Genomic DNA, 461,373 nt, shown 5'->3' on the forward strand with positions numbered 1-461,373 from the left:
TGAGATCGGAAGCATTAATTCCATCAGCTATTTTTGAGATTCCCAGTTTTTCAGCCTGATCTTTTAATATCCTGGCAGATTGTTTTTTACAGATATAACAGCGATTGGGGCTGTTTTTTCTGAATTTTTCATTTTCCAGAATCGGAAAGGGAATTATAGAGCAGGATATACCGAACTTTTGTGCGTTTTCCTCCGCTTCCTTAACAGCTCTTCTGGGGACAAGAGGCGCGTCAAAAAGTATACATTTTACCTTATCCTGAAGTACTTTTTGCGCAAGTAATGCAAGCAAAGTACTATCTATTCCTCCTGAATATGAAATAAGTAAACACTCTAATCCTGCAAGTTCTTTGAGCAATGCATCCTGCACATTTTCTTTTTCCATGGATGAATACCGACCTTTTATGTTCATTTTTTTGACTGTACCGGAAACATTAAATTTTCCAAGAACATTCACAATTGTGAATATGCTGAAATGGGCATAATTGGTAATAATACTTTTTGTCCAGAAAACGAGAGTGAATATAGAATTACAGATTGAAAAAGTGATACAAAAATGTGAGTACTGACGGTGGAAACATGAAAATTCGAGTAAAAACTTTTGCTCAGATAAAGGACATTCTAGGAGCAGACAGCTTTCTTGAATGCCAGAACGACATTTCAATGCGGGAACTTCTTAAAGCCCTTCGCGAAAGAGCCGGAAAGTCTGAAGACCAGCTTTTTTCCAGGAACGGATATCTGCACAGTAATTTGGTTTTAATGCTGAACGGTGCACGAATTTATGAAGAGGAAATTGATTCTCTTACACTTTCAGAAGGAGACGAAATCACACTGCTTTCTCCAGTTTCAGGAGGATGATCCTTAGCGAAAATTATTAGAAAAATAATATTAAGAAAATATCAGTTTCCAAAGAAATCTTAATTGAAAAATCTCAATTTGAGGATTGATGTGTAATCCATTTTTACAGATAAAGTGTGTAAGAGATGAATTTTTATGACCGGTGCAAAAATGCTTCTCATGATGGGGTGTCCCGAGGTCCCAATTCAAACCAGTATTGCCCTGTACTTATCCCATAAGCTGACTAAATTAGGATTCGATGTAACCGTTGCCGGGACAACAGCTGCAAGCAAACTTTTGAAAGTGTCTGATTCCGACGGCTATTATGTAAAAAAGCTGGTAGATCTCGACAAAACTATAGTAGATGTCATTGAAAAAAGAACGGATTTCGATATGTGCTTCGCCTTTATGCATAACGATGCAGGAATGACTTATGCAACGACCATGAGCTCCATTTCTCAGGCCAGGATGTACTCCATAGTCTTTGGCAGGAATGCCGATGCTCTGGCTGAAACCATAGAGTTCGACTGTGAAAAGGTCGTCGCACAGGACGTTCACAATCCTGTTCGCCTTAAAAACAAGCTGGATAAGGTAATGGAGGAGATCGTCAAATGAGCTGTATTGAGCAAATGAAGTATACAATCCACCTGCAAAAGACGAGCTTCAAGGAGGCAAGGGAGTATATTGAGAAAAACTCTGACGAAGTTTACTATGTATCTCCCGGATACAAAATCTTCAAAGATTATTATATAATCGGAATACCGCCCATTGCGATGGGTGTAAAAGGCAATGCTCTGGTCTTCCCCTATACAAAGCCCTGCCATGGAAGCTTTGTCCTGAGCATAGACAATGAAGACAGCATAAAAGAGATTAATCGGCTCAGGGAGGCGGGCAAAGGAAAGGCAACAGCTTCAGTGAAGAAAGGCAACTCTCCTGAAATTTCCAAGGTATCTTTAACCAGCTATGAGGATATGTGGAAAAAACAAGATCTTGAAAACTGACCATAATAAAGATAACAGAAATAGATAACAGAAAAAGTTTTCAATATAGAGAAAGAAGAAGATTCGATATAGAAAGAAGGCAAGTTTAATAGGATCCGATCAAACTGATTTATTCTTTTAGCCATGTTTTTAGGTGTGGGCTGGGCTTTGTTTTTTCTTTTTTTTCAGACTTTCATAGTTTTGAAATCAATTAATGCTGCAGACATGGTATTGACAACGAGGATCTCAAATTAATTTGGGGAATGTCCCATTTAAATTAAGATCCTCCAGGATGCCAATATTTTTGAATAATTATAGAGAGGAAGCAGAATTCTCCCCTTCTCCATATGTTGGGTGCCAGCGCAAAAAGTGCCTCTGGATACGGTCAAAGATATTCATGACCCCTATAACAATCACTATCATGAGAATCATGCCTGCAATCACCTTGTCATAGTTTGCAAACTGATGATAGTACTCGATATACCAGCCAAGCCCTGATGTCGCCGCAATCATTTCAGCCACCGTCAGGGTGATAAATGAAAGTATCAATCCTATCATTGCACCGGAAAATATAGACGGCAGTGCAGCTGGCAGAAGAATTTTCCTTATCATCTGGTAGTCTGAAAGACCAAGTGTGCGGGCAGAATTGATGAGGTGGGGATCTATTGAGAACACTCCATTAACAGAACCGACAAGGATAGGCCAGAGTGCTGCTATGAAAATTAAGAAGATTGAAGATCCTCTGAAGGTTGGCAAAAGCACGATGGAATAAGGTAGATATACAGTCGCCGGGATAGGAGACACTGTTTTTGAAATAGGATAGACCACATCAAACAACCTTTTTTTCCAGCCGGCATAAAGCCCTATAGGAATTGCAAGGACAAGAGCAAGAAAATATCCTGAAAAAAGTATGCTCAAGGAACTGGCGATTCCCTCTGTCATCTGTTGGGTATCGGTCTGGAAGACCATGAAAACCTTCGCAGGACCGGGAAAGATGAAAGAATCGAGTAACGCGAGTTTTCCAAGAAGCAGTTCCCAGAGAAATAACCCCAGGGAAATGATTAGAAATATATCAGTAGTCGAAACAATTTTTTCATAGTTAAAATACAGCTTTGCTCCATATATAAGTGTAATTAGAAGAAGAAAGACAACAAATGCCCTGTTGTCACTTGCCGCCTGCTCAGGTGAATCTGGAAATCCCACCGTCATAATAACAGTAGCAAACAAAATGACAAAAACAGCCACTGACCTTAAGATATTGTTAGATATTATGTTGCCTATTCCAGTCATAGTGCCTAAGCTGAAGCTATTTTCTGACATTATACAAACCTCTTTAATTCATTTTCCTGCTTTTTGGTTTCTTCTACCGTCTCCCCATATAATATCGAAAGCAAGTGTGATTTTAGAGTAAGATAATTGGGATCAATACTGAGGTCCTTACGGAGCCTTGGCCGGGGGAACGGGACTTTGATTATTTCTTTTATACGCCCGGGAGAAGGTGTCATGATAGCAACTCTGTCTGAAAGCAAAAGTGCCTCGTCTATATCATGCGTGACGAAAAGGACTGTTTTACGCTGTTCTCCTTCGGACCAGAGGTGCAAAAGAAGGTCCTGCATATATATCCTGTTGAGGGAATCAAGAGCTCCGAAGGGTTCATCCATAAGGAAGACCTTTGGGTCCATAGAGAACATCCTGGCAATTGAAGCTCTCTGTTTCATCCCACCTGAAAGGGTGCCGGGATATGCATCCTTGAATTTTCCAAGCCCTACAAGCTCAAGAAACTTCTGTGCCGTTTTTTCTATTTCTTTTCGTTCCCCAGCATTTTTTGCATGTTCAATCGCAAAGCAGATATTTTCAAATGTAGTCATCCAGGGAAAGAGAGAGTAATCTTGAAATACGGTACCTCGGTCGGTTCCCGGTCCCTTTACACGGGCCCCATCTATGAAGACAGAACCTTCGGATGGTAAACGCAGTCCTGAGACCACATCAATAATCGTACTTTTTCCACAGCCTGAAGGGCCAATTAGAGAAGTGAACTCTCCATTTCCTATGCTCAGGTTAACATCAGAGAGGGCTTTATGGCCCTCGCCGTTATTTCCATAGGTAAGTGAGATATTCTTCAAATCAATTGTCGCCGTTTTTATCCCTCCATAAAAATTTAAAGTAGGAAGGGGAGGAAATCTTATGTGAACCTTTTTCCAGATATTGGTTTGATTTATAATTCATATGTCACACCATATATTGCCTCAGGTCGTAGATTAAGAGATAATCTTGACTGAAAGCTGTCGCTTTTGCATCTGAGTTTGCCTCTTACTTTTTGCTTATTTTATTCTCATAACCCGAGATTGTATACGATTCCAGCTCAGTGACCGGAGAAATTTCATGAATGTCCTGATGAATAATCTGTGAAATTTCAGGAAACTATTCTGGATGTGAAACAAGGGTTATGACTCTTCATTAACCGAAGATAATATGATATAGCACGAAAACAAGGGATTTATATACTCAGAATCAAGCCATTATTGACAGAAAAATCTCGATTTTGAGCTTTTTGCGGCAAAAGTAGCTTTATAGTAGGAAAAAACTGACGAAATGAGACAATTTTACCTGAATTAAATTGTTTATGTACAATTAGAGGTCATTTTTACTCAAAAATAGATTTATAAATCCCTTATCACTGTTATTAAGCCTCCAATGGTAGTTTTTGGTACTAGCTAAAAAATCATCAATGGAGGAATTATGGATAAAAAATATTTATTTGGGATATTTCTTGCTTTTATTGTGTTTGCAAGCGGTTGTGTAACTCTGCAGAACCATGGAGGCTCTTCGGACTCGGACGATTCACAAAATGTGAACACCTCAGCTCCTACAGAACAGAGTGTTAATGCCTCAACTTCCGGGCCCAAGACAGTAAGGCACGGATATCTGCCTTCAAACGGGGGCGCGCTTATCTTTATAGCAAAGGAAGAAGGTTTCTGGACTGACGAAGGCTTAAATGTGGAACTTTACCAGTTCGCAAAAGGCCCAGATGCCTATAATTCATTGTTTGCTGACAAAATCGATACAGTGGGAGCTGGCACGGGTGCTCCTGCTACTTTTATTGCAAAGGGAGCAGCTATTACGATAATCGGCGGCCTGATGAGCGAGGGTCAGCTTGTAGTGGCAAAGCCTGAGAATGCAAAAACTCTTGCAGATCTTAAGAACTGGAAAGGTAAAAAAATTGCGACAATTGCGATGTCCAGTGGAGACACTGTCTACCGGGCTGCATTGTCAAGGGCAGGTGTAGACTGGAAAAAGGATGTAACTTTTCAAGAATTAAGTTCACCTGCAGCAATACTTGAGGCAGTTGAAAGTGGAAAAACGGATGGCGGAATAGTGTGGATCCCATATGAAATACTCGCACAAAAACAGGGACTTGCTATAGCTTCATATTCATATCAATACTATGATAACCACCCATGCTGTCGGATTGTACTGAAGACCGGGACCTTGAATGAAGACAGAGATACTTATGTGAAGTTTGAAAAGGGTCTTATCAAAGCATATAAGTTTTTCAGCGAAAATCAAAATGAGTCAGTCGATGATATTCAGAAATATGTCAATGTCGACAAAGAAACAATCCGCCAGTCAACTTGGAATAACTATTTCTATGCATCCCCTGACCCCAATGAAAAAGGTGTGGTGGAGTATTATCAGCAAATGAAGGACAGCGGGTACATTGATACGGATGTCAAGGTGGAAGACCATATAGATAGTACGGTGTACAAGCAGGCACTTGATGAGTTGATCAAGGAAAATCCGGATGATCAGTTTTATCAGAATCTTCTACCGGAATATAAGAAAATGAATGAGTGATCGTAATAATCAGGTAAAGTCAAACAAAGCATTGTTTATAAGAGAAATCTAAATAGGTGAATCCATAGTCGTAATCTTGAGAAGTATTAATATTCTCAGATTACTGACACTGATTTTTCGTATCAAGCTTAAAATAATTATTGGTTTTGTTTTGATTTTTGATTATACTACCCGAGAATATTGCTGAGGAACTTATGGACAAAAAATATCTGCTTATCGGGTGTCTGTGTGCTATTTTTGTGCTTGCAGTCATCTTTTCAGTGCTACTAAAACCCGATAGCTTATCGGATTCGAAGAAATTACAGGACTCCTATACTCTGCCTTTTGATGATTGCTGCAGTGGTTTTGATAATACTTCCATGAACATTTCGGATAATACAAGTTATTCTACATATGATAGAAACTCTCAGGAATGTTACGAGCTCTCAAAAGGTGACTCGATGACCGGGATTGAGTTTTGACCTTTGAATAAATATTCACTGGTAATATCGAGACTCTTTTGTGTTCCAATTTATGAGCAAAGTTTAGCTTTCTAATAACTTTCTGAGAAAATTGGTACCGAGTTTAATAGTTTGCTTGAAGGTAGTATAGGCACTTTTTGCCGTAAAAAATGGGTTTTAATATTAACAATGAGTATTGTAAATTGGAAATTCACAATTGTGAATTAGTGCTTGTAGAGTGATAAAAGGCTATAGAATTGCAGACCAATTTCACTCTACAACCTGAACATTCGGAGATTGAAGAAAGATCAGAGAGGTGATATTTACCTTTGAAAAGAGGTTCAAATCTAGTGTTGAGTCAACAACAAAATGTCGTATAAAATCAATTGCAATTATTCGTAATTATTGAATCTTTGATGATTGACTCGACACTAAGTAGATGCACAACAAATTGTTAACTTGAAAGCTGTAAGGACAGTTTGGCAATTTAGAATATGCATTGGCTAGATACAAAAACCTCAATTGTAAAAATCAACACGCAACTGTTTGTATAACCCAGAATGCATTAATATAAAATTCCAGTACATATCGAACAGAATACTATAACTTATACAATCCCCATCCACAGAAATTCGTAAAAATATCAATTTCCAACATTATTTTATACTAACGAAAAAATCACACTACTCTTTAACAGAAAAATACCAGATAACTCTAACAGAAAAATACCAGACAACTCTAACAGAAAAATACCAGATAAATTGGAAAAGAAACTTAATTGCGAATTTTTGCAGGATGCGGGGTATAAATTGAAATTAAAGACTCAAAAATCAAAGAACTTGAAAAGAAATGCTGAGATGGCAGAAAGGCTACGCAGTGGATTGCAGATCCATTTATCCCGGTTCGAGTCCGGGTCTTAGCTTAGAGATTCTTCTGCAGAAATAAGAGATTGAATTGGCATTTAAATCCGAACCAAAATAGAAAGACTGCTATATGCCGGTTCTTTGCTTTTTTAAGGTTTTCTTAATAGCTGAGCAGTATATACACCTTGTATTTTTTCTCTTTTTAGTCCATTTTCGAAGCCCACGCTAAAAGTCTAAGCTTCAGTGCTCGAAATTTCCCTCCTGTTAATATATCCCTTTCCTAATGCGGTTTGGATCTTCTTCAATTTATTTTTGGGAAAAATGCGCAAAAATGAGTCAAAACAGCGCAAGTAGGAAAGCTTATGAGAACTCACTATTAAGTCTTTGCGCTTTTCCGGATTTTATATCCTGCATGCACGTCGGTAACACCGTTAACAATATAACTTTGTAAATTGAATTACCTATTAAAAAAGTACCTAAGTTAAACTAAAAAGGAAACTTCGTTTAAAGCATGGATATGGATGAGATGGCAGTAAATGCAGCAGAGAAACGATTTGATAATAGCAAGAATAAAAGCTTTGCTTTTGATGTACTGACACTTACAGGCGGGACAACCTTTGCTCAAATTATTACTATTCTATCAGTTCCTGTTTTAACCCGCTTATACCAGCCTGAAAATTTTGGGGTATGGGCTCTGTATAGTTCTATTGTCAGCGTTATCAGCGTTATAATATGCATGCGATATGAGCACTCCATAATGTTGCCTGAATTGGATGAGGATGCCGTAAACCTCCTAGGAGTAAGTTTTCTTGCAATAGGAGTTATGACTGTCTTAACCATGGGAGTAATGTGGTTCTTTAAAGAGCCTATAATAAGTATCTCGAATTCTCCTCAAATAGGAGATTACCTCTGGCTTGTACCCCCATTTGTTCTTGTAAACGGAATATTTTTTGCCTTGAATGGCTGGAATTCAAGGACTAGACTCTTCAGAAGATTGTCCTTTTCAAGAATCTCTAGTTCTATTTCGACTACTGCAACACAGATAATTATAGGATTAATTGAAAAAAAGAGCCCAACTGGCCTAATAACCGGCAGTCTTACTGGACAATCTGTCGCAACATTTATACTTGCAGGGCAGATTTGGAGAGATGATCGAAACCTGATCAGAAAAAGCCTTGACTGGAAGAAAATGTGTGAAGTACTTAAAAAGTATAGAAAATTTCCACTTGTAGATTCATTTTCCGCCCTTATGAATTCGATTTCCTGGCAACTTCCAGCTTTCCTTCTTGCAGCCTTTTTTTCTCCTTCAATCGTTGGTTTTTATTCCCTTGGATTTCGGCTTCTTCAGATGCCAATGAGTTTAATTGGCAATTCTATTTCTCAGGTATTTTTCCAGAGGGCATCAAGAGCCTCATCCAGGGGAACTCTCCCGGGACTTGTAGAAAACGTATTTAAAGTTCTTGTAATAATAGGTATGTTTCCGATATTAGTCCTGACAATTGTAGGAGGCGATGTTTTTACTGTGATTTTCGGAAAAGCCTGGGCAGAAGCAGGGGTTTATACCCAGATCCTTGGGTTTTGGGCCTTTGTCTGGTTTATCTCATCTCCACTAACCGGAATATATCTTGTAGTCGAAGAGTATGATTTTGGTTTCCGTTACAATTTTTTTAACCTGGCTACACGTTTTCTTTCACTTATTATAGGTGGTCTGCTCGGAAGTGCACGTACAGCACTTATTCTTTTTTCAATATCAGGAATTGTGGTATACGGTTACCTTTGCCTGAAGATGATGTCTTATTCCGGAGTAGAGATTTCAAGAGCCCTAAAAATCGTGTTCTCAAATTTTATTCTTTTTGTCCCTGCAGGAATTATCCTTATTGCCCTGAAAATAAGAGAAACAAACCCTATTCTGCTTGTTGCCTTTTCCGGCGTGATTATCGGTATATATTACCTGTATATTTTGAAAACCGATACAAATGTGAAAAAAATACTGAAAGAACTTCGAACCTGATGAGCTGGCTCAAAACAATCAAAGTTGCGCTGGCTGTATCCCCGTGCTAAAGTAACGGGGTTTTAGCCCTCCAGATACTATAGTTGGATTTTTATCAACTTTGACCAAGATCTAATTTACATACTTTCATAAGTGTGCTTTTATACCCTCAAAACCTTTGCATGAGCCTTTTTTCCCCAGTATAAAGGGAAAATAATTGTTGATAACATAGATAACAGGCGCTAAGATGGTCAGGCTCATGAAAGTTAATCCCAGCGCATACCCAGCATTGTAATGGATATATTCAGCCTCAACACCTAAAATGATAATTACAAGCTTTGTCAGTACATCTTTCAAAGGAAAATGAAGTGCGAGTACTATCAGACTATTTCTTCCATAATATTCAATCACCTTTGAGTTCCCCACTCTCTTGGACAGGTAGACAAAGGTAAATATTCCTGTGAAAGCAAACAGGTAAAACGAAAAGAAGTCTTCATATTTCAAAACGTTCATGTTAACTTTGTCATCTGTTGGAAACTTCAGAAGGTATCCCAGATATAGCAAGCTCAAAAAAACAGCAATAATAGGTAGATATTTCTCGACTCTGGAAAACTTCTCTATAAATTCTGAATCTAATTTCAAGCTGAAACTTGCTTTTGATTCTGGTTCTGTAAGTCTTCTGAATAGGTTTCCAGCTCCATAAAAGACTATTGCAGCCAGCGCTACATCTACATTCCAGGGTATCCTGAAAGGCACATAAACCGAATAAAGGTATCCGATTACTCCGGCTAGAATAAGCCAGAGTACAAGTTTTTTTGGCTCTCCATAGTAATTCTTTGCCAGTCCATAAAAAAGAAGTTCAGTTACGAAAAGACAGGTTAAGAACCATAGGGGTGGATTATAAGAAATAGCAGGACCGAATGCAACAAGAATGTGAGAAATTCCATGAATTATGTTGTTTTCAAAAAACTCAATACTTGGGATTCCTGGTGTGTACAGTTCATCCAGCAAAAAATAAAAAATACAGGTTATTACTGCAAAACAGAAATAAGGCACAATAAGTGACTTGAATCTTCCTTTCACAAAATATGAAGCTGATTCTGTGTATTTACTAAAGTCAAATAGAAATCCTGAAATAAAAAAGAAGAGCGGCATATGGAATGAAAATATGTAAGTGTCAAGTGCTATCGGTAGACTATAGTGTGCAAGCACCACAAGTATAATTCCAATTCCTTTTAAAGTGTCAATCCAATAAAGTCTCATATTAATCTACAAAGTTAACAGCGTTAAATAATAAAAAGTTTAGCCCAAATTTTTAATAATGTGGTCTTTGAGGAAAGCTAACTCCTACGTATGATATTTTTTGATTTTAAATATCAGGGCATTTAAATAAAAAGAGAGCGAATGTGCAACTGAGCTTTAGAAAGCTTACAATTTTTGAAGGAGACTGAAATAATAATGCTCCAGGCATTCCATATATAATAAATTTATATAAACAAAAAATGGCTTTGTAAAAATCAAAAATTGTTCAATTATTATAAAAAAGATATTAAATGAAGTGTTTCTTCCGCTTTCCACTACAAAAACGTAGGAGCACATAAACAACTCAGGTTAGTATATCTAAACAAAGAAACCTTAAGTATCGAGTGGTACTGACTGCCTGGATGTAGAGATACTCTTGCTTTCTGCTTTATAAAGCCCACCGATAATCAGGATACTTCCGAGAAGCGTATACACTGTAAAAGATTCTCCAAGTAATATAGCCCCAAGAAAAACCCCTGAAAGTGGAGTAATATAAATTGTCATGGCCGCTGTTGAAGCCGATAATTTATCCAGGCTGAGATTATACACCAAAAAGGCGATCATGGAACAGCATATTGTCAGGAATCCCAGAGATACCCAGGTAATCGGTGTAAATTCAAGTAGGGAAGTATGCGGAGACATCAGGTAGAAAGGCATGAACTCTAGAGATGCAAACAGAAAAACATAGCTCAATACTGTAAGAGCGGAATATTTTTCGCTTATTTTCTTATCCATGACAGTATATAATGCCCAAAAAAAAGCCGATGTCAGAGCAATAATATCACCTTTAAATTGCGCTGACAGCTCAAATCTGCCATTTGTAGTTATTAATGCAAGTCCTATAAATGCAATGACAGCTCCTATCACTTTATCCTTTGAAGGCTTTTCTCCCAGAATCACAAGAGATAGTAACTTACCGCAAAAGTTGATAAGCTGGAGATTATAGTAAAATTGGTAACTGTTGTATGTTCCAGCGACCACGCTTGAAAGAAAAGTGCTGCTGAGATACCTATCGTAGCAAGGAATGCCATATATGGTATATCCTTTAAATCAATTGAAAGCCCTTTTTTACCCTTCAATAATAAAGTTGCTGCGATTATCATTGGCGTTGACAGGAAGAACCTGAGCGTAACAATATCCAGAGTATCAAGCTGGGCATATGCTTCCTTAACAGCAACACCGGAGGCTCCCCAGAATACATTAATAATTATCAGGCTGGCAATGAGCCATGAAAGGCTCTTGCCTTTTAAAAAAATCATCTGTTTTTCAAAAATAGGCTCCTCGTCATTTCCTATGGATAAGATGATTTTCAATTCAAGACCGCATTGGTTTTTATGAGAATATTATGAGGATATCCACACAAAACCACGAAGAGCCTATAAATATCGAGCTCATCCCAAAACTCAACATCAATTCCCATAATCCAGATTCAAAAATAATCAGTAGATTTCTCGATAACGAAAATAATTTTGAAACTTTACGGATTAGGGGATAAAATTGGTTTTGGGATGAGCTCATCAAGAAATGATTCGATGGTCACAAGAGAAAGAGCCATCATTTGAAACTACTTATACCAAGCGTTCTGAATTCTTTATTTATAGGTCGCATCGGGCTCGTATAGTATTTACGCGATCTCTATGATTACAAATTCATTCCCGCAGATCGACAACTTTTTCTTATATAATTCATTAAATTCATCTCTTCTCTTTAACTCTCAGTTAGTATGTAACCACACAGTTTAAGTTACTTTATCAAAAAGTATACAATTGAGTACACCGATTTGATAAACATTAATCGAATTTTCAAGTTTATATTATAAGCGTTTTGTAAAGACATAGAAAAACCTCTAAGCGATGGCCTAGAATCGAAATTAACTAAACGGACATGAATCGCTGCATAGCCATATGCTGTCTCAGCAGTGTTTTGTCCAAATTGTGAATTTAACACTTGAGCGAACATCGCAGATTATGAGCTCATGATCCGCTGGTATCAGTGGATTCACAATAGTGAACTTATGATATATAATAACATTTATTAATATTTAAACATCATTTTTTGGGCAAAATGCGCCTGAAAAATCTTCACTGTTCATCAGGTAAAAAATCACTTTGCCAGCAGTGAATAATAGAAAAATAATATATGAAAATAGAAAATAATAAAAAAGCCACGCAAGAAAAAAGTAACAGATAAATTCATGTTAATATTGAGCTTGTTTCAAAACTACCTTCCATCCTTCTGAATCAATACTTTGGAGTAGAGAATCAAAAGCAATAGGACTAAATGAAATACCTATTTGTGGTCAAAAACATGAATTGTCGGGATTTTGAAACCAGCTCATTAATAGAAAGCGGAAAGATAAAGCGGATACTATAGTAAACACCCTCTGGCCCGAAATGCTTTTCTTTGTCTAGAAAACAGTACAAGAGAGCAAATAACACTGTACGAGTCAGAAGAATTAGAGTGTTTCTCAGAGCTTAAACGTTTTTGCTCCTTTCATAGCATTGGAAACCATAGTCTCGATATCCATTTTTCTTTCCTCAAGTACGATAAGGTCGTATTTTGCCCCTATTTCAGGACGCTCGGGGACAGCAGTACAGCTACCTGCTGATCTATTGGAGATATCGTAGGTCCCAATCTTGCGGGTAATATCCATGATTTCAGTTTTGTCTAACGCAATCAAAGGGTGATAAATCGGGATAGCAAGCTGATAGATTTCAGCATACATATTTGCAGCAGTCTGGGAAGCTACCTGTCCCAGGGAAGAACCGGTGATAATTCCGTTTGCACCTTCTTTTATCATAACCTCATAGGCTTCCCTGTACATCATGCGTTTGCAGAGAAGACAGGTATTTTTTCGGTTGCAAATGTCTATAAAAGCCTTGAGATTGGGACCGTGAGGAATTTCATAAGTCGTAAACTGATGTCCTGGAGCCCATTTTTGGAGCTGCCGGATGCAGTCAAAAGCACGCTCTCTTGCCGCGTCTTCTGCATAAGGAGAGTTACTGCAATAAACAGGTGTAATCATTACGCCACGCTTCATCATAAGCCATGCTGCAACAGGAGAGTCAAGCCCGCCAGACATTAAAACTACCATACTACCCTGCGTGCCGAGAGGAAGACCCCCTACTCCTTTAAATGTTTTTAGATAGACGTAAGCCAGGTTCTGCCTCATTTCAACAAAAATTTCCTTATCAGGAGAACTCAGGTTAACTCTGGGATGTTTTCCTTCTTTTTCCAGTTCATTCCAAACAGCATCCCCACAGTTTTTCCCTATGTCTGCCGAAGAAAAAGTATGGTTTCCACTTCTTCGGGCTCTGATAGCAAAAGACTCTCCTTCTAAAACAAGATCCCTGGCGAGGGCAGCACATACACTGGCTGCACTCTCAAGAGTAGGCTCTGCTGTCAATGCAGGAGACGTTGAGACAATCCCAAAAACATCAGATGCGGCTTCGGCTGCACATGGATCCGCACTCTCGATAAAGATCCTGCCCCATTCCCGCCGGATCTGAGAATAGGGAATGTTTCTTGAGTCAAGCATTGCGGCAATGTTCCTCATAAGGATTTTCTCGTACCAATTTCGGACTCCGGTACTTTTAAGAGCGAGTTCACCATACCGGACTATAACTACTTCTGTCTTAATTCCATACTCGGAACAAGAGAATTCTGAATCCGAAAAATCCAGTTTTCTTGTATCATTATCTGGAGTGTGTTTATTTTCCTGATGAGTACGAATGCGAGATTCAATTTTTTCTTTAACCATGAAAATTACCAGCCGTTAAATAAATAGCCCAAAAATCCAGAATTTCAAAATATAAAACAATTATTCAGTTGTGGTAACTGATATCACGCTGATCCAGGAATTTCTAACATAAGTCTCTAATGAAGTTTTCCAGTAATTTTTGAACTGCTTTTGTAACCTGTTTTCTGTAACATTATTGACTGACATGAGATCAGCATTGACTGACGTGAGATCAGCACTGTAATTCCAGAGTAAGTTCATATCTCCATACTGCAGAGTAAGTTCATAACTCTACAACTGATTACAGAGGTTCCAGCATCTTTGTAGGTACGAACTTCTGCTCCAGGATACGGTTCTTAAGCATTGTACAGAGCCTTTCTGCCCGTGCCCTGTCTGACTGCCTCAGAGATATAGGGACAGTTCCTTCAGCCAGTTCTATAGACCCCAGTCTTGCAAGGAATACTCCTTCAGAACACTGGAGCGTACAGGTTCCGCAGTTGATGCAGAGATCTCTGTTGATAGCGCAATCATTTGAAATCGCTTCTGTGGGACAGGTGCGCATTGCGGCACAGTCTGGATGGTGCAGACACCTATCTTTTTCGGCGCGAATAACTTTATCAGTGCCTCCCCATACATTCCCGTAATTCACTTTTGCATGTGCAGTGCGCCCGTTTACGTCTGCTACTGGTAGCGGGACATTCTGGTCCAGAATTTTTAATCCTGAAAGAATCTCTTCATCAAGGACAGGGATAGGGACTGCGAGTGAGGTCAGGCATTCAGGGCCGTGTGCTGTTTTCATCCCTCCCATCATGGTCGGGTCCATATCTTTTATGTCTGCATATGCTGAGACGTTTGGCTTATCAGGACTGGCCCTGGTCCCTTTTCCCATGATATAACCTGGTGCACCATTTAAGAGAACTCTTGTACCCACGCCTATTGACCTGTGAGAAGGATCATTCTGCAGAGGATTTATTTCACCGCATCCTGAGACCGTTGTTTCCGTAAATGGACCTGTCAGGCCTGTCACAGAGAAGATAGTGTTAATCGTTGGAGAAGCGGGATTTATCAGTGCATTGTAATTTTTAAACGCGAGCCTTGTGGTAATGATCCTGGCAAATTCGATCTCATCAAGCGTAACCTGGTTTTCATATTGTTTTCCGTGTGCTTCTACCGTCACGTCAATAGTTTTCCCTTTTACAAGGTCCCGGAAAAGATGACCTCCGCCGTATTGGTCATTTGCATGTGCTGTCCCGTTTATCACAAGGTCTACAACCCCGAGCCTTTCGTTCGGACAGGGGCCTGGTTGAGCAGGCACACCATTTAGCCAGATTGCATCCGCTCTCTCGAAACTGTTTTTTTCAGCTACCGGCACCATCATAACTGCCATAGTTCCTGACATCACGCCAAACGTTCCTGTTGTTACTACATCCACGTCATCAACAGTCACCTCTTTCCCATCACGAACCATCGACTTGAGCTCGGCAGCTGTAAGGATTATAGCTTCTTTGTTTGCAATCTTCTGATTTATTTCTTCAATCGTTTTCATAGTCTTCCAACCTTTTCTATAGTCTCAACATTTTCAATAGTCTTCATAATATCCTGATGTCCTCAAGCCTAACGTGAAGTCCAGAAGGTTTTTGAAAACACATATTCACAAGAGCCGTATGTGCAAGTCCTATCATGCAGTTGCCAGGCAGAAAATATTGACGGGTTCCGAACACAGGAGGTCTCTTTATAGTACTGGCAATTCCTTCAAAAGCGTGCACATGGTATGCCTGAATATCATGGGCATCTTCTTTTCTGGCAACCATGGGACCTACGGTATGGCATTCAATTACGCCTGTGACCGGATTTGCGCTCAGAACTCTTAAAGCATGATATACCGGACATCCTGGACCTGCCGGACGGCCAGTTACGAGGTCTCCTTTTTTGATATCCCATTTTTCTACAAGGTCTGCCCTGAAGGGCACTATAAACTTCCGGGCTGACGGTTCATCCGGAAATGGAAGGAGAACAAAGTCGTATTCTTTTCCAGCCACATCCACACCGGAGTAAGTGTTTCTTGCCTGAATAGCGAGGTTTTTCAGGCTTACGATTTTTTCCGGACGCACTGTCTTTTCTACGGTGTTTTCTATACTATAGAATGGACACATATCCAGCTCTGTTAATCCCGCTTCAAGTCTGGAAACAAAGTCCGAACAGGTCTGAGAACCGCAAGCTCCGCAGTTTTTCCCCGGAGGATTCCAGTTATTCATCATCAGTCGCCTCTGTATAAGGGTTCTGGCATATCCAGTGGCCTGATGACTCCAAAGTGGTTTTTCCATCCGATTTCTTTTTTCCCTATACATACAGTACATACACCAAGCGGAGGAGCACCTCTTAGCTTGATCTGATCAGGTCCTATATCCGGGTGATCGGCAATCCGCCTCATAAGGTATCGTAAACCGGTTCCCTGAACTGCGTTTGTCTCTACAATGTCAATTTCCGGGACAACTTTTCGGATACTTTCTCTGAAAACTTCCTTTTCTGCCTGAGACACAAGATCAGTCTTGGTAACGACTGCTACATCTGCAAGCGCAAGCAAAGGAGCCATTTTGAGAGGGGAGTTTGTTCCTGAGATCGCACTGACGACTGCAATTCCAAGTGAGTACGTTGTGTAAGGAGTACACCTGAGACAGAGGCCTGCGCTTTCAATTATCAGGATGTTTCTGGACAGACTTTCAGCCCAGCGTAATGCATCTTCAAGCACCAGAATTCCCATATGGTCAGGACACACGTCTCCGGAATAGATCTTTTTGACAGGAATCTCGAACTCTTCTGCAAGCTCCTGGTCTTCTGTCGCATGTACAACGTCAATCTTCAGGAAGGCAGGAAGCGACCCCTCCGGGAGATTCTTTATAACCTGGCGAATGACAGCGGTTTTTCCTCCGCTTGGAGGACCGGCGACGATTAAAAGTTTCATTTTGACTCACACCCTGTTAAACTGGAGGCTTTGTTTGGCTGGGGTCATAAAAACCTTTGAAGAAACGGACGAAAAATCAGCTCCCTGTCTGAGTTTTTCTCTTATTTGATGGAGCTTGTCTTCGATTAAAGCAAGATCTGCAATAAGAGGCTGCTCCTCTCCTGTGGATTCGATTACAGACGCAACTCCGCCATGTTTCATCACTATACGCCTATCTGCCGTAAGAGCAAGATAAGGATCGTGTGTTACAAGGATTACTGCCTTGTTTCCCCCCTGGAGAGACTGGATGACGCGGTCTTTAAAAATACCTGCGTTTTCAATCTCATCAAGCAAAAGTATAGGTGTATCGCCGATTACAAGGGCATCTGCGATCATTAGAGAGCGAGTCTGTCCTCCGGATAACCCGCTCATCCTGCTTTTCAGGCTAATCGATTCACCTGTAAATGTATTTGCAAGCTTTATTGTTTCTTCAAGCAAGTCTTCTCTGCCTGGTTTCCGTGCTCTGATGTGCATTAACAGAAATTCTTCGACTGAAAGATCTGCCAGGCAACGCGTGTTCTGGGTTATCAGGGCGATGGGTTTGAAGGCTGGCTCTCGTACGAAGGATTCAGGAGGCTCCTGGCCATTGATAAGGATTCGCCTGCCTGTAATACTATCTCCTTGCGCAAGAGTTTCAATATCATTGATTAAAGCTGACTTTCCTGAGCCAGTTGGGCCTACAATTGCAAGAGTATCCCCTGGCCTTATTTCCAGGGTTTCAAATCCTTCCTTTTCTCCAAATCGGTTTTTCCCAGATTGAACCATAAGAGTGAATTGCTTCGTCATATACACAATTGTGAAGATTTGTGCTTTATAACTCTTTCCGCAAAATAGCTAAGATTATCCTTAAAAGCTAAGAACTAATTAAATTATATCCTCTATAGGAAATAGTATCAAAAATAGTGGAAAGAATAGATTAATTCAAACCTGCAATTTTCCCTCTATAAAAATCTCAGGAAATTATTGCAAGATTTATATGAAAAACAGTAATCTGCTCCTCAAAATTGTGCTGAATTGATTCTATGTGCTCAAATATCTTTATTAGGTGTCAGGTCACAGCCAGTACATAGAAGACACATTGTTCGCGATTTATCGACACAGAGCGACTCACGGTCAAGCATATCTTTCAGCATACCTCCCAGTTTTAAAAGCCGTGCAGTGTCTGGCCTTGTGATCTTCACATTTTTTCTTAGTGGGCTGGGAGAAATAGGTCTTAGAATTGGAATTATGCATCGGCTTGTAAGGAGCTTGATGCCCTTTTGGACAGTTTCGTCACTTTCCCCAAGGCCAATTATAAAATTCGAAGAAACCCTATTTTTTCCGAAAACATTCACTGCACTGTCGAGAGCATCAAGAACATTGTAGAGCGAGAGGTCAGGACAGAAGCGCCTGAAAAGCTCAGGGTCCATAGTTTCAACATTGTATTTTATCTCACATGCGCCTGCAGAATAAAGTTCTTCTGACGAACCTGTCGTGGGATAGACCGAGACACCTACTGGAAGATCGTACTCACGCGTAAGTTGCTTTATGATACTTGCCGCCCTCTGGATTTCTGTCTTTGGCGAAACAGCTACACCGCTGGTAAGGGAAATTGCCTTCAGTTCGCCTGTTGCATAAGCTTCCTCAACCATCTTCAGAACCTTTGTACTATCCTTAATTCCGCCCTGGATTTTCGGTACCGGACAAAACTGGCAATCATACACACATTTTTCAGATAACGTAATGTATGCCTGTTCTGGACAGTGACAAAGCGGACGTTCAAGTGCTCCCCTGGCAACTACATCATTGCCTTTAACAATTACCACATGCTCATCTTCCGGTACTAAACGCAAAGGAGATGCATCATTAATTGTAAGCCTCACCCTTCGGTTTCCAGACTTCAAAAAGATTGAAGTGCCACCTGCTCCGGGTCCGGCTGTAGCCTTGCTCTCAAGCTTGTCAGGAAAAAGAGAATCATCTACCTGAACACTTCCTATGCTTAACAGAGCTGCCTTAATATTTGTATTCAGTTCGTTGTCCATAATTATGCACTTCAGAAAGCAAAATGCTCAGTGAATTTGCTCAGTACAGTTACCGTATACTAATAGTAGTGTTTACAATCGTAAGCTAAATTGATTAACAATTGTGAATACAATCGTAAGCTAAATTGATTAACAATTGTGAATACAATAGTAAGCTAAATTGATTAACAATTGTGAACTGTGCAATATTAACAATTGTGAATAAAAAGCTTATGATCGATTCCAATTAATTATAAAATGTGAATATTAAAATAGAAAGGTCTATTTTATTTCGGTTCGGTTTCAATATCTGTCTAGGAAGTTCCCTTGCAAATATAATAACAATATCTGTCTTGGAAGTTCTCTTACAAATATAATAACAATATCTGTCTTGGAAGTTCCCTTGCAAACATAATAAACCAAACTTCAAAATTAAAATTTCAAATCCTCTTTTCCGCAAAGTTCCTTAAAAGGCATATTTTGCCTCAAAGAGCAGGTTTAAATATTAGGAATAAGTATGATGATTTGCTCATTCACAATTGTGAATGCCGGTGCCAGGGTGGCGGAAAGGCTACGCAATGGACTGCAGATCCATTTATCCCGGTTCGATTCCAGGCTCTGGCTTAAAAGTGTTCTCATAAACTCTATCAGAAAACTTTTAGTAAGAAAGTTTAGGATTTTTACTCCGGGAGATTTAAACAAAAGTACACTAATAGTAAAATCAGGTACTCCCAACCTTATTTAGTATGTTGATATTTAAGCAACCGAAATCTGATACTAGCAACTTAAATCTGGTACTATTGATTTTTCGTATTTCAACTGTGTAAGTTTGAATCTACTATGAGAAAAACGAACTTTTATTCAACGGGATTCAAAATGACTGAAATTGAAGTTAGAGAATTGGTACCATCCGAATACAGAGAATGGGATTTGCTTGTGCAAGAAACTCAACCGGGTACACTTTTTCATACAAGTGACTGGCTGGAAACTTACAGAAATGTTCTTTCAAAGGACCTTAGATTCTACGGTTGTTTCAGAAACGATGATGAGCTTGTAGGTGGATGCCCTCTATTTGTCAGGAACTTCAAAGGAATCCTCAAGATGGCATCTTCGACCAGTAATATGATTGACTACTGCGGACCTCTTATCAAAGAAAGTTCCAGCACCAGAGCAAATAAAAAAGCGCAGGAAACTCACGAAATCTTTGATGCACTCAGGAAGTTTCTGTGCAGACAGGGTTTTGATAGTATTCACCTGAGATTCTCTCCGGGAATTGAGGATATCAGACCGTTTACCTGGAATGGCTGGGACTCAAAGGTCCATTACACCCATCACCTGAATCTGAAGGAGAATGTTGATAATAAGATCTCAAGGACAATAAGGAAGGACCTCAAGTCTGTATTAAAGGCAGGGCTTGAGACAAAGATATGGAATGACCTTGAAACTTATTATAGTCTGCTTTCCAAAACATATGAGAGGCAGAATCTCAAACCACCACTACCCAAAAGGTTTTTCGAAAAGGTTTTTGACCTTATTCAAAAAAAAGATATCGGTTACATGCTTATATCCGAAACTCCAGAAGGAGAAGCCGTTGCAGCGCATTTGACTCTTTACGGAAAAGAAAGTACGATTGGCTGGTCTTCTGCCCGGAATCCGGCTTTTAACCTGAGAGGATCAAATGCTCTCCTTTACTATAATGAGTTCCTCGACTTGCAGTCCAGAAATTTCGAATACATGAATGTCATGGCAGGAAATGTTCCAAGGTTTGCGGATTATATTATGGGTTTTTCTCCTAAACTCGTTCCTTACTACAGTGTAACCTTAGAGAACAAGAAATATTCAATTCTCAAGGCCTTATATAAAGTAGCGACTTAATATAAAAATTGGGGTTATTACAACGGGAGCGCAGAGGGTCACGAATACCCCATTCTTTAGATTGGGGATGAAGTGAACCCTCGCCTCTTCGTATTTCTCTTTGAATATCTAAACCATAGCTTCCTTTTATAGATACATCAAATCTGATAGGAAACCGAGGGTCAAAATTTCAATCACTTATGTTAAGGAAACCTTGTTAAAGGATACTTAATCATCTGTCTCCAAGTAACCGGGCGGGCGGCCCGAAGCATACCCCATCCTTTAGGGTGGGGTGGCCGCCCGCAATTTGATTTTTTGAGTTGTTGTTGAAAATCAGAAAATCCAGAAGATCCCAAAAAATAATCATACACGAAAAAATCAAAAACCAGGAACACTTTGCGGAGATTATAATTAATGTTTTTCTCCTTTCTTCAGGTGTATCACTAATGCATATAACTGTATACAATTAATAAAAACAAATTTTGTTTAAAATATAAACAGATAAAATTTATATTTTTACTTTTAAACAAGAAAGATGGGGATGAAAAAATGAAGGTCGCTATCGTTTCAACTGATGGTAAAGTTATCAACCAGCATTTTGGAAAAGCATCCAGGTTTTTTATATTTGAGATTGATGATTGTGGTAAAATACAATTCTTAGAAGTTAGAGAGACTATGCCTTTATGTGGCTCAGCGGATGAAGGGCATGCCGATGATGTTTTAATCAGAACAATTTCTTTGATATCTGACTGTGAAGCTTTGCTTTGCTCCAGAATTGGCAGCAGGCCGCGAGAAGAATTAAGGAAAAAAGGAATTAAACCAGTTGAAGCTCCCTACTTTATTGACGAAGCTTTAAAAAGTATATCTGAAGCTGAATAATCAGGGTTAAACAGATCCAAGTCACCTTATTTCCGAATTATGATTCACTAATGTTTGGCAAATATAATGACTTTCCATATCTGAAAAATTACAGATACCAAAACATTATAAACTTATTTTTGAGCCACAGTAATTCCTTTTTAATCTCTTGAACCTGCAAGAGTAATCTGGAGAATAATCTGGAAAATAATCTGGAAGATAATCTGGAAAATAATCTGGAAAATAATCTGGAAAATAATCTGGAAAATAATCTGGAAAATAATCTGGAAAATAATCTGGAAAATAATCTGGAAAATAATCTGGAAAATAATCTGGAAAATAATCTGGAAAATAATCTGGAAAATAATCTGAAAAATAATCTGGAGAATAATCTGGAGAATAATCTGGAGAATAATCTGGAGAATAATCTGGAGAATGATCTCTATTCTTGTTGAAATCGGAGAGGTTGCACAACTGCTTTTTTCTATCAAACAGGCAATTTACATCCTCAATCTGCGGATATTGATAATTTGCAGGCACTTTTTGCCTTAAAAACGAAATTTAAATATTAATAATGAATAGGATGTTTTGTCAGTTCACGAGTGTGATGACAATCGAAAAAAGAGCTGAAAAGATAGGTAAAATGGAAAAAAACAGAACAGATAGACTAATTTGAAGAAGGTAAAAGCATGAATTCAATAAGGTTAAAGTATGAAAGGAGAGATCGTTGACGGAACAGGAAATTCTGCCCTCGATCTAAATGAAAATATTGCTGAAGAAGTATGGCGAGAGTTTGAAGATGAGCTTACGGTTGAAATATTCTGGGAAGCTCTTGATCTAACTGGGTTCCACATTCTCCTGCATATGGTATATCATATACTTCTTGCAGTAGAGTATGTATCTCCTGAAGTTATAACCAGCCCTCTTGATGTGATTGAACAGAAGATTTCTCAAAATGAGAACGATCTCCTTGAAGAAGGAAAATCCAGAGTGTGGCGGATATTCAATAGATATCACATTTCAGGCACAGGGATAAAAATGCGCGGACAGCTAAGAGCAGAAAATAGAAAAGATCCAGGGTTATATGGGAACTTTGTCACAGAGTCCAATAATACATTAACTCACCCTGTGTTTCCAAATATAACCGAAACATTAACTTCCTCATACTGTTGTTGATTGAGATTATAAAATCCCTAACCTCCTATTTTCTTTTTTGTTTGAAAATTTGCTGCAACAAAATATTTTCGAAAAAAACCCTCATTTTAACTAATCAACCATTAAAAATAAACAGCATTTCGAATCACGATTTCTGAATATTTATACGAAAAAAGACCAAACTATAGGAGCTCCATATATTATTGTACCAGCTCTTTTGACACATGTTGTTAATAATTTTTTTTCACCTTTTCCGCATCATATCATTAACCAATAGTAATCGGGTTTCAAATAAATTTCTTGTAACTGCTCTTGTCCATTATTCATTTCTCCTTCTTTTTTGAACACTATAGCTTGCTGTAACCTTTTAAAAAATATTTCTGCTAGCATTGTATAGATACCGTGCAGTAATTTACTGTGCTTATAGGTTCTCTATCAATACGAGCAGAAAACTTATGAAGAAAAATTACAGGTTCTCTTTGAAGTAAAAGGTATTTTTTGCCTCAAAAAGCAGGTTTAAATATTAAAAACGAGTATGATGTGTTGCCAATTCACAATTGTGAATAGTGGTGCCAGAGTGGCGGAAAGGCTACGCAATGGACTGCAGATCCATTTATCCCGGTTCGATTCCAGGCTCTGGCTTAAAAGTTTTCTTGTGAATATAGACAGGGAAGCTTTTAACAAAAAAATTTTAAGGCGCATTTAGCCTGAAGGAGGAACAAATAAAGGTTATAATGAATTGCAAACGCTGACTTCACAATTGTGAAGTACGCATAACAATCAAAATGTGGTTGAATTCCCTTTATGAATCATGTATAGACGAACAGATAAAAACGACTCATATAACTCACAACTTAGTCAACAGCGTACTTTCCGCAGAAGTCCACAAAAGAATACCCGTTTATCAAATGGGTATAGCCCCCATAAATCGGTATCAGTTAAACAGGATACTGGGCAGATAACCCCTCAATTTGTGTACATCTGCGGAATAAGAGTGCAAAGTAGCAAAGTAACAAAGTAACAAAAGATGCTGAGATGGCGGAAAGGCTACGCGATGGACTGCAACTCCATTATATCCCGGTTCGATTCCGGGTCTCAGCTTAGGGGTAGTATATGGATATAAGAACACAGAAAACATTTGAGGCACTTTTTGCCCTTGAAGATATTAGGGAGATCCTTAGACAAAGGCTTCCAAATACCAAAAGCCCAGAAGAAGAAAACACCATTAAAGAAAGTGTAAATAAGGTCAGAAAATTTCTGGATGATATCGAAAATGATACCGGAACCCCGGAAGTAAGAAAAATAGCTGATAATATTGATATCCGGTCCAGAGAAGAAACAAACATCAATATACAGCCAATCCAGGCAGCAGGAAGGCTTACACCCGAAGCACGAAAAGCTCTCATAGCATATGGCGACGGCTATTCCACCTGTGATGCCTGCCGCAAACCTTTCAGGCTTGATAAAATAAGCAGTCCACCTATTGCTCCCTTTCATGAACAACTTGCAAGCTTCGTTAACATGGATGTGGCTCGAGTAGTGCCAGGTGCAAGGAGAGGGTTCCAGGCAGTGACATCATCTCTGGTCAATAAAGGTGATTCCGTAATAGTCTCGGCTCTTGCTCATTATACAGAATTCCTTGCAGTAGAAGGAGCAGGAGGAATAGTTCGAGAAGTTCCCTTAAACGAACACAATATTGTGACTGCAGATGCTACTGCTGAGAAAATTGAAGCGGTTAAGCAGGAAACAGGTAAATTACCTGTACTGGTAATGATCGACCACTTTGATTACCAGTATGCAAACGAGCACGATGTAAAAGGCATTGCAAAAGTTGCCCACCAGTATGACATTCCTTTCCTGTATAACGGGGCATATACTGTTGGCGTCAGGCCGGTTGATGGAAAAGATATCGGTGCGGATTTTGTTGTAGGTTCAGGCCACAAAAGCATGGCATCCCCTGCACCGTCTGGAGTACTGGCAACAACTGAAGAATGGGCTCCCAGGATATTCCGCACAACTCAGATGACTGGCGATCTAACCAAACGCAAATTTGGAGTAAAAGAAGTCGAGATGCTTGGCTGCACACTGATGGGTTCAACTTTGCTAGGCATGATGGCTTCATTCCCTACAGTTAAGGAGAGAGTAAAGAATTGGGAAGACGAATTGAAAAAATCGAATTATCTGATCGATGGCTTGCTCGCTATTGAAGGCAGTAAAGTCGTCTCAGAGTATCCACGCAAACATACTCTTTCCAAAGTTGACACCATAAATAGCTTCGATCTTGTAGCGCAGAAAAATAAACGCAGAGGTTTCTTCCTTTCAGACGAACTTTCAAAAAAGGGTATTGTCGGAGAATTTGCAGGAGCCACAAGAGTCTGGAAACTTAATACATACGGGCTTTCGTGGGAGAAAGTTCGCTATGTCGTAGACACATTCCAGGAAATCGCTGAAAAATATGACCTTCAGGTAAACAAGGAGAAGAATTCCAATGACTAATAACTATAAATTAGGAACACTTGCCCTTCACGCCGGACAGAACCCGGATCCAGCTACAGGAGCACTTGTAGTACCTATATATCAGACTACCTCGTATGCATTCAAAGATGCAGATCAGGCAGCCAATCGTTTTGGGCTCAAAGAGCTTGGCAACATCTACACCCGTATAATGAACCCCACTACTGATGTGTTTGAAAAGCGCATCGCTGCCATTGAAGGCGGAACTGGAGCCCTTGGAGTTGCATCAGGTTCAGCAGCAATAACCTATGCTCTGTTAACTATTACTAGAGTCGGGGACGAAATAGTATCCGGAAACAATCTTTACGGCGGAACCTACGAACTTTTTAGATACACTTTCCCCAAACTGGGAAGAAAAGTAATATTTGTAGATTCAACTGATGTAGAAGCGTACCGAAAAGCCATTAATGAGAAAACCAGGGCTGTTTATATTGAGTCACTGGGTAACCCGAAGCTTGATGTCCCAGATTTTGAGGCAATTGCAGACATTGCTCATAAAGCCGGAATTCCGGTTGTCGTAGACAACACAAGTGCTGTAGGGCTTGTCCGGCCTATTAAACATGGAGTTGATATCGTTGTGCATTCAGCAACCAAATACATTGGCGGGCATGGAAACTCAATTGCCGGTTCTATAGTCGATTCCGGAAAGTTCCCATGGAATAACGGTAAGTTCCCGGAATTCACAGATCCTGATCCAGAGTATCACGGCCTGAAATACTGGGACACATTTTCAGACTTCCCTGGGCTTGGGAACGTAGCATTTGTCTACAAAGCAAGGCTGCAATTCCTTCGAGATACAGGTGCTGCGATTTCACCTTTTAATTCATTCCTGCTGCTTCAGGGACTTGAAACACTGCATCTGAGGATACAGAGGCACTCGGAAAATGCACTTAAAGTGGCAGAATACCTCTCAAAACATCCGAAAGTCTCGTGGGTCAATTATCCAGGTTTGCCGGATCACCCAAGCCATGAACTTGCATCCAGATATCTCAAAGGTGGTTATGGTGGATTAATAGGGTTTGGTGTAAAGGGTGGCGTGGAAGAAGGTAAAAAGTTTATTAACTCTGTTAAGCTGCTTTCACACGTTGCGAATATAGGAGATTCCAAAAGTCTTGTTATCCACCCAGCAAGTACCACACACCAGCAATTAACCCCGGCAGAGCAGGAAGCAAATGGGGTTAAGCCAGATTACATACGCCTTTCCATAGGTACTGAGGATATAGAAGATATAATCTCAGATCTGGGACAGGCTCTTGAGAAAGTGTAACTTTAATTTGTGTTCTCTGGTACCAAGGCTATTAGATCTTAAGGCTACAAAAGGCATTAAAAACGCTGTAAATTGATGAGGTAAAACTCATCTGTTTATTTTCAGTAATTTTGCTTTGTCAATTAACTTTGTCATATCAACTTTTATCAACTTCTATCAACTTCTATCAACTTTTATCAACTTCTGTCCACTTCTTTTAAAATATTTAACTGAGTTACAAGGATGACATTCATGGACTTTGAAAAATTACGACATGGGACCGAACTTATCAAAAGGGGCTTTGCAAGAATGCAGAAAGGGGGTGTAATCATGGATGTTACAAACCCGGAACAGGCCAGGATCGCAGAAGAAGCTGGAGCAGTTGCTGTTATGGCCCTCCAGGCTGTTCCAGCAGATATAAGAAAAGCGGGTGGGGTTGCCCGGATGGCCGACCCTGAAATTGTCCAGCAGATTATTGATACGGTTACAATTCCTGTAATGGCAAAAGCCAGGATCGGGCACTTTGTCGAAGCCGAAATTTTAGAAGCTCTCGGTGTTGACATGGTGGACGAGTCTGAAGTCCTGACCCCCGCTGACCCCTACTTCCACATAGACAAAACGCAATTCACCGTGCCTTTTGTCTGCGGTGCCAGAAACCTAGGAGAAGCCCTCAGGAGAATTAACGAAGGAGCAGCCATGATCCGAACTAAAGGAGAGGCTGGAACCGGAGATGTAAGCCAGGCAGTTAAGCACATGAAGCAGATTCAGGGCGAAATCCGTGCATTTGCCGGGAAGACTAAAGAAGAGCTGATTATGGTTTCAAGGGAAATCGAAGCTCCGATAGAACTTGTAGTCGAAACATCAAAAATGCAGCGACTGCCTGTGGTAAACTTTGCAGCCGGTGGAGTTGCAACCCCTGCGGATGCAGCACTTATGATGCGCCTTGGTGCAGACGGGGTCTTTGTAGGTTCAGGCATTTTCAAAGCCGAAAACCCTGAGAAAATGGCAAAAGCCGTTGTTGAAGCCGTAAACAACTTTGACAACCCTGCAAAACTCGCAGAAATCTCAAAAGGCGTGGGCGCAGGCATGAAAGGTATCAGCGCAGACACGATCCCTGAACAGGAAGCCCTTCAGGAACGCGGCTGGTAAAAATCCCGGTAAAAATCCACTTAGGACTCCTCAGTTACATCATCCGGATTTCACTTCTCGAATGAATTTAAATCCCACGTCAGAAGCCCATTTAATGCGCTGTTCGGGTCTGGGCCGTATAGCCATTGGCGGACCCCGTGGAGTTTCTGGATCATAGTTCCAGTGTATAACGCCTAATTTACCTCCTGAAATTAAGATACGTTAGGCTTCATTTAGAAGCCTTTCTGGTTTTTCTGCATGAAGGATGTTACAAAGCATTCCATAATCCACACTCTGATTTTCCAGTCCGGAATCTTCAAGAGTGAAGTCACAGAGAATTATTTTTACGTTTTTTAGATTCTCATTGTTTGCCCTTTAGGTGACTCTTTTTATCATTTTTTCTTCAATATCAATGGCATACATTGTCCCTTTTATCAACTTTAACGCAGGTATGACAACAGTTCCATAACCACATCCAAAATCAACTGCATTTGCTACGCTATGATCAAGTCCCATAGTCACCAGGAAAGCGTCCGCTGGCTTATTGCTTCAACTCCTGTCCTTCCCAGCTTTAAAAAAGTCAAGGATAAAGGAAAAAACGGAGGATAAAATTCCCAAATTTAAAATTGAGTGGAAAAAGGAGTAGATCCACTCATCGAGATTATGCTCACAGAGGAGTATTCTCAGAAGCAATAATCAAAGAGGCCCTGCGTATGTACTCATAACGTCTTCCACTAAAGTGAGCCCTCCACTGAACCCTGCGTAATTGTGTTCAAGTATCACGCGGTTATATGAAGGGAATGAAACCGTCAAATGTAGGGCATTAAACTCCGGACCGGATATAGGAGTTTCAAGAGAACTTGCCAGCAGGAACAGGAAATTTCTGTCTTTTAAATTTTCCCGAATCCTGTATGCGTCCACTTCATATATTATTTCAGGCCAGGCAGGGGTTTCAAGGTCGGTTGTCAATTCCTCGTTTATCAGTTTACGGGCTTCTTCAGGTGGATTATCTGTTATCTGAACAATATCAGGTAGATAACCCATCTCGTTTGCAAGGTATTTTGTAATGCTTACAGCCGAATTACTGTCAGCGACAACCGCAAAATAAGGATGCGGCCTGGTGATCAGGAGTATATCGCCAACAAATTCTGCAAATCTGTAGGCTCGCTTTTCCTCTCTGGCAATCAGGTCTTCAATGACATCGGCTGAAACATCTAACCTTTCTCCTATGACCCTCAGGAATTCCGAGGTTTGTTTTGGTCCTATTGGTACCCCTGGGAAGGAGATATAAGGAGTATCGAACTTTTCTTCGAGTTTCTCTGCCGTTTTATGCCCTATCCAGCTTGAGAGGACAATATTATATTCAGCAGCCGGAATTTTTTTCAGGTTCTCAAGTGCTTCAAATTCTCCTACAATCAGATTTGCCTTCAAGCCTATTTTTTCAAGCAGGGTTTTTATCTCCCTTGCTTCGCCCTTCCAGAATATGTGCTGTGAAGGCACTATACCGAAAACGTTTACCAATCCTTTTTCTTTCGGAGCCTTTTCAAGGAGCTGGTCGATCACAGCGTCGAAAAAGTACTCGTAGCCGTCGTATGATGTCCCTGCAAAGCCTGAAGTATTTACATGTATGATTGGAACCTCAGGATTCTTTTCTTTATATCTTCTGATAACGGCTCCCACATCATCTCCTATAAGTGAAGGGACACAGCCAGAGATGACTGCAAATACTTCTCCATTTACAAGTTCTACCGTTGATTCAATAAGCGCTTCAAGTTTTTTCTCGCCGCCGAAAATTACATGTTCCTCAACTAAAGAGGAACACGGGGTGCTTGTTCCACCGTAAGGGCCTCCAGCGTTCTGGCCACCACCGTAAAATTGACCAAAAAGCTGCCCTATTCCACATCCTGCCCCGGAATGGAGTATGGGAACAACTCCAAATATCCCTACTGCAGTTGAATAAGCCCCTGCGAGTGCGCAGGAGTAACGTGGTGCTTCAATAGCACCTGATATAACATTATTTGTCTCTAAAGGTTCACTTATTCCCATAATTACACCTATTTACTCCTCTGCTTTAAGATAATACAGCGAATTTGGCTGTTTGTACCACCAGTCTTTATATGTACTCAGCGTCTTTTCTTTCATAGTCCGCTGATATGAATGGCTTTTTAGTGACTGCAAAAGGAAGTTTCCAAATGCAATCGCTCCCGTATAGCCGCTCTGGGTACTCCAGGGATGTGCATCGGACCTCAAGGCATGCACCCTTGTTACACCCTTGTCGCGCTTGAATGCCCCTCCCTGGAACGGGCAGGTCATTGCGATATCGGGATTTCTATGGTTTGTTATATGTGTCTGTTCTGCGGCCTGGAAGGTATTTACCAGAATGTCAAAGTCCCCCATCTGGGCGAGCAATTTTTCAAGGTCCTTAAGGATGAGGTTGTCAAAGTCCTGGCACATTGCAGCTGAGGATTTAAGTCCAATTTCATCAAAGTACGGGACCTGAGCCAGAAGTCTTCCCTGCCCAAGTGCACCCAGAACTTCTACTTTCTCTCCATTGCCTTTGAAATTTTCAAATTCCTGCCTGATTGCCTTGAGTTTTGGAAGCCATTTTTCGTGTTCTTCTTTGATCAGGGCTTCTATTTCCCTTTCTTTTCCAGTGTGCCTCCCGATTTCCCTCAGCCACTCATCGGTGTGAGCAACTCCCATTGGTGAGGGATAGAGGAAATAAGGAACTCCATATTCTTGCTTAAGTCCACGTGCAAGATAATCAGTGTAAGTCGGGCACAGGGGTGCAGTAACTGCAGCTTCGGAAAGTTGTTCAAACTGCTCCACAGAGGCGAATTCAGGGATGAAGTTAACTCTAAGACCGACTTTTCCCAGCAGGCGCTTTATTTCCAGTCTGTCCTGCCAGGTGTAGGAGAGCATACTGGCTACATTTATCAGATCTTTCTGTTTCTTTTCCGGTTTTTTGACGAGGTATTTTAAGACTGCATGCCAGAAGGCATCATAACCTGTCTGGACAAGTTTTGATCGTGAGCCCTCACAGTGAATAGGGACTATTGTTGCTTTTATCTCGGGCTGGACCTGTGAGACAACCCCTTCTATGTCCTCTCCGATTATTCCTGAAGTACAGGACGTAAGTATAAAGATCGCTTTAGGATTGTACCGTCTCTCGGCTTCCTTTATTGCTTCCCTGAGCTTTTCACCGGCACCGTAGACCACATCTCTTTCGCCGAGATTTGTTGTCATCCAGTGGAGGTCGTAATTTGCAGGACGGCCAAGTTCAACAGGCACGTGTCTGTAGAGTTCACGGTAGCCGAGTGCTGCAGACGAGCAGCCGACAGGTGCATGATATATAGCTACGGCGTCACGGATTGTTCCGATCCTTACTGAAAGGTAGAAGTTCAGAACACAACCACTTGACTGCTGAAAATTCCGTTCTCTTTGCCTCAGGCAGCCTGAACGGGCTTCTTTTGCAAGATCGCTTGCTTTTCCATACCAGACGTTAATACCGTTTGCCCTCTGTTCCCTGTTGGGACATGTAGCCCGTGATAGGTCGATTCTATCCTCGATAAGTTCATTTTCAGTAAGTTCTGTTCCTGACATTAGTATTACTCCGTAAGAGACCTGTTTTTCGTAGTTAGTTTGTCTCCAGTGTGTTTTGCTCTTGACATCACCTCCTCCATTCGCATTAATGAATATATAAATCGGGAAATCAGCAAAAATGTGATCTAGTTTCTCATTATCCTAATTTTTGCGGCAAAAAAGAAAGTTTGGAAATAATTTGGTATTTTGAACCGGATACGGATGAATAAGATTTCTCTGAATGATATCCGGCTTCAGTATCCTGAATGTTGACAAGATTTGTTCCGGTTCCGGATTAACTTGTTTATCCAGACCCGAGCCGGATAGGAATTTTTAAGTTTTTCCTCACTACGCCGCACGGCCTAGAGGCCTGCCTGCCGTTTAAGAAAATAGTGACCTGAAAACCGATATCGCAGGTAGAAATATAAGATTCTGAAGGAAAACGTCTCGATTCGAAGGTTAGAGGAGTTGTTTTACTTAACTCCAGAAACCGATTTTTAATTCACAGCTGATATAGAACGCCTCCGCCAGCTAGTCTGGCTGCCCTGTAAAAAAAGGAGAAAGAGATCGCAATAGAGATAAGAAAAAAGAGACTTGAAACAATAAAATAAAGATCATGAAGATATTCTTAAGAATCTCTTTTAGGAAAAAGGAGAGTTTTTGTTGATGTAACATTGATACCGTTAATGTAGTTTAAGTTCAAGATTTGTTCTTTAGAAAAGCCTGAAGCGTTAAATTCAACTTGCCCTTTGACAGAAATTGTAGAATTGGGACTTATGGTTTTGTTACCAATTATCTCATGATTCTCAGTTAGTACTCTTGCTAAAATATCTTTTGTAAAAATCGGTTCAACAGAATCCAGATGAATTTCCCCATTTTTCTCGTTATATAAGACAAAATCGTAATTAAAGGCCTGTATGCTTGTATTATTTGCACTATCAATAGGACCTAAAACTTCTGTGGCTGACACTATTTTTAACCCGTCTTCTGCTTGGGAAGAGTTGCTGTTTTCCTTAATCTCAACAAACAATATAGCTAAAACTAAAAGAAATATTAAGATATTGCGTATTAAGTTTTTATTCACCATATCCTTCCTGAAACCAAACTAAAATGGTATTTCTGATAGTAGATTGCTGTTTACTAATGTCTGTTCAAAAAATGAATCAATTATTCAATAGCTAACTCATTGATCATTGCACAAATTTAAAAGTTCATGTTTGTAAATATAGTTTAAGTTTTTCAAATAAAATATAAAAAGCAGTAGTATATATAAAAAATTGAATATAAAGAGTCCCTGATACAGAATAGACAGTGAAATAACCTGAAAACAGAATTGCAGGTAACAAGATGAGATAAAACACTTCTTGACTTGAGAAATTGTTTTATTTAACCCGAAAACCTACTTTAATTCATGGCTAATATAGAACGTCTCCGCCAGCTAGCCTGGCGGCCCTGTGAAAAAGGAGAAAAAGAAGAAAGAAGCAGTTAGTAATAGAGAGGAGAAAAAGTACAGTTCTTTGTCACTTTTACTTTTTGTTTTGTCTACTTTTTTTGAAAATGCCGCTCTCCTTTGTCGAGCGGGACAAATCACAGTATAGTGGGATGATTAAAAGTAATTTCGAGATCGAAATACAAGGATTAAAAGACAGATATACTAGTATCTAAGCAATTTAGTTATGGATTATTATAATTAAGAACGGGACTAAAGATGAAGTATTGTCTATGTATTGAAGTATCATAACTAAGTTGCCATGACACTAGGTTAGTTAATTAAAATTTCACAGTTGTATACTTTTAAAGGAATTTTGCTAAAATTATTTTTTACGATACAACTACCTTTTTTAAGACTGTAATTTTCAGTTTAGAAAAACTTACGGAATATACTTTCTAAAATCCTGAGGATCTATTTTTCAGGATACCTATAATCCATAAGTTTAATTTGAGAGAGGGGATTCGAACTCATGGACACCTTGGGAAGTGTATCTTAAGTCCATTGCCTTTGACTTGGCTGGACAACCCGTATGGAAGGACACTTTAGTCTGCTCTTTGAAAACTAAGCACATCGCAAGACAAACTGTAATTCGAACAATTTCCTCTAAAAACGCGCCTGGAAAAATGTTAAAAACATATTAAGACGCTTCACAAGAAACAATAAAAGAAACAAAAATAGAAAAACTGTCAGGTTAAGGACTATAGGAACCTAAATCTTTTTATTACCCCATCAAACGTGAACGGTACATAAATCTCGGACAATTTTCGTACATTAGGAAATAGCCAAAGAAAAAAATGAGAAATATTGCAACTGCAACTTATCTAGGACCTTCTAGTTTTTATACCCCGCCCTAAAAAGAAAGGAGCCTTTCGCCTTAGAGTTTCAAGCTGAAAGATTATACAAATAGATATCTCTGTTTTCCCGGTGTTCTGGGTCAGTTCGTGAGTCTATATATACGATTTTATCTTCGTAAATTGCAGGCTCTCTTGCATAAGTGCTGTCAGTAATACGAGTTGTCTCGTTAGTTGAGATATTGTACATGTAAATGTCACTCGACCATTTTTCTCCTCCTCTGTATTTTTTTTCCAACACTATTCTATCACCATATACATCTGGATTGGTCGAATTGCCATCAAAAGTGACTTGGCGTGTTTCATGCTTAGCAATATCTCGCATATAGACATCCATTACATTCATTAATTCATTTTTATATTCTATCCACACGACAATGTTTCCGTAAATTTTACCGCCACCTGCTCTACCGGTTCTGCTGATGTCACTTATTCTCTTTGTAGGTATGTCGTATATGGAAATATTTGCACTATATTCGCCTGGATTTACCCGATTCATCCGTCCATACACAATTTTATTTCCGTAAGTAGAAAAACCCCACCGAGGATGCGTACCAAATAGATCATGTGTATATGGAATTAGTTGAACTTCTTCACTTGTGCTAAGGTTGTATAAATATAAACTGTTATACTCAGCGTTTTGATAATATGCAGGCTGACCATCAACATATTTTGACCTTACGTACACAACATTATCACCATAGATCGCTGGTGTACTCGTATTATCGATTTTAGTTTCTTTACCAGTGGAAATGTTATACACGATCACGCTTCCACCATCCCACCATGTAATTTTATCTCCCTGAATAGATGGGCTATTTTGTGCATATCCCAATCCGGTTATGTTTCCAGTAGTCAAGTCATACATGCCAACCATGTTACCAAAAGTATCAGACCATGTGACAATGTTGCCATAGATTGATGGACTCGATGTTAGCCTCGAACTTATAATCATAGTCTCTTTGCCAGCATTTGCTATTGATGTAAAGCTTATAAGAAAAATCAAAGCAAGCCCTATATGTATAATTTTATTCCCCACATTAATCCCCATAAAGGATATAATACTGGAAAACTACATCAACATTGCTGCTCATTAGCAATATGGGGGAAAAGAAAGAAGAATGAGGGTTATTTATTGTTTTAAAACAAAATTATAGTCTCCAAGCATGCTATCCCTATATCTTTTATGACACTTTTTCAGATTTAATTTTGATCTGAAGTTTACCTTAGTCCTTTTAAGACGGAAACCCTACCTTGAATTGATTTTTGATGTTCCTCTTCACTCAAGGAAGGATCCTTTAAAGAAATCCAAAGTTCGCAGGGGATTTGCGAACAACCGCCGCAATTTTGATAATCTTTTTCCTTAACGCATTTATAAACAGGGCAGATATCAGCACCGATATACTGGGCCCAATAAACCTTGCCTTCAACTGCATCACAACCGACACAGTCGTTATTCAGATGAGTACATCCTTCACAATTTGCTCCACATACACAGATCATCTTTATACCTTCCGTAAACAATTTCAGTAGTTATAAGCAAATTTTGTTGTTTAAGGTGAGTAACTGTTCTAAATTATTCAAAACGTTGAGTAGATTTATCAGTCATTTGAATCTCAATACTATTGCATTCACCTTTACTTACAAAAGCTATCTCAAATTCATTATTCTTTGCCAAGTAAGCTGAAAGTATTCTTATATTTCAAAAGTTACTTTCTTTTTCATACTCAGATCTTCAAAATCTTACTAAGAATGAGATAGGAAGTCAATTCTTACCGTCAAAATTATGCAAAACCCTTTTTGTCAGCTGTGAAACCGCAGCCAATGAAATAACAAAATCGTAAAAGAATACTATGGATCGTGAGGAAAAGCTTAGGTTAAGAGTAAATAAATGCTTATTTATTTCTCTTCTATTCTTGTTTTTTCTGCACTCTAAATTTCTTATTTTCTCCAAATACAACTCATCTACATCCGGCCTTGTCCTTTAAATTGACGATTGCTCCACGTTTATCAAAAGAGATATGTCTAATATGTAAAGTACCACATCACCAATTTAATTACAACTCGCAAGATTTTTGCCGGGAATTAAAAGAAAAAAATGAGAAATATTTGCAACTACAACTTAGCTGAGAACCTTCTAGTTTTATATTCCGTCCTAAAAAGAAAAGAGCTTTCGCCTTAGAATTTCAAGCTGAAAGATTATACAAATAGATATCTCTGTATTCCTGGGATTCTGGATCATCGCGTGTATCTACATATATAATTTTGTCGTTATAAATTGCAGGATCACCAGCACAAGTGCTGTTTGTAATACGAGTTGTCTCATTGGTTGAGATATTGTACATATAAATGTCACTTGAAAAGTTGTTTCCTATCCAGTATTCTCTTTCCCACACTATCCTATCACCATATATATCCGCACTGGTAGAATTGTTATCGAAAGTGACTTGACGTGTTTCATGCTTGGCAATATCTCGCATGTAGATATCCCTTGACTCATTTTTTTGTTCTACCCACACAACAATATTTCCGTAAATTTCACCTCCTGCTGCTGTACCAGTTCTACTGATGTCACTTACTCTTTTTGTGGGTATGTCGTATATGGAAATGTTTGAACTCCATTCACCTGAATTTACCTGATTTGCCCGTCCCCATACAATCTTATTCCCGTAAATAGAAGGATAAAATCGAGCATGTTCATACGGAGTTAGCTGAGTTTCTTCATTGGTGCTGAGATTGTATAAGTACAAACTGTTAGATTCATCATTTTGATGAGAGGCAGGCTGACCGTCCTCATATTTTGACCTTACGTACACAACATTATCACCATAGATCGAGGGCGTATTCGCACCAACAATTTTAATCTCTTTGCCAGTGGAAATGTTGTACACAATTATATTTTTATCATAATCCCACCATGTAATTTTATCTCCCTGGATAACTGGGCTATTTCCTGCATGTCCTAGTCTGGTTATGTTTCCGGTAGTCAGGTTATACATCCACGCTGTGTCAGTAGTAGTCTCAGCCCATGTAACAATGTTGCCGTAGATTGATAAATCCAATGTTAGCCTCGAAGCTACGACCCTAGTCTCTTTGCCAGCATTTGCTATTGATGTAAAACTTATGAGGAAAATCAAAGCAAGTGATAGATATATTGTTTTGTTTCCCACATTAATCCCCATAAGAGATGTAATACTGGAAAACTACATCAATATTGCTGCTAATTAGCAGTGTGAAGGAAAAAAGAAAAACGGATAAAAAAATATTTACTTTTTCAGCATCCCGTTATCGTTTTTTGGATAGTCTCTATATTAGACAAGCGCTATTTGCAATTATTTCATTTCAACTATCAGTTACTGGTTGTGTTTTTCATTTTCATTTGAATTAGTAGTTGTGTTTTTGACAACTCTAAATGAATGGCCTGACTTAAATTAAGTATAATTGAGAGATAAGGGGAATTTTTGCCGCAAAATTAAGAAAAACAGAATTTCCATGTCAATTATTGCTGAAGTATGAGCTTATAAATCGGATCTGTTTGTTTCCCTGTATGGTGATGAAATGACAAAAGCAAGAAACATCGCAATATATGGAAAAGGCGGTATCGGGAAATCAACTACCTCATCAAATCTTTCAGCGGCTCTTTCTGACCTGGGCCTTACAGTAATGCAAATAGGCTGTGATCCTAAGAGCGACTCCACAAATAACCTGAGAGGAGGCAAATCGATCCCTTCCGTTCTTGATGCTATGAGAAGTGGAAAAAGAATTGAAATCAGCGACATCGTCTATGAAGGGTTCAATGGAATTCTCTGTGTGGAAGCAGGCGGTCCTGAGCCTGGAGTAGGCTGCGCTGGCAGAGGTATTATTACTGCAATCGAACTTCTGAGGCAAAAAAACGTCTTTGAAGAGTTTAACCCTGATGTTGTAATTTATGACGTGCTTGGAGACGTTGTCTGTGGAGGATTCTCAATCCCTATCCGTGAAGGCGTAGCAGAACAGGTATACACTGTTGCATCCTCGGATTTCATGGCAATCTATGCAGCGAATAATCTCTTCAAGGGTATAAGGAAATACGCAAACAATGGCGGTGCGCTTTTCAGCGGAATAATTGCGAATTCAATGAACCAGCCGATTCAAAAAGAGATAATAAATGATTTTGCACGTCAGACAAAAACAACGATTGCCGGATATGTTCCCCGTTCACTTGATGTTACAAGAAGTGAACTCAGAGGACAGACTGTAGTTGAACATGCGCCTGATTCTGAGCAGGCTGAGGTATATAGAGAACTTGCAAGAGGCATTTTGAATAACAATAAGAAATATGTTCCTGCACCTCTTGAGTCTGAAGAACTCAAAACCTGGGCCGAAAGCTGGTCAGATATACTCCTCAGGGAGCGTGAACAGGTACATGGACATGAAGGAAAAATGAAAAGCAGTAGCATTGAAGAAGGAACACCAATAAGTTCCGAAGCATGAGATACTCAAAATTCGGCTCTGTAGAAATCTCTTCAAATCGACAGAAACGGATCAGATCCAATTATTGAAATCCAGTTCGCGTCTTGAGTCACAGGTATTTGAGGTTCCTCCAACCACCGGATTTCTACAAAGTCTAAAATTTGTATCTCAAACTCTTTTATAAATTTAAAACTAAATGAATCTAAAGCTCCTGTTGTGAATTACTCATATAGCAGGAGTTTTCGAACTTACAGTTTTTAACTCGATGAACTTAATCCTTATCTGGGCATTGGGGCATTCCATCTCTTTCTTTCATCTCTTTCTTTCATCTCTTTCTTTCATCTCTTTCTTTCATCTCTTTCTTTCATCTCTTTCTTCTATCTTTTTCTTCTATCTTTTTCTTCTATCACTTTCTTCCATCTCTTTTTCCCATCGGTTTTTTACTAGCGACAATTGCTTTTTTCAAATTGTTTCATGAAATTTCCAGTGATTTGTTCGTTATGTGGACAAAACACTTTTATATCTTAAAAAATAATTATCTTCACGATTGTGAACAATACGAATTTAACTTCACAATTGTGAAGTCAAGACTTCAATTAAAAATCATACATGCGGTAGAAATAATGGGATTAAGTGAGCGAAATCTAAAGCAAAACAAAAATTACCGAATTATGATTGATTCGGAGGGGATAGGCCATATTAGAATAATCAGACGCATTAACCTGAAAACTCTGATTGAAATTTTCAAGGAGCTTTACCTTGAGCTTAAAAAATATCCTGACAAAAAACCGCATATGAAAATATATATTTCCCACTCAATTTACGAAGAGATGTCAGATAACATGAAACATTTCCATGACTTTGCAGTCTCATGTATGGATGGGACATTTGAACTGATTGTTATTAGCTAATTACTCGTCTTAGCTAATTATTTATTTCAAGTTAGTCAAATATTTGAAATAATAATATGCTCTATTTTAGGGCATATTACATATGGGTTACTGAAAGTCACAATTGTACAAAAAATGGCTATTGAAAAAGCCATTTTTGGATTATTGGGTAAACAAATATCCTTTTTGTATTCATTTTGGAAATTTCGGCCAAAAGGTTTAAAAACAAAGAATCCTTCTATGGAAATGGTGATTCACTATGAGGGATCGTTTTTGTTGAAAATGAATCTATAAACAACAATGTGAATGAAATTAACTACGAAAAACTTGAGAAACTGCCCCCGTCGGCAAAGCTGGTATTTAAAACACTTGAAGCTAAAGGGCAGATGACACAGAAAGACATAATTCGTGAAACAATACTTCCTTCACGCACAGTAAGATATGCAATAAACAGGCTAAAGGAAGAAAAAATTTTAATGGAACGTTTTTATTTCATTGACTCACGTCAGAGTCTTTATGAAATAAGAAAGCCTTCAAATCAGGTTCTGGCAGTATGAATTAAAAAATGCTTTTCTGTGTAACTGGATCAAACTTCATTGTATATCCGAATATTTGATTTTTGAGGCATATAAACCTCAATTATTTTTTAGAGAACTACTGTTAATAACTAATTTTAAGAGTTAATCTCAAATCCAAATCTTCTCTCCTATATTTCATACTCTGACTAATTATTCAAAATTCAAGATAGTGAGAGTCTTTTTAATTTTTTCTGGTTTATCTCCAATTTCAAACATCAGTTAGATCATTATCAGTTTTGAATGATCTTGCTTTGTCTACAATGTCTCCTATCAAAGAAAATAGGCTCTTCGTCATCCCCTATGGATAAGATGATTTTCAATTCAAGGCTGTATTGTTTTTTGGCTGTATTGTTTTTCATGAGAATATTATGAGGATATCCACACAAAACAACGAAGAGCCTTTTAGTTTTTCACGATTTAAAGTGGAAATCTAAAGAGACCAGAAAATAATAAAAAGTCTCTTCTTTCTAGCACTTCTCTATTACTGCCAATAATTGCTGGGCAGCCTGTTTAGCTTAGGGGTGGTCCACATTCTTGTACCGTAGCTTAATGCTATAAGGTTAAACCAGTAAAGAAAAATTAGATCTCTATATTAGCAAAATAGGGTTAAAATAATATTATTTGTTAAAAATATTATATAGAGTGAGAGCATAGTATAAATTGCGTTCTCATCTATTACAAGACCACATAGCAAGACCTATTCCACAAGAAATACTTCAACGCCTACTCCGAAAAATATAATATAAAAGTGAAGAGATAAGAAGCTCGCAACCCGTGAGTCCAATACCAAACCTCTTCCTGAACAAGACTTAATAAGTGCCGTTCGGAACTTCCAGAATTTCTCAGGTGGGAACGCATCTCTTTTCCTAAATAAAACGTTACAACTCAATATTATCCTAAAATATAGTTCTTTTACTTTTCGGATAGGTTCTAAGTCAATTCACATTCATTGCTCCCCTTTCACAGGCAAATATCAGGATTTCTCAAACCTCCCAACTCAAAACCCTCCTCCTCAACAACGTTTATATGTAGTAAGGATTACAGTACACCTGATTTTTCCGAACGTTTTATATTATTCATTAGATTACTTAATATATCATGACATGTAGAAACATGGCATTCATGTATTAAAATTTACAACCTGATAATGGTTTCATAAATAAAAAAGAAGGTTCTGTTAATGAAATACTGGCAGCCGAAATACGAAACAATGAATCCCGAAGAATTGAAGAAATTACAGCTAAAACGCCTTCAACACAGCGTAAAGCTGGTCTATGACAATGTTCCTTTTTACAGGCAAAATTACAAAGCAGCCGGAGTCACTCCATATGACATCAAGACCCTCGATGATGTCCGTAAATTGCCTTTTACACGGAAAACCGACCTTCGGGACAACTATCCTTTCGGGCTTTTCGCTGCCAAAAAAGAAGATATAGTACGTATCCATGCCTCGTCCGGAACCAGCGGGAAACCGACAGTTGTCGGGTACACGGCAAAGGATATTGAAACCTGGTCTGACCTGGTCGCCCGTGACCTCACGATGATTGGGCTTTCAAAAAGCGACACTATTCAGAACTCAATGAATTACGGGCTCTTTACCGGAGGCATAGGTTTCCACTACGGTGTAGAAAGAATGGGCGCAATGGTCGTGCCGGCTGCAACCGGAAACACCGCCCGGCAGCTTGAAATGATGATCGACTTCGGCGTAACTGCAATCCACTGTACCCCTTCTTATGCCTTTTACCTTGCCGAAACCGCTGAAGAAATGGACCTTATAGACAAACTCTCCTTAAAAGCCGCTATATTCGGAGGGGAACCCTGGTCCGAAAACACGCGGAAGCAGCTCGAAAAGCGGCTCAACCTTAAAGCCTATGACTGTTACGGCCTGTCCGAGATGTTCGGTCCAGGAATCGGTTTTGAGTGTCAGGAGCAGGACGGCCTGCATATCTGGAGCGATAATTTCCTTGTAGAAGTCCTTGATGAAAACGGAGAACAGGTCTCAGAAGGTGAAAAAGGTGAACTTGTCCTCACTTCCATCAACAAGGAAGGCTTCTGCAACGTCCGATACCGCACAGGCGACATGACAAGGCTTCTTGAATCAGAATGTGAGTGCGGCCGGACAACCACAAGAATTTCCCGCCTCATGGGCAGAGCCGACGACATGCTGATCGTAAGAGGAATCAACGTTTTCCCCTCCCAGATCCAGGACGTGATCTCTCGCATCCCGCAGGTAGGCGAACACTTCCAGCTCATCCTTGACCGTAATAAACACATGCTAGACGAACTTACAATCGAGGTCGAACTCGAAGATAATGCCTTTACCGGCGATCTCAAAGACCTTAAAGCCGTCCAGAATTATGTCCAGCACGAACTCAAAGCTGTCCTGAATATCCGCACAAATGTCGAGCTCCTTGAGAAAGGTAGCATCGAAAGAACCGCAGGAAAGGCAAAGAGAATCATCGACAGGCGGCCGCAGCTCTAACCGGAAGGGCAGCCTCAATTAACAATAAATCAGGGAAAAATTATTCCCTGGTCTTTTTTTTAACCTTTTTTAAGACCTGTTTTTTAGCAGTCCTTTTTAGATTACTCCAGTTTTTATTATCCAGCTCTCAGAGCAGAGAAAATAGCGTTTCAGAACCTTCAGAACTCCGGACAACCCTACGCTCGGTAAAATAGAGTGATTTTTGCGTAAAATCTGAAAATAAGCTGAAATTTTTTGATTTTGTTTTAATGAAGCCTACAATAAGCCAAAATTGTAAAATAATCTGTTTTGGCGATCTGAAGCAATAAAAAAGTATTATAAAATACAGCTCTAGCTTGTAAATACAAAAAATGAAGAATACGAAAAATGAAGAATACGAAAAATGAAGAATACGAAAAATGAAGAATACGAAAAATGAAGATATGTGTTATAGGTAACACATATCAGCCAGAGTTTGAATTTGCCTTAATATCCCGGTTGCTTTCCCCTTAACTCTTTGGATCAAATTTTATAGCCCGGTCGTATACTATCTCTGAGTAGGCTGGCCCGGTTTTTGTTGTGTTCTCCATGTAGGCTCTCCAGGCAACAAAAAGCGGCTGATCAGGCTCTATACCGTGAACTCCCACGCCGGAGGGAACCTCATAGCAGTATTGATCATCTTCGCTGCAGTTCCTGGCAAGCTTGTAGACATACAGGTATTTCGCATTTGGATTGTCAGGGAGGTATTCCTCGGCAGATCCATTGAAATCTGCGTCTGTAATTGCTCTAACACCATTCCATACATCTGCTCCGTATATTGCGAAGTTCGAGTACGTCGCCTTTCCTGTGGCTACATGGTTAACCCCATAGACAATTATGAATTCATTGGAATCGTTGCCCAGGGTAATTGCCGGTTCTCGCAAGAAAGGATAGTACAGCGAGGTGTTAACGAAAGGAGGTGTAGGCGAAGAGATAGTCTGGTTTGCTGTCCATAAATAGCACGCATCGTTGTTAGGACCGACACCGTTAATTCCTCTCTGGATAGCATCACTCCCTACAGGAACTGCCTGACTGGTCGGAAGTTCTGTGGCACTTGACTCATTATATTTGTTGAGAATTGCAACCCTTAACTCTTCGAGATCATCCATAAGCTCAAACTCTGTTTGCCCGGTTCCGCGGACCCTCAGTTCCGGATAATCATACGGGTCCAGCTCCGTAGTGTTGTTGGGAGTAATTCTGAACACAGTTGCAGGCGTATTATTTATGTAATCATCACCAGCCTGTGTGTCATTGAATAAAGCTGGGCGGACAAACGCGGCAAACGTATCGGAATCATTCTCCAGTCCCATTTTTAATATGGCTGATGGCAACACCTGGGTGTTAATTATATCGTCTGAGTATCCTGCAGATTGGGCAGCAGCCCGGATGCGCTGATCAATGCCTCTGTCAGCTGTAATTATTATTACCGTGGTTTGATTGAAAGGATTTCCAGACGACCCGTTTGGAGTCCCTTCGGTTTTAATAACCAGGTCGTTCACCGTATCTGCTATGTTGGAAAAGAGCCATCTCCTTTCATTACCAATCGTCCTGTGCATTATGTAATGATCGTAGCTGAAGTACCTGCATTCCGGAGGTGTTCTTCCCACGAAAACAACAGCTTCATCAGGACCAAGGTTCCAGAATGGAGTTGTATTTCCGCTCATCCCAAGTGTACTGGTTAATTTAGAAATCCGTTCATCTACTCCCTGACCAGTTGCTGCTGGAACAAAATATGCAACATATTTTGTGGTGGGATTGTTTCCATATGCAGAAGGTAATATTCCTTTCTCTAATAGCCCAATTAAATCAAAGTAACCCAGTTCACCTTCCTGTACGGTGAACCCCTCCTGTTCTAAAGCCTGTCGAAAAGCCTCTGCGTCATACGTTTCCATATTTGTTTCTACATTCTCTGCGAGGGCAGTTCCTGTTAACGATGTGAATAAAACGCCAATTATTATAACCATTATATAATTTTTCATATATAACCCCCAAGTTAATTTATTATTTAATATATTAGAAATCTTGTCAGGACATTGACTAAATTTTGACAGTCAATCAGTTAACATTTAGTATCATTCCTTTCTCCAACACCCGGTTCGGACTTATACTTACTTTGTAAAAATAATTTTATATGAATTTTCAACAAATCTTACAAAACTTTAAAGCCCATTTTTCATTTTATACTCAATTTTCATTTTAACCCAATTTTCATTTTATACTCAATTTTCATTTTATACCCAAATAACCGGTTGTAAATACTGCTTTCTAATATCCCGGACACTCAACGCTCGACGCAGGAGAGCGGCCTTTCCCATGATGTCTGCAAAAAAAGTGAAGTTTTAGAATTTTATCAAATGAACTCCTAAACAAGTTAAAATCTATGAAATTTTTATTCTAACAGTTCTAAATAACAAAATTTATTTTACATGCCTCCAATATCAAAAAAGAATTGGAGGAGTTTATGGATCCAGCCGCTCTCGCCCAGCTCGCTCAGCAAGCAACAAATATTCTCATTCCTGCCTTGTCTGCCCTGTGCATTGCAGGAAAACCCGCAGTTGACAAAGGCAAAGAAGTTCTTGTGGATTTGATTTATGAAAAAGCCTTTGAAAAACTCGGTTCTGAAAGTGGAAAAAGAGCACAGGCTCTGCTGGATAAAATAAGCCCTATAATGAGTTCATCCCTCAAAAAAGCACTTACAAAAGTTCTCAGAAACTCCGATGATCCAAAAGCAAATGAAGAGCTTCAGCAAGAAATCCTTAAGTTGCTGGTGGAAAATCCAGGTCTAGTAAGGGAAATTGAACCTATTGTAATAAATTTTAATGTTGAAAACATTGACCAGCTTGCATTAGGAAACTACAATAATTTCTTCAATTTTAAAACGCCTTCTGGAGACGAACTAATCAAAATCATTGAGTATCTGGATCAAAGAAGGAAAGAAGCCGCAAATCAGGAAATACTGAACCGTTACAACCCTTCAACCCTTCCATATTATCCCGAAAAACTAAAGCTATTTGTTACCGAAAACCGTTCAGAAGAGTTAAGAAAAGCACTTACATATCTCGAAAATCACCGAATTTTACTTATCAGCGGCGTTGGTGGAGTTGGGAAATCCACCCTTGCAAGGGCTCTTGTAGACCTCAGACCTGTAAACGTACCTGAACCTTTCTGGTTTGACTTTAATCAAAATCAGAGCGCAAAACTGGGAGATATCCTTGAAAAACTTGCCTCCTATCTGAAAGCACCAGAAATCGCATCTTTTAAAGACGAAAGGAGAGAGCCCGGAAAATTTGACATTGATAAACTCACAGGCGAATTTCAAAGAAGAAGTGAAGTCTGGCTTATTTTTGATGACCTGAGCACTATTCTTGAAGATCAACATTTTGCAGACAACGGCATCGAACTTCTCTTTTCTTCCCTGCGACACAACACCCACAATGCAAAAGTTATCGTAACAAGCAGAACTCTTCCTATCCTCGAAAACGGGGAAAAACTGATTGATGTAGTAGAAAATGAGGATAAACAGGACCTCAAAGGTTTGAATAAGGATTTTGCAGTTGACTACCTTATTAGTAATGGACTTGACGAAGTGGAACCTGAAAAGCTGGAAGAACTGGCTATAGGCGTGGATGGTCATCCCCTTGCCCTGAAGTTACTTGTGGAGTTGGTAACAGAATTCGGTGTGAAGGATACGCTTGAAGACCTGAGTATGTATCAAGAAAGTAAAGATGATACTATCAAAAAGGCAAGAAAGCTATTCGATAAACTGGCAGGTGAAGAAAAAGAACTCCTTGAACGTATTTCGGTTTACCGTGGACACGTGGGTCTAGAAGGACTAAAAGAGATGTTTACAGAAAATACTCCAAAAAACGCTGTTAAAAAGCTTATTGATAAATCTCTTCTGGAAACCGACCATAATGGAAACTATTGGCTCCATCCTCTAGTTCAGGAATTTTCCTATGAAGATCTGAAGAACAAAAAAGAATCTCATATGCTTGCAGTAAAATATTACCTTCCTCTCCCACTACCGGAAAATCCAACTAAAAAAGAAGACCTTCAGCCGGCAATCGAAGCCCATTATCACTCTTGCGAAGCCGGAGAATATGATCTAGCTGCACATATTATCCTTCACTCAAAACTACATATTTATCTTGATATTTGGGGTGACTACACTATACTCATAACATTGTACAGACAATTACTACCACCAGATCCTCTTAATGATGAAATTCTTTTAAGCAAAGAAATGAGGAGTTTTGTTTTTGGTGACCTTGGACTCACATATATGCAGCTTGGATATGTAAAAAGGGCAATTGAATATTATGAACAGGCACTAAAAATTTCAAGAGAAATTGGCGACAGGCGCGGAGAAGGAAATCACCTTGGAAATCTGGGGAACGCATACAGTGATCTGGGCGAACCAAGAAAAGCAATTGAATATTATGAACAAGCACTAAAAATTTCAAAAGAAATTGGCGACAGGCGAAATGAAGGTAATTGGCTTGGAAATCTGGGGAACGCATACAGTCATCTGGGCGAACCAAGAAAAGTAATTGAATATTATGAACAAGCACTAAAAATTTCAAGAGAAATTGGCGACAGGCGTGGAGAAGGAAATCACCTTGGAAATCTGGGGTTAGCATACAGTGATCTGGGCGAACCAAGAAAAGCAATTGAATATTATGAACAAGCACTAAAAATTTCAAGAGAAATTGGCGACAGGCGCGGAGAAGGTGCAGACCTTGGAAATCTGGGGTTAGCATACAGTGATCTGGGCGAACCAAGAAAAGCAATTGAATATTATGAACAAGCACTAAAAATTTCAAGAGAAATTGGCGACAGGCGTGGAGAAGGAAATCACCTTGGAAATCTGGGGTTAGCATACAGTGATCTGGGCGAACCAAGAAAAGCAATTGAATATTATGAACAAGCACTAAAAATTTCAAGAGAAATTGGCGACAGGCGCGGAGAAGGTGCAGACCTTGGAAATCTGGGGTTAGCATACAGTGATCTGGGCGAACCAAGAAAAGCAATTGAATATTATGAACAAGCACTAAAAATTTCAAGAGAAATTAGCGACAGGCGCGGAGAAGGAAATCGCCTTGGAAATCTGGGGTTAGCATACAGTTATCTGGGCGAACCAAGAAAAGCAATTGAGTTTTTGAAGCAATCCCTTGCGATAGGAAAAGCTATTGAAGACCCGAGGATAATTAGCTTTTGCGAGCAAAAGTTGAAAGAACTTGACGGGATTGAAGGCAATGAAAACGCAAACTATTATCCAGCCCCTAATAATTCTCCAGATTCAAGATGTCCTCCAACTTCAAAAAATATACTTCAGACTATTATCAGCAAGCTGAAGTCCAAAAAGTAATCTTTCAAAAAAACAGATTTTACTCTTTAAATAGACTCATTTCTTATAGACTCATTTCTTATGGACTCATTTCTTATAGACTCATTTATTACAAATTTTTTGTAATCTCTTCTCATGAGCTTGATACAAATATCCCAAAATCAGCATTAAAAGATCCTAACTATTTCTTTTGCCTTTAAGGAATTTATACATCCTGGTGACTCTAAAAGTCGTAGCAAAAACTTTAAAAACAAGGCAGGAAGATCTAAAAGCATGAAAAGCGGAAGTGAGAATGGTTCTCCTGAGGCCCTGACAATATCCGATGACCTGGAGCTGGGGGAAGTAAAAGCTATTAGAGAAAAGCTTTCTGAAATGCACAATGACATTAAAAAAGTGATGGAATTTACCAGCAGGCTGCGTTTAGAAGCTGCTATTGAAAGGTCCAGGCAAGAGTATTCAAATGCTCTTCTCAATCACCTCTTCGAAGACATCGATTCCGGTCTTGAACGGAACATGGTAAAAAAATGCCCTGAAAAGCAAAAATGTACTTCTGCGTTTACGGCTCTTCTGCAGCAAAATGCCGGGCTTATAACGAAAAATAGAGTAGATGACAAATCAATATCGGACAACAGAAAAAAACTGGAGGAACTTAGATGCGAAGCTCCTTACAACAAATGTGAGAAATGCTTTTCCGAAGTATCGAGCCTTCTGGTAAAACAGGTGAACCTTATGCGCTCTATGAGGATTTATACTAACAACCAGGAACAGAAACCGAATATTTCTGCTCTTAAAACCTCTGTAGTTATGAGTGAGATCCTTGAGCCGGTCTCAAACCCCCAGCGTCTGGAAATTCTCAGAGCAGTAGCATTCGAAATGAAAAGTTTTTCTGCTTTTTCCGAACTTACGGGCCTCAGAGGAGGAAATCTGCTCTTCCATCTCCAGAAACTTATGGAAAGCGGGCTGATTCTACAACAGCACGAGAGGGGAGATTATATGATTACTGAGAAAGGTTTCAAAATACTTCAGGGTCTAAACGAAATTTATTCTTCACTTCAAAATTATCCACTTCAAAATTCCTCAAAGCAGAAACCTGAAAAGAACGATCTCATGGAAAGAAAAGAAAAAACAGAGATGACTATTTAAACTCAGGTATTTTTGATCCTCAGTTTTGCAGCGTTCAACCTCGCAACTTTCTATTTTTTTAGTACCATCTGGTTAAAATTAGTAACTCAGGTGTAGTAATACAGTTGAATGCATTAACTATATTTCAGTGCCGATTAAGTATATATCAATAACCTGCCAATAACAGAGTGTAGAATGAATTCTCCGGGGAAATCAAACTGCAAAGAACCAGAATGTCAGACAAAAAATAAATAAAAAACACGGAAAAAATTTGAGAAAAAAGCAAAATATGAGGAGTAAAAATGACTGTAAAAGATGATATTCACGGGCAGATCGTTGCAGGCCTTAAAGATGCAAAGTTTCCTATAAATACCCCTGAAGAACTGCTTGCTGCATTTCCTGCAGGTGCAGATACTACATGCAGATCGGGCAACCTTGAAGTTACTGCAGGAGAAGCAGGAAAATTGCTTACTCCAGCAGATTTTCCATTCAAAGACGCAAAAAAAGTAGCAGACACAATAGTTGAAAGAGCAGGACTTTAAAACCTGCTCTTTTATTACAAAGGGAGCGTAGAGGGTCACGAATAACCCATTCTTTATAGCCTGTCCTACAAATACCCTTGGTAATAAAATAATTCCTTTTTTTTTGATTTAAAGGTTTTATTTGCTTTTTTTCAGAACTTTTTTATTACTGTCAATAATTGCCGGACAGCCTGTTTAGGGCTGGATGGCCGCCCGCAATATGATTTTGTGACAGTTCCTTTGTATAGATATTACAAACTCCAGTACCAATAGTATGACTCTCCGTAACGATCTTATCAATGTTACTGTCCCAGAAATAGCTAAAACTCCTGCACCTTCAAAAAGCAGCTCAAACGAGGACAATACCACGGAAAAAGTCAATAACCAGTGGCAAATTTTGATAAGAAGTGAAGTCGACGGCCAGCAGCATCGAAAGGCGATATAAATAAAGAAAAAAATAAAAAAAAGAACGAAAAAAAGAAAGAATCAATCGATCGGAGCCATAATTACTTAACCGAGGGCCTTTCTTATTTTTCCCATTTTGGTGAGGGTCGAGCATACAAGCTGGGAAACTTCCTCGTCCATACAATTTCCTTTACTTCCGGCCTGCAGGAGGTCAGGCTGCATCATTTCTACCAGGATGCGGTATGAAGGTTCGGGGCTGATTTCAAGATCAAAGACCTCATGCAGGATATCTATATCTTTGCGGACCTCCTTCAGGCATTCCCTGGATAGGAAGCGAGAAGCCACATTGAGATCCAGATATCCTGATGCAAACTTCAGGTCACCTGCAAGGGAGGGGAAGTATTTTGTAAGCAAGTTTTCACAGGCAGCTTCTCCGAGTTTTTCCCGAGCTTCTTCAAGAGCACGGCCTGTCCCTATGAATTCCGGAGGCAGACCTATGGAATAAAGAGCGCCTGTAAACTTGATTGCCCTTGGAAGCTGAAGGTCCTCAGCAGGCATACTGGCTTCAAGCTCTTTTCCGATATCGGTACGGCAGAGTTTAACCATGCCTGAGATATCAGGAGCGCTTCTTGAATAGCCGCCTGTACCTTTGTGCATAAGACGATCCCGCTGCTGTGGGAGAAGGTCAGCTATCCTGTTTATCACAGGAGCCAGTTGCCTGAGAATTCTGCTGTAGCTTGCTCCAAATATCCCAATGAGGTTTATTATTTCTTCTTTTTCTTCGACGGCAAAGAGTTCAGGCGTTTCAGGTAGCCTGGCCTTTGCAAGTTTTACCAGAGATTCAGCGTCCCCTTTTTTATGGCTGTACCTGAGCGCGGACTGGAGTGTAATGGTTCCAACCCCCCGGTATTCCCGGAAAAAGTTCTCTGCATTCTTCAGGTCCAGGTGTCCTCTGAAAGGCAGTGTTCCTGCTCCGAATATAATGCCAGTTTGGGTGTCTATTTCGGAATTTAGTTCGCAGATTCCGTTTATTGCGTATTTGCATGAAAGCGTGCTCGCAATATGCCCAAAAGAAAGAGCAGAGTCGGATTTACCCAGAAACACCCGGAATTTCTCAGGGACTGTCCCGAAGTGTTCTTTCCAGGAAAGAATCGTATTTTCTGCAAGTTCTTTTGCATTCAGCAGCGCAGGAGCATCTTCTATGAGAGGAATTATGCGAGGGACTTCCATTGAGAAACCAAATTCCTTTTTTGCAAGCTCACTTACGTCTACCATGTGCTGTTGAGCTCCAATAATTTCCCTGACGCTGTCTGTCATGGGATGCACGAATTCGCTGATCGCCTGGACATCCGAGTATTCAAGGGCATTGTAATTAGCCTCAGCAATTGACATCATAACCATGAGCTGCCTGAACCGGTTTTCCTGAACCGCACTCGGAGCTCGAGGAGTAATAAAAATATCTTTTCCTGGGGTCAGGTCTGTTTCTTCTATGAATTTTGATACAATCTGGACATTCTGATGGTAGGGAGTTGCCTTCCCTTCATAATCCGGCATATACTCATCACAGCCGAATATCTGTGCAGCCTCTATAGCTTCTCCTGGCTCTTCCTGCGTCGCAATATATTTTGACGCCGAGTCCGGATGCTGGGTGCACATTACTTTTGGAAAAACGGTTTTTTTACTCATGAAATGAATCCTCACTGTGTACAGCTCAGACCTTAGTTTACCGCTGAACTGAGTGTTGAACTTACTATGAAATACGCTGCTGAATTTCTTACTGAATACGTTAGTGGATTTATTACTATACTTGCAATTTTTTTAGTGAATAGCAGGTAAATTCCTTTATTGTTAACCATTAGTTTGATACAAATCAGCATCGAAGCATATTGTTTACTTTATGATAAATGTTTCCGTTTACAATAAGTTGACATTTAAAACCTGAGATAACAAAACTACTGAAACTATAACATAACGACTGAAACTATAACATAACGACTGAAACTATAACATAACGACTGAAACTATAACATAACGACTGAAAATACAAAATCACGACTGAAACTATAACCTAACGGCTGAAACTATAACATAACGACTGAGGATTGTACCCTGAAGTCTCAAATAGAAAAGATTATTCTATAAACAAATATGCAAAATTACTAAGATAGTTACGACTACAAACTTTTAAAAAGAGTTTGATCAAAAACGGAAAACTGCTTGCCTGCAAATCTTTTTAAAAAAGACTTGAGCGAAAACTCCAGTAACGACATAGGAATGATAAAAATGTAACTTCAAATTTGCAGTTCAGGAATTGATCTATAATTTCATTATCACAATAATGATTCTTGGCAACAAATGCCTTGATATTATACTTGAATCATTCCTAAATATCTCTCCTCATTCTCAATATGACTATTCGATATAAAGATGGTCTAATTCTTTTCATAACGTCTTAAAATCAACTAAAACAAACAGTAAGCTCCTTCTTCATCAAATGGGAGATATCCTATTTCGTCGCTTATCAGCAGTTTGTAATACTCCTTTTTGTATTCCACAATTTTCTTCATGAGTGCCAGAACTCCCTTGTAAAGATTACAAGCACGGTATAAACCTCAAGTCTGCCTACCCACATATTACTGATAAGAATGATTTTTCCCAGTGATGGGATTGATTCAAAGTTTGCCATAGGCCCGACAATGTTAAAACCCGGACCTATGTTTCCGAGAGTCGTTATCGAAGCCGTAGCCGAGCTTACCATGTCAACTCCCAGTAGTGTTAGAAGCACTGTACCTACGACAAAAACACCTATATAAAGCACAACAAAAGAGAGTATTGACTGCAAAATGTCATCCGGCACTGCTTTATTATTAAAGCGGATAGGCTTAACAACTCGGGGATGAACAAATTTAAAGAGTTCTCTCCTTGCGTATTTTAACATCAGCAGAAAGCGTACAACTTTCATGCCTCCACCTGTAGAACCTGCACAGCCCCCGATAAACATGACTGAAAGAACCAGAATTTTTGCCGAATCTTTCCACATATTAAAATCAGTTGAAGCAAAACCAGTGGCTGTCATAATAGAGGTTATTTGAAATATGGCATAACGGAAAGAATTGAACGGAGAAAATCCCATATCTTTGAATAGAACCAATGTCAGTAAACCTGTGAAACCAAGGATATAAAAAGAATAGGCCTTGAATTCCTCGTCTCGAAAGAGAACAAGCTTATTAACACGAATAACCCGGTAATAAAGGGCAAAGTTTGCCCCCGCAACAAACATGAAAAATGTAAGAATAAATTCAATAACAGGGCTGTGAAAAGCTTCTATTCCTGCATTGTAGGTAGAAAATCCTCCGCAAGCCATACAGGCAAAGGTATGATTGAGAGCATCATAAAGGGACATTCCTCCCAGTACCAGAGCCACAACTTCAAGAGCAGAAATGAGAACGTAGAGCGTCCACAGAATTCTTGCAGTTTCCCGGATTCTTGGCTTCAGCTTATCTTCAGTCGGACCAGGTGCCTCGGCCCTGAATAGCTGGCGGCCGGCAACTCCAAGCTTTGGTAGAACTGCTATGAAAAGTACAATAATCCCCATTCCTCCAAGCCAGGCGGTGAAAGAACGCCAGAAAAGAAGCCCTCTTGAATAGCTCTCAATATTTACAAGAATCGAAGAACCCGTTGAAGTAAAACCCGACATTGTTTCAAAAACCGCATCAATAAAAGAGACCCCTTCAAAAAGAAAAGGAATAGCTCCGAAAACCGCTGCTGCAAGCCAGCTCAAGGCTACAATGGAAAGCGCTTCCTTTTGCTGCCAATCCTCACGGCCTTTAAACCGCATGAGAAGCAAGCCCGAAATAAGGGTTATGAAAAAAGAGACAATGAAGGGTACAAGAGGTTCCCGGTAGTAAAAAGCTACTAAAAGAGGAACAAGCATTGTAAAAGACAGAAGAAATAGAATTTTCCCTAATGCATTAAAGACTGCCTTGTTATCTATAAGAAACCACCTGCCTTTTAAAGTTCATCTGAAAAACTTTTCTATCTCCGACATTGCAGAAGCCATGGAAAAGATGACCACTCTATCCTGGTTTTCAATGACGAAGTCCCCTCTCGGGACTATAGTATCTTTTCCCCGAACCACTATATTGACGAGAGCTCCCCTTGGGAACTTGACTTTGTTTAGAGGTTTCCCGACAATTTTCGAGTTCTCGGAAGCCGTATACTCTATGATCTCTGCCTTTTCGCCTTCAAAGGTCGTCAGGGTTTGTATTCCTCTGCCCATTGTAAGCTTGAGTACCTCGTTTACAGTTGCTTCCCTGGGACTGACTGCCAGATCTATGCCGACCATTTCAAAGAGGGGCAGGTAGTCCGAGCGGTCAGCCCTGGCAATCACTTTCTTTGCACCCAGTTGCTTTCCAAGAAGGGAACACAGGAGATTTTTCTCATCGCTGTCCGTAACCGAGATAACAACATCCATGTTCTCAATGCCTTCCTCCCTGAGTAGACTGATATCGGTGCCGTCTCCATTTAAAATAAGAGCATTTTCCAGCATTTCTGCCACTTCTATGCAGCGGCTTTTACTGTACTCGATAATTTTAAGGTCGGCATTCTCTTCTTTGTCTATCAGTTTGGCGAGATAAAATCCTACAATGCCGCAGCCTATAAGAAGAATTCTATTTTTGTGGGGTACCTTGCTACCTAAAGTACTGCCTAGCCCTTCCATAGTCTCAGGTTTACCCACAACTACCATATGGTCGTTTGCCTTAATTGTGTCGCTTCCATGAGGAATAATTATTTCATGCTCTCGAAAAATTGCACTGACAATGCAGCAGTCGGCAAGCCTTAGGTCCTTAATCTGTTTTCCTATAAGTTTGTTTTCAGGACTTATTGCAAACTCAGTCATCCGGACTTTTCCATCGGCAAACATTTCGGCACTTATCGCGGATGGACTTGACAGGATCTCAGCAACTTCGGATGCAAGTGAAAGTTCAGGGCAGATCATGAGATCGACTCCAACCTGAGACCTTGAGGTTACAGGCGAATCAATATAATCCGGATTGCTGACTCTGGCAATAGTTTTAGTTTCCTTCCATCCGGGCTTTCCCCGGGTAATCAGCTTTGCTGTCATGCAGGCTACGATATTAACCTCATCTATACCGGTTACAGCTACAAGCAAATCAGTACCCTGAAGGATATCTGATAGGATCTCAGCATTTGCTCCATTTCCTTCGATAACAAGCACATCAAGTTCATCTGCCCGTTTTGACGCTTCTTCAGCATTTTCAATAATTATTACATCGTTTTTGGGGGAAAGAGCCTTTGCGATGTGATAACCTACTTCCCCTGCGCCGATAATTATAACCTTCATAGCACACCTTCAAAAAAACTGTTTTTAACTAACCTTATACTGTGGGGCCTGGCGGATAAAAAGAACAGGCACGAGATAAATAGATACGAATATTATATAACTAGAGAAAGTTGAGAGCACACCGATAAAATGAAACTGTAAAACGCAGCTCAATAAACTGTTTTTGATAATATTAATCGGCGTGTTGACCATCTCTCGAAGTTAAATGTTTTGCATACAGAATTTTGTACGATCCAGGCTTTTATGAATACAACTGGGATATAACCACAAGTTAAAATTCTAAAATTAAACAGTTATATAAATGTTTTCAAATATTTACAGCAAGAAACAAAATACAAAAGTAAACGAATCTTGAGAAAATAAGATAAAGTAAAGAAAAAAGTAGTATAGAAGAACGACAATTAAAAAGAAAAAGATGCCTCTAAAATGATAAAAAAGGGGCTAAAAGCCGCTTTTAATTTTCAAAGGCATCCTTTACTTTTTCGAAAAATCCTTTGTTTTTCTTGTTTTTCTCCGTAGATCTCTCGGTCCTGCCGTTTTGATTTCCTTCAGGATTTTTACTGCTGCTCAGGTCTTCGAACTGACGGAGTAGCTCTTTTTGCTCGTGAGTAAGCTTTGTCGGAGTCTTGACTACAACCCTGATGAGCTGGTCGCCTTTTTTACCCCCATGAAGGTGCTGAATCCCTTTATCTTTAAGCCTGAATACGGAGTGGGTCTGGGTGCCTGCAGGGATATTCATCTTGACCTTTCCATGTAGGGTATCGACCATTACATCCATCCCGAGCGCAGCCTGGGCAAAGGAGATAGGAAGCTCGGAAATTACGTCATAATCAACTCTCTTAAAGTAGGGGTGTTCCATCACATGAAGCACAACATAAAGATCTCCGGCTGGAGCCCCGGTTTCTCCCGAATCTCCTTCTCCACTGAGCCTCAGGTTCATGCCTGAATCGGCTCCAGCAGGCACGTTTACTGTTATCTTCCTTGTGTTTCTGACTCTGCCTGTACCGCTGCATACCGGACAGGGAGATTCAATAACCTGGCCCCTGCCGTGACAGGTGCTACAGGTGGTGGTGCTTACAAACTGCATACCCAATCCGGAGCGAGTAGTACGGATTTGCCCTGTGCCTCCGCATGTGGGACAGCGCTTCGGACTTGTTCCGGGTTTGGATCCGGTTCCGGAACATTTAGAACATCTTTCTGTTCTAGGGATGTCGATATCTTTACGGACTCCAAAAGCTGCCTCCTCAAAGGTGATGTAAAGATCATACTGGAGATCGGAACCTCTTCTCGGTCCCATAGGACCTCTTCTGCTTCCCCCGCCGCCAAAAAACATTTCAAATATATCCCCGAAGCCGCCGAAGTCTGCACCTCGGAAGATATCTTCTGCGCTGTATTGCCCGTTTATTCCGGCATGTCCGAAGCGGTCGTACTGAGCCCTTTTCTCATCATCTGAAAGAACGGCATAAGCCTCGGAGATCTCCTTGAACTTATCCTCAGCCCCGACTTCCTTATTCCTGTCAGGATGATACTTTAGCGCAAGTTTTCGGTACGTTTTCTTTATATCCTCAGGTGAGGCATCTTTGGATAATCCAAGAATTTCGTAATAATCACGTGTTGTGGCCATCAGGATTCCCTGTTATTTTAAAAAAGATAAAGCTCCGGAGCCTGTAGCAGCAGGTTTCCGGCAAGGCCTGAGAATCTCCAGGCCTGTTTTATTACTTGGTTTTTCCTTATTTACGCTTTTCGTCGTTAACTACCTCATAATCAGCGTCAACGACTGTGTCATCAGGACCTTTTGCATCAGGATTTCCTGCTCCGCCTGCAGCCTGTTGAGCCTGCTGGGCTTTCTGGTACATTGCAGTGGAGATTGGATATACCGCTTCCTGAAGAGCTTCGGTTTTTGACTTTATGGCCTCGCTATCCTTACCTTCAAGAGCTTTCTTAAGGTCGTCGATTGCGGCAGTTACCTTTGACTTCTGGTCTTCGGTTGCCACATCTCCGGCATCCTTCAAAGTCTTTTCCGCAGCATTGATCAGGGCTTCGGCATTGTTCCTGGTCTCGACATCTTCTTTGCGCTTTTTGTCTTCTTCGGCATGCAATTCCGCATCTTTGACCATGCGCTCGATTTCGTCATCCGAGAGCCCACCCGGCTTCTGGATGGAAATGGACTGTTCCTTACCGGTCCCAAGGTCTTTTGCACCTACATGCAGTATCCCATTTGCGTCGATATCAAAGGTAACTTCAATCTGTGGGATGCCTCTTGGAGCTGGTGGGATACCGTCAAGAGTAAAGCGGCCGAGAGTCTTGTTTTCGGAGGCAACTCCCCTTTCTCCCTGAAGGACATGAATCTCTACTGAAGGCTGGTTATCAGCAGCAGTTGAGAAGACCTGACTTTTCTTGGTCGGAATTGTCGTGTTTCTCGGGATAAGTGGGGTTGCTATACCTCCGAGCGTTTCTATTCCTAGTGTCAGAGGAGTGACATCAAGCAACAGGACGTCTTTGACTTCGCCCCCGAGCACACCGGCCTGGATAGCTGCCCCGATTGCAACGGCTTCATCAGGGTTGATGTTCTTGTAGGGTTTCTTGCCTGTAAAGTTTTCCACAAGCTCGACAACTGCAGGCATCCTTGTGGCGCCTCCGACGAGGATCACTTTATCAAGATCACCTGGAGTGAGCTTTGCATCACTGAGGGCCTGGCGCATAGATACGAGGGTCTTTTCAAGGAGGTCCTCAGTCATCTTCTGGAACTGGGCCCTTGTAAGGTCGGTATCAAGGTGCTTTGGTTCGCCATCAGGACCAACTGTTAGGAATGGAAGGTTGATATTTGTACTTGCAACTCCGGACAGCTCGATCTTGGCTTTTTCCGCAGCATCGGTTAAGCGCTGGAGTACAGCTTTGTCTTTGGAGAGGTCAATTCCCTCGTTTTTCCTGAACTCAGTAAGTAAGTAGTTAACTATACGCTGGTCAAAGTCGTCTCCTCCAAGGTGAGTGTCCCCGCTTGTGGATTTCACCTCAAAGACTCCGCCTCCAAGTTCGAGAATAGATACATCAAAGGTTCCGCCTCCCAGGTCGTAGACAAGAATTGTTTGTTCTATATCCCCCTTATCGAGACCATAAGCCAGGGATGCGGAAGTTGGCTCATTGATAATTCTCATGACTTCAAGGCCTGCAATTGCCCCTGCGTCCTTTGTAGCCTGTCTCTGGGCATCATTGAAATAAGCAGGAACAGTAATAACAGCCTGTTTGATAGTTTCTCCAAGATAAGCTTCTGCGTCGGTTTTGAGCTTCTGCAGAATCATTGCGGAAATTTCCTGCGGCTTATACTGCGTTCCCTGAAGAGTCACCTTGTAATTGGCGTCTCCCATATGCCTTTTAATGGAATAAACAGTATTTTCAGGATTCGAAATGGCCTGCCTCTTTGCAACCTGGCCTACAAGTTTCTCTCCTTTTTTGGAAAATCCGACTACTGACGGAGTTGTCCTGGCGCCTTCGGCATTTGGGATCACGACAGCTTCCCCGCCTTCCATTACTGCCATGCATGAGTTCGTAGTACCAAGGTCAATACCCAGTATTTTTGCCATGTTTTATCCTCACTAGATTACCTGATTAAATTATTCAATTAAAGTTTTCATTCAATTATAAAGTTACAAAATATTTAGATAAATCATTAAGTTAAATTATTAATTAAGTTATCTGGTAAAGTTATAGTAAAGCTGTTCAGCTTAATTATGTTCAGCTTAATTATGTTCAGCTTAATTATGTTCAGTTCAGTTTAATTATGTTCAGTTTAATTAGAGAGTAAGTATGCCTGAATTAAGGAGTAAGATTTTTCTCCTTTATTTCTCGGCCTCATCAGGGTTTCTGGCCACTGAGACCATAGCAGGCCTGATAATTTTAGAGTTAAGAACATATCCGGTTTTGTAAACCTCTACTATAGTATTGTCCGGGACTTCAGAGGTCTCGATATGTTGAATTGCCTCATGCCTGTGAGGGTCAAATTCACTGGCTTTTTCACTTTCGATCTTCTCAAGTCCGTATTTTTCGAGGATTGAGAAATACTGCCTTGAAAGCTGTTCTATTCCACTGATGATTGAGCTCATATCATCTGCAGTCTTTGCAGAGTTAAGGGCGCGATCAAAATTATCCGTTACTTCAAGAAAGTCAAGAAGTACCTGCTCAAGCACAGCTTTCCGGTTTTCCTCCATCTGGCGGGCGGTCCGTTTTCTGAAATTGTCAAAGTCGGCTGCAAGCCGGTAATACTTATCCATGAGAACCTGTTTCTCCTCCTGGCACCTGACTTCAGGACTTTTCTCAGCTTCCGAACTGGCAGAAGCCTCTTCGGGGTTTTCCCGTGCTTCATTAATCTCTTCCGCCGAAGAACCAGAGTTTTGGGCTTCAGAATTTTCAGCCCCAGCTTGGGCATCTTCGTTAGAATCCTTATTCTTTTCTTTATTGAATATTTTCATTCGTCGAACCCCATCAAGTAAGTACAACGGTTTCGCTCGTCCTGATCTGTGATTGTTTGTAATTCTATAAATAGTTTTCGAACGGTTACGGATACATATTACTCCAGAAAGAGAAGAAAAAGAAAAATCAGTAAAAGTGGTTTTGAAGTTTATAAAAGAGTGCTTTGAGCATTACGACGCTTGCAATCATGGAAGCCGCAACTGCTGAAATCACCTGATCCCACCCGATGGCTGAGATTCCTCCTCCAAGTGCAAACTGTACGCCGCCTACAAGCGACACAAACACAAAGGAAAAGCCAAAGCCTGCAAGAGCTCCTCCTACAAGGGAACTCAGGGTGTCAAGTCCATGCTTTTCATAAAAAACCATTCCTGCAATAAACATTACTGCAAAAATCAAAAGTACAACTGCGGAGGGCAATGGACTTTCTTTTGTGGAAAAAACCTCAAAGAGCCCAAGCCCCATATCAACCAGGAATATACCCATGAAAACCGCAATGGTAAGGGTTTTGACAAACGGGTTTTCAAAGATCGACTGAGTATTTGGGTTTATGCTGTTAATAGTACCAGGCACCTTTATGTTTTTCAATGTTTAACTTTATGGTATAAACTGTATAATTTATATAAACTTTTACATACTCAACTTCATTTTTAGCAAGCCTTTTCAAAAAATTGCTTTCCCGAAACCGTTGACCCGAAACCGTTGCGCCTGTTCATCACAAACCGTTGCGCCGGTTTATCACGCCGATAGGGTTCGGGGATAAGGTTATCAGACTCAAACGCAACCGTTGACCCGAAACCGTTGCGCTGGTTTATCACGCCGATAGGGGTTGGGGACAAGGTTATCAGACTCAAATGGTTCTTGGGGTTTTCGCTCAAGCCTTTTTTGAAAAGGCTTGGAACAAAAAGTAATAAATAAGTTCCCGAGTTTTTCCTTTCCGATGAAAATCCTGATTGCAGAATTTGCTGTCGGCACGGACATTGAAAAGTCCCTTATCCCGGAGGGAGCTGCCATGCTAAAAACCCTCTCGGAAAGCTTTGTTCGTCTTGGGCATGAGGTATACTATCCTTCAGCAGGTACGAAAATCTGCGCAGGCACGTGCATTGAATCTACAGCTGAAAATTTCATGCAGGTAATCGAGAGAAAAGCAAAAGACTGTGATGCAGGGCTGATTATTGCACCTGATTCTATGCTTCCCGAATTGAATAAAGTCCTTGAAGAAAATACCGTAAACCTGGGCTGTTCACCTCAGTCGGCAGCCTGTTGCGCTGATAAGTTGATGTGCACGGAAATCCTGACGAAAGCCGGAATTAAAGCCCCTGAGATTGCAAAAAAGGCTGAAGAAGGTAAAAAGTATGTTACAAAGCCAAGGTTCGGCTGCGGCGCAGAAGCAACATACCTTGTCACGGAGTTTGAGAACAACGAAGAATTTATTGCAAGCGAGTATGTTGAGGGAAAAACTCTGAGCGTAAGCCTTATCGCAGGAAAAAAACCGCTTCCTCTTACTGTAAACTGCCAGTTTATAGAGTTTGGCAAAAAAGAAGCCGAAACCATAGAAAATGAGAAAATAGGAGTTTCCGGCATAAAATATAACGGAAGCCTTACTCCTTACCAGACTCCAAGGCAAGATGAACTCTATGAAACCGCGATCTCCACAGTCAAATGCCTTGACTGTTTTGGATATGTGGGTGTAGACATCATACTTGCGGACTTTCCGTATGTAGTGGATGTAAACCCCAGGCCCACAGCCTCGCTTTTCGGAATTAACCGTGTTATGCGGGAGGAAATTGGAGACCTGCTTTTGAAAAATAAGTTTGGAGAACTTCCGGACTCTATACATATTGAGGGCGAATACCGCTTTTCAAAAGATGCGTTGGGCGAGCTTTTCGGAAGAGCTTGAAAGGTAGAATACAGATTGAAAAGCCGAAGCTTGAAAGATAGGGAACAGATTGGAAAGCCAGAGGCTTGAAAGATAGAGAACAGATTGAAAAAACATGATAAAGGGCTCAAAAATGAATTCTAAAGTTATCGGGCTTGATATTGGAGGAGCGAATACTAAACTTGCCTCCTCGGACGGAACTATTGTAGAACTGCACTATTTGCCCCTCTGGAAGAATACACGGCTTCCGGACGTTTTAAAGGAAATCGCACAGCGGCTGCAGCCCGAAAAGGTTGCTATTGTTATGACCGGTGAACTTGCGGACTGCTTTGAGGACAAGGAACAGGGCATCCGCTTTATAATGTCATGTGTCAACTCTGCCTTTGGGATCTCAAATGTGTCTTATATAAACAGTCTGGGAAGGTTCCAGAGCGAAGCTGACGATCTAAGGGAACTTGCTGCTGCCAACTGGGCGGCTTCAGCCAGGTTGATAGGAGAAGAGATAGGAGACTGTATTTTTGTGGATGTGGGAAGTACCACAAGCGATATTATCCCTATCCTGTCAGGAGAACATAAAGCCGGGCTTACTGACTTTGAGCGGCTGGTCAGAAGTGAGCTCGTGTATGCAGGCATCCTCCGGACAAACCTTGCCGCGCTTTTAGAAAAAGTAAAACTTGAAAAGGGCTGGTGCAGGACAGCTTCCGAACTCTTTGCTACAACTGCGGACACCTATCTCCTGCTTGGAAAAATTGATGAAAATATGTACACATGCGAGACCGCTGATGGAGCAGGCAGGAGCAAAACCGATGCTATGCGAAGGCTTGCAAGGCTCGTCTGTGCAGACCTTTCCGAAATCCGGGAAGAAGACATCTACGAAATTGCATCCCAGGTAAAGGAAAAACAAATCTCTGTCCTGGCTGAGGCCATTTCCAAAGTTGCAGAAAGAAACGGGCTTAAAAGAATCGCAGCTGCAGGTCTTGGTGAGTTCCTTATAAAGGAAGCTGCAGAGAGACTTGGTTTCGAATGCATCTCAGTATCCGGACGCTGGGGAGAAGAAATCTCAAAAGTCTTTCCGGCGTATGCGGCTGCCAGGCTGCTTTCCTGCAAGCCTTTTTAAAAACAACCCTTTTCAAAAAACTGCTTGCCCGCAACCCTTTTGAAAAAAGGCTTGACCGAAAACCCCAAGAACCGTTTGAATTTGATGACCTTAGCCCCAAACCCTATGCGTGATCACAACCCTTTTCAAAAAAGGTTTGACCGCAACCCTTTTGAAAAAAGGCTTGACCGAAAACCCCAAGAACCATTTGAATTTGATAACCTTATCCCCAAACCCTATCGGCGTGATAAACCGGCGCAACGGTTTGTGATGAACAGGCGCAACGGTTTCGGGTCAACGGTTGCCTGAAAGGAAGAACTATGAGAGTGGTAATTAAAATCGGGGGAAGCCTTATCAAAGAGGCTCCCGAGCTTGTAGACAGGCTGGTAAAGGAATTTGGCTCAGGAATCCCGAAACTTCCAGAGGAAGCGTGTGCATCCGAAGGACTTTCTTATTCCATTCTAATAGTGCCCGGAGGAGGCATTTTTGCTGATGCTGTAAGGAAAACTGATGAAAGCTTTTCGCTGAGTGCGGATGCAGCTCACTGGATGGCTATACTGGGTATGGAGCAGTATGCTTGTTATCTTAAGGATAAAAGCCGCGCACTGGGCATAGATTCGATAGCCAGTCTGCCTCAGGGTGTATCTGTTCTTTTCCCATACAGGCTCTTGAGAACAGAGGATCCTCTGCCTCATAGCTGGGATGTGACCTCGGATACTATCGCGGCCTGGGTTGCAAAGCAGATTGGGGCAACTTTAATAAAGGCCACGGATGTGGACGGTATATTCAGAAATGGGAAATTAGTCAGGGAAGTTTCTGTTGCCAGCTATGGAGGAAGTCGTGAAAGCTGTATTGATTCTGCCCTGCCGGAATTTCTTCTGAAAAACCGAATGGAGTGCCTGATTGTAAATGGTAAATCTTCGGATAGGGTAATTCAGGCCGTGTATGGGAAGTCTGTGCTCGGTACTGTGGTAAAGGGGAATATTTAAATCGTATATCGTATATGACTAGGGCAGAAGAAGCACAGCGTGTCCAAAAGCATTAATTAAATTCAGTTCATTAAATCTGCTAATGTTAACAAAGGTGCCCGGAAAAGCAGAAGCTCGATGCTTAAGGAAGGCGCCTGATTCACCGGCAACTCGTTACAAAATTTACTATTTGAAGTAACTATTAATTTAAAGTAACCATTAAGGAGAAAAAAAATGTCAGCACAAAAAGTTGAATACTGTACTTCATGCGGAATTCGCCTCGTGGAAAAGGGTTATGTAAAGTTTCCCTGCCCGCAGTGCGGATCAGAAATCGGAAGATGTGGAAGCTGCAGGCAGCAGGGTAACGTATACACCTGCCCCAAATGCGGATACAAGGCACCCTGATTCTGCAATAATCTCGAACCAGATTAATGCCGAAAATGTGAATGGAATAAAACTCGGTCAAAAAGATCAGATAAAAGTATAAGAGGAATCATAATGGGTGACGTTGCAGCAAAGATTAAAATTATGCCAGAAAGCGTTGATACTGACCTTGTAGAGCTGAAAGAGAAGATAAAGGGCGTAATTCCAGCAGGGGCCGATCTTCACGGAGATATTGTTGAAGAGCCTATAGCTTTTGGTTTGAAGGCTCTGATTGTAACATTAATCGTTGATGATGAAGAAGGCGGAACTGAGCCTGCAGAAGAAGCCTTTGCAAAAGTTTCCGGCGTTGAAAACGTCCAGGTTGTGGATGTCTATCGTATTTAAGAGGAGAAGAGACCCGGACAATGTGTCCGGAAAACAGTCTTTTCATATTCTCCTTTCTTGGGCTCGTAGATCAGGGGAAGATCGTTACGTTCGCAACGTAAAGGCCGCGGGTTCGAATCCCGCCGAGTCCATTTAATAACCTAATAGTCCTAAGCAATACTATTTCTTTAAGTTTATTTTTTACAATAATTATTACTTTCAATATCTGTATGTAATTCTATATGTAATCCAGCAACTTTTAGTTTTCCTTCAGAGTATCTCTTTCTCAAAGATATAATATATTTTCATGCGTCTTCGGTTAAGTGAGGAATCGTGACAAATTACGTCAATTTCCACAATATTTGTCAAATATTTTATAATATGGGCTGGAACAGGTATCGATTTCATGTAAATAGGCCAACATTTAAGGCTGGCTTCTAATGCAAAATCGATAACTTTCAGGCAAGAAAATTCCTTACCAGATGACCAATGTAGAGTAATTATAGTTTCTTCAACTGAATCAATGCCCAAAAATATAAACAATATTCATTGCCCATATCAGTATAAAAAGACAAAAAATAATGAAAGTTTTTCATTCTTCATGCATGTGTTAATAACTTATGAAAATTCCTAAAAAAGGTTTTCAACAAATCTTATCGCCTGTATGAGCTGAAGACGAAACGGTGATTCGTATTTTGTCTATCTAATTTCTTTCATTTACGTATCTCTCTTTTTGCCCTGTGATTCTTGCGCGGTTTACTGTACAACCTTTTAATCGCTCTCCTTTTCTTTCAAGCTTCCCATAATTGCAAACATTGTTATGTTTTCACCTGTCTTTTAGTCCAAAAGAGATTTCACCCACTCTGGCTTCTTTGAGAGTGCACATCCCCCATTTGATTCCATGAGCTTATCACGATTCTCCCTCAGTGCTTTGAACAACCTGGAATTGAGAGCCTCTTTCAGCGGCATGTCCAGAATGCTGCATTCAGAGTACGGGGCGAAAGGACAAGGCTCGACATCTCCAGAGGCGCTTATGTGGAGGAAGCCTCTTCCTGAAGAAAGGCAGCCTCCAAAGGCCTTTTCATCACCTGGGAACCCGATGTAAACGCCCGGCTGGCTTGCTCTGAAGGCAGCCATCTTAGTCAGGATCTCGCCTCGTTGCGAATCTGTAACAACCCAGTCCTCCGTACCTTTCATGACAGGGTTATACTCTACGTAGATAAACGCTTTGCAGCCGTACTCCCGCATGAGCTTAACAAAGCTCTTGTCCGTGACGGTCTCGTAATTTGACTGGGTGACAGTGAGTGATATGCCAAAGAAGATGTCTCTTTCGTGAAGCTTCACCATGTCTTTCATCAACCGGCCGTAAACACCGTCACCCCTGTGCAGGTCCGTTATGTTCTCGTGGCCTTCCATGCTGAGTATCGGGATAACATGCCTTTGTTCCTTGAATTGTTCAAGCACAGCGTCATCGATGAGGGTACCATTCGTGAATAAGGTGAAGATCATATCCGGAAAGTTTTTAGTAACATCGAATATGTCCGGCCTGGTCAGTGGCTCTCCGCCTACAATTAACACAATGGAAACGCCCATCTCACTCGCTTGCCGTAGTACGCTCGTCAGACTATCTGTGCTCATTTCAGGTTTTTGTTCGCGGGGGACGAGCCGTGAGTAGCAACCCACACAGTGCAAGTTACATTTGTTGGTAACGCTGAGTATCATCACTGGAGGCACATGGAGCCCTTTCTCCTCGTTTTTCTGCCTGATTGAGGCCGCCTTTTTCTGTGCCATCGTGGCCCTGACGAAAAAAGCAGCCATGGCAGGTTTCTTCAAGGAGACATTCAGAGCATCGCTGAATATATTTTTGATGAGATCGTTGACCATTCGATTGAGATCGTTATTGTTTTCCATAAGAAATCACCATTAAACGTCGGCATTCTCTTTACAGGTAGAATATTCATTCCTGGACATCAGCCGGTACCTGTCCTGGCTGGTGGTTGTTTCTTTACACTCATAAACAAAAATATGGCTTGCTATTTAAATTCCTTAAGAAACGTCTATCGATATAGTACATCTAATTCGCGGGTAAACCTGTTGCTAAAGGGTTATTTCATTCTGCGGCTTTTGTTCCGGATATGTGGCTGCAGGTTTTCGTCTTCTGCTGCACTGCCGGTCATGACCACTTTTATCTGGTCATTCAGGTTATCTTCGGAATGTCATTCCGGATGAAGGGCTGTGAATCACAATTTTTGGCTCTCCGTTATTTTGTGTGGATATCCTCATAATATCCTCATAAAATCAATGGTCTTGAATTGAAAATTATCTTTATCCATAGGGAATGGCGAAGAGCCAAAGGGTACCTCTTCAAATTAAATGGGTTTCCAACTACATAAAAAACGCACATGAAATTCTTATAACCACAGGCACAAAGAAATGAAAGTAAGCGAAAGAACTTTTATGTCAAATATCACTGCAACTCCAGGTAATTCCGATTTTTGATGAAAATACTCCCAAAAATTGAAGAGTTTTTTGGAAGGGAATAAATTTTGCGCTGAAATTCTTTCGATGGCTAACTATTAGCTACTTTTACGACTCTATCTAATTATTTAATGATTTCATCTCAAAACAAATTTATTTCCACATAAGTAAGAGTTTCAAAATTATTTAACATGAAAGTACTGCCATCTGCAAGCACTTTCGTTGATTGTGCATGTTATTCGAAGAATATCATGTGCGTTTTTCAGGATAAGAAGTTCTATTGATAATCCATAATGCAATATTCAGAGAAGTAATTTTGCGTTTTGGGATCCGCTCAATAATAGTTATTTATAATATATTCTACATTATCAGTTATTGTAGAAAGACTATATTTTTTCCCATACTCCTGGAACCTCAAACAAAATGCTTGAGCAATAAGTAAAGGGTGTGGTAAATGTTTGGAATAACATGTAGATATAAACTTATTCAGATCACCATAAACGCATTCAGGCAATGTCGTCTTCTGCATATTTATAACACCTCAGTGCCTGGACATTATAGACTTATCATAACTTTTGCGATATGACATTGTTGACTTTTCAGATAGGTTTTCAGTCACTGGGCCTGGAACTCCCCACCTGCTTGTTATTACAGGCGAGGAATTTACAGTCTCAAGTTCAATTAATATATTTAGGAGTTTTTTCTTTGCCTTTTGAACAAAGATATATATGGTGAACTCCTATTTAACACTATTCTTCAAATTAATAATACCTAATGTTATTATACTTTTTAATTGTATTACTAATTTGGAGAGGGTTAGTATAAAAACTACCACAATTTTCAGGCAATAGGACTGGTCAACTAACTTATTCTTATTGAGCTGGTCCCAAAACGCAAAATTGCTTATTTGACTTTTCTTTCAAAGAAACGTAATTTTGACCATAATTTACAATAAATAAAAATAGCTAGTTTTGAGAAAATTAAGTTAGAATCAACGAACCTGATATTACTATTTACTGCCAAAATGAATTAATAATAACTTTATATTGCCATTCTGCTAATGGATTACTGCCATAATTATGCTTTTGTGATTTGAAATTATACAAAAGTATCAAAAATCGAAATGTGAGTTACCATAAAACTCTTAATTACATTATTTACTCGAAAAATAAACACCATTGGGGCTTGTAAGATAACTACCAGCTATATTAAAAAATGCGTGGAGAGAGTTAATTAAACTCACTACAGATCAAGGTCACTAGCTCAAAAATCACTATATAAAGCCAACCAAAACGGTTATATGAAGCGGAGGGCCTCAAAAACCCTATTTTTTGTATCTATAGAAATATTCGGGTCAGATATCAAAGTTAACTTTTAATATCCCACACTCTGGAAGATTTTCAATATGTACGCCTTCCAGTGTTCCCGTTACCTCAAGACTGTCAAACTCATTTGAACCGCAAAGTACGTCCTGATTCGGGTGAGTGCCAGGGGTGATATTGCAGCTCAAGACAGTTTTTTGCCCGGCCGACACTACAATTGGAAGCCTTGGAGATGCAGGGTGGTTCTTTGGAAGAACGATCAAGGGGGACCTGATTTCCCGGATCATAAAAAGAACGCATTTAAGCCCTTTTTCAGTTTTCTCATCCACAGATAGTGCAGAAGCAACAATCAGGTCATGAGATTCAAGTCCGAGTACAATTTCTTCGTTCTCGGTTTCCAGAAAGAACTGCCCACGCGGACCCGCTTTCACAATAGCCACTGTTCCTGCTGTGCCGCGCAGGAGGAGCATTTCACTGTCCTTCAGTGAAATGTCTTTAGAAGAGTTCGATTCTTTCATGTTAAAATAAGTATTTAAAAAATTCAGTCAATTATCAGGATTCCGCTACATTTTTAGACTGGCAGGAAGGGCATGTCACATTTTTGCCAATCCCTTTGAATCTGTTCCCACAGTCTTTACATACATAGTCTTTAACCGGCAAATTTCCTTCCATATCCAGATCAAACGAGTCTCCAACACTACACATCATTGTCACCTCACGGTTTTATAAGGGGCTCAGTAATAATTATACTACCCACATATTACTACTCATACTTCTCCAATTAATACCTTTCCATACCAGCCCCAGGGGACGATTTATGCTCACGACTATCCCATCAAGGTAGCCGTTTCCTCAAATTTGTGTTTAAAAGATACATGAATTTAAAAGAGACATACATTTTAAAAGATACATGAATTTAAAAGAGACATACATTTAAAAGAGACATGCATAGAGCACTTCATGCGCCTTCGGTTAAGTGATAAGTAGTGATAAATTGTCTTTAGTTCCACAACGTTTGTCAAATGTTGTAATAGATTGTGAGATGGAACATGGTATTGATTTCATGTAAATAAATATGCCAAAATTTAAGGCCGGTTTCTAATGCAAAATCGATAGCTTTCAGGCAAGAAAATTCCTTAACCGATGACTAATGTAGAGCACTTAATTTTGCAAACCACTGGAAAACATCGTTTGCAATCAACGTATTTTTTCTTCTTTTTCTTCTTTTAATTTGTTCCAGATCTTAAATCCTCCATAATAGGATAAGTAAATAAATCCTATTACGCTGCTGAGACCATAAGAAATAAAACGCTCTAAAAATACGAAACTGCTTGCAGATGCGAGGGACAAGCCAAAGTACAGAAGTAAAGAGATCAGGCCCCCTTCAATTATCCCGAGGCCTCCTGGGGTCAATGGTAGGGCTCCTAGAATGAAAGTCAAGACTGAAATTGTTACAATCAAGCTTAAAGAGAGTTCAACATTCAGGGCTAAAGCAACCAGTTTGAGGCGTATTACGTCAAGGGTCCAGACCCCACAGGATAAAAGGAGAACAGGAATAAAAGCTTGTTTAAATTGGTTCCAATTTTTCTGTATGTTCCGAAAGAGAGAAGCTAATTTTGCTCGAAAGAACCACATTGCTATTCCTGCTGCCAGAAAGACTAAGAAAAACAGATGGATTGATTTTAATGTTAAATTGTCAATTGAAGGCAGGAGTCTAATCTCTAAAGAAGGGAATGCATATAGAATATAAATTGATAAGAGAAAAACAGGAATTACTTCAACTAATCTTTCAAAGAAAACTGTTTTAAAAGCGTTGACATAGCTTATCCCAAAAAGTTTGTTGGCCCAAAGAATTCTGAAGGATTCTCCCGTTGCCATGTTCCCTCCAGGAGTAACGTTATTTACGAATACTGCTCCGAAATAAATAGGAACAAGACTTGTGACTTTTAGATTGTAACCAATACAGTAGAGAACCTGCTGCCAGCGGACTGAAAATAAGTATACACTCAGCAAGTATATCGAGATCGCCAGAAAAACATAACGTAGCTTTGTTTCTCTGAGTGTTCCCAACATTTCTTCCAGAACAGGTATGATCTCTATCCAGTAACTGCGGACGAGATATACACCTGCTGCGAGCAGTAAAAGGGTCACAATGATTTTTATCAAAGTTCCCATCTTCAAGGACATACCTCACAAGAGTTCAGAGCCACTTTTCTAGAAACAGTTTTTCCATTTAGCTCTCCAAACTTTAAATTTACTTATGGGAGTCTGCCAGATATTATTTTTTATTTTGCTTGTCAAATATTATTGCTTATTTTGCTCGTTAGATATTTTTTTTTATTTTGCTCGTTAGATATTATTGCTTCTTTTGCTGCCAGATATTCTTTTTTATTTTGCTTGTCAGATATTATTGCTTCTTTTGCTGTCAGATATTATTGCTTATTTGGTTTGTCAGATATTATTGTTTATTTGGCTTTTGAGTAATCTGAGCCACACAATACTTAGTATCCCTACAACAAATACGATCAGCAAGTCATCACCGTGCAGCAGTGAGAAACGGAATATACTTCTTAAAGCCGGCACATACAAAACCAGAAGTAAACCTGAAAGCGCTCCTGCTAGCACGTATCTCAAGGCTTTGTTCTCGGAAGACAACGTTTTGATAAGGCTCTGCGACCAGGAAAGGTTTGCCACGATTAAAGTAAGGTTTGCGATTACGAGCGTCGCAAAGGTAAGTGTGCGTGCATCCACTTCGCCCTTGCCCATATATAGGGCATACAGGAAAACAGCAATCACTCCTACAAGCATGCTTATTCCCTGTACCAGACTGAGAACCAGGTTTTTTCTTCCGAACAGTCTTTCCTGCAAATTTCGAGGCGATCTGTTCATTATATTTTTCTCTTCAGGTTCAGCCTCAAAGACTGTTGAACAGGCAGGGTCAATTATCAGTTCAAGAAATGCTATGTGTGCAGGCAAAAGTACAAGGGGCAAATTAAATAATATCGGAAACAGGGCTAGTCCTGCAATGGGCATGTGGACTGAAAATATGTAACCTATTGCCTTCTTGAGATTATCGAAAATACGCCTTCCAAGCCTGACAGCTGCAACTATGGAGAAGAAATCGTCGTTCAGAAGGACGATTGATGCAGACTCACGAGCTACATCCGTGCCTCTTTCTCCCATCGCAATTCCAATATGGGCAGATTTCAGGGCAGGAGCATCGTTAACCCCATCTCCTGTCATTGCAACAACTTCCCCGTTTTGTTTTAAAGCATTTACAATTGTCAGTTTTTGTTCTGGTACAACCCTGGCGAAAATGTTTGTTACTTTTATCTTCTCTGCAAGCTCCTGTTGATCCATATTTGCCAGTTCAGGGCCAGTAATATATTTATCTGGGTTTTCGAGGCCTATCTGCCTGGCAATATGCTGAGCTGTACCTGGATAGTCTCCGGTAATCATAATGACTCTGATTCCGGCTTTATAACACTCCTTTATTGATTGGGCAACGGATTGCCGGACAGGATCGACAAACCCAAGCAGTCCTATAAACTCGAATTCAAAATCGTGCTGTTTTTCAGGCAAAGAGTCATCCTGAAAACTGGCTTTAGCTACACCAAGAAGCCTCAAACCCCTGTTTGCCATCTCCTGAACATGAGCCGATAACTCTTCTTTCTCGGATTCACTCAGATGGCACAGGTCAAAAATTGCTTCTGGTGCACCTTTTGTAGCAATAACGTATTGTCCGGAGCCTGGGGATTTCCATACGTTTGAAAGCGCAAGCAGGTTTTTTGAGAGAGGATACTCCCTAACAGTTTTCCACTCTTCATGGATATGTTCGGTATTAATAAGGAATTTTTCAGTGTTTCTTTTTATCTCTTTCTCAAGAGGATCAAAAGGATCTCGCTGGCTTGCCAGGTATCCAAACTCAAGCAATTCATGGAACTTCTCAAACAGGCATTTATTTTTCTCGAGTTCACAATATTCACCCTTCGAAAATAAGGAGTTCAGAATCATCCGGTTTAAGGTTAAAGTCCCTGTTTTATCCACGCAAAGTACGGTTGAAGCCCCAAGCGTCTCAATTGCAGGCATCCGTCGTACTAACACATTTCTTTTTGACAGTCTCCAGGCTCCCATACTCAGGAATATCAGTAAAACTACTGAGAACTCTTCGGGAAGAAGGGCCATGCTCAAACTCAGTCCTGCAAGCAAACCGTGAAGCCAATCTCCTCTGGTCAAACCGTAGACGACAACTACAACTGCGCAGAGTATTCCTCCAAAAACCGCAAAAGTCTTAATAATTTGGGCAGTTTCTTTTTTGAGTAGAGAGTCTTCTTCGGCTATCGTCCCCAGAGCTTTTCCGATTTTTCCCATTTCAGTATGTATTCCGGTTTCTCTTACCTGGGATACTCCATGACCCTGAATTACCAGTGTTCCTGAATATACAAATGGAAGATCGTCTCCTCCTGGCTGTTCAGGTTTTAAGGAGTGAGTTAAGCCAGCAAATTCGCATTTTCGAACAGCCAGTGACTCGCCTGTGAGTAAGGATTCGTCCACCAGAAGATTTGTACTGGAAAGCACAACTCCATCTGCCGGTATACGATCTCCTTCTCTTAAAATTATAATGTCTCCTTTAACGACTTCTCTCCCTGGAATTCTTTTCTGTTCCCCGTTTCTTATCACAAGAGCTCTTGGGCTTGAAAGATTTTTTAAAGCTTCCAATGCTCTTTCGGTCTTTATTTCCTGGTTAAATGTTATACCCACGACCACAAAAACGAAAACTAGCAGTATAAGAGCATCTCTAACTTCCCCAAGGAATAGATAAATCGTACCTGCAATTAAAAGGAGAAGCAACATCGGTTCTTTAAGAACATTTAGAAAGATAGAAAAAGGGCTCTGTTTCTTCTGGGACGGCAGCTCGTTATAGCCTTCGTTCTTAAGTATCGCAGCAGCCTCTTCGTCTGAAAGCCCAGTTATATTCTCCGGATCGAATGTTGTTTCCATATTTTTTCATACCTGTTGTAATATCCCTTCTGTTTTTGGTTCTTTAAGTTTCGGAATGTTTATCAGAAAACGTTGACTTTTTTTAAATAATTTTAAAATTCCAAAAGTAAAGATATTTCAATTTTACTATATAAGGCTATCCAGAAACAATTTTGGGATAAAACACAATTTCATTTTGATACTATAGAATGATCATGTAAAATGAACCAATTTCGAAGTTGAATAAAATGGTGAGTCATTTGTACACGATATATAACTGAAATAAAAGAAATTAAAACAGCGAAACCATTTTAGGTAAAACAGGGCTGCCCTGGCTGAAAATAGGCTTATACTTGTTCTTCCTGTGAGACAATCTGAACTCGTTTAAGGACTAAAAATACGCCCTTCAAAAATATCGGTTTTTAGAGCTTCGATTGACTTGCCTTCTCCTGATCTTTCTGAAAGTAAACCGGAACAGATATAAATTGATCAGAAATGGTTTTTTGCGTACACGGATATTAGGCCACTAGAAAAAAGTAGGGGTTGTACCCTAAGAGAAAAATTATAAGTGAGGTTGCTTTCCATGTGGACCATATGGAGCACAATAAGGAAATGTTATTCAAGTTAAAGCCCTTATTCGAAAAAGATTTTTTTTCCATTTCTGCTAATTGTTCATTCTCCCAATATTCTGACACTTTATATACCCCTATTATTATAATATTGGGATAAATTTATATTAAATTATCTATGAAAAATCGCAAAGAGCCAGCATTTCTTTTTTTGCTGTTTCTATGTTGGGTCAGGTCTGCTTTCCAGTTTAAAATCCCCTTGAAGATTTCAAATTGGCTCTGGTAATCTAAGAGTTCAAGAAGCTTGCAGGCTTGAAAAAGGCATTCAGCTTTTCAGGTTTTACAGCTTTTTCCTGCAGCATTCCAAAAATCTAATTTAGGAAATCCACGTATTTTAATACGGTTCTATATGGAAGCTATTAATTTTAAGAAAATAATGGTTGCAACCGACGGCTCACCCTGCTCATGGCTGGTTGCTGAAAAAGGAATTGAGCTTGCTCGGTTGAGTGGAGGAAAGGTTTATGCAGTCTATGTAGTGTCAACAGCCTACCTGGCTCCTATCAATGGGGATACCTTTCCTACGAGTGTTGACCCTTACTGGGAATCGGTACATGAAGCATGGGAAAAACAGGGGCAACAAGCTGTAAATTCTGTAAAAAGCCTGGGAGAGAAGAAAGGAGTCAATGTGGAGCCCGTCCTTCTTGACGGCAATCCTTCAGAAGAGCTTATCCAGTATGCCGAAGAGGAAGAAATGGATATTGTTGTTATGGGCACACTTGGAAAGACAGGACTGAACAGGCTGCTTCTTGGCAGTGTCGCAGAAAATCTGGTCCGTCACTCAAAGGTTCCGGTTATGGTTGTAAGGGATAAGTGTGATTTATGAAATGAATTTTTAAAACAAAAAAAGAAAGCTAAAACTATTTTAAAATGAAAAATTAAAAGGGTTAGAGCTGCACGTAATGTGCAACTTCACCCAGGTCTTCCTCGATCCTGAGAAGCTGGTTATATTTAGCAGTCCTTTCTCCACGGGCCGGGGCTCCTGTCTTGATCATTTCTGCTCCGATAGCTACCGAGATGTCCGCAATTGTTGTGTCTTCGGTTTCGGCAGAGCGGTGGCTTACTATTACTGTATAGCCGTTTCTGGAAGCCATATTTGCGGCATCAAAAGCTTCGGAAATAGTCCCGATCTGGTTGACCTTTAAGAGAAGTGCATTTGCTGCTCCCATGTCAACGCCTTTTGAAAGCCTCTCAATGTTTGTGACAAAGAGGTCATCACCAACAATAATTGTGTCCCAGAGCTCATTGGTCAGGGCTTCGAAGTCCTCAAAGGCTTCCTCATAGAAGGGGTCTTCAATGGAAAGGATAGGATAGGAGTTCACAAGTTCGACGTAGTAGTCCATCAGTTCGGGAGCAGAGAGTTTCTTGCCATCGATTGCATAGGCCTCATCTTCGTAAAACTCGGAGGCTGCAGCATCAAGCCCAATTGTAACCTCGGTGTCAGTGTAGCCTGCTTCCTCAATAGCCTGGGCAAGGGCGTCAAGGGCTTCGGTTGACTCACTCATCTTGGGAGCATATCCTCCTTCATAGCCCACATTAGTAGAAGACCGACCATATTTCTTTTCCAGTAATTTTCCAAGAACATGATAGATTTCGGCTCCTATCTGGAGAGCTTCATAAAAGGTTTCTGCGCCTTTGGGCTGAATCATGAACTCCTGGATTGCAAGATCATTGCCTGCATGCTTGCCCCCGTTAAGGACATTCATTGTGGGCACCGGAAGAGTAAATGCATTTGAGCCTCCCAAATAGCGGTAGAGAGGAACATTGAGGGAATCTGCAGCAGCTCTTGCAACAGCCATGGATACCCCAAGAATTGCATTCGCCCCAAGGTTTGATTTGTTATCGGTCTCATCGAGCTCGATCATTAACTCATCGATTTCTCGCTGGTTTCGCACATCAAGCCCCAGCAATTCCTTCTGGATGATGGTGTTCACATTCTTTACTGCAGTGAGAACTCCTTTTCCTCCATATCTATTAGGGTCTGCATCCCGCAGTTCAAGGGCCTCGTTCGTACCAGTAGAAGCCCCTGAAGGAACACCGGCTCTGCCAAATCCTTTTGGCGTAAACACATCAACTTCAACAGTGGGATTTCCCCTTGAATCCAGGATCTCCCGAGCATGTATCTTTTGGATTTTATATTCTCCAGAATCCTGCTGTAGACCGATATACGACATTATTTCACCCTTTTTAATCTCTGATCTATCTATAGATATATTCTGTTATTTGAAGCTTAACCTTAATTCAAAGCTTATCCTTAATTTTGAAGCTTAACTAATTCAAAGCTTATCCTTAATTCAAAGCTAGTCTTAATTCAAAGCTTAGTCTTAATTCAAAGCTTAGTCTTAATTCAAAGCTTAGTCTTAATTCAAAGCTTAGTCTTAATTCAAAGCTAGTCTTAATTCAAAGCTTAGTCTTAATTCAAAGCTTATCTTTAATTTTGAAGCTTGTCTTAATTTTGAAGCTTAATCTTAATTCAAAGCTTATCCTTAATTTTGAAGCTTAATCTTAATTCGAAACTTAATCTTAATTCGAAACTTAATCTTAATTCAAAGCTTAATCTTAATTCGAAGCTTAACCTTAATTTAAAGCTTAATCTTAATTCAAAGCTTAATCTTAACCTAACCGTTAGATGTCCGAATTGTATTTAATTCTTTATCCGGTTAACGGAAATAATTTTAATTAAGTTTTACGCTATTGTCTCATAGGAAACCCTATTAACAAATGAAGGCTATATGTTGAATTTCCGAATTCAGAAATACTTTTGCCTCGAGTATCTGCATCCTTAGCTGTGTTAGTTCCGGAATATTATCCTTGGAGCATTTGCAAGAGATTTTCTTATTTTGTAACCCTTAACTCAGGCTTCCTGAGTATCAAGGAATGTCCATTTTCCTGTAGGCACTAGCTTTAAAGGTTTTGGTCAGGATCACAAAGCCAGTTTTTACAAAACCGTTTTTTTTCCAGAGATTTGCTAATATTAGTATTTATACTAAAACTTTCCAAAAAAAGGTATTAACACGGTTTGATAGCCAATTAACTCCTTAACAATACTCAATTTATTTAAAAAAACAATTTTATCTACATAAAATATATAAACCTGAAAGTATTATTCACATTCGATGACCGACGATTCTCCAGTTAATTTAACCGAAAAAGAGTATTCAATCATTGACATGCTCCAGAGCCTGGGACTCCCGAGGACAGAGGCCACCGCAATCGTGTGTCTAAAAGATTGCAGTGAACTCAGGTCTCTTCATATTGAACTTGTATCAGGGCTTAGACAACCGGAAGTAAGTGTAGCCATGCGCCCCCTACGGGATAGAGGCTGGGTGGAAGAAAGGTCTGAAAAAAAGAATAAAGGAAAAGGCAGACCTGTGAAGTACTACCAGTTAACTTTGCCCTTTTCACAAATTGTAACGGTCCTTGAAGAAGAGTTTTTAAAAGATAATAAAGAAAAAATAATTGCACTCAAAAGGCTTCGGGAACTGGAGAATACATTGCAAAATTGAATTTGAAGAAGACTGCCAGACAATTTTGCAGGACTATATTCTTACTTCTTACCTTCCTACTCAAACTTTTGAGTCTTTATTAACTCTTGTTCTACCAGAACGTCATTTCATATCTAAAACTTGCTCAAAAACTACTGGGGCAAAACTCTGTTCCTGATCTGTAATTCTTCTGGCAGAAAATCCCTCTAGTTCGAAGACAAAAGCCTCAATTACCATAAAAACTTCGCTTTCTCCTCTCAAGCACCCAAGTTTTACATTGTCTCCCCTGCCTGCACCTGCATGCAGATGGATCTTAGGCTTTCCTTCCATTAAAAAAATATCTCCAATTCCCAGAATCTCGTGTGCATTGTCAAAGCCGGACCATACAGGTTCTGGAGGGATTATACTTTCTTTAGGGCCTGTGACAAGTTTTGCTTCTTTTAATGCGCCTATCAACACAAAAACAGCAGATTCGATGCGCTCCAGTTCAGCAAGTTTAATCAGTTCCAGAATCAGGTCGTCTCCAGAATCGATCCTTACGGTAAATACTCTACCTATTCTTCCTGTTGCATATTCCATCTTTTTATCCTCACTGATCTGTGATTTTTCCGTCCACAAGCCTGATAACCCTATCAGCTTTTGATGCCAGGTTCTCATTATGAGTAACCACAATAAAAGTCTGATTATACTCCCTGTTCAGTCGTCTGAGCAGGTCATAGATAAGATCACCCGTTTTTGTATCAAGGTTGCCTGTGGGCTCGTCACCAAGCACGATTGCAGGAGAACAGCTAAGTGCCCTTGCTACTGCAACTCTCTGGTTCTGCCCTCCTGAAAGTTCACCGGGCTTGTGATCCATCCGGTCTTCAAGTCCTACCTCTTTAAGGAGGTTTTCAGCAATTTCCTGTGCTTCTTTCCTGCTTTTTCCCGCAATCAAGAGCGGCATTATTACATTTTCCATAGCCGTAAAATCCGGGAGCAGGTGATGGTACTGGAAGACAAAACCAAGCATTCTGTTTCGCATCTCAGAACGTTCCTTATCCGACATATTTGTTACGTCTTTACCATCGATTAAGAGCGTCCCAGAACTTGGGGTGTCCAGCAGGCCTATCATGTGCATAAGTGTGCTTTTTCCCGAACCCGATGGTCCTACAATTGCCACGAATTCTCCTTTCTTAATTTTCAAGTTTGCATTGTCGAGGGCGCGAAATTCCATTCCGTTTTTATATATTTTTGTCAGGTTTTTAAGCTCGATAATTGGGCGTTCTTCAGTCATGCTTTTCCTGCATTTTCAAAATTATAATAAAAAGAGGGGCTTTTAACTAAAGAGCTTTTGGGAAGAACACAGAATCCCAAGGAAAAACTCTATTTCGAGGGAACTTTCCTTTTGTTTGGCATGAAAATGTGCCATCTGCAGGCATTTTCATTTCTTTGTGCATGTTATTCAAAGAATATCATGTTCGTTTTGAGAAGAAAATTCTACAAAAGTTGGAACTCTCTATTGAATTTGAAGAGGATACCCAGGAATCATTATTCAAAGACAAAGAAAGATCGGCTTCCTAATTATTCATTTGTTTATAAAAATAGATAGATACTAAATTTAGAAAAATTTTTTACATCATAGCGGAAAAATAGATTTACTTATTTAGTGAGTATAGCCCGGCACGGATTCGAACCGAGGTTGCAGGATCCAGAGTCCCGCATGATTGACCACTACACTACCGGGCTTCGATGATTTTTCGCTGTGGGACGCATTTCTTTCGCCCTGAAGCGTATCTTCTAAAGGAAGATTTTATATAAATACCTTTCGGCTGAAGTGCTTGTAAATATTAAAATGAAATGTTAAGATGAAATGTTGAGATGAAATGTTGAGATGAAATGTTGAGATGAAATGTTGAGATGAAATGTTGAGATGAAATGTTGAGATGAAATGTTGAGATGAAATGTTGAGATGAAGTGTTAAAATGAGATGTTAAAATGAGATGTTAAAATGAGATGTTAAAATGAGATGTTAAAATGAGATTTTTTAAAGTCAAATGAAAAAGAGGAATTATTCCTTTAAAGGCTCTCTTCAGACTGGTTGAGAACTGCGGTCCACCACCAGCGAGCCATATCTAAAAGATCCTTTGAGAACTGGCCTGAAAGCCTGTACTCCTTATCTTTTATCGAAATCAACCCGGCTCCAAGCAACTTGTTACGCATCGCATAAAATGAGGCACGCCCTATCTGAAGTTCTTCAAGAAGGTTTTTCCATTCATCAGTCCGGATAGCACTTCCAGCAGCCTGACGCTCTTCTACTAGAGTTAGGAACTTTTGACCTCTTACTGCAGTGGCATCTTCTTGAAAAATGCGTCGCATAAGGGTGTAGTATGGGTCCCTTGAATGGCTTATTCGAGAATTGGAATCCGATCTTACGACAATAGTAGTTGCTGTTCTGGGTGCGTTTTTAACGAGTGACATCGTCCATCAGACATTTTAGGGTGTAATAGTAAATTTATCAAGCCGTGAATTCAGCAGATTCTTTAGGTGAAGTTACAATCTTCATCAGCAGATCTACATATTCTTCTCTCAAAAGGTAAACCATAGGGGTTTTATAGGATTCTTTATGCGCTCTTAGAATTCCAAGCTTCGAATGGATATATCCTACCATGGATGCAACCGTATTTCGAGATACATTATACTTACTTGTAAGCATTTCATGCAGCTCGTCAATAGTCGCTTTTTTTACCTTGATAAAAATGCACAGGATTGCCCTTCGATATCCACTGGAATCAACTTCTAGAAATTTCTCTAACCTGGATTTAATTTTAGCTCGGATGGATACCATTAATTACCACCTTTACTGATGTAGTAAACTATGTAAGTTATAGATCTATATATAGATTTTTAAATTTATTCGTTGTGAGGGGGATGGACACGAAAAAATTGATATCCATAAACAATATTATATTAATTCAAATCCAGTTTTTTGCGTATATAATATTGTTCTTTCTCTGATATATCGGTTTTTGTGCCCCACCTGCGCTGGACATAATTTGAATATTTTTTGAAACTTTTTTATTGTAAATATCATAGTTTTACACATTATTATTAAATGTTTTATTAAAAATTAAATAATAAATATCTAAAAAGCATATCCTCTTCCATGCGTCTTTGGTTAAGTGAGGAAACATGACAAATTGCAGCAATATCTCAACGTTTGTAATATATTTCAATGAGTTGTGAGATGGAACAGAGTATCGATTTCATGTAAAGAGGCCACAGTTACCTGACCCTGTACACCTGTTTTTGTCGTAGCAAAGTACTGCAGTTACTCCTTTTTTGGCTGGACTTTTTTATGAAGTCCTTACCGATGTTTTTCCCTCCATCAAAACCCATTTCTTTGATTTCCCTATAAAAGAGCTTTATAATGACTTTCTCTGAGTTTATCAATAATATAGGATTTGTGAGGGTCAAGCTTGCTCTTTCTTCTAGGACCTTTCTGGGGTTCAGGCAGGGTTTTCAGCCGAAGATATTTCCTCACAGTTTTCCTGTCAAAACCTGTTTGTCTGGAGATTTCACTGATGCAAAAGCCTTGTGGATACTTCACCGGCCTTGACAGAAGATATATACTCTTGTTAGGAATTGTGGGAAGGCTCTCTGTTTTGTGATGTGCATTGTATCGAGTAACACAAGATAAAGAGCACTTATTTTTATTTACTGTCAAAGTCAAGAGGTAACATTGCGAACTATAGTGCCGTGACTTGACAAAATAAAACGAGTGCAGTGAGAGTTTACATGTAATTTACTGCCACAGTCATCACAATGATTAGGATATGATATGGAGAATAGGATATGATATGGAGAACATAGAGTATTATTGATTTCCAACCAAAACCCTTGACAAAGGAATTATTATTTTGCTGTCAACAACCGTTTTTACCATTGACTTATCTATTGCGATTTTTCCTTTTGCCATACGATTTTTCCTTTTCCCCTAAATAAAAAAATTATCTCAATATAATTAAAATTTTGTTGTATCCTGAAATAATTTCGCAGATCCAAAATCCTTTAAACGTTTTATGCCCAATACAACATCAGGCGACGCAAAGAGTTAAACGTTGAGTAAGTAAAATTCCATTTTGGTATTGTGGACTAATCATGTAAAATGAAACAAGTTCGAAATTGGAGTAAAATAGTGGGTCAACTGTATATGATGTATGATTAAAATAAAAAATATTAAAAAAGCGAAATTATTTTGGGATAAAACAATATAATTAAAATTTTATTGTTTTGTACTATTTAGAGAGAAAATCTAACGACCAGAAAATAATAAAAAGTCTCAAGAAAACTGATTATATGGAAATTGGGCATCTGGATATTGGGGAGTGGGGGGTGTTGGGGGTTATTAAAAAAGTTAAAAGGTCTTATCTGACCTTTCCAGATGCCCACATCCTAGTCTACCTCATGATATATATAATTTAAGTCTACTTGTTTCTCCCGGAAGTACCTCATGACAATTGTAAGTTTTTGTTGTTAGAGTTCTAAGTTAACTACAAAATGGGTTTTCTAAGCCCTGTTTAGTAGAGCAGAAAAGACCGGAAAGAATATTGTGATTTTGTGGTTGCGAAGTAAATCCTAGAAGGACTCCAGTTTTCTCTGAGCCTGAGAAAAACTCGGAATATAAAGCCTGTTTTGAGTGAATTTCAAAAACTTTCACATCTGATAACCTGATGACAAGATCTTTAAAACCGGTCCGGTTGAGTAAAAGTAATACTACTTTATAATAAGTCAGCCCTTCTTGAATGTAGCTCAGTATTTTAACTGTAACTCAGCCCTCCTGAGCAAAGCGTAGCGTAGTTAAAACTTTGCTCCTCCTGGATGGAATTCGGACAGCAAAAAGTGCCTCATCCTCCCCAGACGGAACTCAGGCTGCAGAGCCACAGCTCTGCTGGAAAAACATTTATTATGCCTTGTGATATAAAATTACTTACGAATAATAGCTAACCTAAACAGAAACGAGCCGCTGATCTATTGACAAAAGACAAACGGATAAGGTTTCCATCAGGCTCATATCAGGCTTTTTATGAAGGCGTCCTGTACAAAATAGACCCTGAGAATGACACCGTGGAAATGACCCAGAAATTGAATCCAAGATATAGCCCTGAGAGCAGTGAAGAAGCTTTCAATCTGGCAAATAAGCTTGGAGTAGAAGGAATTCAAAAAAGAGCCAGGTTATTCTCAAAACTCCTTCTTATTTCAATACTGTTATTCCTGTTTTTGATGTTTTTCCCTGCTCAGCCATCTACAAAATCCGAAAGCTTTCTGTTATCAGCCGGAAGATTCCTAACAATTGTGTCAGAAATCGTTTTCCTTTATATGTTTGGTTATTACAGGGCAATAACGAACTATTGTATGGATTCATACTGCGAGAAATGCAGGAAGCATTTAGTTTTTGAGGAATTTCAGGTTCCACTCGTGAAAGAAGAAAGCAAAATCGATGCCTATACAAAAACCCTTACACAATACTGGCGCTGCATAAATTGTGGGCGTGAAAATATAAAAGTCGAACCTCAATACATAGATCACCATCACGAGAAAAGGCAAGATAATTTAAAAGAAGACACCTGTGAGGAATGCGGGGAAGAACATGCACTAGAAGAATATAGAAACATTGATGTATTAAATTACATTTTCAAAAAGAAAATCAGGTATTTTAAATGCAGAAACTGCGGCTATCATGAAATCAGAATAAGTAAAAGGTTCAGAATTATTTGATAGAGTTCTTCTTTGTTTTGTGTGGAGATCCTCATAATATTCTCATAAAAACCAATCCGTTCTTGAATTAAAAATCATCTTATCCATAGGGAATAACGAAGAGCCAAAATTCTACAAGGCGTACAGGAAATCTATTCTTCAATCCAGAATTCACCGATGCAGAATCATACAGAAAATATTCTTTAAGAAAAAAATCCAGATTTGATTCTTTGATTTCGGCCTACACGCTTTCCAGAACCATGGAGAGAAAGTAATATATACTTCTAACTTATCAGGGGAAGTATGCTGGTTACTTCTTCTCGAAAACCTTCTGCAAGAACCAGGGCACTTTGCAAGTTGCTTTCGCGGTTTATGGCTGGCAGATGTATAACGCGCGGAAAAATGGGCATGCAGGAGCTTCTGGAGTTTGCGGAGGGCGGCCCTCTCATAGTTGTAGGAGAGTACCATGGAAATCCCGGGGAACTCAGCTTTTACGATGAAGTCGGAAAGCTCCTTTTTTCACTCAGGTTTACGGACTGGTACTCCAAGGAACTTGATTCCTACTGGTTTCCCGATATCGAGCCCAGGCTTACAGGCCAGGGAGAGATTGCGGACGCCTTTGAGGCTTTTTTCCATTTTCAAAGGGTTGAGAGCGATAAAATCGATCAACTTCTTCCCAGTTCCATCTTAATATCGATTGGGGAAAAAGATATTGATTTTATGGGCAGTGGAAAGTCCCTTTTTAAGCTTAATCTCAAAGGTTTTAAAAAGTACTGACCTCCAAACTTTTTCCAAACCCTTATATTTAAAGCCGATTTTTATAAATTGATTTTTTATGATAAGAATCTTTATGATATGAATTTTTATGATAAGAAATTTTATGATAAGAATTTTTATGATAAGAATTTTTATGATAAGAATCTTGAGACAATTCTCATAGGAAATTGGAAACCGATTTTCCCTTACTTACTTCAAACAAATTTAAAAATTATTAGAGGTAATCCCTTGAAACTTTTCGCAGAATTTACTTTTGAAACTGAAGCTGCAGAAACGATTTACAGGTCTCTCCTGCCCGAACTCGATGACAATTTTTCACAAAGGTCTGCAATAGGCCTGTCTCTTGAAGATGCAAATAAGCTGGTACTCAGCGTAAAAGCTGAAGATGTGGTTTCCCTGCGTTCAGCTCTGAATACCTGGTTCAGGCTTATCCAGATTGCCCAGGAAGTCCTTGAAACCACGTATGAAGTCAGTTGTTAGTTCCAGCCTTTTGAATAAATTGCTTCCCCGCAAGCTTTTTCAAAAAAACCTTAAGCAAAAAACACTACTTAGTCGAAAACTGCGAAATGTTTGAATAAATATTTGAATTTAAGTGCCTTGTCCACATCCTCCCCTCAGGCGTGATAAACCAGCGCAACGGTTGCAAATTAATGCTTGTAACCAAAAGGGCTGTTTTATAAATACTCCCATTACGAGTATGATTCTCGTTAGGGATGACGATGGCGTTGAGGGCAGAGGATTCAGTAAAAAGCGAAATCCATTCTGTAACGGAATGAATAAGGGTTCTAATTTTATCCTATCCGAAAGGATGCTGACTGCGCGCCACGAAAGCACGTCCATGAGGCAGTTTTGTCTCATGAAGTGTAGCTATGCTGCAGAGAAGATGAAGGAAGATTCCTCGAATTCGCTTTACAGGAAGTGATTTCAAACTGCCATAAGCTGTTTAGCATGAAAATGCTGCCATCTGCAAGCATTTTCATTGTTTACGCATGTTATTCAAAGAATATCATGTGTGTTTTGGTCAAAAGCCACGGTATTGAACGTTATGGAAAAGGCAATGATAGACTTCGTCAGGTACGTGCTCTGGAGACGAATGCAAATGGATCAATGTTGACGTGTCGAAACCTTGATGATGTCATCAAAAAAGGTGAAGAATTTCTTTCAAAGCCAATTGAGCATGAAATTCCTTCCTTGTTTGTTGACGCTACTTGCCTCAAAGTAAGAAACGGACTTCATTACAAAAATACAAACAATATATGACTTCTTTTTAGCTTATAAGTTCTTAATTAACCTTAATAAGTATCAAATGGATTATAATTACTTTTTTTAGAGATTAAATCTCAACTAAAGTATGTTAAAAAAGAAGACTGCCATAAAGCTTCAATTATACAAGTATGATTATATTTTATTTAGCTAATTTAGGAATTGTTGACACAGAATCAAGGACTAAGAGCCAAGGACTAAGAGCCTGTCCAAAAATGGCATGCTGTAACTTTCACAATATCTAAAACCTGAATGGTTACTCCAAAAATATAGACCTTCTGTGATTTTTCAACATTCATTGCTGACTTTTCGGATAAACTCTAAGTTAATCAAAATAGGTGACTAAGTTAATCAAAAATATGGTTTATGCAATTGAACTAACAAAAATCACTGGTAACTGCACTTTCTTTTTCAACTGCATAGTTCTAAACTTAGTCTTAAACTGATCAACAAAAGTCGGTCGTGTACGTGAATTGTTGATCAATTCCGAAAAAGCAAGTACATTTGTCTTATTTGAGATAAATGTGAAAAGAGCCTTATGCATATGTTTTTAATAATACACGCGGACTGACAAAAAAATCTTTATAGAATAGTATTGTTACAATAAAAAAATAAAAAATGTATTAGAAATTCTACTCACAGTCTGCTTTATTGCTAGAGTGACAACTGGAGCAGTAAGTTCACATGCAAGCAACAATGGAAAATAGACAGTTATAAAATAATATGCAATTCTCGAAAAATCATACAAAAGTTTTATTATTTTGGTCTTGATAATTATTTTAACCCTTAAAGTATCCAATCTGGAGTTAAAATGGACGCTCAGTATGAAATAACAGTAATTATACCTACTTTTAACGAAGAGGCCAATATTGCTGACATCATCGAGGCTGTGAATTCAACTCTTTTAGCAAATAATATTCGTGGTGGGATTCTGGTTGTTGATGACGAATCTCGGGATAAGACTATCGAAATTGTTCAGAATCTCACATTGAAATACAATAATCTGAAGATTATTGTCAGGCATGAAGACCATGGACTCTCGCAATCCGTAATAGAAGGTTTCAAACAGGCGAATTCGGATATTTTTATAGTAATAGACGCCGATTTTTCCCATCCCCCGATGTTAATTCCCCTTTTTTACGGAGAAATAAAAAAAGGAGCCGATGTTGTCATAGGAAGTCGATATATCCATGGGGGAAAAATTCAGCAGTGGCCCCTTAAGCGTCGGGTTCTCTCTCTTGGGGCAACAGGCCTGGGAAGGATACTATTTCCTGAAATTACAGACCCTGTAAGCGGATTTTTTGCTCTTAGAAAAGAAGTGATTTCTGGAGTTCAACTTCATCCCCGAGGGTATAAGATCCTTATGGAAGTTCTTGGCAAAGGGCAATGGAAATCAATCGTCGAGATCCCGTTTACATTTACGGACAGACAGAATGGAGAGAGTAAGCTTACTTTCTGCATAATAAGCGATTATGCAAAACAGATTTTAAGTCTCGCTGAATATTCTCTGACTTCCCGCAATAACCAGATCTGGAACGAATGGAAAAAAATGGCAAAATTCGGCTTTGTTGGATTTTCTGGAGTTTTGGTCAACGTAGGTTTTCTGTATTTATTTACCGAATATCTGGGTCTTTATTATATCACAGCCAGTGTAGTAGCAATCGAAATAGCTATTTTAAATAATTTTTTTCTGAATGATTACTGGACATTTGATCTAAAGGATGAAGTAAATTCGTTTACACAGAATCGTCTTAAGCGGTTTTTTTCTTTCCAGTGTGTTTCAATTATAGGGCTTATAACTAATATAGGAATATTATACACTTTAACAGACTTTTTTGGAATTTATTATCTTGTTTCGAACCTCATAGGAATATTAATTGTTTTTTTCTGGAATTACCTGGTGAACAGGCATACTACATGGAAACTAAAAACTTATAGTAATTATTCATTAAGTAAAAGCATGTTTGTTGATACTGATTCTAAGCAAGGCACGTTTGTTGATACTGATTCTAAGCAAGGCATGTTTGTTGATATTGATTCTAAGCAAGGTATGTTTGCTGATATTGATTCTAAGCAAGGCATGTTTTTTGATATTGATTCTAAGCAAGGCATGTTTGCTGATATTGATTTTAATGAAAACGACAAATTCAATAAATAACTAAGGATAATAAAAAAGCAATCAGTAACTAAAAATCAAAGAAGTCAATTGTTTTAGATGCAGGCTAATTAAAAAATTGGGATGTTATTGTGGACAGAGAAGATCTATTAATGAAGAAGCTGCCAGTTGTCGCTTTACTCGTGCTAATCACCGAGGGATTAGTCTGCAAGCTACTTGTTACACTACATCTTCGTCTGAATAGCGACAATACTAATGCTGGCCTCATAGCGATGGAGTTCTGGAAACATCATAACTATTTGCTCTCAGGCATTTATCTGCCTTCTCTAGATCCATACTATTTTACTGAATTGATACCTTTTCACCTGGTCCTGCAGAGAATTACCAACTATGACCCAATGGTGTTGCGGCTGACGGTTTTTATAATTTTTATTGGTGTTCTGGCAATATTCTCTGTTCTTGTTTATAAAATCACAAATAAAGGACTTATCCCATCCCTTGTTTTTGCTGCTATGCTAGCTAATGTAAATATGACAGCTTACGAAAATGTTTACGCCCAAGCTTTGACTCACACTGGTACTCTATTCTTTACAGGCATCCTATTACTTTTCGTGTTATACCTAAAAAAGGCCAGTACATTACAGCTTAGTTTAATCACAGTTTTAATAGCGCTGGTGGTTCTATCTGATACCATCGTGGTCGCATGGTTCGTTTTGCCATTTCTTGCTGCTTATTTTCTAGTTAATCAGGACAGATCCAGGAATCTAAATATGTGGGTTATATCATGGACGCTTCTCGCTGGGCTTGTCTCTGTCATTAAATCCCTGTTTATTGACTACCTTGTACCTAATCCGTTCGCTGTTCAGAACCAGGCTAGCATATTCTCCAACGCTTTCGAAATTTTCCGTCAATTGTCACTGTATTTGAACACAGGCTTATATCATGTACTAACTGGAGGACAGACCCCTTCGTCGATAGACATACTATTTACGCTGATTTTTTTAACAGCTCTTTGCATTGCTATTTGGAATCTGGGGCATGCTACCAACCATATTATGAAAAGCTTCGCTGTCATAATGGCGATATCAGCCGCGCTTATGTTCACCGGCCTTACTTTCACTAGTTTAAGCGAAGGAACTTACAGATACCTCGGATTCACAGCCATTTCGGTCTTCATGATCTTATCTTTCTTCACAAACTCAAAAAACCAGTTGTATATTTTCCTCATTGCCATTCTCTTAATATCATCTGCCACTGCTAACATTTCTTCTATCACAAATTTAGATTCTCAACCGAATGCCAGAGTAAATGAACTTGTTGATTACATGGAATCCAACAATATTACCTATGCATATGCTTACTATTGGGATGCCGGCATAACTACATATCTTGCAAACGAAAAGGTGATTGTCCGTCCAGTCATTTTTACGGATAGTGGCTTTATCCCTTATAAGTGGAATTCTTGTGTAAGGTGGTATGACGAAAGACCCACTGAGTACTTCGTTATTCGTAATAATGACTCACAATCGAATACGCCTGATGCCTTTGTTACTGCATATAAGCCGGATAGGGTGTTGTACTGCGGTAATTATACGCTCTACCACTATAGCGGCCTTAATGCGACATCTGTGTACGATACATGGACTCTAGACGAGGAAAATAGTTGGCTGCGTTTCAAGCAAAGGTACCTGGAAGGGTAAAGCACTCTTTTAAAAAGTAGTGTGTGAAAAATGAGAAATTATAAACAGGGATTAAGATTTTAAAGAAAGAAATAACCTTTTTGGAAAAAATATGATTTTCTGAAAATTTCTTTTCTTCAACAAAATACTTCTTTTCTTCAACAAACTACTTCTTTCATTTAACAAAATAAATCATTTCATTTGGCGTGAGAGTTAATTCCTCATTCTCTATTCCTGCCTTTACAAGCTTTTCGATTCGTTCCTTTGCGTTTTTGCGTGTGGTTTTTATTCCGAGCACTCTCGAAGTCTGGACAATAAGATCTTCAAGAGGAGTTGAATACTGGTTGTACAGGACAAAACGGATAGCTTCTTTTATTTCCTCGTCACAGATCCACTCGATTTTTGCGGATTCATCTCCCTCACGCCTGCGCAGGAGACATGCAGGTTTCGAAATTGGCCAGTAGAACTCGCCTTTGGCCCTGATTTCTCCGGAACTTTCGGCAAGATCTGCAACATCAGATATTCGCTGCTTGATTTTCCCGAGCATTCGGAAAATTCCTGTATGCGATTTTATTCGCTGCTGCAGGAGTTGTGCGTGAATGGGCCCTTCACACGCTACAATTCTTAGAATCGCCTCCTCAAGCTGCTTATCCGAAACCTCCGAAAGATCGCCGGTTTGCGGAAGGCCTGAGGAAAGGCAGACCTGGTAAAGGGGTACGACATCTTCGAGTGAACTGGATTTTCCGGATAGATTTTCAGGCTCTTTTTTTGAATTACCCAGTTCAGGTTTTTTTCCTGGAATTTCCCGGATTTCGGCAGTTCTCGATCCGGTATTACCGGCCCTGAATTTTAAGGAGCTTCCAGTATCGGGTTTCTCAAAAAACGTTCCTGTTTTTTCAGCCGGGGCTGAAGAGAAGGGTTCCTTTGGGTTTCTGGTTTCTGACTTATACGTATGTTTTAGAGCAGGCTCACTTAACCGGGTTTCAGTTCTTCTTTTTATATCATGCTCAATTACAGGCTCGTCTTCGTGCTTAACTTGAGTTTCTGAGTCCCATGTCCATGCATAACTGTCGTCTCCAGCTTCATAATTTTCTTCCTCTAAGTCTGGCTCGGGTTCGAAATAGCCTTCTGAGCCGTAAATATATGCAAACTCATTAATTCGCTTGCGTTTCTTTTTTTCAGGGCTTGCACTGAAGTCAATCTCAGGGTAAGCCTGGTAAAAACTCACTTTCTCAGGCTCTGGCTCAGGTATCAAATCGGCTTTGATTCCCTTGGAGTGGGGATCTACACTGAATTTAAGGAGTTTTGATTTTTTTGACCTTCCTACAGGCTTCTTACGGGAGTTTTCATCGGCTACCAGAGCCATCGACCTGGCTCTTACATCTATTTCGGGCAAGAAATCTGTATCTGACGGGGCTGTAAGTCCTTCTTCCAGTTTAAAAAACGAGTCTGGATAGGGCTTTTCAGCTTCAGTTCCAAAGGAGGGCTCCAGAAGAAGTTTTGCCTCAAAAGTTTCCGAAAGGCAGGCTCTATTATAAGATCGACTTTCAAGTTCGTCCTCATTCCCACCTTCACTCTTCACACTCACTGCAGGCGAGACCGGAACCCGGGATAAGCCCGGATTTGCAGGAGAACTGGAATACCTTCCTGCAGGACTTCGATTCACAGGTCCAGGCCGGGCAGACGGCTCATTAACCCTCGAAACCTCAGGTCCGATTTCGGATATTGCCTGTATTTTTGCCTGTTTTATAGCCCCATTCACAGCTTCAAGCAGTTTTTCCCTGCTCTCTTTCGGATGTAAGTACCAGTCCGTTGACCAGACCCGGTAGATCCTCCAGCCCAGCCCTTCAAGCACCTGCTGGCGCAGACGGTCGCGGTCCCGTGCAACGTGCAGGGAATAATAGCTTTCTCCGTCGCACTCGATCCCAAGCACATACCGCCCTGGGTGGGCGGGGTCAGGGATTGCAAGGTCAAGCCTGTATCCTGCACAACCGATTTGCCTGTGGATTTCACAGCCGTTTTCTGCCAGGAAATTGTAAACTGCTTCTTCAAAAGGCAGATCGAGTTTTTCCCTGCGGTATGCAGGTAAGGGAAGCTTGCCGCTCTCTGCAAATTCAAGGAATACTTTAAGGGCCCGAAGCCCGAAAGGTGAGTTTTCATCCAGCTTCAGGTCCCTTGATGTGAAATTTGCAAAAACAACGCATTTTTCCCTGGCCCGCGTAATAAGTACATTCAGGCGTCTTTCCCCTCCCTCGCGATTAAGCGGGCCGAAGTTAAGGGAAAGCTTTCTGTTGCTGTCAAAGCCAAAACCCACGCTCAGCAGTATAACGTCCCTTTCATCGCCCTGGATGGTCTCAAGATTTTTAACAAAGAAATGCTCACCTTTTCCATTTTCAGAGTTAAGGTCAAGTCCGGGATTTGTTTTAAGTAAAGCCTCGATTTCTTCCTGGATAGCTTCCTGCTGTTTTATATTGAAAGTCCCGACTCCCAGGCTTTTATCAGGGTACCTGCTGAAGTGTTCGAAAACAGATCTTGCAACGGCTCTTGCTTCTATCCGATTGGCTCCGCTTTTACCCCTTTCATAAATTGAGTCTGGAAGATGCACAAACTTCAGCCCAAGTTTTTCGTCTTTTTGCATGGGGGAGGGATAAACATAGAGACGGTTATCGTAAAACTCCTGATTTGAAATTGCAATGAGGGACTCGTGCCTGCTCCTGTAGTGCCAGCGCAGGGTCTTTACCGGAAAACTGCGTTTGCACACATTCAGGATACTTTCCATATCTACGGCTGTAATGCAGTCATCAGGCTCGCTTTCCGGAAAATCGAGCACAGTATCAAAAAAGTCAGTCGGCGGAAGTTGTTTTGAATCTCCCATTACTACGACCTGCTTTCCGCGCAGGAGAGCTCCAACTGCATCTTCGGGTTTGACCTGGCTGGCTTCGTCAAAGATAATCACATCAAAACGCGTGCTTCTGGGATCAAGGTACTGGGCGATGGAAAGCGGGCTCATAAGGAAACAGGGCTTGATTTTTTGGATCAGGCCGCCTGCCTTTTTCATAAGAGTGCGGATAGGCATATGCCCTCTTTTCCTGTTGAACTCATTGAGCAGAATGCCCGCCTCTGAAGATCTTGAGGCTCCTGAAACTAATTTTGGGGTTTCCTCATAAGCCGAGCATACAATTCTTTTTCGGTTTTCCATAAGGACCTTTTTGTCAAGTTTCCTGAACTTGCCAAGTTTACCTTCGTGGAGTTCCCGGATAAAAGTCGAAAGTATAGGCCTTTTCCTGAAAGTGCGATTCAGGAGGATTTCGGCGTAGTTTCCTTCAAAAGCAGGAATTGCGTCACACACTGCGAGTTTTCCGGATTCAAGGTCTTCCATTATCGTGGCTGCCTTTGTTTCAAGACAGACCTGCCTGTAACAAAGATACTGGCTCCAGAGCACCAGGGACGAAGTCTCGTTTTTCCAGCAGGTTACGAGGGTTTTTAATGAACTTAGCTTTGCGGCTTCCAGGCCTTCTGGGCACATTTTCCCAAAATCTGCGCCTATACGAATCCCAACTCTCTTAAATGACTCCAGAAACTCCTGCGTTGCGGCCAGTACATGGCTGGACGCAGATTCGATTGCTTCGCTGTCAATTCCAAGTCCTATAAGCCTTAAACTCCTGTCTGTGAAAGTGCCTTCTTTCAGATACTGCTGGAAAAGAATTATCCATTGGCTGTATTCCTCAAGCTGTTCAGGATCGCTTTCAAAGCCTTTCCAGTAATCTCCAAAGTATTTTTCTCCTTCTGCACCCGAATTTTCAAGTTCCAGCCTGAGGGCTTTGTATTCGGAAATGCCGGTTAGGTCAAGCAGGATTTTACTGTTTCTGAAAGGCACTCGTGAGAGATAGCAAGCTGAAATTTCTTTTTTGAGCCTCCTGTATTTCGGGCTTAAAAACTTGAGGAGACTGCCGGAAAGCTCCTCGAATTCAGAGGTATCAAGGCTAAAAATCTCAGGGCGAAAAGTTTTGTCCGCAAAAGTTTTGAGCTCAAGGTATTTCCTGAATTTTGAAACCAGAGTTTCTGCCTCTGTTATTGAGTTTTCGGATTCATATCCCAAATTCTGAAGCATTTTTTCAGGGATGGTTTTTGAGTTTCCAAGGAATTTTGCGGCATTGATTACGGTTGCAATTCCCTCGAGAGTGTCAGGTTTTAAGGTTGCAGAAAGGTCATTAAGGGTTTTTATGGCGGTTTCAAGGGTCTCAAAAGCCTCAGCGCATTCGTCTGTAAAGGCTCCGATTTCTCCCAGATCCGAAGGCAGTACAAGCCCTGGATCGCAGCCGTACCAGGGATTTTTCCAGACCGGCCCGAGAAAAGGAAGTACCTGACTCAGTTTTTCTATAACAGCTTCTGCATCGGCCCAGGCTTCAGGATCCCAGGTTTCGGGTTCTTGAAACTTATATAAGGGCATTTTCAGGCCTTTTGATTCAAAATAAGCCCTTGTTTTTTCCCGAATGCCATAGAGGGTATAGAGGCTTGGGTAGATTTTTCCCGCAGGTTCCCCAAGTGATAGGGCATACTGGTTGAGTTCATGTTTTAGCTTTTCGAGCTCGTTTATATCTCTGTCGGGGCGTATGGGGGAAGGAGCTTCGCGGTTCAGGGTCTTTTCCAGCTCTTCGAGCACGGCTTTTTTGCGGGTCTGGTTGCTGTGGATCTCCAGGCAGAGTTCTCCAAGGCCGGCAGAGTCCAGCCTGCTTTTTACAACCTGAAGGGCAGCCATTTTTTCACTCACGAATAGTACGCTTTTTCCCTGGGCTATAAGTTCTGCAATCGTATTTGCAATCGTCTGAGACTTGCCGGTCCCGGGAGGTCCCTCAACAACAAGGTTTCTTCCGGCTTTCACATCTTCAATGACTGCAATCTGGGAAGAATCTGCGTCCATTATCTGATAAGTGTCCTTTGCCGGAAGTTTAAGGTCAACCTCTTCTTCGAGAAAACCGGAAACCTCACATTCGGGGTCTTCAGGGTTAAAGACTTCCTGGATCAATGGGTGGTCAGCAGGAGACATGTCTTCAGGCCAGGTTGCAGGGTCCAGATCCTTATACATGACAAATTTCTTGAAGTTAAAAAGGTCAAGGCAGATTTCAGGCAGAAGTTTCCAGTCTCTATTTTCATGAATTTCTCTAGATACAGCCCTGAAATATTTCTCAATCCCCGAAGCTTCCTCAGGCATTTCAAATTCAGGAATCGTGATTCCGAATTCTTTCATTTTTGCCTGTAGGGTAATTGAAGTGAAGATTTCGTCTCCTGTCCACTGGATGCTGAAAATTCGGCCTTTGCTTATGCGTTTGAGTTCAACGGGAATAAGAAGTAGAGGAGCTTTCGGATTTTTTATGGCCGACCGGCTTTCACTCCACTGCAGAAAGCCCAGTGCAAGGTAGAGAACAGGATATCCCTGTTCTTCAAATATGGAGTTTGCCTGGTTAAAGACATAAAAAAGCTTTTTATCTAGGGTTTCGCTGTCATCAGGGGTTTCCAGAAAAGTTTCGGAGCGAGAAGTATGGGTTTTATCTTCGGATACCAGAATATTTCCTATTGTTTTCAAAAGCCGTTTTTCCTTTTCAGAAGCCTCGTATTTCTCCCCATTTTCACTTTTCCTGCCTTTTCTTAACTGAGCTGTTGCTCTGAACCTCATCGATTTTTCCTGGAGGACAAAGAGTTCGTAAATTTCCTCCGGGCTCCTACCTGTAATCGAGATGGTCCTTTTCTGAGAAGGGCGGTAATTGAGAAGATTATTTCGAAGGGACAGATCAAGCAAATTCTGCCTCAGGGCTTCCAATTCCTTAACTACGTCTACCATAAGAATACCAGGCTCTTTTGAAATAATCTGTGAAATATGCTTAAGATTAATAGAATAAAGATCACATACTAATAAATTTTATTAGTTCCAACCGGAAACAGAGCTATGAATAAATAAAAAAATACAACCCGGATGGCAGAGAACTCATTTAAGAATGAAATTCTTAAGAATAACACATTTAAGAATATTTTTTTTGTTATATCTGAAAACTATTTCCTTATTATTAGAGTTTTTCTAAAAATTGCGGTTATTCGTATTTTCGTTATATTTCAGCCTTCTTGAGTGTTTTCAAAAAGCTTGCTGGACTCGAGATTTTCACATTACTTTTCCCGCTTCTGGTAAGCTAAGGGACTGCAGGCAGTTTTTCCTTGAAAACAGGTTCTTCTTCGGTTTTGCTTTCCTCCTCCAGACTTGCCAGGAAAGAACTGGAAAGGATAAGGGCACATCCAAATAGGGTTTCAGCGGATATGGGGTCTTTTAAGAGCAGGTAAGCGAAAAAAATCGCACTTACAGGTTCAATCAGGGAAAGTATGCTTGCATTCTGGGCTTTGACATGTAAAAGCCCTGTAAAGTAAAGAATCGAACCTACTGAAGTGATTGTTATCCCTAGAAAGAGGAGAACAGGTAGGTTTTCAACAAGAGCTATTACTGACGCCTGTTTTACAAAAGGAAGCAATAATACAAGCATTACGATGGTTGAGATAAAAAGTTGTTCTAAACCTGAATACTCATTCCTGAGATATCGGGAGGTAATAGTAACGCAGGCGTAAAAAAAGCCTGAAAAAAGTCCCATAAGCACTCCATAAAGATATGCTGGCTCAATTCCCGATCCAGAAACAAGGTTTTCAGGGCCTATTACCATTACTACACCCGTAAGAGAAAGAATAAGGGCAACAAGGCTCTTTTTGTTATGTTTCTCCTTCAGGAAAAGAGGGGCGAGCAGCAAAACGTAAAACGGAGCCGTATAAAGTAAAAGTACGGATATTGATACATTAGTAAAGCTCACAGCCATATAATAAGAGACCATTGCGCCTGCATTGAAAGCTCCAAGTAGTATCAAGTTTTTTCTTTTTCCCCGGAGCCTGATTCCTGACAGTTTTCCAGTAACTGCCAGATAACCTGTAAGTGCGAGAAGCCCGAAAAGAAGCTGGTAAAACACAACAGCTCCTGCGGCCATATTCTTTACATACATGAAAAAAATTCCTGAAAATCCGTAGATGACAGATGCGGCAATTACCTGGATATTTGCTTTTATGTGCTGCGGCTCCATGACCTCTTCAAATATGTATTTCTGTTAAATAAGATTATCCTGAGTATGTTGAAAGTAATATCCAGGCAGCAGACTATTAGCAATATCCAGACAGTTAGACTATTAGCAATATCCAGACATTCAGACTATTAGCAGTCAGCATTTTGTAAACAGTAGTCTAAAAACAACCAAAAAACTGTTTTATAAAAGAAATCTAGATAATCTTAAAGCTCTCAAAACAGGATAATAAGCGGATAGGCGAGTGCGGAAAAGAATGATTAGTATCGAATATGCAGGTCCTATAATAGCTCTGGTTTTAAAAATTATATAAAAATAGTATTTTTAAAGGTCCAGATGTGTATCTGGATTACTGAATAATTTATGGTCTTAATTGAAGTTAACTTGCACTTTTGAAGTTAACTTGCGCATTTGAGGTTAACTTGCACATTATCAAACTTTTACTGGCTCTTTTTCATTCCCTATGGATAAGATGATTTTCAATTCAAGACCGCATTGGTTTTTATGAGAATATTATGAGGATATCCACACAAAATAACGAAGAGCCATTTTACTTTTAGATCCCTAAACTGTATTTTGTCACATTTCTTCTTTTAGTTTCTTCTTGTAATCCCTGATGCAGTTGCTGAAGGATCAGAATTTCCGAGCCTGTTCTTTACTCCAATTAACCGCACAACTACCATACTGATCTCAAAAAAGAACGCCATGGGCACGGCAACCATCATCTGACTGAAGACATCTGCCCCAGGAGTAACTACGGCTGCAATAAACACGACAAGGACATAAATATGCTTGCGGTACGTCACAAGAGTACTGTATTTTACAAATCCATTTCGGGTAAGGAAAGTAAGTACTATAGGGAGTTCAAAGACCAGACCAAAGATTGCTGTAGTTGTTGCTATAAATGAGATAAACTTGAAAACCGAATAAGTCGCAGTCACCCCTGAGTCTGCTGCGTCAATGTAGAGGAACTTAAGAAAGAGAGGCAGCATGAGGAAATAAGAATATGAAGCTCCAATGACGAACATGACAATGACCGCTAGACTCAGGAAAACAAACTGGCCTTTTCCAATAGATATCGGAACTTTAATTGAGTACCGCTTCGAGATTGCCCTATAAGCATAGAATGCAATTAGAGGCAGGGTGATGAGAATTCCTATTATAATAGAGAGCTTTAGCTCCAGCATCATTACCTCAAGGGGAGATACATACACCAGCTTTGCGCCCTCTGGAAGAAGATCAACCTTCATTCTCTCGATTAGAGGGCCTGTAAACTGGAAAGAGAGAATAATGCCTGTGATAAGGACCCCAGCAATCACAAGTAACTTATTTCGCAGGGTCAGCAGAATTGCACTGAGATTTTCAATCGCTTCAGACATAATGAGTACCTATCCGGGAAAGCAAAAGAAAGTTTTTTGTCCTATTTAAAGAAACTCTTATATTCACCGCAGTGAGATCTATTCATTGCAGAGATTTTCATATCAACTTTCTTTTTACCTATTTTGTTTTTTCGATTTTAGGTTTTTTCGGTTCTTTTCACGGAATCCTTCAAATTTTCCTGAGACTGCAAGCCATTCAGAAGATTCAATTGATGAAAGTCACGAAATCTGAGTATGGAAACAACGGGTTCAAGTATAGAGAACCGGGAAATAGCAGTTGTTTTAATAGGTGATAGTATTTATTACGAGTATATTATATTAATTATCTTAATTCGTTTACACAATCATCAATTAATTATCTGAATCCGATTATATTATTTGTTATAACTAAATTTATATTAATTGAATAATTATAATACATAAATTATTTTAAGTAAATTATAGTAATCGTCAGCATATATTAATCAAACTCTCTTAATCGTATTATATTAATAATTTTAAGTAATTATATATCATTTCAAGTGATAATGTCAACCATTTTAAGTAATTATGTTAATCGTTTTAAGTGATTATGTTAATCGTTTTAAGTGATTACGTTAAGCATTTTAAGTAATTATGTTAATCGCTTCAAGTAATTATGTTAATCGTTTTAAGTGATTATGTTAATCATTTTAAGTGATTGCATTATTAATGGCTCAGTACTATAAATGCTCAGGTATGCAGCTTTCAAGTATGCAAATATATAGTAGAAAGATATTCTGAAGAGGGATCGTAAAATGGATTGTGAAGATCTCTTTCACCGGGAAATTGGAATACCTCCGAAGAGTTGCAGATTTACATTCTATATTATGTTCCGACATTAATATATTTACCTAGATAGATGTAAGAGCGGAAAAAATGAACTCACAGAACACAGGCAACAGACCAACAGCTTCTACCGAAAAAAACTCGGGGATGAACTCTTATCCTTCCGGTGTCCCGGGAGATAATGAGGAACCTCTCATGGTTCACCTGTTAGAGCTCAGAAACCGTCTAGCAATCGTTTTGATCTGGCTCTGTCTGGGAATACTTATTGCTTTCCCATTTTCAGCAAAAGGGATGCTGATTGTCTGGAAGGAATTTATAAATACTGACTTTTACATGACGGCTTACTCACCTCTTGAATGGACCTTTGCGCGCCTCAAGCTCTGCCTCGTTTTTGCTCTGGCCACTTCAATCCCTCTGCTCTTCTACGAGCTTTACAGGTTTGCAGGCAAAGGACTTTATCCACATGAGAAGCGCTTTTTCCTCAAGGTCATTCCTCTATCCTTCCTGCTTTTCATCTTTGGGACCTCTATAGGGTACTTTATCGTCCTGCCTGTCATGTTCAAATACATTCTATTTTACTCGGGAGACATGGCTACAGCGCAGCTTTCCGTTCAGGATACTCTCTCAGCAGTAACTACAATTCTGTCAGGTTTCGGAATTGTATTCCAGCTTCCCTTGCTTGTGATTTTTGCCGTGAAAATGGGGCTTATAGAATACGAGACTCTTAAAAAGCAAAGGATACTGGTCTACAGTGTGATTATGGCAATTTCACTTTTCCTTTCGCCTGATCCTACATTCATTGCCCAGATCCTTGTGGCGTTTTTATTGGGAATTCTCTTTGAGTTCAGCCTGCTACTTATCCGGCTATTTTGATAGCTAGTTTGCCTATTTATAGGACCCTTTATTTTTAAAAACAGGTGTTTTTAAAAGGATCTCCGAACAAGCCAGTCCTACCGATCTTATTACAAGAACTTTTATATTTGATTGTTGATAATAACCAACAATGATAGGCACACAGGAATTAATAGTAATTCTTATTGTAGCTCTCTTCCTCTTTGGGCCGCAGAAGCTTCCTGAGCTTGCACGATCGTTAGGAAGTGCAATGGGAGAATTTAAAAAAGCACAGCGCGCTTCTGAGCTTGAGCTCAATCAATTTGATGCCTACACCAGAAAAGCTGCGAATACAGCTGCTTCTGAGGAAAAAGAGAAAGGGACGGAACAAAAAGATACTCCCAGCAGCAGTAAAAAAACAAACACCGATACAAAGCTGGAAACCGGTACAGAATTGAAAACCGATACAGAGCTGAAAACCGATACAGAGCTGAAAACCGGTACAGAATTGAAAACCGATACAGAGCTGAAAACCGGTACAGACACGAAAATCGATACAGATCTGGAAAACAAGCCGGAAGCCGGAAAATCTGTTTCTGAACAGGAAGAGCTCCGGAAAATCTGAAATCCAGGATTAAATCGGGATAAAAGTAGATAAACCTGAGTCGAAAACCAAAATGGGATAAATTTAATAAATATAAGAAGCAAAATAAAAACTATTAAATATATAAAATCTGCAAAATAGTAAATAAAAATAGAAACTTTATATAACATAAAAAATCTTAGCTTAACTTATAGATATTTACAATTTTTAGATCATTATCACCTGCTGAATTATATTTATTTAAGAAAACGAAAAGCTTGAGGTTAAGCCATGATAGGCACACAAGAACTCATAATGATTTTTGCAGTAGTTGTACTCCTTTTCGGAGCTACTAAACTTCCGGAGCTAGCCAGGTCCATGGGAAGTTCAGTGGGCGAATTTAAGAAAGCTCAGAAGGAATCCGAGCTAAACCTTAAAGAATTTGAAAAATCCATAACAGAACCCACAGCTCCAAAGAGCAAGGTACAGGAAACTGCCCAGAAACTTGGGATTGACATAAAAGGTAAGACCGATGATCAGCTTCTGGATGAGATCCAGAAAGCCGCAGAAAAACCAAAAGAGGTCTCAGAACCCTGAAAAATCCTGAAAAGTGAATTTCTTTTTTCTTTTCATGGCATTATTCCAGGTTTAACCTTTTTTAATGAAGCCTGTCATTTTTATTTTAACCGATATTTTTATTTTTTTCCCCGCCTGAATAAAGGTAGTGAAACAACTTAATAGGAGTGCTTTTGTGGCAGAACTAATCACTGAAGTAGACAAAAACGATAACGTTCTCGGGCTGCGCGAACGAGAGGAATTTTATTCGGGAAAGCATATCCACAGAGCTGCCCAACTTATCCTTCTCAACCCTGAAAATAAAATGCTTATCCAGAAAAGGGCACCTCAAAAACGGTGGTTTCCGGGCCGTTATACATATTCGGTAAGCGGTACTGTAGCAAATGAGTCTTATGAAGCCTGCATGGCACGGGAAATGCTTGAAGAAATAGGAATCTCGGTTCCCTTCCAAAAATTATTTAAAATTCCCTGTATCATCGAAAACAAAGGAGCCTTCCATATGGTATTTTCAGGCCTATGCTCGGAAAAAACTGCAAGCTTAATTCGGCCTGACCCGGAAGAAGCCGTATCTGTAGAATGGGTTGAACTTGAAGAACTGCACAGGGCTGTCAAAACTGAACCTGAGAAATATACGCCTTCCCTGCGAGAAGGAATTATAAAAATTTTCCACGAAGGGTGCGAAAAATATATTTTTTGAGATATAATTTTTTCTGGTATTTTATTCTTGGTATTTTATTCTTGGTATTTTATTCTTGGTATTTTATTCTTGGTATTTTATTCTTGGTATTTTATTCTTGGTATTTTATTCTCATCTATCGTTTGCTGAATAATCCGCTTAATAGTCGTATTCACCCGGTGCATGTTTTGAACCGGCATATTCACCTACAATGGGAATGTGTTCCCCACATTTCGGGCAGGTTTTCTCAGGTGTGATCTCATACTTTTCAATGTCGAAATAGCCACGCTTGATCAACATTTTTCCGCAGTTCGGGCAGAAAGTATTGTTGCGGTCACTGCCAGGAACGTTGCCCATGTAAACATACTTCATTCCTTCTTCAGTTGCAATTTTACAGGCTTCCTGCATGGTTTTTACAGGCGTCGGGTAGAGGTCCTGCATCTTGTACTGGGGATGGAAACGAGTAAAATGCAGTGGAGTCTCAGGTCCGAGATTTTTATACACCCATTTTGAAAGTTCCCTTATTTCATCAAGGGAATCGTTTACACTTGGAATAATGAGGTTTGTAATCTCAACATGTATTCCAAGTTGTTTTGCAAGGGCAGAAGCTTCGAGCACAGGGGCGAGTTTTGCGCTGGCGACATCGTGGTAGAATTTTTCAGTGAATGCTTTGATATCGATATTCGCGGCATCCAGATAGGGTGCTATATTCCTGAGAGCATCAGGCGTCATATACCCATTTGTCACATAGATTGTTCCAAGCCCTGCCTCTTTTGCCATTTTCGCACACTCATAGGTATACTCGTGCCAGATTGTTGGCTCATTATAGGTCCAGGCAATGGAGCTTGAACGTGAGAGAAGCGCCCTTTCAACAAGTTCTTCAGGTGGAATATCCATTGTGTAAGCATCTTCCAGGCAGACCTGAGAAATTGACCAGTTCTGGCAGTGCTTACATCGGAAATTGCACCCTATTGACCCGACAGAATGAACATAAGACCCTGGATAAAAGTGATAAAGAGGTTTTTTTTCGACAGGGTCAACAGCCTCGCTTGAGACCGTCCCATAAATAAGAGTATATAGTTTTCCGTCCCTGTTTTCCCGGACTCCGCAAAAGCCCCTTTTTCCCTGGGAAATTTTGCAACTATGGGCACAGAGCTTGCAGTGTACTTTATTATCTCCGATTTTCTCGTAGAGCATGGCTTCTTTTATCACGGCAATCCCCATTTAGAAATTGCTTTACAGCATAATAATGTTGCTGTTTCATATTTTTCCAGTTTTTCAGGAAAAAATGGTCAACTTACGGGTAAGTTTCTGCACCTGATAATACCATCGGAACAATTGGGTTTAAAACAATGCAATCTGAAACAAAGCGGTCTGTAACAAAGAGATATGAAACAATTGGGTTTAAAACGATGCGTTCTGAAACAATAGAGTTTAAAACAATGCTTTCTAAAACAATTGGGTTTAAAACAAAGCTATCCGAAAAAAGTGATCTGTAACAAAGCGTTCTAGAACAAAGCGACCTGAAACACAACGGTCTGGAACAAAGCGATCTGAAACAATCTCATGCTTTGATGCCATTGCCTGTGCAGAAAAAACAGTTTAAAATTTGTTTTCCACTTTGAACCTCATGCTGAACTCGGTTCCGTTTTCTTTCTTCAGTTCGATTTCGCCTTCCAGCTGATTAACCAGAATGCTTACCAGTTGCAGGCCAAGGGTTTCAGGATTTTCGAAGTTTATGGTTTCCGGGATACCTTTTCCGTTATCCGAGACCGTAAGGTTAAATTCTGTACTTTTGCCTTCCGGACCTTTCTCTTCTTTGAGGCATCCGGACTCGTTGTTTCTGGAAAGTCTGATCCGAATTTCTCCGTTTTTCCCGTATGGAAACGCATGCTTCAGGGAATTTGAGACAAGTTCATTGACAATTAGCCCTAAAGGCACAGTAATATCCATGTCAAAGAAAATATCCTCCTCCAGCTCCGTTTTGAGACTAATAGCTGCATCTCCAAGCCTGTAAGTCTGGAAAAGGTTGTCGATGAGTTTCTTAAGATACGGTGAAAAGTTAAGCTTCTCAGTTCCTTCTCCTTCATGCAATTCCTCATGGATTAGAGCAATGGAGATTACCCGGTCCTGGCTTTCCCTGAAGGCTTCAAGGACCTCAAAATTCTTAACGCATTCCATGCTGTTGAACTTTTCAGCCTGGAGGTCCAGCAGGGAGGAAATTACCTGGAGATTGTTCTTGATGCGGTGGTGAATTTCTCTCTGGCGGGCAATTTTAATGTTCGCAAGAAATTCCTCGGTTTCCTTCCTTTCGGTTATGTCGTAAATCGTGCCCTGATAGTATTTCGGTTTCCCATCTTTTCCCAGGACTTTCTGGTAAATTTCGTGTAACCATCGGATTTTTCCGTCCCTGTGTATTATGCGAAAATCAACTTTAGTGTGTTTTATAAAAGGTGAATTCCGAATCCTTTCCTCTTCTTTGAGGAGTAAAGGCAGATCCTCAGGAAGGATTATCTCTTTCCACTTAGCCCTGGACATAAGTTCTTCTTCGGTATGTCCTGTGATCTCTTCAACAGCTCCGTTCATGAATATGGGAATGAAATTCTTGTCTGTCTGGAAAGCAATCCCCTGAAAATTCTGTATGAGAGAACGATATTTCATTTCACTCGCTTCAACTTTTTCCAGCGTGCATTTCCATTCTGTGATGTCTTTCATCACACCAATAGCCCTGTAAACTTTCCCCTCGTCATCTTTTAGCCAGACGCCCCGGGCTTCAACGTATATATATTTTCCATCTTTCTTCCTGAACCTGAACTCTGCATGAATTCTCGCTTTTTTCTTGAAGAAGTTCTCCATACTTTCAATCGTCTCGGTCCTGTCTTCAGGGTGAAGATGCTCTATCCAGAACGATTCATTAAAGTTTTTAAACTCTTCAGGAGAGTATCCTGTTACTTCCCGGATGGCTCCTGCCCATTCTACTTCGTGTGTATCGGGCCTGAAATCAAACACTAATTGCCCTGTCTGCTCGGTTGCGGTGCGGTATCTTTCCTCGCTTTCTTGCAGGCTTTTGCTGGCAAGTTTCTGTTCTGTTATATCTTTTACTACTCCAGTGACCCTGCTGATACTTCCGCTTGAGCCCAGTATATCGGTTCCGCTTTCCTCAAGATAAGCATAGTCGCCGTTCTTTTTTCGGAACCGGTATTCCAGATGGAAGTTTACCCCGTTTTTCATATGGTTTTCATTGTTTATCCAGAGCTTATACCTGTCCTCAGGGTGAACGTATTCCATCCATGAGTTCACACCTGCATCTTTTAATTCTTCAGGCGTGTATCCCGTAACTTCTTCAACCGAGCCGAGCAAGTCTACTTTATCAGCCATCATGTCGCAATTGTATACCATGTGCCCTGTTTTTTCCAGAATGGTCTTGTACATTTTCTCATTTTTCTTAATTTGTTCATTCAATTTATTTTTGGAACTAAGGCTCTCTTTCAGAATGTTTTCAGTCTTTTTGAGCTCGGTTATATCCTGCATTACAGTAATAATCCCAATAGTCTCCCCATTCTCGTCGCATAAGGCTGATTTATTTAAAATAAAAGTTTTTGTTGTCCCGTCCGCAACTATGAGTTCCTGTTCTAAGGTTCTCGTTCCACCATGATTCAGGATTTCATTTTCGATTTGGGCCCATTCGTTACATCTTTCCAGGAGGTCCCTCTTTTTTACAATATATTTTCTGGGACTCTCTATAAATTTCCGGACGAGTTCGCGGAGTGTTCTCCCGATAATCTTTTCTTTTGGAAGGCCAAGCATCTTCCTTGAATGCGCTTCATTTACTAGAAGGAAAACACCATTTTTATCCTTGTATGAAATAGGATTGACCATAGTGTCAAGTATATTTTCTATAATATGAGGACTATCCAGAAAAATAAGACCTGAGATCTTGCTTTTTTCACCAGATACTTGAACCTGGCTACAAGCCACATTATTTGAGGCTTTTAGCTTGTTTGTCTTTTTATCTTCGTTTACCAGTGCTGTCGTTCCTTCCTGACATTCTGGTTCTTCATCATAGTCCTTCATTTTTCTTCCCCAGAGTTTCTCGAAAATCAAGTTTTTTGGCACTCAAATTAACAGATAGGCTCTATGTTTTTAATGGACGGAATATCTGGTTAAATAAATATTGATAAAGTTAAAACAAGTTTCCTGATGTTTTCTATGTTCAATTTACAATAAATCAATAAATTAAATTACATTTCATGATAATTAATAGTTATCTCTTCAGGAAAGAAAGGAAAAAGTAATTTTTGAAATTCGGAAATAATAAAAAAGTAACTGAGAAAAAAGTAATCTTCTTCAGGTTGTCTCAAAACTCGACCCGTTTCTACAATTGGGTAATTGGAATTGTTGACTTTAAATTCAGATCGAAGATTATTCTGAAATTCAGGTATTTATTTGCCTTGAAGTATAGTACATTATCCTATTTGTAGAATCAAATGTAGTTTTGAGACAACTTGTTCCTGCAAATTTCAGGTTGCTTTCCGTGCAAACACAATCCTTGAACCGTCCGTCATGTCAAGAGCACGGAAGACTTCAAGCCCATAATTGTCAAGCAGCTCTATATACTCATTAAAGGGGACGCTATTTTCGAAACTGTAACCTGATCCTCCTTTTTTCACACCTTCAAAAGTCCAGAGGTTCCAGTCAAGGCTGAGAAGTGGGCTTGATTTTATTTTTTCGTCAGGCATCTGCCTGGTTACGAAAATGCCTCCAGGGTTTAAGGCTTCCGAAAGCTTGGGGACAAGGGAAGGCACTTTTCCGCCGGGGTTAAAGGAAGAAAAGATAAGGTCATAGCCACTTCCGATTTCATCTTTAAAAAAATCTCCCGGAATTGTACTCACTCTTGAAGCCCCATATTTCTCGATGAAATATCCTGTTTCGCCAGTAACGGGTGGAAGGTCGAAAACAAAAGCCTGAAGGTCTTCATTCAGCTTTGAAAAAGCGATTGCATAAAGCCCATGCCCCCCTCCTATGTCAAGCAGCCTTTTGACATTTGTAAAATCAACATTTTCCATGACAACAGTTACAGTTTCCTGAAGCAGACCACAGCGTGCGTTTTCAGCCATACAGTGGACAATTTCCCCAAAAAAAGGCCCTTTCTCGACAATATCGGGCCCCTGCTTCATAATCTGAGGAATGCGAGCCCAGCGTTCAACATTTCGAATCCTTTCGGCAAGGTAATGCTGCTGAGAAAACGGAGAACTTTCCATGAGATAAGTTGCACTGAGTTCAGAGACAAGGTACACTGCCTCGCCACTCTTTGTTCCATTGTCATGGTCCTCAGATCCGGTTTCGGATTTACCGTTATCTTGACTGGCGACTGCATCTATTTTTCCAATCTGCGCCTTCTCTTCTTCCTTACCCATTCCCTCCTCAAATCTGTCAAGGAACCCGAGACTATGGAGGGCTTCACAGAAATGAGGCATGAGCAGAGGATCACAGCCAAGTTTTTCAGCCAGGTCCTCTGCTGACAAAGGAGATTTAAGTGCTTCAAACACTCCGAGCTCAAGAGCCGAAACAATCAGCCTGTATTCTTTTAAACCCTGAATTGAAGAATCCATAAACTTAAAAAAGCGATCGAAATCGATCTCAGGCTTTTGCATTAAATCCAGAATTTTTCCAGCCTCTTCTTCATTTTTAAGCTTTACACTGGGGTCAAATTCATTTTCTAATCTGTTTTTATCTGTATCCTGTGCATTAACTTCAGTATCAGGTTCTGCTTTATCATCAATTTTACTTTCCATGCCCTATCTCCTTTTTATTAATTCTTCCAGACTTTTCACAGATCAATTTTAAAAAGTTACTATTCTCATATATTTACCCACTGTAAATATTAATCTAATAAAATATTGTAATAATTAATAAGATAAGAAATTTGCTTTATATTAATATCAGTAAACATTGTTAACTAAAGGTACTACTCTAAGAAAATAAAGCTTAAGGTGAAGATTGAAACAATCGAAAAATGTTATTATAACGAACTGGTACACACGGCAATCTGTATAGAAACTTTCTTTCTCGCCTTAAACATTGTTAAGATAATTTGGATCAGTTAGAGTTAGGATCAGTTAGAGTTAGGACCAGTTAGAGTCAGGATCAGTTAGAGTTAGGATCAGTTAGAGTTAGGATCAGTTAGAGTCAGGATCAGTTAGAGTCAGGATCAGTTAGAGTCAGGATCAGTTAGAGTTAAAGTGAGAATTAGAATTAATAGGGAATTAGTTTTGAAATATAGTTCGGATTTCTACAGATATATACAGAAACCCTTAAAATTAGAACTTGAGCAGGTTTACCTAGCAATGGATACAGCTGTTCCTCTAGAAATCGTAGTAACCGAACTTGTTTCAAATGCCCTGAACTCTAAACTGAATTTTTCACACCGAAAAAAAGGTTAAAAAACAATAAATTTAAAAAAAACTTTAGATTGATGCGTCAACGTAATCGACCGGTCTTTTAAAAACAGCTGCTATCATACCATTTTCGTCGATATCATCCGCAAATTTGATGAGCTCCCAGCCTTCAGTCCCGAGGCTGTTAAGATCTTCTTTTGCCTTTGACCACTCACTGAACCTTATCTCTTTAACATCGTATTCCCAGATGGTCACTCTAATTCATCTCCAGTAAAGTTGGGTAATATTAACTCATATATTAAGTTGTGGCATCTGCTATATTTATCTTTTTAAAAAATAGATTTGCGATTAAATCAACTAAAGTTGATTTGTAAATTATTTATAAATTATTTGTAAATTATTTGTAAATTATTTGTAAATTGATTAAGAATCGACCTATAAATCTACCTTACTTAAACCTTATAATTAAGCCTGTATATTCAGGTTTTTTAAGGAACAAATAAAAAGGAAAAATTGTTGAGAATTGTTTTTCTGAAGTTAATTTCTTTAGCCGAGGTTGAATTTCAGCCAATCTTTAAAATAACTCAAATCTCAATCCGTCTTTAAATTCGCTCAAATCTCAACAAGTTCATACCCACGGCTTCCAAACTCGATTTCTTCTCCATACGTGAGCTGGTGGGTTCCATCGATCATTGGCCATGCTCCCTTGAACTTATCAGCTCCTGCTTCGTGGTTGCATTGAAGAGAGGAGTTGACAAGCCCTTTCTGCCGATTTACGAGGTCATAGCTTGCCTGGTCAAGGGCAACAGGGTCTTTTGAGGCAAGAATTCCGATATCCGGTACTATCGGAGCATCACTCCAGGGTACGCAGTCGCAGTCAGGTGTAATTTTAAGCAGGAAATTTATGTAACCTACTTTTCCTTCTTTTCCTTTTACTGCCCCATAAGCGTACTCAGTAAGACATTCCAGGAAGTTCGGGATATCATGTTCCCAATCTATAGTTATAGCTCCGGCAGGGCAAACTTCCATGCACTGTCCGCAGCTTATGCAGATATTGGGATCAATCATTGAGACTTCTCCCAGAAGAGAAGAAGCTCCTACAGGACAGATTTTAACACATTTCTGGCAGCCTATACACTTATCCTGAATAACATGCGGGCTTGTACTGAAATGCTGTTCCTTCTTGCCGGCTGCAGGTGCACAACCCATAGCGAGGTTCTTGATAGCTCCTCCAAAACCAGCTACTATATGCCCCTTGAAGTGGGACATCACAATCATAGAATCCGCAGCAGCAATATCCGCACCTATTTTTACGGACTTAAAATGTTTCTTCCCGATCTCCACATCTGCAACGTTCTGGCTTCTCAAACCGTCTGATATGATAAGCGGAGCCCTGACAACGGAATAATCAAAACCGTGTTCAATTGCAGTCGTCAGGTGGTCAACTGCATTATGCCGGCTGCCTGAATAAAGAGTATTTGTGTCCGTAACAAACGGTTTTGCTCCGGCTGCCCGGATTTTTTCTACGACCTGCCGCACAAAGACCGGATTTATATATCCGTCACTTCCGTACTCTCCAAAATGAATTTTGATTGCAGTCAGATCACCTTCTCCAAGGAGTTCAGCAAAACCTGCTTCGTCAAAAAGCTTCTGGATCTTGCTGATCGTATTCTCCTCTGGATTTCTTGCTCTGAGATCTGCAAAATAAACTTTACTTGCCATATCAGTGCCTCCTAAATCTGAATTAATGTTTTTATAAAACTGTGAAGTTAAAAAAGTGTTGTTCATTTTTAGGTATTGCGCTGTTTGTGCTCTGTTTAGAAAAAAATAGAGAGAACGAAAAACGCTGCTTCAGTAGATCAGCTTCAGTCGATTAAGAGCCTATCCGAAAAGTGGTTGCCTGTTATAACTTTTACAATATGCAATATGCAAAATCAGAACGGACGCCCGGATATTTAGACCTATTGTAACTTTTCGATATGCATTACTGAATTTTCGGATAGGCTCTAAAAATACACTTCATCTCACAGTTTTCCCGTAGATTTCTTATATTTCTTAATATCCAACGCTATATTCTTCCATTTTTCCTTTTCAAGCCGTTTCAGCCCAATTTCTGCTTTTTTTGACTGGAATATGAGTTCTTCAGTTAATCTGTGATAGCTGGCAAGCCGTTCCTCAGGAATAAGCCCGTCCTCAACCGCCTTCAGTACAGCACAGCCCGGCTCGTCGTGGTGAGTGCAGTCTTTAAACTTGCAATTGCGGGCTGCGTCAACGATCTCGGAAAAAGCTTTCTCAAGCCCTTCTGCAGAGTCTCCGAGCTGTATTTCCCTGATCCCGGGGTTGTCTATAAGGACTGCTCCGTTTGGAAGCAGAAAGAGCTGGCGGACTGTTGTTGTATGCCTGCCTTTTTCATCGTCTTTCCGGATATCTCCGGTTTTCTGGACAGTTTCACCAAGAAAAGCGTTGATAAGCGTGGATTTTCCGACGCCTGAGGAACCGATTAATGCAACTGTTTCCCCAGGGTTGAGGTAAGGGCTAAGTTCGTCAAGCCCGGTTTTTGAAAGGGCGCTTAATGGAATTACCGGCACGTCACCTGCAATGGATTGGATTTTCTCTACCAGCCGGGTTGGGTTATCTTCAAGGTCGATTTTGTTAAGTAAAATCACAGGGCTTGCCCCGGAAGAATACACAATGGCAAGATACCTCTCAAGCCTTCGAAGGTTGAGGTCCTTACCAACCGACGTCACGATAAAAATGGTATCAAGGTTTGCAGCAATTACCTGCTCTCCGCTCCCGTCTCCTGCTGCTCCTCTTGAAAGGCAGGTCCTCCTGGGCAGGATATTCACAACCATGCGTGAGCCCAGTTCAGGCTGGTCAAGCAAAACGACGAAATCCCCTACAACCGGCTGCTTTCCAATTTTCAGAAGTGCACCTGAGATTCCCGCCTGTACGACAACTCCAGAGACAAGGACCTCGCAGACCGTTTTATGCCTTGATGCAACTCTTCCGGGAGTGTAGGAGCCTTTGTAGGCAGAAAATGCCAGTTCAAGATCTTCGTTCCAGCCTGGAATTTTATTAGAGTCAGAGTGAGCTAGATTATGACCTGAATTTTCCATTTCGCTATGATTGTTCATAAGATGGAAGTATCTGGTTAAATGGATAAATATTTTGATATCTTGTCCTGTAAAAATTCAATTGTGCCTGAAAATTCTTTCTTATTCAGGCTGAAAAATTTCCCGGTCGGAGAACTGACTTCATTTTAAACTCTTTTTCTCTTTTCAAACTCTTTTTCTCTTTTCAAACTCTTTTTATAGTAAAGTGGCAAATTCAAAATAATGATCGATTCTGCATCTTTACGAATAATTGTAATTTTTATTGTCATTGTTATAGCCGTTTTACTTATATTCTCACGTTTAGGGAAAAGGCTCGATAAGGCTGAAAAATACATTAAAAGCTGTGCTAAAGAGGAAGAAAATGAGAGCGAAAATGAAAAAGAAGATGCAATGGCGATTGGACTTTCCCTTGGCATGTCATTTGGTTTGATACTTGGCCTTATGATGGACAATCTAACCCTGGGGATTGCTCTCGGACCTGCCTTTGGAATGGCTTTTGGAGCTTTGTATGGGAAAAAAGAGAAGAAATAGTACGTGAAAAATAAATAATAACATACTTTCATGCCAAGTAAATAAGATAAATATTGAAAACTTCTTAAAAGACCTCTTGCTTATTCCAATTTATTCTGATAACTTCAACAGAACAGCAGATTTCACTTTCATTTAGTTATTTTCTGTATAAACTGGGGAAGCCAGTTAATATTCTTGAAAAAACAAAAAATTATTAGTTATTAGAAGCAGAAGGTTTTTTAGATGCATCAATTAAAATTGATTCTATCTTAAATTCTTCTTTGTTATTGATTTCTTTTATCGCTTCTTCTATCATATTAAGCATCTGTGATTTATTTTGACTAATTGGCTTGCTAAAGTACTTCCCTTTATCATCTTTGAACCACATAACCAAAAATATTCCCGACTTAGAAGGGCTTGCTTTCAAGTATAAAGGCAATTGTTTAGTTAGACCATGTTCCAATTCTTCATTATGAGCTAATTTAAACTCAGCACAAACATTTAATGGAATATTTCCTTTTAGCGTAACTAGGAATTTAAAGTCAAGCTTTCCAACTCCTTCGTCTGTTTCCCTTAAAACTTGTACGCCTAAAGGAAGCAAATTTCGGTTAAAAAAAACATGTAATGTAGGTTGAATTTTTGTTTCTTTTTTAGGGCTTGCTGGTATCTTATGCTTTTCACCATTTATCTCAATTACACGAGCATCATCCCAAAATGGTTCAATCCATCTTCGATCTTCTATATAGTGCTTCAATTCTGCAATAGTAGAAGAAATAGCCTTTAAAAAATCGCTCTCAGATTCAATAATTTGAGTCGCATCAACAGGTTTATGATAACTTTTTTTCTCAAGTGATCTCATCAAAAGTTCACTTTCTCTTGAATCGATTGTCTGTTCATCGTAACTTGCCCAGTTAGCACATTTAAGCTTCTCTATAAGAGGATTAGCAAAGTCAGGTTCCACCATTCTAGCAAATGCTAGTTCACCAAAAATTTTCTCCTTAAAAAAAGGATCTTTTTCTCGATTCTCTATTTCATATCCATTTTTTAAGATATTATGTACAATTGCTCTTAGAGTCTTTTTCCGACTTCTACCAATACTTACTTTATCATTAACAACCAACCCGGTTACTTTTTGCCTAGAGCCTCTTGAATGTAATCTAGTTTTTTCCTCGTTGACAGTAAACCCATTCCCTTCGATAATTTCTATTATTTTTTGTTTGTGCATTGGAAGATTATGAGACCCCGAAATCGTAATATCATCTGCATATCTTGAATATTTAAAATTTCTTCTCCTACAATACTTGTCGATTATAATATCAAGACTTGCAATAGCTAAGTTAGCTAACATTGGACTAGTTGGTGCTCCTTGAGGTAACTTACTTTTATATGTACATAAAGCCGCGAGAAAATGAGCAGCTTTTTGAGTATATCCAACAGATGTAAAAATTCTAAAAACCGAATTGAAATCTATACTTGGAAAAAAATCCTTTATATCTATTCCTAAAACTAAATTTTGACTTACATGAATTGAAGCATTTGTCAAAATTGATCTTTTTGGAACAAATCCATGAACATAATCTCCAAGACTCATTTTGTATAAAATATGGTCCAATATCCATCTTTGAATATGCTTCATGCTTTTTGATGGAGCGTTTATTTCCCTAAAGCCTCCAGCTTTTTTAGGTAAGTTAAACGTAACGTAAGCTTTCTCTTTTTTTAACAGAAGATAATTGACTTGTTTTGATGAAGAATTCGATAAGAAACAAAAATGATTGACATCATATACATAAGGTAATTTCTGAGACTTCAATTTTTTGAAAGATTTAAAATTGTCATTATATTCTACATCTCTTAGTGGGGAAATAATTCCTTCTTCAAAATAATTATCGAATAAAACTTTCATTCTTTCATTTTTTGTTAATCTATTTGCCAATTATCCCACCAATATATTTAGGATTCAATAAACCTCATGTAGTTGCCCTCACTAAAGCGCTGGGCGCTTTAATGAAACGAGATTCTAGCGAAGCGGATCTCGTTCCTAGTTTTGATGACGAGGTTCACCTTTGCCATAGTATGTCATTTGCATGGCGTAACACCACACATATCTCCCCGGCGAGAGATAATTCCAAAGCTGAGAGCAACTTAATTACAAAACATCAATTCATTATATATAGTATATGATATGAAACAATTCTTTAACATATATGGAAATAAATTTTTTTAATTAATCCAATAAGAGTATATAAAGTGATGTATGAGGATAAGTAAAATTAACTTTTTTCCTTCGTTTTATTCTGCATTCTGCCCGCTCACCTATCTGGCTTGTGCGAAAGGGGGGAAAGTGACAATTCTCAATGTTACTTTCCTTGAGTCCGTTGCTTGGCTTTCCTTTGTGGTTTTTCAAAAATGATTTTATTTTCAAATCTAAATTAACTTTTTATGTTTTTTTAGCCAATGTATCTATGGCCCTATGCTAGAATTTTAGGAGCTATCGATGGTGACACGTAAACAAAATAACAGATACTATAACCAGAGATCCTACAGATCTTATAAAAAAGGAATCTCGAATAGAGATAAGCTTGTAATCGTACTTATATGCTTATACTTTATTTTAAAGATTTTGAAAGAAATTATGCAGATAATTGTTACATATTATTATGTATTCATAGCACTTGCTTTGATATCTTTAATCATTTGTTATATAAGGTATAATCATAGATTTACGAATATTGGATCTACTGATTCAGAAAAAAATGCCGAAAATTGTTATCATTCAGAAGAGCAGCTATCACCAGATGCTTATCAAAATGAGCTTGATGTCGAATCTGAGAATGTAGAAAAAGGAAATAAATTTGAAAGATACGTTGTTGATAAATTTGATGACAAACTTTTTTCTATAGTAGAGTGGACTACGGATATGTGTAGAAAGCACAACCGTTACGTAGAGTCAGATTGCAATCCAGACTTGGTGGTCAGGGATAGAACGACAAATGAAACCTTTTGTGTTGAATGCAAATATCGGTCTCGTCTGATAAATGGATTTTTTAATTGGTCGTATCCAGACCAGATAGACAGATACTTTTCTTATTCTCGCGATAGGAAAATTCCGTTTTATGTAGTTTTGGGTTTGGGGGGAAATCCAGATTCTCCAATAGAAGTATTTTGTGTACCCCTCCAAGAAGCTAAAAATCCACAAATTCACATAGATATGCTCAGGAAATATTATCACGATCAAAAGAGGGATTTCATCTGGATAAATGGGGTTTTAAAGTAAAATATTATCTCAATTATTATTGAAATCTTGAAATTTTACCGAGTCTTCTATTGGATATCCACTGATGGTTTTATCGGTTTTTTTAGTATGTATTTATCCATTTTTAGTTTCGTGACCTGATAAACATTATGCTCTGTCGCCTTAGCATGTACTATTTTAATAACTGGAATCTATATGGCTGTTATACATGTATAAGATACAAAATCAGGGTTCTAGAGTTTGAGAAACGGGTTGTGCTCTTTCCCTGTTTCCGAAATCCGTGTGTGAAATATGCGTAAACGCTATCCACGGCAAAGCAGAGAATTGATATACATCGTTTTCTACAGGTCCTGTAAAATGTTCTTTTTGATTTTCTGCCGTTACAATTGCCAATTCTACAAAATTCTCGCTCGTGTCTTTGTTACAGCAAATATAAAAGTCTTAAAATTAAAACACCTCAATAAGAATCCAATTTTCGTTTTCAACCTCATGGAACCTGCATAACATATGACAAATGTACTGACTCTAACACCAGGAACATTTCTTCAGAGTAGTTTTGATAAAGTCGGCGATGGCCGGAAATACGAAGAAATAGAGCTCAAAACAACAGGAACGAAGACAACATTTACGGCCAAAACTCCTATTCAGCTACATCCTGGCACGACCATAAGTGGAGATGAAAAAGCAATCATCCAGCTAATACCACATGCTTCGACGTGCCTCTGGAAGCCACAGGTACCAGTTTTCAGTTTCTCTGGCGAAAATTATCTGTTTGAAGGGTTCACGTTTGATGGGCTGGCTGATAAACAGAATGTGCTTCATGGGAAAGGTTACCATAATCTATTTGGAGGAAACAGGGCTTCAAAAGTCAAAATCCGGAACGTGAAAATTCAAAATTCAAAGGGTGATGGTGTAAGGATTCTGGACTCAAGAGATGTAACCGTATCTGGAAACAAAATATACGGCGTCGGACATGATGGTTTCTATTGCGAAAGGTGTGTTGACGTAGAAGCTTCAGGAAATGAGATCTATACAAGGATCAATTCAGGCCTTCGCTCTAAAGGTTCCAGGAATGTAATTTTCCGAGACAACACAATAAAGAGCATTAAGAAGTATAAACCTCGTACAGGTCCAGGCATTCAGGTTGAAAACTCCAGGGCAAACGAAACTACATCGAATGTCCGGATACTCAACAATATTATTGATGGGTGCCAGGGTCCAGGGATCTGGGCGGCTGGTCATACTGCACCTGCCTTAGATGCAGCAACCGGACTTACAATTAAGGGAAATACCATAAAAAACTGCGGGCAAATGCCTGTATTTGAAGACAAAGAAATTGCTGATAGACTTTCATCTGTCGCTGGAATATGCCTGGATGGGTGGACAGAAGTAGATATTCAGAAAAATATCCTGGACGGTAACTGTAACGGTATCCGAATAGGGACCTACATAACTACTTCTGCGGGGTCCGGGTATGTTGTGCGTCTTACAAGCAATGAAATAAAGAATACTGTGGCTCCTTTTAATAGAGATGTTTACGCAGGGTATGCAATAGCTGTTACTGTGCCTTGTAAATTCAATGTTATAAGTGAAGGAAACAAGTTCAGCGGAAACTTAAAAGATGTCTTTAGAACTTAATTAGAAATGGGGTACTGTGAAGTTGATAGTACTCTCTATTGGATCATCGGTCATGCGTCTTCGGTTAAGTAAGGGATTGTGACAAACTGCGTCATAATCTACAGAACTTTCCCTACACTGCCTTGTGTCTCATTTTTTGTACTTAAACTCACACAAATTCAAGACAATACAAAATATTTAATAATCTAGCCATCTTATTAAATAACCATGCAACTCGGAAATGCTGCTTCAGTTGAGTGGACTCAACGAGTTGAATCTAGCTCTTTGTTGCGAGACCCACTTGGGATTGAAGATCAACATTTATACCTTCAGAAAGAGTTCACGGTGGGAATTACATCCGTTACCCCAAGAGCTCGATATTATACAATCTGGGCATATTACTACGAATATCTTTATAGAACTGGAGTTGTTGATCCAAATAAATTTGAAAAAATTTTTATCCTATCAAGTTTAGCCCATCATAAAGGAAATTATCAATCTCCCGATCTTATTCATATGTACAACAATCAGAAATTTGCCAACGATTGGAATCAAAAAACTGCCTTCACTTTAGATTTTATAATTAACGGCTATGGAAGAGTCTATTATAATCGCCAAATGGAAGTTTTTCGATGTGCATGGATGAGAAATGGACAAGAATATATTTCAAAAATTAATGCCAAACTCGCCAATACATTGTCTTTTCTTGATCCTAATGATTTTGAAAGAGAATCGTTTACAATAGATGAACTAAATAATTTATTCAATGGTTTTTGTATATGTCAAACCTCTCAAAATTCAGAAGAAAATAAAATCCTTTCCAAATTGATGTTTGGTTTTTTTTCTGAGAAAAACGGAAACGCTGATATCGACGATTTAGCTTTTAATGAATATATGAAGGGGGCAGTCAAGCTCGATTTTATAAATAGACCATTGCCTTGGACTTCTTTTCATGATTACTACTCATTGCAGGAACAAAATTCTAGGAGGAGGAATACACTACTTTTGTTTTTAAAAATTATTTATGAAACCTCCCCTCCATCAAAAAGTGAATTTAGACGATACATCTGGGATGCGATTTATTTTAACCAAAATAGAAAAACTAAAGAAGATCTTTACTTCGGAGAACTCGAAAATACGCGTAAATATTGGGAATTTTTCCAACTAAATCTTTATTATGTGTATTTAGTGGAAAAGACTCTCGAAGGAATTCAAAAAATTGTAATGGAAAATATTGGCATTCATAAGAAGAACTTAATAAACTCACTGAATATCGAAAATATTTTTTTGAGGTTATCAGAAGAGTTAAGTTGCGATGTAAATGAAAATACTTCTATGAAGGAAATTTTTCTCCGAATTGCACAAATTAATGAAAATACAAAATCCTCCCTTAATTCAGATCTAAATGAGTCCGATATTTTTAATGATCTCAACGTTGAGAATTTAGAGATTTTTCTTGCAAAGTCTATTACCTTCCTTGGATTACTTTATCACCGGTACAATCAAAATCTTCAGTTTATTGAAAAACCTCTTAAAGTAAATGATATTTCCTCTCTACAAATTGAAGATTTGTTTAGTTATCTTGAGAATAATGGGGAAGATGAAAATATTACTTCATTTTTTACTGAACTTTTCAGAGTACTCATAAATCGTCATTTCTTTATTTCTGCTCAGAGATTCGCTGAAAATAATACAAAAAATTGGCTTTTTACTGAAGAAGATGGAAGATTATACTCAGCACGAATACCAATTAAAATTTCACCTTTGGATAACCGATGGTCAAGCATACGAACAATTATGACTGATTTAGGGTTCATTTATCGAGATTCATATTCTGAGTTGAAACTAACAGATAAGGGATTATTATGGTTGCAACAGATCAAATAAATTTAATAGAGGAGTTCACTCTTAATCAAAAAAATAACAACTATATCATATTGACTTCATTCTGTTTTGATCCTATTTTCTTCGATAATTTTCTCCTTCCTAAAATTCGAACTAACAATCCCTTTGCGGAAATTATAATTCTTATTGACGCTGGTCAATATGCAAATTCTTTAGAACATTTTACAGATCAAACAGGTAGAATATATCAGTTAATTCCTATTTATCTTAATAATGGTGGAGTATTTCATCCAAAATTATTTACTTTTATTTCAACGACAGAACAGAAAATTACTATTTATGTGGCTAGTTCAAATATTACCCTTTCTGGGTTCACAAAGAACGCCGAATTAGTATTCAAGTATGATGCTATTAAAGAAAATTTTGACGTTAATATAGGCGTGATTAAACAATTTTATGAAAAATTAATTTCTAATGAATTCATTCGCGATGAGAAAGCGAAACGAACACTTTCTCAAGTAATAGATTTCCTTTCCACAGGAAACATAGAAACTAAAAATGTGAGATTGTTGCATAATATTGATTTTTCTATCCTAAGTCAAATCCTTCAAGAAATTAGCCCAGAATCAATTTATGAGTGCTTTTTGTTTGCTCCTTTTTTTTCACCTAATACCAAGTTACTTGAATCAATCTGCGAAAAAATAAACCTAAAAAAGATACGAATTGGAATTCAAAAAAATAATCACAATCTTACAGATCCAGATCTCTATCTTTCCTTTTGCAAAAAGAATGGCCTCGAATGTGAAATACTTGAGACACAATATGCAGACGATGACTCAAGAATTTTTCATTCAAAAGTATTACATTTCAAAGGTAAAACAAATTATTTGTTAATTGGATCTCCTAATCTAACTCAACGTGCTCTGATGAATAAGGCTGATCAAGGTAATATTGAATTCGCTGTTTTCTTAAACAAAAAAAATGTAGAATCGATAATTGACCAATTTTCACTAACCAAACTTGGAGATCCCTCACGCTTGCCCTCTTTTATTGACTCTTTTGAACCAAACGATTTTTCACTCCAGCTACGAATTTTTTCTGTATGCTATGAACATTTATCCAAAAAAATACATGTTATTACAGAATCATTACAAGAGACTGCAATTGTAAAAATTTTCTTTGACGACAAAAGAGACTGTTTTACTCAACACATAGCACTTCATACTGGTAAATTTTCTGTTTCAATAACTAATATGGGCATTCCGGTAGAGGTCAAAATAATTTGTAATGAAAAATTTGGAGTGCGACGGATTTACTACGATAGAGGATATTTTTTCAGGAATGTTTCTCAATCCAATTTTTCGGTACATGAGATTTCAAATCTGCTATTCCAAGATAATAATATTGATAATTCCGAAATGCAGGTGATTATTCTTATCCTCATTAAAAATCAAATTAATTCAGACGCTATTTCAGAGGATATGGCGCATCAAGAATTTCAAACGAATTTCGAGAAAAAACAGCCTTTGACTCCTTTAAGACCTAGTAGAATACCAACATCAAATGATTTTCAAGATTTTTTTTATGATGTTGACAAAATAAGTTTGATGTTAAAATCGAAAAAGGAGCAGGAAAAAAATTATGATAATATCAATACAGCAGAAAATGAAGATTTTTTTGGGAGCTGCATAGATAATCAAAAGAACCCCAATAGTAAAGTTGCCCATAAAAAGTTGAATGCAGCCATTAAAAAACTCCATAAGAAGTTGGATTATTTATTTCACAGTGCAGAATGCCGATACTCAAAAGATGAAATCGTTCATCTTCAAGCAATTTTTTTATTATTTTTATTACGTAATAGTATTGATGAGATAAATCAATCGCAAATTGAAAATATTGAAACAATGTTAAATCATAATTTAGATAAAATAAATAGGAATGAAATTACTCAAGAATCTTCAATCCATCTTTTTAAAAACCTACTTCTCATAAATTATTATCATGACTGTCATTATCATTCAAAAATATTACGTTCAACAATATCATACGTTGATTTTCTTGTTCCAAAAGTTTATTTTGAAATCAAAAATTTTATTATTAATCTCCACAAACAACATTTAATAAATAATTCCGAATTTGATCTTAACAAATTTCGTTACCAATTTTGTAGCCTCGTAACCTTCTGTTTCAATCCATCAACGATTTCAAAAGGTCCATTGGAAGTTATTCAAGCAATGACGAATACAGATAATTCAGAATTAGTTGATTTTTATGGTAACATCCTTCTTAAACTTAAATCAGGCCCGTGGAATAATCCTTATTCTACTTTTTCGCTTAATACTCCTCGCAAAAATATTAGAGAATTGTATAATGACTTAGATATTCAAAATGATACGGCTAAAAAGTATATTTTAGAATTTATTAATTGATTGTGTAACTGAAATGTTAAAAAATGTTAAAAAATATTTTATACATGAGTTAATAGGTAGAATTAATCTTTTTTAGAGCAATTTTTAAAACTGTTGTGCATTACTTTTTCACTAGCGTACAAAAAATTTGAGATATACATTCAAAGAGATATATAAAAGTAACTTGTTTTTTAAATTATGGCTACTTCCTAAGAATCGATTGTGCATTAGTTACACAACATACATACAAAAATTTCGGCTTTTTAATCAAGTAGTCTTTATAAAAAAATGGTAAATTTTGGTTAGGGCAACTTCAAAAAATTAACGGTTGTGCATTAACTTTGCATTAGCGTACAAAAAATTGACGTTACCTATTACCCACATTAGATATGCGAGGGGTGGGATTTGAACCCACGAAATCCTTCGATACCGGATCTTAAGTCCGGCGCCTTTGACCGGGCTGGGCAACCCTCGCTCTTTGAAGAAAAGCAAGTTTATTTGAGCCGCAGAAATTCGTCATGCGGACATGCTTTAAATAAAGTTAAATTATTTAAAGTTTATTCTTTAGCTCATGGAAATTACATTTCTTGGCACTGGAGTTGCGATCCCTCAAAAAAATAGGGTACAGTCCGGAATACTTGTAAGGTTAGACGAAAAGCCATTGCTTATCGATTGCGGAAGCGGCGTATTGAACAGGTTTCCTGAGGCTGGGGTTTCCCACACTGATGTGGATACAGTGTTGCTTTCTCACCTCCACCTTGACCACGTAGCTGACCTGCACCCTCTCATAAAGGCAAACTGGCTCCGCGGAAACACGAGTATGAAGGTCTACGGGCCTGAAGGAACCGAAGAATGGTTTTCAAAAGTGATTGACGCTTATGAATATCTCCAGGAAGAAGTGGACGTAGACGTTATTGAGCTCGCCCCCGGAAAAGAATTTACTCCCGAAGGATTCGATTGTGAGATCAGTTGCACGGCAGCCGCGCACAGCGTTCCGACTCTGGCTTACCGCGTGACTGGAGAAGACGGGGAATTCGTTTACTCCGCAGACACCGAGCCCTCAAGAGATGTAATGGACCTTGCATCCGAGGCCGATCTCCTGATCCACGAGTGCTCGTTTCCATCGGACATGAAAGTCACAAACCATACAACTCCCAGCTCACTTGCCGACATCCTGGAAGAATATAATAACGAAATCGGAAGCATCTGCCTTACACATTTCTATCCGGAAATGCGGGGACACGAAAGAGAAGCAGTGCACCGCCTGAAAGGGTATTTTGAAGGAAATGTGATTCTTGCCGAAGACCTCATGAAACTTGAATTATGATAAGCACGAAGAGAGATGTGAAGTATAGAATAATCCATGAGGTACAAAGTGAAATCTCATCTGTAAACAAAGGCTATACTGTTAAAATGAGAGGCAATCCGAACAATAACAAATCCTTCGGCAATCCTCGAATTTTACTCTTCATATCTCTTAAAAAAGCTAAACTCAGAATTGTTATTCTTGACTTATACATTTCTGGATTTACTTATCAAATCATCCGGCTGCATCCTGTCAGGTGAGTCTGCAGCTCTATGATTAAATATCAGAAAAACAGAATCACCTTCATACGGAAAAAAGCTCTGAAACATCGCATGTATGCGTTTAGTCTGTATATATTTATCATATATGAAGTCCCAGTTGCACACATCTATTGTATCTGAAATATTATTCTCATGCATCTATTATCTCCTAAACATCTCCAAAACATCTCCAAAACATCTCCAAAACATCTCCAAAACACAAATCTATACTTTTATCACTGGTGATTATCATGGCAAGAATACTCTCAGAAACGGACATTGGCATTCTGAAAACCGTTGCTCCAGAGTGCGAGGGGTATCTCTGTTCAGGCTCGGGAATGGCTTATCGTTCCATACTCCCTCCGCTGGCAAACCACTATGCAAAAGATGCTCAGGATTTCCTGCGGCGAATAAAACTACTATCTCGATATGACCTTGAATATCTTGTCAGGCTAATCTTATCAGGAGAAGAAAGCCTTGGCTGCGTACCGCTCGAGTATATCGAGCTTTTCATAGAAAATGTCTCAGAAAGGCTGGGTGAGGAAATGGCGACTCAGGTGAGGGATTCCTATAACCGTTCAGAATGCCCGGATTAAATTTTTATTAGTTAAGGTAAAAATGTAAAAAATTAAGATATTGTAAAAAGTAACAGTCTCAACTCTACACAACCCTGCTCAAACTCTCCCATATTTATCTTCAAGTCTTTCGATATCGTCTTCTCCTATATAGTCTCCCTGTGCGATCTCAATGAAAACAAGGTTTTGACTGCCTATATTCTTAATTCGATGAACCTTATTCACCGGAAGATCGACTGAATCTCCGGGAAGAACCCGAATTTCACTTCCGTTTTTGGTTACAAGTCCCTCTCCACTGATTACGTACCAGTGCTCGCTTCTATGAGAATGGCGCTGGAGTGAAATTTCACCCTGGGGAAAAACAGTAAGGCTTTTGACTTTATATCCAGGCTTATGCATAAACACCTCATAAAAACCCCAGGGCCTTTCTTCTTTACGTTTACACTTTTCCAGAATAGTTTCATACACCTTAATGTAATCATCTACCATTCTATCAACCGAAAAGCGTTTTTCCACATTTTCTCTGCATTTTTTACGGGATATGGATCCAAGTTTTTGCACAGCCTCGGCTGCCTCATCAACACTATTGACAAGAAATCCAGTCTCTCCATCCCGGATAAGTTCAGGCATTGCCCCCCTGTTTATCGCAATTACCGGTGTCCCGCTGGCCATAGCTTCAACTATGCCAATTCCGAAAGCCTCTTCATAATTAATCATATGCAGTAAAGCATAGGCATTTGACAGAAGTTCCTTCTTAAACTCAGGGTCAACATGCCCTTCATAAATAATCTGTTCATTATCCAGATAAGGCTGGACTTCTTTTTCAAAATAAGCCTGATCTGCAATGAAACCGGCTATTCTGAGTCTTCTGCCAGTTTTTTTTGCGACCTCTATTGCTTCCCTTACGCCTTTATCTTTATGCAAGCGCGATAAAAAAAGTAGATAATCCTGGGGTTTTTCATTGAAGTAAAAGCTTTCTATGTCAATTCCGTGACGAACCGTTGCTATATAGTCCAGATCATTGCATCGGTAGGCATCACTTATGGATACGTAAAAAGTTCTATTATTGTACTTTTTATATACAGGCAAAATTTTCCGTGAAGAAATGCCGTGGATTGTTGTTACAACAGGCGTGTCCACAAGTGCACTGTAGGTCAGAGGAAGATAATCGAAGTGATTATGGATTATATCGAATTCCTTTGCTCTCTCGAAAACTTCTGATATATGCAGGCCTTCATACACTTTTCGGATCATATCCTTGTCTTCTTCATAAGGTCTCGGGCATACAGCATGAAGCTTCGCTGCAGTGTGAGAATCTGCTGTGGCAAATAATGTAACGTCAATACCTCTTTTTACAAGTCCTTCAGTTAATAAGGATACAATAGATTCCCAGGGACCGTATTTTTTAGGCGGCGTGCTCCAGGCAATCGGAGACAACATTGCAATTCTTATATTAATACCCCCAAAACCACTCCATATTCCCCTAATTTAATTCTTGTTTTTACTTTTACTGTTTAATTTTTGATTTTTGATTTTTGATTTTTGATTTTTGATTTTTGATTTTTGATTTTTGATTTTTGATTTTTGATTTTTGATTTTTGATTTTTGATTTTTGATTTTTGATTTTTAATTTTTGATTTTTGATTTTTGATTTTTAATTTTTGATTTTTGATTTTTGATTTTTGATTTTCATACCCTATTTTTTATTTATCTCATTTCAATTTTGAATAGCCTCTTTTCGGGTCAGTGGAACTTTCTATATCTTCTTCAAACCACCGGCAATATTCATCAGGGCACTGTTTCTCAGGACACTGATGAATATATCTAAGGACATCTTGCACTTTTGCGATAGCTAACGATACGGAAGTATCCGCACTCCCGTAATAAATACGAATTTCATCGCCCGCAAGTACCCATCCACAGGGGAAAACAACGTCATTGACGTCTCCGCTGCGTTCGTACATTTCACGAGGCCCGAAAACCCAGCCTTCAGATCTGTGGAGCACTTTCCTGGGGTCATCAGGGTCAAGAAGGGCAAGTCCAAGCCGGTAACTTGCCTTAGCTGTTGTCTGGCGTACTCCGTGGTACATAATTAACCATCCGTCAGATACACGGATTGGCTGTGGGGACAGGCCTATTTTGTTTGCGTCCCACCACCCACCTTCTCTGGCATATAGAAGAACCTCATGTTCTCCCCAGTATTTCATATCAGGCGAAAAGGAAATCCAGATATTTGCTTTTGCACCCGCAATGTTGGATACAGGTCTGTGTAACATTGCCCATCTGCCATTAAACCTTACAGGAAAAACCGCAGCGTCCTTGTTTTCAGGAGGCAGGGTAGCTCCTATTCTATCAAAATTTCGGAAGTCTTCAGTAAAGGCAAGTGCAGTTAAAGGGCCTGAATCCGAAAAAGCCGTATATGCCACAGCCCACTTTTCCATCTCATCTATATAAGTTATGCGTGGGTCTTCGATACCATATATCTCTTCAGGGTATTTTACAGGATCAGGAGCAAAGGTTGGTTCTGGATCAATTTCCCAACCATAAATTCCATTCTTACTCCTTGCTATTGTAAAGTGAGAAAAGCCCCTGTGATCTTCGACCCTGACCAGTAACAGGGTAGTGCCATCAACTATAGCAGCTGCAGGATTAAAAACTGAATGGGCCCTATAAGGCCAATCGTCAACGGTTAATATAGGATTTCTATCGTATCTTACAAATAACTCCCCATGGTCTTTCCAGATCATATTATTCTCTCATCCCCCAGATCATTTTATTCTTGCTCCCCAGATTATATTTCACATTTCTCAGATCATTTTATTCTTGCTCCCCAGATCATGTTATTCTCTCATTCTCAGATCATGTTATTCTCTCATTCTCAGATCATGTTATTCTCTCATTCTCAGATCATGTTATTCTCTCATTCCCATACCATGTTATTCTCTCATTCCCATACCATGTTATTCTCATTCCCAGATCATATTCTCTGACTCTCGGGATCGTATACCCTTTTACTTTCTTCTTTCACTCAACCTGATTTGCTGACAAAAAACTCTTTCTTTTCTGCAGAGTTCTATCATCTACCTCGTCGCTTACCCTGGACTGCAATATATTACTGAAAGCTTTATCCATATGCTTATTTAAAGAGCTTAAAGCCATAAGAAAGCAAATTACGGATTCTGCGCCCTGGTTACAATTCATACCATCGCGGTTGAGCCCATCACAGACCGCGCCTGTGGAATAATCATACATAACAGTTTGCAAACGATTTCTTCCAAGGAAGTATTCAAAAGAATATCTTGCAAGTTCCAGATACTGCCTGTCATGTACAATTTCATAAGCTGAAACATAGGCTTGAGTCAGATAACCTGCTTCGATGGGTTGCTGGTCAAAAATAGGCTTTTCCCCATTGTAAGAGTACCAGCCCTGGTTTCCAACCATGTCAAAAAAGTCACCTTTCCACTGGATCTCAGTAAGAAAATCCAGAGTGTCAAGGCCGACCTTACGATAAGTTCGGTCTTTGGTGTAATTGTATGCCAGTAAAAGGGATTCACTAATTTTTGCATTACTATAGGTTACCGTAGGTTCGAACCAGTTCCAATCTTCTTTGTGGTTAGCCTCATATAAGTCGACCAGAGAATTCGCGTATCTGACAAATATGGATTCAAAGGTATCTTTACTTAAAAGGGAGTCTACAGACTTGACGGCATCCCTGCGCGAATTAAAGACCGATTCAAATTCATCGGTATCCACACCTGCCCTGAGCATTTCAGATAGGCCGCACATGGTATAGGCTTTTGCCCTTGGATAATTAAGTTTCTCCATCTCAGGCCTGGCTCTGCTCATAAGGGTATGGGCAAGCGTGCGTATATTTTTTGACAGATAAGGGCAGCTTACCACATGCCCAAGACCGTAGATAGCACGTCCGAGAGTATCTTCACTTCCTTTTTCATCCAGAAATTCCCGTTTATAGCTCATGAAGTTGTGGAAGTGACCCGTATCGGTCTGGGCGTGTTCAAGAAAACTCATATATGTGGTAATTAACTTCCAGAACTCTTCGGCTTTCTTCTGATTATCTATTAACTGTGTCAGTGCAACAAGAGCTCGGCCCACGTCATCAGTACTGTATCCGTAATGACGAGCCGGTACACCTAGATTGGTATGCTGAATAATTCCCACGTCATCGGTTAACAATTTCAGGTAATCAAGTTTTACTTCAGGCAACTGGTTCGGAAGGAAATTAAACTTTTTCGAGGTGGAGTAGGCTCTGTAATTCTTTAAAGCCCTGGTGAAAACCTTATTATATTGTTTACCTACGTTTTTCCATGTCATTTTTCGACCAAAATCATATGCCTTTTTGCGCATCTTATCACACTCTTCTGGATTTTCGATTAAATGCAAAAGAGATTTTCTTAAACCGCCCGTGTCTCCGAAATCTACAAGCAAACCGCGATTGTCAGAAAGCATTTCCTGAGCATACCAGTATGGAGTGGAAACTATTGCCTTTCCCATACCAATTGCATAGGTCAGAGCGCCGCTTACTATCTGCTCTCTGGAAAGGTAAGGAGATACGTAGATATCACTGGCGAGGATATAATTACAGAGTTCTTCTGTCTCGACAAATTTGTCATGGAATACTACATTTTTTTCAAGTCCGAGTTCTGAGACCTTGTTCTGGAGGTATTGCCTGTATGTTTCTCCAAAGTTCTTTTTAATTACAGGATGCGTAGCACCCAGTATGAGGTAAACGAGGTCAGGGTACTGGCTTATGACTTCAGGAAGAGCATCAAGCATACTTTCGATACCTTTATTCTGGCTCAACAGGCCGAAAGTTAAGACAAGTGGAGATCCCTTCAGGTTCAATCTATTTTTATATTTACTGCAGTTGTTAAAAGGGTAGTCAGGTACTCCGTGAAAGATTAATTCTATTTTATCCTCAGGAACTTTATAAACGTCTTTTAACATTTTGACTGCAGTCTGGCTCATTACAATCAGCTTTTCGGAATACCTGATGAGTTTTTCCGTGGATGCTCGATACTCAGGTTCAGGTTCTCGGATTACAGTATGCATTGTGCTTATCACAGGTTTGTTGATTCCTGAAAGAAGAGTAAAAATATAGTCTCCCGCATTTCCCCAGAAAAGTCCAAATTCGTGCTGCAGACATACGATATCAATATCAGATTGGTTTATATAATCCGCAGCCCGGTAATAATCCTCGATCCTGTCCCTCTGTATTTGAAAAACGACTTCTTCAGGATAAATATGGGTCTCAGAGGGATCGTTCAAAGCAATTACTTCACAGTGAACGTCATTATCTTCCCCATACACTGAATTTAAAAGATCAGATGTGAATGTGGCAATTCCACACTCTTTTGGAACATAGGTTCCTATAAATAATACTTTCAATTGCTTATTCAATTAATACCCCCACACTTAAAGTGACTCAGTTGCATTCTCTGATTCTTACTAGCTGTATAGTTTTCCAGTTACATGCTTCATGTTCTCCGTGAAACCATATTATCTGCATACTAATCCTCATACTATGCATCACAAAATTCATTCGAGCTTGAATAAAGCTATATATATTTCTTAAATACATGACTACCGTGAAAATATATAGCCAAATATCCATAAAATATAGCTCTATACCAGGCACAGGTAATCACTAGTATCTTGAAAATTTAGTTATTGGTCACATGTTAACTCTGAATCGCTATCTGCTGATGAAAAGCTATCAAAGGTTTGCTCAATAATTAAATTTTCATGACACTGGTAACTCAGATGATTACTAAATAGCGATAGATTTATGGTCCCCACCCAATCACTCACTTCGCTAAATTTCAACAAAGTAGGTAATAAAATACTGATTAGACACTGATTAGACCTAATAATTGTATTCGATGCTATTTAATATTATTTATAAATATAATTGCTTGTGTTAACAGAATAAGTTCAACAGAAAATTGTGGAAAGATAGTGCCTGAGAAGCTATGAAATGGTTTTTTCTATCACTGGTCTTTTTCCTAATCAGCACCAATTCAATACTGAATTTTAGCTTTTGTTCATTGTCTTTTCTGTTAGAATTTTTTTCCAGCGATCTGTTTGAAATTCTTTAACATGTGTTGATTTTTTATCCACACTGGCTTTATCCAAATCTGAATATATTTATGCATTAATAGTAAAATATAAAACAAAGATATGGAATTGTTCCAATTTTTTGAGTAAAAAACCTGAGTTTTAGACTGAAGAATACTGAAAGTTAAAAGAGGAAAAATTTCTTAGAGTATAATTTCTTAGAGTATAATTTTTAAGAGTATAATTTTTTAGAGTATAATTTTTTAGAGTATAATTTTTTAGAGTCTACTCACTGATGCATTATAGGTTTTAACCGCAGCAAATAGGTCTATGTTATACAAAAATTTTAGAGAATGAGAATATTATTCTAGGTGCTGTTCCTTCCAAAAAAGAAACTTGCTGTTCAGCCAGCGTTTTTATAAATATGACCATTTAATTCACTTAAGAAATTATGACGAAATTATGCTGAGAAAGCTAAAATGTCTTTTTTAAATACGCAGACTTTTATATTTAATGTATAATACTTTTTAGTGTAGTGTATATATGAATCAAGGTATAGAAGTCAATTATGAGAGAATCAAAGCATTAAAGCCTGAAAAATAGGAATAAAGCAGGTGATTGTTTGAAAACCGTCTTTGAAAACCATCGAAATCCTGATCTTGCAGGGAGCCGAAGGTTTTTAAAACTGATACAATATGAGCTGTTATCCCTCGCTATATGTGTCGGCCGTGCTGTCTCAAAAGTTCTCGATATTTGTGCCTTCCCTGAGCTTATGGATCATTTATGGCAAATTGTCAAAACTAATGCCCGGGACCTTACCACAATAGAAGAAAAGGAAGCTCGAAGCATATTTGGAGATAAAATTGATTACCAGAAGGTACATATCGACGAAGCTTCGTTTCTCGCTTGGTTAGGGACAAAGCTAAAGAGATGCTCAGGTATGGGGATTACAACTTTTCATACAATTAACTTCAATAGAAAGCTTAACACGGCAGCAGGCAGCTCCGATATGAAATGGCTTATACATGAATTAACTCATGTGGCGCAGATGGAACACACAGGTTCGCAATATCTGGTTGAAGCATTTCATGCTCAGGCAAGTGAAGGATATGCATATAGAGCTGGGGAAAAAAAGCATTTCCGTGAGTATAATCGCGAGCAGCAAGCTTGTATTGTTGCAGATTATTACATTTCACGCTTTTCGGGCGGCTCAACTGCAGATTATGATTCATATATTGCAGAACTGAGAGCTGGGGCTTTATAAACTTTAATAGAAAACATAATAGAACCCTTAGCTACTCTTGAGTTTTCCAATTAGTTTTCAAGCTGAATACATAATGGTATACATTTATTATTTAGTATCACTTGGACTCAAAACCGATTATTTCCTATGCTTCAAATGCCGTAATAAATCAAGAAGGTGAAGAGGAAAGAATCAATCACTGGGTAAATAAAAAGTGGAAAAAGAGTGGAAAATCGGTGGAGATATTTATATACCAATGAAAAAAACTCAAATTTCTATACGAGATTGGAAGGAAAAACAGGTAGGAATATATCTGAGAAACCGGAACATCAAAGATGAGACTTTTGATTATCAGTATAAAAAAAGAGCTGAATGTGAAAAGATACATTGACATATTAAGGGTACAGTAAAATTCGATATCAGAAAGGTAAGAAATCAGAGTAGAAAACAAAACTCTACTCTCTATTGAGTTTCATAGCATATCAATTACTGGTGTTGACAGAAATGCAAAATAAGGTTGGAGATAAGCATTTATTTGGGAAGTACTTTTAAAGAAATGGATATCAAATTAGATTAGAGGTTTTAAAAGCTAATTTGAGATCTTATTATGACAAATCTATTTGTTTGCGTATCTTCATAAACGATAAAGTACAATAATATTTTGGGGTGAATAACTATGCATAAATTAGTGAAAATAGTGGGCTGTATCTTAGCAGCAATAGGACTTGCCTGCGTTATAAAATATATAATGCATTGCAAAGAATGTTGCTGTTTGTCTGGTTGGCATAAAACAAAAGCAGAAGACGAAAAATCAACTGGTTCAACTGTATCGCATGGAATAAAAGTAGAGGATGAAAAACCAACTGGTTCAACTGTACAGCCTGAAACAAAAGTAGAGGATAAAAAATCAACTGGTTCAAGATACGGTTCTAATCCGATACATTATTGAATTCTACAGAATAATAATTGTACCAGTAACTTTTTTGCAAAAAAGCTTGACCAAAAATTTGACAGCTATATGTAGTATAGTTTACCGCAAGCTTTTTGCAAAAAAGATTGACCAAAACCAGTAGACATATGGAGAGTAATTAATAGCAAGCACGGTGATTCTCCTAATTTTTAAGAAGATCTGCATTCAGTAAGCTTGCCAAGAGTCACATGACTTTATGACTTTTATATTTTAACTCCCTCTCTAATTTCCCATTTAATTTTCATTGACTTGATAGTTTGTACCCTTTTGGGTGATCCTTTTCTCTTGACATTATTAAATTATCTATTGTTTGGAGCTGTTACTACATATTTCTTCCAATTGATTCCCTTTTTTGAATATTTTTGACTTGAAATTTTTGACTTGAAATTTTTGACTTGAAATTTTTGTTTTCTCATTATCCACTTTGATCAATGTGTAATTATTGAGACTGTCCTGCATTTTTACTTTCAAAATTGAATACTTGCCGGTAACCATGAAGAAAATTCAGTAAAATCCTACTCATATTTTTGTCAGGAACCCTCAATCTGCTTGCTCTTGCTCTTGCTCTCATATCATTATCCTGGTTCAATATTTTTGCAACCTATCCACCCCGCATTCAATATATTCAATGGATTATGAAACTTCATGATCAAAATGGCACCATGAAGTGAAATCTTATGAAATTTCATAAATGTTATCTTGTACGACAACAGAATAAGCATCGTAAGCATAATCAATGCCATCTGGTGATGCCATGCATTTCAGCTTCTCACTATGTATTCAGATAGTTCACAATATCCTTTTACAGTCAGAAAAAGGGATGTAAACCTTCAAACCATTCACGAAGCTAAATAATGCAACTGCCCAATAAGGTACAATGAAGTTTTTTTCTGCAATAATTACAGCGTGACTATATGTGATAGAGTCGCCAACAAATCTAGATGCCATCTCTGGCTCAATTCATCAGAGAAAAAAGTTCATTGAGTGGAAATTGAGGGACTTCCACTCAATTTGAAGAGGATACATTAATACTTTTAAATTACTTTTTTTCCACTTTTTCTTCTTTTAACACCATTTTTGCAATCATGAAGACCACGAATGCAATAATTACAAAATTTATCAGTTCTCCCAGAAAAGCCCCCCATCCCAGTACTATTGGCCCAATTTCTAGAGTTGCAGTTTTCCAGGCTCCTCCCGGCACAAAAAGTGTGATAATCGGCATTACGATATTATCCACAAGAGACTTTATAAGAGCCGTGGATGCGATACCCATAATGAAAGCAATTGCAAGTGGAATTACCTTGTATTCATAAAGAAAATCCTTAAACTCACTTAGAAGCCCCATATTACCCCTCTCAAACAGCGAAATGACATATGAAATAAAAATAATTATAAAATTATCACTGTTCAATCCATTTATTCTTTGCATCCTTTATTAATAAATTGTCCAGGAATGAATTTCATATTGAAGTTATGACTGAAAATCAGTTTAAGGAATTATTCGATTGCAAGTAACTGGTAAAAATCCAGGGTTTTGAAAGTTGGGAAAAATCGTCATCATTTGAGAGGACAAAAACAAACATAAAATGAGAGTTAACAGAATTAAAATTTACACTTATAGAGGGAAGTGCGCCAATTTTCTGGAAAATCACAAATGTTATGAAGTTATTGGGTAGAAAATTCCATGCCTGGCTCAACTCATTAGAGAAAAAAGTGTATAGAGGGGAAGGTGAGAGATTTCCACTCAATTTGAAGAGGACACGAATTTTTCCATTTTTTCAAATTTTTCAAATTTATTTTGGGAAAAGCCGGTCGTTTCCGCACGACCGGTGAGAGCCCGGGGTTCTGAGATCGATTTATTTCCAGCAGGGGTCACTGAAAAGATATTTCTGGTTTTACTCCTTTTTTTCCAGGCAGATAAGCTCTTCGGCGTATGGAAGCGTCTCTTTTATCCAGTCGCAGAACTCTCTCCACTCATCAAGCTTGTGGTAGCGGCGCTGGAAGTAAATGTTTCTGAGCTCAGCATAATTGGTTATAACGGTCCTTTTCTGCAGAAACGCACTCGGCAGGTCCTGGACGAGTTCCCTGAAAATCGCTTTCCTGTATGCGTTGTCCTCTTCACTATCTCCCTCACGGGATTTGTAGGCTTTGATAAGGTCGTTAAGGTGCCGGATCTGGTCGTTCCTGTAATCTGTCAGGGTGTCAAACGAAAAATCGTGAGGTGCGAGCTCCTTGCTGGTCAGCTTGTGCATTGTTGAGGTGGAGTTCTTTTCTACGAACTTGTAGGTGTCAAACTCTTTCCACCAGTAGAGAGGGGCAGTCAGGTCAAAACAGACCGTAATGAACCTTAAAAATTTACCGTGCTCGTTCCCTGCAAGAGTCAGGCGCTGGGCCAGGTTCAGGTCCTTTTCTCCGAGCTTGCAATTTCCTGCCTCATCAGGCTTACTGCTGTCCATAAGGTGCCAGGAGTTCATAGGGTTCCGCATGCCGAGAATGGCATAATAGATATTGTATGTACCGTGTAATTTCATCTTAATCATAAAAGCGCCTCTTAAACCCATTACGATAAGCAATTTATAAATTTGTTTGTTGTAAATTATTGTAAACGATTCATCAATCGAGGTGATAAGCAATTTATAAATCTATCCATGACAGATAAACTAACTCGTGTATACGGACTGATTTTTAACAAATGAAATGGTTTAAACGAATCGATTTATCTTGAAAAGCTAACTATTTTTAAAAAACTAACTATTTTTAAAAACTAACTATTTTTAAAAAGCTAACCATTTTTAAAAAGTTAACTATTTTTAAAAAACTAACCGACTTTAAAAACTGAAAAACTGAAAAACTGAAAAACTGAATTCAGTAGTTTAAGAAATAGCCATCGTTTTCCGGGGGGAAATTATTTAAGAAAAATAGGCGCCTTCTTAATCCATGCTTTATCCTTTCAAGTATAACCTTTCTGCAACATCTGGATATTTCTATTTGACAATGAGTAGTGACATTGTATATTATCAGTACGAGCCTGTTAACCTGGAAAAACTGGTAATCCCCTATAATAAGAAGGAAGAAACCTCGTAAATATGAAATCTCTTGATTTTGAGTCAATGTTTTTGAGACAAAACTTCGGGCTATTTTTTTCAAGCTCGTTATGGTCAGTTATTATCGAATCCGTATGGTTCACATATTTTAATTAGACCCAATGAATAAAAATAAATCAGGTATGCTCTTTTTCCACTTTAACCTCTATTTTTTCCAGGCTATTTCGTGACACTGCCTCTTGCGTGGAATCTCCGGATAAAGGAAAGTGGCTTTTTTCTCCGATCTTACATCCATAATTCTCATACCCGTACACGACTTTAAAAATTATTTAAATAGTTTGTTATATATTCCGAAAATCGTGCTTGAGATATGTTTTTGCTTTGTGTTCCCGGAGATGCTGGATATGAAAGGATCGACCACCCGGTTATAAAAGGTCTTTGATAGTTCTACGCCTGTCGTGTCGACGTACTTGTAAAACAGATAACTCAAGGGTATTATTAATAGCACAGACAAGAAACACGAAATAAAAGCAGCCATCCAGTATGGTAATATAGGGTGCAGTGCGAGGAATAGCGCGCAGGTGAAACTGCTTATTATCAGGAAATGTATCAGGTACAGCGAGTAGGATATTTTACCGAGAAACACTGGCACTGGAGAAGAAAAGACTTGTTGCAGCCGTCGGCTGTTCAATAGAACATACATTATCATTCCGGCACCCAGGATATGATACGTCAACTTTGGAATTTCAAAGAGGCCGTTATTGAGAAAACCGTACAATGAATCATTTGTCACGGTGCCTACAGGATACGAACCGAGAAACAGTCCTGAAAACAGTATAATATATAATATTATTTTGTTATCGGTTTTAAACACTGACTTTTTACTGTTAAATGTGTCTGCAAGCCCCATTCCTATTATAAAAGCAAAATAGTAGGAATTGAAGAAAAACACAGATGCAGCAAGGTAGAATGTCCATCGGTTACGTTTCATCCCGAACAGTATGGTCATTGCGAAAACAAGCATAGACCCATAAAATTCTGTTGTCATTGTCCATAAAACCGGGTTATAGGTGTCATCACCTGTAAAAAACGATCCCCACACCGCCTGCTTAACTGCATCGACAATGTCTGGCGTAAAAGTCCAGTAGTTGTCGTAGTTATTATTTCCGGAAACCGTTACGGTTTCAATATAGTAATGGAATACTCCAGTTGATGCCAGTAAAAAAGATAATATTGTTACTGCTAGCACCGGAACAAACAACCGGATATATCGGCGAACTGCGCCACTTACAATTATTTTTTTGTCTTTAGTTCTAAAGTATTTTTGAGTTAATACGTAGCCACTGAGAACAAAGAAGATACAGACCGAAAAATTCCCGGCACCAATTAATCCCAGTGGTGTACTCGAGAAAATCTGTTCAAGATTCCCCAGATGTGAAGGCATTCGATCACTATAAATCATCGCCGGGACTAATATGATGAAGAAATGCATTATCATCACATTAATCGCAGCTATACCGCGCAGCCCATCAAGATAGTTTATCTTCTCGTTCATACTTATTGCTCAAAGAGAATTTTATTCAAACAGAACCCATGAATTTCCATAACAAAACCGTATTTAATGACCGCATTTAATAAATGAAACTCAGCTCCAGCTTAATCGCGTAAGACCCTTAATTATTTTTTGATAAATCTCTCTCAAATAACGAGAACTGCAGATAAAATAAGTCTTTCCATTTGTTCCAGTTCCTTTTTTAATGGGTCTGTCTTTTGAATCTGAAGGGATTTTGGAAATAAGTATTGATGCTTAATATTGATGTTCAACACTAAATTCCAGATCAAGGCTTAAGGATTGGAAAAATCCTTTTATTTGCTTTATGTTTTCGGCTCTTCGCTATTACGTATGGATAAGATGATTTTCAACTCAAGACCGCATCGGTTTTCATAAGAATATTATGAGAATATCCACACAAAACAACGAAGAGCCATTTTCTAGCGTAAAAAGAATCTACTGAACATACAAGGTAAAGAGGATAATACTGGGAATCACTTATCATAGGAAATGTTTTCCCATATTGAATAAAAAATTTCGAAAACAGAATAAAAATTCAAAAATTTAAATAAAAATTCCGAAATGGATTCCTTCGAATCCAAACACTCTTTGTCTATTTTATTAAATATCGTAAACTTCAATCTTTCAGGATGGTACTTGTATCATCACAGTTAGCTATGAACACTCCATTGTCTAGGATGCCGCCTGGAACATTAATTATTCTGTCCTCTATCCAGATTCTGTAATTCTCAGAAATTAAACATCCTACCTCTTTTTGGAATATTGAAGAGTGTTTGAAGTAGTTCAATTTTACAGTATCTGGGGTTTCCTCATATAGTCCACATTCTTTAAACTTTTTATTTATATAGACGTCGAATGTACCATCATCGTGGAGAATAAAATGGGTTGTCTTATTGGTGTATTTTCTGGGCATAGGGATCACATTTTTAATACGTTAAGTTACATGAATTCATTTTTCAACTTCATTAAATGGGTTTTCTTTGAGTTTTTTTCTATTTCATATATATAATATTTTTGCATTGGCCATCGGTTAAGGATTCATATCGTCTCCTATCACTCTTTTTGAACCCAATTCTTTCATTTTTTATTCAAACCATTCATCTCTAAATCTTTCTCTGTATACATGCGGATCCAATGCTTGACTTTCATATACACCCATTATCATTTCAAAAATTCTTAGAATTCAACATATATGCAGAATTACTGTCAATAAATCTGATGTATTCTCTGCAAATATGGATCCGTATTTTTCCTTATTCTTGAAACAAAATATCCTCCATTTTCCTCAACCCTTGCAAACATTTGAGTTTTGTAAAAACCAGGATCAACAAGCAGAACACGATCTTTGATCCAGGGACTTATTTTTAATGTTTTGATCTCAGCTGTTTTTTCAGAATACAGGGCAACTGTTTTAGGTATGTTAGCAACTGCGCTTACCATAACTCTCACTTTTATGCCTGCAGCTATTGTTCTTGCTCTTGCTGCTGGAAACTTATCTGCTAAAGAAGAGTGGAGACGAACAATTGTACTGTCCTGAATGAGAACATCCTGGAAGGTTTCGAGTTTTTTACTAAGTTTTCTTCCAGGATCTTTTGCAAGCTTCTCTATGCCGTGAATAACACACTGACGAAGAAACTCAACAAGTTATGGAGTGATACGCCAAAACTCAGAGTTAAAACCCAAAAGGTGATGATAGGGTCAATTTTACGTTCACGTACATGAGAACAGCTTCTTTGGCAGTTTGCCTTAACCACTCTTCGGGAAACATTTTCCGAAGAGAGTTCAAGGGGATGGGAAACGAGGAGACATAGATCCAGAGATGATAATATTATTATAAAAGCATGTACAAGAGAGGGAATTTAGTGCTTAACCGATGACGCATGGATGTTTATCAGGTAACCCCTAAAATCAGATTTTTTGAAGAAGTCTTGGATGATAGGCAGGGCAACCTTCTTCAGAGTAATTGGATTCAATTGCGTTAATATCAACAACATCAAAAAGATCATTTATTACTCTGGAAATGTGGCCTTCAGGGATAAAATCTTCCAGATTAAGTGGAGTAAAAATTGCTGCTTTTGATCGTACTTTTTGAACACAGGAAACACTAAAACTAATTTTTCTTAAAAAGTATATTTTTTATTTGATATATATATTTAAGGAAGATATATATTGTGATTTTTATTACCCAAATGTACAACTAAGAGTGGCTTTGGGACAGCCTGTAGTAATCATTTTTAAAAATTGATTCTGTTTTATAAAAAGGTTTAAATATTACTATGAGTAAGGCTCATTACTATTTAATAGGGTTCTTTGAATTCGAATGATAAAGATGTTAACATTGAAATACGAAAGAAAAGAAAGAAAAATAAGTTTATGTAATTTCACTTCTGAGTCGGTGGAGCTTGGGATACTTCTTGCAATTGTAGGGGGATTTCTTGATGCTTATACATTCGTTGGAAGAGGCGGGGTTTTCGCCAATGCCCAGACTGGAAACGTCGTGCTTATGGGCATAGAAGCTGCAACAGGAGAATGGGGGCAGGCAGTGCTTCATGCTGTACCTATTCTGGCATTCATGGTCGGAGTAGTAGTTGCCGAGATGATTAAAAAGCCTTCAATGCGCCTGTTTATAACAGATTCCGAAAAAGCAGTTTTAATTCTTGAAACTGTAGTCCTTTTTATCGTAGGCTTTATACCTTACACAAGCCCAAATATCATTGTAACAGTTGCTGTTTCGTTTGTTTCTTCGGTTCAGATATCTTCATTTCGCAAACTCATTGGTTCTACATATAGTACAACAATGGTTACAGGAAATTTACGTTCAGCTACACAGGAAGCGTATATTGCTTTCACGAAAAAAGACAATGAATCGGCTCGTAGAACCGTTCGATATTCTACAATTAACCTTTCGTTTCTAGCAGGAGCTATTTTAGGAGGGTTGCTTACATCATTTATTGGTGTTAAAGCCATATGGATACCTGTTATTGTGCTGATATGCTCTGTACTTTTATTCAGTAACGAGCGTAAGGATCAGAAGGCTAACATTGAAATCTAAGACTCAGTGAATTAGTAATAGTAGATTGGTGAACCACTGAAAACAAATCCTGAAATTCATGACAGTGAGAGCAGTAAAGGCTATAGCAGTAACAGATAGAGTAATGAGTCACTTACAATATATGTAGTGGTTCTTGACAAAGATTAGTGAATTCGTGACAAAAATCAGTAATTGACAAAGATTAGTGAATTCGTGATAAAAATCAGTAAATTACTTACAAAAAAGCTTTTGCGTAATCTATATCAGCTTTCAGTGCAGGGAAGGTAGCAATGGCAAGAGATAGAAGAGATTATTATTATCACCAGGCAAAAGAGGAAGGATACCGGTCCAGGGCTTCCTTCAAGCTCAAGCAGATTAACGAAAGACACCATATTATCAATCGGGGAGACTCGGTTGTTGATCTGGGTGCAGCCCCAGGCGGATGGCTCCAGGTTGCAAAGGAACTGTCTGGAGGGAAGGTCCTTGGTGTGGATCTTCAGAGAATTGTGCCTATTGAAGGCGTCGAGACCATTCAGGGCAATATAAATGCAGAATCAACCATACAGAAGATTATTAAGACTGTAGGGGCAAAAGGAGCTGATGTGGTACTTTGTGACGCAGCCCCTAACCTGTCCGGAAACTGGTCTTATGACCATGCAAGGTCAATCGAGCTTGCAACTTCAGCCCTGGAATGCGCAAAAAAAATTCTCAAGCCCAAAGGGAATTTCGTTGTGAAGGTTTTCCAGGGAGATATGTTTAACGATTACATGCAGAAGGTAAGGGATAATTTTGTCCGGACAATGGCTTATTCTCCGAAAGCCTCGCGGTCCCAGAGTGCTGAAATCTACGTTATCGGAAAGAAATTCCTTACAGCTCCACTCCGCAAAGGAAACAAATTCGTTGTGGATATCGAAAAGCTGGGCTCAAGTGGAGACGGGGCTGTGCTCATTGAAGGGTTTGTTGTCTTCGTAAAGGAAGTTGAAGTCGGAGAAAAAGTCAGGATCAAAATAACGGATGTAAAGCCCAACTTCGCTTTTGCCGATGTCGCAGAGAGGCTTGGAAAAACCGAAACACCTGAGTAATTTTATTAGACATATCAGTTAACACAAGCTATATAATTTAGCAAGAACCTATATATTTAAGTAGTTAAATACCCCGCTTAACTATTAAATATATTGGTTAATTGAATTAGCAGTTAGTAAAATTAATAAGAGTCTACCCCGATTTTAAAAAACACTTTCAAACACGGTGATCCGGTTGATTGATCTTCACACTCACACAATTTTCAGTGACGGGGAACTGATCCCCAGCGAACTTGTCAGACGGGCGGTTATTCACGGCTATGAGGCTATTGCACTTACCGACCATGCTGATTACACTAATCTTGAACAGCTTATCGAAGCGGGACAGAAAGCAAAATACCTTGAAAGTGAATGGGATATCCGCGTTCTAACCGGGGTTGAACTGACACATGTGCCGCCACGGAAAATTGCCCCTCTTGCAAAGAAATCAAAAGAGCTGGGTGCAGAAATTGTGGTCGTGCACGGGGAGACCACCTCCGAGCCAGTTGCTCCCGGAACAAACGCAGCATCTGTTGCCTGTGAATATGTGGACATCCTGGCCCACCCGGGCCTGATCTCCGAGGAAGATGTCGAGACCGCTAAAGAGAACAATGTCTGCCTTGAGATTACAGCCAGGAACGGGCACAATCGGACAAACGGCCATGTCGCCAGGCTTGCTCTTGAGATTGGTGCAACGCTTCTTGTAAATACCGACACACATGCCCCTGAAGACCTTATCACCGATGAAACTGCCATGAAAATCGCAATGGGGGCCGGGCTTACCGAGGCAAGAGCAAGAGAAGCGCTAAAAGCGTCAGCAAAAAAGGTAGCAGAAATGGTCTAATTTTTTCGATTAGAATCTCAAGATAAATATTTATCTTGTATGATGACTACTATAATGCCTCCAATCACGGTAGCAATAATACTACTAACTAGTGGATTTTGAGATATTGTGGCAAGTATGCCTTTAAATGGAGAATTATTCATAGGACTAGACTGCTGTTCTAAGCCAGGCTCTAGAACTGTTAGAATGAGGGGAGGGGATGTGCTTGATTTGAAGCTATTATCACCGCTATATTCTGCTGTAATGGAATGTAGGCCAGTTGAAAGTGATGAAGTCATTAAAGTTGCCTGTCCGGAAGTTACATTTCCGTTTCCTATCTGTGTGGTTCCATCCATAAATGTAACTATGCCTGATGGCTTTCTTGTTCCTTGTAAAGGTGCATCAACTATAGAAATAAGCTTTATTTGCTGCCCAAATTTATATTGATCGATTGAAGAACTTAAAGTAGTAGTGGTATCTAACACCGTTAGTGGACGAATATGTGTAAGCCCTAAGGCAACTGGAATGCTTTCCACATTCACTGTGTCTACAACCTTGTTTGTGGCTGTGTCAATTACAGAGACAGTGTTGCTGCCGGCATTCCCCACATATACCTTTGTTCCATCCGGAGTGACTGCAACTCCATTAGGAGCGTCCCCTACAGCCACAATGGCTGTAACCTTGTTTGTGGCTGTATCAATTACAGAAATAGTATTGCTGCCGGCATTTCCCACATAAACTTTTGCTTCATCCAGACTGACTGAAACTCCGTAAGGACCGTCTCCTACGTCCACAGTAGCTGTAACAGTGCTGGTAGCCGTATCAATTACAGAGACAGTGTTGCTGCCGAAGTTTGTCACATATATCTTTGTACCTTTAGGGTTTATTTCTATTCCACAAGGGCGATTTCCTACGATCACCGTAGCTGTAACAGTGTTTGTGGCCGTATCAATTACAGAAACAGTATTGTCACCGGTGTTTTCCACATAAACCTTTGTTCCATCTGGACTGATTATAACTCCATTAGGAGCAATTCCTACAGGCACAGTGGCTTTAATAGTGTTCGTGATTGCATCAATAACAGAGACGGTATTGTCACCCGCATTAGCCACATATACTTTTGTTCCTGCAGGGTTGACTGCAACTCCTTCAGGATTGTTTCCTACATCCACCGTGGCTGTAACCATATCTGTGGCAATGTCAATTATAGAAACATTTTTGCTGCCTTGGTTAGTCACATACACTTTTGTTTCGGCCGGATTGACAGCAATTCCAATAGGAGAAGTTCCTACTTTCACTGTGGCTGTAACAATGTTTGTAGCTATGTCAATTACAGAGACAGTGTTGCTACCGAAATTCGTGACATATACACATGTATTCGACGTTGGAGAGATATTTTGTTCAGTGGCTATTGAGTTAGTAGATGAGACGATAACTACAAATAAAAGAAGGACAGTTGGGGCTAAAAAAATTGAATGTAATTTTTCCTTCTTTTTCATTTATCTTTCATCCATACTTTACAGTATTTTTGTTTACTGAAGGAGCTGATCCCAAAACGCAAAATTGCTTCTCTGAATATCGTATTCTGGATTATCAATAAGAACTTCTGATCCTGAAAAATAATTCTGAAACTCTTATTGATGTGGGAATAAAATTGTTTTTGGGATGAGCTCAAGATATAGTATAATACCTGATTATGCAAAGAATTATTAAATTCTTCCTTTTTAATCAGGAACTCGCAAAAAATTGTTGTATGCTGAAATGATTTCGCAGACTCAAAACCATTTGGAAGTCTAATTTATAATACAACAGCAGGCAACACAAAAGGTTAAACGTTGAATAAATTCCAATTCCATTTTGGTATTGTGGAATGATTAAGTAAAAGAAACAAATTCAAAGTTGGAGTAAAAATAATGGGTTACTTGTACACGATATACAACTATAATAATATATATTTAAAAAGTGAACTAATTTTGGGATAATAAAGCAAAACTTGATTTAATTTGCGGTATTGCTGCTGATATTACAACTCCAGAGCATGATTTTTCCAGTACACAGCTTGACCTTAGTAATCAATTTGTAATTAAGTCAATTAAAGTGTTAATTGTTAGAGACTTTGGTAATACAGCTTATATTGATGTTTAGAGATTGTTATATTGATGTTTAGGGGTTGTAAAGTTTGGAATTCAGTCGTATGTAAAATTTAACGATTGGAGTCCAAAATCCAGAGCTCAATTAGTTGCTTACAAGAGATCTAAAAAAGTAATTTCGAGTTTTGGGATCAGCTTATTAAATAAGAAAAATAATTGTTAAATCCGCGCTAGATATTTTAAACAAGAAATAAATTGAACAGAAAAATATTAAAGAAAGAAATGAATATTGGCAAATATAAAAAGGTTTTTTATTGTTTGTGGCATTTTCTTTTCGAAAAGTAAATGCTATATGAAATATGTAGCGTACTTTATAGTAAAACTCTCGGTCTTCTATTTAGCTGAATTTTCAATATTTTAGGAGGAGGTTTCACCTCAAAGGATCTAACTGTTTATATTATGTAAAATGTTAGATCTGGATTTGCAGTAAACTTCCAAACCCCCAGAATTGGATTACTGGTATTGAAAATTCAGGACTTACAGATACAACCCCTTGAGATTGAGAGTTAAAGTTCGAGAATATCTGAGGTACTATAATGAAAAAAATGAGTTTTTTAGTGATCGGCTTGCTACTTATGTCAATAGTAGCCATGTCAGGATGTGCTGATAACAAGACATCTGACAATACTGCCCCTGCAGAAGAGAATGCAGACAATATGTCAGCTAATACTACTATGCCTCCAGGAGAAGACGCAGGCCAGATGCCAGCTGACAACGCTACCATGCCCCCTGAAGGTGCTCCAGGTAACATGTCCGGCAATGGATCCATGCCTCAAGGTGCTCCAGGTAACATGTCCGGTAACGGTTCCATGCCTCAAGGCGCCCCAGGTAACATGTCAATGCCTCCTCAGGCAGGAAATGCAAGCAATATGTCATAATTTAACCAGTTGGAACATGGCTTTCAAACTGGTCAAACAAGGCTGAGGGTAATTGGTTAGATAACAACTTTACTACCTTTGCCTTAACCTTTTTTATTACTTTTAAACTCATACCTTCAATTCATCCTGCTCGACTTCAACTCAGCAAGGATATTTTCCTACAACCGTATTGATGTAATCTGTTTCTTGCGGTATATTGATTTGATCTCTTTTGCGGTGTCAACGTTACATCTTTTGACGCAAAATGGAGTAGTGGGAGAATACTCATTTTGCAGGATTGAGCAATAACTCAAGGATAAGACCCGCATAGTCCTATATTATAAAAGCGTATAATATAAAAATCAAGATTTCATTTTTCGAGGTGTATTAGCATTAACGTTTATGTAATGCACTTTAATGAAGTCGACAGGACAAATTTGCCTGAAATCGGGGGAAAAGGTGCTAATCTGGGAGAAATGGTCAAAGCAGGATTTCCTGTTCCGCCGGGTTTTTGCATTACAACGTCGGCTTACTGTGATTTTATTGCAGCAAGCAATGAGATGGACAAATTTTTTGATTTGCTTGACCAGTTGAAACTGGATCAACCGGACGAAATTAGCAGGCTGGGAAAACTGATCAGGGACCATTTACTAACCATCCCCATATCCCAAACAATCAAATTCTCTATCCTTGATGCATGGAAAATAGTGGGTGAAGAAAAGGCTTATGCCGTTCGGTCCAGCGCCACAGCCGAAGATTTGCCGACTGCCTCTTTTGCCGGCCAGCAGGAAACCTATTTGAACGTAAAAGGGATGAATCAACTCCTTCAGGCTGTGCGGGAATGCTGGAGTTCTCTATTTGCCGACAGGGCAATTATCTACCGAATTAAACATGGATTTGGCCACCGTTCTGTCTATTTATCCATAGTGGTGCAGCAAATGATATTTCCGGAGGTTTCCGGGCTTATGTTTACCGTGGACCCTGTCACCGGGCACAGGAATACTATTTCCATTGATGCCAGCTTCGGGCTGGGTGAAGCTCTTGTCTCAGGAATTGTTTCAGCCGACTCTTATCAGGTCCGCGAGAACCAGATTGTCAAAAAGCAAATCGCAGAAAAGAAGAAAGCTGTTTATCCGGTCACAGAAGGAGGAACAGTAACCAGAGAACTTGCTCCTGAACTCCAGAACAAGCAGGCTCTATCCGATGATAAAATTCTGGAACTGGCCCAACTTGGTCAAAGGATAGAAAAACACTACTGCTCAGAGCAGGACATCGAGTGGTGTCTGGCAGGGAACAAGTTCTATATCTTACAGAGCCGTCCTATCACTACTCTTTATCCGATTCCTAAAGTACATGACAATAAACTTCACGTATTTTTGTCTATTGCTCACCTGCAAATGATGACAGATGCCATGAAACCTATGGGGATTTCTGTTTTTTGGGAGATATTTCCCTTTGGAAAAAACTCCGTACCCTTTCCCAATTCAGTGATCGTGGAAGCGGGAGGAAGGCTTTTTTATGACGTTACCCCTCTTTTGTACAGTAAAGCTCTTCGGCGGTATTTTATCTGGAGAATTGCTATTGTAGACGAACTAATGAGAGATGCCCTGGAAAAAATAGTATCAAGCGAGATATTTCAACAAGAAGCAAAAGCAAACAAAGATACAACGAAACAGGTTTTTAAATTATTCAAACCGCTTCTTCCGCTCTATTTAAAGGGTATCCCGATTATTGTTAACAATTTATTTTTCCTCGATCCCTCCGGCATCATTGAGCGAGCTACAGCTCCACCGGAAGAGATAATCAATAAGCATAGGCACAGCATTATGCAGGCCTCAGGGATAGAGCGAATTAAAAGAGTTCAGGAAAGTATGGGCAAGTTGCTACAGGAACTGATTGGCAGCATGATGTACGTACCGTTACCATTCATTGTCCTGCCCATTGCCAGCCGGTTGACCAGACTATGGCTGGATGAGAACCTTGATGTTGATACGCTGAATAAATCCCTGCCTGGTAACGTGACAGGTGAGATGGGGTTAATGATTGGGGATCTGGCCGATACCGCACGAAAATATCCTGAAGTGGTAGATTTTCTGGAAAAATCGGAAGACAGCACTTTCTATCAGGACACTTTCTATCAGGGACTTAGTAAAGTAAAGGGCGGAGATATATTCGGGACCGAACTGGAAAGGTTCATGGAACTGTATGGCATGCGCTGCCCGGGTGAAATCGATATTTCAAACGTTCGATGGTGGGAAGCCCCTACCCTTCTTGTTCCGTCCATTATAAACCATATTAAAAGCAATGCTCCGGGTGAGCACCGAAACCGGTTCAGACAGGGCAGAAAAGAAGCGCAGGAAGTCGTACAAAAACTTATGGAAAGTATTAGCAACACCCCTGCCGGAAGCCTCAAAGCAAGACTAATGTCCAGGCTTCTTTCCATTTACCGAAATTCCACAGGCTTGCGTGAGTTTCCCAAGTATGTTATTGTTCGATTTTTTGATATCTATCGCCAGGCTATCCTGGCAGAGGCCCTGGCTTTACATCAGAGAGGAATTTTGGAAAAAGAAGAGGATGTATTTTATTTATATCTCGATGAACTGGTTGCATTGCTAGAAAATCATTTTAGTGAGGACCTGACGCGGTTTATAGACTCCCGTAAAAAAGCCTGCGAGCAGTACCAGAAAATGACCCCTCCCAGGGTTATGACCAGCGAAGGAGAAGTTATTACAGGTGTTAGGATCGATATTGAGGCTCCAATAGGGGCTTTAATCGGGACTCCTGTTTCCGCCGGGGTTGCGGAAGGGTACGTAAAGGTTATCCTCAGACCCGAAGCCGCAAAGCTGAAAAAAGGGGATATTTTAGTAGCGCCTTTTACCGATCCTGGCTGGACTCCACTGTTTTATTCCGTTGAAGCCCTGGTGGTCGAGGTTGGGGGTATGATGACACATGGTTCAGTAATTGCGCGAGAGTATGGTATTCCTGCGGTTGTCGGTATCGAAAATGCAACCAAAATCTTAAAAGACGGCCAGTACGTCCGCGTTGATGGTACCAGGGGTTTTGTACAGATCCTTAAGTGAAATAAATCTTAATCAGGCACTTCAAAAAGGGCAGGATAATTACCTTCAAAAAGGGCAGGATAATTACCTTCAAAAAGGGCAGGATAATTCTATTTTTTAAGGCAGGAAGTTCTTCATCTCATTTTATACCATAAGGTGTTTTCACCTTAGAAGGTAGAAAGCTTGTCGATTGATAAAACATAAACTTCTATAAGGTTAGCTCTTTCAAGGTTAGCTCTCAAGGTTAACTCCTTCAAAGTGTTTCCACCAGATGGGTGGAACAGGTCATGACTGTTTTAGAGTAGAGGGAGTCTCAGACTCTTCTGTTTTCAGAATTACTAACGAGCTGGACGAAAATTACTAAAAAGCTGGAAGAAAATTACAAAAGAGCTGGAAGAAAATTACAAAAGAGCTGGACGAAAATCAGTATTAAGACCGGCAATTTCAATACTCATTGATATATATGAAGACTGGATTACTGGAAAAATGTATATACTAATGGAGCCAGTAATGGATCAATAATCAAAAAAATACTAAGGGGTACAGAGCAAATTATACAGAAAAAATAAGCATATTGCTGAAAAATATCTTCTACTGCTCAGGATTTAACTTTAGTGTTACTCTCAGGAGTTATCATATTTTTTTTGGACCTGAACTCTGGCTGATCACAGGTACGAGATCTTAGGTACGATATCTTAAGATGTATGCCTTGAACTTTTCATAATTCAACAATTCAATTCACATTAAATATTTTAATTAAATATTTTAATCAAAAAGTTCATTTATTAGTAGGGAAGCCCTAAATGATCGAACCTATATTTTTGATGGAAATAATTGTTGCCTTGCTCGTTCTATCCATGCTGGCACAGGTCCTTACTCACTATTTTCAGATACCTTTTATAATCTTTCTTTTTATTGAAGGAATAATAGTAGGACCTGAAGTTCTAAACCTCTTAAACCCGGCTCTTTACTCCGATGTGCTAAGTGCTATCGTTTCGATCTGCGTGTCTGTGATAGTCTTTGACGGAGGATTCCAGATCGACTGGAAGCACATGAGAGGAGTTAAAAAAAGTGTTATTAAATTAAGTACATTAGGAGTTTTTATCACTTTTATCGGGATAACCATACTGACACATCTTCTTATAAATATCCCTATTCCAATTGCTGCTCTTTTTGGAGCTCTTGTTACTGCAACTGGTCCCAGTGTTGTCGGTCCAATAATCAGGAACATAGGGATTTGCCATAGGGTTGCCAAAATCCTGGAATTTGAGAGTGTCTTAAATGATGCTGTAAGTGTAATCCTAACTGCACTGGTTTTTGAAGGGATCACAGCTGAGATTTCCGGAACTGGTGCAGTAATTTTTATGCTGCAAAGGGTTGGGATGGGGTTAATTATAGGGGGCTTATGTGGGTTTATTCTACGCTGGTTTTTTACCAGAGGCATATCCATTGGCAAACAGCCTGCAAGGTTGTTCACTCTCACTTTTATCTTTGCTTGCTATGTATTGTCAGAAACTATAGGCAATGAGTCGGGGATTCTTGCAGTGGCTGTCTTTGGGATTATTATGGGATCTACCGAATTTCCCCAGAAGAAGATGATAGAAGAATTCAATAATAATCTAGCGGTTTTAATGATCTCTCTGATTTTCATCTTGCTTGCAGCAATGCTCAAGTTCTGGTACATCATGGAGATCGGGCTAAAAGGGATTGCCCTGGTCTTGCTTATAGCATTATTTGTCCGTCCTGTAGCTGTATTTATCTCGATGCGGAGTTCAAAAATAAGTACTAAAGAAAAAATGTTCATATCTTTTGTGGGGCCAAGGGGAGTAGTTCCTACCTCGATTGCAACTTATTTTGCAATTAAACTGGATGAAATGGGGATTGCAGGAGGCCAAACTATTGTAGGACTGGTCTTCTTGACCGTTATTATTACTGTTTTCCTGACAGGTAGTATGTCAAAAAAAGTAGCTCAGATACTGGAGATAATTCCTATGGAAATTTTGATTATTGGAGGAGGAAAAATAGGCCGTATCCTTGCCGAAAGGTTTGATAACAGAGGAGAAAATGTGTCAGTTATAGACATCTCGGAAGAGGAATGTAACAAATGCAGGGAATTAGGAATCAGGACTGTTCAGGGTAATGCAGCAGATATAGCTATTCTGAAAAAAGCCGGGATTGAAAATGCCAAATATGTAGTTGTAACTACAAAAAAGGATGATGCAAATCTTCTTTTTTGTCAGATTGCAAAGGCAAAGTTTGGGTTTAAGGGAGAACAATTAATTGTTAGGGTAAATTACGTAGAAAATCTCCAGGCATTCTGGGATCTCGGAATTCGAGCGATGAGCACTACAATGACAACTGCTGCGGTCATGGAAAATATGATTGGCGGTAATGACCTATTTTCGATGTGTGAAATCGGAAATAGGGGCAATATTATGGAAGTTAAGGTTACCAATCCAAAAGTCGTGGGAAAAACTATAAAGGAAATAAATTTTCCAGAAAAAAGCCTCATGGTTATGATACAACGGGGAAGCGAATCGATTATCGCATATAGCAGCTTGAAACTTGAATATAACGATATTGCAACGATTATTGCTGATAAGAGTTCAGGTAAGTATGTTTCTGATATTCTGTTTAAATAAGTTCACGCAAGGTTTTTGATATTCTGTTTAAATAAGTTTAAGCAAGGTTTCAAAATATGGCATTGGTAATCGGTTAAGGAATTTTCTTGCCTGAAAACATCGATTTTACATTAGAAGCCGGCCTTAAATTTTGGCCTATTTACATAAAATCGATACCCGACTCCAGCTCGTGATTTCTTTAAATATTTGGTAAATGTTGAGGAAATTGACGCAATTTGTCATGATTCCTCACTTTACCAGAGATGCATGGAAAGTTTTTAAAGAGTAATCAATCTTACCCTTCCTCTGCTAACATCGAGTTTGAACTTTCGGTTAATGTAATCTTTTGCAGGTCCTTTTCCATGTATGAGGAGTTCTACCAGATCTTCAGGTTCATCAATATCCGTACCTGCAAAGAAAGAGTCATATATTTCAAAATTCTGTCCGGAATCGGCTGCAATTGAACAATGAGTCAGAAAACTCGAACCATAGTACCTTACCCTGTAGTTAGAGGGGTTCTTTATATAAAGGGCATTAGTACCTCCACCTTTTCCAGGAACGATGCAAACATCCTTTTTAGTCGAAACAATCTCTATTATGTGCTTAGAAGAAAGAAGCGGAAGATCAGCCATAACAATAATAACCGGCTCCTCAGCCTGTTCAAGGTACCCGTTAAGGGCTTCATTCAGGTCATTTTTGTCCAGAAGCACGTTGGCTTTCGTCATATTCTCAAGCCCGTACATAGAAGGACTGAGAATATCGATTGTTCCCACTCCGGCTTCCTTAAGGGTGTCTATCACCTGATTCAGCATCAGTTCCACAAACTCTTCTCTCTCTTCCCGAGTCAGGACAGGGGACAATCTGGATTTTGCACTGCATTTTTTATAAGGGATTACGGCTTTCATCTTGACTCCTGAAAATCTAAGTTCAGAAATAAATATAAATAAATATTAACTCAATTCACTGAAATTTATATGAAGAAGCGTAAAACCCCCGCGTCCCGGAAAGATAAACTCGTTTTTCTTATGGTTCCGGCTTGCAGCAATTTCAACCGCTCTGACTTATATTAAATCATAACCACACTGAGAAAGGCGCACAGGAAGAAGTAATTTCACAAAATTCACCCTCTCAGGCAAAACTTAATTTTTCTATATTCTAAATTTACATTCTACACTCTACACTCTAAATTAGTCCGCTTGAGCGAACGAAGTGAGCGAAAAGGACAGCTCCCGAGTCTAAACTCGGGAACTGCAACCTTTCACAAAATAGGAAGAGGATTGACTTTATTAGAAAAATCTCGTTCTATTTTCCGGTATAGAGTATCCCTCTGCATAGGGATTTTTCCTGCTCCTTTTATCATCCATTCGAACTCGGCAGGAGATACATATTCTCCATTACTGCCTCCAGAGGCTGTGGAGATCTGGTCTTCCATAAGCGTGCCTCCGAGGTCGTTTGCTCCGCACTGTAAGGCTACCTGAGCGAGTTTCTTTCCTAACTTTACCCACGTGGCCTGAATATTGTTAACGTAAGTATGTAAAATTACGCGGGAAATAGCTATGAGCTGAAGGTCTTCAAGCCCTGTGGTAGAGAATTTTCCGGATGCAATCATCTTTTCCCCTACAGGGTTATTGTAAGGCAAAAACGCCATTGGGATAAGTTCCGTAAACCCGCCGGTCTCTTTCTGGATTTCCCGGATGATAAAGACATGGTCCAGGCGTTCTTCAAGGGTTTCAACATGTCCGTACATGATAGTGGAATTAGTGGAAATCCCTGCTTTATGTGCTGCAGTTATGGTATCAATCCACTGCTGGGTATTGATTTTTCCAGGGCAGATAATCTTTCTTACCCTGTCGGAAAGGATCTCAGCCGAAGTCCCGGTAAGGGAATCAAGCCCACTTTTTTTAAGTCTGCGCAGGGCTTCTTCAACCGACATGCCTGAGATTCCTGCTGCGTAATTTACTTCCATAGGGGACAGGGCATGAATACACAGGTCAGGGAATTCGGCTTTTACTGATTCTATAATCTCAAGATAGAACTCTACATCAGCTTCCGGGATATATCCACCCTGGATGCATACCTCCACAGCTCCTGCTTTTCTCGCTTCTCCTGCTTTTTCCAGGATTTCTTCAACGCTCAGGATATACCCTTTCTCTGTCCTGTAGGCACAGAACCCGCAGTTTCCAACACATTTATTTGTGATATAGATATTCCTGTTCACTACATAACTAACAGTGTCGCCTACCGTACTGGCACGCAGATTATTGGCGAGCTCAAACAGCTCAAAAGGGTTTCCTTCAAGCAGAAGGAGGGCATCCTCTTTAGTACATTTTCCCTGGTATGCCCTTTCAATTACATCTTCTGGAGTTGTCGGTTTTTTCGTGTACATCCGATCATCCTTTTTAAAATTCCTCATTTCCCTGAGTGTTATTCAACTATCTACTGCTTTTATCCGTACAATTTGAAGAGGATACCAGCTTATTCTGAGGCTCTACACCCTGTAATTCTGTTAGAGTTCCCGGAAGTCAATTCATGTACCCCTTTATAAAGGGTTGTCCTCTCTTTTGGAACTCTTCCGGCTCCGTAGATCATCCATTCCAGTTCTTCAACAGAGATACTTTCTCCATTAGGAGCTCCTGCCAATCTGGAAATACTCTCTTCCATGAGTGTACCTCCCAGGTCATTTGCGCCGCAGTGAAGAGCAAACTGGGAAAGCTTCTTCCCCAGTTTTACCCAGCTTGCCTGAATATTATCTACATGCCCGTGAAGAAGGATACGTGAAACAGCATAGATTTTCAGGTCATCGAGGCCAGGAGTAGCATACCTGCCCTCTCTGATCATTTTTTCTCCAATCGGATTATTATAAGGCATAAATGGCAGAGGCACAAACTCGGTAATTCCGCCAGTCTCTTTCTGAATATCCCTGATAGTCAGGATGTGCTCAATTCTCTCTTCAGGAATTTCGACATGCCCGTACATCATGGTTGCCGTGGTAGGGATTCCTGTAGCATGTGCCTGTGTGACCACTTCAATCCACTCCGCAGTCTTGAGTTTTGAAGGGCAAATAATTTTCCTGACACGGTCAGAGAGAATTTCGGCTGCAGTTCCGGGCATTGTATCAAGCCCGCTTCGTTTCAGCTTTGAAAGGGCTTCACTTACTTTTATGCCACTGACACGAGAAGCATGGTAAACCTCCATCGGGGAAAAAGCGTGAATATGCATTTCCGGAAATTCGGCTTTTATAGTTTCTGCAATTTCCTGGTAAAAGTCAAGGCCCACATCCGGAAGCAGACCTCCCTGGATACAAACTTCGGTAGCTTTTGCCTTCTCAGCTTCTCTAACCTTTTCCATAATTTCTTCTATGCTGAGGACTTTTCCATCGTTTGTCCTGAATGCACAGAACCCGCAGGTGCCAACACAGCGGCTTGTGAAGTTTATGTTTCGGTTTACTACGTAAGTAACCGTATCTCCTGCCGTAAGAGAGCGAAGTTCGTCCGCAAACCTGAAGAGTTCAAAAGGAGGTACCTCCAGAAACAGGAGACCATCTTCTTTTGTGCTCTTCCCTTGGTATGCTCGTTCTATGAGATCTTCGGGAATCCTGTTGTTCATTTTTCAATTCCTCCGCATGCCCTCTGTCCAGGGCTTTTTCCTGTAACCGTCAGCATCAGAGAGTTGTTCTATAAGCCCGCCTATCCTGTCCGAATACCATTCATTTCTTACATACTGAGGGTAAATTGGCAGGCGTTCCCTGAGCAAAATCGGACTTAGTTTCCTTTGCAGGTCCTTTACATCCGGCCATTCAGCTTCAGGATTAATCCAGTCAATTGTCAGTGGGGATATGCCTCCCAGATCAGTCACCCCTTTTGCGATAAGGGCTTTTGGGTCTATAAGGTTTGGGGCAACCTGTACTGCTATGTCAGAAGGAAGGATCTGTCTGGCCAGGCATATAGTGTCAATCATTTCTTCTATTGAAGGAGCAGGAAAGTTTTCCATAGTTGTTCCGGGTTTTGGGGCAAAGTTCTGGATAATAACTTCCTGGATGTGCCCGTATTCCCTATGTAGAGACGCAATAGCTTCAAGGGACTCAATTCTATCTTCCCTTTTTTCCCCAATTCCTATAAGAAGGCCGGTAGTATAGGGGATCTGGAGTTTTCCTGCTTCTCGAATGGTATTAAGCCTGAGTTCGGGAAGTTTGCCGGGGCAGTCCTTATGGGCGTCCAGGGTTGCCGTGCTCTCAAGCATAAGCCCCATGCTTGCATTCAAAGGCTTTAAAGCCTTCAGCTCCGAGCGCGTCATAATCCCTGCATTCGTATGAGGAAGGATTCCAATATCGATTGCAGCCTCACAGAGAATGAGAAGGTATTCAAGCGTGGAAGAATAACCTAGCTCTTTAAGCCATTTCCTGTACTCCGAAACCTCCTCTGCATATTCCCCAAAGGTGAAAAGGGCTTCGGTACACCCTGCATTTGCCCCGTTTTCAAGTACAGGAAGAATTTCTCCGGGTCTCATGAGCCTGGCGCCTGGTTGTCCGGGCTCCCGCCGAAAACCGCAGTAACCACAGCGGTTCCTGCAAATATTGGTCACAGGAACGAAAACGTTTTTCGAGTAGGTCACAAAATTGGGATTTTTTGGTGGAATGATAAAACACCTGATGAGTTTGTTTTCTGAAATTTTAGTCCAGGATTTTCTTCATGGTAGCAACTACACCAAGAGCTACACCTTCAACTTCAATGCCGCCTTTTCCTTTGGCTCCATCCCCGACAACGTAAAGTCCGGGAATAGGAGTCTCGTTACCAGGGTCCGTGCCTGAGGCAGCCCTGTTTACCGGCCAGTTGTCGTGGTATGACTGGATAAGCAGGACTTCGTATTTTTTATTGGGAAAGATTTCTTTAAGGTCCTGAAGCCCCAGTTCAATTTCAGCTTCGAGATTTTTCACGTTCTCAGGGGCTACGTGTTGATGGGACATTGTAAGATGCTTGCCAGGTGGAGCGAGTCTCGGATCGACCTGCGTAACTTCATTTATCCCATTTACTCTTTTTGCATATGGGGTTAGAAGGACACCCGAATGTCCTACAAGAGGCTCGTCTGCAGCAAGACATATCTTTATCCCGGCAGAAGGCTTCAGGGTTTCAAGTCTTCTGAGGTATTCTGAAGCTTTTTCGCCTGACAGGGCCTCCGCACAGAGACATGCAGTTGCAGCATGCCCTAAATTGCTGATGACCAGGTCTGCTTTATGAGCCTCCTCGCCAACAAGAACACCCACGGCTTTTCCGTTTTCCACAAGGATTTTTGAAACCTCGGTCTCGGTATGAATCTTTCCGTCATGTGCGGCAATCACACTTTCCAGAGCATCGATTACTCCTTTGCATCCTCCAATAGGAACTCCTGGGCCGCCGAATCTGTACATGTTTTCAATTATTTCGAAAACTTCTTCCACAGAAACTTCGTCACTTCTAAGGCTCAATGCCCAGCCACAGAAAGCGTCGGCAAATTTCTCAAGCCAGTCATCTTTAAACTGTGACCTGAGCCATGCCTGCAAAGTGCTTCCTGTTGGGCGGTTCTTTCGCGTACTCACTATAAGAAGGGCGATCTTCAGGCGGTCTTTATGCGAGAGAAGTGTGGAAAAATCGTTAAACAAAATATCTTTGAAGCCTTTTTCATAATCCTTGCTGCCTTTTTTCAGGGGCACACGTACAGTTGTATTATCTGTCCTCACGATCTTTACATCGGCTCCGACTTCGTTGAGGAACTTGGCAAGAGGGCCTGCAGGTCCATGGGGCAGGACATGGAAAGCTCCGCTTGAAAGCTGGAATCCCTTGTAACTGAGGTTTGTAAACCTTCCTCCTGTTATGGGAAGCCTTTCAAAAACATCTACCTGGTACCCTGCCTTTGAGAGCCTGGCCGCACTTAAGAGCCCGCCTAGTCCTGCACCAATCACAATCGCTTTCATGCCAACACCTCTATAGCCTTAACAGGGCAGTAGAGAGCGCATATTCCGCAGTCTATGCAGGCGTCAGTAGCTTGTGCCTTTCCTTTTACCTCTATTGCTCCTTTTTTGCAAAAAGAAGCACACTGGCCGCACCCTACACAATTATCATTAATCTTCATGCAATTCCACCAGTTTTTCTATCATGAAAAGACTTATTATAATGTATTGGTACAGTGTGTTCTCGGGACTATACTAAAAAGTATATCTCTTTATCGTGAATATTCTCTTTGTCGTGAATGCGGCAATTTGTTGTACTCGATAATGTGTAATTTATTTATTTTCTGCCAACTATTTTTATACTGCTTCACTGACGATTCTGCTATTGGTTTTATTCATATCTCGCAAAATATACAAGTGGACTTCCATCTAAAATTCTGCAGCAGGATGGCTTAATTTTTATTAATTCTGTATTATTTTTATTTTCTGGGAGGTATGAAAAACCTTTTATTCTAGGAATTTCTCATGATTATTTATGTTATTATATATGAATGTTTTATTCAATCTAAAATAATTAAAGTATATATATACTTATTGTGTTTATATAACGCTTACTTATATATATTATAAATAATATTATTTGTGTTGGGGAAACTGGAGAAGAGTAATATATACATAACTTATATAATTCCGCAAACGGCCCAGTACTTTACTCCAATTTTTAAAACATATCCTTATTCGAAAAACAGATTTTAATTATTTAAACTTAATATTTATATATTATTAATTATCTAGCAAATAGCGATAAATAACTTCACATTCGTTTGCAGCAATTAGTATGGGGTTCTGTAATTTTAAACAATTTTAAACAATTATAATTATTGATTATATTAATCTCACTCAATTGGACCTGTGCTGCCTGAAGCAGGAATTCCCCTGAACTTCTGGCAATTATCATACAATTCCGGGCAGAGGAATCTAAATTTCCAAGGCCCGGAAGCAAATGCCTGTATACAGAGATCTTTTTATTAAAATTAAGGATCTGTGGACTCAGGCATCTATAAAAGGACCTGTGTCTGGACCGAAAACAATTTCTCTAAAACCCGGTTGCTTGGACGCAGTTTTGTTGTCCAAAAACCCAAAATTCGTGTCATGTAATGCTGCAATTCAGGTTGCTGCACTTTAATTCAGGTTGCTGCACTTTAATAGGTGATATTAATGTCTGAAATAATTGATAGCTATATACCAGTTGCAATATTCCTTGTCGTGGCACTTGTTATGCCTCCAATGACAATGTTTATGGTAAAGCAACTGAGCCCGAGGAGCAAGGCAGCCGGCAAATACACGACATATGAGTCGGGTTCGGTTCCCACAGGAACTGCAAGGATCCAGTTCAATGTTGAGTATTATCTTTATGCAATTGCATTTGTGCTCTTTGATATAGAGGTGCTTTTTCTTTACCCATGGGTTACGGTCTATAAGGGGCATGGGATCACCTCTCTTGCAGTGGTTGAGATGTTTGCCTTTATTTTTATACTGCTCTTCGGATACATTTATCTCTGGAAAAAGGGGGCCCTTACATGGGTGAAGTGAAGGAGAAAAAAACGAGTAAACCCTATGAGACCTCGGAAGAAGAAATTCCTGGAGTTCTTACAACAACAGGCAATGCGATCAGTGATTTTCTCAAGAAAACTAAGGTTCAGGACTTTATTAACTGGGGTAGGAAAAATTCGCTATGGTTTATGACCCAGCCAATGGGCTGTTGCGGAGTCGAGATGATTGCAATGGGCTGTGCCCACTATGATACGGACCGCTTTGGAATTATTCCGAGAAACTCTCCAAGGCAGGCTGATGTTATGCTCATAAGCGGCTACGTGACAAAGAAATACCTGCCTGCTTTAAAAAGACTCTGGGAACAGATGCCTTCTCCTAAATGGGTCATCGCTTTTGGAGACTGTTCAATTAGTGGCGGCCCATTCTATGAGTCATATAGTACTGTCCAGAATATTGATGAGATATTTCCAATCGATGTCTTTGTCCCAGGGTGTCCTCCAAGGCCAGAAGCAATGCTTCAGGGATTTGTGGAACTACAGGAAAAAATCAAAGCCAAAAAAGACCTGGGCTCGGAGTATTAAGGTTACTGAGGTTCTTCTGAAATTTCAGAGTTATTTGAGGGAAAATTATGGATGTCACAGAAATTCTCAAGTTATTAACAGGCACATTTCCTGAGGCAATCTCCGAAGCCGCAGCCGAGTCCGAAATCCGTGCCAGGGCATATGTGGACAGGGAGAAGGTAAAAGAAGTCTGCCAGTACCTTAAGGATTCCCTTCAATTTGACCATCTCTGCTCAGTCTGCGGAGTGGACTACATAAAAAGGAATGAGTTTGAGGTAGTCTATCATATAGCATCATATGATCATCCTGTGGTTCTGACGCTTAAGGCCAGGCTTCCGAGGGAAAGTCCGGAAATCGAATCCGTTGTATCGGTGTACTGGAATGCAAACTGGTATGAAAGGGAAACTTACGAGCTTTTCGGGATTCTATTTAAAAACCACCCGAACCTGAAGCCACTTGTACTTCCTGAAGATATGCTTGGAGAATGGCCACTCAGGAGAGATTACGAGGGCTTTCCGAATAATACGGCCAGAAATCTGGTGTGAGGGTGAAAAATGGAAGAACGGCTTGAACCAGATGAGATGATCGTACACCTGGGCCCTCAGCATCCTATGCAGCCCGGCCCCTTCAGGCTAAACCTGAGGTTAAAAGGGGAAACAGTCGTGGATGCTGACATAGAACTGGGTTTCATTCATAAAGGTATTGAAAAGATTCTGGAGAATAAGACTTACCTCCAGGGAATAACAATCGTGGACAGGATCTGCTATCTTGTGGCTCTTGTAAACGAAGAATGTTTTGTAGGCTGTACCGAGAAATTACTTGGCATCGAACCGCCTGAAAGGTCTCAATATATCCGGGTTATTCTTGACGAGCTTACAAGAATTCAGAGCCATCTGCTGGGTATGGGCGAGTTTGGAGAATTCATTGGTTTTGTTTCCATGTTCATGTACACGGTAAGGGAACGAGAAGAAGTCCTGAGCCTGATTGATATGATCACGGGAGCCAGAATTACTCACAGCTATCTCAAGTTCGGAGGAGTACGCGACGACCTTCCGGAAGGGTTTAAAGAAAAAGCAATTCCTGTCCTCAACAACCTTAAAAAATCAGTTGACGATTTTGAAGAAATGTTCCATACGGACAGGATTTACAGGGAAAGGACTGTCGGAGTTGGTGTCCTGACTGCTGATGTCGCAAAGAACCTTGGGGTCTCAGGGCCTCCTTTGCGTGCTACCGGTGTGCCTTTCGACATCCGGAAAAACGAACCTTATCTGGTCTATAAAGACCTTGACTTCAAAGTCTGCACTGAAACCGCAGGAGACTGTTTTGCAAGAATACAGGTTAGGCTTAACGAGATCAGGGAAAGTATCTATATCCTGGAACAGTGTTTCGACCAGATTCCCAGCGGCCCTCTCTTCCCCGAAGGTTCCCTGTACGGCAGGAGAACCCCTGTAATGAGAGTTCCTGCCGGTGAGGTGTTCTACAGGGTGGAAGACCCAAGAGGGGAAATGGGAATGTACATGATTTCCGACGGTTCGGACAAGCCATACAGAGTAAAGATTAGAGGCCCCTACTATCCTACCCTGCAAGCTCTGCCTCCCCTGATAATAGGCACGACTGTTGCAGATGTGGCAGCAATATCAGGCAGCATGGACGGGTGTACCAGTGAAGCGGACAGGTGATTCTGATGACAGTAGTAATTCCTGAATATATAACCCCTTTAATTCCCTGGATCAGAGGAATATTTGGCCTTGTTCTGATTGGAATTATTTTCGTCGGAGCAATGGGAGCTGTCTGGCTTGAACGGAAACTTTCTGCTGACATCCAGACAAGGATGGGGCCCTGCCGCGTAGGAAAATATGGGCTCTTGCAGCTTGTAGCCGATGCAATCAAACTTTTTACGAAAGAAGACCTGAAACCGCTGAATGCTGACAGTTTACTTTTTAATAATGCTAATATTTTCATGCTTGGTTCAGTTTTTCTTATGCTTGTCGCCCTTCCTGTGGGCGCGGTCTTTATTAATGGGGTCGAATACACGCTTGCGGTTACCCAGATGGACATCAGCGTGCTTTACATTGAAGCGGTGTCCGCATTATCCATTTTCGGAATTTTCATGGTGGCTTACGGCTCGAATAACAAATACTCCCTGCTCGGGGCTTTTCGAAACTTTGCCCGAATGGTAGGATATGAAGTACCTCTTGGAATAACTGTCATAAGTGTGGCTGCTATGACAGGTTCGCTTAATATCGTAGACATTTCGACTGCACAGGGCCTGCGCTGGAATATTTTCCTGCAGCCCCTGGGATGTTTTGTGTTCTTTGTAGCACTTATGGCTGATATGGGAAGACTCCCCTTTGACCAGAACGAGTCCGAAGAAGAACTGATAGCAGGATGGATTACGGAATACTGTGGAATGCGTTTCGGGCTGGGTTTCTTTGCCGAATACATCCACATGATCCTTGGTTCTTTCCTTGTAGCCCTTCTCTTCCTCGGCGGCTGGAACGTACCAGGCTTTATTGCAAACAACTCTTTCTTTGGCATTATTGCTCCAACAGGCTTCCTCATTGTAAAAGTTGTCTTTGTACTTATGGTAATTATAGGGCTCAGATGGGCTGTCCCGAGGTTCAGGATTGACCAGGTTGTTGACCTGAGCTGGAAAAAATTGCTTCCTCTTGCCCTTTTAAACCTTGTCTGGGCTGTAGGGCTCGGACTCTACCTGGGGGCGTGAAATTATGGTCCTTAAAAACATTAAATACGCAATTAGAAACATCACAAGGCCTCCCGTAACCAGGATGTACCCGGAAAAACAAAGCGAGCTTTCCGACCGGTTCAGGGGGCTTCAGATACTCGATAAAAGTAAATGCATAGGCTGTGGCATCTGTGCCAATACATGCCCCAATGCCGCAATCAAGATCGTAAAAGCTCCGATTGCACCAGGCAGCACAAAACAACGCTGGTTCCCTCAGATTGACATTGGACACTGCCTTTTCTGCGGGCTATGTATCGACCAGTGCCCGAAAGAAGCGCTTTCAAGCGGCAAGGAATACGCTAAAGGTCTCGTTAAATGGAAGCACAAAGACCTGCTCATGACCCCTGAAAAACTTGCAAGGGAAGTCGATATTGAGGAAGGTGACGAGAAATGATCGGACTCGAAACAATTGGAGAAGCCCTGAAAATGGCTGTCTTCTGGGTTCTTGCCATCTCTACAGTATTCTTTGCAGTCTTCGTAGTAACTGCAAAAGATATTGTCCGGGCCGGGCTTGCCCTGATCATGTGCATGTTTGGAATTGCAGCTCTCTACATCCTTTTGAATGCCCAGTTCCTGGGAATCATTCAGGTACTGGTTTACATCGGAGCAATCGGAGTTCTCATTCTCTTTGCGGTTATGCTGACAAAGCACGAGATAGGAGGTGGACCCGGTGAGGATTAACCGGCCTTTAGCCTTTCTCGTAGTTTTGCTCTTTACAGCTATTGTGGTAATCGGGGCTTTTGGAACTTCCTGGAACACGGTTTCCGAACTCCCCCAAAACCAGGCTGACCAGAGTAATATAGAGGGCATTGGAATGCTGATCTTTACTCATTATGTAGCGCCTTTTGAAGTCCTTTCAATCGTCCTGCTTGCCTCCCTCATAGGAGCGATTTACCTGGCAAAAGGGGAGGGCAACCGATGACTCTAAACTTTTACCTGGCAAAAGGGGAGAGAAACCAATGATTCCTTTAATCTTTTACCTCGGGCTTGCAGCCCTGCTGTTTTCAATAGGACTCTATGGCGTAATGACACATAAAAACGGCATCAGGATGATTATGTGCATTGAGCTCATGCTCAACTCCGCAAACCTTAACCTGGTAGCTTTCTCCAGCTACACGGATACCCTGAACGGGCAGGTTTTCGCCATATTCTCAATTGCCCTTGCAGCTGCCGAAGCAGCGGTCGGGTTTGCAATCCTCATGGCAATCTATAGAATGCACGATAAGATCAACCTTAACGAGCTCAAGATCCTGAGGTGGTAAAAACGGCTCTGGAAGAATTCGCATTTTTAATTCCTCTGCTTCCGGCACTGGCTTTTGTAATCACCTTCTTCTTCGGCAGGAAAATGCCAGCAGGTGGTGCCATTGTCCCTATACTGGCAATTGCCGCCTCCTTCGTAATCTCTTTAATGATTACTCTCAGGCTGCTGGCAAACCCAGACGAGGTTATAAGCCAGTCTTATCCCTGGTTTGCAATGCTCAATATAGGAGTGTTGATTGATCCCCTGGCCGCAGTAATGCTGTCAATGGTCTCTTTTGTGAGCCTGCTGATCCATATCTATGCAGTTAGCTATATGTCAGGTGACCCGGGAGAATCCAGGTATTTTGCAGAAACCGCACTCTTTACCGCAGCAATGCTTTCCCTGGTGCTTTCGGACAACATCCTTCAGCTCTTTGTTTCCTGGGAACTTGTAGGGCTGTGTTCCTATCTCTTAATTGGCTTCTGGTTCGAAAGGCCCTCGGCTGCAGCGGCTGCCAAGAAGGCTTTCCTGACAACCAGGATAGGAGATGTGATGTTCCTTACCGGGATAATTGTACTGACCTCCGACCTCCTGAAACTTGCAGGCGGATTCCAGGAAGGGACATACCTGCTCCGTTTTGACGAAATCTTCAGTTATATCCCGCAGCTTTCTGCCTTTCATTCGAACATTTTTGGTTTTGAAGTAAGCCACCTTACCATCATCACCCTGCTCCTCTTTGGAGGAGCCGTAGGAAAGTCCGGCCAGTTCCCTCTGCATGTATGGCTTCCTGACGCAATGGAAGGCCCAACAACCGTTTCTGCCCTTATCCATGCCGCAACAATGGTTACTGCCGGTGTCTATCTGGTCGCAAGAACCTTCCCCATGTTTATTGCAGCCCCTGATACCCTCATGGTAGTTGCTTACCTTGGAGGTTTTACCGCGCTCTTTGCAGGCACGATGGGAATCGTAATGAACGACCTCAAGCGCGTGCTTGCTTACTCGACCATAAGCCAGCTCGGTTACATGATGCTTGGCCTTGGCCTCGGTTCGGCAATCGGGCTTGAAGCAGTAGGCATTTCTCTCTTCCACCTGATCAACCATGCTTTCTTTAAGGCCCTTCTTTTCCTCTGTGCAGGCAGTGTAATCCACGCAGTGGGCACCCAGGACATGAGGGAACTCGGAGGCGTAAGAAAGGTAATGCCAGTTACGGCTGCCACTATGGCAATTGCAGCCCTGGCTCTGGCAGGTTTCGGAATACCCGGGACCTCAATAGGGACAAGCGGTTTCTTCTCAAAGGATGCGATTATTGAGGCTGCCTATCTCTTTGGCGAGCACAGCAACAACTGGATTCCCTATGCATTCTCAATTGCGGCTGCACTCCTAACTTCGATTTACATCTTCAGGCTGATCTTCATGACCTTCACAGGGAAGCCGAGAAGTGACTACCATGGACATGAGTCCCCCGCTATTATGACAATACCACTTTCAATTCTGGCAATCTTTTCCCTAGTGTTTGGGGGGCTGACAAAAACAGGGTTCATGGATTTCCTTGAAGAAACATTTGCAAACAGCTTCGTGAATCTTGACATAGGAAGCCTTGCAGCCTTAGGTCGAAATGAGCTTGTAGGGGCAGCAGGGAGCGAATCTCTCTTTGTCCAGTGGCTTCCGATGATAGTTGCCGTTGCAGGTCTTGCAGTTGCTTTTGTGATCTATTATCTGAGGATAATTAAATTCGGGCCGCTTGCTTCCATGAAGAACCCGGTTTACAGGCTGCTCTACAAGCGCTATTACCAGCATGAAATCTATACTGAATTCTTCTCGCTTGGAATCGTATACGGAGTCATTGCTTTCCTTTCTCAAGTGCTTGATATTATCATTGACAGTATCGTGGAAGGAATCGGAATTCTTACAGTCGGTGTAAGTGAGGAGCTCCAGAGAGTCCAGACCGGAGTTGTCCAGACTTATGCAATTGCAGTAGTTGTGGGTGTCAGCCTGCTAATAATACTTGTTAAATTAATAATGGAGGTACTCTGATGCTGCCGGTCGCATCACTGTTGATTCTGGTGCCGCTGATTTTTGCAGCAGTTACCTTTTTCACAAAAACGAAAGATCAGGCTGCAGGCCTGGCTTTTTTAGGGTCCATTGCAACTCTTGGCCTTACCCTGTATGCCTACCTGAACTTTGACAGCAGTACGGCTGCCATGCAGTTCTTTGAATCGATAGACTGGATCCCCTTGCTGGGAGTTAAATATTCAGTTGGAATTGATGGCGTTTCCCTGCCCCTTATCCTCCTGAATGCAATAGTTATCCCGTTCCTGATCCTTTATAGCTGGAAGGAAGACAGGGAATCCCCTAACAGATTTTACGGTTTGATTCTTACCATGCAGGCTGCAGTTATAGGAGTCTTCGTATCCCTTGATTTCATGGTCTTCTATATATTCTGGGAACTTACCCTGATCCCTCTTTTCTTCATGGTAAACATCTGGGGAGGAGAAAAGAGGGCCCATGCGTCTTATAAGTTCTTTATCTACACGCATGTTGCCTCTCTGGTAATGCTTCTTGGGATCTTCGGGCTCTTCTATGCTTCCTGGCAGCAGACCGGAGTGCCCACCTTTGATATAAGGACACTTGTTGCACAGTTCCAGTTCTTAGGTTCCGGCCTGTTAAGGAATGCAATCTTTCTCTCCATCATTTTCGGGTTCCTGGCAAAGCTGCCGATTTTCCCCTTCCACTCCTGGCTTCCGGATGCTTATACCGAAGCCCCGACCGCAGGCAGTGTACTCTTTATTCTGCTCAAAATAGGAGGATACGGGCTTTTCAGGATCTCACTTCCAATGCTCCCGAATACTGGCAACCCTGAGCTTATGATTACCATGCTGGGTTTCCTTGGAGCTTTCAGCATTCTTTATGGAGCTCTTGTAGCTCTGAGGCAGAAAGACCTCAAGCGCATGATTGCTTATTCCAGTTTAAGCCACATGGGATATGTTTTACTGGGTTCGGCAGGCCTTGTTACCCTTTCGGTTTCAGGAGCTATGTTCCAGCAGTTTTCCCACGGGCTTATAATGAGTATCATGTTCATGTCCGCAGGAGCGATCCAGACAAGCACGGGGACAAGGATAATCAACAATCTTGGCGGGCTTGCAAAGAAGATGCCAATGCTGGCTGTACTTATGATGCTCGGTTTTATGGCATCCCTTGGCCTGCCAGGACTTACCGGCTTTATTGCCGAGTTCCTGGTGCTGGCCTTCAGCTACGTCAACCTGCCTGGATTTGTCTTGCTTGCCCTTCTGTCAATAGTGATTACTGCAGGTTACAATCTATGGGCAATGCAGAGGGCAATGTTCGGAGTTTATAGCGAGAAGTTCGGGGATGTCAGGGACATCGATTCTCTTCAGGTCTTTTCGATGGGAATAATTGCCCTTCTTGTGCTTTATTTCGGCCTGAACCCGAATCCTGTGCTTAATATGATGATTACGAATTCGAAAGCAATAGTAAGCCTCGCGGCTGCCCTGGGGGTGTAAAAAATGGAAAATTTAATGCTTCTCGCGGCTGCCCTGGGGGTGTAAAAAATGGAAAATTTAATGCTTCTCGCACCTGAAATTGTAGTCGCTGCAACCGGTCTGATTATACTGTTTATAGGGGTCTTCATGTCCCCCAGGACCAAGAATATTCTTGGTTACCTGGCAACTCTGGGAGTCCTTGCAGCTCTGGTTCTGACAATCCAGAGTTTCGGGATTGAAGCTACGATGTTCTCTGGCACTGTCAGCATTGATGCCCTTTCCCAGTTCTTCAAACTGGTCTTCCTGGCAGTTGCACTGATTGTTTCGGTTGCTTCAATTAAGTATAATGAAAACAGTGACCATACCGAAGAGTTTTATTCCCTGGTGCTTTTTGCAACCCTCGGGATGATGGTTGTTGCCTCCTCAAATGACTTTATCCTGCTCTTCTGTGCCTTTGAGCTGGCAAGCTTTGCTACCTATGCCCTTGCAGGTTTTGAGAAACAGAACCCAGTGTCCCTCGAAGGAGCCATGAAGTACTTTATGATGGGTGCAGTTTCTTCAGCGCTTATGCTTTTTGGGATATCTTTTGTGTATGGGGCAACGGGCACTACCAGCATTCCAATGATTGCTGAAAATGCCTCACTCCTGGCAGAAAACCCTATCGGGCTTGTTGCAGTTGTGCTGCTCATTGCAGGTTTCGGCTTCAAGATGGCTCTTGTACCTTTTCATATGTGGGCTCCAGATACATATCAGGGTTCTCCTTCAGTTGTTTCCTCCCTTCTTGCAGCCGGGTCGAAGAAAATGGGTTTTGTGGCGGCTTTCAGGGTTTTCATCCTGGCGCTTGCTGCACTCCAGCCTGACTGGCAGTTAGCTTTCACAATTCTGGCAGTCGTAACCATGACCTTCGGAAACGTGGTTGCAGTCTCTCAGACCAGCGTAAAACGCATGCTTGCTTACTCTTCTCTGGCCCAGGCAGGATACATTGCGATGGCTTTTGTGGTAATGACCCCAATGTCTCTTACAGGAGGGATTTTCTATACCCTTGCCCATGCCTTTATGAAAGGAGGAGCATTTATCGCAGCCGGCGCAGTTGTCTGGATGATAACTACTCAAAGGACAGGGGACCTTCAGGTTCCAGACCACCTGGACAACTTCCGGGGCCTTGGGAAGAGAATGCCACTGGTAGCTCTTTGCATGACGGTTTTCGTCTTTGCCCTTGCAGGTATCCCCCTGACTTCCGGTTTCATGGCCAAGTTCGTGCTCTTCTCTTCAGCCATTCAGGCAGGCATGACCTGGCTTGCGGTAATTGCAGTCCTGAACAGTGCCCTTTCATTGTTCTATTATGCACGGCTTGTAAGGTACATGTACTTCCTTCCCCCTGAAGGCAAAAAGATCGGCTTGCCTTTCCCATATGCAGCAGCTCTCCTGCTTGCAACAGCCGGCGTGTTTGCAATGGGCCTCTGGCCTGAACCCTTCTTGCAGTGGGCAATGGAAGCAGCAAAGGTACTGATCTAAGGAGATATGAGAAATGACAGATTGTGATCTTTGCGGACGTGCACTCCCGAGCGTTATTCCTGTCCGGGTTTTCCGTTCCCGCCTCAAATTCGCCTATCCTGAGGGTGTCTGGAAAGGGCTATGTGATACCTGCCTGGATTCCTCCCAGGAGACCTATTTAAGCATCGACAAAAACGAAATCTCCTGCAGGAGAAACAAATGCGTTTTGTGCGGTAAAAAAGGCAGGGTTTACCCTGTGGAAATCCAGATTCCTGATTTTTCAACAGGAGTTATAAAAAGAAAGGTAAATGTCTGCACAAAATGCCTGGATTCTATCAATGAGACTTATATAAGGTTTAAAGGGGAACAGATTGAGGGTTCGGCTTGTGAACACGGGCATGGGCATTTGTAAGTTCATGAATATTGAGTTTTGAGTAAAGCTGTAGTTTGCGGCTTTATTTCTTTTCTTATTAGCATGAAAGTTCTTTCAAGTACTTTCATTTCTTTGTGCCTGTGATTAGAAGAATTTCATGTGCGTTTTTGTTATTAAGCAAATATTCATTCGGAATATATTTGGCTCATGTTTTTTATATAGATATTATCCCAAATAGTATACTATATTTTGATATATCCAGTAGTCAATTGATATTTTAGCCGGTTTTATTTTTATTAACAGTCTTGTTAAGTTATTTCAGTGTAAATCGAATTGCTCATTTACCTGAAAGTAAAAAATAATTAGAATTGAATCTTTAAACTCAAAATGAAATTTCTGTAAGTGAGCCAGATGAAAAATAGTTACATGCTACTAATAGTATCTTTACTACTGCTTACATCAGCAGGTGTTGCTTCTGCTGCACTACCATATTACATTGACCCACAGCAGAATTTGTGGCTTAATATCAGCATGGACGGTAGTACACAATATTTCAATGTATATAATACACCTGGATATTCTCCAAATGGGGATGCAGTCATGTGGGCGTATGATAATTTCAGCTCAAACAACTTAGATACATCAAAGTGGACCAGTTATAAAAAAGGGAGTAGTAAATCAACAGTAGCTATAAAGAATGGACAGCTTATATTGTCAGGTTCAGGCGTGACCTCCTCTGCAAATGTTGTGCTGAATAAACCGTTCACTAACGGAATTGAACTGGCAGTTAATGAAACGATTTCGAAGGGTACCGGTGATGTAGGTACATATACTGATGCTTCTTTTGGTTCTGGCCCACTTGCAGGTGTGACTAATGAAGTCGATTTAGATTTGTGTCATATAGTTCTCTATTCGCTCCACAGATTGATCTCTATCTTAAGACTTGACAATCTGGTTGATATTGGCAGTAATTCAGGAACAGGTTGGTGGCACACCGTTTTCTCCACCGTTGATGGATCATTCCAAAGTCAGGGAATATCAAGATCAATAATTTGGACAAATTCAAGCACTTCGGATGCTATTATGCCTAATCCTGGCATCACGCTAAGTGAGTACACCGGAGAAAATCTTCCACATACAGTTGCATATAGTTACGATACTTACGGCAATGCAAATATGAGTATGCTCAATGTAAACCAAAATCGTCTCCCATTATCTATACCTGACCCATACGGTTGTAACCAGTTTAATCACATTGCCGTATATTACAATTCATCTGGAGTATTTGGCCACAACTGGTGGATGCTTGTTACAACAATATGTACATATTCAGATAGTAAGTATGAAAATGCATGTTTATATTATTCTGATGATGGCCTGCTCTGGTATGTACCACCAGGAGTAACAAATCCAATAGGAAAGCAGATTGTATCTAAATATGACTCAAACGTTTATGGGTCTGATCCTGATGTTGTATACAATCCTGCGACTGGAAAACTTATGTGCTACTATGTAATTGGAGACGATACCGGTAATGTAAATGTAGAAGATTTAAAAGTTAGGACATATGATGGTAATACTGTTTCGCCTGAAATGAAAGTTATCGCTCATGGAGTAGCAACAACTGTTTTGTACGATAACACCGCAGGAACGTTTTACATATGGACTGTTGATAATGATTCCAATCCAAATGTAATATACAGGTATACTTCAACTGACGGTATAAATTTCACTAATAAGCAAGTAGTTGGTCAGTCAAGCGAGTGCGACCCCTATCATGTAAAAGTAATTAATCGTCCTGGAGACTCAAAGCTCTATGCGCTTTTTACATTCAAAGGCAACAACGATCTATATATTGCAACTGCAAACAAATACACGGATAATTTTACAATTCAAAATTCACCTCTTCTACAGGTTGATGACTCTTCATCTATCACACATAAAAATATTGAATTCTCTTTCAGTGCAGGTAAATTTAGCGATGACGGAAACATTCTGAAACTATGGATAACTGCTAAAGATACCAATGGGGTTTGGGATGCTTTTTACACACAAGCAACTCAGGCAAATGGTATCTGGAAAGTTGGAAATTTCACAACTCTACATGCTCCTGTCATGACAGTCAAAAATGAAAAGTGTCTCAATACCCCAAAACAGTGGATGCTCTCACAGGGCGACTACGTAAACAACAAAGGAGTCATAAGGAAAATCAACGAAATTTGGGGATACAAAATAGGTCACACACCAAAAGTAAAAGTAACGAATATGGGAACATATATGCAAATTGAAGTTGTGCCAACTGATTCCCAGAAAGTGACTGATTACCAGGTGATGATCCCTGCTAGTTTTCTTAACTTATCATCTCAGATTGACTCTCTGGATATTGAACCTGTGCCAGATGACTCCGAGAACACGACTAATTCTCAAGTGATGGCTTCTGCGAGTCTTCTTAACTCATCATCCCAAAATGATTCTCCGGATATTGAACGTGTCCAGGCAGGAAAGGACACGTCCACTTCAAAAGGAGTAATTAATTGGAAAGGGCAAAACTGGTATTTGACAGGTGACAAAGCAAACCCTGGCAATAATTACTGGAATACTTCGGGTGCATGGATAGATAACCAGGACAGAATGCACTTAACAGTTGTAAATAATAACAGTAAATGGGAATGCACAATGTTAAACAGCCAGTATACATACTGTTATGGTACTTTTACGTGGACTGTAGCTTCACCTGTTTACACATTTGATAAAAACAGTGTAGTAGGACTCTGTACTTATTTAGATGACAATAATGCATTAAATCTGGGAATTTCAAGATGGGGTGACCATAATGGAAATCAACTATGGTACTTTATAGAACCTTCAATAATTAAAGGAAACAGTAAGGCGTATGGGGTTCAACCGAGCATCGAAGGCACAAACACGACTTATAGAATTGAGTGGAAACCAAATTACATAAGATTCACATCCACAAAGGCAGACGGAACAGTTATAGCAGACTATACTAATACAAATATTTCTACAATTCCGAAGGAGCCCGAAAATGTCATAATGAATTTGTGGTTAGTGGATCCTCCATCCGATGGAAAAAACATTGAACTTATACTAAGTAATTTCACAGTTACAGATGAGTGAATTATAAAGCGGCTTTGAAAAATAAGACCGTAAGTCTCTTTCCTCTATAATTTGCTGTGAGAACAGGAAGGTAGCAGGTAGAGAATGAACCTGTGGACTCTTATCTATATTTAGGGAATAATTACAGGACTCAGAGATACTTTGTTTGCGTCTAGCTGAGTGAGTTATAGTTGTCGTATTACATACTTCAGAGATACTTTGTTTGCGTCTAGCTGAGTGAGTTATAGCTGTCGTATATCAGATGCCTATAGTATACAGGCACACTGTATACATTAAATTGTGTATTGCCATGAGATAAAACATTGCATGTTGCCATTATTTGATATTTAGCCACAGGTACTGCAGATCAACATTATGGAGTTATACAAAAATGCGGCTGATGCCAAAGATGAGCATTAGTAAACCTACTAGGAATGTTGTAGTTTTCTGGACTCTGCCGCTATCTATTAACAGCGAGGCGTATTTGTTGAATTCTGGATATGCTTTTTCACGAACCCATTTGGAGATTGTCCAGTTTAATACTAACAACCCTTTTCGATTCTTCTGCAAAATTCTTGTTTTGTAGATGTCTTTTGATAATTTTATAGTAACATCCGCCGAAACCAGTAATGAGACGAACGTCTGCAGGTACCGCGTCAACAACATATGCCAGTTATTAAATTGATAATACACGCAGTACGTACAAATAATATGTAAATATTGCTTTAATAATACATGCCAGATATTAATTTGATCCGGTACGCGATACATGCCAATCGTATTCAGGTAGTAGGTCAATGACATTATTACCAATCCTGATTCGGTTTAAAGAGGAAGAGGTAGTATGCATAGACCAGCTGAGCAATAGTAAACCATGCATAAAAAATCTGAGGAATAAATGTTATTCTTACAAGATAGTCCCAATTACTGGGATTCTGTACATATCGAAGTGTGTAAACACTGTCCACGTACATTAAAATCATTACCAGTAAGAATATCCAATTGGGATGATAAACACCCGTCACTATGTCATAAAAAGCATAGTGTAGCAAAAGAATCTGGAAAGCCAACATAATCCAGAAAAATCCAGCATTCAGGATGTCTTTTCTGGTGCTTTTATTCCATCCGTGCTCCCACAATGTGTCAAGTCCCCCACGAAGCCAGCGAACCCGTTGTTTCCATAACTCATTTAGTTTTAATGGGACATCTGTCCAGGCAAGCATCCCAAAGCCTGAAGCTGTGTGGTAACCAAGTTCTTTTAGAGTCATCGTTAACTCGTAGTCTTCGGTGATATTATGCACATCGTACACGGTGCAGTCAACTTTTCCGGTATCGATGCGCTTTTGCATAACTGCTTTTATTGCTTTCACTTTATATACCGTGCACATCCCGTGTGCGACTTTAATTCCCCTATCCTGACTCACTCGGCTTCTGTCGAACTCTGCATATTCGACATACTGCCAGTGATATACTAACTTTTCAAAAAATCCATTAGTTTCCTGTTTGACTACACCGGCGCGAGAGCACACTGCCCCAAGCAGGGGGTCCAGTTGAAATTCGATTAATGCCTGCTCAACAAGATCTGGAGCTATGACTGTATCACCATCGACTGATAACACGTAATCATATGAATTCAGATCAACATTTTCATAGGCAGCATTAAGTGCTCCAGATTTTTTAAATTTATTTCCAACAGTTTCTATCAAACTTACGCGGTTATCAGTCGCAGCTATACTTCTTACTATGCTCACTGTATTATCCGTACTGTTATCACTTATTACAAGAACATCGACCTTGACTGTTTGAGTAAGAATGGATTCAATGGTAGAGCGGATTATATCTTCTTCATTATGAGCTGGCACAAACGCGATGACGTTGTTCCTTGAGGGCAGAACGGTTGTCATTTTTCAATTTCTCCTGATATATACTGCAATAATTTATTGGTTCTGTTCTCTAATACTATACTTTTTAAAGTAATACCCATAAATTGTAATTATCTATATATATACAGTCCTATTTTTACCCTCTAACTACTTACCGGGTAGTAATATACATAGATTTTTAGTATATAGAAGTATTTGTAATAAAAAATCATATATTTCATAAAAAATAATAAAACTTGCTATTAAATAGAGTGCTATTTTATTAATATGAAAATATACAAGTTGATCCCAAAAATCAAAGATTTTTTTCAAAATATAGAACTTTGGAGAATCAATCAAGCTTCTAATCAGAAAAGTAATTCTAAAACTCTCTCTTTTTGAGAACAAAGTTAGTTTGGATAATCTCATTAGATATTTACTAAAAATTAAATCTATAGCATTCTCAGTAACTCGCTTTCCGCAGAAAAATTTTATATTTAATAATCTTTACAGATATCGATTTTCAATCAAACATGGATTTATTAAACTCTTATACAGAAGGTAAAAGCAACTCTTTTGGAGTCGGTTAAGATACGATTCTTCAAAAATATGTTATTTTTGTTGCTGATTTTGTAATCTTATTTTGACAGCACCCACTAATTAATACTGAATATTTCTCTTATTTTTACCCAAGTTGGCTTAACAAGTCCTATAAATTTCTAAAAATTTGTTATATATTCTACATAATTCCATTAATTTTTGCTACAATCAAGTTATTGATCTGATAAAAATTCGCAAAAATATATATTTTTATCAAGGCCGGTTTACTTTTCCCCATTTTGGTCGGATTACTTTTCCCCATTTTGGTCGGATTACTTTTCCCCATTTTGGCCTGATTACTTTTCCCCATTTTGGCCGGATTACTTTTCTCCATATTTTGATATAAATTTTACCCAATTTTTGTATCCTCAAATTTTATGGATAAAAGTAAATTTCATGTATTTGCTGAAAATTTAAAAATTTGACTAAGTCTAGAAAACAACCTCATGCGATGTATTAAACTGTATAACTGTATTCTAAAATTGTTGCATATTTTTCGAGTTAGAAAATTTTCAATTGAATTTGAAGAGGATACCTTATTTTTTATTTAACTGTAAAAGTTAGGTTGTAAACCTAAAAATATAAATTTGGATGAGTAGATGGTTGCAGTAGTCATTTCGAGGTTAACAGATTCCTCAACCGAATCTAAATGATAAGTAACTATATAGTATATTTAGAAATCAATATATCATCCTTTATTCACCAAATGTGATTAAAAGATTAAACTATTGGTATCTGTTTTAAAAATGCTATCCGAAGAAAATATTTATTTTCAAAAAAATACTGCGCATCCTGGGCAGTAAGTAGAAACAGAAAAATTTGCTCAGTAAGTAGAAACAGAAAAATTTGCTAATTTTGTCTCATTTCGTTTTCGAAATTGAATGAGTTGTGCCCTGAGAACGTGTCTAAAAACTAAAAAAGGAAAGAGTCTTTCGCCTCAGTTAAGATGGCACATAACTAAAGTCAGATAAAACCATCTCTGCATTCTGTCCATTTATTGGCGCTAAATGATTCATAAGCCACATCTGCATCGCAACTCCACCTTCTACATGCGGAATGCTTGTCTGGTCTGTACAGTTCCAGTCAGATATGACAGTTCCATTAGAAAGCTTTGCAGTAAAGTGGACATACGTTGGCTCCCAATCAAAACTGTATGTTACGTCTGTAGCGTTCTGGTAAGGAGAGTCATAAGTTATTGCACTCTGGTATGCATTTGGCTGGGCACTATAACTAAGTCTGTCACTGCATATCCAGCCCCACTGAGTAGCTTCAATATCTATCTCATTGGTATCGTTATGGCGGAAAAACATAGCAGCTACAATATTCGGATCGAGATTCAGTATTGGTGATGAAACCGTCCACTTGTATACACCATAGCTATAGTCAGTAGATGTTGTGTCAACTTCTGTTGAATACCAGATATCTCCGACTTTCTGGATTGTAAGGTGTAGTTTCTGGTTTTCATCAATCCAAACATTATTGCTGGAACTGCTCCAGTAGTTACCACCAGGATTACCAGTTCCACTTCTTACCCACCACTCTTCACCACACCAGTTTAGATAAGTTTCTGCATCAGCAACATTTGTAATCATAAGCAAGCCTAACATACTTGACATTATGATTTGAGTATATTTATTCCCCATATTTATTAATTGGAGTAATTAGATAAAAATTAGTATTACTTTGATAAAATAGAAACTGTTAAGTAGTGTTATATGTACAAACACTTTCCTGAGGAAAACTTCATATTTAAGAATTTAGGCTCTTCGTCATTTCATATGGGTAGTTTGAAATCTAACTTTCCTAATTTTAGATAGATCATAGTAATAAAATACTTAGTGTTTCGATATCCTCTTGCATTTCTTTTTATTAACCTTAACTCTCCCTCGCATAGAAAGTAAACCAATTAAAGAATTGTGTCTTTTAATGTTGTTTTTCAACGGATTTTTGCATTTTTCCCTTCTCTATTGCTTTTAACTTACTTTCCGCAGATTAACTTACTTTCCGCAGATGCCCGTTCAATTTTCACAATTTTTCCTGTTATCGTTTTTTCTGAAAACCGTCCTGTCTACTCAAACATGTGTTTTTGAAACATCCCACAATTTTCTGCCTTTTGCCTTCATTGAAAACTTCCAGCACCTATTTCCCGAAGCTTCAGTTGAGATAATAACTGCAGATTTCCAAATAATTTTCCAAAAACGATAGCAGAAAAACATGTTATCATTTTGAAGACACCTGCGGAAGGTCAGATGGAAAATAAAACAGTAATAATAAAAAAACAATCATCAATAATTGAAAATGAAAGGAAAATAAATAAAATTAGCAGAAGGTAAATTAAATTGAAAGAAATCCCAAAAAAGCCAGAAGTAAAGCCGAAAGCCCTTCTGAATTTAACAATTAAACACTTTATCCAGGAAGTACTGATGAATCCGTAAATCCTCGGTTAATTCCGGATGGAAAGCGAGAGCCAGCACATTTCCCTGCTCTGCAGCAATAATCAGGTCATCGAGCCTGGAAAGCACGTGAACCCCAGGCCCACAGCTCATGATTCCGGGAGCCCTTATAAACACGCCGGTAAAAGGAGAATCAAGTATCTCGACCTCAAGTTCGGCTTCAAAAGAATCTCTCTGCCTTCCGAAAGCGTTTCTGTTGACCTTTGTATCCATAATTCCGAGCAATTCTTGGCTGGTTTTCTCAACCTGCTCGTCGCCTCCCTTTGCAAGCACAATCAAACCTGCACAGGTCCCAAGGATCGGAACTCCTCTTGCAGCCGCATCCTTTATTTCCTCTGCAATCCCCTCGCGGGCAAGCAACCTGCAAAGTGTAGTACTCTCTCCGCCAGGAATCACAATTCCGCTGCACTCCGGGATAGCACCCTTATGCTTTACCGCAACTACCTCTGCATCTATCCCTCTTTCCTTGAGGGCTTTCTTCAAAGCATCAATATGCTCAGAAACCGCTCCTTGAATAGCGATTACACCTATCTTCATGAAAAACACCATTTTCCAGAATTAATTCATTACCTGTTAATCCGAAAATAAAAAATTTTAATTGATTTATTCTTACAGCCCGTAAGAAAGAATCCATTTTTAAAAATTGAATTTCAACCGTTGCACCGGTTTATCACACCGTTTCAAGGGATTTTCGATCAAGCCTCTTAAAAAAGCTTGCGAGCAAGCAGTTTTTCCAAAAGGCTTGCAGGCAATCACATATTAAAAAGACCTGTGATTGCGCCCTCTGCTGACCCAAAACAAAATTCGGGTAAATCAGCCGTCCTCAGAGAGTTGGAAATATAGCCTTTCTTGCCCATAGTTCAGTCCTCCTAGCTCAGTTCAGTATCTTCATTATAATTCAGCCCTCTTGAGCGAACGAAGTGAGCGAAAAGGGCACCGTCCTCCCGAGACGGGACTCGGGTGGCGGAACTCAGGGGGTTACCAACCGCGTTCCTGAAGGGCTTCTTTTTCAGGGATCGTATCTGCGCTGATGCCTTTCATGCCTGCACCCACGCCTTTTGATATTTCTGCGAGTTTTGCAGGGTTGTCAAAATTGTTTACGGCTTCAACAACGGCTTTTGCCATTTTCTCCGGGTTTTCGGCTTTGAAAATGCCTGAACCTACAAATACCCCGTCTGCACCAAGGCGCATCATGAGAGCGGCATCCGCAGGGGTCGCAACTCCGCCGGCTGCAAAGTTTACCACAGGCAGACGCTGCATTTTTGATGTTTCGACTACAAGTTCTATCGGAGCTTCGATTTCCCTTGAAACCATAATCAGCTCTTCTTTAGTCTTCCCTGCAAGTGCACGGATTTCGCCCTGAATCTGCTTCATGTGCTTAACTGCCTGGCTTACATCTCCGGTTCCAGCCTCTCCTTTAGTTCGGATCATGGCTGCTCCTTCGTTAATTCTCCTGAGGGCTTCTCCGAGGTTTCTGGCACCGCAGACAAAAGGCACGGTGAACTGCGTTTTGTCTATGTGGAAGTAGGGGTCAGCGGGGGTCAGGACTTCAGACTCGTCCACCATGTCAACACCGAGAGCTTCTAAAATTTCGGCTTCGACAAAGTGCCCGATCCTGGCTTTTGCCATTACAGGAATTGTAACCGTATCAATAATCTGCTGGACAATCTCAGGGTCGGCCATCCGGGCAACCCCACCCGCTTTTCTTATATCTGCTGGAACAGCCTGGAGGGCCATAACAGCAACTGCTCCAGCTTCTTCTGCGATCCTGGCCTGTTCCGGGTTTGTAACATCCATGATTACACCCCCTTTCTGCATTCTTGCAAAGCCCCTTTTGATAAGTTCGGTCCCATGTCGTAATTTTTCAAAGTCCATGAATGTCATCCTCTCTGTCTTGATATGATTATAAGATTCTATGCCGTGGGAAACCCTTTACATGATGAAATAACTCTTGGGTCTTTTCCACTGATTGCAACCGATAGGTTGCGGTTTTCAGTTAGTTATTTCTCCAGTGAATTGTGAATACGCTCAATAGTCAAAGGCATTATTTAAGTTATTCCTTATTAATAAATACAAAGTAAATCATATATAATAACTTAATATTTTTTCCATTAACTAAAAGTATTTCTTACACCTGTAATGTTTATTCTGCTCTTTTAAATAATGCGTTACAGAGCCTTAATGCTATTTATTATTCTACCTCTAATATGCTTGCCTGAGGTTAATTAGCACTATTTCTGTTTTCATATAATATATATGATCTCCTTCAGGTTCTTAAATATATAGTTTTCTAAGAATACAGTAGTTCCGATTTATCCAGGTTCCGAATGCCAATTACAAAATAGATTCAATATTCTCGACCTAAAATTAATTATGCAGGATCAATGAATCCGAATGCGTGCAAAAAAACGACTCCTTGACCCCTACACTGGAAATTACAGCACATGAAATGAGATCCGTAGCCAATGAAGACATTGGCAAATCTGTAAAGTGGGGAATAAAATCACTAAGGGAATGCCAATTAAGTCGTTTCTGCGTCGATTAAAAGAGTACATTCAGTAAAGAGATAAGCAACTACGCAGACAGTTAAGTGGAACATAGTAGCCAAACAGTATCATGAAATAGAGAATTATTGGATAGCAGAAGTTAACGAAGTTTTTTGAAACAAATGGTATTTTTGATTTCTGGTGTACGAGGAATAGTTTAAAAATAAATATTTTTGATGGAAAACTCGTAATATGTAATATTTCAGTTATTAATGAAGAAAAAGTAATTGGCTATTTCAGCCATTAGGAACTATACCTGATAGGAACTACTGAGTTTAGCGATGGTTTGAAAAACCAAAATTAGGACAACTACCCAAGGTAATGACGAGGTCGATAGTCAAAGAAGGGTAAAGTGGAGTACTTTCTGTCCTTTGTGCCTGTTATTCAAAGAATATCAGTGCGTTTAAAGACCCAGTGGTTTGCATTTCTCCACAGTCGTTGACGTAATTGATTTTGTTCCTCAAGTGCGTAAGTCCTAAGCCATTATCAAGGCTAACTTGATAATGAATTCATCTTTACGAAGATTATCAAATAAAATATCTGTTCGATCATTGAATACACTACCGCATTTGAGGCAGGTCTATTTGCAAACTCTTTTGTTCTTGATTTGATACTTGCCATTGTCTATGATATTTCATTTCCCAGTGATATGATGAAATTTGCAATTTTAATCAGGACAGAAAATATCAGTGAATTTTGGTTTTGTTCCTTGTTTTCCCATTAAAACACAATTATATATTTTTTATATAAAATTAATCAAATAAAAACAGCACAGAAAAATTACTTATTTATCTCTTTTTATGTTATTTGTATGATAATTGACGGTTTTTCTAATCTAATATTCTTTAATAGATTATAATAAAATCTTTTGAAAAATAAATATGTAAACTATATAAATAAAGTAATACACATTATGAAACAGATTTTTGAAGATATTTAAGGTCCTATGTAGTCTTCGGTTAATAGATTTTAAAAAGACTGGGGTGTAAACTATAAGCGGGTTTCTTGAAAATTTAGTTATTGATCACATATTAACTCTGAATCGCTATCTATTAATGAAAAACTACCAAAGATTATGCTCAATAATTAAATTGCTGTGATGCCAGGAATTCGGAGTTTTTTGAGTGTATATTTGTTTGGAGCAATTATTAAATAGACTACATGAATATCTGATTTCTTTTGACAAGAGGGTTAATGCAGAAATAGTACGAAATCGAGTAAATGCAAAAATAGTACGAAATAGATAGTAATATTAATTTAACATTGGATGATTACGATTTCAACCAAGACTTTAATAAAAATGTTATTACTGAGCCCATTCCAAAACATATTAATTTAAATATAACTTAAAGTTGTTTTCGTGAGTTATTTTTCATGACCTGATATTTTGTAAATAACTAAAAATACAGGATCCGATAAGTAATTTTGAGTTTTGGTATCAGCCCAATATAAAAACACTTTTTATAAAAGCTGGAAATGGTAAGTAAGTTCCAACTTTTCCAATTTATGAAATAACAATATTTTTATGAACCCACAGTTTTCCATTATAACCCTTACACTTTATGGTCATACAACTTATGTAAAAACCAGTCTTTGAATACTTGTGCACTGGATATTTTAGTGATGAAGTAATTTTTGTTCCTGATTTTGAGGTTCCATCCCCAAAGTCCCATCTGATATATGTCTCTGTACCTTTTGATAGGTCCTTAAATCGTACTATTCGAGGATCAGTATTCGAAGCGGCTACCGCAGTATAATCAATACGATTATTTCCACCTGTTAGACGTTCTGTTGCTGGTGGAGTTCCTGCACCTAGAGGAGTCTTGGTTACAACACATTTTGCACAGACTCCTTGAGACAATAAAGCTAGTATCATTAATACGGTAAAAACAGATACTGTTATTTTCCATATGGACTTTCTATTATTTTTCATATTTTCCTCCTGTTTTTTTTTATATTTATCTGGTAGTACACGTAGTAAAAAATTACAGGAGAAATTACCTTATAAGCATACTTATTTTCAAAAAATTTAATAAAAAACGCGATGAAAATTTAAAGCTTGATAAAGCTTTATCTTCTTACCTAAAAGATGATAACACTGTAAATTCATTGATAATTGTTCTCATTTTTTGTAAGCTTAAAAATAATGACTAGGAGACGATTATATAGGCCTAGATCTTAAGACAGTTCTTTATTTCCAGTAATAACCGCTGAAACCTCTACAATTTACTAGAAACCATCTATTTCAGGTATATGGTTATGACCAACCATACAGTGCCTATAGCCAGCCTTCTCAACAGACCTCACAGTCGCCTCATCAGTCCTCCTGGCCTGTTCTGTATACACATCTTCCAGTATACTCAAACGGGGTTTTAAAAGAGGATTGATAAACCCAAGAGAATTTTACTATATCCTGAAATAATTTCGCAGATCCAGAACTGTATGAAAGTTCAATAGATGATACAAAAGCATTTCAGATATAAGCTAAACGTTGGGTAATTCTAACTCGCTTTAGTAAAGGAAAATGACTATGTAATATGAAAAAATTTAAAAAATGAAATGAAATAGTGTGTTTCCTGGATATGTAATATAACTACAATAAAAAAATTAAAACGAAAACGAATTTTGGAACTGAGTCCATAATAAGAGAAACTTATTTACAAAATATCCACAAACTTTGTGGCATGAATTTCGGATTTTTGATTTTCCCGGGGCTGGAAGAACTGGACCTTGTCGGCCCCTGGGAAATAATATCACTCTGGAGCAAATTTGCCCAGGGACCTGAGAAATGCTTCATGGTTGCCGAAAATCCCGCTCCCGTAATCTGCAGCAAAGGAATGTCCATAAATCCTCATGTCACCTTTACAGATTGCCCTCCACTTGATTTTCTCCTTGTGCCTGGAGGAGAAGGTACACAGAGAGAAGTTGATAACCCGTGCCTGATCCAATTCGTTGCCGAGCAGGCTGAACATTGCCAAGCTGTGCTGTCGGTCTGTACTGGCACATTCATACTTCACAGTGCCGGCCTGCTCTCAAACAGACGAGCCACTACCCACTGGGCTTCACTCCAGAAACTGCGAGACATGGGTGACGTGGAGGTAGTGGAGGATCGAATCGTAAGGGATGGGAATATCTGGACCTCGGCAGGCATTTCTGCTGGAATTGATATGGCGCTTGCATTTGTTGAATACATGACAGATGAAAAAACGGCGGGTAAAATCCAGCTCGGTGCCGAGTACTACCCGTCTGGCAGGTCTTATGGTATGATGCACAAAATTCCGCAGGCTCCTGAATATTTAAGGAAAAGGACTGACTATGAGTGAAATTATTCGCTATATTCAAAAACATGAATTGAGAGAACTGCTGGACCTCTATAAATACCTGAACAAGGATGACCCAGATCTTGTAGAGGATGCTGAACTCAAAAAGCTATGGCAAGAAATATTGGAAGACCCGAGTCAGCACTACCTTGTGGTCGAAGTAGATGGAAAACTGGTATCCACCTGCGTAATGATTATTATTAAGAACCTGACAAGGAGCGCAAGTCCTTATGCCATTATCGAGAGTGTTGTGACGCATCCAGATTATAGAAAAAGGGGGATTGGAACAAGACTTTTAAAAAGGGCGCAGGAGATAGCTAGAGAAAAAGGCTGTTATAAAATTATGCTCCTTACGGGAAGAAAAGAAGCTATACCGTTTTACGAAAATGCTGGATTTGAGTGTAAATCTAAGACAGGATTTATTATCAGGTTTGACGGGCGCTGATAAAACAGGTGTTTAATAAAGACTCGTGAACTATTCTTGATGCCTTCAATGATCAGCTTTAAAACTGGTAGTAGTCACTCAGTCACTCGGCAGCAGTTATTATATGTATGATAATTTTTCATATGTGTAAATTAATACAGTGAGGATAAATAGGCTCTTTTGATTCAAGAGACTCCTTTAATTCCGGTACTTCTGGCCTCAGGTCCATGTCAGTATATGGGAAAAGTTAGTCGAGCCAGGCTTTGGTCTGGGCCTTGATCCAAGCAAAATAGTAGTGTCGCCGTTCATTCAAGAGCTTCCCAGGAGAACGGCAATTTTTATCATAGTATTTGGCGCTTCCTCAAAATATTTCAACCTTACTTCCACATAACCTCAAGAGGCTTCCTGCGGGGGATTCCATAAACCCTGTACTCAGGATTGCCAAACATCATTGCGTAGGCACATTTCCGTCCTACGGGAAAGCCCAGTTCCTTCTGAAGAGGTTCATAGGACATGGCAGCAGCCGCAACAAAGCCAGCCCAGCATGTCCCTATCCCGAATGCCGGTGCAGCGATATCGAAATGTGTGAGGGCGATGATAGCATCAGTAGGCGCAATAGGGTTGTCTTCCGGGATGTGGGCGAAAAGCAGGTGTGGAGCACCACGGCAGATGACATCGATTCCCTGTTCCCATGCTGAAATAAGCATCGGCACAAACCCGCTCATAGGATGGTCGGTGTTAAGCAGGTTTTCCATCCATTCGATTGTGAGTCCGGCAATCTTCTTTACTTCTTCTGGATCATGGATTATCAGCCACTGTACCGGCTGACCGTTACCTCCGGACGCGGCGTAGCGGGCAATATCGAGGACTTCAAGGATTTTCTCCTTTGGCACGGGTTCCCGGGTAAAGTGCCGGATAGACCTGCGTTTTTTGAGGTAGAAAGCCACATCCTCAGGAGAGATGTTGCCTGCATCTGAAGGAAGAAGAACTTTTTCATCATGTAGGAAATTCAGGGTGAGTGCCTGAGATGGGCAGAAAACCTCACAGTGCCCGCAGTAGAGGCAGTGTGAAACGTTTGCTTCCTGTACCTGGGGGAGATTAGACTCATCATCCAGACCGATAATACCTGAAGAGCACATCTTTACACAAAGGCCGCATCCTGTGCAGCGATCCTGATCGACAATAATGTGAGTCATCGTATCAAATCCTATTAAAAGTAGATATATCGACCAGCCGGCATTTATTACTTTTCTTTTTTTATCGGTCTGTGAAGTTTCATTTATTCGATAACTGGATGGGCAAAGAATAAGAGACTGGGTACTTTTCTATTTACGTTATGCCATTAAGTTTTACAGCAGCTTTTCATCTGCCCATCTATCAAATATCTTCAATTTCTCTTCCGTATGGAAGTAATGCTCCCCGTGGTCCAGGACTTTAATTGTTTAGTGATACCTCGCTGTAAATGCTGAAATCTCGCCCCATTCAGACAGATTATCGTTAGAACCATACAAAATGGCAGTAGGTACTTTCCATTCAAAACACACGTGAAATTCTTCGAATAACAGACACAAAGAAATAACAGATCACAAATGGAGTTTAAAGGAATTACTAACGTTTAGAGTTCCTGTTCAATAACTTAGGGACACGACCACAAATCAAAGTATAAACGAGTATATAATCTAAATATTTTAATAAATAGCTGGTACCGTAAAATAGTCTTACATAGAGACCTTTCTCAAATATTGAGTATGAATCTGCATATGTTCTATATGTGAAAGATTCAAATACAGATGGCTTCTTTTTTAAAAATGGGATTTGTATTTTTTATATTGTGTTAGACCCGAAACTTAAAAAATTATTCTAAAAGTTGAGGTAATTCTATGGAGACTAAGGAAACAGATACTTTATTTATTATTTCAATACTGGGACTTTTGCTGCTGGGAAACGTTGGTTCTGCAGCAGCTGTACAATTTGATTCGAATTATAGCGTTAATTTCACGAACTCTACTAACTGCGAATTTCCTATTACGCCGGAAGCTAAAATAAAGAACGTGATTGTCCTGATTCCTGATGGTTGTTCTCAAAGTGTGGAGACTTTAGCTCGCTGGTATAGCGGAAAGCCTCTTGAGCTTGACAATATGGTGACTGGGACAGTCTCTACTTATAGCACTGACTCAGTCATTACTGACTCATCTTCAGCTGCAACCGCATTTGCTGCAGGATATAAAACTACTAACGGTTTTGTAAGCGTCGGACCGAGCAATAGCTCTGTGTTAAGTACACTGGAAATTCCACCTGAAGAACTGCAGTACAGACCACTTGCAACAGTGCTTGAAGGTTCAAAGCTCGAAGGCAAGGCTACAGGACTTGTAGCAACCTCTCGTATTACCCATGCCACACCTGCGGCTTTTGCTGCTCACGTAGATAACAGAGATAATGAAACCGAAATCATGAAACAGATGGTTTATGAGAATATTGATGTGGTCTTTGGCGGCGGTTCCAGTTATCTCACACCTGTAACTGGGGGAGGAAAAAGGGCTGACGGAGAAAACCTGACAAAAGTACTTCTTGAAAGAGGCTACCAGTATGTTGACAGCAGAGATCAAATGATGAACCTGACCACTGGAAAGGTTTGGGGTCTTTTTGCCAGTAGCCACATGATGCCGGATATCGATCGTTCTTCACTTGCACCTGAACAGCCTTCTCTCTCAGAAATGACAGATAAGTCCATCGAACTGCTATCTCAGGATAAAAATGGCTTCTTCCTGATGGTAGAAGGCAGCCAGGTTGACTGGGCAGACCACGCCAATGACCCTAACTATGCTGTAACCGATTTTCTGGCTTTTGACAAAGCTGTTAAGGTTGCAGTTGACTTTGCTAAAAAGGACGGGCATACTCTAGTCTTGGTTTTCCCGGATCATAATACAGGCGGCATGACTATTGGCAGCGACTCTGATCCCAATTATACATCCACAACCGTAGAAGATGTTATTGCACCTCTCAAAGGTATGAAACTCAGTTCCACTGGCCTTGAGACAAAAATAGGGACTGATCTGTCATCTGAAAATATCAAAAAACAGCTAAAGACCTGGTGGGGCATTGATGCTACTGATGAGGATATAGCTGAAATTCTTAAGCTCTACAACGATGGAAAAGGCCTATCACTTGACTATGCCATCAGCGAGGTAATAAGCCGCAATCACACAGTAATTGGCTGGACTACTCACGGGCATTCTGGAGACGATGTTCCTCTATGGGCTTATGGTCCTGACCATCCGACAGGCCATATGGATAATACCGAAATTGCAGGATATATAGCTAAAGACCTCGGATTTGACCTTAACAAGACCAATTCGAATCTCTTTATTGAAGTGGGGGAAGTTTTCTCCAAAGACAACGGAGATGGGAAACTGGATAAAGATGAATATTTGATGAACATGACAGATTCCTCAAACCCTGTGCTGGAAATTGGAGATGCCAGACTGCCAGTGGACACGAATATTCTTATCAAGAATGGCGTAGCTCATGAGCTAGAAGGAATAGTCGTCTACGCTCCAGCAACTGGTAAAGTCTATATTCCCTGTGAAGCACTTTCACTTGTAAATGGAACAAAAATTAATGGAGCTCAAAAAGCAGTCGAAGCTGCCTGAAAATGTGAGTTAATTGACAGGGATTATTTCCCTTTTCTTGTTTTTTGCTCTGTCTATGGATTGTGAAATGTGAAATATCTTCACCAGACCCACATTTGAGAAGTCCGGAACAGGTCTTAATTTACAAATTGGAATACTTCCCACGCAAGCTGTGGAGAAGTTTTTTTTCTGGTTGTATTTTCTGGTTGTATTCCGTTATTGACTTCATCGACATCATGTTTGTTTCATGGCGGTTATAAGCAGTTCTGACAGCTTCAACCTATTCATTAAAGTATTATGAACCGTGTTCCGAAAACTTAGACTTCCAGGCTCTTCGCTATTCCCCATGTATAAGACCATTTTCAATTCAAGACCAAATTAATTTTATGAGGACATTATGAGGATAGCCACACAAAACAGCTAAGAGCCAAAAGTCATATCAGACAATTTAACAAGATGCGAAGAACTGGTATTTTTATATCGAAGCTTAAACTGCATTCAACAACGTAATAATTTTTTTAAAAATTTCATCTGGTGCCCGACATTATTGTTGACACTGTAAGATAACGTTGCGATACTGATATTTAGGTACCTAAATATATTAGGTGCTTAAATAACAGTGTGGACGTAGTCAAATGCAGAATAAGAATGTGATACAGCTGTATAATACGTTGAACCGTCTGAGCAAGCAAATGCACCGTTTTTCTCATAAGGCGGACCACAAACACGGTCTATTCCACATGCAGTCAAAATTGCTGCAGCTAATCGCGAAAAATGAAGGAATTATCCAGCGGGACCTTGCGAAAAAAATGGATATGCGCCCTTCGTCTATGACAGAGGCACTCGGAAGGCTGGAGCAACTTAACCTTATTTTGCGTAAACGGGATGAAAAGGATCAGAGGTCAATGCACATCTACCTGACAGATAAAGGCAGGGAAATTGTTGAAGACACTGTCAGGTCCGAAGAAGAATTCATGAAAAAATTTACAGACATCGTGTTCAGAGAAATCTCGGAAGAAGAAATCGAAGAGATGCTTGCAATTACCTCAAAGCTGTGTAAAAGTCTTGATACGCTGGACTTGAAAGAACCGAAAGATTGTAGCGAGGAATGTTGCCAATAATCACTGCCTTTGTAGAAAATAGGGATAACGTTATCATTTTGAATAATTACAAAACAGCAAAAGGATACATTTATGTTTCAACTTATTAAAAAAAATCTTAAGGGCATAGCTCTGATTTGTTCTTTACTTGCTCCTCTTTTGATGTTGATAGAAGTCTTCATGGACCTTCAACAACCAAGGCTTATGTCAAATATTGTGGATATAGGAGTTCAAAACAGAGACCTGGGATATATATTATCGACAGGCTTCGAAATGGTGCTTTGTGCGCTGACTGGATTAATTGGCGGTGCAGGATGCGGTGTGCTCGCCTCATTTGCATCTGTGATGTTAGCTGGCAGTTTGAGAGAAGAGCTTTTTCATAAAATACAATCGCTTTCCTATACGGAAATTGACCATTTCAAAACATCGTCGCTTATTACAAGGCTGACCAACGATGTAATGCAAATTCAGAATATGTTTCTCATGTTGCTGCGTGGCATGGTGCGTTCACCATTGTTGTGCATTGGCGGAATAATTATGTCCTTTTTGCTGAGTCCCCGTCTTGCCGTTGTTTTCTGCATCATTCTGCCTATTCTCATCACTTGTGTCGTATTTGTGATGATGAAATCGGTGCCGCTTTACACGCAGATGCAGCTCTGGCTTGACAAAGTTAATACCGTCATGCGTGAAAATCTGCTGGGTGTACGTGTTATAAAAGCCTTTAATTTAGAAGACAAACAGAATGCACTTTTCGGCAAAGTAAATACGGAATTTACAGAAAAAAGCATACGGGCACAGAACCTGACCTTTACGCTGATGCCGATAGCTACTCTGGTTATGAATCTGAGCATTGTTGCCATCCTGTGGTTCGGAGGCAATATGGTCGTTTCCGGAAATATTGAAACAGGCAAGATAATGGCGTTTGTCAATTACCTTGTGCAGATAACAAACTCTCTTATAATGCTTGTCAATATGATTATAAACGTTTCACGCGCACAGGCATCATCAGGTCGTATAAAAGAGGTTTTGGACTGCGAAACGAGTATTAAGGAGTGCAATTCTCCCGTATTGCCAGAGAATTATGACATTGAGTTCAAAAACGTCAGTTTCAGATACGGCGAAAGTGGAGAATATGTTCTGAAAAACCTGTCGTTCCTGTTTAAGGAAGGGCAGACAATAGGTATTATAGGAGCTACCGGCTCAGGAAAGAGCTCAGTTGTAAGCCTGATTCCGCGGCTGTATGAGGTAACCTGTGGACAGGTCCTGATAGGAGGGTGTGATGTTAAGGATATACCAGTACAGAACCTGCGCAGCAGTATCGGGATCGTGCTGCAGGAAAACGTCCTTTTTCAGGGGACGGTTAAAGAAAATATGAATTTTGGCGATGAAGAAGCAGACGAGGAAGAAATATGGGATAGCCTTCAAGCTGCTCAGGCAGAAGATTTTATTCAGGCTCTCCCGGACAAATTACAAAGTCAAGTTGAACAAAGAGGAAAAAACTTATCAGGTGGGCAGAAACAGCGCCTTTCCATCGCAAGAACTCTTCTGAAAAAGCCAAAAATTTTGATTTTTGATGATTCCACAAGCGCAGTTGACCTCTCGACCGAGGCTCGCCTGCAATTTGAAATTGCAAAAAAGATGAAAGAAAACACGATAATCGTCATTGCGCAGCGTATATCCGGTGTTATGGATGCGGACACAATATTGATGCTTGATCATGGCAGTGTTATTGCAAAAGGTACCCATAAAGAATTACTGCAAAGCAACGAAGTATATCGCAATATAGCCGTTTCACAGCTTGGCAAGGAGGTGCTACCGAATGCCGCAGAATAACGTGATGCCTCATGATATACCTCATAATATTACAGGCCGCCCGGCAGGAGGACCAGGCGCTTTTCTTCACAGGGAAAAAACAGAAATCAAGGACGTTAAGGGAACACTCATACGCATTATTATGTACCTTGGAAAATGGCGGCGCACATTGCTCCTCGTTTTTTTCTGTGCTCTTGTTACAACAGTGATCACCATTATCGGCATTCAACTAAATGGGTACACGGTTGACGAGTTTATATCTAAAAAAGATATTGCAGGACTTGCTCGCATCTGTATTGTCATGATTCTCATTTACCTTGTTGCGGTTTTTTCTACTTACATGCAGAATTCTCTGATGATCCGTGTTGCTCAGAAAACTTCGGCCAATATCCGGAGCGATCTTTTCAGCAGCCTGCAAAAACTGCCCCTCAAGTATTTTGATACCCATTCAAGCGGTGACCTCATGAGCCGCCTGACAAACGATGTTGACAATATCAACCTTACACTTTCACAGAGTGTCGTGCAGCTTTTTTCAGGTGTCGTCAGTGTTGTCGGTATGCTGGTAGCAATGCTGCTGCTCAGCCCGTTGCTTACACTGATCGGGCTGCTGACAATGCCACTGATGTTCTTTACATCAAAAGCCCTCGCCGTAAAATCCCAAAAGTTTTTTAAAGAGCAGCAATCTGAGCTTGGACGGCTTAACGGATACATCGAGGAAATGGTTTCCGGCCAAAAAGTTATTAAGGTCTTTTCCCGAGAAAAGGAAGTGGAGGGTCACTTCAAAGAAATCAACGAAAAGCTTGTCTCCAGTTCTATGAAAGCACAGACGATAAGCAGTGTTATGGGACCGGTGAATAACACTATTAATAATCTGACCTATTTGGTTATCACGGTCTGCGGCGGTATTTTAATAATAAAGGGGTTTGCGGGAATCACTGTCGGCGTAATATTTTCTTTCCTGCTCTATATGCGCAATTTTACCCAGCCGATCAACAATATCCTCAACCTTTTCAGCACTATCCAGTCAGCCCTTGCAGGTGCAGAGCGAGTGTTTGAGGTAATGGACGAAGAAAAAGAAAAGGACGCGGATAATGCCAGAGACATTCAAAACATTGAAGGCAACGTGGAAATAGAATCCGTTAATTTTTCATACATACCGGGTAAGCCTGTACTTAAAGAAGCAACAATTTCTGCGGAAAAAGGTCAGGCGATTGCCATTGTGGGACCGACGGGTGCAGGCAAAACAACCATTATCAATCTTCTCACCAGGTTTTATGGCATTGATGACGGAGCAATCTATATTGATGGACAGAATATAAATGCCATTACTCGAAAGAGTCTGCGGCAGTCTATTTCAATGGTACTCCAGGATACTTTTCTCTTCTCAGACACCATACGCGAGAATATCCGCTATGGCAAGCTGACAGCAACGGACGAAGAAGTTGAACAGGCAGCAAAGCTGGCACATGCCCATGACTTTATTATGCAACTGCCACAGGGTTATGATACGATCCTTACCGACAATGGCGGTAACCTTTCACAGGGACAGCGGCAATTGCTCAGTATTGCGAGAGCGATGATCGCACAATCTTCTGTGTTGATACTTGATGAAGCGACTTCTTCAATTGATACACGGACAGAGCTGATTATTCAGAGTGCGCTGCTCAAACTGATGCACGGAAAAACAAGTTTTGTCATCGCACACCGCCTTTCTACCATCAAAAACGCAGATAAAATTATAGTCTTAGACGGTGGACGAGTAGTAGAAACAGGCACGCATAACGAACTACTTCTTTCGGGTGGTTTTTATGCCAACCTTTACAACAGCCAGTTCAAAAAAGGCATGGCAATATAAGTAGTCGGGTGGTTCAACAATGACAGGCATTTGCTCTGCCTTGTGGAATCAAAGTTGCGATGGCGCACCCCGCAGCAAGCTAGCGGGGTATTCGACTAAAATAAACGATTCAAAAAATACGCTATTTAGCGTGTAAGAATTTCGACAATTTCTCCGATATAAAGGTCGTGATAATCCTTATCCGCATACCATTGTTCATCAATTTGCTCCATCACAAAGCTTTCAGGTTTGATTGGCTGGCAGCACATTTTTTTGCATACCAAAACCTTGGAAGCCTCATTATAATAAGGAATTCCTTCATAATGATTTATTGTCAAACCAGATTTTTTCACTTTGTCTTCATCTCTTCCTGATGCCGTACCCATATAAGTCAACATTTTTCCATATTTTTCACGGTCAAAGAAAGAAATTGAGAAATTATCTGAACCATCAATAAATTCTTTTGTATAACGACTCTTGCGTACTACAATAAATGCAGCGTTTTTATTCCACATCACACCAAGCCCGCCCCATGAGGCAGTCATGCTGTTAACCTTTCCTTCTTTCTCTGCTGTAATTAGCATCCATTCTTTTCCTATCATCCGAAATGGACTAAAATCAAATGCATCTGCTTTCAATGGTTGAAATGTGCTCATATGTTGTCTCCTTTTAAGCTGCATTATTTACATTTGAATTGGTGATATCTTTTATATAGAGCTGATATATAGAGCTGATCCCAAAACGCAAAATTGCTTCTTTGAATATCATATTCTGGATTACAAATAAGAGATTATGATCCTGAAAAATAATTCTGAAACTCTTATTGATGTGGGAATAAAATTGGTTTTGGGATTAATTCTTTACAAAACAGCGTGGCATTTTTTGAAGATACCTATTCCCCGCACTAATTTTTCATCTATTTTATTGTGATTTCAGACCAGCTTAAGCCAGATTATCTTTTTCTGTCACTGTAAATCTCATAATGAATTCTGTGCCATTATTCCTTTTCAATTCAAATTCCCCATCTAATTGGTCTACAAGGGAAGTTATAAGCTGAAATCCCAGACTATCAAGCTCTTCAATTTCAAGATTTTCAGGAATGCCTATTCCGTCATCTAAAACGGTGAGAATGAAGTTAGTGCGCTTCCAGTCTTCGTTTATGTTTTTTATACACTCTTTTTCCTCTCTACTAAGTTTAATTTGGATTTCTCCTTTCTCTCTGTCAGGGAATGCATGTTTTAGGGAATTGGAAACAAGTTCATTGACAATTATTCCTAATGGGACTGCAGTATCCATATCAAAAGAAACGTTTTCTTCCAGATTCATGCTTAAGGTGATATTGGAATTTCCAAGCATGTATGTTAATAAAAGATTCTCAGCAAGTTCCTGAATGTACGGGGAAAAGTTTAGTGTTTCGAATCCGCCGCCTCTATACAGTTCTTCGTGTATCAAAGCCATAGATATTACTCTATCCTGGCTTTCTCTGAAGGCTTCCAGAACTTCTGAATCCTTAATATCCTCTCTATCTCTAAACTGTTCAGCCTGAAGGTCCAGCAGAGAGGAAATTACCTGAAGGTTATTCTTTATTCTATGATGGATTTCCTTTTTCCGAGCAGTCTCAATATTTGCAAGAGCTTCTTCAGCTTCCTTTCGTTTGGTGATGTCGATATCCATCTCAAGGATCATGGGAGAACCATCAACGTCTGTAAACGGAAGGTCATAAGCATCAAACGTACTACCGTCCGGCATGGTGACCTCCCAATGATAGGGCTGGCCGGTTTCAAGTACCTTATATGCTTGACAGAACTCACAGGGTTCGGTAAGCCCAAAACAATACTCAAAACAATGTTGATTGCCTAACTCGCCAAACTTCTCACGGAAACAACGGTTTGCAAAGGCAATGTGATGGTCAGGTGTTAATAGAGCAACCATTATCGGCAGTGCCTCCAGTACATCAAAGAACCGCTTCCGTTCAGTATCGACAGCTTCGGTAACCTTACGGCGTGATTCACTCTCGCACAGCACCTCTTCAGCCTGCTTTAGCTTGGTGATGTCAGTCAGTACACCGTCCCAGATTGTTCGGCCGTCGGGAAGCCTGCGCGGACGAGAGTGCAACCTTATCCAGTAAGCTTGGCCGTTGGGCAACTGCACAGGTAATTCCAGATCAATATCAGACAATTCGAGGGCACCGCGTGCCTCGGCTTCGACGAGTCGTTCTAAATACGTCCGCGGAACGTGCCTGTACAATGTGTTGGGATCACGCAGCAAATCGGATATGCTGATGCCGAACAACCACTCGATACCTGCGCTGAAGTATATGAAATTGGTACTGCCATTGGGCTCAAGGACATACTGATATACCGCACTGTTTGGCAGATTGTTGCTCAGGAGACGCAGCCGCTTCTCGCTTTCTTGCAATGCATCCACCACAGCATCTCGCTCCGCCAGCGATTGAGACAGCTTGATATTGCTGTAGCCTACCTGCGAAACCATATTGGTAAATGTCGTAAGAAAAGACATGCATATATCCACAGCTATCGGGCTCAATCTCGGAACTTTCTCAAGCGCTGCTATGTACTCCTGCTCATTGAAGCCATATTTCCTGGCCTGGGCTCGGAATAATTCATAGTCTACAGGCTCATCCTCAAAAAAGAACTGCCCTGAAAAGGCATAGCCAACATGCTGGTCGTCCACAATAATGGGAGTCGCTATATCCCACATATTGTTTTTGCATTTATTCAGCTTAAATTCTCTTGGGAGAACGCCTGAGGATAGCTTGATGTAATTTTCCATGCAGTGTTTGCAGGCTTCGGGATGAACCCTGTGGAATTTCGTACAGATGTCCTGCCATCCGGCACCTGCCAGAACATTGCCTTTGAGGTCAACCAGGGCTATTGGAATGTTAGCAAGCTTATAGAAATCCTCAATTATGGACTGGATAGCCTGGACATCAATAATATTGGCAAGTTCCAGATTTATCATCTCCAGAGCTTCACTTTCCTGGAGTTCTCCCTCATGCCTTTTACTCTCACTTATATCAAATCCGTAAATGTTTACGCATTCTTGCTCAGGCAAGGGATGAAAAACAGTAAAGTATACTCTTTCCCCCACTTTAATTTTTATTTTTTCACTAACTTCCTGGCAAATTGCCCTCTGAACAAAAATTTCGATATGTGGAGGCAATTTTTCTCTTACTCTCACGTCCCACTCATGCAATAAAGGCTTTCCTGCCTCATTAGAGTAAAGAACTGTACCATCCTTTGCCACACTGATCACAGGATTCGGGTTTATTGCTTGAGACTGCTCCATTTTAGCTGTCATTATTCCCCTTGTCTCCCTCTTTTATGCAACAAAATGCCTGATTTTAATGATAATTGAATAAATCAATATTTTTAGCTTTTATATTAATCTAATTTTAATAATAATGTAATGAAGCATCATTTGCATTTACTGTATTTGTCAACATTAAGGTATCTATTACAGTCAGTTCACATCGATATATTATCTAATTTGACCTTATTATCTAATTTAACCTTCTTTTTTTTGACCTTCTTTCTTTTGCATAGCTGAGATAAACTATGGACTTAACAAATATTGTAAATTTATAAAATATGCCATTGATATTGTTAAAGAATTTGTTGTTGATAAAATAATAGTTAAATTTGGAAATATAAAGGCAGAAAATCTCTTATAACTATATAAAAGCCTTTAGATAAAGAACTTTTGTCAGAATTAGAAAGCTGTCACTTATATATTTCACTATTTATTAATTATCCTAGTGCATCGATTATACTGAATATGGAAGAAATTCACTGGAAAATATGGAGTCTCATGGGGGAAAAATATGAAAATATATATTTCTAGTTGCGTTAACCTGCCGAATCCAGGCTAAAATATCCAGGTTCCAAATTTCGGCCTGCCATCTTTAACTATATAGCCATGGCGTATAATCTAAAGATTCTCTATCTATATAGTATATTAGGATAATCTCTATATATTTGATGTGCAAATATAGTGGTTGAGGAGAAGAGAAATCGAACCGAAATGAAGAGAAAACTAAAAACAATAAAAAGAGGTGATAAAAAATGGAAAGACTAAGGAATTTGATCCTCGAAAACGTAGCAATGTTCAATAATGCGTTTCCGAACAGATTCTGCCATAGTCCGGATGTCATCTCCGCAATCTCATACGACTATAAGTTCACTTACGGACAGGTTGAAAACGAGATCGAGAAGATGGTCCATGAAGGGGTTCTTGATGCAGAACTCTCGGACTGGTATGAGATAAAGCTCGTATAAAGAGCTTGCTGCCTTTCGAGCAGGAATTTAAGGAATAGAAATCACAAAACACTGCACGACGACAAAAAGGACTAACTGAGAAATAGTAAATCGGACTGAGTATCTAAGAACTTAACTGGATATTTGGCCGCTTAGTTAAGTATTTGCACACCAGATCAGGTGTCCAAATCGGATAAAGAAGTAACATACAGCGAAAACTTCCATACAAATATAAATTGATTCGAAGTTTCGCGGGTAGCTAGATTCTTTTTCCCAAAACCTTTTTTAATCTTGGATAATTTTAAGAAACGGGCGTTTGAATAGCTGTTTTTTCTGATAATGCTTTTTAAGTAAATGATTTGCTAATTTTTAAATGTTTATAAATTGAAGGGTTTTTTTTACAGTTTGATCATGATTTTTTTCTATCTGCTGGGCCTAGTGTCATATATTGTGATATGACTTCCATCATGGCGGCCAAGATGATTGCTCAGGGGATATTGGTGGGATTCGCAATTGTCAGGCTCCATATAACGAAAGCAGCTGTCGCGATTTTTGGCACCAAGTGAAAATATCTTGGATTGCCAGCGGTATTAAGAAAAAAGATTGATCGCGAGTTATAGCATGTAATATGTTTTGGCTCAAATATAAGGAGCAATGGTTGCGCCAAATATCCTCTGAATATCCCGAGATGATTTGAACTTAGCGAATTAACACGAAATATTTTTATATATCAATTTCATTAATTTATACGGTTCGTGGTAGTTTTGGCAAATTTTAGCATTGAATAGCCTGTAAATTATACTTTTTAATGGAGAAGAGACCATGAACGAGGCTGTTTTAGCTATTTTTCATAGCTTAAAAGTCATAATCATATGCTTGACGTTCATCATTGCTCTTTTGAAGTAATGTTACTTTTCAACTATTTTATTTTTTAATTTTTAATTGTCTGATTTAAGATGTTAAGTTGAGGTTGTTTTTGGGACATATCCTGTTTACATAAAGTGTATATAGTCTTCCAGATTATGCTCAAATATCCCTGAAACTAGCCAAGCAATGTATGTGATTCCCTCATCCGGAGGTAATAAAAATACTCATTTATCCATTACAGGTCTCAAGATTGACAAATCTACAGCTTACTTTCCCACGGAACCTTTTCGACCACTCCTATCGATTTTTCAGTTAAACGATTATGATAGGTTTCTGAGTATCTACACAAATTAAGCAAAGAAAGCTCAAGGTACCAGAGACCTAAGTTCCAAGTATCATACATAACATCCTCAAACTTTCCATGATTTTTCCTATCTGGATGTATTAACGAATTACGTACTCTAACAATAGAATATGAAGCATCCTTCCACATAGAGTCCTTAAGTTTAAACTCTTCCGCTAGCTTCATCAATTTAGGCGTATTACCGGTTATGTAGTTAGGAATATCTAGACAATCAAAAAGAAATTTAATTTTATCAAAAGCATAAAGACGCACAAAGGTTTCTGCATTCTTCTTACACTCGTTCACAGCATAATCCAAAGACAAATTTTCAAGTACAGTTTGAGTTAAAATAATACCAACATCGATGTTTGAATTATTGGCATTGATATACCAATAGATTGCCTGCTGAAAAGTGCCATTCCAGTATTCATCATTCCAACAACGCATGAAATCAGGAAAGAGATTCTCAAGTTGTTCAGAATGATGCTCATCAAACCACGATAATGGCTGGGAGAAGCTAGGTTCTTTCGGCGATGACCATGATTCCCACACTCGATATGAGGAGTTAAAACCCATTGCACATACAGGATTGCACCAGGCTCCTTTTGCAAAAGAGAAGAAGTAATATAGCATATCAAGTTTGTCCGTAGCTTCTTCACCCGAAATAGGAGCACCATCTTTTTTTCTCAAACAACCTACATGTGTTAGACCATAACCGCCTTCATTTTTTAATTTTTTGAAGGTACTATCTGAATCTGTGAAAGATTTCAGTTCTACTACCCAGTTGCCTGCTTCTAAGTTGACATTTTTAGAATATCTACGTTTATTTGCAATTATTTTTTTAAAGTTGAATAAATAAAAAATAACATACTGCATCTGAGTATCTTTATTTCCGACTCCGATTATTGTCTCAGAAGATGGAGAAAAGATTAGTGAACTTTCTTTTGGATTCGACACGTGACAAGTTGTTAAATATCCTTCAATGCACTTCTTATGTTTTTTCAATTCTAAATAAAATAACTTACCTGACGCAAGCATCCAAGCTAATTCTACTCTCTCAGCTATATTTAATTCTTCTACATTGGTAACATGCACATTAATACGAGGTCGTGGAACTAGATCTAGGCGAATATCTGCGTTTACAGTAGATAAAACAGTCTCATTACTGTCTTTTATCAAAATTTGATCTTTTGCAATGATCATCGATTGATTCGGCACACCGAAAGGAAACAACGGAACAGTTTGGTCTTTGTCGTTCATGGTTAGTACCTAGTTGTAATATAGTAGTTTCTTTAATAATTTTAATAGTATATCAAATATATACATTGAAGTTATTGTATAAATTCTTTTTATTGTTGTAATATAAAATAGTATTTTACCATTTTACTTTTAACATACGACAATTTTAACATATTTTAGAAAAAGTGAGAGTAATCACATAATATAACTGCATCTTAACGCAATTATCAACATAGTTAAAATGAACTAAAAGGATGAAGATATTAGTCAAGGATGTAAATTAGATCCTTAAATGCTATCATCATAAATACTGGCTACTGTACATTACATGCAGATTGGCGCTGCTGGGCTTTCTGGGATATGGCTACAAAAATGTCCCAGCAACTGGGCCCCGAAACTCAGTCATATCCAGAAAAAACAAATAATAAATTCAAAAAGCCTTCAAATACCTTCTTCTTGATAAAGCTTGAAGTTGGGCCTTTAGCACATAGTCTAACCTTTAGCCAGCCCAACAAACATATCCCAGGATCCAGGCAAAATCCACTAACCTCTGACTAAATATTATACAGATCTACCTAATTCTGAGTAAAATCGGTCCTCATTAGATGCGCTGCCATAAATATAGAAAGCAATCAGGGGAAACCAGATATCACCTGTATAAATTCCATAAATCGCCATGAGAATAGCAATAAACTTTCCGATGGAAGCTGCACTATGAGTAGCCTTTACATAAGACATTTTCCTGGCAAAAAGTGAACGGAGTATCCTGCCGCCATCCATAGGAAAAGCAGGCAGTAAATTAAAGATCCCAAGCACTAAGTTCATTGATCCAAGGACCCAGATAATAAGATATATAGGGTTTTGAGAAAGCGCAGAGCTAGAGGATATTACGTAATTGTATGTGAACAGGCAGATAAAACCTATAATGAGGCTCGTTAAAGGCCCTGCAAAAGCTATCTTTGCTTCCTGTCCGGGTTTCTGTGGGATCTCCATAGAGGCTACACCTCCGAAGAGGAGGAGAGTAATGCTAGAAATATTTGCCCCATAACGTTTTGCAAGATAAGAGTGTGCAAGTTCATGTAAAAGTACTGAGACAAAAAGGAAGATGGCAGAAAGAGTAGAAAGAGTATATCTAACTACAGTTGGCTCAACTCCCACAAAACCATATGGCTGTGAATTGATCGCAAAAAAATATGCAGATATCGGAAGTGCCAGAAGGAAAGATGTGTCCAGTTTGATAGGTATGTCCATTATGTTTCCGATTTTAAAAGATGACTGCATTATGAAACAACTCCGTTTTATTTCTATAAAATTAAACAATTAATATTTTAAACTTGAGTTCTGAATCTCTAAAATTCAGATCTTTACTCAACATGTACAAAAATGTAAAATTCATTTTCTATTCGTTCACCATTAGGACCTGGAGGCATTAAGGGTTTTTAGAAACAACATCGAATAATTAATAGATAAGCCTATCCTGAAACTCAAAATTTGATTTTTGATTTTTGAATTTTTGAATTTTGAATTTTTGAATTTTGAATTTTTGATTTTTGAATTTTTGATTTTTGATTTTTGGATTTCTTATCTGGAACAGTCAGTTGAAGACCTAATCACTAAAATGATCCTGAAAACTCATGATGATTTAGAATAAAATAGGTTTTGGGATAGGCTCCGAATGTAAGTCCATCGTTGTGTCCGATTGTGCAGGCTCTTTTTCGGCAGCTGGTTTGCATTCGCGGCAAATATATTTCAGCTCATATTGTTTATCGATGTCAATACGGTCCAGGTATTTATAAAACGTTTTGCACATCCGATATTTGCAGTCGCTGAACGCAGTCTGTATTTGCTCCTCTATCGGTTGTGCAGACTCAAGAAAATACTCCTTCCCACACTTCTTACATTCCGTTTTCGTGATGCATAGCATATGTACAGTTTCAATGCCAGTTGATAACGATTTTTCAGATGCCCGAGCGACTGCTTTAAGCACAACTCTGGCAGTGTCATCGTTTAGCTCGGAGCCACAATCGCAAAGTTTACTGTTCTCGAAAATTTTACTATAATCAATTTCAATACATTTGTCGTTCAGCGCTTTCTTATGATCTGCACAGACATACACGTCCATCGCATCTGTCTCGTCCATATTATCACAGTGAAATATTATGCACTGTTTACAGTATAAACTTTTTCATAAACTTGCAAACCGCTCAATATTGAATATCCTGAGGTCAAACCCATAAAGTAGCCAGCTTAGCCAGTTAAATAAGATTTGTTCTTACCCTGGAGGGACTTAAATCGCCAAAGCCATAAAAACGATAACAGAAAAAATGTTATTTTACTTTTTCAAATTACTTTTGTTTTTTTAGCAATTGCCACTTTTAAAAATTTTTCAACTCGTGTATGAGATCTAAAAGTCAGGCCCTGTTACATGAAGTTCCACAAAATTAAAGAAAGGATCCCAAAAACTGTAATTATCCCGAAAGTCTTCTTTGTAAGGGCGAAAAGGTTGGGGGAACCGGAAATTTTCGAAAGCAGGATCTTGTTAATCGTGCTAATCAGGCTTGCAAGCACTGCAGTGTTCGCTGCGGTTGCATAGGAAATATTTCCACTTACTGCAAGTAAGGTTACCGAAACAATCACTCCCGAACTGCTAACAAGAGCACCCAGGGCGGTAACGTAAATTCCGGCAGTCCCTGCAACTTTATAAGCAAAACTTCCTACTACCAGGATGACGGTAAAAGCAAAGCCGAATTTAAACGCCTGTCCAAGTGAGAAAGGAGATTCAATTTTAAGTTCTCCTCCACTTATAGGGCAGAATTTTTTGTCATACCTGAGAACTATTGCTACAGAAGCAAGGATGATCACTGCCTGGGGAGGAAGCATATGCAAAGTTGTCTGGCCAGTCGGATCAACAATCAGGGCTAATACAAGGTTCCGAATGAGCATGGAGATATTGCAGAGCAGTATTCCGGTAAGCACGGGATCGGCCATTTCCTCCACTAGTTTTGAGAGACCTGCAAGCGCGGCTGTTGTTGCCTCACTGTTCACAAAGCCTCCTACAAAACCTGAATAACAGATTCCACGCTTTGTGCCGAACTTTCTCAGGAGCACATAACTTAAAAAACTGATAAGAGAAACAAGAATTACAATAAGTATTGCAGTCCTGAAATTTATAATTCCGTAAAACTCCCTATCCGGCACTACCGGATAAAGTATAAAAGTCACGGCCAGAAACTGTATGGCATTGTAGAGTTCTTCTTTTGTCAGGTTTCCTGCGAACTGGTGAAGAGGCTGTTTCTGGATCAGAAGAAAAGCCACAACTATTGAAGAAATAATAGCAAACAGGCCATAATCATAGCCAACAAGCACTCCCATAACGAAAATGAAAAAGAGACTGATAGGGCTGGTAACTCCTATCCGTTTAAAGAGAAATATCTTGGAATAAGTGATTATGCAGCAAATTGCTCCGAAAAAGAGCGCAGCTACGTAAACAAAACCCGGCCCTTTTGCCTCGCTTACGAAAGCAGCTAACATACCTGTTATACAGGTTATGCTGTAAGTTCTCACCCCTGCAAAAATTTCATGTTCGATTCCTCTGTGCTCCCTTTCAATACCTACCATTATCCCTATAAGAAAAGAGATGGCAAGTTTTGTCATGAAATCCAGAAAAACCGGATCGAAACCAAAATCCTCTATGATGTCCGTGGCTCAACCTCTATAATTTTTCAAGTTATAAAATTCAGAGTCAAGTTCCAAGAAACTTCTATTTAATGTTTCTATTAAATCTCTATTAATATTTCCAGAACTTATTTAAGTATTCTATCTGCCAATTTACTCCGACATCTACCATTTAACGCTTTTATTCCCGTCTCTCAAAGCGCTTTTAATCAAACGCTATTTGCTTTTTATGCAAGTAAATAAAGAAAGTAAGTCGACGGAGGTAAGTGAATAATTGTGATAGCAAAATGGATTTTTCCTTAAGGTAAAGTAAACAGAGTGAGCTAAAATAAAATATAATTATATAGTACAGATTTTCCAGGTAATGAATTTAGTCCCTGAAAAGAGAAAAGGTTCAGAGTGTATTGAGGGCCTGTCTAATACTTTTTCAGGCAATTGCTACACCTGATATACCTGAGCTAAACCTGGTTGTCCCTGGGTAAATTTTCCAAGCCTGACTGAAGCTGATTAGAACTTGAGGCTTGGATGTTATTGAATCTTGTTATTTTACTCTTGGGTGTTATTGAATCTTGTTATTTTACGCTTAGATGTTATTGAATCTTGTTATTTTACACCTCTATAAATTTAACCTCAATAGGTTTGTTTTCCTCCTTTTCTCCGAGAGTTATAAGGGTGCAGGAGCCTTTGCAGGCTTCGCCAGGGTTTACCACTACAGTCTTTCCAACCTGTTCTAGGCCTTTTGCCTCATGGATGTGTCCGCAGATGATCAGGTCAACCCGGTCAAGGAATTTCTGGATAGCCGTGCTGCCCACGTGTCCGAAAGGAAGTTCATCTCTTGCACCGTAAGGTGGGGCATGCGTCAGAAGCACTATGGTGCCGCAATCTTTGTCGTTTTCGGCAGAACAGACCATTCCTTCAAGGGCTTTTTCAATTTCGTCTTCGGATAACTCAAAGGGAGAATTGAAAGGGGTGGGATTTGAGCCGCCCAGTCCTATAAACCTGATATTTCCTATCTGTTCGGCTTTTCCGTGCAGGTTAGTAGCTTTAGAAGCGTCAAGGGCTTTTAAAATGCTCCTATAGTCGCAATTACCCGGGATCGCAAGTACAGGTCTGTCAAACATTTCCATCAGTTCTTCAACCTTCTCATCGGGCCCAAAATTGGTAATGTCCCCAACAATAACTACAAGATCAAAATCTCCTGCCTTTTCAATCATTTCCTTTATTTTCGAATAATCTCCATGGGGGTCAGTAATAGCCAGTATCTTCATTTTTATCAGGTCCTGTTATTAGTAGCTATTATCAATAAGGTTTCTGTTATTCATGTTTGTTCGTAGAAATCGTATCATTCATAACTATTCGAAAAGATCCTATCGCGTCGAATTTTTTGATTAACCTTTTTTCTAAAAAAATTTGAAAAACATTGAGGGAATTGACGCAACTTGTCGCGATTACTCACTTAAACAAAGATGCATGAATGCGGATTTATTGAACTTTTATGCAGAAGGTAAAAGCAACTGTAGTCACGCCTGTAATTGTTGCAACAAAAAACTTCATTGTACCTCATTGGGCAGTTTCATTATTTAGCCTCGTGACTATATATCGCGTATTTAGAAACCGTGACTATATGTCGTGTATTTAGAAACCAATATCATCCTTTATTCACCAAGTGTGATTAAAAGATTAAATTATTGGGATCTGTTTTAAAAATGCTAGCTGGAAAAAGTATTTATTTTCAAAAAATACTGCGCATCCTGGGCAGTAAGTAGAAACAGAAAAATTTGCTAATTTTGTCTCATTTTGTTTTTGAAATTGGAAGAGTTATGCCCTGAGAGCCGTATCTAAAAATTAAAAAAGGAAAGAGGCTTTCGCCTCAGTTAAGATGGCACATAACTAAAGTTAGATAAAACCATCTCTGCATTCTGTCCATTTATTGGCGCTAAATGACTCATAAGCCACATCTGCATCGCAACTCCGCCTTCTACATGCGGAATGCTTGTCTGATCTGTACAGTTCCAGTCAGATATGACAGCTCCGTTAGAAAGCTTTGCAGTAAAGTGGACATACGTTGGCTCCCAATCAAAACTGTATGTTACGTCTGTAGCGTTCTGGTAAGGAGAATCATAAGTTATTGCACTCTGGTATGCATTTGGCTGGACACTATAACTAAGTCTGTCACTGTATATCCAGCCCCACTGAGTAGCTTCAATATCTATCTCATTGGTATCGTTATGGCGGAAAAACATAGCAGCTACAATATTCGGATCGAGATTCAGTATTGGTGATGAAACCGTCCACTTGTATACACCATAGCTATAGTCAGTGGATGTTGTGTCAACTTCTGTTGAATACCAGATATCTCCGACTTTCTGGATTGTAAGGTGTAGTTTCTGGTTTTCATCAATCCAAACATTATTGCTGGAACTGCTCCAGTAGTTACCACCAGGATTACCAGTTCCACTTCTTACCCACCACTCCTTACCACACCAATTTAAATAGGTGTCTGCAGCAGCGGTGTTTGCAATCAAAAGCAAGCCTAATGTACTTAACATTACTAGCTTTAGATATTTTTTGTTCATATTACTCATAATATGAATGGTATAACTTGATGAAAAATTAGCATGTTTTTCTTTTAATAGAAAAGTTCAAATATCTCAGAATTAATATAGAAGTTTACAAAATTTAAGCATTAATGATAATTAATTAGAAAATAAAGATTACTTAATCTTAAGACAGCATTTAAGAGGAAAAACACCCTCAATGGCCAGACCCAATGAAATTTTTGGCGTAGTATAAATTAACTATTTATTTGTAAACATAACTATTTATATATATCTTGTCTCTAAAAGTCGTACTTCCTTTTCTATAAACTTCCTTTTTTATAATATAGAGCCGTAAAAGTATTTTTTTGCTCTATTTAGTAATTCAGAATGTTCACTGATGGTAATTGTCCTTCTTTCTCGAACAGTAGATTTTTGCTTCAATTTGCAGTTTCCAAAATCTTTTTTATTAAAATAGAAAGTGATCTTCATTGGTCATCGGTTAAGGAATTTTTTTGCCTGAAAGCTATTGATATTGCATTAGAAGCCAGCCTTAAATTTTGGCCTATTAACATGAAATTGATACCCGGGCCCAGTTAATAATATACAAAATATTCGATAAATGTTAAGGGCATTGACGCAATTTGTCACGTTTCCTTACTTAAACGAAGACGCATGAAAAACTACCTGCCTGAATACTGCGGCAACACTTTTAATACTATATATATTATAAGATAATCACTTTGAAAAAACAGTGTTAATTTTTCAAAAAATATAAATATAAAAAACTGTAATAAGAGAAAATAGAATTGATCATAAAATGTTCCATCTTGTTAAATTAAACATAATATTTTTATTTATTAACTTCTATGTTCCTATTCACACATACTAACTAAAATTTATACTAATATTTCATTAAAAACAGAAAGTTAGATTAAATAAACTTTAGATTTTACAATTATACCTTGAACTCAAAAAATTAACAGGTTGTAACAGACTCTGACAACATATATAGTATATTTTTATTTATAATCTTACACGTTTTATCGTTTCCACTTAAAGCAAAAGATCACTTGAAAAAGCAAAAGATCACTTGAATTCTGAAGATTTGTGAATGCAAAATTCAGGATATAAAGCTTATATTACTGAGCTAAAATGTTTGCGTTTTAAAATAAATGCAAAAATAAAACATGGATTGAACAGGAAATAGTATCTTATGAACTCAATTTCATTTTCCAAACACAGACCTCATGTCCCTGAAATAAAATATATCCTATTGATGTTCTTCAGTACGCGAATAATTTTGAGTATAATCGGGGTAATATCCCGTAAAATTTTGTCAGTATACGGAGAGTCTCAATTCGCCTGTCAACCTGACTGGATAGGTCATGTCTGGCTGGATATATGGGGTGTTTGGGATACAGGCTGGTATATGAAGATTTCTCAGTCTGGTTACACTCCAGTTTCTCTGGGTCAGGTTATTTCACAGGAGACTAATATCGCATTTTTTCCCTTATACCCCTTACTTATGAGACTTTTAAGCCTGGTTACAGGAAATGAGTATCTTGCCGGCTTAATAATATCAAACTTTTGTTTGATAATTTCTTGTGTTTATCTTTACCGGCTTGTAAGGCTTGATTATGATGAAGACACCTCCATTAAATCAATAAAATATCTACTTCTTTTTCCGGTCTCTTTCATCCTTTCGGGAGTTTTCACCGAGTCCCTGTATCTCACTCTTACTTTGGTGTGTTTCTATTATGCCAGAACAAGTAAATGGTACATAGTTGGAATCACAGGGTTCTTTTTATCCCTAACAAGGTCTACTGGTGTTCTTATTATTTTACCTTTACTTTACGAGGGTCTTATGCCCTTGATAAGAGATAAGGAAAACTTAAAAAACCTTAAAAACTCCATGCATAAGATACTGCCTCTGTTTTATCTCTCCCTAATTCCCCTGGGCACAATTTCTTTCATGATTTTTAATTATCACCTAACTGGAGATTTCATGGCTTTTGCACATGCTCAGGTAATGTGGCAAAGGCATTTTGGAAATCCTCTGGAGATTCTACTTAACGGTTATCACGGGAATACTGGCACAGCCTTCGAGGCAGTTTTTGCCGTTATTACTATCTTTATAGTTATATTGTTTTACAGAAAGATCCGGTTTTCTTACTGGTTGTTTTGTATGTATTCTCTTTTCGTCCCACTTTGTACAGGAATTCAGTCCATGCCTCGTTTTATTCTTGTAATTTTTCCGATTTACATCCTCTTTGCGGACATTACTAAAAACCACATTTCAGAAGACCTTGTTACGCTATCTTTTGCTCTTCTCCAGGGTTTTTTAATGGTTTTCTGGACTAATAGTTTCAATTTGGTGGTATAAAATGAGATTTTTTATAAATTTCATACAAGTACATGATTATTATTTTGCTTATTATATTTAAGTCACAAGTTGGAGTTAAAATGTATTCTAATTATGAACTAACAGTAATTATTCCCACCTTTAATGAAGAGGTCAATATTGCCAGGATGATCGAAGCTGTGAATTCAACCCTTTCATTAAATAAAATTCATGGTGAGATTCTTATTGTTGATGACGAATCTCGCGACAAAACTATTAAAATTGTCGAGGAGCTTATGCTGAAATACAATAATCTGAGAATTATTGTAAGGCACACAGACCATGGTCTTTCACAATCTGTAGTTGAGGGCTTCAGGCAGGCAAATTCGAACGCTTTTATGGTAATTGATGCCGATTTTTCTCATCCTCCGGAATTAATTCCTCTTTTTTATGAAGAAATAAAAAAAGGAACAGATATCGTCATAGGAAGTCGATATACTCGAGGAGGAGGCATTAAACAATGGCCTCTTAAACGTCGGATTTTATCTCTTGGAGCAACTGGCCTCGGAAGAATACTATTTCCTGAAATTACAGACCCTGTAAGCGGATTTTTTGCCCTAAAAAAGAAAGTGGTCTCCGGAGCTCAACTCCACCCAAGAGGGTACAAAATTCTGATGGAAGTCCTTGGGAAAGGAAAATGGAATTCAGTTGTAGAGATTCCGTTTACATTTACAGATCGGGAGAATGGAGAGAGTAAGCTCACTTTTTGCATCATAACTGACTATGTAAAACAAATTTCAAATATCGCTAAGTATTCTCTTGTTTTTCGTAATAACCATGTCTGGAATGAATGGGAAAAATTGGGAAAATTCTGTTTTGTCGGATTGTCCGGGGTACTGGTCAACGTAGGTTCTTTATATTTATTTACTGAATACATAGGCCTTTATTATATTATATCCAGTTTAGTAGCAATCGAAATATCTATCCTGAGTAATTTTTTCCTGAATGACTACTGGACATTTAAACTGAAGGATAAGGCCAACAAATATACACAGAATAGATTTAAGAGATTCTTTTCTTTCCAGTGTATCTCAATTGTGGGACTTATTATTAATATAGGAGTACTGTATTTCCTGACAGATTTCTTTGGTATCTATTATCTGGTTTCAAACCTCATAGGAATAGTAATTGTCTTTTTTTGGAACTATCTTATGAACAGACATGTTACATGGAAACTGAAAACTTACTAATAAAAAATAAGAAGAATACATAACATAGAAGTGCCGCTAAACACAGTACGAAAATTCAGTACGAAGTATTGCCGAATCCCTCTTTTAATCATGGCTTTGTCAGCATTCTGTATTTCAGCGAAGATAACCATGGTTAAACTTTATTTCAAAGAAGTGCGATTTTTGCTTGGATTTCTCCTCAAAACCACTATCAGATTTACATTTCGACCCTAAATTCCGCCTTTTTAGGCGCATATATTCTTTTCTTTATCTCTGTGAGGTCAGAAGATTACGATTTAAAAATTTTACCTTGCATATGATGTGCCTAAGTCTGAGCACATGTATCGATTTCCAACGACATTTATGTGCCTAAAAATGCGGAACTAAGTTTGAAAGATATTATTGAAAAAAACTTTGACAAAAAATCCATTTGATGTCGTAATCAATATTATAAAAAATAAATTCTGTTTAATTTTTAAGGGGGGTCGAAATGTAAAATATAGTACATATTTTACTTTTGGATATAACTTTATATCCAAAATACCAGATAGTTTATCATATTAAGTGTTATCAATGAAAAACGAAATCAGAGATTAAACATCTGATTTGATAGTTTAATGATATAGCTAAAAACTTTGTGTTTTATATAGAATGCATTAGTATTAAATTATGGAGTTCAAAGATCTCTGAAAAACCAATTGAATCCAAATGCTCAGAGACTTAATTAAGTTAGCTTTAAACGTTTAAAGTTTTACTTAATCCTGTCTCTGGAGTCAAATCACGGGGTGAGAGGAAATGACAACAAGAGTACACCTATAAACGGTGTACTTTTGTTGCTTTCCTGCTGGAAAATATTGAGGCTACTATGGCTTCTTGAGAGAATCGCTATAGTATTGTTCTACAATTACTGCTCCCTAAATAATTTATAACTATTTTGGGGAGTACACAAAAAGCTCTGTGATTGGAAACTGGTGAAGTTGTATGGAGAAGTAACTGAAGATGTGTACGGCGATCAGATAACCCTTTTTATGTAGAATAATCTTCAACGACTCAGTACCAAAATCTAGTGCATTGATTCCAAGTATGTCCAAAACGGATTTTTTGAAAGCAGCGGAAAGTACTGAAGACACGGAAATCAGTAGTAAAGGCGTGTTTCTTCCGTGTTTTCTGTGTTTTCCGTGTTTTCTATGTTTTCCGTGTTTTCCGTGTTTTCCATGTTTGTAATATCCAGACCGAATCACTCTATGACCGGCTACGTTTTCCGTGTTTTCCATGTTTGTAATATCCAGACCGAATCACTCTGTGACCGGCTGCGTTTTCTGTGTTACAAAATTCCTGTGACTTTAAAATCAAATTGCGGGAGGCCACCCCACCCTAAACAGGCTGTCCGACAATTATTGGTAGTAATAAAAAGTGATATAAATAAAGCAAATAAGACCTTTAAATCAAAAAAGAAGGAATCATTTTATTACCAAAAGTAATTGTTGGACAGCCTGTAAAGGACGGGGTATTCGTGACCCTCTGCGCTCCCACAGTAATAAACAGTGATGATTTACTAATTTTAAAAAAGATCATGATGCTTAATGAGTATGACAACACAGTCCTATTCTTGACCCCACAAGCCTTTTTGTATACTCATCAGAAGGTGAGAGCATTACATCATGGGAATTCCCCATCTCTACAATCTTTCCGGAATTCATAACGGCTATTCTGTCAGCAATCTTTAGTGTCAGGGAGAGATCGTGTGAAATATATATCATTGCAAACCCTCTCCTGTTCTGAAGGCCCTTTAAAAGACGCAATATATTTGCAGAGGTTGAAACATCCAGAGCCGAAGTTATTTCATCGGCAATAAGAAGTTTTGGCTCCATAACCATTGCTCTTGCAAGTGCAACCCTCTGCCTCTGCCCGCCGCTGAGTTCCCCGCAATATTTACTGAGGAAATTGTCAGTACTGGGAAGACGAACAAGTTCAAGGGTACTTTTAACCATTTTCAGTCTATCTCCATTGGATCCGATCTTATTGATATAAAGAGGCTCTTTGATTGCATCAAGCACAGTAAACCTGTTGCTGGTTGAACTGAATGGGTCCTGGAATACTATCTGAATACCGTTGAACCTGCTTCCATAGTTTCCCCCGACAACATTCCCATCCATAAACAATACCTCTCCGCACTCGGGCCTTATCACATTTGCAAGAATATGTGCGAGGGTCGACTTCCCCGAACCGGTCTGGCCGACAATTGCAAGAACCTCTCCTTCCCTCACTTCCAGATTAACGTTGTCAACTGCCTGAAGATCTTTTCCATCTGGCAGACGGTAGCTGAAACTCAGGTTTTTAGCCACCAGAAGGTCTGCTATGCCCCCTCTATGGCATGCAATTTCCCTCCCATCTCCTATCGGCTTCAGAACCGGAGAAACTTTACTGCAGATATCGATTTTTTGTGTACATCTCGGGCTGAAAGGACAGCCTTTAAACTCATCTCCTGTCGGAACATCCCCGGGAATTCCCCATAAATCTTTATAAACGAAAATATCCGGGGTAGAGTGGACAAGGCCCCTTGTATAAGGATGACGGGGAGATACGAGAATATCCCTTACAGGTCCTGTTTCAACAACTCTTCCTGAATACATAACAGCAATCCTGGACGCAACAGAAGATACAAAAGTGATATCATGAGAGATCATTAACATCGTATACCTGTTCTTCTTTTGAAGGTCGACCAGAAGGTCCCTGATTTCCTTTCGGGTAAATGCGTCAAGGGCAGAAGTAACTTCATCGAGAATCAGTAATTTCGGGTCGCATGAAAGAGCCATTGCCAGAAGAACCCTCTGCCTCATGCCACCGGATAATTGATGCGGATATGAATCCATCCATTCAGGATCAAGGCCAACTTTCCTGAACAGATCAGCACATTTACTCTGTGCTTTCTCAGGGCTTATATCAAGGTGCTTTATCATCGGTTCTCTTACCTGAACGCCCACTTTCATAACAGGGTTCAGCACCTCAAGACTGTTCTGAAAAACTATTGCAATGTCCTTCCATCTGAATTTGTCCATTTCAGGTTCAGGCAAAGAGGAGATTAGCTCATCCCTGTAAAGAATTTCCCCTGAAATAGCTGTATTTTCCGGTAATAGCCCCATAATCCCAAGAGCAACAGTGGTCTTGCCACTTCCGGATTCTCCTACAATGCCCAGAATTTCTCCTTTTTCAATCTCAAAAGAAATGCCGTCAACAGCCTTAACGGTATCAATGTCAGTCAGATAGTGGCATTTAAAATCATTGATTTCGAGCAGACTCATGATCAGAACCCTTTTTTTATCTTTAATTTCGGATCCAGTATCCTTTCCATATCCCTGCTTATGAACGCAAGACATAGCAGGAGGAAAATGAGCATAAACAACGGAGGCAATAACCACCATTTCCAGTAAGGTGTAAAATATATCGAACGGAAACTGGTTGCATGATTAAGCATCATTCCCCAGCTCTTGGAAGTAGGATCTCCGAGGCCCAGGAAGGCAAGTCCTGCTTCGGCTATGATTGCGTGTGAGGATATGCCGATAACAAGCACAAAAAGGACAGGCAGAACTTCAGGAAATATATGCCTCCAGAGCAGGTAAAATGGTTTTGCGCCGTAGTTCCGGGCGGCAATAATATAGCTGTTCTTCTTTAGCGACAGTGTCTGGGAACGCGCAATACGTGCGGGTTTGGCCCAGCTGAAAAGAACAAGTATAAGAATCACGTTAAGAATACTTGGCCCAAGAAAAGCAGATATTACAATAAGGAGAGGAAAGCTTGGAAGAGCCATTGTCACATCAATTACTCTCATAAGGCTCTGATCAATGTACCCTCCAATATATCCTGCCAGTATTCCAATGGCTCCTCCCCCAAAACCTGCTATAAAGGCTACTGCAAGCCCTATTGTAAGGCTCATTCTGGCACCGTAACATATCTGTGACCAGATATCCATACCGAGTTCATCGGTTCCAAGTATGTGTCCTGGGCCGGGAGGTTCAAGTGAATCCCCTGTGATCTTCTGAGGAGGATAAATTGTTATCACAGGAGCAAAAACTGCCATTAAAATGATGCAGAGAATTCCAAAGATACCAATTTTACCTTCAGTACTGAACCTGGAGAATGGCTTAGCTACGCTGCTAACAATTCTGTTTATACTGCTAACAATTCTGTTAATTCTGTCAATATTCAAAGCCTGAACAAACGAAAGTATTCCGGCATTTCCAGAGGCAGCAGTATCCTTCATCATGTCACAACCCTCGGATCAAGTTTCCCGTATATTTTGTCAACCAGAAGGTTGCAGATAAGTATGGAGACTGCAATTACCAGGAGAATACCCTGAATAAGAGGATAATCCCGGCCGACTACAGCACTTCTGAGTGTCATCCCTATGCCTGGATAGGAAAAAACATTCTCAACCAGGACAACACCTCCCATCATTATGCCGATCGTAAAACCTGTTCTTGTCACTACAGGGAGCAGTGCATTTCGGAGTGCATGCCGGATCCAAACGTTTTTTTCACCCAGACCTTTGGCTCTGGCAGTCCTGATATAATCCTTTGTGGTTACAGTAATCAGTGTGTTTCTGGTGAGCAGGTATACGCCGGTCAGTTGTGAAAGTGATAGAGTCAAAACAGGCAGAAAGGCATGGTACGATATATCCAGTATCTGCTCTGCCAGACCATTATAGTTTGCAAAAGGAGTAACAGCACCTGCAAGTGGAAATAGCCTGAGATACACACTAAAAATCAGAAGAAGGATCAGCCCAAGCAGAAAGGAAGGAATTTCTGCAAAGGCAATCATACCAGTCATCATAATTCGATCACTCCCCTTCTTCCGGTTCTTTGCAGAAATTGTTCCAAGAACCACACCGGAGATTGTACTGATTACTGTCGCACTCACGACAATCAATATAGTCCAGGGGAGATGGAGCACTATTACGTCACTGACCGGCATTTTGTAATAAATACTCCTCCCAAGATTGCCAGTCATTAGTTTTTTCAGATATGCTAAAAACTGTTCAGGCAACGGCCTGTCAAGTCCGTAATAGTTTATGTAATAAAGATGCTGCTCCTCTGTCATTACAATAATATCTTCCCCGACTTCATCTGCGGAAGTGGTTGAGAATGGATCTCCGGGCATCATCCTTGGTAAAAAAAAATTAATGACAAGAATTACAAAAAGTGTCGATAACAACCTGAAAATAAACGAATTCCTGTCATTTACCATCCAATCATCTTACCCTTTTACTACCTAAACATCTTGCCTTCTTACTATCCAATCATCTGCCGTTAACGTTCCAAACCATCATACCGGTATATACGTCAGACTCAGAACGGTAAGTTCCATCTGGAGAGGCATTTTGATAATAATCCATTATTTTTTGTTTTGTTTCATCATCAAAATCCCGGCTCCGTCCAATGAAATCTATTGCCTGTTCTGCCGTTTCTTTCCAGTTTTGTTCATCCTTCCATTCGGAATGGTTGATCCGAAGCGATGGCTTGTAGCCTGAGAGGTAAAGATACATGAATGGATAAATTATGCCGTTCATGTTATTCTCGGATTTTTCACCGAGTATCGAACTCCTGATGTCACGATATGCCCTGTCCTCTTCTCTTCTCAAAAAGTTACTGTAATAACAGAGATTTTTTGAGCAAGCCATCATCTTGTCAAAACTTTCGATATCCTTTACTCCAGGAGTCATGGATGCAATTACCAGGTCAAATTCATTCCGGAATCCAAGCTCGTCTATGTCTGCGGTCCACCAGGAGCATTCAATGATATCTACCGGAAGAGACTCTTTTTTTACAGAATCTTTCAGTCTGTCAAGCATTCCGGATGAGATATCAAGTGCTGTCACCTCTGCTCCAAGCTTTGAAAGAGGGAGAGTGAGGGTACCGGGTCCGCACCCGATATCCAGGACTCTGGAACTTTCCGGATTAAAGCCGACCTCTTCAAGTAATCCGAGAATCTCATCGGTTCTCTTCTTTCTGTTATCTTTTTCAATGTTATTGGCATAGTTCCCAGACCGTTTGTTCCAGAACTCTGCCATCCTGCCCTCATCCTGGATCATCCCATTACCTGTAGCTTTTTTCCAGCATTCGATCAGGTTATCCATATTATCTTTTTGCTGCAATTCCATCCCTCTCTAAATACGAAAGAATACACTGTGTTCTTGCATGATGATCGTACCTGGTCATCCAGCCGTCATATTTTGAAATACGCCATACATCATACGACGTAGTATAATAGAGCGGTATTGTGGGTACATCATTAGCAAGCAAGGTCTGCATATTGTATACTATTTCTTTCCGTTTACTATCGTTCAATTCCTGCAATTCCTGGGTGCCAAGATCATTCAGGGTATCATTGTGGTAACCAAATATTGCTGCGCCAGATGATACACTTCCTGACTGTGAACCTGTATCACAGTACCTTGTACGGAGATAATCTGCGTCTGCTCCCCAGCCGCCAAAGCCGCTGATCGCAAGTTCAAAGTCTCCATTCTTTAGATTGGCATCACGTGATTTGCTCTCAAGGGCTTTTACCTGAACATCAATTCCCACTTCACTTAATCTCTCTTTTATAAGTTCACCAATACGGACTTCGCCACTAGCAAGAGATAATACATATGACAGTTTTTCCCCATTGTTGTCACGTATTCCATCTCCATCTGTGTCAGTCCATCCGGCTTCTTCAAGCAATGTTCGAGCTTTATCCGGGTTGTAGTCATATTTCGGCTGGTCAGGATTATACCAGATATGGTCTTCAGGGAGTATGCCCATTTTACCGGCTTTCCCTGCACCTCTTGCGATCTTTTCCACCAGTTCATCGCGATCAATGGCGTAAGCAAAGGCCCGCCTTATTCTACTGTCATTTAGCTCAGGACAGTTTTTCATATTGAAATAAAACTGGTAACCCCAGAAAGCCGGCTGCTGGACTATTCTTATATCAGAGTCTGATTTGAACCGGTCAAGAGTATCAGGCGATATACTTGTGAAATCTATTTGTCCCTGTTCAAAAGCTATTAGTGAGTCGCTGACCGGAATAAACTCGACGGCTTTAACGACAGGCTCTGGTCCCCAGAAATTCTCATTTGCTACAAACCGGTATGTTCCATGCTCTTTATTGTATTCATCAAGAATGTACGGACCAGTACCGATGACTGCCTTTGGATCAAGGAAACTGGTGGGATCGGAGACATCTTTGTATATATGTTCAGGTATGATTTCAAAACTCGTGAGCTTGTAAATGAATGTCGAAACAGGCTGAGCAAGTACGAACTTTACTGTACTGGAATTCACGACCTGAACATTATCTATAATATCGGACTCAATTCCGCCTGAAACGGGTACATTTTTCTGCTCATAATCAAAAGTAAATTTAACATCATTTGCTGTAAAAGGTACTCCATCGCTCCAGTTGACACCGTCACGGAGATAAACTGTATATTCTGTTCCATTTGAATTGACATCCCAGCTTTCAGCCAGCCAGGGAATTATACCTTTTTCATCCCTTTCGAACAGACTGTCAAAGATCATTCCAACTTTTGATGACCCAGGACCCCTCGGATATATCGTAAATGGCTGTGGATAGCCACAATCTCCTCCACTTAGATTAACAACATTCACATACTTTGATCCGTTGGAAGGGTTCTCAACCAATGCCCCGGTCTGATCAGAACTGTTTTCAGCCGATGACCCTGCCTGAGCACTGTCCTTATTAGTACAGCCCGCTGTCATTAAAATCAGGGCTATCAGGAAAATAGAAAATAATAACTTTTTTTTCTCCATCAAAGAACACCTATTTTGTGAATTAACCTGCCTAATCACCTGCAATAGGAATAAAGATACTAATAACGCCTACGTGTTATTACTTAAAACTATAAGAGTGTTACTAAATGTATTTGAAATAAAAAAACTTTATTAAATAAACTCCCAAAAAAATATATTAATTTGACAAGAATTTCCCAAAACAAAGTCAACCCGTTCAAAATATAGTTCTTGCCAAAAAAGAATTACTTTTCACTGAACTTTCATCCAGAATTATAATTCCATCTGCATAACCCAAAGAATACTCTCATTCATGGCTCTACAGAAATCTCGGAAAAAATGCAAAACGTAATCAAAATCATAGAGGTTTATAAATGTAAAAAAACGGACAAAATAGATTCAGAAGTAATTGCACAACTTGCATTGAATAAGATGGTTCAACCATCAAGAGTTTTTCCGAAAAGGCATAGAGAATTCAGGTCATACGTTAGGTTCAGACTAACTATTGTAAGGAAAAGAACCGATATTAAAAATGAAGCTCATGCTATCCTTTCTTCCGAAATGTTACATCTGGGTGATGTACTTACTGATATTTTTGGAAAAAATGGGAGAGCAATTCTAGCTGGAATCTCTTCAGGTAAGAATGTTGATCAGATTATAGAATCACTTTCTCCAAATGTAAAGAAAAAAGGTATTCAGATAAGAGAAATTCTGGACAGAGAAATCTCCCAGAGTGCTGCAATCAGACTTCAGATATGCCTGAACCTTATAAAACATTTAGATGATGAAATTGAAGTTCTGGAAAGGGAAATTTTCAATTATGCTTATCAAAAGCATAAAAGAGAAATGGAAATTTTGATGTCAGTTCCAGGTATTGGAGAGCTTGGTGTGGCAACTCTTATTGCTGAAATAGGTGATTTCAGGGATTTTTTATCGGGAGATAAACTTGCTTCATGGCTTGGTCTGGTTCCAAATGTGTATCAATCTGCAGATAAATACTATAACGGCAGAATCACAAAGAGAGGATCGAAAACAGCAAGATGGATTCTGATACAGATTGCTCAGGCAGCAGCAAGAACGAAAAATAGCAATTTAAAAGAGTTTTTTAACAGGAAAAAGAAGTCGATTGGACATTCTAAGGCAATCGTTGCTCTGGCAAGGAAAATTGCAACAATAATATGGCATCTTATCACAAAGGATGAGATGTACGAAGATGAAAAAGGATATAAAAAGGGAGAAATTCAAAAGAGAAAGATTGTTGAGACTGAGATATTCTCGGTTGATGAACGGATTAAAATAATTAGTGGAATATTCGCAATTATGGGAAAAGAGGGACGAGAGAGTACATGAGGAAGATATCTTCATGTACTTTCATGCTAAATAAATTAAATAAATGTTTTAAGTGTTTTATTTCAATAATTTCAGAGCTTCTCGGCAAGCAGCAACAGCCGGAGCTCCTGAGGTGATAAAGATAACTTCCATGGCTTCCATGATTTCTTCTTTAGTGACTCCATGATTAAGAGCACTTTTCATCTGCGCCACTGTACAGGCCTCACACTGCTTAGATGCCACAACTGCAAGAGCCATAAGGATTTTTGTTTTTGCAGGCAGAGCCCCGTCAGATAATAATTTTCCATCACAACGTCTGTACTTTGTAAGAAACTCAGGATCAAGTTCTTCAAGTGTTTCTAAGATCTGGGGCTTAAATCCCATTTTCTTTTCTATACTCTCTACTGTTTTATGGTCTGCCAAATTATGTCACCTACCTATAGAATAATATGTAGAAATATCAGACATTTCTTTTTATATTAAGACTTGACTGGTAAATAAAGAACTGCACAACTATAAATTTATAGATGAATCTTTGATTAAGCCCGTTCTGACCGATTTTCAACCCTTCTAGATTAGTACTTAGGGGCAAAGAAATTAGGGGCAAAGAAATAATGCCAATAAATTAAATTGGAACTAATCCTTCGGTCTAATGACGAACTGTAAAAATTTCGAAACCAGCTTTTTAGACGCAGCCGATGTCCCCAATAGTGGCGTCAATGCACTCACGACACATCATTCTGGGAAGATCTTTCTTTAGTGTCAAATGGGGAAGTGGATATCCTCCTTTCATAGGTAACTCTACTTCTTTGATATGATCCATGCAGAGACCTTTTCCACAGACAATGCAAACTCCTACTGCCTCACTTACTTTATTTTCTTCAGAGCAATCATAACATTTCAGCATTTTTTATCACCTCAACAAACTCCATTATCAACAAACTTCATTAAATAGACAGTTTTCCTTCAGGGCTTCATGGCAAGAATAGCACATAATTCTTTTAATGTGTTCAATGTCAGGCTTCAGTTCAATTGGATAACTTCCTTCCCATACAGGAGTTTCCTCGCGGATAAGATGCTCTTTGCAAACCCCTCTACCACACGCAATACAAATCCCAACGGCGTCCGTGTCTTTACCTTCTTTAGCGCATTCATAGCATTTCATAAGCTTTCCTCCAGGTAAGAAAAAGTTGTTTATTTATCCGAAAATTTGGTTAAGGAATGGTAAAAATATAACTTCAAATTTTCAGCTTGGGAATTGATCTGCAGTTCCGTTTCCCTAAATAATCATTTTTGGCAACAAAAACCTTTGATATTATATTTGAATCATTCCTAAATGCATGAAAGTATAATTAATTAAGTTATGCGGATGATTTTATTCCTCAACAAGAGTCATTTCCTGGCCACAACAAACAAGAGTTCCTCCACCTACTTCTTCTACTACAACTTCGTTACCGCATATCTCACAAAGATATCTTTCCCCTTTAGCAGATACACCCATAAACCTTTCACTCCTGTTCCGTTAAGTTATTATCTCAAAGCAATTTAATTAAACTTTCCTGTTGCTAGACTTATTCAGTTTTTAGAGAACAATCCAAAAATTCAAAGCCAATTCTCTGAAAACTTTAATGACAAAAAATTAAGTTTGCTATGGGTGAGATCTTAAAAGACATATGTCTTATGTACCGTAAAAGGATTATCAAAGAAAAAAACACTGATCTCTTTTCATGTTTTTTCATAAACATGGAATGTGCTTGTTTTCTGATTTTATTAAAGACTCACCCACTAGCGAGAACCTGCTTACTTGCAGGTGTCAAGAAGCCCTTTCTTTTTACCTCCCCTTTGTTCAGAGGGGTGTATCGGCTCAACTTTTGCTTCTTCTTCCTTTGTTTCTGCCTTCTTTTCTTTTTCATGATGGGTCATAGATTCAACTCCTTAATCAGTTATATTTTTAACAATTTTTATAGATTATACAGTTTGATCAAATTTATCAACTTTCAAATGATTCCCAATTTTTATGATTCCCAATTTCATGTTATGTTCAGATTGCTCCTGCCAACTTTATTCAGATACATTGACAGTTTTTTCCCATCCCTCCTTATGACCAATAAGACATCAACTGAATCAAATTTGAGAATATATACACAACTTAGATATTTCATTATCCTGGGATCACAAAATTTGAGATTGATTCTGCTAGTAATTAACTGAAATCAATCAAATTCTTTTATGTTACAATAAATAATTCTCCCAGTAGTTACTCAATTATCCTCGTAATTATTTTAAATTATTTATATGAAAAATTGTTTCTTAACAAAAGACAGTTTAGCATAAAATATTTTAAAGCCGGAAAATAATTTTATATTAATAAAGTATGCTGATTATCTGTATAAAATCATTTTTTTCCTTATGCACAGACATTACAACAAAACCTACGCATTGAGATTTTTTAAAACAAATTTTATGTAAAGTGGGTAAATCAAAGTTGCGCTGGCGCATCCCGCAGCAAGCTAGTGAGGTATTCGACTGAAATAAAAAAAGGAACAGGAGAGAAAATATTTTCGATTATATAACTAACAGAGTCTTATATCTTACAGATTGTTTTAACTAAAAATAATCAAAAAACATACATGATATTCTTCGAAGAACATGCCCCAAAAATGAAAGTACTTGAGAGCACTTTCATGCCAAACGTACATGATACTCTTCGAATAACATGCACAAACAATGAAAATGCTTGCAGATGGCAGCATTTTCATGCCAAATATAAAGAAATGAGTAAAGAAGAACAGACCTTTTCGATGAAAATGCCTCCAAAAATTAGAGAGTTTTTTTTGAAGGGAAAATTTTTGCGCTGAAATTTTTTTGATGGCTAACCAGTAGCTACTTTTACGACTCTATCTCCTTCTGAAGTTACATGAATTTTCTCACTAACAAGTAAAATAGAACAATAAAGCAAAGGATAAGGAATAAGTGCATCAATGCTCCAAGCATCACTTCAGAACTTACGTCGTGGTCTTTAAAATAAGGAATATTTTGTTTCAAAGTGGAGAGGAGATTGCCAATCGAGTCTGTCATGGTTGTAAAATAATTTTTCCTATATATAGAATTATAGTTTTGAGTTTCTTGTAACTTTCCTGATAATACCCGATTCTGCGCCGTTTCATTGAGAAAATGATCAGGGTTCAAGTCTGATTTTTTGAGACCCTGAATTTTACAGTTCAATATAGAAAATTTAAAAAACTACAATACAATAAATATTGATAGTATATTTGTCGGGCATCTTCCAGGCAAATAAAAAGTTAACAAAGGGAAAGAGATGGCCAGTTATAAACATCCGTGTAACTACTGCGGTAAATTAATCGCTCGTGATTCTAATTTCTGTCCGTTCTGTACGCATGAGAACCCTCTTGGGCCTATGAGATGCCCTGTATGCAGGTACCCTCTTGAGGACGGGGCAAAAGTCTGCGGGCACTGCGGCGTTTTGCTGTGGATCACATGTCAAAGTTGCGGAAAAGAAATATTTCTCGGGGATAAATGCAGCAATTGCAGTGCTCCAATTCTAATTGTCTGCCCTAATCCGAAATGCAGGACCGAACAGTCCCCTGCAAGCAAGAATTGTATCAAATGCGGTAAACCGTTGAGGTGATAATATGGGATTCAAGACATCACAACTCCAACCTTTTACAAGGAACTATGAAGACAACAGTTCAGAAGCAGGTTTCCAGTTTACTTTCTACTGTGACATCTGTGAAGACGGCTATAAAACAAGATTCATCGAATCCAAAACATATAAGAAGACAGGCCTGTTTGGCATGGTTGGAAGAGCCCTTTCTGCAGGCTCCGACCTTGTAGGCCAGTACGGTGTTGGAAATGCACTGGAAAGAGGCGTGGATATACTCAACGACCGAAAGCAGGGAATGTCTCCTGAATGGCGCAAGGAGTGGGAAGATGCCTTTGAAATAGCCCAGAATGAGGCAAAAGAACATTTCTTCAGGTGCCCAAGATGCAAGCACTATGTCTGTGAAGCCGACTGGAATGAGCAGGATAATCTCTGTGTAGAATGTGCACCAAGGGAAAATGTTGAGCTGACTGCAATAAGAGCAGAACGCATGGTAGATGAAATGAGGGACAAAGCTGAAAATGCAAACGTATTTAAAGGAAATATAGAGAGAAGGCAAACTTTATGTCCGGAATGCGGCAAACCCTCAGGTGAAGGAAAATTCTGTAATAACTGCGGAGCATCCCTTACCCTCACAAAATGTCCAAACTGTGGCAACAAGGTCTCCATTGGTACCAGGTTCTGCGGAGAATGTGGTACAAAGTTAAATTAATCTCTCTGAGTGAACTACTCCTCCCTGAATCCTTTGCCTGACAGCTCAGGTTCGAGGTAGGAGCTTTTTTGGTTCATTATTTTTTCTATTGAAGGATAAGTCACACAAACCCTTCTCCGCTTTCCGCGGGTGTCGGATAACTAAATAATTAGTGGAATATTCGCAAATTTGTTTGATTTTAAAAAATTACCTCTCATGTCCTTATTGGAGCATGGACAAACATACGTTAACCTTCCAATCCCTGACCGGAGGTTGCCCAGCCAAAAACTATATAATTAGTCAATACCTAACTAACTATCCAGATTCAGCATGACAGAGAAAAAAGAGCATTTGTTATTAGTCTTTGAAAATCTGATCAAAATCAAAAGCGAATGCTCCTGTGAGATCCTCTCTCAATGCGGGTTATCGGATATCACTATAAAACAGATCGGATATCTGAAGATTATCGATGAACATGGGGACGTGACTTTTAGCAGGCTTGCTAAGATCACCCGAAACTCAAAGCCGACCATCACAGAGATGGTAAACAAATTCGTAAAAATGGACTGCGTGTACAAAGAAAAGTCCTCGGAAGACGGGAGAATATTTTACATTCGCCTGACTGAAAAAGGACGGAGAATAGCTCGTGCCGAAGAAAACGCATTGTTGAAGGTCATTGAAAAAATGGCAGGATCTCTGGACGAGAAAGAAATTGACACGCTTATCGACCTCCTTGAAAAGGTGTGGTAATTTTTTTTGTCCAGCGAAAAAGTTAGGTTAATTCAAACTAAATAATTGGACTGACCTGGTAGACAGAAGAACAAATTCAAAAAAATGAGACGATTGACAATGTATCCAGAACAACCCGATGAAAACAGAGAAAGCATCGTAATGCCGCTCTTTGAGGTAGTTGTCTACCCGAAAAGCCGGGCCAAATTCCTTGCTGACAAAGTCACAGGAGAAACCCTCCTGAATGACATGAAAAACGCTGAATCTGTATATGCCATCGGGCTGACAGTACAAAGCGGCACAAAACCTTCCGACCTGACAGAGGATAAACTGTATAGAACTGGAAATCTCCTTTACATTAAATATGTCCAGCCTGCCGATAATGGATATCTCGTTGTTGCAAGGGCTCTAGAAAGGGTAGAGGCTATTTCTCTGTATAGGAAAAATGGGCTGTTCTACACAACTTACAGGCCTGTCCATGATCTGCCGGATTTCAATGAGGATGCTGAGACCGAGGCAATGGCAAATATAAAAAAGACAATTCACGAGATCAGCAACAGGTTCCAGGGCTCCGAACAGTTTACCCGGTCAATAGATAAGATGGACTCCATTGACCAGATAATAGGCTTTGTCATGCCGTATATACCCGTAAAACTTGCCGAAAAGCAGAACCTCCTGGAGCTTGCCTCGGTTCGTGAGAGGCATCTTGTGTTCCTTCATATCCTAACAAAGCATAAAGAAAATATCAATCTCCAGATCGAAATGGCAAGAAAAGTCACTGACAAAATAAGCAAGTCAAATCGAGAGGCAATGCTCCGCGAGCAACTGAAAGTGATTCAGGAAGAGCTCAACGAAGGGAATGACTCGCTTTCAGGCGATGCTGCATACAGGGAGAAAATTGAAAACTCAACCATGCCTGATGATGTAAAAAAGAAGGCATTTTCCGAATTAAAGAAACTAGAAACCGGAGGCAGTCACAATCCTGAAGCCCCTGTTATAAGGAATTATCTTGACCTCCTGATCGACCTTCCCTGGGTAACCGAGGAGAAAAAGAGCATCGATATTGCCGAAGCCCGTCGGGTGCTTGAGAGCAACCACAACGGACTGGAGAAGGTCAAAGAGAGAATAATCCAGCACCTGGCAGTCATGAAATTAAAACATGAGAAGCAGGGCTCAATTCTTCTTCTGATAGGGCCGCCCGGAACCGGAAAAACAAGCCTTGGGAAAAGCATTGCTGATGCTCTGGGCAGAAAATATATCAGGGCCAGCCTCGGAGGCGTCAAGGACGAAGCCGAAATCCGGGGACACAGGCGGACATATATCGGCGCCCTGCCCGGAAGAATTATTCAGGGCATGAGAAAAGCAGGCACGAAAAATCCTGTGTTTATTCTTGATGAGGTCGATAAGCTTTCAACTTCCTACTCGGGAGACCCGGCAAGTGCTCTCCTGGAAGTCCTTGACCCTGAACAAAACAGCACGTTCTCAGACCACTATCTGGAAATCCCATATGACCTGTCCGATGTCCTGTTCATAGCTACAGCTAACTCCCTGACAAGTATCCCCTGGCCTCTTCTTGACAGAATGGAGACCATTGAGATCTCAGGTTACACAAAGAATGAGAAACTTGCAATTGCAAAAGACCACCTGGTGCCCTGCATACTGGAAGACCACGGCCTTGATGCGGAGAAACTTAAAATTGAAGATGAAGCCCTGCAAGTAATCATCGAGAAGTATACCCGCGAAGCTGGTGTCCGTGGGCTTAAAAAGCAGCTTGCTAAGATTGCAAGGTTTGTGTCCGAAAAGATCGTGTCAGGCAAGGCCGACCTTCCTTACGTGGTCAGGGCTGATATGCTCAAAGAAATTCTCGGAAAAGAGATAATCCGGCAGGAAGAAGCCAGAAAAGAGAATGTCCCAGGCGTTGTTACAGGGCTTGCATGGACGCCAGTGGGAGGAGATATCCTCTTCATAGAAGGTACGTTTATGCCAGGCAGTGGAAAACTCACGCTTACAGGCCAGCTTGGGGATGTGATGAAAGAATCTGCAAAGATATCTTTGAGTCTTGTCAGGTCAAGGCTTGCAAACACTGCAAACAGCTTTGACTTTACTTCAAGCGATATCCACATCCATGTGCCTTCAGGTGCAACCCCGAAAGACGGCCCGTCAGCAGGCGTAACCCTCTTTACCGCCCTCACATCCCTCATAACCGGCAAAGCGGTTGACCCCAAGCTTGCCATGACAGGGGAAATAACATTGAGCGGTGCAGTACTGCCCGTTGGAGGCATAAAAGAAAAAGTTCTGGCAGCTCACAGGGCAGGCATAAAGAAGATAATCCTGCCAAAAGAGAACGAGAGGGACCTTGAGGATGTACCTGAAGATGCCAGAAACGAACTTCAGTTCGTGCCTGTAGAGACCATCGAAGAGGTCTTGAGAGAAGCTCTGGATATTGATCTGCCCAGGCCGGTAGTACCCTCATATTCGGGAAACAGCTTTGCAATTACGCATAGTGTATAAACGTTAAGAAATGCAGGATTGGGCTTATGGTTTTCAGACCATAATACCCATCCAATTTTTCCTCCTAATTTTTCTTTTTGATTTCCTCTTGATTTTTCTTCCTGATTTTTCTTCCTGATTTTTCTTCCTGATTTTTCTTCCTGATTTTTCTTCCTGATTTTTCTTCCTGATTTTCTCTAATTTTCCTTCCTGATTTCCTCCTGACTCAGTACCAAAATCCAGTGATAAACGTGAAATTGAAAATCACTAGATTTTATAATTGGTTATAATCCATTAAATACGTCCTCTCGATGGAAGTCTTTCGATATCAAATATTGAGTTTGATTGAAGAACGAATTCTTCCTGCAAGTTCATGATTTCAATCGAAAAATACAAAAATCACTAGATTTTGGACCAGAGTCCTTTTTAGGGTATGTCAAAAAGTATTATACTTATTGTAACTTTTATAGTTAGAAGCGTGCACAAATTAACTGATATTTAATATTATAAACTATTGTAACTGATACAACATGCCACCATTGACTTTTTGGATAGGCTCTACGTAACAATTTAGCCTACTCAAATAAGTTTATTGATATTCGTTTTGACTTCGCATATAAGTATGATAATTAATGGAAAATGTAAAAAAGCAATCAATACAACCATTAAAAAAATCAACTCACAGAAGTTAGTTCATTGAATATCAATAAATATGGCTGTTTGTTGTTTTACTCAGACATTTGCTTTCAGTTTTACTGCGGAAATCCTATAGAAAATAAAACATTAATCATGTAGTAGCAGACGATCAACATGAAGCAATTAGTTATATTATCAATTCTGATTATAGCTGTGCTTTTTACAGCTGGTTGTACTGAGCCAAACCCTACTCAAGAATCTCATGATAATGGTTATGTTGTCAATACAACCGAACTTCATTATAATGGTTCCATTGTCAATACGACCGAACTTGAGCAGATAAATACATCACTTGAGAAAGGCCCGGTCTTTTTGAAAGTCGGCGCCGAATGGTGTGGGCCATGCCAGAAAATGGAGCCTATCCTTCAGGAACTGGCAAATAAATATGAAGGAAAAGCAACGATCATGTCTGTAGATCTAGAACAAAGCCCTGAATTTATTGAGTATTTCGGAATAAGCTCTATTCCTGACTCATCTGTGATCATAGGTATTGAAAACGGAGAATACGTATATATGCAAGAGGATGGAAACGTCAGCAAGGACAGGTTCACGGCCAGAATTCTTGGACTCAGGGATCAGCAAGAATTCGAAAAAGTTCTGGATCTAGCGCTGCAGAAAGAAAATATCAAATCCAAATAAAATCCCCAAATAAAATCCACTTTTTGCAGTAAAATTTCAAATTCATAATTTTTCGTGCTATCTATTTTTCTGCAAAGTATACATTTGGAAAGTCACATCCTGCCTGTCTTGAATATATTATATATAAGCCACAGTCCAAAGATGCTGGCAACAACGAAACTGAATGTGCCAAGAAAAGGAACACCCCAAACAAGAGGTCTCATATGTGTCTGAATGACCAGAGAGGAAGCGACAATCATAGCAGAGATAATCAGACTGATAGATAACCGATTACTTGCAACGTCAATCTCGGACACCAGCCGGTTGCCTTCCTCAGATTCAAATTTTATTTTCAAATAGCCATTTTCAGCATGATCAAGTATATGTGAGATTTTATTCGGTGCTTTTCGAAAGAGACGCGTCCAGCTTGAAATATTGTTATAGGCCTTGTGAGCCAGGTTTTGTGGATAAAAACGCTTTTTCAATTCGTTTTTTGCATAAGGTTCGAGAAGTTCGCTAAAATTTAAATCCGGGTCCATTATAAGTCCAAAGCTTTCAACAGCCACTATACCTCTGACCAGTAAGACTATATTATGAGGCATCGCAACCTGGTGGTCTCTTAAAATGCTTATCAATTCTTCAATTATCATGGAGGCATCAAGGTTTTTAAGAGACTTACCATAGTATTTGGATCGAAAAGATTCAACATCCTCTTTCAATAACCTTGTGTCTGCATAAGAGTCTATACAACCCATATCTCGGAGTAACTCGATGAACAACGAACTATCTCCATTAACTAAAGCTACCATGCCATCCAGAAACATATCGCATATTTCCGAGGAAAGGTGGCCTGTCATTCCAAAATCAAGAAAAGCTACGATCCCGTTTTCCATTATAAGGATGTTTCCGGGATGCAGGTCTGCATGGAAAAAGCCATCTTCAAATACCTGCTGCATGAAAGCTTCTATGACTACAGAAGCTATAGTGCTCCTATCAAAGCCCTGCCTGTCCAGTAAATCCACACGGCTACTTTTTATACCTCTGATATATTCCAGTGTCAACACACATGTGTTTGTATAGTCCCAGTAAACCCGTGGAATATGGACCTGACTATTTTCCCTGAAATTGTCTGCAAAACGATCTGCATTCCAGCCCTCCTGAGTATAATCTATTTCTGCAAGAATACTGCGAGATAACTCGTCAACAATCTCAATCGGCCTGTATAATCTCGCTTCTGGCATATGTTCATCAACAAGCCTGGCTATACTGTACATAATGTCCAGATCAGATTCGATTACCTCCTTTATGCCAGGACGCTGGACTTTAACAACAACCTCATCGCCATCTTTTATCTTTGCCCTATGCACCTGCCCAATGGATGCACAGGCAAGTGGTTTTTTTTCAAAACACTCAAATAATTCTTCAATTGGATGGCCGAGTTCTTCTCTTATAATTAGCTCGACTTCTTCAAATTCAAAAGAAGGCGCCTCGTCCTGAAGTTTTGCAAACTCGGCAGCATATTCCAGAGGAATAAGGTCGTGCCTCATGCTCAGTAATTGACCTAACTTAATGTAGGTCGGACCCAGTTCCTCAAGTATCTTACGTACTCTAACCGGGCCTGAAGTGTTGAGCCTGTCCATCTTATCTTTATTGTTAAACTTATAGGTCAAATCCCTGATACTGCTCAAACCTATCTTTTCAACAACATATCCAAACCCATACTTCTGGAGAACCTCGATTATCTGGCCATATCGTTTCAACATGGCATAGCGATGAAGCTTTTTACGTATCATAATGTCATTAGCCTGGAATTTTTATGGGGGTTGTTAATTTATTTTTATAATAAGTTAACAGGATATATTATATATTTTTAGTTATCCTTATATTAGAGTTCCTGTTTCTTATCCCGTTTTCATATTGTTCAAATTATTTACAAACTCCAGATCCCAGGAGATAAAGAAATTCCTTAAGCTTCAGATAGGGAAAGAAAAAAATTGCTTAAGCTTTGGATAGGGAGATAAAAAATTCCTTAAGCTTCGGGTAGGGAGATAAAGAAATTCCTTAAGCTTCAGGCAGGGAGATAAAGAAATTCCTTAAGCTTCAAGCAGTTTCATTACATCATTAAAGAGGTGTGTGAAAATTCAAAGTTGCCCACCGCTTCAGGAGGAAGTCCTATTTCTTCAAACATCTCCCTGAAAAATGCGCGATATTTCTTTTCAGGTATCGACTCTCCGACGCTTCCGACATGCATTATGATTTCAAGCCTGACCTTTCCTGAAGAATCGAGTTCAACTATATACCTGTTCCCTGTGTACCTGTTACCCTTATCAAAAGTCACGACCCCTGCTTTTGGGACAAAATAACTTACTGAACCTACCTGGTTCCCGTCCTTTAAAAAAACTTCTTTCGTATCCGAGCCTATATCGGGGCCTCTATAAAAACCCAAAACGTAATTGTCGTAACTGGAATCATCACTGTTTTCCTTAAGATAGGCATGTACAGCCGGAAAATCCGGAGACTCGTTTACCTGTATTTCGGCGTCCCATGTCTGATTTTGTGCAGCTTTTTTCAGAGCCTCAAGATACTTTTCCGAAGCTTTTTCATCCGAGCCGAAGAGGAGCCCTAATTTTTCAAGCATCCAGGAGTCATCAGGAAATTCCGATAGCTGTAACGGAGACTTGGGGTCGGAATGGCTAAAATTCGAGACTGCAATACAGGTTTTAATCCCGGTTTCAGTTCCGTTTTCACATACAAAGACCATAAGCTCGGAGTCATCTTTATAGTTAAGCCTTATATTCTGCACAAGAACAGCACTTCCGAAGTTTTCCCGGACTTCAGAGACATCTCCTGGTTCAAAGCCCGAAAAGTTTCCGGGCCAGGGCCATGAACCTTCTATCTCATAACCAGCTTTCTCCGCTTTCGTAAGTACGGAATTGTAGTCAAAAGACCCAATATCAACTTCTTCGGAGTAGTACCAGGAACTGTCAAGTAAATCCATTAATAAGAAAGGGCCGTAGAGAAACAGCATAAATAGAATGAGCGGGAGCAATAATAATATCAGTATGGCTTTTTGCTTATTCATGAGACTCTCAACTCTGGAAAAGCTTCAGTGGACTGGGAGGCCGTTTTTGTTCCTTTGTTCCTTATATGTAGAATCTTAAAAATACTGGAATTATAATTGGAGTTTTTCACATTATTATATGAAACAGATCCACTTACTAAATAATTTATATATTTCCACTACTTATTTAAAAAATTATCTATAATCAGAGAAAAAAGCGCAGGTAGACCAAAGAATCTGGCTCGGAAACTTTCCCAGGGTTCAACAGCTTGGATAGTATACTGGGCTTTTCGTCATTCTCTATGGATAAGATGATTTTCAATTCAATACCTCATTGGTTTTTATGAGGACATTATGAGAATATTCACACAAAACAACGAAGAGCCGTATACTGAAAGTTCTGTAAATTCTAATTTGTGATACATAGGCTTTGTTGCAAAATCTATGTAAAAATATCCATTAATTCTACCTATGCGTTTCTTACTATTTTTTTATGTTTGATAGTGTTACGGCGATAGGTCATAACTGCTATATTCCCATATGTTATAGAATAAATAAAGTTCAGAAACGATTTTCATAAAAATATGTTGAATAAATGTCAAATTGTCAACATGCGTTCAGGCTTATGCAGGCCTTGAGAATAGACAAGTTTCTGAGAACTTCAAGACCAAGCTGTGAGCATCTCCTAGATTAGTGCCCGCAACGAAATAACCTATGCAACTTTTAATTTATTGTAACTTTGATTGGCGATCTTGATAGTGAAAATCAAAATGCCCAATCGGGAACATTTATAGGTTATTCTAGCCTTATTGCCTTTCAGCAATGCAGAGGTTTTACTAAAAATAAATTTCTGCAGGAGAAACAACATTAATCTCAATTATTAGTGAAAACTTATTCGGTTAAAATGCTTAGTACTTGTTCATAAGAACCGCAAATAAACTCAAGAGACTCGTGGCTTATGTCGAATTGGTCTCCACCAAATGTAAATTTATTATTCCATAAATTACACATGTCGCCGGTGTATTTTGGATCAAGTCTAGTGTCTATATGCTCTAGATGATTACGCGCTTTATTATACGGTTCAAATTTTGGCTTTAGATTTCTCCATAAAGCCGACAGTTCCTCATTACTTTCTTTTTCGGCTAATTTTTCAATAAGATTTTGTACCTTGTCGCAACATATAAAATAGAAGTGTATGTCCAAAAACAACGTGCGAGTATTTTCTTTACCTTGCCCGTTCTTTTCTTCGAGTTTGTTACGATTTTCTTCATAAATTGCTCTTATTTTTTCATGAATTCCATCTAATTTTTGAGAACATTGTGGGAAGTTTTCAGTTTTCAATATATCTTCTATTTCCTTCAGATATTGGTCTGTTTCTTTCCATACACGTTTTGATTCTTCTTCAAACTCTTTTATTAACCTAAAATCATCCATCCTTGTAGATTGGATTCTATTCCATTGGATAATTGCTCCATTAACATAATCTTCCATTAGGCCTAACAAAACATAGCTTTCATGGCTTTCTCTTCTAAACCTAAGTGGAATATTTAAAAAATTGATACTATCATATAATTCCACAGAAATACTAGCTCCTCGCATAAAGTTGATTATCTACAGTTATCTCTGTTTTTATTTTATATAACTTTTCATTTATTTTAGATAAATGATAATTTATTTAGATTTATTATGACTGGATCTTTCACATTTACAATGCATAGGTTTTGCGATAAAACTATATTTTTCCAGAGAATTTTAGGGTAATTAGGGTAAGTATAATCAGTCAAGGGTCAAAATGTAGAGCTTTTGGGAAAAATTATGCTTATGGAATCCAGTATTTTTCCCTATAAATAACTGTATTTCTTTGGATTTCAATCCTTTAGCCACTAAAATAAAACATATCAACGGCAACCTACCCATTGTAATGGTATTTGTGGTGTTATTTGTGACGTTATTTTTCCCTCTGTTCTTGTCGGTCGAAATTCACTACTCGACTTCGGAGAAAAACTTTCTAAAAAACTGTTCTTTTTTCCAAGTTTTTCTGTTTCTAGCTATTGAGAGAATACTGTAGTAATCTGTAAAGTAGTGAAACCTATAACTTTTCAAAGTTTTCAGATAAAACTCGCCCATGATCCCAATAATCTGTAACGTAGTGAAACTTATAACCATAGTGATTACATAAAGAAAACTAAGGACCTGTATTGCCTAACGTACCTATATTGCGAATATAAATGTAAAGAAAGTTAAAAACCCGAGGTAAAAGTCATGAAAGTGATAGCAATAAACGGAAGTCCTCGAAAGAACTGGAACACAGCCACCCTGCTGGAAAAAACCCTTGAAGGTGCAGCTTCAGAAGGTGCAGAAACCGAATTAATCCACCTCTATGACCTTGACTTTAAAGGCTGTATAAGTTGTTTTGCCTGCAAATTAAAAGGTGGAAAAAGCTTTGGAAAGTGCGCAGTAAAGGATGAACTGACACCTGTACTTGAAAGGCTGGAGGAAGCCGATGCTGTAATACTCGGATCGCCAATTTACCTTGGAAATTCCACAGGAGAAATGCGGTCCTTTATGGAACGTTATATATTCCCGTATATAACCTACTCTACTGACATACAAACATTTTATCCCAAAAATATTTCTGTTGGTTTTATCTACACTATGAACATCACTGAGGACCTTTTTGAGCTGGTTGGGACTAATAAGCTTATTGAGGCAAACGAATGGGTTGCAACAAAGATATTTGGGTATTCCGAATCATTATGCAGCACAGATACATACCAGTTTGATGATTATTCAAAATACGCTTCGTCTGTTTTCAATCCTCAGGAAAAGGCAAATAGGCGAAAAGAAGTATTCCCTCAGGACTGCCAGAAAGCCTTTGAGATGGGAGCCAGATTCGTTAAACGGCAAAAAGCTCTGAAAGAACAGAACAAAAGCAGTAAAACTTGAGTTATTTTACTTCCTGAAACCGATTTTTAACTCCTGTGATATCGAAAACATCCGCCAGTTTGTCTGGCGGCCCTGCACAAAAAGGAGAAATACGTGGAAGAAGAAGGCTTAAAAAGGCAAAAAACAGGAAAAAGAAGATTAAAAAACAAAAAAAATCTTCACCATCCCCTATGGATAAAATGATTTCCAATTCAAGGCTGCATTGGTTTTTATGAGGACATTATGAGGATAATCGCATAGTAAAATATTTTGTCACAATTATAGGATCAAATCTTCCTGTCGTTGTCGTCAAACCTATTACTGTTATCTCGTTTTGTTCCTGTTATTGTCGCAGGGTGCTATATTTAACTTAATGATAAAATTGTTACTTACAGTGCAAGACAGTACAAAACAGAATGCCAGGAAAACTCCCAGCATCTGTTTTATTTTCAATACATGACCCACTCCAAACTTTAATTGAACTCATTTCTTTATCCCGATTGTTGTTTATTTAATAGAGGGGTGTATGACGAGATAACTACCTTCTTATACAGCCAATTTTTTATACAGCCAATCCTCATCTTTTTTTTATAGTGGCTTTTACGTAGTGGCTTTTATCTGCTGTAGAATACATAGGAGTACTCGTAGTAGTAGCTATAGAATTTGTTGTAAGAACTGCAGAACGTATTGTAGCTGACGAACCAGCTCATATACATTTTGTACCATTTGTTGTACTCTTTGCCATGTTTCTTATTGTTCCACTTTTTCCTGTCGTTATCCCACTTTTTCCTGTCGTTATCCCACTTTCTCTTATCGTTATCCCACTTTCTCTTATCGTTATCAAATTTTCTCTTGTCGTTATCCCACTTCTTTCCGTTGTAGTTGTCAAACTTAAATTTATTTCCATCCTTTTTGTTCTTATTATTGTCCCAAGGAGCTGCACTGACTGATGCAACTGTCACTGACAGTACAAAACAGACTGCCAGGAAAATTCCCAATGTCTTTTTCATTTCTAACACATACCTCACTCCAGAAATTTATTCTCCAGAAATTTATTTAAACTCTTTTTATTTATAAAACGTTATTTATTTCTTTGGTTTTTATTTTACTTTGATTATATTACGTGATTTTGTTTTATACCTTAAATTACCTGTTAAATTTACTCTGTTAAATTTGCTTATTCTAGGTGTCCTGCCGACTACACGCAGCTTGACAATTTTAAAATTCGTTATATAAAATATAAATATACTTATACCAAAAAATAGCTTAAAAAGGTTTAATTAATGAAATAATAGTTTTAAATGATTTAATTTGTAAAATAAATGTTTTTAAAACTTAAAACTTATTTTTATCGACATATAACGTGTTTACTGCTTATAAACCGCCTTAACATTGGTTTTTCAAGGCGAACTGCCAGGATCTAAGGTATATAAGCCTTTTAACAGATTAAAAAAAATCTGGTTGTATTTGCTCTTTATATACGATCAACAATTTTCTTTATGGTTGTGTCTTTGAATTACGGCTTCTGTTATCGATTAAGCATTTTTTGCCTGAATATAGGTTTTTTCAAGCAAAATGGGATTTAATGGAAGTTTTTAGGGAAAATAAGTTTTTTTAAACTTTAAAATCCATATATCTGAATAAATAATAGAAATAACATGGAAAAAACCTCTTTAAATCATTAGATCTTACAAAAAAGTGAAAAATTTGCTTATTTTATTTTCCAGGCACATGCATAAGAAGCTACTTTACGATTAATGACAGCACAAGAGCTATGCAGTACGTAGCTTAACTAAAAAACCAGTATCATGAGCTTAAAACGCTTTATCATTCCTGCTGATTCGGTGGACGTGGTAAGGTCCAGGAATCTTAGCCCGCTGGTGTCAAGCACTTCTATGGTCAGGTGCGTGTATTTTCGGTTTGGTATTCGTGGAAAAGTCTAATAAAATAAAATAAAATACATAAAATCTGAAAGATTTGGTTAAAAATAGTCCGGATGACATCTTTTAAGGTAAGATGGAAATTCATTTTTCAGGAACTCGATATCCGCTTCATGTAACGAAAAAGTGCATAAACGAATTGCAAAAACAAGCTCTAAAAACAATTTCAATATCAGTTGTAACCCAATATAAGTTATAATCCAATATAAGTTGTAACCCAATATCAGTTTGACTCCATTCGGATCGAACCTGAAATCTATATGAAATCATATGGCAGACAAAGCTAAAGATGTTCTAGCAATGTGAAAAAGAAGGTGACATTCTGGATAAATAATATTGAAGATAAAAATATTGAACATAGCATTAATGGGGATTGGGCATCCGGTTATTGGGGAGTTGGGGGGTATGGGGGGTTATTAAAAAGAGTTAAAAGGTCTCTTATGACCTTCCCAGATGCCCAATACGCTAAGAGTACTTCATTGTATATAAACTTAAAGATTTAATCGTAGATTGGCTAAGGATAGTCAAATTATGTAAAAAATAAACCTTTGCAAAGTGGCTCTGGTGTTACGATGGAAACTTTCAATAAAATCTCAAATTTACGGCATTTGTGATGCCAGATTCATATCTATAAGTCCGAGGCCAAATAATGCAACTTCACAATGAGATACAATGAGGTTTTTCCGGATCATAGTCTTCTTCAAAGACTGAGAACGTCATACATTCTTTTCCTACATTCTGCGCCTATATTTTGGATGCACCACTTTCTCTTCGACCAGGGCTTATTTTTGCTTTTTTTAAAACAAGCCTGATGCTCTCTTTGTTTATTGTCTCAAAACCTTCTTTTTTCTTCAATTCTTCAGTAAGCAGTGCAAGTGTCCACTTTTTTCTTCCATCAGGAGGTGTAGTACATGCTTGAGCTATGATTTCTGCAATGTGTTTCTCTGTATATTTTATGGGTTGACCAGTTCTTGGATTATCTTGAAGAGCTCTTTGGAGACCTTCCTCCAAATATCTCTTCTTGGTTCTCCCAACGGTATTCCTGCCGACATTCAGTATTTCAGCGATCTCCAGATTCTTTTTATTCTTATTTGCAAGTAATAGAATTCGTGCTCTGATCAATTCTCTTGCATTTTTCTGTCCTTTTTTAACAAAGTCCTGGAGGTATTGCTCCTCGTTATCTTTAAGTTTGATTTTCACCATAAAGAGCTCTATAACATTTTAAGTATATAAAAACGCACTAAATTTAAATTGTCATGACCTCGTTTCTAAAACATAGTTTCTTAAAGTTTTTAATTTGTCTTTCTCAACTCATTTATTCTGTGACTTATATTGTGACGAAAACCATTGCAGCTACAACCGTGGTCCATTTTCCATCCTTGTCGCCGTTTGCGGTCTGGCACATATGGAATGTGTCAAAGATATGCCCGCTCGCCTTGTAGACCTGCTCTCTCTCATGCCAGGCCATTTCTGCGTTAAACTCTATTCCAAGGGTGGTCGCAAGCATTGTTGCCGCCAGGTCTTCAGCATATTCTCCTGCAATAATTTCTTCTTCTCCAAAAGAATGATGTTCGGAAATGTACCCGTAGTTGTCTTCATTTACAGGAACTGCAGTCCCTATGGCTGCAGCCATTAAACGATGAGGCTCATTAGTATCATTCCTTGCAAGTACACAATGGACAATGGCACCAGGTTTTAACTCTGCAAGTCCTTCTTCTCTGGGTACGACTTTGCAATTCGGGGGCAGAATACTTGAAACACTTACAAGATTGAATTTCTCAATTTTTGCAGCCCTTAGCGCAAGTTCAAAAGATGCTAATCGGTCTTTGTGTACCCCTGTACCCTTTGTCAAAAATGATTTTTTTGGGATCATGTTAACTCCTTCAGGACTTACGCAGTTGAAATGAAGAATCAATAGCTTCAGACCGTTAACTGCCTAAAAACCGACTTTAATCCACAGTTTTTGCCTTAATTGATTTTGCTTCTCAAGTGCGTAAGTCCTATCCTTAAGAGATTTATGCATTTACTGTGCGGTTTCCATTGTATGAGCAACCGGCACATATTATAAAAGTTCCAAATTCGTTTGAAAATTTTTTAATTGTTATAAGTTAAACTACTGAGCTCATAGTTATATCTTTAATTTCTGAAACGTAAGCCACAGTTATGAACTTTACCCTTTTTACTCATAATTTTCAGAGATAGAGAATTCTCCACAGGAATTACAACCCAGCGAATGGACCTGCCTGTTTAGGTCTGTAAAGCCATCATCTTTTTTCCTCTGACCAGAAAGAGCTTTTTCATAGACATTAGAATTTGCAACCCCTTCAAAGATAAATCTTGTCTCTATCGGAATTTCACCTGCATGGACTTTTATATCTTTTTTTTGTACATTAACTGTAACCTGGTCAGGGAGAAGCCCGGATTCGGCCATATAATCAAGAATCAGCTTTCTTCCAAACTCCTCAGCAAACTCCACGGCTTCACTCCGGATTATGAAATGCCTCCTTCCTACAGGTGTGTACACAAAGATCCCTTTTGTTTTAAGGTCATACTTGGACTCACTGTAAAGCGTGCGCACTGTTATCTCAATGCGTTTTGTCCCTTTTCCTGCAAGAGCTCCGACAGCATTTCCAACCTCTGAGTGTTCAGGAGCAAAGACTTCGGCATCTATAAGCTTCTTCAGTTCGTCCACATATGCCCTTACAGGCCCTCCAAGCAGGACAACAGGGATATCCACTTTAAAACGAGCGAAGAAATTGCCATCAAGCATTTTTTCAATTTCTTTCCTGTTCACTCCTTCCATCAGAAAAGCAATAAGGTCTCGGGCCATGTTTCTGGCAAAGAGCCGCTTAACATTTAGACAGAACTCATCCCTGTCAATCCCTATGAAGTTTGCAAGCAGAGTAGCTCCGATTTCCGAAGCTTCAACATTCCATTCAGTATATTCACCAAGCACATGAAGCGCATCTGTTGGGGTAAAACCGATTACCTGAACAAGCCGCTTCTGGATTAGAGAATCCATTACTCTCTTTGGAGGGAGGATACTTTTGTCCCAGTAGACATCTTTGAGGGAACGCGGTTCATCCCGTATAAGGGCAAGGAGCTCTTTTTCTTCCCGGTTCAAATTGACAGGTTTCTGCTCTGTCCGGACAAAGAACTTTGTTGCCTGGATATGTTCGTCCAGCTTGAGCCTGTCCGGAATCCAGCGCTTTTTCAAAGTGTTCATAAAATCAGGGTACAGGACTGCTGCCCTGCAGAGAGGGATAACCCGTCTGGGGCCTATGTGTATATTGCCGCTCTGGACCCAGATATGACTGTCTCCGCCCATAGCCGAAGTTTCCATACGCAGAGCTCTGACTTTTGTTTGCCAGCCTCCCACAACTGCTCCTGCCTCACTGAGGTCTGGCAGTCCTTTGTGGACCAGGGAGACGTCCGTGCTTGTTCCTCCGACGTCAATTACAGTGCAGGTCTCATGCCCGGACAGATAGGAAGCTCCAAGGAGACTTGCTGCAGGGCCTGAAAAGACCGATTCTATGGGTTTTTTCATAGCCTCCTGCATGCTTACTACAGAACCGTCGCAGCGGAGCATGGCAATTCTCGGGTTAAGACCTCTTCTTTCGATCTCAGTTACTATCGTTTTTAAGAAGCCCTCTGCTACAGGCAGGAGCTGGGCATTGAGGTAGGCAGTAACTCCCCTTTCATAAGCCCCGAGCGATTGGGCCAGTTCATGCCCGCAGACAACGGGCAGCCCTGTCAATTCCTGGATCAGGGTTTTTACACGCAGCTCATGCTCCGGATTTCTCACACTGAAGTAAGAAGAGACTGCAAAAGCCGATACCCTGTCTTTTATTTCAAGTACGAATTTTTCGACTGCTGGCAGGTCAAGGACTGCGACTTCTTCGCCATTACTGTCATGCCCTCCCTTTACCATAATCCAGTTCTCAATTCCCGAATCTTCAGGAACATCATAATTTCCGATAAGGATGAGCCCAACAGGATATCCTGTTCCTTCAAGAATAGTATTGGTGGCAAGAGTAGTTGAAACCGAAACTACAGTCACGAGTTTTATCTTTTCCGGGTCAAGTCCGTCAATTGACTTCTTTATTCCTTCTATAGGATCAGGATAAGTTGTGAGGGCCTTGTTTGAGCATACAACTTTTCCATCCGATTTCCTGATTAAAACCGAATCAGTATAAGTTCCACCTGCATCAATGCCCAGATCATATGCCATTTTTGAACTGCATTCCATTTTTATATCTCCACATTTACTTTCTGGCGTTTTTGCATTACTCTTTCCTTGCCATTTGTAATGCTGTTCCTTTTATGCCATTTTTAATTACTTGCTGATGTTCTGACCGCAAAATCAGGACATTACGTCCAGGAAATTACGTCCAATTCTGTTAGGTCCTCAGGAGCTGGTGAGAGGCTCAAGACCAAACACTGAATTAATTATTGCATTATTGCACTATTGAGGGTAAATATAAATATTCCGGGAGATTTCCGGAACTCAAACTTTTGGCATTCCAACTCCAACGAAAACAAGCTTTGTCTCTAAGGGTACTGCCCCTGCTTCACTAAGAGATATATCTTTTCTACTGACCTCGATCTGGATCTGCCCTTTGTCGAGCCCGGCTTCGGTCATGTATTCCATGATGAGTTTTCTTCCCAGAACATCAGCATATTCCAGAGCGTCTGGGTAGCTTCCAAAGGTTTCCCTGCCCTGAGGCGAAAACAGAAGAACGAGCCTTTTCTTATCTTTTGAGTAGGCGCTTTTGATAAGGATTTCAATTCTTTTTATGCCCTTGCCTACAACGGCTCCGACCGCGTTTCCTACTTCGGCATGCTCCGGGATTATGATATCGGCATCGAGAATTTGTTTCAACTCCCTGGTGTATGCAACTACAGGGCCTCCTATCAGCACCACAGGGATTTTCATTTTGAACTGTGTAAACCTGTCAGAAAGCAGGATTTTCTCGATTTCGGAGGAAGGCACATCAGTCTGGATAAAAGATACTAGGTTTAAGGCCATATTCCTTGCAACGTCCTGTTTTATCTGTTTGCAGATCTCGATATGGTCGGTCTCGGTATATCGTTCCAGAAGTTTTGCTCCTACCCTTGAGGCTTCTTGGTCCCAGGCTGTATATTCTCCGAGCACATGAAGCGCATCGGTTGGAGTGAAACCGATTGCCTGGATCAGGCGTTTTCTTATGAGCGAATCAAGCAGACCCGGAGAAAGCGTTTTCCTGGTCTCCCAGAAAATATCATTAAGCGATGCCGGAAAATCTCCTATCCTGTCAAAGAGTTCTGCTTCAAATTTTCCGAGGTCTGAGGGTTCAATGCCTGTCCTTACAAAAAACTTAGTAGGTTGCACATTTTCGTCAAGGTGCATAGCTCCAGGAATTCTTCCTTTTCTCAGGACTTCAAGAAAACCGGGGTATTTAACCGCTGCAACGCAGAGTGGGATAACTCGCCTTGGGCCGATATTTATTTTCATGTTCCTGATCCAGACATGGCTGTCCCCTCCCATTGCTGAGGTTTCCATCCGGATAGCTTTTACCTTTGTCTGCCAGCCTCCGACTACAGCGCCCTCCTCACAGAGTTCAGGAAGCCCGTTTTCAAGCATGGAAACATCCGTACTTGTCCCGCCTACGTCAATAACTGCACAGGTCTCAAGCCCTGAAAGATGGGACGCTCCTACAAGGCTTGCTGCAGGGCCCGAAAAGATAGACTCGATTGGTTTTTCCAGGGCTTCGTTAATGCCCACTACCGAACCGTCGCATTTGAGCATCAACAGCCTTGAGTCCATTCCCCGCCTGGAGATTTCTTCCCTGATTGAGCGGATAAACTGGTTTGCAATAGGAATCAACTGGGCATTCAGGTAGGCTGTAACCCCTCTCTCGTAGGCTCCAAGGTCAAGTGAAAGTTCGTGTCCGCAGACCACAGGCATCCCGGTAAGTTCCTGGATGCGGGATTTGACTGCCAGTTCATGAGCAGGGTTTCGGATACTGAAATAGGACGAGACTGCAAAGGCTGAAACCTTATCCCTAACCTTACTGACAAAAGCTTCCACAGCTTCCATATCAAGAGAAACCAGTTCAGCTCCGTGATGGTCGTGCCCTCCTTTTACGATAGTATAAAACTCAATATCCTTCCTTTCCGGAATTTCATAATCTCCTACGAGGATCAACCCTACAGGATAGCCATTTTTTTCAAGGATTGTGTTTGTAGCAAGCGTTGTTGAGACCGAAACCATTTTTACGTCTTTTAAATATTTCTCATCCAGCCCGTCTATGGAATTTTTAATTCCTGTGAGCAGGTCAGGATAAGTGGTAAGCGCCTTGTTCGAATCCATCACTTTGCCATCGGAATCCCGAATGATGATCGAATCGGTGTAGGTACCTCCTGCGTCAATGCCCATGCTGTATTGTATCTAAATGCCTCCTGTTCATTTTTTAGAATTGGGGTTCATGAATTGGGGTTCATGAGAGAGTTTATATGGTTAAAATTGCCGGGCATATATTATATTTAAAAGTATTTTATTCATGTGCATAATATGCTATTGGGAAAGTTAGTGGTTTTTGACAAATAAAAAAGGAAAAAATCTAAGACGGTTTTATGTAATCAATATGATTGATTGTTAAGTACTAAGATTCGAAAAAAATTGTGATATTAACGCCAATTTTAATAAAAATATTTTAATGAAACATTTATGAATTTGGAAATAAAAGTTGGTTTTGGAATGAGCTTATACTTTCGATAGAATCCTGAATTAAAAAAGTACTTTACTATTTGACACCCAATTAGTAATAGAAAAATAGAATCAAACAGAAATCTTAATTTTAGGAGTTGGTAAACTTTATGGGAGATCAAAATGAAGAAATATATCTTGCAGAGTTGCAAGCTTGCAAACTGGATTTTTTAGAATGGACACCTGAGAAGGGAGTGAATGTTAGTGAAACGTCAAAACAATTTGCAAGGGAGTTTCTGAATTTATCAGGTACAGAAGACGATGGCGAGAATAAAAAATTTAACGGGGCTAAAAAGACATTCAATGAAATAGCTTCATTATTAGTCCAGCGTAAAGCAGAGAGTGACGGACTGATTCCTAAAGCAGCCATAGATGAAATAGCAGAACAAAGCGGAACTACAGATCGTAGAGTTTATACAGTACTGGAAGCTTTAGAAGCTGAGGGATGGAAACCATAAAAGGGCTATGAAGAAAGAACGAGTGCATCGATTCTGAAATAAATACATACTAATTAAATAATTACAGCTTATGACGCAAACATTATTTTAAAGTCACATGGAATTTTGTAACACGAAAAATGCAGTCGTCCGAAGAGTGATTCGAAAGAGTGATTCGAAAGAGTGATTTTATCTGGATATTACAACCACGGAAAACGCGGAAAGCACGGAAGAACCACACATTTACTACTTATTTTTACGTATCATCCGTGTCTTCTGTATCATCCGTGTCTTCTGTATCATCCGTGTCTTCTGTATCATCCGTGTCTTCTGTATCATCCGTGTCTTCTGTATCATCCGTGTCTTCTGTATCATCCGTGTCTTCTGTATCATCCGTGTCTTCTGTATCATCCGTGCCTTCCGTATCTTCCGTGCCTTCCGTATCTTCCATGCCTTCCGTATTTTCCATGCTTTCCGTGGTTTTTAAAAAGCTCATTTTTGACATACTCCGGAATCAACGCACCAGCTGGTGTTGTATAGTTTGTTATATTATTGACAATGCAATCTATTGAAAAAAGTTTAACTGCAAAATAAACGTCTCTATCAACTTGCTCTCACTGACATGTTTTTACTTCTTTTCCGCTACTGTGATTTTTATAGTGAACTCAGTTCCAGAGTCCCTGTTCAAGTCAAGTTCTCCGTCTAACTGGTCTACCAGGATGGTTACCAGTTGTATTCCAAGGGTATAGGAGTCTTCCAGACTGATGCTCTCAGGTATGCCTGCTCCGTTATCTGAAACGATCAGGATATAACTGGTACTTTTACATGCTTCGTTACTATCTTCAATTCCGTTATCTTCAGATTTTTCACTTATTTCCCGTGAGAGTTTTATTTTAATTTCTCCTGTTTTCCCACCTGGAAATGCATGTTTGAGGGAATTTGAGACCAGCTCATTAACAATCATTCCTAACGGAACTGCAGTATCCATATCAAAGAAAATATTTTCCTCTATTTCCAGAACCATTTTGACTTCCGAAGCTCCAACGTTGTAACACCTGAAGAGCTCCTCAATCAGTTTTTGAAGGTAAGTCGCAAAATTAAGAGTACTGACTTCTTTTGACCCATACAGTTCTTCGTGGATCAAAGCCATAGAAATAACCCTGTTCTGGCTGTCCCTGAAAGCTGCAAGCACCTTTGGAGTGTCATAAACCTCATTGACAGCGAATTTTTCAGCCTGCAGGTCTAGCAGAGACGAGATTACCTGCAGATTATTTTTAATTCTATGATGAATTTCCTTTTTACGGGCTTCTTCAATTTTTTTAAGGAAATTTTCAGCTTCCTTTTTCTCAGTAATATCCATTGCGACGCAGATGACCCCAATAATGTTTCCTGTGGCGTCGTGCAGCGGTTCCGTGGTCATATCATGGACCAGATTACCACCAGCGGAAGCTGACCTATGGGTGACTACCTCGTCACGTCTACCTGTGCCACTGGCTAATACCTGACGCTTGATAGCGGTAAATATCTCAGCATCCTCTGGCTGATATATCTCATAGTCACGCTTACCCAGGACATCCTCGACTTTGAAGCCCGGCGCAGGGTTGTACACCCATGTGTACCTCAGCTCGAGGTCCTGACTGAACATAACAATGCTTGAGCCTCTCAGGGCGAGACGAAAGCGTTCCTCGGACTTTCGCAGTTCTTCTTCTATCCGCTTACGCTCTGTGATATCCTTCATTATTCCGAGGACTTTGTTTGTAAGATAATTTCCCTTTTGAAGACAGACCCCATGATCTTCAACATGGATATATTCTCCATCCTTCCTTCTAAAACGATACTCAAGGTGGAAATTCCTCTTATTTTCAGTGTTCCTTAAGTCATGGCTGCAGCCGTTTATCTTTTGATTCCAGACTTTCTTCTGGTCTTCAGGGTGGACATTGTTTATCCATAGTTCAATACCGGTGTCCAGCAGTTCTTCCTGAGTATATCCTGTAATCTCTTCTATGGTGCCTGCCCAGTAGATTTTATTTTCCTCGACATCGTGCTCATATATTAACTGACCTGTCTGTTCCGTAACAATCCGATATCTTTCCTCACTATTGTGAAGCCTTTCTTCGGCTTTTTTACTCTCGGTTATGTCTCTGGCGATAACCGAGATTGCCATAAGCTCTCCGAAAATATCAAAAACCGGAGAAAGAGTCATTGAGACATCTATAACCGTACCGTCTTTTCTTAACCGTGAAGTCTCATACTGGTGAATTTTTTCTCCCTGTTTTATCATTTCAGTCAGTTTTTGTGATTCATTTACCAGGATGGAAGGCATTAAGACTGTTGCAGGCTTTCCCAAAATTTCTTCAGCTGGATACCCATAGATTTGCTCTGCTCCAAGGTTCCAGCTGGTAATGAAACCATCAAGAGACCGGGTTACAATGGCATCATTTGAAAATTCCACTATATTCGCTAAGTTTTGAACTCTTTCCTCTGCTTTTTTACGCTCAATGGAATACTGGATAGAACGTTTCAATAATCTGCCATCTACCTGCCCTTTGACCAGATAGTCCTGAGCACCTGTCTTTACAGCCTCAATTCCGATATTTTCATCATTCATTCCTGTCAGAATTATAATGGGAATTCGTGAATTCCTTGCATGAATTTCAAGAAAAGTATCAATACCGTCGCTGTCTGGCAATCCCAGGTCAGATAATATTATATCAAACCGATTCTCTTTAAGAAGGCTTAAACCTTCATTAAGGGTCTGAACGGTTTTAAATTCGTACTGAAAGTCGGTGAATCCTTCGAGCATCTCTTCAATTAAACCTGCATCCCCGAGATTATCCTCAAAAAGCAAGATTTCTACCTTTTTATACATAGTCAAACCGTCCTATCCGGGTGATTCTGGTTTTACTTTGATGGCAACTTTACAATCTCAAGCCAGAAATTTTCTATGGACTTAACTACTTCTAGAAACTGATCAAAGTCAACAGGTTTAGTAATATATGCATTGGCGTGCAGATTATAAGATCTCAGGATGTCCTCCTCAGCTTTGGAAGTAGTTAAAACCACAATAGGTATGTTTTTAAGTTCATCGTCGCTTTTCACTTCCTCAAGAACCTCGCGCCCGTCTTTTTTTGGTAAATTTAAGTCCAGAAGTATTATATCCGGGCGTGGGGAACCTGAAAACTGTCCTTCACCATGTAAAAAAGCGATTGCTTCTTCTCCGTCCTCTACAATATGAAGAATGTTCCCGATTTTTGCATCTTCGAAACCTTCTTCTATTAGTCCAATATCGCCTTTGCTGTCTTCTACTACAAGAATCTCTATCGGTTTAAATGCTATTCGAGTTCTCATTTATATGACCATCCTGGTTATATGTCAAAAATTTTGAGCTTTCCCGAAACTGGTTATCTAATTTGAGCCGAATATATAAAATTTAAATTTTTTATAGGGATTAATTTTTTTATATAAATTAAATTTTTTTATAAAAATTAAATTTTTACTGTATAGTCATAATCACGAATTCACGGTATAGTCTTTATCACAAACTTTTATAGGAATTACTGGTAAAGTGAAGTAGAAAGTAGAGCCCTTCCCTGGTTCAGATTCTACCCAAATCTGTCCTCCATGCCTTTCGATAATTTTTTTACAGATCGAAAGCCCTATACCTGTACCGGGGTACTCTTCTCTTTTATTAAGTCTTTTAAAAACCTCAAAAATCCGTTCAGAGTATTTAGGGTTAATTCCAATCCCATTATCTTTTACTAAAAATAACCATTGACCAGCTTTTTTTTCGGCAGAAATTTCAATTTTCGGGGCATTTTCACTGCGGAATTTTATAGCGTTGCTTATAAGATTCTGGAATAGTTGAATGAACTGGACAGGGTCCGCCATTACTACAGGTAAAGAACCAGAAGATATACTGGCTTCATTTTCTTTTATTGATACCTCTAAATTAAATAAGACTTTATCCAGAACAGATTTGCAATCTGTAGGTTCGAATTCTCTGGTTTTTGTGGTTACCCGAGAAAATTCCAGAAGGTCGTTAATCAGGTTTTGCATACGGGAAGCCCCGTCCACAGCAAAATAGATGTATTTGTCAGCCTTCTCGTCAAGCTTTCCCTGATATTTTCTTTGTAAAAGCTGTAAATAACTTGCTATCATTCTCAAGGGTTCCTGCAAGTCGTGGGACGAGACGTAGGCAAATTGTTCCAGCTCCGCGTTTGAGCGAGCAAGCTCCTCTAATTTCAGTTTTAACAGTTCTTCTGCCTTTTTCCGTTCGGTGATATCACGGGCGGCTGCAAAAGCTCCAATAACCGCACCATTTTCGTCTTTATAAATTGAAGCGTTATATAATACAGGAGTTACACGACCGTTTTTGTGCTGAATTTCAAGTTCGTAGTCCAGTACCAAACCTTCCCTGAAGAAATGTTGATATCCTTCTCTAGCTTTCTCAGGATCGGTGAAATAGTCTGAAAAATCAGTCCCGATTAACTCATTTCTTGAATAACCGGTAGCCAGTTCTGTGGCTTTATTTACATCGGTTATCCTCCCATCAGGGCCGATAGTAACCATAGGGTCAAGGCTGACTTCTATCAGACTACGATTATAAATGCTTGACAACCTCAGAGTTTCTTCTGCTTTTTTTCGCTCAGTAATGTCTCTTGCAATAACGGAGAAAGCTATAAGTTGGTCAGAAACATCCAAAACCGGAGAAAGAGTTACTGAAATATCTATTAATGTACGATCCTTTCTTAACCGTACTGTTTCATAGTGCTGGATTCTCTCTTCCTCTTGAATTTTCTTAGCTAACTGCTTTATCTCTCCTTTACGATTATCTGGCTCAAGTATTGAGATATTTTGTCCAATAATTTCTTCGGCGAGATAGCCATAAATCTGCTCTGCTCCTTTATTCCAGCTTGTAATAATGCCATCAATAGACTTTGTCATAATGGCATCATCCGATGACTCTACAGCACTCGCCAGTACCTGTATCTTTTCTTCCGCCTTTTTCTGCTCACAAATATCACGTGCAGCTGCAAAAACCCCAATAACTTCTCCAGTTTCATCCCTATAAACCGATGAGTTATACAAAACAGGCGTTATCTGCCCGTTTTTATGTTGAATTTTCAGAGAATAATTTCGCACCAGCCCTTTCTGGAATGCATTCTGATATCCTTCTCTGGCTTTCTCAGGCTCGGTGAAATAATCCGAAAAATCAGTCCCAATTAACTCCTTGCGGGAGTAACCCGTAACAAATTCGGTTGAATTATTTACATCAGTAATTTTACCATCCGGACCGATAGCTACAAAGGGATCTATACTGGCCTCAATGAGACTGCGATTATACGTGTTAGCCAGCTCTAAGGCTTTTTCAGCCTTTTTTTGCTCAGTAATATCCTGAACTGTTCCTCTCATATGGACAGGAATATTTTCCTCATTAAAAATAACCTCAGCCTGTTCATGTACTATACGCTCTTCTCCACTGGCTAAGGTAATCCGGTGATTAATATTGTATTTTTTGCCGTTTAAAGCTTCTTTAACGGCATTATTTACATAATCTCGATCATCCGGATGTACATAACTCAGAAACGCATCGAAAGTTGCCCCGAACTCTTGAGGGCTGCGTCCGAAGATACGATATATCTCATCAGACCAGTATAACTCATTAGTTACAATATTCCAGTCCCAGTTTCCAAGGTGTGCCATCCTCTGAGCTTCATAAAGACTCCTTTCGCTTTCCTTCAAAGAATTATAAGCGTTCTCAAGCTGCTCCCTATGCTTCTTTAGCTCCGTTTCAGCGCGTTTTTGCTCGGTGACGTCAATGTCCATCTTGAGGATCATGGGCGAACCGTCAATGTCTGTGAACGGAAAGTCGTAGGAATCAATTATGCTTCCGTCCGGGGTGGTGCCTTCCCAATGATGGGGCTGACCGGTTTCAAGCACTTTATATGTTTCGTAGAATTCACAGGGTCTGGTGCACTCATAACAATATTCATAACAGTGCCGGCCGCCTGATTCGCCAAACTTTTCACGGAAGCCACGGTTGGCAAAGGCGATGTGATAGTCAGGTGTCAGCAGGGATATCATTGCCGGCAGCGTCTCAAGAACGTCAAAGAGCCGCTGCCGTTCTGCCTGAACAGCCGCTTGTGCCTGTTTGATCTCGGTGATATCAATGCCCACTTCCAGGATGAGTGTGGAACCATCGGAGTCCTTGAATGGGTAGTCATATACATCGTAATTGCGGCCATCTGGACCTAGCCACTCCCAACGATGAGGTGCACCTGTTTTGAGCACCTTGTAGGTTTCACAGTTCTCACAGGGCTCGGTGCGCTGGAAGAGATATTCGTAGCAACGCCTGCCCTCAGATTTGCCGAAACGCTCCTCGAAGAAACGGTTTGCAAACGGCACGCTGTGATCCGCTGAGAGCAGTATCACATAAGCCGGCAGCATGTCCAGCACGCTGTTCAATCGCTCCCGTTCAGCTTGCACAGCCTCAGTAACCTTGCGACGTGCTTCGCTCTCGCGAAGCGCCTCCTCGGCTTGCTTGCGCTCTGTGATATCTCTTAAGATTACTGCGAACTTCCCTTTTTCAGGGCTGAATACATAACTGTCAAGATACCTATCTAGCCCCTGGCTAAAAATCTCAACATGCGTTGACTTACCTGAGAGTGCTACTTCACCATACTTCTCGATAAGCAAGTGACTCGGGTTATGCAGTACTTCCTGTATAGTCTTGTCTGATATCTCTTTCCTCTTTAAACCTGTTTGACACTCAAAAGCAGGATTTATCTCAAGGAAGCGATAGTCGCGTGGCGTACCATCCTTATCATAAATAGGCTCTCCAAGGAAGAAGCCGTCAGTCATGCTTGTGAAAAGCATTCGATATTGCTTTTCGCTTTCACTCAAAGCTTCATAAGCTTCCTGGAGTTCTTCCGCCTGAGCCTGCAATTCCTCGGATTGTACCTGAAGATTGTCGTATGCTTCACGCAAGTCATCTTCTGCCTGTTTGTATTTTGTCGTCTCACGTAACGACAAGACAAGGCCAGTTACGTTTCCGTTCGGATTCTTGACCGGTACAAGACTCCAGTCCCAGTAAGTGACTCCGAGTTCGGGCTGATCAGGATAGAAAAACGGCTTGTCCCTATAGAACACTCCTTCGCCGGTGTCCCGAACCTTCCTAAAAATCGCTTCGTTTTCTTCATGGGGATATAATGCGAAATGGTTCTTGCCGATAATATCTTCCAGCTTCATATGGCACGACTCGGCATAGGCGGCGTTAGCCCACAAAAAGTTGAACTGTGGATCGAAAAAAGCCAGCATAAAGTCGGTGGTTCGCATTACGCTTTCTAGCAAGCTTCTTTCTCGTTGCAGCGCCTCTACTGCCCGTTTGCGTTCGATAGCCACCGACACCTGGTCAGCCACGGTGCTCATGAGAGCAAGCTCGTCCCTCGTAAAGCTCTTTCTGCTCTTCGTGCCAAAGGAGAGTGTGCCTATTGTTTTCTCTCCGACATGGAGAGGCTGACAGGCGTACGCCTGAATTCCCATTGACCGCACAAGGTCAGCCCGCTTGTCTCCGTTATGCTGTACGTCTTCGGAAACGATAAGGCAACCGTTACTGGCTACACAGCCACATATAGCAATTCCTTCATCAAGCCATTCGATCTCTTTAGCCGACTCTGCGCTTGTCCCACCGTAAGCTTTGAGATGTAGCCTGCTTTGTACCTCGTCAAAAACGTAGTTAAAGAATACATCACAATTCAGGTGTCGCATTACCTTCTCGGCGATAGTCTGAATCGTGGTTTCGGGCTCTTTGCTTGAAAGGAGGAGGGCATTCGCCTCGCTTAGGAGCTCGAAGCGTTTTTTGCTTTCGCTTAATGCTTCATAAGATTCCTGAAGATCATCGGTCTGAGCCTCCAACTCTTCCGCTTGCACCTGAATATTCTCATAAGCCTCACGCAAAGCATCTTCTGCACGAGTTTTGGCAATGGCAATGGCAAGATATTCAGCCAAACGTTCCCACAATGAAATTGTTTCAGGAGAAAACTGCCCTTTACGTCTATCGTTCAACTGGAGAAGACCTAAACATTCGCCGCCCACTCGTAGAGCAATCAGAGCTACAGATTCGTATCCTTCACCATTACACCTGTTACGCGTGTTTGCTTGACGGTCAGCATCAGTTGTGGTAGCGAGAAGTTCAGTAGTGGAATTTGTGCAGAAACTTCCCTTCTTTGTGAAGAACAACTTCGATGGATCAAACCTTCCGTGAATAATGTTTCCGCACATGCATTCATGGATTGGATAGCCATTACTATCGCGAATAGGCTGTCCGATGGGATCTCTTGTACAGAGGCTATTCTCAAACCTTACAAATTCCTCAGGGAAACCAGAAGTTTCGAAGTAAGGATAATCTTCGCCTTCCCTGAGCCTAATGCCGACAGCCTCAAAGCCGGAGCGTCCCTTAAAGAATTTCACGGAAGAATGAACTAGTTCTGATGTACTTCTACTTTCATTTACGAGACGTAAGAATTCCACAATAATCTCACGTTCTAGTTCGGCACGTTTGCGTTCGGTGATATTACGGGCAACATGAATAGATCCAGCAATTTTTCCTTCATAGTCATGAATAGGAGATACACTTACTATGAAATCGCCACCCAGGCTGTCTTCGTGAACCTCTGTTATATGTTCAAGTCCGTCTGCAAGCAACTGACGGTGAGGACAAAAGGAGGGCGGTTTGTTCGTCCCATGAATAGCACGATAACATTTTAACCCTACGCATTCTTCTGGTGTCACTCCAAGCCTTTCAGCTATGGCTTTGTTTGCACGAACAACTCGATATTCCTCGTCGATTATAGCTATTAGGTCTGGTACAGAGTCAAATGTATGTTCCCAATTTTTTGTGGCTTGAATAGCTGTTTTTTCGGCTTCTTTGCGCCTGGAACTCTCGATTTGTGTCCATTTATCTTCTTTTTTAACCAGGGCAAATTGGTGGTTGATAACGACATCAATAATTTCGGTTGCACTGCACCTCTCGAGGCAATATGTGCACAGGGCTATCATGGAGTAATTGCCAATGATGCTGTCGATCTCTTCTTCATAATCGACAAAATTGTTCCAGTCTTTTTTTTCCAGCCAGAAGGTGTTTCCGCTCAACCTTAAACCGTCGTAGCCGTTAGCCAGGGCTCGGTTGAGTTTTTCTATCCAGCCGTTAAGCACTTTTTGAGAATCGAAAATTCCCTCTTTGACATACCAGTAAGTGTAAGGAATAATCTCAATTTGTCCTTTTTCCAGATAAACATCAATCTCAGGAATAGATTTTCTAAGAGCTCCTTTTGCCTCTTCCACATCAAGGGGCTCTGATGTAACCCACATGCAGAATTCGTTATTTTCCAGGCCGGCTTTAAAATAAGGAACAAGTATGTCAATTAAATCCTGTTTTGTCTGGTAGAATTGGCAGAAGTGCGTTCCCCAGGGTACCTCTCCAATAATCTCAATCCCAGATTTTCTCAAACTTTTTTCCATTTCAACCCTTTCCGAATTCAAAGGTAATTTAAAGCTAGTATTTAACCAGGTGCGAGAAATTCGTAACCTTCAAGTTATTTGTCACCTATAAGATCAGGCAACTTTTATAAAATTCTGCCATATCAATCAGTTTATTCATTATCCCTTTGTCAGGACTTTCAAAACCCAGAACCTGACAGTAAACATTTAGATGCAATCGCTCAATCTAATCGTTTGATGTTCAACGCTAAATTTTTAACCCACTTTCTGTAACGTTTAAGACTCTGGATGTTTTCTCATACGCCAGATGTCCATTATTTTCTAATTTATGTTAATCAATAGTTTGTAGTCAGGATCTCAAGATTGCTTTACAGTTATCATTGCTATCGATTTCACGTAAACGTTCCTTATTAAAAGCGAGTTTAAATATTTTTATAAAAAGTAATAAATACTTTATTTTTCCAAAGGCAGTTGTAAATAAATTATACATTCATTATGTCCTTTACGAGTTATTAGTTATAAAACTGCCTATAATAAATGTCAAAATATTTAGTCGTAATCAAAAATTATTAAAAAAGAGGCGCAACGATTATTATCACATATAAAGAATGGATATAATGTATGGCAATACTTATGAAGTAAAGTAATTTTTATAAGGCAACATTTATTTTATAATTATGTTAAGTTTTTAAAGCACATTTTAGTTTTTTATAGAGTATCGTAGTTTTTATAAATGCCGTAAAGATTCTGAGATGCAGTAAATATTATCACTTCGTGAAGATTGAACGCCATCAAAAATTAAAAGCAATAATATTCACCGCATTTCTAAAATATCATAGTTTCTTGATTGCGGAAATTATTATCTACTGCTTCTTTTCTAAATTACGTTCCGCACTCCCAGCCGCTCATGTAGCATTCCTGTGTCGGCGTGAGTTCGTCGATGGTTATGCCCATTGACTGAAGTTTCATCTTTGCCACAAAAGTATCAAGTTCCAGAGGTACTTTATGGACTCCGTTCGGAAGCTTGTTTTCGGCAATATAACGCACACAAAGGGCCTGGTTTGCAAAACTCATATCCATGACTTCGGCAGGGTGGCCGTCACCGGCAGCGAGGTTAACCAGCCTGCCTTCAGCTATGACATTGATGCGCCTGCCGCCGATATCGTATTCCTTTATATTGTGTCTTACGGTTCGGGTGGACTTGGCAAGGGAGGCAAGGGCTTCCATATCGATTTCCACATTGAAGTGGCCGGAATTTGCAAGGATTGCCCCATCAGGCATGGATTTGAAATGTTCTGCTGTGAGGATGTCGCGGTTTCCGGTGGTGGTCACAAAGATTTCTCCTAATTTTGCAGCATCTGCCATCTTCATGACCCTGTACCCATCCATCCTGGCTTCAAGGGCTCTTACAGGATCGACTTCGGTAACGATTACGTTTGCCCCAAGGCCTGAAGCACGCATCGCAACTCCGCGCCCGCACCAGCCGTAGCCTGCAACAACGACGTTTTTGCCTGCTACCAGGAGGTTTGTGGTCCTGTTAATCCCGTCCCAGGCAGACTGGCCTGTCCCATAGCGGTTATCAAAGAGGTATTTGGTCATGGCATCGTTTACTGCGATTACCGCCATTTTCAGGGCTCCTTCTTTTTCCATCGCATGAAGCCTGTGGACACCAGTTGTTGTTTCTTCGCAGCCTCCAAGGATATTCGGAAGCAGGTCTGTCCTTTCTTTGTGCAATTTAAATATAAGGTCTGCCCCATCATCTATTGTGATATCGGGTTTAATGTCCAGGACCCGGTCGATTGCTTCGTAATATTCCTGGCTCTCGACACCGTATCTTGCAAAACAGCATATGTTCTTGCGGGTGCCGAGGGCAAGGGACACGTCGTCCTGCGTGCTGAGAGGATTGCAGCCGGTAATTGCTACCTCTGCACCGCCTGCAGCGAGAGTCTCTACAAGGACTGCAGTTTTTGCTTCCACATGCAGAGCCATCCCTACCTTCATCCCCTTAAGGGGTTTTTCCTCCTCGAATTTTTTCCTTACGATGGCAAGTACGGGCATATGGTTTCTTGCCCAGTCCATCTTCATGTTTCCGGATTCTATGAGTTCTTTTTCGGTCATGTTGATCCCATGATATCAAGTATGCAGTTGAGTTCGATCTTTATTCTAGCTTCAAACATAAGTGTTTATCTTTTACTCACTCAGATTACTAATTCAGGTCCCACAGTGGAACATTATAGGCATCAATTATTCTTGACATAAATTATCTTGACATGAATTATTATTGGCATCAATTATTCTTGACATGACTTATTCTTGACATAAATTATTCTTGACATAAATTATTCTCGACATAAATTATCTTGACATGACTTATTCTTGACATAAATTATTATTGGCATCAATTATTCTTGACATAAATTATTATTGGCATCAATTATTCTTGACATAAATTATTCTTGACATATATTTTTTTGTCATAAATAGAGTTTTCAGGCGTTTACCCTTGCAACAAGCTCTTCTGCGGTTTTTTGAGCCTCTTCCATTACCTTCTGCTCGTCCAGGGTCAGCACTTTGTAATCATCCATAAGGACTTTTCCATTTACAATTGTTGTCCTGACATCGCTTCCTTTTGCAGAGTACACCAGGTGAGAGGGAACGTCAAAGCAGGGGGTAAGATGCGGTTTTTTCATATCTACCACGATAAGGTCCGCCTTCATTCCGACTTTCAACATGCCGGTTTCCGTGCCAAGGGCTTTTGCACCGTTTATCGTACCCATTTGGAGCACTTGCTGCGCAGGAAGGGCAATTGGATTGAAAGTATTGACTTTATGCAGAAGAGCAGCCGTTTTCATTTCCTCAAAAAGGTCAAGGTTATTGTTTGAGGCACAGCCGTCAGTGCCAAGGCTCACGTTGACTCCTTTTTCGAGCATCTTGTGAACAGGTGCAATCCCTGAAGCCAGTTTCATATTACTTATGACATTATGGGAAACATTCACTCCTCTTTTCCCCAGGATTTCTATGTCGCCGTCCGAAAGCCAGACGCAGTGAGCAGCAAGCACATCCGGCCCTAAAAACCCTATGTCTTCCAGTAGATGTACCGAACATTTTCCGTACTTTTCTTTCATAGCCAGGAGTTCGGCTTCCGTTTCAAGGAGATGGATATGGATTCCTGCACCGTCTCTGTTGGCTTCTTCCCTAACCTTTGCAAGAAATTCATCAGAGCAGGTATTCGGAGCATGGGGCCCATACATTGTTTTTATCCTGCCGTCAGCCGCTCCCTGCCAGGCCCGGACAAAGCGCTTCCCTTCCTTAAGGTCTGTTGCCCCTTTTTCTTCGTTCCAGAGTTCTATGAGCCCATGGCAAAGCGAGGCCCGAAGCCCTGATGCCTCAACAGCTTTTGCAGTCTCGTCCATATAAAAGTACATGTCTGCAAAAGATGTGGTGCCTGACCTGATCATCTCCATGCATGCAAGCAGACTGCCTTTATATACATCGTCTGCAGTCAGCTTTGCCTCGGCAGGCCAGATATGCCCTTCAAGCCAGTCTGCAAGCTGTAAATCGTCGGCATAACCCCGAAAAAGAGTCATTGCGGCATGAGTATGCGTGTTCACAAGCCCTGGCATTACTACCGAGTGTTTTGCATCAATCACGGTATCGGCACTTTCGCTGGTCTTTTCCCCGATCTCCGTAATCTTTCCATCTTCGATGACAACAGTCCCGTTTTTGAGGTCTCCCGCATCAGGGTCCATTGTCATAACGTAAGCATTTTTTACAATTATGTCAGCCATACAATCAGATCCGTAAGGTAATGAACTGAAACTGTTAAATTATTCTCTAAATTTAATAATTCTATCCAAATTAAAGAAGTACTGGACTTAACAGACAAATGAAATTAAAAGGTATTGGAATTAAGAGGTTATCCTAAAAAAAGTTGTCCTGAAAATTACGCTAAAAACATGTGAAAAATTCATAAATTTATGAGAAAATAAGAATTCCTGAGAAAATAGGAATGAATCAGTTCCAAAACCTAGTGATTTTTTATTTTTACTTTCATCACAGATTTTGGCATTGTGTCCACAGAAGCCTAAAATTATATAGGCGGCGTTTTGTTGGAATTTACCAAATCTATTGTAGGGTTCTTTAAACTCATATTTCAAATTTTAGCATACTTGTACAAACTCATGGTACAAATATGCCACTTTTTTGAGGTTCTATTAACCAAATGGCTACTATACAGGAATTATTTGTCCCTATTGGGGCAGGGGGTGGAAATGTGGATTTAAAGAACCGCTGACATTTAGGTTTTTAAAAGCACTAATCGGATAGAGATATACCATCGTTTTATTCGCTTTCAGAGTATATACCCGGTCTTGTATTCGTTGTCACTGTTATGTAATTTGTTTTTGTTGTAGTATTGCTGCCTGCCACATTGCTTACTGTAAGTGTAACCTTATATTTTCCTTCCTGTAAATACTTGTGTTTTGGATTCTGGACTGTTGAAGTCTTTCCATCTCCAAAACTCCATTTCCATTTAGTTGGCACCCCTGTACTTTTGTCAGTAAAAGCAACAGTCAATGGAGCTTTTCCTGAGGTCGGTTTCGCAGAGAATGAAGCAACCGGCTTCGTTACCACTTTAATATAATCTGTTTTTGTTGCAGTGTTACTACCTTCAGCGTTTGTTGCTGTAAGTTTAACAGTATATCTACCTACTTTGGAATACTTATGCGTTGGATTCTGCTGGGTCGAAGTTTTTCCGTCTCCAAAATTCCATTTCCATTTAGTTGGTACCCCTGTACTTTTGTCAGTAAAGGCGACAGTTAATGGGGCTTTTCCTGAGGTTGGATATGCAGAGAAAGAAGCAACTGGTTGAGTAGATGCTACTTTAGCAAACTTCTGAATTCGATTATTTAAAGTATCGGCAACATAAACATTGCCCAAGGAGTCGAGAGCAATCCCTTCTGGTTCATTAAATTGGCCGTCGCTGTTGCCATCAGAACCCCATTTGGTAATAAATTTCCCACTGCTATCAAATTTTTGAATTCGATTATTGCCTGAATCGGCAACATAAACATTGGCAGAGGAATCTACAGCGACACCAACGGGACCATTAAATTGTCCGTCGCCGCTGCCCTCTGAACCCCATTTGGTAATGAATTTACCGTTGCTGTCAAACTTCTGAATGCGGCTATTGCCCGTATCGGCAACATAAACATTGCCTGAAGAATCTACAGCAACACCCTGAGGCCAATAAAATTGCCCGTTACCGCTGCCCTCTGAACCCCATTTGGTAATGAATTTACCGTTGCTGTCAAACTTCTGAATGAGACTATTATCATCGGTAACATAAACTTTGCCAGATGAATCGACAGCGATACAATTTGGTTTAACCTCACCATCCATAGGGTCCATATACCATGAATCTGAACCCCATTTGGTTATGAATGTGCCGCTACTGTCAAACTTCTGAATGCGAAAATTCCATGAATCGACAACATATACATTGCCAGATGAATCAACGGCAACATCAGGTGGAGAATCAAATTGTCCGTCGCCACTGCCCTCAGAACCCCATTTGGTTATGAACTTACCGCTGCTGTCAAACTTCTGAATGCGATTATTTAAAGTATCGACAACATAAACGTTGCCAGATGAATTGACAGCAACACTCTCAGGATACTCAAATTGACCGTCTGCGGTGCCGCTTTTAGAACCCCATTTGGTAATAAACTTCCCATTGCTGTCAAACTTCTGAATACGATAATTCTCTACATCGGCAGCATAAACATTGCCTGAAGAATCTACAGCAACACCCTTAGGCCACTCAAATTGTCCGTCGCCGCTGCCCTCTGAACCCCAGTTGTTAATGAATTTACCGTTGCTGTCAAACTTCTGAATGCGATTATTTAAAGTATCGACAACATAAACATTGCCAGAGGAATCGATAGTAACACCCTCAGGATCAATAAATTGACCTTCATCGCTTCCTTCAGAGCCCCATTTGGTAATAAATTTTCCACTGCTGTCAAATTTTTGAATTTGATCATTGCCTGAATCGCCAACATAAACATTGCCAGAGGAGTCTACAGCAATACCAGACGAGCCATCAAATTGACCGTTGCCGCTGCCCTCTGAACCCCATTTGGTAATGAATTTACCGTTGCTGTCAAACTTCTGAATGCGATGATTATATTTATCGGCAACATAAACATTGCCAGAGGAATCGATAGTAACACCCTCAGGACCATGAAATTGTCCGTCGCCGCTGCCCTCTGAACCCCATTTGGCAATAAATTTTCCACTGCTGTCAAACTCCTGAATGCGATTATTGCCTATATCAGCAATATAAATATTGCTAGAAGAATCAACAGCCATACAGCCTGGACCATTTAATTGTCCGTCGCCGCTGCCCTCTGAACCCCATTTGGTAATGAATTTACCGTTGCTGTCAAACTTCTGAATGCGGTTATTGCCCGTATCGGCAACATAAACATTGCCAGAAGAATCGACTGCAACACCCATTGGATTGTAAAATTGTCCGTTGAGGCTGTCATCAGAGCCCCACTTTGTAACAAAAGTATAAGTTTCAGCATGCGTAACAGAAGCGCTCATCAATCCAAAAAATAATACAATAAAACATAAAAACACTTTATTTCGAATAGTAAATTGTTGAAATCTAATTTTTAAACCCTCCTCATCTATTGGAATTCATTTAGAAAGTTAACTCCCCTGAAGTAATTTTTTTTAGAAGATTGCCGATGCGAAACTTAAAATTGATGAAAATAGCTTACTGTAACTGTTGTTTTTAAGCTATTACTCGCAAATTTACCCTTTTAAATAAAACAGTATATAAATTCAAAGTATATAATAATGTGCATATGTTAGGATGTTGATATATTTCAGTAAGCAATGAGAGAGACTTATCCTCTTTAAGTGATAACGTTTTTCAAAATTCCATAAAATTAAAAGGCAATTGAAGCTCCTGGAGCTAAAAAGCCATGTGGCGATCCTGGTAATAAAATTTACGAATATTTTCTCAAAGCAGATTTAAAGTCAAAAACAAAGAGGAGTAAATAAAATCCTCGTTTCACTTGCTCTCAATGTGGTCGTGTCCTCAAGTTACTGAAAACCGTGAGCATAAGAACTTTCTGTATTTTCCTTAATCTAGGGGTAGTACTCGCTTTTTCAGAATTGATCAACAACTCATGGACACTACCCTCAATAATTATTACAGTTTATTTGGGTAGTGCGCAGAGAAAAACGAAGTTTAAGGAAGGAAGAAAATGAAAAATCACTAGGTTTTGGAACTGAGTCAATAAGAACTCTTGAGAAATAGGCTTTTTGCATTGTTTGCGCTTTACTGCCGGACTTTGTACTTATCAAAATCTCAAAGCCTACCAGGATCTACTCAAACCTGATTCTTACTTAGAGTACCTGTCCATCAATTCCAGCTTCCAGGTTCAGTGCTTTAAGATAAATATGCATGATTTTCAGCCTTTCTTCTGCAATCTTTTTTGCAGCATCGGTATTCAATTTTTCAGGAATTGTGAAAGGTTTGTACTTCATATATTCGTTAAAGCCTTCAATAGGGTCTTCAATGTACACGGTTCTTTTTGAACTTCCCTTATCCATCCCTGTTTTGTGCTTTAACATCCTGAGAGCTCCCATGGAAAGAACAGCCCTGAAGATCCCCACTGCTCCAAGGGCGTCAAGCCGGTCGGCGTCCTGCAAAATTCGGGCTTCGAGACTATCCGGCTTTTCCCCTGCGCTGAAGCGATGCGTCCGGATACAACTGGTAACAGCTTCAATAACCTCTTTTCCAAGCCCTGTTCTCGAAAGAAATTCAGAGGCGATATCGGCACTGTATACGGCATGGTCCCCGCCTTCTTCATGTTCCTTAATTATGCCGACATCATGGAGGAGAGCTGCAAGCTGAAGTACGAGAGGGTCTCCCCCTTCTTCCTTCTGGATTTCCAGGCAAAGGGCTTCTACCCGGTTTATATGGGACATATCGTGGGAACTGGGCTCACCTTCAAGAAAAGTAGCTACAAATTCCCTCGTTTTTTCTATCAGGTCCATATTCAGTGTTCCAATTCTACAGCCATAGCTTTAAGGTATTCCTGGATTTCAGAAATCGCCTCTATGAGGGTTTTTTTATTATCATAAGTCGTGATTAATTTCACAAGTTCTTCATTTCTTTCTTTTTTCAGTTCCACTCCGAACTTGATCATGTTTTCTAGTGCACGGGTAAGGTTGTCAACTATCGAGATTGTAGACATCTTTGAAGTCCGTGAGAGAGGGTTCAGGTCAATAGCTATGACCGTTTTTCCCATTTCTACAAGTTTCTCACACCGGTCTCCGTCTTCCAGCGGGACAAGCACTACGTCTGCAGAATATATCCCCCGGCTTTCTACCAGCCGCCTGGCATGAGATAGTTCAAGGCTTGCATCCGGATTTTTCCCGAGCACCTCGGAAGCCCCGTTGGCTTTGAGTTGTTCTATTATAAGGTGGACCCTTGTTTCGGTCCTGTGAAAAAGATTGACCTCGAGCTTTGCTCCTGTTACATCTGCAAGGGAAACAATTTTATCAGGAGCGAGAGCTGCAGCATTGCCGTTTACGGAAATTACAGGATTTTTTGCCAGTAGCAGAGCAGCAACTGCCGCTCTTTCAGCATACAGGGCAGACTTGGTGCTTCGCTCGCCTATAAGGTAATCAAAGCTTTCGCCTCTTCCCTGAGAAATCAAACCCTGAATGCTTGTCATTCCCATTTTTACCCCGGCTGCAACCTTTTCACGGGCTAGCAGGGACTCATACCTCGGGTGGTCTTTGGGTATCTCGGTCATATCGGTCGCTTACCTTTTTTTAATTGACTTTCCAGCATCTTTTTTTATTTATGAACTTAATCCGTAAATGAGTTTCATCAGTTTTAACATACCTGCTTGAGTATCAGTTTTAGCATAAACTGCTTGAAGTATCAGTTTTAACATAACCTGCTTTAGTATCAGTTTTAGCATAAACCGCTTGATTAGTTCAGACACTCAAATAAAAAACTAAAATGAGTAATCTGAATTATATATTACTATTTGATCCCAACTTTCGACCTTTACTTCATTTTAACTCTCTTTAAGTTATAAGGAAATTAATTACGCAGCAATTTTCTGCAAGTATTTTTTATTTTCCTGGCCCATTAAAAATATGTTCTGACTCATTCGTTCATCAGCTTCGGCACACAGGTGCTTATGCCGTATTCCAGCACCACCCCGAATTCCTGGAGGGCTTCGTAGAGACGGAACTGTTCGGAGTAAGGGGCAATTGCGAAAACCGTATCCCCAAGCATTGCCTGGGAAGCTAACCCACCATTTGCGTTTGCAGCTTCGATCACATCTTTTGCCTTGCTGCTCATAAGGTCTGCTTTACTGGCAAATGCTTTTGACTGCTGCATGAAGTTCTCAAGAGTGGGCTTTTTAAGCAGCTCGGACATAGCTTCTTTTCCCGCGCTGTTAATTCTTGAGGCTGCAGCTTCATCTCTCAGGACCGAACCGGTAGAGATCTCGCCAAGTACAATACAAAAAACCCTGGCTTCGGAAGTCGGAATTCTGTCTACAAGCCCAAATTCGGGTCCACCCGGCTGCAGTCTGATCACGACTCCACCGCTTGACTGGGCAGCAATATCACCAAGTCCGCTGCAATTGATGACCTCAGCCACATGGGCATATTCAGTCAGACTTTTTACGGTCTGATCAAGGGAAAGTGCATTATTCAGGGCATAGGCTGTCCCGAGAGCTCCTGCACCTGAAGCTCCAAATCCGCATCCGGTTGGGATTTCTGACCAGCTCCTTATTCTTACAGGCAGTTCCGTCATCATCTCTGCGACAGTCCGAGTAGTTCTGCCTTCAACTCTCTTTCCATTAAGGAAAATTTCGGTTTTTTCCACAGATCTCCCGATCTTTACTTCGGTGGTTACGCCTCCATTCAGGACGATTCCGCAGCCTGTAGAACCCTTACGATGAGGGTTTTCATGCTCGTGGATCTGGAAAAAACCTGTGATGTGTCCCGGAGCATAGGCTTTTGCCTGAATGTCTGCTCCTTCACTCTCATATGTATACATAGAAAACGCCTTTTTGCCACTTAAATCATTTTTTCAAAGTTCGTTCGTGTTTTGCAGGATACTTTGCAAAATGCTTTCGGATTTTTGTGAAATACTCTGGGATACTTTGCAGCAGATTTTTTACTTTAACAGATCGACTACCTCTTCAAGGATAAAGGCTGCAAGTTTGCGTTTGTTCCCACTTACGTGCCCTGGTTCGTTTTTTTCCCGTCCAAGCAGGTACAGTTCATTCTCTTCAGTACCCATTCCGCCTTTTGCGACGTCGTTTGCTGCAATCAGGTCCAGTTTTGAAGTTTTAAGGGCTGAAGCTGCCCTTCTAAGGAGTTCGTCTTTTTCAATTCCGGTCTCAGCTTTGAAACCTATAATCACGAGGTCAGGATACCTTTGACGGCATTCTTTAATCAATTTGCGGGTGGGATTCAGTTTCAAGGTAAGTTCTCCTCCCGATTTTATCTTTTCGGGAGAAGGATTAACTGTATAATCTGCAATTGCTGCTGAACTGATAAGGACATCGTACCCTTTTTCAAGTTCCGAGAGGACAGCATCAGTCATGTCGGCGGCGCTTTCTGCAAAAATTTCCCTGATCCCTGCAAACCCAAGTTTGTCCCTATGGACCAGGGTGACATCGGCTCCATTGCGATAAGCTTCAAGAGCAAGTTCCCTGCCAGTTTTACCCGAAGCCCGGTTTGTGAGAATTCTGATGGGGTCCAGGCTTTCGGCAGTAGAACCGCTTGTGATAATTATCTTTCGGTTTTCGAGGGTTTTATTTCCGAGAGCTCTTTCTACCTCGAGCACGATTTCCTCATTTGCCGCAATTTTTGCGATTCCTTCTTCAAGTCTGGGGCCTACAATAGAGATTCCCCAGCTTTTCAATTTTACCAGATTCTCAGCTACAGCAGGGTGCCTGAACATTGATTCGTGCATTGCAGGAACAACCATCACAGGCACACCCGAGCCAAGGGCAGTTGTTGCAAACGAGGTAACAGGGGTATCATCTATCCCGTATGCGATTTTCCCTATGGTGTTTGCGGTTGCAGGAGCTATAAGGAGAAGGTCGGCCCTGCCTTTAAGCCCGCAGAACTCCACATGCTCAACCCTGCCTCCAAGTTCGGTAATTGCTGGATTTCCGGTAGCATAGTGCAGGGCGTCAGGGTGCAGGATATGTGTAGCAGCCTCTGTCATAACAGCATGGACCTCAGCCCCGTTTCTGATTAGCTCTCTTGCAAGTTCAACTACCCTGACTGCTCCAATGCTTCCCGTAACGCCAAGAACTATGGTTTTTCCGGCAAGGAAAGAGCTCTTTTGCCCCTGGATCCAGAGTGTGGGATGGAACTTTTCGGCTCTGGACCTGGTGGCCTTTTGCTTATCTTCTTTATCCATTTCATCTACTCTATCCGGTCCCTTTGACCGGGGCTTTCCTGTTTAGGGTCCTTCTGCCTGTCCGGGTTTAAAAGTCTTTTAATAATGTTTCATTCAGGCAGTGGAGTGATCTATAAGGTTAATATCTGGGAAACAATTTTTTAAATCAGCCTGCTTTTCAGAAAATGATCCTGAAAACAAAGTGACATTCAATACGATATTATTAAAACTTTCGAAATAATAAGGATTAAAATTAATTAATAAATAAACTTTATAGAGAGTTATTATTTTATTAATCCGATATCCAAGTCAAAAATAACAGAATGTGAGGGAGACAAATCAGCGACAAAAACACAAAAAAAGAAGCCTCTGAAGTTCCAAAAAAAGGTTTAAGCACATTTTTAGGGAAGATTTCAGGGAAGGAGCAGCTCGAACTTGAGATAGAGAGTCTCAACTCACAGATTGTTAAACTGGAACTTGATTTGCAGAGTGCAAAAAACCAGCTTGAAAAGAAAGATATTCTTGCAAGGCAGGCAGTTTCGGACAGGCAGGAAGCTGAGGCTCTTTTAAACCAGGAACGTATTCGCACCCGGACTATTTCTCACGAACTCGAAACAATCAGAGCTGAGTCCCAGAGTAAACTGAAATTTCGCGGAATTGAAACCCTGAGCCTGCAAGCTATTCAGGCTTACCTCTCCAAGCTCAAGTCCTTCCACGCCCCTGCAGACGACCTGCTGACCGCTTACCTGCCCTCAGGTACCCGACTCTCAGGTGTGATAAGTGAAAAAGTTCTTGAACGCGTGGAAGAGGAAAACCTTACCCTTCTTGACAGGCTTGAGACTGAGACCGGCCTTGTACTTTTTTATGATATTCACCGAATGATCTGCGAAGCTATAGCTCCTCCTTTTCCAGTTACTTCTTCCTCCTGGCAGCTTGGGGACAGTTTTGAGGTTTCTTTGCTTGAAGAGATCTTAAATAAGGACTACCGGATGCTTGTTCTTGTCCTGCACGCCGGCGAATCCTTCATAGGTTTTGCTCCCGATGCTCGGGTTTTCGATACCGAGGAGCTTATCCGCAGCAGCGTAAAAGAGAAGCACAGTAAAGGAGGCTTTAGCCAGCGCCGTTTCGAACGCCTCAGGGAAGAGGATATCGCACACCACATGGATAAGGTTATCGAGGCTCTTGATAGGGTTCTTGAAGAAAACAAGCTTATAGACTGCGTTATTCTAAGCGGAGATTTTCAGCTAATTGGGGAAATTCGAAAACGCCTTCCTTTCAATCTTGAGATAATTGAAAAGCCGTCTGACATCAGGGTCGAGAAATCAGACGGTGAAGAGATTCTCAGGACGGTCTTGAGCTCCAGAAGATATCTGCTTTGAATGTGAGGATATTTGCTATAGGATTTCAAGATAGATATGTTGTAAAGTTTCGATAAAACGCTAGAAAAAAGGAGAAGAAACTTCATCTTTAAGAAATTCTCTGTAATCAGGTTGTATCAAAACCATTTTGATTTCAGTAGAATACCCCGCCATGCGTCTTCGGTTAAGTGAAAATCATGATAAATTGCGTCAATTTCCATAACATTTGTCAAATATTTTAATAAAAAAGGTGGGTAAAAACTACTTTCATTTCTTTGTGCCTGTTATTCGAAGAATTTCATGTGTGGTTTGGTCAGATGTACACAGTTTTCTAAGAAAACTGTATACATAGTCTCAGCACTGATCATGCTCATGTCTGAGTCCTGACCATGCTCGTGTATCAGTCCTGACCGCGCATATGTCTCGATCCTTTATCGTGTTCACATACAAACTCCCAGGAAAAGAAGCGATTCTCTGAGTATTTGACTTTCCTTTATCGCCATTCTTTTCCTGGACTATTCCTGACTGGAACCGACATGAAGATATCCTTTTTCTAAACATGTCCCAAACAGGAAGCCGATTAATTAATAAAATTTTTCAATTTCGTGCTTTACGTCCTCAATAGAGAATTTTTGTCTGACAAGAGGCTCTTCCTGAATCGTCGGTATTCCTTCTTCAAGCGTCTCTCTTTCATTTTTATAGAAAATGCCGTTAGGAATCCTATCTCCCCATTCCAGAGACCTTTCGAACGCTTTTAAGCGGTTATGTGGGTCATATTCTTCTTCGAGTTTATACACCCTGTCCCGATACCACTTAAAAGTGTTTATCTTATTAAAGGTAACACAGGGCTGAAGGATATCAAGAAGAGCAAAACCTTTGTGTGATATAGCAGCCTTCATGAGCTCTTTCAGATAAGCCTTATCTCCTGCAAAACCTCTGGCTACGAAACTGCAGTCCTGAGATATTGCCAGAGCAAGTGGGTTCAACGGCTCTTCAAGGACACCATAAGGCTGGATTTTGGTGCGAGTTCCCTGAGCCGTGGTAGGAGAAGCCTGCCCTTTTGTCAGTCCGTAAATCTGGTTGTCGTGCACTAGCAGGGTAATATTCGGGTTGCGGCGAATTGTGTGAAGGAAATGGTTTCCGCCTTCTCCATAACAGTCCCCATCCCCTGCAACTGCTATTACGTGCAAAGAGTGATTGGCAAGTTTTGCAGCCGTAGCTACGGGCAGGGTCCTTCCATGCAGCCCATTAAATGTGTGGCACTTAGTATAATGGGGCAGTTTTCCAGACTGTCCTATCCCTGAAACCATAAGCACTTCCCAGGGCTCAATGCCAAGTTCTACAAGTGCCTCTTCGACAGTCGAAAGGATATTGAAATTTCCGCACCCTGGACACCAGGCAGGAACCTGGCCCTTATAATCTTCAGATGTAGGCATGCAATTCCTCCTTCAGATTTTCGATTGTAAAAGGCCTCCCATCATACCTGAGAATCTGGTGGGAAAATTCAAAACCTGTTTCTGCTCTCATTAGTTTTGCAAACTGTCCGGTAGCACTGTTTTCTATACAGATGGTAAGATCAGCATTCTCAAGAAGTTCAATATAATCAAACTTATCCCGCTCCGGAAGAGGATAGACCTGGCTAAAGTGCATCATCGCAACCTTGTGATCCTTAGAAATAGTATCTACCACCTCTTTTATAACACCATAAGTAGAACCACGCCCCACAAGCACGATTTTTGGAGAAGAGTCGCCATAAAGAAGTGGTGGGTCAATTTCTTTCTTTATAAGAGGCAGTTTCTTCAACAACCTTTTCTGGACCATTTTGATCCGGGTCTCGGAATCTTCTATGATATGTCCTTCCTCGTCATGTTCATCGCTATCCGCTACAACGAGGTGTTTTCCGGCTTCTCCGGGAACTGCAAGAAGAGAAATTCCTGTACTGGAATATTTAAAACGTTTATAAACCTCAACACCTTCAAGGTCTTTTTCTCTCAGCCGATAATCATTGTAAATTATATTCTCAAGGTCGAATTTTTCATAAGTCCATTCGGTATCCACAAGATACTGGTCTGACTGGATGAACACAGGGATCTGGTACTTTTCCGCAAGCTCGAAGGCCCTGTTAGTGAGGTAAAAAGCCTGTTTTGGGTCTCCAGGCTCAAAAATCACCCTTGGAAACTCTCCATGCGCTGCATAAAGGACAAAAAGCAAGTCTGCCTGTTCCGTGCGTGTAGGTAAACCTGTTGCAGGCCCTGGACGCTGCATTTCTGCAATAACGATAGGAGTTTCGGTCATTCCTGCAAGAGAAAGGCCTTCTACCATCAGGGCAAATCCTCCACCCGACGTTCCGGTCATTGCCCTTACGCCTGCAAAAGAAGCTCCTATCGCCATATTAATAGCTGAAATCTCGTCTTCAACCTGTTCAACGACCAGGTTGTACTCTTCTGCTCTGGAAGCCATATAGTTTAGAATCCCTGTTGAAGGCGTCATAGGGTAACCGGAATAAAACTTACAGCCCGACATAAGGGCGCCCATTCCGATTGCATTAACCCCGTCAATAAGCATGAGTTTTCTGTTTTCAGGTTCACGGATTTCGGGAGCTTCGCAACGGAGACAATTTTTACGAGCATAATTATACCCAGCTTCTGCGCAGGCTATATTTCCCTGGATTACTTCCTCCCCTTTTTTCTCGAAAGCTTTTCTTAGAACATTCCTGAGGGTTTCAAGCCCAATATCAAGAATCCCAAGCGCTGCTCCGGTAGCTACAGTATTTGCCATCACGCTTTTTTTTCCTACATCAAGGGCTATTTTTTTGAAAGGGATATCTATGAACTCGGGTTCTTCAAATTTCTTTTTGGTAATTTCGGAATCATAAAGAATAAATCCTTCATCCCGTACGCTTTTTCTATGAATTTCTATAGTGTCCAGGTCAAGAGCCAGGAGGATATCAACCATATCTCTTGAGGCAGAGATCTCCTTTTCAGAAAAGCGAATTTGATAAAAATTGTGCCCACCACGTACCCTGGACATATAGTCCTGGTGAGTAAATACGTGAAATCCTGTTTTGGAAAAGACCTGTGCAAGAGCTCCACCTATGGTCTGCAGCCCCTGTCCGGCCTCTCCTCCTACTCGAAGTGTGTACTCCAAATATTTTACCCCCAAATATTTTTTTATTTTTTAATTTTGGTTCGATTGTTCGAATAAGTTCAAGTCACTAATACGAACTCTAATACAAAACTTGTTTGAGCAGTTTCGTAATGATTGCAGCAAAACAGAGATTCTTTATCAACTTCCTTTTTTATGTTGTTATTAACCCTGTTTAACCGCCTTCTCTTTTCAGCTCCCTGAATAATAGTTATTATTCAGTATTAAATATTCTTGTAACTTGACTATTTTCGAAAAGAATACGCCTTTAAGGTAGTGTCAAAATTGACAGAAGGCTGTAGATATAATCAAGGTGAACGGTTGATTCCCTGGACAGTAGGTGAACGAGAGTTCCCTTACCAGCAGGAAAATATGAAGCCTATGTTCTTACAAAATCTGTCTGGATACTATGATATTATAGACCTATTGTAAATTTTCAACATGCATTACTGACTTTTCGGATAGGCTCTTTGATTGAAAATTGGGGGGACTTAAACCTATTAGGACTTAGACCTATTAGATCTCTCATAGAGGACGAGTTTTAATTAGACAAAAAAACGTGTAATACGGAGAATTTACACCAGTATACAATGATCTCTGTAAAAATATACTGCTCTCTGGCTGTATTTTTGATAGGGGCAGTTATAGTTTTCTTTATTAATGATAAAAAGGGATTAAAACGCTTGGCTGAGAGTTAAGAAAAAAAGCACCATATTCTGTGCTTTTATGTTCTTTTCTTTGCCACTAAATTTTAATTCCATATTTATGATTTTTTGCACCAGAACCCACAAAACAGCAAAGAGCCAATAACTTTGATATGGTTATCTCCATATAATATCCGCTTTTTTTCTACCGGGTATTTTTCTATGTTTATATTTTGGGTATCCAAAAAGCATTGGAAATTGCAAAACAAATCCTGCAGGAATACCAAGAGCTTCTTTTAATGGCTGATATTCTACTGCTGCCCTATGCAGTAGTCCTACCCAACAAGTTCCAAGACCAAAAGAAGGAGCAATAAGATCAAAGGTTGTCAGGGCTATAATGCTGTCAGTGTATCCAGAGGCATTTTCTGAATAAGCATAGACAAGTCCCGGAGAATTTCTACAAATGGGATCAAAGCCTGCATCAGCGAGAGCAACAAGAATAGGAAAATAACGCTTAAGAGGATGGTCTGCGTCTTTTTCTGCTATCATTCTCATCCAATCAATAGTAAGATCTGCAAACTTTTTAATCTCCGATGCATCAGTTACAACAAGCCACTTAACAGGTTGTCCATTCATGCCAGATGGAGCAAAGCGGACGGCTTCAAAAAGATCTCTGATTTTCTCTTTTTCAACGGGCTTATTTTTGAAAATCCTTATCGAACGTCTGCTTTGAATATATTTTTTAAGTTGTTCAGGGTTAATCTGCTCAATGCTAGCATTATCATCTTCAGGAGGGAATGACTGATAATTTACCATAATTGCATTCGTAGGGCAAACAGCTTCACAGTGCCCACAACGAGTGCAAAATGCCTCATATTCGGTGGGTAAGGACGGAGTCCCTTTTTCTCCAGGCATGATTATATTTACAGGACAAACCATAGAACAAATTCCACAAGCTGTACACTTTTCCACGTCAAACGAAATAAGGCTCATTTGCTAACCTCTTTTTACAAAAATACTCTTTATTTAGTTCTTTTTTCTGTTCGGTTGCGATCTCGGCACGTTTAAATATCAACTGCAATAGATCGCGACAAAGGAAACTTATCAAGTCCTGACAACGCAACAGAAACTCCTGCACTGTCAGCAAAACTGCCACACAAAGCGGCCTCCCTTACGGGTTACGCGCCCCGCTGAGGTCTCTGCAAAATGTGAACTGAAAAACAGGGCATGCCAGTCTGCAAGATAATCCAGCGCCCACCGCCGTGAAGCACAGGCTTGCGGTGCATCTTCACAGTACACCGAGTTCCATTCAGGGCGGTATACCTGGATGGGATGATGCATGACATCCCCACCAAAAAGAGCTTCTTTTCCGCCGGAAGTAAGGCAGACTGTCATCTGGCCAATGCTGTGCCCAGGTACCGGATATAAGGAGATTCCCTCAAGAAACTCCGTCCCATCCGGTTCAATGATTTCGGCCTGCCCTGCCTGGATCACCGGTAGGACGCTGTCTTCGTATACTATGAATTTGACGCGGTTATTCACCGGGTAGTTTTCCGGGTCGGAATAATGCATCTGCTCGGCCTTTGAGAAGACATACGTTGCATTGGGGAATGTCGGTTCCCATACACCATCAACAAGCTGCGTATTCCATCCAACGTGATCCACGTGAAGGTGTGTTAAGATAACATAATCCACCATTGCCGGAGTCACACCTGCGGCTTTGAGCCGTTCCAGGTAGGGGGATTTCAACCTGTTTAACCGGGGCATCCAGATACGTTCCTTGTCGTTTCCCGTCCCTGTGTCAATAAGAATCGTATGTTGCTTTGTCCGCAGCACCCACGTATGGATACTCTGGAAGACATGCATACGGGTCCTGTCCATGTTTCCGGGAACCAGCCATTTTTCATGCTCCTGAATGAATGAAGGCTCCCACTGGGGATACAGATATTCTGGAGTGTTTGAATCGAGAATAAGTTCAGGTACGCGGATAACTGTAGCCTCGCCCACGCGATATACGTGATTCGTGTCCATGATGCTTCTACCTTTTTGCCCGTCTTTTCCTGTCCGGGCCGCTTCAATGCAGGTAAAAGACCGTAAGTGCTGTAGTATTAAAAAATGAGCAGTTTGCAAAATCGTATATACTATTATAAATGATACTATTGCTTATGCAAAAATCTCCTCCTGTAGGAAAATGTCCGATCCAGATTTCGCTCTCCGTCATTGGCGGAAAGTGGAAGCCAATAATTCTCTGGTTTCTCAAAGACGGACCGGTCCGGTTCTCTGGGATCCAGAAGAAAATCCCCGGGATCACCCAGATGATGCTGACAAAACAGCTCCGCGAGCTGGTTGCCGATGGGATGATCGAAAGGACAGTCTATCCCGAGGTCCCGCCACGAGTCGAATATAGTATCACTGATGACGGCCGCTCGGTCTTTCCCGTTCTTATAGCGTTAAACGAGTGGGGAAACGAATACCAGAAGAGGAAATATGGAAGCTGGAACCAGAAGTGTGCAGAAACTTTTCGCGATGATATTAAAGAGTAAGATTAGGTCATGTCAAGTTGTCGGGAGTTAGATCAGGTCTATGTCGAAGATATCTCCTTTATCTCCGAAGACTTGACAGAACCGTTTTTGGTATTCTAATAAAAAGCCGAAAAAGGCCGCTCGGTGACAATAAAAATCAGAAGCATTTCACCGCGTAAGTAACCCTGGCCTGAAAGAGACCACCTTATGAATAGGATAAAATCGACATACTTATAATATTTTTGTAATGATGAAAGTTTAATAAGTGTAATTCTTATTTTATCTTTTAATTTATATAAAGAAAATGTTCTTTTCAAGCAGAATTTTCCACAAATGCCTGTATGTTTGTTTTCTCGATTGTTCTATGGTATATAAGAATAAACTGGTTTCCTCTGATGAACTCCATGGTAAATGCAAAAAGCTTAAGAAACAAAGAAGCAAGACTGAATGTACTATCTTAAGAAACGATTTAGCCATAGCTGATTTTTAGGTATACTTAGTTTAGTTTCATATGTAGTACCGACTCAAATTGCATTAGACGATTACTTCATACCAGAAATACTTATTATAAAAGAGACAAAATACTGAAAATCTCTGCATAGAATGATACCCGTAGAATGATAACATATGATAGAAGACAATGTAAAAGAACTTTTAAAAATGATACCATCTGATGTAACACTTGTCGCCGCAGTAAAATACGCGTCAAAAATACAAATAGACGAGGCCATAAAAGTAGGTGTTACAGACATCGGCTTCAATCATTATCAACAGATGAAAGATCTGGCCCCATCTCTTCCACCTGAGATCAAAACCCACTTCATTGGCACACTTCAGTTAAACAAGGCAAAAAAAGTAGTAAACCTGAATCCCTACGTGATAGAAAGTGTTGATTCGTACGAACTTGCAGAAAAGATAAACAACGCCGCAAAAGAAAAAAAAAGGGTCCAGAAAATCCTCATACAGGTGAAGACAGACGAAAAAAAACACACTGGATTAGATCCCGGTGACCTCTTAAAGCTTATAGACCAAATCTCAACCCTCGAATACTTAAGTTTTGAAGGCCTGATGACAATCCCGCCAAAAAACGAAGACCCCGAAGATTCAAGAAAATATTTCAAAGAATTAAAAGACCTGAAAGACAAAGCAGAGAAGCACTTAAAAAAACATCTTCAGTATCTCTCAATGGGAATGACAGACGATTATCAAATAGCAATAGAAGAAGGTGCAAGCATCGTCCGCGTCGGTAGAAAAATTTTCGATGTATTATGACAACGTAGAATCATTCTCATTTTCGAAAGTTTTGATAATAAAATAATCCTTTCCGGGCAGAGTTTTACACAAATGCCTATGTCTTTGTTTTCTCGAGTATTTCATGGTCTAAAAATATGCTTGTTTCCTTCTGTCAAGAGAATATCAAATGCAAAAATAATGCAAGAAACATATAGGTACTTTTCTCAGTGCCTATTCTTGATGATAAAAAAGATAGTTTTTAGGTGTAAGAGTCCTGCAGCGTCTTGTTGACTCTGATGGTATTGTCAAATTTCTTTTTTAAATTCATCTTAAAACTTCCCTCCACGCCCGCATGCTCAAGAGGTGAGCATATATCGGGTGAACAATGGGGAAAAAGCCACTGGCAAAAAAGAGGGGCAGAACCCAAAAACACAACCATGAAATAATACACAGATTTTATGGTAAAACCTACGCACAAAAACAAATTGAGTTTCAATCTCTCTAAAACTCAATGGTATAAAGCAAATTTTGAAAATTAAGCATATTACTCGATCAGACAGTTTTCTACGCTAATATAAATAGAATCGCAACAAATATTTTGAAGAAAAACATGTAAAAACTAGGCTTGGAGTGACCATGAGACAATTTCTCGTAGCTATAACAAAAGAAGATGACTTCTTTATTGCAAGATGTCCTGAACTCAATGTGACTTCTCAGGGTAAGACCCTTGAAGAAGCCGAAAAAAATATTAAAGAAGCTATAGAACTGTACATTGAGAGTTTCGGGACTGAAGATCTTCCGCAACAAGTTTCCAAACCTTATCTGACTCTTGTGGAAGTCGCCCATGTCTAAATTGCCAGTTGTATCCGGAAAAGAACTTGTAAATGCATTAGAGAAGGTTGGGTTTGTTGTTGTAAGGCAAAAAGGAAGCCATGTATCACTTCAAAAGATAACCAGTGAAGGAACTTACAGAACAGTTGTTCCTTTACATACAAAACTTGCTAAGGGGACACTTCTTGATATTCTTCATCAAACTGGATTAAGCAAAGAAGAATTGATAGATTTACTCTAAACGTCATAAATGGAGCAAAAGACAGTGCACTGGTTCCATAGTGCATCTAAAAAGATTGATTTTTTAAACTATTTTTCTTATTGGTTGATGGGTACTGTATGGTTTCAAATGATTGAAAATTTACTTGCTCAACCGTAGATGGAGAAATTCTTATCCCCCATAACTACACAAAATCTATTTTTCTGATAGGCTTTGAGTTGCCAAATTTCTTTTTTAAATTCATCTTAAAACTTCCCTCCACGCCCGCATGCTCAAGAAGTGAGCAAATATTAGAAGGTTGCTGGCAAGAAGCAAAGGCTGCCATAAAAAGTGTTTTATTAAGGGCTCTTCGCCGTTCTCTATGGATAAAAATGAAGAGAAATTGAATGCAAAAATACACCTGTAAGAGAGGCAGGAATTGTGGACTCAATATGGACTTTCAGAGGACTGTTGACATTCATGTGTTTTAAACATCAATCGAATAAAGATAGACCATTAATAATATAGTCCACTTCGAAAATCGGTAGATGAAAAGCAAGATAAATGTGTTTTTATCATTTGGAAGTCAGTCTGATAGAAACTATTGAATATAGAGACGTTCCAGAATATTAGAGTCGATGTACTAGATTTCCAGAAAGATGTTTATATTTTCAGATAAAGATATAATTATACTACTTTTTGTTCAGGAGGGGTAAAATATGACTGATTTTAAGAAAAACTTGGGAAAAGAAGAGATTTCTGACGAAAATACCTATATCAAAGCTAAAGACAAAGATCCAGAGGAAGAAATTAAAAAGGGAACAGGAAAAGAAATAGAAATCGAAACAAAAAATCACAGAACTCTATTTGAAAGGTACGAACAGCGCCTGAAAGATCTGGATCCGGAGCTTATCACCCCTGAAGATGAGATTGCTTTAAAGGAAGCTTTTATACATGCAAAGGAGATTTTTGAGCCAGAGGAGCTGGTAAGCTGGTTCACAGTTAAAGCCGAGCCTTTTTACAGGTCCGTATCCTGGAAAGTGCTCCTTCCCCTCTATGAAGAACTGCTTGGTATTGTGGAAAAAAATACTGGACCCGAAAGTCCGGAAACTGCTTCTGTACTGAATGGGCTTGCAGGAATCTACCGATATATGGAGAATTATGAAGAATCCCTCAAGTTTTTTTTAAGGGCCTTAAAAATTCGTGAAAATCTCCCAGACCAGCCCAGACCTGAAACCGGAAATACACTCAGTGAGCTTGGAATTCTTTATACTCTCATGAATCGGCGTGAAGAAGCTCTTTCGTTCTATACCCGGGCACTGGAGATCCAGAAAAAATTCCTTAACCCTAGAAATCTCGGTGCTGTCAGGACCCTGAACAGGACGGCTTTTTTTTATAAGGGGCTGGAAAAACCCGAGAAAGCTGAAGAATGCTTCATGCAGGCTCTCAAACTTCTTGAAAAGCTTCAGGAACAGGAACCGGACAACCGTGTGGTTATGGGATACAGAGCCGGGACCCTGAATAACATGGGTGTTCTGCTCTCGGAAATGGGCAAACTTGACGAAGCTGAAGACAGGTATGGGCAGGCTTTAAAGCTTCAGGAAAAGGTTTACGGTCCTGAACACCCGCAAGTGGCCCAGACTTTGAACAACCTTGCCCTGCTTTATTTCCAGACCACAAGGTATGAGAAAGCCTTGATCCTCTATACACAGTCCCTCGAAATTATGGAAAAACTCGGAAAAACCGAGCATACTGGCTTTGCTACAACCCTGAACAACCTGGCAGGTGTATACGTCCAGAAAGGCCGCAACGAAAAAGCCTTGGAACTCTATACAAGAGCTCTCGAAATCCGGGAACGTGTCCTTGGCCCTGACGACCCTGACGTTGCCAAGACTCTAAACAACATGGGCGAACTCTACAGGATTCTCGGACAGCACAAAAAAGCCCTTCCTCTATACACCCGCGCCCTCAAGATCTACGAAACGACCCTGGGCCCGACACATCCAGATGTCGGCACAACCCTGAACAATCTCGCAGGCCTCCACGAAAGCATGGGTGAATACGAAACCGCAATCAATATCTACGAAAAAGCCCTCGATATAATCGAAAAAGAGTACGGACCTGAACATCCTTATTTCAAAATCACACGGAATAATTTAATTGGCCTGTATGAGAAAATGGAGAGAAGCTGGCGGAAATAAAAAAACTTAATCATTTTATCTCGATTTGTAAGCTTCAATTTTTTAGACACGGAATTTCTTAAGGCTTCGTAAGTAACCGTCATAAAATTAATTAGGTAAATTATTCCTAAAGTTAATTTTTAATTGGCGACATTAATCTTGAAAATCAAGGTGTGCAATCAAAGTTTATGTATCGTTTATTCTGTGACAACTCCTGAAAAGGAGGAAATCGCCTGTTTTTGATAGTTGTTAATATGCAAATAACAGTCAATGAAATCATATACTAAATAATTTTATTAAGCTGAGCTACCAGGCTGTCCGACAATTACTGATAGTAATGCAAAATTTCTTCTTTTTTAATTTAAACTTTGCTTTCAAAGATGAGTGATTTTCCATTATCTTGTGGCTGTTGTATCCTGAAATAATTCCGCAGATCCAAAATCCGTTAATAGTTTAATGCCCAATACAACAGCAGGCGACGCAAAGAGTTAAACGTTGAGTAAGTACAATTCCATTTTGGTATTGTGGAATAATCATGTAAAATGAAACAAGTTCGAAATTGGAGTAAAATAGTGGGTCAACTGTATATGATATATGATTAAAATAAAAAATATTAAAAAAGCGAAATTATTTTGGGATGAAATAGTAAAACAGAATTATCTTTAGGCAATGAAAATCTTTGAATTTATATTTTTGTCATTCCTTAGCATTACAGCAGTTGCAAAAACACCTTCAAATTTGGGAGTAATTCATAGACGTTCTTTTGATCACCGGTTTAGTTACTGGAGGAAATGACCTCAAGTGCGTAAAGAATGTATATTATTAATGAACTATTAATATTAATGGGAAAACTCATGGGGGTAATCGAGAAAGGAAACTTACATACTTAAGTCTGGAATGGAGAACTGACAGGCGAAAAGAATGTAATGCTTCTCAGTACGTTTGAAATTAATAAAATACAATAAGTGAATAATACATTAGGAGCTGAAGTATATGGGAATAAATGAAGAACTGTACGTTGCAAAAAAAATGAATTTTGTACCGGCAACTAGAATAAAAGGATCTAAGGTCTTAACTATTAACGATGAAGAACTTGGAAAGATTGAAGAAGTCATGATTGATTCTGAAAGGGGAAGAATAGCATACGTAGTACTTGCTTGTGATTGTTTTATTGGTATGTCCTGTAAATTATTTGCCATTCCTTGGGAAGCTCTTAAAGCAAGTCGAGGTGATTATATCCTTGGAGTTGAGAAAGGAGCATTTAAAACGGCAGAAGATCTGGGTGACAACGTGTGGTCTTTAACTCATAATGATTTGACTAGCATATATGAAAAGTATAATGTTCCTCCTTACTGGAAAGTTTAAAAGCTCATTTTCGAGTAATGAGATGAAAATTGTTGTTTCCAATCCGATTTTCTTACAGAAGAATACAGGAAAGACTAGAGGTTCTCGAAAACCTTACTATTTTTGAGAATATGCCCTCTTTTATTGAATAATTTATTTCAGATAAATACCCCGTTGCCTTGCTGCGGGGTATTCGAACGAAAAAAATGAAAAACAAGTTACTTTTTTTAGGTGCAGATTCACACAGAAATCCTGAAAAGAGGGTCCTGAAGAACATCTTCTTTTATGTTACATCGAACCATCTTTGCCGTAAATTAGGAAAGATACCTGCGAGAATTGCGTATTATCAACAATACTATCACAATAAATCCGGTTGTAAGCACAACGGCTACAATACGATGCTGCGAAAAATGGTTAAAGAGGGATGTGAGTGCAAGTCCAATAAGAGTAACTGCAATTACATAGTAATTTTTTTGCCTTGAGATATCGAGATATAATCTCAAATTATTATTTACCAATTCATTATATTCCCTATATACTATCATGTTACCTCTTCTTACTAGCTTTCTGTGATGAAATATTGCCAGCACATTAATAATTGAGATTAAAAAAGACATAAATAAGCACAAGAAAGAAAAAAAGACATGATAAGAATGAAGAGCTTCACCGATATTAATGGTTAATCTGCTGATAAAAAAAGTAAGAGCCGTAATAGTGAAACCAAATGTTGTAATTGTCAGGGTTATCAGCGAATAAAATCTATCCAGAACTTTGCTTTGTTCATCGAATAGATCTTTTTCGATGTTTCTTTGCATGGTTTGAATTTCATTCTCTACTTTTTTATCCCCTAAGGTTTCACCGTCTACCATATCATGTCCCCACTCTCAATTTTTTGTCTCCTTTAGCTTGATTCGGTTAATACATCCTGAAAAGAGAATTCTGAAAGAGCATTTATCAAACAATGCGTCCTTCAATGCTGTTCATTTTCTGTTCGGTAAATCCTTTTGAAATCATATTTATAAATATTTATATATTTGTATTAATAAAAGAGGAGTTCCATGTAAGATTCTAATTCATAGAGACGAATTTTTGAAGTAATTATTGATAGGTAAATAAGAAGATGCATACTGAAAACAATAATATTCATGATTACCGCAAAAACGACGTCATAGACTATGATCATAAGCTAATTGTTTACAAATGCCTTGAATTAAAAGAAGGTACCGACGACAAAATCAGCTTAATTACAGCTAAATTACAGCTTAATTAAGAAGTTTTATGAGTTTGTTTGGGATGAAATTCATCATTCCAGAGACATAAGGGAAATGAGAGTCACTTGTAAGGCATCAGAGCTTCTGGAATCCGGTCATGGAATATGTTCTAAAGCTCATCTATTTGAAACCATGCATGTTCTAAAGCTCATATATTTGGAACCATGCATGTTCTAAAGCTCATATATTTGGAGCCATGCTGAGACATTTTGTGATGCCAGCTGGATATGGATGGGAATTACCTATTTAAAACTCTACTATCACAAGCTGACACCGAAGCTCGCTTGATTATCAGGAATCCAGGATTTCAGAGAAGCTTTAATCAGGGTTTAGAGCTTTTGAACTGAGATTCCAAATAATATTGTATACATCACTCAGAATTGGAAAAAGAAAACAGCACAACTGGCTAATGTAAACATTTAAACATCAGCCAGTTAGGATTTTTTTATTTAGATTCAACTTTCACTATGATTATACGTTTTTACTTCCAGTACCAGTAGCCAGGAATCCAGTATTTTTCAGAGGTATACCAGAGAGATTTGTGTTTGCTATCCTTGTTGTGCTTTACTTTTTTATATCCCCAATGACCTTTCATAAAGTATTTTTTCTTGCCATAATGGTTATCGTACTTGTTCTTACTATCGTACTTGTCCTTACTATCGTACTTGTCCTTACTATCGTACTTGTCCTTACTATCGTATTTGTCCTTACTATCGTACTTTTGCTTACCATCGTAATTGTTCTTAACATTATTCTGAGCCGCACTTACTGCTGCAACTGTCACTGACAGCACAAAACAGAGTGCCAGCAAAATACCCAGTATTTTTCTCATTTTCATCATTTACCTACCCCAAAATATTTGCTGTCCTTGTAGCCTTAGTTTGTAGCCTTAGTTTATTATCCAAATTATCTCGCTGACTATTCGCAGCTTGACAATTCCGATATACCCCGGTTAAAATATAAACATACTTATATATAAAAAAATATAAAAGTAAGCTAATTTATAAAATGAGTGTTTTAAAAGGATTAATTGAAAAAAGACAAGTTATAAAAAGTATTTATAAGAAGATAATGAGTTAAATCAGTTATTTACTAAAATAAAGGTTTTAAAAAGTTTATTTTACCTATGCCCACAAATAAGACATTAAGTCACGATACTACTCTTTTAAAGTTGTATATTTTAAAAAGAAAACTCATTCTAAGCCAATTCTATTTCTAAGTCCATAATATTTCAGAATTGTTCTTATGAGCAGAAACTCGATTGAGGATTCAAAATATGAAATCCAGAAGAGCAATTGGAGTTTCGGAATCAGTTCACAGGCAATTTTAGAAAAGTCGGTTTCTATGTCATACTTAAATTTCATATAGAAGGGCCTTTTAGTACTTATTGACAGGCGAGTAAAAATGTATACTGAAAGCGATAATCTTCAGGATTACCTTAAAAAGAGTGAAGTCATAGACTTTGATAACAGGCTGATCGTTGATAAGTGCCTCGAACTACAGAAAGGCACCGGCGACGAAATCAGCCTGATCAAGAAGGTTTATGAATTTGTTCGGGATGAGATTCATCACACCGGCGATATCGGAGAAATGAGCATTACCTGCAAGGCATCAGAAGTTCTGGAAGCCGGCCACGGGATATGTTGTGCCAAAGCCCATCTGTTTGCAGCCATGTTGAGATATTTCGGGGTTCCGGCCGGGTTCTGTTATCAGAAACTATCTTCAAGTCGTGACATAAACATAAAATTCCTGCATGGCTTAAACGCGGTATATTTAAAAGATCTGGATAAATGGATAAGATTGGATGCAAGAGGCAACAAGCCAGGCCGTGATGCTCAGTTTTCCATATACGAAGAAAAGATTTCAAAGAAGGTAAATAAAGAACTTGGGGAAGAAGACAGTCCGGTAATCTTCACAGAGCCCAATCCTACTGTTATTGAAATATTAAAGACAAGTAAAGATATGAAAGAATTATGGGATCAATGGGATCTTGGGCTGAAAGACCTGTTTAAAACTTAAAAATTGATCAAGCGAGCCTGAGAGGAGCTTTGAGGAGCCTTAAGGAGCCTTAAGGAGCCTTAAGATATATAGGAAAGCTTTAGGGGAGCTTCAGAGGAGCTTCAGAGGAGCTTCAAAATAATCTCAGAGAGATTCAAGGAAAACTCATAGGGTTCAGGGAAGGCAGTGAAGATAGAGTTTTTTAAATCCAACCCTTTGATTCAAGAAACTCAAGGGCTTCTACGGCTCCGTCCCCATATGAGGCTTCTGTCACATAATCCGCGGCTTCCTTTATTATTTCATCCCCGTTTCCGACAGCAATCCCGAAACCTGAGACTTCAAACATTTCTAAGTCGTTTTCTGAATCTCCTATAGCTACGAAATCTTTGGATTTCAGGCCCATCATGCCTGCAAGCTTCTGAAGGCCGACCCCTTTATTGATTTTCGTGCTCTTGAGATGGATGGCATATTTAGTATCAACCATCTCGATGTCCAGATCCAGGGTCTTGAGAAGGTATCGGGCTTTTTCGAGATTAAAGTCTCTCCTGAGAGCGATCTCGGTTTTTCGGTATAAAGGGTCAAGTTTGGTGAGCTTGAAATAGTTGGAAAGAACAGAATAGGCTTTCTCGCATTCCTCAAGGCTTTCCTCAAAAGTGCCCTGCAAATCGAAGCGGGAAGTAATAGCCCCTCCGTTTTCTGCGATTACCGCTCCATTCAGGCCGATAAGCCTTGAAGCTGTCCTTGCATAACACAGAGTATTTCCTGTGGCAAGCACGACAGGAATTTTAAGAGAACGGATCTTTTTCATGGCCCCCAGATGAAGTTCTCTTTTCTCGCAGGTGATTGTACCGTCTATATCGGCTACAATAGCTTTGAATTTCATAAAAAAGATTGGGTATGGGTAGATAAAATGTTTCCCTACCCGGCTTTGAATATGTTTATCGGTAATGTATTTACCATTAAACATTTACCGTTAAATTTACAGTTAAAATTGTTTGTATCGTATGATTCACACGTTCACTGGTCTGTGAGTCCTGCTGTAGTAACTGCGATAACAGCTTCTCCTTCGGGCAGGTTGGGAGAGTCAACCAGACGTATGATCCTTTTGTCTCCTTTGGATTTCCGCAGGTAGAGCCTGAAAGTTGCCGTGTGCCCTACTACATGGCCTCCGACAGGTCTTGTGGGGTCACCGAAGAAAGCATCGGGTTTTGCCATAACCTGATTTGTTACAACCACGCAGGCGTTGAATAAATCCCCGAAGCGGAGCAAGCCGTGCATGTGCTTGTTGAGTTTTTGCTGCCGGTCGGCCAGGGTTCCCCTTCCCACATATTCAGCCCTGAAGTGAGCCATAAGCGAGTCAACAATCAGCAGGCGAACGGGTTTTCCCATATCCCGAAGCTCATTTGCCAGGTCTGTTGCAGATTCAACAAGGAGGATCTGGTGATTGGAATTGTATGCTCTTGCGACATGGATATTCTGGAGGAACTCTTCTGGGTCAAGCTCCATGCCGTATTTCTCGGAAAGCCCTTTTACCATCTGGGCGACCCTTTCAGGTCTGAAAGTGTTTTCAGTGTCTATGATGATAACCGAACCGTTAAGCCCTCCATGTTCCCTGTCCATCTGGACATTGACTGCAAGCTGGTGGGCCAGCTGGGTCTTTCCTGAACCGAATTCTCCGTACAGTTCGGTAATTGCCTGGGTTTCTATGCCCCCACCCATCATTTCGTCAAATTCAGTACAACCGGTAGTCAACTTGCCTACCATTTTCCGCCTTTCAAGCACGATGTCTCCGGTCTCAAAACCTCCGATATCAGCAGCTTGCCTTGCGGCATTGATGATTTTTGCAGCCGTTGATTCCCCTATTTCGGCTGTAGTTGCAAGTTCAGAAGGAGAGGCAACAGCCACTGCTTCAATGGTATTAAATCCAGCTTCTTTGAGTTTTTCTGCGGTTGCAGGGCCAACTCCGGGCAACTCTTCGAGTGCTATTTGGCTCATTTACAAATTCTCCTAAGATGCACATGTTTGTATAAGGTGCATAACAGTTGCTCCACAATGGTTTTGCAGGTATAAATAACTAGAGGAAGCGAGGTGAAAGTGTTCTACAATGCCTCTAAAACGCGGTTATATTACCGGGAAACCAGGTAAATGGAGGAAAAAAGAAGGTTTTTTCTGGCAGTCATATTTAAGAAAGTAGAAGAAAACAGAGGAAATGAAAATGAAAGAGAAAGAAGGAAAGGAGAAAAATGAGTGAAAATTTCCAAAAAGCCGAAAAAAAACCAAAAATTCTTTTTACTTGGTAGATTATCACCCATCATGCCAAAGGTCGCAGTCGGCGGTACGTTTCAGTATTTTCATGACGGTCACGCCAAACTGATTGAAAAAGCATTTGAGATAGCAAAGGATGGAAAAGTCCACATAGGGCTTACCTCGGACGAGATGCTAAGTAAAAGTCACAGCGTCGATAACTATGAGAAAAGGAGAACCTGGCTGCTGCAATACATAAAAGAAATGGGAATCCCAGATGATAGATACGAAATTACAAAGCTGAATAACCCCTACGGCCCTGCTCTAGAAGAGGATTTCGATTATATAATTGTCTCTCCTGAGACTTATCCGGTCGCCCTCAAAATGAATCGTATCAGGGAAGAAAAAGGAAAGAAGCTCCTTAAAATCGAATACGTTGAGTATGTAATGGCTGAAGATGGAATCCCTATTTCCTCGACAAGGATTGCAAAAGGGGAGATTGACAGGCACGGCAGATTGAAACAGAACACTAAGAATTGAACACTAAGAATTGAACACTAAGAATCGAACACTAAGAATCGAACACTAAGAATTGAACACTAAGAATTGAACACTAAGAATTGAACATTAAGTAGTTTCACTAACACTATACAATTAGACTTTATTATAATTAGATTAAAGTAGCTATAAATCAGGATAGAGCCATAAAGTGATAATATGCCCAGAGAATTTACACAGAAGGACATTGAGATTTTTAACAAGCTTGCGCCTGAAGCCAAAGGAAACTTAACTTCCAGGGAAGCAGGGCACCAGTTTCCCTTTATCCTGCGCCCGGTATCACACAAGTTTGCCGAGTCTTCTGAAGATTTCAGGAAAAGGCTGGAGAGGCTGAACCCTGAGGAACTTGATTACCTTGTAGGGCTTGCCCTTGAAGGAAAGGAGGATGTTCAATCCCTGGACGAAGATCTTGAAGAGCTGGTTGCGGTAGTTTCCGAAAAGCTGTCTCCTGAGAGGGCAAAGCAGCTAAAAGACTTTGTGGGTATTTTCTAAAAGGATAGTTGAAAATGCCCTCAAAAGATCTACTTTTCGGGACCGCAGGAATCCCGAGAAGCGCAAAAGGAACAGGCAGTGTCTCAGGAATCAAACGGATCCGGGAACTTGGCCTTGACTGTATGGAGCTTGAATTTGTTCAGGGAGTGCGCATGAGCGAAAAAGGGGCAAAAAACGTCCTGGAAGCTGCAAATAACGAAGAAGTGGCCCTGAGCGTCCATGCCCCATATTACATCAACCTGAATTCTTGTGAAGAGGAAAAATTAAAAGCCAGCCTGGAAAGGATTTACAATGCCGCAAAAATAGGCAACCTCTGCGGAGCTGAATCAATCGTACTGCATGCCGGATTTTATCAGAAAAGTACCAAAAAACACACCTTTGAGAGCATATCAAAAGCTCTAAAAGAACTTACCGGACAATTCCGGAATGAAGGAATCCCTGCAGTCCTGCGGCCTGAAACGATGGGCAAGCGTACGCAATTTGGAACGCTTGAAGAAGTGCTTGCGCTAAGTGCAGAGATCGAAGGGGTCATGCCCTGCCTTGATTTTTGCCATCTGCATGCAAGGGAAGGTAAAGAAAATTCTTACTCCGAGTTTATGGAAATTCTATCAAAAGTAGAGGAACGCCTTGGAAAGGAAGGGCTTTCGAACATGCATATGCATGTCTCAGGAGTTGAGTACGGCACGAGCGGAGAAAAAAGGCATCTGACTCTGAAAGAATCCGACTTAAATTATCCCGAGCTTCTGAAGGCCTTAAAAGAATTCAAAGCCAGAGGAAGGGTCATACTTGAGAGTCCTATTCTTGAAGAAGACGCACTTATGTTGAGGATGCTTTATAACGAAATATAATTTTGATTTTATAGTTTTTTTTAAATTTACCTGGGCGCCCATAGCCCAAAAAATGTATCTGAGATTTCAGATAAGACTATCTAATATAGTTCTTATTTTTTTGCTTAAGCTTTTTAGAAAAATAGCTGCAGGTAAAAGGGATTAATATGTGCCTGGCATTGCAAGCACATATTATTCAAGATACTATTAAGGACGCATTCTAAGCAAATCCGATTAAGCAAATCCGATTAAGCAAATCCGATTGATAAAGCAATTCCTGTATTTTATTGAATGCCGCTCCAACTGTATTGCTTACCGCTATATTGGCGCTTACCCTTTTTAGCCTCGAGCTTTGCTAAATACGTTGCCTTGTATTTTATCACTATGTAAACTCCAGCCAGGCCCACAAGAATGTAGACCAACCGCGAGAGAATGGATTTTTTTCCAAATATAGCCGCTACCAGATTAAAGTTCAGGAGCCCTACAAGACCCCAGTTAAGAGCCCCGATTATCGTTAGCAGCTTAGCCGGAATGTATAGAGTATTATCCATAAGCATTCTATGCATTTTACACATCTTTATCAAACCTCCCCGCTGAAATAGAGCACTTACAAAGGACAGATCATCTTTTTCTGACTTTTTCTGACCTGGAAATAACTCCAGGCTTTTGGATGATCAATCACTTGCTCTCGTAAACAATGTTGGAGATAAGATATTATGAATCTATTCCTTAACCTGGATATCGAGTGTAAAAAATGAGTTTCTATATACTCCTCGATTGAAGCGTAATCAAAAAGGGATAGTAAAACTGTAGGATTAACCTCAAATAACGTGAATACATTAGAAACCATCTTAAACCGATAATCATTTGTCCATTTGTCACATAATGTCACAAACACATTACAGCCTGATTCTGTTCCTTTTGGTTAAAGTGTATCAACCTGCTTTCGCTTATTTCACTTCACGATTCTTACGATGGTTCACTTTACGTTCCTCATGGTATCTTGACCCTAACAATTATCAAAGCCAGGTTCCTTGAGTTCTTGATATTGTCATATGAGCTTCACACACAAACATTACCAGTTTTGAATGTCACAGTATGATTGCCTCAAATGGAAAAGGTAGCGCGTATGACGCAATTCGCAGTATATCTTCTTGCCGCACTTGCGGAAAGTTAAACAAAATAAAAAAGTTCATTGAGTGAAAATTGAGGGGTTACCGCTCAATTTGAATAGGATACCCTTTTTTAGAGAACCTACTATCAAAACATGAAACTTTCTGTCTATTTGAACCTGAGGGATTATAATTTCCTAAGATTTATATGCAATTACCCCAATTCTCTGATACATTTCAGGAACCATTATGCTTAGCTACAGGCTTACCTTATCCATGAGCTCCCACCTATGGTTTCTGTTACGAAAAAAGTTTACTAAAATAGCTTGCCTTTATAAAAAAGTTATTAACTTAATTATTTAATACGGTGTTTTACAAGCCTTAAATCTTAATTTAATGATAATTATTTCAGGATGGATCGGAAAATGGGCAGGGATACTGGAAAAGCTTTAGGAGGCCCGGCAATAGCCTTGGTGGGCATTGGAGCAATAATAGATATCATTTTATTTTACTTCATGTTCAAGTTTGCTGATGAGGAAAACTTGTTTATGGTTCTCTTAACCGCAGCGTTAATAGGAATTATCGCATTGGGGATTGCAAAAGGTCTTGTTTCCCTTTCCAGGCGCAACTATGAAAAATAACTGAATGAATGAGTAACTTTGAAGGGTTAGATAAAATACGACTAAGAGCCTATCCGAAAAGTCATTAATACATATCGAAAAGTTACAATAGGTCTAAATATCCGGGCATCCGTTTCGGTTTTGCATATTGTATATTGTAAAAGTTATAGCAGGTAACCACTTTTTGGATAGGCTCTAAATGGTAACTGAGTAATTTTAGATAACGTCTAAGCACTAACTAAACACTAACATAAACACTAACATAAACACTAACATAAACACTAACATAAACACTAACATAAACACTAACATAAACACTAACTAATGAGAACAACCGATATCCTGGAAGTAAAAAATTACTATTCCAGTTTAATTTGTTCCCATTAATCTCTATTCTTTCTTTACTCAAGATCAATTTAAACTATAAAAAAATCTTTTTTTTTCAAAATTTTTTGAATTTACTGAAGATACCCGGCAGAAGTTGAGAAGTATATTCCAGTCATAATTACAAACTTTTTTTTAATAGTACTCATTTTAATCTCTTTATTCTTGTTTCTTAAGTTTTTTGCGGAATTATTTTAAAATAATATGAAGGTCAATATGTCACCTCGGTTTAGCATTTACAATTTACTCTACTACTCATATTTACTACTCATACTATTGATCTACCTGGTTTTTTCAGGCTGAACTGTTAGTTTTTCAAATAGAGAAACAAACAGAAAGTCTGGATTCCAGGGAAACAAATTTCAGTCACAGATTTACACTTATAACAAGAACGAAACGGGAGGAGTTTACTCATGCAATTGAAGTTAGAACATTTTAGCATAAAAATAGGGCAGCACAAGGTATTACTAAATATTGTCGATGCCAAGGAACTGGGGGTTAATCCGGGGGACAGGGTCCGTATTCGCGGGCGTGAAAGCCTTTCCGCAATTGCGGATACAACAGATGATATGGTTCCTCCAGGCACGCTGGGTGTTTTTTCCGAGGTATATGAACACTTTGTGACCTGGGACAAGCCGGTCGAAGTTGTTCCGGCATTCCGTTCAAAATCTGCGTCCGTGATCAAGAAAATGATGGATAAAAGACCTGTTGCGCAGGATGAAATTAAAACACTCGTAAACGATATCGTAGAAGAAAATCTCAGTGAGATCGAACTCTCGGCTTTTATAACATCTTCGTATATTCACGGAATGACCGATGACGAGGTTGAATGGCTTACCAGGGCTATGATTGAGAGTGGAGACACAATTGAATTTGACACTCACCCTATAATGGACAAACATTCTATAGGAGGAGTGCCTGGAAACAAGATTTCTCTCCTTGTTGTGCCTATTATCGCTGCAAACGGCCTTCTTATTCCAAAGACAAGTTCCAGGGCGATTACAGGAGCAGGCGGAACTGCTGACCTTATGGAAGTGCTCTGTCCGGTAGAGTTCAGTTCTCAAGAAGTAAAAGAGATAACCGAAAAAGTCGGGGGTGCACTTGTCTGGGGTGGAGCCACAAACATAGCACCTGCCGATGACAAGCTCATAAGGGTTGAATACCCCCTCTCCATTGACCCTTACTACCAGATGCTTGCCTCGATTATGGCAAAAAAAGGAGCTATCGGAGCAGACAATGTGGTAATGGACATTCCAGTCGGGCCAAGCACAAAAGTTCCAACTATTCAGGAAGGGCAAAAACTTGCGAGAGACCTTATTAACCTCGGGCACAGGCTTGGAATGAACGTTGAATGTGCAATTACCTATGGTTCATCTCCAATTGGAAGAAAAGTAGGTCCCTCGCTGGAAGTCAGGGAAGCCCTGAAAGTGCTGGAAAGTATGGAAGGCCCTAACAGCCTTATTGAAAAGAGTGCCGCTCTTGCGGGTATCCTGCTTGAGATGGGAGGTGCGGCTCCAAGGGACCGTGGAAAGGAAGTTGCACTGGAAACACTCAGGAGCGGGAAGGCCCTTGAGAAGATGAAACAGATTATTGAGGCCCAGGGCGGAGATCCAAAGATTACCTCGGCTGACATCCAGGTAGGGCAATATACTGCCGACATTCTCGCTTCTGCGGACGGATATGTAATCGAGTTTGACAATAAGTGGATAATTGAAATTGCCAGGCTTGCAGGAGCTCCTAATGATAAAGGAGCCGGGGTCGCTATTCACAAGAAAATGGGAGAATCCGTTAAGAAGGGAGACCCTATCCTTACAATTTATGCTGAAAAAGAGTTCAAACTAGATACCGCATTGACAACAGCCCAGAGGACAAACCCGATAGTTGTTGAGGGCATGCTTCTTAAGAGAATTCCCGGAATCTACGGGTTCCAGTAATCTTCTCTTCTTTTTTTCAGTGAAACCCTTTAATACCTTGCAGGGTTTTAGCACGAGCATGAAAAGAATTGTTTTGCTGCGTCTGGGGCACCGCCCTGAAAGGGATAAAAGAATCACAACTCACGTAGGCTTAACTGCCCGGTTGCTTGGTGCAGAAGGTATGCTCCTTGCCTCGAATGACCCCGGAATAGTAAAAACTCTTGAAGACGTTGTCAGCCGCTGGGGCGGAAATTTCTATATTAAAAATAATGTCAATTACAAGCAGGAAATCAAGGAATGGAAAACTGCCGGTGGAAAAGTCTGCCATCTTTCAATGTATGGGGTCAATCTGCCTGATATTACAGACGAGCTTAAAAGCTGTGAGAATCTTATGATCGTGGTAGGTGCAGAGAAGGTGCCTCCTGAAATTTATCAGCTTGCGGACTGGAATGTTGCAGTTGGAAGCCAGCCCCATTCCGAGGTTGCAGCAGTCGCAATTACTCTGGACAGGATTGCAGACGGCGAGCCACTTGAAAGAGAGTTTCCCAATGCTGAGCTGACAATTGTGCCAGCAGAAAGGGGTAAACAGGTTATAGAAAATTACAAGGATTAAGTTTATTCCCCTTTAACTTTTCTTCGCAGTCTGTGTCTTCTATTTTTCAGGATCTTTTATTTTTTTCATGACCTTACTTTTGGCCTGGGTTTTTAATTTCCAGATTTTTATCTTTTTATATTTTAATGAAGATTCCCATCCTCATTAAGAATCTTCAGGAGCTCAATGGTCGAATACGAAGCTCGGGTAATTCCCATGCTGCGCTTGTCAGTATCGGTACCAGCTACATAGAGGTTCTGAACCGGGGTTCGAATATTTGCGAACTTTCCATTAATTGCGACTGCAGCCTTTTCTGGAATCATTGTTTGTTCGTGCTGCATATCGATATATTTCTCGATTTCTGGATGGGCACGGAAAATTGTATCATAGGCTTTTTTAATCTCCTGCTCTTCACTTTTATTTTCGTCGATTACGAAGGAAAAGCCTATAAGCTGCTTATCCTTTGGGGCTAGCGAAGGATCATAGTTACTTATAGGAGTTGCCCAGTAGGCGAAATCCTTGAACCAGATCTCTGAGCCTGTATAATTAAAATTGGGAAACTCTTTTTCCAGTCCAAGCCAGATGGTCAGGCTTTTACTGTGGACAATTTCCTTGAGGTCTTTAACATACTCTGTGGGAAGATCCTTTATCATCATGGGAATCTCGGTTGCAAAACCTGTGTAGATGACAAGGCCAGACAAATAAATTTCATCGGCTTCCACGCCTGAAACCTTTCCGTCCTGTACAAGAATGGCTTTAACTTCACATTCTGTTTTGATCTCAACAGTTTCGGGAAGGGAATAAATGATGGCGTTGAGAATGGCTTTTAACCCCTTTCTGGGATAGCCCTGAGAGTTGTTTACGTCATTTGTTGCAAGCCTTTCCAGGGATGTAAACGGCTGAGTAACCCTGGTCATTCTTGCATGAAGAGATGCATGGAGATGATACGGAAGGATTGAGGCAAGGATAGATTCTGTGGACTGGGATTTTTTCGATTCCAGTTTCCCTATCATGGCATCAAATTGTTCCTGGGTAATGCTGTCTCTGACAAAATTGCTGCCATACAGGATACGTTTAGCTGAGGTCTCTTTCATAGATTTCCCAGAAAGGGAAATTGACATTGTGTCCACAAAATCATAGGTATCCTTTGAAAGGCTCTTTGGCAGAAAATCATAAACTGCTCGGTCTGAGAGGTCTATGCCAAATGAGGAAAGGGTAAAGGCTTTGGTGAGAGTCTGAGAGAGTATAAGCCTGTCTTTTCTCGGAAGTATGTCAAAAGTCACGAAATCTTTCAGGTTTGAAGGAACTTTGACAAAAGCATTTTCAGTCCGAATGTAGTAATGCCCATAGTCCTCAAATACAGGCAAAAAATCAAAGTAATTATCCATTAACCTCTTCAGAGGTCCTTTACTCAAGTGGGTGATCGCGTGTACCCCTGTATCTACCTGATAGCCATCTACCATGTAGCTATTGCAATTTCCTCCAATATGCTGATTTTTCTCAAGAACAAGGACTTTTTTCCCGTGTTTGGAAAGCGTTAGAGCTGCTAAAAGCCCGCTTATGCCTGCCCCGACAACAACTGCGTCATACTTTTTCATTTCCAAAACGACCTCTCTTTTTACGACCTATATTTTTTCCGTGAGGCAAGTTTCTAGCCAATGTAACTGTTTTAATTGTTACGACTCAAAACTTGATCATAATTTTAGACTTTCTCCTTTGAATTTTAACTTTGTGGAGCTCTTTAATTAACAAAAATTTGTACAGGGGCACAGATATATCTCTAAATAAATCTCTGATAACCAGATAATATTTTTATTTATTATTACTATTTGTGAGAAAAGTATTAAATATAAGTTATAGATTGGGTAAAATGTCTACAAACAGACCAGTTCCTTCTGCTGTATTCAGCTTAGCCCTCATATATTCCATTAAATACTCTCCAGGATCTCTTGTTATTATCATATTTTTACTCTGAACCTATCCCAAAAGCTCATTTACTCTGAACTTGTCCCAAAAAGGCTCACATTCAATTATGCGGAATCAATTATATCCAGCATCAATATCCAGCATCAATATCCAGCATCACAAAACCTGTGTTCTATCTTTCTATTATCTATCTTTCTATTATCTATCTTTCTATTATCTATCTTTCTGTTATTGAAAAGCCGCTTGTAGTTATTCTCAGTAGTTCTACCGAAGCTGTGCCAGGATCATTAGGGTCAGGGAGACTGTTGAGCCTCTGGTAACAGAAGAGGAAATTAAAATTATGTCTGAGGAAGGAGCTTTATACCTGAAAGTGCCTAAGTCCTGAAGCTTCTCGAGTAGTTTAAGGAAACCGGAGGCATATTGCTTTTATAATGCACATTCCGAACAACTGCCAATTTGGGATAATCATTAATGGCTCTTCTCGGTTCTGTGCGAATATCCTCATGATGTCATCATAAAAATCAATGCGATTTTGGATTAAAAATTATCTTAATCCATGGGGAATGACGAAGAGCCATAAAATGGACTTAAATAATAATAACATAAACATCAAAAAACGAAAGGCTAAAACATCATGTAAATTAAAAAAGGAACTAAACAAGCTGTCTCAAAACGATATTTGATTCTACAAATAGGATAATATGCTGTACTTTAAGGTAAATACATAACTGAATTTCAGAGTAACTTTCGATCTGAATTGAAAGTCAACAATTCCAATTATCCAATTGTAGAAATGGGTCGATTTTTGAAACAACATGAAAGAGAATTTCGATAAATCATAAGTGATATTGGGAAATATATAATTACCAAGATAAAGTACTCGAAATTCTCCTCTTGTTTTTATCAAACTTGAATCATGACAGGGTTTTTAAAAGGTTTATTTTTGCATGTGTTCTTTTAATTTCATGCGCAATCTTGGTCGCAGATGACTATGCAGTCGGCAGAGAAGTCGTTTGCGAAATCGTCATCGTCACAGTTTTCACATTCAGAACAGTTTTCACATTCGGAACAGTTTTTACAGCACTCAGCACAGTTTTCACATTCGGAACAGTTTTTACAGCACTCAGCACAGTTTTCACATTCGGAACAGTTTTTACAGCACTCAGCACAGTTTTCACATTCAGAACAGTTTTTACAGCACTCAGCACAGTTTTCACATTCGGAACAGTTTTTACAGCACTCACCATTGCAACTCTGGCCACAGACATCTGCACATTCGTCACAGCAGTTTCCTTCACACTCTGCGCTGTTACAGTTGCCATTGGATGAGATATATTGATAATTATAATCAGTAGAGTCAGCAGTGGATTTCGTAGCTGGACATGCCGAAGCTGCAGAAATTCCTAATATCAACAACATTAATACAACAGAAACAGATGCCGTAATTTTCCATATTGACTTTCTATTATGATTCATTTTTTTCCTCCTTATTCCATTGTAAATAACCACAACAATAATAACTGGATAAATTAATATATAAACATACTTTCTTATTTATACTTTTATAAAACTCAAAAATGGAATTTAAAGCTTTATAACTCTTCATTTTAGTACATGAAAGAGTATAATGTTGTAGATTGTGCGTATCTATACTTTTTATTAGTTAAAAACAAAATAGAGGTCTTTCTGGAGAGTCTTATCTCCTAAAAAGTTAATATAGTTCACCATATTCAAAAAAACCGGTAGGATACTATTTTTTTTACACATGCATGTGTTATTAAGACCACATACCCTTTTTAAAGCTATAATTGTCTTTTTTTAATTAAAAGGTGGCATAATAGCTGCAATATGTGTCTCTTTATTATATTGCCCGTTTATTTTACTTGGAGTCCGTGTAAAGTCAAGCCTTACTCACGCCATGTTGAAATAAATTTAAATATTTAGTTGTATGGTCAGATATTTTAACAGGTCACATCAAAACAGTTTTGATTTCTACAATTGGGTGATTTTCTATCTCAATATTCCTCTCGTATACAGAATTCATTAATTTTCATTAATCAAAATATCTTATTTGCTATATTCTCGCTATAATTCCTCTTTCGTTACAGCTCTGATTTCCTCCTCTAGTGTTGAGTCAAGAAATGCAAAAATACACCTGCAAGAGAGGCAGGAATTGCAGAGTCAATATGGACTTTAAAGGAACTGCTGACATCAGGTGTTTTAAAACATCAATCAAATACAAATTGGCCATAGGTACATTTATACGTACATTATTTATTTAATGATATAGTTGTAAGTTTTGAGAATTTGACTCCTTTCAAGGCTATTATGGATTCAGCAAGTTCTGCAATATCTTCACCTTTTCCATTGATAAAAATTAGCTCAAAACAATTTTCATGATCAAGGTAAACATGAACTGAAGATCTTATCAGGTGAGAATAATTGTGCTGAATATTTGTTAAAATATTTGAAAGCCCTTTTTTTGTGTTGTCATAGATAACCGCAATTGTTCCTATACGATCGCCTTTAACATCATTTATCCATTCATAATGGGAAATATAACTCTTGATAGCATCTCTCATGCCTTCCGAGCGGGAAGAATAACCCCTTTTCTCAACAATTTCATCAAATTTACTCAGAAGGGTGTCTGGAAGAGAGACCCCTATCCTCATAAGTTCAGTTTCTATCATATCACCCACCAGACAGTTTAACTTTAATCGCAAATATTACAGTATTTATTGTATGTATTACCATATATGCTTTTTTCACATATATATTAATATAAAATAGTTATATTAATTAAAAAATTATGGTTGAAGAACGCTTTAGTAATGGGATAAAACAGGAAAAGGACACTTTAGTAATAGAAAACAGCAGAAAAAAGACACTTTAGTAATAGAAAACAGCAGGAAAACGCTTTAGTGGAAAACGCTTTAGTGGAAAACGCTTTAGTGGAAAACGCTTTAGTGGAAAACGCTTTAGTAATAGAAAACAAGCATAAACTAGCATAGCCATTTTTGCATAACAAAGTGATCTTTTTGTAAAGCAAATTGACACAAAAGTACCGATATCTATTTTGGGAGTTAGAAAAGTTGGGACTAAACAAAATTATTTACTTTGATCACACTAATATGGCATTCAATCTTCAATTACAAAAATTTGGTTTTCATTCATTAAAAGCCTCTTAAAAATGTTGGTGAACAAAATAACTTATTTAGGACTTACGCAGTTGAAATGAAAAATCAACAGCATCAGACCGCCAACTGTTTAAAACGTGACTTTAATTCACAGTCTTTGCTGTAATTGATTTTGTTCCTCAAGTGCGTAAGTCTTATTATTCTCCAAATAACACGCATCCACATTTTTTCAATTTTTTCATTTTCACTCATATTTATAATTTTCAAAACTTCAAATTCCCAGGACTCGATGGTCATATACCTTCTTTCCTGCTACCCAGGTTTCAGAAACAACAGGAGGGTTTTTAGGATCAAGATTACCTTCAAGGACTACAAGATCCGCAACCATACCTTTTTTCAACATACCACGCTCTTTTTCCTGTCCACCGGCGTAAGCGCCCCCTGCGGTATACATCCAGAGCCACTGCTCAAAAGGAAGCACTTGATCCGGAAAGATGACATTGCCTGCTCCATCGCTCATAGTTGATCCCATCACAGAACCCTCAATCGGGTCGCGAGCATCCATAAATCCTCCGGGGTTGTCACTACCTGAGGCCACAGTCACTCCTCCCTTCACAAGATCACCATATGCATACCACTTTCCATCATCTAACACAACCTGTTTTGTATTTTGCGCCCTGGACAGAAATTGAGGTTGGATACACGCACATCCGCCCATGGCGGCAAGGCGTTTGATCTGAGATGTACTTATGAGGGTTACATGTTCAAGGCGTGGGCGCATTTCAAATCCAGCCGGTGCTCGAGTAACAGCATTTTCAAATGCCGTAAGCACCGCATCGGTTGTTGCATTCCCAAAAGAATGGACACATACTCGGAATCCCTTTTCTGTCGCTGCAAAGAGCATTTCCTCAAAGTCATCCCGGTAGTTACCGCTGTTTATAGTCTGCCCTCCGATTTTAAGAGAAAAGGCTACTGTTTCTGCGGTTGCACCGTCAGCGAATAATTTGACAGGACCTACACGCAGCTTTTCATCACCCACCCCGGTGACCGGTCCATGAAGCCTATAACCCAGCTGATTGTCCAGAACGGTCTCTCCATGTGGCATCATAAGTACCGATACCGGAAGCCGTTCTTCATCGTGAAGCTTTTGATATGCCGCCTCAGCAGCCGGTGTGACGCCGGGGTCGTGGACCGCAGTGATACCGAATTTGAGAAGCTCTTTAGCACGCGCCTCTATGAGGTTCGCAAGTGTTTCCGTGTCCGCTTCCATTACCAGTCGGAACACCGGAACCTGTGCATATTCCACAAGCACGCCTGTTGGCATTCCGTTACTTTCCCGGAGAATAATTCCGCAACGAGGCTCCGGAGTTGAGCGGGTGATGCCCACAAGTTCCAGCGCCTGGCTGTTTACTACACTCTGATGGAAGGTAGCCTGGATAAGAAGAACCGGCCTGTCGGAAATAATCTCATCCAGATCGTTTTTCGTCAGGTCGAACCCTCCAATCTTGGCATCGAACCAACCGAAGCCGACAATCCATCCTTTTCCCGGTTTTTTTCGGGCATGCAGTTGAATTTCCTCCAGTACGGATTCCTTTTCAGTCAAGCCTATCAGGTTCGCCCAGGTAGGAAAAAAACAACCGAATGAAGATAGGTGGTTATGTGAATCAATGAAAGCAGGAAGTAGAACCCGACCTTTCAGGTCATGAATTTCCGCATCAGGATAAGCTTTAAGGAGACTCCGATCACCAACGTCTACAATATGACTTTTCTTGATAACTACGGTTTCCACGTATTTTTGCTCGGAGTCCATAGTAAGTATCTGCCCACCCGTGAATGCAATCATCGAATCGTTCTTTGCGTCAATATTATTTTTCATAATAAAGCTCCGAAAAGTCTCATTTTCTACTGTCTACGATTGTTTGGCAGTAGCTGATAAGATTTTATTCCACTATTGCATAGGCGAAGTGTGACAGGTAACATACTGGTCGTTTTTCATTAATTCCCTGAAAATAGATCTTTTTATAATCCTCAGTGGTCACATTGCAAACTTGAGAAAAACCGCTCTGAACAATGAATGTTTCTAACATCCCGTCCTTGACGCCGAACTTATAAGGTTCCCCCTGTTGTGCCATGCCTTTTTTAGCATCCATTATTGCAATCTGGTCGCATGCCGTACACTGCACGCCGCATATTCCATTTGTTCTATCAATACTGGACTTATAGACATAATCGAAGATAATGGCACTCCCGACGCCCGAATTCTTTGCAATAAAGCACAACATCTCATCCACGGTTTTTGGCGGAAGGTAGTAGATGAGTCCTTCCATGATAAAGACGGTCTTCTGCGACCTTTCATATCCATGTTCTAACAGCCGATGACTGAAATCTTCGCTCTCAAAATCAACCGAAACATACTCGACGTGATCCGGGAGTGAGCCGAAGATATCTTTGATTTTTTCGATTTTCATGCTTTGAGTTTCAGGGTGGTCAACCTCAAAAATTCTAATCTTACCCCCGAGTCCTTCGATTCTGTATGCCCGGGTATCGTACCCTGCACCCAGAATGACAAGCTGTTCAAGCCCTTCATCAATAAACTTTTTTACGAAATCATCAAAATATCTGACTCTTGCTGAAAGTGAGTTGTGTATTCCGGGGAATGGGGTTTTAGAGGAATCACGAGCTGCCATTTCCAAAAACGTCAAATATTGCTGACTAAGAAAGCGGACGGCGAATGGGTCATAACAGATGCGTTCGCCCTCTGGCTTGAGCGATTCAAGGGCTCTGACGAATGCTACATTCTCAGCTGTAATACTTGATCCTTTTCTCTTTCCGCTAGCCTCAAGAATTCTGTTTTCGGTATTTTCCGGTTTTTCCATGAAAATCCAGCCTCTTACATATGTTTATGCTTTTCTTGATCCTAATCTTGGTTATCCCGATTTTATCCAGGTTTTAATCTTTTCCTTCATGGCTGACAAGGATTTACAATACCAATAATACGTTATAGTAATTAAAGTTACTTATTAGTAACTTTAGTGTTTTATTGGTAAGTTATATATAAATTGACACCAAAACATGAAAGGGTGATTGTTTGTCAAAGATGCTTCCGGAGTACAGAGAAGAAGCAAAAAAAAGAATTGTTGAAGCAGGGCTGGAGGTAATGTATGAGAAAGGATACTGTAACACTACAATGGAAGATATCGCTCGCCGCCTTGATGTCAGCAAACCAGCCCTCTATCGATACTTTAAAAATAAGGATGAATTAATCATAGAAAGTGCAAATTATCTGCAGGCACAATACCGTGATATAAAAACAGGCTGTAATTCTGACATCTGCCCGGTTGATGCGTGGATAGGAATCTTCGATCAGATAATGTCACCTGATATTAAAATACATGCATTATATTTTGAAATTCTGGGAATGACAGTACACAAACCTGAGGTCCAGAAAAGATCAATCGAAGGCATGAAGCATGGTCTTGACCAGCCAACTCATGAAATTGAAGAACAGCAGCAGAAAGGCCTTATTCCATCCGAAACCGATCCGCGTACCCTTGCAATCGCTCTTGTATCATTGTTTAATGGAATGCGGGTTCTGATCCTTCTTGGCGTTGATTGGAAAGAAGTCCGCTCTCGATGGATCGAAACACTACAAAATTTATTTGGAATTATAAAAAAAGGAAAGCAGGCAGAGTGCCCCAGGGATTGTAAAAGATTTGAAGCTTGCAACATTGCACCAAAAGCATGAATGTAATCTTCTCAGGAAAAGTTCCTACTTAAGTATAGTAGTCCCATTGAAAAACTCCCCTGAAGATATCGCAAATGTAATGTCTTATTTGGGTAGAGAGGCTTTCTGATGTACTTCCATATCCAACACTTTCTCCATTTGCAGATTCAATATTCTTGCCACTCTCATAGTCAGTATCCTTCCCGTCATCAGACTCAGTGTTTTTTCCACCTTCATACTCAGTGCCTTCTCTATTATTCGCCAACTTAACTAACCATGCGTTCCCGTTTTTAACGCCCGCAGCTACATATCCACCATCTGAAGTCTGTTGAACGGAATATAGCGTGCAATTAGAAAATATTTTCATCCACTCCTGATTACCTTCACTGTCTGTCTTAAGTATGAAAGCAGCACCTTCAGTACCATAGGAACAGAATTCGGTGTACCTACCAGTCAATAAATAGCCATCATCAGAAGTCACCGAAAGAGAAAACGCAGAATCATCCAGTGGTCCACCAAAGGTCTTGTTCCATTGCTCTTGACCATATTCATCAGTCTTGATAAGCCATATGTCATAATTACTGTTTGTTTCATTTAGATTGACTTCACTGGCAACTACATATCCGCCATTTGGAGCCTGTTTGGCAGAACTTAACAACGGATCTAACGTTTCGGAACTATTCTTTTTACCAAAAGTATTATTCCACTGCTGGATACCATTTATGTCATATTTAGTTAATCTGATATCAGCATCAATTATAAGCAAATCGAATTCACTTCCAACTTCATACTCAACCATATCCCCAACTATGTATCCTCCATCAAAGGTACGTTCAGCTCTATACTGAAGGTAATCTTCGTGAGTAATATTATCAGAAATTTTATCCCACATTTTATTTCCATTCTTGTCGGTCTTAATCAGCCAGGGTTCACCATAACCAGAAGGAAATGTGTAACCTGAGAGCACGTAACCACCATCTGAAGTTTGTCGGGTGAAATATCCTCCATCAAAATAAGTTCCCCCGTAAGTTTTATTCCACTGCATATTCCCACTTTTATCAACCTTGATAAGCCAGGCGTCCGGACAACCTTCTGTACCTTTGCCGTATGAAGCCGTTGTGCCTGCCACTATATACCCTCCCTCTGAAGTCTGTTGAATGCACCAGGCACTATCTTCACCATTTCCACCAAAAGATCTGTTCCATTGTTCTGCAGGTTCTTCTACAGCTGCCACATTTGATACCTGTAAAAACAGAACTAAAAAAAGAAAAATTTGAAAGATTATATATTCAACATTTTTAATCACTGTGCTTCCCTCAAAAAACAACTGTAACAGATAAGTCATGACTTTTGATTAAATATTTAAAGAGTTTTCTCTAAATATGAATGTTGCGGATTATTAATATATTAATATTAAGGGAAAACTTAGGTTTAGAGACCTGTTCCAGACCTATGGATCGGGTAATTTTCAGAGTGTTGTCAAAACTGGACTTTGAGACATAAAACTTAAGCTCCACAACCAAAAACCTGCCATCAAGTTTAAGGTGGAAAGCAATTTAGAACCTTAACTCTGCTCATTTAGGGAATAACTTCAAGTTTAACTTTTTTTCCATTTCGCCAATCTTCTTAGGTACTTCTGTAAAAATCATTTTGCCATCTAAATCCATCATGTAAACTTTACGGAATTGCTCTATAAGGTCTCTCGGAGAATACTTACTCGTTAGATTAGCTTTTCTTATACAGTTTTGAATTTTTACGTAGCCATAAAGGGACAAAAATGAGATGAAAATATGACCGAAAAGTGACTCATTATCCTGTAGATAAAGTTTGTCTGCTTCGAGTATACTCTTATAAGTGTCATAATGTTTTTCTACTGTATCTCTTTTTTTGTACATAAGAAAAACATTTTCAGGTGCCAAATCTACATTTGATACCAGCAAGATTTTTCCCGCTTTTTCCAGACCCTTGTTGAACGTCTTACTGGTAATTTTATTTTCATCATGTTGCTTATAGAGGGTGTATTCCTCTTCTTTTTTCATTTCACTATCCTCAAAAAGATACAGGATATTCCCCCCATACTCTTTCTTCCCACATTTTATGAGTCTTTCATGATAGAAGAAATGTTCAGAGAGGTTAATTTGTTCATTGTACAGTGTACTGTTTCTTTTTGTGGGGATAACAAAAGATAATTTGTGTTCATTCAGGGTTTTAATAGAACCCTGAGAATAAAACCCTCTATCAAGTATCAGAGTCTTGTTTTCAACTCCAATCTCCTGGACTGAAAGTGCAAGTGACTTAACGTCTCTTACAGATCCGGGAAGAATTCTTACCATTGTTGGCAAATTATCATTAGCTGTACAGAAAAGTGCAAAGTTTACTTGTGGAATGTGGAAATGTTCTTTGTTGTACCCCTTTTCAGCGAAATTGATAGCTTCTGAACGGTAAAGATAGCACTGAGATCATAAACAAGTTGCTTATCTTCACTGTTTAATCCACTGAATACATGGTTCTGCCCTTTACGATTAATTCCAACTTCCTTCAGCACTTTGGATAAGTTTTTTGGGTTCATTGATGGAGTAATCTCTTCTATCGGGTAGAGTTTCTCCCAGGCAAGATTTGCTCTTTTCAAGGGAACATAGCCAGCAATACGTATTAATGCAAGAGCATACACCTCTTCCCAGATTTCACCAAAAGCTGTTTGAAGAAGAGGTTTTAGGTCTTGAATTGCGTAATTAAGTAAGGCAGCATTTCCATATTCCCAGATAGAACGAACTCTTTTGCTTGAGATCACCGTTTTCTGACTTTCAATTAGCCCTTTATTTATGTCAAGTTTACCAATGTAAACTGATTTTTTTCTTCGCTTCTTTAGCTCTTTGTCCCAGTAAGTGGTGGATCGATATACATAGTGTCCATTACTGAATTTTTTGATTTCGAGACCCTTTTCACCAAGCTCACGTTGCTTAGCTAACCAGTTATTTACCCATTCTTCCATTATACCCTATAGGGTATAAGTTTTATATAAATTTTTTGGTTTGATGCGATTACAGCATTTCAATGGCAGAAGAGGGGAAAGATAAAAGTTTACATTGGATCAATAGAAAAAGTATAAATATATAATGAATTTTATTATAAAGTGGAGGGACTAAAAAGATAGTGGAAGACAGCTCAGTTGGAGCAGTTATCCCCTATTTGTGGCAGAGTTAAGGTTAGAAGAGAAAGAATGCAAACCAATGTTATACATTTTTAAATTTGAGCATATTATTCTAATACATAGTCATATTTGTTTAAAATATAATATATTTAGATAAACAGAGCATTTATAAAAATACTTATTTAGCACTAAATTCCTGTACACATAAGTACATCAAAGGACAGATTAATAACAGAAAAGCAATTATTGTGGAATTCGGTAGATAAGATGGATTACGTACACGGATATTCTAATAGAGAGAATTCTAGACTTTGTGATCAGGCAAATGCACTCACTGAGCTATTACATCATGATACTATATACCCTCCAGGAAGTAAAGTGCTTGAAGCTGGCTGCGGTGTGGGCGCACAAACAGTCATACTTAGCAGAAATAGCCCCGAAGCCAGCATTACATCAATTGATATTTCAGATGAATCAGTTGAAAAAGCAAGACAATTGGCTGAAAAAGAGGGGGTGAAGAATGTTGATTTTCAGGTAGCTAGTATCTTCGATCTACCCTATGAAGACGAGACTTTCGACCATATTTTCATATGCTTTGTACTTGAACACCTTAAAAATCCTCTTGATGCCTTATTGTCAGTTAAGAGGGTACTTAAAAAAGAGGGTACGATAACTGTCATAGAGGGTGATCACGGTTCAAGCTATTTCTACCCCAGGAGCGATGAAGCTATGCAAGCAATAAAGTGTCTGATTGATTTTCAGGAACTTTTGGGGGGCAATTCTCTTATAGGCAGAGAAATTTATCCGCTATTAAATCGGACTGGTTTTAAAAACGTAATTGTCTCCCCCAGAATGGTATATGTTGATTCGAGTAAACCCGATCTGGTAGAGGGATTTACGAAAAATACTTTCACTGCGATGGTCGAGGGTGTCAGGAAGCAGGCGCTGGAACTAAAGATGATCGACGAAAAAACGTGGAATAAAGGCATTAACGACCTCTACCGGACAGCCGGGCAAGAAGGCACGTTTTGTTATACCTTTTTTAAAGGCACAGCTATTAAATAATCTCGCCATAGGTCTGTGCTTTCTTGACTCTTTTTGCCAGTATGAAGTCGATCAACTAAGAGATTGTGCAAGGTTTTTAACCAGGCAAACTTATAATTGTTTATTTAAAATTTCCTAATGTATTTACAATGTATTGGTGAATTCTGTCTTTGTTGGTAAACTCTGTCTTAACTCCACACGCCGAGGCTAAACCATGAGAAATATTGTAAAACATGCAATTTTTTTAGTTGGAGCTCTTTTTTTGCTGACATTAAACGCTTTAGCACTGCCCGATCCTTCAAATGACAATTTCAAACCCGAAAACAATAGTGAAGAACCCATTGGTATTGACATATGTATAGATTTCGTACCATACAACCATGAGGAGTTGAGAAATTATTCCGACATGATTGTAATAGGCACCGTTAAAGAAATACTTCCGTCCAAATGGAATACCATAGATGGGAAACAACCTGATAAACCAATTTCTGAACTCTACTTTGAAAATATTATTTACACTGACATCATTATAAGTGTTGATGAGTACCTGAAAAACCCGCTATCATCCAGAGATGTTATTGTGAGAGTTACTGGTGGGACAGTTGGAAATGTCAAAATGACTACAGATGCTGATCCAAGCTTCAAAACGGGTGAGAAAGTTTTGATTTACCTGAACAAGGACAATAATTCAAATACAAAGGATTTTGGCCCTGAACATTTTACAGTTACAAATTTTTATCGGGGAAAATATACATTAACTGACGATGGAAAAGCTATAACACTATATGAAAATACTACTCTTAATGAGTTGCTTCGTACGATTAATAAAACCAAAAATAAGGCAAATGATGCTGGAATATCAAATGATGCTGGAATATCAAATGATGCTGGAATATCAAATGATGCTGGAATATCAAATGATGCTGGAATATCAAATGATGCTGGAATATTAGATGATGTTGGAATATTAAATGATATCGGAATATTAAATACCGGAATATTAAATGATACGGAAACGGCGAGCAAGCAGGAACAAAATTCTAGTTCTACTCAGGAACCAAAAAGTGCTCCTTTCCTGAGCTCTTTCTGGGCGTTTGCAGCAGTGATCGGAGTAATCATATATCAAAGAAAGAAAAAACAATAACTGTGTATGTTCTTTCTTCGATTTATTGATTTTTGATTCAGATTTGGGAAGAAAATAGAAAAGTGAGTGTTCATATTAATGGCATTCTTTTATTCAGGTTCAGGAATGAGAGACTTGAAGTAATGCTAGTTCACTCGGGTGGACCAATCTGATCAAAAAAACTATGGAGTGGGGTCAAACCCAAAGGGCTATCCGGTGTAAGAAAATCGGGAAGTAATACAGAATACCCGGCAGAAAGTTTATCCTGAAAAGATAAATTCTTTATAGCTTGAAACTAAACTAATTTACAATGTTTGTGACCGTCCGAAAACCCCGCTCCTTTTCAGTTCTATTTATTCTTTTAACGCTTATTGTCTTTTTCATTTTTCCAGTTCCTGCCTCCGGACTGACCGAAGTGGAGGTAAATCCTGTTAACACACCTCAGGGCGCAGTCGTGCTGATTGTAGACGGGCTAAGTGCACCTTTTATCTATCCTGAACTTACACCGCATGCGCTTGACGGGGCATCCCTTGAAAAAGCCGAACTTGAAAATCTACCCGAAATAAGTAAAGAAAGTATCAGAGTTCTGGAATTCCGAGCACCTCAGACCTTTACCGAAGGAGGGCATTCAGTACTTGTCACGGGAAACCCGGGTGCAGACAGTGAACTTGTAAGCTTCAAAGATGCCACTATTTTCGATATTCTAAACAGGGAAGGCTATCTCTGTATTGCAGTTATGGAAAGAGGGGATTCCTGGTCAATCCGTGCCGAGCAGGATGTCATTCTCAGGGATGAAAATAACTCTATAAATAAAATAAAAATTGTTCTCGAGCAACCCGAACCTTCCTCTGACAGGTTGGAGGTGCCTGAAGGGCTTTTACAGGTTATGGGAGAAGCAGTTGACAAAGCTCCCGGATATGTCACATCAAAAGAGACACGGGAAAAGTATAGCGGATATAACCGATGGGGAGTCGAGACTGCGTGCAATATTGTTAAGTATATGGCTAGAAACAGGCCGGAACAAAAATACATGCTCACTATCAACGTAGGCGCTGTAGATTCAAGCGGGCACCACCGGGATAATTATGGGTATGTAGACTGCATTGAATGTCTTGATACTGATATTTACCCTCTTTATGAGCTCTGCAAGAAAAATGACCTTGCCTTTGTACTAACAGCAGACCATGGAATGGGTTTTTCCAAAGACGATTCCAAGGGCGGTCATCAGTCAGAGAAATTTACGGAGACTGATGAAGCACAACTCATTCCCCTTATAGTGCATGCCCAGGATGTTGAAAGCGGAATTATCAAGGGAAAGCATGGTCAGGAAGACTTTGCTCCAACGCTGCTTGGAATTCTGGATATCCCAGACAGGCCAAGATTTGCAGAAGGAAAGCAGATTCTTCTGACAGGCCATGTAAACCTGAAAGTGGAACTTCCGGAAAAGGGCTCTGTAGAACTAAGAAAGAATGGGGATGGAAAAGACGGAAACGTGCAGGACGGAAATATTGTAGCTTCCCTGCAACATGATGACGAGTTTCTCTTCCTGGGGCTTGATCCAGAAAGCACCTATACGGTCAGTGCTGTTCTTGATTCCGGAAACAGCCTTGAAAGGCAGGAAAAAGAGCTCACTCTTGAAACCGACTCGGTACTGGAATTCACTGAAAAAGGGCAGAAAATCGAAGAAAATAATGAAGAAAACCCAGAATCAGTATCAAGTTCAGGAAAAAACTCTACTGCTAGTTTCTTGAAAAAGGAATCTGGAAAATCTAATTCGAGCTTAACGCACCTGATAGGATACCTTGTGATAGGATTGGTCAATCTTGTAGGAATTGTGATTATTGCAAAGATCCTGAAAAAAAGCTGAAGAGATATTTACCACGCCTTTTTCCTGCTTTTTCGTTCAAGCCTTTTTTCAAAAAGGTTGAAAAAAAGCTGAATAGACATTGATCGCGTCTGTTTCCTGCTTTTTCGCTCAAGCCTTTTTTCAAAAGGCTTGGTAAACATTTCCAAGGGCTTCTTTAAAAGTGACATCGACATCTTCCACATGAGCAAACATGGGTCCTTTCCTGAGTTCAGCAATATAAAGTTCCACAGATTCAGGTCTTCCTTCGGCAATGACAAAAACCCTGCCATCTCTTAAATTTTTGGGGTTAGATTCTACGCCCAGACGCTCGGCAGCATTTCTAGCAAATCTTCGAAAACCCACACCCTGCACCCTTCCGGATACAAGGATTTCTGCCCGTACAGTTTCTCCAGAGGTCACAAGTGGCTATTTTGAATAACCCTGATTTATAGTTATGGTTATTTCTGATGGGGAAGTTCGAAGGGAGGTGGTTTTTGAGATCTAACAAGAGGCGAAATATAAGGGAAATAAAGAAAGTTTTCTTAACGCAAATTTGTAATTCAGCATAGTGTCAAGGCCGATTTTTCTTCATTTTAGCCGGATTACTTTTCCCCATCTTTTGATATGAATTTTACTCAATTTTTCATAAACTTGCTATAAATTATTGACAAATATATTTCCTGTTTTAATTCCCTGCATCTTCTTTTCTTTCAGCCTGTAACTTTCTCCTTTGATGTTAATCGTCGCACTATGCTGAAGGTCAGCTAAGTCGGGGAGATTACTCTCCCTTTCTCGCCTAAGAACTGTACGTGAGACTTTCACCTCATACAGCTCAAGCATCTCCTAACCCTTGTGTTGGGCAGCAGTTATTTGATTTGGAGTTAGTTGCGTGGTATTGTCTATGACAGTGTGCATGCAAATAGATTAAGTTGGATGTTCTGTTATCTTCGTGGCTTCCATTCTTGTGATGTAGAGGTCTTTCTACTGCATCAGTATTAATGTCAATTGGAAAATTGCAGATAGGACATATGCCTTCTTGGTTATCCCACACTTTCTTGAATTTTCCTGAAAGCTTTCTTAAGCCTTGATTGTATTTGCGTTCAGAATAGTATCCTTTGTCGAGGTAAGGATTTATACCTAATGTTAGTTTGATGTGTCTAACTATCTTTTTATTTGATAAAAGCTTCAGTTGGTTTGTTTCAGTTGAAAATACCCAATGTCTTGCTCCCTTGGTATGCCAGTATTTCCGACTTATCCAGTGATGGGATCTACCTGGGTGTCTTCTCTTGGCCCACTTCCATGTCATACTCCAGATTCTTTTATCCATTTCAGAGAATATTTCTTTGGATACCACGCCTTGATGGTAATTAGACCATCCAGTTATGATTGGGTTAAGAGTTTGGATTAATTTTTCTTGTGTCCAAGGTTTGCCATTCTTAATGACATCACTGATTTTCTCAGTGACTTTCTGAATGGATTTTTTGGATGGTTTGATAAGAAGCTTTCCTTTGTATTTTCTGAAATTCCAGCCTAAAAAGTCAAAACCATCGTTAATATGGGTAATTAGTGTTTTTTCTTCCGATAATTCCAGACCTTTATCCTTTAGGAATATTTTAATCAGTTCTTTGGCTTCTTCCGCTATTTCCTCAGTTTTTGCAGTAACAATGAAGTCATCTGCATACCTTACACAATTTACGTTATGTTTATCACGTTGAAATTTTGTTATTCTTCCACTTTTTCCGCGATGATATTTATTTGCCAATATACCTTCAATCCCATCTAAGGTCATGTTGGCAAGAATTGGGGATATGATACCACCTTGCGATGTACCTTTTTTGGTCGGAAAGAGGTTTTGTTTAAAAACGAAGCCTGCTTTAAGGAATTGTTTAAGAACTGATTTGTCCATTGGAATATTGTCAAGTAACCATTGGTGACTAATGTTATCGAAGCAACCTTTTATATCTCCTTCCAGTATCCAGGATGCAGAGAACTTTTGACATGTGCATCCAAATATTTGTTCGCATGCGTCATGTGTACTTCTGAATTTTCTAAATCCAAAAGAGTGTTTGTCTGCCGTAGCTTCTGAAATCGGGTTAAGTGCTAATGCATATAATGATTGCATAGCTCTGTCGTACATGGTTGGGATACCTAAAGGTCGTTTCTTTGACTTCCCATATTTTTCAATATGAACTCTTTTTAATGGTTTGGCTTTATATCTTCTGTTAGTTAGACTAAGGGAGGCTTTCATCTTGGCGTCGGGAGTTTTCCACAATTCACCATCGATTCCTGCCGTTTTCTTACCTTTGTTCTGAATTACCTTTCTGACAGCTAACAATTTGGCGTAGAAAGAGTGGGTTAACAAATAGCTTAATCTTTTAACTAAGTTCCATTTGCCTTTAAAAACCGCTTTCGTAATCCTGACTTGTAGCCTATTAACATGTGTTTCAACTGCTTTCCAATTGATATTGTTCCATCGAAATTTCAGTTGTTTGTTAGTGAGCTTCTCGTTGATTGGTTCAGCTTGTTCACTATAACAGCCAGTCTCTCTGTTTGTTTTATTCCATAAGAGATTGACAGCAAGTGTTTCTGCTTTCTGAATCAGCGTATTTGAATGACTCCCTTTCATAGGACATACTTTCATTCTTACGTTTTGATACCATAGAGTAAGTCAGCATCCTTTCGGATTAGGGCAAATTTGGAACCCTTATACAATTGATTACAAATTGTCATTCGCTTGCTACTCCCTTCCTCTACCCTCTATGTCATTGTTATCCTTTGCAGGATTCCTACCCTAGGGAACATATAGGGCTTACCAAGTTCTATAACATGAATAATTATGAATACCTTAGAAGCCATCTCTAAGCCGAGAGTTCTTTGTCCATTTCCCATTACGTCGAATAAGCCATAATGGTCTGACTCTTCACCTTTTGGTTCAAGTGTATCAGTCTAATTTCACTTGTCACTTGTTACGACTCTTACAATGGTTCACATTACGTTCTTCATAGTATTCTTATCCTAACAGATGATTTAGATTAGACTTCCAAATTTCTCCATATTGTCCTATGAGCTTCACACCTTGACGTTATCATCAACGCATGTCATAGTAGGATTATCCCAAATGGAAGGGATAGCATTTCTGCAATTCATGCTTTAGCTTTCTTGTCGCACAGTCCTATCAAGTACAGCGACCGCTATCACATGGTCCTTAAATATCTCCCCACATTCTCCCAATGACTTATTCGATGTTAAGGTCGTTTGCTTCTTTTCATAACGTCTTGAGATCAGCTGAAATAGGCAGTGATCTCCTTCTTCGTCAAATGGGAGATATTTAGGTATTCAATTCTTACTTGCCACAGAAAAATTGAGTTCAGTATTGGAAACGGCTTTTCAAACGACAGTATATTTATATTAAGTTATTCTTTTAATTGGCAAGTTGCTCTTGGGTTTGAATTGCCTTTCGCTAGAGAGGTATTTCTGTATCGCACAATGCAAATGTCATAATAAACAAAGGCAAATCTCCACCGAAATTTAAAATAAGTATGAGACTTCTACAAAAACCTAAAATTGTCCCGTTATTTAGAGTCTATTCGAAAAGTGGTTATCTACTGCAACTTTTACAGTAATAAGATGAACAATAAGGATGAACAATAACAGGATGAAAAACCAACGCAGCTACTCTGATTATAGACTTATTGTGATTTTTCAACATATATCATAGATTTTCGGCAGACTTTTAAAAACAGAAGGAAGTACATTGATGAAAATCGGAAAGAGAGAAAAAAGAAGAAAACAACATCACCTTATTACTGAAATATTTAAAATTGTGCTATATCTTTTTCTAAAATTAATAAAGCTACTGTTTAGTTTCCCAATTTACTTACTGAAAGCAATGAGGTTATTGTTTAGTTTCTCAATTAATTTACTGAAAGCAATGTGGCGACTATTCAGCCTCTCAATGCATTTACTGAAATCTTTATGGCTGCTCTTCAGTTTCTTAATTCACTTACCGCATAGGCTTGTAAAACAATTCCTTAAAAAACCATCAAAACCAGTACTACCCACATTAGCCGAAATTGATGAAATGAACGGATACAAATTTGAAGAGTTTATGAAATGCGTTTATGAACAGTTAGGGTATTCAGTCTATCACACTCCATTTTCAGGTGATCAGGGTGCAGATCTGATTCTGACGTCAAAAGAAAAAAAGAGAATCGCTGTTCAGGTAAAACGATACTCGGGTAAGGTATCAAACAGTGCAGTACAGGAAGTTGTAGCTGCAAAAGGCTTTTACAAATGTACCGAAGGCATAGTAGTTACGAATAGTTATTTCACTGATTCTGCCAGAAAATTAGCTGAAGCAAATCTTATTGATTTAGTTGATAGAAATGAACTTGAAAAACTGATTAATACTATCCTGAATTAAGCTTTGAAAATGGATCAAGCTTGAATGTGAACTGCTTGCTTTTGTGTGACCTTTTGTCTGACCTTTTGTGTGACTTCGTTAAGTAACTATCTGCTCATTCTTCCGGTTTAACTAACCTCTAATTAAACCTTAGTTTGACAGATTCTGTTACTTAATACATTATTTTTTACAAAAAACGCCTCGCGTTGATACATCATTTTGTGGAACAGTAAAATATGTTAAAACTCTTTAAACACAAAGAATAAATTTGAATTGTGTAAACAAAACCGAAGTCTGAAGTCAATTTATACATTATGAAATATATGTTTTTGTCAATTTTGGGATATTAAATAATATATATATTTTTCGATGTCTTCTATTCTACTCAGTAAAGAATAATTAGATTTAGAAAGGATAGATGGAAAAAATACCCAAAAATAAGAGAACTTTCCAATGGATATATTGTCAGAATTCCATCACAATTTATTATTTTTAGATAGTAACATTGAGTAATATCATCTCAAATGGTATGATATTTATATTAAATTGCTCATTTAATTAGTAAGTCGCCCTCAGATTTGAGTTCCTTTTCACTAGAAAGGTATGTGTGTTGTTAGACTAGGCAGATATTATACTAAACCGATGCGTGCCATACTAAACAGAGGTCTGTCGTACTAAAAACGAACATGAGATTCTTTGAATAACATGCACAAACAATGAAAATGCTTGCAGATGGCAGTATTTTCATGCTAAATAGAGGTAAATCTCATAGAAATTTAAACAAAATCCGAGAATTTCATGAAAACCTAAAATTGCCCTGTGACATAGAGCCTGTACGAAAAGTGATTATCCACTGTTGCTTTGAAAATATGCAAGATGTAAAACCGAAGCTGATAAAAGAATATTTAGATCGATTGTAATTTTTACAACATTCAATTACTGACTTTTCGGATAGCTCTATTACCTAATAAATCAAAATCAATATCTGTTACCCCTGACAATGGTACCAATATTCAATACTAATTAGGCATATGATTACATAGTAGGCATATGGTTACATAGCCAAAAATTTCGTGGAGTTGAACTACGTGAACCCACTACGGCTAAGAAAGAAAGTAGATGTGCTCAAAAAAGCAATAAACCCATTTACCGTTATATTTTGGATATTTGCATCTGTGACTGTAGCCTTTACGTTGCTGGTTTTGAGACGAAAGAAGTCACCTTGATGAAAAATAATTTTATTTTTTTCTTTTTATCCTGAATTGGCAAAAATCCTGATCTCAATTGTTCCTGGATGAAGACTCCAACTTTGAATTTGTTTCTTTTACTTAATCATTCCACAATACCAAAATGGAATTGGAATTTATTCAACGTTTAACCTTTTGTATCGCAGGCTGTTGTATTATGAATTAGACTTCCAAATGATTTTGAGTCTGCGAAATCATTTCAGGATACAACAAAATCTAAAATATATCAGTTTATTATATAAGATCAGTTAAATAATAATATGACACCATCCGTTATAAAATGATGTTCTGTTTTCTATAGTGACGTTCTTTTTCCCTTTATCTAATTGTGAACTCTTGCAAAAAATTCATGTGGAATAAACTCCTAAACTATACATTACTATGAGACAGTTAGCGGGAATATGGTTATTTATAGTACTGGGTCTGCTCTTCGGCCTGTTTGTGGATTTGGGAGCTGCAGATCCTGCTGCCTCGGGCGGGGACGTAAATATTTCAGAACTCAGAGCTTTTGACCTGCTCTGCAGATGTGAAACAGGATGTATAGTTAATACGGTTTCTCTTTCTTCTGACGGAAATTATCTTGCAGTTGGGGATTTTAATCATAATGTTTCTCTTTTTAATTTCGAGGGGAAGAAACTCTGGAATTATACTACTGGAGATATTGTTTACACTGTATCGATCTCTCCCGATGGAACTGGTGTAGCTGCAGGAAGCAATGATAAGAAGATATACTTTTTTAACAGGGAAGGGAAAGTGCTATGGAGTTACAAAACCGGGGGCAACGTGAATTGTGTTGTGATCTCTTCCGATGGTTCATATGTAGCAGCAGGCAGTGACGACGGCAAGATTTACTTCTTTAATAAAGAAGGCAAGCTGTTATGGAATTTTGATTCCGGGGCTTCCGTCCGCAGTATAGCCCTCTCCAGAGAAGGCCCTTACGTTACAGCCGGAGGTTCTAATTATTGCATTTATCTCTTTGACAAAGAAGGGAATAAAATCTGGGAACGAAGGACAGGTAGTGTAATCAATTGTGTGTGCATTACTCCACAGGCCCATTATGTGGCTGCCGGAGGTTCCAATTATAATGTATATTTCCTTAACCAGAAAGGAGATTTTTCCTGGATACACAACCCTGCTTATTGGATCAGCAGTGTTTCCCTGACAAACAATGGCTCATATCTGGCAGCAGGAAGTTTTGATGATAAAGTATACATGTTTAACAGCACAGGCACAAAACTCTGGGATTATAAGGTAAAAGATGATGTCTACAGTGTTGCAATTTCGCCGGATTCATCATTCATTGCAGCCGGAAGCTGGGACGATACGCTTTATGTGCTCGATCTCGATGGGAAGGAATTCTGGAACTACAGTTGCGGAGGAAATATTAATGACGTGTCCATTTCTCGCGATAGCTCGGCCCTTGCTGCAGCGAGTGATAACGGAGCAACATATCTTTTTGAGCGAAATTCCACGGTTTTTGCACGGCTCTTTAAAGATTCGCGTTTCCTTTCAGGAGACGGGCTCGGACTGCCTTTAAAAGAAGGTACGGCAGTAACGGGAGGCATTGAAAATGTAGTTGAGATTGCTTCAGCCTCTTCAGGTAAAGTGCCAGGTGATACAAAAAGTGAAAATGATCATGCTACGGAGAGTTCAGCTTCTACAGAAAGTTCATCAAGGCTTCAGGGACTACTTAATTTCTTTAAATATCCAATATTCCTTTTACTGGCAGTTTTAATAGTGGCGATCTACCTGAAAAACCGAGCCTTTAAAAAACGGGCAAGAGAAGAAACTACGGAAGACTTTGAGAACCTTGATGATGAAAAACACAGGCCTGAAAACTAATAAGAAAATTCGGAAATCTGAAATTTCAGCTCTGGAGGCTTAAACTTCCAGTTCTGCAGATTTAAGTTATGGAATTTGAATTCATTTGGGCTCGGTTAGGGAACAAAAACTAAGAATAGTTTTGAGACAGCCTGTTGACATCTCTTCATTTTCATCCATTTTCTCAATCTTTCTCAATCTCCGCATGGCTCCCATCGCAGAACGGTTTATTTCTGGATTTCCCGCACCTGCAGAGAGTGACCCTGTTTCTGATCTCGTACTGTTTGCCGTCGGCAGATTTTATCGGGATGCCCCCACGTACCCATAGAGGACCGTGCTCGCCCTGGTGAAGCCCTTCCACAACAACAATCGATTTTTCAAGCTCAGGCTCAATCGTTTTTCCTGTGGCATTGTCAATAATTACCAACCTGCCTGAAGGGCAGTTACTTGCTTCTTCTATAGCAATGTCTCGAGCTTCCGAGTTTTCGGGTTGCTGGACAAGGTTCCATATTTTCCCTGCCTGTGTGCAAAATCCTGCATGGACACATAGATGCTTATTGTCAATAAGAGTCAGCAAAGAGCCAGTGATAACATTAGTACCTTCACTAAAGGGCGCAAAGTCTCCTGACTCGGTTCCGTCAAAGTGGATCTTTGAATGTGTCCCATCACAGAAAGGCTTATTCCCTGACTGGCCACATCGGCACAGAGCATACCGGTTCCTTATAGGGTATTTCTTGACTTCACGCCATATTAGACGTTCAGTGTCTTCATCTTTACAAATTTCCCAGGTCATAAGAGGAACTCTACCGGTCACCATATATGGACCGTTCTTAAACACAGTGATCTTCATGGAGTCATTGAGTAAATTTGATTTTTTTTCCATTTCTTCGACCATCTTGCAGCCTCCTATGTGTCTCAGTTTCTCACAATTTTCTATGGCAGAATCACCAATCATTTTCAATATTTTCAAAAAAAGATTGTGAAGATTTATCATCTTCATGACAAGAAAATCATAAACTTATGGATTGGCTAAATTATGGATTGGCTAAATTATGGATTGGCTAAATTATGGATTGACTAAATTATGGATTAAGCTTTAAGCGGGATCAAAGCAGTTTCTGTCCTGGCTCTGCCCCAGCCCCGGGTTTGCACTCATAAACATCAGTAATTTTCATAACTGCAAGGGCTTTTGCAGGGAACCTGTCTCCTTTGCTCTTGACCATTTTATACATTTTCTCGTAATCTTCCCCTTCAGTCTTAATCTCAATATCTCCTTTTATCTGGTAGCAGCTTTTGATTTCCGGGCCCCATACATAGATCGCTCCCCTGGGGTTTTCATCAAGATTGTTGCGAGTTTTATTAAAATAGTTGTCTGCGATCCAGATTGTTTCTCCATCTTCCTGTAGGTCACACATGCCTATTGGTATGACATTTGGTTCTCCACCTTTAGATGCAGTTGCAAATGGAAAAATTTTCATCTTTGCAAAGTCTTCCTTCATTTCATCAGTTAACTTCACCATTTATTTCACCCCTTATTGAATTGGTTTTTATTAATATGGTTACAATCCTTATATAACTTTGAAGGTCTCAAATATATAAAAAGTCCCGGTGATTTTTGTTCCTTTTTTGTGGCTATAAGAAAGCGTACTGGAAGGCATAGAAATATCTGCCGGACTCGACAATCTGAGGTCACCTAATCTCAGCTATTGTCATATTTGATAAACAATCCCCACACCCCTTTAACCTCAATCTTTTTTATCGTTTTTAATCTTGAGGATTATTGTATCCTCTTCAAATTGAGTGGAAGTCCCTCAATTTCCGCTCAATGAACTTTTTTCACTGATGAGTTGAGCCAGAGGGGCCATAGATGGTATCTCGAATTTGTTGGCGACTCTATCACATATGTACTGATATGCATTTACACCCAGTTTCTTTGCTGTCTGAACAATCGTCATAAATGTGTCATTTGTCTTTGTTCCTTCCTCTGTTATGGTCTGAAGGCTCACATCCTTTTTTCTGACCTTTGCTCTCGACGCCAGTTTCGCTGCATTGTTATGCAGTGGACTCTCTGGAAAAATCAGCACCTTTAACAGCTATTCCTTGTTTTCCTTCGTCTTGGTGATTCTTTCATCCATCTGTTCATATATTGTTTAGGTATATTCAAAAAATAACTTCATGTTTTTACATTGGAAATTGCTTTATAACTTCACTTCCACAAATAATCATCAAATACAATTTTCATTTTTTCCTTGAAGGTCTCACTTTTTAGCCGCAATCTTGTGCCGGGCAAAGAAGGTACTGAGGTGATGTCAGTCTGTCCCTGGATAATGTCAGCCAGTAGCAGCAGTGTCACCCTGTGAATACGAATTCAACGAACAAAAATAAAGAGGATGAGTAAAGTGAAAATAAAGAAAATATTCAAGTCAATGCTCCTGTTAATTTTCATAACTCTGGCTCTTTTTACTTCAGGCTGCACGGAAAAAAACCTGAGTGCCGAAGATATTGCAACCCAGATGCTGGAGAAACAGGACAGCATTCAAGATTATTCGTATACAATGCATTCTACTTACTACACCGGGGAAAAGGCCATAGAAACCGAATTTAAAACCATATACAAGAAACCTCATATGATTAAGAACTTTATGCAGGAACCAGGAAAAGAGGAAGAAACACTTGTACTTTCAGATGGAGAATTCCGGTGGACCTATATCCCCGGCACAAATACAGTAATGAAAACAAAGCTTCCAAAAACTTCTGAAATAACTAAAAGTGACTATCTGACCCTAATAGGAATTACCCTTAATGATACGAATGTCTCTTTACTGGGAGTTGAGAAACTTGACAATAGGGAAACGTATCTGCTGAAAACAAGTCCTAAAGATACCGGAGAAAGTGCTGCACAATACTATACGAAAGTCTGGGTAGATAAAGAAACATGGATGCCTCTTAAGTACGAGATGTACGACAGTAGTGGAAACCTGACAGCAAAAGTCGAAATATGGGATCTTAAGGTTAATTCAGGAATTCCAGATTCTGAATTTGTGTTCAATATTCCTGATGGCGCTGAAATAAAAACAACAGGTTAATACTTTCACTCGACTTCCTCAAACCTTTTTTATATTTTTTTCTATCTAAGAGTAATGCCTATTTCCATTTTGAAAATAAATCCCCCTGAAAGGCGAATTACCTTCCACGCAGATATGGACAGTTTCTTTGCGTCTGTTGAGGTAAGAGAGAGGCCAGAACTAAAAGGTCTGCCTGTAGTTGTGGGATCTGACCCAAAAGGAGGCTCGGGAAGAGGAGTTGTAAGCACCTGCTCGTACGAGGCCCGGAAATACGGAATTCACTCCGCAATGCCCATTTCACAGGCTTACAGGCTCTGTCCGAATGCGTTTTTTTTGCCTGTGAACATGAAACTCTACGCAGGCGTTTCGGAAAAAATAATGGAACTTTTGAAGGGATTTGCAGACAGGTTCCAGCAGGTCAGCGTGGATGAAGCCTATCTTATACCAGGGTCCGAGATCACGAGTTTTGAAGAGGCTGCCCTTTACGCTCTCAGGATCAAGGATGAAGTACAGAAACAGGAAGGAATTACCTGTTCAGTTGGAGTCGGGCCGAATAAGTTAATCGCAAAAATCGCGTCTGGTTTCCAGAAGCCTGATGGGCTTACCGTTGTCAGGCCCGAAGATGTGAGGAAATTTCTTTTTCCGCTGCCGGTTTCAAAAATTCCCGGAATAGGGGAAAAAACGGCTGATACACTGAAATCGATGGGCTTAAACAGGGTAGAAGAACTTGCAATCTGTGATGTACAGCTTCTTTCTGAAAAGTTCGGAAAAATGGGACTTCGCATGAAGCAACTGGCAAACGGGCTTGATTTTGGGGAGGTTCGGGAAAAGGAAAGTGTAAAATCAATCAGCAGGCACGGAACTTTTGCTGAAGACACCAGCGACCCTGTAAAAATCGCCTGTTCTCTTGACCTGCTTGCTGAAAGTGTGCATAAATCCCTTCTCAAAAACAGGTTCCTTTTCAAAACCGTAACCCTTACCGTGCGGTTTGAGGATTTCTCTACCTATACACGCTCAAAAACCATCCCTATCTGGACTTCGGACATCTTTGTGATCAAAAGGACATCCATGCAGCTTCTTTCCGAATTTATAGGGAATCAAAAACTCAGGCTAGTAGGCATAGGAGTCACCAAACTCCGCGAAAGGGACGAAAAGCAAACCCTGATAACAGACTTTGGCTCTTCGCTGTATAATATGGGTAAGTTATTATATTAGTAATATAATATAAATAAGTATTATATTATTTAGTACAAATAACTGCAGGAGTTTGATATCCCATTTGCGAAAATACATTTGAAATACCTTTGAATGTCAAAGAACCTTGGCAAATAACCAGTACTGAATTTGATTTAACATCTGAAAAACTTAATATTTGGATTGATTTCACACGTGGTTCCAAATTTCCCTGTCCTAAGTGTGGCAAACTAAACTGCTCAGTTTATGATACTAAGGAAAAAGTGTTACGGCACATTAACTACTTTCAATATTCTACATATTTACACTGTAGAATTCCAAGAATAGAATGTGAAAAATGTGGAGTTCTCCAAATAAAAGTTCCATGGGCTCGCGAAAAAAGCAACTTTACTCTTCGAATGGAAGCTCATATCCTGGAGCTCTCAAAAAGAATGCCAGTGTTACAAATTGGGAAGTTGCTTGGAGAAAATGACACGAAACTTTGGAGAGTCATAAACCATTACACTGACAATGCAAGGTCTAAAGAGGATTTATCGGATGTATGTGTTGTTGGTATAGATGAAACTTCATGCAAGAAAGGACATGAATACATAACTCTTGTTGTTGATATAAAAGATTCAAAAAGTAATATTTGCTTTGTGAAGGAAAAGACTCTTCGACTATTTACCAGTTTTAACAAAGATCTGCAAGATCATAATGGAAAACAAAAGCAACATTAAATCGGTATGTTGCGACATGTCTCCTTCATATATCAGTGGAATTTCTAAAGAATTTCCAGATGCAAAAATTACATTCGATAGATTTCATGTTATGAAGGCAATGAATGAAGGATTAAATGAAGTAAGGATACAAGAACAAAAAAAACCAAGGAACTCAAAAATACCAAATTCATATGGACTACTAACAAGGAAAATCTAACTGATAAACAGAAAAAAAAGCTTTTAAACCTCCAAAATAAAAAACTGAATACATTCAGAGCATATAATATAAAAGAAAGTCTTAGAAAGTTCTGGGAATGCAAAAGCCGAGAGGAAGCTGAACAATATCTAAAAAAGTGGTATTTTTGGGCAACTCATAGCAGATTAGAGGCAATAATTGAGGTTTCTAAAACCATTAAAAGTCATTGGGATGGAATTCTAAACTACTTTGATTCCAGGATTACTAACGGAGTTGTGGAAGGCATTAACAGTATTGTACAGTTAATAAAAAGAAATGCGAGAGGGTATCGAAACACTCAGTATTTTATTACTATGATCTATCTAAAATTAGGAAAGTTAGATTTTAAACCACCCATATGAAATGACGAAGAGCCCAGACTTTTAACATAAGCCTTTTCAAAAAACGTCTTTCCTGCAAGCCTTTTAAAAAAAGGCTTGAGCGAAAACCACAGCAACGACAGGTCGGCGTGATCAACCGGCGCAACGGTTGATCGAAAACTCCTGGCAACGTTTGAATTTGAGTTCCTTATCCCCGCACCCTATCGGCGTGATCAACCGGCGCAACGGTTGCGGGTCAACGGTTGCGGGCCAACGGTTTATTTGGAACAGTCGTAATTATATTTTAATAATAGAAAGCCAATTAAGTTTGATGAAAAAAGCTGTAAAGATGACTTTGGCCCTTCTCATAATTGTTGTTCTGACTGTGCTTATTGCTTATGCTACACTTCCTTTTTTAAATTATATTTTTGGGGCCCTGATCCTTTTCGTTATATTTCGTCCTTTATATCATTTTCTCGTAAGAAAACTAAGGCTCCAGAAACAATTAGCAGCCATACTTGTAATAATAATTTCTATCTTTGTTGTACTGGTCCCTCTTTACTTTCTTTTGAATACAGTCATCGACGAAATTGAACAGCTTTTAGTTAATCAGGCATCTATTCTCACGTCTATTGAGGCTGGAGGCCACTTTTTAACTGATTCTCTCTCAAGGTTGAATATTCCTGTAGATATATTCCAGAAAAAAATTGAAGAAAAAGCAATGGAACTTGCTTCGCGGGCCGTTAATTACACAAGCCTGTTCATTGTGGGGTCAATCCAGAGTATAAGCCAGCAGTCCATCGGGCTATTGATAATGTACTTCATGCTCTATTACCTCTTTACTGGAGAAGACTCGGATTTTATGCGTCAAGTCTCTGTTGCAGTTCCTTTCAATGAAGAAAATACAGCCACTCTTCTGGATGAATTCCGGAGAATGGTTCGGACGACTCTTATCGCCAGCGGGGCAGTTGCTCTTGTCCAGGGTGGAATTCTGACTATAGTATTTGTTATCTTTAATATCCAGGGAGCTTTCCTCTGGGGCTTCATTGCAGCAATTCTATCCTTCTTGCCTGTTGTCGGAGCGCCCGTTGTCTGGGTTCCTGCAACTATTGTCCAGTTTTTCCAGGAAGACTATCCTGCAGCGCTTGCTATACTTGCAGCCGGGATTTTTATAAGTGTTATTGACAACTTCCTCAGGCCCATTATCCAGAAAAGAGTTGGAGAAATCCATCCATTTCTGTCCCTGCTTGGGGTTGTTATAGGAGTATCCCTTTTCGGACTGTTAGGAATCGTTATAGGCCCCCTCTTGCTCTCCTACTTTGTTCTGACCGTACAGATGTTTTCCAGAGAATACCTTTCTGGAAAGGAGTGAAAATGTGCAGATCGAAATACTCGGGTGTGAGTCTTTTGGAGCAAGATCTCTTGCCTGCGTTGTAAAGACGGAAGATAGGAAAATCCTGATCGATCCCGGAGTTGCGCTTGCACGCTTACGTTCAGGCCTGCTTCCCCACCCAATAGAAGTTGCTGCTGCTTTCAGGATAAGGGAAAAAGTTCTTTCTGCATTTGGGCAGGCGACAGATGTTGTTATCAGCCATTTTCACGGTGACCATATGCCAATGAGGGCTGAAGATCCGTATCAGCTCCCGATGGAAGCCCTCCCTTCGCTTGACGGGATAACCTTCTGGTGCAAAGGCCCGGAAAAAATCTCAGGCCTGTCTTCAAAGCGGAGGCGTGAACTTTCGGATTTTCTGGGTTTTCCTCTCCCGGCTTCGGAAGGCGTGAAGTCTGGCAATATGGAATTTTCTTCTCCTGTTCCTCATGGTGCCAGAGAAAAAGGCTTCGGGACTGTAATGATGACCCGGATCTGCGAGGGAGATGATGTTTTTGTCCATAGTTCTGACATCCAGCTTCTGGACAGGGAAACCGTCCTTAAGGTGCTTGCCTGGGAACCTACAATTGTTTTTGCCTCAGGCCCTCCTCTTTATCTTTCACACCGCGTTCCTGAGGCAGGAAAACAGGCCTTGGAAAATGCTCTCCTTCTAGCCAGGCGTGTTGATACTCTGATTCTGGACCACCATTTGCTCAGGTCTTTTGAAGGGTACAACTGGTTAAAAGAACTGGATGGAATGGTTGAAACCCGCGTCCTCTGTGCTGCAGAGTTTATGGGAAAGACCCCGAATCTTCTTGAGGCTCAGAGGAAAAACCTTTATGAAAAAATGCCCGTACCTCCGGGCTGGCACGAAGAATATTCAAAAGGTAAAGCAGGTTTTGAAGAATATCTCTGAAATGCGGCTGGAAGAAATAGAAACACCCCTGTTTCCCTGGAGCATATAGGCTCACAGGTTGGTTTTTAAAATTCCAATTTTATTCGGTCAGGGGACGCCGGTATAATTATTGATATTCTGCATTGGATGCGATTGTCTATATTACACGTGGGTGTAATTGTCTATATTTACGCTTGGGTGTAATTGTCTATATTCTTAATTTGTTCAGAGTGCTGTTCATAGTAGTCATAGAGTTCTTTTCCCCAGGCCAGAGCTCCTGGCTCAAAGCAGATCACATATTTTCGGTCAAAGACCGTGCTTTTCGGGAAAAGGGCCAATGCCATAAAATTATCCGCGGCTACAACCGCAGATATCCTTTCGCAGTCCGTGCAGACAAAAAGTTTAGCATTTTCCTTTTTCAGGTATTGTTCGGTCTGTTCCCTGTAATCTTCGATCCATCTTTTCAGGATGGACTCGGGGAGTAACAGCGATATAGGGATTCCTTTTTCGGCAATTTCCAGGTAAAAAGAAGGGAAAAGCGGGTGGAAATATGAAATTGCAACCCTTAGCTCTTTTGCCATCCGGACATTTCTGACGTATTCCGGGATCATCTCAAACATATAGTCTACCTGAGGTTCGATTATAGTGCAGTGCCCAAGCTCGCAAATTCTTTGCAGGAGAAAAGGTGGAATCTCATTCACTTCCCTTTCTGCCCAGTAATTCGCGTTCTCTTCTAGAACAGCAAGCGTGTCCACAAGAGGCTTCATCTTCTCAACCACAACTCTGCCTATCTCGCTAAGCTTATAGAGGTTTTTTTCCTGGACTATCAGGTGCTGCTCTTTGAGCTTTTTTACCTGGGGCTGAACTGCGGTTGCACTGGCACTGAGAGCTTTTTTTATTGTTTCAATATCCTTTGGTCCTTCAAGCAGAAGAAGCAGTACATTCTTTCTTTTTTCAGAGAGGAGGATCAGATCGAGTAGATTGTTTTCCATATTATGCACCTTGACCGACTGCCTGCAGGCTTGTAAATGTATAGATGTTTCGTAAATTAGAAGAAGATTCGCAATAAGGAATCTTCACACTAAAAACTGGATTATACTAATGTTAGCATGAAAATGCTGCCATCTGCAAACATTTTCATTGTTTGTGCATGTTATTCAAAGAGTATCATGTTCGTTTAGCATGAAAATACTGCCATCTGCAAGCATTTTCATTGTTTGTGCATGTTATTCAAAGAGTATCATGTTCGTTTTCTATAAAGTTCGTTTTCTATAAAGTTCGTTTTCTATAAAGTTCGTTTTTCTATAAAGTTCGTTTTTCTATAAAGTTCGTTTTTCTATAAAGTTCGTTTTCTATAAAATTTGAAAATTTATAGTTAATATATTTTTCTCTTTAATTTATGAACGTAGTGCATTTTTATCCATTTTTTTCCAAGTAAGTGCTTTTTTCCTGAGAAAAACTCAACTCATAAACTCAATTTCAAAATGCATATTTGTTCAACGAATTATGTTTATTGAGGTGAAACTCCCAAATCGAGCTACCCAAATTTCACTCTGGAACTTAGGGATCAGGTTAATGGATTCCAGAAACCATTGATAATAATCCCATAAAATTTGGAAACCAAATAATTAGCATGAAAATGCTGCCATCTGCAAGCATTTTCATTGGCTGTGCATGTTATTCAAAGAATATCATGTTTGTTTTTTAAGGAATTAGTTTGCTGCGAAGAATAGATATTTGTCATTAAGAGATACTGTTAATATGAATTAATATGAATTACTTTTTAAACTTTCAGAACAGTTTCGCTGAGCCGTCATTATAGGCTTTATAGTACTTACTATAGTACACATTATCCAGCCAATATGATTTACTTCCGGTTCCAAAAAATTTAGCAACTTTGGTTTCTGCGTTTTCATATCCATCTACTTGATGTCCAGGAATAATGAGAACACTGTCATCGTGGTGGGCATTTGAAACGACGTTTCCATTTGGTAGTTTCCAGAGCCGTAAATGATAGCCACCGAGAAGTCTGTATTTATTGTCTGCCATTCCGTCTCCAGCAACCCAATTTCCATTAGGATATGATATATAATGAGTGTATTCTACGGGATTGTCAATCCATTTTTTCTTAAGGATCGTATTTTTAACTGTCTTCAGACTTTTCTGTTTCCATATTAAATTTATGGGGTCTGCCACTACATAATAAGTATTCTGTCCCGAGGTAATCTTTGAGAAAGTCCATTGGGGGTAGGAAATAGAGGCTAAAGAAGAACTGTTCCACCACTCAAAAGGATCATTGCTAGTTGTAATCACTACAGATTTTTGGGTTACAAATTCTTTCTTATCTCCTGGTTTCAGTTTCAAACTATCGCTTTTTGTACTAAGAGCGATCTCTTTTCCGTCAGAGACTGGAAAAGTCTGAGATCTTGTTAGTTCATTTTCCTTAAATTTAGACTTAAGTCCTATTCCCGAATAAGTTTCAGTGATTTTGAGTGTACCATCTGTTTTGTAATCATAAACCGTTGTCACTTCAACTTCCATAGTATGAGACTGTTGCCATTCACTCCATTGTAAATCATCAACAGATTTCTGTTCACTCTCTTCTTTCTCTGTGACTGGTTCTTCCGAAGTGGCATTTGCCACCGGGCCAAGCACTATCCCAAAAAACAGGGTCACTAAAAGCATAACTATAAGCTTTAATCTTTTGTTCTTGTTCATTTGCTCTACTCCGGGTAATTTCATAGAGTGATATGAATAAAGAGCTAGTCTTTTATAGAAACTTGGACACGTATATAACTTTACTAATTTCTCATTTCGTATATATTTATATACTATCAATTGCAGCATTTCGAGAACTTGCAGTCCTTTTCATTGCCTGAGTCCTGTCTCGGGAAAACGGTGTCCTTTTCGCTACGCTGCACTTCGCTCAAAAGGACTGTTTTCGGGAAAGTTTCAAAATTGTATTGTCACGCACGCAGTGTGGCCTTTCAGAAAAAATTAAAAAACATTATAAGTGTTTTTGTTTTTTAAAAAACGCACATGATATTCTTCGAAAAATGAAGTAACTATTCAACATAGGAAAAACACTCTCAATAAACATCTTCTTAAATTTAAAATGGGCAAAATTCTATTGTCCAATTTTTCATAACTGTTGTTAATGATCGCGCTTTTTGGTTTTATACAGTTGGTAATTCTATGCTTATGAAACATTAAAATCAATAGCAATAAACCTATTTTTTGTACGCTGAATAGATGCCAATAAATTACCATTTTTCTTGTATTTTTCCTATATTGGAGAAGAGAATCAAACCATTAAAGTAATCAATACAGGTTAAAACAACACAAAGAGTCATTGTTTAAAAACCGGATTCAAGATGTATATCTAAAATATTTTTTTATAGAAATATTATTTGACTTGATGAAGTTAGTTGTTATTTGTTTCATGAAACTATATTTATAACGGAAAAATTATACTTCATGGTTGGACGTGGAAAGGAAATGTGACAAAGTCAAGATAGAAAGCCCGTTTAAATAAGCTGGAATTGATCTCGATAAAAAACTACCCCTGAAAATAATCTGATTCCAAAAAAAATAATTTGATTCCGATTACTTATTTTTCCAATAATGATAAACGTAATCGGAATAGGCGTGAAATCTTTAAAAAGCAACTTTCAAATTATTTCTGGACTTTTGCGAAGTATTTATCGATTTCTTCCCAGTCGATTATATTCCAGAATCCTTCAATGAACTTACCTCTATTGTTTTTGTAATCGACATAGTAAGCATGCTCCCACACATCGAGCGCCATGAGGATAGGGTAATCCGGAGCTATATTTACATTGTGCTTTTCGATCTGCATTATCATAAGTCTATTTGTATCATTACAGAAGGTTAAGGCTGCCCATCCGGAACCCTCAACGCTTGATGCAACCTGGGTAAACTCCTTTTTAAACCTTTCAAAACTTCCAAAGTTATCTTTGATCACCTCGGCCAGTTCACCCACGGCCTCTTTGCTCGCATTACTCTCAGGGGTCATCTCCCACCAGAAGTAATTGTGAAGGATATGTCCACCCAGGTTGAAAGACAGGGCTTTTGCAGTTGCCTTGTAATCAAAGTCAGTTCCTTCTTTCCTTGCCTTGTCCATCATTTCTATAGCTGCATTTGCGTTAGTAACATAAGCCTGGTGGTGCTTGTCATGATGTAACTTGAGTTGTTCTTCGGAAATATAAGGTGCCAGGTCGTCATATCCATATTTCAAATCCGGTAATTTGTATAATCCTTTATCCATGTTGTTTTACCCTCTTACTGATCGCCGGTTTTGCAAAATTTGTTTGAAACTTAATCCGAAATTTAATTTGTTTGAAGCTCATGTATCGAACTCAAGCTTTAAGCCTCGGTTCAATAAAACTCCATTACAAATTCTGCTAACCAGTTCTCCCCTTAACGATATTAACAGAAATCTGTCACTTAAACGATTCTGCTTAAGGCAATTCTAAGGTGAATCTAAAGTGACTCAAAGGTCACTATGCCTTTTTATCTCGTCAATTACATACTAAATTGCCGCATGACAATTCCAGATGTAAAATATAGTTATACGCCACATCTATTTAAAGGTAAAAGATGAAAACTAATAAAATATTTTTGTAATTATTCATCTGGGATTAATATTAAAATTTTGAATATTAAAATAACGATGATTATTTTCTTATGTTTCCAGTACTTAGCAAATTTATATATACCAGAACATTTCGCTACAAAATACAGAATTAAAAATTAATAAATGAAATTTTTGTTAACATTTATAGTTTCCAGTACTGGAGTACCATAAATTTTGTAAGAGAGGCAAAACTCAATTGAATTAATACAAAGCTGCAAGAATATATCTGTATTGAATTATATAATTAACAGCGGCTCAAAAACGTATTTTAAAATTAGGCTCAAAAACGTATTTTAAAATTAATAAGTACATCCATTAGCTTCCTGTTGGGATTTTTTGGGATAATTGGTACCTAATTATGGGTTTCATTAATTGTTCTGAATCTGTAGTTTAAATTAAATTTATTGATAATCGTTTTTTGGGATCAAGAATAAATAGGGGATGGTGGGAGTGACAGTAGAAGAAAACCTGCAACTGATGGTGACTCTGGATGATGCATGGAATTCACAGGACTGGGATACCTTCAAGAAACGTCATGCTAAAGAAGTTGCTGTGTACTGGCCGGGTCAACCGGAACCTACAAGAGGAAAAAAGGCACATCATGAAGAAGCCATGCAATTTTTTCAGACATTTCCGGACAGCCATGTCGAGAACAGGCCGTATAAGGTGCTTTTTGGCCAGGGCGACTGGACATGTTCAGTAGCCACATTCACAGGTACCATGAAAGGACCTATGAAAGGGTCCAATGGAAAAGAAATCCAGCCTACAAATAAGAAATTCAAAGTGGAATTCTGTACAGTTGCTCACTGGAAAGATGGTGAGATCATCGAAGAGAAGCTTTTCTATGACCTTGTAGGATTGATGAAGCAGATTGGCCTGATGTGAGGAAAAAATAATCATTTTTTCAAATCCACCCTGGAGTTTCTGGTATTTTCTGTTTTTGATATTTCTTCATTTTTTATTTCTCCTATTCTGGCAGATTTTTGCAAGTCCATTCAATTAAACATATATATTTTAACAGTTTTCTTCTTTAATTAAGGGAGAAAGCAAATGGTAAATACACTTTCCCACCTAGGGATCGGTCTTCTGATTGCCCTAGCCTTTGGCTTCAAAGGAAAAAAACGAAATGCTCTCGGGTTTTTGGCAATCCTTCCTGACCTGGATTTTATCCCATACATCCTGTTTGCTCTCATCAGCGGCAGTGTAAGCCACGAGACACGAAACCAGCTCTTCTACCTGCTTGGCCACAGGGAATTCCTGCACTCAATCCTCTTCATCCTGCTTGTCACACTTTTCATCTGGTTTAAAACAAAAGACCGCCTGTTCACAGCAGCCGGCTTTGCAGCCATATTTTCCCACATCTACCTTGATTATGCGACAAGCTGGAAAATGCGTCCCTTCTACCCTTTCAGTACCGAGACGTCTACTCTCGGAGCTATTTATTTCTTCGATCCTCTAGCAAATATTCTTCCCCTGCTGCCCGTTTTCGTTTTAGTTATAGCATACATGAAAAGCCGCGGAAAATGGAAAGGAAAATTCAATGATTTCTGTGCCTTTGTCACGAAAAAACGGAGTAAACTCTATCCCGCGCTTTTAATTGTGCTTTTGGTATGGCTTGCAGTCCTGCCGGTGGTAAAATTATTTTTTGTGAATTATATTTCCGGCGCTGAAGGCGCAAAAATCAGCTATCAGGACACCTATCCGTCTTCTGTAGGGAAGTTTATTTCGGCGTATTCGTATAACTCCACTCATTACAGGATTATGGAAGTTAGCTACTGGTCCGGGATCGAAAGAAGCAATTACATCGAAAAAGTCAACGTGATCGGCGCTGTTCCGGATGCCTCCGTGTATATTGAAAGAACCGGAAAACTTTATAGTACAGCCGTTCCTCAGGAAATCGATTATCCTGTTTACAGCGTTTCGGAAGAAAATGGCTCGGTAACTGTTACGCTGAGCGATGCAAGGGATCAGTATGTTAAATACTGGGCTTATTTCAAAGCGGTTTACAGGTTCGTTTTTGAGAAGGAAAGTGAGGAATATATTGCTTATGCAAGTGAACCGGGGGAAAGGGAGAAAAGATTGGAGAAGAATTGGTTTGAGTAAAAAACCTATAGAAACATAACAATTTTTGAATATTTTTAGGTCCTTCGTTTTTTTGTGGATAATAACCCCTAGTGCATCGACCCTTATTTTAATATATAATTAAACATTATATTAATTATATAACATTGCTTATGCCTCGTATAAGTCATCGTCCTAAATGAGGAAATTAAGATAGTGTCGAGTCAATCATCAAGGATTCAATGGCTCTGAATAATTGCAATTGATTTTATACGACATTTTGCGGTTGACTCGACAATAGTGATTATTTCCTATGTTGAAAAACTAGGTATTCAGGCAATTGGAAATGTTTAACGCTTCGTGGCTGAATATCATCGAAAGTTTTTTCAGTAAAATGGTGAGAGGCGTGTTGAGATGAATAAAAATATACTCAATAACAAAATTAAAAGAACAAATTAGTCAATATATACCCCAGTTTAACGAGATCCCTCTTTTAGAAAACAAAACCGTTTAACAGTCCCCGAGAATCTGCAGTACGATTCTTCTTACTTTTTCAATCCTGTCAAAGTTAATGTACACAATCTGTTGCCAGGTTCCAAGAGTAAGGTTTTTTTCAACAAAAGGCACTGTAAGGCTCGGACCGATAAGCATAGCTCTTAAATGCGAGCCTCCATTATAATCTCCCCAAGTTTTGTGATGGTGATAGTCTCTGTCAAGAGGAATTAGCTGACCAAGCGCTTCAGAGACGTCTTTTGAGAGATTAGGCTCAAATTCCATCGTGGTTATTGCTCCGGTTGACCCAATACAAAAGATCGTAACCGTTCCATTTCTTATTTTTGATTTTCTTATTTCTTCTGAGATTATTTTGGTAATATCAACAATTCCGCAGTCCTCTTTTCCGGTTACAGAGATATCCCTTGTTTCAACTGGCATGAAAAGATGATTGGTGAGTTGTATTGATAAATTTTTCTAAGTATCTGAAAAATCTCCTGTTAGTCTTGCTACTGCTGCACTGCTTCTAAAGAGTAGAATCAATGCAAAAATCAGGAAAAAGTATGGAGATATCCATTTTTTGATTCTATAACGCCAATTGCATTAACTTTCACTCTTGAAGCTAATTTGGCGACCCTGTTTTGTTTCAGTGTTCTTGCTGGTTTCAGTGTTCTTGCTGGTTTCACTATTCGCGCTGGTATTAGCTTTGCTGGTTTCATTATTCTTGCTGTTTTCGAGAGCCTGGCTGGTTTCGAGAGCCTGACTGTTTTCGAGAGTCTGGCTTGTTCCATGTCCCTCTTGGCCTCCAAGGTCTAGTTGACCATCGGGGTAACCTTCATCATAACCGTGTATGTAACCTTCGTTATAGCTACTATTCTCACCTAAGCCACCTTTTACATCATAATATTTGCCATTGAAAGCAGTCTGATAGCTGTCTCGGTAGCCATCTTCGTAGCCATGCTGGTAGTCGGGAGACCTCATGCCCGACATTCTTACTCCTAGTATCAAAGTTAGTATGACAAAGACTGCCAGCAAAACTACACTCACTTTAATCCAGTTTCTATTATTCGATTCGTTTATCAATCAACTTTCCCTCGGCAGATTATTAATAATAGATATTCACACTTATTTCTCTAAATAATATAAAGTAAATAATATTAAGTAGTATTATTATGTCAATTCCGGGCAAAATCTTTTAGGTTATATACAGAAGATTTACATGTGTTTAAAGGTCTTATAAAGAGCTAGTTTGTTTTGTGTTACTTCTTAATGTGTATATTTCTTTTGATTTTATTCTCTTAACCAGCTCATTTATATCTGTTTAAATCTTATTTTTTAATATAAGTTATGACATAAAATCATACTGGTAATTTTGATCTGGAATTCCAGGACATCAGAATATCCACCAAAAGCTTCAAATTCTGGAATTAACTCATGAAATAGCTTAATTAATTCTAATTAAATTATCCTGTATATGAATTTTTATTTTTTTGTTTAATGGTTATGACAAAAGTACTTGTAGCAAGTGCCTTTAAGAATAATATCTACCCTACATTTTATGTCTTTAATTCTAAAAATATAAGGCATGCGAATGTAAGGAGTAAATAAAAAACCTTTGTTTTTGGGCGAAAAGATATTATGCCAGTACAGCAGGACTTTATGTTGATATTGCAGGATTTTAGTCCACTCCTGTGGAATTTTAATCCACTCCTGCAGGATTCTCTATCAACAGCAGGACTCAAGGCGGGAGAGTATGAAATATAGTACTGTTATTTTTGATTTTGATTACACATTAGCCGATGCAACGAGTGGTATTGTGTCAAGTTTCAATTATGCCTTCAGCAAGCTGGACATTCCCTGCTTTGACCGTGAAAGTATAAAAAAAACTGTTGGACTACCACTCGACAAAGCATTTATTCAGCTAACAAAGAACGAAAACGAAGTTTTGATAAATCAGTTTCTAAGCTTGTTTCGGGAAAAGGCTAACGAGGTAATGTCCAGAGATACAGTGCTGTATGCCGACACAGTAAATACTTTAGAACGATTAAAACGGAGTGGGCTCAATACAGGTATTGTAACCACAAAATATCATTTTAGAATCGATGAGACCTTAAACATGCATGGGGTCCTGGATTTAATAGATATTATTGTTGGAGGAGAGGATGTTAAAGTCCCCAAACCGTCTCCAGAAGGATTACTCCTTGCAATTGACAGCCTTAGTGAACAACTTGATAATGTGCTATATATTGGAGATAGTCTGATTGATGCTAAAACGGCCCTGGCAGCAAATGTTGATTTTGCGGCTGTGACAACAGGAACGACAATGGGAACTGAGTTTTTACAATATCCTTATGTAAAGATAGTGAAAAGTTTGTCCGAACTTTTTAATGAGTAAAGACTATTTCTTTTATTTTTGGATCAGCGTATACTTAAAATAACGTAGTCCCAACATTCAGCTGCGGATACACTGCAGACAGGAGAAGAAGAATGCAGAGTTTTGTATCAGGCGTACAAAACCTGGCTGAGAGTGTAGGTGCTCCAATTGAGGCCACAGAAGTGGCCCTGTAACCGTAATTGAAACGCTAAGAACCATGAACCCGAAAGTTATGTAATCCCTTTTGCCAGGCGAGGAGAAAATGAAGGACGTGATGTCCGGCATAGATGCGGTGGGTTAATCAGGTCATGGAGAGGGCTGATCCCTTAAAAAACCGGGTGATAAGTAACCTTGTAAGGTTAGTAAACCCTACAGGCCTTCCTGGAATTACAGGACTCTTTACTGAGGACGATCCGGACAGCGTCAATGAACATGCTAAAAAACGGGTATATTCTGCCTTTTGGGCAGTTGTGGGAAAAAGGCTTAACAATTGGAACAGGCCCTACCCCAGTGAATAAAATCATTTTGATGCTCAGGGATATAATAATTGCAGGTGAGGCAAAGCCAGGCTTTATTGTAGGCCACAGTATCTCTATTGAGGACGCGACTGCCGCCTACAGGGAGTTTTCTCAGCGTGCAGAAGGTTATACGAAAGTAGCAATTAAATATGAATATTAAAAAATTTAGATATAACTACCATGAATATAAGTTTAAAGTTAATAATTATGAACAGTGAGGTTTTTAAAACTCATTTTTCATTTTCCCGGGCTAATGAATGTAAAATGTCTCTCTATATGGTTTTGAATGATCTTATGGGATCTAAGTTTCTAATAAATATGAAGTTCATGAGAAAGGCTCTGAGACAGTTTTTATCCATTCTCATAAATAATAAATACAATGGATTTTATTTGTATAATTGTATGAGCCAATCTGATAATGAATTTTAAATAACGCTTGTCTTTATGCTGATGAATCAATCTGAAACAAAGTGTTTGAAACGAACCGAGCAAAATAAATATATTATTGAAGTTACAACTTATTGATTATATTATGTCAGTTGAAAACCAAAATGAGACTGTTTGCCCAAATCCTGAATGTAAGTATTATCTCAGGATAGAAGGGAAAGCTATTATAAAACGAGGAAAGTATAAAACCGGCCATCAGCGGTACTACTGTAAGCACTGTGGAAAATTTTTTATGGATACGAAAGGTACCGCTGTTTATCGCAAGCATCTATCTGCAGATGAGATAAGACTGATATATCGGCTATTCCTTGAAAAAAACGGGATAAGAAGTATTGAACGAATAACAGGGCATCATAGGGATACAATAAGCCACTTGATAAAAGACACAGTAAAGAACCAGAAAACGGAAGAATACTTTGTCAAGCAGATCGGGCTTACAGCCAGTGAATGTGAAAAATTATGGGGACTTCTTGAAAAAAAAAGAGAAACTTCTCGAAATAAACTCTGAAATAGCAGTCATATGTTTATTTTCCTGAGTATAGGCAGGCCGATGCATAGTGTCCGAAAGTATATAGCCTTGCAAAAAGAAATATCCGACACTTATGGAAGCATTTAGGGCTTACCAAGTTTCTATACTGCATAATGTGAATACCTTAGAAGCTATCTATAAACCGAGAATCATTTGTCCACTTGCCATAATGTCCGCAGACACATTACAGCCTGATTTCGTACCTTTTGGTTTAAGCATCAACCTGTTTTCGCTTATTCCACTTCACGATTCTTACGATGGTTCACTTTACGTTCTTCATAGGGGTTCACCCTACGTTCTTCATAGTATTCTTATCCTGACCAATTATCAAAGCCAGATTCCTTGAGTTATTGATATTGTCATGTGAACTTCACAAAAAAGTTACCATTTGTGAATGTCACACTAAGATTACCTCAAATGGAAAAGGTAGCTTATAACGCAATTCATAGTATAGCTTCTTGTCGCACCTGCAGAATGTGGAACTCTATTTATCAACAACATTTATCAACATTTGTCAACAGTTTATATTTATTTCATAAATACTCCGTTGCTTGCAGTGGAGTGCGTTAGTGCAAATTTGATTTCTAAATGCAAGCAGGCTGACGGTTCTTACTCCCGAAAGTAATTCTATGTTGACAAAAGATATATATGATAAATATAATTTCTGTATTTCATTTTTCAAAAGAAATTACAGCAGGCAGTAGAAGATAGATAGCATGGTCAGAAATGGGGAGTACAAAAGGGAAGCAGGCGAGCAAAATAAAGATCTTTTAACCATCGCCTTCAAAACCACAATTCCTGTGCTTCTTGGGTACATACCTCTTGGAATGGCTTTTGGGTTTCTGCTTGACGGTGCAGGATATCACTGGATCTATGCTTTTATTATGAGCCTTTTTGTCTACGCAGGTTCTGGCCAGTTTCTGGCAGTAGCTTTACTTTCTACCGGCGCAGGACTAACTGAGTTTGCCATAGCCACATTACTTCTGAATTTCAGGCATGCTTTTTATGGTTTGTCCCTGCTTGAGAAGTTTTCCGGTATCGGAAAGGTTAAACCTTATCTTATCTTTGCACTAACCGACGAGACATATGCTCTCCTGACCACAACAGATGTCCCGCAGGGCAGCTCAAAATCAAAGTTTTACTTTTATATTGCAGCCCTTGACCACCTCTACTGGATCGCAGGTTCAGTTATGGGAGCTGCACTTGGTTCTGTACTGGATCTTAATCTTGAAGGCATGAGTTTCGTTCTGACCGCGCTATTTGTAGTGTTGACCATAGAGCAATATTTCAGTTCAGAGGCGCGTTTTCCCTTCATAGCCGCAGTTGGTGCGGGGGCCCTGTCTCTTATTCTGTTCAGCTCTGACAACATGTTGCTTGCTTCAATCATTCTTGGGACTCTGATTCTGATTGGCAGGGAAAAGTCAATGCAGAGAGCACAAAGAAAGCAGAAAACACAGGAAACATAGGAAACGGAGAAAACACAGGAAACGGAGAAAACACAGGAAACGGAGAAAACACAGGAAACGGAGAAAACACAGGAAACGGAGAAAACACAGGAAACGGAGAAAACACAGGAAACGGAGAAAACACAGGAAACGGAGAAAACACAGAAAATGCAGGGCATTTCACAAATAAAGAAAGAAATTCGGTTGATTAATACATCCATGCAGTCTGTTGAAGATAAAATAAAGGAGGAAAACTGATGCTGAGCGCTCTTCAAATGTTCATTACCATTGCAGTCATAGCGCTTGCAACCTTTGCAACCAGAGCTCTTCCATTCCTGTTTTTTGGCTCAAGGGAACCCCCTGAAATGCTTGCGGTTATTGAAAAAAACCTGCCTCCTATGATTCTCCTGCTGCTTGTTATCTACTGCTTAAAAGACGTTCAATGGCTTACAGCTCCTTACGGGATTCCGGAATTTGTCACCATAGGTGTCGTTGCCGGGCTGCATTTCTGGAAAAGAAATGCCATGCTTAGCATCTTTATAGGAACAGCGCTTTATATGGTACTCGTGCAGTTCAACGTTTTTTCATTTCTCTGAATTTTTCTCCTGTCTTTCATTGATCCAGTTTTCTTGTCTGTATTTGATAAAAATCTCCTGTTTTCTCTGGTACAGGTATGTTTCCAAATTATTTACATCTCAAGGTTCGGTTAAAGCTGCAATCTTTAAAAAGCCGAAATCTATTAAAAAAGCCAACTGAAAAAAGACAAAAATATTTATATAGGTCAATAATAATGCCTTTGCATAAGTGACCTTATATGAATGATAAAAAAATCGATGTGTCTTTACTAAAAAGTAAAGGATTTCTGCCTCAGAGGCAGGAAAACATGTTTTCAATGCGTCTGAAGGTCGTGAGTGGGAATCTGGATGTCGAAAAACTGCGGGCAATTGCAGATGCAGTCGAGAAATATGGCTCTGGCTATGTTCACATAACCTCAAGGCAGCAGATTGAGGTTCCTTTTGTTAAACTTGAAGATGCGGAAGCAGCAAACAACGAACTTGAAGAGCAGGGTATTTTTGGAGGCTCTGCCGGAAAAAGGGTAAGAGCCGTGGTTGCCTGCCAGGGAGATAGGGTCTGTAGAAACGGGTTAATTAACTGCGAAAGCATAGCTTGCAAGATCGATGAAAAATACTTTGGGGAAGCTGTCCCTAAAAAACTCAAGATTGCAGTAACAGGCTGCCCTTCAGCATGTGTAAGACCTCAGGAAAATGATTTTGGAGTCATGGGTACGGTAAGTCCCAAAACCGTCGAAGAAAATTGCGTCGGCTGCAAGCGCTGTGAAAAGGCTTGTAAAGTGGGAGCAATAAAAGTCCAGGAAGATAAAGCTTCTATAGATACTGAAAAGTGCATCCTCTGCGGGGCATGTATTGCAGCCTGCCGGAAAGATGCCCTGAGAGCAGAAAAAACCGGATGCACGATCTTCGTTGGAGGCAAGGCCGGACGCCAGCCCATGCAGGGGATAAAGCTTCTTGAGCTTGCAGACGAAGAGCAGCTTTTCTCAGTCCTTGAAAAAACCTTTGAGTATTACAGGAGAGAAGGTCTTGACGGAGAGAGATTAGGAGAACTCATTGAAAGGCTCGGTATCGACAAGTATAAGGAAGAAGTCCTTTCCTGAGCTTTGTAGAAATTCGTAGTTTCAGCTTAAATGAACTTACAATTTCTTTGTTTATTTTGTACCATCACTCTTAATTTTATTTTTTTTATTGATCTTCATCTCTTCTTTTTCTTCTGGTTTCTTGTATCCTCTTCAAATTTTATGGGCAAGAGTAAATTTCATGTATTTGATGAAAATTTAATAATTAAACCAAGTTTAAAAAACAACCTCAAGTGATACACTCAACTTTTCAACTGGATTATAAAATTGTGCACATTTTTTGAGTTGGAAAATTCGACATTGAATTTGAAGATGATACGATTTATTACTACGGGAGTGCAGAGGGTCACGAATACCCCGTCCTTTAGGTCGGGGATGAAGTGGACCCTCGCCTCTTCGCTTTTCACTTTAAATCTCTAAATCCTTATTTTTTTGTAAAATAAGCTTTTTTTGGCACCATAGCCACAGATGGTGCCAGCCATCTATGGCTAGGATGTGATATTAGTGGAATTACACAGTTTTAGCCATGGCTATGGTCAGATTACTTACCACATCGTGTTGGTGCCTAAGTATCGATACAGTATATTCTACAATAAGCGAATTAAAAAGGATTGCGAGTTAATTCTCATTAACATTTGCGCTAAAAATGGCTACAAAATACACGCAATGGAAGTAGTAGACAATCATGTTCACTTGTTTCTAGAGTTCCATCCAAGTAATTCTCTATCAGAGGTAATTCAATATTTAAAAGGAGGCAGTTCTTACAGACTATTTAAGCTCCATCCTGATCTTAAAAAACAATATTGGGGTGGAAGTCTATGGTCAAATGGCAAATTCTATCGATCCGTTGGAAACGTAACTGCTGATACGATCAAGCATTACATTAAAGAATCGCAAGGAAAACCGAGTGAAGAGTCTCAATTGCATAGGTTCGTGAGATCCGAGCAAAGAAGACTTGATGATTTCTAACTACCAGAACAACCGGGCGGGCGGCCCATCAGCATACCCCATCCTTTAGGTTGGGGTGGCCGCACGCAATTTGATTTTGTTTAATGGTGTATTAATGATAAGTATATGATAAACATCAGATTTTTAATGATAGACAGTAATTCTTGTCGAATAAAAGAAGCTTTGAGCCTTTCCAGAAGGGGGAAAGGACTTTAATCTTTGAGGAAATATTTTATCCGATATATAGCTGGATTATTTCATATTCCCAAAGAGAAAAACAATCATGTTATGCCTTCGTAACTCTTTCCCAAATCTTACTAAAAATTTTTCTTTTTGTGTGCAGCCTTCTTTGAGTTACAGGTCAATACCTGTAAGTACACTCAGTCAGACTTTGCTTCCATTTAACGGAAGCTATATTTATAAGTTTAATATCAGTATGTTTGATATTTTATATTTAATATTTGTAAGCTTAATATCAGTATATTTAATATTTGCAGGTTTAATATTTTATTTAACATGGGTTTGATTATAATTTAAACTCAGACTTAATAATCATTTAAAACGCGCTTAACTTTAACCGCATATAACTATAATCGCACTTTACTTTAGTTGCAATTCGCTGCAACAGCACTTTACTTAAGAAGTAATCGATTGAAATCGTGCCTACGCGCAATTAACAATCAGAGATTTCTACATATAAACCATACTCAGGAGCAGTAATCAATGAAACGAAAGTGGGAACGGGATTTGGGACTTCAGGGACGGATGATTTTCACGATGTTTCTTCTGGCAGCAGTTTACTTTATATTCCTGTTGTTTCTTTCGTACAACGGGACTCCGCCAGTGTTTATGATGCTTTTTGTAGGCTCTTTTATGGTTATCCAGTACTTTTACTCAGATAAACTGGTGCTGTGGTCAACAGGCGCACAGATCGTTTCTGAAAGCGAGGCCCCACAACTGCATGGGATAATTACACGGCTCTGTGCAATAGCTGACCTCCCGAAACCTAAGGTGGCAATTGTCAGGACTCAGGTCCCGAATGCTTTTGCAACAGGCCGAAACCAGAACAACGCTGTTGTTGCAGTTACAACAGGAATTCTGGACAAACTATCTCCAGCCGAACTTGAGGCCGTGCTTGCTCACGAACTTACCCATGTCAAGAACAGGGATATGGCTATCATGACAATTGCCAGTTTTATCTCAACGCTGGCTTTTTACTTTGTCCGTTACAGCCTCTACTTTGGAGATATGGGAGGAGACAGGAGAAAAGAAGGCGGAGGCATTTTGCTTGTCTGGTTAGTTTCACTTGCAGTCTGGGCGGTTAGTTTCCTACTTATTCGAGCCCTTTCCCGCTACAGGGAATATGCCGCAGACAGGGGCGCAGCCATTATTACCGGACAGCCATCGGACCTTGCATCGGCCCTAATGAAGATCAGTGGAGTCATGTCCAGGGTCCCGAGTGAAGACCTCAGGTCAGTAGAGGGGATGAATGCCTTTTTTATCATCCCTGCAATCTCAGGTTCTTCCATAATGGACATTTTTTCCACTCACCCGTCTGTGGAAAAAAGAATAGCCAAACTTGAAAAGATGCAGCAGGATCTGGGTTAACCTTGTGTACTGGCAAAATCCCGGTTACAGGACTAATCCCGGTTACAGGACTAATCCCATTTACAGGGCGAATCCAGGTTACAGGACTAATCCAGGTCATAAAATATTAGTTAATAGAAACAAATTCATAGCACGAATTAAGAACATGACTTAAAAAGGAGAAACTAAATGGGTCTTCGCGATTTAGTGGATGCAGTTCTAGGGAAGAGTGCGCTTCCGAAAGCAAAAAGTGAGAAACTATTTGCAATGTCTACAGCCAGTATTACTCTGGAAAGCAATCTTGGCCTAACGCCTTCAGGATCGGCAGGGATCTGCTTTAAGCCAATAGGGGCTTCAGCGTACGAATCTGCGCGAAAGGAAATTCAGGAGCTTCTGGAGTATAGTTCAAAGGAAACAGAAACCGAGTTCAGGCTGGAAAAAGATGAGTTCAATTTCCTGTGGGCTATTTTTAAAGACCCGGATTTAGAAGATCTTGTTGCAAACATTCACCTTGTAAGTGAAACTCTTGAAGAACACGGCTTTGGCGGGCAGCTTCTCTGTGCCATTTACAGGTTTGACAGCGAACCCGAAGCCGGAAAATCCAGCCGTGGAGAAACCGTTTACTGGATCTACAATTTTAAGCAGGGAACTTATTATCCATTTATCCCGCTTTCCGGCAAGCAGAGAGACAGCCCCTTTGAATTCAGGTTAAGGGCAGAAATGGAAAGGGAAATGCCTATCGAGGAAAATGTAGAAAAGTGGTACCCTCTATGGGGAATTCCATTCTAAAAGACTGCGGTGCCGATAAGTTCAACCCGTTTTTTGATCACGTTCAGGTTTTGATCAAGCTCAGCTTTAATCCTTGAGCTTTGAGCTCTTCCATAAGCTCTTTTGAATAATCAGGTACTGCACCAGCTTTCGATGCAACATACGTTCCAAGGATGCAGGCAATTGAGGCGGCTTTTGAAACTCCGTATCCTGAGAGAAAGGTGTAAAGGAAACCTGCGGAGAAGGCATCTCCAGCTCCGACGGTGTCTGCAATCTCGGCAGGAGTAGTTTCTACCTCCTCATAAACGTCTTTATGGTAAACCGCAGCTCCTTTAGGCCCCCTTGATATGCAGATTACGGAAATTTCAGGGTATTTTTCGGTAACCAGGCGACAGAAAGCTTTGTAAGAAGTAAGAGGTTTGCAGGTGCCGGAAATACCAGAAATCAAGCAGGAAATGGTGTTTGCTTCTTCCTCATTCAGCTTTAAAATAGTTGTGTGTTCTAGCGAAGACAGTATCCATTCTTTTTTATAATTCCCTGTCCTGAGGTTTACATCGTAGAAGAAATATTTTGCTTTTATTTCCAAAAACAGCCTTTCCAGAGTTTTTCGGTTTTCTTCCGTCCTCTGGGCAAGGGTTCCAAAGCAGAAAACATCCCATTCTCCATCGGAAATGGCCTCAAACTCCTTTTCACTCGGCGTAATTGCATCCCAGGCAACACCTTTGTTAATCGTGAAAACCGGAATTCCTTCAGCCTGCAGTTCAACAGTAACCGTCCCTGTCGGCCTTTTTTTATCAATTACGACGTAAGAGGTATCAATCCCCATTGCTTCAGCTCTGGCAAGCAGGCTTTTTCCAAGCTCATCCCTTCCGACTGCAGTAATCACAGCCGATTTTGCTCCCAATTTTGCAAGGTGGGCTGCGAGGTTCAGCGGAGCTCCTCCAAGGTGGGCTGAACCCTTTATAATGTCAAAAAGAGCTTCTCCGAATGTAAGGGCTTTAATTGGCTTTAGATGATCCTTTTTCACTCTTTAACTCCTTTATACCACTTATATTAGTTCATCCCAAAACTTGATTTGGGAATGATTCAAGTAGAATCTCAAGGTATTTGTTGCCAAGCATCATTATTGAGATAATGAAATTATGGATCAACTCCTGAACTGCAAATTTGAAGTTATATTTTCATTGGTCATCGATTAAGGTTTAAAATGTTATTCTTGCCACTGATTTTACATTACTTAAATATATTCAATTTATGGCTCTTCGTTGTTTTGTGTGGATATCCTCATAATATTCTCATAAAAACCAATGCGGTCTTGAGTTGAAAATCATCTTATCCATACGGAATAGCGAAGAGCCCAATTTATTCAATTTATTCAATTTATTCAATTTATTCAATTTATTCAATTTATTCAATTTATTCAATTCATTCAATGATGTTCCAGCCTCCTCTATTCTTGAAAACACGATCCGGAATATTTTCCCTTAAATGTGGTTAAAGAAACTTGCCAAAAAGAAGAACCAATATCTTTGACCACTCTTTTCAGGGGAACATAAAGTTTCTTTTCTCGGAAATTCTTTAAGTCCTTTTTTATAGTACTGTAACTGCGTTTTAAAAGTTTTACAAAATCTTTGACTGTTAAAAGAGCGTGCTGATTTCTAGCCTCTTGAGTGATTCGTAGCAATATGCGTTGTCTGTATGCTGAGAAACCAAATTTTTCGTGGACATCCGTGTCTTCAGGAGTATCTAATGTTAGGATAACCTCTACATGCTTTGAACCAAGAAGTGATTTTCCAGGACCATCTTCATCAGAGATGGAAAGATAAAGAATTTGACCATTACAAATTCCAGAATTATTATTCTGAAAGAAATTTTTACTAATAATAACTATTGTATCTGCAATTATATGAGCGAAGTTGAAACCATTTATTAAACGAAGACGAAATATTTGCTCCTTAGTCATCCTACTCTTTGTAACATATATGTCGTTTATATGAGCCACCAATGATACATTTAGGTCGTGGGGGCATATGAACCAATAGGAGAAACTTTCAAATAACTACACTTACATAATATTTTTTTAAAGTTGAGCTGGGTTTACAGTATAATTTCTGTTTTCAGGGGGGTGTACTTTTGATTGATGCTGAAATTTCACATACAATCGCCAGGCTAGCCAAGCTAGCAATATTACTTGTTGTTTTGTATGGAGCTGTTCACAGGCTCAGGTCCAATTATACTGCTCCGGCAATACTAATTATTGCTCTCTGTGGGGTAGGGGTGGTTATTGTGGATTTTGATGGAGACAAATTAAATACACCCAGTGAGATTCAGCATGATACCAGTATATTCGCATCTGATTCGGATTCTGACGGAATTTCGGATGGATATGAGGTCAACACACTCCATACTGATCCTGCAAACGGCGATACTGATTCCGATAAAATCTCGGACTTTGACGAGGTAAACAAGTATAAAACCAATCCGTTAAGCGAAAATTCTGACGGAGACTTATACGGAGATTATCAGGAGATCTTTGAGTTCGGTACAGACCCCAATTCCAGGACGGTGTCAAAGATAATAGTCAAAACTTCTCCTGTGAATGGTGATATATTCATAGATGGAGAATTTCAGGGTAATGGGCAAATATCAATAGAGTTGAAGCCTGGTACATACAAAGTGCAATACGGTAATGTAAATAATTATCATTCTCCTCAGTCTCAGTTAGTGACCTTAAAATTTGGACAACAAATGAATATTGTTGGGGATTATGAGTCTTACTCTCCTTCAAAACTGGCGATTTCAAGTGCAGTATCCGATATGTCTGGTGTGAGTCCGGCAGTATATAGTTATTATGTAAATAACAAGAAGAAGCTTTTCCAGGTGACTATTGCTAACAAAGGGGAATCGTCTGCAGAAAATGTTATTCTGTCTACTCGCATTGAAGGTGGAGATTGGATCTCATCATCAATCAATGGGATCTCTCCGAATAAAGTATCGAAAATCGGGGTAACCCCAAGCATACCCGAAGAGTTATTTGAAAAAGCCGGCAAAGAATCAACGAAAAATCTGTATTTGAAACTCGAATACAGTTCATCAGGAACAAAACAGCCTTTTGTGGAAAGCACTATTCCCCTCAAGGTATATGGTAAAAATGCGCTTCCATTAGCAGATACTTCCAGGCTGGCATCTTCAGATGCAGGTATCTCATCAAAATCGTTTTATTCGTATTACATCGATCCACATGACTCAAATGTGAGGAGTATTGCAGCAAATGCAACAAAGGGCACTGATGACGATCTAGAAAAAGCCAAACTAATTTTTGATGCGCTTGGCCAACACGGAGTATATTATGTTTCCGATCCCCATGACCCATTGGGGACTGGTATAGATTATATCCAGACTCCATCCGAAACTTTATCTCTGAAAGGTGGAGATTGCGACGATCTGGCTGTACTTTATGCATCTGCACTTGAGTCTGTAGGTGTGAATACGGCACTGATCCATATCCCTTGTCATGTGTTTGTTGCATTTAAAGTGGATGGGATATGGAATTTAATTGAAACAACGATGATAAAAGCCCCTGAGAGTACTGACGACGATGAAGTCTCATATTTCGATCAGGCGACATCCTCTGGATATGATACGTATACAGAAAATGCAAATTCAGCACTAATCGTGATGACTGAAGAAGCCTGGGAACAGGGAATTACGTCGTAAACGGTCTATATAATGATGTTATCTTAAGAAAGCCGTGAAAAGGTTGTGGAGAGGCATGAGGAGGAACGGGATTACAACTGAATTAAAGTCTCCATTTCCCTTTTATGCTTTTGATAATTCAGGTAACGTTTTTGCTGTTGTTTTTCACCAGACCGACTGAGAATAATAACAATTAAAAAAGTTTTATAAATGTCTAAACCACAGGCTTTGTCTATGACTTCAATCCCACAAGCTTTGTCTATGACTTCAATCCCACAAGCTTTGTCTATGACTTCAATCCCACAAGCTTTGTCTATGACTTCAATCCCACAAGCTTCGTTTATGACTTCAATCATCAAATAATATCACCCAATTTATTTGGCAGTGAAATTGCCTAAAAGCCAGTTTAGCATACGTGATCAAAGTCACACTTGAGCTTTCGATGGCAATTCACTGATTAGTTTAGGGACGGTTTTGAAAAACCAAAATTAGGACAACCTTACTGCCCAAGGTAATGAGGGCTTAATTGTCAAAAAAGAGGGGAGAATATTTTCATTTAGTTGTGCCTGTTATTCGAAGAATTTAATGTGTGTTTATGACCCAAATGTACGAACTTGGAGTAGTTTTGAGATAGCCTGAAAATGGAAATTTTTGATCCTAACTTGAACGCGAAAACACCTAAAATTCCTCATCTGCTGCACATACAGGTAAAGAATTCAGGAGTTATGCGTTCAATTCACAGATTTAGGAGGCTTTTCTATTTTTGTCTGTTCGCTTAGACATATGATACATACGATGAACTTCTATTTAATACTTTTCTTTATTTTTGTCATATTTGATGTTATTATATTAAAAACTTGTATTACTGCTATAGATCAACGTCCAGGAAAGATATCTTAACTTTTAAGGTACCTGAGAAATATGGAAATATGAATTGAATTTATGTGCTTAAAAAGCGGAAGTTAGATATGAAATGTGAGTTTAAAAAATTCTATATAGATTTGGTAAATTCCAACAAAAGATCACCTATATTACTTTAGGCTTCTGTGGACTCAAATCCAAAATTTACTGATTTTTACATTTACATTCATCAATGAATTTTGGTACTGAGTCATGCTGAGTGATAAAACTTATATTTTCTCTGAGTTATAATTATATTTTATATGAGCAATAAAAATTGTATTTTTAATTCCATGCTTCAATCAAAAACGTCAGAATAGCTACAATCAGGTAAATACAAAACATTCGATATTTAAGGAGAAAACAGTGATGGACTTTATATCTAATTTATTTGGAAAAGATAAAAACCAAAATCTTTTCGAGGCTTCTAAGTTAGGGCAGGTAGAAAATGTAGAGAAACTTTTGAAAAACGATAAAGTTGACATTAACTCGCAGGACACATATGGTAAAACTGCTTTAAATTATGCGGTGAATAAAGGATACAGAGACGTTGTACAATCGCTTATTAAAGGCGGTGCCGATCTTAATATTCAAGATGAAAACGGGGATACCGCCTTAACTTCTGCGGCAAAGATCGAACGTGGGGATATTGTTGAGCAGCTCATTAAAAGCGGTGCAGACCTTAATATCCAGGACGGAAACTGCGAGACTGCTTTGAAGTTTGCGGTAAAAGTAGGATACAAGAGCATTGTTGATATTCTTCTTGAAGGTGGGGCCGATCCTGATATTCAGGGCAGGAACGGTGAAACGGCTTTGATTTCTGCTGCATCCAGGGGGCAAAAGGATATTGTGGAGTTGCTCCTAAAAGGTGGAGCAGACGTTAATCTTCAAGACGAAAATCTTAACACTGCTTTGAATGCTGCAGCAAAGATTGGACATAAAAGTATTGTTGCGTTGCTTGTTAACGCCGATGCTGATCTTAATCTTCAGGATAAAAACGGAAATACAGCTTTGACTTATGCAGCAGATAGAGGGTACAGGGACATTGTAGACTTGTTTATTGAAAGTGGTGCCAGTATCGATGTTCAAGAAGAAAATGGGCTTACTGCTTTGATGCTCTCATCACAGGCGGGGCATAGGGACATTGTAGAGTTGCTTATTAAAAGTGGTGCTGACCTTAATATTCAGGACGAAAATGGCAATACTGCTCTGGATATTGCGGCAGAAATGGAGTTTACCGAGATTGTTGATTTGCTCCTTCAAAGTGACGCAAATTTCAGGTCGTGATTTGTTCAGAAGGATTAACTTAATAGCGTTTTCAGGAGAAATACAAAAAACGCACATGATATTCTTCGAATAACATGCACAACCAATGAAAATGCTTGCAGATGGCAGCATTTTCATGCCAAATAACCTGCAATAGAATAAAACGCTTCTCAAAAATCATTGGGTCTTCCAGTGTTATATGGTTGATATTGCCATGGTTAAGTATTCATTATGACAAATACTTGCGTTTTTGTGCAAGGAACGCAAGTCAGCTCCATTTGACTGAGGATCGGAGCAAAAGGGCCTAAAAACGACTTTACTAGCATTCTGGGAATAATATCAACCAGGGCATAAAGGATGACCAAAATCATTGTAATTTTGATTACAGTAAAGAAAACAGAGAAAGCCCTCGTATAATTGATATACCATCGTGACAATCCTTACTGCTATGAATGACAGTGAACCCGAAAATTCAGCTTCGCCTTCTCACTTAACTGACCGTGCAGCCCGCGAAAAGGCCCTTGCCGAAAATCTCACTCCTACTTATGAATCAGTTTCATTTTCAAGTCCGGTCCTTGACCAGTTCAGGGGACTTATGCCTGATTTCAATAAACGCCTCTCACCTAACAGGGATCTTGGACTCTCTTCTTCTGATCACCTCCGCTTGAGTCCGGAAACTCTTCCGAGGCTTGTTTCCAGCTCCTTTACCGGAATAAAATCTACTGGTCTTTTGGAGTCCATGCCCAAAAGCCCGAGGCTGCCTGCAGGAAAAGGGCTTGAGATTTTCCCTGACTTGCCTGGAAGAATGCTGACAGAATCAAGGATAAGCTCTCTGACGCTTAGTGCAGACCTTCCTATGGCTCCTCTTGCAAGCAGGCTTTTAATGCTCAGGCAGACAGATGGGCTGAATGAATCAAGAAGAACAGAGAATAAAAACAAGGACTGAAAAGATAAGGGAAAATGTATTTTCTCTTTTTTATTTGAACAATCCGTAGTTATTTGTTGGGTAGGTCAGGAGGATTACTCCTCTTTTCTCCCCAGGAACCGTACTTGAAAGTTTCCCTTCATACGGCTCGAGTGTTTTCAAACCCTTTCTGTATCAGACATCAGTAATTTGCATAACTGATTTTGTGATTCTGGATATAGTCCACTAACATTGTTGTCTGTAAGCTTCTCACCTATTTGGTGTCTTTGAGTATCTTACATTCGTGAGTTTCTCATCGATCAATTTGTCAACTTCAAGCTCTTGGAAAACCCCAGCAATGAGACCAAGGTGACCTAAGAAGCTTGGACGTTTTATTGAGGATTCAACTCTTCTACTGTTGTTTTTATCTGCCGTGGAAGATTAAGAAAATATATATGAAAATTAATTATGTTAACTTATATGTTTACCTGCCGAAGCTAGGTTATATGTCTGTCATCTTAATACAATCTTTATTGTTAGGGTTGTTCTTTTATTAGGCATATACAAATAGAGTCGCGGGATAACGTAAAATCACTCATCTTATAAAGGAAAGTTTAATGGTTGTGAAATCCGATCTAAAATTCATTTTTCCTCTTCCCCATGCACCAGAGATGCAAAATAAGCTTCTTCAATGTAGTTGCATAATTCAAGAATTCGTGTTTGATGAGTTTCTTCCAGTTTGCGGAATGGATCATCATATACAGCATCCAGCATTTTGCCAGTGTTTTCCAGATACCCAAGGGATTTTTCATCTTTTACTTTATTCTTCAGGACTTCCACAGTTACCTTGACAGCAAAAGCGTCATCGTTTATGCACTGGTTCCTGAGCTCATTAAGGGTTCGTGAAAGATCAAGGGCAGCAAGTTCTCAGTCTCTTCGTTCTCCAGTATTCTGAGCTTCTATCCTCATCAATTCGATTTTTGCCTCGGCCATTTTAGCTTCATTTTCTATCTGCTGGTACCCAGCTTTCTCTTCGATTCTCATTTTTTTGAGTTTGTGGAGAAGTTCAAGGCCCTGATTTGCTTCTTCCATATCGGATTTGAATTCAGTGGTATCTGCATCTCCTGTGCTTTCAATATTTCTTCCACCTATAATGATGGAATCCTTTATGGTAATTGATCTTGAAGGTCTCATGCCTTTTTGTTATGTTTGTACCTATTTAACTTATGTTATTACATTTTGGAGAAATAATGTAAAAATTTAGATATGTTGTGATAATAAAAATGTTTAGAAGTCTATGCTTATTAGTGAATATCTAAATAGTTTCTGGCTTTATCTCAAATAAGGACATTTACTCGCTTTTGGGAAATGCGCTGGGTAAAAATACAAAAAAGTCATGAAAATCTACCCCACCTGGGTATGCTACTGAGTGAAGCGGACTGGGTGCTCACTAACTATAATTAGGGAGTTACATTCTGATAAAAAGTTTAAGTTCAAATATATTTCTTGAATTTTTTCCACAAAAGCAAAAATTTGATAAATACTTCACTTGTATTATTTTCTCTGACCCGGAGCTGAATATTTATGTCTTCCCATCCCATCACAATAACCCGTACCATATATGATCCTGCCCTCAAAAATTTCGTTTTTGATTCTCCTGAAGAGAAGGTGATGCCTAACGTCAGGAAGTGGATAGAGAAGGAAAACCCTGTTATTTACTGGTACATTCTTCGTGTAGACAACCCTTCCGAACTCCTGTTTGATCAGTGGGCTGTTGAACTTTACACTCATCAAGCTCTTTCCATTACAGATGCTTACATTGATGGCATCGACCGCCGTTTTGAAATGAGAAAACGTGAACGTGACCCCTGGAGCGATAAATATGTCCTTTCAATTCCCAGACAGCTGGGAATTCCCATTGTTGGAAAAGGGATTCGCCGTATTTTCTTCAAAGTTGACATTAACTGCCGTGAAGGTCTGATGCACGAATATGGCATTTCTGGCAAGTTCATTGCTGAAGGTATTGAGGCTATCGATATCCGGGAAAAAATGTTTCGTTATTCCTGCAAAGTCGGAGAGTTTCGTCAGATCTTCGATAATAACCCTGATGAGACTTCCATCTATGCTGAAAAACGCCTTTCGGCTCGTTATTCTTCAAATTCCATCCAGGTCTTTACCAACAGTTTCCGGATGATACACGAGCTTTACAAATACTGTCATTCCGGTGATATTGTAAAGGACGACCTTTTTTACAAGCTCAATTCACTGTATTCCAATTTCGAAAAGATTCCCGAAATTGCCGATAAACGTATCAATCCTCTTCTAAATGATGGCATCAAAGTGCTTACTATTCTTGAAGAAGGCAACATGAGCGAATTCAAGTCGCGATACCTCCGGCTCTGTGACTCTCTTGTGGAGCAGTTGCATATCGAAGTTGTGGGTACTGATTTGAAAGCTAATGAGGCGAGTTCCCCTGCCCAGGACCTTTCGCCCAAACGGAATACGGAAAGTATGAAAGAGGATTCAAAATCAGACAATGGGCAGCTGAGATGTCCTGTCTGCAAGAATCTGATTGATTCCTCCAATCGTTCTTTGTTATGTGGGAAATGTGGAGCACATTTTTGCCAGATCTGTGAGAGCTGGTCCCGGGAAGAGAGAGAACGTGGGGAGAGGCCGCTATGCAAAAAGTGTTTTTCAGCTGAACAGGAGAAGTTGAGGGAACAGATGGGAGAAGAGGAAGATAAGGAAAAGGAAAACTCAGGAACAAGCGAGGCAGAAGAAATAGAGAACTTCACAGAGGAAGCGATTCAACACTTCGAGAAAGGGCTGGCATTTTATAAATTAGGCAGATATGAAGAGGCAATAATAGCTTATGAAAAAGCTCTGGAGATCGACCATAAACATATCGATTCTTGGAATAACAAAGGTATTGCTCTTTATTGCTTGGGCAGATATGAGGAAGCACTACAAGCTTATGATCAATCCCTGAAGATAGACTCGAAATCTATCTGTGCATGGAATAATAAGGGTATTACCCTTTATGATTTGGGTAGGTATGAAGAGGCAATAATAGCTTACGATCACTCCCTAGAGATAGACTCGAAATCTACCTATGCATGGAGTAACAAAGGTAATGCTCTTAATAAGTTGGGTAGATATGAAGAGGCAATAAAAGCTTGTGACACAGCCATATCGATAGACTCAAAATGTGACAATGCATGGAACGGAAAAGGGATTGCCCTTAAAAAATTGGGGGCTCTTCGTCATTTCATATGGGTAGTTTGAAATCTAACTTTCCTAATTTTAGATAGATCATAGTAATAAAATACTTAGTGTTTCGATACCCTCTCGCATTTCTTTTTATTAACTGTACAATACTGTTAATACCTTCCACAACTCCGTTAGTAATCCTGGAATCAAAGTAGTTTAGAATTCCATCCCAATGACTTTTAATGGTTTTAGCAACCTCAATTATTGCCTCTAATCTGCTATGAGTTGCCCAAAAATACCACTTTTTTAGATATTGTTCAGCTTCCTCTCGGCTTTTGCATTCCCAGAACTTTCTAAGACTTTCTTTTATATTATATGCTCTGAATGTATTCAGTTTTTTATTTTGGAGGTTTAAAAGCTTTTTTTTCTGTTTATCAGTTAGATTTTCCTTGTTCGTAATCCATATGAATTTGGTATTTTTGAGTTCCTTGGTTTTTTTTGTTCTTGTATCCTTACTTCATTTAATCCTTCATTCATCGCTTTCATCACATGAAATCTATCGAATGTAATTTTTGCATCTGGAAATTCTTGAGAAATTCCACTGATATATGAGGGAGACATGTCGCAACATACTGATTTAATGTTGCTTTTGTTTCCATTATGATCTTGCAGATCTTTGCTAAAACTGGTAATAGTCGAAGAGTCTTTTCCTTCACAAGCAAATATTACTTTTGAATCTTTTATATCAACAACAAGAGTTATGTATTCATGTCCTTTCTTGCATGAAGTTTCATCTATACCAACAACACATACATCCGATAAATCCTCTTTAGACCTTGCATTGTCAGTGTAATGGTTTATGACTCTCCAAAGTTTCGTGTCATTTTCTCCAAGCAACTTCCCAATTTGTAACACTGGCATTCTTTTTGAGAGCTCCAGGATATGAGCTTCCATTCGAAGAGTAAAGTTGCTTTTTTCGCGAGCCCATGGAACTTTTATTTGGAGAACTCCACAATTACTACAACTTATTCTTGGAATTCTACAGTGCAAATATGTAGAATATTGAAAGTAGTTAATGTGCCGTAACACTTTTTCCTTAGTATCATAAGCTGAGCAGTTTAGTTTGCCACACTTAGGACAGGGAAATTTGGAACCACGTGTAAAATCAATCCAAATATTAAGTTTTTCAGATGTTAAATCAAATTCAGTATTGGTTATTTGCCAAGGGTCTTTGACATTCAAAGGTATTTCAAATGTTTTTTCATAAATGGGATATCAAACTCCTGTAGTTATTTGTACTAAATAATATAATACTTATTTATATTATATTCTTAATATAATAACTTACCCATATCATACAGCGAAGAGCCAAATTGGGTAGATATGAAGAGGCAATAATAGCTTATGATAAAGCCATTGAGACAGGCCCGAAATATATCCATGCATGGAATAACAAAGGTATTGCTCTTTATTGCTTGGGCAGATATGAAGAGGCAATAATAACTTATAAAAAAGCTCTGGAGATCAACCCTAAATATGTACCTGCATGGAATAGAAAAGGGAATGCCTTTAATGATTTGGGCAGATATGAAGAGGCACTACAAGCTTATGAAAAAGCCCTAGAAATCGACCCGAAATATGTCTATGCATGGCATAATAAAGGTATTGCCCTTGAAAATTTGGGCAGGCATGAAGAGGCGTCTGCTTGTTATAAAAGGGCTGAAGAATTGAAGAATAAATGAAGAATAAAAGAAAGATTTAAGATTTTTTAAAAGAAGAAATTATGGCTTACAGAGTGGAACCTTGATTTAGGGAGTAACGGCAAGAGTAATAGGAATAGATGTTTTTATCCGGTATCAACCATTTATATCATTACTTAAATTAACTTGCTGTTTTTGGATTCCTAAAATTCATTTATCTTTCTTCCCATGTACCAGAAATGCAAAATAAGCTTTATTGGTCATCGGTCAAGGAATTTTCTTGCCTGAAAGCTGTTGATTTTGCATTAGAAGTCGACCTTAAATTTTGGTCTGTTTATATGAAATCAATACCATGTTCCAGCGCATAACATATAAAATATTTAGCAAGCATTCTGGAAATTGACGCAATTTGTCAAGATTCCTTACTTAACTGAAGATGCATGAAGGAGTATTAACAATGCAGAAAAAATATCTTCTGTGGGACTTTGATAATACATTGGCTTATCGGGATGGAATGTGGGGACAAACTATATACGACCTATTACAGGAACATGGATACGGCAGCATTAAACTTGAGGATATTCGTCCACTTCTTACCAGAGGATTTCCCTGGCACACTCCGGAAATATCTCACGAAGAGTTTTTAGGAGGAGTCCAGTGGTGGGATTATATGACACTGCACTTTTCTAAAATAATACATGAAATTGGGGTCAATGAGACATTATCAGCTGAAATTGCAGGTCAAATAAAAATGAAATATTTAGATATTGAAAAATGGCATCTTTATGATGATACAATTCCCTGTTTAGAAAGGGCAGTAAGTAAAGGTTATGAAAATATAATCGTTTCAAACCATGTACCTGAATTATCCAGTCTGGTCAGAGATTTAGGAATAAGTGATTATTTCTTTCAAGTATATTCGTCAGCACAGATAGGGTATGAAAAGCCAAATATCCAGATATACAGGAGAGTGCTTGAAAAACTCGAAGATACCAGTGAAGTAACAATGATCGGCGACAGTTATATTGCAGATGTCGAAGGGGCAATAAACGCAGGAATTAAAGCAATATTGGTAAGAAAAGAGAACACTCATAACTATCAAAACTACTGTAAAAGTTTAGATGAGATCGATGCTATCTTGCTATAGAGAAATATCTTGCTATAGAGAAATATCTTGCTATAGGGAAATATCTTGCATAGAAAAATTCAAAACCTTAAACAAACATCTTAACACTATTGTTTTGGCAGTAGCGTTTTACACTTATCAAATTTATTACTACGGGAGTGCAGAGGGTCACGAATACCCCGTCCTTTAGGTCGGGGATGAAGTGGACCCTCGCCTCTTCGCTTTTCACTTTAAATCTCTAAATCCTTATTTTTTTGTAAAATAAGCTTTTTTTGGCACCATAGCCACAGATGGTGCCAGCCATCTATGGCTAGGATGTGATATTAGTGGAATTACACAGTTTTAGCCATGGCTATGGTCAGATTACTTACCACATCGTGTTGGTGCCTAAGTATCGATACAGTATATTCTACAATAAGCGAATTAAAAAGGATTGCGAGTTAATTCTCATTAACATTTGCGCTAAAAATGGCTACAAAATACACGCAATGGAAGTAGTAGACAATCATGTTCACTTGTTTCTAGAGTTCCATCCAAGTAATTCTCTATCAGAGGTAATTCAATATTTAAAAGGAGGCAGTTCTTACAGACTATTTAAGCTCCATCCTGATCTTAAAAAACAATATTGGGGTGGAAGTCTATGGTCAAATGGCAAATTCTATCGATCCGTTGGAAACGTAACTGCTGATACGATCAAGCATTACATTAAAGAATCGCAAGGAAAACCGAGTGAAGAGTCTCAATTGCATAGGTTCGTGAGATCCGAGCAAAGAAGACTTGATGATTTCTAACTACCAGAACAACCGGGCGGGCGGCCCATCAGCATACCCCATCCTTTAGGTTGGGGTGGCCGCACGCAATTTGATTTATTTGCCTGTTCAAAATAATTAATTAGAATATGGGTTAATTTTTAGGGTACTGCCATATTGAGAAGTTGGTGGCATTTTTGTGTATATTTGTGGAAAAGTATGCTCTATGTGCCCTATCACAAATACTATTTTTTTCAAAAATTTCAAAAAACACAAGACTTTTACTATACGAGAAAACTATTTATCTATATTTATAATAGTCTCATATTTCAAAGTTTTTTAGCTTTCAAAGTTCTTTACAGGTTTAATTTATTTAAGCGGCAAGCAAGATATTTATAACCCTTCTACACTATGCACTCCATTTGTTATCTATCTGAGCAAAGGTTCTTGTTTCAATTTGAATTCAATAGCAGTGAACCTGAAAAGGTTCTATTTCAAACTGAACTCAATAGCAATGGACCTGAAAAGGTTCTGTTTCAAACTGAGTAAAAACAGTCGTGAGACAAATGATAACAGACGATATAACCGTAGAAGGTTTAATGCTCATCCTATTTTTGGTCATTGTTACCGGAGTGGCATTACCCTTAAGCAGCTTTTTCGTCCGGGTCTTTTCCGGAGAAATATCCCGAGGAATCACGGGACGTATAGAAAAAACGATCTACAGCTTAATCGAGACAAATTCTGACCAGGAAGATGGGTGGAAGGGTTATGCCCGGAGTATGCTTGTCTTCAATGGTATAGGTTTTGTAATTCTCTTCGCATTGCTTCTTCTTCAAGGTTTTCTTCCTTTCAACCCACAAAATTTCGGGGCTTTTGATCTTTTTACTGCAATTAACACTGCCACCAGTTTTGTCACCAACACAAACTGGCAGGTCTACAGTGGTGAGACGACAGCAAGCTATCTTACCCAGATGGTCGGTTTTACAGTCCAGAACTTTCTCTCTTCTGCTACAGGCATCTGCATAGCAGTTGCAGTAATGAGAGGAATTACCCGCCATTCTACAGATAAAATAGGTAATTTCTGGGTCGATATGACACGCTGTACACTTTATATCCTTTTGCCGATAGCTTTCATCTTTGCCTTAGTTCTGGCTTCCCAGGGAGTTATCCAGAATCTTGACCCTTATGTCCAGGCTACAGGATATGGTTCTACAGGGCAGCAGACAATTGCAATGGGACCAGTCGCCTCCCAGGAAGCAATAAAAGAATTCGGTACCAATGGAGGAGGATTTTTTAATGCAAACTCTGCACATCCCTATGAAAATCCAACACCTTTGACTAATTTGATTGAGATTTTTCTTATTCTCATTATACCTGTAACCCTGCCTCTGTTCTTTGGAAAAATGACCGGCAAAATTCGGCAGGGATGGATGATTTACACTGTTATGCTAATATTATTCTTAAGTGGTTTCTTTACCCTCTACGCCGCAGAACTGGCAGGAAATCCGCTTGTAAAAGAACTGGGCGTTTCAGGAATATCCATGGAAGGAAAAGAAGTGAGGTTTGGGCTCCTGGGCTCATCACTTTATGCTACATCCACCACAGCAACGTCATGTGGCGCAGTCAACACCATGCATGATTCACTCACTCCACTTGGTGGTCTGGTGACTATGTTCATGATCCTTCTTGGTGAGGTTGCTTTTGGAGGAGTAGGATCTGGGTTTTACACCATGATTGGATTTATAGTGCTTTCAGTCTTCATTGCAGGACTGATGATAGGAAGAACTCCAGAATACCTCGGAAAAAAGATAGAGGTATTGGAGATGAGAGCAGCTGTAATAACTGTTCTGGTTCCTGGTTTTCTGGTCCTTCTGCTCTCGGGTATTGCACTGGTTCTTCCAAATGTCACTGAGTTAATGAAAAATCCGGGTCCTCACGGACTATCTGAACTGATATACGCTTTTGCATCAATGGCTAACAATAACGGCAGTGCCTTTGCCGGCTTTAATGCATCAAAACCCTTTTACACACTTGCAGGCAGCCTGGCAATGTTAATAGGCAGATTCGTACCTGCAGTTTCCATGCTGGCAATGGCAGGGTCACTGGCACAAAAGAAAAAAGTTCCGCCAAGCTCAGGAACTCTTCCCACAGACTCCGTTACATTTTCAATCTGGACAATTTTAGTAATTCTTATTATCGGAGCTCTTACATTCTTCCCGCTTTTCGCAATGGGGCCAATCGCAGAGTATCTTTCAATGATAGGAGGGATTTAATAATGTCACGAAAGCGATTCCCCCGTTTAGGTGCTTTTGAACCTAAGCTCATTCGTGAAGCACTCGTTAGTTCAATGCTGAAACTTGATTTGCGCAAGCAGAAAGGAAACCCGGTTATGCTGCTGGTGGAAATAGGAGGCATCCTGACCACAATTAGTTCTGTTATTGGGATTTTCTCTGCTACTCCAAAGTCTTCCTTCTTTACAATCTTTGTATCCTTCTGGCTATGGCTGACAGTTTTATTTTCAAATTTTGCTGAGGCTCTATCCGAAGGTCGTGGTAAAGCCAGGGCAGCGTCCCTTCGCCAATCAAGAACCAGCGTTCCAGCCCGAAAGCTCAAAGAAGAATCTTTTGATGCTTCTTCTATAGAGATATCATCCTCTGAACTTCGAAAAGGCGATCTTGTCCTGGTAAAGGCAAATGAAATAATTCCTGGAGACGGGGAAGTCGTAAAAGGAGCTGCACTGGTCAACGAAGCCGCAATTACAGGGGAATCAGCTCCAGTTGTGCGTGAGTCTGGGGGTGACCGGAGTGCTGTTACCGGAGGAACGACCGTTATTGCCAATGAAATTATTGTGAGAATCACAACTGATCCAGGACAGACCTTCCTTGACCGCATGATCTCTATGGTGGAAGGCGCTGAGCGGCGTAAGACTCCTAATGAAATAGCTCTTGAAATACTACTAATTGCGCTGACTGGCGTGTTCTTAGCAGTCGTAGCCAGTACGTATTCAGTTTCTGCATACAGCTCCGCTTCAAGCGGGAGGGGATCTCCTGCCAGTCTTACAGTTCTTATTGCACTTTTCGTCTGTTTAGCCCCCACAACTATTGCAGCCCTCCTTCCGGCAATCGGAATAGCCGGAATGGACCGTTTATTCCGGTTAAACGTCATTGCTCTTTCTGGGAGGGCGATAGAGGCTGCAGGAGACGTAAATGTCCTGTTGCTGGACAAAACAGGCACTATCACTTTAGGTAATCGACAGGCAGCTGAGTTTTTGCCAGTAGATGATCAGCCACTTGATGACCTGATGGAGGCTGCTCTGCTTTCGTCTTTCGCAGACGATACTCCTGAAGGCAAAAGTATTATCGCTCTAATTCAGGAAAAAACAGGAAAAACTCCTACTTCTCCCGAAAATGTCACTTTCATACCATTTTCAGCCGCAACAAGAGTTAGTGGTGCACAGTACGGTGAAATAACCTATCTGAAAGGTGCTTCAGATGCAGTAATAAAAGCTGTCCTGGAACGCGGAGGCGTAATTCCATCGGACCTGAAAGCGAAGGTGGACGGAGTCGCGTCTGCAGGTGGCACACCTCTTGTAGTTGCTCGCAATGAGACAATTCTCGGTGTTATATTCCTCAAGGATATCTTGAAAACGGGTATTAAAGCGAGGTTTGCAGACCTGCGCCGGATAGGAATAAAGACGGTTATGATCACAGGCGATAATCATCTCACAGCTGCCACTATTGCAGCAGAAGCAGGAGTAGACGATTACCTGGCAGAAGCTAAACCTGACGATAAACTTAGAATGATCCGAGACTATCAGAATGAAGGATACATGGTAGCCATGACTGGCGATGGAACAAATGATGCTCCTGCTCTTGCCCAGGCCGACGTAGCCGTGGCGATGAACAATGGAACACAGCCTGCAAGGGAAGCTGCAAACATAATTGACCTTGACAGCGACCCTACAAAACTGCTGGACGTTGTTGAGATTGGAAAGCAAATCCTGATGACAAGGGGAGCTCTGACAACTTTCTCCATTGCCAATGATATAGCCAAATATTTTGCAATTATCCCTGCTGCTCTTATCGGAATTTATCCGCAGCTTAAAATACTAAATATCATGGGCCTTGCGACTCCTGAATCGGCTATTCTTTCTGCAGTTATATTCAATGCTCTGGTAATTCCAATGCTGATTCCGCTTGCACTCGCCGGGGTAAAGTTCAAGACTATGCCCGCACCGAAACTCTTTGCCTACAACCTTACCATCTTTGGCCTTGGAGGAGTAATCGCTCCGTTTATTGGAATCAAGATAATTGATCTGGTACTGGCCGGATTAATGCATATCTGAGGAGGTATTGGCATGAAATCTCTCAAAAAAGCCATGTTACTATTCACAGTGTTATTCATCATTACAGGGTTCGTTTATCCCATGACAGTGACACTTGTTGCCGGACTCCTTTTCCCTGATCAAGCTCACGGAAGCCTCATTGTCGATAATGACAACAAAGTTATTGGCTCAACACTTATTGGTCAGAATTTCACTGCACCTGATTACTTCCAGAGCAGACCATCAGCTAGCGGGTATAATGCAGCTTCTTCCGGAGGGTCAAACCTGGGTCCAACAAATCCTGTTCTTCTGGAGCTTGTTGCCAACCGAACAAACACACTCCGGAGAGCCGGGATTACTGACCCGATACCTTCTGATCTGGTCATGGCTTCTGCCAGTGGACTTGATCCGCACATCAGTTTAGAAGCTGCACTTATACAGGTGCCTGTCGTAGCAAAGGCACGAAATCTCCCGGAAGAAAAACTCAAATCGCTTGTACTTGCAGAGTCTGTCAATTCTCCTTTCACAGGAGATTACGTCAATGTGCTTTCACTCAACAGAGCACTTGATGAGATGAGATGAATCAGTCTAGCAAATGAGGGGACTATGGAACGCGATCGCTATGATGAGGAGGAAGGCAGGCCACGAGCTGAAGATTTACTCTTCATCGCTCGCCGTGATGAGAAAAAAGCAAATGAAGGAATGTTGACAGTTTACCTTGGTTACTCTGCAGGCGTTGGAAAAACATATTCGATGCTTGAAGATGCCCTTCAGCGGAAAAAGGAAGGAAAGGATGTTGTAATCGGCTACATAGAGACTCATGATAGACCTGAGACTAATGCCCTGGCAGACAATTTTGAGGTTATTCCTACAGTCTCCGTCAAACATCAGAACCTCATTCTCAGAGAGGTAGATCTCGATGCAGTTATCCAGCGCCATCCCCAAATTGTCCTTGTCGATGAGTTAGCCCATACCAATGCTTCAGGCAGCAGACATGTGAAGCGGTATCAGGATATCGAAGAACTTTCGCACACAGGAATATCAGTTTATACAACTGTCAATATTCAGCATATTGAAAGCCAGAATGATGCCGTTGCCCAGATAACTGGCATCAGAGTGTCTGAGACTGTACCGGACACTTTCTTTTCTGATGCTGATGAGATTCGGTTAATCGACATCACCCCTGAAGAACTGAATATTCGTCTCAAAGCCGGGAAAGTCTATGTAAAAGACATGGCTGAAGCCGCTATCCAGCGTTTTTTCAGAACCGGAAATATTCTTGCACTCCGTCAGCTTGCTCTACGGTATATGGCGGAGTATACTGATAAAAGAATGATAGACTACATGAGGACAAGAGCGATTCCAGGCCCCTGGCCGGCGGCAGAAAGGCTTCTTGTCTGTATCCGTCCAGGTCCGACAGCTGAAAATATGGTCAGAGCAGCATCCAGGCTTGCAGCCAGATTCGATGCTGATTTGATTGTATTGTCAGTGGATATCGGCAGCGATAGAGCTCTCTCTTATCAGGAACGCGCCTGGTTGAATCAGGCTCTCGAAACAGGTAGAAGACTTGGTGGGAGGATAATGCGGTATCGTGGAAGTGATGTAGCTGATGAGATTATACGTTACGCCCGACGAAGCAATGTCAGCATGATCATGCTTGGAAAACCCCATGGGCTGGATATATTTTTTTCTCCTGTATACAGGGTGATTCGGAAGTCACGTGGTATTGACGTGCATCTATACGAGCCAAAAGGAAACAGTGCTCACATATCTCTTAAACGGCAAATCCCACTCTATTTCACAGCGGAATATATAATCAGCATCATCCTGATTACAGCTGTAGCTGGTGTCAATCTTTTCCTTCGAGACGTTATCGGACCGTCAAATTTGCTGATAATTCAGCTTTTCCCGGTCATTGTGTCTGCTTTCTTTTTTAGACGCAGAGTAGCTCTGTTTACGGCATTTTTAAGCATTCTTGTCTTCGATGTTCTTTTTGTCCATCCTTACTACACGATTTCTGTCAGTGACTGGGAATACTTCATTGCTTTTATCGGATACGCTTTTATCGCTCTTATAATCAGTAACCTTGCTACCCGGTTACGTCATCTTCTGCCTCAGATCTGGCAAAGCGAAGTTGAAGTTGAAGCAACGTCAGGTCTTTCCCGTGGACTTGTGGAGGCAAAAACACGACAGGAAGTCTTCGAAACTCTCGTTACTCAAATGCACAATTTTTCGCCAGGTGTTTTTGCAGTACTCATGCCCAGCCCAACTGGGCTCCAGATTGGAGCAGGTGACACTACTTACTCTCTCAATGATAAAGAAAAGGCCATTGCTCAATGGGCTTATGATAATGGTCAGCCAGCTGGCCACGGAACAGATAATCTTCCTGCAGGAAAGGGATATTATATACCTCTCAAGACTCACAGGATGACTTTTGGTATTATGGCATTTGCCTTTGACAAACCTGATGAGGCTCTAATTCCGGAAAATAAAGAAATATTTGATACAATGGCTTTCCTTGGGGCTCTTGCACTTGAACGCTTATAATATAGGACTTGCGCACTTGAAGTGCAAAATCAATCACTTTTGGCGTTTTGATTGGTTTAATGTTTTCCTATTAAAAACTTTGACATCAGTATAGAATTTTTAATAGTTTATGCATGTGCCAAAAGCTCATGAAGGTTTAGACAGTAGGAGGTTTAATGCTATTGGTTTTTCAATTCAACCACATAAGTTCTATATCCACATAAGTTCTCTACTTACATACAAGCTTGTATCATGTGGGGTCAAGCTTGTATCCCACTTTCTGCCGAGATACACAAGAATACCATTAATTATCTCAAAATGGCCGTAAATTAAATATTAATCCAGTATTTGGTTGGTTATTTTGGACAATTAGGCAAATAAATTCTACCTCTGTGTACATCTGCGGAATGTGGGTTGTATCATATGGGGTGAAATAATGAGGAAAGAACTGGTAATTCTGTTAATACTGTTAAGTGTATCTCTTGCAATCGGATGTGCTGGTCAGAAAGTGAAGCTCCAAATGCAACGGTGACTCCAGTAACTCCAGGTGCATCAGGGCCTGAAGTTATAATGGTTTCTGCGGCTGCCAGCCTTACTGATGCTTTTACGGACATTACTTCCTAGTTTGAGAAGGAAAACCCTGGAACAAGTGTAAACCTGAATTTTGCAAGTTCGGGTAACCTGTGTAAACAGATTGAAGGAGGAGCTCCTGTAGATGTTTTTGCTTCAGCTGATGAGGCTCAAATGAATATACTTGCCAGTGAATCACTTATCGTAAACAATTCAAGAAAAGACTTTGCTCAAAATCCACTTGTGCTTATTGTCCCTGAAAATAGTGCTCTTAATATCACTGGCGTGAAAGATCTGGCTGACCCCAAAGTTAAGAAAATCGGCGTTGGAAATCCTGATACAGTTCCTGTCGGAAATTATACACGTACTGCGCTGACTGAGGCAGGTTTTTGGAGTCAGCTCGGAAATAAGATGGTATTTGCTGAAGACGTCAAACAAGTACTCACATACGTGGAAAGAGGAGAAGTTCATGCAGGGTTTGTATACACAATCGACGCAAAAACTGCAGAACCAGGAACTATCAAAATCGTTAGAAACGTGCCTGTTAGTATTCCTGTTAAGTGTCCTATAGCTGTGATTTCTTCTTCCGAACATAAAGAAGAAGCTCAGAAGTTCCTTGATTTTGTGACCGGAAAAGAAGGACAGGATATACTGAAAAAGTATGGTTTTGTTTCTCAATCTTGATAAAAGATGAGACTTGCCATTGGAATTAAGGAATTAGAGAGGTTAAGGAATTAGAGAGGTTAAGGAATTAGAGAGGTTAAGGAATTAGAGAGGTTAAGGAATTAAAGAATTCTTAATTCCATTTCATAACATGTCTCTTTCGAGCCACAGATGTCTTTTATTTCTTTAATTATCTTGAAGCCCATTTTTTCATACAACCCTATGGCAGGAAAGTTTTCCGTATTTACATATAAGAGAATCGAAGATATCCCATTTAACCTCATTTCTTTAATGCTTTCTTTTAATAAATTCTCTCCATGGTGCTTTCTTCTAAAATTCTTATCTATTGAAATTGAATAAATTACGGATTTTTTCTTAAAACCCTTTAGGGATAGAACAGGCTTCAAATAATAGATGCAGTAACCCACAACCTGATCCTAGCTTTTTATCACATAAAAGATCTTTTTCATTCTTTTCGAATATCGTTTAACACCATTCCGGCTTTTAGTTCCAAAACCTTCTGACTGAATTCTGATAATTTCAGGAAGCATGGAATCCTCTACGGATACAACATTTTCTTTCTCTATCTGTATCCATTTTCTAATAAACAGATTAGTTATTACATCCTTCACCAATCTCTCAAAACTCGTTGCATATACATTTAATGTAACCTGAATTTTTGTTAGACCCATAAAGATCACTTTTAAGCGAGCATAACGATTTGCTAGCTTACCCCTTAATAATTCCTTATATTCTATCCGATGAATTGAGTTTTTCCGCTTCTGAACAAATATACGAGTGGTTTCCGATTCCATGTCTTCAGGAATACTCACAGCTTTTGAAGTGGAATTTAATATCTGAAGTTTGAATAAGTAAATTTTAAACTATTTTCCATGATCAGAAAGCTTTAATTCCCATTTTATATTCGCTTTTTATATTCACTTTTCATGTGTCTCCTGTGAAGTGAAAAATCGTGACAAACTGCGCCCATTTCCAGAATACTTACTAAATATTTTATTAAGTTATGGGCTGGAACAGGGGTGTCGATTTCATGTAAACAGGCCAAATTAAAAGCTGGTTTCTGATGCAAAATCAATACTTCCTGGCAAGAAAATCCCTTAACCGATGACCAATGATTCATTTTTCAATCTTCTCTTCTGGAACAGTTGTTAACCTGGAGTGCTTGACTCCCTTCAAACTTAAAATTTTTTCAGTCAGTTCTATTATTTTTTCCCCTTCTCCCTGCAGAATTATTACCTCAAAACACAAGTTTGGCTCAATATGGAAGTGCACTGAGGAATTTATCAGATCCAGGTACTCGTGCTGAATGCTTGCCAGGGTGCTCGATACCCCTTTTTTTGAGCAATCATATACTATAGAAATCGTTGCAGCTCTTTTGCCCTTGATCTGCTGCATCCAGTCATAGTGCTGGTTATATGTCCTGATGGCATCCCTTATTCCCTCGGATCGAGAGGAATATCCTCTCTTCATAAGAGTTTCATCAAATTTGTCCAGAAGTTCCCCTGGCATGGAAACCCCTATTCTCATAAGCTTCCTTTCCATATACCCCTCCCGAAAACAAAAGTTTTCTGTTAAGTACCTATTCCACACATCGGGTGGTAAAACTCAACAGGACACTTAGCGGAAAAAACTAATAGTAGACCCCAAATTCTCCACTGTGATTTCCCAGAATTATACTCTAATATTTGATTGTAATTTCGTTGCATAAATAGTAATCGAAAGACATATGAAATATGAGAAAGTCATTAAACTTAGAAATCACCGACTCTCCGGCTCTCAAAGTGTCGGGATAGAAATTTTTCCTGCCGGAACCTCTGCTTTTGTTCAGGTTGTTTGCAGGAATGCACTCTTTCTACAAAAGCTGGTGCTCACCATAAGCATTAAAATAAAATAGTTTTACCTGCTTATTTTCAAGCCAGTTGTCTGCTAAATGTAAGTCTCAAGGTCGAATGATAGTGATTCTGGTAAATCTTTCCTAAAACTACAATTTTTTGAAAGTATCCGTAAAATCGACAGTAACCCTGTGGATTCCCAAAAAGCTTATTAAAGGCAGAGTTCTATAGCGTGAAACACATTTACGCTGAATTGGCTGACAATGAATAATTTTCTTGCTTATCAATTTAGTTTATTTAATAAAAAGAGTTGAAAATTATGGCAATCCAGAAAGGCGATTTCATAAAGTTGAACTACACAGGTAAGTTCGAAGACGGCAGAATTTTCGATACAACAGACGAAGAACTAGCAAAAAAGGAGGATATCTTTAATCCGCGCGGGCTTTACGGCGGAGACGTTGTTATTGTCGGGGCAAATCATACTATTGAGGGACTTGATGAAGATCTCGAGGGAAAGGAAGTCGGCTACAACGGCAGTGTTGTAATCCCTCCAGAAAAGGCTTTTGGCCTGAGTAATCCCAAGCTTGTAGAAACGATTTCTATCACAAAACTGAAAGACCGAAATGTTCACCCTGGCCTCCCTGTTGAGGTAGATGGCAGAAGAGGAGTTGTCAGCAGGGTTATAGGCCGCAGGGTCACTGTAGACTTTAATGGCCCTCTTGCAGGCAAGACCGTTACCTATGAGTATACTATTGAAAATGTTCTTGAGACTGAAGTTGAGAAAATTCAGGGTCTTCTTGCCCTCTATACCGGCCTCAGGGATCTGGAAATCGAGGCTGTTGACGGTGTTGCAAAGATTTATACTCCAACAGGTCTGACCTTCAACCAGCGCTGGCTCATGGCAAAGGATAGGGTTGCATCCGAACTTTTCAAGTATGCTGGTCTTAAGGAAGTCCAGTTCATTGAAAAGATTACAGTAGAACCCGAAACTCAGATACCAGCCGAGCCCGAAGCTGAAGCAGAGGCTGAACCCGAGTCTGAGTCTAAACCAGAAACCGAGGAATCCTCAGAACCGGAAGTCTGATTTCAGCTTTTAATTGTTCAGAGAGGCGAAGAGCACTTTCTCTTCGCAAATTTTATATACCATAATCGGGTTTGTTGTATACGCTTTCCGGAATCAAATGCTAATCTGTATATTTCCCTTTGCGGGAAGCTGTAAGAATGATTTTTTCAACCTGCTGAGGTAGCCCAGCGGACTACGGCGCCGGTCTTGAAAACCGGTAGCGCTTTGCGCTACGGGAGTTCGAATCTCCCCCTCAGCGCCTGACTAATTAGCGTCAAATAATAAATAAATCTGTTTTTTATTTTTGAAACTTGTTTAAATTTCGTCAGGAAGTCGCGGCACTTTATCAGACTGAATTATAGTTTGATGTTCAGTTTGGGAATATACCTTAGATAGCTTTCTTTTAGTTCGGTTTGGGTTATGTGGTCATAGATGTCTATGGCTTCTTTTCTGGAATCTCCGCGAAGTTCCTGGATTATTGATCTTGGGCAACCTGCACGCCGCATCCAGGTTGTAAAGAAGTGTCTGAAGCAGTGCGGTGTAAATTTTTCGTTTAGGTTGCCTGTTGGGTTGTGGAAGCCTAAGCGTTGTGCGTGGTCTGTGGTGGCGTAGTATATTGTGTCTCTGTATATCCTGGAGCCATGAGGACCTAGAAAGAGGGCTTTGTCTCGGATCTTAGGCTTTTGGTTTTGTCTCCAGGTAATCCAGTCTTCGAGGATCTGGGAGCATTCAGAGTCAAAGAATATTATCCGGTTGCTTCTTTTTGCATGAGGTTTGAGGACCGCGTAGTTCTGGGAGAGGTTGAGGTCTTGCATGTCAAGGTCTATGAGCTCTTGCCGTCTTATTCCGGTTTTGGCAAAGAATGTGAATATTGCTTTGTATCCGATCCAGTCAGCGGAGTCTATGAGGTCTTTCATTTGTTCCAGGCTGATTAATTGGCGCTCTTCATGACGTTGTTCTTTGTAGTATCGGATGTATCTTTTTCTGAATTGGGGGACTATGTTCTTTGTTACTCCTTCCCATTCGAGGAAGTCGTAGAAGGAGGAGAGGGAGGCGAAGTAGTTTTCGACCGTAGAAGGAGAGTAGCCTTTTTCATCTCTGAGATGAACGAGGAAGCTTTTTAGATCCATTGGGGTTGGTTCTATTGGGTGCCTTGAAAGGAAGTATTTCAGGCAGCTTTTATAGGCCTGAACGGTTCTAGGGGAGAAGTTGCGAGTGTGGCAGTCTTCGAGAAATTCCAGTAGTAGGTTGGTTCTTGGCAGATTATGAGAGATGCTGCAGTCCAGTGTGTTTGTTTGGTACATACTAAAAAAATGTATTGTGTTTTATTTGGGGGTTTAGGTCCTGGGATATATTTAAATTAATAAAAATATAGTTGTTGCTTGGGCTGTTTCTTATATCCTTAAATAATTAAAAGAGATTCTTTCTTATGGGAGTTGAGAAGAAAATGTTAGAAGGAATCAAATGTTTTCTGACTGGGTGGGAGTGTGTAGGAACACCAACAGAGCTTAAAACATATGTTCACCCAGATATTATAAAAGTCTTGAGACTGCGATCTGATGAGAACTTTCACCATCTTACTAAAAGAAATTATGGGGAGTCTATTAAGGGATATACAGTATGTGCCAATGGATCAACGTATACATATAAAGCGTTGGTTTCGTCTAGCATATGGATAGATAACCACAGTCATGGGGGATACATTGGCGGATCTATGTTAATTTATCGCAAAAAAAGAAAAGTTTGATTGAATTAAGTTATAATTTTGTGTTTGCGCGGAATGGATCCCCATAAGAGTTTTTAAGCATTTTCTTTTTAGTTTTTTTGTGTTTCACTGTGTCTTTGAATGGGTCGATGTTCCATTCAAAATCTATAATTTCTTTTTCTTTAATTGTTGGTATGACAGTCCATGAGTCTATGGTAGGGATTGTTCCTCTTGAGTCTATGGTAGGGATTGTTCCTCTTGAGTCTATGGTAGGGATTGTTCCTCTTGAGTCTATGGTAGGGATTGTTCCTCTTGAGTCTATGGTAGGGATTGTTCCTCTTGAGTCTATGGTAGGGATTGTTCCTCTTGAGTTTATGGTAGGGATTGTTCCTCTTGAGTCTATGGTAGGGATTGTTCCTCTTGAGTCTATGGTAGGGATTGTTCCTCTTGAGTCTATGGTAGGGATTGTTCCTCTTGAGTCTATGGTAGGGATTGTTCCTCTTGAGTCTATGGTGGGGATTGTTCCCCTACTTTCAATTGTTGGAATGCTGGCTCTAGAGTCTATAGTAGATATATAATATCCTTTTTCTGATAGTATGCCTTTTGTTGCTGGTGCTTCTGCTCTGTATGTCGCTGCAAGTTCTTCAGCAGATGTTAAGCTGTTTTCGTTTGTGAGGAAATTTTGTTTTGCTTTTGTTATGTCTGCTTGAGGGGTTTTTGAGCCTATGGTGGGAGGTTCGTTTATTTTGTACTCCTGTAATTTTACGCGCCTTCCTTCCCATTTGAAATATGAAGATTCCCCTGTTTTAGTAAGTGTTGTTTCTGGGACTATTACGGCTTCGGCTTCTGCGCGCCTTCCTATTCTTGTTTTTGATTCGAGAACCGGAGTAAGGAAGGTTGTACCTTTAGGGGCTTCCTGGGAAAGCATGTATTTTTGTGCTTCTCTTGGGATAAATTCGCGTCCTTTAGGTGTGTCTACCCATTCACCATATCTTACATTTTCCGGGAGCCTGGATATCTCATTTAGAGAGATTTTTAACGCGTTTGGTGTGAGCGGATCAGGTGTGCCGAATAGACCTGAACCTATTTTTTTGATGCCTTCGTTTATTTTTAGGGTGTTGTGTTGAAGAGTTCCTTTTTTTAATATGGTATATCCCTGTTTTAGGGTGTTATAGGGGCTTGCTTTGTTTTGAGATATTCTTAAAAAATTTGGACTCGCTCCTTCTTGAACCGGTGAAACATATAGTCCTGGAATGTCTGACAGATGTTTAGGGTTTAGTTCCCCGCGAACTGAAGGAGATTTACCTAACTCGGCTGTGGTTACATGATAACCTATTTTTGTTCCTGTTGTTGGGTCTTTGAATGACTCTATGACGGCTAAGGAATCGGGGTTTTCAGTCATAGGGAATCGTTCTTTACCAGATAATACGGATTTTTTCACCATACTTCCGGCAGGAACTTCTTTTAACCCTTTTGTTCTTATCACGTCATACGTTTTTAGACTTGTTTTTGATCCGAACTTATACCCTGCTCCCATTACAGCAATGTCGGCTATGAAGTCTACGCCCTGCTCCACGGATTTGACTTTTGAGGCTTCGTGTATTGTTAGAGCCCCTAGCCCTACGTTTAACGCTGGTTCTATTGCTCCGGCTGCTTTTGTGGCTCCGATGGCGGTTAGTCCGGCTCTGCCTGCCAGACCTGCGCCTTTTATGACTGCTCCGCCTACTGCTGCCCCTGCTATTAATGTTCCTTGTTCTGCTGCGAAGTTTACAGGGGTTTCTTTTAGACCCTGATAACCATGCACGGACCAATCTTGGAAGCCTGCTGTTATTTTGTTGGACCTTATCGCTTCTGTTACTTTTTGCCTTTCGTCCAGGAGTCCAACTTTTTCGAGTGCTGTGTCTCTTTTTTCCTGGATTGTTTCAAGTGAGGGAACATATGCAGACAGTTTTTTATTTGCGGTGTCTAATTGGGATTTTACGCCTAGTTTGGAGGCTACTTTTGAGACTATTGATTCTTCGGAAGATGACCCAACTCGAGTTAATGCCCCCTTCCATTTTTCTGATTCCTCTGAGTATGTTTGCTTATGAATTGCTTCTAACTGGGTTTTAGTGGCTTCCCCTCCTGAGTGAATAATGATTGTTCCACTTGAACGGTCCTTTGAGACGTCGAGCCCCTGAGTTCTTGCGCGCTTAACGGTCTCTTCTGTGGTGTCAATGTAAAAAGTGCCTGATGTGTTGTTATATTCTGATGCTTTTTTTTGGATTTCTTCCCCTTTTACCCCATAGATAAAACTGTTCGTTTGCTGGGCTTGTGCCTGCTGTGCTGCCTGGGCTTTCTGGAGTTCCTGGGTTTTCTGGGCTTCGCTGCTTGAGGACCCTGAGGATTTAGAGCTGGAATTTTTCCAGCTTGAAGTGTCCCCCTGTTTTCTGGTTTGTCCGTCTCTGCCTATTATGGAGACCATGTTAGTAACCCCTGTATTTTCTGGAGAAGTTCGGAAGGCTGTATGTACCTATTGGCTGGAAGTTGTTAGTTAGTACCTGGATTTCAACGAAAGGAATTTCACTTTCTCTGATTTTGATTTGCTTTCTTTTGGACATGTTCCCACTCCTGTTTATTGTTTAGTCGCTTACCCACATTTGATATAGTACTCCTGCAAGTCCTACGCCTGTAAGGACATAGAGAGTGTAGAGAGCTGCTGAAGGGATGTATATTACTCCTAGAGATTCAGGAGCTACAGCACAGAGACCCATGAAAAGCATGGCTGTACAGGTCCTGAAGAGGTTCTGAGATTTGACATAGATCATGCCGATTGTGAAGAAGATTAGAGCTACATAGAACCATGAACCCCATAGGGCAGGACCCGCCCAGAAGTCCGTTATAGGGGTAAAGATGGAGCTTGCGGCTGTGCTTGTGTTGTCTAATGCGCTTGCATTGGTCATTTTTTGTATTGAGCTGTAGTTACTGAGGTTTACTGATACGTTGGCCTGCTGTAGGTTGTGCAGGCTTTCGAATGCTTCTGTTCGGTTGAAGGTTTGCCAGGGGTCTGCCATGTTACCTCCCCAGGAATTTTATTGCTAGTCCGTAGACTGTTACGGCTCCCATTAGTGCAGCTACTTGTAGCGCGAAGGCATCAGGAAGGCCAAGAGCTACCAGGAGAGGATAGGCTCCGGTGAGAGTTAGCATTATGAATTCCAGTATTATTTTGACTCCCATCATGAGCATTAGAGCTGTTATTACTGCGTTTGAAAGTATGCCGTTTCCGGCTACTTGTTCGTACATTGATTGTATGCTGTTTGTTGTGTCCTGGATGTCGTCATATACTGAGAATCCGGCCACTTCGAAGGAGTATGGGTATACGCCGGTTAGGTTGATGAGGACGAATGCGAGCTGGATAAGTAGCATTGAGAAGGCGTATCCTTCGATTTTTGTTTCTATTGTCATTTACCCTATTCCCCCTGTTCGTTTGTAGTGTATGAAGGCAGCTCCTAAGGCTATGATCCAGACCAGGACCACGAAGTAAAAGGAGCATGTGACCCATTCGAAGAGATAACCCATGCTCGTTAGGATTGCTACGGCTCCGCAGGCTATGTCATTTTTAGCTTTTCCGAAGCTCAGCAGGAAAACTATTATTATTCCTGTGAAAAGGATGTTTTTTAGCCAGGCTGGGTATTCGTCAGGGAAGAGAGGTACTTTATTCGGGTAGCTTAAGCCCCAGCTTTGGGAAGCTGTGTCTCCGTCTGTGGCTTGTATGTGGAAATTTAAGGTATAGTCGCCTTCTCCTCCGGTTTCAAAGGTGAAAGAACCGGTGTCTGTGGTTAGAGTTTGTGAGTATACTGTTGTGCCGTTGTTTGCTATTGCAGTAAGTGAAGCTCCGGTTATTGTTTTGTTGGATTCGTAGGCTATTGTTACGTTATTGGTGTTTTCTGTATAGGAGAGTGTTAGCCAGGAGTTAGCGTATTGGTGAAGGACTCCTTCTTTATTGAGGACAAAGGTGTATTCTGTTAGGCTGGGGTCTACGTGTTCGGTATAGGTTTTCCCGTCGTAGGTTAGGGTTATTGTATAGTTTGTTCCTCCGGTCATATCGGAGCCTGTGAACATGCCTTTTGAGTCGGTTGTGCCGGTTTTTATTTCTCCGTCGTCTTCGGATGAGATTGTGTATGATACTCCTGGCAGTCCTGCCCCTGAGTACCAATATTCTAAGACCGTGAATCCTACGTCATGAGGAGCATAGTATATTCCAGATCCTGAGGCTTTCGAGAGGTATAGATCCTGTCTTGTGGTTGCTCCTGCTGTTGTGGTGAGGTTATAGGGGTTGGAGGTTTCGTAATTTGTTTTTTTTGCCTGTACTGTGTAAGTTTCCCCTGTTGCTATCTCCTGGGTTTGGTAATACATGCCGTTTTCATCGGTGTAAACGTAAAATGTGTCTGTGCCGTTTGTTATGGATACGGTTGCTGATTTTATAGCGGTTTGTGTTTCTGAGTTTTTGACGTAGCCCCAGAAGCCAGGAAGGGAGTAGTCCGGCTCAAATTCGTATATATAAGAGTCCTGACCTATCCAGGTGACTGTATTGTCCCAGGAGTCGGACCCGTTTGTTTGTCCTATTTGGGTGCTGTCTCTAGATACGTTGTAGTTTTCAGTTAGGCCGGAATAGGAGAGAATTGAACCGTTTAGCGTTGTTGTGTTGTAGATTTTTGTAAGTTCTACCCTTCGACTGTAGGAAGGTTCTGAAAAGTCAAGTGTAAAATTATAGTACCCGTCTTCTTTTTCATCTGGGTATAGATATACTGAGCTCCCACCGGAAATTATACCGCCGTTGTTATTTTCGTCCCGGATTTCGGCGGCTGTGTCTGTTTCTGCAATGAAATAGGATTCTGGGTATATACCATCTGAAAAATAAAATATTGGCTTTGAATAATATAATACATTGTCTGACCCTAATACGTTTATATAATATAGCCCGTTGTTAGTAAATATGCTCGTGTTATGATTAAATACTGTTCGAACTGCTGATAGATTCCATGTATCTAAACATATGCCGTCTGCGTCTGTCATTCGTGCTTGATATGATACACCAGATGTATTTGGGGTTGCTACAGTGAAATAAGTGGTGGTGTCTGCTGAAGACACAAAACCTTGATGCCCTACGCAAAAAGAAGATGTTGAAAAATCATCGAGTCTGAGTACTCCGCTTGGTGTACTTGTACCAATATATATTTTTGTGACTTGTGCAGTTGTAGAATATGCGCCGCTTGCCTGTGCGACCCCATCTACGTATAATGTTGCCCCTGTCCCAGCATAGTTTTCTATTAGTTCTATTCGATGCCAGGTATTTGCACCTGTTAATGTTGGTGGAGTGAGTGAAAGTAATTGAGTGGTTCCGTTATATAGTTTTATATTTAGAGTTTCATAAGTAGAGAAAGATGCAAAATGGCTAAGATAGCCGAAAAATGGGGCTGTAATATAGATGTATCCTGATGCCCCGTACTGCCATACGTGGCTATTCTCATAATATTGTGTAGTACCTGAATAATATGAAAAATAGTCTGTGCTGGCATCGTAGGGATGCCCTTCATAGGTCTGTTCCCATGCTATCGCCGGAGAAACGCAGAAGGTGAAAGGGATTAATAGGAAAAGAAGGAAAGATATGATTTTCTTCATATTCCCTCACCTGTAACCACTGTTATTTTCAGACCTTGTACTTTCAATGAATCCCCAGAGAATGAGACTTAGGCTTATTACTGTAGGAATGTATCTTAGTTCTCCCTGGATCATTTCCTGGACTTCTGCTGCGTTTCCTCCCATTGCTGTTCCTACGGCAAAGAGGAAGTCAAAAAGAGGCTGTGTGAAGATGAAGGTAGCTCCCAGGATAAACAGCCCCACTAATACTTTTATCCAGGCTCCGACGTAACCCATGTTAATTTTACCCCCCTATGATTGGTTTAGGATAGCTGTTGTAAAGATCCCGATGCTGTGCTGAGTGTGTTTAGTGTTGTTGAGTCGGCTCCTGAACCCATTATGTAGCCGAAGGCGAGACCCAGGAGAGCGGCCATTATGAGCATCATTATCATGTTTCCGCTTTTTAGCGGGTTTTGGAGTTTTCTTCGTTCGATTCCGACGTATCTTTCTATTATGCCGTTTTCTGCTGCTGGGGAGCGGCTTTCTAGGTAGTTTTTGAGGTCGGATATTCTGATTACTTCGATTTCTTGAAGGATTTTTCCAGAGTAGTTTTGAATTGTGGTTCCTATTTCTGCGGCTTGTTCTCCGAGGTCTTGGTGGATTTGTTCTATTGGGGTTTCGGAGTAGTATTTGAGCTGGGCGGCTGTGTCGATTCCAAACTTTTTGAGGTCCCTGAGAAGGGGCATTATTCGAGCTTCTGTGGCTCGGTTATATGGGCTATACCATAGTGCTGCTCTTGTGCCGTTGAATTGGAAGGCATCTTCAGGTTCTAGTTCGTATACTCCGTTTTGGGTTTTGTATATGCCTTCTACTTCTTCAGCGCCCTGGATTTTTAGGGCGTTGTCTTTTGTGAGTGCGATTACGTATTTTTTGCCTTTGATTTTGGAGATTGCTATTTTTATCCAGCCAGGATAACCTGCACAGGTGAGGATTAGGAAAAATCCGATTATGAGGGATTCGCAGAGAACCCAGGTTTTGAGTGTGTCGGCGGTTACGAGCATTTAAGAATGCCTCCTTTTGGGTATTCTTTTAGAATTGCCTGTTTGATTAGTACAGGTTACTTTTCCGTCTTTTTTGATCCATAGGGAAGGGTAGGACATTCCTTCATTTCGTTTGCCTTTTGACACTGTTAGCATTGTCTTACCCCCTGCTGTTGTGGAGGTTTGATGATTAGATAACTTAATCCTGCGAGTATTATGCTTACTATTGCTGGCACTAGATACCATGGGAGGGCCGCAAAATAGGCTAATACCTGAAGAAATAACCCTGCTGCGGTTACTTTTTTTATGGTTTTGCATATATCTTCTTTGAATGTCATTTACTGTCTAACCCCCTGCTGCTGTTGCTGTTGTGGATATTGCTGTTTTGGAGATCCTAGTCCGAAGAAACGAGGCTTTTTTTCTCCTTCGGTTTTGTTTGTGATCGAGTGTTCTGAGGTTGTGGCTCTTTTGAGAAGGAAGCCGTCCCGCCCGAGGCTTGAGAGGCATTTTGTGATTATTAGGGCTTGGCCTGCTCCTTTTATGTCCATTTGTCGAAGTTCATAGTCTCGCTGGGAGGACATTGCCCTTAATTCTGTGATTCTAAGTAAGTCTTCTATGTCCTGGATTTCGTTGTGTGAAAGGTTGCTGAATGCGAGCTGTTTGTTTAGTGCTCCCCAATTTTTAAGTAGTTCGTCTGGTGGAATTCCGTTGGGAGTTCCTGCGTAGGCGATTACGTCCAGGGGTTGAATTTGAGCTCTGGATTTGTCGATTGGATCAGACGTTTATAGACCCCCTTTTATTCTTCAGATACTGAAGCCATGTATGTTTTATACAGTAATCCTTTGATTATGCCTATGGATAGCGATATTAATGCCATTCCTTCGTTTATTATGGAGATTACGACGTCATAGGTGGATACTGTACTCTTTACTATTTCTCCCGATGTCTGATTTAGAAAGACGTTTGTGTATGTGATGTCGTAGGACGCTATGGAGAGGGAGAGAAATAGAGCGAAACTGAGAAAGACTAGAAGCCCTTGCCATGAATCTCGTTCTATGGAATAGAAAAAGATCAGGAAGGCAGCGAGTTCGAAAAACAGAAAAAAAGTTGAGTCCATGTGAGGACTCGCCCCCTTTTATTTAGTCGTTCCTGGAAACACCCATGAGCATTCCAAGAAGTACAACGAATACAGCTACGTAAGGTATCATACTGAACAGGTCTATGCTACTCCAGCCGGTGGCTTTGACGTTGTTGTATGAAGCTGTCGCGGCCGAGTCGTTTAAAGCCGCAATTTTGGTGTCTGTCTGCGCCTGAAGTGTACCAAATAAAAGCGCGCAGAGCAAAAGCGTGACCAAGAGCACTAGTATAGCTATTGCGCTGCCGGACATAGAAGCTTTTTCGTTGTTCGAAAATGCCTCTATTTTATCTGCTATGGCGGAATACCCGCGATCGTAGCAGTCATTGATGTATTTTGTTATTGCCATTGTCTAAGCACCCCCTATACTATAGTAAGAAGTATATAGTATAAATAAGTTACTATAGTATATGTAAAAAAACGTATTTCATAAGGAGAGTTATATATGAGCTCTTTTAAATATGTAGATGGAAATAAACCTATGGGGGTTATATACCCTTTTCAGGATTTACTTGTTTCTATGACTGAGGCTTTGCAGAATCAGGAGTATACAGCTTATATAGATCTGGTTTCGCACCTTCGGAATATGTCTATTTTGGCGTTTGATACGAAGGATATAGAGAGCCTGGAAAAAATAGATGAGCTTGTGATTAAGGTTAAAAAGCATATAGATGTGAGCCTTCGGAAGAGGGTTGATAGTTCTCAGTTGTACCAGGTTGAGACTGTGAATTCTTCTTATCTTAAGGGAGTTGAGCTTAAGATTTTTTGCGAGTATCGCTTTTCTTACGTTATTGAGAGAGTTTGTATTTACGCACTCAGGAAGACGATTTTTAGGGACCAGATCCCAGAGGCACAGCAGACGGTATATTACAAGGCTGCGCGTGATATAGAGCTGACTCTGGAGAGGGTCAATAGTGTTTTGGTGGAAAATGAGATAAAGCCTTATGAGGTGGAGTTATGAGCGGAGATAATGAGAATAATGAGAAGTCGGTTCAGTTTAATTGGTTCTGGTATTTTATCGATATTGCGAAGAGGGCTTTCCTGTATAACAATTCTTCTTTTATTTCGGCTATTGGGAAGCGTAGAAGCGGGAAGAGTGTTTTTACTCTGGGGGCGGCCTGTGCTGTGGACCCTGACTTTTCAGAGGAACAGGTTTGTTTTGGATTGAAGGAGCTTAAGGAACAGCTTAACGAGAAGACCCAGACGTCTATTGTCTGGGAGGAAGCAGGAGCTTCGGCTTATGCTCGCGATTTCATGAATGAACGGAATAAGCTTATTATTAAGACGTTGCAGGTCTATGGGTACAGGAAAATTGCGCTTTTCGGGAACTTTCAGCATCTTAAGTTTTTAGATGGTGATGTTCGCCTACAGTTAGATTGCTTTTTTAAGATGAAGGCTTTTAATGAGTTTACGCCTGAGGGACAGCCTTTTACCCGCACTTATGCGTATCCTTACGCGATTGTGACGGACTGGATACAGGATCCTGTTATAGCTCCGTTTAAGGTTCAAAAGGATGGTGTTTTTATGCCTATTGGGTCTATTCCTATTCCTGATATGGAGGAGTTTTTTGATGTTTGCGGAGTTAGTAAAGGTTTGTATAAAAGTTATTTGAAGAAGAAGGATGAGTATTTCACGGAGATCGGGGAGGAAGAGGTAGAAGAGAAGGAAGAGATATTTTCTAAGAGGGAGTTGAAGACTTTAACGAGAGTGAACCAGGCTTATCTTTCTCTTGCTTCCAGGCTGATAGAGGATAAGGTTACTAAGACTAAGATTGCTGAGTTCTCGGGTATTCCGGTTAGTACTTTGAATGTTTGGTTAGGGAAGAGTGAGGATGCGGACGAGTGGGCGAAAAGGATTTTAGAACCTTCGACAACGACAACAAACTTTTTTTGAATACCTTTAATACTAAAACCAAAATTCAGTTCTGGGCCAAGAAGAGCCCTGACTTTCGCTCTTTTTTTTGTTGTGGTTTTACCCCTGGGGAAGGCCTGAAGGGTATTTAAAGGCTTTATATGCTGCCTATTTGGGATCCAGAGAAATTTTACTGCAGGGATCCAGAAATTTTACTGCAGGGATCCAGAAATTTTACTGCAGGGATCCAGAGAAATTTTACTGCAGGGATCCAGAGAAATTTTACTGCAGGGATCCAGAAATTTTACTGCAGGGATCCAGAGAAATTTTACTGCAGGGATCCAGAGAAATTTTACTGCAGGGATCCAGAAATTTTACTGCAGGGATCCAGAAATTTTACTGCAGGGATCCAGAGAAATTTTACTGCAGGGATCCAGAGAAATTTTACTGCAGGGATCCAGAAATTTTACTGCAGGGCAAAATGAGAAAGTAAAAAGGAGAGTTAAGAACCTTTGAAAAAGTCAGTGAGAAGGAGCTTACGAACTCCAAGAGAGAGAAAAATGGAGGTTATGAACCCCAGGATTAAGAAGAGCATTATAGATCACTCTGCTGGGTAGCTTGTAGACAGTCAGGACAGATTATTTTCCCGTAATAGTTCCAGCCGTGAAGGGTGTAATCCTGACCAATTGCCCGCCCGCATGTTTGACAGTGCCAGGTTTTGACGGTTTTTATGAGGAAGTCGCCAGGACCGAAGAATACTTTTTGTTGTGTGATTTCGGGTTCTGGCATTTGGTGTGCCCTGGGGATTTCTTGTATTAGAGTCATGATGCAGCCGCCCAGATTTTGACGTTGGTTATGTGAGGTTTGTTTTGCAGGGTGTTCGCGCGTATGCGAGCAATCCCGTAGCCTGGGGCGGTTGTGCTTTTCTGTTTTGTTTTGTCTGTCCAGGTGATTAGGTACGTTTAGAAGCCCCCTGGTAGTACAAAGAGAAAAAGGAAAGTGAGCACTCCTGCGAACAGGAGAGCGTACCAGTATGTAAGAGCTTTCTTGAAGTCGTGCAGACTTTCAATGTCTTCTGAGTCTATTTCGATCATGTGAAGTTACCCCCCTAATATTAGGTATTACCTTCTTTGTTCAACTTCTAAAATTTCACCTATTGTTAATTTTGTTATTTCAACTTCTTTTGGTGTTTTAAGTCTTTGAAGTGCGGTGTCAATTTCAGCGAGTTCTTTTTTTGTGAGCTCTACTTCACATAGAAGCTCTTGTAAGTATAGCTCTCTATCATATTTTTGATATAAGAGATTTCGAGTTTCTACGGGTAAATTACCATCTATTACAGGTCTTGTGCCCATTGTGTACTACCCCCCGTTTAACGGTATTAAGAATTTGAGTTTTGAAGGTCTTTGTTTTCTTTTATTCTGTCTTCTTCTTCCCACTTTTCCACATATCTGTATAGTGTTGTCTGTGGGACTTTCATTAACCTTGCTAGTTGTGCGGTTTTGAGTTTTGGGTTTTCTGCTTTGAGTTTTTCGTATTGTGTTCTTGATAATTCTGAGAAAGGTCTTCCCAGGTGTTTACCTTCGTTTCTTGCTCTTTGGAGTCCTAGCTTTGTACGTTCAGATATTGAAGCTCGTTCAAGATCCGCGAACCAGGCGAACATTGAAATGAATATGTTTCTGATGCCTGGCGAGTCTATCATTTTTGTCCAGGATTCGTTAGGGCTTAGGGATATGATGTGACACCCCATTTGCTCAATTTCTAGGATTAGTTGTATTGTTTCGGTTGAGGTCCTGCCGAGTCGCGATAATTCAAATACATATAGTGCTTCTACGTCTCCCGCCTGTATTTTGTCGTATATTTTATGGAAGTTTTTTCGTTTCTTTGCGGGAACTGTACCGGAGACTCCTGAATCTTCGTAGAGGTTTTCAGGAGGAACAAATTTTAAGAGTTCGAGTTTCTGGTTTTTGATGTCTTGTTTGTCGGTGGAAACTCGAACATAGCCTAGTTTTTCTTTAGCTTCCATAATAGGTATATATGGGGATCAATCTATATAAAGATTCTCATACGTTTATGGTGTTTTTAAACGGCCGTTTATGGGAAGAATTTAGGCGTTCACGCGTGTTAAATTTCCTGCAGGTAACTTTTTAAAAAGGTTTTTAGAGGTGTTTTCCCTCCCTTTGCCTGCAGGCCTGGACCTAATTGATAAAAAATTAAAAAGCGTCTAATGATGGAGATGTCCCGCGATTAATTAAAGGAAGATATGAGCTGTTAATCTCCATTCCGTATCCTTCTTTGATGTCTCCTTTGTTCGTCAGATATCTGCATGCCTGTAAAGTTGTACCGGACCCGCAGAAGGGATCAAGTATAGACGTGCAGCCTGTGAACATGCCTAAAATTGTTGTATAGAGGATAACGGGATCTTGGTATTTATGGACCTTTGCGTTTCCTTTTATTGGTTCTACTCCGAAGCAGTCACTCCAGATGTACTTATTGACTTTGTACTCTTCGGTTTTTTGGTATACGTATATTGGATTATATCGCCATGATGCCGCTATTATCCCCTTTCCCCAGATCAGAACTCTTTTTGGAGGATAGCGCAGTATATGCTCGTTCATTTTGGTGGCTGAGTGGATGATTATAAGGACCTTTCCGGCTACTCTGTAGGCCTGCTGGAAAAACTCATTATAAAAGGTCCAGTAATCGCCATCTACATCTTCGTCTTTGAAGGGAGGAGATGTAAAAACTATATCAAAATGATTATCAGGGTAATTTTTCATTAAGTCTATGCAGTTTCCTATTTGTATCATATTAAACACTTCCAAGAATTATACGGATTTCTTCGGCGTATTCTGCCCTTGTGCTGTTTTCGCTTTCCTCTTCTTCTTCGGGTTTTTCGTCGTGTTCTGGATCTTGTCTTTTTGTTCCCTGCCGAATTGGTAGACTGCGCCAATAGTCGGACATGCAGGGCGAGATGAGAGAAGGACCTGTGGGAAAGTGGTACGCTTCAGGACCTGGATATTTCATTTTTGTGTTATAGTGCCCTTTTGCTGGCTCTATATTGGATCTGGATTTAGCAGCCAGGTTAAAGCCCCCTGGAAGCTTTGAGATAGGATTGAGTTATCTTGCTGGCTGTGGTGAAGGAAAGGCTTAGTTTTTCAGGTTCGGAAGGTTTTTCTTTTTTGGGCTCGTTGGGCTTTTCTTGGGCTGTATTGCCCGCGAAGAGGCTAAGACTGTCCTTCCTGTGGGACGATCTGAAGCCCGTTAGGGCACTAAGTACGCCCTTCAAAAAATAATGCTTCTTCGGGCTTCTGAGAGGCTTACATTCTGGAGCTTTGGGCTTTTCTGGGAGAAGAGATTTTGAACAGGTCCAGGCTTGTATCCCTGTAGCCCAATACATAGCCCCGTGTTGAGGACTCATTGATTTTTCTAGATAGCTTTGCAGGTGGTCGCCTGGCTGTTTGCCTGCAGCATCGGAAGGGCGGGACCTTGACCAGTGCCAGCCTGTGTGGTCCTGGCGGATGGTGTGAATGTCTAGAATGGAGCCTCCGCCGTAGTGCCTCCATGCGTACTGAATTACGCTTTTATGACAGAGCCAGTTTATCCCAAATATCATTATATGGTAGTGGAGCATTCCGTTAAGCTGAAATTCTGCGGTTTTTATCCACTCTGCCCGAGCTGGGAGGGTTCTGTTAAGGAATTTGGTGAATAGTCCCCAGGCTTGCTTTGTGGTCTGGTTGATTTCCCAGAGGGATTTATTTTTATCAGGCTGCGAGGTGAGGGTAAGAAACACGCCTTTCATGTGTTTTTTACTGGCTTTTTTGTAGGCTGCCCTGAATCCTGTAAGTACTTCCTGCTGTCGGGCGGGGTCGGTGAATCGGGTTTTGTATGGTAGTACCATGTCGTGAGAGAATACAGGGTTACCGTCTGGGGCGCAGGTTACGACGATTCTTTCAAGCTTTACGCGGTTGCAGTATGCCGAAAAAAGCTTATCTATGTCGTCTTTTGCTGTGTTGAGGTATACAAATTCTTTTTTCTCTTTGTCGTAGTAACAAAATTTATTTACCCTGTTTAATATTAATGCAGCTTCGGTTTTTTCCGGACAGGTTCGTTTTAACCCTTCTAATTTTTTATAGGTTTTACTGATGGCGATTTTGGTATCTGGTGAACTTTGCTCTTGATGTATCAAGTCTAGTTTTTTTGAGATAAAAAAAAGTGGATTTGTTCGTATCCATAAGAACCCGTCTGAGTTTTCTATATAGAACAGTGTTTTTGCTGCCTGGGTTTTGAAAAAATTATAAAGCTGCATGATTGCGTTTTTGCCTTCGAATAGAAGTTTTGCGGCTATTTGCTGAATTGTTCTAGGTTCATTTAAGCAAAAATCTTGGATAGTCTTTTGCTGGAGAGATGAAAGAGCCATGTTCGTGGAAACCCCCTATATTTTGCATTTTGAAAAAATAGAAAAAGTAGAAGTTTAGAAAATAAAGGAGGTTAGGGATTCCTGCCCATGTTCGCCTCTTGCTATCCCTGTTTTGAGTTCTTGCTCTGCTTCGGCTTGGTGTTTTTTGAGGCATACCGCCCCGTACCCGATAGATTGAGCTTTGGGATTTTTGAGAGCGCGATTGCAACGTTTACAATGAGAATAGACCAGGGGAGAGGGCATTTAGAACACCACCGTGACGGCTGAGATGGTGGAAGCTCGGTGACCTTTTAGAACCTGGTTGTAAAAGGTTTCAGGGTTTCTGAAAGGTTCTCCGAGAGTATCCGCGTTGAATATTTTCATAAGGGCGGCGACTTCTTCTTTTTCGTCCTCAAGAAGGAGCCAGTAGGAGGCAGGGATTAAGCCAAGACTGTTGTGTCTCATGCTATCGCCCCTGTTATTATTGACTTCCAACACAGACTTTTTACGCCGGTGAATTCTGGCAGTGGGACGTTTCTGGCTGGGACTCTGAAAAATAGGAAGGGAACTCCGGCAGTATGTACTAGGAAGATATATTCCCCGTTATTTTCGATGAGTGCCTTGTGCTGCTCTTCGTTGAATACGAAGCGTCCTGAGCGTGTGCCGCCTGAGTTATTAGAGTCTCTTACATGTTCCTGGCAGCTCTTAATTTCTACCCGCACTCCGTTTATGGTTGCATCTATCAGCCCTGTGTACTCTAGTTTTGCGCCAGGATAGAGTTGTTTTATTATGTTTTCCATTGTGCAGCCGTTTTGAGCTGCTGCGGTCTGGGATTCTGTGGTCACTTATACCACCGCCTGGAAGACGACCCATTTTATGATATGACCGCAGGACGGGCAGGTGACTTTTTCCTCTTTGTCTGATGTTGTACGGTGTGACTCGCCACCGAAGCCGCATTTTTTACAGTGTAATAGGGGCATTTAGATCGCCCCCAGGCAGAGAAGGACACCACGGATAGAGAATATCCAGTATATGAGGAAAAGGAAGGCTGTTGTTTTTGCTCCTGCTGTCCAGGAAGTTAGAGCGAGTAAGGGATTTGAAAGGCAGAAGAAACCCTGAGCTGCAAGATTGTTGCCTTCTGATAGGAAGATTGCTCCTGAGAGTCCGCAGATGGTTGTGAGGACTTCTAGGGAGAATCTGGAGTGTGAAGCCTGGCAGTTCATTGCTTACCCTCCTGGAGTTGTGCGACGTAGCAAACTATGGTGCAGAGTATGGCTAATGTGAGGAAGCTGAAAGTCCCGAACACTAGGAAGATTGTTCTTAGAACGTTCATTGTTCTGCCTCCTGTGGAATGTGGAGGTTGGCAAAATCCCTGTAAATTCTAGCTTTTTCTGTGAAGCCTGCATTTTGCAGTTTGTGAGCTTCCCAGAAGAAGGAATATTCACAGTCACAGCATAGTACTATTCCGAATTCGTCTTCTGTGAAGTCCTGCTGTAGTTCGGAGTATACCGGATTGCTGCATATTGCGCAGGGTTTCGGGTCGGGATCGCCAGGAATGAGAGTATCAGGGTATATGGAGATCACTGCCTCACCCCCTGAGAAACGTATGCATATGCAAATTCTCGGTAGAGTCGGGCTTTTTCTATGAGGCCGAGTTTGCAGAGGTCCACGCTTTGGGGGAAGATTTGGCAGATGTTAGGCTGCATTTTGCAACGCCTCCAGGAAGGTTTGAAGGTCTTGAGTGTTTGAGTGCGTGGGTCTTGGGATTGATTTTAGGAGGGTTCCACAGCGAGGGCAGGACAGAAGGGTATATGTGTCCCTGTGCTCTTCGTGTGGCTTGCCGTTGAATCCACAGATTGAACAGGTCACTGTATCACCTCCTGCTGGTAGAGTGCGTTCAGGTTCGGAGTTTGAAACAGGTTTCTTGTGCGTTCGGTTTTCGAAAGTTGAAGCTCGGATATGTGAGAGTTGAGCTGTACTTTTCTGGTTTTGTGGACTTGGGTTCTCACAACCCCACCCCCTTAAGGAGACAGAGGCAGCACCAGAGCATGAGAGCTGTAAGGTCGATGATGCAGAGAACTGAGTATATGCGAGTGTAGGCAGACATTTAGACTACCCCCTGCGCTATGAGGTCCGGCCTTCCGGCGGTTAGTATTGCTGTGGCTGCACAGCTTGAACATAGACGCTTTCCGTTTACGCGCGGGTAGGTTACTGGAACGTGTGTCTGGCGGCAGCATTCGCAGAGTTCGTATTTATAAGGTAGACGAATTTTTGCGCTCATGCCTTCGCCCCCTTAGGCATGAGAAAAACGGGACGGCCTGTTTGGTGACCTGCTTTTTTAGCTGGCCTTGTGAGAGGAGTTTTAAAAATCGCCCCGCAATGATTGCATCTGTAATTTTTTGAGCGGGATCTTCTGTAGATTGGGACCTTGTTACAGACAGGACAACAGGCTACATTTTTGTCTTTGAACTCTAAGAAAGAGTTTAGGCGTTCATTTGCGTTACTTGTTGAAACTATTTCAGAGCTTGAGCTCTCGGTTGATGTATTTCTCATTGTTTACGACCATTCATTAGTCTAGAAACTCTGGTAAAATTCCTAGCTAAACTGTAGTTGGTATTTTGTTCTATAAAAGCTTATTTATGGGAAGGATACATTATAAGAATTATAGCTGTTTTGTCGGCCTACTGGTAATAGGTCCCTGGGCTGAGAGGAGGGAAACTTTTTTAGATGTTTGCGACCGACCTTCTCCAGAACATTAAAGGGTTTAACTTCAAATCAGCTAATTAGTAAGGCGCGGGCGGGTGATTTGAACTTTTAGAAAGTTCACGTCTCCCCCTCAGCGTTAATTTACTGGGAATATTTTGAAAAAGAAATCTGTTTTTTATTTGTTAACTTGATTAAATTCTGTTATGGAGTCGCGGCACTTTTAGGTGATTTATGACCTCCCTGGCTCGGCTACGGCTTAAATAACAAAAGCAGAGAACAAAACCATAGTATATACTAAAAAGTGTAACTCTAAGCTAGAGTTCATTCAAAAACCTATAGTTGTTTCTCTAAACGTACATGATATTCTTCGAATAACAGGCACAAATGTATGAGTACTTTTTACTACTTTTCACCCACACTTTTTTGATTATTGATCCTGTCATTACCTTGAGTAGTAAGGTTGCCCTAACTATGGTTTTTCAAACCATTGCTAAACTGAGCAGTGAATTGCCATAGAAGGCTTAAATTTGAGAAGGAGCAGAAAATCAAAAGGAGCATCGTTTTTGACACAACCTGATAAGTTAGTTTTTGGATCAGTTTAATTAAACTAAATAAATACTTAAGTAGAGTTAGAGTAATCCTATTATCGGGATGTGACTACATGGATAAATTCGTCAAAGATAAAATAAGTCAAAGTATAAACGATAGAAAGCAACACCATTCTCAATTTTTAGAGAATTGTAGTACTTATAACTCTTTTCTTGAATTAGAAAAGAAAGCATTTGAAGCTGGGTGCCTTTCACGGAAACATAAGGAACTAATGGCTCTATCTATTTCTATTGTTACTAAATGTGAACCCTGTATTGAATGGCACGTTCAACAGGCTTGTTTAGCAGGTGCATCAGATAAAGAAATATATGAAACTATAGATGTGGCCATCGAGATGGGAGGAGGGCCAGCTGCTGCTTACTCACGATTTGCATTAAATGCATTGGATTTTCACAAAGAAAAAAAATAGAAAACATAAATTTACTTAGCGATTAATTAAAATCTGTGGGATATATTTTAAGAAAATAGGGAGTGATGCATAAGTCACAAGTTTTAAGATTTGCTGGGTGGAGCCTCCGCAAAAAATGTGTCAACATATTACTGTTTTTTATCCAGTATTCGTGTAATAATATTTAGCAGTTTAAACAGAATATAAAACACAAGCCATATCATAAAAACGAGAACTAAAAGGTTCAAAATAAGATTCATGTGATCCACCCATTTTTTCCAAAGATAATAGTTTTTAAATATAAAATTGAACTTATTTTTTGAGTATAATACATGTTTTAGTATATAACTACTAATTTTATAACATTTATAGTATTTAAAGTTTTATTTAATTATTTTTTTAAAATAATTAGATAATATGTGTAAAATGAATAAAATTCATGTGTTAATCTATTAAACCCCTTGAAAAATGAGTAGTTTTTTAAGGGATATTAAATCTTATTTGCCCAATTAAATATAGTGTCAGCCCTCCCCCCGTTAAGGTACATTTATTAAAGGATCTATTTGCTGTTTAAAGGATATAAATACTTTAATTGGTAAATTAAACGTTGATTTTTCCTTACTTTTAACATTGGATTTTGTATGGATAAAAATGACATCAGATGCCTTGTTCATAAATAAACATAAATTGTAAAAGAATAAAGTATTTATCTCGCTCTCTTCTTGATTTAAAAGAGTATTATAGATTATTTATCTAAAAAATTGATTTTTAGAGTGTACCTTAATTGGGGAAACTCTATATGCATACCTATTATCCAAAATAAGCATTGTATACCCTTAGTTTTAGTACTTATTTGGAAGGACCCTATAATCTATAGAATAATACAAAAATAGAATATGTTAACGACCCTATAGTCACGAGGCTAAATAATGTAACTGCTCTGAGGTACAATGAAGTGTTTTGTTGCAACAATTACAGGCGTGACTATAGTTAAAAAGTGTAAAATTAAATAATATATAAAATCTTTTAGGGTTTGATTAAAAGCTGTGGAACATATTTTAGATAATCTTCTTTTAATTCAGTTTGTAATGTGGTCATAGATGTCTATATCTTCTTTCTGAGAGTCTCCCCGGAATTCAGAGATTATGGGTCTGGGACAACCTGCACGCCTTAGCTAGGCCGTGAAGAAATACCGTAAGCAGTGCGGTATAAATTTTTCATTTAGGAATGATTCAAATATAATATCAAGGGTTTTTGTTGCCAAAAATGATTATTTGGGAAAATAGAACTATACATCAACTCCCAAACTAAAAATTTGAAGGAATATTTTTATTATTCCTTAGTTTCCCCTGTGGATTATGGGAGCCTAAACGATGGACCTGTTCGGTTGGACCGGACTCGAACGAGACAGAAATAAGGTAAGTTAACCTTCTTGATTCATCTCAGTATCTTCATTATAATTCAGCCTTCTTGAGAAAAGCGAAGCATAGCAAAAATGGTCCTGTCCTCCCGAGATGAGATTCGGGAGACGAAACACGGGAATTAGAGATTTCAGTTCTGAATTTTGAAACTCCGATTTTTTTCACAGGAATTTTTCTACCAGACATTCACTTGCCAGAGCTATTTGAATAACCTCTAAAAGGAAAGTCTTTGTGAGTCGCTTTCTTATGAAAAAGATGCTTTTTCAAATTTAATTCCAGAATCTGCAGGTTATACGAGATAACGACCAGGAGAGGTAGCGCTATGAAGATAAGGATTACATCATGCAGGAGTGGATTACTTATAAAGTGCGTCACTGAATTCCAGAGCGCCAGAAATGGCCTGTGGAACAAATAGATACAATATGAAGCTGTAGCGACATACGTAAACGCAGAACTCAGGGAGCTTGAAAATTCATTATTGATAAATTTCATTGCAAATCTGTATTCCAGAACACAGAATATTATAACGAATAAGTTAAGAAGCACAGAATCAATGATGAATTTTAAGATCAGGTAACTCAGGCCCAGTGAATTTGCCATATTTCCTAGCATCGATATCACTGTAGAAGACCCTATCGTGCCACTGCCTGCAGATTCAATAGTAAATGTAGTCTTTGGGTCCAGGAGAAGGGTTGTTCTCGAGCCCAAAACGATAACCAGTACCAGCATAACAGGGAGGGCCGCCAGCAATATCTGGACAAAAGGATTTTTCCTGTTAATCATCATTGACTTTTCAAATAGGCTTTCCTTACAGGTAAGAATCCCAAAAACGAACATTGGGAAAAACGTATAAAAGCGGTACTCAATAATGTTAAAAGTTCTCGAGACTAACAAGCACCCGAGAAATATGAGAGAAGAATAAAGTAAGATCTGTTTTGAACTTTTTGAAAGCATAATGATAAGCGGGTAAATTGCGTAGAAAACAATAATTAAACCTACAAAGTATAATGTCAGCATTGGGGACGCATATGCAGGGGCAAGAAAGATTTGTAGTCCCAGTACATGCATGATTAGATTGTGAAAACTAAACACATGTGCGGCATTGGGAAATTCAAAACCTGAGTTTAGCCTTGGAGCAAATATAAAGAACACAAGTGTAAAAGCAGCAATCGCTGCCCAGTAAAGGGGAAAGATCCTCAGGAGCCGGTTTCTGTAGAAAGACAATACGTTCTGGAACGATTTTATTGAATGGTTGTTATAATATAACAAATATCCACTCATAAATATAAAAAGTCCCAGTCCCATATTTGCAACAAAAGGATCAACGGCATAAAGAGCTAACTTGAGATAAGTGAAAGATAAAAAGTTACTTAAGTGAGCCGGAATAATCATCGCTATTGCTAAAGCCCTCAAGAAATCAAATGCAATTATTTTGTTTTTCATAGTCTCAATTCCTATAAATGAAATTTCATGTAGATGTGAATTGACCTCTGTAGCACCCATTTACTGGCAAGCCAACTTACAAATATAATTGTTATTTAATAATCATACTTGTATTAAAAATGTACCACTTCCCTTTCTATATAAATTCTACTATTTTTTTATTTACTTTTCGATATAATAAATACTCCGACGCTAATTTTTATATTTATTGCTACAGGTAAAATTTGGGTCTTGAAGATATATTAAATCTTTCGTATCTTCTTCAAATTGAGTGGAAATCTCTCACCTTCCACTCACTGAGCTTTTTTCTCTAATGAGTTGAGCCAGAGATGGCATCTCAAATGTACTGCCGACTCTATCACATATGTACTGATATGTACTTACCCCCAGTTTCTTTGCTGTCTGAACAATCGTCATAAATGTGTCATTTGCCTTGTTCCTTCCTCTGTATGGTTTGAAGGCTCACATCCCTTTTTCTGACCTTTGCTCTCTACGCCAGTTACACTGCATTGTTATGCGGCGGAACCTCTGGCAGAACAAGTACCTTTAACAGCTATTCCTTGTTCTCCTTCGTCTTAGCGATTCTTTCATCCAGCTGTTCATATCCGATCTTGGTAGAAAACAACTGATCAAACTTAATGGATAATTGCTCCGCTACCTCTGAATCTGGTTTTATGGCAGTGTGCCAATTATTCTGTAAAATCACAAAACTCAAAAAGTTGCAGGGTCGAAAATTCCATGTCGGCAGATCAATTATCGACAAGTACGCAAAGACTTGACTTCAAATTTACAGCAAATTTGAGACACTGCCTAATAGATTTCTACTTCACCGCGTTCTTTTTAATGTATTTCGACTCCACCGAGTCCGTTTTGATGTATTCCTACTCCATTCCGTGACCTGGCTGCTCAAGAGTTCCTTTCCGGCTGCTTAAGAATTCCCTTTCTCTTCTATACAGGTTGAGCTTTGTGCAGATAACTACAGACACCCAGATTGTAGATGCAGGTATAAAAGCTTTCAAGAACTCGATGAGTGTCGGACCAAAATAGGCTGCAGTTTCAATATTCTCGAACCCGGTACTCAGAATAAAGCTTGAGATCCCGAACAGCAGAAACGCAATAAATATCCTCAAAACTCTCTGTTCGGTACTTCCAGCATCATCAGGGAGCCCTCTTCGTATAATCAACACATATGCCGCATTCGTGCCGAGGAAAAAACCCGCTGCTTCTGCACTTATCATAGATGAAGCTATAAGAACAAGAGGGATAACAAACATAACGAAATATAAAATTAGGTTCTTGCGTCTGAGTGCAAGTTCAAAATTCTCTTTCTTGAAAAAATCATCTTTCAGGGAGCTTTTGAGAAAGAAGGTAAAAGCAGTCAGGAAAAATAAACCTATAATAGCTCCTCCAAGAATATCTCCCAGGAAATGTCTTCCAAGGTACATTCTCGATAAAGCTACAAGCAATACTATAAAAGGAGCCATCATTTTGATTTTCCGGCTGTTGAAAATCGTGGAGCTTCCTCCCCAGAGTGCAGTCGTAATTGCAACATGCCCCGAAGGGAAACCGAAAGGCGACGGGGAAAGTGTTTCTTGAAGACGGAAGGTTTCGAGAACTTCTTTATCGGGAAGTTGGAACACACCATCAGGTCCACTCCCATTGAAAGGGGACGTGCTTTTCACTCCGTATTCAAGGTTCAGTACTCTATTATCTACATAATCCGGCCTCAGAAAGGCGATTACTGTTTTAATGATCTCGGTAATCAGCCCTGTCCAGATTAAAAGCTGGAACAGAAGAAAACCTTTCCGGAAACTAATCCCGAAAGTTACGATAATTACTATGGAAACTAAAAAAGCCGATGATCCCATTGAAGTTATCAGAATCATAAGGGATGTAAGCCAATCGTTTCCAAGGGATTGCAGGTAGAGTATAGGTTCAGTCTGGAACAAGGGATTTGACTCCTGATTAAATATTTGTCTGCAGATATACTCAGTTTTATCTAAAAAGTCCCTGGTTAAACTGGATATCTGGAATAAGTAAAAAATTTAGATTCGTTTCGTATATTTGTTTCGTATATTTGTTTCGTATATTTGTTTCGTATATTTGTTTCGTATATTTGTTTCGTATATTTGTTTCGTATTATTGGGTTTATGACAATGTATTCTGGAGAACTATTTTAAATTTGTATTGTTTCGTGCCTGTGTATAGCGGGTATTCTCTTCAGGGTCAGATAATTTTTGGCTCTTCGCTGTATAATATGGGTAAGTTATTATATTAGTAATATAATATAAATAAGTATTATATTATTTAGTACAAATAACTGCAGGAGTTTGATATCCCATTTGCGAAAATACATTTGAAATACCTTTGAATGTCAAAGAACCTTGGCAAATAACCAGTACTGAATTTGATTTAACATCTGAAAAACTTAATATTTGGATTGATTTCACACGTGGTTCCAAATTTCCCTGTCCTAAGTGTGGCAAACTAAACTGCTCAGTTTATGATACTAAGGAAAAAGTGTTACGGCACATTAACTACTTTCAATATTCTACATATTTACACTGTAGAATTCCAAGAATAGAATGTGAAAAATGTGGAGTTCTCCAAATAAAAGTTCCATGGGCTCGCGAAAAAAGCAACTTTACTCTTCGAATGGAAGCTCATATCTTGGAGCTCTCAAAAAGAATGCCAGTGTTACAAATTGGGAAGTTGCTTGGAGAAAATGACACGAAACTTTGGAGAGTCATAAACCATTACACTGACAATGCAAGGTCTAAAGAGGATTTATCGGATGTATGTGTTGTTGGTATAGATGAAACTTCATGCAAGAAAGGACATGAATACATAACTCTTGTTGTTGATATAAAAGATTCAAAAGTAATATTTGCTTGTGAAGGAAAAGACTCTTCGACTATTACCAGTTTTAACAAAGATCTGCAAGATCATAATGGAAACAAAAGCAACATTAAATCGGTATGTTGCGACATGTCTCCTTCATATATCAGTGGAATTTCTAAAGAATTTCCAGATGCAAAAATTACATTCGATAGATTTCATGTTATGAAGGCAATGAATGAAGGATTAAATGAAGTAAGGATACAAGAACAAAAAAAACCAAGGAACTCAAAAATACCAAATTCATATGGACTACTAACAAGGAAAATCTAACTGATAAACAGAAAAAAAAGCTTTTAAACCTCCAAAATAAAAAACTGAATACATTCAGAGCATATAATATAAAAGAAAGTCTTAGAAAGTTCTGGGAATGCAAAAGCCGAGAGGAAGCTGAACAATATCTAAAAAAGTGGTATTTTTGGGCAACTCATAGCAGATTAGAGGCAATAATTGAGGTTTTTAAAACCATTAAAAGTCATTGGGATGGAATTCTAAACTACTTTGATTCCAGGATTACTAACGGAGTTGTGGAAGGCATTAACAGTATTGTACAGTTAATAAAAAGAAATGCGAGAGGGTATCGAAACACTCAGTATTTTATTACTATGATCTATCTAAAATTAGGAAAGTTAGATTTTAAACCACCCATATGAAATGACGAAGAGCCTAATTTTTTTTAAGTTTTTTACTGAGTAAAATTACTCTTGTTAGATTACTGTTTCTTCTTTATGGATGTGTAAATTTTCACTAGCAAGAGGAGTATTCAACCAAAATATTTGAAAATTGAATCTGACGCTATTTTCACTTTCCAGCATTCTTTATTTGTTATCGTAGAACGTTTCTTTCCCGATATAGAGTTAAATAAAAAAATTATGGTTGAATAATAAAAATAAAAAAGAAGAATAATAAATAGAGATGGAAGTAAAGTAGAATCAGTAAAGTTCCTGACGGGCTTCTTTCCAGCTCTTTCCTGCACAGATCTTCTTTGCGATTTTTACTGCGTCAAGTGGAGTTTTTCCATATATTGAGTTACTAAAGGTCTCGACGAAATTTCTGTCGATTGCAGCCCCGCCACAGGCTACGGGAACATCTTCAGAATAAAGGATTTCTGCAAGGTCTTTAAGGCCACCTTTGGTTGTGCTCATGAGAGTTGTTCCGGTAACAAGGTCAGCATTTGTTGCCTTTACGGTTTTAACGGCTTCTTCTACCGTTACATCACTCCCCATATCAACTACCTCGAAACCATTTGCTCTGAGAATGGCAGCTACAATGTTCTTGCCTATATCATGCACATCTCCTTCAATAACGAGGGACACTACTTTCCCCCTGGAGGGGACTTCGCCTATCCTTTCCTGGCAAAGTTTCACTCCTCCTACAAGTGCTTCATTTGCCAGCAGGATTTCAGGTACGTAGCTCTCTCCTATGTCGTAAAGCTCACATACGGTCTGGATTCCCGGCATAAGGGCATTTAATACCAGGTCTGTAGGATCTCTTCCTGCTGCAAGCAGAGCAGTTGTGAGGTTTACTGTTTCGGCGCTGTCCCCCTCGATCACTGATTCTGCCACGGCTGCATATTTGGGATCTTTCGGCATGTTCTGTTTCTTTATCTGGTCGACAGCAGTTATTTCTTTACTTTTGTCTCCAATGTCAACCCCAAGGCCGATCATGATTCCTTCGTCAATGAGTTTTTTAAACATGGAAGGTTCTTTCTCTTTCATCTCGAATATCTTCTGAACCGCAACGTCGATGTGCCTGATCATTCCTGCACCCCTCCCAGCACATTTTCTTTCATATTCCTACCGATACCGACTCCAATCTGCCTGACAAGATCTTCAACATCATCGCATTTCGGGATTGGGGTTTCTTTACAGGCTCTAACATACGCTCTGAGATTTTCGAGGGAGGTTCCATATGAGACCCCACATGAAGTCCCTACAATATCAGCTCCCTGCAAAATGCATTCCCTAGTTCTGTTATAAACCTGTTCGGGGGTACCGTTTGGCATCAGGTCTATGACATCCAGACTTCCGAGAATGGACATATCGTTGCCCATTACCTTACGGCAATACCAGACTGGAACGGCATCAAAGGAGAAGCAGTCAATTCCACTTTGTTTTATATAAGGCAAGAGTTTACTGGTATTTCCGCAGATGTGCAGGATCTGAGGGCAGCTTATTTCCTTTGCTATTCTTTTGTGGGAAGGAAGTATAAATTCCCTGTATGTTTCCGCAGAAATCAGGTCCCCAGAAGCCGAGGGATCAGCGAGGAAGATGATATGTGCCCCGTAAATAGTCTGCAACTTCCCGTAAGCTATCACGAAATCGGTTGCTGCTTCAATGAAGGCATGGGCTTTTTCTGGGTCAGTCTTTGTCCACCTGGATATATTTTCAACACCTGCTATGTGACCTGCTACCGTAAAGGGGGATGTAAGTCCTGGGATTATAGGGAGCATGCCATCGTAGCGCTTTCTCAGTTCTTCGATTGCCCCGAGCACTACCGGTATTCTTCCGGCTTCTTCCAATTTATCGGGCCAGGTTATATCTGAGGAGTCTGTATAAGCAGGGCCAGTTACAGGAGGCCTGTCCGGTTTATTCCAGTCAAGTTTGCACCCAAGAACTTCTGCTTCGAGAGAAATATCGAACTGTGGACGTGCAGCCTCAATGCCGCAGACCTCATAGGGAGCGGCTGCAAGGTCTGCCATCATCTTGCTGTCAAAGTGGGCTTTTGGCCAGGAGGCATTGCATATCTGCATCAGTTCGGTTGTGGTTTGAGCCAGGGGATTTGCAGGGGGTACATAGTCAACCCTGCCTCCAAGCACTGCTGCCAGAACTCTTCGGGTTGGAGTCATTTCACTTACCATGCTATACATCTCCGTTTGATCTGCATTTGATATCAACTGTTCATTATATATTTATATGTTTTATTTTGCAGTTAGATCACTACAGAATGCGTTTTTGAATGCTACCCATAGGGTAAAAGAAGTAGTGGTCTGTTGTCAGGTAAATGCCTGTAATGTCTTGTTTTCACGATCCTTTTGCAAGTTTTTCCCGAGTTCCTGATATAAATAAGAAAACTATTTTCTTTTGTGCAAGATCCCACAGTTTTACATTGACATATATTAATATGGATATTTCAATATTTAACTGGATGCTGTTAGCACAACATAGAAAAACTTATATATTTCTCAAAGTTGTAATATCAATTTCTTTTGATAGTGGTCTTGTTTTATCTGATCATGGAAATGTTTCTTACAAGAAGAATGAAAAGTACAGTTTTTCCTGTTAAAAAGACGCTATTTGAAAAAGATATAAAATAATTTTTATAAGATTATAATTAAATCTTAACTTTTATATGAGAGTAATTTTATTGTTTTTAAGATAATTTCGAGGAAAAACTTTTGGTGAAAATTGAAGAGTTTTTCTACGCCAGTAATCTTTATCTAGGTTCATTTTATAGAACAAGAAACTTCAGAGATGAATTCATGCGTCTTCGGTTAAGCAAGGAATAGTGATAAATTGAGTCTGTTTTATAACTTAATAAAAGAATTTGCTAAGTTATAAGCTGGAACAGGGTATTGATTTCATGTAAACAGGCCAAATTTAAAGGCTGGTTTCTAATGCAAGATCGATAGCTTTCGGGCAAGAAAATTCCTTAACCGAAGATAAATGGAGATGCATTAAAAATTGATCTAAAAATACATAAATAAGTTCTGTAGAGACTTCAACGTGGCTTAAAACATGACTAAAAATATAAAACATGACTAAAAATACTGTTGTAAAGAGGCTTTGTTCCAATTTGCTGTCAATTTCAATTCAAATCTTCCTCTATTGAAACTGGCTCTAAATTAAAGTTTGAGATGTATTCGTTTGGTTTCAGAGACTCCTTAAACTACAATTTTACAGTAAACTGAAACACTGTTTAGGAGAAAACGGTAAATGTCCGATAAATTAGATCTCTCAATCATAATCCCGGTTTTCAATGAAGGAGAAAACGTAGGGGAATTATATAATCAATTGACTGTAGTTCTTTCCAGATTGGGAAAAGCATCTGAGATTATTTTCGTAGATGATGGATCTATGGATGATACTTTTAAAAAGTTAAAAACAATCAAAGATAGCAAAATTAAGATTGTAAGATTCCAGAGGAACTATGGAAAAGCTGCGGCTCTTTCCTGCGGTTTTAAGAAATCACAGGGAAATTTTGTTATTACCATGGATGGAGACCTGCAGGATGACCCCAAAGAAATCCCGAGATTTCTTGAAAAATTAGAAGAATATGATATGGTCTCAGGCTGGAAGAGTAAAAGACATGACCCTGTTTCAAAAACCCTTCCCTCAAAATTCTTCAACGCATTAACTCGACATATCACAGGAGTCAAAATTCATGACTTCAACTGCGGGTTTAAAGGTTATAGAAACTATGTCGTAAAGAATATAAGATTATATGGAGAATTCCATCGTTATATTCCAGCTCTAGCTCACTGGAAAGGATACACTGTTGGAGAAATCGAAGTCGAACACCATCCTAGAATTCATGGAAAATCAAAATATGGATTTGAAAGACTACTTAAAGGTTTTCTGGACCTGATCACAGTCACATTTTTGAACCTATACAAGAAAAGGCCCCTTCACATCTTTGGAGGTATCGGCTTCTTACTAATACTCTCAGCAATGATCATAAACCTGAACCTGGTCTCGCTATGGTTCAGGGGTATCAAGATAGGAGACAGGCCTCTGCTGATGTTGAGCATATTAATCACAGTTCTTGGAGCTCAATTTATTTCCCTTGGCCTGATCGGAGAACTGATCACAAACTCCAGAAATAACGATGATTATATTATAAAGTACGATAGCTATGAACTGGAAAACAATAGGTAAAACTGTAGTCAGTTTGGGGCTAATGTTTTACCTGATAGCCAAACTTGACCTGAGGACAATCTACGAGACCTTTACCCAGATGAACCTGGAATTGCTTTCGCTCTCGTTACCTTTTATTGCTCTGATGTACCTGATAAAAGCGATAAAATGGCAGTCTCTACTTAATTGTATAAATGTCCAAATTCCCGTAAAAAGGTCGCTTGAAATAATTTTGATGGGTAATTTTTATGGAGCCCTTACTCCGGGCAGGGCAGGAGAAGTTTCAAGAGCCTTTTATTTAGATGCTGAAAACTCCAGAAGCATACCAACCGTAGTGATGGACAGAGTCATAGATATGGTCTGTCTCCTGGTTTTAAGTGTATTATCTATAGCTTTATTTTTTAAGGATAGATATCTAATCTATATAATGACGCCAATGATAATGATTTTTGTCGCAGGTATTTTTGTTATTACAAATGAAAAGATCGTAACTCTTATTTTTGGGATATTTTCGAAGAAAAGCGAATTTAAAGAAAATTATATTCAAACGATAAAACAAATCACTGGAAATAAAAAAGCTATTTTTTCTGTTTCTGCATTGACTCTTGGGTATTATTTACTCAATTTATTTGTATACTGGATAGTTATAAAATCCTTAAATCCCTCATTAAACAGCTTACTTACCTTTTCCCTTCCAATAGTAGTAGTTCTGGGTAATTTTCCAATTTCCATATCAGGGTTTGGAGTTAGAGAGTTCGTAAGCGTTACAATATTCAAGTTATTGAATGAAAGTTCTGCATATGGTTTTTCCTGTTCTATCGTTCTATATTTCTTGACTACACTATTACCAGCGATATTTGGATTCATGCTTACTTTAAGAAAAAAACCTTAAAATTTCAAGGCAGGTTAAATTGTTATAAAAAGGACATTGGGAATGGATGTTGAGAACGGACATCAAGAGCGGACATAGAGAATGGACATAGAGAACGGACATCAAAAACGAATATTGAAAACGAATATTGAAAACGGATATTGAAAACGGACATAGAGAACGGACATCAAAAACGGATATTGAAAACGGACATAGAGAACGGACATCAAAAACGAATATTGAAAACGGATATTGAAAACGGACATAGAGAACGGACATCAAAAACGAATATTGAAAACGGATATTGAAAACAGACATCAAAAACGAATATTGAAAACGGATATTGAAAACGGACATAGAGAACGGACATCAAAAACGAATATTGAAAACGGACATAGAGAAAGGATATCAAGAAAGGATATCAAGAAAGGATATCAAGAAAAGATATTGAAAATGGACATTAAAAATAAGTCAAAACAATTGACACAAATTCAAAATAATCGGGCTATTAAGAATAAAAAGTTAAAACTGAATATTACGAAAAAACAAAATTAAAAACGCGTGTTAACCAGGTGGGGCTAAATGGATCAGAACCAGAGTAGAAATTACAAAAAATACAACTCAAAAAATCCGCTTATGGGCGTAGTGATATCCAATTTTATGAAAAACTTAAAGGAAACGGCCGCTCCTTTAAAAAATATAAATAATGTTATTGATATAGGCTGTGGGGAAGGATTTGTCATTAACTGCCTTAATTATCCAAAAATAACAGGCGTTGATATTTCCAGAAATGCTCTGAGAATTGCAAAGGAGAAAAATCCAGAATGTGAATTTTGTTCAGGCAGCATATGTGACATTTCGTTTAAAGAAAACAGTTTTGATCTTGTTATAGCAACCGAAGTACTGGAACACCTCGATAAACCGGATTTAGCCCTTCAGGAGATCCGGCGAATAACCAAAAATTACTGTATTCTCAGTGTGCCTAATGAACCCTATTTCCGTGCTATGAATTTCTTACGGGGTAAAAATTTAACACGTTTTGGGAATGATCCTGAACATGTTCAGAACTGGAGTTCAGGAAAGTTTGTGAGTTTAATAGAAACTTATTTTGATGTTCTGGAAGTTCGAAGGCCGTTTCCCTGGACTATGGTTCTATGCAAAAAATAATTATTAATATTTACTTTTTACAAACGTAATCATTTTAAGAGTATATGCATAGTTTATTAAAATAGAGATATATATAGATTATTAAAATATATCTTTTACTAAAATTTACTTTTTGATAAACTTTGTATTTTAATAGCATTTGCCTTTTAATAACATTTATATATTATTCAAAATTTATTTTGAAAAAAGAATAAGAGATATTCAGGAAATTGGGAGACAATTTCGTGGAAATAAGAAAAACATCTAACCCGGAAAAAAACAAAAGTCTTAAGAATAAACATTTTTACAACTCATTGGAATATTCTCTGGTGGGAATCTCATATACTCTTTTGACAATTATTCTTACTTATCCTGTCCTATTTAAGATAAAAACCGATATTCCTGGAACGGGAGCAGATTCGTTTCAGTGGATGAGAATATTATGGTACACAAAAATAGCAATAAAAGAAGCGGATTTAGCAGCTTTGACGCATGACCATCTCCTTTTTTATCCGAATGGCATAGAATCAATGCCCTTTTCATCAGCCTTCAATCAAATGCTATATGTATTGCTGTCGCCCTTTTTAGAACTGCATGTCATATACACGATACTATGGCTCTTAACTTTTATAATAGGGGCTATTGGTTCGTATCTCCTGGTAAAATATCTTACTGATAATAAATATGCTGCCTTTATTGCAGGAATTGTATTCGCATTTTCCCCGTACCATTTTTCTAGAGGACTATACTTTTTTGGGGCAGCAACAGTTCAGTGGATACCCTTTTGTGCACTGTATCTCATGAAAACAGTTAAGGAAAAAGGAATCAAGAACCCGATCCTTGCAGGAATATTTTTCATTCTGGTAACAATGAGTGATCTGCAGTACCTGATCTTTATGGGGATCTTTGCAGGGTTAGTATTCTTCTATGATTTTTACCTGACTATCAGTTCCGGGAAAAACTTTACTCATTCTGTGAAACAAATAATTATAAAATACTTCATTTTTGGCGGGGTCGCTTTTCTCGGAGTACTGCCTTTGACCATTAATGAGATACTCACTGCCCTTTCAAATCAAAACTTCTTAAAGCCAAACGCAAATGAAATTCCCAAATTATCAAATGATTTGATGAGCTTTTTCCTCCCATCTCATCTACATCCGTTGCTCGGTCAGTTTACCGTAGACTTATATTCGAATATACAAAGCTGGCCTGCTGAACATGTGAACTTTATAGGATATATTGTCCTCGGACTTTCAGTCCTTGCACTCCTGAAATCAAGTAGAAAGCCTGATATAAAGTTCTGGTTAGTATCTACGTTTTTCTTTACAATAATTAGCTTAGGACCCATTTTACACTTCAATGGAGCGGTTGCTTTCACGGGCTCTAACCTGAAAATTCCACTTCCATATCAGATACTATACAACACGGTTCCTTTCCTGAAAAACTGCAGGACAGTTGGCAGGTTTTTTGTTATCGCAACCCTTGGGTACTCCGTCCTGGCAGGGTATGGTTTTTCAGAATTACTGAAATATAAGCCCGATAGAAAAAAGCTTATCTTTACAATAGTGGGTTTCCTGGTGGTTTTCGAATACCTGGCTATTCCGTATCCGACCACACAGGTAAGTGTTCCTGACTTTTACTATAAAATTAGTAACGATGAGGATAACTATTCGATGCTCGAAATCCCACAAAACTCTAACGCAGGATATATGGATTTTCGGTACCTGTACTATCAGACAATTCACAATAAAGCTCTTGTCGGTGGATACGCAGCAAGATATCCGGCCAACGTTAGTGATTTCCAAAGGAAGACTCCGTTTATTAAAGAATTACAGTATTATTCTCTAGGAACTAAAGATATTTTACAGGAAGATGTTACTGATATAGGTACGTCTGTCCTGAATGCCAATAATATAAGGTATGTTATTGTCCACAAAAACCAGTTGTCCAGTGAGCAGCTTGAGTTTATAACCAATTTACTGAAAAAAACCCTTAAAACCGAACCTGATGTATACGAGGAAGACGAGCTTATTGTTTACCGTGTTCCAGATGAAACAATTCAGCCCTTCATGCTTTTAGGTACAGGGTGGAACCGCCTGGAGAATTGGGACGGCACAATGACCAGGTGGATATCAAACAAGGCTACATTATCGGTTTATTCAGGTGTTGCTGAAAATGCAGTATTGAAAATCAGCGCATGCAGTTTACATTCACCAAAGACGCTCGAGGTTTATAATGGCAAAACTCTCCAGAGTAAACAAAATATCAGCACTAATTTAAGCACAGTAAATATTCCTGTTACCTTAAATCAGGGAAAGAATGTCATTCTTTTGAATGTACCTGAAGGCACAGAAAGACCATGTGACTTTCCGGAACTAAAGAATAACGACACAAGAGCGTTAAGTATAGCAATTCAAGGGGTTGAGTTAATTGATTCGTCTGCAAATTGATTCAAAGCCTATCCGAAAAGTAAATAATACATATTGAAAAGCAACGGTAAGTATAGAATACTAAGAGTTAATCACTGGTAATCTAAGAGTTAATCACTGGTAATCTAAGAGTTAATCACTGGTAATCTAAGAGTTAATCACTGGTAATCGGTTAAGGAATTTTCTTGCCTGATAGCTCTTGATTTTGTATTTAAAATATATAATACCAATCGGATACAAATTGGCCATCAAAAATTTTGCGCTGAAATTTTTTTGATGGCCAACCATTAGCTACTTTTACGGCTCTATATAACTTACCACAAAAATGGAATTAATCTATAACGAACTTTTTGACAGTATTCTGTATAGCCTTGTAGATTTTTGGATAGAAACTTTTCTTCATCAAGAAGTCTCCAGAGAATTACCAGCGTAAGGGGAATAAATGTAAGTAAGCTCCACCACGATCCAAGCGCGAGAGGAGTGCCTAACATAATAATGAGACCACTCACATACAGTGGGTGCCGAACTATACTATACGGTCCAGTTGTTATTACTTTTTGATTGGCTGTTACTTCAACAATTGAAGATGCAAAAGCGTTTTCTCTGAAGACAAGAAAGAGTAAATAATATCCTGACACTACAAGAACGTCGCCAAGAACTACAATATAGAAAGGGACGTGCGACCAACCAAAACGATGGTCAAGTGCGGAAATAACGAGAAAGGCAATAAATAATAAGATAACAAAAAAATGTGTAATCTTCTGAGTCTTTTCTTTTTCAGCGCCTGGCCCCGCATTAACCCTACGAGCCAGAAGTTCAGGGTTTGTTTTCCATAAATTAAAAGTAATTCTCGCTGATTATACAACAAATATAATTGAGTAAACCCATGCTTGCCAAAAATTAAATGAACCTGCAGGAGTGAAAAGGAACAAAACAATGATGGCAATAAGTTCTACAAAGCTAAGCAGAGTTTTTATTTTCAGGCTAGAAGTGACTGTGTTAGCAGTATTCATTTAATTAACTCCCCTCTATTGTAGAAGTTACAGCTGGTAACTATTTTCGGATAAGCTCTTATTTAGCAACACGTCCTAATATATAGCTTACAGAGAGGAAAACGGCAATAGCAAGAATAGCGTAAATGGCAAAAAGCAAAAATGAACCGTACTTGCTCAGGATAGGATTTGTGTTATTTATCTGCTCATTTGTTGGATACATAATGTCCTGCTTGTCATTGCTGTGATCCAATCCCAGCGCATGCCCCAATTCATGTTTTGCAATGGCGAGCATTGCAGTATCAGTATATGGGACCCACTCTCCCCATTGAGAAAATCCAACTCCAAGCGTTATATCTATGCGTATAAATCGCCCATCGATAATATATGGAATGGCATCACCTGCAACTCCAGGAGGAACATCCTGTTCTTTCTGCAGGTCTTCGACCCATCTTATTCTGATATCAGCTTTTTCGGAATCCACAATTTTAAAAACAGGGGTGTAATCCAGTTTTCCATTTCCTCCTTCTGCCCAGTAATTAAGAGCTTTTTGTACATGTGTGTAATAGGTAGGAATATAATGTGGAGGAACACTTTTGTTATCTATATATACGGTTATAGGGGAATGATCCCAGGGATTATCTAATATTTTTGGATAATTAAACTCCGAAGCTGCCTGAGCAATAGGCAAAATAAGTACCGTCAACAACAGTAAAAAGAGTAATCTTATTCCATGCATACTGTTTCGGGTAATATAAATCTGCCTCCATATTATAATTATTAAATAATCCTTATTAAAATGATCCTGAGAACTTAATACGATATTATCAACAAAACGCAATTAAAAGTAATTGCTGATCTACACAGGAACTAAGAGCGATCTGCAAAGAAGAAAAGTGAGATAATTGATCTGACTTCAGTCTCTCTTTTTGTTTGTTAACCAATTTAAAAGTGAGACATTTATCTGACTTCAGTCTCTCTTTTTGTTTGTTAACCAATTTAAAAGTGAGACATTTATCTGACTTCAGTCTCTCTTTTTGTTTGTTAACCAATTTAAAAGTGAGACATTTATCTGACTTCAGTCTCTCTTTTTGTTTGTTAACCAATTTGATTCGCTGTTCACAGAGGTCACTTCGCCTATGGTTTTCGTTTGTTCCTCTTCACTACTCCCTTTGCTAATATGTGAGCGTACTTTCATGAAGTAAGCCAGGGCTGCAATGGGCAGGGCATAGCCTATTCCATATACCGCTAAATCTGTCTCTTGCGGTTCAAAGATAATGCTCAAGAAGTTAACCCCCAGTACAACAACAGTGAGTCCAACCAGGTTCAATTCTAGCTCTTCAATATTGCTTACTTTCACCCATTCAGGTAAAGGTAGCGGCTGGATAAACAACTGGTATAGCCCGAAAGATGTAAGGAAAAGCACCGTACCCACTAAGAAGAGGTGTACAGTCTCCACAATTTCAACAATGATACTCCCTTCTGGACCTTTTTCTGACATTCCGGTAATGAGTTCTCCAATGAAGTGAATAATATCTATGCCGCCTTTAACAAATAAGACACAAGCGGCAATCGCCAACCCTATCACTGGAATCAGTACGAAAAAACGCATTCCTGCAATAAACCTTACAACTTTCATCGGCAGACTCCTTCTTGCTTTCCCCAGATGACCAGTATATTTGGTTTCTTTTCTTCCATTCTTAACCCCCAAATTGAATGGTTGATATCTCGGTCGGCGATTTAAAGCAGCCTTCCTAAGTCTGATAGATAAATTTAGATTTTTTTCCTCACTATACCCCATTTTTTCTAACTATTGTATCAGTAATCCAGAATACATCTGAATTTCATCGTGTTGAGCAAAAGTAACAGTGGAAGGAGGTGTAATCGTATTTTGACTGTTTTGATTTAGAAGTGCCACTATATCTTGAATTTCGTCGCATTTCATGTAAAAACACTAGCATGTAATTTTATAATAATAAATATGTAAATTATTAGCAATGAATGTAATAGAAAAGTAAGTTCGAAGTAGAGGTAACTGAACTTGCTCGTGGACTTATTCCACTGGAATTTTGGACGGGTCGTGCATAGAACCCTATAATTCAACAGTTCTCTCTTTTTTATACTGATTCACTTTATTTTTAAATACTTTACTCGTTATAGCGATAATATGTCCGAGATCACTAAGATCAAGATAACAAATAGGAGTTACGCAGTTGGCTCCTAGCATATCGTTTTTTCCAAACTTACAAATATCTGAATTAATTTAATGTGTATAGTGGATTATTTAAATATGCTGTCACTGCGACTCTTCTAATTTTCATAGCACTTTCAAACCAGGATATTCCACTTTTGATTCTTTGTAATTCCAGTCTGAGAAAAGCTCTTAATGAGAACATTATATGTGCTCTTTGTGACTCTTCCTTTCTTGCCTGACATTTCTCCACACCACAAAATTGCTTTATCCCTCTATGATATTCCTCAATTTTCCATGACTTCTTTGCCAAGTCTTCACGTTCTGCTTCATCCATCTCCTGCACATCTGTAACCCAGTGTTGCGTGTCTCCATCTTTTGAAACTATCCTAAACACCTTTACAAATCCATATGCTTTGAGGTGAACCACACGTCCTTTTGGTGGAATATCTACTGTTTCAAGTGGCACATTTCCTTTATTGTCGGGATTTACCAGACGATTACTTTTTAACCTTGTAAGTAAATGCCATTCTTTCTTCCTGATGGCTTTAAGGTTTTTCACACTTGCATACCATGTATCAAATAAAACGAATTTGGGATTAAAACCACGTTCTTCGGCTTTGTCAAGCATATCACGGAAATGGTCATTCTTTGTTTTGTCGTCTACATCGATGTTATAAATTCGAAAATCGATAGGTATAACGGTTGTACCGTTAGTCCAAACTAAGGTAACCAGACCTATTCCCTTTACAGTACGATGATGTTTTCCACTCCACATACGACGAACAAAAGCCATTTCTTCTGCGTATGGTTTATCCAACGTTGAATCATCAACAATTAGGTATCCTTCCTTAAGCTTGACATAACTTTTTACTTCCTCCCATAGTGCTTCCGTGTCTGGAGGTTGTCTTTGAAGGCAACGAGTAAAAGCATCATGAGAAGGAGCAGCTACGTTTGGATAACATCTAGCAGCTTCAGTACAACTAAAAACGTTAGAAGCAGCTATGAGAAAATTAATGTAGTAAATGTCGGTACACTTAGGTGGATTTATGTCCATAACTCCGTATGTTTTTAGAGGGATACTAAACCATAATTATATTTTTAATGATATGAAGCTTTCGGCATTTCAACTGCGTAAGTCCTAACAAAGAAGGTGATAAAAGACGCAACTAAAAGAATTCCTTGTAATTATTGAAAAAAGTGAAGATGGTGGCTATGTAGCTTTTGTTCCGGATTTACCCGGATGTCATACACAAGGAGATACATTGGAAGATATAAGAAAATACATTAAAGATGCAATCCAGCTTTATCTTGAAGTCGAAAAAGATTATTTAGATGAAGAACCTACAAAATTTGTGAGTGCTGAAATGGTTCAGGTTGAAGTATGACAAAAATTAAACCTATTTCACATAAAAAATTAATCAAAGCACTTGAGAAAGTTGGTTTCCAACCTGTCAGACAAACCGGCAGTCATTTATTTATGAAAAACCCAGATGGTAGAACTACCATTATACCAATTATTCAAAAGAAATTAAAGTTGAAATCATCAACGCAATTTTAAATGAAGCGAAAATTTCAAGAGAAGAATGGATAGAATTAGTTCGAAGTTTGATTATTTTTTAGTCTTCTTTTATCCTTCAAGTTAGGTATTTTTGCCCAACCTCTTCAAAAGATATAGTAAGGTATTATCGTTATTTGAATGCGTTTTTATTTTTCTTTTTGTAGTACTTATTCAAGTTCAAAATCGATATCATTAGGTGCTATTTAAATGGAGTATATGTTTCGATGTATTTTTTACATTTGATGGGGGGTTATCGAAGGAAACAAGCATATTCCGATAAACATTAGAACAATCGAGAAAACAAACACATAGGCAATTGTGGAAAAATCAGCCTGAAATTGACAATTTTCATTATAATAATCAGACAATAAAACAGAAACAACGTTTTTTATATTACAACTTTTAACAAAGTTATATCAATCTTGCATACCAGAGGTATTTTGTAATTTTTCAGAAATCTAAAATTCTAGAATATCAATAGGTTTTAACATGAAACCTATGACACTCGAAAGCAAATTTACAGAACTTTCAGTACACTACCAATAAAGCCAATAAAACCGAGATAAAATCGATACAATTTTAAAAACTCGATCCTAAAAAAAGATGTCTTTCTACAATGGGAATTTGATTATTATTTATATAGGGCATTTTTCGTGATAAGGGGAAGAGAGTATGTTATTAATAGAGGAGTTGAAACAGCTTGTAGCTAACACAAAACAAGATGTAAAACAACTCTATCTAAAAATGAAACAGTATCCTTTGATTAGTCTGCTCTTTATGATTGCAGTAGTGCTATTAATAGTGATTCCGCATTTGCAAGTATCTGGAATAGATAACGCTACAGTACAATATTCTCAAGAAAATCAAGACCGTGCAACTCTAGCTCAAATATTTGGAGGTGTTGCTATTGGTATTGGGCTTTACTATACATGGAGAAGAATTGGGATAGCCGAGGAACAGCTAAAAGCTACTCAGATAAATCTAGAAGTAACTCAAGAAAATCTCAAAATTGCTCAGAAAACCTCATTGTTTCTCAAGAAGGGCAGATTACTGAGCGTTTTACTAAGGCTGTTAATCAGTTAGGAGCAATAGATCAAAAAGGGAACCCAGCACTTGAGATAAGGTTAGGTGGAATATATGCCCTTGAGAGGATAGCGAATGAATCTGAAAAAGACTACTGGCCAATTATAGAAGTTTTAACAGCTTACATTAGGAAGAATTCTAATTATAAAGAAATTCCAGATGCAGAAGAAGCATCTTTAGATATTCAAGCTATTCTTAATGTTATTAAAAGGCGTAAATCGTTCTTTACTAATGGAGAATCTATTGGTTTAGATCTTCAAAAAACACTTTTACGAAAAGTTGACCTTAATGGAGTTCACCTTGAAAGAGCTGACATTAATGGAGCTCATCTTGAAGGAGCTAATCTTAAAGGAGCTAATCTTAAAGGAGCTCACCTTAGAGGAGCTCACCTTAAAGAAGCTAACCTTGAAGGAGCTAACCTTGAAAAAGCTGACCTTAATGGAGCTAACCTTGAAGGGACTGAGCTTAATTTTGTTCACCTTGAAGAGGCTTACCTTTTAAATGCTCACTTTGAAGGGGCTTACCTTCTAGGAGCTTCCCTTGAAAAAGCTTACTTTAAAGGAGCTAGCCTTGAAGGAGCTCACCTTCTAGGAGCTAACCTTAAAGGGGCTAAAAATTTATCACTTTACCAGCTTTCAAAAGTGAATACACTTTACAAAGCAACATTAGATGAAAAGCTTCTCGAACCATTAAAAGAGCAATTTCCAATTCTTTTTGAAAAATGTAAAATTATTTTAGAGGTAACAGAAGTACCTGAGACAGAATAAATTAAAAGTATTTTTTAACAGTAAAATTACTTTTTCACTATGGCCTTTTTTGGGGTGATACCAGCGTAGCTGTCATGAAGCGCAAAGTAAGCCAATGCTATCTGATAAAATCTTTACGGAAAAAGAAGAATTCAGACTGGGATATTCAGAAAATCTTGATTTTCTGCGGCTGAAAACAAGGGTTACAGAGCCGATTCAAACTTGGTTCCATCTACTTTGCGGGTGGTGACGTCTACGCTGGTACTACCCCAATATACTGTATTTACTGGCTAGAATCAAACCATGGAGTTTGATGAATGCATTTCTTAATAGATTGTTCAAGACTATCAAAACTTATTATATAACCAGAGTCGATAAAATAGACATGCTGATAAAAAAGTTTTAGTCCTAAATCAATGCAATCTTTTGACATTTTACTATCAATTTTTCTCTTATTTACATCTTTAGAGACATGGAAAACTTTGTTCCTCATACTTCTCAAATTCTGGGCTTCTTGCGCTGTCTCTGCATCAATTAGTTCCTTTAACAAAAGTTCATCTATTTTTATTTGTAGTGTCCAATTTCGTGAATTGTTATGTAAATATTTTGAACTAAAATTATTATCAACCATCATTTTTTCCCACATTAAATTAAGAGTTGCTTCGATAAACATCCATGTGTTAGCAAAAGCTAATAAGAAATCGTTATGAAAGTGATAATATCGTCCATATCCTAAAAAAACAAATATATCCCCTGCACTTAGAATTTTATTTTCTTTTATAGATTCCCAGATAATATTTACTGTAATAAATAATTGGCCAAGATCTTTCATATCCATTTGTATAACTTTATATCCTGCACCTCTTAATAATGCTCTTTTAGAACATAATGTTTTAATGTCTTCTTTTACTACTCCGTTTGTAAAGGTTTTATCTGAAAAAAAGGTTAAATTCGAGGAAGATATAAGTTCGTAATCATGAACAAAATCAAAATGTATATTAACAATGTTAAAAATTGATATTAATTTATTACAATATTCCAATGTTTCGCTATCTTGAATTTCCTTGTTAAGCTTAAGATATCCATTATTAAAAATAACTTCTGAGTCTAATAACTTACACTTGAAACGTACTATGCTTTTATCTAAATCAAATACTTTTATTCTTGGAGAAAGCTTAAAAGCAGTACACACGGGTTCAATCTCGACTATAACTTCATCTTCTTTATTTAGACCTCCAATATTTCTAAAGTTTTGTAGAAATTTATCATAATCTTCCTTTCCCAAAATTATTGGTTCTGCTATTCCATCCACAATTGCAACGTAGTTATATTCATTAGTAATTATCTCAGTTTTATTATCTTTCTTTTCCTTAGTCAGTTTATGGACAATCCCCTTATCCTTTAAAAGATCAATAAATTCTTCTCTGCTAAGAATTACTTTATCTATCTGTTTAACGATTGCTAAGCTTCCAGAATCCTCAGGATCCAATAATCTCACCTTTGAATATGCTTTATCCTGAAATAATTTCGCCTAATAATATACATTATGTAAAGATTTAATTGTAAAACCTATTCATTTTGCTCATATATCTGTGAATATCATAACAAAAAATCTGAGGTTCCGTTGCAAAAAATCTGGTCATTTTACAAAGCAAGTGAAAAACTTCACAAATAGACAATTTAATCATTCTCAACACCCAGAAAAATGGTACATAAAGGTACCAATTATGGCCTCAAAGTACGAGGATAAAATTTTTGCAACGGAACCATCAGGTTTTAATAAAGATATTAATACAGTACTTAGGAAAAGGTGTGAGAATTCATATGAGTAACTCATTAGGATCGGTTTTACATTTTCCTTCTATTGAATTTCATGATGAAGATTGGGTGAAGGCATCTTTATTATATTGGGACAAAATATATCGAATAACTCCTAAAAATTACATCCCCAAGGATAATGAGACTATTCTTGAAGCCATAGATTACGGATTAATAAAGGATATAACGCTGGAAGGAAAAGACTTAAGCAGAACTGCCGATGAATTTATTAAATACTGCGAAAATCTTCCATTTATTCCTTCTGGCTTAGAATGTTGTGAGATAATCCATCAAGATAAAGTTGACGCACGTCTTTATCCTTTTCTTGAAAGTATTGCGCACAAATTTGATAAAAGTGGATGGATTAAACTTTCAAGACCATTGACTAGAGGCTACATGTTTTATTTGTCAAAAGTTGTAGCTGAGAGAAGAAATTTGGCTCGAGCCACCGATAATATAGACAGTTGGGCTATTGCACCTTATTTTGACGAAGAAGGAGAAATTGATTCTTCTTATTTTAGCGAATATGCTGAGGGATACTATTCATATCTAATTATCGAGGATCTTATTCCTGCTGATCTTTCACTTATTCCAATTGAAAAAATAATTGATTTCATCGATGATAATAAAAAAACAAAAGAGAAATTCCGCGAAAAGATTTCTGAATTCGCTATTAACTTGAGAAATTGCGAAAGTAGTGACTTTGCACATGAGTTGATTGGTAGCTACAAGGCTGAATTAGAAGATTCTAAAAAAGAACTAACTAATAGCTTGTCTCTATTAAATTCAGGAAATTCATACGCTCTTTTGACAATAGGGGTCCCTGTAGGACTGTCAGTACTTGGAGCTTTAAGCTTATATAGCGATCCTCATTCATTGCAAAATATATCTGGCTCAATTTTATTTGGCACCCTAGCGTCTTATAATGCTCATTCTGCATATGTTAAACGGGAGAAAGAGAATTCTTCTTTGACTTATTTGGTCAACATGGATAGATATTTCGATAATTCCCCTAAAATGGCTCAGCGCGCATCATATTCACTTGATCAATTTATAAACGATTAGGGTTCATGTCCAGAGACCTTCTGCAGTAGGCCTAGTTACAGCTAAGCTGTCATGTACTGTAAAGTCAATATGCTATATCTATTAATAAAATAGTCTGTAAATCATCTACTCATCTTATACATCGGCAAGCTACTTTGTATGACATATTACTATTGATGCAATATAGTTAAGGTGTTCTGCCTTGAACAAGCATTTGGTAAGTATACACAAAAAGATTGTTACAAAGCTAAACCATAATGTATGTCAATTTGATTAAATTTTATTAACTCAACGTGATGTATATTGTTTATGTTTCTTATCTCAGCAAGCTGTTTTTCTAACTCTTCTTTTATTATATTTGTCAAAGACTCTATCAGTGACACAGAACCAGAATTAGGAAAAATGGATAAAGCTTTTAGCGAGACAGCAAAAGAATTTAGAGGGTCATTATTAAAATCGAGATCTACAGCTAAAATAAAATTTATCGGCAATGAAAAGTATTCTTGTCTTTCAGCCTTAGTTAAGTTAAAGCCTTGGATTTGTGTCAGATTCCGTAATATCACAATACTATCTTTTACCTTAATTGGTATCTCAAAATCTCTTACGCTTTTTTCACAATCTTCAAGACTTTTTATATATGAAAGAAGTTTTTCAAACTTTTTTAATTCAATAAAGTCTAAACGATTTTCTTTTTTTATGACTTTCAAAGCGTCGCAAGATTTTAGAGAAACTAACCTACAATGGGAGCATACTTTAGCTTTAGTTAAATCAAAATCAATTACTTCCAAACTTTGATTGCAGTTAGGTTCAATCTCAGATATCTTTTTTGTCTCAAAAAAACCAAGACTAAACCCTTGATGGCAAAGTTTCTCTAAAAAGCTCAATCCCATACTAATTCCTCAAATGGCTTTGAAAGCTTAAAGAATATTTTGTTCAAATCATCAGTTACATCTAATATCTCTGATGATTCGGCTACCTTATCTGCTAAATAGAACTTAGTTTTATCAGTTATTCCTTCTTTTTTAGAAAATACTCTCAATGCTTGAACTATATATGGGCTATGCGTTGTTATTAAAAGTGGAATGCCATATTTTGATAATTTTACAATAATTTCTGCATATTTTAATTGCCATTCTGGATGTAAATTTGATTCTGGTTCGTCGATAATCAGCAAATGTCTTTCATTTAAAAAATCGGTTATCATTAAAAGCTGTAATAGCCCAAAAGATTTTATTCCAGTTGCCGTATTAGCTGATTTTATTAAGTGGTTTTTTCCATCAATCTTTTTATAATACACAAAATCATTTGATTTCTTTGAATAGTTTATTTTTCCATTGATTATATTTGAGATTTCCTCAACTAAAAGGAGTGTTTGTGAATCAAAAAAATTGGAGAATCTGGAATTAGTTGAAAGTTCACTTTCATCTATATCTTCTATAAAATCAGTTAAAAGCCTTTGATTTTCCTTTATATATTTCATATCAATTTCATCGAAGTAACTTGCTTTTTCCAATTTTGACATAAGATCTTTAATATGAAATGGTACTTTCCCTCTATCATGATAGAGGGAATAGTTTTTGTCCTCCAATTCAAAAAGCGTGTTAGCATGTTTAAGAACATCATATAATTGCAGAATTGCAGGAGATTCTATGAAAGTTGCTTCTTCAAACGAGAGATCATCATAAAATTCAAATTTGTCTATGCTTTTTCGATCTATCTCAAAGTGAATAAGTTCGTTATTTCCTTCTATACAAGTTACCTTACTCTTCCCCGAAAATGATAGTTCGTTGTAAAATTCTGAGAATAATGCTTTATTTAAAGCTCTTTTTACCATTTCATTTTTATCATCTTCTCTCTCACGTATTTTTTTTATTTTATCAATAGTTACTTCTAAATCCGTCAAATTAAATTGTTTACTCAGTTGAGTTAATTTGGAAATAAATTCATCAACTTTTGCTAAACTTAGGTCGTTGCGTTTGGCATCATACCTAATTTTTGAGAGACTTTTTAATAACAACTCTGAATTTTTTAATGATGGATTCTTTAGTTTTACTTCTACAACTCTTCTTCCCATTCGATCTTTTTCAATTTCTACAATTTCTTGATTACGAGCTATTTTTTCTCGGACTTCAAAATATATATCAGATAGTAAACCATATATACTTTTAATCTTTTCTTGCTCTCCTACTTCTAGATCCTCTTCATATCTACTGAATGCTTTAATTATGGAAAAAAGCAACTTTCCTACAGTACTTTTACCAGTGTCATTAACTCCGGTGATTATAGTCAAAGAACCAATTTCAATAGTGGCGTCTTTTATAATACCGATATTTTCGATTTTAACTTTCATTTTTAACCCTATAATCATCGTACATTAATAAGAAAAAATTTATATTTTAAGTATAAGTTTTAAAGTTATAAAGTGTGTAAACATTATTTATAGGTTTTTCAAACATGATTCAACTGCATAAATGAACATATGAAACGCATTCTCATTAAATTAACTTTTTCATATAAATCACAAAAGGAAAACCTTTCTAAAATATTTTAGTTGTTTTCTTGTCTCTGTAGTGTATCAAATCCTCTGTAAATTCGCCTGACACATTATACACAGGTTTTATTGTAAAACTTGGTACTTTATCCGCTTTTAACCCAATTTTTACACTAAAAAGTTACGAAAAACGTAGGAAATGCATTGTTTGGTAGTGTGTCAATTTTTCTGTAAAATCATAAATCTTAATAAGTTAGCCGCGGGAGAATCCAGCATCCAGAGAACTAAATTGTGGTCAGTATAGAAAAATTTGATTCTGAATTTACAGAAAATTCAGTACACTGTCCAGGTTTTACTAAAACCTCATTATTTGTGTATATTTGAGATACTCATGAAAAATCCCATTTGTCTAACTTCCATAATATATTATATAGAAAAGAATATGAGTGCCTAGGTACCTGCCGCAAGTATGATGAAATCGAAAGGTAAAATAAACAAGTTCAACTGAGCAGTTACAAAGAAATTAAACCATTTGTTAGGGTACAAAAATGAAAATGTGTCTTTTCACTTTTGGAGAACATTAGAACTCGTCTTTAACAGCTTCTTGATTTCTACTTAAATTTAAAAATTTACACATTTCCTGTATGGTGAGGTAAAACGAATTAACTTTAAGCCCATCCTGATATCATTTTCCTTTTTCCCTTTTTCTTCTGCCAGGACTATCGGAGATCTCAAAGAATAAACGGGAGGTGGATCAAATTTATGAGCACCTCAACTTTGAAATTATGAGCGAAACAGACATGGACTATCTGCGAACACTGAGACTGAAGGAATACAAATGATTATAACTGGTTCTACACACGCACCAATTTAACTTGAATAAAACCACAATTACAGTGCGCCTCAATGCGAAATCTATCGTTGTCAAGTTAACTGCAGATTCAAAAAAGAAAAGGCTCAATTTATTCTTCTCCACCTATCTTATCAATCGTGGGCCATCTGATCGAGCGCAGCTGCAATCGCCAGGATAAGCGCACTGTCCTGTCCGGGCTCAATCTCCACCCCATAGGTATCTCTTATCCGGAACCATCTTTTTGAGACCTCGGCGACTTTTTCCCTCCCGGCTTCAATCTTATACTCATGGTCAAGAATATTGCCCTGGACCTCCATTTCAGGCCCATCTGCTACTTCAACTTTCCAGCGGTCGCGAAGAGGTGAGATCAGGGCTTTTTTGATCGTTGCGACTGTTTTCCCATCCGCATCCTGGAGGTCCATCGTATCTTTTATCCTGAGAAGCTTCTCCTGGAGTTTATATACCTCATTACCCTGCACATCCCTGATAATCAGGGTGTTGCGCAGGCGGAGAGCTTTGCCGTCCACATAAAATTCCCTCTCCCCAGCTTCGTTTTCTATCCAGTAGTCGTCTCCTATGGAAACAAGTTTTTCGTGCATTTTGTAGCGTTGTATGCTTTCTTCTCCACGGCCTCTGAGACCGCCCATGATTCGTCTCATCAATAATCACTCCTTTTCCTGCAGATTTTTATTTCAAATAAAGCTTTAACCTTCAGGTGCTCCCGATTCCCTGCAAAAGCTTTTCCATTATCCTGTCAACGGTAAAGCTTGCTGCTTTCTGGCGTGGAGGGAATTCTTTAAACGTTGCCAGGAAGTCTCCTACTACATCCTGGGCTGGCACCACCAGGAACGCGTGATCTAGCAGCCAGTCGTAGTAGGTGTTTGAGGTCTGGTCCGCCCTTTCAAATGGGTCAGTGCGCAGGTTGAATATTTTTGGTACACGCAGCGGGACAAAAGGTTCAGCCCAGACCAGGAGCGTGCCAATGGCGCGCTGCTCCAAAAAGACCATTTTCCAGTTGTCGTACCTTAAAGCCACCAGGTCTCCATCGTCTGAGAAGTAAAAGAACGCAATACGTGGAGATTTTTCTTCCTTTCCGGTCAGATAGGGCAGCAGATTATAGCCATCAAGATGCACTTTGAAAGTTTTGTCTATTGCTTTGTGGCCTCTTTTAAGCTTCTCCTTAATATCCGGCTCTCCGGCTGCTGCAAGCAAAGTGGGCAGCCAGTCCAGGTGGCTTACAATCTCATTAGAAATTGTGCCTGCCGGGATCTTGCCAGGCCAGCGCATTACCTCAGGAACACGGAAAGCTCCCTCCCAGCAGGAGTTTTTCTCGTTGCGGAACGGAGTCATAGCTGCATCGGGCCAGGAGTTCATATGTGGTCCGTTGTCCGTGCTGTAGAGAACAATGGTATTGTCAGCAATACCTATTTCGTCCAGCAAATCGAGCAGTACGCCTACCTGCCGATCATGCTCAATCATTGCATCATGGTATGCGGATTGCCAGCGCCCCGACTGTCCCCGTATCCTGTCCGGGATGTGAGTCCTGAAATGCATTCTTGTGGTATTGAACCAGACAAAGAACGGCTTTTCCGCCTCATGCTGACGTTTAATAAAATCGATGGCTGCATCCAGAAATTCCTGGTCTACGTCTTCCATTCTTTTTTTGGTCAATGGACCGGTATCCTCGATGCGGCCGTCGGCATAGCTATGGATTACGCCCCTGGGACCATAGTTCTTTCTGAAATTAGGGAAATCTTTTTCAGGTGGATAATCGCGTTTTTCAGGTTCTTCTTCAGCATTCAGGTGGTAGAGATTGCCAAAGAACTCGTCAAAACCGTGGTTTGTGGGCAGGTATTCGTCCCGATCTCCGAAATGGTTCTTTCCAAACTGACCTGTGGAATAACCCAGAGGTTTCAGCAGTTCGGCAATTGTCGGGTCTTCGGAATGAAGTCCCATCTTGGCTCCGGGCATTCCCACCTTACTTAGTCCGGTACGGAAGGCGCTCTGGCCGGTGATAAACGAAGCTCTTCCGGCAGTACAGCTCTGCTCCCCATAAGAGTCCGTAAATCTGATACCTTCGTTTGCTATCCGGTCAATGTTTGGTGTTCTGTATCCCATCAGCCCGTCGCTGTAGCAGCTCAGGTTGGTGATTCCGATGTCATCTCCCCAGATGACCAGTATATTTGGTTTCTTTTCTGTCATTCTTAACCCCCCAAATAAATTGGTTGATATCTCACTCGGCAATTTAAAGCAACCTTCCGCAGTTTGAGAGATAAATTCAATTTTTTTCTTCACTATACCCCATTTTTTCACAATCGCATAACTGATCCAGACTACATCTGAACCCTTTACTTTACCTGCTTCTCGTCTCCCTTTTCGCGTTATTTTTCCTGAGACCATGACAGCGTTTAAACTTTCGGCCACTGCCGCAAGGACAGGGATCATTGCGCCCTGCCCGGGCAAAAGCATCTTCCAGAGCCAGGACTTTCATCACTTCTGTTGCCGGGTAGCCCCTGCGTATAAGACCTGCCAGGATCTGCATCGGAAAGTCGATATGCCGGAAGAAAGCTTTCAAGCCCTCGCATAGGTAGTTCAGTCCGGGTTCCCCAGCAGGAGTTGTAAGGAAGCGGTTTTTAGGGCATTCTCCCCTGCAGGCAAAGAGCACCTCACATTCCCGGCATACCTGCGGGAGAGTGTTGCTTTTGTCCTGCCCGAACCTGTACTGCTTTTCCGAAGCAGCAAGCTCAGAAATCTCATTTTCCAGAATATTGCCAAGCAGGTAATCCGGTTCCACAAAATGGTCGCATGAGTAAAGATCGCCATTGTGTTCCAGAACAAGCCCAATACCGCACATTTCCTCAAAAACGCACATGCCTGAAGGAAGCCCCAGCCATCTGCGCGCAGAAGCTTCAAAAGTCTGCACGAATACCTTTCCCACATCGTTTCTTACCCACTCGTCAAAAATACGGTTCAAGAAACTGCCAAACTGCTCTGGCTGCACAGAACGGTCCGAAACTGTGTCTCCTCTCTGGTAAAGAGTATGCCCCTCTTCATTGATTCGCTCTACAACCGGAATAAACTGCATCCAGTCTGTCCCTGCTTCATCCCGAAGGAAGTGGTAGACTTCAAGCGGATAATTGGCGTTGACCCTATTTACTGTGGTCAGGACATTGTATTCAACACCGTGTTTTTGCAGCAGTCGAAGCCCCTTCATGACCTGGTCGAAAGTTCCATTCCCCCTTTTATCCACCCGATAGGCATCGTGCACTTCACGAGGACCGTCGATGCTGATTCCAATGAGAAAGTTGTTTTCCTTAAAGAAGCGGCACCACTCGTCGTCCAGCAGCGTGCCATTTGTCTGCATCGTATTTTCGAAAGTCATGCCCGGTTTTTTGTACTTTTCCTGCAGTTCGATTGCACGCCGGTAAAAGTCTATTCCCATCAGGGTAGGTTCACCCCCTTGCCAGGCGACGGTTACCTGCGGGCTGCGGTGTGCTGCGATAAGCTGCCGGATGTAGTTTCCCAGAACTTCGTCTGACATACGGAACCTGCTGCCGGGATAAAGCAGTTCCTTGTCCAGAAAAAAACAGTAGGAACAGGCAAGGTTGCAGATCGCCCCGGTTGGCTTTGCCAGTATATGAATTCTGGGAGGCAGGTAGTTTTGTGCCATTCTAACTCTCTTATCAGGTTTATTTTCAGTCCATTCTGTAAACACTTTGTACTCATAGCCTGACAGATCATGTGGAAGGGGTATTGATCTGCCAGGCTGTATATTCCACCATGAGCCAGCGAAGCAATCGTCGTCGTGTCACCCTGTTAGCCAGTAGTCACTTCACCAGCTCGATTTCCCTCGACGGCAAGATCAGGTATTTACCGCCCGCACCCCTGTCCAGACCGACGATCCCCAAATCGGTGGCATAGTGGAAAGAGCCGAAAATAACTTGCCTCATAAACTGGCAATACGGATCTTTGCTTACAAAAAATTTTTGTAGCTATTTTTCAACAGACTATTCTGGAGAAGCAATTTCAGATTTGTAGACTTTTTAACAGTGGATAGTCCAGGGATAATTTTGTTTGTGACCGAAAAGCAATGAATTTGGTATTCTTCGCCTTCCCGCGCAGAACTTACTGAACCCTGACATCGGGCCGCAACCGTTTTGATTCGAACGGAAAAATAGTATTTTACTCTCTCTTTTTTCCCGCATCCTTTCAAGCTAGCTGATGAAAACCTGTCAGGTAACTGAATTATAATGTCAAAGATGACATTCCAGGCCCGCACCCGACTAATTTTGAGACTATCTGCCCTCCCCATCCATTACTGAACTGCGATATTTACCCCCAAGTTTGCAGTCCGATAATCGCAGTTGTATATTTAAATTTTTATGTATATGAGTTTTATGTGTAGTTTAATATACTTCTTACTCAATTTTATTGGGTTCCCTGGCATAGAGTGCAAGGTTCCATAGAAATGCAATTAACCGTTCTTAAAATCATTGCCATTTCTGGAAATTGTTAACTCATTTTCCCGGTCAGCAAAATGAACAATATTATGTAAAGAAGGCGCTGTGATACCTGCATTTATCAGGGCCTTGTAAATTGCCGTGTTGAGCCGGTCCTCCAAAATCCTGGTTTCCACGAAGTTTTCTATCCAGCATCTGACTTTGAACTTCACTCCGAATTCTGTAAAATCGAATAAATGTGCCTGTATCGGTTTATCTTGCATGATCCAGTCTTCGTGAGTCAGAGCCTCAAGAATCAGATTTCGTACGTACTCGATATCCGGACCATAGGATATGATAACAAAAGTTTCGACACGGAACATTCTGTCAGGCATGGAATAATTCGTAATAAGTTCCTTTCCGATAACAGAGTTGGGAATTGCTACCTGGCGGTTGTCCCTGGTAAGAATGCGAGTAGACCGCCAGCTCATTTCGAGCACATCTCCCAAGGTATTGAGCTTTTCTATCAGTATACGGTCTCCGATTCCGAAGGGACGATCAATTGAAATTGCAATCCCGGCGATGAGGTCAGCAAGCGTGCTCTGGGCCGCAAGGCCGATTATAATACCTCCGATGCCGAGAGCAGTGAATGATTCACGAAATGAAACCTGTGTGATCCTGAAATGTTCAAAAATTATGGTAATGGCAAGGAAAAGAAAAACCAGTTGAGATATATACTGTACGTAGCGAACCGCTCGGTGGTCTATTTCTTCCAGTTCCGTCAAGGGCACTCTGGATAGGCACCAGTCTGCAGCAAGGGATATCAAGCTAAGAACGACATACGTCGCTATACATACGTAGAGAACGAAAAAGAAATTATTAACGATCCATGCATAATTGCTGAAATACTTACCAAAAAGCCCTATTGCGGCTTGCGTACCCTGCAGAATGATGAGATTCAACAGTGAATTTTCTACAAGTCGGAAAATTCTATTGGAATATTTTCCTTTTTCGATCGCTGGCCAGAGCCAGCGCTTCAAAATAAATCGGCTAATGAATAAGGCACCGATTGTAACTAGCAGAATAACGACCAGCTTCAAGATAATTATACCGAGTAACAATATATGTTCGATGTCGACCACTTATACCCCCCGGGATTTTACTTCCCTTCGAGAACTCTGCACTCAAAAAAAGTTGAAGTAATATGACCTAAAAGATATATAAAGTTTAATATATATAGGGATTATCATATATTATATTAAAATAAAGAGTTCTTAATAAAGAAAATGCAACTTGGCCGGTTTTTGGCTGGGCAACCTTCGCATACTGATTTACTCTTAAGTAAAATATGGTCCTCTATGTTGAACTCTAAGCCTGATACCTTTGACCTGACTTTCCTGTCTTAACTATATTGCTACGTTTCAAGCTCAAAAAATTTAAATTTGTCTACAATTAACTTTATTGATTCAGGAATTCTTTAACTGAAGGCAAGACTCGAAGAAAAAGAAACTTGCTCAGATGCCCGCAGGGCGGATTTTTCCAGAAAAAATAGAAAGAAATAAGAGAATTTTGCTTTGGTTATCGGATTCGGCTTGTTCTGGATAGTGCTCCGACAGTGAACGCATTAGTAGAGGCTCCAAGATCAAAAAATAGGTTCCCCATTTGTATTAGATGGGGGCATTGAGCTTCCTGCGCGCATTTATCACTTTTTTTAAACGCCTTCCTGTAAATGGATTTAAGTTTTCTGCGCATTGGTCGCTCCTGAAGGTATGAATCATTAAGTATACTTCAGCATAGCTCCAGCAACCAAACCTGCAGCAATTCCAGCGAATATCCCCATTAACAGACCACAAAGTATGTGTTTCTTCGTCAGTTCTATACCCCCTGTCAGTTCTATACTCCACCTTATACTATCTTCCTATCCTAGCTGAAAATCGATGCTCATTGAGAAAAGTCAATGTTCATCATCCTGAGAAGGACAGAAATACTACTAGTTAATTTTATTTGAAAAGAATCGTTCCCCCTCTCCCATTGGTGACGTCGCATACAACACAGTACGCTCCAGGCCTTGTTCACGGTCCACCTGTACTTTTAGATATTCTGGATTGTTCACCATCTCCACAAAGACTTTGCGCGAAGGATACTCTACAAGAATAATGGCATCCCATGTGTCATCGCCCACAAGCAATTCAGCCGCCTTACCGGAATAAATTATACGTGCGCCACGTGCTTCAAGTATCTTCGAGACGTTTTCCACGTAGCGATCGTATGCCCTGGCTCCTTCTTCACCCTTGAATTTTAGCAGGTTCAGCATAACAACTTTGCCCTCATCCGGATTAGATACTAGGGCACGCAATGCTTCATCATTTGGTAAAATCGAACTCATACAGGACCCTCAAATCAATACTTTTACTGCCGTGCCATATGCATACGCGCTTCAGCTTCCTTATCTTCGATAAGCTGGCCGCTTACATCCACGGTCACGCTGTGGATCTTGCCGGTAAACTCAAAAGGCGGCTTGTAGTCAGGTGTGACGGGTGCCCCATGAGCTGCGCCGCAGCTTAACCCGATTAGCCCTAAACTGAGCGGAGTCGTCACAGGTACCTCCGTCTGGCCAACTAACTTCCCATCTATATAGAGCTGAGCCTTTCCCGGTGAGCCCTTGCCACTGGGAACGTCTGGCTTACCGGTCACCTCGAACTCGAAGCGGAGTTGATGCCGCCCGTCAGGAATATCCTCAACGGACTCCACATGATAGAATGCCTTGGCTACGTAGTTGTGTACCCAGTGCAGCTTTCCGCCTTTTACAAAGAATACATAGCCGGCCTCAATATCACCCTGGGAGAGCAGGATTCCTTCTGCGCCTCCTGCAGGAATTTCGACATCGGCTGTGATACTATGCGGACGGTTGAGAACTCGGGGTGCTGCATTTGTGGGAACCACCTGAGTTCCGGGATAATAGGTATAGCTGGTCCGATCTGCTGTAATCTGCGGCCGTTCATCGGCAAAGCGTAGGCTTCCTCGAGAATCTATGGGCAGCACATTGTATTTTCCGGCCTCTTCATACCAGGTTGCTATCATCTCGATCAGCTTGGGCCGATTATCTGCAGCCACATTATGGTTCTCTGCCCAATCCTTCTCTATGTGATAAAGCTCCCAGCTTTTTGCATCCAGTTCGGTTAACATATCTGCCGTGATCGGGTCCCCGAAGAATTTTCCTGACTCTATGAACGATGGGCCAGGCCACGGGCATACGGCACGCCAGCCCCTGTGATACAGTGAGCGGTGCCCCATCATCTCGAAATACTGGGTGTGATGCTTCGTAGGTGCACTGTCATCGTCCAGAGTGTGTGCAAAACTTACGCCTTCAATAGGTGACTGGGTTACACCTTTGATAGCCACCGGAGGTTCAATTCCCAGGCAATCCAGGACTGTAGGTACCATATCGATAGCATGGGCATACTGGGTTCGAACCTCGCCTTTAGCCTTTATCCCCTTAGGCCAGTGGACAATAAAAGGGTCGCTGACGCCGCCGCGGTATGTCTCTCGTTTCCAGCGGCGGAAGGGCGTATTCCCGGCAAAGGTCCATCCCCAGGCATAATGGTTGAAAGTATCCGGGCCCCCAAGTTTATCGAGAACTTCCAGATTCTCCTCCACAGATTCAGGCACGTTATTGAAAAACCTCATCTCACTGACCGATCCTGCAGGGCCACCTTCAGAGCTGGCACCGTTGTCGGAAATTACCATAATCAACGTGTTCTCAAACTCACCAATATCTTTCAGGAACTGAAACAGCCTCCCAATGTGATAATCGGTGTGTTCCAGGAACCCCGCGAAGACCTCCATCATGCGGGCATAGAGCTTCTTTTCTTCAGGAGAGCACTGGTCCCAGGGCTTGACATCCGGGTCATGGCGGGATAGCTCTGCATCTTCTGGGGATATGCCCAGTTCCTTTTGCCGGGCGAACGTTTTCTCCCGGTAAGCATCCCAGCCGTCATCGAATTTGCCTTTGTATTTATCCGCCCATTCTTTAGGGACATGATGAGGCGCATGCATGGCTCCCGGGCAGAAGTACATGAAAAAGGGTTTGGTGGGTGCCACCTGTTTGGCGTCGCAAATGAACTGGATGGCTTTGTCCACTATATCCTCATTCAAAGTGTAACCTTCCTCGGGAGTTTTGGGAGGGTTTACTGGATGATTGTCATAGGTCAGATCAGGGTAATACTGGTGTGTGTCACCTCCTAAAAACCCGTAGTAACGCTCAAAACCCCGTCCCAGAGGCCAGCGTTCATAAGGTCCGGCTGCCGAGATCTGGTCTGCAGCTGTCAGGTGCCATTTGCCGATTGCATAGGTGTTGTAACCATGCTGCAGAAGTATTTCTGACAGAAAACCGTTCTCAAAAGGTATATAGCCGTTATAGCCCGGATAGCCTGTTGAGCCCTCGGTGATACTGGCCATATTGTTCGAATGGTGGTTTCTGCCGGTAAGTATGCACGCACGGCTGGGAGAGCACACTGCGGTTGTATGCATATTGTTGTAAGCAAGGCCTCCCGCAGCCAGGCTGTCCAGGTTTGGTGTCTGGATAGGGCTACCATAGCACCCAAGTTGTCCAAATCCCGTGTCGTCCAGCACAATGAACAGTACATTAGGAGCGCCTTCTTTAGCCCGCAGTGGTTCCGGCCAGGCTGGTTCAGACTGGTCAAACGTGCGCCCGATTACACCTGGAAATGTAGTTCCTGGTTTGTATTCTTTAAGCGACATTTATCCCCCGATTTATTCTGTATTTCCTAAGAAATTTATAAAAATAAGGGTGTGAGAGGAACTGAATTTACCCTGTACTCCCACTCATTTTCGTTTTGAATTTTTTTCTTGACTTAAATAAAAGACAGATTTGTAGCAATGATTTCAAACTAGAACTGTTTCATGGAATCTTCTACTCTATCTCCTATGGCATCGCTAGTCATCAAAAAGAGAGCTGAAGCGCCTTCAATTACTTCGCTGCATACTGACTTTATGAAATTCTCACTGATGCCTGCATGAGTCATGGAACCTGCAATACAGGCTAATTTTTACACTGTCAACCCTCCCCAATAGAACCTCCGATATCTCCCCAGGCTCGGTGTTCAATAAATCACTTTATATAATTATTCTTTTATATATATTATTCTATGCATGTTGACTAATTTTATCGGGTCTGCTGAGGAGGATTATTCTATAAAATTAAAGATGTTCTCTTCTTTCTGCTAATCTTATTTCCTTTTTTAATCCTCGTTTTTTTTGGAAATTGTTAACACATTTCCCTTGTCAGCAAAATGAATAATGACATCAGAAGAAGGCATCGCTATATTTGCATTTATCAGAGCTTTATAAATTGTCGTATTTAATCGATCCTCTGAAACTCTTGTCTCCACGTAATCCTCTATCCAGCATCTGGCTTTGAGCTTCATTCCTGACCCTGTAAACTCGAGTAAGAGGACCTGTATGGGATTTTCATGCATGATCCAGTCTTCGTGCTTCATAGCTTCAATAATCAGGTTTCGTACGTACTCTATATCCGGGCCATAGGATACAACTACATCTATCTCGACACGGTATATCTTATCGGGTATGGAATAATTAGTGATCAAATCCATTCCGATTACAGAATTGGGGATTATTACAAGCCTATTGTCTCTTGTAAGGATACGCGTTGACCTCCACCCGATCTCTACCACATCTCCCCACGTATCGAGTTTTTCGATCCGAACACGGTCTCCGATTCTGAAGGGGCGGTCAATTAAAAGCACAATTCCGGTAATGATATCAGCAAGGGTTGTCTGGGCTGCAAGTCCAATGATTATTCCACCGAGACCGAGAGCTGTAAGTGATGCGGTAAGTGCAGTCCCCGTGATCCCGAAATGTCTCAGGAGTATAACTATAGCTAGAAAACCGAAAACCAGCAGAAATATGTATTGTATGGCGCGAATAATTCGCTGGTCAATTTTTTCCCGATCCCGCAGGGGTACCCTGGATAAGTACCAGTTTGAAGTGATAGATATGAGGCGAATAATTATATAGGCTCCTATACTCCAGTAGAGAAGGAAGAAGAGATCATCCACTAATTTTGAATAGATACCTACAGACTCACTGAACAGCCTTACTGTCGCCTGCATGCCCTGCAGAATAATGTAAAGTAACAGGAGATTTTCCAGAAGGCGAAGAATTCGGTCATCAACTGTTGTTTTTGTCTTTTTAATTGCCGGCCAAAGCAAGCGCTTCAGAACTAATCGGCTTACTATTATGGCTCCTATTGTCAGCACCAGAATAACGGCCAGCCTCAGGAGAATTCTGCCAAGCGGCAGTATCTGTTCAATTTCAACCACTTACATTTCTCCCAGTCCCTAATTGTTTATACTCTGTGACCGGTAATGACCGCTTTTTATTTTCATATTTTGCAGTTCTCCGTGTTAAAATACAGCAGGGCTGCCTTTTTCACACTAATCATTTTCTTTTATAACCAGCTAATCAGATTTGATGGTCCAGGTTATCGGAGCTTATAGAAGGTTCTCCTCCTTTCTTCCTTTCAGGTGCATCAGTAGGCAGCGCCGCTACTATGCGGGAATACCACTCACTTCCAGGGCCTGCTGTAGCTCCCTGGACAAAAACGCTTAGAAAAACAGTCGTGATCACGGCAAGAATTAGAGTTTCACTTCCCCCAATTCCTCCCGTTTCTTCCATAGCAATCAATAACAGAACAACAGATGCGAGACCTCTGGGCCCAAACCAGCCCAGAAAAAGTACGGTCTTAGTATGCAATTTCATGCCTATCAGGGAGATTGCCACAGGTATCATACGGATAAGCGTAAGGCTCAACACCGCATAGATAAATATCGGCCAGCTGATTAAAAAAATTCTTGCAGCCGCTGTAATTCCGAATATGAAAAAAACTGCAAAACTAAGTATGCTTCCTTCAGCTTCTGTAAGGATGATTTCTTCTTCTGTAGCTTTTATTTTACCTGCAGCCTGAGTAATGAGACCACCTGTAAAAGCGGCAATGAACCCACTACCGCCAATGAAGTCTGCTCCAAGCCAGGAAATGACAGCCAGAGACATAAATCCAATTTTGCGGTAAAGCCCCGTCATCCACCCGACTCTTACAGCTTTGCTCGAAAGCCATCCCCCTGCAAGCCCTATAGCTGCGCCCACAAGCACCCCTATACCTATCTGTTCAAACGCCAGGACGATCAAGGTACCTACTGGCCATTTTAGTGCCTCTCCTCTTGCTAGTATCAGAAAAAAGAGAAAGAATGGAATTGCACCCCCGTCATTGAGTCCACTCTCTACGTTAAGTGCCTGCCTGATTTTTGCAGGTACTTTTGTATTGTTAACTATTGCCTGACCAAGTCCTGCATCGGTAGGAGAAAGCATGGCTCCTATAAGACCTGCTTCTGCAAGTGTTATATCTTTTAAAAGAAAAGCGGCAACAATAGCTCCGAAGGCAATTGTTAGCGGCGTTCCAATTATTAGAAGCCGTCCTGGAAGTTTCTCTTCACTCAATAGTGTTTGCAGCTCAATTTTTGAGGCATCCGAGAATAAAGTCAGGACAAGTGCAAGCTCAGCTACACTAAGAACTGGAGTGCTGCTTGAAGAGAAACTCAAAAGGTCAAGTCCTTCTGGGCTGAGCAGCATTCCTGCTGCCACAAAGATCATAGGGGCTGTAACTACAGTACCTGAGATCCTTCGGGAGACAAGGCCAAAGAGAAAGAGCAGCACTGCAAAGGCTATGACAAAATATTCAATTTCTGATGTCATGAAAATTCCTTTTGTTTCAGGTTATGCCATTATGTTGCGTAGTCGATTGTTTTGGAATCTGCTTCTTGATCCTCCGTTGTACAGGCCATGTTGTTTGAATAGTGATTTCGGCCGATTTGTAAATGAGGCCTCCCGCGGCCAGGCTATCCAGGTTTGGTGTCTGGATAGGGTTGCCATAGCACCCAAATTGTCCAAAGCCTGTGTTGTCCAGCACAACGAACAGTACATTTGAAACACTCTTTTTGGCGTGCAATGCTTCGTTCAGGCTGGTTCAGACTGGACAAACGTGAGCCCGATAACTCCTGGAAAAGTAACTCCTGATTTGTATTCTTTGAGTGGCACCCCCTCATTAATTTTAAAATTCTGTTGAAGTAATAAAAATAAGGGGAAACTTATTTGGCATGAAAGTTCTTTCAAGTACTTTCATTTCTTTGTGCCTGTGATTAGAAGAATTTCATATTCGTTTTTTGTTTTTCTCCCCAATTCATCTTATATTGAATTATTTTTATTGAATTATTTTTCTTGCTTTGCAATCGATCCCAGAAATATTTACATTCCCGGGAGAGTGGCTTGCTTGTCTATCAAAATTCAGTATGCAGGTGCTGCTTCTTCTTCGGCAAACGCTTCACGAAGTTTCTCTTCCTCTTCCTTAGACAGGTTGGATGCAATTATCTCAAACTTGAACTGTTTCATGGATTCGAAGACCCTATCCTGTACAGCATCACTGGTCATCAAAAAGAGGGCTGAGGTGCCTTCTGTAACTTTGCTGCGGACAGATCGGATAAAATCATCATTAATCCCAACATCCGCCATTGAACCGGTCAGTGCACCCAGTGTAGCTCCGACGACCAGGCCAAATATGGGGACAAAAAAGATCAGGCCAAATAGCATTCCCCAAAAAGCTCCGCTCAATGCACCCACGCCCGATAAATCAGTCAATTGTTTGGTTTTTGGTTTCTTTTTACCTTCAGGCCAGGTGACTATGGCTGCATCATGCAGGTTGATCAGGTTCTGCTTGCTCAAATCCTTTACCACATCAAGTGCACGTTCTGCACCGTTAGCTGTGTCAAATTTCAGAACTGTTAAAGTTGCCATTCTCAAGCTCCTTTCTGCTTTTAGATTTCTGCTTTCAGATTTCTGCTTTCAGATTTCTGCTTTCAGATTTCTGCTTTCAGATTTATTTCTGGTTATCGTGCCAGCCCGCCAATCAGGATTCTGGAGAAGAGCATCTCAGGTCCACAGTTTCTGGTGAGTATCCAGAGATAATTTATTTTTTCACCCAAAAAACCAGGCATATCAAAAACCAGGCATATGATATTTCCACCTTCAAGCAAACAACTTGCTGAATGGTGACATATGGCTGCCGTTGGTATAATCCAAAAGGAAATTTCGACTCTCCCCCTTATTGAACTGCGATATCCACCCCCAGAATTCGCGGCCCCACAATTGCAATTGTATATTTAGATTTTTATGTATATTAGATTATACATATAATTCTATTTTAGTAGGATTTTAGTAGGTTCGCTGTTCTATAGAATCACAAGTCCATTTAAGTGCTAATATTAATTCCTGAAATCATTCTATTCTCTGGAAACCGTTGCCTTATTTTCATTTGAATACCCCACTAGCTTGCTGCGGCGTGCACCAGCGCAACTTTGATTGTGATAAGCCAGATACTTGACCGGCTGAGCAGGCTAGAAGACAAGTTCCAGGCACATGAAGAGTTAGCTTCCGGACATGGAAAAACTCCACAAGGAACAGCGCTTAAGGATGGGCAAATTTATTCCCTGCTAAAAGATCTGGTCGACCCAGGGGTAGGATGGATATCGTCAAACTGGGACTGGTAAAGGAAGTAATAGTCGACGGACCAAATGTAGATGGATGACTAAGGAACAAAGATGAAAGAGGAATTGAATGTAAAAATACACCTGCAAGAGAGGCAGGAATTGTGGACTCAATATGGACTTTAAAGGGACTGCTGACATTCAGGTGTTTTAAAACATCAAGCGAATAAAGGTGGACCATTTTCTTGCAGATACAGTTTCGTTAACTTGTTGCAGGTTCTAGTGGAATAATATATGGGCCCTCTCCATCGTCTTTCACCAGAGCTCGTACACCATAGACCTCTTTTATATTCTCTACGGTGAGAACTGAAGCAGGTTTCCCAACGGCAAATATTTTGCCCTCTTTCATCATGATTATTCTATCGGCATATCTCGAAGCCAGATTCAAGTCGTGAAGTGCCATGATTGCAGAGATTCCTTTGTTCTTCACGATGTTCTTAATAATCTCCATAACTTCGAGTTGATGCCTTATATCAAGATTACTTGTTGGCTCGTCAAGAAGAAGAACACTTGCTTTCTGTGCAAGCGCCCGTGCGATAAGCACTTTTTGTTGCTGACCTCCGCTAATTTCTTTAACATCTCTCATGGCAAACTCCGTTATACCAAGTAATTCCAGCACTTCAAGTACATTATCCAGGTCTTCTTTACTGCTTTTCCATCCAATGTACGGACGTCTGCCCATAAGAACGGTATCTATAACAGAAGCAGGAAAAACACCTTCCAGACTCTGCGGTACATAGCCCATTTTCCTTGCAATCTCCATTCTACTCATTTTACTGACATTGTGATCGTCCAGTAATATGCTTCCTCTTTTCGGGTTCAGTATATGGTCGATACACCGGATAAGGGTGGATTTTCCGGTACCGTTTGGACCTACAATGCCAAGAACTTCTGCGCGATTTAATTCCATTGACACATTCTCAAGCACAGATATGCTTTTATAAGCAAATTCAACATTGTTTACCTTCAGTTTCACCAGTATTCCCTCTTTCGTTTCATGATCATATACAGAAAAAGTGGAGCGCCCATGAAAGCAGTTATTGCTCCAACAGGGAGAATTATTGGAGCTAAAATTCTTCTTGCTACAAGATCTGCACTGGTCAGCAGTAGTGCACCAAGAAAGCCAGATACCGGAAGAGCAAACCTGTTATCGCCTCCTACTGCAATTCTCGTGAAATGTGGAGCAACCAGACCTATAAATCCTATTGTTCCCGTAAAGCACACAATACATGCAACCAGCAAAGTCGTTATTGACATCAAAATAATCCGGGTACGTTTGACATTTACACCCAGGCTTGCTGCGGTTTCGTCACCGGCAGCCATTAGATTGAGATCAAGCGACTTTATCATGAGCAGGGGGAGGCAGCATGTGAGTACTCCGAGAATAATAGTGATCTTAGGCCAGGAGGACCTATCAAGGTCACCTACTGTCCAGAATACTGCTTCTTTTACAGCCTCAGCTTCGCCAAAGTATTGAAGGATTGTTGTCATTGCAGCAAACAAATACATCATCGCAATGCCAGCCAGAATCATGGTTTCAGGCGTTGCACCTTTTCGGTTTGATAATCCAAGGATTATAAAAGAACATAATAGTGCGAATAGGAAAGCGTTACCTATTACAAGATAATTTCCTCCGGCAACACTTATACCTGTAAGAATTGCAAGAGACGCCCCAAAGCCGGCACCTGAAGATATGCCAAGCGTATAGGGACTTGCAAGCGGGTTTTTGAGTACTGCCTGCGTTACACAGCCTGCAATCCCAAGCCCGAAACCAGCCACTATGCCCATGAATATTCGGGGAAGCCTGAGGTTCCATATACAAACATCGGCAAGCCAACCCGGTTCAAAATAAGCTGGAAATAACCTGTTCAGTATTGAGGAATAAGTCTCCCAGATAGAGAGGTTTGCAGATCCCATAGAGGCGGATATGCCTGATACGAGAATTATTGCGAATAGGAGGAAGAAAATAAAGAAGACCTTTTTTCCGATAAGGTTATTGTACTGGCTTCTAACCTCTTCTTTAGTCAACGTATGCTGTTTCGTCTCCAAAGATACACATCCATTGCATTAGGCAATTTATTGTTTTTTATTCAATTGTTTTCCATTCGATTGTTTTCCATTCGATTGCTTCCCATTCGATTGTTTCCCATTCGATTGCTTCCCATTCAATTATTTTTTATTCAGTAAGTACTGCCTCAAGCATGCTGACAACGGTCTACGGTCTAACCTTCATTAAACCAGCATCAGAACAAGAATTATTAAGATTGTCAATCCCAACCTCAAACCTGCGCTTACTGAGATTATTTTCAGGCTCAGCACCGGCCCGAAAATTCCTGAATAATACGGGAAGCCTGTGCGTAAGGATATATCGAGTACTGACAAGGAAATTACCCGCAAGTAAAGTTTGCAACGCTAATTTAAAATCCGGAACCTTCGCTTCCAGTAGATCTGTAATCGTGACGTATGCAGCAGCTGGACTGGCAATCACCAGCGGAATAGTTGCCAGAGCTTCTGGAGGCAATAGTATCCATTCAAGATTCTGAGATACTGTATCGAATATTCCAGGATCTATGAGGACAAATACAAAAATGCTTACTGGAAAGGCAAAAAGTACAATTCGTTTTAAAAGGCTCACCGAATTGAGTACGCTTTGCTTGAGGGTGGCTCTAAAAACTATTTTTGGACTCTTGTTTTCAAAAACAAATTTCTGGCTCTTGTTTTTAGAAACAAATTCGCAGTCTTTCCTGGATAAACATTCTTTCCGGACTAAAAATGCTATGCCAGCAGTAAACGCAAGAAGAGCTACTATTGTACTATTCAGTATGAATAAAGATATATATGCAATGCCCACTACTCCCAGGAAAAATATAATTATTGGGGAGATATAAACAAGGATTTCGTAAATGGTCTGCGGAAACCAGGTTGCAACGGTTGTCAATGAAGTCTCTTTCCGGTTTATTTTTCCTTTCCCGTCATTCCCTTCCCCGTAAAATTCCGAAATCATCGCTACTGCTGTGATTGGAGAACCAAGAGCTGTCATAAGCGCAATTCCCGAATGGAAAGTGAAATGTGCTCTGTGCAGTGTCGGTTTCATTACCGAAAATAATCGACCAAATATCCCGAACTCAACTGTGGTACTCGCCATCAGTATGCCAGCAACCGTGAAAGGGAAGACAGATATCCAGAGTTCAACAGCACGAACCACCGAAGCGATTACCATGGCTTATGCTTTCTCTCCTTCTACAAGCGTCATTTTATTGAACACTTTGACAGACACGTTTACAAGCCCTGCCGCTTCAAACATGCTGATAATCTCTCCAGGGTCAGCACCATTGTAAAAGGGCAATTCTTTTCCTATCTCCTCTCCAAAGTGATGGTTTCCGGGATGAGAATGTCTAGCCGGAATGTCTGTCAGCACTTTGCCCCCGGACTTTGTCACTCTCGCCCATTCTTTAAATGCAGAAGCCGGGTTTGCCAGAGTCCAGATCAGGTGTCTACTGACAACCGCATCGAACTTCTCAGCTTCAAATGAGAGATTTTCGGCATCTTCCACAACAAAATTTACGGAACTACCGACTATCTCCATTTTCTTTTTTGCTTTTTCCAGTTTACTCTGTGCCCAGTCTGCACCTGTGACATCATAACCCAGCTCTGTCAGCAGCAGAGCTAAAAATCCGGTGCCTGTTCCCATATCCAGAATTTTCAGTTTCTGTTCGGTTCCCAGGATCTGGGTGATCGCTTCTGTCCAGAGTTCCTTTTCTTCTTCAGAGTGAACTCCATGTGCTGCAATGGCATCGTAATCGTGTTCTGCATTGTCCCACCATTCTCTAATTTGAGGTTTTACTTCCATACGTTCTCACCTATGTCCATAATAGTAAAAGTTGCAGTCATTACCTTTTTGTTATACAGGCCCTTTGCACTTTTTTCAGGGTCCCGGTGTCCAACCTTGAACATCCACTTTCCACTTTTTTCCAGTTCAATCTCAACTACGCCTTCCTGATTGGTTGTCACTTCAATAGGACTATCGCGGTTGTCGATATGTATTCCATAGACGGTCACATCCGGCAGTGGACGCTGGTCATAAAGTACTTTTAACAGGATGTGTTCTCCTACCTTATACCGCCTGTAGCTCAAAGGAATGATCTCCAGTTCGTGCCCGATAATCAGGTCATATTCTGCGTGACAATCCCCTACGGGAATGATGTTTTTTGTATACTGCTGGTAATAATTTGGGCCCTCCAGCCCGGGATGAGGTAAATTGAGGATTCCGCCATCGTACTCTACTCCAATGGTGTGATATCCTTCGCCAGCCGGAGTGAATTGCATCAGTAAGTGATTTTCTGCGACACTGACCTCGACGGCATGATTTTTTCCCCAGGTACTAAAGACTCCAGGAGTTACTTTTTCGGTCTTAACCGCTTTGTCACTTTTCATATTATGTCCAAAGCAAAGGTCACATGCTATGGGATCTCCGAGGGAAAAATTGTGCATACCATACTCAATCCAGATTTCATGCCCACGTACGATATCGGGAAGATCCTCAACAAAAAAAGGTGAAGAGGATTCCTTCTGGAAAGCTTTTTGAATCATGGTTCTCACTCTGGATAAGCCCAGGTTCCTTGAACCTCAATGTTATGGAACTTTTTGAGATACTCTTTGTGAATTTCTTCAGGGTTGATATCCTCAAAAAGCTCAGGGTGCATAGATTTGGCAAAGTAGATACGCCCTATTACCCACCTGGGTCCCCCGATAATGTCCCTATCGATTAAGTAGACCCTGTTATTTTTCACAGCATTTACCTGCTCGAACCCTGGCCTGTTTGAAAGGACTTTTGTCAGCAGAACTTTCATATCCTCTTCTGTCTTTCCAGGACCGCTGTCAAATCCTTTCATTAAATCCGCAAACATAAAGTCAGGATTTTTCTCTATTACCCATTCAGGGTCAACTTCAATGGAAGTGCCTGCCAATCCTGTGGCGATATTGCGCCCGCCTGTTCCTTCAGCCACCTGACCTGCGCTGGGATCGTTCGGAGTTATTGCCTTCCAGTTCTCTTCTCCCCCTGACATATACTCATAGTAGAAAGTCGGCATGCTGTCAGAATTCAGGCTTCTGATTCGTTCGTTTACAAGATTTTCATAGCCCTGCATCCAGTTGAGGAGTTCATTTGCTTCTTTTTCTTTCCCCAGGGCAAAACCCATAGTTGTTAAGTCAGAGTATATTGTTTTCTTGGAGGCAAGCCCCATTACAACAATAGAGGTATTCGGAAGATTTTCGGCTATCTGGTCGGCACTTTCTGCCTGCGAGATAGGTAGCAGGACTATATCGGGCTTAAGAGTCAGAATCATTTCATAATTAACCGATTGGCTGTGCACTGCAACCTCAGGAAGATCCAGAAGCCCAAACTCAGCCATACGCTCATGAAAAGCCTTGTCCACTCCTACAATCATGTCTCCTGTTCCGAGAGCAAGCAAAGTTTCCGTAGTGCGGTAATCCGTGGGGATGATCCTTTTTACAGGCAGAGTTATATTTACTTGCCTGCCAACTCCATCAACAAGTGTAAGCTCTTTTTCTTTTCCAAGATTGATAAGCTCGATTTTAGTTACATCAAGTATGTTAGTACTGTTATCACACGTTGCATCTGCAAACTGCGTTTGGTTTTTGGAGCCCAGAATGATGCTTTCAGTGTACTCCACATCTTTCATATCTATGGTCTTGTCTCCGTTCGCATTTCCAAGAATGCTGAGTGTGACATTCGATACATCTTCAGAGTCAGACAGATTCGCAGAATTAGACACATTTGCAGAAACAGATGAATTTAGGGGATCGGATGCATTTATGGAGTTTGATGCATTTACAGAATCCGATGCAAATGTGGGTAATGTAAGAAGAATCAAACCAATGATCATTCCAACCAGGAACTCTATTTTCATGTTATCACCTCTGTTTACCCCTGGCCAGACAGACAACTGCAGTCAAACCAATCATAGAGAGCTCTGTTTCAAACCCGGGTGTGGCTGTTTGTTTTGTATCTGCTTCTTGTTCTTCCCCTTCTTTTCCGTCATCTTTGGAATCTCCCCAGATGGTATCGATACGTTTAGCTTCTGTGTTTCCTAGCAGTCCGTTGGAAATTATAAGGTCTCCTTTACCATCACTTATCACTTCAAACCCGATTTTGGCCAGTTCTCCAGAACCACTTACGCCGTTGACTCCTTCCAGGTTAAAAATCACTCTGGCAGTCTTGCTGTCAACTGAACGCCATTGCACCGGTATTTCCGTATTCCCGATACTACCGTTTTCGACGCTAACAATTTTCAGGACATCCGGATTGAATACCAGATCAAACTGTCCCGCATCAAGATTTTCAACATTATCGACACTTACAGTTGCATAAACCGTATTTCCCTTCACCAGCTCAGGCATGTTTAAGCTGACAGTTGTCTGCTGCGCCTGGCATGGGACTGCCGCAAACATCAGCAGTACAGCAAAGCAAATCCCGAGGAGGGTTCCTCTCTTCAACTCCGTCCATGAATTTTTTTTCATCCGATCACCCTTGAGCCCTCTAAACACAGGCTGTCTTAATTCGGTCAGAACTCCACAGCTGGATAACAGATTAATTGCCTTGTGTGCTGGAATGGCAAATCATTGAAAGTGTTGCTACACCCAGTAATAATGCTACACTCGATCACAGCTACGAATTTAATGCCATTCCGGTACTTTGGAATAATAGCAGAGGAAGCTGTTTCTTTCCCATAATTTCCATAAAATTGCAGGGACTTTGTTTTTGAGTACTCATACTAATTTCCAAAAAAGTATTAATTATGTAAGATATTAATCTTTCTATTTAATACTAAATTTGTCTTAAATGTTTCTTGAGTAATATTAACTTATTAGTTTTCATATTTTTATTATTACAATTATATGTTAAATTCGGAGTTTTGCAAAGATAAAGCTAAAACAAAAAATTTACGCTCTATTAATGGCGATCATACCTTTTTTCAGGGCCAGTGGTACACCTATCGAGCCAGTAGTACGCCTGTCGAAAGTGGATCTGCAAGTCGGAGACCGCAATATCCGCAGGAAAATTCGAGTAAGAGTGAATCTGGCAAATCGGCTAAAATACGCTTAAAAATGCGGAGCTTAGGTTGAACACTTGCCGGAAAAATCGCAATTTCAGAAGACTTGACATAAAAAGTTTCTTTTCCTGCAGTTGCTTAAAGTATCTATTCTTTACCGAATTTTGAAAAACCAAAAAGGAAAATTTTTAAACACCTACTTAATATGATTTTACGGTGTTTGGCAGTTGGTCGACCAGGAGAAAATTCACAATCAATGTCTAAGTGATGATCCAGAAAAGCGTACAGATGCGTTAAAGCAATTAGAGGAATTCTTCTCTATCATGCCAGATAAACAACAGGCATGGAATGACCTGCATAGACTGACTAATGATGAAGACAGTGATGTGAGGTCTAGTGCTGCCGAAGCTCTTTGTTCTGCGTTTTCTCAAGTGCCAGATAAACAACAGGCATGGAATGATTTAATTAGACTGATCAATGATGAAGACAGTTCTGTGAGGTATAATGCTGCCTCTGTTCTTGGTTCTGCGTTTTCTCAAGTGCCAGATAAACAACAGGCGTGGAATGACTTAATTAGACTGACCTATGATAAAGACATTAATGTGAGGGATAATGCTGCCTTCGCTCTTGGTGATGCGTTTTCTCGAGTGTCAGATAAGCAACAGGCATGGAAGGATTTAATAAAACTGACCAGTGATGATAACAGTGATGTGATGTTTAGTGTTGCCTTAGCTCTTGAATCTGCGTTTCCTCAAGTGCCAGATAAACAACAGGCATGGAATGACTTAATTAGACTGATCAATGATGAAAACCGTGAAGTAAGGTTAGTAGCTGCCTTTGCTCTTAGTTCTGCGTTTCCTCAAGTGCCAGATAAACAACAGGTATGGAATGATTTACATAGACTGACTAATGATGAAGACAGTGATGTGAAGTCTATTGCTGCCGATGCTCTTGGTTCTTCGTTTTCTCAAGTGCCAGATAAGCAACAGGCATGGAATGACCTAATTAGACTGACTAGTGATGATAACAGTGATGTGAGGTATAGGGCTGCCTACGCTCTTGATTCTGCGTTTTTTCAAGTGCCTGATAAGCAACAGGCATGGAATGACCTACATAGACTAACTAATGACGAGAACAGTTATGTAAAGTCTGGTGCTGCCTCTGCTCTTGGTTCTGCGTTTTCTCAAGTGCCAGATAAACAACAGGCATGGAATGACCTACATAGACTGATCAATGATGAAGATAAGTCTGTGAGGTATAGGGCTGCCTCGGCTCTTGGTTCTGCATTTTCTCAAGTGCCAGATAAACAACAGGCATGGAATGATTTACATAGACTAACTAATGATGAAGAGAGTAATGTGAGGTCTAGTGCTGCCTCTGCTCTTGGTTTTGCATTTTCTCAAGTGCCAGATAAACAACAGGCATGGAATGATTTACATAGACTGAACAATGATGAAGACAGGTCTGTGAGATCCTCCTCAAATCATTCTCTTGGAAGAGTTTCAATATTTATGGCTTCTAAGGCGGCAACAGATGAAGATTACAAAAAAGAATTAGAAAAGGCAATAGAGTTTTTCGAAACTGCAGCAAAGGAAGCAATTTACTATAATCCTGCTAAATTTTGTCTCCCTTTTTATCGCTCATTCCATACAATAATTTTCAAAAAACAGGAAGCTAGAGAAGAAGTGAACAAATATCTAGAAGAAGCTAAAGCTGCAATTGAAGACTCAGAAAGCAAGAAACAGCTTTTTGAAGCTGTTGAAAACCTTGCAGAAGCATTAAAAGAAGTCAAGAATTTGGAAACTCTAGACTTACAGGCGATGAAAGGCGAGCTCAATTTTTATAGAAAATACTGTGATCATGCTGCAGAACTAATGAAATGCACTGACGAAAAGGCACCGTTTGCGACAAAAGTTCTGAGAAAAGGGCTACCCATTTTAGACAGAAATCTAAAAGAGCTTATTGAAGAAATTCAAGAGAAAGCAAAAAATACATACAAGCAATCTCAAGGAACCGTCACAGAAAAAATTGCATACTCTGTTTGTAGGGAAGTTCAAAAATGGGAAATGGGTAGTCCAGAAGAAATGACACAAAAGGTAGAGGATATTGCATATGTTTTAAAAAAGAAAATTGGATACGTTTCCGAAAATGAGTATGTTTTGAATAAGATTGAAGCAATGAGATACGAAAGAAATCTTGTAAAACAATATGAAGCCCTACTTTTTGTGATTGAGCAAATTCCTACTATCACAGTGGTTCCTGAAGATGCTGTTATAGAAAATATCAACAAAGTAAGTCAAGAATTAGGAACAAAAGTAGATGGTCTTTCTCAAGAAATGAATGAGATAAGGATTAGCTTAAGCCCTGACATAACGCAAGAAATTGAAATTTCTTCAGGAATTGAAATTGCAGGAACAGGTGCAGCGCTAATAACAACGATTCCTTTGCAAGAAATTTCTTACGCTGAAATTAAAGAAGACTTGCAAAGGATAAAAGGAGAACATATTAGCAAATTGTCTGAGCTCCCAAAAAGATTAGCTAACAAAATTAAAGGTTATTTATTACTGAAAGACAGAGAAGATATTGTTGAGCAGTTAACTTGAAGTGGGTTATTTTTAGTGATCAGTCAACAATATATCTATTGCCTGTTTTACTCACTTCATACCTGAACATAAAAACGGCTTTAATCTACCACTTTCTACCAGACAACTGCACAGTTCCTGAATATGGGCCACTCGATATTTAAACATTAAAAACAAAAAAGCGCCCAGGAATTTATCTCATAAAGTGCTTACTGTGTATCCTGTGCAGGATATATATTCATGCCTGCCCTTTGTTCTAAAGAGTTCATTTCTTCTATACAATGGTGATCTTTTGTCTACAAAAATTAGCCGTGAAAGTTTTATTCGGTCTATCGCAGACCTATTAAGAAAAACGGAAACTGAGCTTCCTGATGATGTAGTAAACGCAATCAGGAAAGCTGAGGTCGCAGAAGAAAATAAGGTTGCAAAATTTCAGCTTCGGGCAATCCTGAAAAATCTTGAAATTGCAAAAAAACACAGGGTTCCCATGTGCCAGGACACAGGCATCATGATCTTTTTTGCGGAAATCGGGAGTGAATTTCAGCCGGGTTTTGACCTTGAGGCTGCAATCAAAGAAGCAGTGGTCCTTGCAACAGCCGAAATTCCTCTCCGGCCGAACGCAGTCGATCCCCTGACCCGAAAGAACAGCGGAAACAATACAGGGGTCGGAATTCCGGATATTCACTGGAAAATCGTTCCCGGAAACCAGTTAAAGATCACAGCTGCTCCTAAAGGTGCAGGTTCGGAAAATATGAGTTCGCTGCGTATGTTTAACCCTACAGAAACCGGAAGCATCAAAAAATTCGTGCTCGAAACCATAGTGAACGCCGGAGGAATGCCCTGCCCTCCACTGACCATCGGCGTTGGGATTGGTGGTTCTTTTGATGCGGCAGCCAGGCTTGCAAAAGAATCCCTTCTTGAGCCTCTTGACGCCCCGATGGAAGGACTGGAAAGAGAAATTTTTGAGTCTGTAAACGCCCTTGGGATAGGCTGTATGGGGCTTGGCGGCAGCACAACTGCCCTTGCAGTGCGCGTGAAAACTGCTCACTGCCACACTGCGTCCCTTCCGGTTGCAGTAAATATCCAGTGCTGGGCGAATCGACATGCTTCGGTTATGTTTGGGGGGGATGAGTAATGGAATATCACCTGAAAACTCCGCTGAAGAAAGAAGATATCGAGAAACTCAATGCCGGAGATATCGTCTATATCTCAGGAGAAATCCTGACAGCCAGGGACGAAGCCCATGCCAGAATTCTTGAAATGGGAGAAAAGAAAGAAGAACTTCCTTTTTCCCTGGAAGGCGCTGTAATCTACCACTGCGGTCCTCTGATGCAGCAAACCGAAAACGGCTGGAAAGTAGTGTCTGCCGGCCCTACGACCAGCGGCAGGATGTCAAAAATGACTCCTCCTCTTCTGAAAGCCCATAACGTTCGGGCAATCATAGGAAAAGGCGGGATGAAAGGCGTAGCTGATGCCTTGAAGAATGGGTCTGTTTATCTTGCTTATACAGGCGGATGTGCAGCTCTTGCCGCAGAGTTAATTAAGGAAGTAAAAGCCGTCCACTGGCTTGACCTTGGAATGCCTGAAGCTGTCTGGGTGCTCAGAGTGGAAGAATTCGGGCCGCTTATTGTAGGGATTGATATAAAAGGAAAGGATATTTTTGCCGAGGTAAGGGAAAAAGCTCAAAAACAGCTTGAAAAGCAAGGATAAATTTTTGAAAGGCTTAAAAACAGAAATAAATTCTTAAAAGGCTTGAAAAATAGAGACAAATTATTAAAAAGCTTGAAAATCAGGGATAAGGACAGCATTTTTTCATTAGCTGGCAGCAGAGATTGAGGGTTACAGGAAGGTGTCGGCCGGGTCTTTACCTTAATCTCGAATCGGCTGCCGGATTAGCAGGTTCAGGAAGAATGTCTTGCAGATTTTTGAAGATCTCTCAAAGCCCGTTTACTTGTAATTGTTTTCAAGCTGTCTGAAGGCTTTTACAAGAGATTCCATTTTTCTAACAATGATTTTCCCAATAAGGGAAAGTTCATATATCTTTTCTTCCTGAATCACGAGCCCTTTTTCCTTCAGTTTTTTAAGCTGGGGCAGGATCGCGACTGAGTTCGTATCAAGCTCATTATTGATCTCTTCAATGGTTCGAGGCTTTTCTTTGAGGAGGAGAAGCAGGTCAGTCCTTTTTTCGGAGGACAAAAGAATTGTGATCAGGTTAGATCTCATTACCTCTACTTTATAAAGGATAAATATATATTTTTTCATCCTTAAATTTAAATTCCTTAATAGATTAGTTCAAAGATTTTGCTTAGTAAAAAAGTCCTGTTTTTCAAATAGTATTGCCAGAAAATGGGTAGACGTGTTTTTACTCTCAATAATATGGATAAAATAGAAAAAGCATATTCATTGCAATATATTTCAAAAAATTAATCCAATCTTAAATCCTTTCATATTCTTTCGAGCTATTGGACTCAGTTTCATAATTTAGTGATTTCTCATTTTTTCCGTCCTTAAAACTTCACTTTTCTCTGCTAACTGCTCAAATAAACTGTAATAATCCTTGAGAAATGATTTCTTTGGCAGGAATGCCAAAGAATTATTTTACTCCTTTAATTTTTTCACTGAATTTTTTGACTAAAATCGATACGCTTCGCTACTTAATCCTTAACTCAGCTCTCAAAAATATCTTTTACTAAAGCTTAAATGGAGTAAATAATCTGAACAATTCCAGAAATAACTTTTGTGGTTTCTTGAGCAAATTTAATCTTCTCATTTGAGTAAGTTTAATCTGATTCTCAATTCCTTTATCAGTCCTGAACTGCTTCTTGTTATCCGTTTTTAGACTTTTTGAATAATAGCTTTCAATAGGATTATTTGTCGCTGGCGCTCCTGGAAGATAATGGAACAAAGTAAGATTTAGCCAGTGTTTATTGATCATCCACAATCGTTTTTGAACCAATTCATCATATGTTCTTATATTTTCCATTAATTTATTGAAATTATATTTTGCTTTTTCAAGACTATTAAGTGGAAGATTTTCCTTTTTTCGTCTTCTTTCAAGCTTTAATTCATTTCTATACTTGTAAAATTTCTTTTTTGCTTTTTTACTCCATTCCTGATGTTTTTCTTCTTTATTAACTAGGTTCGGTTCTTTAGATAGAAGTTCTTCCAGAAATTTAATCTCATTCTCTCGATTGTAAAATATATTCAATAACCTGTACTTCAATAGTTCCTGTTCAATTGTTGTATTTTTTGGGAAATCACTAACAATAAGCTTGTTTAAGTGCATCAAACAATATTGATGGACTAACTTATCACCAAAAATTTCCTTTAATATATCAGGGTATCTCTTATCAAAATCCGTAACGATAAACACAGGCTCTGATGCATCCAGATTTTTTCTGTAAAAATCCCTTGATGGTTTCTGAACTCTTATCTTCAAAAAGTTCATCTGCTATCGTTCTTTGAGTTTTTGCATCCAGTAAGGTTAAACGGTATTTCTGACATCTTCCTTCTTTTGGATGTTGTTCGTCATAGTGCACCATATGTATATTTTCTGAAAATGGAACAGTTTTCTGTTCCATTTCTTCGTAGAATGCTCTTAAAATAGTGCTTTTTGATCTTGGATAGATGAAGTCCATTATATCAGAAATTCCATCGTATGAAACGTTATGGTATCTGAGTAACTGGAAGAAATCATTGAATGAATTAAAAAGTAAAGTCTTCAGATCTTCCCAAAAACTATGATCTTCTTCGTGTGTACTACCACAATTTGAGCATTTATATCGACCAATGTTGATTTCTCCAAGACCTTCTTTAGTATGGGGATTATAGCCATTATGAACCATTGGAGTACTACAAATTGAGCAGACTGGAGGAATTTTTCTACGAAAAATTCCTCGTGTAGTATATTCATAATCGTTTCCAAAACAACCAAAAACATCTAAGAGAGCAGGGAGCTCCGAAAAGTTATTAAGAGTAAGGTTTATAGTTACCATTGTTTTTGCCGTAACATCATTACATAATTATAGAATTATAATTTTGTGTAGTGATGTTACACTTACTTTTATCACTAGATTTTGGGACTGAGTCAGCTATTGACCATTTTTATATCTCAGTTTGCGAAGGAACCAGGATCTCAGGTGGCAGAAAGATTGAGACAATTATGCCAAGTATCGCAAAAACCACCAGTCCCCAGAGGGAAGCTTTTATCCCGTGGATGCGGATGATTTCGTTTACTCTCAAGACCTTCTGTGAAAGGTCAGGAGGAGCATCTTTCAGGATAGCTGTCAGTTCTTCATCGCTCAAAAAGAGGGCGTTATCCTCTACTGCCGATATCACGGAAGGCTTGAGCTCCTCTGAAATAGCAGTACTGTCATTAATGAGGTTAGTGGCTCCTCCTACAAGGCCCACAATAACTATGGAACCCATCAGGGCAGTTCCGATAGCCATGCCCAAATTCTGGGAAGTGCTCATAAGAGCAGCTGTCTCGCTTGTCCTTTCAGGGACTACCTGGGAGAGGACGAGGTTCATTATCTGCGATGCTATAACTCCTGCGCCTATGCCTATTAAGGCAAAACCGGTCAGCAGGGCAAACCCTCTGACCTCCACATTAATGGTTGCAATAGCCAGGAAAAGCCCTAATGTAAGTACAAGTAGCCCGACCTGAATAATGCGTTTTGGGGCTATGCGGGAAGATAACCGAGATGCTGTGAGCGAAGCAATTAAAAGTGGTATGGAAAGGGGAAGGTAGAGAAAGCCTGTCTGCATAGCATTGAGGCCCAGGGCTATCTGGAGTAAAAGAGCCATGCTGAACAGGAAACCTCCTATAAGAACGGTCTGAACCATCTGGACAAAAATACCTGAAGTAACCCTGCAGTCCCTTAGCACATCGAGCCTTACGAGTGGCATTCTACCCAGAGTAATGACATGAAGTTCCCAGAAGGCAAAACCCACCAGGATAATGCCTCCTGCTGCAATAAATACAGGTGTAGGAGAAAGGCCGAACGGAGAAATTTCAATTCCTCCTATTGAGAAGGGATGACGCGCCTCCCACCAGCCATAGGTTCCTGCCAGTAATATCCCAAGACAATAAGCCCCATTCCCAGCGCAGAAATTATAGAGCCGACTATATCCAGCCTGGGTTTTTCTTCAGTCTCAAGGGGTGCATCCAGAATATACCGGCTTAACAGTAAGATTATGAGCACGATAACTACTTCCCCGCCAAAGGCAAGCCTCCAGGTGTACTCAGTTGTCAGCCAGCCCCCTATAATGGGCCCGAGTGCAATCGCGCTTGCAACGATTCCCCCTAATATGCCGTAAGCAAGTGCACGGTCCTTTCCGCTGTAGTTTGAGGTCACGAGCGTCTGAATGGCAGGCATTACAAGGGTAGCTCCTAGCCCTTCAAGGATTGACCAGCCTATAAACAGCACGGCCATTGTCGGGCTGATTGCAGTCAGGAAAGAAACGGTACCGTAAATGATCAGTCCTGTCCTCAATGCCCTTTTTCGGCCAATAATATCTCCAAGCTTTCCTCCGGTGATCATAAGTGATGCCATTACAAGAGAATAGAGTGTAATGGCAGCCTGGACAGTGGCAACGTTAGTGTCAGAATCTTTGATGAGTGTAGAAATAGAAACATTCATTATCGTCGTATCAATAACAAGCACAAACATTGCAAGCACGAGAGCAGCAAGTACAGTCTTTCTTTCTATGTCAACGCCTCCTGTAGTAAAATATAAAGGCGTAATCTCTGCAAGAAGAAGCTCACATAATTATGTTTACAGCCAGTAGACCCTGAAATTAAAGAAGAAGCAGAAAGGCATAAACTTTTTTCATTACTTAAGAACCGTAATCTATGCCACCTGCATCTTCGCTCGTTAACCCATTCTGAATGCTTCCCTTACACCCGGCAGCATGATATAGATGAGAATTAGGGTATTCGCGAGAACTGATAAATTCACATCATACCATGAACCTCCTGTAACCAGTAGCACAAAATCAATACACAGGTTGAATATCGTAATAATAGCCAGAAACATCCAGGCTTGCTGGTCCACCTGCCAGAGCATCTGAGCCAGCCACACCCATATGTAGGCGAGCAGGCCATAAAGCAGTGCATACCATAGACTGAAAACACGGCCCTCGATTACCCCTAAAAAAGGCAAAAAGCCGAGAAACCGAAGCATTACAATAGCGTTTAAAAACGCCAGAACAACAGCTACAAAAGTCAGTATTGTGACACCAATAGGTCTTTCCATACTCAAATCTCCCCTGTGCTGCGATAACCTGCGTCAGGTTCTCATTTTTAATCCCCAGATAAGTGACCCGATTCCTCCGAGAATAAGGAAAAAACCGAATATCCATGGCAAAAAAAGGACTCCTACCAGAGAATTGGTTAGAAGAAGCAGGCCGAGAATTATGGTGAGGACACCGATGATTCCTATTCCCCATCCTCCTCCTTTAAGGGCCAGGACAATTTTTACGACCCCGTTGATAATAGCCCATACCCCTATGAAAATAACGAATAATGTAAGGACTATGAAAGGACTGTAGATTGGGTATGTCAGTATAACAACTCCTGCAATAATGCTCAGGATACCCGAAAGTAATTTCCATACCCTATTTCCCGAAAATATCAGCGCCCCTATGACAGAAAGAATTCCTTCTGCCAGCCAGAAAATACCAAGAATCTGTACAAGAAAAACAGTGGTTGCTGCAGGCCTGTATAAAAGGAATAATCCTACAAGGATGGCAACGATCCCTTCCAGAAGAACCACCCACCAGGGTACCTGCAGTATTTCATACCCAATTTCATATTCAGATTCAATTGATTGTTCCGTAACATCAGCTGGTTGTTCCATATAGTCCACTCCCCAAACATTTATTTCTTCAACCAGAACTCCCTGCGGCTGGAATAAGACTTGAGCACCGTCAAAGGAATATCTTTTGTCCCATATGGGACTTCATGTTTCTGGATGACTTATTTACACTTAGAAATAGCCAGAGTCAAAGAGAATATATCCTTCCCCCTCTTAAAGAAGAATAGTCTCCTTATCCAGGTTCAATTCATCGATGGAGCCAGCCATAATTGTGCAATCTCCCCTCATAAATACCGCATAACATTGCTGTTAAAGAACATTGACTGAATGCACTTTTACTAAATGCAATTTTAATGAATACGCTTTTTCCATCGCGAATTACCGGTATGACGCAGGCTAACGTAAAATGTTTATTTATCGCTCAACATCACAAGATAGGATACTATAAAATATTAGTTTTCAATATTTACCCATCTTCAAGCTTTACCAGAGACGAAGCAGTGGTCTAAATATATATTAATTATTATATATAAACTATTTTATTATTTGTTTTCAAAATGTTTTCGAGTTAATAAAAAATGTTCGATAACATTCCGCAGGCAAGCAGATAAAAGAGAAAACAGGTAAATAAGGAAGCTGTTTAAATAGTATCTCATCGTCCAGAGGATCAGTAATGAATCCGACAAATCAACGGGATATTCCCCTTTATATCTATCATGCCGGGCAGTGTGACCCGAAAAAATGCACCGGAAGGAAATTGGCTCGCTTTGACCTTGCCCGTCTTTACGACAGGATCTCAAAGTTGCCAAGGTCAGCGATCCTTCTTGACCCTACTGCAGAAAAAGCCATTTCTCCTGCCGACGATTACAGAAAAGGGATCATCGTACTCGATTGCTCCTGGGAAGAAGTGGAAAGGGTTTTCCCCGAACTTGCGAAGCTGAACCTTGAGCACAGGGCCCTTCCATACCTGCTTGCAGGCAATCCTGTAAATTTCGGAAGGCCCTTCAAACTTAATTCAGCCGAAGCTTTTGCAGCAGCTCTCTACATTCTGGGGCATAAAGAACAGGCTGAAAAAGTCCTCTCCAAGTTTAACTGGGGGCACAGTTTTCTTGAACTCAATAAGGAACCGCTTGAAGAGTATGCAACCGCAAAGAACAGTACTGAGATCGTGGAAATTCAGAGTCATTACTTCTAATTACCTATTGTCCATTGTCTCTGACTATCCATTGTCTATTATCTCTGACTATCCATTGTCTATTATCTCTGACTATCCATTGTCTATTATCTCTGACTATCCATTGTCCATTATCTTTGACTATCCATTGTATATCATTTCTGAATACCCACTGTTCAATATTTTTGGCTATTTATTGTCCACTATTTCTGACTATCCATTGTCTCTAACTATTTTTGACAGCCAGCAAATCGGGCTTATTCAAAGAAAAATACTCTTAAAAGACCTGAAATGAAGAAAAGGATGTTTGCGTAATGAAAGTACCTGTGAAAGCAGAGGCCAGAAAACAGATAGGAGTTATAGGTGCAGGGGCTTGCGGCAGCGAGGTCAGAGCTCTTGCAGAAAGGGTGGGAAGAGAGATCGCAAAAAGAGGGGCGGTTCTGCTCTGCGGAGGTCTGGGCGGAGTTATGGAGGCTGCTGCATACGGAGCAAAGCAGGAAGGAGGAATAACCCTGGGGATTTTGCCCGGAGCCCAGAGGGAAGAAGCAAATCTCTGGATAGATATTGCGGTTGTTAGCGGAATGGGGCATGCCAGAAATGCTCTTATAGCGCAGTCCTCGGATGCATTGATTGCGGTTAATGGAGAATACGGAACACTTTCAGAGATAGCTCTGGGTCTGAAGATGGGGAAACCTGTAGTCGTGGTTGAACCAGGCTGGAAAATCGAAGGCGTTCACAGGGCAAAAAATCCGGAAGAAGCCGTAGAACTTGCTTTCAGGCTGATTGAAGATAAGGGAGCATCTTTAAAGGAAAGTACTGGGGAAAATTACTAAAAAAACAGCTAAATACAGTTTAATACCGTTAAATACAGTTAAATACAGCTTAATACATCTTAATACAGTTTAATACTTCTTAATACTTCTTAATAATTCTTAATACATCTTAATACATCCTAATATACCCTAATACATCTTAATACATCCTAATATACCCTAATACATCTTAATACCGCTAAAACACAGCTAAAACACAGCTAAATACCGCTTAATACAACTAAAACACAGTTAAAAAACAGCTAGATACAGTTAAAAAATAGTTAAATACAGCTAAAAAATAGCTGAAAAATTTGGGAAGGCTTAAAATATTGAAAGAATTAACAGGAAAAATATCCCATAGAAAATCGTATCCCATAGAGTTGTGAAGAGAGGAATAAGGACAGATAAGTAGAAGAGTTTAACGGATGGATGAAGACTCTTGAAAGGCAGATGAAGAGCTCTGAGCCTAATTATAGTTACGGATGACAGCGTATTTTATGATTCAATCCAAAAATATATATTGGAAAAGGAAACTTCAAAGAATTAGGAGGCAGGCTTTGTCTCAGACTGGAAGGAGTTTTGGGGTACGCTAGTATTCCTCCAGAGAATTTAAAAAATTATACCGGAGTGTTAGATGCACCTTATTGTAACGGAAAAAAATATAGCAGCAAGGAGGATAGCTGCGATTCTGGCTCCAAAAAACCCAAAGAAAGATAGAGTCAGCGGAGTAGACGTATACCGGTATGAGATTGTGTCCGATGGAGAGAAGCAGGAGACTGTAGTTGTAGGGCTGTCGGGCCATATCGTGGGGATCGATTTTCCCAAGGAGTACAATAACTGGCAGAAAGTGGAGGCTAAAACTCTTATCGACGCCGACATCATAACGACTCCTATCAACCGGAAGATCGTAACTGCCCTTAGAAGCCTGGGAAAAGAGGCAAGCAGGGTTACGATTGCTACTGACTATGATCGAGAAGGAGAACTTATAGGAGTCGAAGCCCTCAATATCATAAAAAAGGTGAATCAGGATGTTCCTTTTGACCGGGTGCGCTACAGTGCAATAACTCCAAAGGCGATAGATGCTGCATTTTCAAATGCAACAGATGTTGATTTTAATCTCGCAGACGCCGGCCATTCAAGACAGGTTATTGACCTCGTCTGGGGTGCAGCCCTTACCCGTTATATTTCTCTTGCTGCAGGCAGGCTAGGGAAGATGTTCCTTTCCGTAGGCAGGGTACAGTCGCCAACCCTTTCTCTTATTGTTGACAGGGAAAAAGAAAGGAATGTTTTTGTCCCAATTCCTTACTGGGAAATCTATGCCGAACTTCAAAATACAGACGGAGAAACCTTCTCAACTCAGCACTCAACCCGCCGTTTCCTGGATAAAAAGGAGGCAACAGAAGCCTTCAAAAAACTGGGAAAAAAGGCCGAATTAAAGGAAATTGAAAAAGGGAAAAAAACCGACCAGCCCCCGACTCCGTTTAATACCACAGGTTTCATAAGCGCAGCAAACTCAATCGGGCTCAGCCCCGCAAACGCGATGCGCATAGCTGAATCTCTATATACTAATGGTTATATTTCGTACCCCAGAACTGACAATACGGTTTATCCCGAGACCCTTGACCTGAGGGCGCAGATTGAGATTTTCAAAGAAGGCCCCTTTAAAGAATACGCAGACGCCCTGCTTGAGAAAGCCGAACTCACTCCTACGCGAGGAAAAAAGGAAACTACCGACCATCCACCTATTTTTCCGGCTTCCCTTGCAAAAGAGTCCGACTTAAAAGAGGAAGAATGGAAAGTCTACGAACTTGTAGTCAGGCGCTTTTTTGCGACCTTTGCCGGGCCAAGCGAGTGGGAAACTATGCGCCTGAGGCTCGACATCAACGGAGAAGAGTTCAGGGCAAACGGGGCAAGGCTTGTTGAACCGGGCTGGAGATGGTACTATCCTTACAATGCGCCTGAAGACAGGCTGTTCCCTGAACTTCATGAAGGCGATTCCCTGAAAGTGATTAAAAAAGAGATGCTGGATAAAGAAACCCAGCCTCCAGGCCGTTACGGACAGGGAAGACTTATCAATATTATGGAAGAGCTCGGGCTCGGAACAAAGGCAACGCGACATGAGATAATCAGCAAGCTTTATTCCAGGGCCTACATCCACGGAAATCCTGTGCAGCCTACGAATACCTCTTTTGCAGTAATGGATACTCTTGAGAAGTATTCCCCTACTATCACAAAACCGGACATGACAAAGCTGCTTGAAGAAAACATGGACCTGATTGCTGAAGGCAAGATCAAAGAGTCTGCCGTTCTTGAAGAATCGCGGGATATATTAAAGCAGGTCTTCTCTGAACTCGATAAAAACCGGGAAAAAATCGTGGAATCTCTCCAGGCAGGCCTCAGGGAAGACAAAATCATAGGTATTTGCTCAGGCTGCGGAAACGAACTTATTATCCGGCGTTCGAAAAGGGGAGGCCGTTTTATAGGCTGCAACAATTATCCTAACTGTACCTTTTCCCTCCCTCTACCCAGAAGTGGGCAGATCATAGTTACTGACAAGGTCTGTGAAGCTCACGGCCTGCACCATATCCGTATAATTAATTCGGGAAAACGGCCCTGGGACCTTGGCTGTCCTCAATGCAATTTCATAGAATGGCAGAAAACCCAGCAGGAAGAACAGGCCAAGCAGCCCAAAAAAGAAAAGCCCAAATCAATTAAGGACCTGGAAGGCGTTGGAAAAGCCATAGCAGGAAAACTGGCAGAAGCCGGTATTACAAGCGTAGAAGCCCTGGCAGAAGCCGACCCTGTAGAGCTTGCAAAAGCAATAAAGACCAGTGTAAAGAGAGTCAAAAGCTGGCAGGTCTCATGCAACGGCACAGTTACAGTAGAAAGCAACAGCACAGATGAGGGCAGTAGCACAGTTAAGGGCAGTAGTACAGTTAAAGGCAACTGTACAGTTGAAGACGCATGAAAATAGTCCTCAATGTCGTCGTTGTCTTTTCTTATTTTTGCCTGTTGTCATATAACTGATGTATTTGGCAAAAGTAGAAGGTTGGAAAATTGAATATAAATTCTGACCCATGTAACCTTATTCGCTGTCCCATGTCGTTTATATCACGCTCGACGAAGGAGAGCGGTCTTGCAAAATAGAAGAAAAAGAAGAGAATTGGCAAATTGTAATCTGCCTCTTTTTACTCCTTTTTACATATCCTCTTCAAATTCAATGGATAATTTTCCAACTCGAAAAATATGCAATATTTTATTATACAATTATAAAGTTGAATGCGTTTCTGCGTTTCTTCTCGTATCCTGCCTGATAATAACCCCGATAATAACCCCGAAAACAACCTGTTTCAATGAGGATATTTCACAAGCCACTTCTCACCCGAACACGCCAGCCCGTAGACGGTTTTACTGCGCATTCTCCATTATCGAACCATGCGCATTGTTCCTCAAGGCATGCTGCAAAGTCAGGTGCTCTGTTTCCTATGGGAGAATTCGGACGCATTGGACATAATTTTGTCATCTTAGTTCAACTCCTTGTAATCCAAAACTGATTTAATATGTTTATACTGTTACTAATAGATAAGATCTTTTCTATGGAGTCCGGTCAAAAGAGAAATCTTGCTTGAAGTGCAACTAATGTCGCAAAGGGATAACTATTAAGAAAATAGGGAATCTCTACAAAGCTAGAGAACTATCTCTAAGTTCAAGTAATGTGTTTTATAACCTGTAGAGCCGTGCGCAAACCACCTTCGATAAAGCCCTGGAAATCCGAGTAAGCCTCGCCACATATATGAATATTTTTATTTGATAGCAGTGAACCCTGTAATGAGAACGCAGTTAACTTTTTTATTGCCTCTTCAGCACGGACGCCAGCTTTCCAGATATGACAACCCGCTTCAAACGGCTCACGGCTCCAGTCCCTTATGCCAAAACAACTTATTAGTTCAGCCTCTGCTTCTATTTTTTTAACGTCGGTATTGTCAGGACTTGACACTAGTGTCAAGAAAATTTAGTTATTGGTTATTTAAAGCTCAGAGTCGCATTCCTGCCGAAGAAATCGTTTCTCAAGGAGTATCATAGTTTATTTGGCCAGTTAACAGAGAAAAATGAAGATTTAAGAAAGAAAAAAAGAGAAATCACTAAATTATGAAACTGAGTCGCAAAGCAGGAAGAGAAAATAAAGAAACTTAAAGATGACCTTGCTAGACGACAGGAGCAGCTTAATAAGCTGGCAGAACGAGTTAGAGAGGTAGAATAGGGTAAATTATGATAAAAAGAAAAAGAGATAAAAGCAATTTGGTAAATGATGGAATAAAATTAATAGTTCTATGCAAATACGGAGGACTTTGTATTAAGCATCCTAGGACTATGGCAGATGTTATTTGCTTAGGATGCGAGAGAGAAGTAAAAAGGTGAAAATACATATTTAAAAGCTGAATCAAAGTCGCACTGACTCACCTTGCTGCAAGAAACTGGGTAGTCAGCCCCAAAATCTAGCTTACTTCTCTCCCATAGCCTCTACACTCAATTAAAAACAGCTACCTTACCTCTTTTATCCCGAAACATCTTTAGATAATTATTCAATAAGTCTATATATTGACACTGTTGTGACAGATCTGGCACAACAAGGAAACATAGTAGAAAGTTCTAATGAAAGCAAAGGATATAAAGGTTTAAAGCACTCATTTACTCATTTAAATTGCTTGTAAAGCTGTCAGGGATATTATTCTTGTTATTTCTATTTCATAACTCTTTATTTTTAGGCTCTGTAGAAATCCTCAGAAATATCCAATTTTCATAATTTGACTGAGTAATATGATGAGGTTTTAGTCATTTATCTTTAGTCTTTTATAGCTGATTTAGATAGGTTGTCTACAGAGCCTATTTTTAAATTCAATGACAATGAAAGAGGAAATTAAGAAAAGGAATTCAAACCTTCCTTTCCTCAATTTATTCATATCTAAGTGCATCTACGGGCTTTAGTTTAGAGGCTCTATATGCAGGGATAACTCCAGATGTCACCCCTGTTAAAACTGCAAGGACAAGACCTTCAACTATTAGGTAAGGACTTATTCCACTTCCTGAGGTCATATCTCCCATCATTGACTGAAGACCACTTGAAATAGTAGATCCAAGCATACCAAGAAGCCCTCCAACAAAACCTACTAATGCAGAATTAAATATTAATATCATGAGAATATCTTTGTTTTTCGCTCCAATGGCTTTCATAGTTCCTATTTCTTTTGTCTTTTCCCTTTATTTCAGTCAAACGCTCGAATCAGGTTAGTGCATAAGAACCGGATCTTTAACATAACCTTTGAAGCATACAAGGTTATTTCAGATACCTTTCGGAGAATTAAAAAGTCAAACAGGAGTTTACTTTCTTGAAAAATATACAATTAATTATGCTAGTTCGATTGCTGTAATAAAACAAAATATGGAAAGTAAAAGTCTAATAAACCCTTCTATAAATTTAGATCTGCTTGCTCTTGTAAACCCTAAGCCTCTTCTGAATCCAAAACTACAATCACTTGATTTTGCTGAAAATAATTTTTACCGAATTAGTGAATTCTATAATACTTGTACAGTTTTTAAAGGAAATGAAGCTACAAAAGAAAGGTTTAGAGAAGAAGCATCGAAACACACGGTAATTTTTTTAGTGACTCACGCAGAAATATCTAAGAATAGCTCATTAAATCCTTATATTGCCCTGGCAAGAACTACTTGTGACGAAGGACTTTTTGAAACTTCTGATATTTTTACTTTAAATTTGTGTGCTGACCTAGTAGTCTTACTTGGATGTAAAACAGGTGTAGGAAAAATTACAGGGGATGGAGTAATAGGTTTAAGCAGAGCTTTTACATGGGCTGGAGCCTCCTCGCTAATAATAAGTCTTCTGGATGCTCCAGAAGAACAAAGTTTACAGCAAATTTATGAATTTAATGAAAATTGGTTAAGAAAAGGAGAATCAAAAATACAAGCTCTTCGGAAAGTTAATGTGGTCTTTTGCGTCTCCAAGGTCTACAAACACTGCTTCACAGAACAGACACGGATAAAAGTTTTCCATGTAAAAATTTACACGCGCCTACTATATAAAAATATTAAATATGTTGTGTGATGCTCGGATCTGCCTATAATTGGAAAGTTCTGCTTGGTTAATGTATAAAGCAGGAGAATTCCCGAGCCATTTAAGTCAATAATAAAAATATTCATCGATTTCTGAAAAATCAAGAAGTTAAAAAGGCCTGAGAGATGAACAAAAAAACTGAAATATCGAATGGATGAAGAGCCCATTTCTTCATTATATGATTTCATGTTTCTAGTTTTACCTTTTCCGGCTTCTTCACCTTAAGAAAAGACTATCTATAGTTCTCAGGTTTGTAAGTGAATTATCTTCATTCTTCCTTTCTCGTCCGTGTAATTCATGAATTGCCTGATTGACGTACTCAGCGAAGGATCACGTGGAATATTTTTAAACATGGAAAACTGTTCTACAACTTTAATGCGGTCGTCCCACTTTGTCATTTCATTTGCATCATCCAGTGCCCATTTACAGGTGATTCCAAGGGATGCTCCAAACTCATGCATTGTCTTACTTTTTTCCTGAGCATTTAGCTCATTCCACCAGGTTTCGATATCAACCCATTCTGTTCCGCTGGGTTTGGTAGCTGTTGTCAGAGTACCTAGCACTTTATCTTTCAAACTCTGTGGAATTGCCTTCCAGGCGTTCTTAAACGACTTGAAACGCTCTGCTAGCATTGCGTCTCGTTTTTTAGGTTCATCGTTACTCCATCCTGCTCCGTAGCCTCCTCCATCAGCATCACTGCTCGATTTTGATTCTATATCAAACACAACTTCGCAACCCGGGAAATGATCTGCAAGTAAAAGGAAGAGCTGGCGCACCTTTGCTTCATCGAAGTAACGCAGAAGCCCACAGGCGATGATAAGTACGCCATTTTGAGTGTCAATATCCGTACACCATTCTGGATCTAGAAACGACTTTGCAATGCATGTTGACCTATCCGTTTCCGGAAGCAACTGCTTTCTGACTTCAATTAGCTCGGGAAGGTCAAGATCATACCAGTGGATTTTGCCGTTATCAATGCGATAAAATTCCGTCTCAAATCCAGCCCCAAGATTAACCACAGACGCGTAAGGGTGCTCTGTGATGTACTCTTTTACCTTGTTGTCAAATTGCATCGCTCGTGCTGCGGAAGCAAACAATAAATAATCAGTAATTGCCTTTTCAGTTGAAAAATCGTAATCCAATCGTTCAACGAGCTCAAGTGCTTTAGTATCATTGAACAATGAGCCGTGCTCTTTACTCACCTTTGCTCGGCCATATAGGATCAATAAGGAAGTTTGCGGTATGCCACTTAAATCAACCTTTATTTTGCTCTGTTGCAAATCTATCACTCATCCATTTTAACATTCTGGCGTGGATATTGTTCTATTATTCCAAGACTTTAGTACCTATGGTTAATCTTTCACCGGTACTTGAATAGTTAAAAATGAAATATTTTTCAGATATAATCGTTTTGAAATTGCCTACTTTTTGTCTATCTAACTGTAAAACCCTGGAACTAAGCTCCTTGAAACTAAACTCCTTGAAACTAAACTCCTTAAAACTAAACTCCTTGAAACTGCATAACTCTTCCAAACTGTCCCTGGTCAGAGTCTTGCATGACTGTGAAAACCGTGAGAAGAAACATAAAGGTAACTATTCAGGTAGCCTTGTTAAGGCTACACAATTTTTCCTCGTTCCGAGGAAAAATTGGATATAAAATGAACCATTTTCTTCCTTGATGAAACGTGAAGAGATTCTTGCTTTGTGTGCTTCAAACCCTGAAGTTATTGCTTATATTATAAGTCTTGAATCTCAAATTAAAGACCTCACTGAAAGATTGCAAGTTTTAGAATTTCGCTTAAATCAAAACAGCCGAAACAGCAGTAAACCTCCTTCTAGTGACTATATTTCCAAAGGAAAACCTAATCCAAAAAGTCTCCGTAAACAGAGTGGCAAGAAACCTGGAGGTCAAGAAGGTCATCCAGGAACAACTCTCGAAATGGTAGATAATCCTGATTAGGTAATAGAGCATTCTTTGAACTGTTGCGAAGAATGCGGCCAGAATCTTGAGGATGTTGAAGTTGAAGCTTATGAGAAAAGACAGGTTTTTGATATTCCGCCTGTAAATCTTATTGTTACAGAACATCAAAGTCAGATTAAGATCTGTCCTTGCTGTGGAAGGTTAAATAAAGCTGAATTTCCAGAATCAGTAAATTCCCCAGTTCAATATGGTCCTAATATCGTAGCTTCAGCAATTTACTTTAAAAATCACCATTTCATTCCTTATAAAAGGATTTCTGAATTGTTTCATGATGTAATGGGGATAAAAATCAGTTCTGCTACCATTATTGAAGCAGAAAGAGAATGTTTCCAGAACCTTGAAGAATTTGAAAACGTAATTCGAGAAAAGTTACTCTCTTCTCCTGTTATCCATTGTGATGAAACTGGAATGAAAGTTCACGGAAAAAGACATTGGCTTCATGTAGCTTCTACTGACAAATACACTTGTTATTTTGCTCATCCGAAAAGAGGATCAGAAGCTATTGATGCTATGGGAATTCTTCCAGAGTTTAAAGGGGTAGCAGTTCATGATGGATGGAAACCTTACAACGGTTATAATTGTGATCATGCTCTTTGCAATACTCATCTCCAAAGAGAACTTATTGGAATTGAGGAGAGTTATAAACAGCAATGGGCTAAAGATATGAATGAGCTGTTATCTGAAATGAAAAAGTATACTGATGAGTGCAAAGAGCAGGGCAAATATCTGGATTTTGAACAAGTTAAGGCATTAGAAAAAAGGTTCGATACTGTAGTCGCGAAAGGAATTGAAGAAAATCCACCTTCTCTAAATCCTGAAAGACAAGGAAAACGTGGTATGTATCCAAAAACCAAAGCAAGGAATCTTCTTGATAGGTTTATAGAACATAAAGAAAAGATTCTGAGATTCCTGAAAGACTTGAAAGTTCCGTTTGAGAATAATCAAGCAGAAAGAGATGTCAGGATGATGAAACTACAGCAGAAAATATCAGGAACTTTCAGAACTACACGGGGAGCGGAAGCTTTCTGCAGAATTAGAGCATATATTTCCACAATAAGAAAGAATGGTTTACCTGTTTTAGAGGGCATTCTTGCGGCGCTCAAAGGAGCGCCACTAGCTATACCCTGAATAGTTACACATAAAGAAGATAAAATTGACATGTTTCATATAACTGCAGTATACAGCAGTATACAATGGAACTTTGCTTTTTGGAGAGTGAATACAGTTGAAAACAGCCAGATAACCGCTTGAAATAATAAAATAAGCAAAATTATTGAGAACTAAGCTTATTAAACTATTAGGCTTAATAATTTAATAAGCTGAATAAATGCGATAGAATTTATTAAATTTAATAAATTCATAAATTTTAAAGAGGTTTTATTCTGGAACTTACCTTTAAAGGCGGGTGCAGGGAAGTAGGACGTTCGGGTTTGCTGGTAAACGAGGAGGTTCTGCTTGATTACGGCATAAAGACTGGGGATATACCGGAATATCCTCTCAACGGCATGGAACCGAAGGTTGTGCTCGTCTCACATGGACATCTTGATCACTGCGGGGCTGTTCCAAACCTCATGTACCAGAATCCTGAGGTTTTCATGACCCCGCCGACTGCAGATCTAACTTTCCTGCTTGGAAAAGACACCCTGAAGATTGCAGAAAGAACGCTGTCAGGAGTGTCTCCTTTTGATCCCGATGACCTCCAGAAGCTTGCCAATCGAACACAAAAAATCGATTATGACAAACCTTTCAAAAGTCATGGGTACAGAATCTGTTTTTACAACGCGGGTCACATCCCTGGAGCATCTGGAATCTTCCTTGAGTCGGAATCTGGAGAAAGTCTGTTTTATACCGGGGATTTTAGCCTTAAAGAAACAAGGCTTGTGCCCGGTGCAGCCGAATTTCCCGAGGCCGATACTCTTATTCTCGAGAGCACATATTTTGGGGAAGAACATATCCCGCGAAAAGAGACCGAAGAGAGGTTTATCGAATCGATCCTTAGCACCCTAGATAGGGGAGGCACTGCCCTTATCCCTGCATTTGCCATAGGCAGAACTCAGGAGATACTTATGCTGCTTGATGCCCACGGAATTCAGGCTTATGTGGACGGCATGGGCAGGGACGTTTACAAGCTCCTTAAAAAATATCCGGAATACCTTAAAAATCCCGAGCTCCTTGACCGGGCTTTCGGGCGTGCCATTTCCGTAAAAGATCATCAGCGGGATTCAATACTTAAAGAGCCTTCGGTTATTGTTACTACAGCCGGAATGCTGAACGGAGGGCCGATACTTTATTACCTGAGCCGGCTTTACAAAGACCCAAGTTCCAAAGTCCTGCTCACAGGCTACCAGGTTGAAGGCACAAACGGCAGGCTGGCTCTGGAACACCGGATGATAGAAACCAACGGAGATGTCCTGGCTCTCAAACCCAGGGTAGAGCAGTATGACTTTTCCGCACACAGTGGAGACGGTGAACTCAAAAAAGTTGTGAAGGATTTCTGCAGGAAAGGTACGGAAAGGGTATTTGTAATGCATGGGGACAAAACCGAAAGCTTTGCACAGTGGATTTCGGAAGAAATCGGCGTGGATGCATATGCGCCCGCAAACGGGGAGTTGTTTACTTTTTAATGAAGATAATGAACTTTTACATTAAAATGCATAGAAAAGGATAAAAAGCATTTTTAGCCTTTGCAACTGTTGAAATTTTTAACTCTTGAAGCATAAGGGAAATAACTTTTTAGGAACCGCGAATTACTTTATTTTAGCTTTTTATATAAAGAAGGACGCGGAATTCTGCTGACAGAGGATGCCGATGCAGCCATTCTTACATTTTCTTAAATGTTCATGTTCATAGCTGCAATGGGTATGAATCATGTGTTGATTTTAGAATTGATGTTAGCACTTTCACTTATAAAGCTATATTCTATTGTCAAGTTTTGTTCTGGAAGATGCAAATACTACAGAAGCCGCTTGACTTTGCTCTGAAACTCCAGGTATAAGGTTCTTTGAAGAAGTTTCAAAGGTAAAACTTGAAACGATGGCAGCGAGACATAAATAAATAGTTGCTCCAGGACAGTATAGCATTGGTTGAAATACCATAGATGCCTGATTTACTCGTGGGAGCTGTCACCTGCAAAGCCTTAAACTCCAGAAGTTCCATTAACTGAATATGATTCTCAATCCTGAATCCGAAGTGCTTGAAACACTTGCAAAGAGTATACTTCTGGCTGCACGGACTGCCCCGAAAGCCAAAGGCGTAGATGATATAGTGACTGCCCTTGTTGAGAAACCTGATATCGAAGTACTTGCCTCGACAATGGAAAGGCTGGCAGAGGAAAAAAGCGCAGGATTTGCTTTTCTGAAAAGGGATGCTGCAAATCTTCGAAACGCAGGGGCTGCTGTTCTTATCGGTGTTAAAACCAGCGGGGCTGCGGGCCTGGACTGTGGAGCCTGCGGCTCTGAAACCTGTGCTGAGATGCTGAACCGGCAAAAGATAGAAGGAGATTTCAGGGGTCCTAATTGCATGCTCAAATATGTGGACCTGGGAATAGCTATAGGTGCAGCCGTTGCAAAGGCCAAGGATTTCTGCATCGACAACAGAGTAATGTACTCAATTGGCGCAGCTGCCAGGGTTTCTGGTTTGCTTGATGCCGATGTCGTTTTTGGAATTCCGCTGAGTGTAACCGGGAAAAATATCTTTTTCGATAGAAAATAATGCTTGTAAGAAAACAAGACTTGTAAAAATAAGGCTCATGTCAAGGCTTGTAAAAATAAGGCTCATATCAAGACTTGTGAAAATAAGGCTCATATAAGGACTCTCAAAAAAGACAGATTTTATATAAAAGGGAAATTTATTCCGGCCTGGCATCCAGGGTGTCTGGCCAGATTATTTTTAATGTTCTAATCTTTAGAATTAATGAAAGCGTCTCTGAACTTGTAAAGGTGATAAGAGCCTCTCTAAAGTTTAGAACTTCTTCAAGCACAGTAGTTAGAATTTCAGTTTTTTCATCCTATCGACAGCTTCTTTAATTCTATCGACCGGTTTTGTAAGGGCAAACCTGATGTAACCTTCTCCAGCGTCTCCGAACCCGACACCAGGGGTTGCAATGATTCCGGCTTCTTCGAGCAGGAGTTTTGCAAAACTCATTGAGGTAAAACCTTCAGGTACCGGAGCCCATATATAGAAAGTAGCTTTTGGAGGCTTTACTTTTAGGCCTATCGCTGTGAGCCCTTCTATGAGAGCATCCTGCCTCTCCTGATAGATTTTATTTGTTTCTTCAACACAGTCCTGGGAAGAACAGAGAGCTGCAATGCCCGCGATCTGAATCGCGTCAAAGACGCCTGAATCTACGTTGGATTTTACCTTGCCGAGCCCTTTTATAAGGTCTTTATTTCCGACTGCAAACCCGAGCCTCCAGCCTGTCATGTTATAGGTTTTGGAATGGGAATAGAGTTCCATGCCAATATCCATTGCCCCGTCGGCAGCAAGGAATGAGGGAGATTCGTACCCGTCGTATGTCATCTGGCAGTAGGCGTTGTCATGCACTGCAATGATGTCATTCTTTTTGCAGAACTCAACGACCTTTTCAAAAAACTGCATATCAGCAGTTGCAGCAGTCGGGTTGTTCGGGTAATTAAAGAAGAATAGCTTTGCCTTTTTCAGGACATCCTCAGGAATTGAGTCCAGGTCAGGCAGGAAATTATTTTCGGCAGTCAGCGGCAGCGGATACGGTTCTCCACCCGCAAACATTGTTCCGATTTTGTAGACCGGATACCCGGGATCAGTATAGAGCACGACATCTCCAGGGTTGACAAAAGCGAGCGGAATGTGTGCAACCGCTTCCTTTGACCCGAGCAGGGCAAGGACTTCAGTTGCAGGGTCAAGCTCAATCCTTTTGTACTTCTTACACCAGTCCGCTGCCGCTTTCCTGAATTCCGGCATCCCGGCATAAGATGGATAATCGTGCGTTTTTGGGTCGCAGACAGCTTCTCGCATAGCCTCCACAATGTGCGGGTGCGTCGGCAGGTCAGGATCTCCTACGCCAAGGTCGATAACGTCGACTCCCCTGGCAATCAGTTCGTCCCTCGCTTCGTCTATAGTAGCAAAAAGATATGGGGGTAGTGCATTGATTCTATCAGAGTACATTGATAAAGTCACCTGAAGATGATTGGCGTGCGTAAGTTTTCATATTTACGGTATTTGGAATATTAAAAGGTATGGGATAAATGAAAACTGTGAACTTCCATACGATTTTTTATTTTAAGATAATCAAATTAATTCAAAAGATTTAACTTTTATTATTTTATATCTGTTTCTGGAAAAATTAACTGGAAGATTGGTGGATAGAATGGCCCGTGTATTTGTATCTTCTACATTTAAGGATCTGGAAGAGTGCCGTGAAAAGGTCAGAATTGTTTTGAAACGAATGGGCCATGAAGACGTGGCGATGGAATATTTTGTTGCAGAGGACAAAAGACCTGTTGACAAGTGTATGGAATCTGTTTCTACTTGTGACCTATACATAGGTATTTTTGCTTGGAGATATGGTTATGTGCCTGATGGATACGATAAATCCCTAACTGAACTTGAATACCGAAAAGCAGTGGAAACAGGAAAAGATTGCCTAATATTCTTACTCGATGAACATGCACCCTGGCCACCAAAATTTGTAGACAGAGAAATAAACGCATACCATATAGCAGCTTTAAGAAATGAACTATCTAATGAAATAATGGTTAGCTTTTTTAAATCCGCTGATGAACTTTCCAGTTTAGTAGGAGCGGCTGTTCATAATTGGGAAATCCATTTGAAAAAAGATCAAGTTGCTGATAGGCCAGATTTTATATTAAATTCTGAAATATATAAAGAAACTGATAATGTGTTTTCAAGAGAACGTGGTGGTGAAATAATTGGGTGGGAAGGAAAAAATAAACAGTATATAAAAGAATTGAAAGAATCATATGACAAGAACGGGCTAGTATTGTTTTTAGGGGCTGGAGTGTCAAGCTCAGCAGGGATGCCTGACTGGGGGACACTTATATCTAAACTTATAACTGATTTAATTAGTAAAGAGTTGTCAAATGGACTAGAAGCTTCTGAGGACGAAATCCAAATTATAGCTGATGAACTCCAAAAGATTAATAGTTTTTCTCCCTTAGTGGAAGCTCGCTACCTACGTGCTAGTTTTACGGACGAATTCGAGAAAAAAATATCTGATAACCTTTATAGAGAGATTAATAAAGACGAAATTACTACTTCAAAATTATTAAATTCTATAATTAAACTATGTATGCCTAAAAGAACTGGTCCTGGAGTAAAAGCCATTGTAAATTACAACTTCGATGATCTGATAGAGACTTATCTTCAAGAAATCTCTGTAAAATGTTGCCCTGTATGCACTAATTCTTATTTCGTCTCTCCTGAACAATTAGCAATATATCACGTTCATGGTTTTTTGCCACGGAAAGAGGATGATTATAAAGGTATACCTAAAGGTTTAATAGTGTTTTCTGAAGAAGGATATCACAATTTAATCCAAGATGCTTATTATTGGTCAAACATTATTCAACTTAATTGTTTCCTTGAAAACACTTGTTTGATGATAGGTTTATCAGTAACCGATCCAAATTTGCGAAGACTTTTGGATGTTGCTGCAAAAAATAATAGTATGCCTAAACATTATGTATTATTAAAGAGACTTTCACTTTCAGAAGTTTTGGATAGACATAAAGAGAAGAAGTTTAGAGAAAACATTGTTGAAGCCTTCATCTCAATGCATCATAAAAGTCAAGAAGCATCTTTTCAGCAACTCGGTTTAAACGTCATTTGGTACGAAAGCCATGATGACATCCCAGGCATTATAGACAAAATTAGAAATTGAGTTAGTCTATTACTATTCAGCTAATTCGTTACTAAAAACCTAATCACTTATCAACTGTTTTCTTTATTTAGAGTCAACTTGTAGATTTTTCCTACTTTTTACTTAATGTAATACTTAACGTAAGTAAGTAAATTCAAAAGATTTAACTTCTATTATTTTAATGTGTTTCTGGAATAATTGGCTGGAAGATTGGTAGATAGAATGGCCCGTGTATTTGTGTCCTCTACATTCAAGGATCTGGAAGAATGTCGGAGAAGTGTTAGCCTTATACTAAGACAGATGGGCCACGAAGATGTGGCTATGGAATACTTTGTCGCAGAAGATAAAAGGCCGCTTGATAAATGTCTCGAAGCAGTTGCTTCTTCTGATCTTTATATAGGAATTTTTGCTTTGAGATACGGTTACAAACCTCCTCGATACAAGAAATCAATTACCGAACTTGAGTACAGAAAAGCCATTGAATGTGGAATTGATTGTTTGATATTTTTGCTTCATGAAGATGCCTCGTGGCCAGTAAAATTTGTCGATAAAGGAACAGATTCAGTTAAACTTGAGTCTCTAAGAAAAGAATTGTCAAAGAAGTATAATATTGGATCTTTTAAATCCCATAATGAACTTGCTAGTAAAGTAGGGACTGCTGTCCACAACTGGGAAAAAGAAAATGGAAAGCCAATTTCTGAAAGTGAAAGGATTAAAGAACTCGACCTCACACAGTACAGAGAAGCTGTTTCCAAAAGATACTATAATATTGATCTCGATGCTCTAACCCCATCCAAAAAAGAAGATTATCTAAAGATCAAGCTCAGTAGTGTCTTTGTCGAACAGAATGTGAGAGAAAACCCACCTCCAGTTGAACTTCCAAAAGAGATATGGACTAAAATGCATGAGGAATGGGATCCTGAGAAAGAATGTTTCCCAGAGGGATTGACCGCAGAAGATCTTAAACGTGCAAAAGAGTCTTATTATTCAAAGGACTCAAAAGCCGTACTTGATGTCATAAGTGATGAGAGTAACAAACATATTGTAATTCTTGGAGATCCCGGTGCTGGCAAATCCACGCTTACAAAATATATCATTTTATCCGTTTTACAAATTAACAATGACGAAAAGCTTGCCAGTCTTTTCAATTCCTATCTTCCCCTTAGAGTCGAACTCAGGGAATTTGCAGGCTTGTGTGCAGAAAAAGAATGCAGGACTTTTCTTGATTACTTTCAACACCTTTCAGAAACCGAAGGTTACAGTTTAACAAAAGAGGAAGTTGACAACTACCTTAAAAATAACGGCAAAGCAATAGTCATCTTTGATGGACTTGATGAGATTTTTGATCCCAAGGAATGGGAACGAATAAACCGCATGATTGTAGGATTTACACTTGATTACCCTAAAGTCAGGGTAATTGTAACCTCAAGGATTATAGGATACAAACGTAAAATCCTTGATGACGCAGGTTTTGCTCACTTTACACTTCAGGACTTTGAGAAAGAGCAGATAGAAACCTTCCTTGACAGATGGTATCCTTGCGTTATTGATGAAACCGAAATAAAAAGCAGAAAATCAAGGATTCTGAGAGCTCTTAAGGATTCCCCTTCAATAAGGCAGCTTGCCGGAAACCCCTTATTGCTAACAATTCTGGCAATAATAGGCAAGCACCAGGAACTTCCTAGAGAAAGATGGAAACTTTACGACCACGCTGCCAGCGTCCTTGTAGAAAACTGGGAAGTCAACAAACACCTGAAAAGAAGCTCTGTAAAAATGGATTTTATTGGGGAAGATGACAAAAAAGAGCTTCTTATGAGAATTGCCTTCAAAATGCAGTCCGGTCCCGACGGACTTGCAGGCAATTTTATTCACAGAAAAACACTTCAGCAAGAAATAGAGGCTTATATCCAGAATCGCTACCAAAAAGATCCATCTGACTCAAAAGTTATCGCGGAATCGATTATTGACCAGTTAAGAAGAGTAAACTTTATTCTGTGCCTTTACGGAGCTGATTTTTACGGATTTGTCCATCGTACCTTCCTTGAATATTTCTGTGCAATGGATATTGTCCAGAAGTTTGGCAACCATAAGCTCAATATTGAAACCCTCAAACTGAATTATTACGAAAAATACTGGGAAGATCCTACTTGGCATGAAGTCCTGAGCCTTGTATGCGGTATGAAAGAAAATTTTGCAGATGAAATTATAAAATGCTTAATGCAGGTATATGATCCCCAGTATTTTGGCAACAGACCTCCCCTGAATATCGTTTTAGCAATCAAATGTTTGAGTGAGCTTCGAAACCCGAATGCGATTGGAGAAACAGCAAAGAAGCTACTTGAAAAAGTACTCAGACTGTTTGAAATGGTTCGCTGGACTCAGGACATCAATCAATTCCTTGCTGAAGAGGTGGTTCCAGCTGCAAAGCTGGTTGGTGATAGATGGCCTCATAAAGATCTTGTTATTGATCAGTTTTCTCAAAGTCAGGTTTATATGCGATATGATTATTTTTATAGTTCTCGAGATATTGATTTATATCTTAACAATACATGGACACAGTTTATTATAGGATTGAACTCTAAATCTAAAAAGTTAAATGAAGAAGCATTGAGAAAAATAAATAATAAGGATTATTCCAGTCTTCTGGGCTTTTTAATTTTAGTAAAATATGAGTCAAAAGACAAAAACTTATTTTCTCTTTTTTTAGACCTCTCAACTAAAAGTAGATTTGATATTGTAAGGGCTGTTGCTGCTAAGAAACTTGCTCGTGATTGGCATGACGACCCTGAGACACTAAAGATTATAAAACAATGGGCTAAGACTTGTGAAGATAATGAAGTAAGGAGCAGTGCAGTTCAGGAACTTGCAAGGAGTTGGCATGATGACCCTGAAACACTAAAGATAATAATACAGTCTACAGCCGACGAAGATAGTAATGTCAGGAGAAGTGCAGTTCAGGAACTTGCTCGTGGTTGGCATGACGACCCTGAAACACTCAAATTTATCAAACAGCGGGCCACGACCGATGAAGATAATGATGTCCGGATGAGTGCAGTTCAGGAACTTGCTCGTGGTTGGCATGACGACCCTGAAACACTCAAATTTATCAAACAGCGGGCCACGACCGATGATCGTTGGGATGCCCGGATGAGTGCAGTTCAGGAACTTGCTCGTGGTTGGCATGACGACCCTGAAACACTCAATATTATCAAACAGCGGGCCACGACCGATGAAAATGAGTATGTCCGGATGAGTGCAGTTCAGGAACTTGCTCGTGGTTGGCATGACGACCCTGAAACACTCAATATTATCAAACAGCGGGCCACGACCGATGAATCTTATAATGTCCGGAGGAGTGCAGTTCAGGAACTTGCTCGTGGTTGGCATGACGACCCTGAAACACTCAATATTATCAAACAGCGGGCCACGACCGATGAAAATGAGTATGTCCGGATGAGTGCAGTTCAGGAACTTGCTCGTGGTTGGCATGACGACCCTGAAACACTCAATATTATCAAACAGCGGGCCACGACCGATGATCGTTGGGATGCCCGGATGAGTGCAGTTCAGGAACTTGCTCGTGGTTGGCATGACGACCCTGAAACACTCAATATTATCAAACAGCGGGCCACGACCGATGAAAATGAGTATGTCCGGAGGAGTGCAGTTCAGGAACTAAAAAAGTGGTGGGGTGAAGAAGTAGAAGAAAAAACTGAAGAGTGACAGTTCCATATGCCACACTTATTCCTTTTCAAGACTCTTTATTGTGGCTCATAATTCTCAGATTTTCTGCGATTTGTGAAGCTTACATCCACTTTCTCTACCGATTCATTTTTTCCTTCTATTTTATCAAACTGATAAGTATATTCCACAGCTTATATCTGGACATTTCAGCACGCTTTTAATTATCAATGTACAACTGACAGCCAGGAAATAATTATAAATAAAGAAAAATTAGTGTTACAGGACTTACACGTTTGAGGAATAAAATCAAGCACAAGAGTATCTGTTATACTCTTTGTGGTCAAGACAATTCGAAGTTTAATGTTATAATTTTTCCTCAACAGCCATGTAAGTCCCGTGAAAAACAATCAAATAAGGATAAATGAAATACAAAGAAGGCAATAAAAAATGAAAAATAGGGAAAAGTTGTATGTACTTTTAGCTTCAACAGCCCTTATTTTATCCTTTTCGATTTCTGCTTTACCCGTTGCATCGGCGTCGAGTGACCAGAATGGTTCGGTAATTGTTACTCAGACTCAGGTTATGACAAGTAATGGGACAGTAATCAATGAGTCGTCCTCGCAGTCCTCTCCTATTGTCTACAGTAGCAAAGTCGTATGGCATTATAACAACAGCACTGATAACGGAAGTTTGGATAGTGTAAATATTTATGCGTCCAACTTGTCCACTTCCAGAAATGTTCAGATAGTCTCAAATGAGGCTAATCAGTGGCTGTCGGATGTTCCATTTCTTTCCAGTGAAATAAATAATTTGAGACCTTTTATCTCGAATGACAGGACAATATGGGACAACTGGTTCAACGGGTTCATGAACAAGGACTTCAATAACGACATTAATTCAGACGATTGGTTCAATGACCTTCTGAATGATGATTTACACATGAATTCTCTTGACTCAAACCTTCAGAAAGTTGACTTTTCAGCATCTCCAACCTCAGGAAATGCACCACTGAAAGTCGCTTTCACTGATAATAGTACCGGATCGCCCACATCATGGAACTGGGACTTTGGAGATGGGACGAATTCGACAGAAGAGAATCCTGTGCACACGTACAACCGCTCAGGGCAATATACCGTTACCTTAACAGAGAAAAACAATACCTACTGCGGCACTAAATCCATATTTGACTATGTCAAAGTTGCATAAGGGAAGTGAATGCCTTAAATTGAAAAACGATGAAAAGTGAAAAACAGTAGTGGGTAAAAGTGGGGGTATTTTCCTTTTTCCACAGAAGCTTATTTTTCTGTAGAAACTTACTTTTCTGTACAAGCTTACTTTTCTGTACAAGCTTATTTTTCTACATCAGCTTCTTGTTTAGAAACCTCCTTAATTATTACATATTGTATAAATTCCTTGACTGTTATACTTATACCTCAAATCTTCTGTCCTTAAATGAAGTTTATATCTTCTAACCCCATACTCTTATATCATGGCATCTTCTTTATTGAGTCCTCTGGCGATGCCTGAAATAGAAGGCATCCGAATCCCAATGAATTTTTATGTAGTTCTTAAGGAACCTGTACCTCTGGCTGGCATGTCTTATCCCGGAATGTACACGCCCTGGGAGAAAATTAGAAATGCAGGTTTCTCAAGCGTTGTATGTCTCTGTGATTCCGAAGTATCTTATAACCCCTATCCTCTCAAGGTCCTTTTTTCTGCAGAATTAGAAGACCTTCATCATGGTAATTTTCCATATGACCCTGATACACTGGAATGGCTTGTAAGAAGGGCAACTAATGTAATATTAGAAGAAATAGACGCAGGAAAAGGCATTGTTGTCCATTGCATGGGAGGTATAGGCAGAACTGGAACCGTTCTTGGTTGTGTGCTCAAAGATCTTGGTTTTCAGGCTGATGAAGTGATAAATTATCTGGACGATATAAACAAGTTCAGAGGTTTTAGAGGCTGGCCGGAAACAGAATGGCAGGCGGAAATGGTACGCAGGTATTAATACATTTGAAAATTAGTTATTAACGAATATGAGATCAGTTTAATGATGCCGTTCTCATTTTTGAGTTTTATCAATTTAATAGATATTAATGGATATTTATAAATATTAATGGATATTTATAAATATTAATGGATATTTATAAATATTAATGGATATTTACAAATATTAATGGATATTTATAAATATTAATGGATATTTATAAATATTAATCGTAAAATAAAGAGATAGATTAGACTCAACCAGATGAAGCTGACTCATAGAGAATAATTGAAAAAATAGAATTACATGCCCCTGAGTTTTAAAAAAGTTTGATGTATAGCTAAGTAACTTAGCTTACTATACACTCTTTTTATTCTTTTCAGATTATATCCTTTTCAGATTACCTTTTCGGGATTGCTCTTATGTCTACTTTTATTCAGGAGTTGTAGGCGTCATAGAGCTGCCAGACCCATATAATCGGCCATAATAAAAATCCAGCCCCGAAAATATGCATCGTCCCTGTGATAATGAAGGCTATCCAGATGCCCAGTGCCTTGAAAAGATGTCCCTTTACAAGCTGGCCCAGGCCAGGGAAGAAAAAAGAAAATAAGGCTGGAATTCCGTGTGTTCTGCAATAGTTCATAGAACTTACCTTCTTTAAGTACTTAATAAGAGGGTGTATATAAATAGTTTACATAAAAAGACCTTTCCCTTTAATATAAAAATCTTTTCTTTTTAAATAGTCCCCCTCTAAAAAATATACCTTTCAAAAGTAATTAAACAGCTCAAAAAGTAATTAAACAACTCAAAAAGGAATTAGACACCTTAAAAATGAATTAAACATCTTAAAAATGAATTAAACATCTTAAAAATGAATTAAACAGCTATTACAAAAGTTTCTTAACCTATTTTTCATGCACCATAGGCATCGTAGATTTGCGCTATCCAGACAATAATTCCGATTAAAAATCTGATTTCTATGACGCTCTTGAAGATTATAACATTGATCCAATTTGACGGTAAATTGAAAAATTCTGAAGTTGAGCTCTTAAGTTGAACCCTTAGCTTTAATCCTTAAGTTTCATCCTTTCTTCTAACTTTTTGAAAATATATCCCCAAATTAATAAATATATATATTATTAAACTATGAGATATATTCTAATTGCGATGCAAAAAAGAATCGAATGTGTAACTTACATTTCAGGTTACCTTTCCTGAAAAATATTGTTTTTCAACCTGCTAAACATGGTTGTTTGTTTTAATTTATAGGTTGTACGGAGTCTGATTATGGATAAAGAGGATAGTAATAATTCAATTGGGGAAAAAATTAAGTCAATGTGGAACTCATTGCCAGAATTTTTAAAATTATTAGGTACCATCCTGAGTATAGCTATAGCTCTAAAAGCTCTTTTTCCTGCGGCGGCGGTCGGAATTAGCAATTTTGATGCCGGCCCGGAAATTATCGTACCTGGAGGATCTTCTGTTTTGAACTGGGACGTTTCTGGAGCTGATAATATTACAATAGAGCCTGGTATAGGACCTGTAAGTTCAAATGGATCCATTTCTGTATCCCCTTCAGAGACTACAACCTATAAATTGATAGCGACTGGTAGAAGAAATGAAAAAGTTGCGCTCTGCACGGTTACGGTCAATAATGAATCTAATGAATCTCAAGAGCCTTTTCTTATCAGCTCATTTGATGCAAGTCCTGATTCCATCACACCAGGCGAGAGTGCAGTTCTCAACTGGCACGTTTCCGGGGTCTCGAATGTTACTATCGAGCCTGATATAGGAGTTACAGAGCCCACCGGAACATTTAATGTGTCTCCTGCCGGTACTACGACATACAAACTTACAGCTTCAAATGGCGAGAAAGAAGACGAAGCTTACTGTACTGTTGCAGTTGAGGAAAATGCTGCATCCTCCGAAAACGCTTCCACATCAAATATTCAGTCTTCGGAAGAAAGCCTGACATCTCAGGAGAGTTCATCGACTAAGGAAAATCCGACATCGGAAGATACTCAGGCTTCCCAGGATACTCAGGCATCGCAGGAAAGCCAGTCATCGGAAGATAATCAAGCATCACAAAATAATTCGGCACTTAAGGAGAGTCAAACATCTAAAGAAAGCCTTCCATCTATCGGTTCGTTTAATGCGAATCCTGATACTATCGAGGAAGGGGAGAGCTCAAAGCTTGTCTGGAGCGTTTCTGGGGCTTCGAAAGTTTCTATCAAACCTGGAATAGGAACCGTAGGTTTAACTGGCAGCCAAAGCATATCCCCCAGTGAAACCACAACTTATACCCTGACAGCCACAAATGAGGTTGGAAGCACGGTGGTTACTAAAGTCGTACTTGTAAAGGAGTCCTCCACGTCTTCTTCTCAACAAACGGCTTCTAACTCTAGTACGTCAACTTCAACGCAAGAACAGCCCTCAACGGATAATGAGACAAAACTCAATGATTCAACCTCAGGGACTAACTCCTCTGAGAATGGGACATAATAAAAGAGTTAATCTACGATTAAATCTGTAAACTGAGATAAGCATTTGATTTCAATACGTAGTTTCCAATAAAGAATGAAATATTTTCAGTACAAAAACTTCCAAAAAACGAAAAATTTCCGGTAAAAAGAAAAAACTCTGCAAGAAAAAACCCTGCCAAAACTATGATTTGCAAAAAACCGACCTCAAACCCTCCGGAATGGGACCCACCTGCCCCTTCAACAGTCTATATCAAAATTAAAAACATCCCGTACGAGACTTTCAAAGCACGGCTGAATGAGGGGTTGGTTACAACTGAGCTTGACCAGATCCGGTACCGACTGGAAAGGAGAATCTACTGCTGTGAGGTATGTTCCAGGCGCGTTAACGGATACTGCGTTGTTACAAACCGGAAAGTTGAATCTGGATGGATTTGCAAGTCTTTTGTGCCAAAAGAAGAATTCATATACCTCGATTCAAGGCCTGGCTCGGAAACATCTCCGGATTTCAGATACCTTTCAGAAACCGGACTTCGAAAAAACTATCCTGAAGGCGAGGGTCCGGAAGAAAGTAACCCGAAAAGTGCAGAGAGCTTCTATGAGGAAGGAGTAATTCTTTACAGGCAGGGCAGGCTCAGGCTTGCACTTGAGGCTTTCGATACGGTACTTTCTGAAAACCCCAGGCATTTTCCAGCTCTTTTTCATAAAGGAAATACCCTGTTAAAACTCAAACGCTATGAAGAGGCCCTTGAAACGTTTGAAAGTGCCTCCAGGATAAAACCGGATCACCCAGGGCTCTGGACCAATACCGGGTTTGCGCTGCTAAAGCTTGAGCATCTCAGGCAGGCACTTGAAGCTTTTGAGAGGTCTA

The 461,373-nt window shown here is 39.6% G+C and carries 382 protein-coding genes, 7 tRNA genes and 16 pseudogenes (2 of these 405 cut by a window edge); 181 read left to right on the forward strand and 224 right to left on the reverse strand.

What is annotated here, in order from left to right:
* On the reverse strand, positions 1-409 hold the beginning of the coding sequence (gene larE / locus MSKOL_RS07150; protein ID WP_231592526.1) for an ATP-dependent sacrificial sulfur transferase LarE. Its footprint begins 416 nt before the window's first position; only the first 409 of its 825 coding nucleotides appear in the window; its start codon is at positions 407-409; the stop codon falls past the left edge of the window.
* 167 nt (positions 410-576) lie between these two features.
* Between larE and MSKOL_RS07155 the strand changes: the two genes are divergently transcribed.
* The 3 genes from MSKOL_RS07155 (at position 577) to MSKOL_RS07165 (ending at position 1,835) form a co-directional block, all read left to right on the forward strand.
* Positions 577-855, forward strand: a complete 279-nt coding sequence (locus MSKOL_RS07155) for a MoaD/ThiS family protein (RefSeq protein ID WP_048119839.1) — start codon at positions 577-579, stop codon at positions 853-855.
* 150 nt (positions 856-1,005) lie between these two features.
* Positions 1,006-1,449, forward strand: a complete 444-nt coding sequence (locus MSKOL_RS07160) for a DUF1890 domain-containing protein (RefSeq protein ID WP_231592527.1) — start codon at positions 1,006-1,008, stop codon at positions 1,447-1,449.
* Entirely contained in the window at positions 1,446-1,835 is a 390-nt protein-coding gene (locus MSKOL_RS07165) for a DUF1894 domain-containing protein (protein WP_048154760.1), read from the forward strand. The genes MSKOL_RS07160 and MSKOL_RS07165 overlap by 4 nt, the downstream gene beginning before the upstream one ends.
* A gap of 291 nt (positions 1,836-2,126) precedes the next feature.
* Here MSKOL_RS07165 and MSKOL_RS07170 read toward each other — a convergent pair whose 3' ends face one another.
* Together MSKOL_RS07170 and MSKOL_RS07175 are read right to left on the reverse strand one after the other, a co-directional pair.
* Entirely contained in the window at positions 2,127-3,134 is a 1,008-nt protein-coding gene (locus MSKOL_RS07170; protein WP_197078851.1) for an ABC transporter permease, read from the reverse strand.
* Positions 3,134-3,937: an ABC transporter ATP-binding protein gene (locus tag MSKOL_RS07175; RefSeq protein ID WP_197078852.1), complete on the reverse strand. Its 804-nt coding sequence runs from the start codon at positions 3,935-3,937 to the stop codon at positions 3,134-3,136. The genes MSKOL_RS07170 and MSKOL_RS07175 overlap by 1 nt, the downstream gene beginning before the upstream one ends.
* Positions 3,938-4,553: 616 nt before the next feature.
* On the opposite strand from MSKOL_RS07175, the gene MSKOL_RS07180 reads away from it, so the two are divergent.
* From MSKOL_RS07180 to MSKOL_RS07190, 3 genes are all read left to right on the forward strand, one after another.
* The gene (locus tag MSKOL_RS07180; RefSeq protein WP_052725374.1) at positions 4,554-5,669 is read left to right on the forward strand and encodes an ABC transporter substrate-binding protein; all 1,116 of its coding nucleotides are present in this window, start codon (positions 4,554-4,556) and stop codon (positions 5,667-5,669) included.
* A gap of 194 nt (positions 5,670-5,863) precedes the next feature.
* Positions 5,864-6,130 carry a hypothetical protein gene (locus tag MSKOL_RS07185; RefSeq protein ID WP_048154765.1) on the forward strand — a complete coding sequence of 89 codons (267 nt, stop codon included), beginning with the start codon at positions 5,864-5,866 and terminating at the stop codon, positions 6,128-6,130.
* A 1,359-nt stretch (positions 6,131-7,489) separates the two neighbouring features.
* Positions 7,490-8,983: a lipopolysaccharide biosynthesis protein gene (locus MSKOL_RS07190; protein WP_048158215.1), complete on the forward strand. Its 1,494-nt coding sequence runs from the start codon at positions 7,490-7,492 to the stop codon at positions 8,981-8,983.
* Between the two features lie 126 nt (positions 8,984-9,109).
* Here the strand turns inward: MSKOL_RS07190 and MSKOL_RS07195 are convergent, their stop codons facing one another.
* The 9 genes from MSKOL_RS07195 to MSKOL_RS07235 all read right to left on the reverse strand — a co-directional run bounded on the left by MSKOL_RS07195 (position 9,110) and on the right by MSKOL_RS07235 (position 19,025).
* Positions 9,110-10,225: an acyltransferase family protein gene (locus MSKOL_RS07195; RefSeq protein WP_048154768.1), complete on the reverse strand. Its 1,116-nt coding sequence runs from the start codon at positions 10,223-10,225 to the stop codon at positions 9,110-9,112.
* A gap of 372 nt (positions 10,226-10,597) precedes the next feature.
* Positions 10,598-11,164, reverse strand: a complete 567-nt coding sequence (locus MSKOL_RS07200; protein WP_048154771.1) for a DMT family transporter — start codon at positions 11,162-11,164, stop codon at positions 10,598-10,600.
* The gene (locus MSKOL_RS07205) at positions 11,161-11,577 is read right to left on the reverse strand and encodes a DMT family transporter (RefSeq protein WP_048154774.1); all 417 of its coding nucleotides are present in this window, start codon (positions 11,575-11,577) and stop codon (positions 11,161-11,163) included. Before MSKOL_RS07205 ends, MSKOL_RS07200 begins: the two co-directional genes overlap by 4 nt.
* Positions 11,578-12,731: 1,154 nt before the next feature.
* Positions 12,732-14,024, reverse strand: coding sequence for a tRNA uracil 4-sulfurtransferase ThiI (gene thiI, locus MSKOL_RS07210; protein ID WP_082091061.1), 1,293 nt, complete (start codon positions 14,022-14,024; stop codon positions 12,732-12,734).
* Positions 14,025-14,304: 280 nt separating this feature from the next.
* Positions 14,305-15,549, reverse strand: a complete 1,245-nt coding sequence (locus MSKOL_RS07215; protein ID WP_048154776.1) for a methanogenesis marker 16 metalloprotein — start codon at positions 15,547-15,549, stop codon at positions 14,305-14,307.
* Between the two features lie 43 nt (positions 15,550-15,592).
* On the reverse strand, positions 15,593-16,261 hold the full coding sequence (locus MSKOL_RS07220) for a (Fe-S)-binding protein (RefSeq protein ID WP_197078853.1): 669 nt from the start codon (positions 16,259-16,261) through the stop codon (positions 15,593-15,595).
* Positions 16,261-16,965, reverse strand: a complete 705-nt coding sequence (locus MSKOL_RS07225; protein WP_048154779.1) for a GTP-binding protein — start codon at positions 16,963-16,965, stop codon at positions 16,261-16,263. Before MSKOL_RS07225 ends, MSKOL_RS07220 begins: the two co-directional genes overlap by 1 nt.
* Positions 16,966-16,971: 6 nt before the next feature.
* Positions 16,972-17,790: an ATP-binding cassette domain-containing protein gene (locus MSKOL_RS07230; protein ID WP_048119850.1), complete on the reverse strand. Its 819-nt coding sequence runs from the start codon at positions 17,788-17,790 to the stop codon at positions 16,972-16,974.
* Positions 17,791-18,032: 242 nt separating this feature from the next.
* A complete protein-coding gene (locus MSKOL_RS07235) occupies positions 18,033-19,025 on the reverse strand; it encodes a radical SAM protein (RefSeq protein WP_048154781.1) in 993 nt (330 codons plus the stop codon).
* 532 nt (positions 19,026-19,557) lie between these two features.
* On the opposite strand from MSKOL_RS07235, the gene MSKOL_RS07240 reads away from it, so the two are divergent.
* The 3 genes from MSKOL_RS07240 (at position 19,558) to MSKOL_RS07250 (ending at position 21,737) form a co-directional block, all read left to right on the forward strand.
* Positions 19,558-19,628: transfer RNA gene (locus tag MSKOL_RS07240), tRNA-Cys, on the forward strand.
* A gap of 252 nt (positions 19,629-19,880) precedes the next feature.
* On the forward strand, positions 19,881-20,879 hold the full coding sequence (locus tag MSKOL_RS07245) for a GNAT family N-acetyltransferase (protein WP_048154784.1): 999 nt from the start codon (positions 19,881-19,883) through the stop codon (positions 20,877-20,879).
* Between the two features lie 528 nt (positions 20,880-21,407).
* The gene (locus MSKOL_RS07250; protein WP_048154788.1) at positions 21,408-21,737 is read left to right on the forward strand and encodes a NifB/NifX family molybdenum-iron cluster-binding protein; all 330 of its coding nucleotides are present in this window, start codon (positions 21,408-21,410) and stop codon (positions 21,735-21,737) included.
* A 105-nt stretch (positions 21,738-21,842) separates the two neighbouring features.
* Here the strand turns inward: MSKOL_RS07250 and MSKOL_RS07255 are convergent, their stop codons facing one another.
* Complete coding sequence (locus MSKOL_RS07255) at positions 21,843-22,256, reverse strand: hypothetical protein (protein ID WP_156150990.1); 414 nt, start codon at positions 22,254-22,256, stop codon at positions 21,843-21,845.
* A gap of 171 nt (positions 22,257-22,427) precedes the next feature.
* Between MSKOL_RS07255 and MSKOL_RS07260 the strand changes: the two genes are divergently transcribed.
* The 6 genes from MSKOL_RS07260 to pdxS (MSKOL_RS07280) all read left to right on the forward strand — a co-directional run bounded on the left by MSKOL_RS07260 (position 22,428) and on the right by pdxS (MSKOL_RS07280) (position 27,780).
* A complete protein-coding gene (locus MSKOL_RS07260) occupies positions 22,428-22,892 on the forward strand; it encodes a hypothetical protein (RefSeq protein WP_048154794.1) in 465 nt (154 codons plus the stop codon).
* Between the two features lie 550 nt (positions 22,893-23,442).
* Positions 23,443-23,513: transfer RNA gene (locus tag MSKOL_RS07265), tRNA-Cys, on the forward strand.
* Between the two features lie 387 nt (positions 23,514-23,900).
* Positions 23,901-23,972, forward strand: a tRNA-Cys gene (locus MSKOL_RS19915).
* Positions 23,973-23,984: 12 nt separating this feature from the next.
* On the forward strand, positions 23,985-25,367 hold the full coding sequence (gene pscS, locus MSKOL_RS07270) for an O-phospho-L-seryl-tRNA:Cys-tRNA synthase (protein ID WP_048154796.1): 1,383 nt from the start codon (positions 23,985-23,987) through the stop codon (positions 25,365-25,367).
* Positions 25,360-26,652, forward strand: coding sequence for an O-acetylhomoserine aminocarboxypropyltransferase/cysteine synthase family protein (locus MSKOL_RS07275; RefSeq protein ID WP_048154799.1), 1,293 nt, complete (start codon positions 25,360-25,362; stop codon positions 26,650-26,652). The genes pscS and MSKOL_RS07275 overlap by 8 nt, the downstream gene beginning before the upstream one ends.
* Before the next feature lie 231 nt (positions 26,653-26,883).
* Positions 26,884-27,780 carry a pyridoxal 5'-phosphate synthase lyase subunit PdxS gene (gene pdxS / locus MSKOL_RS07280; protein WP_048154803.1) on the forward strand — a complete coding sequence of 299 codons (897 nt, stop codon included), beginning with the start codon at positions 26,884-26,886 and terminating at the stop codon, positions 27,778-27,780.
* A 354-nt stretch (positions 27,781-28,134) separates the two neighbouring features.
* Here the strand turns inward: pdxS (MSKOL_RS07280) and MSKOL_RS19920 are convergent, their stop codons facing one another.
* The 7 genes from MSKOL_RS19920 to MSKOL_RS07315 all read right to left on the reverse strand — a co-directional run bounded on the left by MSKOL_RS19920 (position 28,135) and on the right by MSKOL_RS07315 (position 36,866).
* On the reverse strand, positions 28,135-28,275 hold the full coding sequence (locus tag MSKOL_RS19920; RefSeq protein ID WP_156150991.1) for a class I SAM-dependent methyltransferase: 141 nt from the start codon (positions 28,273-28,275) through the stop codon (positions 28,135-28,137).
* 180 nt (positions 28,276-28,455) lie between these two features.
* The gene (locus MSKOL_RS07290) at positions 28,456-29,805 is read right to left on the reverse strand and encodes a nitrogenase component 1 (RefSeq protein ID WP_048119871.1); all 1,350 of its coding nucleotides are present in this window, start codon (positions 29,803-29,805) and stop codon (positions 28,456-28,458) included.
* 12 nt (positions 29,806-29,817) lie between these two features.
* Positions 29,818-31,362, reverse strand: coding sequence for a nitrogenase component 1 (locus MSKOL_RS07295; protein WP_048119873.1), 1,545 nt, complete (start codon positions 31,360-31,362; stop codon positions 29,818-29,820).
* A gap of 607 nt (positions 31,363-31,969) precedes the next feature.
* Complete coding sequence (locus MSKOL_RS07300; protein ID WP_048119875.1) at positions 31,970-32,428, reverse strand: hypothetical protein; 459 nt, start codon at positions 32,426-32,428, stop codon at positions 31,970-31,972.
* A 1,287-nt stretch (positions 32,429-33,715) separates the two neighbouring features.
* Positions 33,716-34,735: a hypothetical protein gene (locus MSKOL_RS07305; RefSeq protein ID WP_048119877.1), complete on the reverse strand. Its 1,020-nt coding sequence runs from the start codon at positions 34,733-34,735 to the stop codon at positions 33,716-33,718.
* Positions 34,736-34,905: 170 nt separating this feature from the next.
* Entirely contained in the window at positions 34,906-35,187 is a 282-nt protein-coding gene (locus tag MSKOL_RS07310; RefSeq protein ID WP_048119879.1) for a DUF3795 domain-containing protein, read from the reverse strand.
* A 683-nt stretch (positions 35,188-35,870) separates the two neighbouring features.
* A complete protein-coding gene (locus MSKOL_RS07315) occupies positions 35,871-36,866 on the reverse strand; it encodes a hypothetical protein (RefSeq protein WP_048119881.1) in 996 nt (331 codons plus the stop codon).
* A 376-nt stretch (positions 36,867-37,242) separates the two neighbouring features.
* Here MSKOL_RS07315 and MSKOL_RS07320 point away from each other — a divergent pair, with 376 nt between their 5' ends.
* The 4 genes from MSKOL_RS07320 (at position 37,243) to MSKOL_RS07335 (ending at position 42,086) form a co-directional block, all read left to right on the forward strand.
* Complete coding sequence (locus MSKOL_RS07320; protein ID WP_048119883.1) at positions 37,243-38,157, forward strand: AAA family ATPase; 915 nt, start codon at positions 37,243-37,245, stop codon at positions 38,155-38,157.
* Between the two features lie 479 nt (positions 38,158-38,636).
* A complete protein-coding gene (locus tag MSKOL_RS07325; RefSeq protein ID WP_197078854.1) occupies positions 38,637-39,047 on the forward strand; it encodes a hypothetical protein in 411 nt (136 codons plus the stop codon).
* Between the two features lie 281 nt (positions 39,048-39,328).
* Positions 39,329-39,583: a helix-turn-helix domain-containing protein gene (locus MSKOL_RS07330; protein ID WP_048119888.1), complete on the forward strand. Its 255-nt coding sequence runs from the start codon at positions 39,329-39,331 to the stop codon at positions 39,581-39,583.
* Between the two features lie 1,201 nt (positions 39,584-40,784).
* On the forward strand, positions 40,785-42,086 hold the full coding sequence (locus MSKOL_RS07335) for a phenylacetate--CoA ligase family protein (protein ID WP_048119890.1): 1,302 nt from the start codon (positions 40,785-40,787) through the stop codon (positions 42,084-42,086).
* 488 nt (positions 42,087-42,574) lie between these two features.
* Here MSKOL_RS07335 and MSKOL_RS07340 read toward each other — a convergent pair whose 3' ends face one another.
* Positions 42,575-44,083, reverse strand: coding sequence for a hypothetical protein (locus MSKOL_RS07340; RefSeq protein WP_048154806.1), 1,509 nt, complete (start codon positions 44,081-44,083; stop codon positions 42,575-42,577).
* Between the two features lie 482 nt (positions 44,084-44,565).
* On the opposite strand from MSKOL_RS07340, the gene MSKOL_RS18710 reads away from it, so the two are divergent.
* The 4 genes from MSKOL_RS18710 to MSKOL_RS19925 all read left to right on the forward strand — a co-directional run bounded on the left by MSKOL_RS18710 (position 44,566) and on the right by MSKOL_RS19925 (position 49,539).
* On the forward strand, positions 44,566-47,472 hold the full coding sequence (locus MSKOL_RS18710) for a tetratricopeptide repeat protein (protein WP_052725375.1): 2,907 nt from the start codon (positions 44,566-44,568) through the stop codon (positions 47,470-47,472).
* A gap of 252 nt (positions 47,473-47,724) precedes the next feature.
* Positions 47,725-48,594 (forward strand): winged helix-turn-helix domain-containing protein, encoded by an 870-nt coding sequence (locus MSKOL_RS07350; RefSeq protein WP_048154808.1) that lies wholly within the window; start codon positions 47,725-47,727, stop codon positions 48,592-48,594.
* 281 nt (positions 48,595-48,875) lie between these two features.
* Complete coding sequence (locus MSKOL_RS07355) at positions 48,876-49,115, forward strand: MTH865 family protein (RefSeq protein ID WP_048119896.1); 240 nt, start codon at positions 48,876-48,878, stop codon at positions 49,113-49,115.
* Positions 49,116-49,368: 253 nt separating this feature from the next.
* Positions 49,369-49,539, forward strand: coding sequence for a hypothetical protein (locus MSKOL_RS19925; protein WP_156150992.1), 171 nt, complete (start codon positions 49,369-49,371; stop codon positions 49,537-49,539).
* A gap of 65 nt (positions 49,540-49,604) precedes the next feature.
* Here MSKOL_RS19925 and ppcA read toward each other — a convergent pair whose 3' ends face one another.
* From ppcA to MSKOL_RS19930, 8 genes are all read right to left on the reverse strand, one after another.
* Positions 49,605-51,185, reverse strand: coding sequence for a phosphoenolpyruvate carboxylase (gene ppcA, locus MSKOL_RS07360; protein WP_048154811.1), 1,581 nt, complete (start codon positions 51,183-51,185; stop codon positions 49,605-49,607).
* An 877-nt stretch (positions 51,186-52,062) separates the two neighbouring features.
* Complete coding sequence (locus tag MSKOL_RS07365; protein ID WP_048154815.1) at positions 52,063-53,493, reverse strand: TrkH family potassium uptake protein; 1,431 nt, start codon at positions 53,491-53,493, stop codon at positions 52,063-52,065.
* A 24-nt stretch (positions 53,494-53,517) separates the two neighbouring features.
* Positions 53,518-54,864: a Trk system potassium transporter TrkA gene (gene trkA / locus MSKOL_RS07370; RefSeq protein ID WP_048154818.1), complete on the reverse strand. Its 1,347-nt coding sequence runs from the start codon at positions 54,862-54,864 to the stop codon at positions 53,518-53,520.
* Positions 54,865-55,318: 454 nt separating this feature from the next.
* On the reverse strand, positions 55,319-56,488 hold the full coding sequence (gene dnaJ, locus MSKOL_RS07375; protein ID WP_048119903.1) for a molecular chaperone DnaJ: 1,170 nt from the start codon (positions 56,486-56,488) through the stop codon (positions 55,319-55,321).
* 106 nt (positions 56,489-56,594) lie between these two features.
* Positions 56,595-58,445: a molecular chaperone DnaK gene (gene dnaK / locus MSKOL_RS07380; RefSeq protein ID WP_048154826.1), complete on the reverse strand. Its 1,851-nt coding sequence runs from the start codon at positions 58,443-58,445 to the stop codon at positions 56,595-56,597.
* 255 nt (positions 58,446-58,700) lie between these two features.
* Positions 58,701-59,330, reverse strand: a complete 630-nt coding sequence (gene grpE / locus MSKOL_RS07385) for a nucleotide exchange factor GrpE (protein WP_048154830.1) — start codon at positions 59,328-59,330, stop codon at positions 58,701-58,703.
* A gap of 127 nt (positions 59,331-59,457) precedes the next feature.
* Positions 59,458-59,916, reverse strand: coding sequence for a heat-shock protein (locus tag MSKOL_RS07390; protein ID WP_082091062.1), 459 nt, complete (start codon positions 59,914-59,916; stop codon positions 59,458-59,460).
* Between the two features lie 62 nt (positions 59,917-59,978).
* The gene (locus tag MSKOL_RS19930; RefSeq protein ID WP_156150993.1) at positions 59,979-60,167 is read right to left on the reverse strand and encodes a hypothetical protein; all 189 of its coding nucleotides are present in this window, start codon (positions 60,165-60,167) and stop codon (positions 59,979-59,981) included.
* Positions 60,168-60,268: 101 nt separating this feature from the next.
* Here MSKOL_RS19930 and MSKOL_RS07395 point away from each other — a divergent pair, with 101 nt between their 5' ends.
* The 7 genes from MSKOL_RS07395 to MSKOL_RS07420 all read left to right on the forward strand — a co-directional run bounded on the left by MSKOL_RS07395 (position 60,269) and on the right by MSKOL_RS07420 (position 64,170).
* A complete protein-coding gene (locus MSKOL_RS07395) occupies positions 60,269-61,228 on the forward strand; it encodes an ATP-grasp domain-containing protein (protein WP_048158220.1) in 960 nt (319 codons plus the stop codon).
* 112 nt (positions 61,229-61,340) lie between these two features.
* Complete coding sequence (locus MSKOL_RS07400) at positions 61,341-62,324, forward strand: hydantoinase/oxoprolinase family protein (RefSeq protein WP_048158221.1); 984 nt, start codon at positions 61,341-61,343, stop codon at positions 62,322-62,324.
* Between the two features lie 24 nt (positions 62,325-62,348).
* Complete coding sequence (locus MSKOL_RS07405) at positions 62,349-62,612, forward strand: hypothetical protein (protein ID WP_197078855.1); 264 nt, start codon at positions 62,349-62,351, stop codon at positions 62,610-62,612.
* Between the two features lie 11 nt (positions 62,613-62,623).
* On the forward strand, positions 62,624-63,292 hold the full coding sequence (locus tag MSKOL_RS07410) for an amino acid kinase (RefSeq protein ID WP_048154835.1): 669 nt from the start codon (positions 62,624-62,626) through the stop codon (positions 63,290-63,292).
* 213 nt (positions 63,293-63,505) lie between these two features.
* A complete protein-coding gene (locus MSKOL_RS19215; RefSeq protein WP_011308351.1) occupies positions 63,506-63,676 on the forward strand; it encodes a zinc finger domain-containing protein in 171 nt (56 codons plus the stop codon).
* Positions 63,677-63,769: 93 nt separating this feature from the next.
* On the forward strand, positions 63,770-64,039 hold the full coding sequence (locus MSKOL_RS07415) for an elongation factor 1-beta (protein WP_048119914.1): 270 nt from the start codon (positions 63,770-63,772) through the stop codon (positions 64,037-64,039).
* 59 nt (positions 64,040-64,098) lie between these two features.
* Positions 64,099-64,170: transfer RNA gene (locus MSKOL_RS07420), tRNA-Ala, on the forward strand.
* A gap of 685 nt (positions 64,171-64,855) precedes the next feature.
* Here MSKOL_RS07420 and MSKOL_RS07425 read toward each other — a convergent pair.
* From MSKOL_RS07425 to MSKOL_RS07440, 5 genes are all read right to left on the reverse strand, one after another.
* Positions 64,856-65,929 carry a radical SAM protein gene (locus MSKOL_RS07425; protein ID WP_048154840.1) on the reverse strand — a complete coding sequence of 358 codons (1,074 nt, stop codon included), beginning with the start codon at positions 65,927-65,929 and terminating at the stop codon, positions 64,856-64,858.
* 1,921 nt (positions 65,930-67,850) lie between these two features.
* Positions 67,851-68,336: a hypothetical protein gene (locus MSKOL_RS07430; protein WP_048154843.1), complete on the reverse strand. Its 486-nt coding sequence runs from the start codon at positions 68,334-68,336 to the stop codon at positions 67,851-67,853.
* A gap of 34 nt (positions 68,337-68,370) precedes the next feature.
* Complete coding sequence (locus tag MSKOL_RS19935; protein WP_156150995.1) at positions 68,371-68,526, reverse strand: zinc ribbon domain-containing protein; 156 nt, start codon at positions 68,524-68,526, stop codon at positions 68,371-68,373.
* 489 nt (positions 68,527-69,015) lie between these two features.
* Entirely contained in the window at positions 69,016-70,005 is a 990-nt protein-coding gene (locus tag MSKOL_RS07435) for a YbhN family protein (RefSeq protein ID WP_369799535.1), read from the reverse strand.
* 264 nt (positions 70,006-70,269) lie between these two features.
* Complete coding sequence (locus MSKOL_RS07440) at positions 70,270-72,819, reverse strand: cation-translocating P-type ATPase (protein WP_048154849.1); 2,550 nt, start codon at positions 72,817-72,819, stop codon at positions 70,270-70,272.
* Between the two features lie 957 nt (positions 72,820-73,776).
* Here MSKOL_RS07440 and MSKOL_RS07445 point away from each other — a divergent pair.
* On the forward strand, positions 73,777-74,250 hold the full coding sequence (locus tag MSKOL_RS07445; protein WP_048154852.1) for a universal stress protein: 474 nt from the start codon (positions 73,777-73,779) through the stop codon (positions 74,248-74,250).
* A 61-nt stretch (positions 74,251-74,311) separates the two neighbouring features.
* Here MSKOL_RS07445 and eno read toward each other — a convergent pair whose 3' ends face one another.
* Positions 74,312-75,598: a phosphopyruvate hydratase gene (eno, locus tag MSKOL_RS07450; RefSeq protein WP_048119928.1), complete on the reverse strand. Its 1,287-nt coding sequence runs from the start codon at positions 75,596-75,598 to the stop codon at positions 74,312-74,314.
* A 942-nt stretch (positions 75,599-76,540) separates the two neighbouring features.
* Between eno and MSKOL_RS07455 the strand changes: the two genes are divergently transcribed.
* Complete coding sequence (locus MSKOL_RS07455) at positions 76,541-76,930, forward strand: transcriptional regulator (RefSeq protein ID WP_048119929.1); 390 nt, start codon at positions 76,541-76,543, stop codon at positions 76,928-76,930.
* A gap of 102 nt (positions 76,931-77,032) precedes the next feature.
* On the opposite strand, the gene MSKOL_RS07460 is transcribed toward MSKOL_RS07455, so the two are convergent.
* The 6 genes and pseudogenes from MSKOL_RS07460 to MSKOL_RS19940 form a co-directional block, all read right to left on the reverse strand.
* A complete protein-coding gene (locus MSKOL_RS07460; protein ID WP_048158222.1) occupies positions 77,033-77,488 on the reverse strand; it encodes a PPC domain-containing DNA-binding protein in 456 nt (151 codons plus the stop codon).
* A gap of 10 nt (positions 77,489-77,498) precedes the next feature.
* Positions 77,499-78,182 (reverse strand): ABC transporter ATP-binding protein, encoded by a 684-nt coding sequence (locus MSKOL_RS07465; protein ID WP_048119931.1) that lies wholly within the window; start codon positions 78,180-78,182, stop codon positions 77,499-77,501.
* Between the two features lie 379 nt (positions 78,183-78,561).
* A tRNA-Gln gene (locus tag MSKOL_RS07470) sits at positions 78,562-78,634 on the reverse strand.
* Positions 78,635-78,964: 330 nt separating this feature from the next.
* A complete protein-coding gene (locus MSKOL_RS07475; protein ID WP_048119933.1) occupies positions 78,965-79,366 on the reverse strand; it encodes a hypothetical protein in 402 nt (133 codons plus the stop codon).
* A gap of 37 nt (positions 79,367-79,403) precedes the next feature.
* On the reverse strand, positions 79,404-79,733 hold the full coding sequence (locus MSKOL_RS07480) for a DUF2551 domain-containing protein (protein WP_048119936.1): 330 nt from the start codon (positions 79,731-79,733) through the stop codon (positions 79,404-79,406).
* A gap of 411 nt (positions 79,734-80,144) precedes the next feature.
* Positions 80,145-80,516: pseudogene (locus MSKOL_RS19940) on the reverse strand (IS21 family transposase); the annotation flags it as partial.
* Between the two features lie 1,403 nt (positions 80,517-81,919).
* Between MSKOL_RS19940 and MSKOL_RS07495 the strand changes: the two are divergent.
* The 7 genes from MSKOL_RS07495 (at position 81,920) to MSKOL_RS19960 (ending at position 88,498) form a co-directional block, all read left to right on the forward strand.
* Positions 81,920-82,663 (forward strand): hypothetical protein, encoded by a 744-nt coding sequence (locus MSKOL_RS07495; RefSeq protein WP_048154862.1) that lies wholly within the window; start codon positions 81,920-81,922, stop codon positions 82,661-82,663.
* 282 nt (positions 82,664-82,945) lie between these two features.
* The gene (locus MSKOL_RS07500) at positions 82,946-83,419 is read left to right on the forward strand and encodes an rRNA maturation protein (RefSeq protein WP_048154865.1); all 474 of its coding nucleotides are present in this window, start codon (positions 82,946-82,948) and stop codon (positions 83,417-83,419) included.
* 228 nt (positions 83,420-83,647) lie between these two features.
* On the forward strand, positions 83,648-83,899 hold the full coding sequence (locus MSKOL_RS07505) for a KEOPS complex subunit Pcc1 (RefSeq protein WP_048123798.1): 252 nt from the start codon (positions 83,648-83,650) through the stop codon (positions 83,897-83,899).
* A gap of 217 nt (positions 83,900-84,116) precedes the next feature.
* Entirely contained in the window at positions 84,117-84,341 is a 225-nt protein-coding gene (locus tag MSKOL_RS19950) for a hypothetical protein (RefSeq protein ID WP_156150996.1), read from the forward strand.
* A gap of 26 nt (positions 84,342-84,367) precedes the next feature.
* Positions 84,368-84,679 (forward strand): hypothetical protein, encoded by a 312-nt coding sequence (locus MSKOL_RS21595; protein ID WP_048154868.1) that lies wholly within the window; start codon positions 84,368-84,370, stop codon positions 84,677-84,679.
* 814 nt (positions 84,680-85,493) lie between these two features.
* Complete coding sequence (locus tag MSKOL_RS07515) at positions 85,494-86,840, forward strand: glycosyltransferase family 2 protein (RefSeq protein ID WP_082091065.1); 1,347 nt, start codon at positions 85,494-85,496, stop codon at positions 86,838-86,840.
* A 728-nt stretch (positions 86,841-87,568) separates the two neighbouring features.
* Positions 87,569-88,498, forward strand: coding sequence for a hypothetical protein (locus MSKOL_RS19960; RefSeq protein WP_156150997.1), 930 nt, complete (start codon positions 87,569-87,571; stop codon positions 88,496-88,498).
* Positions 88,499-88,652: 154 nt separating this feature from the next.
* Here MSKOL_RS19960 and MSKOL_RS07525 read toward each other — a convergent pair whose 3' ends face one another.
* From MSKOL_RS07525 to tatC (MSKOL_RS07535), 3 genes are all read right to left on the reverse strand, one after another.
* Complete coding sequence (locus MSKOL_RS07525) at positions 88,653-94,316, reverse strand: DUF3320 domain-containing protein (RefSeq protein ID WP_048154874.1); 5,664 nt, start codon at positions 94,314-94,316, stop codon at positions 88,653-88,655.
* 343 nt (positions 94,317-94,659) lie between these two features.
* Complete coding sequence (locus tag MSKOL_RS07530; RefSeq protein WP_048154877.1) at positions 94,660-95,586, reverse strand: DMT family transporter; 927 nt, start codon at positions 95,584-95,586, stop codon at positions 94,660-94,662.
* Between the two features lie 590 nt (positions 95,587-96,176).
* The gene (gene tatC / locus MSKOL_RS07535; RefSeq protein ID WP_048119952.1) at positions 96,177-96,962 is read right to left on the reverse strand and encodes a Sec-independent protein translocase TatC; all 786 of its coding nucleotides are present in this window, start codon (positions 96,960-96,962) and stop codon (positions 96,177-96,179) included.
* An 897-nt stretch (positions 96,963-97,859) separates the two neighbouring features.
* Between tatC (MSKOL_RS07535) and tatC (MSKOL_RS07540) the strand changes: the two genes are divergently transcribed.
* The 4 genes from tatC (MSKOL_RS07540) to MSKOL_RS07555 all read left to right on the forward strand — a co-directional run bounded on the left by tatC (MSKOL_RS07540) (position 97,860) and on the right by MSKOL_RS07555 (position 100,456).
* On the forward strand, positions 97,860-98,642 hold the full coding sequence (gene tatC, locus MSKOL_RS07540; protein ID WP_048119954.1) for a twin-arginine translocase subunit TatC: 783 nt from the start codon (positions 97,860-97,862) through the stop codon (positions 98,640-98,642).
* A 130-nt stretch (positions 98,643-98,772) separates the two neighbouring features.
* Complete coding sequence (locus MSKOL_RS19230) at positions 98,773-99,225, forward strand: twin-arginine translocase TatA/TatE family subunit (protein WP_082091066.1); 453 nt, start codon at positions 98,773-98,775, stop codon at positions 99,223-99,225.
* Between the two features lie 249 nt (positions 99,226-99,474).
* The gene (locus MSKOL_RS07550; RefSeq protein WP_048119955.1) at positions 99,475-99,780 is read left to right on the forward strand and encodes a twin-arginine translocase TatA/TatE family subunit; all 306 of its coding nucleotides are present in this window, start codon (positions 99,475-99,477) and stop codon (positions 99,778-99,780) included.
* 154 nt (positions 99,781-99,934) lie between these two features.
* The gene (locus MSKOL_RS07555; RefSeq protein ID WP_052725376.1) at positions 99,935-100,456 is read left to right on the forward strand and encodes a Nudix hydrolase; all 522 of its coding nucleotides are present in this window, start codon (positions 99,935-99,937) and stop codon (positions 100,454-100,456) included.
* A 138-nt stretch (positions 100,457-100,594) separates the two neighbouring features.
* Here MSKOL_RS07555 and amrS read toward each other — a convergent pair whose 3' ends face one another.
* The 3 genes from amrS to MSKOL_RS07570 all read right to left on the reverse strand — a co-directional run bounded on the left by amrS (position 100,595) and on the right by MSKOL_RS07570 (position 106,230).
* On the reverse strand, positions 100,595-101,659 hold the full coding sequence (gene amrS, locus MSKOL_RS07560; protein WP_048119960.1) for an AmmeMemoRadiSam system radical SAM enzyme: 1,065 nt from the start codon (positions 101,657-101,659) through the stop codon (positions 100,595-100,597).
* A 378-nt stretch (positions 101,660-102,037) separates the two neighbouring features.
* Positions 102,038-104,509 carry a PAS domain-containing protein gene (locus MSKOL_RS18715; protein WP_052725377.1) on the reverse strand — a complete coding sequence of 824 codons (2,472 nt, stop codon included), beginning with the start codon at positions 104,507-104,509 and terminating at the stop codon, positions 102,038-102,040.
* A gap of 446 nt (positions 104,510-104,955) precedes the next feature.
* Positions 104,956-106,230: a methyltransferase gene (locus tag MSKOL_RS07570; RefSeq protein WP_048119962.1), complete on the reverse strand. Its 1,275-nt coding sequence runs from the start codon at positions 106,228-106,230 to the stop codon at positions 104,956-104,958.
* Between the two features lie 477 nt (positions 106,231-106,707).
* On the opposite strand from MSKOL_RS07570, the gene MSKOL_RS19965 reads away from it, so the two are divergent.
* Entirely contained in the window at positions 106,708-106,878 is a 171-nt protein-coding gene (locus MSKOL_RS19965; RefSeq protein WP_156150998.1) for a hypothetical protein, read from the forward strand.
* A 24-nt stretch (positions 106,879-106,902) separates the two neighbouring features.
* On the opposite strand, the gene MSKOL_RS07575 is transcribed toward MSKOL_RS19965, so the two are convergent.
* The 3 genes from MSKOL_RS07575 to rsgA form a co-directional block, all read right to left on the reverse strand.
* Positions 106,903-107,088, reverse strand: coding sequence for a hypothetical protein (locus MSKOL_RS07575; protein ID WP_048119964.1), 186 nt, complete (start codon positions 107,086-107,088; stop codon positions 106,903-106,905).
* Positions 107,089-107,445: 357 nt separating this feature from the next.
* Positions 107,446-108,555, reverse strand: a complete 1,110-nt coding sequence (locus tag MSKOL_RS07580) for a DUF362 domain-containing protein (RefSeq protein WP_048154881.1) — start codon at positions 108,553-108,555, stop codon at positions 107,446-107,448.
* A gap of 302 nt (positions 108,556-108,857) precedes the next feature.
* On the reverse strand, positions 108,858-109,967 hold the full coding sequence (gene rsgA / locus MSKOL_RS07585; RefSeq protein ID WP_048154885.1) for a ribosome small subunit-dependent GTPase A: 1,110 nt from the start codon (positions 109,965-109,967) through the stop codon (positions 108,858-108,860).
* 201 nt (positions 109,968-110,168) lie between these two features.
* Here rsgA and MSKOL_RS07590 point away from each other — a divergent pair, with 201 nt between their 5' ends.
* Positions 110,169-110,477: a hypothetical protein gene (locus tag MSKOL_RS07590; protein ID WP_048154888.1), complete on the forward strand. Its 309-nt coding sequence runs from the start codon at positions 110,169-110,171 to the stop codon at positions 110,475-110,477.
* 193 nt (positions 110,478-110,670) lie between these two features.
* On the opposite strand, the gene MSKOL_RS18720 is transcribed toward MSKOL_RS07590, so the two are convergent.
* Positions 110,671-112,389, reverse strand: a complete 1,719-nt coding sequence (locus MSKOL_RS18720) for a retron St85 family RNA-directed DNA polymerase (protein WP_052725378.1) — start codon at positions 112,387-112,389, stop codon at positions 110,671-110,673.
* Between the two features lie 561 nt (positions 112,390-112,950).
* Here MSKOL_RS18720 and MSKOL_RS20695 point away from each other — a divergent pair.
* On the forward strand, positions 112,951-113,730 hold the full coding sequence (locus MSKOL_RS20695; protein ID WP_197078856.1) for a YqaJ viral recombinase family protein: 780 nt from the start codon (positions 112,951-112,953) through the stop codon (positions 113,728-113,730).
* Positions 113,731-113,934: 204 nt separating this feature from the next.
* Here MSKOL_RS20695 and MSKOL_RS19970 read toward each other — a convergent pair whose 3' ends face one another.
* Entirely contained in the window at positions 113,935-114,102 is a 168-nt protein-coding gene (locus MSKOL_RS19970) for a hypothetical protein (RefSeq protein WP_231592529.1), read from the reverse strand.
* Positions 114,103-114,216: 114 nt separating this feature from the next.
* On the opposite strand from MSKOL_RS19970, the gene MSKOL_RS07605 reads away from it, so the two are divergent.
* The 3 genes from MSKOL_RS07605 (at position 114,217) to MSKOL_RS07615 (ending at position 119,600) form a co-directional block, all read left to right on the forward strand.
* The gene (locus MSKOL_RS07605; RefSeq protein ID WP_048154891.1) at positions 114,217-115,347 is read left to right on the forward strand and encodes a right-handed parallel beta-helix repeat-containing protein; all 1,131 of its coding nucleotides are present in this window, start codon (positions 114,217-114,219) and stop codon (positions 115,345-115,347) included.
* A gap of 207 nt (positions 115,348-115,554) precedes the next feature.
* A complete protein-coding gene (locus MSKOL_RS07610; protein WP_048154894.1) occupies positions 115,555-117,213 on the forward strand; it encodes a hypothetical protein in 1,659 nt (552 codons plus the stop codon).
* Positions 117,192-119,600, forward strand: a complete 2,409-nt coding sequence (locus MSKOL_RS07615; RefSeq protein WP_048154897.1) for a phospholipase D-like domain-containing protein — start codon at positions 117,192-117,194, stop codon at positions 119,598-119,600. Before MSKOL_RS07610 ends, MSKOL_RS07615 begins: the two co-directional genes overlap by 22 nt.
* A gap of 369 nt (positions 119,601-119,969) precedes the next feature.
* On the opposite strand, the gene MSKOL_RS07620 is transcribed toward MSKOL_RS07615, so the two are convergent.
* Positions 119,970-120,054: transfer RNA gene (locus MSKOL_RS07620), tRNA-Leu, on the reverse strand.
* Between the two features lie 96 nt (positions 120,055-120,150).
* Here MSKOL_RS07620 and MSKOL_RS07625 point away from each other — a divergent pair.
* Positions 120,151-120,906 (forward strand): MBL fold metallo-hydrolase, encoded by a 756-nt coding sequence (locus MSKOL_RS07625; RefSeq protein WP_048119985.1) that lies wholly within the window; start codon positions 120,151-120,153, stop codon positions 120,904-120,906.
* A 185-nt stretch (positions 120,907-121,091) separates the two neighbouring features.
* Here MSKOL_RS07625 and MSKOL_RS20700 read toward each other — a convergent pair whose 3' ends face one another.
* Positions 121,092-121,304: a hypothetical protein gene (locus tag MSKOL_RS20700; RefSeq protein ID WP_048154900.1), complete on the reverse strand. Its 213-nt coding sequence runs from the start codon at positions 121,302-121,304 to the stop codon at positions 121,092-121,094.
* Between the two features lie 92 nt (positions 121,305-121,396).
* On the opposite strand from MSKOL_RS20700, the gene MSKOL_RS07635 reads away from it, so the two are divergent.
* Entirely contained in the window at positions 121,397-121,741 is a 345-nt protein-coding gene (locus MSKOL_RS07635; RefSeq protein WP_048119987.1) for a hypothetical protein, read from the forward strand.
* A 78-nt stretch (positions 121,742-121,819) separates the two neighbouring features.
* Here the strand turns inward: MSKOL_RS07635 and MSKOL_RS07640 are convergent, their stop codons facing one another.
* The 3 genes from MSKOL_RS07640 to MSKOL_RS07650 all read right to left on the reverse strand — a co-directional run bounded on the left by MSKOL_RS07640 (position 121,820) and on the right by MSKOL_RS07650 (position 127,138).
* Positions 121,820-123,160: a glycosyltransferase gene (locus MSKOL_RS07640; protein WP_082091067.1), complete on the reverse strand. Its 1,341-nt coding sequence runs from the start codon at positions 123,158-123,160 to the stop codon at positions 121,820-121,822.
* Positions 123,161-123,432: 272 nt separating this feature from the next.
* Positions 123,433-124,467, reverse strand: a complete 1,035-nt coding sequence (locus tag MSKOL_RS07645) for a glycosidase (protein WP_048154905.1) — start codon at positions 124,465-124,467, stop codon at positions 123,433-123,435.
* A gap of 277 nt (positions 124,468-124,744) precedes the next feature.
* Entirely contained in the window at positions 124,745-127,138 is a 2,394-nt protein-coding gene (locus tag MSKOL_RS07650) for a glycosyltransferase (RefSeq protein ID WP_048154908.1), read from the reverse strand.
* 1,279 nt (positions 127,139-128,417) lie between these two features.
* On the opposite strand from MSKOL_RS07650, the gene MSKOL_RS07655 reads away from it, so the two are divergent.
* The 3 genes from MSKOL_RS07655 to MSKOL_RS07665 all read left to right on the forward strand — a co-directional run bounded on the left by MSKOL_RS07655 (position 128,418) and on the right by MSKOL_RS07665 (position 129,987).
* Positions 128,418-129,059, forward strand: coding sequence for a hypothetical protein (locus tag MSKOL_RS07655; RefSeq protein WP_231592531.1), 642 nt, complete (start codon positions 128,418-128,420; stop codon positions 129,057-129,059).
* Between the two features lie 193 nt (positions 129,060-129,252).
* Entirely contained in the window at positions 129,253-129,429 is a 177-nt protein-coding gene (locus MSKOL_RS19975) for a hypothetical protein (protein WP_156150999.1), read from the forward strand.
* A gap of 285 nt (positions 129,430-129,714) precedes the next feature.
* Entirely contained in the window at positions 129,715-129,987 is a 273-nt protein-coding gene (locus MSKOL_RS07665; RefSeq protein ID WP_048154913.1) for a hypothetical protein, read from the forward strand.
* A gap of 559 nt (positions 129,988-130,546) precedes the next feature.
* On the opposite strand, the pseudogene MSKOL_RS21005 reads toward MSKOL_RS07665, so the two are convergent.
* The 3 genes and pseudogenes from MSKOL_RS21005 to MSKOL_RS07680 form a co-directional block, all read right to left on the reverse strand.
* Positions 130,547-130,823: pseudogene (locus tag MSKOL_RS21005) on the reverse strand (IS701 family transposase); the annotation flags it as partial.
* 224 nt (positions 130,824-131,047) lie between these two features.
* Positions 131,048-131,353, reverse strand: coding sequence for an MscL family protein (locus tag MSKOL_RS07675; RefSeq protein WP_048119997.1), 306 nt, complete (start codon positions 131,351-131,353; stop codon positions 131,048-131,050).
* 550 nt (positions 131,354-131,903) lie between these two features.
* A complete protein-coding gene (locus tag MSKOL_RS07680; RefSeq protein ID WP_048154920.1) occupies positions 131,904-132,548 on the reverse strand; it encodes a hypothetical protein in 645 nt (214 codons plus the stop codon).
* A gap of 397 nt (positions 132,549-132,945) precedes the next feature.
* Here MSKOL_RS07680 and MSKOL_RS19980 point away from each other — a divergent pair, with 397 nt between their 5' ends.
* A complete protein-coding gene (locus tag MSKOL_RS19980; protein ID WP_156151000.1) occupies positions 132,946-133,092 on the forward strand; it encodes a hypothetical protein in 147 nt (48 codons plus the stop codon).
* A 285-nt stretch (positions 133,093-133,377) separates the two neighbouring features.
* Here MSKOL_RS19980 and MSKOL_RS07685 read toward each other — a convergent pair whose 3' ends face one another.
* From MSKOL_RS07685 to MSKOL_RS19240, 4 genes and pseudogenes are all read right to left on the reverse strand, one after another.
* Positions 133,378-134,607, reverse strand: a complete 1,230-nt coding sequence (locus MSKOL_RS07685) for an acyltransferase (RefSeq protein WP_048154923.1) — start codon at positions 134,605-134,607, stop codon at positions 133,378-133,380.
* 634 nt (positions 134,608-135,241) lie between these two features.
* Positions 135,242-135,538 carry a hypothetical protein gene (locus MSKOL_RS07690; protein WP_048120003.1) on the reverse strand — a complete coding sequence of 99 codons (297 nt, stop codon included), beginning with the start codon at positions 135,536-135,538 and terminating at the stop codon, positions 135,242-135,244.
* A gap of 302 nt (positions 135,539-135,840) precedes the next feature.
* Positions 135,841-136,269, reverse strand: a pseudogene (locus MSKOL_RS21600) (transposase); the annotation flags it as partial.
* A gap of 230 nt (positions 136,270-136,499) precedes the next feature.
* Positions 136,500-136,721: pseudogene (locus MSKOL_RS19240) on the reverse strand (IS5/IS1182 family transposase); the annotation flags it as partial.
* A 233-nt stretch (positions 136,722-136,954) separates the two neighbouring features.
* Here MSKOL_RS19240 and MSKOL_RS07700 point away from each other — a divergent pair.
* From MSKOL_RS07700 to MSKOL_RS07710, 3 genes are all read left to right on the forward strand, one after another.
* Positions 136,955-137,677 carry a YoaK family protein gene (locus MSKOL_RS07700; RefSeq protein ID WP_048158227.1) on the forward strand — a complete coding sequence of 241 codons (723 nt, stop codon included), beginning with the start codon at positions 136,955-136,957 and terminating at the stop codon, positions 137,675-137,677.
* A gap of 269 nt (positions 137,678-137,946) precedes the next feature.
* Complete coding sequence (locus tag MSKOL_RS07705; protein ID WP_048120010.1) at positions 137,947-138,738, forward strand: 23S rRNA (uridine(2552)-2'-O)-methyltransferase; 792 nt, start codon at positions 137,947-137,949, stop codon at positions 138,736-138,738.
* A gap of 175 nt (positions 138,739-138,913) precedes the next feature.
* Entirely contained in the window at positions 138,914-139,561 is a 648-nt protein-coding gene (locus tag MSKOL_RS07710) for a histidinol phosphate phosphatase domain-containing protein (RefSeq protein WP_048154926.1), read from the forward strand.
* A 17-nt stretch (positions 139,562-139,578) separates the two neighbouring features.
* Here the strand turns inward: MSKOL_RS07710 and MSKOL_RS18730 are convergent, their stop codons facing one another.
* Complete coding sequence (locus MSKOL_RS18730; RefSeq protein WP_052725380.1) at positions 139,579-141,039, reverse strand: Ig-like domain repeat protein; 1,461 nt, start codon at positions 141,037-141,039, stop codon at positions 139,579-139,581.
* A 1,187-nt stretch (positions 141,040-142,226) separates the two neighbouring features.
* Between MSKOL_RS18730 and MSKOL_RS07720 the strand changes: the two genes are divergently transcribed.
* From MSKOL_RS07720 to MSKOL_RS07730, 3 genes are all read left to right on the forward strand, one after another.
* Entirely contained in the window at positions 142,227-142,568 is a 342-nt protein-coding gene (locus tag MSKOL_RS07720; RefSeq protein WP_048154929.1) for a hypothetical protein, read from the forward strand.
* A gap of 386 nt (positions 142,569-142,954) precedes the next feature.
* Positions 142,955-145,627: a phosphoenolpyruvate synthase gene (locus tag MSKOL_RS07725; RefSeq protein WP_048154933.1), complete on the forward strand. Its 2,673-nt coding sequence runs from the start codon at positions 142,955-142,957 to the stop codon at positions 145,625-145,627.
* A gap of 782 nt (positions 145,628-146,409) precedes the next feature.
* Positions 146,410-148,248, forward strand: coding sequence for a cation:proton antiporter (locus MSKOL_RS07730; protein ID WP_048120018.1), 1,839 nt, complete (start codon positions 146,410-146,412; stop codon positions 148,246-148,248).
* A 257-nt stretch (positions 148,249-148,505) separates the two neighbouring features.
* On the opposite strand, the gene cofC is transcribed toward MSKOL_RS07730, so the two are convergent.
* The 6 genes from cofC to MSKOL_RS07760 all read right to left on the reverse strand — a co-directional run bounded on the left by cofC (position 148,506) and on the right by MSKOL_RS07760 (position 154,332).
* Complete coding sequence (gene cofC, locus MSKOL_RS07735) at positions 148,506-149,132, reverse strand: 2-phospho-L-lactate guanylyltransferase (RefSeq protein ID WP_048154935.1); 627 nt, start codon at positions 149,130-149,132, stop codon at positions 148,506-148,508.
* 353 nt (positions 149,133-149,485) lie between these two features.
* A complete protein-coding gene (gene cofH, locus MSKOL_RS07740) occupies positions 149,486-150,613 on the reverse strand; it encodes a 5-amino-6-(D-ribitylamino)uracil--L-tyrosine 4-hydroxyphenyl transferase CofH (protein WP_048158229.1) in 1,128 nt (375 codons plus the stop codon).
* 89 nt (positions 150,614-150,702) lie between these two features.
* Positions 150,703-151,833 carry a 5-amino-6-(D-ribitylamino)uracil--L-tyrosine 4-hydroxyphenyl transferase CofH gene (gene cofH, locus MSKOL_RS07745; protein ID WP_048154938.1) on the reverse strand — a complete coding sequence of 377 codons (1,131 nt, stop codon included), beginning with the start codon at positions 151,831-151,833 and terminating at the stop codon, positions 150,703-150,705.
* Between the two features lie 3 nt (positions 151,834-151,836).
* Positions 151,837-152,838 (reverse strand): 7,8-didemethyl-8-hydroxy-5-deazariboflavin synthase CofG, encoded by a 1,002-nt coding sequence (cofG, locus tag MSKOL_RS07750; RefSeq protein ID WP_048154942.1) that lies wholly within the window; start codon positions 152,836-152,838, stop codon positions 151,837-151,839.
* Positions 152,839-152,896: 58 nt separating this feature from the next.
* A complete protein-coding gene (locus MSKOL_RS07755) occupies positions 152,897-154,174 on the reverse strand; it encodes an NAD(P)/FAD-dependent oxidoreductase (RefSeq protein ID WP_048154945.1) in 1,278 nt (425 codons plus the stop codon).
* Positions 154,171-154,332, reverse strand: coding sequence for a 4Fe-4S binding protein (locus MSKOL_RS07760; RefSeq protein WP_048154947.1), 162 nt, complete (start codon positions 154,330-154,332; stop codon positions 154,171-154,173). The genes MSKOL_RS07755 and MSKOL_RS07760 overlap by 4 nt, the downstream gene beginning before the upstream one ends.
* Before the next feature lie 1,036 nt (positions 154,333-155,368).
* Here MSKOL_RS07760 and fpoA point away from each other — a divergent pair.
* The 14 genes from fpoA to MSKOL_RS07835 all read left to right on the forward strand — a co-directional run bounded on the left by fpoA (position 155,369) and on the right by MSKOL_RS07835 (position 168,755).
* Positions 155,369-155,743: a F420H2 dehydrogenase subunit FpoA gene (gene fpoA / locus MSKOL_RS07770; RefSeq protein WP_048123805.1), complete on the forward strand. Its 375-nt coding sequence runs from the start codon at positions 155,369-155,371 to the stop codon at positions 155,741-155,743.
* A complete protein-coding gene (gene fpoB / locus MSKOL_RS07775; protein ID WP_048120031.1) occupies positions 155,731-156,285 on the forward strand; it encodes a F(420)H(2) dehydrogenase subunit B in 555 nt (184 codons plus the stop codon). Before fpoA ends, fpoB begins: the two co-directional genes overlap by 13 nt.
* A 47-nt stretch (positions 156,286-156,332) precedes the next feature.
* A complete protein-coding gene (fpoC, locus tag MSKOL_RS07780; protein ID WP_048154953.1) occupies positions 156,333-156,809 on the forward strand; it encodes a F420H2 dehydrogenase subunit FpoC in 477 nt (158 codons plus the stop codon).
* Between the two features lie 9 nt (positions 156,810-156,818).
* On the forward strand, positions 156,819-157,943 hold the full coding sequence (gene fpoD / locus MSKOL_RS07785; protein ID WP_048154956.1) for a F420H2 dehydrogenase subunit FpoD: 1,125 nt from the start codon (positions 156,819-156,821) through the stop codon (positions 157,941-157,943).
* Between the two features lie 5 nt (positions 157,944-157,948).
* Positions 157,949-158,989 carry a F420H2 dehydrogenase subunit FpoH gene (gene fpoH / locus MSKOL_RS07790; RefSeq protein ID WP_048154959.1) on the forward strand — a complete coding sequence of 347 codons (1,041 nt, stop codon included), beginning with the start codon at positions 157,949-157,951 and terminating at the stop codon, positions 158,987-158,989.
* A gap of 4 nt (positions 158,990-158,993) precedes the next feature.
* A complete protein-coding gene (gene fpoI, locus MSKOL_RS07795; RefSeq protein ID WP_048120040.1) occupies positions 158,994-159,404 on the forward strand; it encodes a F420H2 dehydrogenase subunit FpoI in 411 nt (136 codons plus the stop codon).
* Positions 159,401-159,691 (forward strand): NADH-quinone oxidoreductase subunit J, encoded by a 291-nt coding sequence (locus MSKOL_RS21325; protein WP_048154962.1) that lies wholly within the window; start codon positions 159,401-159,403, stop codon positions 159,689-159,691. The genes fpoI and MSKOL_RS21325 overlap by 4 nt, the downstream gene beginning before the upstream one ends.
* The gene (gene fpoJ / locus MSKOL_RS21330; RefSeq protein WP_048120044.1) at positions 159,681-159,932 is read left to right on the forward strand and encodes a F420H2 dehydrogenase subunit FpoJ; all 252 of its coding nucleotides are present in this window, start codon (positions 159,681-159,683) and stop codon (positions 159,930-159,932) included. The genes MSKOL_RS21325 and fpoJ overlap by 11 nt, the downstream gene beginning before the upstream one ends.
* Positions 159,933-159,969: 37 nt before the next feature.
* Positions 159,970-160,272 (forward strand): F420H2 dehydrogenase subunit FpoK, encoded by a 303-nt coding sequence (gene fpoK / locus MSKOL_RS07810; RefSeq protein WP_048120046.1) that lies wholly within the window; start codon positions 159,970-159,972, stop codon positions 160,270-160,272.
* The gene (gene fpoL, locus MSKOL_RS07815; RefSeq protein WP_048154964.1) at positions 160,266-162,284 is read left to right on the forward strand and encodes a F420H2 dehydrogenase subunit FpoL; all 2,019 of its coding nucleotides are present in this window, start codon (positions 160,266-160,268) and stop codon (positions 162,282-162,284) included. The genes fpoK and fpoL overlap by 7 nt, the downstream gene beginning before the upstream one ends.
* Positions 162,284-163,771 carry a F(420)H(2) dehydrogenase subunit M gene (gene fpoM / locus MSKOL_RS07820; RefSeq protein WP_048154967.1) on the forward strand — a complete coding sequence of 496 codons (1,488 nt, stop codon included), beginning with the start codon at positions 162,284-162,286 and terminating at the stop codon, positions 163,769-163,771. Before fpoL ends, fpoM begins: the two co-directional genes overlap by 1 nt.
* 48 nt (positions 163,772-163,819) lie before the next feature.
* Positions 163,820-165,265 (forward strand): F(420)H(2) dehydrogenase subunit N, encoded by a 1,446-nt coding sequence (fpoN, locus tag MSKOL_RS07825; protein WP_048154971.1) that lies wholly within the window; start codon positions 163,820-163,822, stop codon positions 165,263-165,265.
* A 13-nt stretch (positions 165,266-165,278) separates the two neighbouring features.
* Entirely contained in the window at positions 165,279-165,656 is a 378-nt protein-coding gene (locus MSKOL_RS07830) for a F420H2 dehydrogenase subunit FpoO (RefSeq protein ID WP_048154975.1), read from the forward strand.
* 387 nt (positions 165,657-166,043) lie between these two features.
* A complete protein-coding gene (locus tag MSKOL_RS07835) occupies positions 166,044-168,755 on the forward strand; it encodes a hypothetical protein (RefSeq protein WP_156151002.1) in 2,712 nt (903 codons plus the stop codon).
* Positions 168,756-169,540: 785 nt separating this feature from the next.
* On the opposite strand, the gene MSKOL_RS07845 is transcribed toward MSKOL_RS07835, so the two are convergent.
* From MSKOL_RS07845 to MSKOL_RS07870, 6 genes are all read right to left on the reverse strand, one after another.
* Entirely contained in the window at positions 169,541-170,638 is a 1,098-nt protein-coding gene (locus MSKOL_RS07845; protein WP_048154990.1) for a glycosyltransferase family 2 protein, read from the reverse strand.
* A 771-nt stretch (positions 170,639-171,409) separates the two neighbouring features.
* A complete protein-coding gene (locus tag MSKOL_RS19985; protein ID WP_156151003.1) occupies positions 171,410-171,553 on the reverse strand; it encodes a hypothetical protein in 144 nt (47 codons plus the stop codon).
* Positions 171,554-172,137: 584 nt separating this feature from the next.
* Positions 172,138-172,812, reverse strand: a complete 675-nt coding sequence (locus MSKOL_RS18735; protein WP_156151004.1) for a glycoside hydrolase family 16 protein — start codon at positions 172,810-172,812, stop codon at positions 172,138-172,140.
* Positions 172,813-173,586: 774 nt separating this feature from the next.
* A complete protein-coding gene (pdxT, locus tag MSKOL_RS07860) occupies positions 173,587-174,186 on the reverse strand; it encodes a pyridoxal 5'-phosphate synthase glutaminase subunit PdxT (RefSeq protein ID WP_048154995.1) in 600 nt (199 codons plus the stop codon).
* Between the two features lie 441 nt (positions 174,187-174,627).
* Positions 174,628-175,524: a pyridoxal 5'-phosphate synthase lyase subunit PdxS gene (gene pdxS / locus MSKOL_RS07865; RefSeq protein ID WP_048117964.1), complete on the reverse strand. Its 897-nt coding sequence runs from the start codon at positions 175,522-175,524 to the stop codon at positions 174,628-174,630.
* Between the two features lie 2,175 nt (positions 175,525-177,699).
* Entirely contained in the window at positions 177,700-178,128 is a 429-nt protein-coding gene (locus MSKOL_RS07870; protein WP_048154998.1) for a PKD domain-containing protein, read from the reverse strand.
* A gap of 751 nt (positions 178,129-178,879) precedes the next feature.
* Here MSKOL_RS07870 and MSKOL_RS07875 point away from each other — a divergent pair.
* Together MSKOL_RS07875 and MSKOL_RS07880 are read left to right on the forward strand one after the other, a co-directional pair.
* A complete protein-coding gene (locus MSKOL_RS07875; protein ID WP_048155001.1) occupies positions 178,880-179,518 on the forward strand; it encodes a DJ-1/PfpI family protein in 639 nt (212 codons plus the stop codon).
* Complete coding sequence (locus MSKOL_RS07880; RefSeq protein WP_048155004.1) at positions 179,511-179,960, forward strand: GNAT family N-acetyltransferase; 450 nt, start codon at positions 179,511-179,513, stop codon at positions 179,958-179,960. Before MSKOL_RS07875 ends, MSKOL_RS07880 begins: the two co-directional genes overlap by 8 nt.
* A gap of 356 nt (positions 179,961-180,316) precedes the next feature.
* Here MSKOL_RS07880 and MSKOL_RS07885 read toward each other — a convergent pair whose 3' ends face one another.
* Positions 180,317-181,135, reverse strand: coding sequence for a nitroreductase family protein (locus tag MSKOL_RS07885; RefSeq protein ID WP_048155008.1), 819 nt, complete (start codon positions 181,133-181,135; stop codon positions 180,317-180,319).
* 684 nt (positions 181,136-181,819) lie between these two features.
* On the opposite strand from MSKOL_RS07885, the gene MSKOL_RS07890 reads away from it, so the two are divergent.
* The 4 genes from MSKOL_RS07890 to MSKOL_RS07905 all read left to right on the forward strand — a co-directional run bounded on the left by MSKOL_RS07890 (position 181,820) and on the right by MSKOL_RS07905 (position 188,335).
* Positions 181,820-183,589 (forward strand): alkaline phosphatase, encoded by a 1,770-nt coding sequence (locus MSKOL_RS07890; protein ID WP_048155012.1) that lies wholly within the window; start codon positions 181,820-181,822, stop codon positions 183,587-183,589.
* A gap of 614 nt (positions 183,590-184,203) precedes the next feature.
* The gene (locus tag MSKOL_RS07895) at positions 184,204-184,689 is read left to right on the forward strand and encodes a MarR family winged helix-turn-helix transcriptional regulator (RefSeq protein WP_082091069.1); all 486 of its coding nucleotides are present in this window, start codon (positions 184,204-184,206) and stop codon (positions 184,687-184,689) included.
* Positions 184,690-184,761: 72 nt separating this feature from the next.
* Positions 184,762-186,501, forward strand: coding sequence for an ABC transporter ATP-binding protein (locus MSKOL_RS07900; protein ID WP_048155016.1), 1,740 nt, complete (start codon positions 184,762-184,764; stop codon positions 186,499-186,501).
* Positions 186,488-188,335, forward strand: coding sequence for an ABC transporter ATP-binding protein (locus MSKOL_RS07905; RefSeq protein WP_156151005.1), 1,848 nt, complete (start codon positions 186,488-186,490; stop codon positions 188,333-188,335). Before MSKOL_RS07900 ends, MSKOL_RS07905 begins: the two co-directional genes overlap by 14 nt.
* A 125-nt stretch (positions 188,336-188,460) precedes the next feature.
* Here the strand turns inward: MSKOL_RS07905 and MSKOL_RS07910 are convergent, their stop codons facing one another.
* Complete coding sequence (locus MSKOL_RS07910) at positions 188,461-188,970, reverse strand: flavin reductase (protein ID WP_048155020.1); 510 nt, start codon at positions 188,968-188,970, stop codon at positions 188,461-188,463.
* Between the two features lie 286 nt (positions 188,971-189,256).
* Complete coding sequence (locus tag MSKOL_RS07915; protein ID WP_048155023.1) at positions 189,257-191,635, reverse strand: PocR ligand-binding domain-containing protein; 2,379 nt, start codon at positions 191,633-191,635, stop codon at positions 189,257-189,259.
* A gap of 764 nt (positions 191,636-192,399) precedes the next feature.
* Here MSKOL_RS07915 and MSKOL_RS07920 point away from each other — a divergent pair.
* Complete coding sequence (locus MSKOL_RS07920; protein WP_048155026.1) at positions 192,400-192,612, forward strand: hypothetical protein; 213 nt, start codon at positions 192,400-192,402, stop codon at positions 192,610-192,612.
* 1,105 nt (positions 192,613-193,717) lie between these two features.
* Here MSKOL_RS07920 and MSKOL_RS07925 read toward each other — a convergent pair.
* The 6 genes from MSKOL_RS07925 to MSKOL_RS18740 form a co-directional block, all read right to left on the reverse strand.
* Positions 193,718-195,061, reverse strand: coding sequence for a hypothetical protein (locus tag MSKOL_RS07925; RefSeq protein WP_048155029.1), 1,344 nt, complete (start codon positions 195,059-195,061; stop codon positions 193,718-193,720).
* A gap of 540 nt (positions 195,062-195,601) precedes the next feature.
* Positions 195,602-196,321, reverse strand: coding sequence for a site-2 protease family protein (locus MSKOL_RS07930; RefSeq protein WP_052725383.1), 720 nt, complete (start codon positions 196,319-196,321; stop codon positions 195,602-195,604).
* Positions 196,322-196,682: 361 nt separating this feature from the next.
* Entirely contained in the window at positions 196,683-197,180 is a 498-nt protein-coding gene (locus MSKOL_RS07935) for a hypothetical protein (RefSeq protein WP_156151006.1), read from the reverse strand.
* 281 nt (positions 197,181-197,461) lie between these two features.
* Positions 197,462-198,694, reverse strand: a complete 1,233-nt coding sequence (locus MSKOL_RS07940; protein ID WP_231592538.1) for an MgtC/SapB family protein — start codon at positions 198,692-198,694, stop codon at positions 197,462-197,464.
* A gap of 629 nt (positions 198,695-199,323) precedes the next feature.
* Positions 199,324-199,983, reverse strand: coding sequence for a metallophosphoesterase (locus MSKOL_RS07945; RefSeq protein ID WP_048155035.1), 660 nt, complete (start codon positions 199,981-199,983; stop codon positions 199,324-199,326).
* Positions 199,984-200,589: 606 nt separating this feature from the next.
* Positions 200,590-201,264, reverse strand: coding sequence for a glycoside hydrolase family 16 protein (locus MSKOL_RS18740; RefSeq protein WP_156151007.1), 675 nt, complete (start codon positions 201,262-201,264; stop codon positions 200,590-200,592).
* A gap of 1,324 nt (positions 201,265-202,588) precedes the next feature.
* On the opposite strand from MSKOL_RS18740, the gene MSKOL_RS07955 reads away from it, so the two are divergent.
* Positions 202,589-203,638, forward strand: coding sequence for a glycosyltransferase family 39 protein (locus tag MSKOL_RS07955; RefSeq protein ID WP_156151008.1), 1,050 nt, complete (start codon positions 202,589-202,591; stop codon positions 203,636-203,638).
* Between the two features lie 80 nt (positions 203,639-203,718).
* Complete coding sequence (locus tag MSKOL_RS07960; RefSeq protein ID WP_048120106.1) at positions 203,719-204,846, forward strand: glycosyltransferase family 2 protein; 1,128 nt, start codon at positions 203,719-203,721, stop codon at positions 204,844-204,846.
* A 908-nt stretch (positions 204,847-205,754) separates the two neighbouring features.
* On the opposite strand, the gene MSKOL_RS07965 is transcribed toward MSKOL_RS07960, so the two are convergent.
* From MSKOL_RS07965 to MSKOL_RS07990, 6 genes are all read right to left on the reverse strand, one after another.
* Positions 205,755-206,099 (reverse strand): hypothetical protein, encoded by a 345-nt coding sequence (locus MSKOL_RS07965; protein WP_048120108.1) that lies wholly within the window; start codon positions 206,097-206,099, stop codon positions 205,755-205,757.
* A gap of 306 nt (positions 206,100-206,405) precedes the next feature.
* The gene (locus MSKOL_RS07970) at positions 206,406-208,127 is read right to left on the reverse strand and encodes an ABC transporter ATP-binding protein (RefSeq protein WP_048155041.1); all 1,722 of its coding nucleotides are present in this window, start codon (positions 208,125-208,127) and stop codon (positions 206,406-206,408) included.
* A gap of 2 nt (positions 208,128-208,129) precedes the next feature.
* Positions 208,130-209,089 (reverse strand): ABC transporter permease, encoded by a 960-nt coding sequence (locus MSKOL_RS07975; RefSeq protein WP_048155044.1) that lies wholly within the window; start codon positions 209,087-209,089, stop codon positions 208,130-208,132.
* On the reverse strand, positions 209,086-209,982 hold the full coding sequence (locus tag MSKOL_RS07980; protein WP_231592539.1) for an ABC transporter permease: 897 nt from the start codon (positions 209,980-209,982) through the stop codon (positions 209,086-209,088). Before MSKOL_RS07980 ends, MSKOL_RS07975 begins: the two co-directional genes overlap by 4 nt.
* A 139-nt stretch (positions 209,983-210,121) precedes the next feature.
* On the reverse strand, positions 210,122-210,982 hold the full coding sequence (locus tag MSKOL_RS07985) for a class I SAM-dependent methyltransferase (RefSeq protein WP_048155051.1): 861 nt from the start codon (positions 210,980-210,982) through the stop codon (positions 210,122-210,124).
* Positions 210,960-212,633 (reverse strand): ABC transporter substrate-binding protein, encoded by a 1,674-nt coding sequence (locus MSKOL_RS07990; protein ID WP_048155054.1) that lies wholly within the window; start codon positions 212,631-212,633, stop codon positions 210,960-210,962. The genes MSKOL_RS07985 and MSKOL_RS07990 overlap by 23 nt, the downstream gene beginning before the upstream one ends.
* A 339-nt stretch (positions 212,634-212,972) precedes the next feature.
* Between MSKOL_RS07990 and MSKOL_RS07995 the strand changes: the two are divergent.
* Positions 212,973-213,962 (forward strand): annotated as a pseudogene (locus MSKOL_RS07995) (IS110 family transposase); the annotation flags it as partial.
* 57 nt (positions 213,963-214,019) lie between these two features.
* Here the strand turns inward: MSKOL_RS07995 and MSKOL_RS08000 are convergent.
* The 5 genes from MSKOL_RS08000 to MSKOL_RS21335 form a co-directional block, all read right to left on the reverse strand.
* Positions 214,020-214,364: a carboxymuconolactone decarboxylase family protein gene (locus MSKOL_RS08000; protein WP_048120117.1), complete on the reverse strand. Its 345-nt coding sequence runs from the start codon at positions 214,362-214,364 to the stop codon at positions 214,020-214,022.
* Positions 214,365-214,626: 262 nt separating this feature from the next.
* Complete coding sequence (locus MSKOL_RS08005) at positions 214,627-214,848, reverse strand: DUF2180 family protein (RefSeq protein ID WP_052725385.1); 222 nt, start codon at positions 214,846-214,848, stop codon at positions 214,627-214,629.
* Positions 214,849-214,875: 27 nt separating this feature from the next.
* Entirely contained in the window at positions 214,876-215,106 is a 231-nt protein-coding gene (locus MSKOL_RS08010) for a DUF2180 family protein (RefSeq protein ID WP_048120119.1), read from the reverse strand.
* A 210-nt stretch (positions 215,107-215,316) separates the two neighbouring features.
* On the reverse strand, positions 215,317-215,442 hold the full coding sequence (locus tag MSKOL_RS08015) for a desulfoferrodoxin FeS4 iron-binding domain-containing protein (RefSeq protein WP_048120120.1): 126 nt from the start codon (positions 215,440-215,442) through the stop codon (positions 215,317-215,319).
* A gap of 299 nt (positions 215,443-215,741) precedes the next feature.
* Positions 215,742-215,864 (reverse strand): hypothetical protein, encoded by a 123-nt coding sequence (locus MSKOL_RS21335; RefSeq protein ID WP_255351974.1) that lies wholly within the window; start codon positions 215,862-215,864, stop codon positions 215,742-215,744.
* 1,396 nt (positions 215,865-217,260) lie between these two features.
* Between MSKOL_RS21335 and MSKOL_RS19245 the strand changes: the two genes are divergently transcribed.
* From MSKOL_RS19245 to MSKOL_RS08040, 5 genes are all read left to right on the forward strand, one after another.
* Complete coding sequence (locus MSKOL_RS19245; RefSeq protein ID WP_082091070.1) at positions 217,261-217,590, forward strand: zinc ribbon domain-containing protein; 330 nt, start codon at positions 217,261-217,263, stop codon at positions 217,588-217,590.
* A gap of 4 nt (positions 217,591-217,594) precedes the next feature.
* On the forward strand, positions 217,595-218,275 hold the full coding sequence (locus MSKOL_RS08025) for a zinc ribbon domain-containing protein (protein ID WP_048120126.1): 681 nt from the start codon (positions 217,595-217,597) through the stop codon (positions 218,273-218,275).
* 309 nt (positions 218,276-218,584) lie between these two features.
* Positions 218,585-219,004 (forward strand): MarR family winged helix-turn-helix transcriptional regulator, encoded by a 420-nt coding sequence (locus MSKOL_RS08030; protein WP_048120128.1) that lies wholly within the window; start codon positions 218,585-218,587, stop codon positions 219,002-219,004.
* Between the two features lie 84 nt (positions 219,005-219,088).
* The gene (gene lon, locus MSKOL_RS08035) at positions 219,089-221,494 is read left to right on the forward strand and encodes an endopeptidase La (protein WP_369799536.1); all 2,406 of its coding nucleotides are present in this window, start codon (positions 219,089-219,091) and stop codon (positions 221,492-221,494) included.
* A 789-nt stretch (positions 221,495-222,283) separates the two neighbouring features.
* Entirely contained in the window at positions 222,284-222,808 is a 525-nt protein-coding gene (locus MSKOL_RS08040) for a co-chaperone YbbN (protein WP_048155062.1), read from the forward strand.
* A 92-nt stretch (positions 222,809-222,900) separates the two neighbouring features.
* On the opposite strand, the gene MSKOL_RS08045 is transcribed toward MSKOL_RS08040, so the two are convergent.
* The 3 genes from MSKOL_RS08045 to MSKOL_RS08055 all read right to left on the reverse strand — a co-directional run bounded on the left by MSKOL_RS08045 (position 222,901) and on the right by MSKOL_RS08055 (position 227,426).
* The gene (locus MSKOL_RS08045) at positions 222,901-224,580 is read right to left on the reverse strand and encodes an AarF/ABC1/UbiB kinase family protein (RefSeq protein ID WP_048155066.1); all 1,680 of its coding nucleotides are present in this window, start codon (positions 224,578-224,580) and stop codon (positions 222,901-222,903) included.
* A 320-nt stretch (positions 224,581-224,900) separates the two neighbouring features.
* Positions 224,901-225,869, reverse strand: a complete 969-nt coding sequence (locus MSKOL_RS08050) for a hypothetical protein (RefSeq protein ID WP_231592541.1) — start codon at positions 225,867-225,869, stop codon at positions 224,901-224,903.
* Between the two features lie 870 nt (positions 225,870-226,739).
* On the reverse strand, positions 226,740-227,426 hold the full coding sequence (locus MSKOL_RS08055; RefSeq protein ID WP_048155069.1) for a hypothetical protein: 687 nt from the start codon (positions 227,424-227,426) through the stop codon (positions 226,740-226,742).
* A 684-nt stretch (positions 227,427-228,110) separates the two neighbouring features.
* On the opposite strand from MSKOL_RS08055, the gene MSKOL_RS08060 reads away from it, so the two are divergent.
* Positions 228,111-228,794 (forward strand): flavodoxin family protein, encoded by a 684-nt coding sequence (locus MSKOL_RS08060; protein WP_048155072.1) that lies wholly within the window; start codon positions 228,111-228,113, stop codon positions 228,792-228,794.
* 593 nt (positions 228,795-229,387) lie between these two features.
* Here MSKOL_RS08060 and MSKOL_RS08070 read toward each other — a convergent pair.
* On the reverse strand, positions 229,388-229,783 hold the full coding sequence (locus MSKOL_RS08070; protein ID WP_156151009.1) for a hypothetical protein: 396 nt from the start codon (positions 229,781-229,783) through the stop codon (positions 229,388-229,390).
* A 1,232-nt stretch (positions 229,784-231,015) separates the two neighbouring features.
* Here MSKOL_RS08070 and MSKOL_RS08075 point away from each other — a divergent pair.
* Positions 231,016-231,216 carry a hypothetical protein gene (locus MSKOL_RS08075; protein ID WP_048120144.1) on the forward strand — a complete coding sequence of 67 codons (201 nt, stop codon included), beginning with the start codon at positions 231,016-231,018 and terminating at the stop codon, positions 231,214-231,216.
* 172 nt (positions 231,217-231,388) lie between these two features.
* Here MSKOL_RS08075 and MSKOL_RS08080 read toward each other — a convergent pair.
* The 4 genes and pseudogenes from MSKOL_RS08080 to MSKOL_RS08095 all read right to left on the reverse strand — a co-directional run.
* Positions 231,389-231,916: pseudogene (locus MSKOL_RS08080) on the reverse strand (helix-turn-helix domain-containing protein); the annotation flags it as partial.
* Positions 231,917-232,040: 124 nt separating this feature from the next.
* Positions 232,041-232,586 carry a pyruvoyl-dependent arginine decarboxylase gene (locus tag MSKOL_RS08085; RefSeq protein ID WP_048120148.1) on the reverse strand — a complete coding sequence of 182 codons (546 nt, stop codon included), beginning with the start codon at positions 232,584-232,586 and terminating at the stop codon, positions 232,041-232,043.
* Between the two features lie 306 nt (positions 232,587-232,892).
* Positions 232,893-234,944, reverse strand: coding sequence for a hydantoinase/oxoprolinase N-terminal domain-containing protein (locus tag MSKOL_RS08090; RefSeq protein ID WP_048158234.1), 2,052 nt, complete (start codon positions 234,942-234,944; stop codon positions 232,893-232,895).
* Positions 234,945-235,220: 276 nt separating this feature from the next.
* Positions 235,221-237,131 (reverse strand): hydantoinase/oxoprolinase N-terminal domain-containing protein, encoded by a 1,911-nt coding sequence (locus tag MSKOL_RS08095; protein ID WP_231592543.1) that lies wholly within the window; start codon positions 237,129-237,131, stop codon positions 235,221-235,223.
* Between the two features lie 440 nt (positions 237,132-237,571).
* Between MSKOL_RS08095 and MSKOL_RS08100 the strand changes: the two genes are divergently transcribed.
* Positions 237,572-237,919: a hypothetical protein gene (locus tag MSKOL_RS08100; protein ID WP_048155083.1), complete on the forward strand. Its 348-nt coding sequence runs from the start codon at positions 237,572-237,574 to the stop codon at positions 237,917-237,919.
* A gap of 235 nt (positions 237,920-238,154) precedes the next feature.
* Here MSKOL_RS08100 and MSKOL_RS08105 read toward each other — a convergent pair whose 3' ends face one another.
* The 11 genes from MSKOL_RS08105 to coaBC all read right to left on the reverse strand — a co-directional run bounded on the left by MSKOL_RS08105 (position 238,155) and on the right by coaBC (position 258,881).
* Positions 238,155-238,394 carry a hypothetical protein gene (locus MSKOL_RS08105; RefSeq protein WP_048155086.1) on the reverse strand — a complete coding sequence of 80 codons (240 nt, stop codon included), beginning with the start codon at positions 238,392-238,394 and terminating at the stop codon, positions 238,155-238,157.
* 132 nt (positions 238,395-238,526) lie between these two features.
* On the reverse strand, positions 238,527-240,767 hold the full coding sequence (locus MSKOL_RS20705) for a PAS domain S-box protein (RefSeq protein ID WP_052725387.1): 2,241 nt from the start codon (positions 240,765-240,767) through the stop codon (positions 238,527-238,529).
* Positions 240,768-240,799: 32 nt separating this feature from the next.
* Positions 240,800-241,246, reverse strand: a complete 447-nt coding sequence (locus MSKOL_RS08115) for a response regulator (protein ID WP_048155090.1) — start codon at positions 241,244-241,246, stop codon at positions 240,800-240,802.
* A 162-nt stretch (positions 241,247-241,408) separates the two neighbouring features.
* Positions 241,409-247,417: a PAS domain S-box protein gene (locus MSKOL_RS21015; RefSeq protein ID WP_048155093.1), complete on the reverse strand. Its 6,009-nt coding sequence runs from the start codon at positions 247,415-247,417 to the stop codon at positions 241,409-241,411.
* An 861-nt stretch (positions 247,418-248,278) separates the two neighbouring features.
* Entirely contained in the window at positions 248,279-249,514 is a 1,236-nt protein-coding gene (locus MSKOL_RS08125) for an adenosylhomocysteinase (protein ID WP_048155095.1), read from the reverse strand.
* Between the two features lie 371 nt (positions 249,515-249,885).
* On the reverse strand, positions 249,886-251,184 hold the full coding sequence (locus MSKOL_RS08130) for an amidohydrolase family protein (RefSeq protein ID WP_048120169.1): 1,299 nt from the start codon (positions 251,182-251,184) through the stop codon (positions 249,886-249,888).
* A gap of 553 nt (positions 251,185-251,737) precedes the next feature.
* Positions 251,738-254,005: a PKD domain-containing protein gene (locus tag MSKOL_RS08135; protein ID WP_052725388.1), complete on the reverse strand. Its 2,268-nt coding sequence runs from the start codon at positions 254,003-254,005 to the stop codon at positions 251,738-251,740.
* Positions 254,006-254,818: 813 nt separating this feature from the next.
* Complete coding sequence (locus tag MSKOL_RS08140; protein WP_048155098.1) at positions 254,819-255,472, reverse strand: HD domain-containing protein; 654 nt, start codon at positions 255,470-255,472, stop codon at positions 254,819-254,821.
* Positions 255,473-255,474: 2 nt separating this feature from the next.
* Complete coding sequence (locus tag MSKOL_RS08145; RefSeq protein WP_048155100.1) at positions 255,475-256,236, reverse strand: 4-phosphopantoate--beta-alanine ligase; 762 nt, start codon at positions 256,234-256,236, stop codon at positions 255,475-255,477.
* Positions 256,237-256,598: 362 nt separating this feature from the next.
* Positions 256,599-257,501, reverse strand: coding sequence for a pantoate kinase (locus MSKOL_RS08150; protein WP_048155103.1), 903 nt, complete (start codon positions 257,499-257,501; stop codon positions 256,599-256,601).
* A 120-nt stretch (positions 257,502-257,621) separates the two neighbouring features.
* On the reverse strand, positions 257,622-258,881 hold the full coding sequence (gene coaBC / locus MSKOL_RS08155; protein WP_048155106.1) for a bifunctional phosphopantothenoylcysteine decarboxylase/phosphopantothenate--cysteine ligase CoaBC: 1,260 nt from the start codon (positions 258,879-258,881) through the stop codon (positions 257,622-257,624).
* 461 nt (positions 258,882-259,342) lie between these two features.
* Between coaBC and MSKOL_RS08160 the strand changes: the two genes are divergently transcribed.
* Complete coding sequence (locus MSKOL_RS08160; protein WP_048155109.1) at positions 259,343-260,239, forward strand: Vms1/Ankzf1 family peptidyl-tRNA hydrolase; 897 nt, start codon at positions 259,343-259,345, stop codon at positions 260,237-260,239.
* 333 nt (positions 260,240-260,572) lie between these two features.
* On the opposite strand, the gene MSKOL_RS20025 is transcribed toward MSKOL_RS08160, so the two are convergent.
* From MSKOL_RS20025 to MSKOL_RS08170, 3 genes are read right to left on the reverse strand one after another with little or no spacing between them, the layout of a single operon-like run.
* Positions 260,573-260,779: a hypothetical protein gene (locus MSKOL_RS20025; protein WP_156151010.1), complete on the reverse strand. Its 207-nt coding sequence runs from the start codon at positions 260,777-260,779 to the stop codon at positions 260,573-260,575.
* A gap of 23 nt (positions 260,780-260,802) precedes the next feature.
* Positions 260,803-261,654, reverse strand: coding sequence for a 2-oxoacid:ferredoxin oxidoreductase subunit beta (locus MSKOL_RS08165; protein ID WP_048120182.1), 852 nt, complete (start codon positions 261,652-261,654; stop codon positions 260,803-260,805).
* Positions 261,641-263,365: a 2-oxoacid:acceptor oxidoreductase subunit alpha gene (locus tag MSKOL_RS08170; RefSeq protein ID WP_231592545.1), complete on the reverse strand. Its 1,725-nt coding sequence runs from the start codon at positions 263,363-263,365 to the stop codon at positions 261,641-261,643. The genes MSKOL_RS08165 and MSKOL_RS08170 overlap by 14 nt, the downstream gene beginning before the upstream one ends.
* Before the next feature lie 467 nt (positions 263,366-263,832).
* Between MSKOL_RS08170 and MSKOL_RS20030 the strand changes: the two are divergent.
* A pseudogene (locus MSKOL_RS20030) lies at positions 263,833-264,060 on the forward strand (IS5/IS1182 family transposase); the annotation flags it as partial.
* Positions 264,061-264,183: 123 nt separating this feature from the next.
* Here the strand turns inward: MSKOL_RS20030 and MSKOL_RS08175 are convergent.
* Together MSKOL_RS08175 and MSKOL_RS08180 are read right to left on the reverse strand one after the other, a co-directional pair.
* A complete protein-coding gene (locus MSKOL_RS08175; RefSeq protein WP_048155117.1) occupies positions 264,184-264,999 on the reverse strand; it encodes a nitroreductase family protein in 816 nt (271 codons plus the stop codon).
* 147 nt (positions 265,000-265,146) lie between these two features.
* On the reverse strand, positions 265,147-266,037 hold the full coding sequence (locus tag MSKOL_RS08180) for an MBL fold metallo-hydrolase (RefSeq protein WP_048155120.1): 891 nt from the start codon (positions 266,035-266,037) through the stop codon (positions 265,147-265,149).
* A 119-nt stretch (positions 266,038-266,156) separates the two neighbouring features.
* Here MSKOL_RS08180 and MSKOL_RS08185 point away from each other — a divergent pair, with 119 nt between their 5' ends.
* From MSKOL_RS08185 to MSKOL_RS08215, 6 genes are all read left to right on the forward strand, one after another.
* Positions 266,157-266,549, forward strand: coding sequence for a helix-turn-helix domain-containing protein (locus MSKOL_RS08185; RefSeq protein ID WP_048155123.1), 393 nt, complete (start codon positions 266,157-266,159; stop codon positions 266,547-266,549).
* 606 nt (positions 266,550-267,155) lie between these two features.
* On the forward strand, positions 267,156-267,800 hold the full coding sequence (locus tag MSKOL_RS08190; RefSeq protein WP_048155126.1) for a YggS family pyridoxal phosphate-dependent enzyme: 645 nt from the start codon (positions 267,156-267,158) through the stop codon (positions 267,798-267,800).
* A 597-nt stretch (positions 267,801-268,397) separates the two neighbouring features.
* Positions 268,398-268,613, forward strand: a complete 216-nt coding sequence (locus tag MSKOL_RS08195; protein WP_048120192.1) for a type II toxin-antitoxin system HicB family antitoxin — start codon at positions 268,398-268,400, stop codon at positions 268,611-268,613.
* Positions 268,606-268,833 (forward strand): type II toxin-antitoxin system HicA family toxin, encoded by a 228-nt coding sequence (locus MSKOL_RS08200; protein WP_048120194.1) that lies wholly within the window; start codon positions 268,606-268,608, stop codon positions 268,831-268,833. The genes MSKOL_RS08195 and MSKOL_RS08200 overlap by 8 nt, the downstream gene beginning before the upstream one ends.
* Before the next feature lie 677 nt (positions 268,834-269,510).
* Positions 269,511-270,992 carry a tetratricopeptide repeat protein gene (locus tag MSKOL_RS08210; RefSeq protein WP_082091072.1) on the forward strand — a complete coding sequence of 494 codons (1,482 nt, stop codon included), beginning with the start codon at positions 269,511-269,513 and terminating at the stop codon, positions 270,990-270,992.
* Between the two features lie 972 nt (positions 270,993-271,964).
* Positions 271,965-272,336 (forward strand): PRC-barrel domain-containing protein, encoded by a 372-nt coding sequence (locus tag MSKOL_RS08215; protein WP_048120200.1) that lies wholly within the window; start codon positions 271,965-271,967, stop codon positions 272,334-272,336.
* A gap of 293 nt (positions 272,337-272,629) precedes the next feature.
* Here MSKOL_RS08215 and MSKOL_RS08220 read toward each other — a convergent pair whose 3' ends face one another.
* Positions 272,630-273,184, reverse strand: a complete 555-nt coding sequence (locus MSKOL_RS08220; protein WP_048155130.1) for a hypothetical protein — start codon at positions 273,182-273,184, stop codon at positions 272,630-272,632.
* A 251-nt stretch (positions 273,185-273,435) separates the two neighbouring features.
* On the opposite strand from MSKOL_RS08220, the gene MSKOL_RS20710 reads away from it, so the two are divergent.
* Positions 273,436-273,585 carry a hypothetical protein gene (locus tag MSKOL_RS20710; protein ID WP_197078857.1) on the forward strand — a complete coding sequence of 50 codons (150 nt, stop codon included), beginning with the start codon at positions 273,436-273,438 and terminating at the stop codon, positions 273,583-273,585.
* Positions 273,586-274,067: 482 nt separating this feature from the next.
* Here MSKOL_RS20710 and MSKOL_RS21020 read toward each other — a convergent pair whose 3' ends face one another.
* The gene (locus MSKOL_RS21020; RefSeq protein WP_048155132.1) at positions 274,068-274,427 is read right to left on the reverse strand and encodes a hypothetical protein; all 360 of its coding nucleotides are present in this window, start codon (positions 274,425-274,427) and stop codon (positions 274,068-274,070) included.
* 563 nt (positions 274,428-274,990) lie between these two features.
* Between MSKOL_RS21020 and MSKOL_RS08235 the strand changes: the two genes are divergently transcribed.
* Positions 274,991-275,605, forward strand: coding sequence for a transglutaminase family protein (locus MSKOL_RS08235; protein WP_048155134.1), 615 nt, complete (start codon positions 274,991-274,993; stop codon positions 275,603-275,605).
* Positions 275,606-275,786: 181 nt separating this feature from the next.
* Here the strand turns inward: MSKOL_RS08235 and MSKOL_RS08240 are convergent, their stop codons facing one another.
* A complete protein-coding gene (locus MSKOL_RS08240) occupies positions 275,787-276,467 on the reverse strand; it encodes a phosphoglycolate phosphatase (RefSeq protein WP_048155137.1) in 681 nt (226 codons plus the stop codon).
* A 134-nt stretch (positions 276,468-276,601) separates the two neighbouring features.
* Positions 276,602-277,579 carry a DNA repair and recombination protein RadA gene (radA, locus tag MSKOL_RS08245; RefSeq protein WP_048120207.1) on the reverse strand — a complete coding sequence of 326 codons (978 nt, stop codon included), beginning with the start codon at positions 277,577-277,579 and terminating at the stop codon, positions 276,602-276,604.
* Positions 277,580-277,897: 318 nt separating this feature from the next.
* Between radA and MSKOL_RS08250 the strand changes: the two genes are divergently transcribed.
* The 3 genes from MSKOL_RS08250 (at position 277,898) to MSKOL_RS08260 (ending at position 279,726) form a co-directional block, all read left to right on the forward strand.
* Positions 277,898-278,368, forward strand: a complete 471-nt coding sequence (locus MSKOL_RS08250; protein WP_048123822.1) for a phosphopantetheine adenylyltransferase — start codon at positions 277,898-277,900, stop codon at positions 278,366-278,368.
* 177 nt (positions 278,369-278,545) lie between these two features.
* Entirely contained in the window at positions 278,546-278,878 is a 333-nt protein-coding gene (locus MSKOL_RS08255; protein ID WP_048120209.1) for a hypothetical protein, read from the forward strand.
* A gap of 14 nt (positions 278,879-278,892) precedes the next feature.
* Positions 278,893-279,726, forward strand: a complete 834-nt coding sequence (locus tag MSKOL_RS08260; protein ID WP_048155140.1) for a TIM barrel protein — start codon at positions 278,893-278,895, stop codon at positions 279,724-279,726.
* Between the two features lie 263 nt (positions 279,727-279,989).
* Here the strand turns inward: MSKOL_RS08260 and MSKOL_RS08265 are convergent, their stop codons facing one another.
* Positions 279,990-280,280 carry a DUF378 domain-containing protein gene (locus tag MSKOL_RS08265; RefSeq protein WP_197078858.1) on the reverse strand — a complete coding sequence of 97 codons (291 nt, stop codon included), beginning with the start codon at positions 280,278-280,280 and terminating at the stop codon, positions 279,990-279,992.
* Positions 280,281-281,242: 962 nt separating this feature from the next.
* Here MSKOL_RS08265 and MSKOL_RS08270 point away from each other — a divergent pair.
* The 3 genes from MSKOL_RS08270 to MSKOL_RS08280 all read left to right on the forward strand — a co-directional run bounded on the left by MSKOL_RS08270 (position 281,243) and on the right by MSKOL_RS08280 (position 284,347).
* The gene (locus MSKOL_RS08270) at positions 281,243-281,458 is read left to right on the forward strand and encodes a hypothetical protein (protein ID WP_048120213.1); all 216 of its coding nucleotides are present in this window, start codon (positions 281,243-281,245) and stop codon (positions 281,456-281,458) included.
* 776 nt (positions 281,459-282,234) lie between these two features.
* Complete coding sequence (locus MSKOL_RS08275; protein ID WP_048120217.1) at positions 282,235-283,755, forward strand: AMP phosphorylase; 1,521 nt, start codon at positions 282,235-282,237, stop codon at positions 283,753-283,755.
* A 58-nt stretch (positions 283,756-283,813) separates the two neighbouring features.
* Complete coding sequence (locus MSKOL_RS08280; RefSeq protein ID WP_048120220.1) at positions 283,814-284,347, forward strand: tRNA (cytidine(56)-2'-O)-methyltransferase; 534 nt, start codon at positions 283,814-283,816, stop codon at positions 284,345-284,347.
* 122 nt (positions 284,348-284,469) lie between these two features.
* On the opposite strand, the gene MSKOL_RS08285 is transcribed toward MSKOL_RS08280, so the two are convergent.
* The 5 genes from MSKOL_RS08285 to MSKOL_RS08310 all read right to left on the reverse strand — a co-directional run bounded on the left by MSKOL_RS08285 (position 284,470) and on the right by MSKOL_RS08310 (position 292,265).
* Entirely contained in the window at positions 284,470-285,924 is a 1,455-nt protein-coding gene (locus tag MSKOL_RS08285; protein WP_048155145.1) for an NAD(P)/FAD-dependent oxidoreductase, read from the reverse strand.
* Positions 285,925-287,241: 1,317 nt separating this feature from the next.
* Positions 287,242-287,574: a hypothetical protein gene (locus tag MSKOL_RS08290; RefSeq protein WP_048155149.1), complete on the reverse strand. Its 333-nt coding sequence runs from the start codon at positions 287,572-287,574 to the stop codon at positions 287,242-287,244.
* Between the two features lie 948 nt (positions 287,575-288,522).
* Entirely contained in the window at positions 288,523-288,939 is a 417-nt protein-coding gene (nikR, locus tag MSKOL_RS08295) for a nickel-responsive transcriptional regulator NikR (protein ID WP_048123824.1), read from the reverse strand.
* A 721-nt stretch (positions 288,940-289,660) separates the two neighbouring features.
* A complete protein-coding gene (locus MSKOL_RS08305; RefSeq protein WP_048155152.1) occupies positions 289,661-291,265 on the reverse strand; it encodes an amidohydrolase in 1,605 nt (534 codons plus the stop codon).
* Between the two features lie 64 nt (positions 291,266-291,329).
* Positions 291,330-292,265, reverse strand: coding sequence for an SAM-dependent methyltransferase (locus MSKOL_RS08310; RefSeq protein ID WP_048155155.1), 936 nt, complete (start codon positions 292,263-292,265; stop codon positions 291,330-291,332).
* Positions 292,266-292,486: 221 nt separating this feature from the next.
* On the opposite strand from MSKOL_RS08310, the gene MSKOL_RS08315 reads away from it, so the two are divergent.
* Entirely contained in the window at positions 292,487-293,134 is a 648-nt protein-coding gene (locus tag MSKOL_RS08315) for a TetR/AcrR family transcriptional regulator (protein ID WP_048123825.1), read from the forward strand.
* A 28-nt stretch (positions 293,135-293,162) separates the two neighbouring features.
* Here MSKOL_RS08315 and MSKOL_RS08320 read toward each other — a convergent pair whose 3' ends face one another.
* The 3 genes from MSKOL_RS08320 to MSKOL_RS08330 form a co-directional block, all read right to left on the reverse strand.
* Entirely contained in the window at positions 293,163-294,347 is a 1,185-nt protein-coding gene (locus MSKOL_RS08320; protein WP_231592547.1) for a hypothetical protein, read from the reverse strand.
* A 340-nt stretch (positions 294,348-294,687) separates the two neighbouring features.
* The gene (locus MSKOL_RS08325; protein ID WP_082091074.1) at positions 294,688-295,542 is read right to left on the reverse strand and encodes a transposase; all 855 of its coding nucleotides are present in this window, start codon (positions 295,540-295,542) and stop codon (positions 294,688-294,690) included.
* On the reverse strand, positions 295,488-296,105 hold the full coding sequence (locus MSKOL_RS08330; protein ID WP_048155157.1) for a hypothetical protein: 618 nt from the start codon (positions 296,103-296,105) through the stop codon (positions 295,488-295,490). The genes MSKOL_RS08325 and MSKOL_RS08330 overlap by 55 nt, the downstream gene beginning before the upstream one ends.
* Before the next feature lie 426 nt (positions 296,106-296,531).
* On the opposite strand from MSKOL_RS08330, the gene MSKOL_RS08335 reads away from it, so the two are divergent.
* From MSKOL_RS08335 to MSKOL_RS08345, 3 genes are all read left to right on the forward strand, one after another.
* Complete coding sequence (locus MSKOL_RS08335; RefSeq protein WP_048123826.1) at positions 296,532-297,329, forward strand: class I SAM-dependent methyltransferase; 798 nt, start codon at positions 296,532-296,534, stop codon at positions 297,327-297,329.
* 193 nt (positions 297,330-297,522) lie between these two features.
* Positions 297,523-298,452 (forward strand): hypothetical protein, encoded by a 930-nt coding sequence (locus MSKOL_RS08340; RefSeq protein WP_197078859.1) that lies wholly within the window; start codon positions 297,523-297,525, stop codon positions 298,450-298,452.
* Between the two features lie 289 nt (positions 298,453-298,741).
* On the forward strand, positions 298,742-300,298 hold the full coding sequence (locus tag MSKOL_RS08345) for a sulfatase-like hydrolase/transferase (protein WP_048155158.1): 1,557 nt from the start codon (positions 298,742-298,744) through the stop codon (positions 300,296-300,298).
* Positions 300,299-300,418: 120 nt separating this feature from the next.
* Here the strand turns inward: MSKOL_RS08345 and MSKOL_RS08350 are convergent, their stop codons facing one another.
* From MSKOL_RS08350 to MSKOL_RS19255, 4 genes and pseudogenes are all read right to left on the reverse strand, one after another.
* The gene (locus tag MSKOL_RS08350) at positions 300,419-300,697 is read right to left on the reverse strand and encodes an acylphosphatase (RefSeq protein ID WP_048120238.1); all 279 of its coding nucleotides are present in this window, start codon (positions 300,695-300,697) and stop codon (positions 300,419-300,421) included.
* A 234-nt stretch (positions 300,698-300,931) separates the two neighbouring features.
* Positions 300,932-301,036: pseudogene (locus tag MSKOL_RS20715) on the reverse strand (ATP-binding protein); the annotation flags it as partial.
* A gap of 73 nt (positions 301,037-301,109) precedes the next feature.
* Positions 301,110-302,918, reverse strand: coding sequence for a group II intron reverse transcriptase/maturase (gene ltrA / locus MSKOL_RS08360; RefSeq protein WP_231592549.1), 1,809 nt, complete (start codon positions 302,916-302,918; stop codon positions 301,110-301,112).
* 509 nt (positions 302,919-303,427) lie between these two features.
* The gene (locus MSKOL_RS19255) at positions 303,428-303,613 is read right to left on the reverse strand and encodes an ATP-binding protein (RefSeq protein ID WP_269746821.1); all 186 of its coding nucleotides are present in this window, start codon (positions 303,611-303,613) and stop codon (positions 303,428-303,430) included.
* Between the two features lie 421 nt (positions 303,614-304,034).
* On the opposite strand from MSKOL_RS19255, the gene MSKOL_RS21025 reads away from it, so the two are divergent.
* Positions 304,035-304,700, forward strand: a complete 666-nt coding sequence (locus MSKOL_RS21025) for a restriction endonuclease (protein WP_231592550.1) — start codon at positions 304,035-304,037, stop codon at positions 304,698-304,700.
* 1,607 nt (positions 304,701-306,307) lie between these two features.
* Positions 306,308-307,768: a WD40 repeat domain-containing protein gene (locus MSKOL_RS08370; RefSeq protein ID WP_048155161.1), complete on the forward strand. Its 1,461-nt coding sequence runs from the start codon at positions 306,308-306,310 to the stop codon at positions 307,766-307,768.
* 163 nt (positions 307,769-307,931) lie between these two features.
* Here MSKOL_RS08370 and MSKOL_RS08375 read toward each other — a convergent pair whose 3' ends face one another.
* The 3 genes from MSKOL_RS08375 to MSKOL_RS08385 form a co-directional block, all read right to left on the reverse strand.
* Positions 307,932-308,702: a CDGSH iron-sulfur domain-containing protein gene (locus tag MSKOL_RS08375; protein ID WP_197078860.1), complete on the reverse strand. Its 771-nt coding sequence runs from the start codon at positions 308,700-308,702 to the stop codon at positions 307,932-307,934.
* Between the two features lie 151 nt (positions 308,703-308,853).
* Entirely contained in the window at positions 308,854-309,267 is a 414-nt protein-coding gene (locus MSKOL_RS08380; RefSeq protein ID WP_048120245.1) for a pyridoxamine 5'-phosphate oxidase family protein, read from the reverse strand.
* 291 nt (positions 309,268-309,558) lie between these two features.
* Positions 309,559-309,831: a hypothetical protein gene (locus tag MSKOL_RS08385; RefSeq protein WP_048120247.1), complete on the reverse strand. Its 273-nt coding sequence runs from the start codon at positions 309,829-309,831 to the stop codon at positions 309,559-309,561.
* 315 nt (positions 309,832-310,146) lie between these two features.
* On the opposite strand from MSKOL_RS08385, the gene MSKOL_RS08390 reads away from it, so the two are divergent.
* From MSKOL_RS08390 to MSKOL_RS08410, 6 genes and pseudogenes are all read left to right on the forward strand, one after another.
* Positions 310,147-310,833: an outer membrane lipoprotein carrier protein LolA gene (locus MSKOL_RS08390; protein ID WP_052725390.1), complete on the forward strand. Its 687-nt coding sequence runs from the start codon at positions 310,147-310,149 to the stop codon at positions 310,831-310,833.
* A gap of 54 nt (positions 310,834-310,887) precedes the next feature.
* On the forward strand, positions 310,888-312,027 hold the full coding sequence (gene dinB / locus MSKOL_RS08395) for a DNA polymerase IV (RefSeq protein ID WP_048155164.1): 1,140 nt from the start codon (positions 310,888-310,890) through the stop codon (positions 312,025-312,027).
* An 89-nt stretch (positions 312,028-312,116) separates the two neighbouring features.
* Positions 312,117-312,725 (forward strand): helix-turn-helix domain-containing protein, encoded by a 609-nt coding sequence (locus MSKOL_RS21605; protein WP_369799537.1) that lies wholly within the window; start codon positions 312,117-312,119, stop codon positions 312,723-312,725.
* A gap of 16 nt (positions 312,726-312,741) precedes the next feature.
* Positions 312,742-313,304, forward strand: a pseudogene (locus MSKOL_RS21610) (transposase).
* Positions 313,305-313,461: 157 nt separating this feature from the next.
* Complete coding sequence (locus MSKOL_RS08405) at positions 313,462-314,634, forward strand: AI-2E family transporter (RefSeq protein ID WP_231592552.1); 1,173 nt, start codon at positions 313,462-313,464, stop codon at positions 314,632-314,634.
* A 4-nt stretch (positions 314,635-314,638) separates the two neighbouring features.
* Complete coding sequence (locus MSKOL_RS08410) at positions 314,639-315,547, forward strand: hypothetical protein (protein WP_048155170.1); 909 nt, start codon at positions 314,639-314,641, stop codon at positions 315,545-315,547.
* 167 nt (positions 315,548-315,714) lie between these two features.
* On the opposite strand, the gene MSKOL_RS08415 is transcribed toward MSKOL_RS08410, so the two are convergent.
* The 3 genes from MSKOL_RS08415 to MSKOL_RS08425 all read right to left on the reverse strand — a co-directional run bounded on the left by MSKOL_RS08415 (position 315,715) and on the right by MSKOL_RS08425 (position 319,814).
* Positions 315,715-316,518, reverse strand: a complete 804-nt coding sequence (locus tag MSKOL_RS08415) for a winged helix-turn-helix domain-containing protein (RefSeq protein WP_048120256.1) — start codon at positions 316,516-316,518, stop codon at positions 315,715-315,717.
* A gap of 799 nt (positions 316,519-317,317) precedes the next feature.
* A complete protein-coding gene (locus MSKOL_RS08420) occupies positions 317,318-318,244 on the reverse strand; it encodes a hypothetical protein (RefSeq protein WP_048155174.1) in 927 nt (308 codons plus the stop codon).
* A gap of 958 nt (positions 318,245-319,202) precedes the next feature.
* Complete coding sequence (locus tag MSKOL_RS08425; protein WP_048155176.1) at positions 319,203-319,814, reverse strand: superoxide dismutase; 612 nt, start codon at positions 319,812-319,814, stop codon at positions 319,203-319,205.
* 810 nt (positions 319,815-320,624) lie between these two features.
* Between MSKOL_RS08425 and MSKOL_RS08430 the strand changes: the two genes are divergently transcribed.
* Positions 320,625-321,068: an ester cyclase gene (locus tag MSKOL_RS08430; protein ID WP_048155179.1), complete on the forward strand. Its 444-nt coding sequence runs from the start codon at positions 320,625-320,627 to the stop codon at positions 321,066-321,068.
* Positions 321,069-321,233: 165 nt separating this feature from the next.
* Positions 321,234-322,286 (forward strand): metal-dependent hydrolase, encoded by a 1,053-nt coding sequence (locus MSKOL_RS08435; RefSeq protein WP_048155182.1) that lies wholly within the window; start codon positions 321,234-321,236, stop codon positions 322,284-322,286.
* Between the two features lie 468 nt (positions 322,287-322,754).
* Here the strand turns inward: MSKOL_RS08435 and MSKOL_RS08440 are convergent, their stop codons facing one another.
* Both MSKOL_RS08440 and MSKOL_RS08445 read right to left on the reverse strand, forming a co-directional pair.
* A complete protein-coding gene (locus MSKOL_RS08440) occupies positions 322,755-323,177 on the reverse strand; it encodes a secondary thiamine-phosphate synthase enzyme YjbQ (protein WP_048155185.1) in 423 nt (140 codons plus the stop codon).
* Between the two features lie 162 nt (positions 323,178-323,339).
* Positions 323,340-323,819, reverse strand: a complete 480-nt coding sequence (locus MSKOL_RS08445) for a hypothetical protein (protein WP_156151012.1) — start codon at positions 323,817-323,819, stop codon at positions 323,340-323,342.
* Positions 323,820-324,489: 670 nt separating this feature from the next.
* Here MSKOL_RS08445 and MSKOL_RS08450 point away from each other — a divergent pair.
* The 10 genes from MSKOL_RS08450 (at position 324,490) to MSKOL_RS08495 (ending at position 333,024) form a co-directional block, all read left to right on the forward strand.
* Entirely contained in the window at positions 324,490-325,131 is a 642-nt protein-coding gene (locus MSKOL_RS08450) for an HAD family hydrolase (RefSeq protein WP_048155191.1), read from the forward strand.
* A gap of 287 nt (positions 325,132-325,418) precedes the next feature.
* Complete coding sequence (locus tag MSKOL_RS08455; protein ID WP_156151013.1) at positions 325,419-325,628, forward strand: hypothetical protein; 210 nt, start codon at positions 325,419-325,421, stop codon at positions 325,626-325,628.
* The gene (locus tag MSKOL_RS20040; protein ID WP_156151014.1) at positions 325,621-325,788 is read left to right on the forward strand and encodes a hypothetical protein; all 168 of its coding nucleotides are present in this window, start codon (positions 325,621-325,623) and stop codon (positions 325,786-325,788) included. Before MSKOL_RS08455 ends, MSKOL_RS20040 begins: the two co-directional genes overlap by 8 nt.
* A 372-nt stretch (positions 325,789-326,160) precedes the next feature.
* A complete protein-coding gene (locus MSKOL_RS08465; protein ID WP_048120272.1) occupies positions 326,161-326,583 on the forward strand; it encodes a helix-turn-helix domain containing protein in 423 nt (140 codons plus the stop codon).
* 737 nt (positions 326,584-327,320) lie between these two features.
* Positions 327,321-328,070, forward strand: coding sequence for an AzlC family ABC transporter permease (locus MSKOL_RS08470; RefSeq protein ID WP_048155198.1), 750 nt, complete (start codon positions 327,321-327,323; stop codon positions 328,068-328,070).
* 236 nt (positions 328,071-328,306) lie between these two features.
* Positions 328,307-328,645 carry a branched-chain amino acid transporter permease gene (locus MSKOL_RS08475; RefSeq protein WP_048155201.1) on the forward strand — a complete coding sequence of 113 codons (339 nt, stop codon included), beginning with the start codon at positions 328,307-328,309 and terminating at the stop codon, positions 328,643-328,645.
* A gap of 218 nt (positions 328,646-328,863) precedes the next feature.
* Complete coding sequence (locus tag MSKOL_RS08480; RefSeq protein ID WP_048155203.1) at positions 328,864-329,721, forward strand: 4Fe-4S binding protein; 858 nt, start codon at positions 328,864-328,866, stop codon at positions 329,719-329,721.
* Between the two features lie 483 nt (positions 329,722-330,204).
* On the forward strand, positions 330,205-330,669 hold the full coding sequence (tnpA, locus tag MSKOL_RS08485; RefSeq protein ID WP_048155206.1) for an IS200/IS605 family transposase: 465 nt from the start codon (positions 330,205-330,207) through the stop codon (positions 330,667-330,669).
* A gap of 702 nt (positions 330,670-331,371) precedes the next feature.
* Positions 331,372-332,256, forward strand: a complete 885-nt coding sequence (gene htpX, locus MSKOL_RS08490) for a zinc metalloprotease HtpX (RefSeq protein ID WP_048155211.1) — start codon at positions 331,372-331,374, stop codon at positions 332,254-332,256.
* 168 nt (positions 332,257-332,424) lie between these two features.
* Positions 332,425-333,024, forward strand: a complete 600-nt coding sequence (locus MSKOL_RS08495; RefSeq protein ID WP_048155214.1) for a hypothetical protein — start codon at positions 332,425-332,427, stop codon at positions 333,022-333,024.
* Positions 333,025-333,067: 43 nt separating this feature from the next.
* Here the strand turns inward: MSKOL_RS08495 and MSKOL_RS08500 are convergent, their stop codons facing one another.
* Positions 333,068-334,030, reverse strand: coding sequence for a carbohydrate kinase (locus MSKOL_RS08500; RefSeq protein WP_048155218.1), 963 nt, complete (start codon positions 334,028-334,030; stop codon positions 333,068-333,070).
* Positions 334,031-334,453: 423 nt separating this feature from the next.
* Positions 334,454-334,966 (reverse strand): DUF1670 domain-containing protein, encoded by a 513-nt coding sequence (locus MSKOL_RS08505; RefSeq protein ID WP_231592554.1) that lies wholly within the window; start codon positions 334,964-334,966, stop codon positions 334,454-334,456.
* Positions 334,967-335,136: 170 nt separating this feature from the next.
* On the opposite strand from MSKOL_RS08505, the gene MSKOL_RS08510 reads away from it, so the two are divergent.
* On the forward strand, positions 335,137-336,720 hold the full coding sequence (locus tag MSKOL_RS08510; RefSeq protein ID WP_048155221.1) for a transglutaminase family protein: 1,584 nt from the start codon (positions 335,137-335,139) through the stop codon (positions 336,718-336,720).
* A gap of 71 nt (positions 336,721-336,791) precedes the next feature.
* Here the strand turns inward: MSKOL_RS08510 and MSKOL_RS08515 are convergent, their stop codons facing one another.
* Positions 336,792-337,055, reverse strand: coding sequence for a hypothetical protein (locus MSKOL_RS08515; RefSeq protein ID WP_048155223.1), 264 nt, complete (start codon positions 337,053-337,055; stop codon positions 336,792-336,794).
* Positions 337,056-337,938: 883 nt separating this feature from the next.
* On the opposite strand from MSKOL_RS08515, the pseudogene MSKOL_RS08520 reads away from it, so the two are divergent.
* A pseudogene (locus MSKOL_RS08520) lies at positions 337,939-338,886 on the forward strand (ankyrin repeat domain-containing protein); the annotation flags it as partial.
* A gap of 409 nt (positions 338,887-339,295) precedes the next feature.
* The gene (locus MSKOL_RS08525; protein ID WP_048120295.1) at positions 339,296-339,811 is read left to right on the forward strand and encodes a hypothetical protein; all 516 of its coding nucleotides are present in this window, start codon (positions 339,296-339,298) and stop codon (positions 339,809-339,811) included.
* Positions 339,812-340,411: 600 nt separating this feature from the next.
* Here MSKOL_RS08525 and MSKOL_RS08530 read toward each other — a convergent pair.
* Both MSKOL_RS08530 and MSKOL_RS08535 read right to left on the reverse strand, forming a co-directional pair.
* Positions 340,412-340,609: a hypothetical protein gene (locus MSKOL_RS08530; protein ID WP_048155228.1), complete on the reverse strand. Its 198-nt coding sequence runs from the start codon at positions 340,607-340,609 to the stop codon at positions 340,412-340,414.
* Between the two features lie 87 nt (positions 340,610-340,696).
* Positions 340,697-340,963 carry a hypothetical protein gene (locus MSKOL_RS08535; RefSeq protein WP_048155231.1) on the reverse strand — a complete coding sequence of 89 codons (267 nt, stop codon included), beginning with the start codon at positions 340,961-340,963 and terminating at the stop codon, positions 340,697-340,699.
* Between the two features lie 390 nt (positions 340,964-341,353).
* Here MSKOL_RS08535 and MSKOL_RS18750 point away from each other — a divergent pair, with 390 nt between their 5' ends.
* Positions 341,354-343,054, forward strand: a complete 1,701-nt coding sequence (locus MSKOL_RS18750; protein WP_052725391.1) for a tetratricopeptide repeat protein — start codon at positions 341,354-341,356, stop codon at positions 343,052-343,054.
* Here MSKOL_RS18750 and MSKOL_RS08545 read toward each other — a convergent pair.
* A pseudogene (locus tag MSKOL_RS08545) lies at positions 343,038-344,248 on the reverse strand (ISL3 family transposase). The gene MSKOL_RS18750 and the pseudogene MSKOL_RS08545 overlap by 17 nt on opposite strands.
* Before the next feature lie 86 nt (positions 344,249-344,334).
* Here MSKOL_RS08545 and MSKOL_RS08550 point away from each other — a divergent pair.
* The 9 genes from MSKOL_RS08550 (at position 344,335) to modA (ending at position 354,658) form a co-directional block, all read left to right on the forward strand.
* Entirely contained in the window at positions 344,335-344,721 is a 387-nt protein-coding gene (locus MSKOL_RS08550) for a tetratricopeptide repeat protein (protein WP_255351996.1), read from the forward strand.
* Positions 344,722-345,136: 415 nt separating this feature from the next.
* Positions 345,137-345,826, forward strand: coding sequence for an HAD family hydrolase (locus MSKOL_RS08555; RefSeq protein WP_048155237.1), 690 nt, complete (start codon positions 345,137-345,139; stop codon positions 345,824-345,826).
* A 305-nt stretch (positions 345,827-346,131) separates the two neighbouring features.
* Positions 346,132-346,596, forward strand: a complete 465-nt coding sequence (tnpA, locus tag MSKOL_RS08560) for an IS200/IS605 family transposase (RefSeq protein WP_048155206.1) — start codon at positions 346,132-346,134, stop codon at positions 346,594-346,596.
* Between the two features lie 524 nt (positions 346,597-347,120).
* Positions 347,121-348,827 (forward strand): potassium-transporting ATPase subunit KdpA, encoded by a 1,707-nt coding sequence (gene kdpA, locus MSKOL_RS08565; RefSeq protein WP_048155240.1) that lies wholly within the window; start codon positions 347,121-347,123, stop codon positions 348,825-348,827.
* A gap of 2 nt (positions 348,828-348,829) precedes the next feature.
* On the forward strand, positions 348,830-350,899 hold the full coding sequence (gene kdpB / locus MSKOL_RS08570) for a potassium-transporting ATPase subunit KdpB (RefSeq protein WP_048155244.1): 2,070 nt from the start codon (positions 348,830-348,832) through the stop codon (positions 350,897-350,899).
* 12 nt (positions 350,900-350,911) lie between these two features.
* Positions 350,912-351,460 (forward strand): potassium-transporting ATPase subunit KdpC, encoded by a 549-nt coding sequence (kdpC, locus tag MSKOL_RS08575; protein WP_048155247.1) that lies wholly within the window; start codon positions 350,912-350,914, stop codon positions 351,458-351,460.
* 24 nt (positions 351,461-351,484) lie between these two features.
* Positions 351,485-353,425 (forward strand): DUF4118 domain-containing protein, encoded by a 1,941-nt coding sequence (locus MSKOL_RS08580; RefSeq protein ID WP_048155248.1) that lies wholly within the window; start codon positions 351,485-351,487, stop codon positions 353,423-353,425.
* Between the two features lie 471 nt (positions 353,426-353,896).
* The gene (locus MSKOL_RS21340; RefSeq protein WP_255351975.1) at positions 353,897-354,028 is read left to right on the forward strand and encodes a hypothetical protein; all 132 of its coding nucleotides are present in this window, start codon (positions 353,897-353,899) and stop codon (positions 354,026-354,028) included.
* 57 nt (positions 354,029-354,085) lie between these two features.
* Positions 354,086-354,658, forward strand: coding sequence for a molybdate ABC transporter substrate-binding protein (gene modA / locus MSKOL_RS08585; protein ID WP_231592627.1), 573 nt, complete (start codon positions 354,086-354,088; stop codon positions 354,656-354,658).
* Between the two features lie 101 nt (positions 354,659-354,759).
* Here the strand turns inward: modA and MSKOL_RS21030 are convergent, their stop codons facing one another.
* From MSKOL_RS21030 to nikR (MSKOL_RS08600), 3 genes are all read right to left on the reverse strand, one after another.
* Positions 354,760-355,065, reverse strand: a complete 306-nt coding sequence (locus MSKOL_RS21030; RefSeq protein ID WP_231592556.1) for an N-acetyltransferase — start codon at positions 355,063-355,065, stop codon at positions 354,760-354,762.
* 9 nt (positions 355,066-355,074) lie between these two features.
* A complete protein-coding gene (locus tag MSKOL_RS21035) occupies positions 355,075-355,329 on the reverse strand; it encodes a hypothetical protein (protein ID WP_231592557.1) in 255 nt (84 codons plus the stop codon).
* Positions 355,330-355,774: 445 nt separating this feature from the next.
* A complete protein-coding gene (nikR, locus tag MSKOL_RS08600; RefSeq protein ID WP_048120307.1) occupies positions 355,775-356,200 on the reverse strand; it encodes a nickel-responsive transcriptional regulator NikR in 426 nt (141 codons plus the stop codon).
* Positions 356,201-356,809: 609 nt separating this feature from the next.
* On the opposite strand from nikR (MSKOL_RS08600), the gene MSKOL_RS08605 reads away from it, so the two are divergent.
* Positions 356,810-357,574 (forward strand): peptidylprolyl isomerase, encoded by a 765-nt coding sequence (locus tag MSKOL_RS08605; protein WP_048155253.1) that lies wholly within the window; start codon positions 356,810-356,812, stop codon positions 357,572-357,574.
* Between the two features lie 153 nt (positions 357,575-357,727).
* A tRNA-Ser gene (locus MSKOL_RS08610) sits at positions 357,728-357,812 on the forward strand.
* A gap of 97 nt (positions 357,813-357,909) precedes the next feature.
* Here the strand turns inward: MSKOL_RS08610 and MSKOL_RS08615 are convergent.
* From MSKOL_RS08615 to MSKOL_RS08670, 12 genes are all read right to left on the reverse strand, one after another.
* A complete protein-coding gene (locus MSKOL_RS08615; protein ID WP_048155256.1) occupies positions 357,910-358,857 on the reverse strand; it encodes a tyrosine-type recombinase/integrase in 948 nt (315 codons plus the stop codon).
* A 453-nt stretch (positions 358,858-359,310) separates the two neighbouring features.
* On the reverse strand, positions 359,311-361,722 hold the full coding sequence (locus MSKOL_RS08625) for a hypothetical protein (RefSeq protein WP_048155261.1): 2,412 nt from the start codon (positions 361,720-361,722) through the stop codon (positions 359,311-359,313).
* 1 nt (position 361,723) lies between these two features.
* A complete protein-coding gene (locus MSKOL_RS21345; protein WP_255351976.1) occupies positions 361,724-361,858 on the reverse strand; it encodes a hypothetical protein in 135 nt (44 codons plus the stop codon).
* A gap of 21 nt (positions 361,859-361,879) precedes the next feature.
* Positions 361,880-362,311: a hypothetical protein gene (locus MSKOL_RS08630; protein WP_048155264.1), complete on the reverse strand. Its 432-nt coding sequence runs from the start codon at positions 362,309-362,311 to the stop codon at positions 361,880-361,882.
* A 1-nt stretch (position 362,312) separates the two neighbouring features.
* A complete protein-coding gene (locus tag MSKOL_RS08635; RefSeq protein WP_048155267.1) occupies positions 362,313-362,702 on the reverse strand; it encodes a hypothetical protein in 390 nt (129 codons plus the stop codon).
* Positions 362,703-364,919: a hypothetical protein gene (locus MSKOL_RS08640; protein WP_048155270.1), complete on the reverse strand. Its 2,217-nt coding sequence runs from the start codon at positions 364,917-364,919 to the stop codon at positions 362,703-362,705. It abuts the gene before it with no gap.
* 6 nt (positions 364,920-364,925) lie between these two features.
* Entirely contained in the window at positions 364,926-365,174 is a 249-nt protein-coding gene (locus MSKOL_RS08645) for a hypothetical protein (protein WP_048155273.1), read from the reverse strand.
* A 26-nt stretch (positions 365,175-365,200) separates the two neighbouring features.
* Entirely contained in the window at positions 365,201-365,938 is a 738-nt protein-coding gene (locus MSKOL_RS08650; protein ID WP_048155276.1) for a hypothetical protein, read from the reverse strand.
* 128 nt (positions 365,939-366,066) lie between these two features.
* Positions 366,067-366,255, reverse strand: coding sequence for a hypothetical protein (locus MSKOL_RS08655; RefSeq protein ID WP_048155277.1), 189 nt, complete (start codon positions 366,253-366,255; stop codon positions 366,067-366,069).
* Positions 366,256-366,498, reverse strand: coding sequence for a hypothetical protein (locus MSKOL_RS08660; RefSeq protein ID WP_048155279.1), 243 nt, complete (start codon positions 366,496-366,498; stop codon positions 366,256-366,258).
* A 215-nt stretch (positions 366,499-366,713) separates the two neighbouring features.
* Positions 366,714-367,034 (reverse strand): hypothetical protein, encoded by a 321-nt coding sequence (locus tag MSKOL_RS08665; RefSeq protein ID WP_048155281.1) that lies wholly within the window; start codon positions 367,032-367,034, stop codon positions 366,714-366,716.
* 22 nt (positions 367,035-367,056) lie between these two features.
* A complete protein-coding gene (locus MSKOL_RS08670) occupies positions 367,057-367,401 on the reverse strand; it encodes a hypothetical protein (RefSeq protein WP_048155283.1) in 345 nt (114 codons plus the stop codon).
* Between the two features lie 96 nt (positions 367,402-367,497).
* Between MSKOL_RS08670 and MSKOL_RS08675 the strand changes: the two genes are divergently transcribed.
* The 3 genes from MSKOL_RS08675 (at position 367,498) to MSKOL_RS08685 (ending at position 369,388) form a co-directional block, all read left to right on the forward strand.
* Complete coding sequence (locus MSKOL_RS08675) at positions 367,498-368,013, forward strand: hypothetical protein (protein ID WP_048155285.1); 516 nt, start codon at positions 367,498-367,500, stop codon at positions 368,011-368,013.
* Complete coding sequence (locus tag MSKOL_RS08680; RefSeq protein WP_048155287.1) at positions 368,010-368,945, forward strand: hypothetical protein; 936 nt, start codon at positions 368,010-368,012, stop codon at positions 368,943-368,945. The genes MSKOL_RS08675 and MSKOL_RS08680 overlap by 4 nt, the downstream gene beginning before the upstream one ends.
* A gap of 119 nt (positions 368,946-369,064) precedes the next feature.
* On the forward strand, positions 369,065-369,388 hold the full coding sequence (locus MSKOL_RS08685; RefSeq protein WP_048155289.1) for a hypothetical protein: 324 nt from the start codon (positions 369,065-369,067) through the stop codon (positions 369,386-369,388).
* 109 nt (positions 369,389-369,497) lie between these two features.
* On the opposite strand, the gene MSKOL_RS08690 is transcribed toward MSKOL_RS08685, so the two are convergent.
* The 15 genes from MSKOL_RS08690 to MSKOL_RS20055 all read right to left on the reverse strand — a co-directional run bounded on the left by MSKOL_RS08690 (position 369,498) and on the right by MSKOL_RS20055 (position 375,580).
* Positions 369,498-369,728: a hypothetical protein gene (locus tag MSKOL_RS08690; RefSeq protein WP_048155291.1), complete on the reverse strand. Its 231-nt coding sequence runs from the start codon at positions 369,726-369,728 to the stop codon at positions 369,498-369,500.
* Between the two features lie 137 nt (positions 369,729-369,865).
* A complete protein-coding gene (locus MSKOL_RS21350) occupies positions 369,866-369,997 on the reverse strand; it encodes a hypothetical protein (protein WP_255351978.1) in 132 nt (43 codons plus the stop codon).
* A gap of 27 nt (positions 369,998-370,024) precedes the next feature.
* Positions 370,025-370,255 carry a hypothetical protein gene (locus MSKOL_RS08695; RefSeq protein ID WP_048155294.1) on the reverse strand — a complete coding sequence of 77 codons (231 nt, stop codon included), beginning with the start codon at positions 370,253-370,255 and terminating at the stop codon, positions 370,025-370,027.
* 26 nt (positions 370,256-370,281) lie between these two features.
* The gene (locus tag MSKOL_RS08700) at positions 370,282-370,926 is read right to left on the reverse strand and encodes a recombinase family protein (RefSeq protein ID WP_052725392.1); all 645 of its coding nucleotides are present in this window, start codon (positions 370,924-370,926) and stop codon (positions 370,282-370,284) included.
* A gap of 187 nt (positions 370,927-371,113) precedes the next feature.
* The gene (locus MSKOL_RS08705; protein ID WP_048155298.1) at positions 371,114-371,710 is read right to left on the reverse strand and encodes a DNA methyltransferase; all 597 of its coding nucleotides are present in this window, start codon (positions 371,708-371,710) and stop codon (positions 371,114-371,116) included.
* A gap of 1 nt (position 371,711) precedes the next feature.
* Positions 371,712-371,927, reverse strand: a complete 216-nt coding sequence (locus MSKOL_RS08710; protein ID WP_048155305.1) for a hypothetical protein — start codon at positions 371,925-371,927, stop codon at positions 371,712-371,714.
* Between the two features lie 58 nt (positions 371,928-371,985).
* Entirely contained in the window at positions 371,986-373,320 is a 1,335-nt protein-coding gene (locus tag MSKOL_RS08715; RefSeq protein WP_048155308.1) for a hypothetical protein, read from the reverse strand.
* Between the two features lie 54 nt (positions 373,321-373,374).
* Entirely contained in the window at positions 373,375-373,563 is a 189-nt protein-coding gene (locus tag MSKOL_RS08720) for a DUF6011 domain-containing protein (protein WP_048155311.1), read from the reverse strand.
* Positions 373,564-373,764, reverse strand: a complete 201-nt coding sequence (locus MSKOL_RS08725; RefSeq protein WP_048155315.1) for a hypothetical protein — start codon at positions 373,762-373,764, stop codon at positions 373,564-373,566.
* A complete protein-coding gene (locus MSKOL_RS08730; protein ID WP_048155317.1) occupies positions 373,761-374,144 on the reverse strand; it encodes a hypothetical protein in 384 nt (127 codons plus the stop codon). The genes MSKOL_RS08725 and MSKOL_RS08730 overlap by 4 nt, the downstream gene beginning before the upstream one ends.
* A 135-nt stretch (positions 374,145-374,279) precedes the next feature.
* Positions 374,280-374,522: a hypothetical protein gene (locus tag MSKOL_RS08735; protein WP_048155320.1), complete on the reverse strand. Its 243-nt coding sequence runs from the start codon at positions 374,520-374,522 to the stop codon at positions 374,280-374,282.
* Positions 374,523-374,628: 106 nt separating this feature from the next.
* Positions 374,629-374,883, reverse strand: a complete 255-nt coding sequence (locus tag MSKOL_RS08740) for a hypothetical protein (RefSeq protein WP_048155322.1) — start codon at positions 374,881-374,883, stop codon at positions 374,629-374,631.
* Positions 374,884-374,994: 111 nt separating this feature from the next.
* Positions 374,995-375,168 (reverse strand): hypothetical protein, encoded by a 174-nt coding sequence (locus MSKOL_RS20045; protein ID WP_156151015.1) that lies wholly within the window; start codon positions 375,166-375,168, stop codon positions 374,995-374,997.
* A complete protein-coding gene (locus MSKOL_RS20050; RefSeq protein ID WP_156151016.1) occupies positions 375,165-375,308 on the reverse strand; it encodes a hypothetical protein in 144 nt (47 codons plus the stop codon). The genes MSKOL_RS20045 and MSKOL_RS20050 overlap by 4 nt, the downstream gene beginning before the upstream one ends.
* Before the next feature lie 98 nt (positions 375,309-375,406).
* Positions 375,407-375,580: a hypothetical protein gene (locus MSKOL_RS20055; RefSeq protein ID WP_156151017.1), complete on the reverse strand. Its 174-nt coding sequence runs from the start codon at positions 375,578-375,580 to the stop codon at positions 375,407-375,409.
* 1,086 nt (positions 375,581-376,666) lie between these two features.
* Between MSKOL_RS20055 and MSKOL_RS08750 the strand changes: the two genes are divergently transcribed.
* Positions 376,667-377,023 carry a carboxymuconolactone decarboxylase family protein gene (locus MSKOL_RS08750; RefSeq protein WP_048155329.1) on the forward strand — a complete coding sequence of 119 codons (357 nt, stop codon included), beginning with the start codon at positions 376,667-376,669 and terminating at the stop codon, positions 377,021-377,023.
* Between the two features lie 1,586 nt (positions 377,024-378,609).
* Here the strand turns inward: MSKOL_RS08750 and MSKOL_RS08755 are convergent.
* Both MSKOL_RS08755 and MSKOL_RS08760 read right to left on the reverse strand, forming a co-directional pair.
* Positions 378,610-379,926, reverse strand: coding sequence for an acyltransferase (locus MSKOL_RS08755; protein ID WP_231592559.1), 1,317 nt, complete (start codon positions 379,924-379,926; stop codon positions 378,610-378,612).
* A gap of 821 nt (positions 379,927-380,747) precedes the next feature.
* Positions 380,748-381,815, reverse strand: a complete 1,068-nt coding sequence (locus MSKOL_RS08760) for a phosphatase PAP2 family protein (protein ID WP_048155337.1) — start codon at positions 381,813-381,815, stop codon at positions 380,748-380,750.
* 490 nt (positions 381,816-382,305) lie between these two features.
* Between MSKOL_RS08760 and MSKOL_RS08765 the strand changes: the two are divergent.
* Positions 382,306-383,417, forward strand: a pseudogene (locus tag MSKOL_RS08765) (ISL3 family transposase).
* Between the two features lie 279 nt (positions 383,418-383,696).
* Here the strand turns inward: MSKOL_RS08765 and MSKOL_RS08770 are convergent.
* Positions 383,697-384,524: a methylthiol--CoM methyltransferase gene (locus MSKOL_RS08770; protein ID WP_048155339.1), complete on the reverse strand. Its 828-nt coding sequence runs from the start codon at positions 384,522-384,524 to the stop codon at positions 383,697-383,699.
* Positions 384,521-385,624, reverse strand: a complete 1,104-nt coding sequence (locus MSKOL_RS08775; RefSeq protein ID WP_048155343.1) for an MtaA/CmuA family methyltransferase — start codon at positions 385,622-385,624, stop codon at positions 384,521-384,523. Before MSKOL_RS08775 ends, MSKOL_RS08770 begins: the two co-directional genes overlap by 4 nt.
* Positions 385,625-386,699: 1,075 nt before the next feature.
* Here MSKOL_RS08775 and MSKOL_RS08780 point away from each other — a divergent pair.
* The 5 genes from MSKOL_RS08780 (at position 386,700) to MSKOL_RS08800 (ending at position 392,087) form a co-directional block, all read left to right on the forward strand.
* Positions 386,700-387,641 (forward strand): glycosyltransferase family 2 protein, encoded by a 942-nt coding sequence (locus tag MSKOL_RS08780; protein ID WP_048155346.1) that lies wholly within the window; start codon positions 386,700-386,702, stop codon positions 387,639-387,641.
* A complete protein-coding gene (locus tag MSKOL_RS08785) occupies positions 387,619-388,512 on the forward strand; it encodes a lysylphosphatidylglycerol synthase transmembrane domain-containing protein (protein ID WP_048155350.1) in 894 nt (297 codons plus the stop codon). The genes MSKOL_RS08780 and MSKOL_RS08785 overlap by 23 nt, the downstream gene beginning before the upstream one ends.
* A 270-nt stretch (positions 388,513-388,782) precedes the next feature.
* Entirely contained in the window at positions 388,783-389,046 is a 264-nt protein-coding gene (locus MSKOL_RS08790) for a hypothetical protein (RefSeq protein ID WP_197078861.1), read from the forward strand.
* Between the two features lie 27 nt (positions 389,047-389,073).
* Positions 389,074-389,658 (forward strand): class I SAM-dependent methyltransferase, encoded by a 585-nt coding sequence (locus tag MSKOL_RS08795; RefSeq protein WP_048155363.1) that lies wholly within the window; start codon positions 389,074-389,076, stop codon positions 389,656-389,658.
* Positions 389,659-389,882: 224 nt separating this feature from the next.
* Positions 389,883-392,087: a hypothetical protein gene (locus tag MSKOL_RS08800; protein WP_048158247.1), complete on the forward strand. Its 2,205-nt coding sequence runs from the start codon at positions 389,883-389,885 to the stop codon at positions 392,085-392,087.
* Between the two features lie 293 nt (positions 392,088-392,380).
* On the opposite strand, the gene MSKOL_RS21040 is transcribed toward MSKOL_RS08800, so the two are convergent.
* From MSKOL_RS21040 to MSKOL_RS08825, 4 genes are all read right to left on the reverse strand, one after another.
* Positions 392,381-392,914 (reverse strand): isoprenylcysteine carboxylmethyltransferase family protein, encoded by a 534-nt coding sequence (locus MSKOL_RS21040; RefSeq protein WP_369799541.1) that lies wholly within the window; start codon positions 392,912-392,914, stop codon positions 392,381-392,383.
* A 223-nt stretch (positions 392,915-393,137) separates the two neighbouring features.
* Positions 393,138-393,767 (reverse strand): matrixin family metalloprotease, encoded by a 630-nt coding sequence (locus MSKOL_RS08810; RefSeq protein ID WP_082091077.1) that lies wholly within the window; start codon positions 393,765-393,767, stop codon positions 393,138-393,140.
* 369 nt (positions 393,768-394,136) lie between these two features.
* The gene (locus tag MSKOL_RS08820; RefSeq protein ID WP_048158248.1) at positions 394,137-394,697 is read right to left on the reverse strand and encodes a YqhA family protein; all 561 of its coding nucleotides are present in this window, start codon (positions 394,695-394,697) and stop codon (positions 394,137-394,139) included.
* Positions 394,698-395,316: 619 nt separating this feature from the next.
* Positions 395,317-396,306, reverse strand: a complete 990-nt coding sequence (locus tag MSKOL_RS08825) for a transposase (RefSeq protein WP_052725393.1) — start codon at positions 396,304-396,306, stop codon at positions 395,317-395,319.
* A gap of 133 nt (positions 396,307-396,439) precedes the next feature.
* Between MSKOL_RS08825 and MSKOL_RS19260 the strand changes: the two genes are divergently transcribed.
* The 3 genes from MSKOL_RS19260 to MSKOL_RS08835 all read left to right on the forward strand — a co-directional run bounded on the left by MSKOL_RS19260 (position 396,440) and on the right by MSKOL_RS08835 (position 398,660).
* Positions 396,440-396,637: a type II toxin-antitoxin system HicB family antitoxin gene (locus MSKOL_RS19260; RefSeq protein WP_231592629.1), complete on the forward strand. Its 198-nt coding sequence runs from the start codon at positions 396,440-396,442 to the stop codon at positions 396,635-396,637.
* On the forward strand, positions 396,634-396,810 hold the full coding sequence (locus MSKOL_RS08830; protein ID WP_231592564.1) for a type II toxin-antitoxin system HicA family toxin: 177 nt from the start codon (positions 396,634-396,636) through the stop codon (positions 396,808-396,810). The genes MSKOL_RS19260 and MSKOL_RS08830 overlap by 4 nt, the downstream gene beginning before the upstream one ends.
* A 929-nt stretch (positions 396,811-397,739) precedes the next feature.
* The gene (locus MSKOL_RS08835; protein WP_052725394.1) at positions 397,740-398,660 is read left to right on the forward strand and encodes a pentapeptide repeat-containing protein; all 921 of its coding nucleotides are present in this window, start codon (positions 397,740-397,742) and stop codon (positions 398,658-398,660) included.
* A 262-nt stretch (positions 398,661-398,922) separates the two neighbouring features.
* On the opposite strand, the gene MSKOL_RS08840 is transcribed toward MSKOL_RS08835, so the two are convergent.
* Positions 398,923-400,128 (reverse strand): hypothetical protein, encoded by a 1,206-nt coding sequence (locus tag MSKOL_RS08840; RefSeq protein ID WP_048155375.1) that lies wholly within the window; start codon positions 400,126-400,128, stop codon positions 398,923-398,925.
* 335 nt (positions 400,129-400,463) lie between these two features.
* On the opposite strand from MSKOL_RS08840, the gene MSKOL_RS08845 reads away from it, so the two are divergent.
* Positions 400,464-401,522 (forward strand): hypothetical protein, encoded by a 1,059-nt coding sequence (locus MSKOL_RS08845; RefSeq protein ID WP_048155378.1) that lies wholly within the window; start codon positions 400,464-400,466, stop codon positions 401,520-401,522.
* Between the two features lie 218 nt (positions 401,523-401,740).
* On the opposite strand, the gene MSKOL_RS08850 is transcribed toward MSKOL_RS08845, so the two are convergent.
* The 13 genes from MSKOL_RS08850 to MSKOL_RS08915 all read right to left on the reverse strand — a co-directional run bounded on the left by MSKOL_RS08850 (position 401,741) and on the right by MSKOL_RS08915 (position 418,170).
* Positions 401,741-402,391, reverse strand: coding sequence for a hypothetical protein (locus MSKOL_RS08850; protein WP_048155380.1), 651 nt, complete (start codon positions 402,389-402,391; stop codon positions 401,741-401,743).
* The gene (locus MSKOL_RS08855; RefSeq protein ID WP_048155384.1) at positions 402,382-403,851 is read right to left on the reverse strand and encodes an AAA family ATPase; all 1,470 of its coding nucleotides are present in this window, start codon (positions 403,849-403,851) and stop codon (positions 402,382-402,384) included. The genes MSKOL_RS08850 and MSKOL_RS08855 overlap by 10 nt, the downstream gene beginning before the upstream one ends.
* A 1,125-nt stretch (positions 403,852-404,976) precedes the next feature.
* Positions 404,977-405,504 (reverse strand): LURP-one-related/scramblase family protein, encoded by a 528-nt coding sequence (locus tag MSKOL_RS08860; protein ID WP_048155386.1) that lies wholly within the window; start codon positions 405,502-405,504, stop codon positions 404,977-404,979.
* Between the two features lie 52 nt (positions 405,505-405,556).
* Positions 405,557-407,047 carry an arylsulfatase gene (locus tag MSKOL_RS08865; RefSeq protein ID WP_048158251.1) on the reverse strand — a complete coding sequence of 497 codons (1,491 nt, stop codon included), beginning with the start codon at positions 407,045-407,047 and terminating at the stop codon, positions 405,557-405,559.
* A gap of 151 nt (positions 407,048-407,198) precedes the next feature.
* Complete coding sequence (locus MSKOL_RS08870; RefSeq protein WP_048155388.1) at positions 407,199-408,515, reverse strand: anaerobic sulfatase maturase; 1,317 nt, start codon at positions 408,513-408,515, stop codon at positions 407,199-407,201.
* 804 nt (positions 408,516-409,319) lie between these two features.
* Entirely contained in the window at positions 409,320-410,426 is a 1,107-nt protein-coding gene (locus tag MSKOL_RS08880; protein WP_048155391.1) for a mechanosensitive ion channel family protein, read from the reverse strand.
* A gap of 848 nt (positions 410,427-411,274) precedes the next feature.
* Positions 411,275-411,670 (reverse strand): DUF1330 domain-containing protein, encoded by a 396-nt coding sequence (locus MSKOL_RS08885; RefSeq protein WP_048155401.1) that lies wholly within the window; start codon positions 411,668-411,670, stop codon positions 411,275-411,277.
* 23 nt (positions 411,671-411,693) lie between these two features.
* Positions 411,694-414,045 carry an arylsulfatase gene (locus MSKOL_RS08890; protein WP_048155403.1) on the reverse strand — a complete coding sequence of 784 codons (2,352 nt, stop codon included), beginning with the start codon at positions 414,043-414,045 and terminating at the stop codon, positions 411,694-411,696.
* Positions 414,046-414,194: 149 nt separating this feature from the next.
* A complete protein-coding gene (locus tag MSKOL_RS19265) occupies positions 414,195-414,329 on the reverse strand; it encodes a DUF1269 domain-containing protein (protein ID WP_082091080.1) in 135 nt (44 codons plus the stop codon).
* 216 nt (positions 414,330-414,545) lie between these two features.
* A complete protein-coding gene (locus tag MSKOL_RS08900; protein WP_048155409.1) occupies positions 414,546-415,646 on the reverse strand; it encodes a mechanosensitive ion channel family protein in 1,101 nt (366 codons plus the stop codon).
* A 142-nt stretch (positions 415,647-415,788) separates the two neighbouring features.
* Positions 415,789-417,075, reverse strand: coding sequence for a sodium:proton antiporter (locus MSKOL_RS08905; protein WP_048155411.1), 1,287 nt, complete (start codon positions 417,073-417,075; stop codon positions 415,789-415,791).
* A 16-nt stretch (positions 417,076-417,091) separates the two neighbouring features.
* Positions 417,092-417,328 (reverse strand): sulfatase-like hydrolase/transferase, encoded by a 237-nt coding sequence (locus MSKOL_RS08910; RefSeq protein WP_048120357.1) that lies wholly within the window; start codon positions 417,326-417,328, stop codon positions 417,092-417,094.
* Between the two features lie 335 nt (positions 417,329-417,663).
* On the reverse strand, positions 417,664-418,170 hold the full coding sequence (locus MSKOL_RS08915) for a DUF1269 domain-containing protein (protein WP_048120358.1): 507 nt from the start codon (positions 418,168-418,170) through the stop codon (positions 417,664-417,666).
* 566 nt (positions 418,171-418,736) lie between these two features.
* Here MSKOL_RS08915 and MSKOL_RS08920 point away from each other — a divergent pair.
* Positions 418,737-418,922 carry a hypothetical protein gene (locus MSKOL_RS08920; protein WP_197078862.1) on the forward strand — a complete coding sequence of 62 codons (186 nt, stop codon included), beginning with the start codon at positions 418,737-418,739 and terminating at the stop codon, positions 418,920-418,922.
* A gap of 38 nt (positions 418,923-418,960) precedes the next feature.
* A pseudogene (locus MSKOL_RS20060) lies at positions 418,961-419,089 on the forward strand (IS1 family transposase); the annotation flags it as partial.
* Between the two features lie 32 nt (positions 419,090-419,121).
* Here MSKOL_RS20060 and MSKOL_RS08925 read toward each other — a convergent pair.
* From MSKOL_RS08925 to MSKOL_RS08955, 7 genes are all read right to left on the reverse strand, one after another.
* Entirely contained in the window at positions 419,122-419,895 is a 774-nt protein-coding gene (locus tag MSKOL_RS08925; RefSeq protein ID WP_255351980.1) for an ABC transporter ATP-binding protein, read from the reverse strand.
* A complete protein-coding gene (locus MSKOL_RS08930) occupies positions 419,892-420,968 on the reverse strand; it encodes an iron ABC transporter permease (RefSeq protein WP_231592566.1) in 1,077 nt (358 codons plus the stop codon). Before MSKOL_RS08930 ends, MSKOL_RS08925 begins: the two co-directional genes overlap by 4 nt.
* Positions 420,969-421,134: 166 nt before the next feature.
* Complete coding sequence (locus MSKOL_RS08935; protein WP_048155420.1) at positions 421,135-422,139, reverse strand: hypothetical protein; 1,005 nt, start codon at positions 422,137-422,139, stop codon at positions 421,135-421,137.
* 3 nt (positions 422,140-422,142) lie between these two features.
* Complete coding sequence (locus MSKOL_RS08940) at positions 422,143-422,769, reverse strand: class I SAM-dependent methyltransferase (RefSeq protein ID WP_052725395.1); 627 nt, start codon at positions 422,767-422,769, stop codon at positions 422,143-422,145.
* Positions 422,760-423,509, reverse strand: coding sequence for a DUF4198 domain-containing protein (locus MSKOL_RS08945; protein WP_048155425.1), 750 nt, complete (start codon positions 423,507-423,509; stop codon positions 422,760-422,762). The genes MSKOL_RS08940 and MSKOL_RS08945 overlap by 10 nt, the downstream gene beginning before the upstream one ends.
* A gap of 5 nt (positions 423,510-423,514) precedes the next feature.
* Entirely contained in the window at positions 423,515-424,849 is a 1,335-nt protein-coding gene (locus tag MSKOL_RS08950) for an ABC transporter substrate-binding protein (RefSeq protein ID WP_048155433.1), read from the reverse strand.
* Between the two features lie 4 nt (positions 424,850-424,853).
* Positions 424,854-425,459, reverse strand: coding sequence for a cohesin domain-containing protein (locus MSKOL_RS08955; protein WP_048155436.1), 606 nt, complete (start codon positions 425,457-425,459; stop codon positions 424,854-424,856).
* A 436-nt stretch (positions 425,460-425,895) separates the two neighbouring features.
* Here MSKOL_RS08955 and MSKOL_RS20065 point away from each other — a divergent pair, with 436 nt between their 5' ends.
* The 4 genes from MSKOL_RS20065 to MSKOL_RS08970 all read left to right on the forward strand — a co-directional run bounded on the left by MSKOL_RS20065 (position 425,896) and on the right by MSKOL_RS08970 (position 430,284).
* Complete coding sequence (locus tag MSKOL_RS20065; RefSeq protein WP_156151019.1) at positions 425,896-426,045, forward strand: hypothetical protein; 150 nt, start codon at positions 425,896-425,898, stop codon at positions 426,043-426,045.
* A gap of 174 nt (positions 426,046-426,219) precedes the next feature.
* Positions 426,220-428,595: a HEAT repeat domain-containing protein gene (locus MSKOL_RS08960; protein WP_052725396.1), complete on the forward strand. Its 2,376-nt coding sequence runs from the start codon at positions 426,220-426,222 to the stop codon at positions 428,593-428,595.
* Positions 428,596-428,866: 271 nt separating this feature from the next.
* Positions 428,867-429,709: a fumarate hydratase gene (locus MSKOL_RS08965; RefSeq protein WP_048158254.1), complete on the forward strand. Its 843-nt coding sequence runs from the start codon at positions 428,867-428,869 to the stop codon at positions 429,707-429,709.
* Positions 429,709-430,284: a FumA C-terminus/TtdB family hydratase beta subunit gene (locus MSKOL_RS08970; protein WP_048155439.1), complete on the forward strand. Its 576-nt coding sequence runs from the start codon at positions 429,709-429,711 to the stop codon at positions 430,282-430,284. Before MSKOL_RS08965 ends, MSKOL_RS08970 begins: the two co-directional genes overlap by 1 nt.
* Before the next feature lie 237 nt (positions 430,285-430,521).
* Here the strand turns inward: MSKOL_RS08970 and MSKOL_RS08975 are convergent, their stop codons facing one another.
* The 6 genes and pseudogenes from MSKOL_RS08975 to MSKOL_RS08995 all read right to left on the reverse strand — a co-directional run bounded on the left by MSKOL_RS08975 (position 430,522) and on the right by MSKOL_RS08995 (position 435,434).
* The gene (locus MSKOL_RS08975; RefSeq protein WP_231592568.1) at positions 430,522-430,797 is read right to left on the reverse strand and encodes an ArsR family transcriptional regulator; all 276 of its coding nucleotides are present in this window, start codon (positions 430,795-430,797) and stop codon (positions 430,522-430,524) included.
* Between the two features lie 466 nt (positions 430,798-431,263).
* A pseudogene (locus MSKOL_RS08980) lies at positions 431,264-432,569 on the reverse strand (ISNCY family transposase).
* Positions 432,570-432,678: 109 nt separating this feature from the next.
* Entirely contained in the window at positions 432,679-433,527 is an 849-nt protein-coding gene (locus tag MSKOL_RS21045; protein ID WP_231592569.1) for an MFS transporter, read from the reverse strand.
* A 71-nt stretch (positions 433,528-433,598) separates the two neighbouring features.
* Entirely contained in the window at positions 433,599-434,246 is a 648-nt protein-coding gene (locus tag MSKOL_RS21050; RefSeq protein WP_231592571.1) for an MFS transporter, read from the reverse strand.
* Between the two features lie 204 nt (positions 434,247-434,450).
* Positions 434,451-434,831, reverse strand: a complete 381-nt coding sequence (locus MSKOL_RS08990) for a hypothetical protein (RefSeq protein ID WP_048120366.1) — start codon at positions 434,829-434,831, stop codon at positions 434,451-434,453.
* A 33-nt stretch (positions 434,832-434,864) separates the two neighbouring features.
* Positions 434,865-435,434, reverse strand: coding sequence for an HdeD family acid-resistance protein (locus tag MSKOL_RS08995; RefSeq protein ID WP_048155444.1), 570 nt, complete (start codon positions 435,432-435,434; stop codon positions 434,865-434,867).
* 631 nt (positions 435,435-436,065) lie between these two features.
* Here MSKOL_RS08995 and MSKOL_RS09000 point away from each other — a divergent pair.
* The 3 genes from MSKOL_RS09000 to MSKOL_RS09010 all read left to right on the forward strand — a co-directional run bounded on the left by MSKOL_RS09000 (position 436,066) and on the right by MSKOL_RS09010 (position 440,349).
* Complete coding sequence (locus MSKOL_RS09000) at positions 436,066-436,587, forward strand: DUF367 family protein (protein WP_048155447.1); 522 nt, start codon at positions 436,066-436,068, stop codon at positions 436,585-436,587.
* A gap of 293 nt (positions 436,588-436,880) precedes the next feature.
* Positions 436,881-437,399: a TIGR00725 family protein gene (locus MSKOL_RS09005; protein ID WP_048155450.1), complete on the forward strand. Its 519-nt coding sequence runs from the start codon at positions 436,881-436,883 to the stop codon at positions 437,397-437,399.
* Between the two features lie 616 nt (positions 437,400-438,015).
* Positions 438,016-440,349 (forward strand): DNA topoisomerase I, encoded by a 2,334-nt coding sequence (locus MSKOL_RS09010; RefSeq protein WP_048155452.1) that lies wholly within the window; start codon positions 438,016-438,018, stop codon positions 440,347-440,349.
* A gap of 396 nt (positions 440,350-440,745) precedes the next feature.
* Here MSKOL_RS09010 and MSKOL_RS20070 read toward each other — a convergent pair whose 3' ends face one another.
* From MSKOL_RS20070 to MSKOL_RS09020, 3 genes and pseudogenes are all read right to left on the reverse strand, one after another.
* Positions 440,746-440,904, reverse strand: coding sequence for a hypothetical protein (locus MSKOL_RS20070; protein ID WP_156151020.1), 159 nt, complete (start codon positions 440,902-440,904; stop codon positions 440,746-440,748).
* A gap of 183 nt (positions 440,905-441,087) precedes the next feature.
* Entirely contained in the window at positions 441,088-441,387 is a 300-nt protein-coding gene (locus tag MSKOL_RS09015; RefSeq protein ID WP_048155454.1) for a hypothetical protein, read from the reverse strand.
* 947 nt (positions 441,388-442,334) lie between these two features.
* Positions 442,335-442,637, reverse strand: a pseudogene (locus MSKOL_RS09020) (ABC transporter permease); the annotation flags it as partial.
* Positions 442,638-442,701: 64 nt separating this feature from the next.
* On the opposite strand from MSKOL_RS09020, the gene MSKOL_RS09025 reads away from it, so the two are divergent.
* A complete protein-coding gene (locus MSKOL_RS09025) occupies positions 442,702-443,502 on the forward strand; it encodes a CHAT domain-containing protein (RefSeq protein ID WP_048120376.1) in 801 nt (266 codons plus the stop codon).
* A 254-nt stretch (positions 443,503-443,756) separates the two neighbouring features.
* Here MSKOL_RS09025 and MSKOL_RS18755 read toward each other — a convergent pair whose 3' ends face one another.
* Positions 443,757-444,713 (reverse strand): class I SAM-dependent methyltransferase, encoded by a 957-nt coding sequence (locus MSKOL_RS18755; RefSeq protein ID WP_231592573.1) that lies wholly within the window; start codon positions 444,711-444,713, stop codon positions 443,757-443,759.
* Between the two features lie 473 nt (positions 444,714-445,186).
* Here MSKOL_RS18755 and tnpC point away from each other — a divergent pair.
* The 3 genes and pseudogenes from tnpC to MSKOL_RS09055 all read left to right on the forward strand — a co-directional run bounded on the left by tnpC (position 445,187) and on the right by MSKOL_RS09055 (position 449,203).
* A pseudogene (tnpC, locus tag MSKOL_RS09045) lies at positions 445,187-446,620 on the forward strand (IS66 family transposase).
* Between the two features lie 302 nt (positions 446,621-446,922).
* Entirely contained in the window at positions 446,923-448,116 is a 1,194-nt protein-coding gene (locus tag MSKOL_RS09050) for an MBL fold metallo-hydrolase (protein WP_231592575.1), read from the forward strand.
* A 541-nt stretch (positions 448,117-448,657) separates the two neighbouring features.
* A complete protein-coding gene (locus tag MSKOL_RS09055) occupies positions 448,658-449,203 on the forward strand; it encodes a ferredoxin domain-containing protein (RefSeq protein ID WP_048120383.1) in 546 nt (181 codons plus the stop codon).
* A gap of 136 nt (positions 449,204-449,339) precedes the next feature.
* Here MSKOL_RS09055 and MSKOL_RS21355 read toward each other — a convergent pair whose 3' ends face one another.
* Entirely contained in the window at positions 449,340-449,471 is a 132-nt protein-coding gene (locus tag MSKOL_RS21355; protein ID WP_255351983.1) for a hypothetical protein, read from the reverse strand.
* Between the two features lie 5 nt (positions 449,472-449,476).
* Positions 449,477-450,634, reverse strand: coding sequence for an LL-diaminopimelate aminotransferase (locus tag MSKOL_RS09060; protein ID WP_048155464.1), 1,158 nt, complete (start codon positions 450,632-450,634; stop codon positions 449,477-449,479).
* Between the two features lie 202 nt (positions 450,635-450,836).
* Between MSKOL_RS09060 and MSKOL_RS18760 the strand changes: the two genes are divergently transcribed.
* From MSKOL_RS18760 to MSKOL_RS09080, 4 genes are all read left to right on the forward strand, one after another.
* A complete protein-coding gene (locus MSKOL_RS18760) occupies positions 450,837-452,369 on the forward strand; it encodes a DUF4062 domain-containing protein (protein ID WP_052725398.1) in 1,533 nt (510 codons plus the stop codon).
* Positions 452,370-452,558: 189 nt separating this feature from the next.
* On the forward strand, positions 452,559-456,071 hold the full coding sequence (locus MSKOL_RS09070) for a HEAT repeat domain-containing protein (RefSeq protein ID WP_156151021.1): 3,513 nt from the start codon (positions 452,559-452,561) through the stop codon (positions 456,069-456,071).
* A gap of 408 nt (positions 456,072-456,479) precedes the next feature.
* Positions 456,480-457,238 carry a PKD domain-containing protein gene (locus MSKOL_RS09075; protein ID WP_048155467.1) on the forward strand — a complete coding sequence of 253 codons (759 nt, stop codon included), beginning with the start codon at positions 456,480-456,482 and terminating at the stop codon, positions 457,236-457,238.
* Positions 457,239-457,521: 283 nt separating this feature from the next.
* Complete coding sequence (locus tag MSKOL_RS09080) at positions 457,522-458,043, forward strand: dual specificity protein phosphatase family protein (protein ID WP_048155470.1); 522 nt, start codon at positions 457,522-457,524, stop codon at positions 458,041-458,043.
* Positions 458,044-458,458: 415 nt separating this feature from the next.
* Here MSKOL_RS09080 and MSKOL_RS09085 read toward each other — a convergent pair whose 3' ends face one another.
* Positions 458,459-458,665 carry a hypothetical protein gene (locus MSKOL_RS09085; RefSeq protein WP_048155471.1) on the reverse strand — a complete coding sequence of 69 codons (207 nt, stop codon included), beginning with the start codon at positions 458,663-458,665 and terminating at the stop codon, positions 458,459-458,461.
* A 644-nt stretch (positions 458,666-459,309) separates the two neighbouring features.
* Here MSKOL_RS09085 and MSKOL_RS09090 point away from each other — a divergent pair.
* Complete coding sequence (locus MSKOL_RS09090) at positions 459,310-460,524, forward strand: hypothetical protein (protein WP_048155473.1); 1,215 nt, start codon at positions 459,310-459,312, stop codon at positions 460,522-460,524.
* Between the two features lie 164 nt (positions 460,525-460,688).
* Positions 460,689-461,373, forward strand: the 5' portion of a protein-coding gene (locus MSKOL_RS09095) for a tetratricopeptide repeat protein (protein ID WP_048155478.1). It continues 509 nt past the right edge of the window; only the first 685 of its 1,194 coding nucleotides appear in the window; the start codon lies at positions 460,689-460,691; the stop codon falls past the right edge of the window.

The sequence above is a fragment of the Methanosarcina sp. Kolksee genome, from assembly GCF_000969945.1.
Lineage (GTDB): Archaea > Halobacteriota > Methanosarcinia > Methanosarcinales > Methanosarcinaceae > Methanosarcina > Methanosarcina vacuolata.

What these genes read in the sequence shown, in the direction of transcription:
- MSKOL_RS07155 (WP_048119839.1), top strand. Translation starts at nt 577, where the DNA reads ATGAAAATTCGAGTAAAAACTTTTGCTCAGATAAAGGACATTCTAGGA.
- MSKOL_RS07160 (WP_231592527.1), top strand. Translation starts at nt 1,006, where the DNA reads ATGCTTCTCATGATGGGGTGTCCCGAGGTCCCAATTCAAACCAGTATT.
- MSKOL_RS07165 (WP_048154760.1), top strand. Translation starts at nt 1,446, where the DNA reads ATGAGCTGTATTGAGCAAATGAAGTATACAATCCACCTGCAAAAGACG.
- MSKOL_RS07170 (WP_197078851.1), bottom strand. Translation starts at nt 3,134, where the DNA reads ATGTCAGAAAATAGCTTCAGCTTAGGCACTATGACTGGAATAGGCAAC.
- MSKOL_RS07180 (WP_052725374.1), top strand. Translation starts at nt 4,554, where the DNA reads ATGGATAAAAAATATTTATTTGGGATATTTCTTGCTTTTATTGTGTTT.
- MSKOL_RS07185 (WP_048154765.1), top strand. Translation starts at nt 5,864, where the DNA reads ATGGACAAAAAATATCTGCTTATCGGGTGTCTGTGTGCTATTTTTGTG.
- MSKOL_RS07190 (WP_048158215.1), top strand. Translation starts at nt 7,490, where the DNA reads ATGGATGAGATGGCAGTAAATGCAGCAGAGAAACGATTTGATAATAGC.
- MSKOL_RS07195 (WP_048154768.1), bottom strand. Translation starts at nt 10,225, where the DNA reads ATGAGACTTTATTGGATTGACACTTTAAAAGGAATTGGAATTATACTT.
- thiI (WP_082091061.1), bottom strand. Translation starts at nt 14,024, where the DNA reads ATGGTTAAAGAAAAAATTGAATCTCGCATTCGTACTCATCAGGAAAAT.
- MSKOL_RS07215 (WP_048154776.1), bottom strand. Translation starts at nt 15,549, where the DNA reads ATGAAAACGATTGAAGAAATAAATCAGAAGATTGCAAACAAAGAAGCT.
- MSKOL_RS07220 (WP_197078853.1), bottom strand. Translation starts at nt 16,261, where the DNA reads ATGATGAATAACTGGAATCCTCCGGGGAAAAACTGCGGAGCTTGCGGT.
- MSKOL_RS07225 (WP_048154779.1), bottom strand. Translation starts at nt 16,965, where the DNA reads ATGAAACTTTTAATCGTCGCCGGTCCTCCAAGCGGAGGAAAAACCGCT.
- MSKOL_RS07230 (WP_048119850.1), bottom strand. Translation starts at nt 17,790, where the DNA reads ATGACGAAGCAATTCACTCTTATGGTTCAATCTGGGAAAAACCGATTT.
- MSKOL_RS07235 (WP_048154781.1), bottom strand. Translation starts at nt 19,025, where the DNA reads ATGGACAACGAACTGAATACAAATATTAAGGCAGCTCTGTTAAGCATA.
- MSKOL_RS07245 (WP_048154784.1), top strand. Translation starts at nt 19,881, where the DNA reads ATGACTGAAATTGAAGTTAGAGAATTGGTACCATCCGAATACAGAGAA.
- MSKOL_RS07250 (WP_048154788.1), top strand. Translation starts at nt 21,408, where the DNA reads ATGAAGGTCGCTATCGTTTCAACTGATGGTAAAGTTATCAACCAGCAT.
- MSKOL_RS07260 (WP_048154794.1), top strand. Translation starts at nt 22,428, where the DNA reads ATGAAAGGAGAGATCGTTGACGGAACAGGAAATTCTGCCCTCGATCTA.
- pscS (WP_048154796.1), top strand. Translation starts at nt 23,985, where the DNA reads ATGGATATAAGAACACAGAAAACATTTGAGGCACTTTTTGCCCTTGAA.
- MSKOL_RS07275 (WP_048154799.1), top strand. Translation starts at nt 25,360, where the DNA reads ATGACTAATAACTATAAATTAGGAACACTTGCCCTTCACGCCGGACAG.
- pdxS (WP_048154803.1), top strand. Translation starts at nt 26,884, where the DNA reads ATGGACTTTGAAAAATTACGACATGGGACCGAACTTATCAAAAGGGGC.
- MSKOL_RS19920 (WP_156150991.1), bottom strand. Translation starts at nt 28,275, where the DNA reads ATGGGACTTGATCATAGCGTAGCAAATGCAGTTGATTTTGGATGTGGT.
- MSKOL_RS07290 (WP_048119871.1), bottom strand. Translation starts at nt 29,805, where the DNA reads ATGGGAATAAGTGAACCTTTAGAGACAAATAATGTTATATCAGGTGCT.
- MSKOL_RS07295 (WP_048119873.1), bottom strand. Translation starts at nt 31,362, where the DNA reads ATGTCAGGAACAGAACTTACTGAAAATGAACTTATCGAGGATAGAATC.
- MSKOL_RS07300 (WP_048119875.1), bottom strand. Translation starts at nt 32,428, where the DNA reads ATGGTGAATAAAAACTTAATACGCAATATCTTAATATTTCTTTTAGTT.
- MSKOL_RS07305 (WP_048119877.1), bottom strand. Translation starts at nt 34,735, where the DNA reads ATGGGGATTAATGTGGGGAATAAAATTATACATATAGGGCTTGCTTTG.
- MSKOL_RS07310 (WP_048119879.1), bottom strand. Translation starts at nt 35,187, where the DNA reads ATGATCTGTGTATGTGGAGCAAATTGTGAAGGATGTACTCATCTGAAT.
- MSKOL_RS07315 (WP_048119881.1), bottom strand. Translation starts at nt 36,866, where the DNA reads ATGGGGATTAATGTGGGAAACAAAACAATATATCTATCACTTGCTTTG.
- MSKOL_RS07320 (WP_048119883.1), top strand. Translation starts at nt 37,243, where the DNA reads ATGACAAAAGCAAGAAACATCGCAATATATGGAAAAGGCGGTATCGGG.
- MSKOL_RS07325 (WP_197078854.1), top strand. Translation starts at nt 38,637, where the DNA reads ATGTGGACAAAACACTTTTATATCTTAAAAAATAATTATCTTCACGAT.
- MSKOL_RS07335 (WP_048119890.1), top strand. Translation starts at nt 40,785, where the DNA reads ATGAAATACTGGCAGCCGAAATACGAAACAATGAATCCCGAAGAATTG.
- MSKOL_RS07340 (WP_048154806.1), bottom strand. Translation starts at nt 44,083, where the DNA reads ATGAAAAATTATATAATGGTTATAATAATTGGCGTTTTATTCACATCG.
- MSKOL_RS18710 (WP_052725375.1), top strand. Translation starts at nt 44,566, where the DNA reads ATGGATCCAGCCGCTCTCGCCCAGCTCGCTCAGCAAGCAACAAATATT.
- MSKOL_RS07350 (WP_048154808.1), top strand. Translation starts at nt 47,725, where the DNA reads ATGAAAAGCGGAAGTGAGAATGGTTCTCCTGAGGCCCTGACAATATCC.
- MSKOL_RS07355 (WP_048119896.1), top strand. Translation starts at nt 48,876, where the DNA reads ATGACTGTAAAAGATGATATTCACGGGCAGATCGTTGCAGGCCTTAAA.
- MSKOL_RS19925 (WP_156150992.1), top strand. Translation starts at nt 49,369, where the DNA reads ATGACTCTCCGTAACGATCTTATCAATGTTACTGTCCCAGAAATAGCT.
- ppcA (WP_048154811.1), bottom strand. Translation starts at nt 51,185, where the DNA reads ATGAGTAAAAAAACCGTTTTTCCAAAAGTAATGTGCACCCAGCATCCG.
- trkA (WP_048154818.1), bottom strand. Translation starts at nt 54,864, where the DNA reads ATGAAGGTTATAATTATCGGCGCAGGGGAAGTAGGTTATCACATCGCA.
- dnaJ (WP_048119903.1), bottom strand. Translation starts at nt 56,488, where the DNA reads ATGGCCACAACACGTGATTATTACGAAATTCTTGGATTATCCAAAGAT.
- dnaK (WP_048154826.1), bottom strand. Translation starts at nt 58,445, where the DNA reads ATGGCAAAAATACTGGGTATTGACCTTGGTACTACGAACTCATGCATG.
- grpE (WP_048154830.1), bottom strand. Translation starts at nt 59,330, where the DNA reads ATGAAAATATTCAATAAAGAAAAGAATAAGGATTCTAACGAAGATGCC.
- MSKOL_RS07395 (WP_048158220.1), top strand. Translation starts at nt 60,269, where the DNA reads ATGAAAATCCTGATTGCAGAATTTGCTGTCGGCACGGACATTGAAAAG.
- MSKOL_RS07400 (WP_048158221.1), top strand. Translation starts at nt 61,341, where the DNA reads ATGAATTCTAAAGTTATCGGGCTTGATATTGGAGGAGCGAATACTAAA.
- MSKOL_RS07410 (WP_048154835.1), top strand. Translation starts at nt 62,624, where the DNA reads ATGAGAGTGGTAATTAAAATCGGGGGAAGCCTTATCAAAGAGGCTCCC.
- MSKOL_RS19215 (WP_011308351.1), top strand. Translation starts at nt 63,506, where the DNA reads ATGTCAGCACAAAAAGTTGAATACTGTACTTCATGCGGAATTCGCCTC.
- MSKOL_RS07415 (WP_048119914.1), top strand. Translation starts at nt 63,770, where the DNA reads ATGGGTGACGTTGCAGCAAAGATTAAAATTATGCCAGAAAGCGTTGAT.
- MSKOL_RS07425 (WP_048154840.1), bottom strand. Translation starts at nt 65,929, where the DNA reads ATGGAAAACAATAACGATCTCAATCGAATGGTCAACGATCTCATCAAA.
- MSKOL_RS07430 (WP_048154843.1), bottom strand. Translation starts at nt 68,336, where the DNA reads ATGAAAGAATCGAACTCTTCTAAAGACATTTCACTGAAGGACAGTGAA.
- MSKOL_RS19935 (WP_156150995.1), bottom strand. Translation starts at nt 68,526, where the DNA reads ATGATGTGTAGTGTTGGAGACTCGTTTGATCTGGATATGGAAGGAAAT.
- MSKOL_RS07435 (WP_369799535.1), bottom strand. Translation starts at nt 70,005, where the DNA reads ATGTCCTTGAAGATGGGAACTTTGATAAAAATCATTGTGACCCTTTTA.
- MSKOL_RS07440 (WP_048154849.1), bottom strand. Translation starts at nt 72,819, where the DNA reads ATGGAAACAACATTCGATCCGGAGAATATAACTGGGCTTTCAGACGAA.
- MSKOL_RS07445 (WP_048154852.1), top strand. Translation starts at nt 73,777, where the DNA reads ATGGAAGCTATTAATTTTAAGAAAATAATGGTTGCAACCGACGGCTCA.
- eno (WP_048119928.1), bottom strand. Translation starts at nt 75,598, where the DNA reads ATGTCGTATATCGGTCTACAGCAGGATTCTGGAGAATATAAAATCCAA.
- MSKOL_RS07455 (WP_048119929.1), top strand. Translation starts at nt 76,541, where the DNA reads ATGACCGACGATTCTCCAGTTAATTTAACCGAAAAAGAGTATTCAATC.
- MSKOL_RS07460 (WP_048158222.1), bottom strand. Translation starts at nt 77,488, where the DNA reads ATGGAATATGCAACAGGAAGAATAGGTAGAGTATTTACCGTAAGGATC.
- MSKOL_RS07465 (WP_048119931.1), bottom strand. Translation starts at nt 78,182, where the DNA reads ATGACTGAAGAACGCCCAATTATCGAGCTTAAAAACCTGACAAAAATA.
- MSKOL_RS07475 (WP_048119933.1), bottom strand. Translation starts at nt 79,366, where the DNA reads ATGTCACTCGTTAAAAACGCACCCAGAACAGCAACTACTATTGTCGTA.
- MSKOL_RS07480 (WP_048119936.1), bottom strand. Translation starts at nt 79,733, where the DNA reads ATGGTATCCATCCGAGCTAAAATTAAATCCAGGTTAGAGAAATTTCTA.
- MSKOL_RS07500 (WP_048154865.1), top strand. Translation starts at nt 82,946, where the DNA reads ATGCTGGTTACTTCTTCTCGAAAACCTTCTGCAAGAACCAGGGCACTT.
- MSKOL_RS19950 (WP_156150996.1), top strand. Translation starts at nt 84,117, where the DNA reads ATGATTCTCGTTAGGGATGACGATGGCGTTGAGGGCAGAGGATTCAGT.
- MSKOL_RS21595 (WP_048154868.1), top strand. Translation starts at nt 84,368, where the DNA reads ATGAAAATGCTGCCATCTGCAAGCATTTTCATTGTTTACGCATGTTAT.
- MSKOL_RS07515 (WP_082091065.1), top strand. Translation starts at nt 85,494, where the DNA reads ATGGACGCTCAGTATGAAATAACAGTAATTATACCTACTTTTAACGAA.
- MSKOL_RS19960 (WP_156150997.1), top strand. Translation starts at nt 87,569, where the DNA reads ATGTGGGTTATATCATGGACGCTTCTCGCTGGGCTTGTCTCTGTCATT.
- MSKOL_RS07525 (WP_048154874.1), bottom strand. Translation starts at nt 94,316, where the DNA reads ATGGTAGACGTAGTTAAGGAATTGGAAGCCCTGAGGCAGAATTTGCTT.
- MSKOL_RS07530 (WP_048154877.1), bottom strand. Translation starts at nt 95,586, where the DNA reads ATGGAGCCGCAGCACATAAAAGCAAATATCCAGGTAATTGCCGCATCT.
- tatC (WP_048119952.1), bottom strand. Translation starts at nt 96,962, where the DNA reads ATGTCTGAAGCGATTGAAAATCTCAGTGCAATTCTGCTGACCCTGCGA.
- tatC (WP_048119954.1), top strand. Translation starts at nt 97,860, where the DNA reads ATGAACTCACAGAACACAGGCAACAGACCAACAGCTTCTACCGAAAAA.
- MSKOL_RS19230 (WP_082091066.1), top strand. Translation starts at nt 98,773, where the DNA reads ATGATAGGCACACAGGAATTAATAGTAATTCTTATTGTAGCTCTCTTC.
- MSKOL_RS07550 (WP_048119955.1), top strand. Translation starts at nt 99,475, where the DNA reads ATGATAGGCACACAAGAACTCATAATGATTTTTGCAGTAGTTGTACTC.
- amrS (WP_048119960.1), bottom strand. Translation starts at nt 101,659, where the DNA reads ATGGGGATTGCCGTGATAAAAGAAGCCATGCTCTACGAGAAAATCGGA.
- MSKOL_RS18715 (WP_052725377.1), bottom strand. Translation starts at nt 104,509, where the DNA reads ATGAAGGACTATGATGAAGAACCAGAATGTCAGGAAGGAACGACAGCA.
- MSKOL_RS07570 (WP_048119962.1), bottom strand. Translation starts at nt 106,230, where the DNA reads ATGGAAAGTAAAATTGATGATAAAGCAGAACCTGATACTGAAGTTAAT.
- MSKOL_RS07580 (WP_048154881.1), bottom strand. Translation starts at nt 108,555, where the DNA reads ATGGCAAGTAAAGTTTATTTTGCAGATCTCAGAGCAAGAAATCCAGAG.
- rsgA (WP_048154885.1), bottom strand. Translation starts at nt 109,967, where the DNA reads ATGAACAATCATAGCGAAATGGAAAATTCAGGTCATAATCTAGCTCAC.
- MSKOL_RS07590 (WP_048154888.1), top strand. Translation starts at nt 110,169, where the DNA reads ATGATCGATTCTGCATCTTTACGAATAATTGTAATTTTTATTGTCATT.
- MSKOL_RS20695 (WP_197078856.1), top strand. Translation starts at nt 112,951, where the DNA reads ATGGTGACACGTAAACAAAATAACAGATACTATAACCAGAGATCCTAC.
- MSKOL_RS07605 (WP_048154891.1), top strand. Translation starts at nt 114,217, where the DNA reads ATGACAAATGTACTGACTCTAACACCAGGAACATTTCTTCAGAGTAGT.
- MSKOL_RS07610 (WP_048154894.1), top strand. Translation starts at nt 115,555, where the DNA reads ATGCAACTCGGAAATGCTGCTTCAGTTGAGTGGACTCAACGAGTTGAA.
- MSKOL_RS07615 (WP_048154897.1), top strand. Translation starts at nt 117,192, where the DNA reads ATGGTTGCAACAGATCAAATAAATTTAATAGAGGAGTTCACTCTTAAT.
- MSKOL_RS07625 (WP_048119985.1), top strand. Translation starts at nt 120,151, where the DNA reads ATGGAAATTACATTTCTTGGCACTGGAGTTGCGATCCCTCAAAAAAAT.
- MSKOL_RS20700 (WP_048154900.1), bottom strand. Translation starts at nt 121,304, where the DNA reads ATGCATGAGAATAATATTTCAGATACAATAGATGTGTGCAACTGGGAC.
- MSKOL_RS07635 (WP_048119987.1), top strand. Translation starts at nt 121,397, where the DNA reads ATGGCAAGAATACTCTCAGAAACGGACATTGGCATTCTGAAAACCGTT.
- MSKOL_RS07640 (WP_082091067.1), bottom strand. Translation starts at nt 123,160, where the DNA reads ATGTTGTCTCCGATTGCCTGGAGCACGCCGCCTAAAAAATACGGTCCC.
- MSKOL_RS07645 (WP_048154905.1), bottom strand. Translation starts at nt 124,467, where the DNA reads ATGATCTGGAAAGACCATGGGGAGTTATTTGTAAGATACGATAGAAAT.
- MSKOL_RS07665 (WP_048154913.1), top strand. Translation starts at nt 129,715, where the DNA reads ATGCATAAATTAGTGAAAATAGTGGGCTGTATCTTAGCAGCAATAGGA.
- MSKOL_RS07675 (WP_048119997.1), bottom strand. Translation starts at nt 131,353, where the DNA reads ATGGGGCTTCTAAGTGAGTTTAAGGATTTTCTTTATGAATACAAGGTA.
- MSKOL_RS07680 (WP_048154920.1), bottom strand. Translation starts at nt 132,548, where the DNA reads ATGATTAAGATGAAATTACACGGTACATACAATATCTATTATGCCATT.
- MSKOL_RS19980 (WP_156151000.1), top strand. Translation starts at nt 132,946, where the DNA reads ATGCTTTATCCTTTCAAGTATAACCTTTCTGCAACATCTGGATATTTC.
- MSKOL_RS07685 (WP_048154923.1), bottom strand. Translation starts at nt 134,607, where the DNA reads ATGAACGAGAAGATAAACTATCTTGATGGGCTGCGCGGTATAGCTGCG.
- MSKOL_RS07690 (WP_048120003.1), bottom strand. Translation starts at nt 135,538, where the DNA reads ATGCCCAGAAAATACACCAATAAGACAACCCATTTTATTCTCCACGAT.
- MSKOL_RS07700 (WP_048158227.1), top strand. Translation starts at nt 136,955, where the DNA reads ATGTTAACATTGAAATACGAAAGAAAAGAAAGAAAAATAAGTTTATGT.
- MSKOL_RS07705 (WP_048120010.1), top strand. Translation starts at nt 137,947, where the DNA reads ATGGCAAGAGATAGAAGAGATTATTATTATCACCAGGCAAAAGAGGAA.
- MSKOL_RS18730 (WP_052725380.1), bottom strand. Translation starts at nt 141,039, where the DNA reads ATGAAAAAGAAGGAAAAATTACATTCAATTTTTTTAGCCCCAACTGTC.
- MSKOL_RS07720 (WP_048154929.1), top strand. Translation starts at nt 142,227, where the DNA reads ATGAAAAAAATGAGTTTTTTAGTGATCGGCTTGCTACTTATGTCAATA.
- MSKOL_RS07725 (WP_048154933.1), top strand. Translation starts at nt 142,955, where the DNA reads ATGCACTTTAATGAAGTCGACAGGACAAATTTGCCTGAAATCGGGGGA.
- MSKOL_RS07730 (WP_048120018.1), top strand. Translation starts at nt 146,410, where the DNA reads ATGATCGAACCTATATTTTTGATGGAAATAATTGTTGCCTTGCTCGTT.
- cofC (WP_048154935.1), bottom strand. Translation starts at nt 149,132, where the DNA reads ATGAAAGCCGTAATCCCTTATAAAAAATGCAGTGCAAAATCCAGATTG.
- cofH (WP_048158229.1), bottom strand. Translation starts at nt 150,613, where the DNA reads ATGTACACGAAAAAACCGACAACTCCAGAAGATGTAATTGAAAGGGCA.
- cofH (WP_048154938.1), bottom strand. Translation starts at nt 151,833, where the DNA reads ATGAACAACAGGATTCCCGAAGATCTCATAGAACGAGCATACCAAGGG.
- MSKOL_RS07755 (WP_048154945.1), bottom strand. Translation starts at nt 154,174, where the DNA reads ATGAAAGCGATTGTGATTGGTGCAGGACTAGGCGGGCTCTTAAGTGCG.
- MSKOL_RS07760 (WP_048154947.1), bottom strand. Translation starts at nt 154,332, where the DNA reads ATGAAGATTAATGATAATTGTGTAGGGTGCGGCCAGTGTGCTTCTTTT.
- fpoA (WP_048123805.1), top strand. Translation starts at nt 155,369, where the DNA reads ATGTCTGAAATAATTGATAGCTATATACCAGTTGCAATATTCCTTGTC.
- fpoB (WP_048120031.1), top strand. Translation starts at nt 155,731, where the DNA reads ATGGGTGAAGTGAAGGAGAAAAAAACGAGTAAACCCTATGAGACCTCG.
- fpoC (WP_048154953.1), top strand. Translation starts at nt 156,333, where the DNA reads ATGGATGTCACAGAAATTCTCAAGTTATTAACAGGCACATTTCCTGAG.
- fpoD (WP_048154956.1), top strand. Translation starts at nt 156,819, where the DNA reads ATGGAAGAACGGCTTGAACCAGATGAGATGATCGTACACCTGGGCCCT.
- fpoH (WP_048154959.1), top strand. Translation starts at nt 157,949, where the DNA reads ATGACAGTAGTAATTCCTGAATATATAACCCCTTTAATTCCCTGGATC.
- fpoI (WP_048120040.1), top strand. Translation starts at nt 158,994, where the DNA reads ATGGTCCTTAAAAACATTAAATACGCAATTAGAAACATCACAAGGCCT.
- MSKOL_RS21325 (WP_048154962.1), top strand. Translation starts at nt 159,401, where the DNA reads ATGATCGGACTCGAAACAATTGGAGAAGCCCTGAAAATGGCTGTCTTC.
- fpoK (WP_048120046.1), top strand. Translation starts at nt 159,970, where the DNA reads ATGATTCCTTTAATCTTTTACCTCGGGCTTGCAGCCCTGCTGTTTTCA.
- fpoM (WP_048154967.1), top strand. Translation starts at nt 162,284, where the DNA reads ATGCTGCCGGTCGCATCACTGTTGATTCTGGTGCCGCTGATTTTTGCA.
- fpoN (WP_048154971.1), top strand. Translation starts at nt 163,820, where the DNA reads ATGGAAAATTTAATGCTTCTCGCACCTGAAATTGTAGTCGCTGCAACC.
- MSKOL_RS07830 (WP_048154975.1), top strand. Translation starts at nt 165,279, where the DNA reads ATGACAGATTGTGATCTTTGCGGACGTGCACTCCCGAGCGTTATTCCT.
- MSKOL_RS07835 (WP_156151002.1), top strand. Translation starts at nt 166,044, where the DNA reads ATGCTACTAATAGTATCTTTACTACTGCTTACATCAGCAGGTGTTGCT.
- MSKOL_RS07845 (WP_048154990.1), bottom strand. Translation starts at nt 170,638, where the DNA reads ATGACAACCGTTCTGCCCTCAAGGAACAACGTCATCGCGTTTGTGCCA.
- MSKOL_RS18735 (WP_156151004.1), bottom strand. Translation starts at nt 172,812, where the DNA reads ATGTCAAGTATGTTAGGCTTGCTTATGATTACAAATGTTGCTGATGCA.
- pdxT (WP_048154995.1), bottom strand. Translation starts at nt 174,186, where the DNA reads ATGAAGATAGGTGTAATCGCTATTCAAGGAGCGGTTTCTGAGCATATT.
- pdxS (WP_048117964.1), bottom strand. Translation starts at nt 175,524, where the DNA reads ATGGACTTTGAAAAATTACGACATGGGACCGAACTTATCAAAAGGGGC.
- MSKOL_RS07870 (WP_048154998.1), bottom strand. Translation starts at nt 178,128, where the DNA reads ATGAAAAATAATAGAAAGTCCATATGGAAAATAACAGTATCTGTTTTT.
- MSKOL_RS07875 (WP_048155001.1), top strand. Translation starts at nt 178,880, where the DNA reads ATGAATTTCGGATTTTTGATTTTCCCGGGGCTGGAAGAACTGGACCTT.
- MSKOL_RS07880 (WP_048155004.1), top strand. Translation starts at nt 179,511, where the DNA reads ATGAGTGAAATTATTCGCTATATTCAAAAACATGAATTGAGAGAACTG.
- MSKOL_RS07885 (WP_048155008.1), bottom strand. Translation starts at nt 181,135, where the DNA reads ATGACTCACATTATTGTCGATCAGGATCGCTGCACAGGATGCGGCCTT.
- MSKOL_RS07890 (WP_048155012.1), top strand. Translation starts at nt 181,820, where the DNA reads ATGGAGACTAAGGAAACAGATACTTTATTTATTATTTCAATACTGGGA.
- MSKOL_RS07895 (WP_082091069.1), top strand. Translation starts at nt 184,204, where the DNA reads ATGCAGAATAAGAATGTGATACAGCTGTATAATACGTTGAACCGTCTG.
- MSKOL_RS07900 (WP_048155016.1), top strand. Translation starts at nt 184,762, where the DNA reads ATGTTTCAACTTATTAAAAAAAATCTTAAGGGCATAGCTCTGATTTGT.
- MSKOL_RS07905 (WP_156151005.1), top strand. Translation starts at nt 186,488, where the DNA reads ATGCCGCAGAATAACGTGATGCCTCATGATATACCTCATAATATTACA.
- MSKOL_RS07910 (WP_048155020.1), bottom strand. Translation starts at nt 188,970, where the DNA reads ATGAGCACATTTCAACCATTGAAAGCAGATGCATTTGATTTTAGTCCA.
- MSKOL_RS07915 (WP_048155023.1), bottom strand. Translation starts at nt 191,635, where the DNA reads ATGACAGCTAAAATGGAGCAGTCTCAAGCAATAAACCCGAATCCTGTG.
- MSKOL_RS07920 (WP_048155026.1), top strand. Translation starts at nt 192,400, where the DNA reads ATGGAAAGACTAAGGAATTTGATCCTCGAAAACGTAGCAATGTTCAAT.
- MSKOL_RS07925 (WP_048155029.1), bottom strand. Translation starts at nt 195,061, where the DNA reads ATGAACGACAAAGACCAAACTGTTCCGTTGTTTCCTTTCGGTGTGCCG.
- MSKOL_RS07930 (WP_052725383.1), bottom strand. Translation starts at nt 196,321, where the DNA reads ATGCAGTCATCTTTTAAAATCGGAAACATAATGGACATACCTATCAAA.
- MSKOL_RS07935 (WP_156151006.1), bottom strand. Translation starts at nt 197,180, where the DNA reads ATGGACGAGACAGATGCGATGGACGTGTATGTCTGTGCAGATCATAAG.
- MSKOL_RS07940 (WP_231592538.1), bottom strand. Translation starts at nt 198,694, where the DNA reads ATGACAAAACTTGCCATCTCTTTTCTTATAGGGATAATGGTAGGTATT.
- MSKOL_RS07945 (WP_048155035.1), bottom strand. Translation starts at nt 199,983, where the DNA reads ATGAAGATACTGGCTATTACTGACCCCCATGGAGATTATTCGAAAATA.
- MSKOL_RS18740 (WP_156151007.1), bottom strand. Translation starts at nt 201,264, where the DNA reads ATGTTAAGTACATTAGGCTTGCTTTTGATTGCAAACACCGCTGCTGCA.
- MSKOL_RS07960 (WP_048120106.1), top strand. Translation starts at nt 203,719, where the DNA reads ATGTATTCTAATTATGAACTAACAGTAATTATTCCCACCTTTAATGAA.
- MSKOL_RS07965 (WP_048120108.1), bottom strand. Translation starts at nt 206,099, where the DNA reads ATGGAAAACACGGAAAACGTAGCCGGTCATAGAGTGATTCGGTCTGGA.
- MSKOL_RS07970 (WP_048155041.1), bottom strand. Translation starts at nt 208,127, where the DNA reads ATGAGTCTGCTCGAAATCAATGATTTTAAATGCCACTATCTGACTGAC.
- MSKOL_RS07975 (WP_048155044.1), bottom strand. Translation starts at nt 209,089, where the DNA reads ATGATGAAGGATACTGCTGCCTCTGGAAATGCCGGAATACTTTCGTTT.
- MSKOL_RS07980 (WP_231592539.1), bottom strand. Translation starts at nt 209,982, where the DNA reads ATGCCCGGAGATCCATTCTCAACCACTTCCGCAGATGAAGTCGGGGAA.
- MSKOL_RS07985 (WP_048155051.1), bottom strand. Translation starts at nt 210,982, where the DNA reads ATGGAATTGCAGCAAAAAGATAATATGGATAACCTGATCGAATGCTGG.
- MSKOL_RS07990 (WP_048155054.1), bottom strand. Translation starts at nt 212,633, where the DNA reads ATGGAGAAAAAAAAGTTATTATTTTCTATTTTCCTGATAGCCCTGATT.
- MSKOL_RS08005 (WP_052725385.1), bottom strand. Translation starts at nt 214,848, where the DNA reads ATGCTGAAATGTTATGATTGCTCTGAAGAAAATAAAGTAAGTGAGGCA.
- MSKOL_RS08010 (WP_048120119.1), bottom strand. Translation starts at nt 215,106, where the DNA reads ATGAAATGCTATGAATGCGCTAAAGAAGGTAAAGACACGGACGCCGTT.
- MSKOL_RS08015 (WP_048120120.1), bottom strand. Translation starts at nt 215,442, where the DNA reads ATGGGTGTATCTGCTAAAGGGGAAAGATATCTTTGTGAGATATGCGGT.
- MSKOL_RS21335 (WP_255351974.1), bottom strand. Translation starts at nt 215,864, where the DNA reads ATGACCCATCATGAAAAAGAAAAGAAGGCAGAAACAAAGGAAGAAGAA.
- MSKOL_RS19245 (WP_082091070.1), top strand. Translation starts at nt 217,261, where the DNA reads ATGGCCAGTTATAAACATCCGTGTAACTACTGCGGTAAATTAATCGCT.
- MSKOL_RS08025 (WP_048120126.1), top strand. Translation starts at nt 217,595, where the DNA reads ATGGGATTCAAGACATCACAACTCCAACCTTTTACAAGGAACTATGAA.
- MSKOL_RS08030 (WP_048120128.1), top strand. Translation starts at nt 218,585, where the DNA reads ATGACAGAGAAAAAAGAGCATTTGTTATTAGTCTTTGAAAATCTGATC.
- lon (WP_369799536.1), top strand. Translation starts at nt 219,089, where the DNA reads ATGAGACGATTGACAATGTATCCAGAACAACCCGATGAAAACAGAGAA.
- MSKOL_RS08040 (WP_048155062.1), top strand. Translation starts at nt 222,284, where the DNA reads ATGAAGCAATTAGTTATATTATCAATTCTGATTATAGCTGTGCTTTTT.
- MSKOL_RS08045 (WP_048155066.1), bottom strand. Translation starts at nt 224,580, where the DNA reads ATGATACGTAAAAAGCTTCATCGCTATGCCATGTTGAAACGATATGGC.
- MSKOL_RS08050 (WP_231592541.1), bottom strand. Translation starts at nt 225,869, where the DNA reads ATGAATAAGCAAAAAGCCATACTGATATTATTATTGCTCCCGCTCATT.
- MSKOL_RS08060 (WP_048155072.1), top strand. Translation starts at nt 228,111, where the DNA reads ATGAAAGTGATAGCAATAAACGGAAGTCCTCGAAAGAACTGGAACACA.
- MSKOL_RS08070 (WP_156151009.1), bottom strand. Translation starts at nt 229,783, where the DNA reads ATGAAAAAGACATTGGGAATTTTCCTGGCAGTCTGTTTTGTACTGTCA.
- MSKOL_RS08085 (WP_048120148.1), bottom strand. Translation starts at nt 232,586, where the DNA reads ATGATCCCAAAAAAATCATTTTTGACAAAGGGTACAGGGGTACACAAA.
- MSKOL_RS08090 (WP_048158234.1), bottom strand. Translation starts at nt 234,944, where the DNA reads ATGGCATATGATCTGGGCATTGATGCAGGTGGAACTTATACTGATTCG.
- MSKOL_RS08095 (WP_231592543.1), bottom strand. Translation starts at nt 237,131, where the DNA reads ATGGGCATTGACGCAGGAGGTACCTACACCGATTCGATCATCATTCGG.
- MSKOL_RS08100 (WP_048155083.1), top strand. Translation starts at nt 237,572, where the DNA reads ATGGGAGATCAAAATGAAGAAATATATCTTGCAGAGTTGCAAGCTTGC.
- MSKOL_RS08105 (WP_048155086.1), bottom strand. Translation starts at nt 238,394, where the DNA reads ATGAGCTTTTTAAAAACCACGGAAAGCATGGAAAATACGGAAGGCATG.
- MSKOL_RS20705 (WP_052725387.1), bottom strand. Translation starts at nt 240,767, where the DNA reads ATGTATAAAAAGGTAGAAATCTTGCTTTTTGAGGATAATCTCGGGGAT.
- MSKOL_RS08115 (WP_048155090.1), bottom strand. Translation starts at nt 241,246, where the DNA reads ATGAGAACTCGAATAGCATTTAAACCGATAGAGATTCTTGTAGTAGAA.
- MSKOL_RS21015 (WP_048155093.1), bottom strand. Translation starts at nt 247,417, where the DNA reads ATGGAAAAAAGTTTGAGAAAATCTGGGATTGAGATTATTGGAGAGGTA.
- MSKOL_RS08125 (WP_048155095.1), bottom strand. Translation starts at nt 249,514, where the DNA reads ATGACCGAAAAAGAACTCATAGAATCCGGAAACATGAAGATGGACTGG.
- MSKOL_RS08130 (WP_048120169.1), bottom strand. Translation starts at nt 251,184, where the DNA reads ATGGCTGACATAATTGTAAAAAATGCTTACGTTATGACAATGGACCCT.
- MSKOL_RS08135 (WP_052725388.1), bottom strand. Translation starts at nt 254,005, where the DNA reads ATGAGCGCTTCTGTTACGCATGCTGAAACTTATACTTTTGTTACAAAG.
- MSKOL_RS08140 (WP_048155098.1), bottom strand. Translation starts at nt 255,472, where the DNA reads ATGGACCTGATAGAAAAAACGAGGGAATTTGTAGCTACTTTTCTTGAA.
- MSKOL_RS08145 (WP_048155100.1), bottom strand. Translation starts at nt 256,236, where the DNA reads ATGACCGAGATACCCAAAGACCACCCGAGGTATGAGTCCCTGCTAGCC.
- MSKOL_RS08150 (WP_048155103.1), bottom strand. Translation starts at nt 257,501, where the DNA reads ATGTATACATATGAGAGTGAAGGAGCAGACATTCAGGCAAAAGCCTAT.
- coaBC (WP_048155106.1), bottom strand. Translation starts at nt 258,881, where the DNA reads ATGGATAAAGAAGATAAGCAAAAGGCCACCAGGTCCAGAGCCGAAAAG.
- MSKOL_RS20025 (WP_156151010.1), bottom strand. Translation starts at nt 260,779, where the DNA reads ATGTTTAGAAAAAGGATATCTTCATGTCGGTTCCAGTCAGGAATAGTC.
- MSKOL_RS08165 (WP_048120182.1), bottom strand. Translation starts at nt 261,654, where the DNA reads ATGCCTACATCTGAAGATTATAAGGGCCAGGTTCCTGCCTGGTGTCCA.
- MSKOL_RS08175 (WP_048155117.1), bottom strand. Translation starts at nt 264,999, where the DNA reads ATGAGCCTTATTTCGTTTGACGTGGAAAAGTGTACAGCTTGTGGAATT.
- MSKOL_RS08180 (WP_048155120.1), bottom strand. Translation starts at nt 266,037, where the DNA reads ATGGACACGAATCACGTATATCGCGTGGGCGAGGCTACAGTTATCCGC.
- MSKOL_RS08185 (WP_048155123.1), top strand. Translation starts at nt 266,157, where the DNA reads ATGATACTATTGCTTATGCAAAAATCTCCTCCTGTAGGAAAATGTCCG.
- MSKOL_RS08190 (WP_048155126.1), top strand. Translation starts at nt 267,156, where the DNA reads ATGATAGAAGACAATGTAAAAGAACTTTTAAAAATGATACCATCTGAT.
- MSKOL_RS08195 (WP_048120192.1), top strand. Translation starts at nt 268,398, where the DNA reads ATGAGACAATTTCTCGTAGCTATAACAAAAGAAGATGACTTCTTTATT.
- MSKOL_RS08200 (WP_048120194.1), top strand. Translation starts at nt 268,606, where the DNA reads ATGTCTAAATTGCCAGTTGTATCCGGAAAAGAACTTGTAAATGCATTA.
- MSKOL_RS08210 (WP_082091072.1), top strand. Translation starts at nt 269,511, where the DNA reads ATGACTGATTTTAAGAAAAACTTGGGAAAAGAAGAGATTTCTGACGAA.
- MSKOL_RS08215 (WP_048120200.1), top strand. Translation starts at nt 271,965, where the DNA reads ATGGGAATAAATGAAGAACTGTACGTTGCAAAAAAAATGAATTTTGTA.
- MSKOL_RS08220 (WP_048155130.1), bottom strand. Translation starts at nt 273,184, where the DNA reads ATGGTAGACGGTGAAACCTTAGGGGATAAAAAAGTAGAGAATGAAATT.
- MSKOL_RS20710 (WP_197078857.1), top strand. Translation starts at nt 273,436, where the DNA reads ATGCATACTGAAAACAATAATATTCATGATTACCGCAAAAACGACGTC.
- MSKOL_RS21020 (WP_048155132.1), bottom strand. Translation starts at nt 274,427, where the DNA reads ATGATGAAAATGAGAAAAATACTGGGTATTTTGCTGGCACTCTGTTTT.
- MSKOL_RS08235 (WP_048155134.1), top strand. Translation starts at nt 274,991, where the DNA reads ATGTATACTGAAAGCGATAATCTTCAGGATTACCTTAAAAAGAGTGAA.
- MSKOL_RS08240 (WP_048155137.1), bottom strand. Translation starts at nt 276,467, where the DNA reads ATGAAATTCAAAGCTATTGTAGCCGATATAGACGGTACAATCACCTGC.
- radA (WP_048120207.1), bottom strand. Translation starts at nt 277,579, where the DNA reads ATGAGCCAAATAGCACTCGAAGAGTTGCCCGGAGTTGGCCCTGCAACC.
- MSKOL_RS08250 (WP_048123822.1), top strand. Translation starts at nt 277,898, where the DNA reads ATGCCAAAGGTCGCAGTCGGCGGTACGTTTCAGTATTTTCATGACGGT.
- MSKOL_RS08255 (WP_048120209.1), top strand. Translation starts at nt 278,546, where the DNA reads ATGCCCAGAGAATTTACACAGAAGGACATTGAGATTTTTAACAAGCTT.
- MSKOL_RS08260 (WP_048155140.1), top strand. Translation starts at nt 278,893, where the DNA reads ATGCCCTCAAAAGATCTACTTTTCGGGACCGCAGGAATCCCGAGAAGC.
- MSKOL_RS08265 (WP_197078858.1), bottom strand. Translation starts at nt 280,280, where the DNA reads ATGTGTAAAATGCATAGAATGCTTATGGATAATACTCTATACATTCCG.
- MSKOL_RS08270 (WP_048120213.1), top strand. Translation starts at nt 281,243, where the DNA reads ATGGGCAGGGATACTGGAAAAGCTTTAGGAGGCCCGGCAATAGCCTTG.
- MSKOL_RS08275 (WP_048120217.1), top strand. Translation starts at nt 282,235, where the DNA reads ATGCAATTGAAGTTAGAACATTTTAGCATAAAAATAGGGCAGCACAAG.
- MSKOL_RS08280 (WP_048120220.1), top strand. Translation starts at nt 283,814, where the DNA reads ATGAAAAGAATTGTTTTGCTGCGTCTGGGGCACCGCCCTGAAAGGGAT.
- MSKOL_RS08285 (WP_048155145.1), bottom strand. Translation starts at nt 285,924, where the DNA reads ATGAAAAAGTATGACGCAGTTGTTGTCGGGGCAGGCATAAGCGGGCTT.
- MSKOL_RS08290 (WP_048155149.1), bottom strand. Translation starts at nt 287,574, where the DNA reads ATGGCAACTGTAACAGCGCAGAGTGTGAAGGAAACTGCTGTGACGAAT.
- MSKOL_RS08305 (WP_048155152.1), bottom strand. Translation starts at nt 291,265, where the DNA reads ATGAAAAATAATATTGACGCAAAGAACGATTCGATGATTGCATTCACG.
- MSKOL_RS08310 (WP_048155155.1), bottom strand. Translation starts at nt 292,265, where the DNA reads ATGGAAAAACCGGAAAATACCGAAAACAGAATTCTTGAGGCTAGCGGA.
- MSKOL_RS08315 (WP_048123825.1), top strand. Translation starts at nt 292,487, where the DNA reads ATGCTTCCGGAGTACAGAGAAGAAGCAAAAAAAAGAATTGTTGAAGCA.
- MSKOL_RS08330 (WP_048155157.1), bottom strand. Translation starts at nt 296,105, where the DNA reads ATGGAAGAATGGGTAAATAACTGGTTAGCTAAGCAACGTGAGCTTGGT.
- MSKOL_RS08335 (WP_048123826.1), top strand. Translation starts at nt 296,532, where the DNA reads ATGGATTACGTACACGGATATTCTAATAGAGAGAATTCTAGACTTTGT.
- MSKOL_RS08340 (WP_197078859.1), top strand. Translation starts at nt 297,523, where the DNA reads ATGAGAAATATTGTAAAACATGCAATTTTTTTAGTTGGAGCTCTTTTT.
- MSKOL_RS08345 (WP_048155158.1), top strand. Translation starts at nt 298,742, where the DNA reads ATGTTTGTGACCGTCCGAAAACCCCGCTCCTTTTCAGTTCTATTTATT.
- ltrA (WP_231592549.1), bottom strand. Translation starts at nt 302,918, where the DNA reads ATGAAAGTATGTCCTATGAAAGGGAGTCATTCAAATACGCTGATTCAG.
- MSKOL_RS21025 (WP_231592550.1), top strand. Translation starts at nt 304,035, where the DNA reads ATGAAAATCGGAAAGAGAGAAAAAAGAAGAAAACAACATCACCTTATT.
- MSKOL_RS08370 (WP_048155161.1), top strand. Translation starts at nt 306,308, where the DNA reads ATGAGACAGTTAGCGGGAATATGGTTATTTATAGTACTGGGTCTGCTC.
- MSKOL_RS08375 (WP_197078860.1), bottom strand. Translation starts at nt 308,702, where the DNA reads ATGATTGGTGATTCTGCCATAGAAAATTGTGAGAAACTGAGACACATA.
- MSKOL_RS08380 (WP_048120245.1), bottom strand. Translation starts at nt 309,267, where the DNA reads ATGGTGAAGTTAACTGATGAAATGAAGGAAGACTTTGCAAAGATGAAA.
- dinB (WP_048155164.1), top strand. Translation starts at nt 310,888, where the DNA reads ATGCCTATTTCCATTTTGAAAATAAATCCCCCTGAAAGGCGAATTACC.
- MSKOL_RS08415 (WP_048120256.1), bottom strand. Translation starts at nt 316,518, where the DNA reads ATGGAAAACAATCTACTCGATCTGATCCTCCTCTCTGAAAAAAGAAAG.
- MSKOL_RS08420 (WP_048155174.1), bottom strand. Translation starts at nt 318,244, where the DNA reads ATGAACAAGAACAAAAGATTAAAGCTTATAGTTATGCTTTTAGTGACC.
- MSKOL_RS08425 (WP_048155176.1), bottom strand. Translation starts at nt 319,814, where the DNA reads ATGGATAAAGGATTATACAAATTACCGGATTTGAAATATGGATATGAC.
- MSKOL_RS08430 (WP_048155179.1), top strand. Translation starts at nt 320,625, where the DNA reads ATGGTGGGAGTGACAGTAGAAGAAAACCTGCAACTGATGGTGACTCTG.
- MSKOL_RS08435 (WP_048155182.1), top strand. Translation starts at nt 321,234, where the DNA reads ATGGTAAATACACTTTCCCACCTAGGGATCGGTCTTCTGATTGCCCTA.
- MSKOL_RS08440 (WP_048155185.1), bottom strand. Translation starts at nt 323,177, where the DNA reads ATGCCAGTTGAAACAAGGGATATCTCTGTAACCGGAAAAGAGGACTGC.
- MSKOL_RS08450 (WP_048155191.1), top strand. Translation starts at nt 324,490, where the DNA reads ATGAAATATAGTACTGTTATTTTTGATTTTGATTACACATTAGCCGAT.
- MSKOL_RS08455 (WP_156151013.1), top strand. Translation starts at nt 325,419, where the DNA reads ATGGAGAGGGCTGATCCCTTAAAAAACCGGGTGATAAGTAACCTTGTA.
- MSKOL_RS08465 (WP_048120272.1), top strand. Translation starts at nt 326,161, where the DNA reads ATGTCAGTTGAAAACCAAAATGAGACTGTTTGCCCAAATCCTGAATGT.
- MSKOL_RS08470 (WP_048155198.1), top strand. Translation starts at nt 327,321, where the DNA reads ATGGTCAGAAATGGGGAGTACAAAAGGGAAGCAGGCGAGCAAAATAAA.
- MSKOL_RS08475 (WP_048155201.1), top strand. Translation starts at nt 328,307, where the DNA reads ATGCTGAGCGCTCTTCAAATGTTCATTACCATTGCAGTCATAGCGCTT.
- MSKOL_RS08480 (WP_048155203.1), top strand. Translation starts at nt 328,864, where the DNA reads ATGAATGATAAAAAAATCGATGTGTCTTTACTAAAAAGTAAAGGATTT.
- htpX (WP_048155211.1), top strand. Translation starts at nt 331,372, where the DNA reads ATGAAACGAAAGTGGGAACGGGATTTGGGACTTCAGGGACGGATGATT.
- MSKOL_RS08495 (WP_048155214.1), top strand. Translation starts at nt 332,425, where the DNA reads ATGGGTCTTCGCGATTTAGTGGATGCAGTTCTAGGGAAGAGTGCGCTT.
- MSKOL_RS08505 (WP_231592554.1), bottom strand. Translation starts at nt 334,966, where the DNA reads ATGACTAAGGAGCAAATATTTCGTCTTCGTTTAATAAATGGTTTCAAC.
- MSKOL_RS08515 (WP_048155223.1), bottom strand. Translation starts at nt 337,055, where the DNA reads ATGATTGAAGTCATAAACGAAGCTTGTGGGATTGAAGTCATAGACAAA.
- MSKOL_RS08535 (WP_048155231.1), bottom strand. Translation starts at nt 340,963, where the DNA reads ATGAGACCTTCAAGATCAATTACCATAAAGGATTCCATCATTATAGGT.
- MSKOL_RS18750 (WP_052725391.1), top strand. Translation starts at nt 341,354, where the DNA reads ATGTCTTCCCATCCCATCACAATAACCCGTACCATATATGATCCTGCC.
- MSKOL_RS08555 (WP_048155237.1), top strand. Translation starts at nt 345,137, where the DNA reads ATGCAGAAAAAATATCTTCTGTGGGACTTTGATAATACATTGGCTTAT.
- kdpA (WP_048155240.1), top strand. Translation starts at nt 347,121, where the DNA reads ATGATAACAGACGATATAACCGTAGAAGGTTTAATGCTCATCCTATTT.
- kdpB (WP_048155244.1), top strand. Translation starts at nt 348,830, where the DNA reads ATGTCACGAAAGCGATTCCCCCGTTTAGGTGCTTTTGAACCTAAGCTC.
- kdpC (WP_048155247.1), top strand. Translation starts at nt 350,912, where the DNA reads ATGAAATCTCTCAAAAAAGCCATGTTACTATTCACAGTGTTATTCATC.
- MSKOL_RS08580 (WP_048155248.1), top strand. Translation starts at nt 351,485, where the DNA reads ATGGAACGCGATCGCTATGATGAGGAGGAAGGCAGGCCACGAGCTGAA.
- MSKOL_RS21340 (WP_255351975.1), top strand. Translation starts at nt 353,897, where the DNA reads ATGTGCTGGTCAGAAAGTGAAGCTCCAAATGCAACGGTGACTCCAGTA.
- MSKOL_RS21035 (WP_231592557.1), bottom strand. Translation starts at nt 355,329, where the DNA reads ATGGGTCTAACAAAAATTCAGGTTACATTAAATGTATATGCAACGAGT.
- nikR (WP_048120307.1), bottom strand. Translation starts at nt 356,200, where the DNA reads ATGGAAAGGAAGCTTATGAGAATAGGGGTTTCCATGCCAGGGGAACTT.
- MSKOL_RS08605 (WP_048155253.1), top strand. Translation starts at nt 356,810, where the DNA reads ATGGCAATCCAGAAAGGCGATTTCATAAAGTTGAACTACACAGGTAAG.
- MSKOL_RS08615 (WP_048155256.1), bottom strand. Translation starts at nt 358,857, where the DNA reads ATGTACCAAACAAACACACTGGACTGCAGCATCTCTCATAATCTGCCA.
- MSKOL_RS08625 (WP_048155261.1), bottom strand. Translation starts at nt 361,722, where the DNA reads ATGGTCTCCATAATAGGCAGAGACGGACAAACCAGAAAACAGGGGGAC.
- MSKOL_RS21345 (WP_255351976.1), bottom strand. Translation starts at nt 361,858, where the DNA reads ATGTCCAAAAGAAAGCAAATCAAAATCAGAGAAAGTGAAATTCCTTTC.
- MSKOL_RS08630 (WP_048155264.1), bottom strand. Translation starts at nt 362,311, where the DNA reads ATGGCAGACCCCTGGCAAACCTTCAACCGAACAGAAGCATTCGAAAGC.
- MSKOL_RS08635 (WP_048155267.1), bottom strand. Translation starts at nt 362,702, where the DNA reads ATGACAATAGAAACAAAAATCGAAGGATACGCCTTCTCAATGCTACTT.
- MSKOL_RS08640 (WP_048155270.1), bottom strand. Translation starts at nt 364,919, where the DNA reads ATGAAGAAAATCATATCTTTCCTTCTTTTCCTATTAATCCCTTTCACC.
- MSKOL_RS08645 (WP_048155273.1), bottom strand. Translation starts at nt 365,174, where the DNA reads ATGGGTTACGTCGGAGCCTGGATAAAAGTATTAGTGGGGCTGTTTATC.
- MSKOL_RS08650 (WP_048155276.1), bottom strand. Translation starts at nt 365,938, where the DNA reads ATGCTCGTAACCGCCGACACACTCAAAACCTGGGTTCTCTGCGAATCC.
- MSKOL_RS08655 (WP_048155277.1), bottom strand. Translation starts at nt 366,255, where the DNA reads ATGACATTCAAAGAAGATATATGCAAAACCATAAAAAAAGTAACCGCA.
- MSKOL_RS08660 (WP_048155279.1), bottom strand. Translation starts at nt 366,498, where the DNA reads ATGTCCTCCCAGCGAGACTATGAACTTCGACAAATGGACATAAAAGGA.
- MSKOL_RS08665 (WP_048155281.1), bottom strand. Translation starts at nt 367,034, where the DNA reads ATGGACTCAACTTTTTTTCTGTTTTTCGAACTCGCTGCCTTCCTGATC.
- MSKOL_RS08670 (WP_048155283.1), bottom strand. Translation starts at nt 367,401, where the DNA reads ATGGCAATAACAAAATACATCAATGACTGCTACGATCGCGGGTATTCC.
- MSKOL_RS08675 (WP_048155285.1), top strand. Translation starts at nt 367,498, where the DNA reads ATGAGCTCTTTTAAATATGTAGATGGAAATAAACCTATGGGGGTTATA.
- MSKOL_RS08680 (WP_048155287.1), top strand. Translation starts at nt 368,010, where the DNA reads ATGAGCGGAGATAATGAGAATAATGAGAAGTCGGTTCAGTTTAATTGG.
- MSKOL_RS08685 (WP_048155289.1), top strand. Translation starts at nt 369,065, where the DNA reads ATGCTGCCTATTTGGGATCCAGAGAAATTTTACTGCAGGGATCCAGAA.
- MSKOL_RS08690 (WP_048155291.1), bottom strand. Translation starts at nt 369,728, where the DNA reads ATGACTCTAATACAAGAAATCCCCAGGGCACACCAAATGCCAGAACCC.
- MSKOL_RS21350 (WP_255351978.1), bottom strand. Translation starts at nt 369,997, where the DNA reads ATGATCGAAATAGACTCAGAAGACATTGAAAGTCTGCACGACTTCAAG.
- MSKOL_RS08695 (WP_048155294.1), bottom strand. Translation starts at nt 370,255, where the DNA reads ATGGGCACAAGACCTGTAATAGATGGTAATTTACCCGTAGAAACTCGA.
- MSKOL_RS08700 (WP_052725392.1), bottom strand. Translation starts at nt 370,926, where the DNA reads ATGGAAGCTAAAGAAAAACTAGGCTATGTTCGAGTTTCCACCGACAAA.
- MSKOL_RS08705 (WP_048155298.1), bottom strand. Translation starts at nt 371,710, where the DNA reads ATGATACAAATAGGAAACTGCATAGACTTAATGAAAAATTACCCTGAT.
- MSKOL_RS08710 (WP_048155305.1), bottom strand. Translation starts at nt 371,927, where the DNA reads ATGAAATATCCAGGTCCTGAAGCGTACCACTTTCCCACAGGTCCTTCT.
- MSKOL_RS08715 (WP_048155308.1), bottom strand. Translation starts at nt 373,320, where the DNA reads ATGGCTCTTTCATCTCTCCAGCAAAAGACTATCCAAGATTTTTGCTTA.
- MSKOL_RS08720 (WP_048155311.1), bottom strand. Translation starts at nt 373,563, where the DNA reads ATGCCCTCTCCCCTGGTCTATTCTCATTGTAAACGTTGCAATCGCGCT.
- MSKOL_RS08725 (WP_048155315.1), bottom strand. Translation starts at nt 373,764, where the DNA reads ATGAGACACAACAGTCTTGGCTTAATCCCTGCCTCCTACTGGCTCCTT.
- MSKOL_RS08735 (WP_048155320.1), bottom strand. Translation starts at nt 374,522, where the DNA reads ATGAACTGCCAGGCTTCACACTCCAGATTCTCCCTAGAAGTCCTCACA.
- MSKOL_RS20055 (WP_156151017.1), bottom strand. Translation starts at nt 375,580, where the DNA reads ATGAGCGCAAAAATTCGTCTACCTTATAAATACGAACTCTGCGAATGC.
- MSKOL_RS08750 (WP_048155329.1), top strand. Translation starts at nt 376,667, where the DNA reads ATGGATAAATTCGTCAAAGATAAAATAAGTCAAAGTATAAACGATAGA.
- MSKOL_RS08755 (WP_231592559.1), bottom strand. Translation starts at nt 379,926, where the DNA reads ATGGGTGCTACAGAGGTCAATTCACATCTACATGAAATTTCATTTATA.
- MSKOL_RS08770 (WP_048155339.1), bottom strand. Translation starts at nt 384,524, where the DNA reads ATGATCAGGCACATCGACGTTGCGGTTCAGAAGATATTCGAGATGAAA.
- MSKOL_RS08775 (WP_048155343.1), bottom strand. Translation starts at nt 385,624, where the DNA reads ATGGTAAGTGAAATGACTCCAACCCGAAGAGTTCTGGCAGCAGTGCTT.
- MSKOL_RS08780 (WP_048155346.1), top strand. Translation starts at nt 386,700, where the DNA reads ATGTCCGATAAATTAGATCTCTCAATCATAATCCCGGTTTTCAATGAA.
- MSKOL_RS08785 (WP_048155350.1), top strand. Translation starts at nt 387,619, where the DNA reads ATGAACTGGAAAACAATAGGTAAAACTGTAGTCAGTTTGGGGCTAATG.
- MSKOL_RS08795 (WP_048155363.1), top strand. Translation starts at nt 389,074, where the DNA reads ATGGATCAGAACCAGAGTAGAAATTACAAAAAATACAACTCAAAAAAT.
- MSKOL_RS08820 (WP_048158248.1), bottom strand. Translation starts at nt 394,697, where the DNA reads ATGAAAGTTGTAAGGTTTATTGCAGGAATGCGTTTTTTCGTACTGATT.
- MSKOL_RS08825 (WP_052725393.1), bottom strand. Translation starts at nt 396,306, where the DNA reads ATGGACATAAATCCACCTAAGTGTACCGACATTTACTACATTAATTTT.
- MSKOL_RS08830 (WP_231592564.1), top strand. Translation starts at nt 396,634, where the DNA reads ATGACAAAAATTAAACCTATTTCACATAAAAAATTAATCAAAGCACTT.
- MSKOL_RS08835 (WP_052725394.1), top strand. Translation starts at nt 397,740, where the DNA reads ATGGAGAAGAATTGGGATAGCCGAGGAACAGCTAAAAGCTACTCAGAT.
- MSKOL_RS08845 (WP_048155378.1), top strand. Translation starts at nt 400,464, where the DNA reads ATGAGTAACTCATTAGGATCGGTTTTACATTTTCCTTCTATTGAATTT.
- MSKOL_RS08850 (WP_048155380.1), bottom strand. Translation starts at nt 402,391, where the DNA reads ATGGGATTGAGCTTTTTAGAGAAACTTTGCCATCAAGGGTTTAGTCTT.
- MSKOL_RS08855 (WP_048155384.1), bottom strand. Translation starts at nt 403,851, where the DNA reads ATGAAAGTTAAAATCGAAAATATCGGTATTATAAAAGACGCCACTATT.
- MSKOL_RS08860 (WP_048155386.1), bottom strand. Translation starts at nt 405,504, where the DNA reads ATGAGACGAATCATGGGCGGTCTCAGAGGCCGTGGAGAAGAAAGCATA.
- MSKOL_RS08865 (WP_048158251.1), bottom strand. Translation starts at nt 407,047, where the DNA reads ATGACAGAAAAGAAACCAAATATACTGGTCATCTGGGGAGATGACATC.
- MSKOL_RS08870 (WP_048155388.1), bottom strand. Translation starts at nt 408,515, where the DNA reads ATGGCACAAAACTACCTGCCTCCCAGAATTCATATACTGGCAAAGCCA.
- MSKOL_RS08885 (WP_048155401.1), bottom strand. Translation starts at nt 411,670, where the DNA reads ATGAGTTCGATTTTACCAAATGATGAAGCATTGCGTGCCCTAGTATCT.
- MSKOL_RS08890 (WP_048155403.1), bottom strand. Translation starts at nt 414,045, where the DNA reads ATGTCGCTTAAAGAATACAAACCAGGAACTACATTTCCAGGTGTAATC.
- MSKOL_RS19265 (WP_082091080.1), bottom strand. Translation starts at nt 414,329, where the DNA reads ATGACTCATGCAGGCATCAGTGAGAATTTCATAAAGTCAGTATGCAGC.
- MSKOL_RS08905 (WP_048155411.1), bottom strand. Translation starts at nt 417,075, where the DNA reads ATGACATCAGAAATTGAATATTTTGTCATAGCCTTTGCAGTGCTGCTC.
- MSKOL_RS08915 (WP_048120358.1), bottom strand. Translation starts at nt 418,170, where the DNA reads ATGGCAACTTTAACAGTTCTGAAATTTGACACAGCTAACGGTGCAGAA.
- MSKOL_RS08935 (WP_048155420.1), bottom strand. Translation starts at nt 422,139, where the DNA reads ATGGTAATCGCTTCGGTGGTTCGTGCTGTTGAACTCTGGATATCTGTC.
- MSKOL_RS08940 (WP_052725395.1), bottom strand. Translation starts at nt 422,769, where the DNA reads ATGGAAGTAAAACCTCAAATTAGAGAATGGTGGGACAATGCAGAACAC.
- MSKOL_RS08945 (WP_048155425.1), bottom strand. Translation starts at nt 423,509, where the DNA reads ATGATTCAAAAAGCTTTCCAGAAGGAATCCTCTTCACCTTTTTTTGTT.
- MSKOL_RS08950 (WP_048155433.1), bottom strand. Translation starts at nt 424,849, where the DNA reads ATGAAAATAGAGTTCCTGGTTGGAATGATCATTGGTTTGATTCTTCTT.
- MSKOL_RS08955 (WP_048155436.1), bottom strand. Translation starts at nt 425,459, where the DNA reads ATGAAAAAAAATTCATGGACGGAGTTGAAGAGAGGAACCCTCCTCGGG.
- MSKOL_RS20065 (WP_156151019.1), top strand. Translation starts at nt 425,896, where the DNA reads ATGGCGATCATACCTTTTTTCAGGGCCAGTGGTACACCTATCGAGCCA.
- MSKOL_RS08970 (WP_048155439.1), top strand. Translation starts at nt 429,709, where the DNA reads ATGGAATATCACCTGAAAACTCCGCTGAAGAAAGAAGATATCGAGAAA.
- MSKOL_RS08975 (WP_231592568.1), bottom strand. Translation starts at nt 430,797, where the DNA reads ATGAGATCTAACCTGATCACAATTCTTTTGTCCTCCGAAAAAAGGACT.
- MSKOL_RS21050 (WP_231592571.1), bottom strand. Translation starts at nt 434,246, where the DNA reads ATGTTTGTGCTTGTTATTGATACGACGATAATGAATGTTTCTATTTCT.
- MSKOL_RS08990 (WP_048120366.1), bottom strand. Translation starts at nt 434,831, where the DNA reads ATGGAAAGACCTATTGGTGTCACAATACTGACTTTTGTAGCTGTTGTT.
- MSKOL_RS08995 (WP_048155444.1), bottom strand. Translation starts at nt 435,434, where the DNA reads ATGGAACAACCAGCTGATGTTACGGAACAATCAATTGAATCTGAATAT.
- MSKOL_RS09000 (WP_048155447.1), top strand. Translation starts at nt 436,066, where the DNA reads ATGAATCCGACAAATCAACGGGATATTCCCCTTTATATCTATCATGCC.
- MSKOL_RS09005 (WP_048155450.1), top strand. Translation starts at nt 436,881, where the DNA reads ATGAAAGTACCTGTGAAAGCAGAGGCCAGAAAACAGATAGGAGTTATA.
- MSKOL_RS09010 (WP_048155452.1), top strand. Translation starts at nt 438,016, where the DNA reads ATGCACCTTATTGTAACGGAAAAAAATATAGCAGCAAGGAGGATAGCT.
- MSKOL_RS20070 (WP_156151020.1), bottom strand. Translation starts at nt 440,904, where the DNA reads ATGACAAAATTATGTCCAATGCGTCCGAATTCTCCCATAGGAAACAGA.
- MSKOL_RS09055 (WP_048120383.1), top strand. Translation starts at nt 448,658, where the DNA reads ATGATTCTCAATCCTGAATCCGAAGTGCTTGAAACACTTGCAAAGAGT.
- MSKOL_RS09060 (WP_048155464.1), bottom strand. Translation starts at nt 450,634, where the DNA reads ATGTACTCTGATAGAATCAATGCACTACCCCCATATCTTTTTGCTACT.
- MSKOL_RS18760 (WP_052725398.1), top strand. Translation starts at nt 450,837, where the DNA reads ATGGCCCGTGTATTTGTATCTTCTACATTTAAGGATCTGGAAGAGTGC.
- MSKOL_RS09075 (WP_048155467.1), top strand. Translation starts at nt 456,480, where the DNA reads ATGAAAAATAGGGAAAAGTTGTATGTACTTTTAGCTTCAACAGCCCTT.
- MSKOL_RS09080 (WP_048155470.1), top strand. Translation starts at nt 457,522, where the DNA reads ATGGCATCTTCTTTATTGAGTCCTCTGGCGATGCCTGAAATAGAAGGC.
- MSKOL_RS09085 (WP_048155471.1), bottom strand. Translation starts at nt 458,665, where the DNA reads ATGAACTATTGCAGAACACACGGAATTCCAGCCTTATTTTCTTTTTTC.
- MSKOL_RS09090 (WP_048155473.1), top strand. Translation starts at nt 459,310, where the DNA reads ATGGATAAAGAGGATAGTAATAATTCAATTGGGGAAAAAATTAAGTCA.